The sequence below is a fragment of the Campylobacter sp. GTC17093 genome, from assembly GCF_055397635.1.
Genome location: NZ_AP038832.1, coordinates 57,672 through 519,044 on the forward strand (window position 1 = coordinate 57,672; position 461,373 = coordinate 519,044).

Here is a 461,373-nt window from a genome sequence, read left to right on the forward strand (position 1 = left end):
AAGAAGGTTATAGATTTTTCATGGAAAAAGAAATTTTTGAGCAAGCACAAGTTGTTGGCGAAACACTAATAGGAAGAGTAAAAGACGGAAAAGTTATTTTAGATGAGCTAAACCCAAGTATTTTTGAAGATATTAATGAAATCACAATTTGCGCGTGCGGAACAAGTTATCATGCTGGATTGGTCGCTAGTTATCTTTTTGAAAGAGTTGCAAAAATCAGAACCAAGGTTGAATATGCAAGCGAATTTAGATACAAAGAACCGCTTTTAAATCCAAAATCACTTTTTGTAGTTATCTCTCAAAGCGGTGAAACAGCCGATACGCTCGAGGCTTTAAAGATAGCAAAAGAAGCAGGTCTTAAAATACTAGCTATTTGTAATGTTGATAACAGCTCAATAGTAAGAGCAGCGGACTCTGTTTTATTAACAAGAGCAGGAATAGAAAAAGGCGTTGCTAGCACCAAAGCTTTTGCAACTCAAGTTGTAGTTTTATGGATGTGTGTGCTTTATCTTGCAAAACAAAGAAATAGCATTAGTGATAAAGATTATGATGCCGAAGTAAAAGCACTTCTTCATACACCACAAGTTTTAAATGTAAAAGATAATTTACAAGATAAAATTTACAGACTAGCAAAGAGATATTTAAAAGGCCATGGATTTTTCTTTATAGGTAGAGATGTCTTTTATCCACTTGCACTTGAGGGCGCATTAAAACTAAAAGAGATAAGCTATCTTCATGCAGAAGGCTATCCTGCTGGAGAGATGAAACACGGGCCCATAGCTCTTGCAGATGATGGGTTAACAGTGGTTGCTCTTATGCCAGAAAATATACTTTATGATAAAACAAAGAGCAATGTGGAAGAACTTGCAGCAAGAGATGCTACTATACTTGCTATAAGTCCACTAGAATTTGATTTGAGTGATGATTTTATCAAAACATCAAAACAAGATCATATAATGGGCGAATTTTTTGAAATAATGATAATTTTACAACTTTTATCCCTTCAAATTTCAATAAGACTTGGTAATGATGTTGATATGCCAAGAAACCTAGCAAAAAGCGTTACAGTAGAGTAATATATAAGGCAGCTAGCTTATGCTGCCTTAATAATTTTATTTAAAAATATCAGTCGAAAGATATCTTTCACCGGTATCATTTAACATTGTTATTATAATTTTACCTTTATTTTGCCTTGCGATTTGTGAAGCTGCAAAAACATTTGCACCACTTGAAATTCCAACCAATAATCCATCCTTTGTTGCTAAATTTTTAGTTGCCATAAATGCATCTTCGTTGCTTACTGATATAAATTTATCAACTATATTTTGATTTAAATTTTCTGGTATAAAATTTGCGCCAATTCCTTGTATCTTATGACTTCCTGCATATCCTTTTGTAAGAAGTGGGGAAGCTTCTGGCTCAACTCCTATAACCTGCAAATTTGGAATATGCTCTTTTAAAATTTCAGCCGTTCCACTAAGTGTCCCCCCAGTTCCAAAAGAAGCTATAAAAAAATCTATTTTACCATCTGTATCGCGCAGAATTTCAAGTGCGGTAGTTTTTTTATGAGCATCTCTATTGGCCAAATTGCTAAATTGCATAGGAATAAAAGAATTTTCAATCTCATTTGAAAGCCTATTAGCTTCATCGACTGCTCCTTTCATTCCAAATTTTGGATCAGTTAAGACAAGCTTTGCTCCAAATGCAGATAATAGTTTTTGTCTTTCTATACTCATAGAACTTGGCATTGTTAAAATTATTTTAAGTCCATAGTGGGCCGCAAGCATGGCTAGGGAAACACCTGTATTTCCACTTGTTGGTTCAATTATAGTAGTTTTATCGTTTATCAAACCTTTATCCATCGCATCTTTTAGCATAAAAAAGGCTGCTCTATCTTTTACAGAATGACTTGGATTTAAAAACTCGCATTTTGCCAAAATTGTGGCATCTTTTGAAAAACTATTTATCTTTACAATTGGCGTATTGCCAATCAATTCTGTTATATTGTTTGCAATATTCATATATTTCTCCTTCTATATTATAAAATTTAAATATTCTTTACTTTCATTTTCAAAGTCTTTTAGCTTTGAAAGGGGCATATTAAATATATCTTTAAATTTAGAATCACAATGTTGTAAAAAATGTGAAATAACACTATTTTGAGTGTTTATGCTAGTAACACCAAAATTATTTTCCAGTGCTCTAAATACATCTAAAAACATAATTTCTTCTGCTGGTTTTGCTAAAAAATAACCACCGTTTTTACCTTTTATACTAGAAATTATTCCAGCATTTCTAAGAGAATTTAAAATTTGCTCAAAATAATTTTTTGAAATATTTGTTTTATCAGATATTTCTTTTATAGTTATTGGATAAAACTCGCTTGCTTTCATAATCTCAAATAGCGCCACAAGTCCGTATACTCCTTTTGTTGATAAAACCGCCATTATTTTAATGCCTCCTTTAGATCTTCTATAAGATCATTTGTATCCTCAAGCCCAACACTAAGCCTTATAAGCCCCATAGGAACACCTGCATTTTTTAATTCTTCTTCACTTAGTTGAGAATGTGTAGTACTTGCTGGATGAGTAATGATGGATTTACTATCGCCTATATTTGTAACAACTTTGAAAAGCTTTGTGCTGTTTAAAATTTTTTTAGCAAACTCTAAATCACCAACATCAAAACTTAAAAGACCACTTGAAAGTCCTTCTTTAAGATATTTTTGCGCTTTTTCATAAGTAGAACAGCTTTTCAATCCTGGATAATTTACGTTTTTTACCCTTGGATGAGCCTCTAGCCATGAAGCTATTTTTAAAGCACTATTTGAATGTTGTTTCATGCGAAGATCTAATGTCTCTAAGCCTTGTAATAAAATCCAAGAGTTAAAAGGAGAAATAGAGGCACCAATATCCCTAAGAAGACCTAATCTTAGCCTTAAGCTAAATATGGGAAATGATTCTAACTCACTATAAATAAGTCCATGATAGCTATCATCTGGTTCATTAAAGTGTGCATATCTTGGATTTGATTTAATATATTCATTTAATCCTTTTCTCTCTACTACAACTCCAGCTATAGCACTACCTTGACCATTTATATACTTACTAGCACTATGAACTACTACATCAGCGCCATTTAACAAAGGGTTAAAAAGCATTGGGGTAGCAACTGTATTATCAGCTATAGATATAATTTTGTATTTTCTTGCAATTTGAGTTATTTTTTCAAAATTTGGAATAGCAATTTGCGGATTTGAGAGAGTTTCAAAAAAAATTGCCCTTGTTTTATCATCTATTAAAGACTCTAAATCATCAGCACTATCAGAGTCAAATACCCTAGCTTCAATACCAAATCTTTTTATAGTATGTCTCAAAAGAGAAACAGATCCACCGTAAATTTTATTTGAAATAATAATATTTTCACCTACTGCTGCTAAGTTCGCAATAGAATAAAAAGTAGCTGCTTGTCCGCTAGAAAGAGCTATTGCAGCACTTCCGCCTTCTAACTCAGCCATTTTTGCTTCAAATATATCTGTAGTTGGATTTGTTAAGCGAGTATAAATTTGTCCCAAACTTTTAAGCGAAAATCTATCTGCAGCCTCTTGGCTTGAACCAAAATCATAAGCTGTTGTTTGGTATATAGGAGTATTTACGCTACCATAACCCTCTTTTGAGTTATAGCCAAATTGCACTGAAATTGTATTTTTTTCCATGTTATAGCCTTTTTAAATTTAAAACAAGTATATCCAAATGCATATTTAATGTCAAGTAGTTTTATATATTTAAAAGGTAGAAATTTATTACGTAATATTGAGGTTTATAAATAAAAACTATATATTATTTTAATAAAATATACTAAATTTATATGTAATCTAAGTATCAGTTCTTCCTTCTATTGCCTTAAGCAAAGATAGCATATCTATATTTTCCAAACTAACACCAGTTGGAATACCCTGGGCAATTTTACTGAATTTAAGATTTAAATTTGAAAGCTTATCTTCTAAAAACATTATAAGCGCATCACTATTTATGCTTGGAGTAAAAGCAAAAATAATCTCTTTGGAGTTATTATTTTGTATACATTTTTTTAAACTTATTAACATTTCTTCATTAATTTCATCTAAAACGAAATAAAGCCCCTCATAAATACCGTTTTCTTCAAACACTAAAATATCTTTTGGATTTTCAACAACACAAAGCAAGTCATTATTTCTATTATCATCTGCACATATATCGCAAATTTCGTTTTCACTTAAACCATTGCAAATAATACATCTTGTAAGTTTTCTTGAAGCATCTTCTATACGGTGAGCCAAAGACAAACCAGCTGAGACATCTTTTATGCTTACAAAATACGCATATCTTAATGCAGATTTTCTACCAACCCCAGGAAGCCTTTGAAATGCTTCCACAAGTTCGTTAAATTTCTCAAGCCCTTTTTTCATTATCGGATTCTTTGCTAAAGCAAATTATAAACTCATGATATCCATCTTTATACTCATAGTCAAATTTAAATTTATGCATTTCACAAATATGATCAACAATATAAAGTCCAAGCCCCATTCCAGTAACCTTACTATCTTTTTCTCTAATAAATGCTTGCTTATAATACTCAAAAGTATTATCAAGTGGATCGCCTAAGTTTTTAACAATTAGGTTTTTATCGTCATAATATAGTTCAGATTTACCATTTTTAGAGTATTTTAAAGAGTTGTCTAATAAATTTTTTATAGCCAAAGATAACAATTGGAAGTCAGCTTTTAAAATAGGATTTTTTTCAGTATTTACACTTATTTTTTTTTCAAAATTATCAAGCATTAATATATCAAAAGCCTGGTCAACTATCTCACTAATATGGTATTTTTCATAATTTAGTGAATAACTCTTAGAAAGAAGTTGTTCTATTTTGGCAAACTCATTTATAAGCATTTCAAGGCGCTCAAAAATAGTAGAAAGTCTTTTTTTTTGCACCTCATCATCAAGCAACTCACAAACTATTCTACCTTTTCCGATAGGTGTTTTAAGTTCATGCATAATTGCTCTTAGGAAAAGTTGTCTTGAGCGAATAAGCTCTCTTATTTTTATTACAGCTTTTCCAAATTCTCGCCCTAATTCAGCTATCTCATCATTTGAAGTACTTTCAAAGCAGACTATATCCATATTTCCTGTGCCAAAATTTTTTATATTTTTATTTAATTTTTTAAGAGGAGCTAGATTTTTCATCACTGAAATATAAAGCGATATCAAAAGAGTTGCACTTAGTATAAAACCTATCCACAAAGAATCATTTATCTTATCATCTTCTGTTGTTTGCAAAAGGATATCAAATGATGGATTTTTTAAATGAAGGTATAAATTATCTCTATAAGATATTGATTCAAATGTTCCAAGTTCAGTTGGAACAACAAATAATTGATTTTTTGAGCTTATTATAGAATCATGAAGTCTCTTATCTTCGACATATTTTAATCCAAAATTTTTAAAATATATGCTAAAATCCTCAGGAATATCCCCTCTAGCATACAAAATCGTAAGATAATTTATCGCACTTATCTGTCTATCTTTTGTTTTTTCTATAAAAATATTTTTTTGTATATCTGAAAATGTTAAAAACAAAAGGCATACGACAGAAAATGCGATACAAAAAATAATAGTTATTTTTGTGCTAATCGACTGCATCATCCTACTAATTTATATCCTATACCGCGAACAGAAAATATATGTTTTGGAGTTTTTGAACTATCTCCGATTTTATTTCTAAGTCTACCAATGATAACATCTAAGCTTTTTGAGTCTTTATCTTTTAAACTTTTACAATTATATACAAGCTGCTCTCTTGATACAGAAAAACTATGTTGTTTTATAAGATAAGCCAAAATTTCAAACTCCGCAGGAGTTAGAGTAAGTGGTTGCCCATGAAATAAAATCTCATGTCTAAGATCATCAACTTTAAATACAGAATCACTCTCTTCTTCTGAAAGTTCTGATGATTTCTTGTATCTTCTTATAAGACTCATTATTCTCGCATGCATTTCTTTTGGATCATAAGGTTTTGGTAAGTAATCATCAGCTCCTATTTGAAGTCCAACAACCTTATCACTTAAATCGCTTCTAGCTGAAGATATTATGATAGGAATATCATATTTTTCCCTTATTTCTTTGCAAACCTCTAATCCGTCCATTCCTGGAAGGGTTAAATCTAATATAAGCAAATCATAATTTTTTACGCCAGCACTTATACCTAAATATGGATCATCATAATTTGTAATTTTTATATTAAATTTTGACAAATACTCAGATAAAATTTGAGCAAATTCTGTATCGTCTTCTATCATCAATACATTAATCATATTATATTCCTTTTTAAATAATTTTAGTGATTATAACAAATTTTTTCTAATACTTTAATTTAATTTTTGATACAATTACAATTTTTTAAATCATAACTTAATATTATATATTTAGAAATTGAGATAGGATAGTTCATGGAAGAAGATTATTATGAAATTTTAGGTATTAGCAAATCTGCTAGCCAAGATGAAATCAAAAGCGCTTTTAGAAAGCTTGCTTTAAAATACCACCCAGATAGAAATCAAGGCGATAAAGATGCTGGAGAAAAATTTAAAAAGATAAATGAAGCCTACCAAGTTTTAAGTGATATCGAAAAACGCTCAACTTATGATAGATATGGTAAAAGCGGTTTAAATGGTATGGGCGGAGGATTTGGCGGTTTTGAAGATTTTGATTTAGGAGATATATTTAGTTCGTTTTTTGGTGGAGGCTTTACAACAGGTTCAAGGGGTCGTAAAAGAAGTGTAGATAACTACGAGTTAGATATAGAACTCCCATTAACTTTAACTTTTAAAGAAGCTGTCTTTGGCGTAAAAAAAGAAATTAATTATAAGATTAAAATTCCTTGCGAAGTTTGCAATGGAAGCGGTGCAAAAGATGGCAAAAAATCAACCTGCTCCCACTGTCATGGAACTGGTAAAATATCCAAAAGACAAGGTTTTATGAGTTTTATACAAACTTGTCCGTATTGTGATGGTAGTGGAGAAATAGCAAAAGATAAATGTGAAGCGTGCAGAGGAAATGGATACAAGGAAGAATCAACTAGCACAACCATAAATATACCAGCTGGTGTTGATAATGGCACAAAAATAAGAGTAAGCTCAAAAGGAAATCTCTCTGCAAGTGGTATAAGTGGGGATATGTATATTAGAATTGCTGTAAAAGATGATAAATACTTCATAAGACACAACGATGATATATACATAGAAGTTCCTGTATTTTTTACTCAAGCAGTACTTGGAGCCACACTTAGTATACCAAATTTAAAAGATGAAAAAATAGACCTAAAATTACCAATTGGTGCTTATGACAAACAACAGTTTATATTTGAAAATGAAGGCGTTGCAAATATAAGAAGTGGTGAAAAAGGAAGATTAATAGCTCAAATTTCTATCAAAATGCCTAAAAAACTCTCTGTTAAACAAATTGATCTGCTTGAAAAACTTGAAGCAACTTTTGATGTGAAAAGCGAGCACGATGGGAACCCAGATGATAGTATTTTAGACAAGATAAAAAACTGGTTTAATAAGAAAGACTAAAATTTGCAAAGTATTATAAATTTTATTGTTGAGACTGTTGGAGCATGGGGATATGTTGGTATATTTTTCATGATGTTTTTAGAAAGTTCATTTTTCCCTTTTCCAAGTGAAGTTGTTATGATTCCGGCTGGATATCTTGCACAAAAAGGCGAAATGAACTTTGTTATAGCTTTTTTTATAGGAGTAGCTGGTTCGCTTGCTGGAGCAGTTTTTAACTACTATTTATGCTACTTTTTTGGAAGAAGTTTGATAATAAAATATGGCAAATATGTTGGCATAAACGAAGAAAAAATGCATAAATTTGAAGCATTTTTTAACAAACATGGTGAAGTTTCAACATTTACTTGTCGTTTAATCCCTGGCATTAGACAGTATATAAGTTTACCAGCTGGACTTGCCAAAATGAATATGTTTAGATTTTGCCTTTATACCACACTTGGCGCAGCTATTTGGGTACTTATACTTATGATTTTGGGGTATTTCTTAGGGCAAAATGAAGAACTTATAAAAAAATATCTACATATAATAACCATAGTGCTTTTAGTAGCTGTTGCAATTATAATTGGCATATATTTTTATATAACAAAAAGAAAAAATGCCTCTAAGTAGATTAAATAAAGAGCAATACCAAGCAGCAACTGCACCGCTTGGTAACTCTTTGATTATAGCAAGTGCAGGAACTGGCAAAACTTCAACCATCGTTGCAAGAATAGCTCATCTTTTAAATTTAGGCATAAAACCTGAGAAAATTTTACTTCTAACATTTACAAATAAAGCATCAATTGAGATGATAGAGCGCCTTAATAAGCACTTTAGCAAAAATATTACATCCAAGATACTAGCAGGAACTTTTCACAGTGTTTCATATACTCTTTTAAAAGCTCTTGCAAAAAATGTAACCCTAAAACAGCCAAATGAATTAAAAATTTTGCTAAAAAGCGTTGTTGATAAACGTAAATTTGACCATATAAGCGAAGTTAAGCCATATAGTGGTGCATATCTTTACGATGTGTATTCACTTTTTCAAAACAAAGTAGCTAATGGCGAATTTTATGAGTGGTTTTGCCAAAACTACCAAGAGCAAGCAATATATGCAGAAATTTATGAAGACATCTTAAAAGAATTTGAAGAAGAAAAAAAGAACTTTGGTTATGTAGATTTTAACGACATTCTTATAAAAATGCGAAACGAGTTAAGAAAAGGTGCACCCCTGCACTTTGAAGAGGTTTTAGTAGATGAATACCAAGATACAAACACACTTCAAAGTTCACTTATAGATTCTATAAACAAAAAAAGTCTTTTTTGTGTCGGAGATTTCGATCAAAGCATTTATGCGTTTAATGGTTCAAATATTGAAATAATCGGCGGTTTTAAAGATAACTACAAAAATGCTCAAATTTATACACTAAACACAAACTACCGCTCAAGCTCATCCATACTTGCTTTAGCAAACAAGGTAATATCAAACAACCCTAGACTTTATGAAAAAAATCTAAGCGTTAGCAGGGAAGGCAAATTTAAACCACCTACTTTGCTTGTTTATGAAGAACTTTTTGCCCAATATGCCAACATATCTGAGATCATATGCAACTCTAAATTTCAACATGAAAATATAGCTATCATCTTTAGAAACAACTCAAGTGCCGATGGATTGGAAGTTGCATTAAAAGAAAAGGGTATAAAATCGAAAAGAAAAGGTGGCGTTAGCTTTTTTGAAAGCAGAGAAATAAAAGCGCTCATTGATATCATCTCGATTTTCGTAAACCCAAAAGATGTTATGGCCTTTATAAATCTTTTTGAATATGCAAAAGGCGTAGGAAATGCGCAGAGTAAAAAGATATTTGACTCACTCTTAAAGCTTGGGCACGGAAGTATCGTAAATGGTCTGTTAAATCCAGATACAACCGTAAGCTTAAAAACAAGAAAAGTTCAAAATAAGCAGCTTGGACTCTTTGATGAGATAGATGAATTTAGCGACAAAACAAGATTTAATAAATTTAACTTTGATGATAAATTTAAAAGTAATCCGATTCTAAATGATGCTAAACTAAGCGAAAGCGGTGCTGTATTTTTATATGAGCTAAAGAAATGTTTTATGGATCTATTTAGTTCAAATAATGCATTTAATGCGATAAATACAATCATAAAATCTCAAATTTACACTATCATAGTTGATATTTTATCAACCAAAAGAGCAACTTTAAAAAATGGAAACATCGATGAAAAACTAAAGCAAGAGGCAAAAGATAGAATCTACTCAAAAGCACAAGTTTTGGTTGAGCTTTCTAAAACTTACACAAGTATTGATAAACTATATAATTTCATCACCCTTGGCTCAAAAGAAATGAGCGAAGGAGAAGGTATAAATTTACTTACAATTCATGCTAGTAAAGGACTTGAGTTTGATCTTGTTTTTGTAGTTGACCTTGCACAAAACAGATTTCCAAATTTAAAACTTATGAATATGAGTGGGAGTTTAGAAGAGGAGCGAAGACTGTTTTATGTAGCAGTAACTAGAGCTAGAGATGAACTTTATCTAAGTTATGCTAAATTTGACAAAATCAGAAAAATAGAATATAAGCCAAGCCAGTTTTTAATAGAAGCTGGTTTAGTCAAAGAAATTTAGTCAACTAATAGTTTTTCAATATCATAAAAACAAAATATATTCATACTATTTTTATATTCGTATGAAAATTTAATATCATGTGCTTTAAGGATGCTATCAACTATATAAAGTCCTAAACCAAAACTTTTCGTAGCATTGCTTCCTTGTGTAAATGCTTCTACATAATGTTCTATAGAATTATCTAAAGGTCTCCCGTCATTGCAAAATTTGATAGTTTTTTTATTTACTACTATATTTACATGCTTATTTGTTGAGTATTTTATAGCATTATCTATCATATTTTTAATTGCAGTAGAGAAAAGCTTAAAATCAACATTAATAGTGATATCATCCAAAATATTTAAAGTATAATTTTCTTCGTCTATCATTGCCATATCTATGGCGTCATCTATGAGATCGATTATCTTAAATGGCTTTAGATTATTTACATTTGATCCAGATGTTACTCTTTCAATTGCAGCAAATTCATTTATTAAATTTTCCAACTTTTGAAAAACATTCAGAAGTCTTTCTTGATACTTGTCTTTTTGTATCATTTCAACAGTAATCCTACCTTTTGTGATAGGAGTTTTTAGCTCATGCATAATATTTCTTAAAAAAAGCTGCCTAGATGAATTTAACTTTTTTATCTGTGTAACGGCGGTATAAAAAGCATCTGCTACTTCTGAAATCTCATCATTTCCTGTACTAACATTTTTTATGTCCAAATCGCCTTTGGCAAATTTATTTATCTGTCTTTTTAGCTTTCTTAAAGGCTTAATTTTTCTCAAGATAAATGCGTAAGCAATCAAAAGTATTAAAATTACAGCACCTAGTATAATTTTTGTAATAAGATACCTATATGGCTGATAATCAATGTCTTTTAATACAAAAATCTCATTATCTACAACTAATTTTAAAAAATTTCTTTTATCATAAACAAGTATAGCTGAAGTTCCAAGATCACCCGAAATTTCTTGCAGTACTTTCGAGCTAGTTATGATATCGCTTATCCTTTGAGAGTCTCTTATAATAGGCATATTTATATTTGTCATTTGCTTTTCATAATCTTTTTGCGAAATCATCCCATTTAAATAAGAAAGAGTTACTCTTGTAACATAAGAGTATTTATTATTTAGTTCTCTTGTATAATTTTGTTTATCATAGTTTATAAGCCATAAAAACAGTACTATTATACAAACTATGGATAAAATATATATAAAAGTAATGGCATAAAATATAGAGGAACGATTTTTCATTGAACTAATTTATAACCAATTCCGCGCACAGAGTGAATGTATTTTGGCTCTTTATGATTATCATCTAGTTTGGTTCTAATTCTACCTATAATAACATTTATACTTTTGTTTGTTGAATCTTCGTTAATAGCATCACAGTTATAAACAAGCTCTTCCCTTGTTATTGCTCCACCTTCTTTTTTTATAAGATACGCTAAAATGTCATACTCGGCATTTGTGAGATCTAGCTCCTTCCCTTTAAAAAGTATAACATGTTCAAATTCTTTTAAAACTATGTCTTTATTTGTATTTTCTTTTGTGCCTTCTTGCAAATTTACACTTTGTCTTCTTAGATGACTTTTTATTCTAGCACAAAGTTCTTGTGGATTGTAAGGTTTTGGCAAGTAATCATCTGCGCCATTTTCTAACGCTATAACTTTATCTGTTATATCATGTCTAGCGCTTGATATGATTATTGGTACACTATGATTTTTACGGATATCTTTGCAAACTTCAAGGCCATCAAGGCCAGGCAATGTAAGATCTAAAATCACAATATCAAATTTAGATAAATTTAGTGTTGACATCCCAAGATATGGATCATCTATAGTAGTAACTTCCATATCATATTGACCTAAATACTCTGTTAAAATTTCTGCTAACTCTAAATCATCTTCTATCATAAGTATTTTTATCATTATTAAACCTTTGCGAAGATAATTATATCAAAATTTGGATTAATAAATATTTATAAGGGCGAAAGATCGCCCTTTATTTTAGTAGATTTTAAACATCTCTTGAATTTTAGCTACATCATTTGTTTTAGTTAATGCAAGCATTAATAAAACCCTAGCTTTTTGTGGATTTAAGCTATCAGCTGTAACAAAGCCTAGTTTTTTATCATCAACTTCTGCGCCAACACTTGTTGAACCAGAACCTGTTCTAGAGCTTCTTACAACTACAACGCCAGCTTTAGCTGCATTTGCTAGAGCATCTTGAACACTTGCTGAAGGATTGCCATTACCCACACCAGCTAAAATTATACCTTTTGCACCATTTTTAACAGCTAGATTTACAAAATCAGCATTGTCGTTAGAATAACCATAAATGATTTCTACTTTTGGCAATTTATCTAATTTAGATACATCAAATTCTGAATTTACAGTGTGTTTTCTAACTGGAGTTAGAAGATAATCAACTATTCCATAGTTAACAGAGCCAATTTTTCCTGAGTTTGGAGATTTAAATGTAGCAACACCTGTTGTATTTGTTTTTGTTACTTCTCTTGCTGCATGTATTTCATCATTCATTGCAACCAAAGCACCTTTATTTACACTGTTTTTATTCATAGCAACATTTACAGCGTTATATATATTTAATGGACCATCGGCACTTAATGAAGTTCCAGATCTCATAGAACCTACAAAAACAACTGGTTTTTCACTTTTTACTGTTAAACTTAAAAAATATGAAGTTGCTTCCATAGTATCTGTTCCATGTGTTATAACTATGCCATCAGCATCGCCTTTTAAAAGTTCATTAGCTCTTTTTGAAAGTTTAAGCCAAATATCATCATTCATATCTTGTGAACCAATATTTGAAATTTGCTCACCTTTTATAGTAGCAATTTTATTTATTTCTGGAACAGCTGCTATTAACTTATCAACAGTTACTGTTCCTGATTTATAATCGCCAGATAGTGCACTATCACCACCGCCTGCTATAGTTCCGCCTGTAGCAAGCACATAAATTGTAGGTTTAGCAAAAACCATAGAAGCTCCTAGGCACGCAACAAGTGCGGCAACTTTAAGTAATTTCATGATTACACTCCTAAAATTTTAAAATTTTATTAATTATAAAAATTAATTTTCGAATGTAATTATAACACAAAATTTAAATTTTAAATTTAAATTTAGAATTTAAATTTTATTTTTCTGTTTCAACCATAAATGGAACGCCTTTTATAAGACCTTTTGAAAAGATCAATTTAGCATCAAAAAATACTTTTTGTCTTTGTTTATCACTTGCCATATCGTCAGTTACAACGCATTTTTCATCGTAATATGTATTAAATAATTCTATGTAAGATTGTTGATTAGATGAATCCATGCTTTTTGATTTTTCAAGCATTATAGCTGCTTTAGTAAAAGAGCTTTTGCCGTGAACTGGAGCAAAAATTATCTTTAAATTTGCATTTCTAAGGTATTTTGTCAATTTATCAATTTCTTTTCTACAGTCTGGACACTCAGGGTCTGTTATCATATAAAGAGTTTTTTTATTATTCTTATAAAAAGAATTTATAGTTATAAATCTATCATCAGGTATAGTTTTTAAAAGCTCTAAAACTTCTTCTTTTACTTTATCTTCAACTAGTTTTACTTTTTGATTATAAAGTTCTTTATCGTTTTTATCTCTCAAGAAAGCATTTTTTACATAGAAAAAATTTTGGCCGCTATTATCGCTTATTATGATATCTTTTTGATTGCTATTTTGTTCCATCAAAACTATCAAATTTGAGTTAGGCATCGAATTTATTTTATCTACAGATATTATGTCGTAAGTTGGAAATAGATTTTTTAAATTTGTTTCTAATTCGCTACCATTTAAAATTGCAAACAGACTTAAAGTAAGAAGTAATTTTTTCATAATTGCCCCCATAAAGTGTAATATGAGGACAATTTTAGCATAATTTGAGTTTTTTACAAAGCCTTTAAGATTACATTTGAAAGTATTTTTGTAAACTCGTTTGGATTTGATATACTCATCCCTTCACTTATTTTTGCCATATTTAAAATCAAATTTGAGATATCATTTATCATGATTTGATTATCTTGCAGTTTTACAAATATCTCGTGATTTGGATTGATTTGGAGTATAGGTTTGATTTCAGAAACGCTTTGCCCCATTTGTTTTAGCATTTGTTGTGTAGCAAAATCTGGATCGTTTTTATCATAAACTAAGCAAGCTGGAGAATCTTTAAGTCTTGAAGTAACTTTAACATCTTTAACATCATCTTTCAAGCTTTCTTTTAATTTTACGATAATCTCAGCGTATTTACTTTCATCAATTTTTTCATCTAAACTCACCTCATCATCAGCATTTTGTACTGGCTTAATAGGAGTTTTATCATACTCATAAACCATAGGCATAACTATACTATCTATCTCATCATCACATATCAAAACCTCGATATCTTTTGCATTAAATGCTTCAAGAAGTGGTGAAGTTTTAAGCATTTTCTCATCTTTACCAGTTATATAATAAATTGATTTTTGCTCTTTACTCATAGAATCTTTATATTCTTTAAGCGTTATATATCCATCTCTTTTGCTTGATTTAAACAGAGTTAAATTTAAGATCTCATCTTTGTTTGCACCAAAACCATATAGACCCTCTTTTAGAACTTTGCCAAAGAGTTTGTAGAATTTTATGTATTTTTCTCTATCGTTTTTAAGCAATTTTTCAAGCTCACTATAAATTTTCTTAACACTTGCTTCTTTTACGCTTCTCATAATAATGTTATCTTGTAAAATCTCACGACTTACATTTAAAGGCAGATCCTCAACATCCATAATGCCTTTTATAAATCTTAGATGTGTAGGTAAAAGCTCTTTTTCATCATCGGTTATAAAAACCCTTTTTACATAAAGTTTTACACCACTTTGATAATCCACTCTAAATAGATCAAAAGGCTCAACACTTGGAACATAAAATAGCGTAGTATACTCTATCTTGCCTTCAGCTTTTGTATGGATATAAAGGAGTGGATCGCTGCTATCGTGAGAAATTTGCTTGTAAAAGTCATTATAGTCTTCATCTTTAAGAGAAGTCTTACTCATTTGCCAAAGCGCGCTAGCTCTGTTTATTTGAACATTCTTACTCTCATAATGCCCCTCTTTTTCGCCTTCTTTTGGTGCTATCCATTCTTCTTTGTCCATAAAAATAGGATATGGGATGTGGTTTGAGTATTTTTTGATGATATTTTCTAGTCTATAAGTTTCTAAAAACTCATCATCATTTAAAAATATTTTTATAGATGTTCCGTGCGTTTCTTTTGATGATTTTTTAATCTCGTAATTTTTAGCATCACTGCTCCACTCATAAGCTTCATCACTAAGTGCTTTTTTGCTAGTTACTTCTATCTTAGACGCAACCATAAATGCTGAGTAAAAGCCCACTCCAAACTGACCTATAAGATTTGAGTCTTTTTTTGCATCGCCACTTATTTGACTTAAAAACCCTTTAGTTCCGCTTCTTGCAATCGTTCCAAGGTTATTTATAAGCTCATCTTCATCCATACCAATACCATTATCACTTATGGTTAAAGTTTTTGCATCTTTATCCACTGAAATTTCTATCTTTGGTGTGTAATTTAGAGTTTTATACTTGTCATCTGTTAGGGTTAGATAGTTTAGCTTATCTAGCGCATCGCTTGCATTTGATATAAGCTCTCTTAAAAATATTTCTTTGTTTGAGTAAAGAGAGTGAATCATCAAATTTAAAAGATCATTCACTTCTGTTTGAAATTCATGTTTTGCCATTTGTATTCCTTCTGAAATTTTTTAGCAGATTATATCATAGATTGACAAATTTTGCAAGATAATGAGAAAATATATTTAGAAAAGTTGATAGTAATTATATAAAGTATTTAATTGCTAATATAATTTTAGTCTCTTCTTAAATTTATATATTGTAAAATTGGATCCATTAAGTTAATTCATTATTTTTCAGTAGCGTAAAATTAAAATCTTATAGAAGCATAAAAAAATAATTCGTTTTACAAAAATATGATTGTAAAGTTATTTAATACTAAAAAAGGACGAAAATAGTTCTATTTATTATCTACTCAATAAAAGAGTAGAACAAGGCACAAATTTTACATTATAATCTTATTATTTGCTACATTATTTAAATATAAGTTCTTGTATCAATGAACATAAAGTGAAAACAAAGCCAATAGTCAAGAAAAACAAAATACCAAACCAACTACATTCATTTATAAAATAGGATAGAGTGTGTTATCTTTTTTATCTTTAACTATTACTATAGAGCCTATACCGCCCAATATGAGAGATATGTTAAAAAAGGGTATAAATACTTTATTTCCTGTAAATATAAAATAAAGACAAATAATGATAATAAATAATGATAGAAAAATATTTTTTTTAAATAATCTTTTTAAATTATTTTCAAATCGCTTTATAAAATCTAAAATATATTTTCTACTTTTTTCCATTTATTTCCTTATTTAACTTTATATTATACTACAATAAATATAATACATAATTTAGCCTATAAATTTTATAGGCTAGATCTAATTAATCAGTTGGACAATCTTCATTTCCTTTAACAATTCAAAAATTTCCAACACCATATTCCATGCCAATAGAGGCAATACCAACATCAAAAGAAAATATTTTCATACTGATTTTCCTTGTTTTTATAAAATTATATCATACAAGAATTGGATTATTATTTTCTTATAAAGAAATATACATAAAATGACTTAAGTTACTTAAAGTATTAAATAAAAATATTACTAAAATAAACATATTAAAATTTTATATTTTAATAGAAACTAATATATTTATAGTTTAATGTTTGTTATTTATAAATTTAGCCATATTTATTATTAATACTAAATTTAGTAAAAAATGTTAAATTTATATATTATTTTTTTAGGATAGAAATTGAGAAGCATACTTTTTACATTAATAATTTTAGCACTTGGATTTTGGCATTATGGGATTAATTTTTTAGCAACTATACTAATCATCTCATTTTTGATATTTTTCCACGAACTTGGGCACTTTTTAGCAGCAAGGAAACTTGGCGTTCATATAAATGTTTTTAGCATAGGCTTTGGGCAAAAACTGCTCTCAAAAAAAGTTGGAGATACGACCTACTGCATAAGCGCCATTCCACTTGGTGGATATGTGCAACTAAAAGGGCAAGATGATGCAAATCCAACGGCAAAAAGCGACGATCCAGATAGCTATAACTCACTTTCACCACTTGGACGCATTTTCATACTATTTGCAGGGCCATTTTTCAATATATTTTTAGCTTTTTTACTCTACATAACACTTGGTCATATAGGAGTTCAAAAACTAGCCCCAGTTGTCGGTAATGTGCTTGAAAACTCAGCTGCACTTAGTGCAAACATCCAAAAAGGCGATACTATTTTAGCTATAAATGGCGTAGAAGTTAAAGAGTGGGATGATATAAGTAAGCTTGTAAAGACTGAACCTATGGATATAAATTTACAAAGAGATGGCAGAATTTTAGATATACTTCTAACTCCAAAGATAGGCAAAACTTATACAATATTCAAAGAAGAAATCCAAAAACCACTCATTGGTATTTCTCCAAGTGGCGAACTTACCACGATTTACCACACTGGCTTAAGCTCACTTAGATACGCCTTTAGCGAAACAATAGAAGCTTCGAAACTCATTTTTGTTAGTCTTGAAAAACTTATAGTTGGAATTGTGCCAGTTAAAGAGCTTGGCGGTATAGTTGCTATGAGCGATATCACATCAAAAGCTGCAAGCATCAGCTTTTCAGCACTTCTTATCATTACTGCACTCATATCTGTAAATTTAGGCATACTAAATCTCTTTCCAATTCCTGCGCTTGATGGCGGACATATACTTTTTAACATCTATGAGCTTATCTTTAAAAAACCAGTTTCTCCAAAAGTTTTTTCAACTTTAACTTATGGTGGAATGGCATTATTATTTGGACTTATGGCATTTACGATAATGAATGATATTTTTAGATTGGCTGGAGGTTATAACTAGTGGACTATGCTAAAATTTTAGAAAATATTGAAACCTCAAAAACTAAATTTAATAAACAAAGCGAAGTAAAACTAATCGCAGTTAGCAAAAATGTAACCTCAAAAGAAGTTGTAAATTTATATACTCAAGGGCAGATAGAATTTGGTGAAAACAGGGTTCAAGAGTTAAATAAAAAGATAGGTGAGCTTCAAAATTACGATATAAAATGGCACTTCATAGGTTCACTTCAAAGCAATAAAATTAACCAACTAATACCACTTCGCCCTACTCTTTGGCAAAGTTGTAACTCATTTAAGCTTGCATGTGGTGTTGATAAAAGGCTAAATTACAAGCTTGATACACTTCTTGAGATAAATGTAGCAAACGAAGATAGCAAAAGTGGTATCGAGATAAATAGAGCCGTTGAAGAATATCTGCACATCCAAGAAGAGTGCAAAAACCTAAATATGTGCGGTGTTATGAGCATAGGAGCTCATAGTGATGATATGAGTTTAGTAAAAAAGAGTTTTGATGATACATATAAAATTTATGAAAAATTACGACCACATGGTGCCAAAATTTGTTCTATGGGAATGAGTAGTGATTTTGAACTAGCAATAGAATGTGGTTCAAACATGATAAGACTTGGAACAATTCTTTTTGAAGATATGAAATGAAAAGCGAACTAAACTTAGCCATACAAGCAGCAAAACTAGCTTCACAACAAATCATGTACTATAGACAAAATGGCTTTAAGAAAAATAGAAAAATAGATGGAAGTATCGTAACTGACGCTGATTTTGCTGCAAATGATATTATAGTAAAAACACTATCGCAAACTGGCATTGATATCTGCTCAGAAGAAATGGATAATAGCTCAAAAAATAAAGATACTTTTTGGCTTATAGATCCACTAGATGGTACTTCTCATTTTGTAAAAGAAGAAGATGAATTTTGCGTTTTAATAGCTTTGATACAAGACTCAAGACCAGTTTTAAGCGTGATTTATTTACCAATATATGATAATTTTATGAGTTGTGATGGCAAAGATGTATTTGTAAATGGCGAAAAAATTGATAAATTAAGAATTGATATATCTCCAAATATCATGCTTGTAGGAAGCCAAAAAGAGCGCATCACTACAATGAAGCAAGATATAATAGATAAATTTAAAACAGAAATTATTTATATTGGCTCTGGCATTAAATTTTATAAACTAGCGCTTGGAAGTGCTGGATTTTTCTTAAGAAATAGAACTTCACATTCTTGGGATATTGCAGCTGGAGATCTCATGATAAATGCAAGTGGTGGTTTAATGGTAAGTACAAAAACAGGAGAACTTTTAAGATACAGCGCTCCAGAGCTAAAAAATGAAAGCTACATAGCATTAAGCAAAGAAAATGCCCATAATATAGAGCATTTTCTAAACATATTAAAAGCTAATTAATATTTGCAATCATTGTATCAAAGGATTTTTTAGTACCTTCTCTAACTGGTTGCATTAGACTAACTAAAACTATAGCTAAACTTGCAGCAAGAAATCCTGGAACTATCTCATATAATGGTAAATTTAAAGCACTAGCTAAGTAATTTTTCCAAAGCACAACCATAACAGCACCAGTTATCATACCAAATATTGCACCAAGTCTTGTCATCCTTCTCCAAAACAAAGAAAATACTATAACACTACCAAAACTTGCGCCAAATCCAGCCCAAGCATATGAAACGATATTTAAAATACTTGAGTTTTTATCAAAAGATATTACAAAAGCAATCACAGAAACAAGCAAAACTCCAGCTCTACTTATAATCATTACCTGTTTTTCTGGCGCATCTTTTTTAAACACTCTTCTATAAAAATCCTCCGCTATAGTCGAGCTTGATACAAGAAGTTGCGAACTTGCTGTACTCATTATAGCTGCCAAAATAGCGCTTAGCAATACTCCTGCAATCCATGGATTAAAAAGAAGTTGACTCATTACAATAAAAATCTTTTCGGAATCTTGTAAACTAAGATTAAATTTATTCATATATGCAATACCAAGAAGACCCATTATACAAGTTGCGACTAAACTTATAACCATCCAAGATATACCTACAGTTGTAGCAACTGGTATATCTTTTAGTGAGCGAATCGACATAAATCTTACTAGAATGTGCGGTTGTCCAAAATAACCAAGCCCCCAAGCAAGTGCGGAAATGATGCCTATAAACGAAACTCCGTTAAATAAATTTAATCTATTTTTAGATATATTTTGATTTTTTAAAACCTCTAAAAGATTTTTTACCCCATCTTTGTTATTTGATTTTACGCTGTTTTGTAAATTTTGTACAAACTCATCAACCGAAACACTGATGCCACCAGATTTTATTTGTAAATCTTTTATATCCAAAAGAATTGCATTCATATCATTTATCTGAGTTTTTATGATATTTACATCATTTTTTTGCATAACATCTATCATTTTAGGAATATCTTTTTGATATAAAGATATCTTACTTCTAGAATCATCAGAATTTTTTATATATTTTATAGCTTCTTTAAAACCACCTATTTGATAAAGCATAACAGAAGCAACAATAACTAGCGCTACCATCATTAATATGCCTTGAACCAAATCAGTCCAACAAACCGCCTTATATCCACCAAAAAATGTATAAATAACTATAATAATAGTTCCTATTGTTAAAGCTTTATAATACTTAAGACCAAATGTTGCTTCAAAAAGCTTTGCGCCACCAACCAAGCCACTTGAGATATAAAAAGTAAAAAATACAAGTATAACTATAGCACATATCACTCTTAAGATATGACTATCATCACTAAATCTAGTCTCAAAATAATCAGGTATAGTTATTGAATTTGCTATAACACTTGTATAAACCCTAAGTCTTTTTGCAACAAAAAGCCAATTTATGGCTGCGCCTACACTTAGTCCTATTGCTATATTTGCTTCAACTAATCCTCCAGCATATAAAGCTCCTGGAAGTCCCATTAAAAGCCATCCACTCATATCACTAGCGCCTGCGCTTAGAGCCGAAACAACAGGACCCATAGAGCGATCACCTAGAAAATAGTCCTCAGATGTTTCATTTTGTTTATAGAAATAAAATCCAATAGCTAGCATTCCAACAGAATAAACTATAAATGTCACAACTATAGGTAAACTTATTTGAACAGTTTCCACGCTTTATCCTTTATTTTTGATTTAAAGCTCTTGCGCCTAAATTTCCATACCTATGAAAAGAAATGCTTGCAGAACGCTCATTGAAGTAATAAAGCAGCTCAAACCGCCCATTTAAAAGTGGTTTATTTCTTATAATGATTTTTGCCAACGAACTAGCTTTTTTGTAAATTTCATCATTATTTCCATGATATCGTATACGCTCATAATCTTCAAATTTAGGATTATTTTCAAAGCTTATATCTAAAATAGAATTATGCTGTTTTATGAAATTTATCACATTATTTTCAATGCTATAAGTCACAGTAACTTTTACTCCTGCTATCTTTGCAGCAATTAATACAAGCAGTGCATCTTTTAAGCTATCATTTTCATCAATAATATATAAAAGAGATTTGATTTTTTTATAAGAAAAGAGATTGTCCTCGCCCCTTACTTTTATATACTCTTTTTCTTTGTTAAACTCATTTTCATAGTGATAAGTATAGCTTTTTGCTACATTTATTATCTCATTATCTAGATCTAAGGTTTTAATTGAGTTAGTAAATTCGCTATCTTTTAAATTATTATCAACGCCATCTTGTAATATATCTAAAAACTGTGTTATATAGTTGTAAATTCCAACTTTTCTACCATAGCCTATTGCTGATTTTTTAATGCCACCAAATGGCTGGCGAAGAACTATGGCTCCTGTTGTTGGCTTATTTATATAAATATTACCAACTTCAATATGTTCTTTATAATACTCCCACTCTTTTTCATCAAGACTTTCTAAAGCTCCAGTTAGACCATAACCTGTCATATTTGCTATATTCACAGCATCTTGCAATGAACTAGCTTTCATAACAGTTAAAATAGGTGTGAAAAGCTCTGTCATATGAGTAAAATCGCCTTTCTTGGTACCATATTTTATGCACGGTTTCATGATATATTCATTTGAGTTTATAAACTCTGGTTTTAAAGCCCATGATTCATAATCTTTTAGTTCGCTAAGCGCCTTTTTAACTTTATTGCTTGGCTTATCAGCCAAAGTTCCGATTTTATTTTTAAATTCAAAAGGATCGCCAGTTGCCATAGAAGAAGCAGCATCAACCAAAGTTGATTTGAAATTTTTATCATCATAAATCTCATCTTCAAGAATTAAAAGTGAAGTAGCAGAGCATTTTTGACCAGAATTTGAAAAAGCTGAGTGGATGATATTTTTCACAGCACTATCTCTATCGGCTGCTTTTGTTACTATAGTTGCGTTTTTGCCACCAGTTTCAGCACTTAAGACCGTTCTTGAATTTTCTTTTAAAATATTATAAGCAGTTTCTTCACCACCTGTTAACACACAAAATTTAACATCTTTATCTTTTAAAAGATATTTGCTTACCATTGAGCCTTTTGTCGGTAAATATATAAGAGCGTCTTTTGGAATGCCTGCTTCCCATAAGATCTTGCAAATTTCATATCCGCTCACACTACTTAGCGAAGATGGTTTAAATATCACTCTATTGCCACTAGCTAACGGTCCAACTATAGTTCCAACAGGAATACCTATAGGAAAGTTCCATGGGGATATAGTTACGCCAATGCCTTTTGGCTTAAATTTAGTTTGTGGATTTTGCTTCTTAAGCATTCTAAGAGAGTGCGGATAGAACTCTATGAAGTCTATCGCCTCACTTACCTCTGGATCAATTTCCGCAAAAGTTTTACCAACTTCAAGCGCTGCAATGCCTAAAAGTTCACCTCTTTTTTGCCTAAAAAGCTCTGCAGCTCTACTTAAGATAGTATAAATTTCATCAAAACTAAGTGAGCTATAGTTTGAGTTTTTAGCCATATTTAGGGCTTCTTTAATTCCTTGTTCACTAGCAAGATGAACTTTTGCAATAAGTTTATTATGCACCTTATCATTTACTTCTAAAATATTATCACAATGCACATTTTCACTACCTTGAGCGTAAATTTCCATAAAAGGCAAATTTGTGTATTTTTCTTTTATATCTTGCGCCCATTTTCTATTATTTGCTAAAATAAAATCGGTATCAGCCTCATTTACAAAAATATTTTTAGTTGATATTTCGCTTTTTGTAATAGGTTTTAATCTATTTTGTTCTCTTCTTGGGGAGTTATTGATTTTATCTATACCATTTAAAGCATTTATAAATATGTCTTTTTGAGTTTCCCAATTTTTATCACCAACTTTTAAATCAAAGAAATAACGCATAAAGTTGTCTTGCGAAGTATTTTCATCAAGTCTTCTTACAAGATATGCAATAGCATTATTAAAATGTTCTTTATCGCAAACTGGTGCATAAAGTATAAGATCATGAAGTTTACTAAGTTCAAAGCTAGTTTGTAAACTCATTCCCTCTAACATCTCAAAAGTAAAACTTTCTAAAGCTCCAGCTTCTTTTATAATTGTATATGCGTATGCTATCTCAAATATATTATGGCTAGCAATACCTATATGTATATGTTTGTAACGCTCATTTTCTAAGATAAAATGTAACATTTTGTTATAGTTTGAATCCGTATCAACTTTTTTTGTAAATGTTGGAAGCATCCAGCCTTTTTGCGATGCAATAGTTTCTTCAGCCTCCATATTTGCACCTTTTACAAAGCGAATTTTTATAGGTTTTCCACCATTTTGCACTCTTTGTTTTGAAAATTCATAAAGATCTTGCAAATATTTAAAACTATCTGGAATGTATGCTTGAAGCACAATTCCAGCTTCATAATCAGGATATTTTGATATAGCTTCTTTAAATGCAGCTGCAGTTAACTCAAGATCCCTATATTCTTCCATATCTAAATTTATGAACTTTGATATATTTTGGCGTTTTTGTTCGCTTATGGCAAGTTCGTAAAGATGTCTAAGTCTTTTTACAACTTCATCTTTTGAGTAGCTAAAATCAAGTATATTAATTTGTGAAAAAATAGTTGTTATTTTTATGGATATGTATGTAATAAAATCTGATTTTATTGCTTCTTCGTAATGCCTTATCCTAATAGAGGCTTCTCCCTCCCCCAAAACTTCCTCGCCAATAAGATTTACATTTAAAGTGATATTATCTTTTTTTCTATTTTGTATATGTGGTTTTAATATATTATACTCAGCATCCAAAACCATATCTTTTGTGTCATTTCTAACATGATTTATAAAAAACGGAACACTAAGGCTAGGGACAAATCTGCCAACACTTAAAAAAGCTAGTAATAAAAATTTTTCATAAGGATTAAAAAAATCTGCAATGCCGTATTTGTTAAAAGTTTTTTGTATCAAATCGAAACACTTTGATGAATCACCTGATCTAAAACTTCTATCAAGAAGTTCTATGAGCATAACTTTATTTTTAGGATTTACAAGAAGTTTTTTCATTTTTTTATGAAAATTTTTTTCCTTTTGACCTATACTTTCGTTTACTTTATTTTGTAAAACCTTAGCTAATTCCAAAGATCTTTCTAGGACATCTTGTTTCATATTTTTTTCCTTTTAAAGTATATTTTATAAATATAGCTAAAGGAATGTTAAAAATTTTATAATTTTTTTAATTAATATAATTATAAAAGCAAGGCTACAAAATACTTTTTAATGAGTCAAGATAATAAACATAATTAGAGTTTTTATCTATAAGAGATTTGATATGATTAATATTTTTTTTATGGATATCCAAAAACTTATAACTTAATTCGTCTAAATTTTTCTTTATAAAAGTTCTACTTCCTATAAAATCATTTTCAAACTCAAAGTAATTTAAATTTACCAAAATTCTAGATAAAATTTCATCTTTTTTAGGATAATAAAGACTAAAAGTTACAGGATCGCTCTCATAATCTGATATAAATCTTTGTATTTTATCTGATAAAAACCATACGCTTTGTTTTATAGCGCTCTCATAATTTGTAGCAATTTTTATAACTATCCTATCAAAAAACAAATAATTCTTTTGATTAAACTTAAATACTGCTTTTTCATATTCATTAAAAAACAATGACAAAACTTCACTTGCAAATTTTCTAATATATGCAAATTCTACATCAGAATGCAAAGCATTATCTTTTCTTATACTTTCAAATTCGCCCTTATACATTAAAATTTCATTTTTAAAACTATTAAGTAAATCATCTATATCGCTTTTTATTTTGGATTCAAAAGTATTTAGTTTTAAGCGAAATTTCTTAAAAATCTTGCTAAGTTTATCATCTGAATATATAAGATTTGAAAGCACTTTGTCGCTATTTAAAGTTGGTGCCGTATAGACTATCTTTTTTATTTTTGAACCTATTAGATTTTTTTCTTCTACATAATATGCTCTTTTTTCATCTTCTATATATGCTAAAATCTCATCACTAAGAGAATTTGCTATGTCTTTTATTTGTGTATAAAAGCCTATAAATTCGCCCAAATACTCACTTAAAAGAATTTGGATTTTATGATCAAAATTATCTATAAAGTTATTTAAAATATTTACTAGCTTCTCATAAATTGCTATGAAAAATTCATACTGCTCTTTTAAACTTGAGTTTATTAAATTTAATTCGTCTTTTATAAATTCATCTTTTTTTGTAGCAACATTGTTCAATAAAAAACTTCTAACATCATCAAATCCAGAATCTTTTTGGTCGTTTTTTTCCATTTTTGCCGATATTGCCAAGATTTTATCAAAAACCTCCAAATAAGTCTGATTAGAGTGAGCCAAAACATTCTCAATCTCTTCTTTTGTTAATTTATCTTTTTGATTTAGTAAGCAAAGAGAGTTTTTCTTAAGGTTTTGAGGTATTAAATTAAGCTCATCAAGCTCACTTTTTCTAGCTGCATTATCTATAAGTGTTACCCATAAAACCGATCCTACTTTGTTTAAAATATCCATAGTTTCGCTTGTATCAGCATCGCTTATCGAATTTAAACCAGGAGTATCAACAAAAGTAAGATATTTTAAGATGTCTTTTTTGATATAAATGCTCAAATATTTAACATCTTTCATATCTTTTCTTTGATCTGCAAATATCTCTAAATTATTTATATCTGTATATTCTTCTCTGCCATCACTATAAGTTGCCTTTAGCATAGAAAAATCGCCATATCTTATAAAAATAGGTTTTGCAGTTACTGGTACAGCTCCTGTTGGCAAAATATCAAGTTCAAGCAAAGCATTTAAAAAGCTTGATTTTCCACTACTAAACTGTCCTACAACTGCTACTTGGATTGGCTCATGCAAAAGAGCATTAAGAGAATTTAACTTATTTAAAAGCCCTATGCTTGGATGCATTTTAGGCTCTAATAGCTGTGTTTTATAGTTTTTAAAACTGCCATCAAAATCACTGTTAAAACTTATGTTATAACACTGCTTATATTCTCTTAAAAACTCTTCTAGCACTCATTTATCCTTTTACTAATAGCATTTAATATCTCTAAATTTTGTTTTAATTTCAAAATCCCTTTATCTGAGTTTTTAGATGTATTATCTAAATTTAAAATATTTTCTTTTATAGTTATAATCTTTGCTTCTAATTCTTGTTGCTTTAAATCTATAATGTCTTTCAAATATGATATAAAGTCTTTTGTATAACTATTTATAAGTTTTAAAATATTATTTTTTATATCTAAATTAGACAAAAACTCATCAAAAAGATTTTGAATGTCATTTTGTAAATTAGAATTTTTATCTTTAATAATATTTGAAAGCTTGGAGTTTAAAACGGTATAATCTGGCTTAGAGAAATTTTTATCTATATAACTTTTTATATCAAAAGAACTTATTGTGCTTTCATCAAAAGAACTAAACTTGATAGAAATTTGATTAGAAATGTCTTGCATATCTTTTGATATAGCAAATTTTACCTCCCTAAAAAGATCCAATAAAAGATCATTAAAGCCTCCATTTGCTATCATAAAAATACGCTCAAAATCAATCTTTTTTCTATTTTTTTGGGCATAATCTATATCGCTAACAACTCTATCTTTTAGCAATGTTGAGATATTTTTCAAATGCGAGAAAGCTTGCAAATTTGAGTAATCAAGCTTTGAAAGATTATCATTTAAAATTAAATTTATATCATTGATCTCATCATGTATGTTTTGCATTTTTTGGCTAAGATTTTCTAGTTCTTTATCAAGCCTTAAGCTATCACAACTAAGTGCACTAAATTCAAACTCAAATTCATCCTTGAGATGTGAGGTGATATTATTTAGTTCTTTCTTATAGTTATTTAAAATTATTTTTGATTTTTCACTATTATCTCCAAAAAGAGTTGTATAAAAATAATTTTTTATATCCTCTAAACCAGTTGAATTTACACCATTTATAGCAAAAAACTTAACGCTATTTATTAGATTAAGATCCTTGCCATCTTCTTTTAATTCTTTTGTAATACTACTTTTTGTGTAATTTATAACATCATTTAGTTCATTTTTTTCTATCAAATCAATGTGGGTTAAAACTATAATGAAACTACTTGTTTTTCCATGTGTTAAAAAGTTTTTTATAAAATCAATATCTTTTTTTGTTACACTTTGAGCTGCATTCATAAGATGGATAACAAAATCACTCTCATGCATAAATTTTTTAGTTAATTCTTCTCTAAGAACTACGGTATCATCAAGTCCTGGAGTATCAACTATACAAATGCCATCTTTTAGCATACTACTATCAACCCCTAGTTCGACCATCTTTACGTGCTTACTAATTTCTTCTTTTGCTGTTGTATAATTTTTTAGCTCATCTATATTTATATCTAAATCTTGCACGAAGTCATTGCTAGTTTCAAAACCAAGTTCATTTAATTCGTCTTTGCTCCAAAATTTTACTCTAGCATATGGCTTATTTGAAAATTTCAAAATGCTTAAATTTGCAGTTTCTGGAATGTTTGATGTTCCTAGAATTTTAAAACCAAGCAAAGAGTTTAGCATTGTTGATTTGCCAGAGTTTATCACTCCAGTAACTGAAATAAAAAACTGGGCTTCATTTGCATTTTTATAAGCATTTTCAAGTAAATTTAATAAATTTTTATTTGTTGTTATGTTTTTTATATCGCAATAGCAATCATTTAAAATATTAATATTATCATGAAAAACATCATTTTTTTGAGTGATTTTAACTATATTTTCATCATTTATAAGCTCTAGACTTTTTATAAAAGTTGTTATTTTTTCTAATTTTTTTTCAGTTATAATCCCATTTTCATGGATTTTTTTTAAGTTTAAGATAACTTCATTTCTTGATATTTTTAAATTTTTTATAGAATTTATAATACCAATTTGCGCGATTTGAACATCATAAAGATTGGTTTTTAAATTTGCGTTTTGCAAAATTTTACGAAAACTTTTTAAAGATATGTATCTATCGTAATTTTCATCATCACAAGATATTAATATAGCGCTTTCATCATTATCAAAAATAAGTTGCGTTAGACTGTCTATATAAAGTTTATTTATACCCCAAATTTCGCTTAAAAAAGCATCCATTTTTTTTCCTAATTTTTATATAAATCTAATTATTGTAGCAAAAGATGCTCAGTATAAGCTTAAGCAAGGATTACTCCTTGCTTAAAGTAGTTTTATTTAACGCTAGCTAGCTTTCTTCTCATATAAGCTATTTTGCTTTGAAGTGGTAAGTGTTTAGGACAGTTATCTTCACAACCAAGCAAAGTCATACATCCAAAAATACCATTGTCATCACCAACTAATTCGTAAAAATCTTCATCAGTTCTTTCATCAAGAGGATCTAGTTTAAATCTTGCAATTCTATTTAACCCAACAGCACCAATGAAATCTTTTCTCATGATAGCAGTTCCACAACTTGCAACGCAAATTCCGCACTCTATACATCTATCTAATTCAAATGTATCTTGTGCAGCTTGTGGATCAACTTTTTCTTCCATTTTTGATATGTCAGTTGTCTTATTTGAATGAACCCAGCTTTCAACTCTTTTGTTCATTTCAGCCATCCATTCACCTGTATTTACACTTAAATCTTTGATTAATTTAAAAGCAGGCATTGGCATAAGCTCTATTACACCATCTGAAAAATCCTTTGTAAGGGTTCTGCAAGCAAGTTTTGGAACACCATTAATAACCATTCCACAACTTCCACAAATTCCAGCCCTACAAACAAAGTCAAAACTTAAATCTGGATCATATTTTTCTCTAATTACTGTTAAAGCAATAAAAATAGTCATACCATCAGTCTCATCAAGCTCATATGTAGCAAAATGAGGTTTTGAAATTTTGCTAAGTGGATTATATTTAAATGCTTTTATGGTTATTTTCCTACTCATTGCCTACTCCTACTCTTTGGTTTGGTTGTTTAAATTTAGGTTGAAGTTCATAGTGCATTAGAGCTTCTTGTATCTCCTGGCGAGATTTACCAGCGGCGCTTAATTCTTCACGAATTTTGTCAACTTCAGCTTGTCTTTGCTCACTAAGTGGATTTTCTATGATATTTCCTTTTGCACCATATCCTCTAAATGCAGGTGGCATTTCCATACTCATAATATCTAAGTCTTCATAGCTTATAGTTGGCATTGTATCGCCTTCATTCCATGTTGCAAGAGTTCTTTTTAGCCAGTTTAGATCATCTCTTTTTGGATAATCCTCTCTATAGTGCGCACCCCTACTTTCTGTTCTAAGTAAAGCACCATAAGCAACACAAAGCGCTAGTTTTATCATTTTTGGTGTTCTATAAGCGTCTTCAAGCTCTGGATTGCCGTATTTTTCTTTATTTTTGATGTTGATATTTAAAGACTCTTTGTAAAGTTCTTCAAGTTCATTTACTGCTTTTTGCAATCCATCACCTGTTCTAAATATAGCAACATGTTCCCACATAATATCTTTCATTTTATTTTTGATATCATAAACATTAAATTTGCCATTTTTATTTAAAAGGTCATTTATATAATTTTCTTGTTTTGTAACAAATGATTGAACAACTTCAGTATTTATATCTATCTCGTGAGATTTACAAAAATCTGCAAAATAATCACCAATTATCATTCCAGCAACAACTGTTTCAGAAACTGAATTTCCTCCAAGTCTGTTAAATCCGTGCATATCCCAGCATGCTGCTTCACCAGCACTAAATAAACCTTGTAAAGTTTGACTCTCGCCTGTTGGTTTTACACGAATTCCGCCCATTGAGTAATGTTGCATTGGCAAAACTGGCGCCCAGCCTTTTGGACCTTCATCAGCTGGATCAATACCGTTAAATATCTCACAAATTTCTTGAACATCTCTTAGGTTTTTCTCAATATGAGCTCTACCAAGGATACTTATATCAAGCCACAAATGCTCTCCATAAGGGCTTTTTACACCTTTACCATTTCTAATATGTTCCATCATTCTTCTTGAAACAACATCTCTACTTGCTAGCTCTTTTTTCTCAGGCTCATAATCTGGCATAAAGCGGTATCCATCAACATCTCTTAATATACCGCCATCCCCACGACATCCCTCAGTTAGCAAAATACCACTTGGAACTATTGGGGTTGGGTGAAACTGAACCGCTTCCATATTTCCAAGTTTTGCAATACCTGTTTCAAGAGCTATTGCAGCGCCAATTCCTTCACAGTTTACAGCATTTGTTGTATGTTTATAAATTCTTCCATATCCACCAGTTGCTATAAGTGTTCCGCGAGCTACATAAGCTTCAATTTTACCATCTATAAGATCTCTTACAATAGCGCCATAACAGCGATTATTTTTATGTATTAAAGCTATGGCTTCTTTTCTGTCTCTTATATCAACATTATGTTTTACACACTCATTTGCAACACCAAAAAGCATTGTATGACCAGTTGCATCAGCTGTATAACATGTTCTCCACTTTTTTGTTCCACCAAAATCTCTTGAATGGATAAGACCGTGAACTTCATCTTTTTCTTCAATTGTTGTTTTTTGTGCATTTATAACTGCACTTCTTTTACCTTTTGTAATCCTAGTCCAAGGAACACCCCAACTAGCAAGCTCACGAATCGCTTTTGGAGCAGTTTGGCAAAACATTCTAGCAACTTGTTGATCGCATCCCCAGTCACTTCCTTTTACTGTATCAGCAAAATGCACATCCTCATTATCGCCTTCACTCATTTTTGAGTTACCAAGACTAGCTTGCATACCACCTTGTGCAGCAGCAGAGTGAGATCTTCTAACAGGGCATAAACTCAAAACTATAGTGCTATTACCTTTATCAGCTGCAGCAACTGCTGCTCTAAGACCAGCAAGTCCACCACCGATAACTAATGCATCACAATATATTATATTCATATCATATTTCCTTTTATTTGCCTAAAGATAACCAAACCATATCAGCAACAATTGAAAGTACGATAAACGCACCCCAAACTACAAAGTTAATGGTTTTTACTGTTTTTCTTGTTGCAGTTGATTCAGTTTTAGTTCCATCTATGCTAATCCATTTTACAAACAATCTATATGTTCCTATACTTGCATGTATTACAGTTACAACCAACAATACAAGATAAAAAATATGAAGCTGTGAAAAACGAGCAATTGAAAGATCTGGTGTAATTTTGTCACCAAATACTATAGTGATTATATGAACACTTGCAAAGAAAAATAACAAAAAGCCACTTAAAAATTGCATCCACCAAAGCGTTGTATCACAGTGTTTCATACGAATTTTATGCGCTTTGTAAGCTCTATAAGCAGCATAATTTGCAGGAAATTTTCTCATAGCTAAAAATGCATGCACCATAAATATTATAAGTATGACAAACGCAACAACATTAGTAACTTGATATATTCCAAAAGGCTCAGCAAAATGAACAACACTCTCAAAAGCACCTTTGCCAAACATAATTGTACTTGTAAAAATCATATGAAAAATCATAAATACTGCAAGCACTAAACCGCTTAAGCTTTGTAATTTATCTTGCAAAGCTGGTAAACGACTTTTTTTACCATCTACAGATTTTCCAAGAAAACCTTCTATACGGCCCACCATACAAACTCCTTTATCTTTAAGTTTTAAAATGGCTATTATATATCAGATTATCTTATTTGATGCTGAAAATTAATAAGAAAATTAATAAAAAATATAAGTTCTTTTCTTAAAGATTTTTTTAATAAATAAAACTTACTAACAAGTGTTAAAAAATTTTAAAGTGAGATGTAACCTACATCCTAAAAAAATTATCAACACTTTGGATTTTTAGCTCTATCTTCTTGGGCGTGCTTGATAAACTCACCCCTAGAAAGTGGTTTTTCTCCAGGGTGATGAGTTTTAAAATGTTCAAGATATTTATCATAACTTGGAAGACCAAGTATAGGGTAAAAAACTCTATCGATTTTATCATAAACATCTTTTACCGCCTTAAATTTAGTGCCCAACCACAACATTATATTTTCTTGCATCTTCATAAGGAGTTTCAGCCAATGGATAATCCTTTAGCCCTGTGCCATTTTTTATTTTCATACAAATTCTTATAGTTTGAACTATAACCACAACAGTAACAAACATGAAAAGACCACACAAAACTGCATCTACAATGTTATTTCTTATGATAGCTTGTGTTTTTGCAATCGCAGCTGGATCTGTAAGTGATGATAGCTTTGCCATCGCATTTTGAGCTGCTGCAACATGGCTAACAGAGTCATGAATTTTATCACCATTTGCTGGAAGGAGTTTTTGAAATGCAGCATACATCGTAGTTATCAACACCCAAATAGCCGGAATTATCGTAACCCATGCATATTTTGTTTTACCCATTTTATATATAACAACAGTACCTAAAAGCAGAGCCATACCAGCAAGCATTTGATTTGATGCGCCAAATAATGGCCAAAGAGTATAAATACCGCCCATTGGATCAGTTACACCAGCATAAAGCAGATAACCCCAACCACTAACACATATAAAAGTAGCCATCAAGCCATATATTGGATTCCTAGTATTTGCCATAGGTTTGTATAAATTTCCCAAAATATCTTGTATCAAAAATCTTCCGGTTCTAGTTCCTGCATCAACTGCTGTTAATATAAATAATGCTTCAAACAAAATAGCAAAATGATACCAAAATCCCATCATACTTTCTCCACCCATGATTTGATGAAGCAACATAGTAAGACCTATGGCAAATGTTGGAGCACCACCGGTTCTACTTAAAATAGTTTTTTCACCTATTTGATTAGCAAGATCAGATATCTCATCTGGAGTAATTTTAAAACCTATATTTGCAATCTGCGCTAAAGGTCCATTTATATAAGCAGCCGCACTATCAGGTGTATTTCCAAGCAAGACAGCGGGTGTATTTATAGCAAAGTAAATTTCTGGAGTTAATATACAAGCTGCTATCAAAGCCATAATACCAACCATGCTCTCCATTAGCATTGAGCCATAACCTATAAATAACGTTTGCCCCTCTTTTTCAACCATTTTTGGCGTTGTTCCACTAGAAATTAGAGCGTGAAATCCACTAATAGCCCCGCATGCAATAGTTACAAATAAAAATGGAAAAAGTTTACCAGCAAAAACAGGCCCTGCACCATTTATAAATGCCGTAACTGCTGGCATTTTTAAATCAGGTGCAACTATTAAAATAGCAATAGCCATACCAGCAATAACGCCTATTTTTAAAAATGTTGAAAGATAATCTCTTGGAGCCAACAAAAACCAAACAGGCAAAATGGCAGCTATAAAGCCATAAGCTATTATAATCCAAGCTATAGTAACTTTTGAAAATGAAAAATACTTAGCTAAATTTGGATCAGCTGCTACAATACTTCCATACCAAAGAGATATAATCAATAAAACCAAACCAATAATAGAAGCTTCCAAAACTCTGCCAGGTCTTATATATCTCATGTAAATTCCCATAAAAATTGCAATAGGAACAGTCATTGCAATCGTAAAAAATCCCCAAGGAGAGTTAGTTAGGGCATTTACCACAACCATTGCTAAAATTGCAACTATTATCAACATGATAAAAAATATACCAACCATAGCAATAGCACCAGTTAAACCACCCATTTCTTCTTTTATCATCTCACCCAAGCTTTTTCCATTTCTTCTAGTAGATAAGAAAAGAACAATAAAGTCATGAACAGCTCCAGCTATAACAACACCAACAAGAAGCCAAATCATGGATGGCAAATATCCCATTTGTGCAGCAACAACAGGTCCAACCAAAGGACCAGCTCCCGCGATAGCTGCGAAATGATGGCCAAACAAGATGTATTTGTTTGTTGGGACATAATCCCTTCCATCGTTATTTATAACAGCTGGGGTTGCTCTATTATCATCAAGACCTAAAATTTTATAAGCTACAAAACGCCCATAAAATCTATATCCTATCATATATATACATACGCTTGCTATAACCATCCATACAGCACTTATAGCTTCACCTTTATGCAAGGCTAGGACACCAAAACACCAAGCTGCAATTACAGCTACAAACATCCACAAAATATTTGCAATAAATTTGTTCACGCGGTTCTCCTTTAAACAAAATCTGCTCATATTTTTACTGTATTTATCTTAAAAAGTAATAAAAAAAGTTATTTTATTTATCGTAAAATTTCACTTGGATGGTGAGACATGAATTTGGTTCTATGCTCTTTTGGCACAACATCAACAAAACATGCTATTATAAATAAAATAATCAGCCCAACCAAATATACATAAATAAATCCGTTACCCGCAAATTGTTGCATAAAATAGCCTATTATAATTGGCCCTAAAAGAGAACCAAGTGAGTAGTTTAGTAACAACGTAGCACTTATTTGCGTTGCTTCGTTTTTGCTATTTAATACATCATTTGCCCTAGCAACAGCAAGAGCATAAAGACAAAATATACCAATACCCATAAAGAAAACAAAAATTTTATAAAATAAGATATTGCTACCAAAAACCAACATAAGCAAGATTGATATAAAAGATATAACACAAGATAACATGATAGAGAACTTTCTGCCAAATTTATCAGAAAAATAACCAAAAAAGATATGTCCTAAAAATCCACCAACCATAGCTATAAGTAAAAATAGTGAAGCATCCCTTATATCGCCACCAATTGAGATTATAAAAACACCGCCCATAGCAAAAAATCCACTCATTAAAATACCAGCTATAAAACTTGTTACCAAGGCTAATGGAACTAAACTAAACACATTTGGTATAAAAATTTTCTTTTTTGGCGGAAGCATTGGCTCTTTTATCTTTATGATATTTAATGGAATTGAGCCCAGCATTATAAAAAAGGCGGATAAAGCAAATACTTGTGAAGATTCTAAATCAAATGATAGTAGTAACATACCAAATGCTGATGATATATAATAAATCGCAGTATAAAAACTAAAAACACGTGAACGAATTTCATTTCTTGATCTAGCATTTATCCAACTTTCTACAACCATACAAATACTATAGTATGAAAAACCAAGCATGCATCTTAGTATAGCCCATAAAATTATATTACTAACAAGATCATGTAAAATAGCAGATACAGCAAATAAGGCAGTAAAAATAGCGTAAGATCTGATATAGCCATAACTACTTATAAATTTATATCCAAATATAGAACTAATAATGGCTCCAAGAAAAAAGCAAGATGTTATGATACCTATATAAAAGTCATGTATATTTGCAGTTTTTAGCATCATACCAGCTGAATTTAAAGCTAGCGAGTTTCCAACAAATATAAAAATTATAGCAACAAAAAGAGCTGTTAAAATTTGTAAAGTTCTTTTTGGACTTATCATATACTTCCTTTCAATCTAAAATCTATTTTTATCCTTTTTTGACAATAAATAAAAATATACAACTAATCCAGCAAACAACATTAAAAAAGATAAAATTTGACCCATACTAAGACCTAGAAAAACTTTTCCTATTTGCACATCTGGTTGTCTAAAAATTTCACTAATAAAACGCATTATAGAATACAAAATAACATATAATGAAATAATTTCGCCATCAAATTTTTTATATTTTCTATATATATAAAGTATTACAAATACCAAAGCTCCTTCTAAAAATGCTTCATAAAGCTGGCTTGGATGTCTTAAAACTCCGCCAACATTGATTGCCCAAGGCACATCTGAAACAATGCCTACTAATTCTTGATTTAAGAAATTTCCAATCCTACCAAAAATATAACCAAGAGGTATACAAATAGCAACTAAGTCAAGTAATTTCCATGCATTTTGATTGTGTTTCTTACAAAACCAAAACGTAGATATTATAAAGCCAATTACAGCGCCATGATAGCTCATTCCACTGATACCCACAAACTTTCCATTATAAAAAGGATTAAATATCTCCCAAGGATGTGTTAAATAAAACATTTGCGCATCTGAATATATAAAAACAAATCCAAGTCTTGCGCCTAAAATAACACCAATTTCAACCCATATAAAGTAGTTATCTAATATTTTGTCATTAAAAGGAAGGTTATCTTTTTTTACAAAATACTTAGCAGCTCCAAGTGCAACAAGAAGAGCTAAGACATACATAATGCCATACCAGTGGACATTTACCCCAAAAATACTAAAAGCAATAGGATCAAATTTAGAATATATTTCGCTCCACCAACTCATACTATGCCTTTAGAGCAAGAGAGGTTTTTAGAAGATTACAAAAATCAGCCAAAAAATAGCCTATAGCTTTATAGTAATCACTATTAGCATTTTCTTGCAAGTATGAAGCAAGCGCTCTTGCTGGATGGATATAATATTGTGTTAAAACATACCCTAAAAGCATATGTGATTTTTCATCTTTATCTTGTTTTAAGATTCCAGATAAAAGCACTAGTATGTTTGATATATGCGAACTATTTAATTCTTCAAAAGGCTTTTTAAATTTAATATTTTTAAAAAAATCATCAACTTTAGCAGAATCATTTAGCTTAAAATATACAGTATCAAAACTATCTTTTAAACTTTCAAAATCTTTTACTACATTTTCATAATTTTCATTTTTAATAGATTTTTCCCAATATTCATGACCTTTTATATTTTCAGCATTATCATTTTTAACTATCCAATTTTTTGCCATATTTTCAAAGTGATTTTTATCTATTACACCTTTGAAATTTGTAGCAAATATTAAGCACATAACAGAGTATAATTCACCAACTTTCATATAAATCCTTAAAATTTTTAAACTACTATCCTATCAAAATTTTTATTAATATACATTGATAACTAAATTTCATTTGCTTTTTTTATCTTATCTATGCCAAATTTTAACCAAATTTTACTAAAAGTTTTGTCTAATTTTTTTTGTTTTATATCATCTTCATAACTAAAAAGAGATGTTGAATTTTCTGGTTTTAAAGAGAAATTTGTGAGATTTATCCCTATATAAATAATGCTTTCAAAACTATATTTATCAACCTCGTCAAATAATTTCATACATACACAGTTTAACAAATCTATACAAAATGGTTTATTTGGAGTAGACCTTTTGGCAAATTCGTACCGATTTTTATATCTAATTTTTAACTCATAACTCATTGGATTTAAATTATTTTTCAAAACCTCAAAACCAAGATGTCTACACATTATAGAAATTTTACGTCTTACTTCATCTCTGCTTATGGTTGGGAAAAAAGTTCTACCAAAACCTATGCTTTTTGAAGCCCTTTTGGTTATTATTTCACCATCATTTATACCGCAAATTCTATTATAAATTTTGATACCATTTTTCCTCATTTTTTCAAATATACTTTTGCACTCAATTGCTTGAGAAATGGTTCTTATAGAGTGATTATATAAAAACTTTTGTGTGCTTTTTCCAATACCTGGGAATTTTGCAATATCAACATCTTTAAGGTCTTCTTTTAAGTTTTTTACATCTAAAAACTTTATGCCAAATGGTTTTTTTAAATCAGTTGCAAGTTTAGCTAAAAATTTACCTTCACAAAGTCCAATACTGCAAGGAATTTTAAATTTTTCAAGTATGCTTTGTTGTAAAAACCTAGCAAAATTCATATAATCATTTTGATATTTTGTTCCTTTTAAATTTAGAAAAAACTCATCTATACTAAATTTCTCAATCTCTGGAGTAAAAGTATATAGAAATTTATAAATTTCAGCAGATATTGCTCTATCAAATTCCATATCATTTTGAACTAACTTTAGTTTCGGATATAGTTTCAAAGCTTCATTTACACTCATAGCTGAACAAATACCAAATTTTCTTGCCTCATAACTAGCGCTTAAAATAACACCTTTGTTTGAGTTTTGTACTACCTCATCACCAAAAATATTACTATTATTTGAGCCAACTACAGCAACTATTTGATCTTTTAAACTATCATCTTTTATTCTTGCTGCCGAAACAAAAAAACAATCAAGATCGATATGTAAAATCATTTTTATTTCAAATTTTCATGAACCTAAGTTTAAGAGAGTTTAGTACAACGCTAAAAGAACTTATGCTCATTGCAATTGCACCATACATTGGCATTAATATTATTCCAAATGGATAAAAAACACCAGCTGCAACTGGTATAAAAAAAGTATTATAAATAAAAGCCCAAAATAAATTTTGTTTTATAGTTTTCATTGTTTCTTTGGCTAATTTTATAAAATGAATTATAGATTTTAAATCACTATTTACTATAACAATATCTCCACTTTCTTTTGCTATATCACTTCCACCACTCATAGCAACTGATATATCAGCAGCTTTTAACGAAGGTGCATCATTTATACCATCGCCAACAAAAAGAACTTTCCCTTTTTGCTTAAGATTCTCAATAAAAATATATTTGTCTTGAGGCAATAAATCTGCATAAACCTCTTTAATGTCCAGTTGTTTTGCTATATAATTTGCAACATTTTTAGTATCGCCTGTTAGCATTATGGGCGTTATATTCATTTTTTTCAACTCATCAATAAGTTCTTTTGCTCCATCTTTTATACTATCACTTAAAACTAGATATCCGCTAAAGTTTGAGTTATAAGCCACCATTATAACGCCAAAACCATCGTTTGTTATTTTATTTATTTCGTCTAAAATATCATCTCTTATATATACACTATTTTCTTGCATTAATCCCAAATTTCCGATAATAACATGAATATTTTCTTGAGATGCAATAATGCCTTTTCCTGGGATACTTTTGTGTTCACCATTAAATTTTGTAGCGCACATGCAATTATTTTTAGCATATTCTACAATAGCCCTAGATATAGGATGTTCACTTCTTTCTTCAACACTAGCAACAAAAGATAAAATTTGATCACTTATAAAAGATTTTTTAACACTTATTTCACCTTTACTTAAGGTTCCAGTTTTATCAAAAACACCAAATTTTATATCTTTCATATTTTCTAAAGCCTCTGGATTTTTTATCAAAACTCCTTTTTTAGCACCAGCTCCCAAAGCACATACTATAGCAATAGGAGTTGCTAATCCAAGAGCACATGGACAAGATATGATAAGAACGCTAGCTGCCAAAATAAGCCCAAAAGATATGCTTTCATATATAGACCAAAAAGCAAAAGTAACTATTGCGATCAAAATTACACTTGGTACAAAAATATTTGCCACTTTATCTGCGAATCTTGAAATAGGCATTTTTTTAGAGCTTGCTTCACTCATCAAGTTTAAAATTTGATGAAGCATAGTATCCTTTTGATCTTTAATAACTCTTATGGTCATATAGCCATCTATGTTTATGCATCCAGCATAAACACAATCTCCCTTTGAATGAAACACAGGTAAGCTCTCACCACTTAAAAAAGATTTATCCACATCGCCACTGCCTTCTATTATAATTCCATCGCAAGGTATATTAAAACCACTTTTTACAATAACTATATCATCTTTTTTAAGATCTTCTACACTAACTTCTTCTAGCTGTGCACCTGTTGAAACTTTAAGTGCAGTTTTTGGAGCTAAATCCATTAGTTTTTTTATATAATCACCTGCTTTTAATTTAGACCTTTCTTCCAAAAACTTCCCAAGAGTTACAAAAGTAATAATCATAGCACTACTGCTAAAATATGGGTATCTTAGGTTTTGTGGAACAAAATCAGGAAATAAAATAACAGCTACTGAGTATAAATACGCAACCAATACTCCAAGAGATATAAGCACATTCATATCGAAATTTTTATTTTGCAAAGCTTTTTTTGCATGTATAAAAAAATGTCCACCACAATAAAACACAACAACACTACTAAGAATAAGCATAGCCAAATTTAAGTTAAAATTTGGCCGCATATACATCTCTATAAACATTATAAGAACTGAAAATACAGCTGATATAAAAAGCTTTATTAACAAGCTTTTTATATAAAGTTGCCTATATTTTTCAAGTTCTTTATAATTTTTTACAACATTAAATCCAAGGGATTTTATCTTTTTTATAACATCTTCTAAAATATCATCATTTTCTAGCACAAACTCTCCACTTGAGTTTGCAAAACTAACACTTGCAGACTTTACGCCATTTATCTTGCTAACGCTTCTTTCTATACCAGTAGAGCAATTAACACAATTCATTCCGCTTATGTTAAGTTTTATTTTCTCAGACATTTTAAAGTTCCTTTTTTACCGAAAATCCAATATCATCTAAAGTTTCAAAAAGAAGTTTTTCTTTATCTTTTACATCTAACGAAATGGTTTTGTTTTCTACATCAACCTCAACTTCGCCAAAATCATCTTTTAGTGCATTTTTTACCAAATTTGCACAGTTATTACATTTAACATTTTCTAACTCAAATTTTCTCATCTTATATCCTTTAACATATGAAAATACTCATGTCCGGCTATACTTACAATGCAGTTATCATAAAATCCTAAAGATTGATAGAATTTTTTTGTTTTTAGTTTAAGCACATCTACAACTAAAGAGCATTTTTTTATATCTAGTTTTTTTGCTTCATCCATAGCATGTTCTAGTAACTTTGTTGCAATTCCTCTTCTTCTAAAATTCTCATTAACAGCTATAGTATCTATATAATACTCATCATTAAAACACTCTTTTTGTATTTTATAGTTTTTATTTTTAATCTTTAATCTTGTGATTATGGGTTCTAAAAGCTTATCTCTTGAGTTTGAATCATAAGCACACATTGCAGCAACAACTCTTTTGTTTTCTTCATAGACAAAAATATTTTCAAAGCTATACAAATTATTCTTTTGTGTGAAAAACTCTTTTAAAATTTCTTTGGCTTCATCTTTATCATCTACACCAGTTAAAACAAAACTTATATCTTCAAGAGCCAAATCTATAAGATCTATAACATCATTAGCATCTAAAAGCTCGGCTTTTCTTATCATAAATAATCCTTTAATTATTTAATTAAAGGATTATATTTTAGATTATTAAATTTTTCCTTACGAAATTATTAACAAATCAAATAAAGCTATGTTTAAATTTAGAAAGAAATTGATATAATTTCCCCAAATAATTTAATCTTATAAAGGAAGAATATGCCTAAAATTACAGTAATCGAAGGTCCAAATATCAATATGTTAGGAAAAAGAGATCAAGGCACATACGGAGTTATGAGCATGGATGATATTCATAAACAAATGAAAATAGTAGCAGATCAAGCTAACGTTGATATAGAGTTTTTTCAAAGCAATTTAGAAGGTGAGATAGTTGATAAAATTCAAGAATGCTATGGAGATAGCGATGGCATAATTATAAATCCAGCTGCATACTCGCATACTTCTATTGCTATAAGAGATGCTATAGAAGCAGTTAGACTTCCGGCAATAGAGGTTCACATAAGTAACATCTACAAAAGAGAAGATTTTAGACAAAAAAGTATGGTTAGTCCAGTAAGCGCTGGCTGCATAGTAGGATTTGGTCCACTTGGCTATCATCTTGCAATGATAGCAATGCTTCAAAGATTTGAACAAATGAAAGCTTTTAACGAGTCTCAAAAATCACAAAATGAGCAGTAATTTTATACTTAAAAATGAAAATGCGATTTTTTATGAGTGCGGATATAGTTGCGATAATGCACTATATCTTAGCTTAAAAGATGAACATTTTTTTATCACAGATGCAAGATATGGTATTGAAGCTAAAGAAAAGATAAATGATGCTACCATCATAGAATCAAGCTCTCTCATAAAAGACGCAAAAAAACTTATAAAGAAATTTAACATAAAGAAAATAGATTTTGATCCTTTAAGCTTTTGTGTTAGTGAATTTAAGGATCTTAGCTCAAATTTAAATTTAAAATTTATACCATCTTTAAATTTCTCACAAAAAAAACGAGAGATAAAAACACACCACGAAATTTCATTATTAAAGCAAGCATCAATTTTTGGAGAAAAATGTTTTGATGAACTAGCAGATTTTATAAACAAACATAAAAACTTAAGCGAAGAAGAGATCAATTTTAATGCAGAGATGATATTTAGGCAAAATGGTACACTTGGTCTAAGTTTTGAGCCAATTACTGCAATAAATGCAAATGCAGCAAAAGCTCATGCACTTCCAACAAAAACTAAACTAAAAAATGGGGATTTAATTTTAGTTGATGCTGGGGTTAAGTTTAAAAGATACTGTTCAGATAGAACAAGAACTGCATTTTTTGATGATAATCTAAATTTTAAAAAAGAACAAATTTACAAAAATCAAAAACATCAAGAAATTTATGATATTGTAAAACAATCTCAAACCTTAGCTATAAAAGCTATTAAACCAGGAGTTTTGGCTTGTGATATAGATGCAATTGCAAGAGATTTTATATCAAAAAACGGCTATGAAAAAGAGTTTTTTCACTCAACAGGACATGGTGTAGGACTTGATATACATGAACTTCCAAGAATTAGCCCAAAAAGTAAAACCGTACTAAAAGAAGGCATGGTTTTTAGTGTCGAACCAGGCATTTACATAGAAAATGAATTTGGTATCAGGATAGAAGATGTTGTAGTGGTGACAAAAAATGGATGTGAAATACTCTAAAAACGATTTTTTTCAGTTTAAAGATGTGCTTAAGTTTGTAAAAAGTGATTTTTTTCCTTTTTACAGATGTAAAAAAAGTTACAAATATAGCGTTATTTTGGGACTTGGCGGCAATGTAGGAAAAGTTAAACAAAGATTTGATAAAATATTTCAAATTTTATCAAAGGATAGGCGTTTTTACTTAGCGGAGAGTTCGCCAATTGTTTTAAATAAAGCTTTTGGTTTTAAAGCACAAGATGATTTTTTAAATGCTATTTTGTTTTTACAGACAAATGTACATCCAAAAGAGGTTCTAAAAATCATGCTAAATTTAGAACTTAAGTTTAAAAGAAAAAGACCATTTAAAAATGCCCCAAGAACGATAGATTTAGATATTTTATATACAAATACAAAGATAAAAAGTAAAAGACTAATAGTGCCTCATCCTGGTGTGAATGAGCGCGCTAGTGTTATTTTACCACTTGGTTTGATGAGATTATAAAAGGAGATTTTTTGGCTACAAAATTCCATACATTTACAGGAACTAGTCCGATAGAAGCATTAAGAAAAGCTCAAGAAAAATGTGGCGATAAAGCTATGCTTGTTACAACAAAACAAATTCAACCAAAAACTCTAAATAAAGAAGCTTTATTTGAAATTTTAGTAAGCGTTGAAGAAGATGAAGAGCCACAAATACCAAAACAAAGTTATAAAAAACCAAATCCTTATTTAAATCAAACAAACACAAAACCAAATACTATTTCGCCGCTATCTCAAGCACCTAAAAAAACACCAGAAGATGTTTTGCTAAACATATCACAAGCAACACAAAATCTCAAAGATGCAACCACAACAAATAATAGTGAAATAAAATCTATAAACAACGAACACTATAATAAAAAAATTGACAATGTTTCAAAACAAGTAAATGATATAAACGATAAAATTACAATGATAGCTGATATGTTTTGGGACGAAAGAGCTCCAGCTAGAAACAACCTTATAATTCCACCTGAGTTTTCTGGGATTTATAAAGCAGCAAGCAAAAGCGGTATGAAATGCGAGCACTTAGAATCTATCATGAAAGCTACAATTGAGTGTATGCCAACAAACATTAAAGCAAATCCAACTGCTGTAAAAAATTTCTTTTACACATTTTTGAGAAAAATGCTTCCTTGTAGAGTAGACCAAAGACATAACTCAAAAAAACAAAAAATCATGATGCTAGTTGGTCCAACTGGCGTTGGAAAAACGACTACTTTAGCAAAGCTTGCAGCACGTTTTGCCTACATAGGAGATGTGAGATATAAAACTGGAATCATAACGCTTGATACTTACAGAATTGGCGCAGTTGAACAACTTTTTCAGTATGCAAAACTTATGAAACTACCAATATTAGATGTTATACAGATAGAAGATTTTAAAAATGCTATAAAAAACCCAAAACAATGTGATGTAATTTTGATTGATACAATTGGAAGTAGTCAGTATGACAAAGAAAAACTAAATAAATTAGATAGTTTTTTGAAAAATAGCGATGCGGATATTGATGTAACGCTAGTTATGTCTGCTGGTTCCAAAGTAGAAGATATGCTAGAAATTTATAATAATTTCTCTTTTTTACATATAGATACAATGATTATAACAAAATTTGATGAAACAAAAATGTTTGGCAATGTATTTTCTTTAATTTACGAAACAAAAACTCCAGTTAGCTACTTTTCAATAGGACAAGAAGTGCCAGATGATTTAATGGAAGCAAAGAGTGAGTTTTTAATAGAATGTGTTCTAGATGGCTTTGATGGAAAGGTAAACAATGATAAATCAAGCAAATAAGCTCCAAAGCCTAGTTTCCAAAGAAAACAATAAACAAAAATCAACACATTTTATCGCTATAACAAGTGGAAAAGGTGGTGTTGGCAAAAGCACAATAAGTGCAAATTTAGCAAATATTCTTGCAAATAATGGCTATAAAGTTGGACTTTTTGATGCCGATATTGGACTTGCAAATCTTGATGTTATACTAAATGTGAAAATGCACAAAAACTTACTAAATGTACTAAAAGGAGAATGTTCACTAAGTGATATCATAATTCCTGTAAAACAAAATCTAGTTTTAATACCAGGAGATAGTGGAGATGAAATTTTAAAATACAATGATCATTTTTTATATGAAAGATTTTTAGGAGAAGTTAGCGATCTTGATTATTTAGATTTTCTAATTATTGATACTGGCGCAGGAATAGGCGATCATATCCAAGTTTTTCTTCAAGCAAGCGATGAAGTCATTGTTGTAACCGTTCCAGATCCTGCTGCTATAACTGATGCTTATGCAACCATAAAAGTAACTTCAAAGATAAAAAATGATCTTTTAATGATTATTAATATGGCCAAGGATGAAAAAGAAGCTACTAAAATTTTTGAAAACATACAAAAAGTTGCACAAAATAATATACAAAATCTAAATTTGACAATGCTTGGGTATATTCAAAATGATAAAAATATAGCAAAAAGTATAAAACAAAGAACTTTATTTACCGAAGATACACCATTTGGAGTTTCTAGTAGCGAAATGAAACAAATGACTTCGAAACTTCTTTACAGATTGGAACGAAAAGTGCTTGAAGATGATGGTAGGAGAAGTATTAGTAATTTTTTTAAACAACTAATGGAACAATTTTAACTAAGGAAAGTTTATCTTGAAGGCCGATAATTTTATAGCATTTTTTACAACTTGTGGCTTTTTTATAGGAGTTATGTTTGTAATAATAAAAATATCAGACCCAATTGAAATGGTCATATATACGCTGCTTATTACATTTTTCTTTTATTTAGTGATACATTTAGCTATAATGAACTACATAAAAGTTAGCAAACAATCATTTAATCTTTTTTTCAATAAAGAAAGACATGAGGAAATAAATGATAAACTAATAGCTGAATTATCTATGAGAGAAAGAAGAATGGAAAATATTTTATCTAACTTATCATCAGAAAAACTAAAAGCTAGAACATTGGATAAAAAGCATGGACGAAAAGCAGCAAAACAAGCAGCATAATGCTTATGCTCATGCCATAAAACAAGAACAAGATGCACTTGTCTTACAATATATGCCTGCACTAAAAGCAATGTCCTTTAGACTAAAAGAAAGGCTTCCAGCTAGCATAGATGTAAATGATTTAATAGGCATTGGTGCAACTCAAATGATAAAAATGTCAAGAACATACGACAAAACACAAAATGACTCATTTTGGGGTTATTGCCAAAAAAGAGTTTATGGCTCTATGCTTGATTATCTTCGCTCTCTTGATACAATTAGTAGATCAAATAGAAAACTCATAAAACAAGTTGAATTAGAAATAGATTTATATTTTAGTGAACACGGCAAAGAACCAGAAGATGAATACTTAGCGGAACTTTTAAATGAAAGTATAGAAAAAATCAAAGAAGCAAGAACAGCAAGTGATATAAATTCGATAATGCCAATTGATGACCAAATTATAAGCCCCGATCAAGAAAGCACCGAAGATAGAGTTTCAAGAGATGATTTGCTTGAAAAAATAGAAGAAGTTTTGGCAACATTTCAAAAAAGAGACCAACTTATAATTCAACTATATTATTATGAAGAGTTATCGCTTGCTGAAATTAGCGAGATTTTAAATATCTCTCAATCTAGAATTTCACAAATTCACAAAAAGCTTATAAATAAAATAAAAGAAAGATTTGGAGCCTAGATGGCTGATATACTTACACAAGAAGAAATTGACGCCCTACTTGAAGTGGTGGATGAAGATACAGATGAAACTATAGCAACTCCGAATAAAAAAGAAAATTTAGAAGAAAGAGAAATCATTATCTATGATTTCAAACGCCCAAATAGAGTCAGCAAAGAGCAACTTCGTGCCATAAAAGGAATTCACGATAAACTAGCTAGAAATCTTGCTTCTCAAATTTCAAGCATTATGAGAAGTATCGTAGAAATAAGGCTTCATTCGGTTGATCAGATGACTTATGGTGAGTTTTTGATGTCTCTTCCAAGCCCTACAAGTTTCAACGTTTTTTCAATAAAACCACTTGATGGAAACTGTGTTTTAGAGATAAATCCTAGCATTGCATTCCCGATGATAGATAGACTTCTTGGCGGAAACGGCGAAAGTTTTGAAGAAAACAGAGAACTAACAGATATAGAAATAAATCTTCTAGATGCCATTCTTCGTATAATTATGCAAAGATTAAGAGAATCTTGGAGTCTAATAACTGATATCTATCCAAACATAGAAACCAAAGAAAGTTCACCAAATGTCGTTCAAATAGTATCTCAAAATGAGATTGTTATCATGCTTGTTATGGAAATTATCATAGGAAATTCTAGCGGTATGATAAATATATGCTACCCAGTAATTTATCTTGAACCTATTTTATCTCGTCTTGCAAGCAGAGATGTTATGCTTGGTGAAACTTCAGCAAAGAAAAGTAGAAACAAAGAGTTAAAAACTCTCGTCGGTAGAGCCGAAGTTATTTATGAGGCTATTTTAGGCAAAGCCATGATAAGCGTTAATGAGTTTTTAGACCTTGAAGTTGGAGATATTCTAAGACTAGATAGGCCAGCTGATGATAAAGCCATTGTAACAATTGATAAAAAAGATGTATTTTTAGCACAAATTGGACTTCATAGATTTAGGAAGACCATAAAGATAGAACAGCTCATAAAAACAGATAAAGATGAGATAAAATCAATTCTAGAAGAGTTTGAAGAAGAAAGAAAAGCAAAAGCATTAGCTTTTCAAAATGAAGCAACAATTGATGACGATGATGAAGAGTATATGGAAGAAGAGGAAAATATATGATAGATCAATTTTTAGATTTTTTCACAAAAGAAGTGGTTGCAACCGTAGAGGGCTTAACTGGAAAAAAAGCTGTATTTTCAAATAAAAGTGAAGATAATGCAAATGAACAAAATGCCATAAAGCCACCAGTTGTTGTAGCAACAATAAATGTAAGTGGTGCAACAACAGCAAAATTACTACTTTTATCAACTCCAATTTTCATGACAGCTATTGGTGAATGGATGATGGGAGAAGAAGAAATCACAAATAATGCCTCTTTAGGAGCTGATGAAATAGATGCAGCAAAAGAAGTATTTTCAAATATTTTAGGAGCATTTTCTACTACGATTGGAGCGCAAAAAGACCTTCCTAAGCTAAATTTTGAAGTTTCAAAAGTCGTATTTCTAGATCAGAAACAAACCCTAGATCTTAGCTCATACGACAAGGCTTATACTTATGAAGTAAAAATAGAAGGACTAAATGAACATTTTGGACTAGTAACAGATCTTGCACTAAATAAACTTCTAAACCCATCTGCCCAAAAAGCCCATCAAGATAAAGCAGAACAGTCTTTAAAATCATCTTTTACAAATGATGAGATGAGAAATATTAACCTTATTATGGATGTAAGACTTCCTATAAGAGTAAGGATTGGTTCAAAGAAAATGCTTTTAAAAGATGTTTTAAGCATGGATATAGGATCAGTTATAGAATTAAATCAACTAGCAAACGATCCGCTTGAGATTTTAATAGGAGACAAACCCGTTGCTCTTGGTGAAGTTGTGATAATAGATGGGAATTTTGGAATTCAAATCACTGAAATTGGAACTAAAAAAGAGAGGTTAGAGCAACTTAGATGATAGAAAATATGTTTAACGAACTTACCCTACTAGATGGTATTTTTGAAAAAGAAAATAAATACATAACTTTTTTTGGATCAGCAAGATTAGAAGCTGATAATATTTATTGTAAAAAAGCCTATGAAATTGCAAAAAAGTTAGCTGATAATGATTTTTCTATAGTAACTGGCGGTGGCGATGGTATAATGCAAGCTGCAAATAAAGGCGCATATGATGCTGGCAAAAATAGTATTGGCATAAATATACAACTTCCTTTTGAACAAGATTCAAATCCATATATAAATAAAGGAACAAAACTAAAAAATTTATCTCTAAGAAAATCCGCACTTATTGAATATTCAAAAGCTTTTATCGTTTTTCCAGGCGGATATGGAACACTTGATGAGTTATTTGAAATTTTATGCTTAGTGCAAACTAAACTAAGGGAAGATAATAAAATATATTTAATTGGTATAGATTTTTGGTCTAAGTTAGATGACTTTATAAGAACTACTTTAGTTGAAAATATGACTATTTCTCCAAATGACTCAAATTTATATACAATAGAAGATGATATAAATAAAGTATTTAACTATATTATAAATTCAGCAAAATAAAATATAAATTTAATTACAATTCTCCTTAATTGAAAAACAAGGATAAAAATGAAGATTATGATGGCAATGAGTGGGGGCATAGACTCCTCATATGGCGCAAAGCTTTTTAAAGACCAAGGTCATGAAGTTATTGGGTGTTATATGTTGCTTCATAATAAACCAGGATATCATGAAGAAAATATACGAAGAGTTAAGGAAGTTGGAAAATATCTTGGAATAAAAACAGAAATTTTGGATTTGCAAGATAAGTTCAAAAAAGAAGTTTATGACCCTTTTATACAAATTTATAAAGATGGCAAAACGCCTAATCCATGTGCACTTTGCAACAAACAGATAAAACTCGGTTCTTTACTTGAGCACGCTTTAAATTTAGGATGTGATAAGCTCGCAACTGGACATTATGTTAGAATAGAAGATAATCTTTTAAAAATTGCAAAAGATTTAAGCAAGGATCAAAGCTATTTTCTTGCCAACATAGACCCTAAATCCATTCCATATATGATATTTCCACTTGGAGATAAGCTTAAAAAAGATGTAAAAGAAGAAGCTTCAAAGATCAAAGCTCTAGCTGATATTGCTGCAGGAAAGGAAAGTAGTGAAATATGCTTTGTTGAAAAAACCTATATAGAAGTTTTAAACGAGTATATTAAAACAGATATCCCAGGAATTGTAAAAGATAAATTTGGAAACAAAATCGGCTCACACAAAGGATACATGCATTACACAATCGGCAAAAGAAGCGGTTTTAGGATAGATGGTGCACATGATCCACACTATGTTATTAAAATAGATCCAAACAATAATGAAATAATAGTGGGAAATAAAGAAGATTTATTTCAAAGTGAGTTTGAAACGCAAAATTTTAATGCATTTGTAAATTTAAAAGAATTTACTGCAGCAATCAAGATACGATACAGAAGTCCAAAAATAAATGGTACAGTAACAGTAAACCAAAACGGAGCATTAATAAAACTAAGCGAACCAGCAAGTGGTATAGCAAGTGGTCAACTTGCTGTATTTTATGATGAACAAGATAGAGTTTTAGGAAGTGGTTTTATAAAATAAATTTATACTATCATTGTAAAAACTTAAAAGAATAGTTGTATCACAAATCACTTTTTAATCTAGTTAAGCTAAGTTTGTACTTAATGAAGTTGCGAAAATTTTGATTAAAAGTTACAGATAAAAATTGTAGGTGATTATATATGTCACCTACAATAACAATTAGACTAAATAGTTAAAAAATTTATTTTTAAAAACTCTATATATTTAGATTTGTCAAAATCTTCTACTCCTGCAACTCCATCATCAACAGCAGCTTGTGCAACTGCAGGAGCAACAAGCAAAAGAACTCTTTTGTCAAAAGGATTTGGTATGATATAATCTCTGCCAAAACTTAAATGAGGATTTCTGGTTAAATTCAAAATTTCTTGACTTACAGGCTCTCTTGCAAGCATAGCCAAGGCTTTTGCTGCAGCCATTTTCATATTTGGAGTAATTTTTTTAGCATGAACATCAATAGCGCCTCTAAATATATATGGGAAACCTAAAACATTGTTTATTTGGTTTGGAAAGTCACTTCTACCAGTTCCTATCATAGCATCTTCCCTAACTTCCATTATTTCATTAGGAAAAATTTCTGGAGTAGGATTTGCAAGAGCAAAAATAATAGGATAATCAGCCATAGATTTTACCATCTCTTTGCTAACTACTCCACCCTTACTAAGACCTAAAAACATATCAGCGCCCTTCATGGCATCTTCTAAAGTTCTAATGTTTGTATGTATTGCAAATTCTCTTTTTTGTTCATTTAAGTCAGTTCTACCGTCGTGTATAACGCCTCTTGAATCAAGCATTATAATATTTTTCACACCAAGTTCTTTATACATTTTAGCGCAAGCTATTCCAGATGCACCACTTCCATTTACTACAACTTTGATTTTATTAATATCTTTTTTTGAAATTTCAAGTGCATTTATAAGACCTGCTGTTGTTATCATAGCAGTTCCGTGTTGATCATCATGCATTATAGGGATATCTACAATCTCTTGGAGACTTTTTTCTATCTCAAAACATTCAGGTGCTTTTATATCTTCTAAATTTATACCACCAAAACCAACTGAAATTGCCTTACAAATTTCAACTATTTTTTTAGGGTCAGTTTCGTTTATTTCAATATCAAAAGCATCTATATTTGCAAACTTTTTAAATAAAACAACCTTTCCTTCCATTACTGGCTTACTAGCAGCTGCTCCTATATTACCAAGTCCTAAAACCGCAGTTCCATTGCTTATAACGGCAACCAAATTTGCTTTAGATGTATATTTGTAAATTAATTTTTCATCTTTTTCTATTTCTTTGCAAGGCTCTGCAACACCTGGACTGTATGCAAGTGAAAGATCTTCTGAATTCTCGCAAGGTTTTGTAACGCTTATAGCAACTTTTCCGCCTAAATGATACTCTAAGGCTTTATCTTGTAAAGTTTTATTCATTATCTAAAATTTTCCTTCTTTCTTTATTATTTTTAAATTTTTTTATGTTATCACCTTTAAATAAATAAAAAAGTTATATCATATAATTTTAAAAAATACATAACGATATGTTTACAAAAAGTAACATTTATGCATAACACCACATTAAGCTGATTTTTGATAAAATATAATTTGGCATGATAAACGGTCGCTTTGACATCTCACGTCACAGAGGAAAGTCCGAGCTGCTATAAGACATGGTTCCATCTAACAGATGGCTAGGGAAACCTAAGGGATAGTGCAACAGAAAGCAGACTTCCGCATTTGCGGTAAAGGTGAAACGGTAAGGCAAGAGCTTACCAGCGCTGTTAGTAATAACGGTGGCTTTGTAAACCCAACCTGCAGCAAGAAGGGGTGGTTTTAGTCTTATGTTAAAACCCTTCGCTTGAGCTAAATTGTAAAATTTAGCCTAGATAAATGACCGTTCTAGACAGAACTCGGCTTATCGTCATGCCTTTTTACACAAAACTTCTATAAAATTATAAGTTAAGATGAAGTTACTATCAAAATGATCTTGCAAATTTTTTAGACTATTTTTTGTAAGTTTAAATTTGCCATTTAAATTATTTACACCAGTCTGTTTTAAATGATTTAAAAGTTCTTTTAAACTATTAAATTTTAAAGACTTTTTATTAGTTTTTATATGCAAAACATCAAATTTTTCTAGCAATGCTAAGATATCTTGCTCTGATTTATAGTTTAAACTTTGATTTGTAAAACTACTTAATTCGCTAAGTGTACCAGAGACAAACATGCAAAAAGCAAATTTTCCTCCCCTTTTTATAGAGTCATAAATTTTATTTATTAGTTTTTTAAGTTCATCATCTTTATCAAACCACTGAAACACAGAAGCTGAAATTATAAGATCTAAATTTAAAGGTATTTCAAGCTCTCTAATATCGCCTATTTGATATGAAAAACCACTCGACATTAAATCAGTCTTATAAATATCGTTTAAGGTAAGTTTTTCAAATTTGAACTCATTTAAAATAAGCTTGGTTAAAATTCCAGTTCCACAACCTATTTCATATATATTTTTATACGATAAACCGTATATTTTTAAATTTTTTATTAGACTTTTGGCAGCAAATTTTTGAGCATATGCAAACTCATCATATCTGTTTGCTTTTTCAAACTTCAAAGATATCTCCTAAACTTTCAAAACAAAAAAATGGAAAGTGCGGGGCATTTATAAACTCTTTTTTACAAGTTAAATTTTCATAAGCTTTTATAGGAAATATAAAATCTTTTTTTGAAATGATAGTTTTATCAAAATTTACAATGTCTATTATTTTGTTATTTTGTTGTGAAAATTTATAAATTTGTTCTAACTCAAATTTAGAATTTGGGTTAAAATCAAAATTTACCCTACTTATATCTTTTAAAAAGCAAAGCCTTTTAAAGTTATCAAAATCAAACTCATCTATGCTTTTTTTAAATACATCTTTTGGTATGCCACGCTCTTCATCTATGCCATAAATTGTTCCATTTATAGCTATTTTTTGCACTAAATTTAAATCTTTAAATTTATCATCACTAAAAACCAAATTTACAGCCCAAACCCCCATAGACCAAGCAATCAAATATATCTCTTTGTTTTTTATAATTTCATAAAGGTTGACAAAATCCAATCTTGAGTAATCATAAACTACACATAAATCGCACTCTTTACCACAGATTGTTTTTTTTAGGCTACTTAGGCACTCGGGCAAAAACGAATATCCTAAAAAAACTAAAATAATTTTTTTGCTATCACTTTTACTTTTAAAAAACTCTATTTTCATCTAAAATCTCTTTAAGTTTTTTTAGCTCATCTTTTTTTATATCACCACGAAGTGATATCCTTAAGCGAGAGCTGTTTTTTGGCACAGTTGGCGGACGGATAGCTGGGATAAAATATCCATTTTGGCAAAGCGTTTGTGAAAGCTTGAGTGTTTTATCATTTTCATAAGTTAAAAATGGCTGTATATGACTATCATTTATACCAAGATAAGCTATATTTTGTTCTAAATTTTGCCTATACATGCTAAAATCTTTTGAAAGCACAAAATTGCTCCAAGCCACGCAAATACTTGGAATTGCGGTTGAAAAAATAAGGCTTCTTGCTGAGTTTACAAAGATGTCTTTATAAAATGCATTTGATAAAATCACAGCTCCGCTACTTCCTATACCTTTTCCAAGCGTAACAAGCAAAAAGTCTATCTCTTTATCAACGCAAAGAGTATGTGCATTTCCAAGCTCGTTTCTAACAAAAAATGAGTGCGCTTCATCTATATAAAGTTTAACATTTTTATACTCTTTTTTTATAGCACATAAATACGCTAAATCAGCATTATCACCATCCATACTAAAAACAGCTTCACTTAAAATGATAATTTCTTTAAATTTAGAGTGGTTTTTAGCAATTTGTTCATTTAGTATTTCATAGTTATTATGCTCAAAACGTTTGAAATTTGCTTTTGAAATTTTAAGTGCATCAATCATACTTGCATGTATTAGCTTATCGCATAAAAACAGTGTTTCAGAGCTACTTAAAGCAGCAATGCAACTTAAATTTGCACAATACCCTGTGTTAAAAATAGTGGCTTTTTTACCATCAAATTTACTCTCAAAATAGCTCTCTAGTCTATCAAACTCACTACTAGATGTATAGACAAGTCTACTTGCCCCACTTCCAAAAAACCACTCTTTATCTTTGCAAAGATTCAAAAACTCATATTTTAAAGATTTATTTGTAGCAATTCCAAGATAATCATTTGAGCCTAAATTTAGCAGTTTTTTACCATTAAGATATATAAATTTAGATGTAACTTGAGAGTGCTTTAATTCTCTAAAATTATCATGCTTTTTTGCATCTTCTATATCAAACATATCGACCTTTGAGTATTTTACGCAGTAAATTTAAAAGAAAAAGGGCAAAAGTGCCCTAAAATATTATAAACTTTCTTTTATTTGTATAGTTTTTATAGTGTCATTTGCTCTTATAGAATCTAATACTTCCTTGCTCTCATCATCAATCAAGTCACCAAAAATAGTATGAACACCATCAAGATGAGGTTGTGAACTATGACATACGAAAAATTGACTTCCGCCTGTATCTCTACCAGCATGAGCCATAGAAAGTGTTCCTCTTTGGTGTTTGTGTTCTTGATCATCACACTCACATTTTATTCTCCAACCTGGTCCACCTGTGCCAGTTCCGTGAGGACAACCGCCTTGTATAACAAAATTTGGTATAACTCTATGAAATATAAGATTATCATAAAAACCATTATTTGCAAGATTAGCAAAATTTGTAACAGTTTGTGGAGCTTCATCGCCGTAAAGCTTAACCTTCATATCGCCTTTGTTTGTAGAAATCACAGCAAATTTATACTTTGCTAGCTCTTCTTTATTTATATCATAAACTTTTAATTCTTCTCTCATTTTTACTCCAAATTTGTATAAACGGCTTGAACATCATCATCATCATCAAGCTTATCTATAAGCTTTTCTATATCTTCATACTCAGCATCACTTACACTAATTGCAGTATTTGGTACAAACTGAAGTGAGCCTTTTTTCATCTCTAAACCAAGTTTATCTATACCCTCACTTAGCGTTCCAAAACTCTCATAATCGCCATAAATGATTAAAATTTCTTCATCATCTTCTTTTATAAGCTTAATATCACTCATTCCATAATCAATAAGTTCAAGTTCTAATTCTTCTAGATCTTTATTGGGTTTTATAACCTCAAAAACCGATTTTCTAGTAAACATAAAGCTTAAGCTGCCACTTGGCAAAAACTCTCCGCCAGTTTTGTTAAAAATAGCTTTTACATTTGCAACAGTTCTTGTAGGATTATCTGTTGCACACTCAACTATCACAAGTCCGCCATGAGGCATTTTACCATCATAATGTATAGTTTTTATTTCACTACTATCTTTGCCATTTGCTCTTTTTATAGCAGCATCAATGTTATCTTTAGGCATATTTTGAGCTTTTGCAGTTGCGATAGCACTTCTTAACTTTGGATTCATATCAGGATCCAAACCACCCTCTTTTGCAGCAACTGTTATAGCTTTACCAAGCTTAGGAAAAAGTTTACTCATCTTATCCCATCTAGCTTCCTTTGAAGCACGCCTATATTCAAACGCTCTTCCCATAAAAATTCCTTAAATTTATAAAATTAAAATACAATTATATCAAATTTGAAATTATGCTCTACTTATTCCATTTCAAGTCGCATAAGATACATATCTTCGCCATCTGTGACATCTAATTTATTTGAGCCACATTCTGGACAAATAAAGTTATTTTCATCAAGTTCACCACTAAAACTACACTCTTTGCAATGAATTACAATATTTTGAATATTAATTAAAAGCTCTGCATTTTCACAGACAGTTCCAGCTTTAAACACATCAAAACAACTCTGCAAATAATGCGCTTCAATGCCACTTAGTCTGCCTATTTTAAGCTCTATTTTTAAAACTTTTGTAGCGTTATTTTTTGCTAGATTATCTTCGCAAAGTTTTACAAGATCTGCTACTATTGAAAGTTCATGCATTAACAAATCCTTGGCAAAAGCTCACCCTTAGGAAGCTCTAAAAAGCGCTCAGACTTATAAGCATTTTGCAAAATAACTCTTGGTTTTTTAGTTTGCGTAACTTCACCTATACAAGCTGCATTTTCATCAAAGCTTTTTAAAATTTCAAGCGCTTTATCACTATCTTTTGCACTTACTGCTAGGACAAAAGTTCCCTCATTTGCAAGCTCATATGACTCAAATCCTAAAAGCTCACAAATACCAGTAACTTCATCTCTTACTTTTATCTTTTCTTCGTAAATTTTAATCTCATTGTTAGTAAAACTTGCCCATTCATTTAGCACAGCACTAAGACCACCACGAGTTGCATCTCTCATAGCTAAAATCTCTATATTTGCATCAAGCAAAGCTAATACAACATCTTTAAGGCATTTACAATCACTTTTAAGTGAACTTTTAAAGCCTATCTCATCTCTTGCTTCAAGTATCACGGCTCCATGTCTTCCAATATCACCACTAAGTAAAATTTTAGCGCCCTCTTTTAGATTTTTTGTTTCTATTGGTTTTGATACTATTTTACCAATACCACTTGTGTTTATAAAAATTTTATCACATTTACCTTTTTCAACTACTTTTGTGTCACCACAAACGATTTTAATTCCATTTTTACTAGCTGTTTCTTGCATAGAAGTTAGAATTTCTTTTAACTCATCTATCTTCAAACCCTCTTCTATTATCAAAGAGCAGCTTATATACATAGGATTTGCACCTACCATACTAAGGTCATTTGCTGTTCCGCAAATCGCAATTTTGCCTATGTTTCCACCTCTAAAAAATATTGGAGTTACAACAAAAGAATCAGTTGTAAAAGCTAGTTTTCCACTCACATCTAGTATTGCCGCATCATTTGCTTCGCGTAAAATTTCATTATCAAAAATATTAAATATAATCTCATTTATAAGAGAGTTCATCTCTTCGCCACCGCCACCATGACTTAAAAGAATTTCTTGCAACTTAGCTCCTTTTTTGATATTTATAGTAAGCTGCGCACGCCCCCTCACTTGAAACCATGCATGAGCCTATAGGGTTTTGTGGATTGCAAGCTTTATCAAAAACCTTACAATCATTTGGCTTTGCTCTTCCTCTAAGTATTTCTCCACACATACAAGCTCTGTTTTCACCCTTACTTTCAACAACGCAGTCAAAAACTTTTTTGGCATTTAAGTTATCAAATTCACTTTTTAAATCATAGCCACTTGATTTAATTACTCCAAGACCACGCCAGTTAAAATCGCAAATTTCAAAATAACGTTCAATTAGCTCTTTTGCCTTTAAATTTCCATCTTCTTTTACAACTCTTTTGTACTGGTTATAGACCTCATAAGTGCCATTTTCATGTTGCATAACTAAATTTAAAATACTATCCATAATATCAAGGGGTTCAAAACCACTTACAGCAATTGGTGTTTTATAGTCATTTGCGAGGCTTTCATAAATTTTTGAACCAGTTATTACGCTTACATGACTTGGTCCTAAAAATGCATCTATATGCACATTTTCATCACTCATTATAGCCCTAATAGGAGCAGGAACAGTAACATGATTTATATGAAAAAACAGATTTTTTAAATTTAGCTTCAATGCTTTTTGCAGCACAACTGCACTCATTGGTGTTGTTGTCTCAAAACCAATCGCAAAAAATATAACCGTTTTATCTTTGTTTTCGCTAGATATTTTTATCACATCAAGTGGCGTGTAAAGAGATCTTATATCATTACCCTTTGCACGAAGTTTTTGAAGCGTTGTATAACTTCCTGGAACTCTAAGCATATCAGCAAGTGTACAAAAAATAGTATTTGGCATAGAAGCAAGTTTTATAGCCTCATCAATGCTTTTTTTTGGCATCACGCATACAGGACATCCCGGGCCATGAATGAAATTTATATTTTCGCCAACTAAATTTGCTATACCAAATTTCATCAAACTATGCGTATGTCCACCACAAATTTCCATTATATTTAGTGGTTTTTTGCTACTTTTTTTTATAAGCTCACTTAGTGCTAAAATAAGCTCTTTATCTCTAAAACTAGATATTAGATCCATATAATTAGTCTAAGCGTTATTTTTAGAAAGACCCATATCGCCTTCAAACTCGTTTATGGTACCGTCTTTCATCATCCGAGCTATCTCTTCATAAGCTTTTAAGCTCTCAAGTGCGTAAGCAGTGTCTATCTTTTCCATAGCAAAACCAACATGGATTAATACATAATCCCCTACATTTACTTTTTCACTGATTAAATCCAAGCTAACGCCACGCTCAACGCCCAAAGTTTCAACTATCGCGTAGTTGTTTTCATCTATGCTTTTAACCTTTGAAGGGATACTTAAGCACATTATCTAAGCTCCATTTTCATTTTTAGGTAATTTATCCATTTATCCATGCCATCGCCTGTTTTACTATCTAAGATGATAATATCAGATCTTGGATTTAGCTTTCTAAGCTCAGTTACCACATCTTTTATATCAAACTCGAAATGCTCCATCAAGGATGATTTTGTGATAACCACAAGGTCAGCTGCTCTAAACATGACAGGGTATTTTGCAACTTTATCGCTTCCCTCAGGTATGCTTAATAAAACTACATTTATATGCGCTCCAACATCATAGCTAGCAGGACAAACCAAATTCCCAACATTTTCTATAAAAACTAATTTCACACCATCTAAATCAAGATTATGAAGACCATCATGAACCATAAATGCATCTAAGTGACAGCTTTGCCCTGTGGTTATCTGATGTGCTCTAGCACCTGCTTTTATGACTCTATTGGCATCGCGGTTTGTCTCTAAATCACCCTCTAAAACAGCAATATTTGCATCCATTTTTTTAATAGTATTTTCTAAAAGTGTGGTTTTACCAGCTCCTGGACTACTCATCAAATTTATACACAAAATGCCAGCCTCATCAAAATGCTCTCTTATATGGGCTGCTTCATGATCGTTTTGGGAAAGAATTTTTGTTATAACTTCAACTGTTTTAGTATCATTTAGCGCAGGATGAGAGTGTGAATGTGGTACATTTTCTCCATCTTTGTGCATATTTTCATGAGAGTGTGAATGAAAGTGAGTTGTGCCATCAGCGTGAGTATGTTCGTGCTCATGAGAGTGCAAACTACAACCGCAATCTTTACACATTTTTGCTCCTTATTATTATAAATTAAGTGATTATACTATTTTGTATTAAAAACACACTTAAGTTATAATCACTATTTTTCCATAAAAGTCGCTCTATGCTTTCCAAAATCTTTTGAGATGTAAAGCGCGCGATCAGCTCGCTCCAACATGCTCTCAAAAGTATCACCTTGTGTGTATTTTGTATAACCTATGCTAAAGTTTATAATCAGCTTTTCTTCTTGAGCATTTTTATTTGGAGCATAAACAAAATCATATTTTTGATAAAGAATTCTATCTATAATATCTTTTATAAACTCACTACTTAAACCAGATATGCTTACTAAAAACTCATCTCCTCCGTATCTTGATACAATGTCTACTTTTCTTATAGCACTTGTTATCTTTTTAGCTGTGTACATTATAACATCATCTCCAACACTATGTCCGTATTTGTCGTTGATAGTTTTAAAATTATCAATGTCTAAAAATATAAGATATAAATTGTCTTTAGTCCTAGAAATTCTATCTATTTCTCTTGAAATTATATCTATAAATACAAAGCGATTATAAACTCCTGTTAACCTATCAAAATTTGAAGCTTTTTGAAGTTGATAATAAAACATTTTTGCATACTTAATAAGGAAAATTACCACAAAAGAAGCTAAAATCGATATGGCAATGGCTAAAATAATAGATAATATAAATATATTTTTACTTTTTTTAATCATCTCTTCATATTTTTTTGCACTTATATCAATGCCAATTGCCGCAACAAATGTTTGATTTTCATCATACACAGGAGCCATAGCGGAAAGAAAAGTACCATAATTATCTGTTTCAAAATTTTTATTTACATAAATTTGACCCGATTCAACCAATTCAAACCAGTTATCATGATTTTCTGTCTCTACAAGTTCTTCCATGATTTTAGCAGGAGCTACAACTGAATTTTTTGATATCAAATTTTGAGCATTAGCGACATCCAAAACATAATACTTTTTGTCATCTCTTTTTATCACAGTGTATATATCATAAATCTCTCTATAAACACTAAAAAACTCAAATAAAGGAGCTGTTACTTTTTGGTATGCCTCAGAAGAAGAATTTTGCTCATCTTCTACAATCCTATGCAAATTTGCATCTACGCTAAAAGATAGTGCGTAAGCTGCCATTCCAAGGTTATGTCTAAAATTTTCATGCTCAAAACTATTTCGTTTTTCATAAGTATAAGTTATTGGGATAACAATCATGGCAAAAAATACAAAAAAACAAATAAAACCAAAGTACATAGGTTTGTTTAAAAAAAGATTAGAAATTTTTTTCATTGTTCACCAAAAGTATTATAAATAACACTTTGTATTGTATCACAATTTAAACTATTTTTGGGATATAATGCAAAGTTTTTCATAATCTTTCATGTTAAAACTTCTGATATTTTTAAAACCACTTTCTTTTAAAATAGCTATAATCTCATTTTTTGTAAGTTGGTTTTTAAGATCAACTCCTTTGCTCCACTCTTGCAATGTTTCTTTCGTGCTTCCCTCAACATAAATTAAAAATTTTGCATCTTTTTTTAAAACTCTTTTAATCTCTAAAAAATCATTTTTTATATCTGGCCAAAAATAAATCGTCTCAAAAGCACAAACTATATCAAAAAAGCCGTCTTTAAATTTCAAATTTGAAACGCTTTGTTCATCTATAAAAACTCTTTTTTGTTCTATTAAATCCGCATTAAACTCACTTGATAACTCCACACTAGTACTAGAATAATCCACGCCATAAATGACGCTATCACTAAATTTAGAGGCTAAATTTGATATATTGCGTCCACCACCACATCCAACATCCATTATCTTTAAATTTTTAGCAAACTCTAAATTTGATATAGCCCAAGTTGCACCATCGTTGTGTTCTTCGTTCATTCTAAGTAAGGTCTGTTTCCCCTCTTCGCCTTTTGGAAATCTAACATTATCTCTATTCATTTTTATCCTTTTATTTCATTTAATCTATGTGCGGCTGTTTGTGCTAAGCTCTCATCCATATCATAAAACTCAAAGGTTGCCCCATGTTGCATAGTTCCATCAAGTATATCTCCACTTTGGCGATTTTTCAAATCTATTTTTGCAACCTTAAATCCATCTAATGTAGAACTAAATTCTTTTAGTCGTGGAGGAATAGTTTTTAATTTTGTATAAAGATAGCACCATCCCTCGCCTCCATTTCTACCAACTCTGCCTCTCAGCTGATGAAGCGAAGCTAGACCTAATTTTTCAACTCCAACTATGACAATGATACTAAGTTTTGGCAAAGATATACCAACTTCAACCACAGTTGTAGTAAGCAAAAGCAAGCCTTTATCCCTAAAATCAATTAAAACTTGCTCTTTGTTTTTGTCTTTTCCATGCGTAATGTAAACATTGCTAAAATTTTTAAGCCAAAACTCTTTTGCCTCATCCAAACTTTGGTAGTTGCTAACTTCGCTTTCTTCAACAAGCGGATAAACAATAATAACCTGTTTTCCAAATTCAATCTCTCTTTTTATATGAGCTATCAAATCCCTAAAACCATCATTTTGTATCACACAAGTGTGAATATGCTTTTCATAAGGAACGGTTTTTAAAAAACTGAAATTTACAAGTTGGGATTGAATTAGGCTAAGAGTTCTTGGAATTGGCGTAGCACTAAACTGCAAAAAATGCGCTCTAAAATCTCCATCTTTTGTTAAAAGATTTATCTTTTGACGCTGATTTGAGCCAAATCTATGTTGTTCATCTATCATAACAAGGCTTGTTTTTGGAAGATCATTATAAAGTAAAACATGCGTTCCTATTGTCAAATTTACGCCGTTAAAATCCAAGTTTTTATCGCCACTTTTTACAAGCATTACATTCATAAAATTTGGCAATAATCTCTTTGCTTCGCTATAAATTTGCTCAGCTAAAATGCTTGTTGGAGCCATTAAAATAGCATTTTGCGGATACACCATAAGAGCGGCACCAAGCATGACAAGCGTCTTGCCACTTCCTACATCGCCCATTATAACGCGCTTTGTTGCTTTTTGGGAGATAAAATCATCTTTTATATCATTTAGTGCACTTAGCTGGTCTTGCGTAGGTTTAAATGGCAAACTATCAAGCCAAGAAGCTATATCAAAAATATCAATTTTTTTTGCCATAAACTCAATTTTTTTGCCACTTAATTTTTTCATATAATTATAAATTTCAACAAATTTAAGTGTATTAAAAATCTCTTCATTTTCTTTTAAATTTGATAAAATCTCTATGCTTTGTAAATTGTTTTTATGTAAATTTAGTAATAAATTTGCCTCATTTTGTTTTAATCCTTGAGAAAGTAAATTTTTAGTAGTTATGTATTTGTTTATAAGATTTGTTATAGTGCTATCTTTTAAATCTCTTTTGAAATGCGGTAAAATCTCACCTATTTTTGTGACAACTCTTGGATTTACAAATTGCCAAGCTCCGTAAGCAAAGGATGATTTTGCATGTATAAACATTTTTTTACCAGTTTTAAAAGTTCCAAAATGCCACTTTCTAGCATTAAAAATGATGATTTTTATCTGGCACTGCCAAGTTATGCAAAACGCGCTTACTTGCAAAATACTAGCTTTTCTAGATTGAAACTTAACTTCTATTTCTACAACATTTTCGCCCTCATTTGGGGCATTTTTTATACTTAGATCATCATAGCTTTTTGGTAGCACCAAGGCAAGGTCAAGTAGGCTAGTTACGCCTATTTTTTCTAAATTTTCCTTGTCACTTGGTTCAAATTTCATTACTTATGATGCTAAAGCTTAGCTTTGTTATCTCATCGTGCGATGATATGTAGTCATTTAAATCTTTGAGTTTTATGTCTGCAATTTTCTTTAAATTTTCATTAAAAAAGCCTTCTTTTTGACCTAAATAATACTCGCTTTGTGCTACACTTAGTCTTTTTGAAAGTGTTTCTTTTCTAAGTGGCTCACTTCCAAGAAGGAATTTTTTAGCCATATCAAGCTCTTTTTTACTTACACCATTTTCTACAAACTTAGCAAATTCACTCTTTACAACCTCAAGAGCTTCATCTTTGCTTTCATTTTTAGTTTGCAAATATCCCCAAATTTGTTTATGGGAAAGATTTAGTGAATTTTTAGCATAAGCACTATATGCAAGACCTCTTTTTACCCTAACTTCTTCCATGAGTCTACTTCCAAAGCCACTACTTCCTAAAATAAAAGTAGCTACATCTGAAAGATAGTAATCTTGTATATTAACATTATATGGAGCACCAAAATATATATAAGCTTGCTCGGTTTTTTTAAACTGTTCATTGATATCTTGTTTTTTGGAAGTTTCAAATTTAGGTAAAACTCTAAGAATTCCTAAATTTAGTGGCTCTACCATATCTTTTAAAATATGTTCATCAAATTCTATGTCTCCACCCAAAACTATAAATAAATTTGAAAGATCTAAATTTTCTTTTAAAAAGTGCGAAATTTTTTCTTTTGTTATAGATTTTATACTCTCTTCATCTCCTAAACTAGGATTTGCTAATGCTGTATCTTTGTATAAAATGCTATTTAACCCTATTTTTGCTAAATAATCAAAATCGCTGTTTAAATTTGAAATTTCACTTGAAGTTATAATTTTTAGTTTTTCTATAGTATCTTCGTTTAAATTTGGATCATTAAAAAGCTCTTTTATAGCCTTAAGACCAAAGCTAAAATGTTCTTTTAAAAGATCTAAACTTATGCTAAAAGTTTCAAAACCACATCCAACATCAAGGCTAATTGCCCTCATATCAAGTTGTTTATAAAACTCACTAACGCCATCTTTGGCAGTTCCTTCATTCATTATCTTTTCACAAAACTTAGCAAGTCCTACCATAGAGTCATTTTGTACACCACCTGCAACCTTAAAAACTAATTGCATACTAACTATCGGCAAAGAGTTATTTTTCTCATAAATAACAGGAACTTTTATACCTTTTATCTCTATAAATTTTCTTTCCACTTAAATTAACTCCGTATTATTTGTAAATTTCCAAAATATCATAGTTTGTGTTGCGTTTTGCAGGAGTTTCTCCAACATCTTTTATGATATCAATGAGCTCTTGCGTGTTCATTCTAAATGTTGCTCCTGCTGCATTTACGACATTTTCTTCCATCATTGTTGATCCCATGTCATTTGCACCAAATTTAAGTGCAAGTTGACCTACATACTTTCCTTGGGTTACCCAACTACTTTGTATGTTTTTAAAGTTATCCAAAAAAAGCCTTGCAGCAGCAACTAAGCGCAAATATTTATTTGGAGATTGTTTTATTATATTTGGATGCTCTTCGATGAGTTTTGTATTGCCACTTTGAAAGCTCCACAAAATAAACGCCCTAAAACCACCTGTTTTATCTTGGAGATTTCTTATCATATCCCAGTGCTCAACTATCTCTCTTGTTGTCTCAACTGTGCCAAACATCTGCGTTGCAGTTGTTTTCATGTTTATCTTATGAGCGCTTTCGTGTACGTTTAACCAAGTTTTTGCATCAATTTTTTTAGGAGCTATAATCTCTCTTACTCTTTCACTTAAAATCTCAGCTCCAGCTCCAGGAATGCTGTAAAGTCCTTTGTTTTGAAGTCTTTTTAGAACCTCATCTATGGATATTTTACTAACTTTTGCTATATAACTTATCTCAATTGCAGAAAAACCATGAATATCTATATTTGGATATTTTGTATGGATATGCTCAATTAAATCCTCATACCATTCTATTTTAAGTTGTGGATGAACGCCACCTTGGAAAAGTATCTCTGTTCCACCAATTTCTATAAGCTCATCTATCTTTTTATCTATCTCATCATAACTTAATATATAAGAATCTTCATCATTTACTTTCCTACAAAAAGCACAGAATTTACAATCTACAAAGCAAATATTTGTATAATTTATATTTCTATCTATAACAAAGCTTGTTATTCCTTTGGGATGAAGCTTTTTTTTACGCTCATAAGCTCTCTTCCCAAGCTCATTTAAGGGCATATTATCTATCATCCAAACGGCTTCATCGATACTTATTCTATCTTTCAATTCATTGCCTTTTAAATTTTTACATACAAAGTAATTTAAGTTTATGGTTGATCATAGATGTATTTTTCGTTATTTTCTACCGTATCTATAAATCTACCAATCCTCTCCCATCTTATCTTGTACTCGCTATCCCATGAAAAATATATAAACCAAGGCTTACCAACTATAAATTTGTATGGCACGCTTCCCCAAAATCTGCTATCATAGGAGTTATCCCTATTATCTCCTATCATAAAAAACTCTCCAGCGGGAATTTTAACGTAAAATGCATTTATATTTAAGCCACTAAAATCATTTCTCTTTGGCAGCTCTTTAACAAAAGCTGGTTGCATCGCTAACTTACCTTCTTTTTGCATAACAGAAAGCATGGTTAAAAATAGGTCTTTACCGTCTTCATAATGAATGCCTTTTTTAGAGTAAGGCTCTTTTACAAAAAGTTTATCATTGAGAGTAACAAACTCTCTACCAGCAAAGACTTTTTTCATATACTCATCACCCTCATTCGCTCTTAGATAAAATGCTTTGCCATCAAAAATAACTTCATCACCGCCAGTTGCAAAATTTCTTTTTACATAGTGTATTTTTGGATTATGTGGATATCTAAACACAACGATATCGCCACGCTGTGGTTTATCCCCGCTGATTATATGACCATTACCATTAAAGTCTGGCAAAACTGGCACTTCAAGCCATGGGATGTGAGGAGTTGGTATGCCGTAGCTGTATTTTTTTACAAAAAGATGATCACCTATTAAAAGTGTATTTTTCATCGAACCGCTTGGTATTACAAAAGCTTGTGCTACAAAAAATATTATTAGCAAAACTATAATAACAGTTCCAGTCCAACTGCTTGAAAAACGATAAGCTTTAGATAATATTTTTTTCATAAATTTACTTTATTTAGTCTATTTTGAGCTGATTTTATGGTATTGCTAAGCAGCATTGCTATAGTCATTGGCCCAACTCCACCTGGTACTGGAGTTATAAAGGAACATTTATCTTTGACATTTTCAAAATCAACATCACCAACTAAACTTCCATCACTAAGCCTATTTATACCAACATCTATAATAACTGCGCCATCTTTTATCATATCAGATTTTACAAATTTTGGCTTTCCAATAGCAGCGACTACAATATCAGCCTGCTTTGTCATCATATTTAGATTTTTTGTTTTACTATGAGTTGCGATAACAGTAGCATTTGCATTTAAAAGTAAATTTATCATCGGTTTTCCAACAATATTGCTTCTTCCTATGACACAAGCTACTTTTCCAGTTAAATCAATCCCATATTCACTAAACATTTTCATAACACCAAGAGGCGTACAAGGCACAAAACCATCAATTCCACTTACTAAATTTCCAGTATTTATAGCATGAAAACCATCAACATCTTTAAGGGGGGATATAGCTTTTATAACTTTTTGTTCACTTATATGAGCTGGAAGCGGAAGCTGAACCAAGATTCCATCTATACTATCGTCTAAATTTAATACATCTACCAAAGCAAGAAGCTCACTTTCGGATGTAGTTGCAGGGAGTCTGTGCATTATAGAGCGTATCTCGCAAGCGTTACAAGCTTTTTCTTTTGAGTTAACATAAGTTTGAGAAGCCTTATCCTCTCCAACCAAAATAACTGCAAGAGCTGGTTGAACACCTAAGTTTTTTAATCTTAACGCTTCATCTTTTACTTCAGATTTTACCTTAGCGCTTAAGGCTTTTCCATCTAAAATTTTCATATTTTTCTCCGATATTTATGCTTTTTTTATCACAAAAATTGTATCATAGCTAAAATTTTATTTAAAAAGAGTAAATTTATATGAAATTTATAGTTTTTTTGAGTATATTTGCTTTAAATTTATTTTCTGCTGATTTTATCACAAAAGATGAATATGCAAAAATGCTATACCAAAATCCACGCGGAATTTCTTGCGTAAAATGCCACGGTAAAGATGGCAAGGGCACTATTATAGCAAGATATAAAGACATAAAAACCAAAAAAATTGATGGCCAAATATTTAAAGAAGAGATAAATAAGACCTTAGATGCACCAGATATCACAGCTCTTGATTTTGAGCATTTTACAAATGGCATTATGGATGCTAAAGGTGTTATGCCTACTTATTTTCTTACTATTGATGAGATAAAAAGCCTATACTACTATGTTACAAATAAAACAAATAATAACTCAAGCAAAGGAAAAAAATGACAAATAAATCTGCATTTGACGCAGCAAAAAAACTAATCCCTGGTGGCGTTGATTCACCAGTTAGAGCTTATAAAAGCGTTGATAACACTCCTCCATTTATAGATCATGGCAAAGGTTGCTATATTTATGATATAGAAGGAAACAAATATATAGACTTTGTGCAAAGCTGGGGACCTTTGATATTTGGGCATTGCGATAAAGATATACAAAAAGCAATCATAAATAGCACAAAAAAAGGTGTAAGTTTTGGCGCTCCAACACTAAGTGAGACAAATTTAGCAAAACTTATCCTTGATGAGTTTAAATTTATAGATAAAATTCGCTTTGTAAATAGTGGAACAGAAGCAACAATGAGCGCCATAAGAGTAGCAAGAGGATACAGCAAAAAAGATGGTTTGCTTAAATTCGAAGGATGTTATCACGGCCATAGCGATGCGCTACTTATAAAAGCAGGAAGCGGTGCTACAACATATGGAAATGCTAGTAGTAGTGGTGTTCCAGAAGATATCATAAAAAATACATATCTAGCCATATATAATGATATAAAAAGTGTGAAAAATGTATTTGAATCAAACAAAGATAAAATCGGCGTTGTTATAATAGAAGCAATAGCTGGAAATATGGGCTTAGTTCCTGCTAAAAAAGAGTTTTTAAAAGAGCTAAGAGAGCTTTGCGATAAAAACGGTGCAGTTTTAATCCTAGATGAAGTAATGAGCGGATACAGGGCATCAAAAAGAGGAAGTTTTGATTTTCATGATATAAAAGCAGATATGATAACTTTTGGAAAAGTTATAGGTGGAGGAATGAGTGCAGCTGCATTTGGTGGCAAAAAAGAGATAATGGACTGTCTAAGCCCAGATGGCACTGTGTATCAAGCAGGAACGCTAAGTGGAAACCCAGTTGCCATGAGCGCAGGAATTGCAGCACTTAGCAAAATAAACCAAAACAAAGATTTGTATAAAAAACTAGGCACACTTAGCCAGATGCTAATGGATGGCTTTAGTAAAGCAGCTAAAAAACATGGTATTTCGTTACAAACTGAAACCAGGGGCAGTATGTTTGGCTTTTTCTTTACAGATAAAAAGGTTGAAAACTACGAAGACGCACTAAAAAGTGATACAAAAGCATTTGCTAAATTTCATGCAAATATGCTAAAACAAGGGATTTACCTTGCTCCAAGTCAGTTTGAAACAAGTTTTATATGCAACGCTATGAATAAAAAAATAATACAAAAAGTTATAAAAGCAGCAAATAAAGCTTTTAAGGAGATGTAATATGTCAAAAGCAAATGAATTTATAAGAGGCGCCAATGCTTTGAGCCTTGGTATAGCAATGGTTGTTGCGATATTTTTAGGAATTGGGTTTGGATATTTACTAAAAAAATTTACAGGTATAGACTTTTTATTTTGGGTAGGTGTTGCATTTGGAATTTTTGCTGCAATTTTAAATGTTTATAAAGCATATAAAATACAACTTAACTCTCTAGATGAGCTTAAAAACGATCCAAAATATAAAGATTTAAAATATCAAGAAGACAAAGAAGATAGAGAAGAAGATGATGATAACCAAAAGTGGTGAGCTAAAAAACTTAGTTCTTACCTATTGTTTGCTTGATACTATGCTGATAATTATTTCTATTTTTATCGGCACTAATTTTTTTTTAAATTCACAAATTTCATTTTTTTGTTCTTTGATTATACTTTTTTCTAGTATAAGAGCTTATAGTAAAAGAGTTTTAAACGATACTTTTTATGATGAAAATGTATCTCAAACACATGAACAAAAACCAAAAAAATTTATGCCACAAAAAATAATGACCTTTTTTTCACCTTTTAGAATCATAGGTTACGCATTACTAATATCAGGGTTTTTATTTTTAAAAAATAGTGCTAGACTTGAGATATTACCTTTTTTACTTGGAATTTTTCTTATGCCACTTGGCATAATGATATTTGCATTTAGACTAAAGATATATGACCATTCAGCCGATAATATAAATAGCATTTAAGAAAAGGTAAAAATGGATTCTAAAATAACTAGCAATATAAATAGTGGTGTAAGCGGAGAAGTTTTAAAAAATACACAAAAACCTACCACTAAAATAGATGAAAAATCATCTTCTTCTGCGCAAAATTTACTAGAAAAAAAAGAGCTTTTTAAAAAGCCTGACATTGCTCAAAATGTAGCAGTTAGTGAAGAAAAAAACTCTGCAATTCTAGAAAAACTTGTAAACAAATTACTTGATGAGATAAAATCTAGTTCAAATTTAATGCTCAAAAACTCAGGTCTTACAAGTACTGCAAAATTTTTGCAAGTTGCTCCAAATTTATCGAAAGATTTAAGTGAACTCACTAAAGTTTTAGATAAGTTAAGTGAAAATTTACCTGAGCTAAAAGAGCTAAATGCAAAACTAAAAGAGTTTTTAAAACCAATTGCAGATATAAAAACAACTCCACTAAATACACAAATAAAAAATTCAGGAATCATGCTAGAAGCAGCAATAAAAGAAGCTTTAAATGAAGAAAATATACCAGCTAGCATAACAAAACTAGCAAATGAGATGAAAAGAGTAAGTTCAGATAAACTTATAAAAGAGTTTACAAAACTTGCACAAAATGATAATCTAGATACAAAAGAATCTTTTAATCAACTAAAAAAAATTTTAAATGAAGCTAAAAAATCAGCCCAAGAAATCATCCAAAATCCAAAAAATTCTGATTTGAAAAATATTGCAACAACAGCTTCTAAGCTCGAAAATATAGTAAATTTCTTAAATAAACTAAACTCAAAAAACATACCATTAACTATAAACCAAAACATTTCAACATCATATACAAAAGATCAAAATATAGCGCAACAAAATATAGCAATGAATAATAAAAATACAGCTTTAAATATAAACAATACAAATATGCCAAATGCAACAAATATTTCCAATACAGTAGATAAAACAATAAATTTAAATCAATCTAACGATAGCATAAAAGATGAACTTTTAGATACTAAAAATAAAGCAAATGTTTCGCAAGAAATTAAAGAAAAAGATACAAATATTAAAGACATAAAAAAATCCCCTCTTGAATCTTTGCTAAAATCAGAACAAACTACAACTAATCAACAACAAAATAAGTCTTTAAAAGAAACATCTATCACAAAAGAAGTTGCAAAACAACTTACAAATAACATCAATTCAATTGTAACTTCTTTAAAAACAGAAATAAGCAATATAAATCTACCAAAAAACGAACAAATATCAAGCCTCCAAAAAGAAATTAATAATATCATTAGCGATATACAAAACTCAATAACTAAAATAACTTCAAATGAACAAAGCATGGCTTCAAACTTTTCACAAAGCATAGCTACAGATAATTCAATATCAAAAAGTGAAAATTTCACACTTCAAGATAAATTAAGCGCAGCTGCAAATAAATTAAATCAAATTTCAAAACTTACAAGTAGAGAATTTAGTGATGCAAAAATCACGCTTGGCGAAACAAAAAGTTTACTAAAAAATTTTGATGTTGCACAAAATGACTTAGAAAAAATTACTCCAAAAAATAGATCTGAAGCAATGGCAAATTTAGATGGGGATATCAAAAAAACTCTTTTAAATATAAATAAAACCACAGAAAATAGCTCGCTTCCTAACGCAAACCAAGCAAATAATATAACAAATAAACTTATTGCACAAATTGACATCCATCAACTAGCCTCTTTTGCCTCAGGTTCACTTCAAACCTATATGCCATATGTCTGGGAAGGAGTAGAAGGCGGAAATATAGCTTTTAAACAAGGTAAAAAAAATAAATATTACTGTAAAATAGATTTAAATTTCAAAGATCATGGTTCATTAAATGTATTTTTGGCACTATCAAAAGATAAATTTTTAGAAATTTCCATAGCCGCTCAAAGCGAATATTTTAAAAATCTTATACTTGAAAACTCAAGGGATTTAAAAACTGCGATCATCGGAACCGGTCTAAATATTACAAATTTTTCCCTAAAAACCATGTCAAAAAATACTCTTTTGAATGCATATGAATTTAGCGACATGTTTGATCTTGGCTTTGATAAAAGAGCATAAATGGCAAAAATAAAAAAAGCTGTCGCATTAGGATATAATCGTGAAAAAGATAACGCTCCAAAAGTTTTAGCAACTGGTAAAGGCGAAATTGCATCAAAAATTATAAATTTAGCAAAAGAACACGAAATTCCCATAAAAGAAGATGAAGACTTAGTTGAACTGTTAAGCAAAGTAGATATACATCAAGAAATACCACAAAACTTATACAAAGCAGTTGCAGAAATTTTTAGCTTTTTATATAAAATCACAAATAAAACCAAATAATTTAAAGACTATATAAAAAACCTTTTTAAAACTAATTTTACGAAAACAATATTAAGTTTACCAAAAATGATATTATAAATCATTTTGAAATAGCTCAAGAACAGAGATTATAGAAAGATTTTATTCAAAACAAATAATTTCTTTTTTATATCCATACATAAAAAATTAAAAGATAGCGTTAGATTTTCAAATATTACCACCTATGTTCTAGATTTAGATGAAAATACAATAGCATTAAACGATAAAAAAATAAAGATGAATTAGAAAAAGATAAAACAAAGGAGGCAAGGATTTTTTAGAAAAAATAAATAATTAGAAAATATCAATCACAGATAAAAAAATAGATGGAAATAAACCATTTCAAATTAAAATAGTCTACAATTTGGTATAATCATAACCAAATAGATCATTTAAATCCATAAATGATACTTATGGGCATAATAAATAGCATAGAAATAGAGTTGTAAGTAAAAACGAGATATAAAAGGATATAAATGGCACAAAAACTTGTTTTGATTGGATCTTCTACTGGAGGACCGGGTCATCTAAAAAAGCTACTTGCTGATATTGATATAAACAGCTGTGCAGTAGTTATAGCTCAACATATGAGCCTAAATTTTATGAATACTTTTATAGAGCAAATGAAAGTTTTTTTTAAAAGTGAAAATTTGGTAAATAAAATTGATAAAAAAATATCTATAAAAAATGGAGTTTATATATGCACACAAAACTCAACTATACTTCCAACACAACCTCTTAGTATAGCACCATATGACGGGGAAATAAAAACAACATATAATCCAAATGTTGATATGCTATTTTCTTCGGCTGCAAAAATAACAAAATCAGCCGATATAATAGCAATTTTACTTACAGGCATTGGAGATGATGGAGCAAAAGGACTTTTTGAGCTTTATAAAGCAAAAGCCAAATGCATAGTAGAAAATGAAGAAAGTGCAATAGTTTATGGTATGCCAAAAAGAGCAAAAGAATTAAACCCACATGTATTGTCTCTTAATCTAGCAAATATTAAAATAAGACTTGAAAGTTTTTTAAAGGAAAATGAACAATGAATGAAAAACCTATTTTACAAGATGGTCAAAATTTTGAAAATGTTTTAGACGTTATTAGGCAGTTTACTGGCTCAGAGTTACTAGATAAAAAAGATATTGCAAAAAAAAGATTAAATGATTTTGCGGTTTGTAAAAATATAAGTTCATTTGAACAACTTATGAATAAAATCATAGTAGATAGAGTATTAAGACAAGAAGTTATTAACTTAATTACAGTAAATGAGACATATTTTTATAGAGAAGTTCATCAACTAGAATCTGGTATTTATCACTGCAAAAAAAGCGATTGGCAAACACATATACTTTGCGCACCATGCTCTAGCGGAGAAGAAGTTTACTCTCTTGGAATGATAGCATATTCTTTAGGTCTAGATAAATCCATGCTTAGCATAACAGGTGTTGATATAAACTCTGAAGCTATCAATAAAGCAAATCTTGGCGAATATAGCGAAAGAGCACTACAAAAACTTAGTCTTTCTCAAAAAAATATATTTTTCGATAAAAAAGATGATGGTAATTATAAGATTAAAAAGCAACTTATGCCAAGACTTAATTTTAGAGTTATAAATGTATTTGATTATAACTTTGAAAAAATGGGCAAATATGACATAATATACTCAAGAAATATGCTTATTTATTTTAACAATGAGTTTAGGTTAAAAGCCATAGAGGCATTTTATAAACTTTTAAATCCAGGTGGAAGACTTTATGTGGGAAGCGCAGATACTGTTCCATTTACTGACGTTTTCAAAAAAAGTAGCGAACTAGGAATTTCTTTTTACGAGAAAATCTAAATTTTACTTTTAGTACATTAAGGAAAGGCTATAACAAAAAGCCTTTCTTTTATTTATAAAAATTATTATTGATATAAATTCAACTTATCTTGAAGATCTTTTAATGTTTCTTCTTCTCGTTGTCTAGAAAATTCTATAAGCTTACTTATACCATTTTGATTTCTATCTACTATCTCAAAACAATACCTCATGGATCCTTGATAGTTTAGAGCAACGACGAGCTTAAATTTTAGTTCCAAATCAAATTCTTCTAAAGTTTTTGGCATAACAAGACTAAATTTAGCAGTTATGACTTGAGAGTTTTTAAATCCTACATTTTCAGAACTTACAACGCCCATTCCGCCTTCAGATATATCATAAAGTTTTCCTATCAAACAAACATCCGCTTCATTACAAAGCGTAACTTTAGTAAATTTATTTGGATGAACTCTTGAAAATCTTCTATCTTTTGCTGGCATTTTTGCTTGTCTAGAAAAATTTCCTAGTAAAATAGTTGAGTTTTTGATATCTATGGATATAATATTAGCTTTTAAATGTTGAGGTAAATTATCATCTTGAAGTATATAAGCATTACCTTCTTGTTTCATTGCTAAAATTTGCATTAAATTTACTTTACAAACCACAGTGTCTTGTTCAATACTTATAATACTTCCTTCACATTCAACTTTTACACCATCATACAAGTTTAAAAAATGCAATTTGTTGGATGTATTTTTTACTCTATTTAAGTTATCTATTATATTTTCAAATAGTGAAAATCCATTGCTTTGGATATTTATGGTAGTTTTTTGTCTTTCTTGCAGTTGTTTTTGCTCGTGTAAATTTAGAATTTCATTATAAATTTCATTTGTAATATTAAAAAGATGAAGTATCCCAATATCTAGATCGGCTCTTTTTAATACGAATATTTTTTTTGAAAAAGCATAATGTAGTCTTGAAATCATACAAAGCAAAAAATATCTTTGAAACAAGACATCTTCAAACATGATTTTAAGAGTATTATATAAAGAATTTATATCTAACTTTTCACTAGTTAAAGATAAAAACATGGCACTACAAAAATCTGCCAAATCATACTCATCAACTTTTGCTTTTTTATATTCGCCACATTTTTCTTTTGCGTAATTTTGAAAATCACTTTTGATTGAATTTAATATAATTAAGCAGTTTTCTCTTATAAATTCCTTATCTTCAAAAATCATGTAAATCCTTGAATTAAAATTTAAACCTATTATAGCATTTTATTTTGAAATTTTTAGTAAAAGTAGATTAAATAAGTGGTGGGTTCACTAGGACTCGAACCTAGGACCATCCGGTTATGAGCCGGATGCTCTAACCAACTGAGCTATGAACCCAATTATTAAATTAAATAAAAATGTAATTTTACATTATATAAGCTTTAAAATAGCTAAATTTATGTATTTGCAAAAAAATCAAATATTTCTATATATATCACCACTATATTTGACATTTTTTGTATCCAAACTATCATCATCTAAAAAGCTATTTATAGCATTTTGACTTAAAGCATCTTCTATATCTTCTTGATAAGAATACACCATAACAACGCTAACAACATGTTTTAATTTTTCTATACTTTTAAATTTAGCAAGCTCATCATCAAGATTTTTAGCATTTATAAGAGCGACTATTTTTACTTCATTTGATGCAACAACTTCGCATCCATCTAAAGTAGCAATGCTTTCTTTTGCAACATCTATATATTTTTTATCTACATTTATCACTACACTTGATATATTCATTTAAATCTCCAAAATAAAATCTCATTTCCATATCCAGAGGCAACAATACTTGAATCATCTATAAAAATAATACTATTTATAGTATTCATGGATGTTTTTATGGTTGCTATTTTTTGCATATCACCCACATTTCTTACAGTTATATCACTATTTTCACCATCCATATAAGCAAACACATTTGCACTTCTACTAAGCCCAACACAATAAATCAAAAAATCGCTCTTTACAAATTTTATCTCACCGTTTCTTATCACAGCTACATTTTTATCAGCACTCCCACTTACTATAACAGAGTTTTCATAAAGCAGAGAATAAACGTTGTCCTTATGTGCACTATATGTCTTTATAACCTCTTTTTTTTGCGTATCAAAAAGATAAATAACCCCACCCTCATCTGCTACGCTAAGAGTTTTTTTGTCTGCGTTAAGTGCTATATCGCCTAATGCTGCAGTTGAAAATTTAAAAGAAAATATCACTTTACAATTATTTAAATCAAAATAGTAAATTTCATCACTAATTGAAGCAAGAATTGCTGTGTTCTCATCCAAAAAAAGAGCTTTTTTTATAGATTCGTCTTGTAAACTTATGGTTTTTAGCTTACTATTTTCATATATAGAAAGTGCTTTTTTACCAAAGTCTTCTTCGTGTAAAAGCATGATTTTTCCACCTATAGTATCGATACTAAAAGTTTTTGAAGGCATTTTCTCATTAATATATGTTTTTATATAAGGAATTTTTATAGGCTCAAGCATTTTCCTCAATTTTATATCATAAACTTCAACACTTGAATTATCTGTAGCTATGAAAAGTAAATTATCTTTTAGATGCATATTCATGGTATTTGATGCTAGTTCTATCTTATTATAAGGCTCTATAGCATAAGCAAGTACATAAAACATCAAGAAAAGCACCATTTTTTTCATTATTTATTATCCTTTTTTGGCAATATGTTTATTGCTTTTACAAAACAAGCTCCAATACACTCACCACATCCTACGCAGTTTTCATTTACAGTTGGCCTAAACACACCAAAATACTCTATAGCTTTATACTTACAAACATCCAAACAACTATAACATATCGTCTCATTCCATGCCAAACAAGCATTTACATTTATTTTTATAAATGCGCCTATACTATGCTCATTTTCTAAGCTTATTACATCGCTGGGACAAGCCTTAGCGCAGTTTTCACAGAAATTACAACCATATTCATTTGGAATAAACTCTACGCTAGTTTCATTAAATTTAAGCAAATTCCTCTCACACGATAAAACACATGGCGCTTCGCAGTCTTTACAATCAAATTTTCCACTAAAATATGGCGGATTAACAGGCTTTTTATTTCCTGTTAATCTTGAAATTATTCTCATATTTTATTTAACGCCTTCATTTATTACATCTAGTAAATTAGAGCTAGATATACCATTTTTTGATCTAAAATCAGCTTTAAAATTATTTTTAACCAAAGGTTTTGCATTTGCTTGAGGTACATGACAAGTTAAGCAAACATATCTTTCATCATCAAGTTTACCATGAAGATCTTCTCCATTTCTTAAGCTTACAAGATGTGATTTTGGTATAGCTGTAGCACCTGCATCTTTTGCAACTTCTGGCATATGACAGGTTACGCACATATTTAAATCCGTTGTAATAGGAGTAAGACCTTCTAAATCATGAGAAATAAGCGGTGGCGCATTCTCAAAAGATCTTTCATATTTTTTCGAAAGTCCTGCTGGCTGTTTTTTCCAGTCTACCTCAGCAAGTTTTATATCTTCTGTAGCAATATTTTGTCTTAATCCAAAATCAGAGTTTGAAACAACACTACCATTTTTGCTACAACCAATGAACAGTGCAATTATCATAAAGAATAATGCAAATTTTTTCATCTATTTTCTCCTTAAATTTCTTATATCAAATTTCAGCGAGTTGTGCTGGCAAATATCTACGCATCTACCACAACTTATACACTCACTAGATACATAACCATTTTCTTTTCCCACCATGTTTAAAACCTGTTTTTCCGGACAAACCCTTTTGCAATCCATACATTTTGAGCAATTTTTCATATCATAATGCACCCTAATGAGTGAAAATTTGCTACTTAGTGCGTAAAATGCACCAAGTGGGCATATATGAGAACAAATTCCTCTATCACATATGTATAGATCAAACACAAAAATAGCAAATATACAAAACAGAACACTTACATCTAAAAATATAACTCCTCTTTGAATTATACCTATATAACTTACATTTTCAAAAGCCGGAGTACTTAGTAAAAAGCTTAAAACCAATACTAAAACTAATACAAAATATCTTAAATTTTTTGGCAAATTTAAAACTTTAGCATCTTTTGCTATGCTAAATTTTTGCTTTATGAAATATGCAAAGCTAGTTATGAGATTTACAGGGCAAACCCATCCACAAAATACTCTTGGAGCAATTATCGAATATACTAAAAATATTATCAAGGCACCAATTATCGCATTTATACCAATACTAAAAGTAGCGAGATAAATTTGTAAAACTGCAAACGGATCACTTAATGCTAAAGTATCAAAAAGTCTAGAAGAACTTAGATCTCCACTTAATAGCTTAAATCCATAAAAGTTACAAACCAAAAAAAGTATAAGTATGATGATCTGAGACATTTTAGCAAGAAAACTATATTTTATCATTATAAATCCTTACTATTTAGATAATCAAGTGATTCTTTTTTATCTAAATCAATCTTAGTATCAACATCTTTAAGCTTTTTATCAGCCCCATCTATCCAGCCTTTTACATAATTATCATTCCCTTTGCCCATCACATATTCTCTTGGAATTACGGTAATGGATGATTTTTTAGTTATGCAAGCTCTTTCGCATTTTCCACACCCAGTGCAAAAATTACTATCTACAACAGGCAATAAAAACGCGTGCTTACTCGTTCTCTCATTGTGTTTATAGTCCAAAAAAAGAGCTTTATCTAAAAGTGGACAAGCTCTATAGCATACATCACACTGGATACCCCAATAAGCAACACAGGTTTTATCGTCTACTATAGCAACTCCCATTTTGGATTTTTTAATATCAAGCTCGCCATCGGTTTTTAGCAAGTTTATATCCAAAGCCCCAGTAGGACAAGCTTTTGTGCAAGGTATGTCGCTACACATATAACATGGCACAATCCTTGGCGTAAAAAAAGGCGTTCCAACAAGCGCGCTATCGCTTAGTTTGGCTAGTTTTAGTGTATCATATGGACAAGCTTTTACACAAAGAGCACATTTTATGCATTTTGCACTAAATTTCTTTTCATCTAAAGCTCCAGGTGGGCGCAAAAATACCTTAGTATCTTCTTTTGCAGCCACACTCCAAATAAAACCACCGCAAACTAGCAAACTAGCTATCTTAAAACCTTGTTTTAAAGCCTCTCTTCTTTGCATTTTTACGCTTTATAAATTCTTACTGCACATTTTTTAAAGTCAGTTTGACTTGAAAGTGGACAAGTCGCATCTAGGCAAACTTTGTTTATATACACTTTTTCATCAAACCAAGGCACATAAACAAGACCAACTGGCGGCTTATTTCTGCCTCTAAAATCAACTTTTGCTTTAACTTTACCACGGCGTGACTCAACCCAAACTACATCATTTTGAGCAATACCTAGTTTTGCTCCATCCATTTCATTCATATAACAAAGTGCCTCAGGAACAGCTCTATAAAGTTCTGGAACTCTCATAGTCATAGTCCCACTATGCCAGTGCTCTAAAACCCTACCAGTACTTAACCAAAATGGATACTCATTGCTTGGAGTTTCTGGCGGATCCATATAAGGACGGAAGAAAATTTTAGCTTTATTTGCTAAAGCAAATTTTTGATCGCCACTTGTTGCACTCTTTAAATCACCTCTTTGTAAACTTGCTTTTGCATTACCATAAAATGCAAACTCATCATTAGGAGCTGAAAGTTTCGCATATGGATCATATTTGGTATTAAATCTCCACTGTGTTTCTTTACCGTTTACAACAGGCCATCTTAGACCTCTAACTCTATGGTACGTATCAAAATCAGCCAAATCGTGACCATGCCCTATTCCAAATTTACGATACTCTTCCCAAAGATATTTTTGAATAAAAAAGCCATATCCTGTAAATTCTTTATCATCACTTCCTATAACTTTTCTACTATCGCCTTTTACTTCTGTGTTATCAAAACCTTGCATAATTGCATCATTTGGAACAAATGCCCTAGCTTCTGAGTTTGCAAAAAGAACATCAAACAAGGTATTATCCTCTTTATAACCCATAGCAGCGGCTTCTTGCAGTACACTTGGAAGTGTTAGTTTATCATCTATTTTTTTCTCACCCCAAACTTCTTTTAGTTTAAAGCGTTTAGCAAACTCGAGCATTTGCCAAGTATCGCTCATTGCATTTCCAATTGGTAAAACCTGTTGTTTCCAGTGTTGTGTTCTACGCTCAGCATTACCGTAAGCTCCCCATTTTTCATATATCATCGCACATGGAAGGATAAGATCAGCTACTTTTGCACTAATTCCTGGATACGCATCACTTACAACAATGAAGTTATCCATTTCGCGTGCTGCTTTAATCCAGTGATTTGCATTTGCGGTATTTTGCCAAGGATTGTTTACTTGAACCCAAGCAAATTTGATTTTGCCATCTTCTAAATCACGCATAATTTGCATAAAATGTGAACCATTTTTTGGATTTAACGTTCCAGCAGGAAGTTTCCATATTTTTTCAGTTATTTCTCTATGTTTTGGATTTACAACGACCATATCAGCTGGTAATCTGTGTGAGAAAGTTCCAACCTCTCTTGCAGTTCCACAAGCGCTTGGTTGGCCTGTTAATGAAAATGCACCGCTTCCTGGTTTTGCTTGTTTTCCAAGCAAGAAATGCACCATATAACTTTGTTCGTTTACCCAACTTCCGCGTGTGTGTTGGTTAAAGCCCATTGTCCAAAAACTTACAACTTTTCTGTTTTGCTCTATATACAAATCAGCTAAAGCTTTAAGTTTGCCTTTAAACTGTTCTATATCTTCGTTTGCATCGCCTTTTGCTAAATTTGCAACAAAATCAAGAGTATAAGGTTCTAGTGCTTTTTTAAACTCATCAAAGTCTATTTGCCAATGATCACCAGCTTTTGATGCGTTTGTATTCTCCATAGTTTCGCCACTTTTCATACCAAGATAAGCTAGTGTTACGCCTTCTGCATTACTTAAAACTTTTGATTTTTGTTTTGCAACAGTATCTAGCTCACTTTGTTGAAATTTAGCATGTTTTATATCGTTTCTCATACCATAACCTATATTAACAGGTCCTGTTGTGAAAATGCAGTGTTTGTCTATGAAGTTTTTATCTATCATTTGTGGATAGTTATAAACTATCTCTCTTGCTATATAGTTCCAAATAGCAAGGTCTGTTTGAGGTCTAAAAATAATTTCTATATCAGCTAAATTTGAAGTTCTAGTTGAAAATGTAGATAAATTCACAACTTTAACTTTATCTGGTGCACCAAGTTTTCTATCGCTAACTCTTGACCATAAAATAGGATGCATTTCTGCCATATTTGCACCCCAAGTTACTATCGTATCAGTTAGTTCTATATCATCATAACAGCCACTTGGCTCATCAATTCCAAATGTTTGCATAAATCCAACAACAGCACTTGCCATACAATGTCTTGCATTTGGATCTATATTATTACTTCTAAAGCCACCCTTCATTAGTTTTGCGATAGTATAGCCTTCTTGGATAGTATACTGACCACTTCCAAAAACACCAATGCCAGTCGGTCCAAGCTCATTATAAGCTTTTTTGAACTGTTTTTCCATCTCATCAAATGCTCTTTTCCAACTAACTTCTTTAAATTTACCATTTTTATCAAACTCATCTTTTGAGTTTAGCCTTAAAAGTGGATTTTGAAGTCTATCAGCACCATACATTATTTTTGCATTAAAATATCCTTTTATGCAGTTTAATCCTCTATTTACAGGCGCAGCAGGATCGCCCTTTACAGCAACAATTTTGCCATCTTTTGTAGCGACCATTATGCCACATCCAGTTCCACAAAAACGGCATACTGATTTGTCCCAACGCCAGCCCTTTTCTGCGCTAGTTGAATCGCCTAGTGCAGAACTAGGAATTGCGATGCCAGCACTACTACAGGCGGCAACACTAGCTGCGCTCTTTATAAAGCTACGTCTATCCATTAAAGCTCCTTTAAAAAATTTGATACTATATTATACATAAGGACACTTTAATATATCTTGAGCTAAATCAATAAAATATTTACAAAATTTTGCAAGCAAATTTATCTGTGAATTTAAATAATTTTAAAAAATATTTTGATGATATAATCAGTAGAAAATACAATGATTAATGAAATAAAATTAAGTATAAGATTAAAGAAAAAAAAGACGAGATAAACTCGCCTTTTAAAAGTATTATATGGCAGCTTTAGCTTGTTTTACTACTGCACTAAATGCAGTTGCATCATTCATAGCCATATCTGCTAAAATTTTTCTATCAAGTTCGATGCCTGATTTTTTAAGTCCATTCATAAACTTAGAATAACTAATATCATTTAGTCTGCAAGCGGCATTTATTCTAACTATCCATAATCTTCTGAAGTCGCGTTTTTTTGCTCTTCTATCTCTAAATGCATAACACAAACTTCTTTCTAATTGCTCTTTTGCTTTTCTGAAATGTTTATGTCTTGCACTATAAAAACCTCTTGCTAATTTTAAAACTTTTTTATGGCGTCTTCTTCTAACTACGCCTGTTTTTACTCTTGCCATGTTTATTTCCTTTCACAAAATGGCGCCCTAATGGGTCTTTCCCTTTCTTTAAGGGGAGTTTGAATGATTTAAATCAAAACCTTATTATGCTTTACAAAGCATTTTTTTAACTGCAGTTACATTTGTAGAATCAACATAACCAGGACCTCTTAAGTTCCTTTTGCGTTTTTGTGTCATTTTGGTCAAGATATGGCTTCTGAAAGCTGAGCCTCTTTTTATCTTGTTTTTACCAATTTTAAAACGCTTAGCAGTACCTCGAACAGATTTCATTTTTGGCATACTAATCCTTTGAAAAATTTTGTAAAGAAAAATAATTATATCTAAAATTTGCTTTAAAAAAATTGAATTAATAAGCAATGACTCAATTGTTTTAAATTACATGCACCTCTTTATAACAAAAGGATTATAAATTTTTTACAATATGCTTCAAAAATAGAACAACTTAAAATTTATAGCTCATTTAGTGTAATGGCAAATAGTATAAAGAGGGCGAAATTTTAGCTAAACACAAGGTTTTATCTATAATTAAGTTATACGGTTTACATAATTTTAATAAACTCACAGAGCAAACTCAAAAGGTTGAGTATACATAAAGTCATAATAATGAACTGCTATACTTGCTGGCTCATTCTTTTCTAAATTCTCATCTATCAAAACAACGCTATATTGTGGTTCTTCGTATGTGCATAGCTCAACACTACTTTCAAAATCCAGTTTAACTTGATGATTTATGCCTCTTAAACTTGAATATGAAATTTCACCCCACATGCCAGAAAGTGGTCTATGGTAGTGTCCAAAAAACATATGTTTAATTCCGCCGTGTTTCATAAGAAGTTTATAAATTTCTAAACTATCATTTTTGTCTAGTCTTATCTTGTCCATGCTATGGAGCCCAGTGTTAAAAGGTGCATGATGTATTGATACTAAAATTTGTTTATCTTTATAAATTTCAAGTTGCTTTTTTAACCAAGTCTGTCTTTTTTCGCAATACTCTCCCGCATGAGTTCCTATCTTTTTACTATCAAGTATTAGTAAAATAGTATCATCTCTTAAATTTATAGCTTGTTGTAAAAAGCCGTTTTCATCAGCTTTTATGCCTTTTAAAGCTGCAAGCGCGTTTGTTCTATCATCATGATTTCCTATGGTAAAGTATACAGGAATCTTAAGCTGATTTAAATCATTCATCAAATACTCATAAGATCCAAGTTTACCGCTATGTGCTAAGTCGCCTGTAAGTAATAAAAAGTCTGCATCTGCGTGAAGTTTGTTTATGCTTCTTATAGCTTCTCTCATCGCAAATGATGGCTCTTTAAAATAAATAGCTTCGTCTTTTTCTCCATAGTGAAGATCGCTCATATGTATGATTTTCAAAATTTCTCCTTGAGGTTAAATTTGCACCAGCTTTGCTGGTGTAAATTTTTAAATAATTATTTTGGAAGTATATCGTTAACTTTTTTTGTCATCTCATCTAAAACAGCTTCAGAATCTTTTCTTTCACCAGTTAGCAAAAGATTTGAGTAGTTATGAACTATATCAGATGCTTTTAAAGCGTTTTCACCTGGGAATGTCGGCCATGGAGCCATTAAGTGCAACTGAGATGGCGCTGTTTGCTGGTTTGGATTTTTAGTGTAAAAATCTTTTAAAGCATCAATTGCAAGTGTATTGGTAGCCATGTATCCAGTATATTGTGGCACATAAGCATTACCTATTTTGCCAGTTACATATTTTATATATTTTAGTGCAGCCTCTTTGTTTTTATCGCTTGTTAACATTGCAACACTACCGCCAACAGGGAGTTTACCGTTTTCTTTTACGCTTGGAAATTTGTGAGTTTGTAGCTCAAAATTTGAGCCTATAGAGTTTTGTAGTGTTACTAATGTGGCAGATGAACCAACATATAAGCCTATATTTCCAGCTATAAAAGACTTTTTCGCACTAGCATCGTTCATATTTGGCATACCAGCAACTGTACTAAAATCAGACATTAGTTTAAATGCCCATTTACCTACTTCGTTGTTAAAACCTATCTTGCCATCTTTTATAAACTCACCACCTTGACTTAGTACAAGCCCCATTTGAAGCCATGCATCTGAGTAGTTTGCAAAGTACATACCATGTTTACCATCAAGTTTGTTAATAGCTTTTGATAATTCAAATACCTCTTCCCAAGTATTTGGTAACTCTTTATTCCATCCAGCTTTTTTCACAAGGTCCATATTATAATAAGTTATAGGTAAACTTGCTGCAAAAGGTATAGCATAAACTTTGCCATCTATGGTAGTTGGATTTAGCATCTCTTTTGTATAGCCATTTTTTGTTTTATCCTCTTCGCTTAAATATTCATTTAAAGCTATTGGAACGTTTTTGTTCTTTAAAGTCTTTAGATAGTTAAAGCTTATATAAGCAACATCAGGAAGCTTGTTTACAACTTTTTCTCTTAAAAGCTTTGCGGCATTTTCTTCATAGTTTAGTGTAGGCTTTAAAAGCTTTATCTCAATATCTGGATTTTCTTTTTCAAAATCAGCTTTGATTTTTTCGTGAAGTTCTGTAAACCACGCATAACTGTATGATACAGTTAACTCAGTTTTAGCAAACATACATGTAACCAATGTTGAAGCAACTAAAGTAGCTTTTAAAAAATTATTCATTTTTTCTCCTAGTTTAAAATTTGAGTTCTTAGCTTTTGAAGCACCTAATAACTTATATTATCTTTTTATTTTATACCTGTACTTGTTATACCCTCTATAAATTTTCTTTGCATAAATAAAAATCCTACTATTAATGGAAGGATTATTATCGTTGATGCTGCCATTAACGGCCCATAACTATTTCCAGCCTCATCATTTTTAAATGCCACAACACCAAGAGGTGGTGTGAAAAGCTCTTCTGAACTAAGAACTATTAGCGGCCAAAAATAATCATTCCAATGAGCAACGATAGAAAAAATTCCAAACGAAACTAATGCAGGAATAGTTGTAGGAAGCATTATTTTCCACACGATAGCAAATTCACTAAAACCATCCATTCTGGCTGCGTGTATAAGATCATCTGGCACAGTATTAAAAAACTGTCTTATCAAAAATATACCAAAAACTGATATTGTAAATGGTGCTATAAGTCCAGCATAAGTATCTAAAAAACCAAATTTATACATGAGTATGTAAAGTGGAACCGAGATAGCTTGTGGTGGTATAAGAAGGCAACCAACTATGACTATAAGTAAAAAGTCTTTTCCTATAAACTTATGCTTTGCAAGTGCGTAAGCGCAAGGAAATGCAACTAAAATTTGAGTAAACAAGATAACTGCAGTTACAAAAACACCATTTATTAAAAATCTTAAAAGTGGTGTTGTTTTAAAAGCCCCAATATAATTACTAAAGCCAACTGAGTTTATAGGTAAAAACCTAAGTTCGTTTGAGAAAATTTCAGATTCAGGTTTAAATCCAGTTATTATCATCCAAACAAATGGAAACAAAAAAAGTAGTGAAAATGATAGCAAAAGCACATGTCTAAATATACAAAACCAATCAAATTTTTTCATCAATAATGTATCCTTCTATCTAAATACTTGATCTTTATAACTGTCAAAATCAGTATAAAAAACAAAAACACAACCGATATAGCAGCTGCATAGCCTGTTCTAAAAAACACAAATGCTTCTTGATAGATAGTATATAAAAGAACTTCGCTAGCTTTTGTCGGACCACCTCTTGTTAAAACGGCAACCGTGTCAAAAACTTGAAATGCTTTTATGGAAGTTATAACGATAACAAAAAGTAATACAGGCCCTAAAAGAGGCCATGTTATAAGTTTAAACTGAGGCCAACCACTTGCTACCCCGTCCATTCTAGCAGCTTCGTAAAGATGTCTTGGTATGCTCATAAGTCCAGCCATAAATAGCACCATGTTATAGCCTAACTGATGCCAAATTCCAATGCCAGCCAATACAAACAAAACCGTGTCTTTATTATTTAGCCAGTTCTTGCCATCAACACCAAAAGAAGCTAAAATTTTATTTAGCATTCCAAAGTCAGGCTGCAATATATACTCCCAAACTATACTCATGGCAATTAGTGTTGCCATCACAGGTAAGAAAAAAACTGTTCTATAAAAAGCTTTGCCACTATCTCTAGCTTCAACCATTATGGCTATAAAAAGCCCACCAAAAACAGATATGGGAACTACTATAATTACATAAATCAAGGTGTTTTTAACAGACATCATAAAACCCTGATCTTTTAGCATATTTTTATAGTTATCTAACCCTATGAAATTTATATCTAAATTTCCAAGTTGCCAGTCTGTAAAACTTAAGAAAAAAACGCTAAGTATAGGACCTATTAAAAACAAAAGCATTAAGATAATTGCAGGAGTTATAAAAGCTAAAGTGCTTAATCTTGTGTTCATTATGCAATCTTTTCTTTTTTGTTTATATTATAAATTCTACTTCCGTTTTGTTCAAAATATAAAGCCTTGTTAAAGTCTATATCTATACCTATCTCATCGCCTATTTTTATCTTTTTTGCCACATCTGACGAGGCTTTTATAATAAAATAGGATTTTGCAAATTTAGCTTTTATGTGGATGAGATACTCATTTCCCATATTTTCGGTGTTTTTTACTATACCTTTATACTCGCTATTATTGTCTACGCTTGTAAACTCAGGTCTTATGGCAAATATTATGCAATTTTGCTCATCACCATATTTAAAGGAGTTTTCAAAGATTATATTTTCGCCATCCATCACAGCTTTTGCTGTATTTATTGTAGGAGTTCCAATAAATTGGGCAACTTTTATATGGTTTGGGTTGTTGTACATATTATCAGGAGTATCAACTTGAAGTAAATTTCCATCAACTAAAAACGCTATCCTATCGCTCATAGTCATAGCTTCAACTTGATCGTGAGTAACATATATGAAAGTTATACCAATTTTTCTATGAAGTTGCGTAAGTTCATTTCGCATATGAGCTCTAAGTTTTGCGTCTAAATTTGAGAGTGGTTCATCCATCAAAAATACTTTTGGCTTGCGTATCATTACTCTTCCTAAAGCAACTCTTTGACACTGTCCACCTGAGAGTGCCTTTGGCTTTCTACCAAGTAGATGAGAAATTTTAAGTCCTAATGCTACTTCATTCACTTTTTTGTTTATATCTTCACGCCATTTTTTAGCCCCAGCAAAAATCTTAGTAGCAAAAGGAAGCTTATGTATAAATTTACCTCTAGCGATTAACGGGGTTGCAATATTTTCTTTAACACTTAAGTGTGGATAGAGAGCATAACTTTGAAAAACCATAGCCATATCTCTGTTTTTAGGCGCAAAATTTGATATATCCACATCATTAAGTACAATAGTTCCTTTTGTTTGCGCTTCAAGTCCTGCTATAATCCTAAGAAGCGTTGATTTGCCGCTTCCGCTTTCACCAACTAAAGTTATAAACTCACCATCTTCAATATCTAAGTTTATATTTTTTAAAACTAGAGTTTCGCCAAATTTTTTCTCTATGTTTTTAATATTTAGCACACTTGTCCTTTTCTCAATTTTTCGAAGTGTAACAGAGCAAAAAAACATTTTGGAAACTAAAATGTATCAAAATATAAATTGTTAATTATATGGAAAAATAAGAATTTATGGCTTTTAATAGTTCATTATGATTTTTTACTAAAACATTGGCTTCTTTTAACATATTAGCGTCTTGCCAGCCCCAAAGTGCGCCAATAGCATAAATTCCAGCATTTTTAGCAGCTCTCATGTCGCTTATGCTATCACCTATCATGATAGATTTTTCAGGTGCTTTTTCTTTAAGTCTAGCCTCTTTTGAAATTTCTCCACCTCCGTAAATTTCACTAAAATATTCTAAAATCCCTTTATTATCAAGAGATTGTTTAATCGTTTCTTTTTTAGTAGAGCTTAATACACAAAGTGTATAGTTTTTACTTAGTGTTTCTAAAATTTCAGTCGTGCCATCAAAAAGTTTTATGGTGTTAATATTTTCGTTTAGGTATTTTGTCGCTAAATTTTCAAATTTAATCTCATCTAAACCAAGTCTTCTAGCAACTTCATGATATGTTACAGGATTTAAATTTGCGTAGGGATTTTGCGGAAATTCGCCACTATAGTCAAGTTCATCAGCTGCAAATTTACAAGAGTTTATACATAAGTTTAGGCTATCAACTAACACGCCATCATAATCAAAAAATATCATATTAATCCTATGGTTTTAGTTTATTCATTAAAAAGTACATTGTTTAGCTCTTTATCAATGCATGAGTTTGTAAAAATAAACATTTTGTCATTATCAAATTTTCTTAAATAAGACTTTCCGCCAGCCTCTTCAAGTATGAGTTTACCCGCACAGTAATCCCACTCGTTTATGCCAAACTCAAAATAAGCATCTGTGTAGCCAGCAGCTGTAAAGCAAAGGTCAATAGCAGCACTTCCGCTTCTTCTAATGCCCGCGATTTTGTTTATTACTTTGTTAAAGTAAGGCAAATTAGGGTTATGGGTGGCTCTACTATATGGAAAGCCTGTTGCGATTAAGGATTTTTCTAACTTACTCTCCTTTGATACATAAATTTGTTCACTATCTTTAAACGCTCCACCACCCTTTATAGCATGAAATTTTACCCCTAAAACAGGTAGCGCTACCATGCCCAAAACAGCCTCGCCTCTAAATTTAAGCCCTATGCTTATACAGTGCAAAGGATAGCCGTGTATAAAATTTGTAGTACCATCTATAGGATCAACCACCCAGCACCACTCATTTTCATCTCCTAAAACACCGTGTTCTTCTGTTAAAATTTGATGAGATGGATAGTTTTTTTGTATGAAATTTATTATCATCTCATCACTTTTTTTATCGATATCGGTTACAAAATCGACCACACTACTTTTAGTCTCAACCTTAAAATTTCTGGAATTTAGCTGAAATTCACATACTTCTTTTAAGAAATTTGCTAAATTTTGTCTAATGCTTTTTAAATTTTCATCCATATTTTAACCTTAAATTTGTCTCAAATCTTCCACCAACACCAAACTCACTCATATTAAAATCACTTAAATTTTGAGATAAAAGCTTGGCATATTTTATTCCACTTTGAGAGTCTAAATCTATGCTTTTGTATAAAATTTCATCCTTGCTTATCTCTAAAATCCGCACCATTCTAGCATCTATCACGCAACTTGTGCTTATAAAAAACAAATTTTCATCTTTTATGATATCATCAGTATGAGTATGTCCGCTAATATAAAAAACAGGGTTTTTTCTAAGCCTTAAGATGGGTAAGATTTCACAACTCTTAGAAATAGAATACATATCGTAATTTGACTTTCTAACCGTATCAAAAACAGGGTGATGGGCAAAGATAAAAAGTGGCTTGTTTGTGTTTGTTTGAACACAGCTTTTAAGCCACAAAATTTGAGAGCTTGTAAGCTTTCCACCCCAATCATCGCTGTTTTTGTCTTTTGCAGTTTCAAGCAAGATAACATCACAAAGATCAAACTCAAAAAAACTATCACCGTGCCTAAATTTCTTATCTACTAGCTCGTCAAGACCAAAAAGTGCTCTATCGTGGTTACCTAAGATGTGGTAGAAACTGCCCACTACTCTATCATAAACCTCATCCATCTCCTCTTTAAAGCCTCTTAAAACAAGGTCTCCAAGCGAGATAACCATATCACTTTTCATCTCAAAAACTCTATCTAAAAAGCTAAAAAAGAGCTCATCTCTAGCCTTTAAAAGTTCCTCGTTTAGGATTTTTGAGTATGGAAAGTGCATATCTGAAAAAAAGAGAATTCTCATATCTATCCTACTATATCCGTTTTATTAAGGCTTTTTGGGTTTTAGGGTTAAAAGCGTATGTATCTTTTAAGTTAAAGCCCAAATTTAGACCATCATTATATTCAATATTTTTAGATCTAGCAACAAAGCTTTCGCCATTAAACTCAAAATGTAAAAATAGATCACTTCCGATATCTTCAGCATTTATAATATTTGCGTTAAAGTTTATATCTGCAGAATTTAGCACAAAACTCTCAGCCCTTACACCAAGAACTATCTCCATTTTATCATCCTTAAAGTCTAAGTTCTCATCTATGAAATTTGCGCTATATGGCAAATTTACACCGTTAAACTCAAGATATATCCCATCATCAGCCCTTAGCAAATTTGCCCTAAACATATTCATTTTAATGTTACCTATAAACTCAGCCACAAAGATATTTACTGGATTTTGATATAGATTTTTTGGAGTGTCAAACTGCTCTATCTTGCCAGCATTTAAAACAGCTATCTTATCGCCCATAGTCATAGCTTCTACTTGGTCGTGAGTAACATATATAAAGGTTGTGTTTAGCTTTTTGTGTAAGTTTACGATTTCACTTCTCATACTAACTCTAAGCTTTGCGTCCAAATTTGAAAGCGGCTCATCAAGCAAAAAAACCTTTGGGTTTCTAACCATCGCTCTACCTAAGGCAACTCTTTGTCTTTGTCCGCCTGAGAGCATGCTTGGTTTTTTGTCAAGATAGTTGCTAAGTCCAAGAATTTTAGCTACATTATCTACCTTTTCATCTATGATATTTTTTTCAACTTTAGCAATTTTAAGGGCAAATTCTAGATTTTTTCTAACGCTCATATGTGGATATAGTGCATAACTTTGAAAGACCATAGCGATATCTCTTTTTGATGAAGGGATAGTATTTACAACCTTCTCATCTATCAAAATATCTCCACTAGTTATCTCTTCAAGCCCTGCTATCATCCTAAGAGTTGTAGTTTTACCACACCCAGAAGGCCCTACAAAAACCACAAATTCCCTATCTTTTATCTCCAAATTCACGCTATCAACTGTTAGTTTTTTACCATCATAACTTTTACAAACATCTTTTAAAACTACACTTGCCACACTCTATTCCTCTGCTTTTAGCTGTTTTTGTATGTATTTTACTGAAAAGATTAGTACCACTAAAACCATTATAACCGAAACTGCGGATGCATAGCCAATTTTAAGGCTTTTAATACCATGCTCAAATATATACTGACTAATGGTTGCAGTAGAGTTCGCAGGACCGCCACCTGTAAGGATATTTACCTTATCAAAAAGCCTAAATGTATCAATAACTCTTAAAGTTATAGCTATCAAAATAGCTGGCATAATGTTTGGTATGGTTATATGGATGAACTGACTAAAGGCGTTTGCTCCATCTATTTTTGCTGCTTCGTACTGGTCTTTTGGAACATTTAACATAGCTGCATAAAGTAGCAAAAACACAAAGGGCATATACTGCCATATGTCAATTATAAGTATTGCATAAAGAGCAGTTACAGGGTTTTGAAGCCAGTTGTGTGGCAAAAGCCCAAAAATTTCTAAGATTTTGTTTATTACACCCTCGTTATTGCTAAACATTATCTGCCATATAAGCGCTGTTGTAACTGGCGGCATAAGATATGGTAAAACTATTATACTTCTTACAAAATTTGCAATAAATTTTAGTGAATTTACTAAGCCTGCAAGAACTAAAGCTATAAAAATTTCAAAAAATACCGCTAAAAACATAAATTTAAATGTGTTAAAAATAGCTTGTATAAAATATTTGTCTTTAAAAATTTCTATGTAGTTTTTAGCCCATATAAAGTTAGGGGCTGACTTTGAAAGATAGTAAAAATCACTAAAACTATAAACTAAAACAAAAAGTATAGGAAAAAGACCAAGAGCACTAAGGAGCAGCATAGATGGCATCAGCATGCTATAGCCAAATATCTTATCTACACTGCTTGCTTTCATCTATTTGCTCACTATCTTATCTATTGCTGATTTAGCATTTTTAAGTGCATCAGCTGGTGAAATTTTACCACTTAGTGCTGATGATAGTTCTATACCAAGTACCTTTTCAACCTCTCCCCAAAGTATTGTCCTAGGGCGAACTACTGAGTTTTGAGTTGCGTTTTCTAGTGTTTTTAAGTACGGGTAAGTTTTTAAAATTTCGCTATCACTTGTAACACTCTTTCTTGTTGGAACTCCGCCTTTACTAATAGCCATTTTTTGTATATCTTTACTTGTAGCTAAAATTAAAAACTCAGTTGCTAGCTTTTTATTTGTAGAGTTTTCTGTTACACCTATCATCCAGTTTCCTATCATTCCTGTTGCATTCTCTTTTAGACTTTCGTTTACTTTGCTAGGTATTAGAGCATACTCAGCAGTTGAGCCATTGCCACTTATATACCAAGATGGCCAGCCAAGTGAAAAGAGTGCTTTGCCACTTGAAACAGATGAAACTATATCTGATTTCTCGTAATTTGCACCTGTTTTGCTTAACTCTATGTAGAAGTTAAGAGCCTCTAATGCTTCTTTTGAGTCGATAGTTGAGATTGTATTTTCTTTGTTTAAAACATCACCTCCAAATGCCCATAGGATAGGTAAAAAGTCACTTACGATAGGATTTCCTTGCTGACCCCTAACTACATAACCAAGCTTGCCAGCCTCTTTTGCTTTTTTACTTAGTTTTAAAACAGAATCCCAAGTTGTAGGAACTTCAGCTTTTAGCTCTGAGAGAAGATCTTTATTATAAAACATAAACTGAACATTTCCAGAAAATGGCAGAGCATAAATTTCACCCTCTGCGTAAGGGTATCTACCTATATCCATACTTTTACTTAAAAAGTCACTATCAGCAGTGTAGCCATCTTTGCTAAGGTTGTGTAAAACACCACCCTCTACAAACTCATTCATCCAAGGATCATCTATCATTACGATATCATAAATTCCCTTTTTGTTACGAGAGTCAAGTGCTATTTTTTGCTTAAGGTCTGAATTTTCAAGACCTAAAATTTTAACCTCTACATCTTTATGGGTTTTTTTAAACTCACCAACTGCCATGTTTAAAACATCAACGTGACTTCCTCCACGAGCCAAGATGATAAGTTTTTCAGCACCATAAGCCAAATTTAGACCAAAAAGCATAGCCAAAGCTACAAATATAAACTGTTTTTTCATATTTTCTCCTTTATAAAATTTAGCCTTTTACAGCACCACTGTTTGCGTCCCTTATCATTGATTTTTGAAGTATTACCATAAATAAAGCAACAGGTATAGTTGAGACGATCCCACCACCTGCTATCATCCCCCACTGCGTTAGCTCATCTTCACTATTAAATGTAGCTAGAGTAATAGGTACGGTAAATTTATCAGGGTCTTGTATAAATATCATACTAAAAAGATACTCATTCCACGAACTAACAAATGAAAATATAGCAACGGCTATAATATTTGTCCTAACAAGCGCTAAATTTATCTTAGTAAAAATTTGCCAGTTTGATGCGCCGTCTATCTTAGCGCTTTGGGTAACCTCTGTTGGGAGCTTTTTAAAGGCTATACACATATACCATATCAAAAAAGGCAGACAAACAAGAGTGTGGGCCAAGATAATAGGAAGTCTTGTGCTTGTAAGCCCAAGCTCGTTCATAAATGTAAAAAGTGGCAAAGCTAGCGTAATAGGCGGAATAATCCTTATCACAAGAACAAAAACAAGGCTAAAAGTTATAAATTTAACCCCAAAATCTCTACTTGATAAAATATAAGCTGCTGGCACCCCAACTAAAAGCGATATAAAAATAGCTATTATAGTTATAAATAACGAATTTAATATGTTTTGTAAAAATTCATTTTCGCTAAATAAAAGATTGAAATTTGAGAAAGTAAAGGTTTTAGGTATAAATTCAATTATACCAAGAAACTCGCTTTGTTCCCTGATAGAAAGAGAAAACATCCAATATATCGGAAATAGCGTAATTATAAGAGAAAAAATAATAATAGCTATTGTAAAATATCGTTGCAGTTTATACAAAAAGAGCCTTTTATAAAATTTCAAGTAAAAGTATAATTTTGCTTAGAAACACAAAGGAAACATTTTTTAAAAGGACTTATAATGCTATGATATATACACAAAATAGACACTTTTAGAGAATGTAAAATAATTTACAATTTATTAAGTAAGTCTAAATATTAAAAATTTATAAATGATATTCTAGATATTTTTATAATAAAAAACGATTAAGGTATAAAAATTTAAACCCAATAAAAATTTCTAAAATAAACAAAAAACACTAAAAGCTAAAATTTAAACGATTTTTTATATAATATTATCTTAAAAAAGTATAAAAAACGGAAAAATTATGCAAAGATATAAAACAAAACAGCTCTTTGTTGGAAGCGTTGCAGTTGGCGGAGATGCACCAATTTCTGTACAGTCAATGACATTTTCAAAAACAAAAGATATTACTGCAACTCTTGAGCAAATAAATAGACTATATTTTGCAGGTGCAAACATAGTTCGTTGTGCAGTTCTTGACCACGAAGATGCCAAAGCACTTGAAGAGATAAAAAAACAAAGTCCGCTACCTATCATTTCAGATATTCATTTTAACTACCGCCTTGCTTTAGAAGTTGCACCATTTGTAGATGCAATTCGTATAAATCCAGGAAATATCGGCGGAAAAGAGCGAATAAAAGCCGTAGTAAATGCATGCAAGGAAAGAAAAATACCTATAAGAGTCGGCGTGAACTGTGGCTCACTTGAAAAACAGTTTGAAGAAAAATATGGCAGAAGCGTTGAAGCTATGGTAAACTCAGGCTTATATAACATAAAACTTTTAGAAGACTTTGGTTTTACAGATATCGCAATATCACTAAAGAGCTCCGATACCGTTCAAACAGTTGATGCCTACAGAAAACTAAGACCTTTAGTAGAATATCCATTTCATCTAGGAGTAACGGAAGCTGGCACCATATTTCACGCAACCATTAAAAGCGCTATGGCACTTGGAACTCTTTTAATGGAAGGAATTGGCGATACTATGCGTGTTTCCATCACAGGAGAGCTTGAAGAGGAGATAAAAGTAGCAAAAGCTATACTTCAAGATAGTGGCAGACAAAGAAGTGGCATAAACATCATCTCTTGTCCAACTTGTGGACGCTTGCAAAGTGATCTAGTAAGCGTTGTAAAACTAGTAGAAGAAAAAACAGCGCACATAAAAGAACCACTTACCGTTTCAGTTATGGGATGTGTTGTAAACGCACTTGGTGAAGCAAAAGGAGCAGATGTAGCAATAGCTTTTGGAAAAGATGGTGGGCTTGTTATAAGACATGGTGAAATAATAGCAAAAATGCCTCAAGATAAAATTCTTGATAAGTTCTTAGATGAGCTAAATGACGAAATAAAGATTAGAAATGCCAAATGATATAATAAACTCAAATCTTTTTGATATAAGCATGGAAAGAGCTATATTAAAAAGTATAATATACAACAACGATGCTTTTTCTGAGGTTTATGACATCATAAAACCAAACGACTTTTATCTAAAAGGTCATAGCGATGTGTTTAAAACTATGATTATTTGCATGAATGAAAATTTACCAATAGACACTTCGTTTCTTAAAAAGAAACTTGGAAATGATTATGATGAGCAAATTTTAGTAGAAATCGTAGCAACAAACAGCATAATCGACATTAAGCCTTATGCAAAAGAGTTAAAAGATAAGTCCATAAAACGCTCTTTAGTAAAACTTGCACATAAGATACCCCCAAAAGTTAGCGAAGACATAACTTCGTTTGATATGGTTGATGATATCAGCAAAGAGCTTTATGAGCTAGTTGATGAAAACAAAGATGGAAGGATAAAAGATAGCCCAGAAATCATCTCAGAAGTTGCAAATTACCTAAAAGAACAAAAAGACAAAGATGACCGCGATATCGTAGGGATTGATACTGGTTTTAAAGAGCTAAATGAGATGACAAAAGGCTTTAAAAAAGGTGAACTTATCATCATTGCAGGTCGCCCAGGTATGGGAAAAACTACACTTGTTTTAAATTTAATGCTAAATGTAACTTATGGTGGCGGTGGCGTTGTGATGTTTTCACTTGAAATGGACGCGATGCAAGTGATGCTTAGGATGATGAGTTCAAAAACTTCAATTCCACTTCAAGATTTGATGAGTGCAAAACTAAACGATGATCAGTGGAGTAGAGTTAGCGATATTTCTCAAACCTTAAGTGAAAAGAAAATTTTTATCCACGATGGCGGATATGTAAACATTCATCAAATTCGCTCGCAGCTTCGCAAACTAAAAGCAGCTCATGGTGAAATTTCTTTATGCGTAATTGATTACATCGGACTTATGACAAGTTCAAGTTCATTTACAGAAAGGCATTTGCAAGTTGCAGAGATTTCAAGAGGCTTAAAACTACTTGCAAGAGAGCTTGATCTACCTATAATCGCACTTTCGCAACTAAACAGAAGCTTAGAAGCAAGGGCTGATAAAACCCCTATGCTTAGCGACTTAAGAGAAAGTGGAGCAATAGAACAAGATGCTGACCTTATTTTATTTGTCTACAGAGAAGAAATTTATTTAGAAAAAGAAGAGAAAGAAAGAGAAAAAAAAGCAAAACTTGAAGGCAAAGAATACCAAAGAAACTTTATACCAAACAAGCTTGAAGAAGATGCAGAGATAATAGTAGGTAAAAACAGAAATGGGCCAACTGGTAGAGTAAATGTAATATTCCATAAGGAATATTCACGCTTTGTGGATAAAAACTACGCTGGACCTAGTGAAATTTCTAGCTTTCAAGAGTAAATTTGGATAGCATTTCTCTTTTTCAAAAAAGAAGAGAAATCGCTATTTTTTCACTTATTTGTTTATGCATTTTCATCATAAATATTGGTTTTTCATATATTAAATTTAATAACTTAAAATCACATACCAAAATTTTAACAAATGGACAAATTTTAGCTTCATACCTAAAAACAAACTATAAAAACAGAACTTACAGAGTTTTAAAAATCAAAACCACATACGGAGATATCTACACAACTACCTCAAATAATAGTGAAATAAAAGCAAATAACATGATTAAATTTGGCTTTTATACAAAAACATTATGTTTAAAGACTATCTAAAAGGCACATTTTATGCTACAAGTTTTGACATAAACATAGAAAATAACGCAACAAATATCTCAACAAAACTTTCAAATTTTATAAAATCGCAACATGAAAACGATAAAATGGGCGAGTTTTATTCAGCCCTATTTTTAGCAACACCTATTAGCAAAGAACTTAGAGAAGATGTGTATTTTTGGGGAATTTCTCATCTAGTTGCAATAAGCGGTTATCATGCTAGTATAATTTTTTCTTTTTCTTTTCTTATTTTTTTGCCATTTTATAAATTCTTCCAAAGGCACTATTTCCCATATAGAAACTCTAAATTTGATATTAGTATATTTGTTTTTTCAATACTTTGTCTTTATCTATATATAACTAACTTTGTTCCATCATTTTTTAGATCTGTCTTAATGGGATTAATAGGATTTTATTTTCTAAGTAGAAACCTAAAAATTTTTAATTTTCAAACACTATTTCTAACTGGACTTATAGCTATTTGCATATTTCCATCATTAATTTTTTCAATTGGCTTTTACTTTTCGATGCTTGGAGTTTTTTATATATATCTTTATGTGAATCATTTTTATGATAAATTTCCAATTTTGGTAAATTTAATACTTTTAAATTTATGGACTTTTTTGGCAATGGTTATACCTGTACTCTACTTTTTCCCAATGCTTAGCTTTCAACAGCTTTTCGTAATACCGCTAACAATAGTTTTTGGCCTATTTTATCCAATTAGCTTATTTGCACATCTATTTGGTTTTGGAAATTTTCTAGATGAGTTTTTGATAAATTTTGCTTCAATAAGACTAGATTATGCAATCATAGACATAAAATCTTGGCAATTTTATACTATAAATTTACTCTCGCTTATAGCTATTAGATACAAAATTATTGCTATATTTGTTATTATTTTGGGTATTTTGCCCTTCTTTTTTCTTCTCGATATCATCTAATACTTTACAACCTTTGACGCCGTATAAAAATATTACCCAAGAAAGATAAATCCACACAAAGAAAAATAATAATACTGCAAATGAGCCATAAACGCTTGTATAAGTTTTATTATAAACCGCATAAGCAACAAATCCCACCTTTGATATATCCCAAACTAGGCTAGCCAAAAACGAACTTATAAGAATGTTTTTCGTGCTTATTTTTTTATTTATAGAGATACTATAGGTTATACAAAATATTACCCAAATGATAATATAAGGAAGAATTGCTACTAAATTTATCCATTCAGTAAGATAACTTAGTCGCAAAACATCTTGAACTTTAGTAGATAAATAAAATGATGCACCAAGCCCCAATGGAGTTAATGTAATAAGTGTCCAATACGAACTAACACTTCTCCAAAAGCCTCTCTTTTCGGACTCTGTTATTTTATTTATTATATACTGATAATCACTAAAAAACATCATGGAGGTAAAAAGTACGCCGGCAAATCCTATAAAACCCAAGCTTAAAGAGTTTTCTAAAAATTGCTCTATATATGTTGATATGGTATCTTGATGAGTTGGTAAAAGCGATGAAAAAATAAAGCTTTTTATCTTTGTATAATATTCATCAAAATTTGGCAACTGTGTAAAAATACTAAGAGAAACAAGCAAAACTGGAATAACAGAAAGAAGTGTATGATAGCTAAGACTTGCTGAAAAATGCATCAAGTCTTCATCATACATAACATTAAAAGCATTATATGTTTTTTTAAAAATATTTTTTAGCTTTTGTATCAAAATTTTGCCTTGTTTTATTTTAAAATTTTATACTATCAAAGTTTATTTTAATTTTACATAAACAAAAATTTTTTATTATTTGAAGAATAATTATCGCCACAAAAGTGGCGATAATATATTAGTAAAGTCCACTTGGTTTACCAGTTAAATCTATCATAATGTTTTTCATTTGAGTATAATGTTCTAATATGACTTTATGAGTTTCTCTACCTATACCAGAGTTTTTATATCCACCAAATGGCGAACCTGCTGGAATTTGATTATAGCAATTTACCCAAACACGACCTGTTTCCATAGCTCTTGCTGTATTTAAAGCCTTTGTAATGTCTTTTGTAAATACACCGCCACCTAATCCATACTCACTGTCATTTACCATTTTTATAAGCTCTTCATGGTTTTTAAATTTTATTACAACTCCAACTGGGCCAAAAATCTCTTCCCTAGCAACCCTCATATCATTTGTTACATTTGTTAGTAAAGTTGGCTCCACAAAGCTTTTACCATACTCTGCGCTCTTTCCACCAACTGCAACAGTTGCACCTTCTTTTCTACCTATTTCAACATATTCTAAAATTTTCTTAGCTTGTTTTTCGTTTATTTGTGAGCCCATCTGTGTTTTAGGATCTAGTGGATCTCCAACTTTTATGGCTTTAAATTTTTTAACCAGCGCTTCTACAAATTTATCATATATAGATTCTTCTACAAATATTCTACTTCCAGCACAACAAACTTGACCTTGATTAAATAAAATTCCTAATTGCACGCCATCAAGTGCTTTTTCCCAGTCTGCATCAGCATATATTATATTTGCACTTTTTCCACCAAGTTCAAGCGTTGCAGGTATAAGTTTTTCAGCGGCAGCTAAAGCTATATCTCTACCTATTTCTGTTGAACCAGTAAAAGCTAGCTTGTCAGCTTCAAAATGATTTCTTACGTAATTACCAGCTTTTGAGCCTTTTCCAGTAATGATGTTTACAATACCTTTTGGCAATACATCTTTAATAAGCCTCATTAGCTCCAAAACACTCAAACTTGTTTCAGAAGATGGCTTAAATACACTTGTATCTCCAGCTGCTATAACAGGAGCTAGCTTCCAAGCTGCCATTAAAAATGGGAAATTCCAAGGAACTATCTGTCCAACTACACCAATTGGTTCTCTTAAAACTATTGAGAGTTGTTTTTCATCAAGTATATTAGAGCTTCCTTCTTCTCCTTGTATAACACCTGCAAAGTATCTAAAATGATCTGCCGCGTAAGGTATATCCACATTTAAAGTTTCACGAATAGGTTTTCCATTATCCATGGTTTCAACTTCTGCTAAAAATTTTGCATTTTTATCTATAATATCTGCTATTTTATTTAGAAGTTTACTTCTTTCATTAACCGTAGTATGACGAAATTTTTCAAATGCTTTTCTAGCTGCTTTATATGCCTTGTCAACATCTTTTTGGCTAGCATCTGCTATACTTGCTAATTTTTTTCCATTTGCTGGATTATAGGTATTTATTAAAGCTGAGTTTTCAGCATCTACAAACTCGCCGTCTATAAATAAACCGTAACTTTCTTGTAACTTTGACATATTATTTCCTTTAATTATTATATTTATTTTATAATTCGATTATATGTCTTTTGGGTAAATAAATGAGAAACTAATTGATAATAAAAATCGTATTTAGATAATTGTGATTATATATTTATAGAAAAAGCTTTTTAGGGCTTTTTCTATTTTATTTTATCAGATAATTTTGAGTGATTTTGCTATGCAAAATTTTTAAGCTCATTTATAACTTTTTCTAGCTGAGACTGAGCATTTACTAGCCCTGCTTTATTTGTCTGGATTACCTCAGCTGGAGCATTTGCTACGAATTTTTCGTTATTTAGCATTGCACTCAATTTGGCTATTTCTTTTTCAAGCTTTGTTTTTTGGGATGTAAGTCTTTTTACAAATTCGCTTGTATCAACACCAGTTAGTGGCACAAATGTGGTTAAATTCTCACTCACATCAGTTATCGCGTTTTCTATCTTAACATCTGTAAATTTAACATCTTCGCATTTTGCTAAAAGTTTTATGTATTTTATAGCATCATCTAAATTTTCATTGTTATTTAACTTAATATAAGCAAGTGGAATTTTTGAGTTGCCTAAGTCAACCACAGCTTTTGCGCGGCGTATAGAAATAACTGCTTCTATTAGAACATTGAATAAATTTTCTATAGCTTCATCATTTTTTGAAATTTTAGGATAATTTGAAACCATTATAGATTTAAAATTCTCTAAATTTGAACCACTTAACTCATGATATAAATACTCGCTTAAAAACGGCATAAAAGGACTAAGTAGCCTCATAGCTTCCTTAAAAATTGCACCAAGTTCTACAACAGAGCTTTTCTCAGCCTTACTAAGTTCAATGCCCCAGTCACAAAACTCATCCCATAAAAACTTATATATTGCATTTGCCGCATCATTAAATCTATACTCATCTATGTTTCTTCTTGTCTCATTTACACATATTTGAAAACGACTTTTCAAGTACAAACCAAGCTTTGTTTTTATATCACACTCACTTAAATCTGGGAATTTCTTGGCATTTAAAAGCAAGTATTTATGAGCATTATAAAGCTTATTTGTGAAGTTTCTAACAAGCACCATTTTTTCTTCGCTAAGTCTTATATCGCGACCCTGAATTGCAAGAAGTGCGAGCGTAAAACGAAGTATATCAGCACTATATTCTTCTATTTTTTCAAGTGGATCGATAACATTTCCACTACTTTTACTCATTTTCTTGCCATCACTTGTCTTAACAAGTGCGTGAAGATAAATATCTTTAAAAGGTAGCTTAGATGTAGCATTTTCACACTGAAACATCATTCTAGCAACCCAGAAAAACAAGATGTCAAATCCTGTTATAAGCATGGTATTTGGATAAAACTCATTTAGGTCGTTTGTATGCCATTTCTCGCCTTTGTAGATATCATCATTTCCCCATCCAAGCGTTGAGATAGGCCAAAGCCCACTACTAAACCAAGTATCAAGCACATCTGGGTCTTGATGAATATGAGTTTTAAAACATTTTGGACAAACTTTTGGTTCATCTTCTTCGCTTGCCCACTCATGACCACATTCATCGCAGTAAAATACAGGAATTTGATGTCCCCACCAAAGTTGCCTTGAGATACACCAGTCTTTTAGCTCTCTCATCCAAGCATTGAAGCTATTTATCCAGTGACTTGGATAAAACTCGCTTCCACCCTCATTTACTAAATTTATAGCATTTTTTGCGATATCACTTTTTACAAACCACTGTTTTGAGATGTAAGGTTCAACTACATTTTTGCATCTATAGCAGTATCCAACTTGATTTGTGTAATCTTCTATTTTCTCAACAAATCCTAGTTTTTCAAGCTCAGCAACAACTATATCTCTAGCTTCAAGCCTTTCAAGTCCTGCAAATTTATCGCAATGTTCATTTAAAATGCCTTTTTCATCAAATATTGTCAAAAACTCTAAGTTATGACGATTTCCAACTTCATAATCATTTTGATCATGAGCAGGTGTAACTTTTACAATACCTGTTCCAAAACTCATATCAACATATTCATCGGCTATAATTTCAATTTCGCGATTTACAATAGGCAAAATGACACTTTTTCCTATCAAATGTTTATATCTTTCATCGTTTGGATTTACCATTACAGCAGTATCTCCAAAATATGTCTCAGGACGAGTTGTTGCTACAACTACAAATTCACTGCTATTTTTTATTGGATACTTTAAGTGATATAACTTTCCTTTATTTTCTTTATGTTCAACCTCTACATCACTTAGTGCACCATCATGTGTGCACCAGTTTACCATATAATTACCACGAACAATAAGACCTTGATTATACAAATTTACAAAAGCTTTTTTTACAGCGCTTTTTAGTCCATCATCCATTGTAAATCTTAATCTGCTCCAAGCTGGAGTAATGCCAAGTTTTCGCATCTGCTTTAAAATGGTTCCACCGCTTTCTTCTTTCCATTTCCAAATTTCATTTACAAATTTTTCACGCCCAAGCTCTTCTTTTTTTATACCTTTTGCTAGAAGTTTTTTTTCTACCACATTTTGAGTTGCGATACCTGCATGATCCATGCCTGGCTGATAAAGTGTTTTATAGCCATCCATTCTTTTATATCTTGTCATGATATCTTGAAGTGTAAAAGTTAGTGCATGTCCGATATGGAGTACTCCAGTAACATTAGGAGGTGGCATCATGATACAAAATGTTTTATCACTTTTAGAAATTTCTTTATTTCCATCAATTTCAAAATAGCCACGTTCTTCACAAATTTTATAAAATTTTTCTTCAATCTCATTTGGATCGTAAAAATCTGCCACTTTTTATCCTTAAAAATTATTAGTCTTTAATTTTACCCAAAATACTTTGATAAAATAATTAACGCAGATAATCTATAAGATTTTTATTGATCTCTTGAAATTTTAAAATTTTATGCCCTGAGTTTTTTGCGTAAAATTCTTTTGCATCATCTAAATTTTCAAAGGGTATCAAATCATCGCCTCTTGCGCTCATAATGTTGCTTCCAAAAATATAAAAGGCATTCGTTGCGTCTACTAAATTCCCATTTTTATAATCAGTTACAAGCATAGAACTCATATTTTCATCATGTTTTTGAAAATTTGCATAAAAGTAGTTAAACATAGTTTTTACAGAGTTAAAAACTAGTTTTTTATCATCTTTAGTTACTAAATAAGCACGCCAATTTTTAAGATTTGTTGTATCGATCGTATGAAAAAGTTGGCAAGTTAAATTTGTATCTTTTAACCAGTCATCAACCTTATCTTTTGGAATTTCATATGCGTTTAAAGTGACGCAATATAGAGTAGTTGCTATAAAAATTTTAAATTTCATTATGCTAAATCCTTCTTTTTAAAAATATAAAATCCTATCAAAAGCGAAACCAATCCTATCAAAAGTGGGTAAATATGAGCAAATATAAGAAAATTTATTCTCCCAAAGTTATGCAGTATAAAATACGCAGTTGATCCAATTACTGCAAGTTGCGGATCAAATAGCGAAATGGCTGCAATTCTAAATGTCTCTACAGGATTTAAAAGAGCTATAGCAAAAATTACATCTGGATTTATCTTTGTTTTCATCAAAAATCCAATCAAGATAATATCTAAAAAAGCAAGCATTAACAGCCATATAAAAAATGCTACACCAGTTCCAACTTCTTGTGTTTTTACTATACTAGAGATTAAAAAAGATATCCCGATAAAAGAAAAGCACATACTAAAAATGATGCCAGTATATAATAAAAATATATCCCAAGGAATTTGTACGCCTTTTATAAATCCCCAAATAATAGCCATTAAAACAGATAAAAATACAGGCAAAAATACCCCAATCAATCTTCCAAACGCCTTTCCATAATAATACTCTTCATAAGAGATAGGAAAACTTAACAAATATTCTAAAACATTTGAGTCTCTATCTTTAAGTATAGTTTTAACAGTAGAAATAAGAACAAAAATAGGTAAAATGATAATACAAATTTGTATAAACAAAAGTAGCAACCTAGAAAGACCACTAAAACCCATAACTCTTGAGTTTGTTACGCCTGTAGCAAAAAATATTGCAATAATTGAAGTAAAAACTAAAAAATATAGCAAAAACCATTTGGAGCGAAAAGACTCTTTTAAATCCAAAAAAGCTATCATAAAAGTATTTTGCATATATTTTCCTTCAAAATAAATTTAAATAAATTTCTCATCTTTAGCTCCATTTATCATCTCATCTTTTATAATCTTACCAAGATCCATCTCAATAACTCTGTCTATATAACCACCTATCTCATCGAGCCTATGTGAGATAAAAATCATACTTTTTTGCCTAAAATACTCTTTTAAAAGCTTACTAAATTTATCTCTACTTATTGGATCTAAATTTGCCATTGGCTCATCAAAAAGCATGATATCAACATTTCTAGCAAAAGCTATGGCTATAAGAAATTTCTGTTTCATACCACCAGAAAGCTTATAAAAAGACTTTTTTAAATTTTGTTTTAAATCAAAATTTAACTTTTGACAAAAGTTATAAATTTCACTCTCTTTTGTATTTGTGCTTTTACAAACATAGCTCATAAGCTCACTTAGATTAAATTTAAGAGGTGGCGGAGTTTGTGGCACAAAAGCTAAATTTAAAAGCGCTTTTTTTCTATCATTAAGCGGATTAAATCCATCTATACTAACGCTTCCCTTGTCGGGCAAATACTGGCCTAATATCGTTTTCATCAAAGAACTTTTTCCTGCTCCATTTTGCCCAACAAATAAAACATTTTGATTTTGAGCTATATTTATATTTACATTATCCAAAATCACTTGTTCATCAAATTTTTTAGTAACATTTATAATTTCAATCATATATTATCCTAGATTATATCTTTTATCTTGTTTTCAAATTTTAAAGAATCATTATGACATACGTCCACACATCTTCCGCACATTGTGCAATCAATACCATTTAGAGTAAATTTATTTTTATTGTCATCTTTTGACTGTAAGCTATTTTTCTTAGTAAGTTCTAAAATATCTCCAACAAAACAGACATCTATACAAACTCCGCAATGATCACATGTTTGTTTATTCCAACTAATTTTTGTAAGGCTTGGTTTTGATGTAAAAAGTGAGTAAGTTGTCCCAATTGGACATATACACGCACACCAAACCCTTCTTGATAAAAATACTTCTACTAAAAAAACTATAATAATCCAAAAAAATGCAAAGCTAAAACCATATATGATAAATCTCGAAAGTATGCCAACAATGTTGAAAATTTCAAAAACTAACATTCCTGTTAAAAGACTTGATATCAAAAAAATAGACCATATAAAATAGCGAATTTTTCTAGTTATTTTTCTTGGTTTTATTATCTTTTTTTCTATAAGTTTAGAGTTTAACTTTTCTCCTATTTCGCTTATTATACCGTAAGGACAAACCCAAGAACAAAACGCCCTACCACCAAAAATAAAATAAAAAGTCAAGATACTCATAGAACCTATGATTAAATTTATAGGAAACTGCTTATGGGCTAACATTACCTCCAAACTTATAAAAGGATCTGCTAGATGAAAGCCTAAAATTCTAGAACCGCTAATAGAGCCTTCAAGAATTTGGATATCTACATAATAAGAAAGCAAAAACAAAACATGTATCAAAATAACCACAAAGTATCTATATGCTCTTAAACTAAGAGTTTTTTTGCCATTTTGTTTTGTACTTATAAATGTAGAAAAAAAACTAGATTTTTTAAGCGTTTCTCTGTTATTATATTTATCCATAATATCAACTTTTATTTAGGAAATTTTGAAATTTCTACTGCCAAACCTTCTAAAGTTTTTTCATCAACATTTGTAAAAATGCCTTTCATTAAACTATTTGGTATTTCATTGTTTTTATACGCTCTTAGCTTTTCTAAAATATACTCTTTACTTTGTCCATTTATAGGAGGTGCTATTATACCTTTGCCGTCTTTTCCATGACAAGGTGCACAACTTACAAGATACATCTTGCTAGATTTTGCTTCACTTGAGCTAATTTTAGTTTGCAAATCTTTAACTATTTTTAGCTCACTATCTTCTATAAGTCCTGCATCTTTTTTCATGATTTTTTGCTTATTATCTATATTTTGAGTATTGTTATTTTCTGTTTTTATAGTTTCTTTTTTTTGACTTTTAGTAGATGTTTGACTCATCATCATAAACACCATTAAACCTATAAGCAATACTATGATAAAAATGACTATTTTCTGACCCATTTTCATTTTACTCCTCCAAATTGTTTATTAAACTCATAAATTTCATTTGCAATCTCTTTAATTTCAGTTTCTGACATTTTATTTACAAGTTCACTCATAAGTACATTTGCTCCTGGAGTGTTTTTGTATTTTATTATCATTTTATAAATTTCATCAGATGTTTTAGAAAGCAAAGATGGTCCTATAACGCCATTTGCATACTCGTTATGACACGCAGAACACTTTAAAATAAAATTTCTACCCAAAGTTTTTTTAACTAAGCTTAAATTTACTTTTTGATAGGGATTTCTGATATTTGAATGGGCTACAATGTCTTTAGTAGTAATGTTGTTTTCATTATTTATAGTAAAAGATACTTGCCTTTGACCTTTTATATCATAGTTTATAAACTGATCGCTGTTTTTTGTAATGTTTTGATCGCCTTTTTTTATAACAATACTATTTTGCGAAGCTAAATTTGAACTGTTTTCATCTGCTTTATTTTTATCTTCTGATTTTTCGCAACCTACTAGAAAAATTATAGCAATAAAGATTATAAATAATTTTTTCATTTTTATCCTTTATACACAGCTTCGTATGTTTGATTTGGAATTATATTTATAACATCTTTCGGACAAATCTCGCTACAAACCCCACACCCAACGCACTTTTGTTTTATTACAGGAAATACTTTTCCATCTTGATTAATCATATCAATAGCTTCTTGCTTATTGGGATACGGACATAACTTAACACATAAGTCACAATTTTTATCTTCACTAGATTTTATACTCTCAGCCAAAATCCTCTCTTTTTCATTATGAACTTTGAAATTTAAAATCTTTTGAGTATGTTTACTAGTGAGTTTTTCATTCTTTAAAGACAAACAAGAATCTAAATTTGAAATAACTGCAATTCCAAGATGAATATCTTTTATATCTGTTACATTATAATCTAAAGCTCCGCTTGGACAAGCCAAAATACAAGGGAAAAGATCACACAAATAACATCCTCTTTTACTTGGATATATGCAAGGAGTTCCTATAGAAAAACCACTATTTATATCCATCAAATTTAGCGTATAATATGGACAAACTTGCACACACTGTCCGCATTTTATACAAGTTGACAAAAACTGCTTTTCTTCCAAAGCCCCAGGTGGCCTTAAATACACTTTAGCATCACTAGCAAAGCTAACACATGGAAATAAAAAAGATATTGATGCCACTTTTGTACTAAAACTAATAAAACTTCTTCTATTCATAAAATTGGTTCCATTCTTGGCTTATCATCTTTTAATAAAAACTCAGGCTCCGAAAAAGGCGCTAGTTTTGCAAGTGCATTTAAAATAGTTATAACACTAGAGCCGTAAAAAAATCTTATACTTGGATTACTTTGCCATAACTTATCGGCATAAACATAATGATTATATGGTATATCGCCATATCCATCTTTATCTAAATCAAGTCCATCATATTCATCAAAATAATTTTCGCTCCATTCATTTAAATTTAATTTTGATTCTGGAGTATCGTTAAAAACTATCTCCATATTTCCTTTAAAAACATTGTTTTTGAAAACACTTTTGTGTTGCGTTGCATGAAACTGAATACCAACCGTGTTGTATAAAATTTTATTATTTTCATAATAATTTATTTTGCCAGGTTGAAACGGGGATTGATCAAGATAAAGCCCCCTTGCATTATATATCAAGGTATTGTCATAAATTTTAAAATCAGATGTATCTTTCATGCCAATTCCAACACCAAAAGCTCCGATTGAGTTTTTAACCACATTTCCCCTTGCAGTACTCCCCTCAGAAAACATAAAAAATATACCGACGCTATTGTTTTCAAAAACATTATTTTCAACTAAATTTTCACCAGCATACATAAAATGCAAAGAATATCTACAGTTTTTACCATGATTGCCTATAATTTTATTTTTACTAGAATACCATAAAACAAGGTCTCTTGAGTTTGATACATTGTTATCAAATATATCATTTTCGTGACTATACCAAAGCCTTATACTATCGCCTCGCTCTCCCATGGGAAGATTTTTTGAAGAGATTTTATTGTTGTAAATTTTTGACCCATTTGTCTTTTCAAAACTTATACCAAAAAGAGTATCCCTTATGGTATTTGAGCCTATATTTATATTGTTTGAATTTTTTACATTTATAGCACTATCTATATTTGTAGGCATATCGCCACTATTTTGAATAGTCAAATTTGTTATATTAACAAATGATGAGTTTATATTTATAACACTACCATTTCCATCACCATCTATTATCACATTTTGCCCTATTCCAATAATGCTAAGTGGCTTATTTATAGTTATTGAGCCTTTGTATACTCCATCACCAAGTTCTATAATATCGCCAGCGTTTGCCTTATCTATAGCATCTTGAAGTTCGTTTGCAAAAGATAAATTTAGCATTATCAAAATAAAAGCAAAAATTTTCATTATTTAACCACATTATTGTCTTTTAAATATTTTTTCTTTGAAAAAACCGCCAAAATCGAAAATGCAGATAAAATAATCATCATATAAAAACCTATCGTAGGATATGAATGTGTTGTAAACTGGGCTACTTTTCCATCCCCAAATGCAGTAGGCATAAATGGTTTTATCTTAAATGCGCCCCAATCTTGCAGATTGTGTCCAAACCAATACAGCCATCCAACATAACATCCTAAAAATATTATAGGAGCAATGGCCGGCAAAACCATCAAAAGAGAATTTCCTTTTCCATCATAATATAAAAACAAAAGCATACATATAGTTGCTATTATTAGATAATACGGCGACATTGAGTGTTCAAAAACTCCACCTGTTTCAACTGGAAACATACCTATGTAGTGGTTTAGAGTATTCATCTCATGAACATCGCCACCAAATCCATCAACATGAACATAGATAGGTATACCATCAGGAAATGCCTCTTTTGGATAATTTGGGGCTTCTAATGAAATATACCATACAGGCAAAGATGGTACAGAAATTTCAGCTTTTACATCCATCATTTTATTTAAATTATTTTTTATATCATCACTTAAAAGATGGTTTTTGTATTGAATTCTAGTATATGTATTCCATATTGCATGAGCATAGGATGGTATTTGATATCCTGATGTTATTTCATTTGATTTAATTTTTCCGCTTATTCCATAAAAACCCAAAGCAGGAATTGTAAAGCAAATAGTCATTACAACAAGAGCAATTATGGTAAAAATTTTATATTTAGGCATTTATCATCCTTTAAATTTAAATTGCCACTTAAAAAAGTGGCAACATTAGCATTAATTTACGCCAGCGTTTTCATCAATCCATTTTAAATATTCGATAATATCTTTAGTTTCTTGATCAGTCATATTTTGATTTGGCATTCTTAGGTTAAAGAAGTTTATAAGGCTTTTTACATACTCTTCTTCATAATGTTTAGCTGGATTTTTTATGAAACTATAAACCCAAGATTCACCTTTTTCATGTCTTAGTAAAACACCAGTTAAATCTGGACCTGAGCTAACTTGACCAATAACATGACATCCATTACATCCACCTTTTAAGTAAGCTTCTTCACCTCTTGCAGCAGCCTTACTCATAGGGGTTGCTAATTTTCTTGATAGGTTATTTTTAGCCCTTAAGCCAACGTCTGCTGTTTTTACAAGATATTGCCAAACTTGATATTCCCATAAAATAGCACCGTTTACATCACCATCTTTATAAGCTTTATCGGCTTTAGCTTTTGGCTCTTCTCTTCTAGCATATTGATCTAGTGCGTCAGTAACCAAAGCTTTTACATCTGGATATTTATCATACCCTTTATCTTTTAAAAATTTAACAACTTGGCCTATAACCTCATCTGTAGCTTTATTTGTAGCTAAAATTTTTTGATATTCAGCTTCTAGAGCTTCTGGGCTTAAAGCTTGAAGTTGTGATTTTTTAACAGATTCATATTTTTTATTTGGATCTTTTACATAAAGATAACCAAACATTTCTAAGTGTAGAGCTGAACAAAACTCTGTACAATAGTAAGGAAATACACCTTCTTTGTCAGCTACAAAAGAAACACTAGCTGTTTTACCTGGCTCAACTGACATATGAACGTTGTATCCACTAACAGCAAAACCGTGAGTTTCATCTTGTGCTCTTTCAAGGTTTGTTAGATAAATTGTTACATTATCTCCTTTTTGAACTTCTATATGCTCAGGATTGATGTGACTTCTTACTGCGGTTGCATAAATTTTTACATTTTTTCCATCTCTCACAATTTTTTCTTGACCAGCTAGGGTCATAGCTTCATGTTGCTCGCCAGTTCTAGAGTTTGTTCCCATAGTATAAGTTACTTTTGGGCTAAGCTTACTAGCTGCAATACTCACAACATCATGAGGCTCACCAAGTGGAATAGGCATATCATAAAGATATTCCATCTTAGCACCACTTAAGTCTATAAGTTGGTGATTTTGCGGATGTAAAGGACCAACTGGATTAAACCTATCTATAGAAAGTTTATCCAAAGCTATAGCATATTTGCCAACAGGTTTAGCGGATTTTCCTTCCATTGTATCAAGGTGTCCAATGTTATAATGAACATTTATTCTATCTAGTACCTTTAAATTTATATAGTCATATTTAACTATTTGAGAATCAACATATAAAGAAGTATAAGCTATGCCAGTTTTAGAGTCAAAACTTGTATGAAGTGGTCCAAGACCAAGATCTAATTGACCGTGCAAAGCTTTTTTCATATCTAAAATTGGAATACCAAAAGGATCTTTTCCTACAAACTCTTTTTTATCTATAAGATTTTTTATCTTCTTAAAGTCAAATATAGATATATGAGTATCTAATTTACCACCAATTATAATATATCTTCCATCAGGAGTAACATCTACTCCATGTGGAGATTTTGCCTCAGGTATTAAAAATAAAGCTCCAGCATCTATAGCAGCTTGCATTTTAATAACTCTATGATTATTATAGATTGTATAATTTTTAGGATCTTGAGCAAGTTTTTCTAGAATTTGCCAGTTATAAACATGCAAAAAGTCAGTATCATTTCTACTCATACCAGCCTCCATAGGAGGAAGACCTTTTTCTATACCACCTGTATACATTTCAGAGTTAAATGAATTTGTAAAAGCCCATCCATAACTCTCGCCTTTTCCGGCATCACTTAGATCTTGCATATATGGAGGAAGCTCTAATGAGAAAGATTTTTCAACATCAATCTTTCCTTTTGGATAATCAAATTTCCAAAGCGTTATAGCTCCTCTATAAGTTGATTGATACTCTTCAATTGGATGCCACTGTCCATCAAGAGGTGCAGCGTATTGTGTAGCTTCTATAACATATTCGCTGTTTGGCGTAAGAAAACTTCCACCATGTTCGCTTTTCATTATAGGGTTTACTACTATTTGAGAAGTTTCAAAATCATGTAAATTTATAACAGCTATTCTAGGGTTTGCTTTATCATTTATAAAAAGATAATCGCCAACATATTCGCCATTTTTTTCTGTGAAGTTTGGATGGTGAGTATCCCCCCATGTTATAGCTTTTCCGTCTATCTTTCCATCATCAAGAATTTTCTTAGACTCATTATCATATCCATATCCTTGCCATGGTTCTGGCGTAAATACCCCAATGTATTTGTAAATTCTCATAGAAGGAACTCCATAAACAATAACTTGTCCAGATTGTCCTCCTGAAGAAAAAACAATAAACTCGTCTTTTCTACCACTTGGCTGATAAGTTTTAGCAGCTGCCAAGATGTCTTTTTCACTTAAATTTCTTTCTTTCATAATTTGTTGCAAATCGCTTTGCGCAAAAGCAAAACTAGATGCACAAATTAGCACGAAAGTTAGAAATTTAGACTTGATTAAATCAACTAACATAATCTCCTCCTTTACTAGTGATTTATTTAATATTTAACTGATTGTATATCTTTATTGAACCGTTTTGATTGATTAAAATCAATTTATTATTTTTATCTACAAACATATCTAAAATACCATTATCTTCTGTATCAAAAAGGCTAAAATTATCATCTTTGAATACATAAATTTCTCTATTATCTGATATATAAATTTTATTTTTATCACACGATATATGCTTAATTTCATTCAAAATAGGTGCATGAAGTTGTTTGTTTTCGCCAACGATATAGATATTTCCATCTATATCACCAGTTATAAATTTATCTTTTTTATTACAATAAAATAAAGAAGTTAAGATTTTTTGAACATCTAAATGTGCATTTTGCTCTTCGCCACATTCTACTTTTTTATTCCACCCTATCATGCAAAAAGTATTTTTACTAAAAGAAATTGAGTTTATTTTTTGTCTGTTTTGTATAACTTTTTTACTATTTGTAACAATGTCATAAATTAAAATATTTTTATAATCATAAATTATAAAAATTTTGTCTTTATTAAAATAAATTTTATCTATATTTTTTGTAAAACTTAAAATGGTTTGTTTACTAATCAAGTTAAATTTATCATCAAAAATAACCAAATCTCCATTTGCAAAAATAGAGTAAATTTTTCCATCATAATAATCAAAAGAAGCAATTAAGTCATCACTATAATGATGTAAAAGTTCTACAGAGAGATTGTTTAAATTAAAAAATATAAGATTTTTATTTTTATCATAGAGCAAAATTTTATTTGTACCCTCATCAAAACTTGATGCAATGATAGTTTTGTTTAGATCAAAATTTGCAAAAGATTGTTCTTTTGATTGTACATAGCTTAATAGCAAAAATAATAAACAAAAATAAATTTTTAGTTTTTTATTAAACGCTTCGAGCAAAATATACTCCTTGCTAATTAATATTTATTTAAAATAAAAAATAAATATTAATTTAACGAATTATTGCACCATTAAGTTAACATTTTGCTTAAAATATACTAATTTCATAAAATACATATAATATTTTTTATAATATCATCATTAAACCAATTTTTAAGAAGCTAATTATGTAAATATCAGACTTAGTGGCTTTTTAGCAACAAAAGAAGACATTATAAATTTAGAAAAAAGATGGATGATAAAGTTTTATAATCTCATAAGAATTTGGAGAATTTTTCACTTACTGCTAACATTTTTCTATTAATCAGAAAGGAAAATCTTTCTTTTTATAAGATATTTAAAGACTAAGCAAGTCTCAAACCACATAAAATTCACTTTTGGTGCAAGTTTCATCAAACTAGCCCAAAGTTTTAGCAACTAGAAGGATTGTTTTCGCCAAAGTATATAAATGAGCTAAAAGAATTCGCAGCTCGCTTTCTGCAATAAACAAGAATGATTTTAACCAAATTTATAAAGAATGTATGTTTTTTAATTTGATAAAACATACACAGCATCTGCATCTATCAATCAAGTTAATGAGCTTAATTATATGAGGACACAAAAGTTGCAGTAAACCTAAGAATATACAAGATAAAGCAGATGATAACTGATACCAAAACAATATATTTTGCTCTTTTTTATCATTAAAAATTATTAACTTATAGTTTTATCCAAAAAGCCTGATAAAATATTAAAATTTTAAATATTTAAAAACATGCTTGAGTATTAAAATTAATACTCAAGCATACTGGTTTAAGCACCGATAATTCCACCATCTTTTTTAGTTATCATTACAACTGCTGATTTTGGGGTGTTATTTCCACCTTCAGGCCAATGACTTCCTTTTAATTCTTCACCTGGGTGTTGGACGCCAACAAACATACTTTTGCAATCATCGCTAAAGCAAAGCCCTGTTATTTCGCATGCAATTGGACCAGTTAAAAATCTCCTGATTTCACCAGTTTCTGGGTTTGCACAAAGCATTTGGTTATTTCCCATACCTTCATAGTCTTTTTTGTTTGAGTAATCACCATCAGTTTGTATCCAAAGGCGACCAAATTTATCAAATTTAAGTCCATCTGGGCTATTAAACATATTATCTTCATTTATATTTGAGCTACCTTTATAAAGACCATCTTTAACTTTTGGATTACCAGCTAAAGCAAATGTAGTCCAGGTAAAATCACTACTTGCATGATCTCCATTTTTTGGCTCCCATTTTAAAATTTGTCCATAATTGTTTTTTACTCTTGGATTGGCAGCATCTACAATCTCCCTAACTTTATTATTTGTAAATGTAGCAAATACAGCTTTTTTAGAAGGCTGTGCTGAAATCCATTCACATCTATCCATAGGAGTTGCGCCTAAAAAAGTTGCAGCTAAACGAGCATTTATCAAAACATCAGCTTGAGACCTAAAGCCAGCTTTTTCGTCTAGTCCATTCTTGCCAAAAGCAAGTTCAATCCATTTTAAATTTCCTTTAAAATCGCCGTCATTTCCCTCAAATTTAGCAACATAAAGAGTTCCATTTTCTAAAATATCTACATTTGCTTTTAAATCTTTTGAGTTAAACTTATTATTTGAGATAAATTTATACACAAATTCATTTACTTCATCATCGCCACTATAAGCTACAACTCTTCCGTCATTTGCCATAGTTATCTCAATATTTTCGTGTTTAAATCTTCCAAGGGCTGTTCTTTTCTTAGGCACAAAATTTGGATCAAATGGATCAAATTCTACAATATATCCATGGCGATTTGGCTCATTTGGAGTTTTTTCAAAATCAAATCTATCATCAAATTTCTCCCATCCATAGCTACTTTTTGGCTTTAATCCATATCTATCAAAAGATTTTGTTGTTTTAGCCTCTGGATTTTTTGAGCCAAAAAAATCATCAAAATTTTCTTCACAAGTTAGATATGTTCCCCATGGAGTCTTGCCACAACCACAGTTATTAAATGTCCCAAATACAAACTCGCCTTTACTATCATTTGTGGTTTTTACAGCATCATCACCTTTAACAGGACCCGTTAAAACCATAGGAGTTAAAGCAGTAATTCTGCGATTGTATTTACTATCTTTTATAATATCGTATGAATTATCATTTTTTCTTTCTATTTCAACAATAGTAACTCCACAAGAGTTTTGCATATACAAAATATCATCAGCTGTTACATCTTTGCCCTCATGAGTAAACATAAGCTCTGGGTTAATGTACTCTTGATTGACTACAAGAAGTGCTCTTTTGTCACCATCTATTGGATAAAACTGCATACCATCTGTATTATCACCAAAAACTTGTGTGGCATTTTTAGCATAGACATTAGTTATATTTTTTGCCTCATCAAATTTATTAGCAGAGCTAAATAATGGATCACCCCATTTAACCAAAACTTTTGCCTCATATCCTTCTGGAACTAATAATGTATCGGCACTAGAAGCTGGGATTTGTTTAAAACCAAGTAAATTATCTTTACTATTTGCAAATAAGCTAGTTGCTGAACCGCTAAAAAATAACGCCATAGATGCAACACTTGAACCTTTTAAAAAACCTCTTCTTGAAATTTCGTTATCCATAAATTTCTCCTATATGATTTTATTTTTTGCAATATAACAAAAAATAATTTCATATCGATTACAAAATAAGCAAAAAATGTTGCCAAAATGTTTCTCTTAAAAAACTTATGATTTTATAAATAAATTTGCAATAGTAAACTTACCAATCACAATATAATAAGTCTAAATAAGTTCTTTTTTTAGTTCTTTTATCTTTTCTAAAAGCTCTTCAATATTGTATTTAGCTCTATAAGCTGGATCAAAAAGATGCACTACTATATCACCTAGATCTAACACACTCCACTCATCTGAAAACTCTACACCTAAGAATTCCTCCCCAAGTGGCTTTAGCTGATTTTTAAGCTCATCTATCAAAGATAGTGAGTGCTTTCCGCCTAATGTTGTAGCGATTATTACATAATCAACAAAATACTCATCATTTCTCATATCGAAAAATTGTATTTCTTCAGCTTTTTTTGCATCTAAAATTTTAATTATATTATCTATTCTTTTGTTCATCTTTTTCCTTGATAAAATTTAATAACTTCATCTTTGATAATTTCTGGTATCTTATCATCTTCAAGATTTGCTTTAATTTGCGAAGATGATATATTAACATTTATATCAAATTTTTTCAACTTATTAGGTATATTTATATGATTTCTTTGAGCTATGATAAATATCACTAACTTACATAACTCATCAAAATGGTGCCATTTTTCAAGCGTTGGCAAATGATCAGCACCTATTATCAAATAAAACTTATCAATATTATAAAGCTCATACAGATGTTTAACGCTTTCTATAGTAGGGACTGGCCTATTTTCATTTATCTCAAAATCACTTATTTCAACTTTTGGCAAATTTCCCCAAACTTTTTTTACCCACTCAAATCTAAGCTTTGGAGGAGCATTAAACTCATTTTTAAAAGCACTTATATAAGTTGGCATTATTATAAGTTTATCAATATCAAGTGTTTGCAAAGTCATTTTAACAATGCTATCGTGTCCAAAATGTGGTGGATCAAAACTTCCACCAAAAAAAGCTACATTCATTTAACCTTTTTTAACCTTATTTTTTGTAAAATTTGCGCTATTATAACTAAAAAGGAACAAAATGTCAGTAAAAATTGCTATAAATGGTTTTGGAAGGATTGGCAGATGTGCTGCAAGAATCGCTTTAAGTAGAGATGATGTAGAGCTTGTAGCCATAAACGATACCGCCATATCAAGAGATATTACAAGATACTTACTTCAATACGACACAGTTCATAGAGAATTTAACAAAAAAGTAGAAGTTATAGATGACAATACAATATCAGTTGATGGTAAAAAAATCATAGTTTATTCAACACGCGATCCAAAAGAGTTAGATTTTACAAAATATGGCGCAGACGTTGTTTTAGAGTGCACTGGGGCATTTTTAACAAAAGAAAAATGCCAAGCTTACATAGATAATGACATTAAACTAGTTGTTATGTCAGCTCCTGCAAAAGACGATACTCCAACATTTGTTATGGGTGTAAATGAAGAAAAATACGCGGGCGAAAAAATTATCTCAAATGCAAGCTGCACAACAAACTGTTTAGCACCTATTACTAAAGTTATAGATGAAAAATTTGGAATAGTAAAAGGCTTAATGACAACAGCTCACGCTTACACTTCAAGTCAAACTCTTTTGGATGTAAAGGGTAAAGATTATAGAAAAAGTAGAGCTGCTGCAACAAATATAATCCCAACATCAACAGGAGCTGCAAAAGCTATCTCTCTAGTTTTACCAAATTTAAAAGGTAAAATGCATGGTCTTGCACTAAGAGTACCAGTTGCAAATGTTTCTATGGTTGATTTGAGTGTTTTACTTTCAAAAAACGTTAGTGCAGATGAAGTAAATGCAGCTTTTGAAGAATATGCAAATGGTTCAATGAAAGGTATTTTACTAGTAGATAAAGATAATAGAGTATCAAGCGATTTTACAACTTGCCCATACTCAAGTATTGTCGCAAGTGATTTAACGCAAGTTGTAGATGGCAATATGCTAAAAGTAATGTCATGGTATGATAACGAGTGGGGATATTCACAAAGACTTATAGATTTAGCAATATATGCATCTAAAAAAGGATTAAAATAATGACAGAAGATATACTTTCTATAAAAGATTTAAAACTAAAAAAAGGTGATTCAGTTTTCATTAGATGTGATTTTAATGTGCCAATGGACGAATTTTTTAATATAACTGATGATAGAAGAATTCGCTCTGCGCTTCCAACCATAAAATACTGTCTAGATGAAGGTTGCAAGATAGTACTAGCAAGTCATTTAGGTCGCCCTAAAAATGGATATGAAGAGAAATTTTCACTAGCTCCAGTTGTAAAAAGATTATCAAGTCTTATAAAAAAAGAGATTATTTTTGCAAAAGATATAGTAGGAAACGATGCAAAAGATAAATTTTCAAAACTACAAGAAGGTGATATACTTTTGCTTGAAAATTTACGTTTTGATAAAGGCGAAACCAAAAACGATGAAAATTTAGCAAAAGAGCTTGCTAAATTTGGAGATTTCTTCATAAACGATGCTTTTGGAGTTTGTCATAGATCACACTGTAGTGTTGAAGCCATAACAAAACTTTATGATGATGAGCATAAGGCTGCAGGCTTTTTACTTATAAAAGAGATAAATTTTGCCAGAAATCTTATTAAAAAGCCAGCTCGTCCATTTGTTGCTGTAGTTGGCGGAAGCAAAGTTAGCGGAAAACTTCAAGCTCTTACAAATTTACTTCCTCGTATTGATAAATTAATAATCGGTGGCGGTATGGCTTTTACTTTTTTAAAAGCCATCGGATATAATATAGGAAATTCACTTTTAGAAGAAGATTTAATAGAAGAATCATTAAAGATCTTAAAAAAAGGAAAAGAGCTTGGTGTAAAAATATATCTTCCAGTTGATACTATCGCAGCTCCAGCTTGTTCTCAAGATACAGTTATGAAATATGTAACAGTCCAAGAAATTCCATCTAATTGGATGGGGCTTGATATAGGACCAGCTAGCGTTGCTCTTTTTAGAGAAGCAATAGAAGATGCTCAAACCATATGGTGGAACGGCCCAATGGGTGTTTTTGAAATAGATAAATTTGCAAAAGGTAGCCTTAGGATGAGTCACGCAATAGCAGCTAGTCACGCCACAACTGTTGTTGGAGGAGGAGATACGGCAGATGTTGTAGAGCGTTCTGGAAATACCGATGATATAACATTTATCTCAACTGGCGGTGGAGCTAGTTTAGAGTTAATTGAAGGAAAAGAACTACCTGGCGTAAAACCTCTAAGAAAAAAGGATTAAATTTGATATTTGCTGCAAATTTTAAATGCAATCACTCAAGAGATAGTTTTCTTAAATATGCAAAAGATTTAAATGCAGTTTTAAAAGATTTAAATAGAGATGATGATATAATGGTTTTTCCAACCTCATCATCTTTTTTAAAAGAAGATAATCTACTCTTTACTCAAGGTGCTCAAAATTTTTATCCATGTGAAAATGGAGCTTACACGGGAGAGATAGGTAAAGATCAGCTTGATGAGTTTAACATAAAAACAGTTCTAATAGGACATTCAGAAAGACGAACCATTTTAAAAGAAGATGATGAGTTTTTAAAAGCTAAATTTGACTTTGCCACCAAAAATGATTTTAAGATTATATATTGCATAGGCGAAAGCTTAGATGTTTATGAAAATAATAAAACTAAAGTTTTTTTAGAAAATCAACTTAAAAATATTGATTTAAAATATCCAAATTTAGTCATAGCCTATGAGCCTATTTGGGCGATAGGAAGTGGCAAAATACCAAGTATTGATGAGATAGATTCTATACTTTCTTTTATAGCAATAAAAACAAAAGCGCCACTACTTTATGGTGGGAGTGTAAAAAAAGATAATATCAAAGAGATTTTAGATGTAAAAAATTGCTCCGGAGTTTTAGTTGGCGGAGCAAGCTTAAAAGTTCAGACTTTTTGTGAGTTGTTTATATAGCTCACAAATCTTCTTAATCAAATTTAAAAACCAAATTTACTATAATAATAAAAAATTAACATTTTAAAGAAAATTTATGCCCCAACAAAAATGCGAACATTGTAAACTTAAATTTGATGAAAGCTCTATGGTAAGTGATCAAAAAGGGCTTAAGTTTTGTTGCAATGGTTGTAAAAATGTATATCATATATTAAACGAATCTGGATTAAGTGAGTTTTATGATAGACTTGGCAAAAATACACTTTCTCCTGTATCTGAGGAAAATTTAAATGACCAAAACACAGAATATATATATAAAAATTATGTAACAAAAACAAAAGATGGCTTTGATGAAATTTATATCATTATAGAAGGAATTCATTGTCTTGCTTGTGTTTGGTTAAATGAAAAAGTACTTTTTAACACACAAGGCATAATAGAAGCTGATATTAACGCAACCACAAACAAAGCTAAAATTACTTGGGATAATAGCGAAATATCTCTAAAAGAGATTTTTGAGAAAATCAAACTCATTGGCTACAACCCTACTCCATATGATGCAACTCGCGCAGAAATTAGAGCAAACTCATTAAGAAGAGAGTTTTATGCAAAGCTTTTAGTGGGAATTTTTGGCGTTATGAATATTATGTGGATAGCTATCGCAAACTATGCAGGATATTTTAGCGGTATTGATAAAGATGTAAAAAGCATACTAGCTTTTGGTGAATTTACGCTTGCTACATTAGTACTCTTTTATACCGGGGCTGTATTTTTCAAAGGCGCGCTAAGTGCCATAAGAACCAAAATGCCAAATATGGATCTACTTGTATCAACTGGGGCTAGCATAGCCTATATATACTCCATATATGCTATGCTTTCAAGAACTGGTGAGACATATTTTGACTCAGTTGCAATGATAATAGCTTTTATTTTTGTTGGAAAATATTTAGAGATTCTAAGCCAAAAAAAAGCCACAGATACACTTGATTCACTAAGTTCTCTTGCGCTTTTGGATGTAAATATACTTCAAGATGGCAAAAGCATATCAAAAAGTGTCAATAATATAAAAAAAGATGAAATTATTATTCTAAATAGCGGTCAAAAAGTCCTAATCGATGGAATTATTATAAATGGTGAAGGCAGTTTTGATTACTCAAGCTTAAGTGGCGAAAGTGTGCCTATTTATAAAACAAAGGGTAATGAGATAACAAGTGGTGCGATATGCATAAATGGTAGTTTACGCTATAGAGCAAAAGATGAGTTTAAAAACTCTACCTTATCAAAAATCATCAACTTGCTTGAAAATGCAACATCTAAAAAACCAAATATCCAAAATATAGCAAATGCTATATCATCTAAATTTTCTCTTATCATTTTGCTTTTAGGAATTTGTAGTTTTATCTTTTGGTATATAAAAACGCAAAATTTTGCCACTTCTATGATTATTTTTATATCTGTTATAATCATTTCTTGCCCTTGTGCTCTTGCACTTGCTACGCCTATTTCATCCATAGTTGGTATAAGTTTGGCATTAAAAAAAGGCATACTTTTTAAAGAAGCTAAATTTATAGAAGATTTAGCAAAATGTGACACAATAGTTTTTGATAAAACAGGAACTCTTACAAAGGCTAAACTAAGCGTAAGTAGCGTTAAATTTTATGATGATTTTGATATAAATTTACTCTTTTCGCTTATTTTATCATCAAATCATCCTATAAGTCTTAGCATAAAAGAGTATATAAAAAGCAGTTATGAAAATTTAAAAATACTAGAACTTTATGATATAAAAGATATTCTAGCAAAAGGAATGAGCGCTAAATTTGGTGATTTAAAAATGCTTGGCGGTAGCTATAAACTTATGGAAGAAAACGGTTTTATCTGTGAAAAAAGCGATTTTAGCAACTTCTTTTTTGCTATAAATGGTAATTTAGTTGCTAAATTTGAATTAAAAGATGAGATCAGAGATGGCGCATTTAAAATGATAAACTCATTTAAAAATTTTGGTCTAAAAACCATAATGCTAAGTGGAGATAATGAAAATGTAGTTAAAGATGTAGCAAAAATACTTAATATAGATGAATTTAAAAGTGAACTTTTACCGATAGATAAAGCTAAATTTATAGAAAATTTAAACAAAAATAAGAAAAATGTTATAATGGTTGGAGATGGCATAAATGACGCACTTGCACTAAGTTATGCAAAAGTTTCTATTTGCGTTGGAAATGGCGCTGATATAAGTTTAGAAAAAAGCGATATAGTACTACTTAGAAACGAGATAGAAAATTTACATAATGCTTTTTTGATAGCTAGAAAAACTTATAAAATTATCAAAGAAAATCTAGCTTTTTCACTCATTTACAACTCCATTACTATACCGCTTGCGATGTTTGGATTTGTAATACCTTTAATTGCAGCTTTGTCAATGTCATTTAGCTCTATAATTGTAGTTCTAAATGCACTTCGAATAAAAAATATAAAAGGAATAAAATGAGTGCTTGGGTGATAGCTTTAATGCTTGGAGTATCGATATTTCTTGGAATTATAGCACTTAGTGCGCTTCTTTGGGCACTAAAAAACAAACAATTTGATGACCATGATAAGTTTTTAAGAGGAGTTCAAAATGATGGAGAAGATGCATTAAATGATGCTTATAATATGGAACAAAAAAAGAAAGAAGCTTTAAGAAAAAAAGAGATGGCGGAAAACAAATACTTTCCGCCAAATTAAATTATTTCAATGTTGAAATATAGTCGTTTACTGCTTTCATATCTTCTTCAGATAGTGAAGACATTTGAAGCTTCATAACAGCGCCCATTCCAAATTTGCCTTTACCGCCTTCGCCTGCTGTTCCAGCCTTGTAAGCTTTCATATCTTCAAGTCTTGTTGCAGCATCAACTTGTGTTAATACTGGAACTTTATTTAGATAGCTTTTTTCAGCTTTTGCACCATGACATGCTATACATTTTTTATAAACTGTAGCACCATCAGCTGCAAAAACTGATCCAGCTGTAATACATGCCAATGCTGTTGCAATAACTACTTTTTTCATTTTACATCCTTTTTCTGATTTGTAGCGAAATTATAATTAAATTTAGTAAACCTATGATTAATTAAATACTATATATATTTTTATTTATATTAAATATTTTACCGTTAAATATCCAAATACAAAAAGCCAAACTGCTATGATTATAGCTTGTAAAAAAGGTCTAAATCCAGCATTTTTAAGCACGTCTTTTCTTATGGTAAAACCAAGGGCACACATAGCCATACTAAGCAAAAATGTATCGATTAACTCTATATAAGGTAGTGTAAATTTAGGGAAAAAACTAAGCGAACCAACACCTATGGCAACTAAAAACCATAAAGCAAAATACGGCACAGAAGCTCTTAAATTTCTTTTTTCTTTATGTTCATTAAATGATAAAAAACCTATCATTATTAAAAATGGTACCAGCATTAATACTCTAAGCATTTTAATGATAACAGAGTTGTTGGCAGCATCCCCACCAACTGCAGCACCAGCTGCAACTGCATGAGCAACCTCGTGCAATGTTGCGCCCATCAAAATACCCATATGTCCACTATCTAAATCAAATAGACCCATTTTAAATAGCATAGGATAAGAAAACATTCCTATAGTTCCAAACACCACAACCGTACAAATTGCAACCGCAACATGCTCGCTTTTAGCTTTTATAACACTCTGTGTTGCTAATACTGCAGCTGCACCACATATAGAGCTACCAGAAGATATGAGAGCTGACAGTTTTTTATCTAGTTTTAGCATTCTACCAACAAAATATCCTATAAAAAATGTTAGAAATACAACACAAGCTGCTAAGACCACGCCTTTGGTACCAACATATATTATATCATGAATCGTTATTCTAAAGCCATACAAAATAATTCCAAGCCTTAAGACTTGTTTTGTACTAAATGCAATCGCTTGTGTTTCCAAAAGCAAGTAGGTAAGATTTTTAGCAATATTTCCAAAAAATGCACCAAGAATAATTGCTATAATAAGCGGACTTAAACCAATAGTAGAAAATGGTTTTATCTTTGATAATCCAAAAGAACAAAGTGTTAAAACTATAAGCAATATATAAGCTATGTATTTTCTTTTTTTAAATATTCTCTTGTAAGGTGAGTAATTTTTAAAATCAGTTTTATTACCATATGTGCGCATATTTATCCTTTGAAAAATTGTGATTATAACAAAATAATTTTTAATTGGATAATTAGATTTTTTATTATAAAATCATTGAAAAAATTAATGGATTATGCAATGACATTGAAACAATTAGAATATTTTTTTGAAGTTTGCAAAACATCAAGCATCACAAAATCAGCTAAAAATATAGGAATATCACAATCTACCTTAAGTCTTTCTATAAAAGATTTAGAAACCTCATTAAAAACAGTTCTGTTTGATAGAGTTGGAAAAAACTTACTTGTCAATGAAAATGGAAGGCTTTTTTACGAAAAAACAATGCCTTTGGTTTTAGAATTGCAAAATATCAAAAATATGACAAAACATGGCAATCAAATAAAAATAAATCTTCATTCCAGTCAAAATATCGGTATGTATTTACTTCCAAAAGCGCTTTTAGACCTTACACAAATAGCAAAAATTAATCTAAAAATCACAAATAGTGAGAGTATTATCAAAAATATTTTAAACAATATTTGTGACATTGGAATTATAGAAAGTCTCAAATATGACACATCTTTAATAACAAAAAAAATTTGCGATGACGAATTAGTGGTAGTGAGCGGAGATAAAAACTTTAGCAAAAAAGAAATTTATATAGATGAATTATGTGATGAGAAATGGATATTAAGAGAAAATGGCTCTGGATTAAAAGATACATTTTTATCAAATCTTCCATCAAATGTGAATTTAAACACAATAACTCAAATAAATAATACAAAAGCCATAATAGAGCTTATTAGAAATGAAAGAATTTTTAGCTGCATTCCCAAATTTATATTAAAAAATGAAGCTAAAAATGGTATATATGAAGTTAAGATAAAAAATATCAAATTTATAAGAACGCTAAATTTGATATATAGAAAAGAAAAAGAAAAAAATGATATCTTTTTAGAATTTAGTAATAAACTCTGTAAGAGTTTAAATAAAATTCATAAAAATTAATGTTCCATTTTTTCTTTTGCTTTAATGCCCATTAACGAAAGTCCGGTTTTTATACAAAGAGCCACAATCCCGCAAAGCTTTAACAGCATATCTTCATTTCCACTTCCTATAATTCTGTTATCATTATAGAACTTGTGAAAATGTGACGACAAGGAATATAAATAATCGCTAAGTTTTTGCATTTGCCTTGAACTAAAAGTATCTTCCAAAACTTCATTCAAAAGAAGTGCTTCAAAAAGCAAATTTTTGGCTTCTTCGCTTAAATTTGATAAATCTGCATTGATAACATCATTTATACTCTTATTTGCTTTGGCAAAAACTTGATTTATTCTAGCGTGCGCATAGTTTATATAAAAAATCGGATTTGAACTATCTTGCTTTTTAATATCCTCAATGTCAAACTCAAGTTGTGTATCATTTTTCTTGCTAACAAAAATGAATCTTAAAGCATCAGAACCAATCTCTTCTGTAACTTCACTCATAAGCACCACATTACCAGATCTTTTGCTCATTTTATAAGGCTTTAAATCTTTTAATAAGCTAACCATTTGCATCAAAATAACTTCTAATTTCTTCTCATCATAACCTAAAAAATGTATGGCGGATTCCATTCTTTTTATATATCCATGATGATCAGCTCCCCAAATGTTTATACATTTATCAAAACCACGTTCAAATTTATCATTATGATACACAATATCACCAGCAAGATATGTAGGGCGCCCATCCTCTCTTATAACAACTCTATCCATCTCATCGCCAAGAGAGCTAGATTTTATCCAAACCTTGCTATCTTTTTCATACATACTACCTGTTTTTTCAAGCTTTTGTATAGTAGAAGCGAGTTTATCATAATAGCTTCTTTCGCTTGCCCAGTTTTCTATTGTGATGTTTATATCATTTAAATCTTTTTTGATAATTTTTAAAACTTCGTCTTTTGCCCATAAACAGAGTTTTTCAAAGTTTTTTTCATCATAGAAAATCTCTTTTCCAAAAAGCTCATTTGCCATTAAAGCAAGGTCTTTTATATAATCCCCTCTATAAAACTTCTCAGGATAAATCACATTTTCATGGAAAAGTTCATCTTTTGCAAACAAAATGATAGAAGTTCCAAGCAAATCTATCTGATTTCCTGCATCATTTATATAATATTCCGTTGTAATATCATAACCTATATGAGTACCGATTCTATAAAGAGTGTCCCCATAAACTGCACCTCTAACATGACCTATATGAAGCGGTCCTGTTGGATTTGCACTAATATACTCTAAAAGAATTTTTTCATCTTTTTTATCACTTTTTGCAAAATTATCATAATGTTTTAAAGCATTTACAACAAGTGAATTTAGAAAACTATTTGATAATTTAAAATTTAGATATCCATTTACGGCCTTAATTTCACTAAAGATGTCACTTTTATCAAATTTACCCACCAACTCTTCAGCTATCATTTTAGGAGATTTTTTCATCTCTTTAGCAAGAGAAAAAGCTACAGGACTTGCGTAATGCGCTAAATTTTTATCTTTAGGTTTTTCCAAAACAACATCAAACCCTAAAATATTTTTTATCTCATTTAAAACAATGTTTTTCAAAAATTTTCCTATTTGTTATGCTTTTTTATCTTCTACTAGTTCATCTTTTTCTTTATTTTTGGACGCATCATCTTCATCTTCTAGCTCTTTTTTGAATGTTTTAATACCCTTACCAACACCCTTTGCAAGCTCTGGAATCTTTTTTGCACCAAAAAGCAAAACTATAATAATTAAAACTATAATCCAATGACTTATACTAGAAAATCCCATTTTTTACCCTTTAATTTAAATTTAATTTATTAAGATTCTATCCAATTATTTATGCTTTCGCGCAAATTTATGTTAGAACTTTTTATACGCATACAATTTAAAATAGAGCGCAAATTTTGATATGACTGCTCTAAATTATCATTTACAAAAAAATAATCATATTCCAAAATATGTTCCATCTCACCTACGGCATTGAAAATTCTCTGTTCTATTATCTCATCGCTATCCGTATCTCTGTTTTGAAGTCTTTTTTTAAGCTCTTTTTGATCTTTTGTAGTTATAAAAACAGATGTTGTTACTTCTTTAAATTTAGACATAACTATTTTAAATCCTTGGACATCTATATCAAAAATAACTATTTTGTCTTGCTCTAATGCCTCTTTAACTGGCTTTAGAGAGGTTCCATAATAATTTTTATGAACCTTTGCCCACTCCAAAAATTCACCCTTTTCTATACCCTCTTTAAACTCATCTTGAGATATATAATAATAATTTACTCCCTCTTCTTCGCCAGCTCTAATATCTCTTGTTGTAGATGATATAGAAAAATAAATTCCATCTTCATCTTTTAAAAGCCTATCCAAAAGAGTGCTTTTACCACTACCACTAGGACCAGAAATAACTAAAATTTGTCCAGCCAAATTACTTATCCTCAAAGGTTATATTTATATTTATTTTCATATTTTTTAATGCTTCTCTAATGCTACTTTGATTTAGTGTAGAATTAATTTCTTCACTAATTTTATGAGCAATGTTTTCCTTTATAGTATTATCTTTTATATCAAGCTTATCGTGAATATTTATATCTGTACCAAAATTATCTAGAACCTCTTCGTTAAGAGCTATTTTCATAGCTTTTTCGCTTATTTCATCTATATTATTTATATTCTTATTATCTTCTTCTAAAATATCCTTTGGCATATCTGTTTGATCTGAGATATCATCATGAATATTATCATCAAGAATTTCACAGTCTTTATCATGTTGTTCCTCTATAATTTCGTCCAATACCTCATTTAAACTCTTATCATTCTCTATAATATCATCAGAAACATCTTCTTTTAAATCTCCATCATCACTATTGAAGTCTTCTTTTAAATCCAAATCATCATCTATTGTAATTTCTTCTTCTTGTGCATCATTTAATTCTTCATCATCAGAACCCAAAACTTCTTCGAGCTTTTGTTCAAAATCATCACTGGTATTTAATTGATCTGCTAAATCTTTATCCTCATCTTGCTTTAAATCATCTATATTGTAAGTAGAATTATCATCTCCCATGTTATCAATCTCATCTATAATACTAGCAAGCTCGTCTATATCATCAACATCTTTGGCATCTATATCAGAAATTTCTTTTTCTAAATTTTCTTCAAATTCTTCTACAGTTTTGCTCTCTTCTAAACTTTCTTCACCCAAATGATCTTTCGACAAATCTTCTTCATCTTTTAATTCTTCTATATTTTCTTCATCTGATATTTCATTCATTTTATCATCAAAATCTAGCTCTTCATCATCGCTTATATTTTTAATATCTTCTTGTGGTTGTATATCAGTAGCAAGTTTTACATCATTCATAACATCATCAAAATCATTAAATTTGAGATCTTCATCATCTTTTGTACTAAAATCAGCAAAAGAAGCACTTGAAAAAGACTCAATAATCTCAATAAACTTTGTTGGCAAAAACGGTTTTTCTAGGATTATTCCACCCTCAGGCCTATTTTGTGAGTTTTTAGGTACCAAAAATATAGTGTAATTTGCAAACGTTTTTAGGTTAGAATCAAAACCATCTACTTCACTATCTACTACCAAGATATCTGGCTTAGATAATATCTCATCCTTAGATGTAACTTCTAAAAACTCATATCCTAATTTATTGACACTTAGGCCAATAAGTCTTGAAACCGCAGGATTATTATTTAATAAAACAACTTTCATAAATTTCTCCTTTGAAAACCAACTATACTATTTTATGATAAATTTGATTATTAATTGCTTAGCTAAAAAATAAATTTGGTAAATTATTTATACCCAATAAAAGAAGTCTTTTAAAAACTTCCATAATTATACCAAGAATCGCTATTAACACAACATAAGCCATACAAATTTTTATAGGATATCCAACAACCAAAAGATTGAATTGTGGCATAGTTTTCATAAGCATTCCAAATATAAAATCAGCCATAAGAGAAAATGCAAGTACTGGAAATGCTATGATAAACCCAAACATAAAGAGATTTATAACACTCTTTGATATATATGTTATAAGCTCTGGATTTGGATAAAAGCCACCAAGCGGAATAAAATCAAGCGAGTTAGCAAAAAATAGTAGCACAACATGATGACAATCTAAAAGTAAGAACAAAATAAGAGCCATAAAATTTAAGATATTTGACATAATTGGCGTATTTATACCACTTTGAGGATCAATAACACTTGCCATTGTAAGCCCCATAACAAAAGCAATCTGTTCACCTGCAAGTTGTAATGCTGCAAATATAAGATACAAAATAGTTCCAGCACAAAGTCCAAAAAGTGCCTCACTAAGTATTTCTATAACAAGATAATTCATATAATTATCATTATATCCTGCTATTTTTGCCATAGGAAAAAATAGCAATGTAAAAAGCATAGCAAGCGAAGTCTTAACAACAAAAGGAATTTGTGCATGAGAAAAAAATGGAAAAAATAAAAATAGTGCACTCATTCTAACAAAAAGAAGCATGAATGTCAGTGTGTTTTGGTTAGATATAAAATTTACTATCTCCATTTTCGTAGTTGTCTGTTTTCAAGACGATAAATTTGTGAACATTTTGAAGCTAAATCTTCATCATGAGTAACCAGGATAAGTCCGCCACTTTTTTCTTTTACATAGTCAAATAAAACATCCATAACCTCTTTAGATGTTACTTTATCTAAATTGCCAGTTGGCTCATCAGCAAAGATTATTTTAGGCTCTTTATTTAAAACTCTAGCAATGCTCACTCTTTGTTGTTGCCCTCCACTTAGCTCTGTTGCTTTTTGCTTTAAAACATTTGAAATTTTAAGTTTTTCAAACAATTTCTTATCTAGTTTTTTATCAGCTAAAACAGTAGCTAGTTCGATATTTTCTAAAGCACTAAAACCTTTAAAAAGATAATGTGATTGAAATATTATACCAAAATCATTTCGCCTTATATCAAGTTTTTGCTTGTCATTTAATGCATAAATAGATCTATTTTTATAAAATACTTCGCCAATTTTTGGCTTTAAAAGAGTAGATAATGAGTGTAAAAGAGTAGACTTACCACAGCCACTAACACCTAGTATAGCCATGGTATCACACTCTTGTAAATTTAAGCTTACATCTTCAAAGAGCGGGTAATCGTATTCACAAGTTAATTTCTCCGCTCTTAAGAGTTCCATATTTAGCCTATTTGAGCTGCAACCTCAGCTGCAAAATCTTCACTTTTTTTCTCCAAGCCTTCACCAACTTCAAATCTAACATAATTTGTTATAGTGATTTTTGCACCAAACTCTTTACTTTTTTCTTCTATAACTTGCTCAATTGTCTTTTTATCATCCATTACAAAGAATTGTCCAAGCAAAGTAAGTCTTTGATCCAAGATAGTGTTATCAGCTATAAATCTATCTATTTTACCTGGAATTATATGATCCCAAATTTTTTCAGGTTTACCTTCAGCTTTTAACTCAGCTTTGATATCATCTTTTGCTTTTGTAATAACTGTATCATTTAGTTGCAATCTGCTTGCAAATTGTGGGATATGATGAAGTGGTTTGCCAAGTCTAGTTAGTTCTTCATTATCTTTTTCAAGTTCAGCTTTTAGAGCAATAAATTCTTTTTCAACAAAATCAAGCTCTAAATCTTTATAGCTTATAACTTGTGGTTTCATAGCAGCTGCATGCATACAAAGCTGTCTTAAAAACTCAGCAACTTTTTTCTTATCAGCGCCTTCACAAGTTGCACTTATGATAACGGCTACTCTGTTATTTGAATGTATATAACCATTTACAACGCCATCTTTTTGTTCAACTGTAGCAAATCTTCTAACAACAATATTTTCACCTATTGTTGCAATTTGAGTCTTTAGATTTTCGTCAAATTTAACACCGTTTATAGTGCTATTATTTAGCTCATCTACTGTTTTTATAGATTTATCTTGTATGTGTTTTGCTGTATTTTCTACAAGTGAAATAAATTGTGCATTTTTAGCAACAAAGTCAGTTTCTGAATTTACCTCAACAACTGTTGCTTTTGTAAGCTCATTATTTATAACTACACTAACAAGACCTTCGCTGGCTAGTCTATCAGCTTTTTTAGCTGCTTTTCCAAGACCTTTTTCTCTTAGATAATCAACTGCTTTTTCCATATCGCCATTAGTTTCAACAAGTGCTTTTTTACACTCCATCATTCCAGCTCCAGTGCTTTCTCGGAGCTCTTTTACCATCGCTGAGCTTATTTCCATTATTCTTCCTCCGCTTCTTCAAAATCCTCTTCACTCATAGCTTCATCAAGAACTTCATCTTGTTCTTCTTTTGTTATAGGTTTTTCAGCATTTTCAACTACTTCATCTTGATCTCTTAAAGCTTTACCTTCGTTTATTGCCTCTGCAAACTCTGCGCAAAATAATTGTATAGAGCGTATCGCATCATCGTTTCCTGGAATTGGATAATCAACAACATCTGGATCACAATTTGTGTCTATTGGAGCAACAACTGGTATACCAAGTCTATTTGCTTCTGTAACTGCTATTTTTTCTTTTACAGTATCAATAACAAAGAACATATCAGGAAGAGTTTTCATATTTCTAATACCACCCAATGTATCGATTAATTTCTCTTTTTTACGGCGTAGCATTAGAGCTTCTTTTTTTGTAAGAAGGTTGATTGAACCATCTTCTTCCATTTTTTCTATAACATCTAGTTTTCTAATTGATTGGCGAATTGTATCAAAGTTTGTCATCATACCGCCAAGCCATCTATGATTTACATAAGGCATACCACATTTTTCAGCATATTCTTTAACAGCTAAACCTGATTGTTTTTTTGTTCCAACAAAAAGGATAGTTTTACCCTCAGCTGCTGCATCTCTAACGATATTGTATGTATATCTGAAATATCTGATAGTTTTTTGTAGATCTATAATATAGATACCTTTTCTCTCGCCAAAAATGAATTTTTTCATCTTTGGATTCCATCTTCTAGTTTGGTGGCCGAAGTGAACACCACACTCTAGTAAATCTCTCATTGTAACCATAAGTTGTCTCCTTGTGCGAAAAATCGCGAAATTTAGTTTTTCCTCCACACCCCTTAACAAGTCTACTTGCAACCAAATTTAGGAATGGATGTGTGTGAAATGAGACTCCGATTCTACCAAATTTAAGATTAAATATTTATAAATTTATAGTATAATCAATCTAAAAATTTGCAAGGTTGGCAAGAGTGATTTATGAAAATAAACTAATATATTTAAAGCAAGAAATTAGTGAAATTCCATGGGTAAAAATTTTTACAAAAAAAGAATACAAAGAGCTTAGTGATTGCGATGAAGCTACCAGAAATGCCATTTTTAAAGCATCGCTTTGTGTTGAAAAAACCATGCTTAAATTTTATAATCCAGATAAAATCAACATGGCTAGTTTTGCTAACTATGTTCCAAAAGTACACATACATGTAATGGCTAGATTTAAAAACGATAGTTACTTTCCTGAATGTATGTGGGGTAAAAAACAAAGAGAAGGCAAATTAAACTTACCAAATTTTGATGATTTTTGCACCGTGTTAAAATCAAATTTAAAGGAATGCTTTGAAGCAAACTCTTAAAACTTTTTCAATTATAATATCTGTTATATTTATTTTTACAATTGGAATATGCTATTATAAATTTAAAATAAGTGAAGAAGAGCTAGCCATAAAGCAATATTTTGATATAAATTCTGAGATTTTACTAACAACCATAAAAGAAGATAATATAAACGCAATGACACTTTCTTTACTTCTTTCGCAAAATGAAGATATAAAAAATTGTCTTATAACAAAAGATAGAAATTTTTGTAGCAACACATTAAACAATTATATTAATATTCTAAATAAGATTCCGCTTTATCAAAATATTATGCTTCATGTTCACACAAATGAGCTAAAAAGCCTAGTAAGAAGCTGGAATTATGATAAATTTGGAGATGATTTAACTAGTTTCAGACATACTCTTTTGGAGATGAAGAACTCAAAAAAATCATCTTATGGCATTGAAGCAGGAAGGTGTGGAGTTTTTATAAGAGGAATATCTCCTGTTTTAAATAATGGTAAATTTTTAGGAAGCTTAGAAGTTATGCTTGATTTTGATCACTTAGGAGCCATTGCAAAAATAAAAGGTTATAATATATTTGTATTGGTAGAACAAAGATATTTCTTGGAATGCTTTGAAAAAAAAGATATACGCATAAAAAACTACGCCATTTTAAATGAAAGTGGTGCAAATTTAGATGTATTACCTACTCTTAAAAAATTTGATTTTGAAAATCAAGACTTTATAAACATAGGCTCAAACTACTTTTAAAAAATCGAGCTTCACGATATCAAAAACAATAAAATCGGCTTTATCGTACTTCATTTAAATAAGAATAAAATAGAAAACGGTATATCTAAACTCAACACATTACTAAATTAAATTTTATCTAAAAACTTTTCCTTATAAAGTTGCATTTCATAACTAAATATACTTCCTTTTCCATAAACAGAGTTTACATTGTAAAAAATTCCATATTTTTTACATATTGATAAAATTATATTTAATCCTAAACCAAAACCACCTTGAGATAAATCTTCCCTTATATATCGTTTCCAAATTTCATTTGTATCTTTTATACCACGCCCAAAATCTTCAACGCTAAAAATCATATAATCTTCATCTTTTTTGGTTAAATTTACTATAATCTTGTTATGTTCTTTAGAATACTTTATGGCATTTGATAAGTTATTATCAACTAGTCTTATTGCCTCAGCCTCGCTCATAAAAATATCTAAATTTGACTCTATATTTGAAATGATTTCTATATTTTTTACATTTGCAATGGTACTTAAAAATTTAATCCTCTCATGTATAAAATTAGAAAAATCTATCTTAATTTTTGGGAAATTTGTATGTGAATTTTTAATGAAAAACTCAACATCCTCATAGGTAACTTTCATCTCTTTTAAGGCTGATTTTATGCGGTGTGTATGTTTATCTTTATAGCCTAGCATTTCTAAATTTATACTAGCTATTCCAAGAGGAGTTTTTAGCTCATGCATAGCATCATTAAAAAACATACTCATGACTTTTCTTTGCTCTTGATAAGGTTTTACAACACTTATATAACTTACATAAGCCAAAGCAAATACTACAATTACAGTAAGCATTGCCATTAAGGTAGTTATAAAAATAAATTTTGAGTAGTTTATTTTTTTAGCAACTATTAAAAATAAAACATCACCTTGTGTTATAAATGATGTCTTATAATACAAATAACCATCACTTTTTAAAATTTGAAAATCTTTACTTTTAGGTTTATTTGAGAGTTTTGAATATAAGACATTTTCGTCTTTGTCATATATTGCAAACTCATATATCAACGTGCTTTTGTTTTGAATATTTTTAATATCACTTATTATCTCTCTACTTTTGTATACTAAATTTAAGATATCTGTATTTTCATCATTTTTTGAGCTTAAATTTATTATTTGAATACCTTGAAATATAAACAAAATTATTATACTAATAGTAGTTATTATCGGTATATTTGCTTTTTTAAGCATTTATTTTGTATCCAAATCCCCTTGAAGAGATTATAAAATCTTCATAAGTTTTTTGTCTAATTTTACTAATATGAACTCTTATATCTGCACTATCTACGCTTTTATCTTCCCAAATTTCATCTATCATCTCGCTTATAGATGTAAAAGAGCCAATTTTACTTAGCAAATACTCCATTATAAGTATCTCTTTGTTTGTTAAAACTATATCTTTATTTTGATATTTTATGGTTTTTAAAACAGTATCATATTCATAGCCATTTGAAAGTTTGATGATATTTTTATTATCTTTATTGTAATACTTTCTCATAAGTTCATTTACTCTAAACTTAAGCTCTTCAAGCTCAAATGGCTTTTTTAGATACTCATTACAACCAAGTTCATATCCATAGCTTAAATCTTCTATACTAGTTAGAGATGTCATTATCATTATAGGAGTTTGTAAATTTAGGTTTTTTGCGTATTTTATAACTTCATGCCCAGAAATTTCTGGAACTTTTATATCTAGGATTAAAAGATGATAGCTTGAAGCAGCTATCTTATCGCACGCTTCAAGCCCATCACTCGCTTCATCAACCTCATAACCAAGAGAACATAAATACTCCTTGATACTGATTCTATAAGCATAATTATCCTCAAGCAGTAATATCTTTATATCATACTCCTGTAAAAAGTTGTCCCGCATACACTATATAATACCTTAGCGCAACCACACCAATTAGAACGACAAGTGAGTTTAACACTATAAAACCTGGTTTATACGCGTGGTTTTTAAGCGCAGTAACAGCTATGATGATAGGTGTTAAAAGTCCAATTCCAACAACAACTATCCAAAATAAATTTCCATAAAATCCATGACTAAGCGCTTGTGAAGCAGCAACTGCACTCTGTCCACCTTCAAATTTCATACCTACAAACAAAATGAAAAGCAAAGGTAACTCAAAAAGTATAGCACGTAAATCTAAAACTAAAAGATATTTTATGCTATCTTTGTTTAATGAACCTTTAAAAAATGCCATCCCAATAAGTATGTTTGCTGCAATTCCACTTGAAAATCCAGAAACTAAGAATAAAATAGGTAAAATAGGGGTATTCCATAATGGAATTTTGCCAATAGCACTAAGCAAAAACCCTGTATACATTCCTACACAAATTGCCAGTATTAACAAAATATACTCTACAAATTTTGATATACTTGCAAAACTTCTAATTATTCTTGGAATAAAGCTAAATACAGATAAAGTGCTACTTTTTTCTATATTATCCTCAAATATAATAAATGCAAAAAGAACGCTAAGTGGTGTATAAATTAGTAAAAATAAAACACCAAGACTCATAACAGAACCAAAATTATATGTTATGAGCAACCAATAAAAGCTAAGTGGCTTACCAAGATCAAATATAAGTAGTAATAGTCCAGCAATAATAGCAATAGGTGCCGTTATAGCTCCGGCTTTTACCATAGCATCCCAAATAGATGAAGTGTTATCTGCGTGTTTGTTCCATTTTACAAGAAGCGCAATGATAGTACAACCTGCACTAAGTCCAGCTAAAAATAGATATACAGCAATCGGCCATGGCCAGTAAATAGCGTCATATTGCGCCATATCTCCCCACATATTATTCATGATATCCCCCTCTTCTATTTTTTATGTATCCTAAAGATGGCTTTGTTCCTTTATGAGCCTTAGGATATATCACGCTATTAGTTGCCAAAGCTTTACTAACTGCACTATTTTTATCATTTGCATCTCCAAATATTAAAGCATTTGTAGGACAAACTGTCACACAGGCTGGATCAAGCCCTGCAGCCAATCTACTTTCATAAAAAAATGTGCATTTGCCTATAACTTTAGTAACAGGATCTACAAATCTTGCATCATAAGGACATGCTAAAACGCAGTATTTACAGCTTACGCAAGTTCTTGGATCAACTAAAGTTATGCCATCTTCTGTTTTAAAGCTAGCTCTAGTTGGACATACATCCACGCAAGGACTTTCTTCGCACATAACACAACTTTGTCTTTCAAAATTTATTTGCAAATTTGGAAAGGTTCCTTTCATGTTCGCATGTACTTGAAGTCTATAAACTCCATCACTTACATGGTTTTCATTTCTACATGCAACAGAGCAAGCTTGGCATCCTATGCATAAATTTTCATCGTGTATCATTACATATTTTTTCATTTTAGCCACCTTATAACTTTACTATATCAACACCAACATTTGTAACCATTGTGCCACAAACATTTCCATCGGCTGGATTTAAAATTTTACTTTGGTTAGTTCCATCACCATAAGTTCTTTTTAACTCTTTGCTTGTATGACCAAATCCATGATAAACAAAAAGAGAATCTTCTCTTATACCCTCAGTTACAAAAACAGAACCTTTTTCTTCGCCAAATTGATTTTTTAACATAATTTTATCACCAGTTTTTAGGCCTTTTTTGTTAGCTGTTTTTGTATTTATCCAAATAGGAGATTCTTTCATCATATCATTAAGAACTTTGATATTTTGAGTATGTCCATTTGTATGTATTGGAGTTTTACCTGTCATCAAGCACAACTCATGACCATCAAATACATCCATATTGTTTGTATTTAAACAGCCTTCACCAGGTAGTTTTTCTTCGACTTGCAATGAGAATAGCTCTATCTTGCCACTTGGAGTTTTGAATTTCATTTCAGAACTCATTTCTCCATTCTCATCAACAAATTTAGCTGCATTTGGATAAGCTTCTACAAATTTAGAAACAAAGTTTGCTTCTCTATAGTAAACTTGTGGCACTTTCCATGTTACATATCCGTCTTTTATAAGCGCCTCAAGAAGCTTAGCATCGCCTTTTGCTTGAATCATTCTAAACTCATTAATATCATTCCATTTATAAAGACTGTCGATATTCATAATTTTAGCAAGTTTTCTAAATATCTCATATCCACTTAGCGTACCGTTTATTGGCTCAACTGCTTTGTTTCTCATGTAAAAGCCTGGCGCTGTACCTGATTTATCTTGAATACCCTCATCTCTTTCAAGATAAGTTGCCTCTGGTATAACAACATCAGCATATTGACTAAAATCGCTCATATAAACATCAATTGACATTACAAAATCAAGCGCATTAATAGCTTTTATTGATTCTTCTGTTCCAGCAACATTAATAAGATGATTAAATCTCGTGTTTACCCATCCTTTTATAGGATAAGGTTTAGAGCTTAAAATAGCAGGAGCTATATCCATTAAAACACCATGTTTTCTAGGAACAAAAAAGTGTCTACTTCCTTCTTCACCACATCCATCAATCCTTGGGCCTTTTGGTATTTTAAAGTCTTTGTTTGGATTTTCTAGTGTTGGAAATAACTCTTCTCCACAAAGCTGATTAAACTTCTCAGAGTTTTTACCAAAGTAAATTCCACCTTTTTTCTCAAAATTGCCCATCAATGCATTAGCTATAGCTATAGCTCTTGTTCTTTGGTATTCTGCTCTTGTTGTGGTTGTTTTATGGCCCCAATCTATTATAACTTGCGGGGCTTTTGAGTAAATTTCATTAGCAATTCTCTCAACTGTTTCTGCTTTTATACCAGTTATAGCTTCTTGCCATTTTGGTGTTGATGCTTCAACACTTTTTGCAACCTCATCAAAACCTATTGTATATTTTTCAACAAATTTTTTATCATATTTGCCATCTCTTATCCATACATGAATAATAGACATCAAAAATGCTAAGTCTGTTCCAGGCTTAACAGGTAACCACTCATCAGCTTTAGATGCAACTACGCTAAATCTTGGCTCTAAAACCAAAAGCTTTGTATCTTTTTTATCAGCAAAATCCATTAATTTTCTAGATTCTGATATATCAATTCCCTCAAAAAGATTATGACCGAAATTTACAACATATTTAGCACTTTTAAAATCTCTTTTTGGTACTGCGCCAAATGTATGAGGAACTGCTATATTGTATGATATAGGGCAACATGACCAATGAGAAAATACATTTTGGCTTCCGTAGCTACAGGCAAAATTTGTTATTTGATCATGACTTTCACCTGTTTTTGATGTAAATACTACACTTTGTGCACCGTATTTTTGTTTAATCTCATTTAGCTTATCAGCACAATATTTCAAAGCTTCATCATAGCTAACTTCACGCCATTTACCCTCACCTCTCTTACCTTCTCTTATAAGCGGTTTTACGAGCCTATCTTTATCGTAAAGTTGATTTAATCCCGCACCGCCTCTTGCACAAACTGATGTTTTGTTTGATGAAAACTTTTTGTTTCCAGTTATTAAAGCACATTTGCCATTTTCAACTCTTACGTCTATAGGACAGCGCGAGGAACACATTTCGCACACGCTCCCAACATTCTTGTTTACTCCAGCACCTTCTACGATATCTTTTGCATTAGCGCCTAAGTTTAACTCTAAGGCTGCTAATGTGCCAATACCAGCTGTGCCTTTTAGAAAGCTTCTTCTATCCATTTTTGCACTCCTTTTTTAGTTAGCATTAAGACATATTAAATCATCATCGTAAAATTAATGTAAAATATTTGGAAACTTTTTATTAATTTGATACAATCATAAATAAAATTAAAAAGGCATTGATATGAATGAATTTTTGCAAAGCGACATGTTTAGGTATGTAGGCATACCTGTTTTAATATGTTTAGCAAGAATTATAGATGTTACCATTGGAACCATAAGAATCATTTTTGTTTCAAAAGGTAAAAAATTTATAGCGCCTATTTTGGGTTTTTTTGAAATTTTAATATGGTTAATGGCTATAACCCAAGTGATGTCTCGTTTAGATGGATGGCAAAATTATGTAGCCTACGCACTTGGTTTTGCTCTTGGAAATCTCTTTGGCATACTTCTTGAAGAAAGGCTAGCTTTAGGGCATGTTGTAATTAGGATAATCCCCAAAATAAAAGCTCTTACTTTGGCAAACACTTTAAGAAATAATGGACATGATGTAAGTATGATAAATGCAAAAGGAAATCAAGGCGATATAGATATACTATTTGTTGTAATAAAACGCTCGCAAATTGACACTATAATACCAATAATAAAAGAACATAATCCATGGGCATTTTACACAATAGAAGATCTTAGATATGTAAATTTACACATGCTAGATGTTCCAGTAAATCAAAAAAACATAACTAAATTCTCAAAATAATAAAAAGTAAATTTTGGCACATTAAGTGCCTTTAATTTACTAACTCTCTTTTATATATGATTTTTATAAAAATGGTCTATTGGATTGCATCCAGATCCTATCATGGCAGGATGAGCAATAGCGCCTGTAATATACTTTTTTGCATTAATACACGCATTTTTTACACTCTCTCCATTTGCTAAATTTGAAGCAATAGCACTTGAGAGAGAACATCCTGTACCATGAGTATGGTTTGAGTTTATTCTAGGTGTTTTTAATAGTTCAAAATCTTTACCATCATAGAAAATATCTAAAGAAGTGCCGTTTACATTTCCAGCTTTTAGATATACATTTTTTGCACCAAATTTAGTTAAATTTACACATGCGTCTTTAAAATCAATCTCATTATTTAATTTTTTGCCTAAAATTTGCTGTGCTTCATATAAATTAGGAGTTATAACATAAGATAATGGGAAAAGTTCACTTACAAGAGTTTTTTGAGAGTTTTCTTCTAGCCAAATATCACCATTTTTACAACTCATCACAGGGTCAAGTACAACTGGCGGCAAATTTGGTATACTTTTTAATGTGTTTGCAACTGTTTTTATAATATCCACACTTGGAACTACGCCTATTTTTATTGCATCAACTTTGATGTCATCAAAAATTCTTCTTATACCATCTTCTATCATAGAAGTATCAATTAGCTGCATACCAAAAAGACCTTGAGTGTTTTGAGATGTTGTAGCAGTTACAACACCCATCGCAAAAACGTCATGAACTATAAAAACCTTTAAATCAGCTATAATACCAGCTCCACCACTTGGATCAACGCCAGCAATACTTAGAACATTTTTCATAATAAACAAGCCTTTAAATTTTGTATTAAAATTTAATTTTATCTAATTAAACTTATAATAAATTTTAAAAAACTAATAGATAAAAAAGAAAAAGGATGAAATTTTGTATAAGATTTGTATTTTTACAACTAAATTGCAAAAAGGGCAAAGCTGCCCTTTTTTACTAATCTCTAGGTCTAGCTTCGTTTACTCTAAGTTTTCTACCACCAATGTCGGTATCATTTAAAGCCTCGATCGCTTTTGAGCCTTCGCTTGCGCTTTCCATTTCTACAAAACCAAATCCCTTAGAACGATTTGTTTCTCTATCTTTTACTATTTTTGCACGACTTACTGATCCATAAGTCTCAAAAGTAGACCTTAACTCCGCTTCTGTCATACGATATGACAAATTACCAACATAAATATTCACTGAACACATTCCTTGCTTTATTTTCCAAATTCAATTTGGATACAAACATTATATCAAAATTATATACATTTCTAGTAAAGTTTTATAAAATATTTAACAAATTTTAAATTTTGTTACAAAAAGTTAAAATTTATACAAAAAGCAAGCCTTCTTTTATCTCATTGTATGTTTTTTCACCCTTTAATTCTCTTAAAATTTCAAGAGCAAATTCCATAGCAGTTGCTGGGCCACGAGATGTCATAATATTGTGATCTCTAACTACATTTTGATTCGGCATATATCCATTTTTATCAACTTTTTTCTCAAATCCAGGATAACAAGTATATGAGTTTTTAATCAAATCAGCCTTAGCTAACACAAATGGTGAAGCACATATAGCGCCAATGCGTTTATTATTTGCGTCAAAAGAGTGTAGTATATCTATAAGTTTTTTACTATTTGCAAGATTATCAGCTCCTGGTAAACCACCTGGCAAAATAATCATATCAAATTCATCTACATTCAAATCATCTAGCACAATGTCTGTATATACAACTATATTATGAGCACCCTCAACCTTTCTTCTATCTAGACCAACACTCAAACATTCAATATCACCTCTTCTTAAAATATCTATGATACTAATTGCTTCTATTTCTTCAAAACCTGTTGCCAATATAACTGCTACTTTCATAAAAAATCCTTACTGTTAATTTTCTATCCATTATACACAGTTATAATAAATTTAATTTTATCTATTATAATTTCTTGTATTTAAAATAAAAGGTTAAAGAATGGATGTAAAAATTACATATTGCAACTCTTGATCTTATAGACCACAAGCTTCCAGGGTGGAAAAAGAGATAAAAAATGTCTATAATGATGCAAATATAGATCTTATAGTGGGTAGTGGCGGTAACTTCATAGTTGAAGTTGATGGAAAAGTTATATTCTCAAAAAGAGATATAGGTAGATTTCCTAACAATGGTGAGATTTTAGAGCTCATCAAAGTAGCTTAAATTTAAAAATAAGATTTGTATCTGTTTTTAAATTTAACAGATACAAATTTATAAGAACTTATTTATTTGCTCTTTCTATATATTCGCCCCTAACTGTATCAACGCGTATAACTTCACCTTCTAATACATGAAAAGGAATTTGTACAACAGCGCCTGTTTCAAGCGTAGCTGGCTTTTTATTGCTTCCTTGTGTATCTCCACGAAAATTTGGTGCAGTTTCTACTATCTTTAATTCTACAACTTGCGGAACTTCTAGACCGATTGCTTTGCCATTATGAAAAAGTACATCAACCATCATACCATCTAACATCCATTTTTTGTTTTCGCCAACTTCTTCATCACTAATAGCAACTTGCTCATAAGTAGTGGTATCCATAAATTGGCAAAACTCACCATCATCATAAAGATATTGCATTTGCTTATCTTCTAAATTTGGAGCTTCGCATTTGTCCCCTGCATGAAAAGTCTTTTCTAAAACCCTACCATCAATATATGATTTTATTTTTACCCTAACAAAAGCTGCTCCTTTACCAGGTTTTACATGTTGATACTCTACAATTTTATATGGAACACCCTCTAACTCTATTTTTAGACCTTTTTTTAAATCTCCCATAGAATACGCCATTTACTTTCTCCTAATTAAAATGAGTATAAATTATATCCAAAAAACAAAAGGAAAGAGCAACCTCTTTCCAAATTTGTTACTCTTTATCTTCTGGATATATAAGTCTTAATTTTTTATCTTGATGAAAACCAGTTCCAACAGGAATCATGCGACCGATGATAACATTTTCTTTTAGATCTTCTAGATAATCAAATTTTCCAGCAATGCTAGCTTCTGTTAAAACCTTAGTAGTTTCTTGGAACGAGGCAGCCGAAATAACACTATCACTTCCAATAGCCGCTCTTGTAACACCAAGAAGAACTGGCTCGGCTAGCGCAGGCTCTCCATTCATTTTCATGATTCTAGCATTTTCTTCACGGAATTTTCTCTTACTGACTAAATCGCCTACAATGAAGTTTGTATCACCGCTATCAACAATTTTAACTTGTCTTAGCATTTGAGAAACTATAATTTCTATATGTTTATCAGCTATCGCAACACCTTGTGAACGATAAACTTGTTGAATCTCACTAATCAAATAATAATGAAGTGCTTTTTCGCCTAATATTTTAAGCACATCATGGCTGCTTATAACACCATCTGTAATTTTTTCTCCAGCATGAACAAACTCACCATCTCTAACTTGAATTTTTCTATCTTTATCTACAAGGTATTGATGCGTTCTACCATCTGTTCCTTCTATGGTAATCTTTTCTTTTGATCTTAAAGGTTTATCAAATCTTATTATGCCATCAATATCAGCAATAATTGCTGCATTTTTAGGTCTTCTTGCTTCAAAAAGCTCACTAACCCTAGGTAGACCTCCAGTAATATCTTGAGATTTTGCTATAGCTTTAGGTGTTTTAGCTAGGATATCAGCTTGTTTTATACTTGCGCCCTCATCAACAAAAATAGCAGTTTTTGGCTCAAGCGGATATTTAAGCATTCTTCCATCAGCTGTTGTAACAATTATAGTAGGTTTTATACCGCTTGGCAAATACTCGTTTATAACAAGACGAGTTTGACCTGTTGTCTCATCATATTGTGCTGTTACACTTCTATCTGGTTCAATTTGATCAAAAGATACCTTACCGTCAGCTTCTGATATAACTGGATTTGAATATGGATCCCATTGAGCTATAACAGTTTTTTCTTCTTTTTTAGGTCTAGCTATAATGCTTTTTATATCAACATTAGAACTATCATCAAATTCTATTATAGACTCTCTTGGTATATAGTGCCTTGTTGCCTCTCTATCGTCTTCATCTGCAACAACAACAAAAAGACCTTTTTCTGTTACTATATGCCCTTTTTTAATATCTTTCTTTCTTTCTAGGTAATCGCCATTTAAAAGATAAAATTTAAGCATACCACTAGCTCCAGATGTTATCTTTTGTGTTACAGGCTCGCCATTTCGTACCATAAGTTCACTTGCATAAGGAATACGATTAGGTATATTATAACCTTCTTTTATAACCTCAACAATACTTTCGTTTTCTTTTACTTTATCGCCAGCTTTATATGATATATAAAATTTACCTTCAACTTTTCCACTAACACCAGCAAGTTCATTTGGCTTAGCAATGTCTTGTTTTCTAAGAGTATATTTCGCTTCATCTTTAGCACCTTTTACAATGATACTTACATCATCATGTGCCATATCTATATCTATAATACCATCAAACTCAGCTTTTATCTTAGGCTCAACCAAAAGCACAGCAGCATTTCTTCTATTTGCAACAATTTGCTTTTTGTTATTTTCATAAGTTTGTACATTATAATATCTTATGAAACCTTCTTTAGTAGCTTCAATCTTACGAGCTTGTTGCCCAGCTGAAGCAGTACCACCAATGTGAAATGTTCTTAGAGTAAGCTGTGTTCCAGGCTCACCAATTGATTGAGCTGATATAATACCAACAGCTTCTCCTGATTTTACAAGCTTGCCCTCAGCAAGATTTACACCATAACATTTAGCACATACGCCTTTTTTTGCTTTGCAAGTTACAGGAGTTCTAATGCTTACAGATTTTATACCAGCATCAGCTATCTCTCTTGCTTTTGTTTCATCTATAAGGGTACCTTCGCTAAATAAAATTTCATTTGTGATAGGATCGATAACATCCCCACTTACTACTCTTCCTACAATTCTCTCTTCTAAGCTCTCTATAAGTTCACCATTTTCAGTGATCTCAGTTATTTCTACGCCTTCATGGGTTCCACAATCATGCATTGTAACTTTAACATTTTGTCCTACATCTATAAGTTTTCTTGTAAGATAACCAGCATTTGCAGTTTTTAACGCGGTATCAGCAAGACCTTTTCTAGCACCGTGAGTAGAGATGAAATACTCTAAAACATTTAACCCTTCACGGAAATTTGAAATGATAGGAGTTTCAATAATAGAGCCGTCTGGCTTTGTCATAAGGCCACGCATACCAGCAAGCTGCCTAATTTGAGCTGTACTACCTCTAGCCCCACTATCTGCCATCATGTAGATAGAATTAAATCCACTTTTGTTTTCTTTTATAAGCTTCATCATTTCGCTTGCAACTTTATTGCTAGCTTCAGTCCATATATCAACTATCTTATTATATCTCTCTGAATCAGTTAATAAACCTGCGCCGTATTGATTTTGTATCTCTTTTACTTGGTTTTTAGCATCTTGAACATATTTTCCTTTATTTTCAGGAACAATGATATCATCAACAGATATAGAAATACCTGCCTTTGTTGCATATCTAAAACCAAGATTTTTAAGCGAATCAAGAAAACTTGCACTTATTTCAAAGCCACCATTTTTATAAACATAATCAACCAAGCTTGCGATATCTTTTTTCTTCATGATTTTATTCCACATCTCTTCTGGAACAAAATCTGGAATGATTGATTTTATAATAAGCCTTCCAGCTGTTGTAAATACAGTTTTGCCATCTATTATAGTTTTTAGTTTTGCATGATGATCAAGATAACCATATTCAACAGCAAGTCTCACTTCATCAACGTTACCAAAAATCTTATTTTCTCCAAACGCACCGTCTTTTATAAGCGAAAGATAGTAAATTCCTAAAACCATATCTTGAGAAGGAACTGCGACAGCCTTACCGCTTGCAGGAAGCAAGATATTCATTGAACTTAACATCATAATCTTGCACTCTGCTATTGCTTCTTGAGAAAGTGGCACGTGAATAGCCATTTGGTCACCATCAAAGTCTGCGTTGAATGCAGAACAAACTAATGGATGAAGTTTTATAGCCTTACCATCAACTAGTACTGGGTGAAATGCTTGGATAGAAAGCTTATGAAGTGTTGGGGCACGGTTTAACATAACTGGATGATCTTTAACAACCTCTTCTAAACATTCCCATACTTCATTATTTTTATCATCTATCATCTTTTTAGCTTGTTTTACAGTTGTAGCATAGCCTTTTTCTTGTAGTCTTGCTATAAGATGTGGTTTAAATAACTCTAAAGCCATAGTTTTAGGAAGACCACATTGATCCATTCTTAGATGTGGGCCTACAACTATAACACTACGACCAGAAAAGTCAACTCTTTTTCCAAGTAGGTTTTGTCTGAAGCGACCTTGTTTACCTTTAATAATTTCACTTAATGATTTTAGCGGTCGTTTATTTGCACCTTTTACAGCATTTGCACGTCTTCCATTATCAAAAAGAGCATCAACTGCTTCTTGTAGCATTCTTTTTTCATTTCTAACAATAATTTCAGGCGCATCAAGCTCCATTAATCTTTTTAAACGACTATTTCTGTTTATAACTCTTCTATAGAGGTCATTTACATCCGAAACAGCAAATTTACCCCCATCTAAACCAACTAGTGGTCTAAGATCAGGTGGAAGAACTGGTAAGTTTGTTATCATCATCCACTCTGGGCGATTTCCACTTTCTAAAAATGACTCTATAACTTTAAGTCTTTTTACTAAAGTTTTCTTTTTAGCTTCAGAGTTTGTAGCCTCATATTCTTCTTTTAGATTGTTGTGAATTTGGACTAAATCTAGCTCACTTAAAAGATCTCTAATAACTTCTCCACCCATTCTAGCTTTAAAGCCACTATCAGCATATCTATCTACCAAAGATTGATATTGCTCTTCATTTAAGATGTGGCAATACTCTACTTTTTTAGAATTTTCGTTATCATAGTAAGCTTCACCAGGGTTTTCTACAATGTAAGCCTCGTAATAAAGAACGCGCTCTAAATCTTTCATCTTTATACCAAGCAAAGTTCCTATTCTGCTTGGTAAAGAATTTACATACCAAATATGAGCAACTGGAGTTACAAGCTCTATATGACCCATTCTTGAGCGTCTAACTTTAGATGTAGTAACTTCAACACCACATTTTTCACATTTAATGCCTTTATAGCGCATTTTTTTATATTTTCCACAAAGGCACTCATAGTCTCTTATAGGGCCAAAAATTTTAGCACAAAAAAGACCGTCTCTTTCTGGTTTTAATGTTCGGTAGTTAATAGTTTCTGGTTTTTTAACCTCGCCATGACTCCAAGATCTTATTTTCTCAGGGCTTGCAAGCATAAGTTGAAATGCTTTAAAATCCCTTGGCTTTTCTTCTTCTTTAATCTCTATAGGTTTTAACTCACTCATCTTCATCTACCTCATCAAAAATTTCAACATCAAGCGCTAATGACTTAAGTTCATTTGTTAAAACAAAAAATGTTTCAGGTATACCTGTAACTAGCACATTTTCGCCTCTTGTTATAGCCTTATATGCTTCCAATCTTCCATCAACATCATCTGATTTTATTGTAAGCATCTCTCTTAGAGTATAAGCAGCACCATACGCCTCTAATGCCCAAACTTCCATCTCTCCAAATCTTTGTCCACCAAATAGTGCTTTACCACCAACTGGTTGTTGTGTTACAAGAGAATATGGACCAGTGCTTCTTGCGTGAACTTTTTCATCAACAAGATGGTGAAGCTTAAGATAATACATGCATCCAACATGAACTCTTTCATTTATCTTACTTCCAGTTCTTCCATCATAAAGCACAGTTTTACCATCAGGATCGATGCCTGCCATTTCAAAAAGTTTAGCAAAGTCATCAACATTTACACCCTCAAAAATGTGGGTAGCAAATTTAACGCCCTTTGACCAATCTCTTGCATATTTAAGTAAGTCTTCATCACTCATATCTTTTAAAGCTTTTTTAGCATCAACAAGTTTTGAAAGAGAAGCGATTTCTATCATTTTCTTTCTTAAATCTTTTATCCATTCGCTTGTTTTTTCTTCAAAAATTTGTTCTATTTGCTCGCCAAGTTTCCAACCAACTAAGCCTAAATGACACTCTAAAATTTGACCTATATTCATACGACTTGGAACGCCCAATGGATTTAGAACTATGTCAACAGGTCTCCCGTTTGGAAGATAAGGCATATCAACCTCTGGAACAATATTTGAAACAATACCTTTGTTTCCGTGACGACCTGCCATTTTATCGCCAACTTTTAGTTTTCTTTTTGTAGCGATATAAACTTTTACAAGCTTAACAACACCACTTGGCAAAATATCATCTTTTTCTAAAATTTCAAGCTTTTCATCATGTTCTTCTTTAAATTTCTTTTTCTCGTTTTGGAAATAATTTTTTAGATCATCATATTGTTTTTGTATATTTTTGGCAAAACTTTTAACAAAAGAATTTAAAGTAAATCTGTTCATTGACTCAAGTGCATCAACTGGTACAAGAGAGCCCTTTTTATACTCTACATCTCCAATTGTCTGATCTTGATTTAAAGGAGTTTTAGAAAGAAGACTTGTAACTTTTAACATCTCTTCTCTGTCTAACATCAAAAGTCTGTCATGATGTTCTTTTTCTAAAACAGATTTCTCGTCTTCATAAGCTTTTACTGTTCTACTGTCTTTTTCATAACCTTTTTTAGTAAAGATTTTAACATCTACAACAACACCTTCCATGGAAGCGCCAGCATAAAGTGATTTGTTTACAACATGTCCAGCTTTTTCGCCAAATATCGCTCTTAAAAGTCTCTCTTCTGGAGTTGGTTTAACTTCGCCCTTAGGACTAACTTTACCAACTAAAATCATACCAGGAGTAACCTGTGTTCCTATTTTTACGATACCGCTTTCATCAAGATGCATAAGATCTTCTTCTTTTACATTTGGGATATCTTTAGTTATCTCTTCTACGCCATCTTTTAACTCTCTTGCTTCAATCTCTTTTTCATAGATGTGAACGCTTGTAAAGGCATCTTTCCTAATCATTCCTTCACTCATAACAACAGCATCTTCGTAATTATATCCGTTCCAAGGCATGAAAGCTATAAGAGCATTTTTACCAAGAGCAAGTTCGCCATTTTCCATACTTGGACCATCTGCTATGATTTGATTTGCTTTAACAAATTCACCTTTTTTAACTATTGGATGTTCTCCAAAAGTTGTGTTTTGGTTTGTTCTAAGATTTTTTTCTAGCGAATAATGATCTATATATGGGCCATCTTTATCTTCACCTAAAATAAATATATTTTTACTATCTACTTTTTCAACTATACCTGCACGTTTAGCTTTTATTGATTCCCAAGAATCTCTAGCTATAATAGCTTCCATACCAGTTCCAACAATAGGAGCTGTAGTTTTTAGCAAAGGAACAGCTTGACGCTGCATGTTTGATCCCATTAGGGCACGGTTAGCATCATCATGTTCTAGGAAAGGTATAAGAGAAGCCGCAACACCAGCTATCATGCCAGAACAAAGATCAATTAAACTAACATCTTCTCTCTTAGCAAGAATTGTCTCTCCATCTTTTCTAACCTCAAGAATTTCATCTATAATATTGCCTTTTTCATCAAGAGTTGCCGATGCTGGAGCTATAACAAGACCTTCTTCTTGAGTTGCTGTAAGATAAACAACCTCATTTGTAACTTTTCCATCTACAACTTTTCTATATGGTGCTTCTACAAAACCAAGATCATTAACTTTTGCATAAGTTGAAAGTGTATTAATAAGACCAATATTTTGACCTTCTGGAGTTTCAATAGGGCAAATTCTACCATAGTGAGTTGGATGAACGTCACGAACTTCAAATCCAGCTCTTTCTTTAACTAAACCACCTTCTCCAAGAGCAGAAAGTCTTCTTTTATGGGTAACTTCACTAAGTGGATTTGTTTGATCCATAAATTGACTAAGTTGTCCACTTGTAAAAAACTCAAGCAAAGTAGTACTTATAGTTTTTGGATTTATCAAATCATATGGCATAATCTCTTCTATGTTGCCACTTATTGCTGTAAATTTGTCTCTGATAGCTTTTTGCATTTTAACAAAACCTAGATGTATCTCGTTTGCTAAAAGCTCGCCAATAGATCTAATACGTCTATTTCCTAAGTGATCTCTATCGTCTATATATCCTTGACCATTTTTAACTTTTATAAGGTATTTTGCAGTTTTTATAATATCTTCACTTGTTAAAACAGTTACATATTCTGGTGCATCAAGGCCAAGTTTGTGATTCATTTTCATACGACCAACTTTTGTTAAGTCATATCTTTCAGGATTAAAGAAAAGATCATGCATAAAAGCCTTAGCAGCCTCTTTTACAACCGGCTCACCTGGTCTCATAACTTTATATATTCTTATGGCAGAGAGATCATTTTCATCTTCTATGCCTTCAGTTTGTTTTAAAAGTTTAAGAGTTTCACCATCCTGGATAAATGAGTTTATTATAGAATTATCGACCCCAGTTGCTCTATCATTTGCTATTTGAATGCTTTTTTGAGTCTCTAAAATTTTTGTTAATTTATTTTCATCAAGTTGAGAAAGTATATCATATACAACTTCTCCACTATCTCTATCAATAATAGGAGATGAAAGATATCTATCTATAAGAATTTCGGCTGGATATTCTACTATTTTTAAACCATCTTCAAGCATCTTTTCTGCTTTTTTCTTTGTAAGACGTTTTCCTGCACTATGAACAACATTACCTTTTTCATCTTTTATATCGTATTCAACCCTATTTAAATAATCGTTTGGATCAAAGTCTGTTAGAAATTTATTATTTTTGATATATATAGTTTTTATAGGATAGAAAAGTTTTATAATATCATGTTTTGTATATCCAAGAGCTCTAAAAAGTATAGTAATTGGAACTTTTCTTCTTTTATTTATTCTAACATACAAAACATCTTTTGCATCGTATTCAAAATATAGCCAACTACCTCTATCTGGTATAATTTGTGCTGTATAAATAAGTTTATTTACTACAGTTGGGCTTTCTTCTTCTTTAAAAATAACGCCTGGACTTCTATGAAGCTGATTTACAACCACCCTTTCAACACCATTTATTATAAATGAAATTCTATCTGTCATAAGCGGAATATCATGGATATAAATATCTTGTTCTTTTATATCCTTTATACCTATTTTTTCACCGGTTTTTTCATCTTTTTCATGTAATATAAGTCTAATTTTCATTTTAAGGTTTACACAATATGTAAGACCTCTTTCAATACACTCTTTAACTGTATATTTTGGTTTACCTAATTCACTGCCGACATATTCTAAAGTAAGTCTATTTTGTGGATCATGTATAGGAAATATTGATTTAAAAACTTTTTCAAGACCACTGCCTGCTGTGTTAGTATTTAAGTCTAAAAAATAACTGAAACTTGTTTGTTGTAATTTTAATAAATTTGGAACATCTATCTCGTTAACTATATCAGAATAATTAACTCTAAGACGATTTCCAGAGCGTAAGCTGTTTAACATGCGACTACCTCTTGGTATTTATTTGAAAGAAAAGTATTTAGCCAAAAATTTGGCATCAAATTTGGAAGGGATATATTTCCCTTCCCCGAATTATTTAAGCTCAACCTTAGCGCCAGCTTCTTCAAGCTGTTTTTTTGCTTCTTCAGCATCAGCTTTACTGATACCTTCTTTGATTGTTGATGGAGTATTTTCAGTTGCATCTTTAGCTTCTTTAAGTCCAAGACCAGTAAGAGCTCTAACAACCTTAATAACATTAATTTTTTTATCACCAGCATCTGTTAAGATAACATCAAATTCTGTTTTCTCTTCAGCTGCACCACCAGCTGCACCACCAGCTGCACCACCAGCCATAACAACTGGAGCCGCACTAACACCAAATTTTTCTTCGAATTCTTTTACAAGTTCTGAAAGTTCAAGAACTGAAAGACCTGAAATAAACTCTAATACATCTTCTTTAGTAACTGCCATTTTATTCTCCTAATTTTTATGCACTTTCTTGTGCTTTTTTCTCTTTAAGCGCATTTAGCCCTATAACAAAATTTTGTAAAGGCGCATTCCACACTTGTAAAAGCATAGCAATAAGCTCGTCGCGACTTGGCATTTTTGATAAAGCCACAACTTTCTCAACGCTAGCAACTTCATTTTCAATATAAGCTGTTTTAATCTTGAAAATATTGCTTGTTTCTTCAAATTTAGCTACAACTTTTGTAACTGCTAGCTGATCTTTTCCCCAAACAAAAATGTTTGTATCTCTAAAATCAAGAGCCTCTATGCCAGCTTTTTTAAGAGCAACTTTTGCAAGTGTATTTTTGATAACTTGAACGCTAACATCTTTTTCTTTAGCACTTGCACGTAAAAGTTCAAGTTGTTTAACACCTAAACCTTTGAAGTCACATACAACAATAGCCTCAGATGATGAAAATTCTTCTTGTAATTCTGAAACTAGTTTTGCTTTTTCGCTTCTTATCATTTTATCTCCTTTCCGACCGGCGATTTCAAGCAGAGAGGGATAAAAATCCCAATTAAGCCTACGCCTCGACTATCTCCAATCTAAGATATCAACAATTTTATCGTTAAATTATTTTAAATCCATAACTTCTTGAGTATCAAGTACAACCGAAGGACTCATTGTAAGTGACAAAGAAGCATTTTTCACATATCTACCTTTTGCAGATGCTGGTTTATGCCTATTTATAGCTTTAATAAAAGTTGAAATATTATCATTTAGTTGTTCTACACTAAAGCTTACTTTACCAACGCCAGCATGAATATTTCCTTGTTTATCAACACGGAAATTTACCTGACCACTTTTTGCATTATTTACAGCTTGAGCTACATCCATAGTAACTGTACCTGTTTTTGGGTTTGGCATTAAACCTTTTGGACCAAGTATTCTACCTACTTTACCTACTAGTCCCATTAAATTTGGTGTTGCTATTAAAACATCAAAATTCATAATACCTTTTTGGATATCTTCTATAAGTTCATCGCTTCCTACAATATCCGCACCAGCCTTAGTTGCCTCATCAGCTTTTGCATCTTTTGCAATAACAGCTACGCGAACTTTTTTACCAGTACCTGCTGGAAGAACAACTGATCCTCTAACCATTTGATCAGCATGTCTTGGATCAACATTTAGTTTTAAAGCTATTTCAACAGTTTCATCAAATTTAGCAGATGATAAACCTTTAATAGTTTGAATACCTTCACTTAAACTATATGTCTTATTAGAATCAACTTTTTTTAATAATTCATTAAATCTTTTAGTAACTTTTGCCATTGTATTTTTCTCCGCATTTATAAAAGTGCTTCCGCCTTATTTTAAACCTTGGCGGTAAAAAGGTTTAGTCAACTACTTGAACACCCATTGAACGAGCTGAACCTGCAATTATTCTAGCAGCTTGCTCTTTATCTTTTGTGTTTAAGTCAGCAATTTTTTTATCAACGATATCTAAAATTTGTGCTTTAGTAATTTTTGCCACTTTATTTTTAAGTGGATTATCTGAACCCTTAGATATCCCTGCAGCTTTTTTAATAAGATCTGTAGCAGGTGGTTGTTTTGTTATGAAAGTAAAACTTTTATCAGCATAAACAGTTATAACAACTGGTATATTAAATCCAGCCATATCTTTTGTTCTTTCATTAAAAGCTTTACAAAACTCCATAATATTTACACCTTGTTGTCCAAGAGCTGGACCAACTGGCGGGCTTGGATTAGCCTTTGTAGCAGCTATTTGTAATTTAATTTCGCCTACAACTTTCTTAGCCATAAACTTCTTCTCCTTATATTATCTTCTCAACTTGTGAATATAAAATTTCAACTGGTGTACTTCTACCAAATATAGAAACATTAAGTTTTAATTTACCATGAACCATATCATACTCTTCAACAATACCTATAAAGTTTGCAAATGGGCCTTCTTTTATGCGAACATTCTCACCTTCATCAAATGAAATTTTTGGTTTAGGCGCCGCTCTTTTATTAGTTTTTTCTAAGATAGTAGCAATATCTTTATCACCTAATGGCGTTGGCTTCATAGCCTCACCAATAAATCTTCCAACTTTTGGAAGAGACTGTATCGCATGCCATAAAGCAGTATCAAGATCTAAACATGCAAAACAATATCCAGGATAAAGAGTTTTTTCTTGTATTTTTTCTTTACCATTTTTAAATTCCAAAACATCTTCTGTTGGAACCAAAATATCTTTTAATTTATCTTCTATACCTCTAACTTGTACTAAATTTTCAATAGCTCTCTTAACAGCCATCTCACTTCCAGCATAAGTTTGTATTGCATACCATTTATGTCCCATTATAAATCCCTAATTCTATACTAATTTGGAAATAGTAAAAGACATAATCAGATCAACTAAAGCTAAAAATAGAGATACAACTGTAACTACTGCTAGAACAGTGATAAATGCATTTCTAATCTGTTCTTTTGTAGGAAATATAACTTTTCCTAACTCTATTTTTGACATCTTAAAATAACTTATTAACTTTTCCATCTCTAACCTTATTAAATGGCAGGGCAGGAGGGATTCGAACCCCCAACCATCGGATTTGGAATCCGGCGCTCTACCGTTGGAGCTACTGCCCTAAATAGCTTTCGCCCACTATTTTAATTTTATTTCTTTATGAATAGTATGTTTTTTTAATCTTGGACAATATTTTTTTAATTCTAACTTTTCTGTAGTTGTTTTTGTGTTTTTATATGTTGAGTAGTTTATATCACCACACTCTGAACATTTTAAACCTACTTTAATTCTACTAGAATTTGCCATATCAATATTCCTTAAATCTAAAATGACAGGGTTTACCCCTGTCTATAAAATTTATTCTATTATTTTTGAAACAACGCCTGAACCGATTGTGTGTCCACCTTCGCGAATCGCAAATCTAGTCCCTTGCTCAAGAGCAATTGGGTTGATTAGTTCTACCGTAAGTTTTACGTTGTCACCAGGCATAACCATCTCTGTTCCTTCTGGAAGAGATATAGAACCTGTAACATCAGTTGTTCTTACATAAAATTGTGGTCTATAGTTACTAAAGAATGGAGTATGTCTACCACCCTCATCTTTTGTAAGGATATAAACCTCACCTTCAAATTTTTTATGAGGAGTGATTGTTTTTGGTTTACATAAAACCATACCTCTTTCAACATCTTCTTTTTTAGTACCTCTCAATAAGATACCAACGTTATCACCAGCTTGACCTTGATCTAGCTCTTTTCTAAACATTTCAACACCAGTAACTGTTGTTGTTTGAGTAGGTCTAATACCAACAATTTCTATAGTCTCACCAACTTTAACTACACCTTTTTCAATTCTACCAGTTACAACTGTACCACGACCAGAAATTGAGAAAATATCTTCTATTGGCATAAGAAAATCTTTATCTGTATCTCTTGTTGGAGTTGGAATGTAGCTATCAACAGCATCCATAAGTTTCATAATTTTAGCTGACCATTCACCATCATTTCCAGCTTTTGCTTCATCTAAAGCTTTAAGAGCTGAGCCAATAACGATTGGAGTATCATCTCCTGGAAAATCATATTCATTTAATAAATCTCTAACTTCAACTTCAACTAGCTCAATAAGTTCAGCATCATCAACCATATCTTCTTTATTTAAGAAAACAACGATATATGGAACACCAACTTGTCTTGATAGTAAAATGTGCTCTCTAGTTTGTGGCATTGGACCATCAGCAGCTGAACAAACAAGTATAGCACCATCCATTTGAGCAGCACCAGTAATCATATTTTTAACATAGTCAGCGTGACCTGGGCAGTCAACGTGTGCATAGTGACGTTTTTCTGTCTCATACTCTATATGAGATGTAGCAATAGTAATACCACGCTCTTTTTCTTCTGGAGCATTATCGATATTATCATAGTCTTTAAGTTCAGCAAGACCTTTTCTTGATAGAACCGCAGATATAGCAGCTGTTAATGTAGTTTTACCATGATCAACGTGACCAATAGTACCAATGTTTACGTGTGGCTTGTTACGAGTAAATTTTTCTTTAGCCATTTCTTCCTCCGTCATATGATATGTTTATTTTAATATCAAGTTTGTGTATATAAGCAATACTTAGCGTGGAGCTCATAGCGGGACTTGAACCCGCGACCTCTTCCTTACCAAGGAAGTGCTCTACCTCTGAGCCATATGAGCACTTAAAGTGCCAAGGCAAAGCAGAGTTTCGCTTCAATCCACAAACAACTATAATGGAAACCACGGCTAGTAAACTGTTTTTTTATAATATCTACAGCTCCCAGTTTTAGGCATCCAAAAGTGGAGCGGGAAACGGGGCTCGAACCCGCGACCCTCAGCTTGGAAGGCTGATGCTCTAGCCAACTGAGCTACTCCCGCTTGTAGCAATGGTGGTGAGACGTGGATTCGAACCACGGAAGACATAGTCAGCAGATTTACAGTCTGCCCTCGTTGGCCTCTTGAGTATCTCACCTCAAAATATTGCTTTTTATTGTCTGGTCAAACACTGTTACACAAAATGGAGCTGGTGAACGGACTTGAACCGCCGACCTACTGCTTACAAGGCAGTAGCTCTACCAACTGAGCTACACCAGCATCCTTAAATCGTGAAAGTAGATTATATCTTAAAAAAAAATGTATGTCAATACTTTGTAGAAAAAATCTGCAAAAATTAGAAAATTTTTTATTTAAATGCTAAAAATACTGCAAAATTTGCCCATCTAAAAATACATTCTACTTTTTTAAAGCCTGCGCTTTTAAGCATTTCGCGATTTTCTTCTTCAGTATAAGGTATCAAAACGTTTTCTAAGGCTTCTCTTTTTTGCGCTATTTCGAATTTACTATAGCCCTGTTTTTCTTTGTAATTTTCATATATTTCTATGACATTTTTTGTAAATTTCTTATCTACAAAAACAAGTTTTTCAGAAAATAAAAATATCCCATCATCTTTTAATTTATCATAAAGTTTTTTTATAAAATCAGCTCTTTTTATTGGTCTAATGAATTGCAGGGTATAATTTAATATAAATGCATCACAATTTTCAAGTTCACACTCAAGTATATCACACTCTTTGAAATTGATCTTAACTCCATATGCCAAAGCTTTATTTTTAGCAATCTCTAACATTTTTGGAGCATTATCGCATCCATTTAGATTTAAATCTTTTCTAAGACCATAAAGTTTTAAAAGCATGGATGCAGTTGAACACCCAAGATCATATACTACGCCATTTTGCTTAAGAAGTTTTGATAAAAGCTCTACGCTCAAATTTTGAGATACTTCATAATATGGAACAGAGCGAGTTATCATATCATCAAAAACAGTTGCTACGCTACCATCAAACTCAAACTGTTTTGATATTGGATGTTTAAAAATTTCGTCTTTCATGTTTTACCTATATTAATTTAAATTTGCAAGTAATATTTTAGTTGTTTGTATATCTTTTGAAATTTGATTTTTTAACTCTTCATAAGAGTTAAATTTGAGATTTTCTCTTAAATATTTAACAAAAAATATCTCGGCTGTTTCTATTTTTTGTTTTATAAAATCATCTAATATATGAGTTTCTATAGCAAAATTTCCATCGCTAGTCAATCTATTTCCTATAAATGTTACAGAGTTATAAATTTTGTTTAATACTTTTGTTTTGGTTGCATAAACTCCATCTTTTGGTAAAAAATATCCAAAAGCATTTAAATTTAAAGTAGCGTAAAGTTCCTTTTTTCCAATACCTTGACCTTGCACAATGTTTCCTTCAATCGAGTATTGTCTTCCTAAAAAGTTATTTGCTTCAAAAATACAGCCATCTTTTAAAAGTTTTTTTATATCCGAACTATGTACGCCAACATTATTTAGCTTAAACTCATCAACTATAATAACTTCTCCATCAAAAAGTTTTTTTAAATCTAATCCGCTACAAACTCTATCTTTGGCAAATTTAAAATCATATCCAACAACTATCTTTTTTAAATTTACAAAATCTTTACAAAGCATTTTTACAAACTCATCTCCGCTCATATCTTTAATCAAATAAAAATCATAATAAAAACATGGGAAGTGAGAATATTGCTCTCTTTTTGAACCAGGAGTTAAATTAGTTTCATTTATCTCTATAACAACCAAAGCGCCATTTTTAGTAAGATTTTTTAAGAGTTCTTGGTGCCCTTTATGAATTCCATCAAAATTACCAATAGCAACCGAATCAATGTCAAATTTATTTAAATGCATAAAAATACTCTTTGTTTCCATTTTTACCAGTTATTTCACACTCTTTTGTTAAAATGAGTTTTAGCCCTAAATTTAAACAAAACGACTCAAAATTAGCCTTTGCGATAATTATAGCCTTTTCATCAGTAACTACGCCTTTTTTATTACGTTTTGTGTGCAAACCTACTTCAAACTGTGGTTTAAAAAGCACTATAATGATGCCATTTGAAAGATATTTAAGACTTTGCATGATATTTTTAAGCGATATAAAAGAGACATCACAAGTTATAATATCGAATTTATTCTCGCTTTTAAAATCTCTAATGTCTGTGTTTTCTCTAACAATAACTCTTTTATCATATCTTAAACTACCATCAAGTTGCATTGTGCCGATATCAAGAGCAGTTACACTTTTTACACCACTATACAACAAAACCTCTACAAAGCCACCGGTTGAACTTCCTACATCAAGCGCATTTAAATCTTGTAAATTTAAATTTAACTTGTCTAAAAAAGGTTTTAATTTTAATGCACCTCTTGAAACATGCACAGTTTCGCCAAGAGTTATGTCACCACTACTTATCTCAGCACTCACTTCATCCAAAATTCTTCCATCTAAAAAAACTTTGCCCTCTTTTATCAAATTTGAAGCCTTATTTCTACTTATATTTAGGCTACTTGAAACAAATTTATCAAATCTCACAAAGTTTCCTATATTCATCTTCATTTATAGTTTTTACTCCAAGTTCTAGGGCTTTATCATATTTGCTTCCAGCCTCAGCGCCATATAAAACAAAATCTGTTTTTTTTGAAACCGAACCAGTAACTTTTGCACCAAAGCCTTCAAGCTCAGCTTTAAACTCATCTCTGGGTCTACTTAGAGTTCCTGTTATAACAATGGTTTTACCACTAAATTCGTTATTTATTGTGTTTTGTTGTTTTATGCTTGGGTGTATAAATTTAAGCAAATTTTCTATCTTGTGTCTATTTACAGATATAAATTGGATATAACTTTTTGCCATTATTTCACCAAAACCTTCCAAGCTAAGCAAATCATCATAACTTAAGTTTAACCAGACATCTGGATACTTTAGAGCTATTTTTTTTGCAGCAACAATCCCGATGTGTTCTATCCCAAGTGAAGTTATAAACCGCTCAAGTTCTCTTGTTTTGCTATCTTCTATAGCATTTAAAAGGTTTGATATCTTTTTATCTTTAAAACCTTCTAAATCTCTAAAATCCTCATCTTTAAGTGTGTAAATATCCGAAATAGAGCTGATTTTTCCACTATTTACTAGAAGTTCTACGATAGCATCTCCAAGTCCATCTATATCCATGCAAGTTTTAGATGCAAAGTAGATAATAGAGCCTATAATTCTTGCTTTACAGTCTATATTTTGGCACTTTATAAATATCCCCTCATCAAGCAGCTTTGAAGAGCAAACCGGGCAAATCCTAGGTCTTATAATCTCGCTTTGAGTACCATCTCTTCTATCTTTGAATACATTTGTAATTTTTGGTATCACATCACCACTTCGTATAACATTTACAAAATCATTTTTCATAAGACCCAAACGAGCAATCTCATCAAAGTTATGAAGCGTTGCGGATTTTATATTTGCACCATCAATATTTACAGTTTCAAGTACCCCAACAGGCGTCACAACACCACTTCTTCCAACCTGAAGTGCCACATCTAAAAGTTTTGTAACTTTTTCAATGGCTGGAAATTTATAAGCAACCATAAATTTAGGAAATTTAACAGTAAATCCAAGCTCTTCACACTTTTCTAAATCATCAACCCTTATAACCATACCATCCATCATCACGGGTTTTTCATTTCTTTTTGAAATTAAAAAGTTATAAGAATCTGTTATATCATCAGCATTTTTACACACCTTAAAAAACTCATCTTGAACAAAACCTAAGGAGCGAATAAAAGCCATAACTTCACTATGTTTTTTAAACTCCAAAGAGTTATCTCCCACATCCCAAGGCAAAAATAGAAGCTTCCTGCTTGCGGTTACAGCACTATCAAGCTGTCTTAAACTGCCTGCGGCTGCGTTTCTTGGGTTTGAAAGCAGAGGCTGTGCATTTTTTGCTCTTTCATCATTTATAAGATCAAAATCCCTCTTTTTTATGACAACTTCACCGCGTATTTCTATACTATCTTTATAATCAATCTTTAGAGGAATAGAATTTATGGCTTTTGCATTTTGGGTTACATTTTCACCAACTACACCATCACCTCTTGTAGTAGCTTTAACCAAAATGCCATCTTCATAAAGCAAATTTAAACTAGCACCATCAAATTTAGGCTCAACATAAAACTTAAGCCCATTTTTAGCGCCTCTATTTATCCAAGATATTAGTTCATCTTGATTAAATATATCTTCCATTGACCACATCTGGGCAATGTGTGCTGATTTTTCAAACTTCTCGCTTATCATTGCGCCCACTCTCCTAGTGGGAGAATACGCTAAAATTTCATCTTTATGCTCGTTTTCATACGCAAGCACTTCATGATAAAGCTTATCATACTCTTCATCGGTTGCTAAAGGATTATCTAGTGTATAATAAGCTTTAGCCCATAAATTTAGCTTTTCAACTGCATTTTTATACTGATTTTGATCCATTTCATTTACCATGTAGATATTTTATTCATAGCTTCATGCATCTTAAAAAGTTGCACATGTTCAGCAACATCGTGTGTTCTTATGATAGTTGCACCATTTTCAAATGCTTTTAGGTGTAGATATAAGCTTCCAGGAAGCCTATCTTTAATCTCGCTTTTTGTGTAATGATTTATAACACTTTTTCTACTTGCACCCACAAAAAGCGGATATCCAAAGTGTAAAAAGTGTTCTAAATGTTTGATTAAAATCATATTGTCATGCGCACTTTTTCCAAAGCCAATTCCAACATCCAAAACAAGATTTTTAGCACCGTAATTTAAACACTCCCCTATCTTTCTTTCAAAAAATTCATCCATTTCGCCCATTAAATCATCATATTTAGGATTTTCTTGCATATTTTTAGGATTTCCTTGCATATGCATTAGGCAATACTGTGCATCATACTTCGTAGCAAGTTTACATAAACTTGTATCGCCTGTGATATCATTTATCATTGAAAAGCCGTGATCTAGGCAAAACTCTAGACAATAAGGATCAAAACTATCTAAGCTAAATTTAGCTTTTTTGTGTAAATTTAGTCTATAAATCTCTTTTATAGTTTTTTCTATCCTCAAAAACTCTTCTTTGGAGCCACAATACTCACTTCCAGGTCTTGAACTAACCCCTCCTAGATCAATATAAGTAGCGCCTTCATTTATAAATTTTTCTATTCTAGCAATAGCCGTTTGCTCATTTACCCTACTAGCTTCGTTAAAACTATCTTTGTTTATATTTACAACACCCATGATATCAGGTTTAGTTGGTTTTATAAATTTATTTTTCAAAAACGATGATAGTTTTTTAAGCTCAAAATCTTGTATAAGCTCTTTTTTTATCAATTTTTCTATCTGTTTATCATTTCCTATAAGCAAGGCACTGCTAAGTCCACTTCCAAGTATAGTTTGATGATTACAAACAAGCTCAGCACCTATACTAAGCGCATCTTGTTTTAGTATATTTGCAGCAGGAGCTTTAATATCTTTAATAAAAAAAAAGTTCAAATTTGCTTTCTTTTTCATTAACTCAAGGCCTATTTTATAAGGCTCTATAGTTTTACAAATTTCTTCAAAGCTTGTGTCGTTGTTTATCTTATAAATTTTCACATATATCCTTTATTTTTGATATATCGTAAGTAAAAGCGGTGTTAAAACTGTGTGCGGTTTCGCATTTAGCGTAATTAAAGTAGAAAGTTTGCAAAAATATTCAAGCTCACTACTTGAAAATTTAATCCCACAAACAAAAGCTTCATAAATAATATCATCTATAAGCTTCAAAAGCTCGTTTTTATTGAGCTTATCCGATCTTTCAAGAGCCGATTTTTCATCTATAAATTCTGTTATTTCTTTTAGTTCAAGTTTTTTTAAATTTAGTCCAGTTTTACTTCTTTGGACTGCTTTAAGCCTATTTTGTATAACAAGACGAGATCTCACTGTTGGCAAAAGAACGCTTTTAGATGTAACAACTATTGAAAAAAAGATATTTCTAGGTGGCTCTTCTAAAACTTTTAAAAGAGCATTTTGTGCTTCAACTCTATAATTTTTTGCCATTATAACGATAAGTTTTTCTTTAACCTCTGCTATATAGCACTCTTTTATAATATCTTTTGCATCTTCAACTAAAAGTTCATCGAGTTCAAAAAGCCTTATATAGTTATTGTCATAGCTTGAGAGAATTTCATTTTTTACACTATCAAAATCGCTGCTGACAATAATCTTATTTTGCATCTAAAAACTTACCTTAGCAGTAACTGCAGCCTCTACACTTTTATCAAAAAGATTATATAATGATAAAAACTTACTATCTACATTTTCATCTTTTGAGTTTAGAGAAAATCCATTTTGAGACTGCTCATCTAGCAACCACATATAGCTATCATCTCTACCTTTAGCAACTTGTGCTCTTTTGTTTACACTATTACCAATATAAAAATATATAAATCCATTTGGAAAAGTTAATTCCAGCAAATCATCAAGCAATGCAATATCATCTTTAGAACTAATCTCATCTAAATTTGGATATATCGCCTTTAAAGAAAAAAAAGGTAGCAAAGGTCTAGGAGATGAATTTGTTTGTCTTTTGTTGATATTTGCTAAAAAATACTCTAAAAACCATTCTCTTTGCTCATCGCAAATCATCAAAAAAACTCGTCCATCTAATAAAAATTTGAGTCTAGAAGCAAGAAGTGGGGACCACTCCTCTCTTCTTTCTTCCATCCAGCTCATAGAACCATCAGCTCTTATGGCTTGCAGTGTCCATTTAAAAAAGTCCATCATATACTATTTATCCAGCTTATATGCTGCATGCAAAGCTCTGACAGCAAGCTCTCCATATTTTTCATGAACTATCATAGAAACTTTTATCTCACTTGTAGATATCATTTGGATATTAATACCTTCTTTTGCAAGTATACTAAAAGCAAGTGCTGCAACACCACTATGGCTTTTCATACCAACACCAACTATAGAAACTTTTACTATCTCACTATCACTTTCTATTTTGCTATTAGGGGCTGCTTGATTCATAGTTTCTTTTGCTATGTCAAGCTCATTTTGAGGAACAGTAAAGCCGATATTTGCAGTGCCATCAACGCCAACATTTTGAATTATCATATCAACGTTTATATCTCTTTTTGCAAGAGCAGAAAAAATCTCAGCTGCAATACCAGGTTTATCAATTACTCCCCTTATATTTACTCTTGCTTGATTTTTATCTAATGCTATACCGCTAACCAATACCTCTTCCATGCTTTTTTCTCCTATTATAAGTGTTCCTTCATTTTCATTAAAACTGTTTCTAGTAACCAAATTTACATTTAATTTTTTTGCAAGCTCCACAGATCTATTTTGTAAAACCTTAGCGCCCAAACTAGCAAGTTCCAACATCTCATCATAACTTATTTTATCAAGTTTTTTAGCTTTTGGCTCAATTCTTGGATCAGTAGTGTAAACACCGTCAACATCTGTATAAATTTCACACAAACCAGCATCCATTGCCCCAGCTATGGCAACGGCACTAAGATCGCTTCCACCACGGCCAAGCGTTGTAACATCTCCATTTTTATCAATGCCTTGAAAGCCTGCGACGACTATTATCTTACCACTTTTAAGCTCTTCTTTCATTCTAGTCGTATCTATGAAATCTATTCTAGCTTTTGTGTGAGCACTATCTGTTAAAATTCCAGCCTGTCTTCCACTAAGCGTTATAGCTTCATATCCCTTTGATGCAAGAGCAATGCTTAAAAGTGCACTAGTAACTCTCTCTCCTGCACTTAAAAGCTGATCCATTTCTCTAGGTTGTGGCCTTTTGGTAAAAAAATCAGCGTATTCAATAAGCTTATTAGTAACACCACTCATGGCAGAAACAACTACTATTAAAGAGTGTCCTTCATCTTTGTATTTTATAACTCTTTTTGCAACTTCATCTATGCGTTCAAGCGTACCTACGCTAGTTCCGCCGTATTTTTGAACAATTAACATTAAATGAATCCTTCCTTTTTAAAATACTGTATAACTTTACTGTAAATTGGTTTTTTAAAATGTTTTACATAATCAAAAAGCTTAGATGCTGGTACAAATTTATATTCTACAAACTCAGGATGTTTCGTATCTGTATTTATACCATCAGCAGTTCTTAAACGAACTAAAAAGTATTTTTGAGTTTGTCCATCAAATGGATACATCTTTGCAGACACATGTCCTGGAAAATCATAACTTATCCACTGTGGGTATTCACCAATAACCTCTACATTATTGGTGCCAATTTCTTCTTTTAATTCTCTAAAAAGAGCAGCTTTAGGACTTTCGCCATCATCAATGCCGCCTTGTGGAAACTGCCATATATTTTCCATATCATTGCGTTTTGCAATGAAAACATCACACTTAAAAGGATAAGATGGAGAAAGAATCACTGCAGCAACATTTGGTCTGTATTTTTTTTCTGCCATAATTCGACTCTTTATATAAATTTTATATAAATTCTACCGAAAAATACATTAAATTTTAGTTATTTAGGTATAATAAAAATAAACTTTTGGAAAAAATTTGTTACTTTACATACATATTCCTTTTTGTAAAAAAAAGTGTCCGTATTGCGCCTTTGGTTCAAGCATTCATTATGATGAAAAAATAATATCTTCTTATTTTGATACTTTAATTTTAGAGCTAAAATATCACATTTCAAATTTACCTAACATATCTATAGAAACTATATTCATAGGAGGTGGTACACCAAGTATTGTAAATGCCAAATACTACAAAAAACTTTTTGAAATATTTACTCCATATATACAAAAAGATGCCGAAATTACAGTTGAAGCAAATCCAAACTCAGCCACACTTCCTTGGTTAAAAGAGATAAAAAGTTACGGTGTAAATAGAGTTAGCTTTGGCGCGCAAAGTTTCATAGAAGAAAAGTTAAAATTCCTAGGACGTATTCACAATGCCAGCGACGTTTTTGCGGCAGTAGACAATGCTAGGATAGCTGGATTTAACAACATAAATGTAGATTTAATGTATGGAAGTAAAGAAGATAGCAAAAAATCCTTACAAATAGAACTTGAAAATTTAAAAAAACTTGATATCACTCATATTAGTGCCTACTCGCTTACATTAGAAGAAAATACGCCTTTTTATAAAAAAAACGAATATGCAAAAGATGATGAATATTTAGCTAAATTTTTGATAGATGGCATAGAAAAATTAGGTTTTAAACAGTATGAGATATCAAATTTTGGCTTAGTTTGCAAACATAATTTTGGATATTGGATGCTAAAGGATTATTTGGGGCTTGGTGCTTTAAGCGTCGGATATATAGATAAAAAAAGATATTTTGGGCAAAAAAGCATAAATGAATATATAAAAAATCCTACAAATAAAACAGTAGAAAACTTATCAGACGATGATATCAAATTTGAAAAGATATTTTTGGGTTTAAGAAGTATAATTGGTGTGAGTAAAAACACACTAAACGAAGATGAGCTAAACAGAGCTACTTTGCTAGTTCAAAATGGAAAGTTAGAGCTTAAAAACGAAATTTTTTATAATAAAAACTATCTTTTATCAGATGAGATAGCTCTTTATATAAAGAGCTAATCTACTAAATTTATAGACCTTCAAAAGGGTTTGTAACTACATCATCTCTATCAATTATGTAAGGTATGATGGCTGCTTGTCTAGCTCTTTTTATAGCTTTTTCAACCATCTCTTGATATCTTTTAGATGTACCTGTTAGGCGTCTTGGCATGATTTTAAAACGCTCTGAAAGGCAATATTTTAATAATGTTGTATCTTTATAATCGATAAACTCAATTTTTGCTTCTGTATATTTGCAATATTTTTTAGAATATTTTCTTTTTTCTGCCACTGTATTTTCCTTAATTAAAATGGTATTTCATCATCAACGTTGTCAAATTTATCAGAATCGACATCGATTTCTTGGATCTTTTCTTCAAAATCATCATAATAATCATTTTTAGGTTTAGATTGAGCCTTTGTATTTGTTTGTGAAAATCCTTGCGAATAGCTATTTTGGTTTTGCCTATTTTGATTATTGTAATTTTGCGAATAACCAGCATTTTGTTGTGCATTTTGGTTACCATAACTTTGAGAGTATCCGCCACCTTGATTGCTATTATTGCCAGTACTTAGCATTTCCATATTTTCTACGACAATGCTATGTTTACTTCTATTCCCACCGTTGTTATCAGTCCACTGATCAAGTTTAAGTCTACCTTCAACAAGTAATTTAGAGCCTTTAGATAGATATTGATTAGCAATTTCTGCAGTTCTTCCAAAGAAAGATATATCTATAAAGCATGTCTCTTCTCTTTTTTCTCCGCTTTGAGTGCTGTATTTCCTAGTTACAGCAATAGCACTATTTCCTATTGCTGAACCACTTGTCGAATAACGAAGTTCAATATCTCTAGTTAAATTACCAACTAAAACTACTTTGTTAAACATATATTATCCTTAATTTTCTTCTTCAAACTCTTTATCTTGGTTTTCTTTTGGTTCTCTTGGAGTTCTTGGTTCTTTTTGTGGTCTTTCTTTTTTAGCAATTTCGCTAAATTTGATACCTTTACTTAGTTTTTCCCAAGCAGAAACCTCTAGTTTGTTTTCGTATTTAACAGTTAAAAATCTTATGATTTCTTCAGTGATACGAAGATTTCTTACAAGTTCAGCTATAAGATCAGCTGGTGCTGTAAAGTAAATCACAAAATAATTTCCACGATCATACTTTTTAATGGTATAAGCAAGCTTTCTTGTTCCCATTTCAACTACTGAAGCGATTTCGCCACCATTTTTTGTTATAACTTCTTTTACGAAGTCAAGTTTTGTTTTTGCTTCATCTTCTGTAAGCGTAGGCTTTAAGATGAACAAAACCTCATAATGTCTCATTTTTTCTCCTTATGGATTTATAGCTCACAACTTTTTGTTGTGGGCAAGGGATTTTTGTCTAAACTGACAAGCTATTATTTTACACTAAATTTACTTAATTTTTTCTGTTTAAATAGATTATCTCTTGAAATTTGATAAGAGATGCAAGAAGGAAATATTTTTTTTCTAGATTAGAATCGGTTTTTAGATCAAACTCTATGCTATTTAATAGCAAAAAAAGCTCTTTAAATGCATTTAAACTAAGTTTTAATGCTCCGTTTTGCAAAGCTTTTGCAACATTTGGAGGGGGAGTATATCCAATAGCCGATTTTATATCAAAAGTTCCACTACTTTTTATATGGGAGTGAATTTTAAAAAGCCTAAACAAAGATGAATAAATGGAATTTAAAAATGCCATCTCACTAAAATTTGCACTATCAAAACATAAAAAAAAGTCATCTTTAAAATCTTTTAGATCTATTAATTTGTTGAAAATTTCTTCAAAACTAACTGGACTTAGACCAAAAACTAGCTCACTTATTGTTTGCTCATCTATTTTCTTATCTAAAGTTACGAGCTTATTTAGCTCATTTGCGCTAAGATATAAATTTTCATTGTAAATACTATAAATTTGATAAAGTGCAGGCGTTGTAATATCAATATTTAGCTTTGCTGCTTTTTTTATAAGCAAAGATATAGCTTCATTTGGATTGTTTGGAGTAAAAAATCTAACAAAATTTGAACCAAAAACCTTTGTGGCTTCTAAAGCATTTTTCATATCACTCTCATAAAATTCAAAAAGAAATTTACATTCACTGTTTTTTTTACAAGCTTCTACGAAAGTTTCAAGCTCTTTTTTTGCTATCTTGGTATCTCTTTTTATATGCAAAACGCTTTTTGAGCTAAATAAATTAGGCTCTAAAAAAGCTGCTTTTACAACTTCAAAATCATACTCATCATAGTAAAACTGTAAGGCTTCATCTTTTCCATAAAGTTCTAAAATTTCACTACTATATTCATCTATTTGATACTCATCACTACCAAAAACAAGAAAGTAGTTTGGAAATTTAGGAGAGTTTAAAAGGCTTTCAAAATCTTTTTTATACATTTAATTTTTCAACTATTTTGCCTAGTATTTTTGCTGAAGGTATATCAACTTCTACAATCTTAACCATAACTTTTTGGAGTAAATCGCAACTATAATTATTTATATAAATTCTAGCACCTTTTATCTCATCGTCTAGTTTTGCAATACAAATCTTGTCATTTGAGCTAATATAGCATTTAAAGGCTTGACCTATTCTATCTTTAGCCCATCTTGCAAATTTTCTATCCATAAAATCAAATGCAACTTTATCAGCTTCTCTTTCAAGCTCATTTAAGGACGAACAAGTTTCTTCTATATTCAAAAGCAGATAATTAAATTTTTTCATATCATTACTTGCGTTTGCTTTTAAAAGTCTGTGTAAAATAAGATCTGTATATCTTCTGATTGGACTTGTAAAATGCGAATATTCTTTAAATCCTAGACCAAAGTGTCCAAAACACTCAGGTGAGTACTCAGCCCTTTTTTGCGCTTTTATGATGAGTTTATCTATCTCCTCTCTTATGCCCATTTCGCTACTTTTGGCTTGAATTTTAGCAATGAGTTTTACAAGGTCGCTTTCATAACTGAAATTTAGACCAAAAATAGTTAAATCATCTAATAACTGATGAATTTTCTTAATATCAGCAACACCATGATTTCTAAAAATTCCCTTTTTTATCCTTTTTGCAGCAGCTTTATTAGCAAGAAGCATACAATCTTCTATAAGAGCATGTGATGGCGTTTCGTTTTCAAAACGAGTTGATTTTAAATTTAAGTTTTCATCTAAGCTCATTCTTAAATCTTTACTTCTAAAGTCAAATCCATTTTTTAGCCTATTTTCTTTTAACTTTTTAGTAACTTCAAAAAGTGGTAGAAGCCACGATAAAATATCTTCTTCCTTAGCTTCTTTAGACTGCAAAATATTATCTACTTCATCATAGTTATAACGTCTTTTTGAGTTTATAACCGCTTCAAAAAGTTCTTCTTTTGTAGTATTTAAATTTTCATCTAAGGTTATTTTAAAACAGTATGCTAATCTATCTTCATTTGGTTTAAGTGAACAGATATTTTCACTCAAGCTTCTTGGAAGCATTGGTATAGCAATATGTGGAAAATATATAGAAAAACCACGCTCTTTTGCCTCTTTATCTATGGGAGTATAAGGCTCTACATAGTAGCTTACATCGGCAATTGCTATATAAATTTGATTATTAGTTTTATCAAAATATATAGCATCATCGTAATCTTTCGCATCTACTGGATCTATTGTACAAAATGGAAGATGAGTTAAATCAATTCTATCTGCGTAAAAACTTTTATCCACTTTATTTCCCCAACTAAGCGCTTGGGTTTCGCAAAGTTCTGGAAAATTTTTATGCTTATTATAAAGCGCAAGAGAAATATCCATGTCGCAACTAGGATCGTTTATATTTCCCATAATTTCAACAATTTCGTTTGAAATATTATCTATTTTTAAAAGCGTTCCAAATGGTAGCTCTTTTAGGGATTTTTGAGATGCTTTAAGCTGTGATGAGAGCATAGTTGCAATATTTACACCAAGTATCGTTCCGCCAAAAGATTTTGTAAAAACAACACTTGTCTTGATTTTTGCTTTTAAAATCATGGAAATCTTGGCTTTTAGTTTTTTACCCTTCATAAGCTTAGCAACTACTATATCACCAAGATGTGCACCATTTAAATCTTTACTTTCGACAATAATATCTTTTTTTATCTTTTCATCATAAGTGTTTATATAGCCAGTTGAATTGCTTGAGATATCAAGTCTTCCTATGACAAATACATTATTTTGGTAGTATCTGTTTTTGTGTAGTGTTACAGCACCTAAGTTCTCTAAATTTCTTAAAATTTCTCTGTGAGGCAAGGAAACTTCACTCTCTTTAACCCCACTAAGTAATTTTTTTAAAAAGCTTTTCACTATTATTTAACTTTTTGTACAGCTTGTAAAAATATCTCTTTATCTAAATTAGCTTTTTTCAGCAAAGGAGCTGTATATTTTTCTAAATATTCATCTTCAAGCTGATAAAATACATTTACCGCACTTTTTACTATTTGAACCGCAACGCAATAATCTTTGATATATGCAGGCGCATTTGATGGATCATTTGAGCTAAAGATAACATCTACTAGCTCTTTTTCAAGATTCCATTGTTCAAATATACTAGCAGTTACAGCTTCATTTGTTATATCAAAAAATTCTTTTTCAACTTCAGCCAATTCATCGACAGATTTTAAATCTTTTATGGCATCTTTAAACTTACCACTAAGACCTTGCTCTATAAGTTCGTTTGATAAAACTATCTTACCGACTTCCATTAGAAAAGAAGCTGGAGAGAGTATATCTATCATACCGTTATCAACTTTTTTATACCACGCAAGCATAAGAGCATTTTGCATAGAAGATATGATAAGAAATTTATCCTCGCTCATATTGTAAGGACTTAAGTTGATATTAAAACTCTTTTTTATTGCGCTTGATAATGCAAAACCTTTTACAGTAGCCATTCCAAAAAGTGAAATCACACGGTTTATATCGTTTATCTCTCTACTAAAACCATAAAGCGGAGAGTTTGCTGAACGCAAGATGTTTGCAGTAAGCATAGGATCACTCTCAACAACTTTAGTAAGATCTGATATAGAACTTTCTGGATCATTACAAATTTTTTGTATTTTAACGACAGTATCGCTAAGTGGCGGAAGTGCTTTTATTTTAGTGTGTATAGTATCATTCATATAACATTTCTCTATCTATCTATAAAAATTACTCATATTCTATCACAAATAACATAAAATTCAAAGTAATTTTAATACATAAATTCTCTCATCATACAAACGCCCTTTATCTGCATATTTTTAAATTTACTAATATTTTCAAAATTTATTCCACCTATTGCATAAATATCCAAATTTGTAAGTTGTATTAAATTCTGCAGCGACATTAAACCTACCCCATTTTTATTTGGATGAGAATTTGTTTCAAAAATATTTCCAAAAGTAAGACTTGTAGCGCCATTTTTAGTAGCAAAATTTAATTGCTCTTCATCGTGAATACTTACATTTATATCTATAAAATTTTTTAGTAATTTTTTATCTATACTTTTAAAAGCTTCAAAGCTAAAATGAATGTTTTTTAAATTTCTAGATAGTGCAAAATTTATAAAATTATGCACTATAAATTCCACTTTTTTTCTTTTGCAAAGAGATATTATATCATCAGCATATTTTTCATAATACACTTCATTTTCTCTTAGCAAAATAGCGTCAATTCTATCCATAACGTCATTTTGCAAAATCTCACTTATGCTTTTTTGGCTTAATACTGAATTTGTGACAAAAACTATTTTTAAGCTCATGATATATAATCATAGTCCTTAAATACAGGTTGTAAGCCAAGTCTTATAACATCATCATAAACTTCTTTTACACTTCTATCATCTGAAATCTCAAACTGCTCATCGCCTGTATTTTGGCTTTCTTTGGAATTATTGCTATGAGTTCCAATACCTACGCTAACTCCGGCTGAAACTTTATTTGTAGCTATTTGCATAGCTGCATTTCTAAATTTAGCATTTTCTCTAGTTGAAATAGTAATTGATGCGTAAGGTAAGAAAAGTCTATAAGCACAGATTATCTGAAGAAGTCTTTTTTCATCTACATCGTGCGGATTTATACGATGATTTGACACCGTTGGGCGAAGGCGAGGAACTGAGATGGCGATATTTGCATGCGGATATTTTTTTTGTATCAAACTCGCATGAAGCGCAGTTGAAAAAGCATCTTTTTTATAATCATCAAGCCCTAAAAGTGCACCAAAACCAACACCTCTCATACCACCCATAAGCGCTCTTTCTTGTGAATTAAAACGGTAAGGAAATACCCTTTTATTGCCCGCAAGATGGATTTTTTCATATTTTGTTGTGCTGTAAGTTTCATTAAAAATCGTTACAAAATCAACGCCATTCTCATGTAAAGTTTTATAATCTTTACTATTCATTGGATAAACCTCAACTCCAACGGTCGAAAAATACTTCTTAGCAAGCTTTGCTGTTTGTGCGATATATGAAACACTTGAGTAATTCTCGCTTTCTCCTGTTAAAAGTAAAATTTCGCTAAGTCCGCTTTTAGCAATATTTTTTAGTTCATCCTCTATACCTTTTTCATCAAGATGAAGTCTTTTTATGTCGTTATTACATCCAAAACCGCAATAAACGCAGTGATTATCGCAGTAGTTTGAGACATAAAGTGGCGTAAAAAACTGTATGGAGTTACCAAAATTTGCCCTTGTTATGATCCTGGCTTTTTGAGCCATCTCCTCAAGACATTCAAGAGCCGAAGCACTAAGTAAAATTTGCAAATCTTTGTTATTAAATTTGTTTTTTTGCAAAACATTTTTTACATCAGCAACGCTTGTATTTTCACACTCAAATTCATCTCTTGCTTTTAAAACTTTATCCATAATCTCATGGCTTATTTGTTCCATTCTATCAAGATATTTCATATGATCACTTCTCATATTTACTCCAAAAAACCAGTTAGTGGTGAGCTAGCATCGGCTGTTTTTCTAACTCTGCCAAGCCCTGAGAGATACGCCATTCTTCCAGCCTCAACCGCAAGTTTAAATGCTTTTGCCATCTCGTTTATATCTCCAGCTGTTGCAATTGCTGTGTTTATCATAACAGCATCAGATCCCATTTGCATAACTTCGCAAGCTTGAGCAGGACTACCAATGCCAGCATCAACAATGATTGGTGCATCAATCTCATCTATTAAAATCTCTATAAACTCTTTTGTTAAAAGCCCACGATTTGAACCAATTGGCGAACCAAGTGGCATTATAGCACCAGCTCCTGCATTTATAAGATCACGCGCCACATTTAAATCAGGGTACATATAAGCAAGCGGTACAAAGCCTTCGTTTGCTAGTTTTTCTGTAGCTTTTATGGTCTCATAATTATCGGGAAGCAGATATTTGCTATCTCTGATAACTTCTATCTTTATAAACTCGCCACACCCAATTTCACGAGAAAGTCTAGCTATCCTAACAGCTTCATCTGCATTTCTTGCTCCGCTTGTATTGGGTAAAATAGTTACATTTTTTGGTACAAAATCAAGTATATTTGCCACTCCTCCTTCATTTGCTCTTCTTAGTGCTAATGTTATAATTTGTGCCCCTGCGTCGTTTATAGCGCTTTTTACAAGATCTAGGCTAAATTTACCACTTCCTAATATAAACCTTGAGCTAAACTCTTTATTTCCAAGTCTTAAAACATCTTTCATATTTTACCTTTTAGTATCAAATTTATAACTACATTTGCACAAAGTGCTGCACACATGCAAACTTTTGGCGACATTACGCCAAACTCAAATATATCATCATTGCTAAAATCTCCACACAAAAAAAGCCTTTTTCCAAAGCCTTTCACGCCAAATTCATCTCTTATTGTGTATCCTGCCATGCCCGAACTTGCAACTACAAATTTATCTTCATAATTTGATAAAATCTCATTTGCAAGCATTGATTTTGCATTTTCATCATCAAAAGCTTCGCAAACTATATCATCATTTTTAAAAATCTCACTTGCGTTATCTTGAGTAATTTTTAAATTTTCACAAGTTACATCTATAAAAGGATTTATAGCAAAAATTTGCTCTTTTAGCGCTTCTACTTTTAGCCTTCCAACATCGCTTAAAAAGAAATTTTGTCTATTTAAATTTACAAGTTCTACGCTATCAAAATCTATAATGTGAAGATGACCAACGCCAACTCTAGCTAAATTTAACGCTAAATTTGAGCCGATTCCACCAGCTCCGGCAATACCAACTCTCGCGTTTTTAAGTAAATTTAGAGAATTTGGTGCATTTCTTTTTGAAATTTGAGCAAAAAATTTATCTTCATTTTTTAAAAGTTCTTCTAAATTTTTCTTCATATCTTTTCTATCCACCTCTTACAAAAGTTGCGATTTCAAGTTTATCGCCATCTTTTAGGATAGTTTTTTCAAATTTAGACTTTGGTAGTATATCGCCGTTTAACTCAACTGCAATATGTTTTATTTCGTAGTTTTTTTGTTCTAGCATTTTTGCAACGCTAAAGCCAATAAATTCATTACTTAAAACTCCGTTTATACTAAGCATTTGTATATCCTTAAATTTTAAGCATCATCAGAACTCATAGCATTCTCCCTACGCCGGCATTATCCGTATACAGGTATTTAGGGTTTAAATCTCAGCTTTTAGCTCCCCTGATGCAATTTTGATATTCTATCACAATTTCTATTTATGAAAAATTTATTTATAAATTTTAATGAAATTATGATAATTATTAAATTTTCATTTAATAATTAATTGATGATATAAAAAAAGGCATAGAGGAAATAAACTCTATTTCTAGAAAAAATGCAAGAAGCGTTGAAGAAATAGCAAGTGCGGCAGAACATCTAAATAAAACGACAGATCAATTAAATGCTAAATTAAGCGAGTTTAGAACTTGTAAATTTGTAAGAAAAAGATATATTTATTAAAAAATCTTTTTTTTATATATTTTAAAATATTTTTATCCTTTTTTATTTTTATTATATTATAATTACACAAAATAAAAAAGGATTGTACCATGCTAACATTTTACAAAATACTTCAGAAATTTTTGCTACTTTTTTCTATGGTTCTTGTTTTGGCTTTGGGATTTATTTTTTATAAACTTTTAAATGCATCAACAGATTTAAAAAACTCAGCCGAAAGACAAATAATTTCTTTTAAATTAGCAGATGAACTTAGACAAAGTTCAGATGATTTAACAAGACTTGTTAGAACATATGTCGCTACAAAAGACAATAGTTATAAAAAACAGTACTTTGCTGTTTTAGATATAAGAAATGGTAAACTTCCTAGACCAGAAGCTTATTATAGGGTTTATTGGGATTTTGTTGCTGGAGGAAATGCCAAACCTAGACCAGATACGCAAACCAAAATATCGCTAGATGAACTTATGAAACAAAATGGATTTTCCGATGCCGAGTTTGAAAAGCTTAAAGAATCTGGAGCTAGATCAAATGGTTTGGTTGCGCTAGAGACAAAAGCAATGAACGCTATAGAAGGGTTATTTGAAGATTCTACTGGAAAATTTACTATAAAAGATACTCCAAACCAAAGTTTGGCAATAGAATTAGTAAATAGTAAAAAATATCATGAATATAAAGCTAGAATAATGGAGCCACTAGATGATTTTTTTGTTTTAATGGAAAATAGAACAAAAGCAGAGTTTGATAAGGCAAATTCAACATTAAATTTTTTCCAAACTTTATTTGTTATAGTTTTAGTTTTAGTCATTGTCTCAGTAGGATCGCTTGTATTTTGTGGACAAAAAATAACTCAAGGAATACTAGGTTGCTCACCAAATGATTTAAACAATGCAATAAACGAGTTAGCTACAGGAAATTTAACCCACAAAATAGATAATGTTAATCAAATAAGTGCGATAGGCAGATTGAAATTTGCTATAGAAAATTTAAGAAAATTAATTTCTGATGCTAAAAATTTATCAAACGAAAACTCTTCTGTAGCAAATGAATTAAGTTCAACTTCCCTTCATACAGGAAAAAGAGTTGAGGACTCAACAAATATAGTTTCTAAAGTTAGTCAAAATTGCACGAGCATAAACTCGGGTATGAAAGGTTCCATAGAAGAAGCTAAAATAGGTAAGAAAAATCTCCAAGAAGCAATTGCTTATGTTGATGAAGCAAATAAAGCTATGTTAAATTTGAACTCAAAAATATCAAATAGCGCACAAACTGAAAGCGCAATGGCTGATAAGATAAATCAACTAGCAAAAGAAGCAGATCAAGTAAAACAAGTTTTAGATGTTATAAACGAAATAGCAGATCAAACAAATTTATTGGCACTTAATGCTGCTATCGAGGCCGCAAGAGCTGGGGAACATGGTAGGGGATTTGCTGTTGTAGCTGATGAGGTTAGAAATTTGGCTGAAAAAACTCAATCAAGTTTAGTTGAGATAAATGCTACTATAAACATTATTGTTCAATCAATTGGCGATTCAAGTGAGCAAATGAATATCAATTCAAGAGAGATAAACAATCTTACTAATATAGCTACAGAAGTTGATCAAACAATAAGGCATATGAGTCAAGTTATAGGAAATGCTATTAAACTTTCAGATGCAACTGTTGATGATTATATAGGCACTGGCAAAAGTATAGATGATATAGAAAAAGGCATAGAGGAAATAAACTCTATTTCGACAGAAAATGCAAGAAGCGTTGAAGAAATAGCAAGTGCGGCAGAACATCTAAATAAAATGACAGATCAATTAAATGCCAAATTAAGTGAGTTTAGAACTTGATTTTAATTTTGGCTATATTTATGTATAATTTCATCTAGATTTATGCTAGGTGAAATTATGTCCAAACAAAAACTTGTTTTAATAGGTGCATCTACTGGCGGTCCTGGTCACTTGCGAAAGCTTTTATGTGATATAAAAATAAATAACGCAATAGTTGTTGTTGCTCAACATATGGATCCTATGTTTATACCATCATTTTGCAATCAGTTATCAAAAGAGTGTCATATAGATATAGAGTGCATAGAAGAAAAAATTAAATTAGAAAATAAATTTTATATATGCAAACATAACACCGAAATTCTAAAAAGCTTAAATACATCTATAAACAAAGACGCAAAACTTCCATATTCTCCAAATATAAACATGCTTTTTGCATCAGCTACAAACTTATGCAATGAAATTGAGATAATGGCTATACTTCTTACAGGAATTGGCGACGATGGTGCAAATGGACTATTTGAGCTCTATAAAAATGGTGCAAAATGCATAGCAGAAAATGAAGAAAGTGCAATCGTGTATGGCATGCCCAAAAGAGCTAAAGAAATAAATGCCAGTTTAAAAACAATGAATTTATCTGATATAAGAAAAGAATTAGAAAGGTTTTTATATGTTTTTTAGAAAAAAAGTGAAAAATTTTGAGCAGAAACCAAAAGAAGATATTATAGTTGATACTAGTAATTTTGACGAGTTTATAAAACTAATACAAACAATAAGTGGAGCTGATTTAAAACCAAAATATAACACTATATTTGAGCGCTTAGAAATGTTTGCAAAAAATAGACAAATACCAAGTTTTAATAAAATCATAGATATGATAAAGACAAATGTTGAATTGAGGCAAGATATACTAAATTTAATAACAGTAAATGAGACATATTTTTATAGAGAACTGGCACAACTTCAAGAAGTTATATCTTATGCAAAAACACTCAAGCATCCCAAAATACTTTGTGCGCCATGTTCAAGTGGAGATGAAGTGTATTCTTTGTGCATGCTATCTATAGAAAATGGCTTAAAAGATATAAGCTTTATGGGAATTGACATAAACTCCGAAGCTATTAGTGAATGTATAACTGGTATATATAATGAAAGGCATTTACACAGATTAAACGAATCACAAAAAAGCAGATTTTTTACAAAAACAAAAGATATGTATGAGATTAAAAAAACATCACTACCAAAATGTGAATTTAAAATAGCAAATATTTTTGGAGATGAGATGTCAAAATTGGGCACTTTTGATATTATTCTCTCAAGAAATATGATGATATATTTTAATGACGAGTTTAAGTTAAAATGCATTCAAGTACTTTATAAACTACTAAATGATAATGGTAGACTTTATGCAGGTCATGCTGACCTTATACCTAGTACTAATATATATAAAAAAATATATGAAAATGGTGTTGCTTACTATGAAAAAGTAATCAATTAATTTTATAAATTTTACTAACTATATAATAATAAAATCCGCCTATAAAAAACATCGATCCCATTATAATTGTTATAATTTCTAAACTAAATGATCTTTTAAACATAAAACCAACAAAAAGTGAAAAAATAGCACTTACTAGCAATATAGCCATGTCATTATACGCTATAACTCTACCATAAAACTGCTCGGCACAATTTTTTTGAACAAGTGTATAAGTATAACTCCATAATGTTGAAGTAAAAAACCCTGCGCATAAAAGTCCAATAAACCCTAAGTAAAAGTTAAATTGTAAAAATGCCCAAGTTATTATACCTACCCCTTGTCCAAAATAAATATACACAATAGTTTTGTTATTTATAAATTTGCTAAGTATTGCTGGTCCAATTATTAGAGAAAAGGCTCTTGCTGTATTCATAAAACCAATTATAAGCGATATCGAAAAAATTCCATAGTACTTATAATCAGCAAGCAAAGCGATTAATGCCTCATAAGAAGTTATTCCAACAAAGCTATGGAGCATTATTAGATGAATTACTAGTTTGTTGTTTTTTAGGTAAATTATACCATTTTTAAACATCGTAAACGCTGGTCTCATGATGCTTTTATCAACTTTAGGTAAGACTAGCTGATTTAAAAAATAAAAGCTTATTATATATAAAATAAAATCAAAAATAAAAGCACTCTTTACACCAAATAAATAGATATAAACTCCAGCTCCGGCCATACCAACAGTATAAGAACATGCCCATATAATAGAATGAATTTCATTTGCCAGTTTTAAGTTTTGATTTTTTAAAATTTTTGGAAGAAGGCTCATTTCAACTTGAAAATATATCCCGCCAACACCCATTCTAATAAAAATTATAACCAAAAGCAACCAAAGCATATTAAGAGAATTTATAAAAATAAGCATAAATATAGTTATACTTTCTATAATCATCATAATAACAAGCATTGGTTTTGGACTAAATTTATCAATCAAAATCCCACTAAAAGGTGCGAGTAAAACACAAGGGATATATGCCATAGCAGCACACATTGATATAGCCCATATGGGAGCGTTAAGATTTATGAGCATTGTAAAAATACCCGTATGAGAAAACCAAGCCCCAAAATAGCATATAGTCTGAATAATACAAAGAAGTCTAAAGTTTTTATCCAACCTTATAAGGGCTAAATATTTTCTCATAAAAACTCATTTTTATTTAACTTACTTTTTATATGGTTTAAATATATATAAATCCTTAAGAGGTCCTGTTGCTTCTCGTTTTTCAGAATCAAGTAAAATCAAATTCGAACCTTTTACCGTATAGTAATTTTTTTCTTTATATTGGTTCGTTGTAGTAATGGTTTGCTTTTCAATATTATAAATACCTTTTTCTATAAATTTACCATCTTTTTCACCCAAATATGTACTTTGTAATACATAAGAACCATTATCTTTAAGTGTAAGAACCTGTTCTATTCCTTCACAACTTGCGCAAGGTAATGTAGCTTGATAAGTACCATAAATTTCAGAATCTTTCTTAGAAATTTTTGGGCTATTCGTAGAGCAACCAATAAAAAAAGCTAAACATAAGCCAGAGATTAGAAAATTTTTTACATTCATTGATAATCCTTTAATTTTATAATAGGATTATAGTATCAAAAGCATTAATTGCCAATAAAAATTATAAAAATTAATTTGTAATCTTTTAGATACTAAAAATTAGCATCTAAAAGATTTATAAAATAAGTTTAAAACCTATTCTTCCTTACACCTTCAACTATCTCTTTAGACATAGTATCTAGTTCTTTTGTTATAGCGTTTGTATTATTAGCAATACTTACATTTTCTTTTGTTAAAGCATCAACATCTGCAACAGAGTTATTTATCATAGATATTGCTTCAGTTTGTTCTCTTATGCTTTCACTCATCTCATTAATGCTTTGAGTTAATACATTTACATTAGCTTCTATTTCAGTAAGTGACTTACCTGTTTTTTCAGCTAGTTTTCTAACTTCATCTGCAACAACTGCAAAGCCACGTCCTGCTTCTCCAGCTCTAGCTGCTTCTATTGCAGCATTAAGTGCTAGTAGGTTTGTTTGTTCTGATATATCTTTTATTATAGTAATAACATTTTTAATCTCTTCAGATTGAGCTATAACTTCTGTTGTTTTTTGATTGATTGAGTTCATAGAACTACTCATCTCTTCAACTGCAGCTGCACTTTCTTCTAGAGCATTTGCTTGTTTGTTGGCTGAAGTGGTTATGCTATTCATAGCATCAGTAAGCATAGTTGCTTTTTGTTGTAAATTTTCTGCTTGATGTAAGCTGCCTTGTAGCATATTAGATATCACATTTCCTAACTCATTTACACCTTTTGCAACCACACCAGAATCATTTATATTTACAGTAAAATTTTTGTTTTTAAATGATTGCAATAAATTTAATATATTATGTATATTATCTGCAACATTATCTTTTAGTGAAGCTTGGAGTTCTTGAAGTGCAATTTTAAGATTATTTAGGCCAGAACTTGTTACTTTTGTATCAATATTTGCAATAAAATCACCATCCTTAATTCTATTTACAAAATTTCTTGACTCTTTTATAAAATTATACTCTTCATCAAGATTTATTTTTGTTCTTTCTATATTCTCATTTATAGCTTTTGCCATATCCCCAAATTCATCTTTAGATGATATTTTTATATTCTCAGCACTGTTTGTTTCGTAGTTGATAAATTTAAAGAAATCATTAAGTCCGTTTTGGATAATTGAGATTGGTTTTAGTGAATGCTTAATCATTAAAGATAGAAGAATAACAATAAGAACTATAAATATAAATGCAGTTGTTCCTTGTGATGTTAAAACAGATTTTAATGTATCATCATAATCCGTAAGTGAGTTAGATGAACATATTACCCAATTAGCTTCATCATATTTAGTGCAAGCTCCAACTTTTTCTTGTCCTCTAAATTTATATTCAAAAGGATGATTACCGTACTTGTTATAGTTTTCCCTTAAAAGATTAGCAGCCTCTGCTGCTTCTGGCTTATCAGACATTATTAACTCTTTTATAGGATGAGCAACTAGTAAATTTGAAGCTATATCTACAACAGTAATCGAACTAGTTGGAGAGTCTTTTATAGCTGCTAATTTTACATTTAAGGTATCTAGAAATACATCACTTGCTATAACACCCACTAGCTTATTATTAATAATAATTTTTTTTGCTATAGATATAGTAGGTTTATTTCCAGTTTTTGCAATATATGGTTTTGTAAAAACTACTTTATCGCTACTTGTCGCAAGCTGATACCATTCTCTTTTTCTTGGCTCATAATTATCTTTTTCTATCGTCCTAAATATAAAACTTACATCTTTATTTTCACCTATATCTGTTCTATAAAAATTTCCATCACTCTCATAAGCAACAAATATATTATCTAATCCAGATGTTTTTGATATAAATTTAATTTGTTGATTTAAAAGATCTCTATCCATAGCGTATTGTGGATTTTTTTGCAAGAAATCTGCAAAATTCTCAACTGCTTTCATCTTGCTTGAAAAAAACTCACTTACAATTAATCTTGAAGAAAGAGCTATGGAACTTTTTCCAGTCTCACTTATACCAATAATCGTCTTATGAGTTGATGAATAATTAATAAATGTAAAAATAGAAAAACAAACAAGAAGAAGAACCAAGATATAAACTGCTAGTTTATTTGAAATTTTATGAAGCATATAAAACCATCCTTTGAAAATATAAAATACTGCTATTATTCTATCACTTGTAATATTAATTATATATGAAACTTTTACTATGAATTTAAATTATTTTAATTAATATTAACATTTAATTAAATTTTTATATTTATTAATTAAAGTATTTTTGTTAGAAATTTTGGGGAGAATACCGTCTCCCCGAAAGCTTACTAAATTTCGTTGCTAAAATCAGCGTCAGCTAATCTTTTTAGTTGTCTATATCTTCTTTTTGCATCTTGTAAATTTTGCTCCAAAAGAGACTCTGCATGCTCTGGATTTAATTTACTAAGAGCATTATATCTTACTTCTGAAAGCAAAAAGTCTCTATATAAATCCCACTCAGGCTCTTTTGCAGAAAGTTTTATAGGATTTTTACCATCTCTTGCAAGCCTTGGATCAAATGTATATGTTGGCCAATAACCACATTTTGTAGCAAGTTCAGCATGATTTCCACTAAGACTTAAGCCACCTTTTATACCATGAGCTATACAAGGAGAGTAACATATTATAAGACTTGGTCCATTATAAGATTCAGCTTCAATAATAGCTTTTATAGTTTGCGCTGGAGAAGCATTAGAGTTTAATTGTGCTACATATATATTTCCATAAGTCATAGCTATCTGACCTAGATCTTTTTTCTGAACAGGCTTGCCACTTGATGTAAACTGAGCAATAGATCCGACTCTTGATGATTTTGAACTTTGTCCGCCAGTATTTGAATATACTTCAGTATCTAAAACCAAAATATTTACATTTTCTCCACTTGCTAAAACATGATCAAGTCCGCCATATCCTATATCATAGGCCCATCCATCACCGCCTATTATCCATTGAGATTTTTTAGATAGATAATGCTTAAGTTCTAAAAGTTTTTCTACACCTTTTTCTTTTTTATTTTGTTCTAAAATAGGTATAAGTCTATCTCTTATCTGTGTTGATTTAGCAGAATCATTTTTATTTTCTATCCAATCTTTATAAAGAGCACTAAGCGCATTTGGCACATCATTTAATGTATTTAACATAATATTTTCTATTCTATGACGTATAGTCTCCGCTGCAATCTTCATACCAAGTCCAAATTCAGCATTATCTTCAAATAAAGAGTTCGCCCAAGCAATACCGTTTCCATTTGAATCTTTTCTATATGGCATTGATGGAGCAGAGCCTCCATAAATAGAGCTACAACCTGTTGCATTTGCAACTATCATTCTTTCTCCAAAAAGTCTTGTAATAAGCGTAATATATGGCGTTTCACCACATCCTGGGCATGCTCCATGAAACTCAAAATATGGTTCAGCAAATCCTACACCTTTTACATTTTCTTTTCCTGTTAAATCATCTTTATAGGTTACATTTTTAAATAAATAATCAGCGTTATCTTGCTCACCTTTTTCCATTTGATCTTCAAGAAGAACCATTACAAGTGATTTTTCTTTGCTTGGGCAGTTTTGTGCACAAAGCTCACATCCAGTACAGTCAAGAGGGCTAACTTGAATTTTATATTTATAATCCTTAATATCTTTACCTTTTGCATCTATTGCGTGCGCTTTTACACCTTCAGGTGCTGATGCCATCTCTTTATCATCAACCAAAAATGCTCTTATAACAGCATGCGGACAAACAAATACACATTGATTACATTGAATGCAGTTTTCTTCTATCCATTTTGGAACCATTACACCAACGCCTCTTTTTTCATACTGAGTTGTTCCAGCAGGAAAACTGCCATCTTCATGTCCTAAAAACGCAGAAACTGGTAACTCATCACCACGAGCAGCATTTATAGGTTTAACAACATTTTCTATAAAATCATCACCTATATATTTATCGGTTTGGGCAATTTGTTCATTATTTAAATTTACCCAAGATGGGTCAACTGTAACTTTTACTAATTTATCAGCTCCATTTTCTATCGCTTTATAGTTCATTTCAACTATTTTGTCACCTTTTTTGCCATATGTTTTTTTAGCAAATTCTTTCATAAGCGTTTGAGCTTCTTCAAAAGGAATTATATTTGTAAGTTTAAAAAATGCTGACTGCATAATTGTGTTTGTACGATTTCCAAGCCCTATCTCATAAGCTAGTTTAGTAGCATTTAATATATAGAAATTAACATTTCTTTCGGCAAGAATTTTCTTTACTTTATTTGGAATTTTCTCGATTGTTTCTTTTTCATCCCAAATTGAGTTAAGCAAGAATGTACCATTTTCTCTAATTCCATCTATAACATTATAAATATCAAGATAAGCAGCCACTGAACACGCAACAAAATGTGGATTTGAAACAAGATAAGTTGAGCGAATAGGTTTTTTACCAAATCTCAAATGGCTTCTTGTGTAACCGCCTGATTTTTTACTATCGTATGCAAAATATGCCTGTGCATAAAGATTTGTGTTATCCCCTATAATCTTGATAGAGTTTTTATTTGCTCCAACCGTACCATCAGCGCCAAGTCCATAAAATAAACACTCTTTTGCATCATCATCGCCAAGCGAAATTCTTTTTCCAACTTTTAATGAAAGATGAGTAACATCGTCGTTTATACCTACAGTAAAACCATTTTTAGGTTCATTTGATTTTAGATTATCATAAATAGCTATTATTTGAGAAGGATCAACATCTTTTGAGCTAAGACCATATCTTCCACCTATAATTAAAGGAGTATTTTCTTTTCCGTAAAAAGCTGCTTTAATATCAAGATATAGTGGCTCGCCCAAACTTCCTGGCTCTTTTGTTCTATCTAGAACCGATATTCTTTTAACGCTTTTTGGCATAACATCAAAAAGATATTTTAAACTAAATGGTCTATATAAATGGACTTTAATTAAGCCAACTTTTTCACCCTTTTTCATTAGATGATCAACAACTTCTTCTATAGTTTGATTTACTGATCCCATAGCAACTATAATATTTTCAGCATCAGGATCGCCATAGTAATTAAATGGCTTATAATCTCTTCCAGTAATTTTTGAGATCTCTTTTAGATAATTAGCTACTATATCAGGAAGATCATTATAAAATTTATTTGGAAGTTCTCTTGTTTGAAAATAAATATCGTCATTTTGAGCTGTACCTCTTGTTTTTGGATGCTCTGGATTTAAAGAGTTATGTCTAAAATCTTTTACTGCTTCATAATCAAGCAATTTATCAAAATCTGCATAATCCATAACTTCAACTTTTTGTATCTCATGACTTGTTCTAAAACCATCAAAGAAATGCAAAAACGGAACCCTGCCTTTTATGGCAGATAAATGGGCAACGCCACCTATATCCATAACTTCTTGTACACTATCGCTTGCAAGCATAGCAAAACCAGTTTGTCTACATGCGTAAATATCTTGATGATCTCCAAAAATTGATAGCGCTTGAGAAGCCAAAGATCTTGCTGCAACATGTATAACACATGGTAGCAACTGACCTGCGATTTTATACATATTTGGTATCTTTAAAAGCAGACCTTGTGAGGCAGTATAAGTTGTAGTTAATGCACCAACTTGCAAACTACCATGAACACTACCAGCAGCTCCGGCTTCGCTTTGCATCTCTATAACTTTAACTGGCATATTAAATAGATTTTTTTTACCTTGAGCGGCCCATATATCAACATGATCAGCCATTGGAGAGCTAGGAGTTATTGGATAAATTCCTGCAACTTCTGTAAATGCATAGGAAACATAAGCAGCAGCTTCATTTCCATCCATAGTTTTCATTATTTTAGTCATTTTATGTGGCTCCTTAATAATTTTACAATATATAAATATATATATTCGATTATACTAAAAAAATTATTAAAAAATACAATATATAAAAAATTATACTAAAATTTATTATAATATTAGTCTTGTTTTGCAAATAAAATAGCGTCTATTGGCAGGTCATAACAATAATCGCAAATTTCACAAAGATCATCTTTTTTGCCATAGCCACAAGTAAGACCTATGGAAATAATATTTGCAGCTTTTGCAGCTTTTGCATCTAGTATAGTATCGCCTATCATATAAATTTTATTTGATTTTAAATCTATAGAATTTATAGCTTTTAATATAGGCTCCGCACTTGGTTTGGGGTTTACAACATCATCTCTACCTATAATAACATCAAAGTATTTATCTACTCCAAGATGTTCAAGAAGGATCTTGGAATATAGTGAAGTTTTAGTTGTAACTATGCCCAATTTTGCAAAAGAAGCGGCTAAAATAATTGCTTCTTTGGCACTATCTATAAGTGATGTTTTTTTTAGATAAACTCTTTTATATTCTTCTTTATATGAAATCAAATAGTCTGAAATTTTATCTCTAGGGGCACCTAATTTTTCAAACATAATCTCAAGAGGATAGCCTATAAGAGAATTTAAATATTCATAATCAATTTTATTAATATTGTTATTATCATTAAAAGCTTTTGTAAAACCATCATGAATAGCACCAGTAGAATCTATAATGGTCCCATCCATATCAAAAAGTATAATTTTATTATTCATAAAGAAAAAAGTTGTAGCACGAATACTCGTGCTACAATGAAAGAAGCTAATTATTTTGTTTTAGGAAATCTAAATTTAGCGTCGGTACGTCTATTTTGAGCACGACCAGCTTTTGTAGAATTATCTGCTATTGGTCTTGTTTCACCATAAGCTTCTGTAGATATTCTGCTTCTATCAATTCCAAGTTTAACTAAAGCAGCAGCAACTGCATCAGCTCTTCTTTGTGATAGTTTCATATTATATGCTGCTTTGCCAACACTGTCAGTATGTCCTTCTAGGATAACTTTGTAGTTTGGTTTTTCGTTTAATGTATTTGCTACTTCTTTAATTTTCTCCATATAAGCAGGAGTTATTTTTGAACTATCGAATGCAAAGTTTACATCCATTGTAAGGTGAATAACTTTCTCGCAACCATATTCATCAACAACTACACCAGCTGGAGTACCTGGGCATCTATCTTTATCATTTGGAACGCCATCGTTATCATCATCTAAAACTGGTTTTGGTTTCTCAACAACTACTGGAGCTGGAGCAACTACTGGAGCTGGAGCAGCTTTAGGTGATCTTTCTCCAAAATTAGCTGCAAAACCTAAACTATAGAACATATTGTGATTTGCATGCTCAAATGTTATAGCGTCTCTTGCTTCTAATTTTAGTGCAAAGTTGTCTGCTATGAAATATTTAAGACCTAGACCATATTGACCAAAGCCACCATCATCTATATCACCACCAAATTCCTTAACATAATCTTCGTAACCAGCACCTAGTAAACCGTAAATCTTAAAATCATTAGAGAAGCTGTAGATATCTTTTACAAAGTTAATAAAATATCTATTTATATCTGTCTCGCCAAAACCTTTAACATTTACGTCATCTGAGCGATCATAACCAATTTCGATTTGATTTAACCATGCATCCTCAAGGTTTTTAGCAATTCTCAAACCATAAGTCATATGGTTATTTGTACCGATATTACCTTCAGTAACAACACCGCCAACTGTTGGAGTAAACTCCCAATGATAATCCGCGTCACTAGCAAATAAAGCTGTGGCAACTGTTAATGCAATAGCAATTTTTTTCATAAATGTTCCTTTCTTATTTTGAAATTAAATGCTAACTTGTATTGTATCACTTTTTTTTAAAAAAGTCTATACTTATTTTAAATAAATTTAAATTTAAATATTATTTTCCAACCATTTTTGTAAACTTTTAACTTCATATGCTGTTTCATCTTGCAAGCTAAGTATAGACTTTGCTGCAGCTTTAGCGGCTCTCATAGTTGTAAAATATGGAATTTTAAATCTTAAAACAGATTGTCTTATTTTAGCAGCATCACTTGTTACAGATTTTGAGTCGCTTGTATTTATAACTAAAGATATATCACCATTTTTTAATTTATCTTCGATATTTGGCCTACCTTCACTTATTTTATATACAAAATCACATTCTATATTAGCCTCATTTAAACACTTATAAGTTCCACTTGTAGCAACTATTTTAAAACCCAAACTTATAAATTCTTTTGCTAGACTTATGGCTTCGAGTTTATCATTATCTGTTAGTGTTAAAAAGACATTTCCTTTTGTGGGCAAGATATTTCCAGCTGCTATTTGAGACTTAATAAAGCTCTTTTGGAAATTAGAGCTAATACCCATAACTTCACCAGTACTTTTCATCTCAGGACCTAAAATTAAATCACTTCCACTTAACTTGCTAAATGGAAAAACAGACTCTTTAACGCATACACGACTATTTATTTTTGGCTTTAAAATACCGCCCTCGCTTATAATTACACCAAATTTATCATAAAATTTAAGAGATTCTTTTAAATTTCCTTGCCACATAACTCTTGTTGCAACTTTTGCCATAGGAATACCTGTGGCTTTACTAGCAAAAGGAACTGTTCTACTAGCTCTTGGATTAACCTCTATTATATAAAGTTCATTTTCAAAAATGGCAAACTGAATATTCATAAGTCCTACAACACCCAAATTTAGTGCTATTTTTTTAGTTTGCTCTTCAATAGTTTTTATCATTTCATTGCTAAGATTCATTGGAGGTAATATGCTAGCGCTATCGCCACTGTGAATGCCAGCTTCCTCAATATGCTCCATTATAGCGCCTATATATACATCAATTCCATCACTTATGGCATCCACATCAAGCTCTAATGCATCTTGTAAAAATTTATCTATCAAAACTGGAGAGTTGTTGCTAACACTCACTGCTTCATTCATATATACAAGAAGCTCCTCTTCATTATAAACTCTTCTCATAGCTCTACCACCAAGCACATAGCTTGGCCTTACTAGTACAGGATAGCCTATTTTAGATGCTTTTACTACGGCTTCTTTTTGAGACGTTGCAGTATCGTTATCTGGTTGTTTTACGCCGATATCTTTTATAAATTCGCTAAATTTTTTTCTATCTTCTGCTAGATCTATAGCTCTTGCACTTGTTCCTATTATTTTTGCACCAATAGCATGTAAGCGTTTTGAGAATTTAAGTGGAGTTTGACCACCAAAGTGGACTATAACGCCATCTGGTTTTTCTCTTTGTATAACACTTCTTAAATGTTCAAAATCAATCGGCTCAAAATACAAAATATCGCTTGTATCATAATCCGTACTAACTGTTTCTGGATTACAATTATACATAATGGTTGCAATACCCATATCTTTTAAGGCATAGCTTGCGTGAACACAACAGTAATCAAACTCAATTCCTTGCCCCACTCTATTTGGTCCACCACCAATTATAAGAACTTTTTTATTTGTATTATCAACTTTTAAATTTGGCAAATTTGGAGTTATGTTTGTTGATGAGTAAAGATATGGCGTTAAAGCTTTAAACTCACCAGCGCATGTATCAACTTCACTATATTCTATATCTATATTTTGCCTACTTCTAACATAATAAATATCATTTTGGCTTAATTCAAGATTGTCTTTTAAATTTATAAGATAGGCTATCATTTTATCGCTAAAACCATAAGTTTTTGCTTTTCTTAAAAGATCAGGATTATTTAAAATATCCATATCAATACATTTTTCAAATTGAATTATCTCATATATTTGAGTTAAAAACCATCTATCTATCTTTGTATACTCATAAACATCTTCTATGCCAAAGCCATCTCTGTAAGCTTGTGCAACATAAAGAATTCTTTCTTCATGGGCATTTCTAAGTCCATAAATAAGATCGTTTTTATCTTTATGGATATGATTAAATCCAAAATATCCCCTCTCCATACTACAAAGTGCTTTTTGAATACTTTCTTTAAATGTTCTTCCAATTGCCATAACCTCACCAACACTTTTCATAGAAGTGCCAAGGTATTGATTTGATCCAGGAAATTTTTCAAATGTAAAACGAGGAATTTTTGTAACTATATAGTCAATTACGGGTTCAAAACTAGCTGCGGTTCCAGTGATATCATTTTTTATTTCATCAAGTGTAAAACCAACCGCAAGCATTGTTGCAACCTTTGCTATAGGGTATCCAGTTGCCTTACTTGCAAGAGCCGAAGAGCGAGAAACCCTGGGATTCATCTCAATAACCGTCATTCTGCCATTTTTTGGATTTATAGCAAATTGTACGTTGCTTCCGCCTGTATCAACACCAATTTCACGCAAAATCGCAAAACTTGCATCGCGCATATGTTGATACTCTTTATCTGTTAGGCTAAGAGCTGGTGCTATAGTTATGCTATCTCCCGTATGAACACCCATTGGATCAAGGTTTTCTATAGAGCACACTATAATGCAGTTATCGTTTTTATCTCTAATAACCTCCATCTCATATTCTTTCCAACCAAGCAAACTCTCCTCTATTAAAATTTCATGTATCGGACTCGCATCAAGACCAGCATTTGCAAGCTCTTTAAACTCATCTATATTATAAGCAACACCACTTCCACCACCACCAAGCGTATAGCTTGCTCTTATGATAAGTGGAAAACCTATATCATTTGCTACGCTCATAGCTTCTTCATAAGTATAAGCATAATTACTTTTAGGCATATCCATACCTATTTTTATCATAGCTTCTTTGAAAGCTACTCTATCTTCACCTTTTTTGATAGCTTCAGGATTTGCTCCTAAAAACTTAACATTGCCAAGAAGATCATTTTCATTAAATTCCATTGCAGCATTTAATGCAACCTGTCCGCCCATTGTAGGAAGTATCGCATCTATATTTTCTAATTCTATTATTCTTGAAATACTCTCTTTTGTAATTGGCTCTATATATGTAGCATCTGCAAAATCAGGATCTGTCATTATTGTAGCTGGATTTGAGTTTATAAGAACAACTCTGTATCCTAACTCTTTTAATGTTTTTACAGCCTGGGTTCCACTATAATCAAACTCGCAAGCTTGCCCAATAATGATAGGCCCACTACCTATAAGTAAAATATTTTTAATATCTGTTCTTTTTGGCATTATTTCTCCTTGATAACTGCGTATAAATATGATGGAACTGAAATTTCTATATAAGGTTCAACTATGACACTTTTATACAAATCTCCTTCTAATACTTTTGAAACTTTTCCAACGGAAATTCCACTAAAAAATATATCATCAAGTCCGCTTGTAAAGACCTCGTCTCCAACTTTTGGATTAAGCCACTGTGGTATAAAATTTACAACTATGTTTTTAAAATTTCCAGAAGCAACACCTGGAATCTTACCATCTCCAACATACACAGAAAAAATACTTTTAGGATCATATTGCAAAAGTCCCATCGGTAAATTGTCTTTTGATACAACAATTCCAGCTGTTTTTCCCTGATATATAAGACCGTAGATTTTGCTAGAGTTATAATCATTAAATTCAAGCCAAATTTTATTATAATCACTAATAGATGCATATCCCAAAGCTTTTACAAGCTGAATTTTAGGCTCATAAATACTTGAGTTTCTATCTATTAAAATAGAGTTTAATTTATCAGCAAAAGTCGAAAGTAAATTTGCTGCTTTTTCAAGTTCCCTGTTTTGCTGAGTTAATATTTCTATCTCGTTAGCTTGCCTAAAATGATTATTTATACTATCTTTTACATATGTTAAGCCGTTATAATATATATTTACAAAAAAATTACTTGTATTTACAACCAATTCTCTCGCAGCATCGCTTCTATAAAGCGAAACTGCAATAAAAATCAGTATTAAAAGTATTAGTTTAAATCTATTCTTCATTTATAAGCTGCTGCAAAAGACTTATCTCTTCTAGAACTTTTCCCGTTCCCTTTGCAACTGCTAAAAGTGGCTCATCTGCAACATAAATAGGAAGCTTAACAATATCAGCTAAATATTTATCAAGTCCTCTAATAAGGGCTCCGCCACCTGTTAAAACAACACCGTTTTCCACTATATCTCCAGCCAAATCAGGCGGCATCATCTCAAGAACCGTTTTTAGTGCATCAGCTATCTCTTTTAGTGGTTCACGCATAGCTTCTCTAACATCTTCACTTGTTAGCTCAACTCTACTTAATAACCCGCTTATCTGATCCCTGCCTTTTATACCCATAGAAAGTTCTTTTGGCAATTGTATAGCTGAGCCAATTTTTATTTTAATCTCTTCTCCGGTTCTTTCACCTATCAAAAGATTGTATTTTTCTTTTACATAGTTTACTATGCTTGAATCAATCTTATCACCAGCCGTTCTTATCGATTTACTGATAACTAAACCTCCAAGAGAAACAACTCCTATCTCAGTTGTTCCACCTCCGATATCAACTATAAGACTTCCTTGTGGCTCTCTTATAGGAAGTCCTGCACCGATAGCTGCAGCCATTGGCTCTTCTATCAAAAATACCTCTCTTGCACCAGCGCTTAAAGCGCTTTCTCTAACAGCTTTTCTTTCAACTTGAGTAAGCCCATAAGGTACTGATATAATAATTCTTGGTCTTAAAAAGCTCTTTCTTTTATGTGTTTTTTCTATAAAATAGCGAATCATTTTTTCTGTCATATCAAAATCAGCAATAACTCCATCCCTCATAGGACGTATGGCTTCAATATCACCAGGAGTTTTACCTACCATCTCTTTTGCTTCATGGCCTACTGCTAATATTTTTTGTTTTCCATATTTTTCAAACTGAACCGCAACAACAGATGGTTCATCTATAATTATACCTTTATCTTTTACTAGAACTAGCGTATTTGCTGTCCCTAAGTCAATCCCCATATCGCTAGAAAAAAATCCTATAAATTGATCTAAAATCATTCTTTACCTTTATGCTGTTAGTTTATTGTGTTTTACAAAAATTGGCTTTGCGCCATCATTTACCACTTCTTTAGTTATAATTACATCATAGTTTTTAAGCTCTGGAAGTTCAAACATTATATCAGTCATCATCTCTTCCATTATGCTTCTTAAACCTCTTGCACCAGTTTTGCGCTTTAAAGCTAAAGTCGCTATTGCCCTTAGAGCCTCATCATCTATCTTTAAGTTTACCTCATCAATAGCAAAAAGCTTTTGATACTGTTTAACTATAGCATTTTTTGGCTCTTTTAAAATTTTAACCATATCGTCTTCAGTGATGTCATTTAGTGTTGCTACAACATGTAGTCTTCCTATGAGTTCTGGAATAAGTCCATAATGAACCAAATCATCTGGTTCAACAAAGCTCAAAAGCTTTTCTTTTTCACCTTTACTTCTTTTGTCTTGACCAAAACCTAAAACATTTTTTCCAAGTCTTTTTTCTATGATATCACTAAGTCCATCAAATGCACCAGCACAAACAAACAAAATGTTTGTAGTGTCTATTTGTATAAAATCTTGATTTGGATGCTTTCTACCACCCTTTGGAGGAATATTTACAATACTTCCTTCAATTATCTTAAGAAGCGCTTGTTGTACCCCTTCTCCACTAACATCCCTTGTAATAGACCTATTTTCACTCATTCTTGAAATTTTATCTATCTCATCAACAAAAACTATGCCATGTTCAGCTTTTTTGATGTCACCATCTGCTACTTGAAGAAGTTTTGTTAAAATATTTTCAACATCTTCCCCGACATATCCAGCTTCTGTTAAGCTTGTAGCATCACAAATTGCAATAGGAACATCCAAAAATCTAGCCAAAGTTTGCGCCATTAAAGTTTTACCGCTTCCAGTTGAACCTAAAAGTAAAATATTTGATTTTGAAATTTCTGTATCATCTTCAACTGCAGTTTGTTTAAAAATTCTTTTGTAATGATTATAAACACCAACACTAAATATAACCTTAGCTCTATCTTGCCCTATGACATACTCATCAAGTACAGCTTTTAGCTCTTTTGGTGTTAGATTATCATAAATTTCATTTTTATCTTCATTTTTTTGATCGCTTTCGCCATTTATGCCATTTAGCATATTATATGATGCTGTTATGCAATATTCACAGATAAAAGAATTCCCATCTATACTTGTAAGAAGTCTTCTATCGGCTGATTCTTCTTTATTACAAAAGCTACATTTTCTAGCCATTAATCTTTTCCTTTTTGCAGAGGAATTCCTCTTGTTGTATTTAAAATAAAATCACACATTTTAAGTACTTGCTCGTTATTTGTTTTTGCTTTTAGTTCATTGGCTTGGTCTTTTAAACCATTTTCGCTTTTGAAAAGAAATTTGAAAGCTTGGTTTATAAGTTCAATCTGCTCTTTATCAAATCTTCTTCTTATACCAACTAGATTTAAACCCCTAATGTAAGCTCTATTTCCTTCGGCCAAACAAAATGGTACTATGTCTTGAGAAAGCGCTGAAGCCCCAGCTATCATGCAACTCTCACCAATTTTTACAAACTGGTGTATGGGTGTTAAACCGCCAATCACAGCATAATCTCCCATTTCTACATGCCCTGCCAAAGTAGCATTGTTTGCCATTATTATGTTATTTCCAATATTGCAATCATGTGCTACATGACAATAAGACATAATAAAAGCATCATTTCCTATTCTAGTAAAACCATCGCCCTTGTGAGAACCTGAACTTATCGTACAAAACTCATGTATAGTAGCATTTTTACCTATGATAAGCCCTGTTTTTTCTCCAACTTCAAAACTCATATCTTGTGGAATTTCACCAACTATAGCGTAACTAAAAATTCTAGCTCCATCTCCTATAGTTGTATCCCCTATAATCCTAGCTCCTTGTTTTATAATACAGTTATTTCCAATCTTGGCATCTTTACTAATATATACATTAGCTTCAACTACAACATCATCTCCAATTATAGCTCCATCTTCTATTATAGCTCTTGAATCTATTTTATTCATAATTTGACCTATTTATCTACTATCATAGCTTGAAGCTCTGCTTCGGCTACCAAAATATCATCTACAAAGGCCTCACCTTTTAAAACCCAAATTTTACCCCTATGTTTTAATACTGATATTTTATATACTATTGTATCTCCTGGTTTGATAGGACGGCGAAATTTAGCCTTATCTATACTCATAAAGTACACTACCTTGTTTGACAAATCTTCATCTAACATACTTTTAAATGCCAAAACACCGCCAGCTTGCGCCATTCCTTCTACAATCATAACACCTGGATATACTGGATGGTAAGGAAAATGTCCTTGAAAGATAGGCTCGCCAATTGTAACATTTTTTATAGCAGAAATGCTTTCATTTGGAGCTAGGTCTGTAACTTTATCTATGAGTAAAAACGGATATCTGTGCGGTAAAATTTCTTGGATTTCAACTATATCTATCATGCGCTTCCTTATTTACATCTAATAACTAAGAATTGTAACGAAAAAATGCTAAAATTTAGCTAATGAGCTTATTTAAATTTAACTATTTTATGCCTTACATCATCAAAAAGTAGATATTTTACATTTATTTCAACTTTAGCATTTTGTATATTATCAACCACAATAATAGGACTTAAACTCTCATCACCACAAAGATATTTTCTTATCTTTAACTCATTTTTAATCTTAAGTGGTTTATAAATCATTTCTCTAACACTTTTGTAATCTGTTTTTAAAATCTCATTAAAGAAATTTAATGATATAAATTTTATCTCATCTTTACAAAACGCTATGTTTTGTGCTTTTTTTAAGGTTAAATTTACAATCTCTCTTCTGAATTTACTTAAATACAAAATATAACTATCCACAACTAAATTATCAAATTTTACATATGCACTTAAAAGCCTATAATTTAAAAATCTATCTTTTATAATCTCAAATTTATCTTGTTTATCTTTTAACCTATGAACCTTTCTATATAGATTTAATTTTTCATCTATAGAGTTTGGGAGTTCTTGTTTGCCAATATTGCTTATCATTTCACTTATAAAAATATTTTGAACATCTCGTTGTTTTTTAAGCGCAAACAAACATCCACAGTAATTTTGTGCATATAAATTATCACTTTTTGCTAAGCTCATTTGCTCGGTAGTTCCACCATTTTTTCTATAATCAGGTGCAATATAATTTAGCTCAAATTTATCACAAACATTTTTTAAAGATTCATTTAGTTGACATAGGGATTTTTTAGGGCTCATTAGAAGCGTTGTGGTTATTTTATTTTCACCAAGCTCTTTTGCTTTTTTGGCTGTATTTTCAAGCCTAAAATCAAAGCAATACTCGCAACGTTTACCTTTTTCAGGCTCATTTGCCATCTCTTTTGCCCCATTATACCACAAATCTAAATCATACTCCCCCATTATAAGTTTTATACCAAGAGTTTTGCAGCTATGCTTTACATCTTCAAATCGAAGCAAATACTCACTATATGGATGAATGTTTGGATCATAAAAATAACCTATCAAGGTTTCATTTGGAAAATCTGATTTTAACTTTTTTAAAAAATAATGACTATCAACAGAACAACAAATATGAATTAGCATAGCTATTTACCTTTTTTGGTATAATTATACAATCTAACTTTTACAAAAAGGCTTAAGTATGAGCAAAGGCAAAAAAATATCTCTTATTATTTTAAGTATAGTAGGTTTTATTTTTATTTTTTATACAGTTTTTGGATTTTTTGGAGTTCCATATATACTAAAAAAGGTTTTGCCAAGCTCACTTAAAAAAGATGGGATAGAACTAAAAATAGAAGATGCGAAATTTAACCCTTTTTCATATAATCTAAATATAAAAAACATCTCAATAAAAACATTTGATAATCTTTTTAGTGCAGATAATATCTACATAAAAATGGAATTTTCTAGGCTATTTACCAAAACTATTCTTATAAAAAAGATAAAACTACAAAAACCAAATATAAATATAGTTAAAGATAATAAAGGAGTATTTAACTTCGATGCTTTCTCATCAAATAACGAAGAAAGTAGCAGTGGTAGCTTATTTTTCAACTTTATATTAAAACATCTAGAGATTGTTAATGGAAAATTTGCATATACAGATAATTCAGCAAAAAAACCCTTCAATATTAGCCTAGATGACATAGATTACACAATTTCTGATATAAATATAAAAGATGAAAGTATAGGACATCATACTTTAGTATCAAGTTCAAGTTTAGCTAAACATATAGCAATTGATAGTGGAGTAAAAATAAAGCCACTTACTTTTCATGGCAATATAAAAATAGATGAACTCGATTTAAAAGCTGCTGCAACTTCTTTACTTGAGACAATGCCTGTAAATTTGCAAAGTGGCAAACTAGATACAAAAATAAACTTTAATATAGTCTTTAGTAGAGATGATATGTATTTTTTGATGGATGATTCTAATTTAGAATTAAAAGATGTATCGATTCTAGATGCAAATGATTCTTTGCTTCTTAAAAAGTTTAGTATACCAAGTATTAACCTAGCATCTAGGATAAAACCTTATGACATAAGCGGGGAAGGAAACTTTGAAAGTTTAAATATAAAGGATTTAAACTACACAAAAATTGGTCATATAGATACACTAGATTTAACTCAAAATGATGTAAATATAAGTATAAAAGACGAAGATTTTGCCTTAGATATAAACTCATCTGATTTACTCGCAAAAAATGTTAAATTTGATAACAAAGCCCTTCTTACTCAGACAGAAGAGATGAATGCAAGCCGTTTTTCTCTTTCAATGGAAAATAAAGAAAAAAATCTATTTTTAGATACAAAATTGGGTGATTTTAGCATATCCCAAACAGACTTTCTTATGGGAGATATGAATGCAAGCTTAAGCGATGGTAAGCTAAAAGAAACTGGCTTTAAACTAAAGGGCAAAGATATGTTTATATCTACTGAGAATCTTCTTACCAAAAATGCTTTATTTAAAAATAAGCTCTTATGGGTGGGTTCGTCCGATATAAACGCCAGCAAATTTCATCTAAAACTAAATAATGAAAATAATATACTAATAGATTCGAATCTTAGCAAATTTATCGTTGGCTTAACTAAATTTTACATGCATGATATGGCAGCAAACATAAATAATGGCTCATTAAGCAATACAAACTTCAAACTTAATGGCGATGATATTTTTGTTTCTACAGATAACTTACATATGATAGATCCTAGCTTTAAAAATAAAATGTTTAAAACCAAAGGAAAAGATTTAAATGCTACAAAATATACTCTTTTGATGCAAAACGATAAAAACTTTAAAATAGATACAAATTTAAGTAATTTTATCCTACAAAATGCTGATTTTGCAATACATAATATGAAAGCCACTTTAAATAATGGAAAGTTAAATAACACAGCTATAACTATGAATGGCGGAAATATCACTGTAAAAAATGGTATCTTAGACACAATTGGCTTAGCGTTTTTTGTAAATAATCAAAAATTTCTCACAAATTCATCATCAAATCTAAAAGACTTTGCATATTATTTAAAAAATAAAAAATCAAGCATAAATGGGGTAAATTATAAACTAAAAGAAACAAATGCATTTGATAAAGATGGTTCTAAAATAGCTTCTTTTAATTCTTTAAATCTAAAAGGCTTAGGCTTTGATATAAGCGATCTTAATTTAAACATCAAAAAAGTTGACCTTGATGCTCTAAACTTAAAAACAGATATTGATCAAAATGGCAAAGTAAGTTTAGTAGAAAATATCCCAATAAAAACAGAGTCAAAAAGTTCATCTATCAAAAGCAAAACTACGTATTCCTCTCCTAAGTCAAAAGAATTTACATATGATATAAAAGAGATAAATGTAAATAATTCAAAAGCAGATATTAATGTAAAAATGAATAGTGCTGGCTTAAAACATAGCTTTGATGGTATTAATATAAATTTAAAAAATATAAACTCAAAATATGATAACCCTTTAGATGTATCACTAAATGCAAACTCAAAAAATATAACCTTAAAATCATTTGGAAAAGTAGGAATAAATCCATTTAAAATGGATCTAAATACAACTTTTTCTCATCATGATTTAGCTTGCTATATGCCTTTTGTAAAAGATTTTACGGATATGAGATTACAAAGTGGGAAATTAGATTTTAGTGGGATTATAGGATATGATAAAACTCCAAGCGTTAAAGGTAATGCCGAGCTTAGCGATATTTCTATACTAGATAAAGAAGATATTAGCATATTTGCAATAAAAAGCCTTGGTATTCAAAATATAGAGTATGAAAATAACGGTCTAGTTTTGGATAACATATCACTTAAAAAACCATATTTAAATGTCTATATAGATAAAGAAAAAAATGTAAATCTATCTAAAGTTGTTAAAAAAACAAAAGATAACACAGAAGAAGAAAAACAAATTCAACAACTCAATAAACCACAACCACAAAAAGATGACAATAGTAGCGATACAAACATAGTTATAAATAAAATTGCCCTAGAAGATGGTGTTTTGGACTTTAGTGATTACTCTATATTTACACCTTTTATAACAAAAGTTTCAAACATACAAAGCAAAATTTCTTCCATAAGAAAAGATAAAATAAGCCGTATAGATATGGAAGGAACGATAGGAAAAAGCGGATATAGCGCTATAAATATTCATACTAAACCATTTGAACCTAAAGAATACACCAAAGTCAACATGACATTTAAAGATATAAATCTTCCAGATATTACGCCTTATAGCAAACAATTTGCTGGATATGAACTAGATGGAGGAAAGCTAAATCTAACACTAATTTATGATATAAACAATGCCACTATGGTTTCACAAAATATAATAAATCTAGACTCCTTAAAGCTTGGCAAAAGGGTTAAAAGCGAAGAATCTGTAGATATGCCATTACGACTTGCTGCTGCTATACTAAAAGATTCTCAAAATCAAATAAACTTAAGCATACCTATAAAGGGTGATTTATCTAATCCTAATTTTGATTATAGCGGAGTTGTTCTAAAAGCTCTCAGCCAACTCTTTACAGATATTTTGACAAGTCCATTTAAGATTATAGTCTCAACTCTTGGTATAAAAAACGATCCAAGATTAGATTCAATTGATTTTAGACCAGGAGATGATAGGCTTATAGTATCAGAAAAAGCCAAAATACCAACTCTTGCACAGATAATGTCTCAAAAAGAAGATTTTATAATTACTATAACTCCAGCTTATAATAAAGAACTAGATAACTCAGAACTTCAAAAAAATAAATTTGATGATGAAATCTCATATTATATGATAAAAGAAGATATGTCTTATCAAAATGCTTTTAATAAACTAAAAACTAAATTTTTTGGAAATAAAAAATTTGAATCTCAAGAAGAAGCTACAAAAGCCTTAATCTCAAAATACGAAATAAAATCTAGTTATTTTGATGATCTTGCGCTAAGTAGAGCAAAAAATATAAAAGATGAGCTTATTGCAACTGGTGTACCTGAAAATAAAATAGAGATTTTGAAAACAGATACTAGCGGAGAGATAAAACAAAAATCTTACATAATGATAAAAATGGGCATTAAAAAGAAATAAAGGAAAACTATGATTTATTCTTTACAAATAGGAAATATACAAGAATATATAGATGAAAATGGGCATGTCTTTAAAAGCGCTATGATAAAAAATATCTATAAAAATAAGCTTAGTGTACACAAAACAGGTGTGAATGATGATAATATATCAGATAAAAAAAATCATGGTGGCATAGAAAAAGCTGTATTTGCAAATGCATTTAAAAACTATAAAATTTGGAACAATTTCCTTGGTAAAAATTTAAATATAGGAGATATGGGGGAAAATATAACCATAAAAGATCTTGATGAAAGAAATGTATATATAGGAGATATACATCGCATAGGATCTGCCGTTTTGCAAGTCTCTCAACCAAGAAAACCTTGCGCAAAAATATATAAAATATACAAAAACAAAAATTTTACAAATTTTATCTTTAGTTCTGGACTAAGCGGGTGGTATTATAGAGTATTAAAAGAAGGTGAATTTAACATAAATGATAGTATAGATATTGAGTGCGTAGAAAATACTAAGCTTAGTGTAATGGAACTAAATAAATTATTTTATGCTCCAAAAATAAACATTAAGCTTTTTGATAAATTAAAAGCCCTAACTACGATAGAAAAGCGCTGGATAGAAACCATAGAAAAGCGTTTAAATCATAGTTATGATAACTCATATATGAGTGAGCTTTAAGCCCTTTTGCCAAGCGCAAAAGCTACAATACCAGATAAAAATGAGCCACAAAGTATAGCAAGCTTTTCTGTGCCATTATAAAGCTCTAAAGCTTGTTCTCCATAGGCAAGATTGCTTATAAAAAGACTCATTGTAAAACCTATACCGCAAAGTATAGCAACTATATAAAGGTGTTTATAAGTTGCTCCCTCTGGCAGGCTTCCAAGACCCAGTTTTACTGCTAAAAATGTAAATAAAAATATACCAACTTGCTTCCCAACAAAAAGTCCTAAAAATATACCCATAGGAACTGTGCCAAACATCTGATTTGTTTCTATTCCACTGAGCACAACGCCAGCATTTACAAAAGCAAAAAGTGGTAAAATTATATAATTTACAGGAAATGCAAGGCAATGTTCTATGCTTGATACTATAGGCTCATTTTTCTTAGAATAAAGAGGGATTGTAAAAGCAACGAGTACGCCTGCTAAAGTTGCGTGAATACCTGAGTTTAAAATCAAAAACCAAAGCAAAATACCCAAGATTATATAAGGCAACTTACTATCTACTTGTTTTTTATTTATAAAAAGCATAAACAAAAAAACAAAAGTAGCAAGCCCAAGATATGTTAAATTTAAATTGCCAGTATAAAATATAGCTATAACTATGATAGCAAAAAGATCATCCATTATAGCAAGCGTTAAAAGAAATATCCTAAGTGAACTTGGCAAGTTTTTAGCAAGCAGTGCAAATATACCAATAGCAAAAGCGATATCTGTAGCCATAGGTATAGCCCAGCCTTTTATAGCTATATCATCACCCCAGTTTATAGCTACAAATATAAATGCCGGAAACAAAACTCCGCCAATAGCACCAAGCATAGGAACCAAAACTTTTCTAAAATCTTTTAAAGCGCCTTCAATCATCTCTTTTTTAAGTTCCAAGCCAACCATAAAAAAGAAAAGTACCATCAAAGCATCATTTACCCAAAAATGAACATTTTCTTCTATATGCCCATCTCTTACCACACCAAGTGGCAATTTAAAATGAACAAAAGATTGGTAGAAAGCATCTAAAATAGAAAGATTTGCAAAAAGTAGAGCTAGAATAGTCGCGCAAAAAAGTGCACCTGCAGCTAAAGTGTCCGAAGAACTTAGTTTATTTACTAAATTTTTCATATTGCCCTTTTATTTATAAATTTAAGATATATGGAAGTAGTATATTTAAAAGAGGTAAATAAAATCAAAATGGTGGCCCCGAATGGATTCGAACCATCGACCACTACCATGTCAAGGTAGTGCTCTACCAACTGAGCTACGGGACCAAAATATGATTCTATCATATACTTTTTTAAACTATCCTTGTGTACGAACTATAAGACTTGGGGGCAAATTAAAATGCTCTATAATATTTGCCTCATTTTGCCTCATTTCACCGTTATCATTTTCATGATCATAACCTAAAATATGAAGCAAACCATGCGTAAAAAGAAGTGCTATTTCATCATCTTTGCTATGTTTAAATTCATTAGCTTTTTCGGCAACTAAATCTAAATTTATAACAATACTCCCTAAAACTCCTCCATAAACAAACTCCAAAGGAAAGCTTAAAACATCCGTAGTTTTATCTATATTTCTATTTTCTTTATTTATTTCTCTCATCTCCTTGGAGTTTACAAAAACAAGTTCAACATCATCATTGCTTAAAAATTCAAAAATTTCATCTAAAATTTTAGGATATTTATCATCACAAATAATCATTTTTCCACCTTTTAAAGCTAATTTTACCAAATATAGATATAATTTTTACTAAATTTAATATATTTAGGAAGCATGTGAAAAAAGCGCTTTGTGTAATAAGTGGCGGAATGGATAGCACTTTATGTGCTTATATCGCAAAAAATGAAGGTTATGAAATAGTAGCTTTACACTTTGATTATAATCAAAGAACAATGAAAAAAGAAAGAGAGTGTTTTAATGCGATTTGCGATGCTCTTAATGTTAAAAAAAGAGAAATTTTAGATGCAGGATTTATATCTCAAATAGGAGCAAATGCTTTAACTGATACTAACCTAGAAGTACCCAAAGATGGTCTTAGTAATGATATACCTGTAACTTATGTTCCGTTTAGAAATGGAATTTTTTTAAGCATTGCAGCAGCTCTTGCGCAAAAAGAGGATTGCGAAGCGATATTTATAGGAGTTGTAGAAGAAGATAGTAGTGGTTATCCTGATTGTAGTGAAGAGTTTATAAAAAGCATTGAGCAAAGCATAAATTTAGGAAGAGGCACAAGGGGAACTAAAATCATCACCCCACTTGTACATCTTAGCAAAGCTGATATCGTAAAAAAGGCCTTATCTTTGAAAGTCCCATTAGAGTTAACCTGGAGCTGCTATGAAAATGAAGATAAAGCATGCGGAAAATGTGATAGCTGTAGATTAAGACTAAATGGATTTAAAAAAGCAGGCTTTAGTGACAAGATTCCATACAAAGAGTAAAATTTTACTCTTTTGATTCTAAACTTTTTGCCAAATTTTTAGCTGCTTTTAAATCAACTTTTCCACTACCAAGCAATGGCATTTCTTCGAGCTTATATATAGAAGATGGTATCATTAAAGGCGGCACATGAGAAGATCTAAGCTTTGCATTTACTTCATCTTCTAGCATATCGCCTTTGTATAATAAAACTATTTTCTCGCCCTTTTTATCATCTTCTACACTCACACAAATAATTTCCATATCTTGCCCTAGTGCATTTGATACTTTTTCCTCTACAGTTGTTAAGCTTATCATCTCTCCGCCAATTTTAGCAAACCTTGAAATTCTATCTGTAATCTTTAAAAATCCATCTTCATCAAGTAGCCCTATATCGCCACTTTTATAATATCTTATACCATTTATCTTAACTATAACATCTGAAGTTTTTGCTATATCATCATAGTATCCATCCATAACTTGATGTCCACCTATTAGTATTAATCCTTCTTCTCCAGTATTTAGCTCTTCTAATGTTTTTTGATCTACTATTTTTACTATTGTTCCAGGAAGCGGCAGGCCAACTGTGCCTGGCTTGCTAAATATCATTTCATTAAAGAAATCTGGATCAAGAGAATTAGGCATATTAACACTAACTACAGGTGTCGCTTCTGTTGTACCATATCCTTCATATATATCATGCCCAAATTTCATTTTAAACTCTTTTTTGACATCTTCTTTTAGTTTTTCAGCACCTGCTACAACTATCCTAAGATTGGAAAACATCAAAGGATTTATTTTTTTGCTTTTATTATAAAGTCTAAAGAATGTTGAAGTACCAAGAAGTACGGTAGCATTGTATTTTGCTGCCATATTGCCTATAGTAGCACTATCTGTTGGATCAGGTATATGGACACTAAGTATACCTTCTGTTAATGGCAAAAATGTAGTAACCGTTATACCAAAAGAGTGAAAAAGCGGCAAAGTAGCCATCATTACATCATTTTTTTGTTTATTTAATAGGCCTGCAATTTGTTTTATATTTGCCATTAAATTTTTATGTGTTATTTTTACACCTTTTGGCTCTCCCTCACTACCACTACTAAATACTATTGTAGCTATATCACCAATGTCAACTGGAGCAAAATACGCTAACTTTATAAGCCAAGCAGGCATTATTATAGTTTTTACGAGAGCTATCAATTTATCTTTTTTAGTTATACTTTGCGCAATATCCTCAAGATAAATTAGTTTATCTCCAATACTATTTTGAAGATTAAATCCACGATCATTAAGCTTTTGTATAAATTTTTTAGATGTTATAATACTTTTAATGCCAGCTTTTTCAACACATTTTATCATAATCTCTTCACTAACAGTATAGTTTAGATTAATTACGGTTTTACCTCTTATTAAAAGAAGTAAATTTATAGCACTTCCAAAAACAGAACTTGGCAAAATTATACCAACATGCTTTTCATCCAAAAATGATTTTTTAAATTTAGATAGTAAAACCAAAATAAGTGTTATAAATTTAAGATTATTTAACTTTAAGCCAGTAGAGTCAACGATAGATGGTCTAAATATATGTGATTTTGCAACATTTATCCAATTAAAATGAACTGGATCTAGATTATTTACATACTCACCCCAGCTATAAAAAGATAGTTCAAATACACTCTTTTTAACCATACTAGCGGTTGAAGTGTTACTCATAGGTTTTCCAAAACTCACACTTATGGCTTTATTTACATCTATACTATTTAGTTCTCTATAACCTTTATTTGCTCTAGAAAAACTTGACCCCCAAAGACCTCTTAGAAAAAATGGAACTATAACACAATTAGAGTTTTTTGCAGCTAGTTCAAAACCTTGCTGAAATTCCCCTAAATGCCCATTATAAGATATCCTTCCTTCTGGAAATAAAGCAACAACTTCGCCATTATCAAGTCTTTGTTTTATTGATTCTATTGCACTTCTATTTATACCTTCACCTATTGGTATTACTTGAAATAATTTAAAAAACCATTTTATATACCAATGATCATAAAAGCTCTTGTACATAACAAATTTTATAGGTCTTGGGGTTGCTATTTGCAAAACAAGCCAATCAATCCAACTTATATGGTTTCCAAGCAATAACACTCCACCTCTTAAAGGAAGATTATCAAGTCCATTTACATTTACCTTATATGTTTGTCTTAATATAGGTAAAAGCAATATCCTACTAAACAAATGAGGTAGCTCTTTTACACAATAAATTGCAGTAAATAGTGTGGCAATTGCACAAACTAAATATAACCCAATCGTAGTAAGGCCAAATTTAACAAAGAATATCGAAAAAACTAAAGCGAAAATCATAGTTAAGTTTTGCACAAAGTTATTACCTGCAAGAACTTTGCCCATCTGTTCATCTTTTGTAAAGTATTGAATTGCAGCATTTAATGGAACTATAAAAACGCCACCACTTATTCCAAAAAGAAGTGAAGCTATAAGAAAAGTAAAGATTGTATTAGAACCAGATAGCATAAAAAGAGCTGCTGACACACCTAATGCTCCAAATGGAACAATGCCAAGCTCTATATGTTTTTTAGAATAACTTGCAGCAATGCCAGATCCTATAGCTATACCAATGGCACTAACTGCTAAAATTACTTGTATGATAACAACATTTGAGTCAGTGGTTATACTTTTATAATGAGCTGGAAAAGTAGCCACGATAACCTGAGAAATAGCCCAAAATACAGAAAGACCTAATATACATAGGAATATTGATTTATTTGATGTTATAAATTTTAAATTTTCTTTTAAATATGAAAAATTAAAATACTTTTTTATTTCATATTTCTGTTCATTATCAACGGCGCTAAAATATGGTATTTTAAATGCAAAAATAGTTTCTATTATAGACATAATAAATAAAATAACACCTACAAACCAAACGGATTTCATGATTTCACCAGGATTTGTTCCATTATAAGACATCTCAAAAAATACCGAAAAGATAAAAGAATTAAAAAGTATTGATATTATTGTAGTAGCTTGAACTACACCATTTCCGGTTCCTAAATTTTGTGTACCTACTAAATTTTTAATTAATGCATATTTTGCAGGAGAATAAATAGCACTTTGTATAGCCAAAAGTAAAGTAAATGCAAAAGCTGTATAGAACCATCCAAATATATAACTTACAAGTATACAAAATGTAAAAGCTATCCCAATAGTAGCACACACCCTTGTTATCATTGTTTTAGAAAATTTATCATTTAAAAATCCAGCTGGTGTGAATAAAAATACAAAGGGAAACAAGATCATAGCATTAACAAGCAAACTTAAATATATTAAAGTATCTCCGCTATAATATTTTAAAATAGTATTTTGTATCGTAATCTTATGTCCTAAATCAACTCCTGCATTTATGAACATAACAATGATATATGGTATAAAACCTTTTTTTAAAAAAATAGAATTCACTAAGCTTACCTTTTTATTTTTATTTACACAAAGCTATCCCCAAATGGGGATAGAGTTTAATGTAAATCCTTCCAGATTTTTCTTTTCCAAAGTATTGCAAAAACAGATAGTATAGCAAAATATAACATTATATTTATAGATACCATACTTCTTTCTTCTTTTTTAGAATCTCCAACTTTTTGCATATATTCTACAACTTTGTCATTTGCTTTTTGATTTAGACCTACTCTAGGCATAGCTGTGCCAGGCAACATTTTTTGCGGATCATTTATAAATTTAGCTAAATAATCTTCACCTTTTGAGCGAATCATCATAGAAAGATCTGGGGGATTTGATCCTATGTGGTTTTTAAGACTTATTCTGTCACTTAAAGCATATTTATCATCATACTTCATGTCATGGCATCTTTGGCAAGCATTCTTAAATACAACATCACTTTTTACATCTTTTGGAGCAATAGACTTAAGAAAAGTCACAATGTCTGCAACTTCTTGATTTATATCGCCCCCAAGTCCAAAAAACTGAGTCATAGGAAAAGGTTTTTCATCATTAAATACATGGCCCAAATTTAAGGCTAAAGTTGGTTCAAGTATAAGAGCTGCTAAAAACTTATCATCATACATATATCCAGCCAAACTAAGGTCAGGTGGAACAACTCCCATAGCTTCACTTGCTGTTTTATTATCCCCCATAGGATTAGGTAGTCCCTTTACTTCTAAAGAGTGGCAACTTGCACATGCCGCAGCAAAAGTTTGCTCTCCTGTTGTAGCATTACCTTTTGCAAAATCAATTGCACCAACCTTATTCCAAAGTTCATCATATTTTGCTTTTAAATTTGTTGCTTTTTCAAGCTCCTTGTTCGCTAAAGCAAGTTTTGGTTCATCTTTGCCAGCTTTTTGAATACTACTATTTGCCATTGCGACTTTTTTATCCGCAAATTGTTTGTCCGTAGTTGAAAAATCATAACTAGGTTCAGATTTATGGGGATTCATTATGGAATGAGCTAATGGTTCAACGCCCCAATATGTAACAAATACCATAAATAAAACTATGATTAATATTTTTAACTCTTTCATTTTCTACCCCCTTTTTCTTTCAGCTATAGTAATAAGAGGCAAGAATATAACTATCAATGCTAGATAAGTTATAGAAAGTACAAAACCTATGTATGTATTTCCAATCCCAAAAGTTAAGCCATCAGCCGGTAGCTTTCCATATATAGTAAGACCAATAAGATCTATCATTAAAACCCAAAACCATACAAAAAATGCTTTATTCCTATGAGCAGGTGCCACAACTTTGCTTCTATCAAGCCATGGAATAAACATAAGAGAAACACCAGCAAAAGCAAACGCTATAAGTCCGATATCAGCAGCTTTTAAAGGTCCTACATCAAAGAAAAATCCTCTTAAAATTTCATATTGCCACAAGAAATACCACTCAGGATAAATATGAGCTGGTGTTTTTAGATGACTAGCTGGATCAAAGTTAATAGGATCCATCGCGAAATTGAACTGAAAACCTACCAAATAGAAGAAAAATATCATAAAAATACAAACATACATAAAGTCTTTTGCTAAAAACCCTGGCCAAAATGGTATAACTTTAGCTTCTCTTGTATTGCCTTTTAGATATTTCTCAGCTTCTAGTTCAAAATCTATCTCTTCACCATCAAGATTGTTTACATGAGGAAAACGAAGAGCATAGAAATGAAGAGCTATAACAACTATTATAACAACAGGAAGTAAGCATACATGCAACATAAAAAATCTAGTAAGAGTTGGGTCACTTACTGCATAATCTCCCCTTATCCATTCAACAAAAGCATCACCAATAACTGGAATTCCACCAAAAAGCTGAGTTATAACAGTAGCAGCCCAAAAACTCATCTGACCCCAAGGAAGCATATAGCCACTGAAGGCTTCAGCAGAAAATATCAAGAATAACAGTATACCACTTACCCATATCATCTCTCTGCCATTCTTATAAGATCTATAATAAACCGCAGTAAAAGTATGAATATATAGGATTAAAAATATAACCGAAGCTGCAACTGCATGTATATGTCTCCAAAGCCATCCGTACTCAACTTCTTTCATGATAGTTTTATTTACACTATCAAATGCCATAGCCATATCAGGTTTATAATACATTACAAGAAGTAGTCCTGTAACAAAAAGTAAAACAAAAAGTGTTAGCAATATAACACCCATAGCCCATAGAAAGTTTATGTTTTTTGGTATCCAGTACTCACTAACCATAACTCTCCAGAATTTATCTATATTTAATCTTTGATCAAACCAATCAAATAGACTTGTAGATTTTTTTATATGTGACATAGCTTCTCCCTTACGCTTTAGCCATTAGCTGTTTATACTCAGGACCTTCTTCGCCAAGAATAAGCGTAGTTCCATCTATCTTAAATGGCGGTATAACTAAAGGTTTAGGAGGTGGTCCAAATGTATTTATACCTTCTGCATTAAAAACACCGCCATGGCATGCACAAACAAATTCATTTCTAGATGCGCTCCAGCTAGGAATACAGCCTAAGTGTGTACACAATCCAATAACAACTATATATCTAGCATCTCCAATAACAATATCTCTCGCATCGTTTGGCTTTGTATTGGCCGATTTTTTCATTACAAAGATTGGTTTTTTACGCCACTCCACATTATAAATTTCACCCTCTTTTATAGGTGTAAGATCTACTGTGGTAAAACCTGCTGCTTTAACACTAGGGAGTGGATCCCAAGTTTTTTTGATAGCACCAAGCGCAAATATACCGCCTACAGCAGCAACAGCACCAAAGGTCATACCTATGAAATCTCGCCTACTATTTTTTTCGGACATGCCTTTCCTTTCTTTCATTCTAAACTTTAAGTAGAGATTTTACAATAATTATTATTAAATTTAAATGATATTATTTTTTAATTACATATTATATTTAAATTTATAAATACAACTTATTTTTTAAATTTTTATTAATCCTTTATATGATAGAATAAATAGTTTATAAATACGGTATATAGCTATTTAAACTTAAACCACATTAGCTATTACTTATATCTTAAATAATAAGGAGCTTTAATGGTAGAAAATGCCACTAAAATAGCTTTTGCCACAATACAAAAAACAAGCGAATTAACAACCATTAGTCTAGATTTTTATGCTACATTAGCAACAATTTGTTTTGTGCTTTGGTTAGGCACATTTCTTACTAAAAAATGTGATTTTTTAAGCAAATATGATATCCCAGTGCCAGTTACTGGTGGTTTAGTAGTCGCTATTTTTATTTTTTTACTTTACATACTAGGCGGTGTAAGTATTAAATTTAATGAAGTTATAAAAGATCCTTTTATGCTTATGTTCTTTACATCTGTTGGGCTTAGCGCTGATTTTGCAAGCCTTAAAAAAGGTGGTAAACTTTTAGTTTTATTTGGTATAGCGGTTTGTTCATTTTTATTTGTTCAAAATGCTGTTGGCATTGGCGTTATGACGCTAATGGGTGAAAATCCCTTAATGGGATTGCTAGCCGGCTCAATTACATTAAGTGGTGGGCATGGAACTGGAGCTGCATGGGGTGATACATTTGCCAAAGCGCCGTATATGTTTGAAGCTGCCAAAGATATTGCTATGGCAAGTGCAACATATGGTCTTATAAGCGGCGGATTGCTTGGTGGTCCAATAGCTGGAAATTTGATTAGAAAATTTAATCTAAAGCCAACAGATAAGGGTAGTGAGCTAGAAACTAGCGATGAAGTGTTTTCAGAACCAGAAAAAAATCGCCTTATAACAAGCTCATCATTTGTAAAGAGCTTAGGACTATTTGCGCTTGCAATGTTTTTAGGAACAACGATCAACTTTTTCCTTAAAGGTACAGCCTTTGCTCTTCCTACATTTGTTTGGTGTCTATTTAGTGGAATTATCATTAGAAATTCATTTCATTATTTCGATATTCATCAAGTTTTTGATAGAGAAGTTGGTGTTATAGGAAATGTTAGCTTGTCAATATTTCTAGCAATTGCCATTATGACTTTAAATTTGATAGAACTTACAAAGCTAGCTATCCCGTTAATAAGCCTTCTTGCTATACAAACAGTTGTTATAGTTGTATGGCTTAGATATGTAACTTTCAATATATGCGGTAAAGATTACGATGCGGCGTGTTTAGTTGCTGGACACTGCGGCTTTGGCATGGGTGCAACTCCAACTGCAATTGCAAATATGCAATCCGTTACAGATCACTTTGGTCCATCAAGAATTGCATTTATAGTAGTTCCTATTATGGGTGGATTTTTTGTAGATATTGCAAACGCTTTAACCATTAAGTTATTCTTATTTTTACCAATATTTGGCTAAAATACAGTAGAAACATTAATTTGCTTCTACTAAAATTTCAAACTCATTTAATTTTATTAAATTTATTGAACATATTTGTATTCTCATTATTTAAAATAGTATATAATATTAATTGGACAATATAATAACAATTAAGGAGCTTTCTTGAATGAAAATGTTTCTAAAATAGCTTTTGCCACAATACAAAAAACAAGCGAATTAACAACCATTAGTCTAGATTTTTATGCCACATTAGCAACAATTTGTTTTGTGCTTTGGTTAGGCACATTTATAACAAAGAAATGGGAATTTTTAAAAAGATATGATATTCCAATACCAGTAACTGGCGGTTTAATAGTTGCAATATTCATCTTTTTATTATATATGTTAGGCGGAATGAGTATCAAATTTTATGAAGGCATAAAAGATCCATTTATGCTTATGTTCTTTACCTCTGTTGGGCTTAGCGCTGATTTTGCAAGCCTTAAAAAAGGTGGTAAATTACTTCTTCTTTTTGGAATTGCGGTTTGTTCATTTTTATTTGTTCAAAATGCTGTTGGCATTGGCGTTATGACGCTAATGGGTGAAAGCCCTCTAATTGGCTTAATATCTGGCTCAATTACATTAAGTGGTGGGCATGGAACTGGAGCTGCATGGGGTGATACATTTGCCAAAGCACCATACTCTTTTGAAGCTGCAAAAGATATTGCTATGGCAAGTGCAACGTATGGCTTAATAGCAGGCGGTTTATTTGGTGGACCAGTGGCTGGAAGATTAATTAGAAAATTTGATCTAAAACCAACAGATAAGAGTAGTGAGCTAGAAACTAGCGATGAAGTGTTTTCAGAACCAGAAAAAAATCGCCTTATAACAAGCAGATCTTTCGTAAAAAGTTTAGGACTATTTGCGCTTGCAATGTTTTTAGGAACAACAATTCATTTCTTTTTAAAAGAAACTTTTTTTGCACTTCCTTCGTTTGTTTGGTGTCTATTTAGTGGAATTATCATTAGAAATTCATTTCATTATTTCGATATTCATCAAGTTTTTGATAGAGAAGTTGGTGTTATAGGAAATGTTAGCTTGTCAATATTTCTAGCAATTGCCATTATGACTTTAAATTTGATAGAACTTACAAAGCTAGCTATACCGTTAATAAGCCTTCTTGCTATACAAACAGTTGTGTTAATTTTATGGCTTAGATTTGTTACATTTAATATTTGTGGTAGAAATTACGATGCGGCGTGTTTAGTTGCTGGACATTGTGGTTTTGCTATGGGTGCAACTCCAACTGCAATTGCAAATTTACAATCCGTTACAGATCACTTTGGTCCATCAAGAATTGCATTTATAGTAGTTCCTATTATGGGTGGATTTTTTGTAGATATTGCAAATACGATAATTATTAAAATATATCTATTTTTACCTATATTTTATTAAAATAATTACAAACATTAATTTGCTCGTAATTATTAAATAGCAAATTTATTTATCTTAAGCTCTCCACTACTCATATCTAAGTAGTAAAGCATATCCTTTTGTACTTCTAAATTTGCTAAGTATCTTATAGCTATATTTGCCTCATATGCTGCCATAAACATAACCATAGGTGCAGCAATGCCACCTGGCAATCTATTATTTATTTTAACAAAATCAAATTTAGCCTTGTTTATAAAACAAAGTTGACCATTAAATCCTTCTACGCTTGTATAAATCCAAGGAGTATTTGTAAATTTTGCAAAAGTATCTATAAGCACTCTTGTGGGCATATTATCGGTTGCATCCAAGATAAGATCAAATTTCAAACCTCTTTTACTCCAAGTTTTAAAATCTTCCAAATATACTTCTATATTTGCGCCACTATATCTTTTTTCAAGTTTTTCTTTAAATACCTCAGCTTTATATCTACCAACATCACTCATATCAAAAAGTATCTGTCTATGGATATTATGAAGACTAACGGTATCAAAATCAACAATGCTAATCTCGCCTATTCCACTAGATGATAATGCGTATCCAAGAGAACTCCCAAGTCCACCACTTCCTATGATGGCTATTTTTTTATCTTTCAAGGAGTTTTGTGTGTCTTCACCCCATAAAGCAATTTGTCTAGCAAAATATTCATCCATCATATATTTCCAAAACTCTTTAGTTGCTCACTAAATTTCCATAAAGATCTGGCCTTGCTTATCTCTTTTTTTTCAATATCTACTATAAGCATCTCTTCATCTTTTCCAAGCTCATTTATAATCTCTCCAAAAGGACTTATTAGCATGCTTCGACCATAAAAATTCCATCTTTCGTTTTCGTATTTATGCTCTCCAACTCTATTTATCCTAAGAAGATACACCGAGTTTGTAAATGCTCTAGTTTTTAAAAGTTCTTTCCATCTTATTTCACTAAAAAATGTACAAGCACTAGGAACTATAACGACATCTACGCGCTTACTCATAATCTCTTGCCAGCATGTATCAAAATTTGTCTCATATGCATTTAATATACCAAATTTAACTCTATTTATACTAAATGTTGGAATAAGCAAGTTTGAACTTGAATTAGAAAAAAAACTTTTTTCATCCCAGTGAGAATATGGCATAAGAAAATTTTGCTCATAAAATTTATTTTGAGTTTTTCTAAATTTAGCACAAACTTTTGCAAAACCTTTTCCTTTTTGCAAAACAAGTGGTGCAACTATGGTGATGTTATATTTTTTACAAAGATCATTCATGATAGCTTTTCTCATATTGCTTTGTTCTATTATGAGATTTTTTGGCATTTTTACAAGATCTCTAAAAAAATTATTTAATACATACTCGCCTATGCAAACTAGCTCCACACCTTCATTTGCACAAATTTGCAAATAATAATCAAGCCTTGCATGACTCATAGGTAAAGTTGGTAGCTGAAGTGCACAAATTTTCACTGCTCATCCTTATTTATATATTCAACTTCTAGCTTTACATCTTCAAGTATTTTTCTACTCTCTTTTAGAAGTTTTACTCCTTCTTTATATATACTAACACTGTCTTGTAAATTTATATCTTTGTCATTTAATTTTTCAAGTATATCATCTATCTTTTTTAACTTATCTTCAAATTTCTCATTTTCCATTCTAATCTCCCTCTAAAGCTTTTTTTATATAATCATCAATTTTATCTATCTCTACTAAAAATGCATCATGACCATAATTACTATCAATCTCCACATACTTTACCTTACTTTTATGCTCTTCTTTTATCACTTCATACATCTCAAACATCAAATTTGGCGGAAATAAAACATCTCCTTTAAAAGAAATCAAAAAAAGATTTGCTTTAATGTTACTAAGTGCGTGTTTAAGGCTATCATAATGTCTTGTACAATCAAAAATATTCATCATTTTAGCTATATATATGTAAGAAAGTGGATCAAATTTCTTTGAAAAGCTAAATCCGTTATATTGCATATAACTATCTACTTGAAATCTTCCAAAAAGTTCATAAAGACCGTCTGTTGGGACATAATTTCTGCCAAATTTGCTATCCATGGAGCTTGGAGAAAGAAAACTTATGTGTCCTGCCATTCTACCAAAAGCAAGGCCTTTTAAGCCCTTTTGAGCTATTTCTTTTTCGTCGTAATTACCATCTTTAAACTCTGGATCATTTCTAATAGCTTCAATTGATATTGTATTAAATGCTATTGCCCAAGGTTTTGTTTGATACGAGCTAGCTAGAATTATGACATTTTTTGCAAAATTTGGATATTCTATAGCATAACAAAGCGCTTGCATCCCTCCAAGTGATCCACCAATTACCGCATAAACACTATTTATACCAAGTCTTTTAAAAAGCTTAATCTGTGCTTTTACAACATCACTTATCGTTAGAACAGGAAAATTTAAGCCATATCTTTTATTTGTATTTGAATCTACACTAAGTGGCGAAGTTGAGCCAAAATTTGAACCTAAAATATTTACACAAATGACAAAAAATTTATTTGTATCTACTGCCTTGTTATCACCTATTAAGGCATCCCACCATCCAGTCTTACTATCATTTTCGTACTTTCCAGCTGCATGGTGAGAACCAGTTAAAGCATGACAAATAACTACGACATTATCTTTTGTTTCATTTAGCTCGCCATATGTCTCATAAACAAGATCATATGGAGCTAATATTCGCCCACTTTCTAAGTGTAGGGGTTCTTTAAAATGCTCTTTTCTAGTACGTAAATTTAACACTAATTTACTCTATAGTTTGGTGCTTCCTGTGTTATTATAACATCGTGAACATGACTTTCTCTAAGTCCTGCACTTGTAATTTCTACAAATTCAGCTTTTTGCTTAAATGTAGCTATATCTTTGCTTCCACAATATCCCATAGAGCTTTTTAACCCACCTATTAACTGATGAACTACTGATTTTATGCTACCAGCATAAGGGACTCTACCCTCAATGCCTTCAGGGACTAGTTTTTCTTTTGCAGTTCCTTCTTGGAAATATCTATCACTGCTTCCTCTACTCATAGCTGAAATTGAACCCATACCGCGGTATACTTTATACTGTCTTCCTTGAAGCGTTACAAGATCACCTGGAGCTTCATCACAACCCGCAAAAATACTTCCCATCATAACAGCGCTTGCGCCAACTGCTAAGGCTTTTGCAAGGTCACCTGAATATTTTATACCACCATCTGCTATAACTGGAATGCCGTATTTATCAGCTTCTTTTACACAATCATCAATGGCTGTTATTTGAGGCACTCCAACACCAGCAACTATCCTAGTTGTGCATATACTACCTGGACCGATACCTACCTTTATACCATCAGCACCAGCTTCAGCTAAATCTTTTATACTAGCGTAGTTTGCAACATTTCCCACAACTATATCAACATCTTTAAATTTACTTTTTAGGTCTTTTAGCGTATCTATAATACCTTTTGAATGCCCATGAGCTGAATCAATAACGATAACATCAACTCCAACTTCAACCAAAGCCTGCGCTCTGTCAAATTGACCAACACCAATAGCAGCGCCAACAACAAGTCTTCCAAATTTATCTTTGTTTGCACCAGGATATTCTATTCTTTTTTTAAGATCTTTTATGGTTATAAGACCACTAAGTTTGCCATTTTCATCAATGATAGGTAGTTTTTCTACTTTATTACTTTTAAAAATTTTCTCTGCATCATCAAGTGTGCAGCCTTTTGGTGCAGTTATTAGGGGTGCTTTTGTCATTACATCACTAACAAATTTATCTAAATTTGTCTCAAACCTTAAATCTCTATTTGTCAAAATGCCTATCAAAGTTTTGTTTTCATCAACAACTGGAACACCAGAAATTCTTACTTCTGCCATAAGATCTAGTGCATCCCTTACTTTGGCATCAGGATTTATAAAAATTGGATCTATTATAACTCCACTTTCACTTTTTTTAACTCTTTTTACCTCTTTAACTTGTGAAGCTATATCCATATTTTTATGAATAATACCAATACCACCAAGTCTTGCCATCATTATAGCCGTTCTATGCTCAGTTACAGTATCCATAGCAGCCGAAACCAAAGGTATATTTAGTGATACATTTTTGCTAAATTTAGTTCTTACATCAACACTTTTTGGTAAAACATCTGAGTACTGTGGAACAAGCAAAACATCTTCAAAAGTTAAAGCTCTTTTTTCTCTTAATTTCATATTATCCCCTTATAATTTTTTCAAGGCCATAAGCACCATCTAAAACAGTTTGTTCATCGTAAGCTTTTCCTATAAGTTGCGCACTTATGCTCAATCCATCTGTATTTTTCCCAACAGGAACACTAATAGCTGGAAGACCAGCTAAATTTACACCTATTGTATAAATATCACTTAGATATGAAGTTAATGGATCAGAAAGTTCTCCAAATTTAGGAGCGACTTTAGGAGTTACTGGCATATAGACTAAATCTGCTATTTTAAATATATCTTCATACTCTTTTTTGATATAAGCTCTTGCCTTTTGTGCTTTTACATAATAAGCATCATAATATCCACTACTTAAAACAAAAGTTCCTAGAAGTATTCTTCTTTTTACCTCATCTCCAAAACCTTCGCTTCTTGTTTTTATATACATTTCAGATAGGCTTTCACAATCAGCCCTTTTTCCGTATCTAACGCCATCATATCTACTTAAATTTGCACTTGCTTCAGCTGTTGCAACAATATAATAAGTAGCAACATCGTATTTTGAGTTTACAAAATCTTTATGAACTATTGTGTGTCCAGCAGCTTTAAGCTTATCTAATGCCAGATTAAGTTCTTTTTGAGTATCAGTATCCGCTTCTTTTAAATAATTATCTATAACGCATATTGTCAATTTTTTATCGCTATTTAGCTTATCAAATGTGCTTACAAACTCCAAATTAGCACTTGTGCTATCTTTTGGATCATATCCTGCTATCATATCATATAAAATAGCGGCATCTTTTACATTTTGAGTAATTGGACCTATTTGATCTAAACTGCTTGAGTAAGCAGCTAAGCCATATCTACTAACCCTACCATAACTTGGTTTAAAACCCACACATCCACAAAGCGCGGCTGGCTGTCTCACACTTCCACCAGTATCACTTCCAAGAGCTGCGATTGCAAGCCCTGCTCCAACTGCAGCTGCACTTCCACCGCTACTTCCCCCTGGCACTCTTGAGTGATCAAGCGGATTTAAAGTTTTACCATAATACGATGATTCTGTTGTATTTCCCATGGCAAATTCATCCATATTTGTTCTACCAAAAGGAGACAATCCTGCTTTTAAAATCTTTTCTATTACAGTTGCATTATATGGCGCAACATAACCTTGAAGTATTTTTGATGCACAAGTTATATTCCAATTTTTTACTTGAATGTTATCTTTTATAGCAATAGGAATACCATCTCCATTCTCATTTATGCTCTCATTTGTAAGCTGTTCTACATATGCACCGATTTCTTTATTTTTATTAATTTTTACAGCAAGTTCTTTTTTAAAGTTTTTTATATCTTCGCTACTTAGTTTTAAAGCTTCTTCTAAAGTTATCACTAATTCTCCTTATTTTTATTTACAAATCTTATACCAGCATATATCATAATGCAAATAAGTAGTATAGTAAATACAATTATCCAATTACTAATAGGCTCATTAAACATTTTGCATCACTTTTTGGCATCTATGACACAATTCGCCCTCTTCCTTGGCTTGATATTTCCAACACCTTGGACATTTATGCAAACTTGATTTTAAAAGTTTAAATTTATAATTTTCAACCATAAACTCAGCTAAACCCTCGGTGTTATCATAACTTTTAATCTCACTAACCATAAACCAGTCCATAATCTCTTCTAAATCTAAACTCAAAAGCTCGCTAGATGTGGTTTGCATACAAAGTTCAAGCGTAGAACTTATCGCTTTTTGTTTTTTAAGTGTATCTATAATCTCAAAAAATTTAGCTCTCGCATCAAGTCCAGAACTTATTTCATCGCTAAATTCATACTCAATCGGCTGATACGCTAGATCAAAAGCATCTTTTGCCCCATTTTTTATGATATCTGGCGCATAATCCATAACTTCATCAACTGTATAAGTTAAAACTGGCGCTATTAGAGGGAGAAGGGATCTAGCAATAATAGCCATTGCGCTTTGTGCGCTTCTTCTTCTATCTGAATCCACTTTATCACAATAAAGCCTATCTTTACAGATATCAAGATATATACCACTTAAATCTGAACTTAAAAAGTTTAAAAGAGTATTAAATCCTTTTGAATATTCATAGTTTTTAAAGCAATTATGTGTCTCATCAAATACAATTTTTGCTCTAGATAAAATCCACTTATCAAGTTCTGTAAAATTAGTATAAATATCATCTAAATCATAAACATTTGCTAGTAAAAATCTTATAGTATTGCGAACTTTTCTGTATTGCTCACTAATTTGTTTTAATATGTTATCACTTATCTTGAGGTCACCAGAATAATCGCTCATTCCAACCCATAGGCGCAAAATTTCAATGCCGTATTGCTTAGCAACGTCAGCTGGTGCAACTACATTACCAACTGATTTGCTCATCTTTTGACCTTTTTCATCAACTGTAAATCCGTGCGTCAATATGCTTTTATAAGGTGCATATCCATTTACTGCGCAACTTATCAAAAGTGAACTTTGGAACCAACCCCTGTGCTGATCGCTTCCTTCTAAATACATATCAGCTTTGTAAGAGCCTGCATCATAATCATCTGTTGTCAAAACCGCATTCCAAGTTGATCCGCTATCAAACCAAACATCTAAAATATCTGTTACTTTTTGTAAATTTGAAGCTTGATATTTTGAATTAGCAGGAAGAAGCTCTGAAATTTCCTTATCCCACCAAGCATCAGCTCCATTTATTTCAAAGATATTATAAATATGATTCAATATATCTTCATCAAATATCGGCTCAAGTGTGGATTTATCTATAAAAAATGCAATAGGAACACCCCAATCTCTTTGTCTTGATATACACCAATCAGGGCGATTTTCTATCATCGAAGTTATGCGGTTTTTACCGCTTTGTGGATAAAATTTCACATTTTCAAGCTCGCTTAATGCAACTTCTCTTAAAGTTTTTCCATCAAGTTTAGGCTCATCCATCGCTATAAACCACTGTTTTGTAGCTCTATAAATAACTGGTTTATGTGTTCTCCAGCAATATGGATATGAGTGTGTAAATTTGCTTTGTTTTAAAAGATGATTCCCTAAAAGTTCTAATATTTTTTCATTTGCCTTAAAGATGTGCAATCCTATAAACTCATTACAAATAGCATCTGGCAATAAACCTTTTAATCTAAGTGTATTATCATAACATCCACTCTCATCAACTGGCATGATAACTTCTATGCCATATCTTAAACTTGCATGATAATCATCCTCACCGTGCCCAGGAGCTGTATGAACCAAGCCACTACCCCCATCCATCAAAACATGTTCACCTAAAATAAATATGGATTTTCTACCATTTAATGGATTTATAGCATGAAGATTTTCAAGTTCTTTTGAATTAAAAGTTTTTACTACTTCGCCGTTTGTTAAACCTTCATTTTTAACATTTTCAAGAAGTTTTTTTGCAAATATTAAGTTTTCAGATGTTAATACATACTCTTCGTTAGGGTTTAGAGCTATTGCTTGATTGGCAACAAGAGTCCAAGGTGTTGTTGTCCAAATAACTGCTTTTGTATTTTTTGCACCAATTTTTGCATTCGCTTCATCGCTTAAATCAAAAGCCACAAAAACACTATAATCTTCTTTGTCCTTATACTCAACTTCAGCTTCAGCTAGAGCGCTTTTTGCAGCCCAGCTCCAAAATACAGGCTTACTTCTTTGTATCAAAAGACCTTTTTTAGCTATCTCACAAAGTGTTTTATATATTCTAGCTTCAAATTTAAATTTCAATGTCATATAAGGGTTATCCCAATCCCCTAAAACTCCCATATCTTTAAATTCATTTTTTTGAATTTCTATGAATTTTTGCGCATGCTCTCTACAAAGCTCTCTTATTTTAACTTTTGAAACATCTTTTTTCTTTTCACCCAAACTAACCTCAACTTGTTGCTCTATTGGCAACCCATGACAGTCCCAACCAGGTAAATAACGAACATTTTGCCCAAAAAAGTAATGAGTTTTTATTATAATATCTTTTAAAATTTTATTTAGAGCATGACCTATGTGGAGATGTCCATTTGCGTATGGAGGACCATCGTGTATATTAAAAGCTACTGTTGATTTAGCCCCTTTTTCCTTCATTTTATCATAAGCTTTTGATTCATCATACCATTTTTTAAATCTTTGCGGTTCACTTTGAGGAAGATTTCCTCTCATTGGAAATTGAGTTGTTGGAAGTAAGAGGGTGTCTTTGTAGTCCATAATTATACCTTTTTTTATAAAAATAGTAAATTTTATCTAACGAGGCATTAAGAAGTTATTAAATTTAGATATTTTTTTCATTTTTTGTTTTTAATATAGTATTTCCAAGCTCTCTAAACATATATCCAAATATTCCCGCACTTATTGGTTTGAATGTAAAATAAGAGCAGTTTTACTCACGGTTGTGTATATTTTGAAGCAAACTTTGAACAAAATTAAATACAGTCGCAATAACAGAAGTTAGCAATACCAAATATGAAATCTCTATTTTTACTTATCTCTAATCCTTATAAATATGTGTTTCACTTAAAAATATAGACCAAAAAAGTGCCACACATAATACTTTTTATCAAATCTCAAAGAAATAAAATACATCAAAATAGTGATATATCGATAAGTAGTGTCTTTGCTTTGGAGTAAACTATCTTTTCATATTTGCTGCTTTATTTACACTAAAGCTAAAAGGATCTGTCATAAAATCTTTTTCGTTATTTTGTAAAAATGCAAAAAGTTCATCTAAAAAGTCATTTACAAGATAGTTTTGAAATCCACTTTTTGATGAATTTGCCTTTTGCATAGCATCTCTAAACTCAGGTCTTTTTGCCACATCTGATATGATATTTTTAAAACTTGAATTTAGTTTTGAGTATGTATTTTTCTTTAGATATGAGCTTAAAAGTTCGCCATTCATTATCTTCATAGTCTCATCTTTACTTAGGTTTGAAATAGAATTTTGCAAAGTCTGAGATACAAAAGGCACATTTTGTTTAAAACTTAAATTTAAAATTCTACCAAATTGTTCATTTAATTTTCCACTTTTATCGATATTTTGGAGAATTTGGCTAGAGTTTTTTGGCAAATCAACAGTAAATTCACCATTTTTAGGGTTTAAGATTGCTTCTTCACTTTGTTTTACAACCTCAACTAATGATTTTTTATAATTTGCAACATCATAAGCGTAATAACTTTTTAGCGCAACCATAGCATTGGAAATAGCCATATCCCAAGAAGCAAAAGCAAATAATGGCGCAATTAAAAGCATAAATATCAATTTTTTCATATTTTTTCCTTAAATTTAAAACCGCATTATACCTAAATTTAAAAAATAGTATAAATTTATCTAACACTTAATCCTTCATCTAAATATTTGATGATAGGATATATAAATAATTCTATAACTCTTCTTTTACCAGTTTTTATCTCAGCAGTCACACTCATTCCTGGTTCTATGCTTTTTTGCTCTCCTTCAACTAAAAGAGTAGTTTGTTTTGGCTCTACTTTTATCTCATAAATTTCGCCATGTTGTTCATCTTTTATCGAATCGCTTGAAATATAAAAAAGTTTTCCATCAAGTTTACCGTATTTTTGAAAGTTAAAAGTGTCTATTTTTATAGAAACTTCTTGCCCTACCATTAAAAAGCCTATATCTTTGTTTAAGGCATTTGCTTTTATGATAAGTGGCTCATTTGCCGGTATAATCGAAAGAAGTGGCTCTGTTGAGTTTACTACGCCACCTTGCGTATTTACCATAAGCTTACCAATATATCCATCAACAGGAGAAGTAATTTGTTGTTGTCTTCCTTGAAACATGTATGTATTGATTTGGGCTTTTATATCACTTGCTTCTTTTTGTTTGTTTATAAGTTCGTCTAAATACTTAGTTTTTGTATTTTCCTTAAAAACACTTATCTCTTGTTTGATTTCTCCTATTTTTTTTGATGTTTCTAGCTTTTGTTGTCTTGCGATACTAAGCTTTTGAGTAGCATCTAAAACCTCTTTTTGCGTATTTTCATAATCCTTATACGCAATGATATCTTGAACGCCTTGAAGTCTTTCTAACCTATTGCTACTTTTTTTAAGAAGAGAAGATAGCCTATTTATCTCAGCATCTGTGCCATCTAAAGAGTGTTTTGTTTGCTCTAACTTAAAATCATATTGTTTAAGTGCATCTTTGTATGTATTTAGCTGATGAAAATAAAGATTTTTTTCATCTTCACTTAAGGCATTTAAATCATTTTCATTTAATTTTTTATCAAAACCAAGAGCTTCTAAGCGTTTTATGGTCATATTTAAGGCGTTTAACTCGTTTTGTTTTGTTGTTAAATTTACCTTTGAAACACTTGGATCTATCTGCATAAGGATATCTCCTACCTTTACAGCTTGTCCTTCTTTTACTAAAATTTTGGATATTACCCCTGTTTCAAGTGGCTTTAGAATTTTTATCTCTCCTGTTGGTATAACCTTGCCCCTAGTGGTAACTACAACATCAACTTTTGCAAAAAATAGCCAAAGAACGCAAGCTATAATAAGAGCTATTATTATCCATAAAATAGACCTACCAAGTGGATTTAGCGGCTTATCTTCTATCTCAACGATAACAGGTTTGAACTCATAAGAATCATCATCAATTTTTCTAAAAATTTTAAACATATTTTATATTCCATTACATAATGTATCGTTACTTATTATATCTTTTTTTACTTTTAACATATCTAATTTTATCTTGCTTTGGATTAATTCTATATTTTTTCTCATATCTAAATTTGCACTTTCTATTACATTATTTAAGCTTTCTTCACCACTTTTATTTAGCCTATTTGTTATATTTAGTATATTTTTTGAATAATCTCTTGAGTTATTTAAATTTAATATCTTATTTTGTTCTTGATTTATATTTTCTTGTAAAGATTTTATATTTTGATCATATTCTCTTTTTGCATCAACAAGCTCTAAATTTGATTTAAGATACTCTATTTTTGCATTTTCTATCCTAGATTCTCTTCTAAATCCATCAAAGATAATGTATGATACAGCTAGACCGAATTTATAACCATTTTTCTCAGTTTTATCTATCGAGCGCGTAAACTCATCTCTATCGTATCCATAAAAATTATATCTAGCATATAAACTAAAAGATGGAAAGTAGTTTTTAAACTCACTATTTAAAAGATTTCTTTTTTCTTCTATCTGATAAGATAATTGCTTTGCTCTTGGTGTTTCATAAAAATTAGCAAAACCCACATCTAAAACAGTTTTAAAATACAAAAGAGAATTTATATCAGTAATGTTTGCACCAGTTATATAATTTATATTTGAAAGTGCTTGAGTGATATCTTTTTGGATATAAGATAGATTGGAGTTTTCATCAGCTATCTTTAAAGCACCTTCAAAAAGATTGGATTTTGGAAGCTCTCCAGCTTTATTTAACTTTTTTTGATTTTCATAAATTTGGGTTAAATTTAAAATCAAATCTCTTGTGTATTTAAGGCGCTCTTTTAATATCATAGCCTTATAATATTCATCTAGCAGATACAAAGCAACATCTTTATAAGCCATGCACTCTTTTTGTTTTGCACTTTTAATTTTAGCCTTATATGCATCTATTCTATCAAGCGTTGAACCAAAATTAAAAATATTATAATTAATACCAATAGATGCATAAGCTTGATATCCACTTGCTTGTATTATGTTTTCGCTACCAACACTAGTGTTTCTTAGTGGGAAATCATCGTATCTTTTTGAATACTCTTCATTTAAACCCAAACTAAGACTAGGATATAACTCGGCTCTAGCAGCTCTTAACTCAGTTTCAGACATTGCTGTTTCAAGTTTTTGTAGTAAAATTTTTGGTGTAAATTTCTTTATATTATCCAATAAATCCTCGTAAGTATAAGCATCTTTTTTGGTAATGGAATTGTTTAAGCTTGATTCTAATTTACGATGATTTTCGCTAATTTTTTCGTCCACATTCCAAATGCTATCATCTTCGCTTATTAGATCATATAAAGAATTTGAAAATTCATTTGCACAAAGTGTGCAAATAAGTAAAAAGTTTATAATAATAATTTTAAACATTGACGCAACTAGACTTTAAACATATAAGACAGTAGCTGGATAAAATATCCAGCTTTTTGTTTTATGCATTTTGCCAACTATTCATAACCATATTCATCATATCTGCATTTTTTTGAATATTGTTATGATTTGCTATGATTATGTGCTCTTTACCATAGGCATTAAGATCTTGAATAACTTTTGCAATCTGATCTTTTGTGATAAATTCACCATCTGCAAGCTCAATTCTTTCAATAGCTCTTCTAGCATCACTAAATTGACCAAAAACTGTTATAGTTCCACTATCGCCTTCACCATATCTTATAGATAAATTTCCAGCAGTTTTTACAAAAGTTATATCCTCTTTTTTGACACTCGCATCAAATTTAATAGTGTCAAAGCCACCGTCTTTGCCAGAATAATTTACTAATGGCATATCTTTTATAACATCAACACCATCATTTTTCTTAAAGAAATACACATCGTCTCCAAGACCGCCTCTTAAGATGTCTCTACCATTTCCGCCATTTAAGAAATCATTACCTTTGCCACCATCTAGAGTATCCCAACCTTGTCCGCCAAAAAGTCTATCATTATCGTCTCCACCATATAATACATCTTGGCCAGTTCCGCCTATTAAAATATCATCTCCAGCTCTACCATAAAGAGTATCATTTCCTCTATTTCCAGCTATAATATTATTCTCAGCAGTTCCTTTGATTCTATCTACATACACTCCAGTTATCTCTTTCCATAGATCTTGCAATGTTAAAGGAAGTTCATCAGGATTTATTAAGCTGTTTGAGAAATCAACACCCTGAGATTCAAGTGAGTTTATCACATTGTTAAAAATACCCAAAGATGTATCTACGATATTTTGAACAATAGCTGTGTGTTTTAGCAAATTTGCAACACCTGCAACACCTGCGGCAACTAGTCCTATACTTATGCCAAATATAGGATTTACTGCTGCTGCTGTGTTGCCTATGGTTCCTAAAACACCACTAATTGCGCCAAGTATATCGCCATCAGTAACTTTGCCATTCTCGTTTGTCAAAGCCTTATGTAGATTATCCATCCTCTGATCTAGCTCTTTATGTGATATATTTAGATCTTGAGCTGTTTTTTGAAGAAATTTAAATATATCAAAAATTGTATGTACAACCTTGTCAGCTGTTCCAATAGAATCATTTATTGCGCCAGTTATGTCTTTTAATGGAATAGTTTCTGCCATTGTATACTCCTATAGATCGTTTATAAATTTATTTAAGCATTTTTTTGCCAACTATTCATAACCATATTCATCATATCTGCATTTTTTTGAATATTGTTATGATTTGCTATGATTATGTGCTCTTTACCATAGGCATTAAGATCTTGAATAACTTTTGCAATCTGATCTTTTGTGATAAATTCACCATCTGCAAGCTCAATTCTTTCAATAGCTCTTCTAGCATCACTAAATTGACCAAAAACTGTTATAGTTCCACTATTGCCTTCACCATATCTTATAGATAAATTTCCAGCAGTTTTTACAAAAGTTATATCCTCTTTTTTGACACTCGCATCAAATTTAATAGTGTCAAAGCCACCGTCTAGATTTCCATTATTTATCAACGGCATATCTTTTATAATATCGACACCATCATTTTTCTTAAAGAAATACACATCGTCTCCAAGACCACCTTTTAAAATGTCTCTACCATTTCCACCATTTAAGAAATCGTTACCTTTGCCACCATCAAGATAATCCCAACCTTGACCGCCATTTAAAATATCATTGCCATCATCGCCATAAAGTTTATCTTGACCAGTGCCCCCGATTAAGGTATCATTTCCGCCATTTCCTTTTAGTATGTCATTTCCTCTGCCACCATCAAGAACGTTGTCTTTATTGTCACCAATTAAAGTATCTCTGTATTTGCCTGAAATTGCAGACCAAAGATCATTTAAAGTAACAGGAAGCTCAGATGGATTTATAAGGCTATTTGAAAAGTCTACACCTTGAGATTCTAGACCTTCTATAACTTTATGGAATATACCAAGTGAAGTATCTATAACATCTTGAACTATGGTTGTATCTTTTAAAAGTGTTGCCAAACCTGCTATAGATGAACTTACTATACCAATCACACTTCCAATGACTGGGTTTGCTAAATTTGCAGCTTTTGCAGCAACCCCTACTATATTTGAAAGAATGCTAAGTATCTGTCCGTCTTTGATTTTGCCACCTGTTTCTAAAGTATGCTTCATATCATCTAGTATTTTGGCAATAGAACTAAGAGGTCCATTTGCGCCAGCTATAAGATCTTTAAAATCTTTAAAACCTATAGATGTATTGTTTGCAGGAACTCCATTTGCAGTCTCTTTTTTGATAGACTCAACCATATCAAAAAGTTTTTTTATAGCTTCTATAGAAGTATCTAAAAACTTTTTTGCATCTACGCTTACCTCGCCTTTAGCAGTAGGAATATTTAGGGCTGTATTTTGACTCATTTTCTCTCCTTTTATTATTAATTCAATACAAATAGTACATAAATAAATATAAAACTTTGCTTAATATATTATTGTAATATTATTTATACCAAATTTCCGCGATTACACCGTTAAAGCCAAAAAATTAATAACTCTAATTTTTTTACATCTGTAAATAAAAATATTAATAAACTACTATCTAAATAAATAAATTTTATATAAAAAGTGAATTTTTAGAAACATTCTTAGCGTTGTAAATCTTGCTTATCATATAGCATTTTATAATACCCATTAAGTGCTATAAGTTCTTCATGAGTGCCTTTTTCTTTTATCTCGCCTTTATCCATTACTATAATCTCATCACAATCTTTTACCGTGCTTAATCTGTGAGCAATAATGATAAAAGTTTTATCTTGTTTTATTTGTGATAAATTTTTTGTTATTATGCTTTCGCTTTCATAGTCAAGTGCCGAAGTTGCCTCATCAAATATCAAAATTTTAGGATTATTTATAAGTGCTCTTGCTATAGCTATTCTTTGCTTTTGTCCACCACTTAAAGATGAACCCCTTTCGCCTACTATCGTATCATATCCACTTGGAAGTTCTGTTATGAAATCATGTGCCCCTGAAATTTGTGCAACTTTGATGATATGTTCCATGCTAGCTCCAGTTGAAGCAAATGAGATATTATCTTTTATGGTTCCACTAAAAAGATAGTTTTCTTGCAAAACTACGCCGATATTTTGCCTTAATACATAAGGATTTAAATGTCTTATATCAATACCATCTATATAAACAGCACCTTCACTTTGAAGATAAAGCCTTTCTATAAGCTTAGTTACAGTACTTTTACCACTTCCGCTTCTTCCAACTATACCTACGCTTTTATTTGGCTCTATGTGTAAATTTATATTTTTTAGAACTAAATTTGAACTTGTGTTATATTTGAAATTTATGTTTACAAACTTAATATCGCCACTGATATTATTTAAAGCTATAGGTTTATCTGTAGTTTGTTCTGTAGGTGTATTTAGTATATCACCAAGCCTATCCACACTTAAAAGCGCTTGTTGAAACTCGTTCCAAAGACTTACAAGTCTCATAATAGGGGCTGAAAACTGTCCTGCAAACATCTGAAAAGCTATAAGTTGCCCAACCGTAAGTTTATTTTCCATGACCAAATTTACACCAAAGTAAAGTATACTTAAAGTCATTAGTTTTTGCAATGCATTTGCAAAGCCACTTGCAACATTTGTTAAATTGCTAAGATTAAAGCCTGATTTAACATACTTTCCAAGATATTCTTCCCACTGTTTTTGCATACTTCCTTCTATAGCCAAGGATTTAACAGTTTGCATTCCAGTAACTGCTTCAACCAAATATGAGTTTGAAGCTGCACCCATTTGAAATTTTTCTTCTAATCTTTTTCTTAAAACTGGCGTTATAAAAAAATAAATAGCTCCAATAACTGCAACAAAACCAATCGCAATAAGTGTTAATTTCACGCTATAAAGTAGCATCATCAAAATAAACACGAAGCTAAATAGCACATCTAAAAGTACGGTAACTGTTTTATTTGCTATGAAATCTCTAATGATATCAAGCTCTCTAACACGAGCGACTATATTTCCAACTTTTCTGCTTTCAAAATATATCATAGGAAGAAGTATCAGATGCTTAAAAAGTTCACTTCCAAGTCTTGCGTCAATTTTAGTTGTAGTATGCGCAAAAATATAGTTTCTACAAAGCGATAAAAGCATCTCAAAAATGATAACACCAAGAAATGCAACAGCTATAACATTTAGCGTACTTATACTATGATGAGTTAAAACTTTATCTAGTATAACTTGCGTAAAAAGCGGTGTTACAAGTCCAAAAAGCTGCATAATAAAAGAAGCTATCAAAACCTCAAATACGATCATCCTATAAGCAAGCATTCTTTTATAAAACCAAGCAAAACCAAATTTGATTTGTGAATTTATAGCTTTGTGAGTCAAGACAATAAATCTTCCGTTTACTAGTTCATCAAGTTCATTAAAACTTATCTCTCTTGTCTCATTTCCACCATCATAAATGACAGCTTTTTTCTCATCTTCAAGCAGTTTTAATATACAAAAATACTCACTATTTTTTTTCTGCGCTATAAAAGGTGCTTCGTATTTTAAAATAGTTTTTATATCATAAGCTTTTATCTTTGATCTAAATTCGCAATCTTTTAAAATCCTAACAAGTTCTTCCATGCTAGGTTCTTTTGCATTTAAAGCAAATTTGTTTATAATAGCTTTTGTGTCTACCGGAATTTTGTTGATTATACAGATAAGTTGAATGGAACCCAAAGCGGTTTTCATACTAGAATACCTTAATTTAAATTTATAAAAAATTATATCGCGCATTTTACAAAAAATTATTAAAAAATAACTTTAAAGTTGTAAATTTAAGAAAAAATACAGATAAAATTTTATTATTTTTGAATTTTAAGCCATTATGCATTATAATTCTTTCCTTATTTATTTACTAGGACTACCTTTGGAAATTTTTTTAATAGCTTTTGCTCTTGCAATGGACAGCGTTGCACTAAGCATGGCAAGTGGTTCAAAATGCAATTTTTCTTTACTTACCGTTTTAAAAATGGCTTTTATATATGGATTTTTCCAAGCTTTGATGCCATGTATCGGCTATCTTCTAGGTCTTAGTTTTGTAAACTTTATATCACAAATCGATCATTTTATAGCGTTTTTAATCCTAGCTTTTCTTGGTATTAAAATGATGAAAGATAGTTTTTTAACGCAAGATGATATTGAGCAAAAAGATGTTTGCACTAAGGATTTCTTACTTGGTGGTATTGCTACAAGTATCGATGCTATGGCTGTTGGAGTTACTTTTAGTTTTGGCGAAAATAATATCTTATATATAGTTTCTATCATAGGAATAGTTTGCTTTGTTTTATGCGTGATAGCCTTTTATATAGGTAGAAAAATAGGCGAAGTTCTAGAGTCAAAAGCAGTATTTTTAGGTGGTTTAATACTCATCTTAATAGGCACAAAGATACTTCTAACTCATCTTGGAATATTAAGCTTATAAACGCCGTTTTTTATCTTTCTTAAGACATCTTTACTCTCTAAAAGTTTGAAAGTTTCTATAACAGTTGGCTTACTTATATCAAGTTCTAAGCAAACATTTGTGATAGTTTTCATAAAAAGTCCAAATTCATCAGCATTTGCTACGATATATTCTATAACTTCAAACTTTTTATCGCCCAAAATAGCTTTATAAATATCAAGTGAGTTCAATGTATTCATCCTAGATTTATAAATTTGTTTAAAATATTAGCTACAATTCTAGCAAAAAAAGGATAAATTTGAAACTAATATCATGGAATGTAAACGGACTCAGAGCAACTGTAAAAAACGATGCCTTTAAATGGCTAAGTGAGTATAATCCTGATTTTCTAGCACTTCAAGAAACAAAAGTAAAAGATAATGACATACCAAAAGAAATGTATAATCTTGGTTTTAAGCAAATAGATACAAACTCTGGTATTAGAGCTGGATACTCTGGTGTTATGAGCTTATCAAAATTTGAAAATACTTGCTTCAAATCAAATTTTAATGATGACACAGAAGGAAGGGTATTAGAACATAATTTTAAGGATATTGTACTTTTTAATATCTACTTTCCAAACGGACAAAAAGATGAGGATAGACTAAAGTATAAACTTGATTTTTATGACAAGTTCTTAAACTATGTAAATACTCTTGTAAAAAACGGCAAAGAGGTTATATTTTGCGGCGATATAAACACGGCTCATAAAGAAATAGATCTAAAAAATCCAAAAGCAAATAGCCAAACAAGTGGATTTTTAGAAATAGAAAGAAAATGGATTGATAAAGTTATAGAACATGAATACATTGATACTTTTAGACATATTCATGGCGATGAGGTAAAATACTCGTGGTGGAGTTATAGATTTAATGCCAGAAAAAACAATGCCGGATGGCGAATTGATTACTTTTTCATATCAAAAAATTTAAAAGACAGACTAAAGGATGCATTTATACTAAATAACGTCTTTGGAAGTGATCACTGCCCTGTTGGAATAGAAATAGACATTTAGTTTATAAAGAAATTTTTACTTTTTGGATTGATTTGAATATCATGAATAGTTGTAAACTCACTTTTTTGATATTTACAAATAGCGGCCCTTGCTATCATTGCGGCATTATCAGAGCAAAATTTTAGCGGAGCAAGATGCAAATTTGAATTATATTTAGTACAAATTTGCTCTATTTTTGAGCGCAAAAGCGTATTTGCACTAGCTCCTCCAACTATACCAAATTTCTTAAATTTATAAACTCTAAAAATCTTTTCTAGTTTATCGCAGATATGTGCGCACGCTGTTTTTTGAAAAGAAGCAGCTATATTTTCATAGTCTTTGGATGTTGGATTTTCTAAACTCTCAACTGCCAATCTAACTTGATTTTTAAGCCCAGAAAAGCTGTATTCAAGTCTTTTATCATGGAAAAGCGGAACTGTAAAATTATAAATTTTTTCATCGCCATTTTTTGCTAAATTTTCTATTATTTGCCCGCCAGGATATCCAAATCCCATCATTTTTGAAATCTTATCAAAACTCTCACCAAAACTATCGTCGTTAGTTTGAGCTAAAATATTTATTTTCAAACCCTCATCAATATATAAAATCATCGTATGGCCACCGCTTACTAGCAACACACCCATTGGAAATTCCTCTTTGCTATCCAAAAAAAGTGAGTATATATGTCCTATGAGGTGATTTACAGTAATTAGTGGTAAATTTAAAGCTAAGCTAATGCTTTTTGCCATTGCAACACCGCTTGCCAAACTAACACTAAGCCCAGGCTCATTTGTTACAGCTACAGCTTTAATCTCGCTAAAAAAAGGTTTAATATTTTTAAGCATATCAGGTAGTGCTTTAGTATGAAGTCTTGCGGCGAGTTCTGGTACGACGCCACCGTATTTAGCATGCTCTATCTCTTGAGAAATTTTTGAATAATACTTTAGCTCGTAGGTTTTAATATCCATTAGTGCAAGAGAGCTATCATCACAACTGCTTTCTATAGCTAGTACAAGCTCCTTCATCATTCAAACTCAACTAAAATCATGCCGATAAATTTATCTTTTTTACCATCTATAAGTTCATAAAATTCACATCTAAAAATATTACCATTTTTATCCACTGAAAAGTTTTTATCTAAATCTTTTTTTCTAACAAGCATATTTGCTTCATCGTTTTTACCAGAATCAAACCCTATAATGTTTGCCCTAACGCCTTTTATAGGATTTATTTTTATACTTTTTGCTTTAATTTTTGTACCAAGTTTCACATTAGAGCTCATTTTTCCATTTATATCTATATAAACACTATCTAAAATATCGCTATATTCGAAATACTCAGCACTTAAAGTGCTTATTGGATTGCTTTTATTATAAAGCCTGTACAAGCCATCACTTTGAGCTTTAAAGCTTAAATCATCACTATTGGAACTAAAGTTTATCTCTTCTTTGCTCATAGGAACAAAATTTAATCTTTGTCTGATGTTGTTTGTAGTAGCAAAAAACTTACTATCTAACCTGAAAATAGTATCTTTATTATCATTATCTATGATAGTAATCTCAAAAGGTTTTTCTTTTGCAATTTTATCATCACTAAAATCAACTAAAATCATGCCAATAAATTTATCTGGAGAATTTTTACCAATTTCATAAAACTCAACTCTATAAATATTTCCCTTTTTATCTATAGAATATTTTTGATCCAAGTCTTTTTTACTTATCAATATGTCTGCTTCATCTTCTTTTTTGGAATCAAAACCTATTATATTTACCCTAACATTTTTTATAGATGGAATCTGAATATTTTTAGCTTTTATTTTTGTATTTAGAGGGATTTCTAGAGCGACATTATCAATGTTTACATTAACTCTATTTATTATATCGCTATACTCAAAATATACTGGCTTTATAGTTGTTAAATGCCTATTTCCATAATAAATTTTATATTCATTTTTATCACTTTTTACAAAACCCACTAGCTTATCTGCAGATTTTAGAGCAAACTCATCATTTTTTTTCATAGGAACAAATTTTATGTTATCTCTTGGATTTTTTAAAGATAGAAAAAATCTCCCATCACTTAAACTAACATCAATCTCTTTTTTCAAAATTTGAGCAATACTTTGAGGATTTAGCTCAAAATTTCTCTTAAATTTAATTCCCATTATATCCATATATTTTTCTATAGCCAAAAGATGATAAAATACCCTATCTTCAACCTTTAAGCTCTTACTAGTTTCATTAGCATAAGATGCTTTATCATTTCTAATGCCAAAATATGTTAAAGATTTTTGCATCTCTTTATCATAATCTTTGGTTCTAGTATTTTTTACATGAAATTTATGTTTGGTATCAAGTATGCGATCATTAACATTTTTGGCTACAGCAAGAGCGTTTTCATATAAGTTACCATATATAGTGCCATTTAAATCAATTTGATCTATGATAGTACTATTTCCCCATCTGCTCGGATTTTCAAAATCATTAATATATTCATCTCTATAAAATCCGCTACCATCGTGCAAATTTAAAACAAGTGAAACATTTTCATCAAGCATAAGATTTTGAATTTTTATTACATTTTTATAATCTGGGTCATTTTCATCAATATGCGCAAATTTACGGTTCATATCTCCGCTTAAACCACGAGAATTTGCCAAAATGCTTGATGCATTTAAATTTGGAACAATCCAAATTGAACCACTTATGATATCATATTCATTTATAATTATATTTGCAGCATTAAATCCACCAGGCTCATCACCTTGAATTCCACCTATTAAAAGCATTGTGTTGTTTGAATCACTTTTTATTTTTTTTACTAAATCAAAATCCAAATTGTCAACATATATATCTTTTGAAAAAGAAAAGGTTACAAATAACATTGAAAAAAATATGGTCTTAAGTGCTGATTTATAACTCAAATGCTCTCCATTACGTTTTTAATTAAATATATAAATTATATCAAATTTAAACTTAATCTCAAAAAACAATATTAAAATATTGCTTGTAAAATAAAATTTGTTACCACATTGTATCTTTTAGAATATATCATAGCTTATTTGTATTTGGAGATGAGATGAAATGTTAGATTTAGAACAAATTATAAAAAATCATTACCCAGAATTTTTTGAAAAATATCCAGAATTTGTAACTAAAATTTTTATTTTTTTCATAAAAAAAATTTTCTATGAAAAAAAGTTAAATGAATTTTTAAAAAATAATGAAAACTTGGATGCTCAAAATTTTGTAAACAGTGTTTTGGAATATATTGATTTTACATATTCGTGTAATTTTAAACATAACATACCAAAAAGTGGAAAAGTTATATTTGTAGCAAATCATCCACTTGGTTCTCTTGATGCATTATGTATAATTTCTCTTATTTTTAGTGTAAGAAAAGATTTTAAAATTCTCGCAAATGAACTTCTTTATGAAATAAAACCCCTTAGAGAAATTCTTTTCCCGGTAGATAATCTTACTCAAAAAAGAACTTCAAATACAGCAAAAAAAGTTATAAATGCTCTTAATAATGAAGAAGCAATCATAATCTTTCCAGCAGGCGAAGTTTCAAGACTAAAAGGATTAACTCCAAAAGATAATATGTGGAAAAGTGGATTTTTGCATTTTGCAAAAATTACATCTTCTCCAATAGTTCCTATACTTGTTGATGCAAGAAATTCTTCACTTTTTTATATGCTTTCTATTATAAACAAGCCTTTGTCATCTTTACTTTTAGTTAGGGAAATGCTTATAAAAAAAGGTAAATCTCTAAGTATTAAAATTGGCGAGCCAATACCTTTTAAAAGTATAGCATCTGAAAAAATAAATATAAAAAATAGTGCGAAACTAGTAAAAAAACATCTTTATAGGATTGATACAAATAAGCCTCAAATATTTAAAACACAACAAAATATTATAAACGAACAAAGCTATTTAGACATAAAGCATGAATTAGAAAATGGATTGATATTAGGTAAAACTGGTGATGACAAAACGATTTATTTATGTAGTTTGGAAGAAAACAATGCTTTATACAAAGAAATTGGCAGACTAAGAGAGATAACTTTTAGAAAGGTTGGCGAGGGAACTGGCAAAAGTTACGATACAGATGAGTATGATTTATACTATAAACACATAATTTTATGGGATGAAAAAGAAAATTTGATAGTTGGAGCTTATAGAATCGGGCAAAGCGAACACATAAAAGATATAAAAAAGAGTTACTATTGCGAAACTCTATTTAAATTTAGCGATAATGCAAAGTTTTTATTTAAAGATACAATAGAGCTTGGAAGAAGCTTTGTAAGACCAAAGTACTGGGGAACTTATGCGCTTGATTATTTATGGTTTGGCATAGGAGCTTACATATCAAGATATAAAAATGTAAAATATATGTTTGGACCAGTTAGTATAAGCAACTCTTACTCAAAAGATGCAAAAGATATGCTTGTTTATTTTTACAATAAATATTTTGGAGTTAACGAAAATCTAGTTAGATCAAATCATAGATATGTACTTAGCAAAAATGAATTGAAGCGTTTAGATACCATTTTTAGTGCAAGCGACTATAAAGAAAATTTTAAAATTCTAAAACAAAGCCTAGCTACTCTTGGTTTTAGCGTACCTACACTTTATAAACAATACGGCGAACTTTGTGATGATGGAGGAGTCAAATTTTTAGATTTTGGAGTTGATCCTAATTTTAGTAATTCTTTAGACGGATTTTTAGTAGTTGATATATCAAAGATAAAAGAAGCAAAAAGACAAAAATATATAGATAATTTTTTAAAATAAAATAGCCTTTTGTTTTTATCAAAAGGCTATAAAATCAAAACTTATTTCATTTCGCTTTTTAATATTTTAGTAGGAACACTTGTTAAGCCTGCATCAAAGTATTTTTTAGCGCCAGTTTTTATACTATCAAAAATTTTAGAATCTACTTTTGCATCTATTTTAGCATCTTCTGCATAATATTTTTGAGCTATTTCTACTTTTTCTTTATCGCTTTTACCTTTTGAGTTTTGAAGTATTAGAGCTGCTTTTTCAATAGCTAGATCAGAATGAATTGAAGTAAAAATCATCTCCACATTGTAAGTTTTTAATGTTTCATTTAAAGCTTTTACTTCCATTCTGCAGTATGGACACTCAGGATCAGTAAATACAACCATAGTGTCTTTATTTTTATCGTTACCTATTTTTAAAATATTATCTGATTTCTCTTTTTTATATACGCTTGTTAATGCACTTTTTAGCATCTCAAAACTATAGAAATTTTTATAAGATAGTTGTTTTTTTAAATCTAATATATCTGGATATATAAAATTTCCTTTAGTAAAAACTATATCTTTTTGAGATTGATCACCTTTAACAAATTTAAGTATAACCATCTCAATACCGTCAGTATCTGGCAATGATTTTCTACTCTCAACTTCTACTTTTACACCCTTAACTTTTAAGTTATCATAAAGAGATAAAATTTCCTCATTTGTAACAGCACTAAGCGCAACTGCGCAAGCCACAACTGACATAAAAATTTTCTTCATTTTTGCCCTTTTTTAAAATATAAAATTATGATTTTGATTATAACTAAAATATAGTAAATATCTCTAAAATATATTTTTAAATATAATAAAGCAAATTCCACTCACAATACATGATATAGGTATAGTAATAACCCATGCGAACATGATAGGTTTCATTAGCGACCAGTTTGCTTGCTTGTTTACAAGACCTATGCCAAGAACGGCACCTATTAAAATATGCGTGGAAGAAACTGGTATACCAAGAACAGACGCTAGCATAACAACACTAGCAGCACTAAGCTCTGCACTAAAACCAGATGCTGGGTGAATTTTAGTTAAATTTGTTCCAACAGTAGCAATAACCTCTTTTCCTATAAACCAAAGACCAGCAATCAGAGCAACGCCAAAAGTTGCCATAATTGGCATCGGTATAGAAACCATAGAATTTATCTCTCCGCTACTTAGTGTATCTATAATAGCAGCAAAAGGTCCAACAGCATTTGCTATATCATTTGATCCATGTGAAAAGGCAAATCCAGCTGCAGTAAAAACCTGCAACCAACTAAAAAGTAAGAAAGTTGATTTAGAAAGGTCTTTGCTTTTTAGTGTTTTGGCTAATATAAAAATAGACATCCAAACAACTGCAGTTATCATACAAATAGTAAGAAAATTCTCAAGAACGCTAAAACCAAGATGCAAATTCGCAAGACCTTTAAATATCATCATTGAGCTTACTATAAATGCACCACAAGCCGCTATAATAGGAACACCGTATTGCAAAGCATTATGAGATTTTAAGTTTTTTTGTTCCTCAGATATTTTATGAAGTTCTTTATAATACTCTGATTCCAAATCATTTGCATCATAAGATACTTCACTCATGATATCAAAATCGCTAAGCATAGATTGATTTATTTTGATTTTTTCATCTTCATTAAGTGTTTCAAATTTGGCTTTAAAAGCTTTTTTTAGCTCTTTTTTTCTTTGTTTTAACTTATCTAATTCCGCTTGAGCAATATCATTATAATTTAAAATATGTTTTTTTATCAAAGAATATACTATATAAGAAACTACGCCACCAAGCAAAGGAGAGGTTACCCAAGAAAGAGATATAGAGCCTATCTCAGACCATCTTACCAAAGAAAATGTAGAGATATTAGGATTATCCATCATATAGCCAAGCGTCATTCCAGCACCAACTATACCGCCAATTATAGCATGTGTTGTAGAAACTGGCATACCTTTTTTTGTAGCTATAAAAAGCCAAACACCAGCGGATACAAGTGCACTAGTCATTATATATATAAAATCAATTGAACTAACAGAAAGCGCATCTAAGTCTATGATTCCGCTTTTTATAGTTTCCGCAACCTCAGAACCAGCCAAAACTGCACCACTTACTTCAAATATGGCAGCTACACACAACGCTTGTTTTAAACTAAGAGTTTTCGCACCAACACTAGTTCCAAATGAATTTGCAACATCATTTCCGCCGATGTTAAATGCCATAAACATTCCAAAAGCGGCAGATAAAACAAATATGGCTTTAGAATTATCCCCTATAAAACCAAATCCCCAATATATAAAATATACTATAAAGCCAAGTAATAATCCACCAAAAAACAAATCTAGGCCCGAAATCTTTTGTCTCATTAAAATCTCCCGATGACATAAAATATAATTGTATCACTATTTTATTTTATAAAAAATAAATATCAAAGCAAAATTTAAGCTCTTTTGAACCATCCATAAAACCCACCTTCAATCTCTCCAAGATATAATATTTTTAGGTCTAAATTTAAAGCAAAATTTTGCCTATCTATGAAATTTGAAGCAAAAAATACTAATATATATTCTACATACTCAGGTAAGTTTTTAAGCAAATTTTCTCCGCCTTCTATCATACAAAGATTATAGTTTTTAATGAAATTAATATCATTTCCAATGTTTACTTTTCTATCTTTTATATCAAAAAGAGGGATATTTTTATCAAAATCTTTTTTAGTAGAGTATATAAAAATATCTGGACTTTTACCATTTACCAATCTTGAATCAAGCCTAGGTTTATCGATCCTAACTGTATTTCCACCAATTGCAAGAAGGGTAATTTTATCTCTTATGGCATGCACCATTTTTCTTGAACTCTCACTTGTTATAATACCCCCACTTACAACACCATTTAATGAAGTTGCGAGCTTAAAAAAAGTGAAATTTCCGTTTTTCCAATCCAAAAAAGGCTTTAAAAGATCATCACATTTTTCTTTTAGCACATCCAAAACAACCTCTATGCCAGCTTCTTTTAAAATACAAGCCCCACCACTTGCTTCTTTAGTATTGTCTTTTGAGCCAATTACTACTTTTTTAAATTTAAGCTCTTTTAGCAAATTTGCGCAAGGTGGGGTTTTTCCATAATGAGAACATGGTTCAAGAGTGACATAAGCACTCGCTCCTTCAAGTAAATTTGCATGATTTTCAAGACAAAGCTCGTAAGCTTTTTTTGCATCGCTAGGAAAATTTAAATTTGGATTTAAAATTTTAAGTGCCATTAAAACGGCTTCTAGTTCAGCGTGAGCACATCCTGCTTGTTTATGAGCATTTATACTTAAAATTTTCCCAAATTTATCACATATTACACAACCAACAGCTGGATTTGGATATGTTAAAATTTGATACTTCCATGCTTCTTTTAAAGCTAAACTCATATAAAATTCATCATTCATTTTATTTCTTTTTTATAATTTTATGTAGATTATATCAACTTGATACTAAATTTTAATTTTTAATGAAAAAGATTTAATAATGTGTGATAAAATTGCTGCTTTTATAAAGGTAAATTTATGTTTAAAAATGTAATCCCACTCAGTTTTATAGTAGCTTCAAGATTTTTTGCACTATTTATAGTTTTGCCAGTTATTAGCTTATATGCGCTTGAGTTAAAAGGTTCGAATGAATTTTATGTGGGGCTTTTGGTTGGTATATATGCGATTATGCAGATGATTTTTCAAGTCCCTTTTGGAATGCTTAGTGATAAGATAGGTCGCAAAAAAACTATGATAATAGGTTTAATTATATTTATAGCTGGCTCTTTTATTTGTGCAGTTGCAACCGATATATACACAATGCTTATTGGTAGATGTTTGCAAGGTGTTGCAGCAATTGGCGCAGTAGCAAGCGCTATGATAAGTGATTTTACTACTGAAGAACAAAGAAGTAAAGCAATGGCTATAATGGGTGGAATGATAGGACTGAGTTTTACTATATCTATGGCGCTAAGTCCAGTTTTAGGTCATAAATTTGGACTTGGAAGTCTTTTTTATCTGAGTGTATTTGTAGGTATTTTGAGCATAATTTTACTTTATATTGCAGTAGAAAAAGAACCAAGCATACAAAAAACAAAAAAAGAAAAAGTAGACCTGGTTGCAATTTTGCTTTATAAAGATCTTACAATTATGAATTTTACAAATTTCATGCAAAAAATGCTTATGAGCATAGCCTTTATATCAATTCCAATAGTTTTAGTAAAATCCCTTGGTTATAGCGAAGCAAATTTATGGAAAATATTTTCAGGCGGTGCTTTACTTGGTTTTGTAGCGATGGGCTTTGCTGGATTCTTAGGCGATGGCAAAGGAAAATCTAAACAAATTTTGATAGTTGGAGTTGTTCTTTTTTTAATTGCTTATGCTGTATTTGCAATAAGTCAAACTCAGAGTTTATTTATATTTGGAGCGATGGTATTTTTCATAGGATTTAATATACATGAGCCTATAATGCAAAGTTGTGCAAGTAAATTTGCAAAAGCAAATCAAAAAGGTGTGGTTTTGGGCGTATTTAACTCAAGTGGATTTTTTGGTAGTTTTGTAGGAGGCGTAGCTGGAGGGACATTTTTACAAAATTTTTCCCTACATGCTCTTGCATTTTGCATACTTGTGATATCCATAATCTGGCTAGTTTTGCTTTCGAAGCTAACAAATCCATCTAAATTTAAAAACATATATTTAGATGAAGGTGAAAATCCAGATTTTTCTAAAATAGAAAATGAGCAAGGCGTGATAGAAATTTATAAAAAAAATCTAAGCTATGTCATCAAATATAATTCCTCTTTAATAAATGAAAATGAAATTTATGCAAAAATGAAAGCTTAATTTTGAGGATTTTAACTTTTTTTGTATTAGGATTTTTTATATCAAATTTAAATGCTTATACAAAAGAAGAAATTTTAAAATCCATAGTTAATGTATCCCATAAAAATCGAATAGAATCAGAAATATTATACACTATAGTTAAAATAGAAAGCAACTTCGAGCCATTCGTCATATCGCTTTTAACATCACAAAAAGAAGCAAAACTTTTTAAAGATTATGAGATACAATATGCCAAAATAAACATTGGAAGATATAGCCTTGATAAAAGAAAGTGGATTGTAAATATCTTTCCACAAAATGAAGAAATTGCAAAAATTCTAATAAAAAACCTGCTAAAGCTTGATTATAGTATAGATGTAGGTTTAGGTCAAATTAACTCATCTAATTTTAGTTCAAGCGAGATAGATAAAATTTTAGATCCAACTTACAATCTATCCAAATCAGCAAAAGTTTTAAGATGTTGTTTTAATTATAAAAAGAAAGATATAAGACAAACTATAGAGTGTTATAACTATGGTATGAGAAAAAGAGATTCTTATCCTTATTTCAAAAAATTTATAGAAAACTATAAAAAAGATTTTTTAAAAAATAATTGATGTATAATTGCACATTAAGGAAAAAATTTGAAAGAGATAATTTCTGATAGAAAAACATTAAGAATTTTAGCTTTTGGCTATATTGCCATAGCTCTAATAGGTGCTTTTTTACTAACACTAGATTTTGCCCACATACACAAAATTTCTTTTTTAGATGCTTTTTTTACAAGCACTTCAGCTATGAGTATGACAGGACTTATAGTTAAAAACACAGCAACGGATTTTACTATTTATGGACAATTAATAATACTAGCTTTAATTCAAATTGGTGGTTTTGGATATATAGGAATTGGACTTTTTGTATTTATAATAGCTAGAAAAAAGATAGGTTTTGCCGGTAGAAACTTACTAAAAGAATCCTCTATTTATCCAACAATGGAAGGTATACTTAAGTTTTTAAAAAAAATTATCTTTTTTGTTATTATCATTGAGCTTGTGGGCGCTATGCTTTTATTCTTTAAATTTGTGTTGATTTATGACTTTAAACATGCATTATGGCATAGTATTTTTCATTCTATTTCGGCTTTTAATAATGCTGGTTTTAGTACGTTTAGAACTGGTCTTATGAGTTATAAAACAGATGTTTATGTAAATTTAATTATAACATCACTTATTATAATAGGTGGAATTGGATACTTTGTTTTATTAGAGCTTTACTTTTTTCAAAAAAAGAGACTAGCAAGCTTAAGTTTACATACAAAGTTAGTTTTAAGCTCAACTGCCATTTTGATAGTTTTTTCAACAGTTTTAATATGTGTTTTTGAGTACCACAACATGCAAAGTATAGGGAAATTATCTATGTTTGATAAAATTTTGGCATCTTATTTTACAGCAATAAACTATAGAACGGCCGGATTTAACACGCTTGATTTTAGTACTTTTAAAGATGCGAGTCTCTTTTTTGGCTCCCTTTTTATGATAATAGGTGGCGCACCTGGTGGAACTGCTGGTGGCGTCAAAGTAACAACTATGGCAGTATTGCTTGTTTATACATACTGGGTTATAAAAGATGGTAGAGCTAGAATATTTGGCCAAGAGTTGTCCCAAGAAACAATCAATAAAGCTTTTATAATAGCTACTTCATCTATATTTTATATACTAGTGTGCGTTACGCTTTTGTCCTTTTTTGAGGACAATAAGCGCTTTTTAATACTTCTATTTGAAACTTCATCAGCTTTTTCAACTGTTGGAGTTTCCGTAGGAGATGGCGGAACACTATCGCTAAGTGCAATACTTTCAAATAACAGCAAAATACTTTTGATAATTCTGATGATAAGCGGAAGAGTTGGCACATATGCATTCTTACTATCGATTTTCAAACCAGAAAAAGAAAAATTTATAAAATATCCACAAGGAAAAGTATATCTATGAAAAATTTATATTATGGCGTAATAGGACTTGGTAAATTTGGATCTGTTGTAGCAAATGAGCTTATAATGCAAGGAAAATCTGTTGTTATAGCAGATAGAAACGAAGAACATCTAAAAGCTTTGCAAGATTTAGCAAGCCATGCTTATATTCTTGATTCAACTAATATAAAAGCATTAAAAGAAGCTGGATTTGTAAGCTTGGATATGGTTATAGTTAGTATTGGTGAGAGTATAGAAAATAGCATACTTACACTAATGGCTCTAAAAGATATAGGCGTAAAAAACATCATTGCAAAAGCAAGTACACAAATACATGGTCAAATTTTATCCAAACTTGGAGCCACAAAAATTATTTATCCAGAAAAAGAAAGTGCGAAAAGACTCGTTAGAGAATTTCTAATACATCCAGAATTTGAAGTATTTGACCTATCTGCAAATACACTTAGAGTTGTAAAAATATCCGTAAGCCAAAAACAAGGTTCACAAAGCTTAGAAAATATAGCTAAAAATATGAAAATACTAGCTTATAAAAAAGAAGGTAGAGAATGGGAAATTTTTCCAGATAAAGACATAAGTGCTTTTGTGGGAGACACACTTATTTTATTTGGCGATATCAAAGAATTTGAGAATTTTATAGACGAAATTTAATTCGTCTATAAAATTTATTAGTTTTTCTTTTTTCTCATTGCTATATTTATCATTTCTACAGCGAGAGAAAATGCCATTGAGAAATATATATAACTTTTTGGTATATGAAATCCTAAACCATCTGCGATTAGCGAAACTCCAACAAGTATCAAAAATGAAAGTGCTAGAATTTTTATCGTTGGATTATTTGATACAAATCTACTTATCGATCCGCTTGCTACCATCATGACACCAACTGCTAAAACAACAGCTGCTATCATTATCTCTATATGATCGGCCATACCAACAGCTGTTATAACACTATCAAGAGAAAAAACTATATCAAGGATGGCAATTTGAACTAGCACCATACCAAAAGACGCCTTGCCTAGACTTTTTTGATTATGCTCTTCTTCTTCAGTTACGCTTGAATGTATCTCTGTAGTTGATTTAAAAATTAAAAATAAACCTCCAACTATCAAGATAATATCACGACCAGAAATATCAATTCCTAACACACTAAACAAAGGTGTAGTTAATTTCATTATCCAAAATAGACTAAAAAGCAATAAAATTCTACTAATCATAGCAAGAGCTAAACCTAAAATTCTAGCTTTATTGCGTTGATTAACAGGCAACTTCTCACATAAAATTGCTATAAAAATAATATTGTCTATACCTAGAACAATTTCAAGTGAAGTAAGAGTTAAAAGACTTATCCACGCTTCTGGGGAAGTAAGAATTTCCAGCATATATTTCCTTAATATTATTAAATTTATAGTCCTTATTATACATTATTTTGCTTTAATATTAAAATAACTTAAAGCAAAAGTTAATTTAAATTTAGATAATATTAAGTTTAGTTCTTTTAGTGTAAAAAAGACAAATTAGGTAAAAAAAGGAAAGAAATGAGCGATATAATCGCATATAAAGTTAACGGTGTTATCGTAGATACACAAAGTTACGACGGAAACGGCGGTGAGCCAATATATTTTGATGATTCAAAAGAATCCCTAGATATTATAAGACACTCATGTGCACATTTGATGGCTGAGGCTATAACTTCGCTATACAAAGATGCTAAGTTTTTTGTAGGTCCTGCAATAGAAGATGGATTTTATTATGATTTTAGAGTGACGAAAGAAAATGGAGAAAAGCTTGGCGAAAGCGATTTAGCAGATATTGAAAAAAAGATGAAAGAGTTAGTTGATGCCAAAAACGATATAGCTAAAGTTTGCTATACCAAAAAAGAAGTAACTGATAAATTTAAAAACGATGATTTGAAGATGGAAGTATTAAAACGCATTCCAGATGGTGAAGTTAGTATATATTCGCAAGGAAACTTTGAAGATATTTGTCGTGGTCCCCATGTTCCAAATACAAAATATTTAAGATTTTTTAAACTTACAAGAGTTGCTGGGGCATATCTTGGTGGCGACGAAAACAAAGAGATGCTTACTAGAATTTACGGAACAGCTTTTAGCAATAAAAACACATTAAACGACCATATAAAAATGTTAGAAGAAGCTAAAAAACGTGACCACAGAAAACTTGGTGTAGAAATGAAACTTTTTACATTTGATGAACAAATAGGAGCAGGTCTTCCTATTTGGCTACCAAATGGCGCAAGAATGAGAAGCAAGCTTGAAAAACATCTTTTTAAGGCCCATAGAAGAAGAGGATATGAGCCAGTTCGTGGCCCAGAAATACTAAAAGCAGATGCCTGGAAAATTTCAGGTCACTACACAAACTATAAAGAAAATATGTATTTTACCAAGATAGAAGAACAAGAATATGGCATAAAACCCATGAACTGTGTAGGTCATATAAAAATCTATCAAAGCGATATAAGAAGTTACCGTGATTTGCCTCTTAAGTTTTTTGAATATGGTGTAGTTCATAGACATGAAAAAAGCGGTGTTATGCATGGACTTTTTAGAGTTAGAGAATTTACTCAAGATGATGCACATTTATTTTGCATGCCTTCACAAATAAAAGAAAATGTTCTTGAAATTTTAAGCTTTGTTGATAATATTATGAAGATTTTTGGCTTTGATTATGAGATGGAAATATCTACTCGTCCTGCAAAAGCAATAGGTGATGATGAAGTTTGGGAAGTTGCAACCAAGGCTCTAAAAGAAGCTCTAGACGAAAATAACTTCAAATACGGAATTGATGAAGGTGGCGGAGCATTTTATGGTCCAAAAATAGATATAAAAATAACAGATGCATTAAAGAGAAAATGGCAGTGCGGAACTATACAAGTTGATTTTAACTTACCACAAAGATTTGATCTTTCCTATATTGATCAAAACAACGAAAAACAACGTCCGGTTATGCTTCACAGAGCAATTCTAGGTAGTTTTGAGAGATTTATAGGTATTTTGATAGAACACTGTGCTGGAGAACTTCCGTTCTTTATGGCTCCACAACAAGTAGTTATAATCCCAATAAGCGAAAATCATGAAGCGTATGCAAAAGAAATTTATAGCAAACTACAAGATGCCGATATAGATAGTGAAATTTATAATAAAAATGAGAGTTTAAATAAAAAAATAAGAACAGCGGAAAAAGCTAGAGTTCCTATGATTATAGTTATAGGCGATAGCGAAGTTAAAAACAAAACAGTTGCTCTTAGAGATAGAAGAGCCAGAACTCAATCTGAGCTTAGTTTGGATGAGTTTTTAAAATTAACAAAGGAGAAACTAGATGAGGTGCATTTTTGAGTAAAGAAAAAGAAGTTTTGCTCAACGAAGAGATAGAAGCAGCGGAGGTAAGATGTATTGGGGATGATGGTACAGTTTATGGCGTACTATCATCGGATGAAGCATTAGATATAGCCTATAAAATGGGGCTTGATCTAGTTTTAATAGCTCCAGATGCCAAACCACCAGTTTGCAAAATAATGGACTATAGCAAATTTAGATATCAACAAGAAAAAAAGAAAAAAGAAGCTAAAAAGAAACAGAAAGTTATAGACATTAAAGAGATAAAACTTTCTTTAAAAATAGCTCAAAATGATATAAACTACAAAGTAAGACACGCTATTGAATTTCTAGAAGAGGAAAAACATGTGCGTTTTAGGGTATTTTTAAAAGGTAGAGAAATGTCAACACCTGAAGCTGGTGTTGAGCTACTAGATAAAATTTGGACAATGATAGAAAACATTGCAGAAAGAGACAAAACTCCAAATTTTGAAGGAAGATATGTAAATATGCTTGTAACTCCTAAAAAGAGCTAACTTGCAATATATAGACCAAATTTGATTTGGTCTATATAAAAAAATTTTATTAAATATTAAAAATTAAGTATTTTATTAGGTTTTTATATATATAATAAAAGTTCATTTTAATTTTTACTTGGACAGATGGGTGAGCGGCTGAAACCACACCCCTGCTAAGGGTGCAGCTCTTAATCGGGGCTCGAGAGTTCAAATCTCTCTCTGTCCGCCATTTCAAAATTATTTCTTGAAATTTTCCTAAATTAGTTATAGGCTTTCAAGTATAGATATATATTTTTGTGCTAATTTTTCATATGTAAAATATTCTAAAACATATTTTTTACCATTATCGCCCATATTTTGCAATTCAATTTTTGAGAATTTACTTATTTTTTCAATAGCTTTGGCAAGATCTTCATTATTAAAACCAATATCTATTCCGCAATTATACTTACTAATCATAGTTCTTTTTTGGTTTATATATTGCAAGATACATTTACCACTATACATATAATCAAAAATTTTATTTGCAGAAATTCCATATTTATACAATTTTCTATCCATCCAACCTATATAACAAACATCAAAAAGCTTGAGCATGGATTGTATTTGATTTTTTGGTATAGCATTTATAAAAATAACATTCTTTAGGCTTTCAAATTCTTTCTTTAATTTATTTTTCTCGCTACCATTCCCAACTATAACAAAAAATAAATTTTTGTTATGTTGCAAAGCTTTTGCAGCTTCTAATAATAGTATAATAGCGTTTGAAATTCCTATTTTACCAGTATAACCTATTATAAATTTATCCTTAGGAATTAAATTACATATCTTATTGGGTAGATTTTTTTGAAACATCATGTCTTGCAAATTTATACCATTTGATATCCAATGTACATTTTTTTTAAATCCCAACTCTTTAATATGCTCTGAATAATTTTCCAAATTTGAAACTATTGTATCTGATTTTTTAATTGCAAACTTTTCTAAGTATGACATTATTTTAATCATAGGATTATTTGAAGAAAATCCGCCTATTTCCATTAAACTTAAAGGCCAAATATCCCTAACTTCACAAATTAACTTAGCTTTGTATTTTTTAGAAAAATAGTAAGCAGGAATTATCGGAAATGGTTCAGTAGGAGAAGATATTATAAAATCTGGTTTATCTATATGTCTGCCTATAAAAAAAAGTTTAAAGACAAACTCAAACCATTTTATAACTCTTTTTTTACTAAATGATCCACTATATCTTATAACTTTTATCCATAAGAACTCTATACTGTCTATAGTTTCTTTTTTAAAAATATGTCCATTCATATCAGGAAAAGATGTAAAAATATGCGAGTAAGATCCGCTTATGATTATTGTTTTATACCCAAGTTTATTAAATTCTTTTGCTAGATAAAAATGTCTATACATTCCTCCGCCGTATTTTGGAGCTCCTGCATATCCATTTATAATCCAAATGCACTTTTTATTTTCCATATTTTGCATCTTTTTTAAATTTAGCCAAATCCCTTAATCCAAGACCATGTAAGCACATAACTTTTTTATTATCCTCTATGTCATTTGTTACAATTGTACCAATTCCAATTGTAACATTTTTACCTATTTTGATTTTTTGTATTATGCTAGTATTTGGACCTATCCAACAATTTTCACCTATGTTAACCGAGCCACTTATTTCAGCACAAGCCGTTATTATAGTGTTTTTTCCTATATTACAATTATGACCTATATGCACCTGATCGTCTGTTTTTACTCCATCTTTAATTATTGTAGAATCAAAAGTAGCCTTAGCAATAGAATTTTTAGCACCTATTTCAACACAATTTTCTATGATTACATTGCCAATATGAGGTATTCTAACTGGAGTCCTATCATCTTCAAAATCGAATCCAAAACCATCTTCTCCTATTACAGAACCCGATTTTATATAGCAATTATTACCAATAACCGTATTATTACCAATTACAACTAAATTATTTATTTTTGTATTATTTCCTATTTTTACATTATCACCAATAGTGCAATACTCGCCTATTGAAACATTTTCTCCTATAGAGCAGTTTTTGCCAATTTTAGAACTAACAGAAATAGAATTATTATTCTTACTTACAAAAAACTTATTAGCAACTTTTGCAAAACTAAGTCTTGGATTTTTAACTTTTATTATAGAAAAAGAAGAATCAGATTTTATATCTTCTGAAAAACCATATGGAAGCAATATTAGACATTTTTTTTGTATTTCAGGCAAACTAGTCGTTTTACAAAATGCTATTGAGCCATCTTGAAGATTTGATAAAGATGTTATATTGCTTAAAGAAATATTTGCACCTATATATTTTTCTCCTAAAAAATTTGCTACTGTTTTAACATCTATATTCACTTTTTTCTCCCTACATAACAAATCTAATTACTTCAAAGCTTTCAGCATAATTAGCACCAATTTGCACCCCTCTCGCCTTTGCAAGAGAAAATACAAATTCCTTACTCATATAATCTCTTACTCCTTGAGATTTATATTCTTGTAGCGCATTATATTTTGCCATAATGTGCTCTTCTTCAAGTTTAACAAATGAAGTTGTATTAAATGTTAGATTATTCCAAATAAGCTCATACCCAAGTATTGTTGTGTTTTTAAAAGCTCTTAGTCCTTCCGCTGCTATTGTGGCATGATCTTGATGTATATCATTTAAAGATGGCATTAAAACTAAATCGGGGTTCAAATTTTTTTTATATTCTATTAGTTTTTCTAAAATTTCTTGTCTAACATAGTTTAATTTTCTAACCTGATAATCAAAAATTATTACGTTTTCTTTTTTTATACCTAATTTCTCAGTAGCTCTTATTACTTCTGTTTTTAATATATCTTTTGGAAAACCTTCTGGCACAGATTCTTTAGCTGTTGAAAATGCAAAATAATAAACATTTGACCCAGATTTAATAAGCTTGTTAATTAGACCTCCAGCGCCAAGTTCTCCATCATCTGTATGTGGCGCCAAAACATACACATTTTTATAGTTTAACATTATTAAAATCCTCAAATATATTATTTTTATTAAAATTTATTAACTCTTTTACAATATTTTCACTTGCATTACCATCACCATATAGGTTATTACTAAAACATATTTCATTGAAATTTAAATTATTATAAACTGACAAAATTGTATCCTTATTTGCGCCAGCTAATGTATTTGCACCACATTCAATTAATTCAATCCATTCAGTTTCATCCCTAAGCGTTATACAAGGCTTTTTAAAGAAATATGCTTCTTTTTGTAATCCTCCGCTATCTGTCATAATTAGTTTTGAATTATCTATAAGCCATACCATTTGAAGATACCCAACAGGCTCTATTATTGTTAAATTTGAAATATCAAGATTTAGATTTGCTAATATTTTTTTAGTTCTTGGATGTAGTGGTAAAATAACTTGTATATCTTTAGAGATTATATTTAATGCCCCAAAAATATTTTTCAGCCTTTCTTCATTATCGGTATTTTCTGCTCTATGTATAGTACAAAGTATAAATTCGTTTTGCATATCTAACTTTGGCTTAATAGATAATTTCTTATAGAATATAGCTCCATCTTGCATAACATCGCCACTTTTAATAATTTTACAATTAAAATTATTAAATCCCTCATTTTTTAGATTATCTATAGCGGCATTTGTTGGACAAAAAAGAATATTGCTAATTCTGTCTGTAAGTATTCTATTTATCTCTTCTGGCATTTTCATATTAAAGCTTCTAAGCCCAGCTTCAATATGAGCTAATTTTATACCTAATTTACTTGCTGTAATAGCGCCAGCCAAAGTTGAATCCGTATCACCAAATACTAGCACCCAATCAGGCTTTTCTTTTAATGCAACTTCTTCTATTTTTTCTATCATTTGTCCCGTCATGGCACCATGAGACTTTCCACCAATTCCTAGAAAATAATCTGGCTTAGAAATTTTCATCTCCTCAAAAAATATATCGCTCATATTTGCATCATAATGCTGACCGGTATGAACAATTATCTCTTTAATATAGCCATATTTTGATATTTCACGACCTATACTGCCAGCTTTTATGAATTGCGGTCTAGCACCTAAAATAGTTAGGATTTTCATTCACATAACCTTTTATAAACTTCAAATATTTTTTGTTCTTCAATTTTCCAATTATATTTTTCCAAAATTGATTTTTTGCCATTTTTTGCCATTTTTTCAGCTTCTGTTGGATGAGAAATTATAAAATTTATTGCGCTTGCTATATCTTTTGGATTCATTGGATCAACACAAATGCCGCAATAATTTGTTTCTATTATATCCTTCCAAAGTTTAAAATTTGATGCTATTACTGGAATTCCGGCACTCATATACTCAAACATTTTGTTTGGTTGAGATTCTGTATGGTTTGGGACTGGATAAAATGTCACAAGACCAGCTTTTTGGTACTTCATTACTTCTGATACCTGGGACCTATTTAAAAACCCATGAATTTTTGTTTTTTCTTTTATGGATATTTTATTTATATTATCCTCAAGCTCTTTATTTTCAAAATTGCCTACAATATTTAATGTTGCATTGCAATATTGCATAGACTCGACTATTTCAACGGCACCTCTAATTTTTGAAAGAACTCCAATATAACAAATTTCATCTTTTTTTTCATTCCATGGAATATTATTTTCTAACTCACCTAAAATTGGATAATTGTTTATATCTATTGTATTTAAATTTATTTTTAAAAACTTATCCCTTATAAACGGAGTAGCAGCTACTATATAATCAAATTTTTTACAAGCATACACTTCATAAAAAGAGTATATAAATGATACAAGTTTTCTTAAAAATAACGGTATATATTCTTTGGTTAAAATATCTTGTCCTACATCTTCGTGGGAATCAAAAATAACCTTTTTACCATAATTTTTAAGTTTTATGCCAATTGGCATAAGTTCTGGATCATGCAAATGGTATATGTCGCAATCTAATTCCATGGCTTTTTTAAAAACATTGTTAGTAGTTTTTGTCATACGAGAAATTCTGCCCCTGGCTTTGATTCCAGTATCATAAATTTTAACATTATTTTGAATGTCATCACCTTTGCCATCAGCTACAACAAAACTTACATCATATTCTTTAGCAAGAGAAGAACACATTTTTAAAAATATCCTAGAATCATTTCTAGTATGAGCTGATGTTAAATGTGCTACTTTAATCAATTTTGACATTATAAACTCTTTCCCAGACAGCTATACTATAAAGCCTGAATTTTAATAAATCATTAATTTTATCTATCTTAGACAAAAGAGCGTCTATGTTTGATATTTTGTTAATTATTTTAGAGTTTTTTATCTCTGATATTATTTGTGAATCTATGCTACTTATCCAACTTTTATCAGGAGCATTAAAGCCTAATTTATTCTTTCTAAATACAACGTTTTGAGGTAATTTATCTTTTATAATCATTCTTAATATATATTTTGTCCAGCCATCTTTAATTTTAATCTCACTATCTGTATTTAAAGCACATTCTAAAGCTTTATAATCCAAAAACGGTAGCCTAGTTTCAACAGAATGCCTCATAGAGTTCTTATCTTCAAATCTAAGCAAGGCTGGTAAATTTGTATAAGTAATTTCGTATTTGCTAAGTTTAAAGACATCAAAATAATTCTTAGATAGCTCGTCTAAAAATTTAAAATCATTCATATATTCTTTTTTTACAAAATCACATTCTAGCATATAAGCCTTTTTCCTTAACTTAGATAAAATAGAGCCAAAAGTATATTTCATTATATTTTTAAAGCTCATTTTAGAGTTATTTTTAGAAGATAAAATTATATTTTTTATCATAGAAAAAAGACCATGTTTTTTAAAAATATCAATATATATAGAAGGATAATACCTCTCATAACCAAGCAGAGTTTCATCTCCTCCTTGACCATCAAGCATAACCTTGCATCCTATTTCTTTTGCTTTTTTCATCACAAAGTATTGCATAAATATAGAAGGTCCACCAAAAGGTTCTTCTTGCGTATAAACTACCTCATCTATACTATTTTTAAAGTCCTCTATATTAGGTGTTACAATATGCAAATCTAAATTTGCATTATTTGCAACTATTTTAGCATATTCACTCTCATCACTACTTTTTTCTATGGATTTAGCGTGCACTGCCATAAATTTATTATCATGTAGCATATTTGAAGCAATAGTAGCAACACTAGAACTATCAAGTCCGCCACTCAAACAACTACCAACAGTAACATCGCTTCTTAACCTAATTTTTATAGATCTAATTAGCTCATTTTCATATTTTTTAATAGGATCATCTTGGGTCTGTGTTTCTTGCTTTAATATGTCATAATATTTATAAATTTGTATCTTGTTTGTTTTTAAATCATAAATTAAATTCGAAGATGGCTCTAGTTTAAAAATATTTTTAAAAAATGTTTTATTAGTGTTTTCAAGCATTCTTGCTACCAAATAATCCACAACAACTTCTATATTAACCATAGGATTTTTTAAAACTAAAAGTTGTTTTATTTCAGAACCAAATGCAAATTTATCTTCTGTTTGAGTATAATAAAATGGCTTAACTCCAAAACGGTCACGACTACAAAAAACAATGTTTTTTTGTTTGTCATGTATAGCAAAAGCCCACATACCATTAAATTTATCTACACATTTTTCGCCCCATTTATCATAACTTGCCAAAATAACTTCTGTGTCGGTTTTAGAATCAAAACTATAGCCGTAAGAAATGAGCTCTTCTTTTATTTCAAGATAATTGTAAATTTCACCATTGTATGTTATGAAATACTTTTGCAAATATCCCATAGGCTGATGACCATCTTGCGTCAAATCTAAAATAGAAAGTCTTCTGTGTCCAAATGCTAAATTTGATTCAAAATAAAATCCTTCGCTATCAGGTCCTCTATGTGATATAAGATCATTCATGTGCTTTATATCTTTTTTATCTACGGGCAGCCCGTTTTTATTTATTAAGCCAGTTATTCCGCACATTTATTTAACAACCTTTTGTACTCATTTATCATTTTTTCTTCTTGTTTTTCCCAACAATATTTTTTAGAAAAATTTAAAGCATTGAAACTAAATTCTTTGAAATCTTTTGTTAAAATTTCATCTATAGCCTTATTTATACAATCACTATTACCATATTCTATCACAACACCAAGATTATAATTTCTAACAGTTTGAGTGGCATCTTTTAAATTTGAAACAATTACAGGTAATCCAGCCATTGCATATTCAAAAAGTTTATTTGGCATAGAGTAAGTATAGCTAAGACAAGTGTTGTTTGAAAAAATAGGCGCTGTAATACCAATATCTGCAGAAGATGTATAATCTAGCAAAACAGATGGATCAACAGCTGGATGAAAAAATATATTTTTTGAATTTTTAGAAACTATTTTAATATATTCTTCCATTTCTCCATATCCCATAAAAACAGTAACCACTCTATCGCCTTGTCTTTTTTGCATAGCCTCAATCAAAAGTTCAAGACCACGATCAGCCGATAATCCGCCTTGATATAATAAAATTATACTCTCATCTTTTATATTTAAATTTTGTCTTAATATATTCGTTTTTGTTATCTCCTTATAAATCGGAGCATTCATAACCACAGTAGGGCGAGTTATATCGTATTCATCTTTGTACCAATCAGCTATACTTTCGCTTACAACAAATATTGAATCCACTTTTTTTATGAAAAATCTTTCCATCATTTTTAATAAAGTTTTTCTTATATTTTTACCAGGCTTTTGCTCTGTTTCAAGTTCATGGGCATCATAAATGAGTTTTGCTCCATAAAAATATTTTAAAAAAATCCCAAGAGGAAATAATTTCACTCCATGAATATTAACCATTTTTATATTTTTACTTTTATAAAATTTAGTTACCCTAAAACAAAACTCAATGTATTTTAAAATTTGAACAAAAAAGTTTTTACTTAGTTTTCTTGTTTTAAGTTCAAAGCGATTCAATACAATATCGTCCGTATAAACGTGCTCTTTTTCTAAACTCTCCAAATATAAAGCTGCAATAAAAACTTTTTTTGCTATATCAAATTTAACAATAGAACTAGTTTCTTTCAAAATTCTGCTTGGATTTGTGGCCTCACCTAATACGATATGCAAATTATTCATGATCTATATTCTTTTAAACTTTGTTTTATCTTCAATATATCCAAAAAAAATAACTTTTACCAGCTTTCTAAAAAGTTGCCATTTAGTATAATGCCAATGATTTGGATGTGATAAAAATATTATAAATTTTTCACCATTTGTGATAGCTTGATTTGGTGTCAATCCATATCTGTAGCCAAAATTTATCTCTATTGGAACATCACTTATATAACAAGTGGTCTTATCAATTAATTCTTTATTGTATGCTTCCAATTTTATATCAAGATACTCATATGTTGATATATCCTCTGTTAGAAAATTATTTGGCAACCCAACCATTATATTCTCCTTTTCACCATGACTTGCTATAGTCAGACAAGGTATATCGCATAATAACCTATAAGTTTCTAAATTAAATTTAAGTATTTTTAAACATTTTGTTTTGAAATCTGTTTTAAAAAGATCTTCTTTTGTTTTAATATTAGGATTTGCCTTTATAAAATCTGCAATTGGTTCAAAATGCAAGCTGCTCTCGCTTCCATGTAGCTCAATCTCTTTCATTAAAACCGGTTCAAATGTAGAATTTCTAAAATAAAAGCTGGACTTAACTCCATATTTTTTTTCAATCTCAAACATACCTTTAGTTGCATATGAGCGATGATCTACATCATGTCTTAAAATAAAAATTTTTTTGTTTGGATTAAAATTTTTTAGAACATAGTCCCTCAAACTTATAACTTGATAATCGTTTTTAATAGCATTGCATATAATTTTTTCATATTCTTTTAATCTATTATTTAAAATATATCTAATAATTAATCTTATTCTTTTAAACATATATTCCTTTCATAATCTAAATTTAAACATTTCTTTAAATTCTACTACCGTGTAATTTTACACAAAAATATATCAAATATACATACCAGCAATATTATTTATAAACATGAAGTATATAATTAAAAAATTTTACTTTGTTTAAATTTTATAGGAGGAAAAACCATACCAAATAAAAACCACAAAGGAACCCAATTTATAAAAACTGCACATGCTGCTATTAAAAATATTCCTAAAAATAAGCTCATATTATACAAAAAAAATACATTATTTAAATAAAATCCATTATAGCTTTTTATGCTTTCTTTTGTTGCCATAATTAAATATATAAAGAAAATAATAGTGCCAATAATTCCCATGTGAGATAACATAGAAAGAACAAAGCTATGGACATATGTCCCCTCTCCGGTTTTTAAAACATCCACATTTATATTTCCAAGCATTGTATTATTATTAAAATGGATTATAAAATTATTCAATGCATCAATTCTTGTTGTAATTGATGCCATATCATTACCAAAAAATCTCAATTTTTCTATATTTATATCATAGTAATTAATAACGACCATAAAAAAACAAATTATTATAAAAAATGTAATCCCTGAAGAAAAAATTAATTTTTTTGTGAGCCTACTAAAAAAAATTTCTTTATAATTTAATCTATGATGATCAAGAAATTGTTTTGATTTTGTAATGCTTGTAAATATATAAAATGTTATACCTGCAAATAAAATACCACTTATGCATATAAATGCATTGTTTGAACCTATTATTTGAGATAAAAATATTCCTAATAAAGTAATACTAAAATAGATGCAAAAAAATATAATAGAAGTTATGGTCATATTTTTATAATATTTATTTGAAAAAATAAAAAAAAGGTAAAAATCGAATAAATAAAAAAAGAAATAATTAAAAAATTTCCGGATCTCTGATAAAAACCATCGAGACCTTCTATCAAAAACAGATCTTTTCTCATTTTACCTAGCATTTCAAAAAAAGTATCAAAAAATAAACTAAAAAAAACTATAGATAGTGCCATATAAAAAATATTAAAAGATTTTAAAAATGACCTTGAACTTGTTACTTGATGTTTTATAAATTGAAAATTTACTGAAATTATAGCGCCCATCAAATAAAAAAGTATAATTCCACCAGTTGTTGCTATGGTAAAAGATTTCAGATCATCTGTTTTATTGATTAAAATATTTACAATATAATAAGAAAAAAATAATACTAATATAAAAAAAGATTTTTTAATACAAAAATTCTTTTTTAAATAAAATTCTAAAAACAATAATGCACTTCCCAAAACTACAAAAAAACCAAGAAATTCGATAGCAGGTGATTCATCTGCAAATAATTTAATATTAGTAAATAAATATATAAGCAATACTGTTATCATAAGAAAAAATAACACGTATTTACATAGCTTTAGTTTCATTTATTATCTTTTTAAATATATTTTTATTTTTTATGCTTTTTAAATTACTATTATGAAACAATAGAACAAAATTACCGTCATATATACAACATTTATTTTTCAAATTATTAATTAATTTTATAGAAGATTGTTCATCTAGCATCATATATGATTCATCATCAAAAACACTACACTCCATAACAATTAGTGGCATTTCTTTTAAATTTAGCTTTTTTCTATTTAGAAAATCAAACATGCTAAACTCATAACAAATTCCATATCTAAATCCTGGAGCATCAGCATATCCACCTGTTGTATCATATGTAAATCCAGCATCATCTAATAATTTTGGCGTAATAACGCTGTCCCATCTTAGATAGTGTTGTCTATTTCCAATAACATTTTGATTTATATTTAATGTTTTTAAAACTTCTTCTAATTTCTTTTTTTGTATTAGAAGTTTTTTGCCATCTTTGTATGTATTGTAACTGCCATGAACGCCAATTTCGCAGTTATTTTTAGCAAGCATTACCATAAGTTGCTGTATTTTTTTATCATCTAAAGAATAAAACCCATTATTTTTTTCACTACTATCTGGTATAAAATAAAAAATAGGATTCAAATTCGCCCTTTTGCATGTGTCTATATACCACTGAAAAGTATAATTTTTATCATGGATAAAATTACCAAATTTATTAGATACATATAACTTTATAGTGTTTAAAAATTTACTTATACTTTTTCTTTTTAGAATGTCTGCAATACAAGTTCTACAAAGCCAATATAAACTTCTAACGCTTGGATCAAACGGCTCGTCTACATCGCAAGTTACCAATGTTTTAAAATTAAATATTTTAAAGTTCAAACTATCATCTAGATTGAGTATTATATTTTTAAGAAATTGTATATATTCATTAACTATAGGTCTATCTATAAAATTAAATTTATATCCTAGAGTATCTTTTGCCATAAATCTATCATGATTGTCTCTATTTTTATTTACATATTCTTCCCATCTAGAAAGCATAAAAAAACTAGAAGCAAATATATCAATATCACAAATTATTTTATCTGCTAAAATATCAAATTTATCTACCCCGTATATAATAGGCATGTCTTCTTGTGGAGTGAATTTATTTTTAGTAAAATTAACTTTTTTTGGAATATTTTCTAGACTTAAATACTCTAAATCATTTTTAAAATTATTAAAAAAATGGTCTTTAAAAACTATCTTTTTACCATTTTGTAAATTTATTTCCCAAGAATCAATATCTTGTTTTATAATGATTTCATAATCTAAATTTAAAAACTCATCAAAAAACAAGTCTAAAATATATTTTCTTTCGGCTATGTTGTTATTTGGAATAAATATAGATATCATGCATTGCTTCTTAAAAAATTTTTAGTAAAATGTAAAAGCTCATATAGTCTAGAATTTGTTTTTGAAATTGTAAAATATGGAGTTTGAATAGCTCCAAATTGTCTAAATGAATTTTCGACATATTCTATCATACTGCCCTCAAAATCAAAAATATCCACAAAACTAGATACATATTCTATCATTTTATATACAAGTAAACTTGCAGCTCCGCTATTTCTAAAATCAGGATCTATAGTACTTATAAGATCATACGCACTTTCATTGTCCCATATAACAAACAAGGCTCCATGAATATTTCCATCTTTGTCTATGGCATAGATAGTTCTACCAGAATTGTTTGCATAAGCATTATTATAAATATTTTCAAATGTTTCTTTAGTATATGAAATTTGAGCCTTTTGTTTTTTAAGTGTCATTTCGTGATTTTTATAAAACTCATCACAACTCAGATCAAATTTTATATCTACTATATTTTTTGCCTTATTGATATTTTTTCTTTTAGAGTGTGCAAAGTTATTAAATACTTCTTGTATATTTTTTATACTAGGAATTCTATAAGAATATTTTGTAGTATTTTTAAAACCCTTCCAATAAAAAGGCAACCAATTTGTAATCCTAGAATGAAAATTTTGCTCAAAATGGTCAAAATTTGGCAGATTATCTATAAGCTCACTCATGAGCTCCTTTTCCCAAGATAGCCTTTTATAATACTGCTGATTTTCTGGATAAACTATATATGAACCCATAGTTTGAGTAAATTGTGGCATGTAAATAACATCAAATCCATGTTTTTTTGTTACAACATAAGGCATACTAGCGACAATTTCTCCTCCCTTTTGAACAATGGCAACATTCCAACCATCTAATCCACATACACTATCTAGCCACCAATCTTTACTAAAGATTGGTATATCTTTTTGTATTTTACAAAATTCCCTATAGATCCCTTTATTATTTGTCATTAAGCGCCTTTGTTTGTAAAATTTTATCCGTCCAGATAGGGAAATTTACTATATTTTTCGATAAGTAGCTTGAATTTGGATAATCTTTTTGAGTTTTATCACCAACAACTATTGAACTCCAATTGTAATTAGAGGCTTCTATATCATCTATTTTAAAATTTTCACGAACAAAGCTCATTCTATTCCACTCATCGCAATCATTAATTTTTATATCATATATCTTTTCAATCCTATCTTTTATCATATTTTGCAAATTTATATAATAAGGTTTTTTAGCATTATATATACTTTCTTGAGCTTTTACAAAATCTATTTTGATATGATTTATTCTTTTTATATTTATCTTATTTTCCTTTTTAGGAGCCAATCTTAGATATATTTTTTTTAGTAAAATAAAAAAATTAAAAATAAGTCCATTTGCCATTTTGTAAACACTTTTTTCTTTAAAAACTGCTAACAAAATTTGCAATATATCATATTGATTTAAATTTGCAATATATGTATCTGGATTTGAATACTTATATAAAAACTCCAAAAGCTTTAAATCTAACTTGGACTTTCTTGGACTTTCTACTTTTAAATTACCATACAATAATTTAAAAAAGCTAAGAAAATCTTTATTAATATAATTAAATTTGATATATCCACCATACATGCAAGTAATTGGTTTATCTAGTGAATAAGAATAAATGGCAACATCACTTAAAATTGGTTTATAGCTATACTGACAAAAGTGAGCTAAATCTTCTACTACTAAAATATTGTTTTCATGGCAATATGAGCAAATTTCTTCATACTCTATATTATATAATCCTTGATAATGCTGAAGCAATAAAACATCTATATCTTTGTGTTTTTTTAACTCTTCTAAAGATATAGAAAAATCTTGCAATTTTACATCTAAGATCAAAATATCTATATTTTCATGCAATAAAGCTTCATATACACTATAACATGTAAAAGACTGCATACAAACTTTTATAGATCTTTTTAAAAAATTAGCATATGAAGTCACAAAGAAACTAATTGCAGCGCTTCCTCTATTAAAATAAAATTCATCGTCATTTAAATGCTTATAGTTATGTATATCTTTTTTGGCATTTTCAAAAAGCTCTTCGCTTAGATACTTTGGGTTTGATCTTTTTATAAACATAATTATATTAACTTTTTAATTAATTTAGCTGGATTTCCATATGCCAAATAATCATCTGGTATATCTTTTGTTACATTGCTACAACTTCCAATAATACATCTTTTGCCTATTTTTATACCAGGTTGAACCACAACATTTGCACCTATCCAAGTATCGTCATCTATAAATATATCAGCACTTTTTATATATCTTTTATAAATCATATCTTTCATCATTATAGAATCATTTGGAGAAGAATATAAAACAAAGGTAATATTTGGAGATAAAGCAACTCTATTGCCAATGATTAACTTTGTATCATTGCCATCTAAAATAGTTATTGAGTGATTTATATACGTTTTATCGCCAAAAATTATGCCTGTTTTTTTCCAAGCCAATTGTCTAATATCATGAAATGGTGTATTTCTAGCAATTGCCCTTAGTGGGACTACTGTATTTATAGATTTTACTAGTAAAAGCTGGTATAAATGAAAAATTTTTAAAATAATACCGTTTATAAAGCGCACTCATTCTCCTTTTGAAAATTTAAATGTCATTATTCCGTTTATTATATATGCCAACGAATAAGCCATACTAAATAAACCAAGTGTAGCGTAAATATTTTGGAATAAATAATATCCAACCAATATAGAAATAGATACAGTTATTATAAGATAAATCTGCCAATATAAATCTAATTTTTGTTTTCCAGCTATAACAAACATGCTACCAAAAGGAATCGTAATGAATTTTATAAAATACATTGGTATTAAAATTTGAACATATTTCCCAGCAATTTCCCATTCTTTTCCAAATACAAAACTAAATATAAAAGGAGAAAATAAAAGCAATACAGAAAATGGTAAAATGGATAAAATAAGTAATTTTTTAAAAGTATTTTTATATAAATTCACACATTCTTTATTTTTAGCATAATACAAAGATGCTTCTTGCATAAAAACATTATATATGGATTTTGTAATTAATGTAATTGGCATATTTAAAGTTTTTTCAGAAAAAGATAAAAATCCAACTACACTTAGATTAAAAAAATTAGAAAAAAGTATAGTAGTTAGCTGTCCTGATATAGTATTTATAATATTTGAAGGTAGCAGAAATTTTGGAAAATTTTTATACTTTTTTGCAAGAATTATCATTTTTGCAAATGAAATATCTGAAATACTATTTTTATCTTTAATCATATTTTTTAGTAGTTTTAAATTGGCAAAAAGATTTGATGCTAGCTGTCCTAAAATTAAGCCAGTTGCACCACTCTTAAAAAATCCTACCAATATTTGCAATGAAGCCAAAATGATTGACTTTATTATAGTAGCATTTTTAATATCATTATAATATTTCTTTCTATTGCTATAGTAACTTACGATATTATAAAAACCTGTAAAAAAAATAGCTAATGGTATAAAATATAGCCAAATTTTTATATCATCATTGCTTAGTAATCTAACAAAATAATCATCGAATAAAATTACTAAAAACAATAAAATTAATGATATAAAAAATGTGATAATAAAACTTAAAGCAGCTATATTTAATGCATTTTTATCACTTTTTGGTATCATTATAGCAAGATCATATCTTCCATTGGCTATGCTACCAAAGATTGATGAAATAGCAACAAACAGTGCTAAAACTCCAAAATCTTGTGGTGTATAAATTCTCGTTAATATAGGACTTATAGCTATTGGTATAGCTTGTGCCACTGTTGTTCCTGTTATCAATGTAATAACATTTTTACTAAATTCGGATTTGGGCTTTATTTTATTAATCATGATTATCTTTTTTATAATATAATTTATAAAATACTTAGCTTCCGATTTGAAATAACCTCTAAAACTAATAGAAAAATTTCAGCATTATTCATTTTAATTAAAACCTTTATATATTTATCTTTATGTATTTATAAAACTCTGCCAAATTATACAAATCTATATAGTAAGCAAAAATTACTAATAAAAAAATATTTATTTTTATAACAGATGTATGCAAATCATATATATCTTATAATTAAGATATATTTAAACGTTCCACAAAATATTTACTAAACTATGATTTCTAAAAAATAAACAATTCTAGTTATAAATTCTCTACTATATACTGTATTTCTTCTTCGCTTAAATAAGGATTCATTGGCAAACTCATTATCTCATTTGCTACTATTTCTGCTATTGGAAAATCCCCTACCTTATATCCTAAATACGAAAAACATTCTTGTAAATGTAAAGGCATAGGATAGTGAACAGCAGTTGGAATTCCTTTTTCTTTTAGATGCTCTTGGAGATTTTGCCTATTTTTTACCCTTATACTAAATTGCGCCCAAACGCTTGTTCTTCCATCTTTTATAGTAGGTAGGATGTATTGTTTATTTTTTAGCAAGTTTGTATACTTTTTAGCTACATCGTCTCTTAATTTTAAATCTTTTTGAAGATATTTGAGTTTAACCCTTAAAACTGCCGCTTGAATAGTATCTAGTCTACCGCCAATTCCAATGTATTTATGATGATATCTTTTACTTTGTCCATGAACTCTAAGCATTTTTATTTTTTGCGCTATTTCATCATTGTTTGTAAAAACAGCTCCTCCATCACCATAGCATCCAAGTGGCTTTGATGGGAAAAAGCTAGTACAAGATATATCTCCTAAGTTACTATCCATTTTATCCTTGTATATACATCCAAAACTTTGGGCACCATCTATAATGTGCTTTAAGTTATACTTTTTACAAATTTTATCAATGCCATCTATATCAGATGCTTGCCCATAAAGCGAAACAGAAATTATAGCTTTTGTTCTAGAGGTTATTTTATCTTCAATCTTATTTACATCTATGTTGTAAGTCTCTTCATCTATATCAACAAACACGGGTTTAGCCCCAGTAAGCGCTATCATTTCAGCAGTAGCTATAAATGTAAATGGTGTGGTTATAACCTCATCGCCTTCTTTTATATTAAAAGCCATTAATGCCAACAAAAGCGCATCAGTTCCGCTACTACAAGTTATAGCATTTTTAACTCCACTAAATTTACACAACTCCTCTTCTAGTAGTCTAACATCATCCCCCATTATAAAAGACACATTGCTTATTACATTTAAAACAGCACTTTCAATCTCATCTTTATATAAATTATGTTGATAAGCCAAATTTGCAAAATCTATTTTCATTTTATTTCCATCAATTGTTCATTTTGTAATTTATATTTTTTTCCATCTTTATCTAAGGCTAAATTATCTTTATCAAATTTAAGAGTATTTCCACTTATACCAACCCACCCTATTTGACGAGCTGGAACACCTACCATTAGCGCATATGGTTTTACGTCTTTATTGACAACTGCCCCACTTCCAATTAGCGCATATTCACCAATAGTAACACCACAAACAATCGTGGCATTTGCACCAATTGAACATCCTTTTTTTAGAAGTGTTTTTTTAAATTCATCTTTTCTAACTATAAAAGCACGTGGATTTATAACATTGGTAAATACCATAGAAGGTCCTAAAAAAACATCATCTTCTACCTCCACGCCCTCATATATAGAAATGTTATTTTGAACTTTTACCCCATTTCCTATATTTACTTTGGGTCCAACAACGCAGTTTTGACCAAAAGAACAGTTCTTGCCAATATTTACTCCACTTAAAATATGTGAGAAATGCCAAATTTTTGTATTATCTCCTATATTAGCCCCATTATCTATTATGGAAGTTTCGTGGCAAAAATAACTCATTATAATACTCTCTTGCAAAACTCATGATATTCTCCACTAAGAGGAGAAACTTCCGAATTTCTTACACAAGAGACTATGTTTATAGAATTTCTAGCCTCATCAAGACCAAAGCCATTTCCTTTTAAAATTTCTTCATAGCTTCTAGTGTGCAAATCAAAAAATCCTCCGCTAAATTCAATCTCTTCTCCATTTACAGTTATGCTTCTATAAGTTCTTTGAGCTTTTTCTTTTACTTCATTTGGCATATAATCATAATTTACACTCAAAAACCATCTAACTCTAGCATGCTCTAGCTCTAAATATCCAGCATTTGCATCTGCTTTTTTAAGATGTACTATGTTTTGCTTTACTCCACCAAAAATCCAAGTAATCATATCAAAAAAATGAACACCGATATTTGTAGCGATTCCTCCACTTTTACTTTCATCGCCTTTCCATGAGATAAAATACCATTTTCCACGACTAGTTAGATAAGTAATATCAATATCGTAAATTTTATTTGGATTTTCTTTTAGTTCTTTTTCAATTCTTTCTTTTAGTTTTATAATATTTTCATGAAGTCTTAATTGTAAAATATTATAAACTTTTTTTCCAGTTTCATTTTCAAGCTTTTTTAATTGGTCTATATTTTTTAAATTTAATACCAAAGGTTTTTCTGAAATTGCATTTGCACCATTTCTAAGAGCACATCTAATATGTGCATCATGAAGATAATTTGGTGTAGTTATAGATATAAAATCTACTTTATCACTAGTATCTTTTATTTTGTAAAGATGTCTATCAAATCTCTCAAACTCAGTAAAAAACGAAGCTTCTGGGAAAAAACTATCCATTATCCCTACACTATCGTTTTTATCTAATGCACAAACCATATTATTGCCAGTTTCTTTTATAGCCTTCAAATGCCTTGGTGCAATATATCCACCAACTCCAATAATAGCAAAATTTTTCATTAAAGCCTCCAAGTAGGGTCTTTAACAATACCCTTAATATCCATAATAATATCACTATTTAAAATCTTTTTATAATCATTTCTATTGTATTTTTTAAACTCATCATGCCCAACAGCAACTATGATAGCATCATATTTTTTATCTGATTTAAAAGGATTTTTTATTAGTCCATGAGAATAGTCCTTTTTCTCTTCATTAGGATCTACCCATGGATCATAAACATCAACATTTATTTTAAATTCTTTTAATTTTTCTATTATATCCACTACTTTAGTATTTCTCATGTCTGGACAATTTTCCTTAAATGTAAGTCCCATTACTAAAATATTAGAATTTTTAATATTTATATCATTATCTATCATGATTTTTATCGTTTTAGTCGCTATATAATCACTCATTGAATTATTTATCTGTCTAGCACTTAAGATCAAATTTGGTTTATATCCAAGCTCTTCAGCTTTATAAGTAAGATAGTATGGATCAACGCCTATACAGTGTCCTCCTACTAATCCTGGATTAAGTTTAATAAAGTTCCATTTTGTTCCAGCAGCCTCTATCACTTCTTTAGTATCTATACCCATGGTATCAAAAATAAGAGCTAACTCATTAATTAGAGCAATATTCACATCTCTTTGAGTGTTTTCTATAACCTTGCTAGCTTCTGCAACTTTTATGCTACTAGCTCTAAAAGTTCCAGCTGTTATTATACTTTTATATAATCCATCTACAATATCTGCAATCTCTGGTGTGCTACCACTAGTTACTTTTAAAATTTTAGAAACAGTATGCTCTTTATCGCCAGGATTTATACGTTCTGGAGAATATCCGCAGAAAAAATCTTCATTAAATTTAAAACCAGATGTTTTTTCAAGCTCTGGAACACAAACTTCTTCTGTAACTCCAGGATAAACAGTACTTTCATAAATAACAATATCTCCTTTATTTAAAACAGAGCCAATTGTTTGACTAGATTTTATAAGTGGTGTTAAATCTGGTTTATTTTTAGAATCAATTGGAGTAGGAACTGTAACAATATAAATATTTGCCTGTTTTATATTGTCTATATCTGAAGTGTATAATACTTTTCCGCTAATTTCATCTAACTGAGTAGAATTTAATTCCAAAGTTCTATCATATCCACCTTTTAATTCTTTGATTCTTGCTTCATTTATATCAAATCCAATTGTTTTATATTTTGTAGCAAAAGCATGCAAAAGCGGCATGCCAACATAGCCAAGACCCACAATACATATTATTTTATTTTTTAGCATAAACTCCCTTATTTTTGGTAATAACCAAATTCTATCACTTTGCTACTTACATATTATTTAATATGTGTTATAATATTTACTTTTATATTAAAGGCCATTATGAAAAAAATTTTTTGTATATTTTTATTTATAATATTTGACATGATATGTATTTTTATATCCAATACTACAGCGGTTTTATTCAAAAATGAAATAAACTCTGCACTTGGTATAGATATAATTCACGATATTGAACAATATAATAGTTTCTATATAATGTATTTCGTAACTATTTGTATATTTTTTTATCAAGGAATTTATACAAAAAGATATGACTTTTGGCATGAAAATTTACTCATAGCCAAATCTTGCCTACTTTCATTTGTAATAATTTTTTCATTTTTAGCACTAGGGAAAAATTTATCATATTCTAGAACAATTATAACAATAAGCTTTTCAATGATATGCTTGTTTATACCATTTGCAAAGTATATTCTTAAAACTAATTTATTTAAACTTGGTCTATGGAGCAAAAAAGCAAAAGTGATAAATGGAAGTCCCAAATTTATAAGAGAGCTTTTTAGAAATAATTATTTAGGCTACAAAATAACAAGAAAAGATGATTATGAAACAATTTTTATATTTAGCAAAGGACTAAATATATCAGACCTAAGCAAAGTTGTAGAAGAGAATATTTTAGCCAATAAAGAAATTATTTTTACGCCTACATTAATCGGATATGATTTTAGCAAAGGAAATATATTTAATATTTTTAACTCTAGAATAAATCTATTTATGCTAAAAAACTCGCTTTTAAGCCCAATAAATAGATTTATAAAAATATGCATTGATTTTTTTATACTAATGTGCGCTTTTCCATTTCTACTGCTTGCTTTTTTTATAATATTTTTCTTAATAAAAATAGAAGAACCAAGGGGCAGTATTTTTTTTAAACAGCTAAGACTAGGCCAAAAAGGAAAAGAATTTTGGTGCTATAAATTTAGAAGCATGAAAGAAAATAGTGGTGAGCTGATGAAGGAATATCTACAAAAACACCCAGAAGAAGTACAATATCACAATACTTTTCATAAATACAAAAATGATCCAAGAATTACAAAAATAGGTAGCTTTTTGCGCAAAAGTTCATTAGATGAACTACCACAACTTATAAATGTTTTAAAATTAGAAATGAGCATAGTTGGACCAAGACCATTTATAACAGGAGAAAGAGAACAAGCTGGCGTAAGTCCAAATGATATGAGAATTTTATTAAGCGTTAAACCTGGAATGACTGGACTTGCGCAAATAAGCGGCAGAGGGGATACCGATTTTAAAATTAGAACTCAGATGGATATATGGTATGTAAAAAACTGGAGTATCTATAACGATATAATTATTATTCTAAAAACTATAATCGCCGTTTTAAAACGCGAGGGCGCTAGTTAGTTTTATATTTTTGGGTTCTATTTATAATGGAATCATAAATTAAAACTATAAAAATGGAAAATATAAATCCAATTACCGTTACAACCTCAACAATTAATCTCTTCTTTGGTTTTTCTGGATGTTGAGATGTTACTATATCTCCAACTATATTTGTATTTGCATAATTATAAGGCGCTAAAGATAACTCTATCAATGATTTTTCATCCAATAGTTTATTTAACTGAACAGTTTGAAAATTTGCAAGATCTCTTTTAAGTTTAGGTACAATCTCATTATTTAGTTTATTAATTTCTACATTAAAATCAACTATTCTAGCCTTATCAGAGATAAGCCTATTACTTAAACTTTGACGCTCAATTGCCGATAAAACAATCAAATTTTTATCCGTAATTTTATTTTTATCCAAAACTTTTAATAAATTTTCTGATTCTTCGACATTTTTATTTAAAATTTTTATCTTACTCTCCAAGCTAGGAAGCGTTATGTTATTTATAGTATTTAATTGACTTTCAATATCTGCAATCATATTATTTTTCAAAAAAGATATTTCTCTATCTTTATTTGCCAGTGCAACTTTTTGAGTATCTAAGTAACCATCTAAAACTTTTTTGTGCTCATGTGAGATATCACTTACTATAGTATTTATTAATTCAATGGCAAATTCATTTGTTTTTCCATATGTTGTGATATCTAAAAAATTAGGATTATTTTTTACAATAGACAAATTTTTTGCTATAGCATCTGCATCATCTTTTTCAGCCAATAAATCTATATATTTAACTTTTAACTTTTCTGCAACATCTACTGTTTTAGCAAGCATTATTTTTCTATCAATGTTTTGATTGTAGTATCCTATCTCAACTAGAGCAGTAGCTTTGTACCACGGAGTTGAAAAAAATGCATAAAGTATTGCTAATACAGAAAAAACTAAAGTTATAACAATAACCATAATTTTATAATTCCAAATTTTACTAAAAAGATTTAAAAAATCTATTTCATCATTATTGCATATATCTATATCTTTATTATTCAAAGTTTTCTCCAAAAACTATTTTATTTTTAAATTATTTGATAGTATCACAATATCTCTTCAAGACTTTGTATTATTACATTTTTATCAAATTCTGAAATTCTAGCAAAAGCTTTTTGAATTTTTTCTTTTTTATAATTTTTATTATCCAAAGCAAATTTTATTGTCTTTGCTAGCTCTTTAGCATTGCCAACTTCAAATAAATCACCACACTCTCCATAATTTAAAATTTCTCTTGGTCCAATTTCGCAATTAGAAGAAATTACAAAAGTTCCACTTGCCATAGCTTCAACCAAAACAAGCCCAAATCCCTCTGTTTTAGAAGAGAGTATAAAAATATTTGCATTTTTCATCCAGACATATGGATTAGTTTTTTTACCCAAAAATAAAATATTTTTTTCCAAATTCAAATATTTTGTTATTTTCTCTAAACTATATCTGTCTACTCCATCTCCAATAATATAAAGCTTATCACTAATATCAGAGTTATCATACAAAATTTTATATGCCATAATTATTGTTTTTATGTCCTTATGATTTTCATCTATTCTTGTTACTGTACATATATATTTATCTCTAATTAATATTTTTTCATCCTCACTTAATGATGTTTTATCATTTGATTTTAACAAAATATCATTAAAGTCAAAAGGATTATATATTATTTTTATGTTATGATTTTTTAAATTCGGATAAAAACGAATTAGCTGTTCTTTCATTTCTCTTGCTATTGTTACTATGTAATCATATTTATTTAAATTTTTTTCGTATTTAGACCTAAATATCTTAGTAAATTTACCAAAAAAATGCTCTACTGAACCATGTAACCAAATTATTTGTCTTGCTTTTTTATAATTAGTAAAATAAGTTGGGGAAAATTGATAAAAACTTACTATCGCATCAAAGTCGTTTTCTTTTAAAAAAGCCTTTATTTTAGTGTGATAATAGTAAAAATCAAATAAAAAAATTAATATGTATAAAACTATATTAAAAATTATATACTTTTTGCCCAAAGTTCTAAAAGTATATATAAATTTAGTTATTTTTTTACTTTTTATAAAATCATATTTTAGTTCTTTTGGAAGCTCTGGCTCAAGATTATTTCCATCTAAACCCATATTATAATCTATCAATAATCTTACATCATAATTTTTTTTTAATAATTCTTTTAGATAAATTATTGCGCTTTTTTCTATTCCCCCAAATTTAATAAAGGGCAAATAAAACAATATCTTCTTCAAAAAAAACTCCGGGTAAAATATATTACATTTATATTAAATTAGAAAAACCAAACATTAATATACCATAACAAAATAAACCAACCTGAAAAATACAGTTTTAATAAAAACAATACAGCAAATATGATTTATGCGACATATAATCTTCTTGATAAATTATAAATAAATCCACTATCTATAAAAATAGTAAGATAAATAATTTTTTTCAATATTCCAAATTTTTTATTTTTAAGCACATATTTGGGTTTAAAACATTCTGGACATATATTTTTTATTTCTTTGGTAATTTTTATATTAGAAATAGAAACAATGCTTTTAAATAATCCTATATAAAAATCTTCTCTTACTTCTTGCAATACTTGCTTTTCATTTAAAAATGAAAATGATTGTTTATTAAAATTTATATGGTCAATTATTAGCCTTTGGGATTTTTTAGTTGTAATTGAGCTACCATTTACCCTTCTATAATGCAAAAAAGCTTTATTTATATATGCGATTTTATTTGAGTAATAAAACATTTGTATATTTAAATACCAATCTTCAGCAAAAGAAAACTCCGAGAAATTTATTTTTGTATAAATTTCTTTTTTAATTAGTTTATTGCATAACGATGGTAAAATATAATGCGAAAGAATTGACTTTAAATAACTTAGTTTATTACTAGGATTAATATAAGATGAAAAATCTTGATTTATATAAATTTCCCTATTTTTCGAATTTATATACAAATCAGAAACTACTATATCAGCATCAGCTAATCTTGCTGCTTTCATAAATGAGCTTATCATATCAAGCTCGACCCAATCATCGCTGTCTATTTGTATGGTATATTCGCCACTAGCAGCTAATATGCCGTCTTTCCTAGCTATACCAGAACCTTGATTTATTGTATGGTTTATAATTTTTATATCATTTTTTCTATTTGGATATTGTTGTATTATATTATTTAAGATTTCCATAGAGTTATCTTGAGTACAATCATTAATAAATATGTATTCTATATTATCGTAATCTTGTTCAAAAAGACTAATGGCACATTGTTGTATATATTTACTTGTGTTATAAATCGGAATAATTATAGAAACATCATACATATCTACCCTTTAGAAGTATTCAACAATAATATCAAAATCAACTTAAACTCAAGCTATTTTTTAAAAAATGAATTGATTTTTCGCGCATATTATCTAAAATTTGATTTACTTTTTTTATAATCTATTTTTTCACCAAAATTACTATTTTTACTTATAATTCTATCTTCTAAATCAAGTAGCTCAAATAAACTATGAAACCTATCTGCACCTCTTGACTCATTTATCATACAATAAAGCTGTTTTTGAAAAATTATAGAAAAAATACATCCATGAAAAGAATCTGTTACTATATATTCTGAATCATATATTGCTTTGGGCCATTCTTCAACACTTTGAATATTTTTTTATAAAAATTTAGTTTTGACATATCTCCTTTGTATTTATTCCCGCCAAAAGATGCTGCATAAAATATTTTAATAGTATTTTTATCGTCTATAAATCCAAGATAATAATAATCTTTATACTATGCAAAATAATTTGGTCTAAAAACCTGATCACTTCCTATTTGGTTTTTTAGGACTTTCAAATATGACTAAATTTCTAGCAAAATGCTATTGAAGCTAAATTCTTTTTTAACAATTCTACTGCCATCTATTTGATTAAAAAAGCCCTCCCCTTTCTTGGAATTTAACATAACAAGAGATGTGCCTTTGTCTTGATTCATGCTTTTATCAATATTTTCTATGTCCCAAAAATCAGCCAAACTTATATCCGCAACTCTTGGAAAATCTTTAAATTTACAATCATAGCAAGACTCTATTAAAAATAAATGTGTTTGTAAATACCCAACAAAAAAAATGGGTCATTATTTCTATTTTGAACATACTTTTTTCCATTTTCAAATTCCAAACGCATAGAAAATTTATGCCATCTATACGTTTTATCTTTTGCTTTTATTTTAGTAATTTTTGAAAAGAATTTTTTTTAAAAAAATTCTATATATTTTTGGGACACAGCTAGAGAATTAACTCCTAAGCATATAAAATCGCAAGTTATTAAATTTGGATAATCTTTATGATTCAAATACGCATAAAGACCGTAAATTTAATAAGGTGCGCCGCAAACCAAAACTTTTTTACCATCTTTTAATCTCTGTTTAATTTGAGAAAAAACATCCTTCATAAAACTATAGGCATATTTTGAACTTCTTAAATCATCAAGATGAGTTCTATTATCTGTTAATATGTGTGAGATTGTATTGTCTTTATTATAAACAGCACTACTTACAAAACCATTATCTTCAAATACCTTCAAAGCGAGTTCAGAAAAAATACCACCACTTGCGCTATCTAGACGAATTTTTTCATCTTTTGAATGATAGTTATAACAAAAAATCTCTCTTTTTGATTTAAAATTATAAAAAAATATATGCCTAAATTTACAAAAATTGATACAATAAACACTAAAACAAAATTTATAAAATTATTATCTAAATTTGAAGCAATAAAATTAATTCCAATATAAGATAAAATAGCACTTATTAGAACCTTTAAAAAAATTTCTAAAAAAAATTCTTTATACGTTATTTCTAGCCATTTTTTTAAATAAAATATTTCAACCATAAAGCACAAAAAACTAGCCACAATGTATACAATTACGCCAATTGTCATTTCAAAACCAAATTTATAAAAAATAAATGAGACGGGAAATGCAAGAAGTAAAATAAAACCTCCTGTTAGGCTTATTTCGCGTATCTTTCCTGTAGCTTGTATGGCTGCAACAAAAGGCATATCAAGCGAATATACAAGTGCTTGCAATAAAAATAATCTTACAAATATATTAACATTTTGTGGCGTATCTATAAGCCAAAGTGATAAAATATCATCTATATATATAAAAATAGGCAAAGCTATCATCCATAAAATCATAAAATTTATTTTAGAGTTTAAATATAGTAAATTCTTAAGTTTTATTATTTCATTTTGAGCATATAATTTTATTATAGAAGGAGTTAAAGCTTTTTGGAAACTTGCAACAAATAACATGATTCCAGTATGGATTTGCAAAGATACATTATAAGCAGTAACTGTGCTTAAATAAAAGAATATGCTTAACAAAAATCCTATACCATTTCTACACAAAATAACAGCCAAATTTCCAATAGTATTCCAAGAATTATATATCAATATATCTTTTAGCAATATTTTCTCAAAACTTATAAAATAAAATTTAATACTATATTTTTTATAAGTATAAAATATATATATTATTGTTACAAATACAGTTTGTAATAAAAGCCAAAAAGAGTATTCAATAATTTTATTTTCATCATTTTCATTAATTAAAAATATAATAAAAACTTTTAAAAGTATGTCAACTATAGATATCAAAGAATAAGCCGATAAGTCCTCATAAGCACTCATTAGCGATACATATAAATTTTGCATAGCCGTTAAGGATAGCGATAACATAAGCAAATTAAATGTATTTATAAATAAATTTAGCTCATTTTTATCTATATTTATATTCCCATTAAAAAATAATATAAAAATTTCGCTAAACAATATAGATATTATGATCGAAAATATCGAAACTAGGTTAAAATTTCCAAATAAAATCTTAATCTTATGTATATTATTATTACCTAATTCAAATGCAAAAAATCTTTGCGCAGATACTGTAAATACAGTAACCAAAAACAGTGCTATAGTTATAATATTTATGGCAACACAATACATTCCATAGTATTGAGCCCCTAGTTTATCCAATAAAATTCTAACTATATAAAATCCAAGCAACATTACAGCTAAAAGTCTAAAATATAGAAAAACAATATTTTTATAGATTTTTTTATTCAAAATATAGTCCTAATATGCAAATACATTTTAAAAACTTAAAGCAAAACTTGGCGTATTAATATCATAAATTTATTTTCGGATACAAAAAGCGTATTTATCAAATTTTTAACTTTTATACCAAATTATAGCAACTCAAAGTAATAAATTATACATTAAATTCATTTAAAAACATATTGAAAAAACGCTAAATTTAGAGAAAATAAATACTCTTTAGTATAAACCATTATCAAAACTTACATATAATTCAATAAAGGAAAGAATAATGAAAATAGCAATTAGTGGCGGAACTGGTTTTGTTGGTAGTGCATTAGCAAAAGAACTGCAAAAAGAACACGATATAGTCTTAATAAAAAGAGATGATTTTAAGCAAAATAGACTTTTAGAAATTATAAAAAATTGCGATGGCGTAATAAATCTAGCAGGAGCGCCGATATCTAAAAAATGGACAAAAGAGTATAAAAAAAAGCTTTTAAATAGTAGGATAGAAACCACAAAAGCTTTAGTTGAAGCTATGAAAATTACAAAACCGCAAATATTTATATCAACCTCTGCTATTGGTATATACAAAAATGGCTACAGAGGAGGCGAAGAAAACGCTATTTATAATGATGGGTTTTTAGGAACTCTTGCTAAGACTTGGGAAGAAGAGGCTTTAAAAGCTACAAAAGGTAATATAAAAACGACTATATTTAGATTTGGCGTTATTCTTGGTAAAAACGGTGGGGCATTAAAACAGATGGAAATACCTTTTAAGTTAGGACTTGGCGGAAGCATTGGAAATGGTGAAAATATCATGAGCTGGGTTAGTCTTGAAGATGTAATTTGTGCTATTAAATTTGCACTTAGTGGTCATACGAATGGAATCTATAATCTTACTTCACCAAATCCTATAAGCAATAAAAACTTTAGCATAATCTTAGCAGATACTTTTAATAAACCTATGTTTTTATCTGTGCCGATATTTATCTTAAAACTAAAATTTGGCGAAGGTAGCGTTGTTATGACAGATTCCCTTGAAATTTATCCCAACAAATTGCTAAATGAGAATTTTGTCTTTAAGTATCCAAATTTAAAGGAATGCCTAAACAGCATTTACAAATAAATTAAACTTTTAAAATTTTAGCTTTTAAATCACCTTTTGTATGATAATACATAGCACTTGTTACTATGGCATCAATGCCTGTTTTTGCGTACTCTTTTGCATTTTGCAAATTTATGCCACCAGCTGAGATTATCTTGACATATTTGTATTTTTCGTTTCTTACTTTTACGATTTTTACAGTATCATCTAAACTCATTTTATCAAGTTGAATGCAATCGCAAATTTCAAGCAAATTTATGCCATCTTCTAAATTTAAAGCCTCAACTATAAGCTTTTTTTCGATAAATTTAGTTTTTATTTCTCTTAAAAACTCATAAAATTTAGCGTCATTTTCATATAACACTCTATGGTTTTCAAAAAACAAAATACTATCACTTAAATTTAGCCTATGAATCATAGCTCCGCCATCACACAAAGCTTTTATGCAAAATTTTTTTGCATTTGGAAAGGTTTTTCTAGTGCCTAAAATTTGACAATTTTCATTAACACTTCTAACTTCATCAACCATTTTTCTACTATAAGTTGCTATTGCACTCATGTATTCAAGTAAATTTTGAGTTAGTTTCCAAATTTTATGGATATTTTTATAACATCCACTTGCTTTAAAAATGAGTGAATTTGCTTTGATTTTTTGTCCATCTTTTGCCACAAATTCACTCTTGCATCCAAGCTTAAGTGCTATTTCTTTAGCAAATTCTCCGCCACTCATAACTATATCATCTCTACAATATATCTCCAAAATAGCGTCTGCATTAAGATCTTTTTGCAAACACGTAGTCATATCTATGTAAGGCAAATCTTCATTTATGTAATCATCAATTATATTCATTACTTATTCCTCAATTTTACTCAAATTTAGATTAAATGCTTTAGTGTTTACATTTATCTTTTGCCCTATTTTAAGCCCTTTATCGCTATCAACTACAACTTGAGTTAGTTGTTGCCCAATAGAAATAGTTACAACAAATATCGCATCAACTTTTTGCACATCCAATATGGTTCCAATAAATGAGAACTTTTGACTCCCGCTTTGTCTTAGCAAAATATCTTTTGGGGAGCCAAATTTAGTGATTTTGCCATTTTCTAACTCAAGCATCAAATTTGTTAATTTATAAATTTCACTTGGAGAGTGACTAACAAGCATTGTTGTAGTGCCAAATGCTTGATGAATTTCTAAAAGCTCATCTTGAAGTTTTATGCGTAAATTTGGATCAAGAGCAGAAAGAGGTTCATCAAGAAGTAGTAATTTTGGTTTTCTCATCATCGCCCTACCAAGAGCAACGCGTTGTTTTTGACCGCCACTTAGTTTGGCTGGATAACGATTTTTAAATTCCGTTAAATCAAGCATATTAAGAAGTTTGTTACAAAGTTCATAATCTTTTTGTACAAAAAGAAAATTTTTTTCTACACTTAAGTTTTCAAAAAGTGCGTAATCTTGAAAAACAAATCCAATTTTACGATCTTGAGGCTTTAAAAATGTCTTTTCATCTTGCCAAATTTCATCATCTACTTTTATAACTCCAATGCTTTTTTCAAGTCCAGCTAAACATCTAAGAAGGGTAGTTTTACCGCTCCCACTAGCGCCGCTTATAGCTAAAAATGTTCCGCTTTTTACACTAAATTTAACATTTAAAACCATCTTGTCAAACAAAGGCTTATTTATGCAAATTTCTATCATAATTTTGCCTTTTGATTAAAAAAATACACACTAAGCAAAACCACAAAAGACATTACTAACATGATAGCACTATAAATATGAGCCGATTTATAGTCCATAATCTCAGCAAACTCATATATCGCTATGCTTGCCACTTTTGTTTTTCCTTCTATGCTTCCACCAACCATAAGTACTATACCAAACTCACCAACCGTGTGAGCAAAAGTTATAACAAATGCCGTTATTAAAGATGGCTTGATGTTTGGAAGCACTATACAAAAAAGAGTTGTAATCTTGCTTTTACCGCTTAGATACGATGCTTCTATAATGTTTTTATTTAAGCTTTCAAATCCTGATAAAAGTGGCTGAAACATAAAAGGAAGTGAATAAATACAGCTTGCAAACACAAGACCACTAAAGCTAAAAACTAGTTCTATTCCAAAGTTTTCAAATAAAAACCCACCTATGAGAGAATTCTTTGAAAAACCAAAAAGCAAATAAAATCCCACAACAGTAGGTGGCAAGACAAGTGGCAAGGCTGCTATACTCTCTACAAAAGGCTTTATCTTGCTTTTAGTGCCACTAAGGACATAAACAACTGGCAAAACTACAATAAATAGCACAAAAGTAGTAATAAAAGCGAGCTTAAAAGATACAAGAAATGGAGTAAAATTTATCAAATTTCACTCCTGTTTTGAACTAAAAACATATCTGTTGATTTTATTAGAAAAACAACACTCTGCCCAACTTTTAAATTTAGCCTATTTGCCGAGCTTGTAGTTATTAAAGACGATATAAAAATACCATTTTTATCGCCAATGATTTGAGTTAAAATTTCACCTTTTTCAATGCTCTTAATACAAACCTCTATTTGATTTGAGTAGCTTAAATCATCTTTTTTTGTTTTACAAATAGCAACTGCTGATGATTTAAACCCAACTATAATTTCATCTTCTAAAGTAGCTGAAATTTCAAGCGAAACAAAAGCTAAATCCCCAACTTCGCTTGTTAAATTTATGAGATTTAAAGAGTGGTTAGACTTTATACCAACTACTTTAGAAATAATCTTATTCGTATCCATGTTTTGCAAATATCGCTTTTGCTACGTCACTTTTTATAAATTTATAAAAATCATTTGCTAGCTTATCCTTTTCATGAGTTTTTATCAAAACCATGCCTTGGTCAAGTGGAGTATAAATCGCCCTATCAACTTCTATAAAATTTTCCCCTTTTTTATACTCATCTTTGCCACTAAGAGCCGATTTTGGTATAAAGCCTATCTCAGCAGCACTAAGCGCGTAAGGTAAAACACCAGATATACTATCTGCTTGAACTATTTTATCTTTTATACTTTCATAAACTCCAGCCTTTTTAAATGCTTCAAGAGAAGCTATACCATAAGGCGCTGTTTTTGTATTCGCAACGGCAATTTTATGTATATCTTTATCTTTTAAAAGTTCCAAACCTTTAGTCATATCGCGCTTATCTTTACTAAACATGACCAAAACTCCTCTTGTATAAGCCTCAGCAGGAGCTGTAGCAAGACCGTTTTTAAACACATCTTGTGCAAAATCCATATTTGCAGCCATAAATACAGCATAATCAGCACCATTTTTTATCTGCGCATTTAGCTTTCCACTACTTGCTAAAACAACTTCTAGCGTATCATTTGGATTTGTTTTTAAAAACTCGGCTTTTAAATCCTCCAAGACATAGCCTATATTTGCAGCAGCAGCAACTCGTATGTTTGCCGCATTTAAAAAACATACGCTAACCAAAATTAAAAGTAACTTTTTCATTTTTCCCCCTATAAACCTATCATAACTTCACTTGATTTTATCACACCAAAAGCCATTTTTCCCTCTTTTAATCCAAGATTATCAACCGAACTTTGAGTTATAATGGCAGTTAAAATTTGTCCTACGCCTATTTTTAAACTAACTTCTGAATTCACCTCGCCTTTTATAATTTTCTCAACTTTACCTTTTATAATATTTCTAGCACTTATTGCCAAGTCTTGAGTTGTTGATATCATTACAGAGCTTGATTTTATTATAGCCTTTACTTCTTTTCCTATCTCAAGATCTAAATTCTCAGCTGAAGTTTTTGTTATATTTGATGAAATTTTTGCACCACCTTTTAAAGCAATTAAAATGTCTGAATTTACTTTATCGTGTTTAATGTTTTCTACTTTACCACTAAATACATTTCTAGCGCTTATTTGCATCGTTAACCTTTCTAAATTTAATATATTTCCGCTATTAAAGTCTATGTTTTTAGAAATTTGCTCTAAAAAGTTTTTTTGGATATTTTCTATATTTTCATAAGTTTTTATAAGCTTTTTTGCATACTCACTAAGCGTACTACCACCGCCATATTTTCCACCACACTTTCCTTCTACAAGAGGTTTTTCAGATAGATTATTCATAAGATCAACAGCATCCCAAGCAGACTTATAACTCATGGGAACATTTTTAGCAGCTTGCAAGATTGAACCGGTTTTATCTATTTCTTTTAAAAGCTTAATGCGTTTTGCAAGTACAAAATCACTGCTGTTTGATTTAATTATAAAATTTGAAACTAATTCCATTTTTTTCCTTTGGACAAAATTATAATAACTTTTTTCTTAATTATATATTATTATATATAACGCTTTTAATGTTTTGTATTATCATGAAAAAACTGTAAAATATTCTATAATTTAAAGAAATCAAGATAAAATATAATCCAAGAAATAAGGCTTATTTACATTTTTACAAGGTTTTTTATGAATTTTGAGTTTATAAAAGAGTTTTATCCTATGTTTATCACAGCTGGTATACTTACGATAAAAATTGCATTTTATGGGGTAATTTTGTCAATTATAATCGGGCTTCTTTCAATGTGTACTAGGATTTTACATCTTAAAGTTTTAACTAAGATTTTTGATATTTACATTGAAATTTCAAGAAATACACCACTTCTTATTCAGCTTTTTTTCTTATATTATGGTTTGCCAAAAATCGGTATAAGACTAGATAGCCTTACATGTGGAGTTGTAGGCCTTGCGTTTTTAGGTGGAAGCTATATGAGTGAGAGTTTTAGACTAGGATACGAAGCAGTTAAAAAAGCACAGATTGAAGCTGGACTTAGCATAGGACTTAATAAAATGCAACTTATATATCATGTGATTTTACCACAAGCATTTTTTGTTGCTCTTCCATCAATTAGTGCAAATATAATATTTTTAACCAAAGAAACATCTGTTGTTAGCGTTATAGCTTTGGCTGATTTGGTGTATACTACAAAAGATATTATGGGGCTTTACTACATGACAAACGAAGCTTTATTTATGTTAATTGTTAGCTATCTTATCATTATTTTACCAATTTCTTTAGGGCTAACACTTCTTGAGAAAAGACTTAGCTATGTTTGATATTTTATTTGAAGGAAATAACTTTTTACGCCTCATGCTTGGGCTTTGGGTTACTATAAAAATTTCACTCATATCTATAGCTTTTTCACTAATTGGCGGTATGGTTTTAGGCGTTTTAATGAGCTCAAAAAACCGCTTTATTTACACATTTTTAAAAATAGGTCTTGAGATTGTTAGAGTAATGCCCCAGATTGTCTGGTTAATGCTAGTATATTTTGGACTTAGCAAATGGTTAAATATCCATACAAGTGGAGTTAGTGCTGCAATTATAGTTTTTAGCATTTGGGGAATTTTTGAAATGATGGACTTAGTAAGAGGTGCAATAAAAAGCATACCAAAGCATCAGTTTGAAAGTGCTACAAGTCTTGGACTAAAAAATGCCCAAATTTACTCATATATCATCATACCACTTGCAATGAGGCGTTTGGTACCAGCGTCTATAAATTTACTAAGCAGGATGATTAAAACAACATCTATTGTTGTTTTAATAGGCGTTGTTGAAGTAGTAAAAGTTGGTCAGCAAATCATAGATAGCACAGTATTTACGGATAACTATGCAGCATTTATAATATATGGATTTATATTTTTTCTATATTTTGCAATTTGTTATCCAGTATCAAAATTCTCAAAAATTTTAGAAGATAGGTGGAATTAATGCAAGTCTTAAAGCTTAATAAAATAAATAAATTTTACGGCACAACTCATGCGTTAAAAGATATAAGTTTTAGCGTAAACAAAGGCGAAGTTGTGGTTATACTTGGACCATCTGGGTGCGGCAAAAGCACAACTTTAAGATGTATAAATGGGCTTGAGCATATACAAAGTGGAGAAATGGAGATTTTAGGGACTAAAATAAATCCCAAATTTAACAACTGGAGAGAAATCAGACAAAAAGTTGGTATGGTTTTTCAAAGTTATGAGCTATTTGATCATTTAAATGTTATGCAAAATGTCATTTTAGGACCTATGAAAGTCCAAAATAAAAGTAAAGATGAAGCGGTAGAAAATGCTAAATTTTGGTTTCAAAAAGTTGGTTTATTGGAAAAGCAAAATGCACATCCAAAGGAGTTAAGCGGAGGGCAAAAACAAAGAATTGCGATAGTTAGAGCGCTTTGTATGAATCCAGAAATAATGCTATTTGATGAAGTTACAGCAGCGCTTGATCCAGAAATAGTAAGAGAGGTTCTTGATGTTATGCTAAATCTTGCAAGTGATGGTAGAACGATGGTTATAGTTACTCACGAAATGAGCTTTGCAAAAGGCGTGGCGGATAGGATTATTTTTATGGATAAAGGGGAAATCGTTGAAATTTCTACTCCGGATAAGTTTTTTACAAATCCAAAAACAGATCGTACTAAAAAATTTCTAAATATGTTTGAATTTAATAAACAGCATTAAATAAATTTTGATATTAATATAATTAAATTAGCCCTTAGGATAAGGGAATTCAGATTTTTAAGGAAAGAAATGAAAAAATTTCTAACACTTGTAGCTACGCTTTTATTTGCAGTAGCAACTATAAACGCTTCAACACTTGATGAGATTAAAGCTCGCGGTGTTATTAAAATCGGAGTTTTTGGCGATAAAATGCCATTTGGATACATTGATGCACAAGGTAAACATCAAGGATATGATATAGCTTTAGCAAAGCGTATAGCAAAAGAGCTTTTTGGAGATGAAAGCAAGATAGAATTTTTAATTGTTGATCCTGCAACTAGAGTTGAGTTCTTAAATGCCAATAAAGTTGATATCATCTTAGCAAATTTTACAAAAACAAAAGATAGAGAAAGGGTTGTTGACTTTGCAAATCCTTACATGAAAGTTAGTATCGGTGTAGTTAGTAAAGAAAGTGCGCCAATAAAAAGTCTAGATGATCTAAAAGGCAAGACACTACTTATCAACAAAGGAACAACCTCTGATTTGTATTTTACAAAAAACAATCCAAATGCCAAGATTTTAAAATTTGACCAAATAGCAGAAACTCTTGCAGCCATGCTTGATGGTAGAGGCGATGCTTTAACGCATGATAATGTGTTTTTATTTGCTTGGGCCAAAAATAATCCCGGTTTTGTTGTGGGAATTCAAACTTTAGGCAACGAAGATGTTATAGCTCCAGCCGTTAAAAAAGGCAATAAAGGGCTTCTTAACTGGCTAAATGAATTAATCACAAAGCTTGAGGGTGAGAAATTTTTCCACAAAGCATATGATGAAACCATAAAACCTATATATGGTGATGATATAGATCCTAAAAATGTTTTGATAGAAAAATAGATTTAGAGCCTCTAGGCTCTAAATCTATAAAAAATTTCTTACATTTTAATATTTTATTACAAATTTTAAATTTTTATCTTTAAAATATATAAATCTCAAGCTATATTCTAGTAAGATTTATCCCTATATATTATTTTTTCATACTAAAATATATTGAGTAATATTTAGTTTTAAGTTTTATTGTACTACCATACGAATCTAAAATATTATTTTAAAAGGAAATAACAATGGAATTTTTACAACTCCTTTTGGTTTTAATAGCTTTAATAGTTATTATAAAAAAACCAAATATGGAAAATATTGCACTTACGATAGTCGCCTTTTCTTGGTTATTTATGATTTATTTTTATATAGGACATAAATCATCAGCACTCTTAACTATAATGAATCTCTAAAGGAAAAATATGAACGATATAAAAAAAGTTAAATTATTTTATACTTTAATGTGCTTAGCTGGCTTTTTAATTACACTTTTGCCAGTTGGAATTGCAAATCTTTATTTTGGGTATGTATTAAAAGATAGCCCTTGCACACTTTGCTGGGGACAAAGAGAGGCAATGATATTTATAGGCGTACTTGCACTTTTTATAGTAAGATATGGACTAAAACCTAAATATATAGCGATGCTTCTTATAGTTGCTGCTTTTGGACTTTGGCAGTCTTTTGCCCATTATGGAAATCATACTCACAGAGACCTTGATCAAGGTTTTGGTTTAGCAGTATTTGGTCTACACACATATTTTTGGGCCGAAGTTGTATTTTGGTCTGTTATTGTAATGCTTGGCATTATGTTTTTCTTCGCTCCTAAATTTAGTGCTTTTACTGAGGAAATGGGTAATGAAAAATATAGAAAACTTAGTAAGCCAGCCATGTTTGCATTTATAATATCAGCTTTTATAATAGCTTCAAATGTTTTCCAAGCTTTTGTTAGTACAGGTATACCTCCTTACGCTGGACAAGGCGATCCTGTAAGATTTAGTCTAGATAAAAAATATATCATTTGGGATAAAACTGGAAATAATGACAACTATAAAACAATTTCATTTTTAGGTAAAAGAGATGTAAAAGCTCCAGATTATGCTTTTGCACCAGCTACAAAGCTAGGTATAAATTTTGATAATGACTCATCAAAAGCTCCACTAAATGTAGATGAGAGTCTAAAAATATCTTCTAGCATGGATATAAATTTATCAAAACCTATCAACTCACTTGAGTTTGCAAATGGCGAATTTATAGCAAGCTCAAAATGGGATGTTTATTTTATGGATGAAAATTTTAATGTATCAAGAGAGCTAGAGCTAGATCCATACTACTCTGCAACCATTGATCCTATCATAAGCGTTAATGCACTTAGTGAAAACAAATTTATCCTAATGGGCTCAAACAAAAGCTTCTTAAAATTTGCAAAAAACGATAAAGCTGATGAAGTGGCTGGTTATGCTAATTTTTTAAAAGGAGCAGATAAATTTGAAGCAAACAAAGAAGATCTTGGAAGAGGTAGAATTAGCACTGTAAGAGCAAAACTAAATCACATTGCTAGTATGGCAAATGATGGTAAATACATTTATACAGCTACAACTCCAAATAATAAAGATAAAAAAACTTTTGTAATATCAAAAATTTTGATAAGTGACATGACTTTATCTGCAGAATTTACACCAAGCGCAACTCTAAAAGATGGTGCAAATTTAGGCGATCTTTACATAACTTCTATGGTATTTAAGGATGATAAAATTTATGCACTTAGCAGAAATCACAATGTGATAGTAGTAATTGATCCAAAAAATGAGAAGATAGAAAAAACAATCTCTTTCCCAAGCGATATAAAAAATGCTAGAAGTTTGGTGTTTAAAGATGGAAAACTTCACATACTTTCTTATCAAGATAACAAAAATACACTATTTACACTAGAATAAATTTAAGCCCTTCTTAGGGCTTAAATTATATTTGTCTACTTAAAAATTCTTCAATATCTTTGTAAATTTTAGGCGCAGCACTTAATGCAGTTTCATTATAAACTTTATCAAAATATCTATCTATTTTAGAGCTTGCAAGATTATTTAGTATGCTTAACTTTGCCATACTAGCATAACTTGCTATATCCAAAACTTCTCCACTTGAACCAATACATACAAAAAGCTTCATCTCATGAAGTCTTTGATACAAAACCTCATAAAATGGCGCCATTTCTCCAAACATCACAATATGATGACGCAAAAATTCACTTCCACACTTTGGGCATTTTTTGCCACGCATATCATCATAGCCTATATCAAAAATTTTACCACATCTCTCGCATCTAAGTTTTGTTAGCTCTCCGTGCAAATGCACAACATCTTCGCATCCTGCTCGTTCAAGTAAATCATCGACATTTTGGGTTAAAACAGAAATTTTATCTTTAAATTTAGCTTTTAAATTCGCAATATTAAAATGTGCGGCATTTGGTTTTACATCTTTAAGTTGCAATCTTCTTTTATCATAAAAATCAAGAACCTTTTTTCTATCTTTTGCAAAACCTTGCACAGAGCAAACCTCCATCACATCATACTCTTCCCAAAGCCCGCCATTATCTCGAAAAGTTTTTAAACCACTGTCTGCACTAAGTCCAGCTCCACTTAATATTAAAACCTCATTCATTTTTCTTCTTTTAGGCAAAAATCTCATTGATATTTTTTTCAAACTCCAAACTAACCAAAAATTCAGTTTTATAGATAAGTTTTTTTTCGCCAACTTCCAAGATTAGAGTTAGCTTATTATCTCCACCATTTTTATGTTCCAAATGAGCTCTTGAATAAATTTTGTTAATGATATCTTGATTTAACCTGTTCTCATCTAGAGAAACTTCTAAATTTCCATAAGTTTTTTTCGTTTCAGTCATTTGTGATTTTTGATAAAAAGTCTTTTTCTTTCTTGGAGTAAAGTTAAAATTTTCTGCATCATCTAAATTTCCCATACTTAAAAATCTAGTGCTTATCTGTGAGTTTTCATTTGTTAAATTTATTGCAAATATATATGGCTTTTGTTTATCTTCATCGCTTAAGCTAGAAAATTGCTCTAGCGAGTTTTCAAAAACAGTCATAGAAAAAACACCATAAAGATCTAACAGCTTAACAATAGCCATTTTATTGCCTTTTTTGGTAATTCTATTATTTATCTCTTCTATTTTTGCCACAACCATGATATCACTTGAACCACTAATTTCTCCAAAAGAATTGCTAAAAGTTATATTTTCTAGAGATTTTATCTTATCTTCATGGTCTTTTAGTGGATGCCCAGAAAGATAAATACCAAGAGTTTCAAGCTCATATCCTAAAATTTCCATCAACGGAAGCTCTTCGTCTGTTTTTAAAATATCAACTTTGACTTGACTTATGCTCTCATCATCACCAAATAGTGATTCTTTTGCATTTTTCTTTATAGCATCAGAACCTTTACATGCATCTAAAATATTTTCAACATTTCTTAGTAAGCACATCCTGCTTAATCCAAGACAGTTTATAGCGCCAGCTTTTATAAGTGATTCTAGAACTTTTTTGTTTACCTTAAAGCTATCAACTTTTGAGACAAAATCGTCTATATCTTTATACCCACTCTCGCCTCTTTGCTCTACTATGTTTTCTATAGCGCCAAGACCAACGCCTTTTATAGCGCCAAGACCATAGATAATTGACTTTCCATCATCACTAACGCTAAATTGCCTAATAGATGTATTTATACTAGGTGGCAAAAGTTTTATGCCAAGTCTTTTTATCTCATCCATGTATCTAGCAAGTTTATCTGCGTTACTTTCTTCACTTGTCAAAAGTGCTGCCATAAACTCAGCTGGATAATGCGCTTTTAAGTATGCAGTTTGAAATGTGATAAGCGAATATGCTGCCGCGTGAGATTTATTAAATCCATATGAAGCAAATTTCATAATAAGTTCAAATAACTCATCGGCCTTTTTTACATTATATCCTCTTTCTTGTGCACCTTTTAGATATTGTTCTTTCATCGCCGAAAGTTTTTTCTCATCTTTTTTACCCATTGCACGGCGCACTAAATCAGCTTCACCAAGACTAAAGCCACCGATTCTTTGCACGATTTGCATAACCTGCTCTTGATAAACGATAATTCCGTAAGTTGGTTCTAAAATCTCTTTTATATCATTTATGAGGTATTCAACCTTAGCTCTTCCATGTTTTCTATCTATAAAATCTGGAATTAGATCCATTGGTCCTGGGCGATAAAGTGCTATCATAGCAATTATATCCTCAAAACAGTCAGGCTTCAACCTAACTCCAAGCTCTTGCATACCGCCACTTTCTATCTGAAATACACCAAGAGTTTTTCCACTTTGTATCAGCTCGTATGTTTTTTTCTCGTTAAAATCTATCTGTTCCCAAAGTATATCTTTATCATATCTTCTTTTTATGAGCATTAAAGCGTTGTTTATAACAGTAAGTGTTTTTAAGCCAAGAAAGTCAAATTTGATTAAGTCAACATCTTCAAGGTAATCCTTAGCATACTGCGTAACATAGTGCCCATCTTCACTATTTGATTGCTTAAAAAGCGGAGTTTTACTCCAAAGCGGTTCATTGCTTATCACAACACCAGCTGCGTGCATTCCTGCATTTCTGTTTAGTCCTTCTAAGTCGTTTGAGTATTTCCAAATTTGATTTGCCAAAGGATTGCTGTTTATAAGTTCTGTAATCTTTGGCTCTTTTTGAATAGCACCATCTATCAACTCGCCATTTTTATCCTTATGTCCACTAAGTGTGATTTTAAGCTCATCTGGTATGAGTTTTGCCATCTCGTCAGCTTCTTTATAAGGCATATCACAAACCCTTGCAACATCTCTTATAACGCCTTTTGCCAAAAGTTTACCAAAAGTTGCAACCTGTGCAACATTGTAACTTCCATATTTTTCTATGACATAATCAATTATCTCTCCTCTTCTATCTTGACAAAAATCCACATCTATATCTGGCATACTTATACGATCAGGATTTAAAAAACGCTCAAAAAGTAAGTTATATGGAAGCGGATCAATATCTGTTATCCTAAGACTAAAAGCTACCAATGAGCCAGCAGCCGAGCCTCTTCCTGGACCAACAGGAACACCTCTATCCTTTGCCTCTCTTATGAAATCCCAAACTATAAGCATATATCCTGGAAATTTCATCTTATCAATGATAGCTATTTCATGATCTAGTCTATCTTTATAAAACTGATGTTTTTCTTGCGGGATAAACTCTAACCTCTCTTCAAGACCTTTTTTTGCAACCATCTCAAAAAACACAGCATCATTTTCAAAACTATACTCATTTTCTGGCTCAGGCAAGCTTATGCCCATCTCTTTAGCATACTGTGTTGTAAATTTGAAATTTGGCGGTGTTGGATCACCAAGATGAAGCTCTAAATTACATTTATTTACAACTTCTGTAGTGTTTTCGATAACTTCTGGAATATCAGCAAAAATTTCTCTCATCTGTTCATCAGTTTTTACATAAAACTCATGAACACTATGTCTTAATCTATCTTTATCATTTAACGTTTTTTTCATAGCTATACACATAAATACTTCGTGCGCTTCGGCTCTTTGTTTAAATGTATAGTGAGAGTCGTTTGTAGCGATAACCTTTATGCCAGTTTCTTTTGAAATTTGTAAAATTTGATCGTCAATCGCTCTTTGTTCACTTATACCATGACGCATAATTTCAAGATAAAAATCATCACCAAATATCTCTTTGTATTCAAGAGCTACTTCTTTTGCTTTTTCATAGCCTTTTGCGCCATATTTTTTATTTCTCTCGCTTAAATTTAGATGCCAGTTCACTTCACCTGCCAAACAAGCAGATGAACAAATAAGCCCTTCACTATGCTCTTTTAAAATCTTTTTATTTATTCTTGGATAATAATAAAATCCTTTGATATAGGCCATAGAACTAAGATACATAAGATTTTTATATCCTATCTCATTTTTGGCTATCAAAATAAGGTGAAATCTCTGTTTTGTACTCTTATCTTCTATATCATCACCATTATGAATATAAGCCTCCATTCCTATGAGAGGCTTTATACCAGTAGCTTTCATTGTTTTGTAAAAATCAATCGCGCCAAACATATTGCCATGATCTGTTATCGCGCAAGCTTCTACGCCTTGTTCTTTTAGTGTTGAGGCTAGCTCTTTTATCTTGTTAGCGCCATCAAGAAGCGAGTATTCTGTATGTAAATGTAAATGTGTAAATTTGCTCATAATAAATCCAATTTCATGTAGTAGATTTATATTACACTTTTTTTGATTAAGATATAATAAACATCTATTTAATGCCGCATTTAGGTATTTATTTATAGTAAGTTTAAAGTCTTACTACTTTATGAAACAACGATTTAAAAAATATCACACTGGACAAAAACCGACTATATCAACATTAAAGATAAATTTAGCCCAGACTACCAACTTTTAAAGCAAAACGCCAAAATTCCAATTATAACAAGACCAAGCGATGCAACCATAATTCTTTTACTTTTGCTTAACATTTTCTCTCCTTAATTTTTATGCAACCATAATCAATTTGAAAAAATGTTTTATAACAATGCCAATAAAGCCACTAAATTTATAATAATACAATATTGTATTATCTATACAAAAATATATGAAACAGAAATCTGTTTTAATTTACTTCATTGCATTAATAATATCTTCCATAAATAATTTTGCTCCAAAGTATGATAAATGATTTTCGCCATTAAATAATGCTCCATTTTGATTAAATGTTAAGCATTTCGAAGATTCATTACACATTTTACCGTTCATATCTATATAAGTTACATTCAGTCCTTTAAGAGCCCTTCTAATATCATTATCAATATTAGTTGTAGGTATGGCATCGAATTCATATTCGAAAGTTAGTTTGCCACTACTTACTTGCCTTTTTAGTTCTTTTGCTACATCAAAAATTTTATTATCTTTAAAAGGAAGTGGCGGCTGAAGCAATATAATAGGATTATGCCCAAGAGATATCAGCTTTTCAATAGCAGCTCTAAAATTCTGATAAACCTCATCTCCTGTAAGTTTTTCTTTAGCCTCTGTTGTTACATTTGGTATGTAATTATCAATAGGCTTTTTACCGCCATAAAATTGAGTGAAATTTGCACCAATCAAAAAATTTGATGGTTTTAATTTCTGTATTTTAATCCATCTTTTTTTGTTTATATCAGAACACTGTGGAACATTTCCAAACCAAATTCCCTCCAAAAGCAAAGGGCATTGCTCATAATCTAAATACATAGTGCTTATATTTTTTTGTTCAGAAAATATATAATCAAAAACACCTACAAAAGAATCACCGGCTATGACTAAGTTTTTACCACCATTATCTATTTCGCAAGCCTCTGAAGGTTCTCTCATAGCACAAGGCTTTCCATATATTTTTAGTCTTCTAAATTCTGGTATTTCAAAATGTCTTAATGTTTCTGCCGCAATTTTACTTTTTCTAAATTTATAACCCTCTGTATATTGAGCACCTTTATAAAATAATACAATAGTAAAAATTAAAAACAATAATATAAAATATTTTTTATTATTTTTGCTTCTCCTTATTGGGTTTTCAAAAAATTTATATGAAAATGCAGAAACTACAATAATTAATATAAGCAATATGATAAAAACTTTATTGTTAATTTCTCCTTGACTAAATCTATAAAATACAAGTATTGGTTGATGATACAAATACAATGAATAAGATATAACTCCAATAAATATCGCTGATTTTAATGTAAATATTTTATATACAAGACTGTCTTCTTGTATAAATAATATAAAAAAAGCGGTCCCAATAATGACCCATAAACTAACAAAACCAGGATGAGAATCAGTATCTCTAAAAAATATAATGCAATAAAGTATTATAACTAAACCAAAGGCAGATAAAAAATTATTGATTTTATTCTCTTTTATATACTTTGAAGCTAAATAAACTATACCTCCAGCAAATAACTCCCAAACTCTAGAAATTGTTGAATAAAAAGCAATAGTTGGATTGATTTTCATTAAATAAAGACAATAGAAAAATGAACATGCAAAAAGTATAATTAAAATCTGTTCAAAATTATTATTAAAAAGTTTTTTAATAATATATACTATAAATGGGAAAACCAAATAATATTGCCACTCAATACCAAGACTCCATGTGTGCAATAATATTTTATATCTACTAGAATCTGCTATATAAGAGTCTTCATTCATAAAAATATAATTTGAAAAAAATGCAATAGCCCCTTTTAATTGTTCTATAAAATTTAATATATCGTGTGGTATCAAAAAAATTAAAGTAAGAAAACAAGAAAATGCTAGCATTAAAAGTAGTGCTGGATATATTCTATCAATTCTACTTTTATAAAATGTAAATAATGTTGTAGATCTATCTATTAGTATGCCTGTAATTAAAAATCCTGAAAGCACAAAAAATATGTCAACTCCAAGGAATCCTCCTGGTAAGATTCTAAATCCAATACAGTTTAATTCTGCGTGATATATTATTACAGATAAAACAGCAAGAGCTCTTAATCCATCGAGCTCATATCTATAAGATTTATTTGTCATTTATTACCTTTTATTATTTTAAACAAATATTATATATAATATTTGTTTAAATTTTGATATAAGAATATTGAGCCTTAATATTTTTTGACATTTGCGATGTATGATATATAATATTGCCGGGTTTTTAGGTTATTTTGTCGCCTTTTACATCTCTTTTAATATCTTAAAACAGCCTCTATTACGCTTTATAAGTGATTTGTTATCTAATCATGGATTAAGTTGACAATGTCATTTATGCTATTTTCTTGCGATAAATTTTCTATGCGTTCATGAAGTGGTGCAAAAAAGTGCTAAACATAAAATATTATAACAGCATCAAAACAACTAGCTATAAGCATAGCAGTATGGTTTGCAACACTTTTATACTTATCTTTTAATTTTTAAAAAGCGTATTTAGTGTAAAATAAATTCATAATTTTCCAAAACTTCTATATTTAGCTTTTTGTTAATACCTCAACACTACAAGTATACAACTCTTGCCTTTGTATTATAGTAAAAACAATTATCTGTTTTAAATTTAAAGATAATATAAATGCGCCTAAAACTCCACTGTTCATCAAGATGTAGCTATATCAACTTCTAGTTTTTTCATAAAGAATTTCGCCTTTTTTGAGGCTAACTAGCGATGAAGTTTCTAAAATCTCTTTTTATCGCTTTTATTTATATAAATTGTCTATAAACTCTAAATTTAAAAGCTTGCTATTTTGGTGCTAAGCATAAAAACCTTTGTAACTAAGTCGCTGAAATATAGGCTAATTATATATAATATTTTCAAATAAAAATATATTTTATAAATTTTTACTATTTATAAGTATAATGCTAAAAAATAAAGGAGAAAAAATGAAAACATTAAACAAAGAAGAGATAGCTGAAGTTATGTCAAGCGGAAGTGGCGTGGTTTATTTTGGTGCGCCTTGGTGCAAAGACTGCAAATTTGCTAAGCCCATACTTGAGGAGCTTAAAAAGTCATATCAAAATGTAAACTTTTATGATGTAAATGTTGATGATAGCGAAGGTGTGAGAGATGAATACTCTATAAGACATATACCAACGATATTTTACCTAAAAGATGGCAAAGAGATGCATGAAAGAGTTGTAGAGCCTCATAGCAAAAATACCATAGAAGAAGGTATAAAAAAGATTATATGATTTAAATAAAACGATTTTTATTTTATACTAAAGTCGCTTTATTTTTATAAAAACTTTCATTATCTTTATATATTTAACAAATTTTAGCTAAAATAACAGAAATTATAACAAAGTATATTAAGGTATATTTATGAAAAAAACTATTTTCGCTCTCACAACTGTACTTTTTTTGAGTGCTTGTTCAAACAAAAATTTTATGCATGATCCTATAAAAAATGAGCTTTTAGCATACACCCAAAAAACAGAAGTTATAAATAAAAATCAAAGAGTCTTAGTATTAGGCACATATTTAAATCCAGCCTATCCAGATCTTGTTAGCGAAAACTTAGAAGAGCATTTTATAGTAGCAATTTATCCAAAAGAAACAGAAGTTGCAAAAGGTTCATTTACAATAAACAGAAGTTCACAAAATGTAGTTGTAAGAGAATTGCAAGAGGGCGATGAACTTCTAAAAAGAGTAGCCTTTAGCGTCCCTTGGGGGAAATACTATGAGATAGTTTCCCCACAAAAAAACACAGATGTTATAAGGATTAATTTCGAAATCTATCCATCGGCTCGGATCGAGTTAGCATTTCAAAAAGTGTCTGTATCGATGTATTGGCAGCCAAAGCGTTAAGGTAAACAACATAGTTTGCCAAAACCTTTTTACCATAATTTCTTGTTTCATCAGCTTTTACAAGCTCCATGCTTAAAAATGGTTCGTATTTACCCTTTGAAAACAGATTGTCTTCTACTAGCATTTTTTTTGTCATACCTATGCCACCATTGTATGCATATGCTATAAAAATTGGATGATAAAGATATTTTTCCAAATAGTCTAGATGAATATTTGCAAATTCATAAGCAACTTCTGGTTTAAACATATCATCTTGATCAAAATTTTCTAGTTTTAACTGTTTTTTACCTATATCGTTTGCCAAAAACGGCATAAATTGCATCATTCCTAGCGCGTAAGAAACAGAAATTGCACTTGGTATAAATCTGCTTTCTTGTCTAGCTATAGCAAAAATTAGTGCTTTTCTATGTGCCTCAACACCGCTTAACAAATAATCGTATGCCATAGGATAATAATGAGTTTTATATTCACTAGCTTTTTCCATCATATAGCTATAATGCCCAACAGTTTCAACTGTATAAAATTTAGTAGCAAAATCGCTAAGTTGTGAACTATTCATATCTTTTATTGTTTGCTTTGTATATTCCCAAGTAAATGGATCACTTATACTATAGTATTTTAAAGTAGCGACTTGTGGGCGTGGAATAATGATATCTTTTTTATTTGCACCAGTAATTTCTCTTGCATAAATGCTATAAATATTAATATCAGTGCTATCTGCTATATTTTGGAGTACATTTTTATCTTTACTTAAATAATAAACCCAAAAATTTGCATTATCTTTAGCCATAGGAGAGCTACCTAAATTTGCAGCACGGGAAAAGAAATTTATTGCTCTATCTTTTTTATCAAAAAGTAAAGAATTTACACCAAGATAAAAAGCCGTATCATAAGAATATGCATTTTTAGGATCAGCATCTAGAAGAGAGCGCCTAAATTTTGGCATAGATTTATTTAAAACACTCTCTTTTAACAAGCTTTCAAATCTTTTTTCAGATATAAGTTGATTGATAAAATTTATATTATAACTTTTATCAAAAGTTTCTTTATTATTATAGATACTATAATATGTTAAAAAATTTCCACTATCCAAAGTGCACTCATAGTATGAAATTGGATCATTTGAATTTAACCCATATAGCATATTTGCAGAGCTTGGATGAGATGCTTGATATTTTTGTATCAAGATGTTTCTATCTTCGTTGCTTAGTTTTATAACTCTACTCATGTATAAAAGTTTTATTTGACAACTCTCGTTTGCATCCATAATGTTTGGGTAAGCTAGCTCACATTCAGGTATAACCTTTGGTTTTTCACCAACTACTTTTTCAATAGCTGTTTTTAGTCTACCTCTATATCTATAAACATCATCTCTAAGCTCATAGACATCTTCTTTAGAGTATTGTCCTTCAGTGAGTAATCTATAAAAATAGTAATCTTTAGCCAAACTCTTTGGTTGTTTTTTTAAATTCTCAACTCCAACAACTCCACCAAAACAAAAACTCAAGCATAAAAAAAATACTATACTACATCGAACCAGCAAAGCCAAATAAACTCCTTACAACAAAAAGATCCAAAAATTGTATTATAAGAATAACAATAATTGGTGCGATATCAATACCACCAAATGTTGTTGGCATAATACTTCTAATCTTGACATAAACTGGCTCTGTAAGCCTATATAGCCCTTGGACTATTTTATTATAAGGATCAGGTCTTACCCAAGAAATAAGAGCCGATATTATGATAACCCACATATAACCCACCAAAACAATATGCAATATTGTTGCAATCGCAAATATAAAATTATTTACTAACAAATTATTTCCTTTATATCATTTTTTATAAACTTATAAAGTTCACTAAGTTCTGGCCCATGTTCAGCCCCAGTTAAAAGCAACCTAAGTGGCATGAAAAAATTTTTGCCTTTTAGAGATGTTGCTTTCATCAAAGCTGCTTTAAACTCATCAAAACTCTCTTTTACATCAAGATTTTGAATAGCATCTCTTAATAATTGAATTTCATTTTCATAATCGCATTTTATTTTTTTAGAAGAGTAAATTCGTGAGATTTTTTCTTTTATTTCGTTTATCAAGCTAGCTTCTTGCGTGTAAAAACGAATAAGATCTGCAAATTTAGCAGACATTTCAAAAAGTTCTGCAAGTCTTTCATCGCTTGCTCTTTTTATATGCTCTCTGTTTATTTGAGAAAGTTTATCTATGTCAAATTTGGCTGGGCTTCTAGATACTTTTGTGATATCAAACCATTCTACAGCTTCACTCATACTAAAAATTTCACATTGTGTTTTATTACCAAGCATAATAAGATAATTCGCGATAGCCTCAGGCATATATCCGGTTTCTAACAGCCATTTTACAGATGAGCTATTTTCTCTTTTACTCATTTTTGTGCCATGTTCATTTAAAATAATAGGCAGATGTGCATATCTAAATTTGCCAGTATAGCCTAAATTTTCTCGTATAAGCTCTTGCTTTGGGGTATTGCTTATGTGATCTTCTCCCCTTATGATAAAATCAACGCCCTCAAGCATGTCATCAACCGCACAAGCAAAGTTATAGGTTGGAGTTTTATCGGTTCTCATGATAACAAAACTATCGATATTTTCTGGCTCAAAAGATATCTCACCTTTTATTTCATCAACAAAACTCATAGTTTTACTTGGCTTTTTCATTCTGATAACTGAAGATTTTTCGCAGTTTAAAACCTCTGCGTCACTTAGTTTTTCACAAGTTCCATCATATCTATAAGCTATATTTTTTTCTTTTGCAAGTTCTTTTTTATTTGCTATCTCTTCATCAGAGCAAAAACATAAAAAAGCTTTTTTATCCATTAGAAGTTTTGCTGCTAGTTCTCTGTGAAATTTAAGATTTTTACTTTGATAGTAAAGTGCATCCCATTTTATGCCAAATTTAGTTAAAATATCTAAAATTTCAGCATCTTTTCCTTCTATATTTCTTTCCTTATCAGTATCTTCAATGCGAAGTATAAAGCCACTTTTATCTTGTAGCGAACAAATATAGTTAAATATAGCTGCACGCAAATTCCCAATATGCATATCACCTGTTGGTGATGGAGCAAAGCGATACATAATTATCCTTAATATCCATAATTTTCAGATAATTATACTAAAGGTAATCTAAATAAAAAAGAAATTTTAATTCAAACTTGTGTTTTAACGGAAATTTAAATATAAAAAAATAGCATAAATTTCCTTTAAAATTTATGCTAAGAGTATAATAAGAGTGGTAAAATTTATTTTTTAAGTTCTTTAATTCTAGCAGCTTTTCCACGAAGTTCGCGAAGATAAAATAACCTTGCTCTTCTAACGCGTCCTCTTCTTAGAACTTCTATAGACTCTATACTTTCGCTATATATTGGGAAAATTCTCTCAACGCCAATACCATTTGCTCCAATTTTGCGAATAACAAATGTTTCGTTTACAGACTCTCCTCTTCTAACTATACAAATGCCCTCAAAGTTTTGAACTCTACTTTTTTCACCCTCTTTGATGCGAATAGCAACTCTAAGTGTATCGCCTGCTCTAAACTCAGGCACACTTTTTTCAGCTTTTTGAGCTTTTTCAAAAGCTTCAATATATTTGTTTTTCATTTTATTCCTTTGTTTAGCGACTTGGATTTTATAAACAAATCTGGGCGATGGAACCTAGTTTTGCAAATCGCCATATTATCTTTCAAAGCTTTTATTTTACCATGATTTCCCTTTAAAAACTCTGAAATTATTTTTAAATTTTGAAAATTATCTGGCTTTGTAAAAGAGGGAGCCTCTAAAAGTGTATTTTCAAAACTCTCTTCTAAAAGCGAATCACAATTCCCTAAAACTCTATCTATGTTTCTGCTGATAGCATCACACATACAAAGTGCAGGAAGTTCTCCGCCAGTTAATATGAAATCTCCTATACAAAATATCTCATCTGCAAAAAGCTCGTAAACTCTCTCGTCAATACCTTCATATCTACCGCAAACAAAACACACATGCGACATATTTGAAAGTCTTTTAGCATCTTTTTGCGTAAACTGTTTTCCAACAGGGCTTACAAAAATGATTTTTGCATTTTTGTCTTGTTTTTTAAGATACATAAGTGCATCATAAAGTGGTTGAGCACTCATTAAAAGACCAGCACCGCCACCTATCATATACTCATCAACTTTTTTATATCTATTTGTACTAAAATCTCTAGGATTTAAAAAACTTATATCTAAAAGAGAATTTTCAACTGCTCTTTTTAAAATAGAATCACCAAAATACGGTTCTATTAAATTTCTAAAAAGAGTTACAAATGTAAATTTCATTATGAATTTTCAAGTATCCCGATACTATCTTTTGAAAATATTTTTTTATTTTTTATATCAACGCTTAATATATATCTATCATTATATGGCAAATAAAAGCTCTTTGGCAAATCTTTTTGAACAAGTTTCTGGGAAGTTTTTATAAGCAACATATGACTCAAAGGAAATTCTTCTATATCATCAACAATACCCAAAATCTCTTCGTTCTCTATAATCTCACAACCTATTACATCAAAATAAAAAAACTCATCTTTTTGTAATTTACAGTTTTTTACAGTATCTTCTTTTGTACTATATAAAACCTTATTTGTAAGCTGTTTTGCGCTATCTATGTCATCATATCCAATAAATTTTATCAAAAGCTTTATTTTATCAAAGCTTTCAACTTCAAATTTATTTAAACATTTATCGTAAAATATTGCACCTTTTTTAAATTGATTTATAAAATCACTTCTATTGTTTAATTTAAGATGTCCTTTTAAACCAATTGTTTTGCCAATGATAGCAACTTCCAATAATTCATTATTCAATAGCTTTTACCGTAACTCTATAGGAAAATGAATTTTTTGCCTTGCATCCTATGATAACTGCTTTTATAGCATTTATAATTCTGCCGTCTTTGCCTATTAGTTTTCCAGTATCAGCCTTGTTTGCAAATATTGTAAGCTCGCAAAAATTGCTTTCTTTTTGTTCTTCTTGTATATCAACTTGATCTGGGAATTCGGCTATTAATTTAGCGTACTGTAATAAAAAATTTTTTACCATATTTATTTGCTAGTAGTTATTCTAGCCACTCTATCACTTAATTTTGCACCAACACTTTTCCAATATGCTAGTCTTTCAGCATCAAATTTAACAACTTCTGGCTCAACCATTGGGTTATAATAACCAATGCTCTCTATCCAACCACTATCTCTTCTTTTTCTACTATCTGTAACTACTATACGATAAAAAGGTCTTTTTTTGCGACCAGCTCTTGTTAGTCTAACAACTGTTGCCATATTTTTACTCCTTAAAATTTATAAATAAAGCTTAGATATAGTCATAACCATAGCTAAACTTTATTATCAAAACTTTCCCATAATTATCTAGGAAAGTTTTGAGCTCCACCTAGCATACTTTCGAGTCCCCTCATACTAGTTTTGTTTGATAATTTTTTTGCTATCTTGGATGCATTACTAAATTGCTTTAAAAACTTATTTACATCCATCTGTGAAAGTCCTGCACCATTAGCAAGTCTTCTTTTTCTTGAATTATTTAAAAGCTCTGGATTTTCGCGCTCTTTTGGAGTCATTGACTGTATCATAGCTTTTATACGTTTTATTTCATCTGAACCTTCAAGATCTATATCTTTTAACTTTCCTGCAACATTTGAAAGACCTGGTATCATACCAATAAGATTTTTCATATTCCCAAGTTTTTTTACACTCTCAAGCTGTTCTATAAAATCATTAAAATTAAACTGACCTTTTTTTATCTTTTTGTTTAATCTTTTTGCCTCTTTTTCATCTATAATGGTACTTGTTTTTTCTACAAGTGTTGCTAAATCGCCTTCACCCATAATGCGACTTACAATTCTATCTGGTATAAAACTTTCTAGGTCTGCAACTTTTTCGCCAACACCAACAAATCTAAGAGGTATTTCAAGCTGTTTTGCGATACCTATCGCAACGCCACCTTTAGAATCAGAATCAAATTTACTTAAAACAACACCAGTTATATCTAATGCTTCATCAAATCCACTAGCCGATCTTACTGCATCTTGACCACTCATTGCATCAGCAACATAAAATACCTCATGTGGATTTATAGTAGATTTTACTTCTTTTAACTCTTTCATCAATTCTTCATCAATTGCTAATCGTCCTGCGGTGTCAACAAGAAGAACATCATATAATCCATCTTTTGCTTTTTTTGCAGCGCCTTTTGCAACATTTATAGGATTAGCTTCACCATCTATGCTAAATAAATCTATTTCATTTGCCATACAAAGTTGTTTTAATTGCTCTACTGCTGCAAGTCTTTGTAAGTCGCATGCCGCAACCAAAACTTTTTTCTTACGCAACTTTAGATAATTTGCTAATTTAACCGTAGTAGTTGTTTTGCCACTACCTTGAAGTCCAGCCATTAAAACAACTGTAGGTGGATTTGATGCATAAACAAAGCCTTGATTTCCAGGAGCCGTTAAAGTAGTAGTCAAATTATTTTTAATGCTATCTAAAAACTGCTTTTGACCAATACCTTTTTCTTTAAGATCTTTTTCTATATTAGTCAAAAGATCCTTTACAACTTTATGATAAACATCAGCCTTTAACAAAGCTTTCTTAAGAGTTTCCATTGCATTTTTAAGTGCTTTTTCATCATCAATGGTTTTAAGCTTATTAACTGCCGATCTAAAAGAATCACTTATTTGTTCAAACACTAATCCTATCCTCAAAAAATTTTATATATAAATAATAAAAGCTCTAATTATACTATATTTTTCTTAAACTAAAATTACTATATAACTGCATAATGTGCCCAAACACAGTTTGATAAATCATTAATTTTAGCAATAATGTCCTTACTAATATTTTGATCAACTAGTATGACAGCTAAAGCATAATCTTCCTCGCCTCTACCTAGTCTAAAATCTGCTATATTTATGTTTGCATCTTTTAGTATAGAAGCTACAGACATAATAACCCCCGGGACATCTTCATTTTTAAATACTATCATTTTACCTTTTGGCTTGAAGTCCGTTTTAAAGCCATTAATGCTTACTATTCTTTGTTCTGCATGAGAAAATACTGTTCCTGAAATTTCAGTAATTCCATTTTGAGTAACCAAAGAAACAGTTGCTCTGTTTTTATAATCTTTTTCATCAAGAGTTTCAACTGAAGTTTTTATCTCTTTTTCTTCTGCAACAAATTTAGCATTTACATAGTTAATGTGATCGCCTAAAATATTTTTTAATGCTCCAACTATAGCAAAAATAAGCATTGAGTTAGCATATTCGCCGATATCACCCTCTGTTTTAAGTTTAATCTCTCTTATAGATCCATTTGATATTTGAGCGCCAAAATAAGCCATTTTTGAAATAAGCTCCATATAAGGCACAACAAAATCAGGAATACTGTCTTTTTTAATAGGTAAATTTAATGCATTTGGATAACTTACGCCCCTTGCGGCGCTTATAGCTTGCTCTGCTGCAGCTATGGCTATCTTTTCTTGAGATTCATATGTATTTGCACCAAGATGTGGAGTAGCACTTACATTTTCAAATTCTAATAATGCGTGATCAGTTGCTGGCTCTTTATCAAGTACATCTATACCAAGATATGCTATTTTTCCACTTTTTAAACCCTTTTCTAGCATTTTCTCATTATAAAGACCACCTCTTGCGCAGTTAATGAGCCTAACACCATCTTTTAATTTTTCAAGCTCTTTATCTGATATAATATCAATTGTTTCATTTGTTTTTGGTGTGTGTATAGTTATAAAATCTGAATTTTTAAGAATATCGTCTAAATTTTCAGTATAAGCTCCACCCATACTTGTAACTTTAGCTGGATCTATATATGGATCATAAGCTATAATATTCATTCCAAAAGAAAGTGCTCTTTGTGCCACTCTTGAACCAATATTTCCAAAACCTATAACGCCAAGAGTTTTTCCAAAAAGCTCAATCCCGTACCATTTTTCACGTTTCCATGTTCTATTTATTTTAAGATCATTGCTTGAATTTATGAATTTTCTACTACAGTTTAAAAGATGACACATTGTCATTTCAACAGCTGCTATAGTATTTGCTGTGGGAACATTCATTATAATGATACCTTTTTTTGAAGCACCATCTATGTCTACATTATCGACACCTACGCCTGCTCTTACTATAGCTGTTAAATTTTTACCAGCATTTAAAAAAGTACTATCAACTTCTGTTGGACTTCTTGTTATTGCAATATCGGCATGTTCTATTACTTTTAAAAGTTCATCTTTTGCTATTTTTGTAGCATCTATTACTTGAATATCATCTTCTTTTTCTAAAAACTCAAAACCTTTTTGATGAATAGCATCACACACAACTACAGTTTTCATAACACAATTTCCTTTGTTTCAGAATTTATATCGTATGTTTTTAGATTAGATATAATGTTTTGTAGTAACTCTTTATCTCCAGTGTATAAATAGATTAAATTTTGCGTTTCATCTTTTAAAACACTAAATTCTACACCCAATCGTTTAAGAGTTTGAGAGACACAAAACATAGAATAAAAACTATTTTTATCTATGATAAGTTGAGTAATCTTACTTAGATTTTTTGGGTTACCAACTTTTATATAAACCTTATTTGTCGGAAGAGCATAATCACTGCTTTTTCTATTTGCGAATTCTTCAATCCAAGATAAAGGTTTTTTTTGCTCAGGCTGTAAAAATTTATTATTTGAATCAATAGTGGAGTTTGCATCTACAAATAAACTTGTATTTGCATATCTCCATAAATAAAAACCAAAAACTAATAACAAAATAGCTAAAAAAGAAATAATGCCAAATGTTAATAGTTTTTTTTTCATTAGAATCTATTATGATAGTTGATCTTTAATAATATCACCTAAATTAAAACTATCACTATCGTTTATCTCTTTTAGAACTTCTCTTTCCTTTTGTTTTGAAAGGCGTTTTATACTAAGTCTGACTCTATTTTTTTTCTCATCTATAAAAGCAATAGCTGATTCTATACTATCTCCCACTTTTAGACTTGAAACATCTAAACCAGAACCTATATCTTCATTTCTAATAAGAGCATCAACATCATCTTCTAAATTTACAAAAATACCAAAATCTTTAATATCTCTTATAGTTCCAGTAACTATATCTCCAACATTATGTTTTTTAGCATATTTGCAAACAGGACTACTTGTTAAATCTTTTAAAGAAAGGGATATTTTTTCATTATCTTTGTCTATTTTAATAATTTTAACCTCTAATTCTTCGCCTATTTTAAAAAGATCTTTACATTTTAAATTTCTATCCCAAGATGCATCTTCATTATGTAAAAGCCCTTCAAGTGCATCAATTTTTATAAAAGCACCAAAATTTGTTATCGTTGTTATAACACCTTTTACGATATCTCCTTCTTTAAATTTTGACATAAAATCATCAAATGGTTTAGAAAGCATATTTTTTAAAGAAACTCTAAGTCTTCTATCGTTTGCATCTATTTCAATAACTTCTACATCAATTTCTTGCCCTTCGCTAATAAAATCTTTTGGATTTTTTATATTTTTATCCCAAGAAATTTCGCTTATATGTAAAAATCCTTCTATATCGTTTCCAAGATCAACAAATGCCCCGTATGGCTCTATATTACTAACTAAAACTTTTATAGTATCACCAACATCTAGGCTATCTTTTATCTCATCCCAAGGATCAGGCATAGCAGCTTTTATAGATAACGAAAGATGATGTTTCTCATTGTCATATTTTGTAACTTTTACTAAAACTTTATCGCCTTCTTTATATAATGTTTTAGGATTTACTGGACCTTTATAGCTAATTTCACTATAGTGCACAAGCCCATCAACTCCTCCAACATCTACAAACATCCCATAAGTTGTGATTTTTTTAACAGTTCCTTCAAGTACATTATCATTTTCCAAAATAGAGCCAATTATCTCTTTTTTCTTTTTCTTATCTTCTTCCATAATCTTGCGTCTTGAAATAACTATACTTTGATCTTCTGGATTTACTTTTATAACTTTTGCAGATAATGTCTTACCTATCACATTTACATCTTTAAATCCACTTTGAGATCTAGGTAGGAAAAACTCAACTCCATCTTTGTTTTGAGCAACAAAGCCACCTTTATTTTTAGATATAATTTTTACATCAACCATATTTTCAGCATTTTCATCATAGCTGTCTATAAATTCTTTTACTTTCTCTTTGCGAATAGCTTTCTTATGAGATACTATTGGTTTTCCATTTCTATACCCAGTTATTATTACTTTTATCTCATCGCCCTCTTTGACATCTAGCTCGTCTTTTTCATTTTTTAACTCACTAGCGTTTAAAATGCCTTCAGATTTCTTTCCAATGTTAAGAAAAATTTCATCGCCTTTTATAGCAACTACAACACCGCTACATACAGTATCGTTTGATTGTTTAAAAGATTCCTCTAACATAGTAGCAAAATCTAAATCATCGTCCTCAAAAATATCGTTTTGAACCTTATCGTTCACCTCAGCCATCGTCTTCCTTTGTTGTAATTTTTACATATTTTTAGAATATCCAAGATTATACTTAAAAATAGCTTATTTTCATATTAATTGTTTTTTGACTTAAATGTAAATTTAAAACTTTTCTAATACTTTTATAATACTTTGTATAATCCAATCAGGAGTACTAGCCCCAGCACTAACTCCGCACAAATTCTTATTTCTAAACCATTTTTCATCAAGTTCAGACTCATTTTCTATAAGATAGCTATCTTCACAAAACTGTTTAGAAATTATAAAAAGTTGTTTTGTATTTGATGAATTTTTACCGCCTATTATAATCATAATATCAGATTTTTTGGCAAGTTCTTCAACAGCTTTTTGATTATCAAGCGTTGCATTACAAATTGTATTAAATACTCTGGTTTCTTTTGATTTTTCCATAACGGCAGCGACAATTTTCTTAAAATTTTCTATCTTTTTTGTAGTTTGAGAAATTATTGCAACTTTATTATGAAGGGAAAGTTTTGATATTTCATCTATATTCAATATAACATATACATTGCCTTTTGCATAAGATTTAACACCTTTTACTTCTGGATGATTTTCATCTCCAAAAATAACTATATCATACCCTTCATCGCTCATTTTTTCTACAATTTTTTGAGGCTTTGTTACATAGGGACAAGTTGCATCAATAAGCTCTAGATTTCTTCGCCTTAAAATATCTAAATTATCTTTTGTTATGCCGTGAGTTCTTATAATTACCTTTTTTTCATCACTTAATTGATTAATGTTATCAAGTGTTTTTACTCCAAACTTGTCTTTTAATCTATTTATTTCTTCATTATTGTGTATAAGTTCTCCAATTGTTGAAGAATTAGGAGAATTTTCAGCTAATTGTATAGCTCTTTTTACGCCAAAACAAAATCCACAACTCTTAGCAAGTTCAATCTTCAACTCTAACTCCAATATCTCTTAAAATTTGAGAAAATGATGGAAAAGATGTATTTATGCATTCGCTATTTTCTATAATCATTCCGCATTTTAGACCCAAAATAGCAAAGCTCATGGCGATTCTATGATCACCGCTTGGTTCAATTATAGCAGCGTTTGGATTTCCACCAACTATCTCAAAACCATCATCAAGTTCTTTTGCCTCAATTCCGCAAGTTTTAAGACCCTCAACCATTACAGCGATTCTATCACACTCTTTTACTCTAAGCTCAGCTGCATTTCTTAAAACGCTTTTTCCGTTTGCACAAGCAAAAGCTATTGCAAGTGCAGGTGCTTCATCTATAAGCCAAGATGTGTTTTTATTTACGGTTATTGCATTTAGAGTAGAGTATTTTACCTCTATATCGCCTATTTGGTCATATGAGTTTTCTTTTTCTATAAAGTTTACAATAGCCCCCATGCTTTTTAAAACCTCATAAGCACTTGTTCTTGTTTTATTTAAGATTACATTTTTTAAAATTATATGCGATTTTGGGATAATAGCGGCTAAAAGTGCAAAATAAAAAGCAGAACTTGGATCATTTGCTACATTTATATTTAATGGTTTTAACGGCTTTAAAAGTGGTTTAACGCTTATATTTAGATTATGTGAGCTAATGTCTGCACCCATTAATGCGAGCATCTTTTCACTATGATCTCTACTTAACTCTGGCTCACTTAACTCACAACCGTTTGAATTAAGACCAGCTAAAATAAGAGCTGTTTTTACTTGCGCTGAGGCTATCTTACTATTAAATTTAAAAAAATCTAGTTTCGTTCCTTTTATGCAAAGTGGAGCTAAATTTCCGCCTTCTCTACCATAAATTTGCGCTCCTACTTTGCTAAGTGGTGCACTAACTCTTTTCATGGGTCTTGAATTTAGATATTTATCACCACTTAAAACAAAAAAACCATCTATACTAGCTAAAAATCCCATCAAAATTCTCATCGTAGTTCCAGAGTTTCCACACTCCAAAATACAGTTTGGTTCGACAATCTCTTTAGGCGGTGTTATTTTTATTTCATCATCACTTATCTCAACTTTGGCACCCAGTTTTTCTACAATCTTAAGTGTATTTAGTGTATCTTCCGCCTTTAAATAATTTTTTATAGTGCTTGTTTGATCACTTAAAAGCGTAAATATAGCGCATCTATGAGATATTGATTTATCTGGAGAAATCTGATCAATGCTAGCTTTTATTGGTTCAAGTGATGCTATAATCTTCATCTTATTTCTAAGCCTAGTTTTTCTTTTAAAACATCTAAAATCTTTTGCATTCTACTAGCTATTTCATCATCTTTTAATGTATTTTCCATATTTTGGAAGATAAATTTAATACTTAAACTAAAGCTATCTTTTAGTGTTTCATCTTTGTATATATCAATAGGCATAAAATCTTTTAAATCTTCTACATTTATAGAGTTTATACAGTTTTTTATATCTTTATAATGCATAGAATTAGACACAACCAAGCTTAAATCTCTACTTATGCTTGGCATTTTTGAGTACTCTTTTGCTATTATTTTCTCAAACTTAAGTTTGTAAAACTCTATTTCACAAATATATGTTTTTGGCAAATCCATTTTTTGCTCTACAGCCAAATTTAATCTACCTATATAACCTATACAGACACCATTTTGATAAATTTTGCCTTGTTCAAATTTATTTAAAAAAGCCAAATCACTACTAACTTCTATATGCATTTTTCCAATACAGTTTTGAATCCTGTTTGCAAATTCCATAAAATCTATATCTTTCCCTTTTGGGCCGTTTAACAAACCAGGCTCATTCCTTAATCCAGAAACTAAAAACGCTAAATTTAAGCTCTGTTTAGCATTTTCATCAAAAACTTCACCTATCTCAAAAAGTCTAATTGATTTTTTAGAGTTTTTTATATTTCTTGAGGATGAATTTAAAAGATGATTAATAAGAGTTGGTCTTAACATATTTAATTCATTATTTATTGGATTTGCTAATTTTAATTTACACTCTTTAAAGCCTAAATTTATAAGCTCTTCTTTATTGTCAAAAACATAATGCATGCATTCAAAAAATCCATTTGATACTGCCCTATCTTTAATAATTTTTGTATTTTGATAGTTATAAAAAACAGCATTTAGTCTATTTTTCTCTCTAAATTCCAAGGGTTTAGATTTTATATTATCAACACCTATGATTCTTACTATCTCTTCACAAATATCATGAGAATTGTCTATATCATGTCTAAAAATAGGAATTTTTACATTTAAAAATTTTTGTTCCGCACTAGATGTTACTTCAAAACCAAGCCTTTTTAAAATTTTCAAAGCCTCATTTTTTTCTAGTTGTATGCCAATCATGCTATTTTGATCAGCTATATTTATGTTTACCATTTTTTGAGGAATTTCATTATTTACATGTTGCGAACCAGCATATATAGAAATACCATCAAAGTTACTAAAAAATTTAAAAAGATAACTAAATCCAAAATCTAAATCAGGCTCACTACCTCTACTTGATCTATAAAGATGCTCGTCTTTTCTGAGATTTTTATTTTCATAAGTGATTTTTGATATTAACGTTGGATCTGTATAGTTTGCCTCTAGAATAATGGTTTTACTATGTTTATCAGTAAGTCCAGCTTCAGTTTGATAAATTCCAGCTTTGCTAAGCCTAGTATCATCAATCTTTACAACACTAGCACCAGTAATACTATCTTTTGCAATATCTAAAGTAATTTTTTCATTACCATTTGCGATTTTATCAAAATCATATGCCCTAAATAAAACACCAGTTGTGTGTGTAGCATAAGATATGATTTTTTGAACCATATCATCTTTTTTAACATCAATATAAGCTAATCTTATTTTTAAAATTAATTTTTCTTCAAGTTCACTATTTAATTTTATGGCTTTATACTGAAAATTTGAAATTGGTTTTTCATCAGTTTTGATGCTTAAAATTCTACCAATTCCCAGCAAATTTTCACCATCTTCATAAAGGTCAATTTCTTTTAGTGGTATGTCTAGTGCAGCAGATAAATCTCTAGCAACTCCGTAAATACTTAAACAATCCCCTCTATTTGCGGTTAAATCTATCTCTATAATATCATCATTTATAAGAGGATAATTACTTAACTCATTTCCAAGTTTTAGCTCTCCAATACTTGCATCTAGAGGCATTATACCATCATTTATTTTTGGCATGCCAAGCTCTGTTGATGAGCATATCATGCCACTACTAGCAACACCTCTTAATTTTGCATTTTTTATCTCCATACCATTTGGCATAATTGCGCCCACCATCGCAACTGGCACAAACTGACCTGGCTCAACATTGCCTGCACCACAAACTATAGTTAAAATTTCACTTCCAACATCAACCTCGCAAACATTTAAATGATCTGAATTTTCATGTTTTGAACGACTTTTTACATATCCTACGACTATTTTTGATGGAATTCTAACTTCTTTAAAACTATCAACTTCTAGACCTATAGAGTTTAAAGTTTTTAATAGCAACTCATTGCTAACTTCGCTTAAATCTATCCACTCATTTAACCAATTTCTAGTTACTACCATCTAAACTGCTCCAAAAGTCTTAAATCTCCCTCAAACATACTTCTTAAGTCTGGCACTTGGTGTAAAAGCATGGCAAACCTCTCGACCCCAAGACCAAATGCATATCCACTCACATCCTTATATCCAACAAACTCAAATACATTAGGATCAACTATCCCACTTCCCAAAACCTCTAGCCAACCACTATTTGAGCATACTCTACAACCTTTTCCGCCACAAAAAATACAACTTATATCAACTTCAGTTGAAGGCTCTGTAAAAGGAAAAAAGCTAGGGCGAAATCTAACCTTAACGTCACCAAACATATGTATTAAAAAATCCTCTAGCATATATTTTAAATTAGCAAAACTTACACCATTACCATTTTCAATAACTAGTCCTTCAACTTGATGAAACATAGGCGTATGAGTTAAATCTAAATCACGCCTAAAAACCGAACCTGGGGCTATCATTCTAATGGGCGGTTTTTGATTTTGCATAGTTCTTATTTGCACTGGACTAGTATGTGTCCTTAGTAAATTTGCATTCTCAAAATAAAATGTATCTTGCATATCTCTAGCTGGATGATATTTTGGTAAATTTAATGCTTCAAAGTTATGAAAATCATCTTCTACTAAAGGTCCTTCTTCAATAGAAAAGTTTTGAGATACAAAATAATCAATAATCTTATTCATAGTTATAGTTATAGGATGAAGCGCGCCACTACTTGAAGTTTCGTTAAAAAGTGTTATATCACAAGCTTCTTTCTTCATCTTTTTATTGAGCTCTTCCTGCTCAAACTCGAGCTTTTTTGTATTTAAAAGATCACTAAGCTTATCTCTTTGTGCATTTAAACTAGCTGCAAAATTCTTTTTTTCTTCTCCATCTAGCTCTTTTAATTTGGAAAATCCTTGAGTAATAATACCTTTTTTTCCAAAAAGATTAACTCTTATTTCATCAAGCTCACCAAGACTTTTGGTATTTTCTATGCTCTCTTCAATATCTTTCAAAACAGACCTTTTTGAATAAATTTTTGATGATTTTACTGTTTTTATGCTAATAATATGCTTTAACGAGCTTCTTCGTCATTTGTTAATAAAATATAGTATAATGCTTAAAAATTTAAACTCTATAAAGGATATAAAATGGCAGAAAAAACAGTATTTGAAAAGATTATTGACGGCGAACTTCCTTGCAACAAAGTCATGGAAGACAGTGATTTTTTAGCTTTCCATGATATCAATCCCAAGGCTCCCATACATATATTAATAGTTCCAAAAAAACATTTTGAAAATTTCCAAGAAGTTGACTCTCAAACAATGGGAAAAATGACAGAGTTTATTCATAGTGTTGCAAAATTAGTTGGAGTTGATAAAAGCGGCTATAGGCTCATAACAAATAATGGAAAAAATGCTGGGCAAGAGGTAATGCACTTACATTTCCATATGATTTCTGGCGGTGAATTTAAATGGAGCGATAAAGCCGTAAATCCTCAATCAACTTTTTGATATTTAAATATATTATTATTGAAAATTATTTTCATAATTTTATAAATTTTTGATACAAATTTATTTTATTTTAATATTTTTATAGATATAATTTCTTAGTTAATAAAATTTATTTAAGGAGATAGAATGCTAGTTACAAAAAAAGCACCTAATTTTACAGCACCTGCTGTTCTTGGAGATAATAAAATAGTTGAAGATTTTAATCTTTATAAAAATATAGGTAAAAATGGCGCGGTTGTATTTTTTTATCCAAAAGATTTTACATTTGTTTGCCCAAGTGAGATCATAGCTTTTGACAATAGATTTAAAGAATTTAAAGATAGGGGAATTAATCTTATAGGCGTAAGTTGCGACAATGAATATACTCACTTTGCTTGGAAAAATACACCAAGAGATAATGGTGGTATCGGAAATGTACAGTTTCCATTAGTAGCTGATCTTAAAAAAGAGATAGCAAAAGGATTTGATGTTCTTTTCGATGAAGCTGTTGCACTTCGTGGTTCATTTTTATTAGATAAAGATGGAACAGTTAGACACGCTGTTATTAACGATATGCCACTTGGTAGAAATATTGATGAAATGGTAAGAATGGTTGATACAATGCTATTTACAAACGAACATGGTGAAGTTTGTCCTGCTGGATGGCATAAAGGTGAAGCAGGCATGAAAGGCTCAACTGAGGGAGTAGCTGATTATCTTTCTAAAAACGCTTCAAAACTATAATCTTTTAGAGTGTCTTTTGACACTCTAAAATACAAAATTACAAATTATCTCTTATTTAATATCTTTTACAAAATTTACTTGATATAATTACCCAAAATGCTTTTTGGAGTTTATGGTGAAAAATTTGCAAGAAAATTTAAAACTTTTTTATCTTGGACTAAAAGATAATGAACCATACTTATATAAAAACAAAGATCTTACAACTCACGCTACCATAATTGGAATGACAGGAAGTGGTAAAACAGGGCTTGGCATAACACTTTTAGAAGAAGCATGCATAGATAACATTCCTACTTTTGTAATAGATCCAAAAGGTGATCTTACAAATTTATGCCTTACATTTCCAGATATGAAAAAAGAAGATTTCTTGCCATATATGGATGAAAACGAGGCTCAAAATGCTTCACTAAGCGTTGATGAAATGGCAGAAAAAACAGCAAAAACATGGAAGGAAGGTATAGAAAACAGCTTTCAAAGCCTAGATAGAATTAAGCTGCTTAAAGATAGTGCTGATTTTAAAATTTACACTCCTAAAAGCTCTGATGGTATTGGAATATCACTGCTTAGCGATTTTAATGCTCCAAATTTAAGCGATGATCAAAATCTAAATGAATATATATCATCTCTTACATCATCGCTTTTATCGCTCCTTGGGCTTGATACAAGCGACATTGGTTCAAAAGAATATGTGCTTATATCAAATATATTTTTAAATAGTTTTAAACTCAAACAAGATGTTAGCCTTGTAAATTTGATAGAGTTTATAGCAAATCCGCCATTTGAAAAAGTTGGGGTTTTTGCCGTAGATACATTTTTCCCATCAAATGACAGAATGAAACTTGCAATGAAACTAAACTCACTTATCGCAAGTCCATCATTTGCGCAGTGGAGAGTTGGCGAAAAACTAGATATAAAAAATATGTTTTTCAACAAAGATGGCAAAGCAAGATGCAATATTTTCTCCATTCCACATCTAAGCGATAGTGAAAGAATGTTTTTTGTAACACTATTTTTAAACGAAATGATAGCTTGGATGAGAACAAGCGAAGGAACAAGCTCACTTAGAGCTATTTTATATATGGATGAGATTTTTGGATTTTTTCCACCAACTTCAAATCCGCCATCAAAAACTCCAATGCTTACACTTTTAAAACAAGCTCGTGCATTTGGCCTTGGCGTTGTTTTATCCACACAAAACCCAGTTGATTTAGACTATAAAGGCCTTTCAAACATTGGGACATGGTTTATAGGAAGACTTCAAACCGCACAAGATAAAGATAGGGTTATATCAGGACTTAGTGGCATTAGTGGGAGTAATTTAAATAAAGCGGAGCTAGAAAATCTGCTCTCAAATTTACCAAAGAGAAATTTTTTAGTGAAAAACATAAACTCAGATGGACTTGATATTATAAACACAAGATGGGCACTTAGCTACCTAAAAGGTCCGCTTAGCAAAGGTCAAATTTCAAATTTAATGCAAGATAAAAAAGCTGGAGCTAATGAACACAAAAAAGTAGATCTAAATAACACAAAACCTCTTCTTTCTTCAGAAATAACTCAACTTTATAGTTATGGCTCAGACTTAAATTTAGAGCCTTATATGCTTGGAACTGCAAAAGTTAGATTTTTTGATATCAAAAAAAATATAGATGAAACCAAAGATTTGCAGATGCTACTTTTAGTTGAAGGAGATAGTTTAAACTGGGATGAAGCTTCAAGAAATCCTCAAATTTCCCTAGAAAATATTCCCAAAGATAGTTCAAAATACTCATCTTTACCATCTTTTATATCAACCTTAAAAAACTTCAGTTCGCAAGAAAAAGATTTAAAAGACTATATCTATAGAAATGTCAAACTTTATCTTTACTCAGCACTTGATATAAACTCATCTCCAAATGAAAGCAAAGAAGAGTTTTTAATAAAACTTCAAGATAAGTGTAATGAGATTTTAGAAAAAACCACAGATGAAATAACAGCCAAATTTGAAAAAGAAAAAGCCAAAATCGAAGACAAACTATCAAAGGCAATGATAAAGCTCGAAAAAGAAAAAAATGATCTTAAATCAGAAGGCATAAATGCTGCAATTAGCATAGGAACATCTATACTTGGAGCTATTTTTGGCGGAAAAGCTCTTTCAAGGACCAATATGGGCAAGGTTGCCACAGGAGCTAGAAGCGCAGGAAGAGTGCTTAATCAACAAAAAGATGTAGGCTATGCAAACCAAAGTGTTGAAAGTATAAACAATGAGTTAAATGAGCTTATTGGAAGTTTTCAATCTCAAATAAATGAGATAAAAAACAAATATGATCTAAAAAATATTACCATTGAAAAGATTGCTATAAGCCCTAAAAAAAGTGATATTTTTGATGAAAAAATTACATTAGTTTGGAAAAGTTAAAGGATAAAAATGAATGAAAATTTAGTTGCGTATTTGGTAGCTTACTTAATAGGAGCGATACCTTTTGGTCTTATTTTATGTAAAAAATTTACAAACCTTGATATAAGAAATGAAGGAAGTGGTAGTATTGGAGCTACAAATGTTTTAAGAGTTTTAAATGAGCATGGCTCAAAAGAAGCAAAAAAATTAGCCATTTTGGCCGTAATTTGTGATGCACTAAAAGGAGTTATACCTATACTTATAGGAAGATACTTTTTTGATCTACATATAGCAACCCTATGGAGTATGGCTGTTTTTGCAGTAATTGGGCACTGTTTTTCACCATATCTTAAATTTGAAGGCGGAAAAGGTATAGCAACTGGAGCTGGTGTTTTTGCTTGCTTTTTACAACTTGAAATAATTGGAGCAATTGCAGTTTGGTTTCTAGTAGGAAAAGTATTAAAAATATCATCTTTAGCTAGTTTATCCGCTCTTTTAGCAGTAGTTGTACTATCTTTTATATTCCATTACGATATGCCTGGCATAAATACACACGCACCAATACTAATAATAGCTTTTATAGTTATTTACAAACACATTCCAAATATCAAAAGATTGATAACTAGAGCAGAAAGTAAGATTATATGACAACAATCATTGAGGATTTTGAGTTTAAAACTATTATTGGATGCTTGGATTTTGAAAGGAAACATAAACAAGAAATTAGGCTATATATAGAATATCAAAGTAGTGAAATAATAGATTACACACTTATAATGCAAGAAATAGAGCTAATTTATAAAAAGCATAAATTCAAATTTGTAGAAGAGTCCATAAAAGCAACTTTTGAGAAACTTAAAATAAAATTTCCAAATTTAATATCTGTTAAGATTAAGATAATTAAATCTCAAGCCCTTAAAAATTGCAAAGTAGGCGCTATGGATGAAATAGTTTACTGATTTTTTGCTATCTTGAATTTTTTCTTAATATTTGATACAATTCCTTAAAATTTTATGAAAGAGAGCTAATAATTATGAGGATTCTAATAGTAGAAGACGAATTAACATTAAACAAAACTATAGGCGAAGGATTACAAGAATTCGGATATCAAACAGATAATTGTGAGAATTTTAAAGATGCTGAATATTTTATAGGCATAAGAAACTATGATCTAGTTTTAACCGACTTAATGCTTCCAGATGGCGATGGAATAGATCTTATCGATATCATTAAACAAAAGTCAGCAAGAACTTCTGTTATAGTATTATCTGCAAAAGATGACAAAGAAACAGAGATAAAAGTTCTTAGAACTGGTGCTGATGATTTCATCAAAAAACCATTTGATTTTGATATCCTAGTTGCTAGAATAGAAGCAAGACTTAGATTTGGCGGTACAAACACAATAAAAATTGATGATTTAACAATAGATCCAGATGAAGAAAAAATCATCTATAAAGGTCAAGAAATAGAACTAAAAGGTAAACCATTTGAAGTTCTAACACACCTTGCAAGACATAGCGATCAGATCGTTTCAAAAGAGCAACTTTTAGATGCTATCTGGGAAGAACCAGAACTTGTAACACCAAATGTTATAGAAGTTGCAATAAATCAAATTCGCCAAAAAATGGATAAACCTCTAAATATATCTACTATAGAAACAGTTAGAAGACGTGGATATAGATTTTGTTTTCCCAAAAAAGCTTAAGAAGTAAATTCGTACTACAGTTGGTGCTTGCATCAACTGTTTTAATAACTGTTATTTCTGTAATGCTTTATCATTATGTAAAAATAACAATATTTGAAAATGTTGTTCAAACTATGCTAAAAGAAGCTAAATCAATAGACTCTCTAGGTACAGAAAATTTCAAAAGAGTGTACAATGATTACTATTTTGGAACTCAAACTGCAGATATTGAAGTTATTGATCTTAACTCGTCTGTGAGTAAATATTTTTTCGAAAAAACTACAAAAAATGGACTTGATTATCTTTTGCTTGTATATCCAAATTTTGCAAAAAACGCTACTTTACTTTTAACTAGAGAAACGACTGCATATAACAATGTTGTCAAACAAATACTTATAGATATAGTAATTGTTAATGCAACCTCCATTTTTCTAGTACTTTTTTATGCTTTATTTCTTTCTAGAATGCTACTTTTCCCTATAAAAACTTTAACCTATAAATTAGGAAATTTAAACGAAGGGTTTTTGCAAGAAGTTAGCACAAAAGATGTTCCCATAGAATTTATGCAATTAACAAAAAGTATAAATGGCTTGATATCTAGAATTCAGACTTTTGTTCAGTATCAAAAAGAACTTTTTATAGGTGTAGCTCACGAGCTAAAAACCCCTTTAGCGGTCATGAAAACAAAAAATGAAGTTACTCTTATAAAGCAAAGAGATAGCGAAAAATATATTGAGGCTTTAAAAAATAACAATGAATCTATAAACAAAATGAACTCCATGATAAGCTCTATTTTGGAAATAGGTAGACAAGAAGGAGCACAGTTTGAAGAACCTAAAAAAATAGATATCATTGCATACATAAACGAATTAATAAATAATTTTAAAATATTGTCGCATTTAGAAAAGATAAATATAGAAACTGATTTAAAACCAGAAAAACTAGAAGTTATGATACAACAAACCTTATTTTTACACATACTTCAAAATTTTGTTCAAAATGCTATCAAATTTTCACCCAATGAATCTACAATAACCATAAAATCATACATACAAAACGATAAATTTATAGTAGAAGTTATAGATGAAGGTTGTGGTATAGACGAGAGCAAAAACTTATTTGCCCCATTTGTTAGAAGTGGAAACAAAAGCGGTGCTGGCCTTGGACTATTTCTGGCATTAAATGCAGCTGAGGCAATTGGAGCAAAAATAAATATAAAAAATAGAAAAGATAGAAGTGGTGCCATATCTTACATCTCTTTACCTTTATCAATAAAATTTAAACAAAAAACTCACAAATATACAAATTTTTAGCTTTTTTTAAAATATATTATTGTATAAACTACACTAAAAATTAAAAAGGCAAAAAATGGCATTAATGATAACAAATGACTGTATAAGTTGTGATGCATGTAGAGAAGAGTGTCCTGATGACGCTATTTTTGAAGATAGTCCCATTTATATCATAGACCCAGATAGATGTAGTGAGTGTATCGGTGATTATGCAGAACCTGCTTGCATAGTTGTTTGTCCAACAGAATGTATCATACTTGATCCAGACAACATAGAAACAGCGGAGGAGCTTAAACTTAAACACGAACAATCAAGTGAAGCATAATGGCGAAAAAAACCGCTATTATAGATCTTGGTTCTAATTCAATGCGAATGGCTATATTTGCTAGAACTAGTAGATATGGCTTTTATATATTAAACGAAAGTAAAGTAAAAGTAAGGCTTGGAGAAAATGCTTACGAAAATGGCGGCTATATACAGCCTAGTTCAATGCAAAAAGTCTTAAACGGTTTTGCTTATTTTAAAAAAATAGCAAAAGAAAATGAATGTGATAAATTTTACTGCATAGGAACTTCAGCATTAAGAGATGCTCCAAATGCTAACGAATTTATAAAACTTGTAAAAAACAAATATGGACTAAATTTAAAGCGCATCGATGGAAAAACAGAAGCTAAGTTTGGCGGAATAGCAGCAAATAATCTACTTTATAATATTAAAAATGCGACAACCATAGATATAGGTGGCGGTTCTACTGAGCTTGCGCTTATACAAAATTCAAAAGTTGTCGATGCTGTTTCTTTAAATTTAGGAACAGTTAGATTAAAAGAGCTTTTTTTTGATAAAAAAAATTTAAACGGCGCAAAAGATTTTATAGATAGTTTAATATCTCAAATACCCCCTAGTTTTAAGAATGATAATTTAATAGCAATTGGCGGTAGTTTGCGTGCTATTTCAAACGCCATAATGGAAAAAAACAATCATCCATTAAAAATAGTTCATAATTTTTCATATAATCTTGAGGATGAAAAAGACTTTATTTCTGCGATATGCAATTCTTCAGCAACAGATTTAAAAAACTTTAGCATTAAACAAGAAAGATTTGATACCATAAGAGAAGGAGTTATGATATTTTTAAAAATAGCTCAATATCTTGAATCAAAATATGTATGCACAAGCGGTGCAGGCGTAAGAGAAGGTGTGTTTTTAAATAGCATTTTAGGTAAATTTACAAAATTTCCACCAAATTTTAATCCGAGTTTAAAATCGTTACAAGATAGATTCTTAACCACAAGTAGTTCAAAAATTTGCAAATACTGTAGAGATATATTTGATGCATTAAAGCCTATTCACAATATAGACGAACGCTATCTTTTTGAATTAAATGTCGCAGCAAAATTACACAATATCGGCTCTTATTTGGGTTTTTACTCGGAGCATTTGCATAGTAGCTATATGGTGTTAAACTCGCTAAATTATGGCTATACACACGCACAAAAAAGTCTTATTTCTTTAATAATAAAAAATCATGGAAAAAAAGAAGTTGACAAAAACGATTTATCTTTATTTGGAAGTCTTTTACCAGATGCTAAAACAATTTTATGGCTTAGTTTTATACTATCTTTTGCCAAAATTCTAACAACAGTAGAAGAAAAAGGTGCCATTTTTACGCTATCAAATCAAACTCTGCATATAGAAAATTTTATAAATGTAGATATCCAAAAAGAGCAGATAAAAAAACTATCAAAACCTGCAACCTTTGCTATATCTTTTGATTAACTAAGGCTCGCTTTTTGTTTATAATCACTAAGCGAGTTTTGTCTTTCTTCTAAAAATTTACCTAGTCTTTGTCTATTTTCTTCAAAAAACACTTCAAAATCATCGCTGGTTTGTATATTATCGGCACCAAATTTATCTAAAACCACATTAGAGCTTCCAACCAAGATAAGATATTTTCTATTTTCATGTTTTAATAGCATGATTTGATTTTGTCTATCTAGTGGGCGCTGAAATATGATGTCTATGTTGTTTTTCTTATCGTTTTTTATAAATTTTTGCAATGGGTTTTTAATATTACCAACTCCATAAGATATATTTATTGAAGATGATAAATATTTTTTTATAAATAGCAATACAATTATTAAAACGATCAAAAAAGCCATAACTATTATGTATCTTTTATCAAAACTAGGTTCTTGTGCATATTGTATTGAATCCACTGTATTTTTTGTAGTTACAACATTATTTACTGCAGTTCCTTGAGAGTTTATAACCCTAACCCTAAGTCCATACTTATCTTTTGTCATTGCAGCTTGAATATTTATTGGTTTATCTGCCCACAACACTAAATTTGTAGAGTTTTTAGCACCCTCTAATGACATAGTTTGTAAAATTGTCGAATCTAAAGTTCTATCAACATTTTTTTCGAAACTTACACCATCTAATGTCAATATATTTATACCATTTTCTACTTTTTGAACTATCTTGCCATCATAAGGAGCGTCAAAGCTAAGCATTAAATCAACTCTTTCATCTCGCTCATAAATATTATAAGTAAGTAAATTTACGCCAAATAATGGCAATGATAAAAATATAAGTAACAAATATCTCATTAAAGCTCTTTTTTAAAATACTGAACCACTGATTTTGAGTCCAAAATTTCGTTTATTCTAATTGCTAGGTTTTTTTCATAAACCATAACCTCACCCTTGCCAACAATTCTATTATTAATATAAAGCTCTACGCTTTCTCCAGCTGGCTTTTCAAGATCTATCACAGAGGCATTTTCTAATCTCATAAATTCTTTTACGCTTAATGTAGTTGTTCCAAGTTCAGCAGTAAAATATACACTGATGTCTAAAAGCTCGCTGTAATCAGAAAATAAACCTTCTTTTATAATATCATCATCTGGCATATTTACCTTGTTTTCTTCGCTCATGCTTTTTTATATCCGATTTGAAATGTTCTATTATTCATTTTAAATATCATTTTTTCTTTAAGTCTTAAACCAAAAGTTTTAACCATGCCAAGATACTCTGGTGTTCCTAGCCTATAATCATCACTTCCTCTATCTACTAGTAAATTTTTAGCATATCCTATAATCTGATTAGCAGACTCTTTACATATGTCACAAAGATCATCTTCTGTTAACTTATAAGTGCCCAGTAATGCTTTACCAAAACTATTTAAAGTTTCTTTTTTAAAATAAAGATAAAAATTATATTCTTCACCATTCTTAAAGACTGGGATAGATGCACCATAATAATCTTTGCCTAGCGACTTGCCTCGCTCAAGCTCGTAACCAAGTATATCAACACAAAAATGTCTAACAGAATACTCAATAGCACTAAGCATTTTCTATCCTTTTAAGCTAGTTTTATATAATTATACTTTAAAAACCGTAAAATGTTTATAAATTTTACTCTTCAAAAATTTTTGAAATTTCATTTATTGCATCTGAAACACTAAACTGAGATGTTATTTTTACTATACTTGTCCCAACTATGACACCATCTGCATAGGTTTTAGTGAGCCTCACATCTTCATTTGTTCTTATACCAAAGCCAACTGCTATAGGTAAATTTGTAGCTTTTTTAATATCTGCCACCATATTTTTAAGCCTTGATACTGGCGTTTGTTTTCCACCCGTTACACCAATAGAACCAACCGCATATATAAAACCTTTTGATCTTTCCAAAAGTTTACTTAGTCTATGTTCCGAAGTTACGCTTATTAGAGGTATCAAACAAATACCTAAAGCTTTGGATTTTTCAAAAAGCTCCTCGCTTTCTTCATACGGCAAATCAGGTATTATAAGGCCGCTTATACCGCACTCTTTTGTTTGTTTTAAAAAATCATCAATTCCATAAGAAAATATAAGGCTGTAATAAACTAAAAAAACTAAGCATTTATCAGTTTTACACTCTTTTAACATTTTAAAAATATGCTTTGTATCAACGCCATTTTGCATGGCAGCAAAACTAGCATCAAATATTACTTTACCGTCAGCTATAGGATCTGAATATGGAATGCCTATTTCAAGGATATCAAGTGCACTTTTATCAAGGGAATTTATAAGCTCTTTTGTATACTCTAAATTCGGATAACCAGCTACTATATAACCGATATTTGCCTTTTTATTTTTAAAAGCCAAAGATATCTTATCCATATATTGTTCCTTTTTTGTAATTCATTATAGTATTTACATCCTTATCCCCTCTTCCTGAAACATTTACAACTATTGTTGATTTTTGTTTTAAAGTCGGACAAAGCTTTTTTAGATATGCCAAAGCATGGGCACTTTCAATTGCAGGTATAATCCCTTCTAATCGTGAAGTTAACCTGATGGCTTCTATACACTCGTCATCTGTAATCGCAGCATAATAAGCCCTATTTATGCTACGCAAATAGGCGTGTTCTGGCCCAATACCAGGATAATCAAGTCCAGCCGATATACTATGAACTGGTAAATTTCTTCCAAACTCATCTTGTAAAACCATAGTTTTCATACCATGAATTATGCCAACTCGTCCATTTGTCATAGTTGCAGCGTGATATGGAGTATTTGCACCAAGGCCACCAGCTTCAACACCTATTAAATTTACATTTTTATCATCTATAAATGCTGTAAAAATACCCATAGCATTGCTTCCACCGCCAACACATGCAATAACATAATCAGCTTTTATATCTTTTTGCCTAAGTTGTATCTTAGTTTCATCACCTATAATTCTTTGAAAATCCCTAACAATAGTAGGATAAGGGTATGGTCCAACAACAGAACCTATAACATAAAATACGCTTTCTATCTCATTTACCCAAGCTTGAATTGCTGCAGTTGTAGCTTCTTTTAGTGTTTTTAAACCTTCATTAATTTCTATAACACTAGTTCCTAAAAGATGCATTCTAAATTTATTTAATTCTTGCCTCTTAGCATCTACTGCACCCATATAAACATCACACTCAAGCCCAAGAAGTGCAGCAGCTGTTGCAGTTGCAACGCCGTGCTGTCCTGCGCCTGTTTCAGCAATAACTTTCTTTTTACCCATTTTTTTAGCAAGCAAAGCTTGTCCTAAGGCATTATTGATTTTATGGGCACCTGTGTGATTTAAATCTTCTCTTTTTAGATAAATTTCATGACCATAATGCTCACTTAGTCTTTTTGCATGATAAAGTGGCGTTGGACGACCAACATACTCTTTTAAAAGATAATCAAGCTCCTCTTTAAACTCCTTGCTTTTTGCGATTCTCTCATAAGCCTCTTCAAGCTCTTCAAGGGCAAACATTGCAGTTTCTGGCAGAAATTGGCCACCAAATTCACCAAAATAACTTTTTTTGTTCATAGATTTACCTTGATTTAAAATTTATTAATTATACCAAAATGGTTTTAAATTTATCTTTTTAAATTTAAAAACGTAATTTTTCTAAAATTTGAGATATTTTTTGAGGATTTTTGATACCATTTTCATCTTCAACTTTGCTGTTTATATCAATAACCCTTGGTTTGTATTTAGCAGCTTCGCAGACATTTTCTAGCCCTATTCCACCAGCTAAGCCAAAACTATATGGTTTTAAATCTTTTAAAATACTCCAATCAAAGCTAGTTCCATTTCCACCAAGTTTTTCACCTTTGGAGTCAAAAAGCGCCATATCATAAAATTTATCATTTAAATTTGGAAACTCATTGCTTATATTAAAAACTCTCCAAATTTCTATGTTTTTAGCATGCAAGCCCTCATATAAATTTGGTAAAATTTCACCATAAATTTGAACTATATCCAAATTTACAGTTTTACAAATTTGTAAAATCTCATTTTCATCTATATCAGCAAAAATACCTACGCATTTTTTAGCGTTTGTATGAGCTAAATTTGAAATCTCACATGCTATGTCTACACTAACTTTTCTTTTGCTTTGCGCAAAAATAACGCCAAGATAATCTATGTTTAAATTTATAATACTTCTAGCTTCCTTAGAGCTTTTTATGCCACAAATTTTAATTTTTTGCATTTTTATAATCTTGATAAAACTCCCAAACTTTGCCATCTTTTATAGCTTTTAAAATCATCTCTTTTGCATCCATTGGGGTTTTTACTTTCTGCGCACAATACATGCCAAACATAGCGTTTAAGACAACTATATCAAATTTAGCCCCGCTTATCTCGCCTTTTAGAGTTGCCTCAAGCACTTTGCCGTTTTCTTCACCAGTTCCACCCTCAACATCTTTATGAAAAGCTCTGTTAAATCCAAATTGCTCAGGCGTGATTTTATACTCTATGATTTTATTATCTTTTACTTCGTGGATTAGCGTTTCATCGCAAATACTTATCTCATCCATACCATCCATTCCATGCACTACTAAAGCGTGTTTTCTACCTAAGTTCATAAGTGTTTTTGCCATCAATTCATTAACTTCTTCAAGGTAGTTTCCAGCTATTTGATAACGAAGCGATAAATTTGGATTTAAAAGTGGTCCAAGCATATTAAAAACTGTTCCTATCTTTAAGCGATCGCGAACTTCTTTAACCTCAGCTGTTATTTTATGGAAAAGTGGCGCATGAAAAAACGCTAAACCTTTTTCTTCAAGAAGTTTTCTGTTTTCTTGCAAACTACCGCTCATTGGTATATTTAAAGCACTAAGCGCGTCGCTACTTCCGCTTTTGCTTGTAACTGCTTTATTGCCATGCTTTGAAACCTTCACGCCAAGAGCTGCAAGGATAAAAGCTGTAGTTGTGGAGATATTTATCGTTTTTAAGCGGTCTCCACCAGTTCCAACGATATCAAAAAACTCACCATCATCACTATAAGTAAGTGAGTATTTTAAGATATTTTTTACAAACGCAGCAAGACTATCAGCATAAAGGCTTTTTTCGCTTATTAGCACTAGAAGCCCTGCGAGTTGCACGATATCATAATCTTTATCATCAAGCGCCTTGCAGATCACCTCATAATCCGAGCTATCAAGCGGATATCCTTTTTGAAGCTTTAACATGTATGGGGCAAAACTTGTCATATTTTCTCCTTTTGAATTTATATTATAATTTATAAAATTTTCTATAATTTTTTTGCCATACTCGCTAAAATAGCTTTCTGGGTGAAACTGCACACCAAAAATAGGTTTATTTTTATGCCTAAAAGCCATTACAACATCATCATCCAAGCTTTTTGCTAAAATTTCAAAATCAGTTGGTAACTTACTAACATGTAAAGAATGGTATCTCATGACACTAAACTCTTCGCTTAATCCATCAAATATTACCCCTTTTTGATAGACTTTTATATGAGAAGTTTTACCATGAAGTGGTTTTTGTAGCTTAGAAATTTCTCCGCCAAATACAAAACCGATTGCTTGGTGACCAAGACAAACGCCAAGTATAGGCACATTTAAATCAGCTTTTAAAATTTCTAAGCAAATTCCACTATCTTTTGGATGTTTTGGACCAGGACTTAAGATGATGTGAGTTGGATTTAACCTTTTTATCTCATCAAGCGTGATTTTATCGTTTCTCACACACATCACATTATCACTACTCATCTGCTTTATGTATTGATAAATGTTGTAAACAAAACTATCGTAATTATCTATTATAAGTATCATTTTTCTTCTTTACACAACTCTTTTATAACTTTTAGGCATGAGTTTCGTTTGTTGCAAATTTCCATATACTCATTTTCGGGGACGCTATCATAAACTATGCCAGCTCCTGCGCCTATGTATGCGATGCCTGAACTAAAAATAGCACTTCTTATAAGTATTGCCATTTGCACGTTGCCGTTAAAATGCCAAAACCCTATGCCTCCACCATAAACTTTTCTCTCTTTTAGCTCAAGTTCATCTATGATTTGCATAGCCCTTATCTTTGGGCTTCCACTAAGCGTTCCAGCTGGAAAAATACTTGAAAAGATATCAAAGTTATCACTATTTTTATCTTTTTTACCCCAAACTTCGCTGATGATATGCATAACGCTTTCATAAAATACAACTTGCATTGGTTTTGCAACTCTAACGGATGCCGATTTTGCATGTTTCCCTATGTCATTTCTTGCTAAATCTATAAGCATTTTATGCTCAGCAAGTTCCTTTTCATCATTTAGCAAATCAGCCTTTAAAAGCATATCCTTCTCGTGGCTTTCTCCCCTTTTTCTTGTTCCTGCTATTGGGGCAACAAAAATGTTATCATCTTTTATCTCAAACACAAGCTCAGGACTGCTTCCAACTACATCGCCATACATAGTAGGAAAGTGAAACATATAGGGGCTTTCGTTATTTATTTTTAGTTTTTTGTAAAACTCAAGGCTGGATAAATCAGTCTCAACCCTTAAAATTTCACCTAAAACAACTTGAAATATATCGCCATTTTCTATATAAGTTTTTGCCTTTTTTAGCATATCAAAGAAGTAGGATTTTTCTTTTTGATAATCTGTTAAAATTTTAAATTTATACTCTTTTTTTTCGCTTTTTATATAAGATCTAGAGAGTCTTTCTTCTAAATTTAAATCATCATAAAATGTATAAATTTTACTCATTTTATCATAGTGAATATAAGCTTTTGCGTTTGCGTAGTAGAAATTTGGAAAGTCATAATAACTATCTTTTTTTATCCCAATACTCTCTATAGTTTTAACTATATCATAGCTCATCACACCAAAAAGACCGGCAAAGGGAGCTATTTTATTAGCCTTAGTAGAGTTAAATTTGTCTTTTAACTCACATAAATTTTCGCCACTTACATAAGTACAATCAACTCCAATTATAACTTGCAAGCTATCTTCAGCCAAAAAGCTATTTTTATAAATTTTTAAAATTTTTTCATAACATGCCAAAGGCTCTAGTAAAAGCATAAAACTCCATATATTAAGTATATAATTAAAGCATTATAAAATAAAATCACTTTACCGTCTCTTAACAAAAATATAGGTAAAATCACAAAACCAAATTAAAAATAAAGATATTATTATGGAAATTTTTTTTCTAATTGTTTTTGGCATTTTTACTGGTTTTTGCTCTGGTTTTTTTGGCATAGGTGGTGGAACTATAGTTGTGCCAATGATGATAAACATGGGATATGATATAAAAACAGCTGTTGGAATTTCCATACTTCAGATGTTATTTAGCGCGACATTTGGATCTTTTGTTAATTATAAAAAGGGAAGATTAAAAATAGATAATGGTATCTTTGTAGGATTTGGCGGACTTGCTGGGGCTAGTTTAAGCGGTTTTATAGTAAGTATTATTGATGAAAAAATTCTAGAAATCGGACTACTTTTAACTCTAATCATAGCTATAATCAAATTTTTTACTTCAAATTTAAATGCTAAGCCTAAAAATCCACCAAATTTTACGCTTTTCATAATAGGTTTTTGCATAGGAGCTATCGCTATAAGCATGGGCATTGGTGGTGCGCTTTTCTTAACTCCTATTTTAGTTGGCTTTTTAGGTGTAGATATAAAAAAAGCAGTTTCTATAGGGCTATTTTTTGTAATATTTAGCTCAGTTAGTGGCTTTATATCACTTGCTATAAATGGGCATGTAAATTATCAAGCAGGAATTATCCTAGGTTTAGGTAGTTTGCTTGGAGTTTATTATGGAACTGGGGTAAGCTTTAAAATGGAAAAAAGTTTACAAAAAAAATGGCTTTTAGTTCTGTATATAAGCATGTTTTTACTAACTTTAAGAAAAATAATATTTCTTTAAATCATAAATCTTTCAAAGCATTTATGATCAAAACCATTGATTTATCTATACCAAATTTAGACGTATTTATACATAAATCATAATAAATACTCTCTCCCCATTTTTCATCTGTATAGTAATTGTGAAATGACTCTCTATTTTCATCTTCTAACTCTATAAAATCGCTAGCTTTTTGCCTATTTAAATTTTCTTGCTCCATTATCCTTTTTAGCTTAAATTCCATATTAGCGTGTAAAAATACAGATAAAAACTCACTATTTTGTCTTAGAAAATAGTTAGCACATCTTCCAACTATGATATAGTTATCATCTTTTGTTAGTTCATTATAAATTTTTTTTATACTATCTTTTCGTTCTACGGCTATTTCGTTTTTAACAATAGCTTGCAAAAGAGAATTGACTGGTTTTTCTTTATAAAGTCTATTCATCTCTTCAAAATAGCCAAAATCTTTAGCCTTTTGAAGCAATTTTTCTTTATTTAGATAAGTAAAATTTAGTTCTTTTGAGAGTTTATAGGCTATCTCTCTACCACCGCTTCCTGTTTGTCTTCCTATAGATATTATCATTTTTTATCCTTAACTTAAAAAAATTTTGCAAAAATAGATGCGCCAATAACCGTTAAAAGTCCACTTACTGCTATGGATAAAGATGCCATAGCGCCTTCTATATCTCCATATTCTATAGCTTTTGCAGTTCCCATTACGTGTGATGCACACCCAAGAGATACGCCTCTAGCAACTTTATTATCTATCTTAAATATTTTAAACAAGCTATCAGCTATGATACTACCAAAAATTCCAGTTATAATAACTAAAGCAACTGTTATAGTAACTATACCATTGAGCTTATGTGAAATACCTATGGCAATTGGTGTTGTTACGGATTTTGGAAGCATAGTTACATACATTTGATGATCTAGTCCAAAAACAAAACTAAGAGCAAATATGCTCAAAAGACCAAAAAATACACCGCTTATCAAGCCTAACATTATGGCAACATAATTATGTTTTAAAAGCTCTAATTGCTCGTATAAAGGCACAGCCAAACAAATTGTTACTGGGGTTAGAAAAAAACTTATATGTCCTGCACTTGCATTAAATTTATCATACGGTATGTCAAATAAATAAAGAAACAATATGCAAAAAATTATAGCTAGTAAAAGCGGATTTAAGATGGAAAATTTAAACTTTCTTTTTATAAAAATGCCCAGTTGATGTGATGCTAAGCATAAAAATACGCCAAAAAATGCAGAATTTAAAAAAACTTCTCTCATGATAACTTATTAATTTTTCTTACTAAATTTATAAACCATCTGTGTTATAAGACCACTCGCAAGCATTACTACAATTGTACTGATAAATGTTATCGTAATTATAGGAAAGAAATTTTTTAAAATTTCACTTTGTGAGTTTATAAGACCAACTCCAGCTGGTATAAAAACAACTGGCATTATCTCTATGAAAAATACAGCAGTTTCTCTTATATGATGAACTTTTATTACCTTAAAATATAGAGCAAAAAACATGATAACAAGCCCGTAAATACTACTTGGTATATTTCCTGGCAAATCATAACTTAGCATCTCGGCTAAAAAAGATATGCCTAAAATAATCATAATTTGTTTTAAATATTTCATTATTTTCCTTTAATTTTTAAAAGATTATATATCAATTTATAATATAAGTTTATAAATTTAAACATATGTTATATTTTTTTGCCTATAATAAAAGATTAAATTTGATTTATCAAAGCTAGGAAAAATAATGAATGATATTATAAATGTGATAGGTGCCAAACAACATAATTTAAAAAATATAAATTTAAAAATACCCAAAAATAAACTCGTAGTTTTTACAGGACTTAGCGGGAGTGGCAAAAGCACACTTGCATTTGATACACTCTATGCCGAAGGACAAAGAAGATATTTAGAAAGCTTAAGCTCATATGCAAGGCAGTTTTTAGATAGAATTGCAAAACCTGATGTTGTAAAGATAGAAGGCCTAACACCAGCTATCGCAATTGACCAAAAAACAACGTCTAAAAATCCTCGCTCAACTGTTGGGACGATAACTGAAATTTATGATTATATGCGTTTGCTATATGCAAGAATTGGCGTACAACACTGCCATAAATGTGGCAAACCGATCTCAAAAATGAGTGCTAGTGATATTATAAATGAGATTTTAAAATTTCCTGATGGAGCAAAAATTTCTATCATCTCTCCAATAGTTCGCGAAAAAAAAGGAACTTTTTCTGATATTTTAGAAAATATGAGAAATAAAGGCTACGTTAGAGCGATAATTGATGGTGTTATGGTGCGTCTAGATGAAGAGATAGAACTTAGCAAAACCAAAAAACACTCCATTTCTATAATCATAGATAGAGTTAGCGTAAGTAAAGAAAACTCAGCAAGAATTGCAGATGATGTCGAAAAAGCACTTCATGAGAGTTTTGGAGAAGTTGAAGTTGAGATAGCAAACGCAAAAGAACTTGATATCAAAAACTCACACATCCATTTTAGCGAACATATGGCTTGTTTTGATTGTAAAATTTCTTTTAAACCGCTTGAGCCACTTTCATTTAGTTTCAACTCTCCAAAAGGAGCTTGTGAAAGCTGCGATGGACTTGGAATAAGATTTAGCTTAGATTTAACAAAGATTATAAATGAAAACGCTACTATCACAGGTGGTGCTATAAAAATAATGCATGGATTTTTTAAAAGTTATTACGCTAAATTTTTACAAGCATTTTGCGAACAAATGGGCATAAAAACAAATGTGCCATACTGCGATTTAAGTGAAGATGACCAAAAACTTCTACTTTATGGAAGTGTAAAAGATATCATATTTTTATGGAAAAGGCACAAATTAACACGTAAATTTGAAGGTGTTATAAAGATGGCTTATGATATCTTAAAAGATCATAAAGATTTAGAAAATTTTATGAGCGAGAAAGTTTGCCCTGATTGTTTTGGGCATAGATTAAGACCAGAAAGTTTAAGTGTAAAAGTTGCAGGCGTTGGGATAGGTGATATTTTAGATATGAGCATTGAAAAGTGTGTAGAATTTTTTAGCGATGAGAAGAATTTTAATTATCTAAATGAACAAGAAAAAACCATAGCTTTACCTATATTAAATGAGATAAATGCAAGGCTTTATTTTCTTAAAAATGTAGGACTTGGTTATCTTAGTTTAGGGCGAGATGCAAGAACTATAAGTGGTGGTGAGGCTCAAAGGATACGAATCGCATCTCAAATAGGAAGTGGCTTAAGTGGGGTAATGTATGTTTTAGATGAGCCAAGCATAGGGCTTCATGAAAGAGATACAGCAAAACTAATCACAACACTTAGAAGTCTACAAGAAAAAGGAAACTCAGTAATTGTAGTAGAGCACGATAAAAAGACTATAGAAGAAGCAGATTTTGTAGTTGATATTGGACCAGGAGCTGGTATGCATGGTGGAAATGTGATATTTAGCGGAGATGTTGCAAATTTATTAAAATCAGGAACACAAACCGCACAGTATCTAAATGGTGAAAAAAATATAGAATATTATCAAAACAGAAAACAAGAAGATTTCTTAGAAATAAAAAATGTAAATATAAACAACATATCAAATTTAAGCGCTAAATTTCCGCTTAGAAATTTAGTAGGGATTACAGGAGTTAGTGGAAGTGGGAAAAGCTCTCTTGTTCTTCAAACACTTCTTCCAAATGCACTTGAGCAACTAAATCATGCCAAAAAAATCAAAAAAACAAAAGGCGTTATCATAGATGGCCTTGAAAAACTTGATAAAGTTATATATCTTGATCAAAGTCCAATAGGTCGCACTCCAAGAAGTAATCCCGCAACTTATACAGGTGTAATGGATGAAATAAGAAATCTCTTTGCACAAACCAAAGAAGCTAAACTTAGAGGATACAAAATAGGTAGATTTAGCTTTAATGTTAAAGGTGGCAGATGTGAAAAATGCCAAGGCGATGGTGAAATAAAAATAGAAATGCACTTCTTGCCTGATATTACAGTAGTTTGCGATACATGCAATGGCACTCGTTACAACGCCCAGACATTAGAGATTTTATACAAAGGCAAAAATATTTCAGATGTGTTAAATATGAGCGTAGATGATGCATTAGAGTTTTTTAAAGCTATACCAAAAATCCATGCTATTTTACATACTCTTCATGATGTTGGTCTTGGGTACATAACACTTGGTCAAAATGCTACAACTCTAAGTGGAGGCGAAGCTCAACGCGTAAAACTAGCAAAAGAGCTAAGCAGAAGCGATACTGGAAACACACTTTATATATTAGATGAGCCAACAACTGGACTACATTTCGCAGATATAGACAAACTTACAAAAGTTTTGCAACATCTTGTTGATCTTGGAAATTCTGTTTTTGTTATAGAACACAACATGGATATCATAAAAAACTGTGATTATCTAATAGATATGGGTCCAGAAGGTGGAGCTGGAGGTGGAAAAATAATAGCAACAGGCTCACCAAAAGAAATAGCAAAAAACTACAAAAAAACACACTCTTACACAGGAGAGTATTTGAGCTATGAATTAAAAGGAAAAAAGTGATAGCCGTTTATCTTTTTTTAAGCACGATGTTAAGAGGTGCGATTTGTCTTGCACCATTTTTTATATTGAGCTTTTTTATAAAAATTCCAAATAAATTAAAACACTTTGGGGTTTTTATCATAGCAGTTTGTATATCTATGTATTTTTCATCTAAAGTTGAAATGCAAGGAAAACAGCTTGTGTTTTATTTCCTACTAGATATGCTTACAACCTATCTTGGTGTGATTACATTTATGGGGCTTGGTATCACCTTGCATAACTCTAAATTTTGCAACTTTTGTAAAAAATATAGAAAACTTTAGGAGTATATATGAAAACACTAACTATTGTTGATACATTTGGATTTTTTTTCAGACTTTACTATGCAATGACTTCACTTAAGTCAGCAAATGGCAAACCAAGTGGCATGGTAAACGGTTTTGCAAATTTCATAATGAATTTAAAGAATGAATTCAAAAGCGATTACATCATCTTTGCACTTGATAGCAAGGGGGGAACCTTTAGAAGCGAGATTGATGCAAACTACAAAATGAACCGCGTTAGCCCGCCAGAAGATTTAAAAGAACAGCTTGTAGTTTGTATAGATATGATAGAAAAAATGGGACTCTATAGTCTTGGCAAAGAAGGTTATGAGGCAGATGATATAATAGCAAGCGTAGTAAAAAAATTTAAAAACGAAATGCAAATTAACATAGTAACTCACGATAAAGATCTATATCAGCTAATTTCTGAAAATGTAAATATATACTCAGCTGCAAAAAAAGAGCTTTATAATAGAGATGGTTGTTATGAAAAATACGGTGTTTTTCCAGAACAAATAATAGACTTTTTAGCCATCTGTGGTGATACATCTGATAATATCCCAGGAATCAAAGGTATAGGAGAAAAAGGTGCCAAGAAACTTCTTGATGAGTTTAAAAATTTAGAAGGAATTTACTCAAATTTAAGCTTAGTTGGAAATGAAAGAACTAGAAATCTTTTAATAGAAGGAAAAGAAAATGCATTTCTTAGCAAAAAACTAGCCTCTTTATACGATGACATAGAAGTTCCAGACATTACAAAAGCAAAGTTTCCTCAAACTAATCCACTTTTAAATGTAACTGAAATTTTAAAAGATTATTCACTAAATCGCATTCTTTCAAATTTACAACAAAAAGCCGATAAAATAACCCTAAATTTCGAACCAGTGCTTATATTAGATGAAAGTGTTTTAAGCGAAATTTTACACGACATCAGTGAAGATACCATTATAGCTTTTGATACCGAAACCACAAGTCTTGATAGCAAAACAGCAAACATAGTAGGTTTTTCATTTTGTTTTAATGATAAAAAAAGCTATTATGTACCTCTAGCGCATAAATATTTAGGTGCACCAAAACAAGTTAGCCTAAAAGCTGCTACGTGGGCAGTAGAGAAAATTTTCAAAGGTTTTGTAGTTGGGCAAAATTTAAAATATGATTTTAACATAGTAAAAAACTGCCTTGGCATAGATTTACCTAAAAAATACGCAGATACCATGATACTTGCTTGGCTTGATAATCCTGAGCTTAGTGCAGGCATGGATAATCTTGCAAAAAGACTTTATGATTATGATACGATAAAATTTGAAGAAGTTGTTAAAAAAGGTGAAAATTTTGGAAGCGTTGAGCTTGAAAATGCACTAAAATATGCAAGCGAAGATGCTTGGATAACGCTTAAGTTTTTTAATACCTTTAAAAATTCTCTTGATGAAAAGCTTTTAAATTTAGCTAAGAATTTAGAATTTCCTTTCATAAAAGTACTTTTAGATATGGAAAATAACGGCATAAAGCTAAATTTAGAAAAATTAAAAGAACTAATTGGCTCAAATGAGAAAAATCTAAAAATTTTAACAGATGAAATTTATGATTTAAGTGGTGAAAAATTTAACATAAACTCTCCAAAACAGCTTGGAGAAGTGCTTTTTGAAAAATTAAATCTTCCAACTGGTAAAAAAACAAAAACTGGCTATAGTACAAACGAAAATGTACTAAACTCACTTCTAGAAGAGCATCCAGTGATTGATAAAATATTACTATATAGAGAACTTTACAAACTCCAAAGTACATATTGTGAGCCACTTTATACGCTTGCAAATAAAAATAAACACAATAGAGTTTTTACAAGTTTTATTCAAACAGGTACAGCTACAGGAAGACTTTCGAGTAAAAATCCAAATTTACAAAATATTCCTGCTCGCGGAAGTTTAGCCAAACAAATGAGAGAAGTCTTTGAAGCAAAAGATGGTTACACTTTTATATCGCTTGATTATTCACAAATCGAATTAAGACTTCTTGCACATTTTAGCAAAGATCCTGCACTTTTAGATGCATTTAACAAAGATGAAGATATCCATTCAAGAACGGCTATAAGTATATTTGGAAGTAGTGATAGCAACTATAGAGCTATAGCAAAAAGCATAAATTTTGGGCTAATTTATGGCATGGGCTCAAGCAAACTTGCGAATCAAATCAATATTTCAAGAAACGATGCAAAAGATTATATTGATAGATACTTTAAAGCATTTTCAACTATAAAAGAGTTTTTAGAAAGTATAAAAAATGATACCAAAAATAGCGGTTTTACTACTACTTTGCTTGGTAGAAAACGCTACTTTGACTTCTCTAAGGCTACTCCAATGCAACTTGCGATGTATGAACGAGAAGCTGTCAATACAAAATTTCAAGGAAGTGCGGCTGATGTCATAAAGATTGCAATGCTTGAAATTTCTAAACACTTAAATGATAATACAAAAATGCTACTTCAAATTCACGATGAGCTTGTTTTTGAAGTTAAAGAAGAGCTAGCAAGCGAGTTTGGAATTAAAGCTCAAAATATAATGGAAAATATAATTAAATTAAATGTTCCGCTTAAAACAAGCCTAAGCATGGCGCAAAACTGGGGGGATTTAAAATAAAATTTAATACAAATTTTAAGAAATTTGAAGTATAATGGCGGGACAATTGTTTAATGGAGATTAAATGGATTTATCTACTATACTAGGTCTAACTTTGGCAATCACAAGTATCTCTGTGGGCGATATCCTTGAGGGTGGAAATCCTATACACGTTATACATCTTTCATCATTTTTGATCGTTATCCCAACAGCTATGCTTGCTTCTGTTACAGCTACACATAAAAGATATGTAAAAGCTGCCTTTAAAGAGCTAAAAACTGTATTTAAAGGAGCTGGCGTAAATTTTGGAGATACTATTTCCATGATGGTAGAATACTCTACAATAGCTAGAAAAGATGGGATTTTGGCATTAGAATCTAAAACAGCATCTATAGAGGATCAATTTTTAAAAGATGGCATGATGATGATGATAGATGGACAGCCAATTGACGAAATAAAAGAAAATCTTGAACTACAACTAGAAGCGTTAGAAGAATATTATCATGAATGTTCACACTACTGGATAAGAGCTGGGGAAAGCTGTCCAACATTTGGTCTAGTTGGTGCGGTTATGGGTCTTATGCTTGCTCTTGGTCTTCTTTCAGACCCTGCTGCGATGGCTGCTGGTATTGCTGGTGCTTTTACAGCAACAGTTACTGGAATTATGGGAGCTTATGCATTTTTTATACCATTTGGTACAAAGATGATGTCAAATGCAAAAGATTTAATAAAACAAAGAATTATAATAATAGAAGCAATTGTTGGCATTTCAGAAGGTGCAAACCCAAGAAATTTGGAAGCAAAATTGTTTAACTACTTGCCTCAAGGCGAGCCTAGAGTTTCGCAATTTAACTAAGGATAAAAATGTCAAAAAAGAACAAACCTCAGGAGTGTCCAGCTGGTGAAAAGTGGGCTGTTCCTTATGCCGACTTCTTATCTTTACTTCTAGCTTTGTTTATTGCTCTTTGGGCAATTTCTGATTCAAGCAAAAGTAAAACAGAAGCTTTACAAACTGAGTTTATAAAAATATTTGACCAACCAAAAACTGTTGCCATGAAAGGGCAAAAGTCTGGTGGAATGGAAAATACGAATAAAGATGCAATGGTCAATAAAAAATTCTCTGCGGATTCAGATTCTGAAGTAGGTCAAGAACTTATGTCATTGCTTGATCAAAAAGAGTCTCAAGTGGCGCTTGATTTTCCTGCTTCTATCAAATTTGAGCCTAGAAGTGCTGATATAAACGATCCAAATATAATAAATTTCATAAAAATAGTTTCTCTAACCATAAAAAAACTTCCATCTCAAGTAAATATAGAAGTGCGCGGATATGCTGATGACTACAGCGATGATTTAGAAAATTTTAAATTAGCATCACAAAGAGCTTATAATGTTACAAAAGCTTTATCGCAAAATGGTATAGATTCAAAATCTTTAAATTTTTCTGCATTTTCCAGCATAAAAAATTCTCTTAAAAACAATAATTCAAAATCAGTAAAAATATATTTTAAAGTTAACAAAAACGATGTAAAAACACAAAAATCTGTTTTAGATAGCATTGGAAATGCACAAAAATAATTTTTTATAGCTTGTTTTTAAATTTTGTTCTATTACTAGAATACACAAAGCTTAACACCTCAGCAACGGCTCTATATAAATTAGCTGGTATCTCATCATTAATATCACAAACCTTATATAGCTCTCTTGCAAGAGGCGGATTTTCTATAATTGGAACTTTATTTTCAGTAGCAATTGCTCTTATCCTAAGTGCGAGATAATCAACTCCTTTTGCTAATACCACAGGTGCATTTTCCTTACTCTTATCATACCTTAATGCAACTGCGTAGTGGGTTGGGTTAGTTATAACAACATCTGCAACTGGAATATCTTGCATCATCCTGCGCTGCGCCATTTGTCTTTGTAAACTCCTAATTTTACCTTTTATTTGTGGATCACCTTCCATTTGTTTATACTCATCTTTTATCTCTTGTTTGCTCATTCTAAGTCCTTTAAAATACTGAAATCTCACAAGAAATACATCCAAAATCGATATAATCAAAAAAAGTAGCAACATAACAGAAGCTAATATTATAATCTTTTCTTTTAGCCATATTAGTTGATTAAACATTGTAAAAAGAAGAGTTTGTGGAAGCTCTTTTGTAAATGAAAGCAAAAAGTAAAACGCCACTATAAAAACCAAACTTACTTTTAAAATTATTTTTAGACTCTCTCCTATTTTTTTAAGAGAAAATAGTTTTTTCAAACCGCTTAAAGGATTTATTTTATTTAAATTAAACTCAAGTGGTTTTGTTGTAAAAATAAAACCAAACTGCATAACACTACCTATAACTCCAGCTATAGCAACACTTACTGCTATTGGCAAAATCATCATCAAGGTTCTTAGTGCTGAAGTAATAACTATTTCATAAACTAATTCTTTTGTAAATTCTACGCCAATCATGCTTTGATAATATTGATATAAAAAAATTAGTTGTTTCCCTATAAATGGTATCATTACAAGAACCAAGATAAGCGCTACAAGAAGAGTTATAAATCCAGATAAATCCTGACTTTTAGGAACATTGCCTTCTTTTCTGGCATCTTCAATCTTTTTGGATGTGGGTTCTTCTGTTTTTTCGTCATCAGCCATTTATAAACTTTTATTGAGATATAAAAATTTATTATATCAAGATATTTTTAAATTTAGTAATATTAAATTTAAATCACTTAGTTATATTAAAGAAATATTTTTATTTAAACATTATAATTTTAAATTTCTTTAATAAAAATTATTGTAAAATAAAATTTATACATAATATTTTATTAAAGGATTATAAATGAAATTCATTTCCATAGTTGCTTCAATGCTAATTGTTAGCTCTACATTTGCTGCCGATCTTGCACAAAGTGCAAAAGACGCTGGATTATTACCTCTTCCTAAAACACAAAAAGAAGTTGATAGTGCGCTTAAATCTATTGGCTTAGAACCTGGTAAATTTACAAATGAAAAAGCAGAACTTGGTAAAAAATTATATTTTGAGCCAAGACTTTCAAAAAGTGGAATTATAAGCTGTAACACCTGTCATAATCTAGGACTTGGTGGAACAGATGGCGTAAGCGCAGCAGTTGGGCATGGGTGGAAAGAAAATCCACATCATCTCAACTCTCCAACAGTTTATAACTCTGTTTTCAACACAACTCAATTTTGGGACGGTAGATCCGCAACTCTATCTGATCAAGCTAAAGGACCTATAGAAAATCCAGTAGAAATGGCAACTCCTGCCAATTTAGCAGTTGAAAAAATAGCTTCACTTCCAGAATATGTTGCTGAGTTTACCAAAATATATGGAAAAGATAGCGTTACATTTGACAATATCGCCGATGCAATAGCAATGTTTGAAAGAACACTTATAACTCCTTCAAAATATGATAAATTTTTAAGAGGTGATAAAAAAGCTCTTAGCAAGGCTGAACAAGATGGCTTAAAACTTTTTATAGACAAAGGTTGTGTAACTTGTCATAATGGCATAAATTTAGGCGGAAGTATGCAGGCATTTGATCTAGCTAAAAAATATAAATTTGCTGATCTTGGCGATTTCAAAGGAGATGCAAATGGTCTTGTAAAAACTCCAACCCTTAGAAACATTACTTTAACCGCGCCTTATTTCCATAATGGTGCAATTTGGAGCATAGAAGAAGCTATAAAAACTATGGGAAGTCTTCAACTTGGTATAGAAATAACAGATGCAGAAGCTTCTAGTATAAAAACTTTTTTTACAATCGCTAACAGGCGAGATGCCAAAAGTAACTTACCCTATGTTTCCAGCTAGCACAAACAAAACTCCAAAACCTGACTTTAAATTTTAATTTTCTAAACTATCTTGCAATATTGCAAGATAGTTTTACAATCTTTTAAGTAAATTTGAGATATACTATCAGACTGCAACCAAATTAAGCTCCATAAATCTTTTTATATAAAAAGTGCTTTTTGGTCTTACCAAATTTAAAGGATAGTTTGATGTACGCAATTATCAAACACAGCGGCAAACAGTATAAGGTTAGCGAAGGTGATTATCTAAACCTTGATAGATTTGAAGCTGAAAAAAAAGATACTATCGAAATTACAGACGTATTAGCTGTAAATAACGGTAGTTTAACGGTAGGGGCACCATTTGTTAAGGGTGCGAAAGTTGTCTTAGAGATAGTTAATTTAGGTAAAGATAAAAAAGTCATTATCTATAAAAAACGCAGAAGAAAAGACTCAAAACTAAAACGCGGATTTAGAAGACAATTCACACGCGTAAAAGTTACAAGCATACAAGCCTAAGGAGATAAAAGATGGCACACAAAAAAGGTCAGAGTTCAACTCAAAATAACCGTGATTCTATTGGTCGCCGCTTAGGTGTAAAAAAATTCGGTGGCGAATTCGTACGTGCTGGTAATATCATAATCCGCCAAAGAGGAACAGCAACTCATCCAGGTAGCAATGTTGGTATAGGCAAAGATCATACTATATTTGCGCTAATTGACGGTTTTGTTAAATTCGAAAGAAAAGATAAAGCAAGAAAAAAAGTTTCTGTTTATCCAGCTGCTTAAAACTAAATAACCTTGATAAAATTTCCTTATCAAGGTTTTCTTTTTATTATATTCATATTACTTATATTATTTTACGTAGATTATAGATTTCTAGCAAAAAGTTGCCAGAAATTTACATTTAAGCTATTTTAAAACAGCTATACCTAGCCCGACTTTATTTACTTGTCTGTTGTAATCAATCAAGCTTTCTCCATAACCATTAAAGTATTGTAAATATCCATATATTCCATTAAATAGTGGAAAATACCAAGAAAGCTCTACTGCACCACGATTATTATCGCCAAAATTTAAGTTATTTCTAAAAAGTGCCGCAAGCTTATGTCCATATAAATCGTATGCAACTTCAATATCTCCATATCCCATATAACTATTTATGTCATCATTATAATCATCTGGGCTAAAAGAATACCAAGCTCTAGGCGTTATACTAAGATCACCAAAAGTAAGCTTTGTTGAGACATATGCCCTATTCCAAGATCTAGAAGTCTCTCCGCCTTCTCCATTTGACTGATGATTTATACCAAATCTAACCCAATCAACAAATCCATAGTTACTCGACATATTTGGTATGGTCATAAAAATTTCAGGCTCGTAGTTGTTTTCTCTAAACGGAGAAGAGTTTTTTTCAATCTGCCAAAAAGATTTTTGAGAATACGCAACAGATATTGTCTCGTTCATACCAAATAAATCATAAGTAAGAGGTTTTTCTATACTGATTTGAAATTTAGACTCACCATTGTGTCTATCACCTTTATCATGAAAATCATACGCATATATAAAATAAGTTGGTTTATAAAGTCTAATGCCTAATTTATCTTCTAAAGAGCTACTAGAAATATTTTCTCTTGTTGTAGTTTTACTTTGCAAAATAGGCTCATTTTTTGTTTCATGAGTAACATCCTTTTGAAGAGTATTTTCAAAATTTATGCTCTTTTCTGCACTCATTTTGTAATACTTCATGGCATTTTGAAAATCACCACTTTGTTCAAACTCAACTGCTTTTTTATAAAATTCATCAGCTGTTTGCGAAAAAAGCATAGAAGCACAAACACATGAGAAAATGATTTTTTTCATTTATATTTTACCTTGTATTTATTTTTTGACATTATATACTATAAGATTTTAATTTTGCATTAACAAAGAAATTACGGCTATATATCATCATCTACATTGAATCTTATAAATAAACTTAGGATCTATAAAATTTGGTGGATAAGCAAGAATCGCACTAAAAGGACGAAGCTCAAATGGTTTTATATTATCTACTTTTACACTAACTTTTACAGGAGCAGAATCTTCTTTTTCATTTTTATACAAAAAACTAAAAAAGTTATTTGTTTTTGTTAGGTGCTCACTAAGATCTTGCAATTTTCCAGGACTTGAGTTCATTTGAATTGATACCACACAGCTAGAAAAATTATATTTACTTGTATTTTTAACACTACCTTTAAGCACAATAGTTTCATTTATATATACTCTTTGAGTACTAACATCTGTAATAATAGCCGTTTTTAACTTATCATCAAGCGCCAACATTACCATAATAGAGCCAATTGTAACGATCAAAAAATTAACAAGTATGAGCGAATAAAAGTTTTTTGGCTTACTTTTATTTAAATAAATCAATAAATTTAGTAAAACAAAAATCAAAATAGCACAAATTAAGACTAAAATATGCCATATAGTAAAGTAGCTCATTAAAAACACTCCGAATCTGCAATTATTTTGTAACTAGGCTTATAACCAAAGTCTTTTATCAAAAAATTTAATTTTTTAGTTTCATTTATATCTAGTGGCTCTGATATCATTTGAGATGTAGTATAAATGGGTTTAAATTGATAAATCAAATTTTGTAAAAAATTTTTTCCATCTGCTATGAAATCAATCTTTATAGAGCAGTATTTAAATTTATGAGTAGATAAATTTGTAATATTTACATCTACAAGCAGCATATCTGAGTAATTCATTTGTTTTGCCAAAACTACACTCACATCTCGTTTGCGAACAGTGTTATCAATATAATCTTTTACATAAACTATGGCAAAAATCGTAATTAAAAATGATAAAACCAGTGTCAGAAGTGATATTAATGGGGTTTTATTAAAAATAAGTATAGAAAATAAAATAAGTAAAAAAAACAAAACAACTATCCAAGCAATAGAAGCGAAATCTATCCAATACCAATGATCAAGATAAAAAACAAAAAATTCTTTTATCTGATTTAAAATTTTCATTTATCGCTTCTACTATTTTTTTCTTCTATACCACTAATCCCTTCTCTTCTTTGAAGTTCTGCATAAATTTGTTCTGGATGTATTCCATAATTTGCCAAAGCAACATAAATATGGAAGATTAGATCGGCACATTCATAAATGACATCATATTTTGGATCATCACTATGTTCTCCAAATTTTTCAAACTCAAATTTAGAGTATTTTCTAGCCGTATCTAAATCCTTGCAAGCAAAAGATAGCTCACTTGCTTCTTCACAAATTTTCTTTAAAAAATAGTTTTCGCCTTTACTAAAAAGCTTAGCCACATAAGAAGTTTTTGGATCCCCATTTAATTTTCTATCTAAAATAATATGATAAAGTTCGTCTGAAAAATTATAAGATTGTATTTTATTTTGTACTTTTTCTTGTTGCAACTTAGTATTTTTTATATCTATTCTTTTATAAAAACAACTTTTTGAACCTGTATGACAAGCAGATTCACCTACTTGTTCAACTACTAATAAAAGAGTATCATTATCACAATCTAAATACATCTCATGTATAATCTGGACATTTCCACTCTCTTCACCTTTTTTCCAAATTCTATTTTTAGAACGAGAAAAGTAGTGGGCAAATTTAGTCTCTAAGCTAATATTTAGCGCTTCTTCATTCATATAAGCAAGCATCAAAACTTCTCTATCAAGTCCTTGCACAACAACTGGTAAAAGACCGTTAATTTTTGCCCAATCTACTTTTATATTATCCATTTTTTACTTTATTTGTTTTCTATAGCACTTTGTTTTGGCTTATCTTTGGTATCAATCCAGATATTTGGTACAGCACCGCCAGGAGTTAAGAAAATTTTAGCATCACTATTTTCTCTTAGCGCTTCATTAAATTTAGCCTGAGTTTCTATCTGTTTTAACTCTAACAAGCCTCTATCTAAACTTTTTGCTATCTCTTTATTTGCATAAGCAGTTGAGTCGGCTTCAATTTTTACAGCATCTGCTCTACCTTGAGCTTCAATTTTTACAGCCTCAGCATTACCTTTTGCAAGGGCTGCTTTTTTAAGTGCCTCTTGATTTGCTCTTTCAACTTCATATTTTGTACGCTCTGCTTCTTGTTTAGCTATTTGAACGCGTTCAATTTGTTCTTTAACTTTTGGAGGCAAGATAATTTCCCTTAATTGTACAGCCAAAAGTTCAACTGGTTTGTTTGGAAGATTATCTATATAAGTTCTTATGTTTTTATCTATATCTCTTGCAATAGTTTGTCTGTTTGGTGGTAACTCTTCTGCTGTAAATTTAGCAACAACACCTCTTACAATCTCTTTTACAACTGGATCTATGATTTTATTTTCCCAGCTAAGTCCCCATGAAGCTATAGTTTGAGGAGCGTTAGTTGCATTTAGTCTATACTGAACTGTAACATCAACGCTAACTGGTAAGTTTCTTGAATCTAGCACCGAAACAGAAGCTTTCTTTATTATTCCAGAGCCTCTTACATTTATCTCGCCTGAATCTTCATTAGATGTATAGTTGATAATGCGAACTTTCGTATCAACCGATATAACCTCTTGGATAAATGGTATAAAAAAATGAAGTCCTGGTTGAAGAGGATTTGGCTCAAATTTACCAGCAGTTGAAAGAATTCCAACTTGCCCAGATTGTATTATGGTAAATGGTCTTGCTACAACAATTACTGCTACTATAACTATAAAAACATAAAGCAATCCCGAAAATTTACCAAAATCAGGCTTTTTGAAATTTAAATCAGGCTTTTTAAAACCATTTCCTCCGCCGCTATTACTACCATTGTCGTTTCTTTTTTTGTTAAAATAATCATTTAAATCAGCTGGCATATTTCTCCTTATTTTATATATGTTAAGTATTTTTCAAATTTAGGGTTATTTCCCATAACTACATCAAAATAAGCTTTTTGAAGTTTTGATGTTATCTCACCCATCTTGCCTTGACCTATAACTCTTGAGTCAATCTCAGAAATAGCTGTTACCTCAGCCGCAGTTCCTGTAAAAAATGCTTCATCTGCGATATATGCTTCATCTCTAGTTATTGGTCTTCTTACAACTTCATATCCAAGGTCTAGAGCAATTTCTATAACTGTTGCTTGAGTAATGCTTTCCAAACTTGTATTATTTAGTGGGGTTATGATTTTACGATCCCTTATGATAAAAAAGCATTCGCCGCTACCTTCAGCTATATAACCTTGCGGATCAAGAAGCAATGCTTCATCACACCCTGCTTGTTTAGCTTCAAAATTTGCCATTTGTGAGTTAAAATAATTCGCACTTGATTTTGCTCTATTCATCATGGAAAACGGAGCAGCTCTCATCCATGAACTAATTTTTACTTTTATGCCTTTTTTAAGCGCTTCTTCACCCATATAAGCACCCCATTCCCAAGCAGCAATTGCTAGATCATTATGCGCTCCTTCATTTGAAACTCCCATGGTACCGTATCCAAAAAACGCTATAGGTCTTATATAAACTGCATTTTTAAAATCATTACTTTTTAGTAAATCAACATGGGCTTTTAAAACTTCATCATAAGAGTAAGGTATCTTGATAAGACAAGATTTTGCTGAGTCAAATAGTCTTTTTGTATGCTCTTTTAGTCTAAAAATAGCAAGACCTTTTTTTGTTTGATATGCACGAACTCCTTCAAAAACTGCATTTCCATAATGTAAAGAGTGTGATAAAACATGAACTGTTGCATCTTTCCAAGGAATTAGTTTGCCATTCATCCATATATTTTTTGCTTCATTTATAATAGCCATAAAACATCCTTTCTGGAAATTATTTAAAAATCTAGTATAAATTCTATCTTAAACTTTCTTAATATAAAGTATAAAATAGTATTTTATACTAATTATTTAAACTAATTTTCGTTATAATCAAAAATTATAAAATTTATGAAGGAATCCTTTTATGAAAAGAAAAAAAATTTATAATCCCAGCTCAAACGAAACTCTAACAGATAGAAAAATTTTTAGTGGCAATCCACATGGAATTTTAAATTTTACAAAAGCAAAATACCAATGGGCGCTTAAACTATGGGATTTAATGGAAGCAAATACATGGTTTCCAAGAGAAGTTGACACGACAGACGATGTAAGAGATTATAATTTTAATCTAACTCCAGCAGAAAAAAGAATGTATGATTTAGTTTGGAGCCAACTAATATCTATGGATAGCTTCCAAACAAACAATCTAGCCGATAACATAAATCCTTATATTACAGCACCAGAAATAAATGCAATACTAGCAAGACAGGCTTATGAAGAAGCAAATCACTCTAAAAGTTACGCAGTTATGGTTGAAGCGATTTGTGATAATACAGATATGATTTATGAAATGGAAAAACACGATGAAGTTTTAAGAGAGAAAAATGACTATATCTCAAGCGTTTATGAAGAGCTTGCTGGAGATGTAACTGACGAAAAACTCCTTCTTGCAATGGTTGCAAACCAAATTTTAGAAGGAATTTACTTCTATAGTGGCTTTACATCTATTTACGCCCTTGCAAGAGCTGGAAAAATGCTAGGTTCTGCTCAAATGATACGCTTCATTCAAAGAGATGAGATAACACATTTGCTTATATTTCAAAATATGATAAACTCAGTTAGAAAAGAAAGGTCTGAACTTTTTAGCGAACAAGTAGTTTTAAAAATTTATGAAATGTTTGAAAAGGCTGGGAATCTTGAGATAAAATGGGGTAAATATATCACTCAAAACCAAATTATGGGCTTTACAGATGATATTATCACAAACTACATTCACTATCTTGTAGACCAAAGACTAACAGCTATTGGATTAAAAGCAAAATATGGTGCCGCACATCCGATAAAATGGGTTGATGATTTTTCTAAATTTAATGACCAAAGAAGCAACTTTTTTGAAAGCAAGGTTACAAACTATAGCAAGGGTAGCTTAAGTTTTGATGACTTTTAGTAAAGATTTAGCTAATGAATAGTTTAGAATACACAAAATGTGCCAAAATGGCTAGCAATATAGCAGATTTAATGACTCTTAGTCCTAGAGTTTACAAAGCTTTTTGTGAAACTCCAAGGGAAATTTTTGTACCCATAAAAGCTCACGCTTACGAATTAAATCCACATCCTATATCAGGAAATCAGTGGATAAGCTCGCCAATAACTGTTGCAAAAATGACAACAGCCTTGGAATGTGAAGATGTAGATAATATCCTAGAAATTGGCTGTGGTAGTGGTTATCAAGCTGCAATTTTGGGAAAACTTGCGCATAGAGTTTTTAGTATTGAACGCATTCAAGAATTGGCAAATACAGCCAAGATACGCTTTAAAGACCTAAATATACTAAATGTAAATATAAGATATGATGACGGTGTTGATGGATGGAAAACATACTCACCTTATGAAAGAATCATTTTTTCTTGTGCTTGTGAAGACATAAGCCCTAAAATCTTCGCACAACTTAAAGATGGAGGCATTTTAGTTGCTCCAATGAAAGAAAGCGGCAAACAATTCATTTATAAATTTAAAAAAGATTTCAGTGGCAACATATCAAAAGAAAAAATAGAGGAGTGCCTTTTTGTACCGCTTCTAAGCGGAAGAGAGTAGAAGTAGCTCAAAATTACTGTTAAATGTAATTTTGAGCTACAAAAAATCATCTTTCTTTATCTTTTAATAATTTTCTAGACAAATCAGCTTTATTATCTTTCCTTTTAAAAGTAAAATAAAAATATAAATCTCATTTAAATAATTTACTTTTTTCTACATCTAATAATTTCTCTTTATTTTCTATAATTTCATTCCTATCCAAATTTATTTGTTATTTATTTCACTTAATTTTTTCTCAATTTCTTCAAAACTAAAGCCTTCATTAGCACCTTGCCTTAAAAAATCATCCATATAGGCTTTTTTAGATATTGCAAAATCAAGCTCTTTGTCACTTCCTTTTTGATACGCACCAATCCTAAGTAAAACCTCATTTTCTTTTAAAAGCGAATAGCATCTTTTAAATTTTATAGCATTTTCTCGGTGCTCTTTGTTTACAACATCATTCATAATTCTTGAAGCTGAATTTTGGATATCAATTGGCGGATAGATACCAAAATCAGTAAGCGCCCTATTTAAAACAATATGCCCATCAAGTATAGATCTACTTTGATCAGCTATAGGATCACTCATATCATCGCCCTCAACAAGAACCGTAAAAAATGCAGTTATAGAGCCTTTGCCCTCTTCTTTTCCAGCTCTTTCCATAAGTTGTGGAAGAAGTGCTAAAACAGATGGTGGATAACCCTTACTAGTTGGTGGCTCTCCTAAAGCAAGCCCTATTTCACGCTGTGCCATAGCAAAACGTGTAACGCTATCCATGATAAAAAGCACATCCATGCCTTGATCTTTAAAATACTCTGCTACACTCATTGCAGTAAATGCGCCGTATTTTCGCATCAAAGGGCTATCATCACTAGTTGCAACTATTATAACAGTTGAGTCTAAATTTCCGCCTAGATTTTTTTCTATAAACTCAGGAACTTCGCGCCCTCTTTCGCCAATTAATGCTACAACTTTTATAGGAGCAGTTGAGTTTCTAACTATCATTCCCATGAGCGTTGATTTTCCTACACCGCTTCCTGCAAAAATTCCTAACTTTTGGCCTTTTCCGCAAGTTAAAAGACCGTCAATTGTTTTTATACCAACGCCAAATTTCTCATCTATTAACCCTCTTTTCATCGCATCAATAGGAGCTCGCATAATAGGCGCATAGTCTGTACAGTTTATCGCACCTTTTCCATCTTTTGGCTGTATTAACGGATCAACAACTCTTCCTAAAAGCTCCATTCCCACAGGTATATTCATGCCGCTTTCATTAAGATAAACCATATCTCCTATCCTAAAACCTTCAACAAAACCAAACGGCGAAACATAAGCGCGGTCTTGCTTAACTTCTGTCACCATCCCAAGGCCATCTTTTAAACTGTTTTTTGATATGATTTTTACAATATCACCAATGCTTGGCCTAAGTCCTGTTATCTCTATAGAAGTTGATGAAATCTTACTTACTACGCCAAAAATATTTGATAGTTGTGGTTTTGATTTAAGTTTTGATTTAAGAGAATTTAAGCTCAAAATCTAGGCTCCCTAGGGGAATTTATAAGAGAGAAAAACTCTTTTCTAGTATCAGGATTAGTTATAAAACTTCCACGAAGTGCCGAAGTTGTAGTAGTTGAGTTAATCTTCTCAACACCACGCATTTCTATACACATATGCCTTGCTTGAAGCACTACGCCAACACCAAGTGGCTTAATAACAGATTGTATGGCGTTTGCAATCTGCTCTGTCATTTGTTCTTGAATTTGAAGTCTACGCGCAAAAATATTTACCATGCGAGGAATTTTACTAAGTCCAACAACTTTTTTATTTGGTATATATGCAACATGGGCTTTTCCTATTATTGGTAACATATGATGTTCACAAAGGGAATAAAACTCTATGTCTCTTATAAGTACCATTTCGCTGTTGGATGTATTAAAAAGTGCATCATTTAGAACTTCAGCTGGATCTTTGTCATATCCACTAGTCATAAATTCATACGCTTTAAAAACTCTTTCTGGAGTTTTTAAAAGTCCTTCTCTATTTATATCCTCACCCATTATTTCAAGCATTGTTTTAAATGCCACTATAAATTCATCTTTTCTTGATAAATCCAAAATCTCAAACCTTCTTCTATAAATTTCTTTAAATTTTATCAAATTTTCTCTTTTTTGTGAATAAAATATGTTTTTTATTTAATTTTATACAAAAATTTGATAAACTAAATAGACAATTTTTGAAATATAAAGGAAATAAATGGAAGTTAAGGCTAAATTAACAAACAAAGCTAATGCAGAAGCTAGTGCCAAAGTTGATGCAAACCTACTTGATGAGCAAGTAGAAAACATGGCAAAAAAAGCTTCAAAAAATATGAAAATAGCAGGCTTTAGAGCAGGCAAAGTTCCCGTAAGCATTGTAAAACAAAGATATTTAACTGAACTACAAAAAGATGCTGAGCAAGAAATTTTAAGAGAAGTTTTAGAAAAAGCCCTACAAAGCAGTGGGAAAAAACAAGAAGATATGATGGGTGAGCCATTTATCACTAAATTTGATAAATCAGATAATGGAATAGATATAGAAATGGAAATTTCTTTTAGACCAGAACTAAAAGTTGGCGAAATAGATGACATAATACCTGAATACTCTACTCCAAGGGTTACAAAAAAAGAGATAGAAGCTAAAAAAGAAGAGCTTGTTAAACTTTTTGCGCCTATTGAAAAATCAAGAAAAAAGACTTTAGATAAAGGCGATTATGCTAAATTTGATTTCGAAGGTTCAGTAGATGGCGTTAAATTTGAGGGTGGAAGTGCGACAGATTATATATTGGAAATTGGCTCAAATCAATTTATACCAGGATTTGAAGATCAAATGGTTGGCATGAAAGTTGGAGAAGAAAAAGATCTAAATGTTAAATTTCCAGCTGAATATAATGCAGAGCACCTTGCAGGAAAAGACGCTGTATTTAAAGTAAAACTAAATGAGATTCAAGCCAAAAAAATTCCTGAGACATTAGATGAAGAAATGCTTAAAAAATTAATTCCAGGTGAAGAAAATCCAACTGAAGAGAAACTTGAAGAACATCTAAAAAATCAACTAAAAGATGAGAAACTATCTAAACTTATAAATACAGATTTAAAACCAAAATTAGTAGAAGCTTTGGTTGAGAAATTTAAATTTGACTTGCCAAAAAATCTAGTTGAGCAAGAAATAGACATGCGTTTTAGAAACGAATGGCAAAAATTTACTCCAGATGAAATGAAAGAATTTAGAGAAAACAAAGATGCACTTACAAAAAAACGTGAAGAATTTAGAAGTGGAGCTGAAAAAAGCGTAGCTTTAACATTTATTATAGATGAACTTGCTAAAGCTAAAGATATTACAATAAATGATCAAGAACTTTTGCAGGCTATATATTTTGAAGCTTATAGATATGGTATAGATCCTAAAAAACATCTAGAAACTTATAAAAATCAAGGCGCTTTACCTATCATAAAAATGTCAATGATTGAAGAAAAATTATTTAACTCAATTTTTTCAAAAGATGATAAGAAGTCAAAAGAAAAAGAGGAAAAATAATGAGTTATTATGTACCATATGTAGTTGAAAAAACCAGTAGAGGCGAGAGAAGCTACGACATATACTCAAGGCTTTTAAAAGACAGGATAATAATGCTGAGCGGCGAGATAAACGATGAAGTTGCAAGCTCCATCGTCGCCCAGCTTTTATTTTTAGAAGCTGAGGATCCGGATAAAGATATATATCTTTACATAAATAGTCCAGGTGGCGTTGTAACTAGTGGATTTAGCATATATGATACAATGAATTATATAAAATCTCCAGTTAGCACGATTTGTATAGGTCAAGCAGCATCAATGGGAGCATTTTTACTAAGTTGTGGTGAAAAGGGCAAAAGATATGCTCTACCAAACTCACGCATAATGATCCACCAACCACTTGGCGGAGCAAGAGGACAAGCAACTGATATAGAAATACAAGCCAAAGAGATCCTTAGGCTAAAAGAAACTATAAATGAAATTTTGGCTAAAAATACAGGTCAAAAAGTAACTAAAATTGCCAAAGATACTGACAGGGATTTTTTTATGAGTGCCAAAGAGGCTAGCGAATACGGTCTTATAGACAAAGTACTAGAAAAAAGTTTTAAATAGAGTAATAATCATGGTTAAACTAGATAGCGCAACAACACAACAAGATGATGTAGTTAGTAGCAGTTCAGATGATATTCAGTCTTTTTCAAAGAGTGTATTAAACAAACTTGTTAAAAAAAATATACCACCAACACCGGATAATTTTGAAATTTATTTTAACCAAATGTTAGATGAAAAACCAGAAAGTTTTAAAAAACAAATATCTGAGTTTTTAGAATTTGATGGCATGGATAGTGATAATGCTAGAATTAGTATGGAAAATGATATAAAACAAGTTTTTATAAAAATTAAAAGCATGCTTCAAGCAGTTGCAGTTATATATAAAAACTTTTCCATACTAAAAAATATAATCTCCAAAAAGCTTTCAGAAATAGAAACAAACACAAACCCTTTAGCAGTTAAAAACCTACTGTTAACACTTGATGATAGCATTACAAAACTTGATGTTTTACTAGAAAAACATATGAATATCCTAAAAGACGGCTATGAAGATGTTATCAAAAAACACAGAAGCCTAGAAGGCCAATCTGTATATGACTCCAAATTTGAAGTATTTAATAAAAATTATTTTATAAAAAGTATAGAAACAGAAATTACAAACATTAAAAAATATAAATTTTCTTCATCTATTTTGATGGTAAAAATTAGTGATAAAATTTTAAATAAAATTCCAAATTTAAAAGATAGAGAATCTATTGCAAGAAATGCGGGTAAAATTCTTGTTCAAACATCAAGAAGAAGTGATATTATAGCATACTGTGACAAAGAAACTTTTGGAATTTTGCTAAAACATACAAATTTAAAAAGTGCAATACAAGCATGCGACAGGATATCAAAACTGCTTTCATCAACAGTTACTTTTATAGACAATATGGAGATTAAAATACAAACTGAAATTTCGGTTTTATTGCTTGATATTAACAAAAATTCAAATGAACACATAGATATGTTGCTAGATGGCATAAAAGAATGTATTAAAGAAAATAGTCCATATTTTGTTATTCAACCAGAAAAAAATGAAATAGATGAAAATCAAGATTATGATGATATAGAACAAAAAGAAGATTAATGGTATTAGAAGTTTTAACATATCCAAATAAAATTTTATATGAAACATCCAAAGAAGTTAAAGAATTTGATAAAAAACTTACTATTTTTTTAGACGATATGTATGATACAATGGTAGCAAAAAATGGTATTGGGCTAGCCGCTATACAAGTTGGCAATCCAATTAGAGCGATTGTTATAAATTTGGCAAACAAAGATGGCGTGCAAGATAAAAATGATTTGATAGAACTCATAAATCCAGTTATCATTCACAAAGAAAATGAAACCACTTTTCAGGAAGGATGTCTTTCTGTGCCTGGATTTTATGAAGATGTAAAAAGAGCAGAAAATATAAGCGTTGAGTTTTTTGATAGACAAGGACAAAAACAAACCTTAGATGCAACAGGTCTTCTAGCTATTTGCATACAACACGAATGCGATCACTTAGATGGACATCTTTTTATAGAAAAAATCGGCTATAGAAAAAGAAAAAAATTCGAAAAAGAGTTTAAAGAAAAACAAAAATCTAAATGAAAACTTTAAAATGTGCAACTTTTTGTGGCGAATTAAAGATAGTAGATGTTGAGTCTTCGTTTGCAAAAGGATTGCCAGGTTTTGATATCGTTGGACTTGCTGATACTACAATAAAAGAAAGTGTTTTAAGGGTAAAATCTGCACTGCATTTCATAGGTTTTAATTTCCCTGCAAAAAAAATCACCATAAATCTCTCTCCATCAGATTTTAAAAAAACAGGTAGTCATTTTGACCTTAGTATCGCACTTCTTATAGTTTTACAAAATCTTGAAGATATAGAACCTATTTTTGTTTTTGGCGAACTAGGACTAGATGGATCAGTAAAAAGTACTGCAAATCTTTTTTCAATACTACTGTTTTTAAGCACTCAAACTAAAAATGCAAAAGTTCTTTTACCAAAAGATATAACAAACAAAGCCTCAATGATACCAAATTTAGAAGTTTATGCGATAACTTCACTACAAGAAGCTACCAAATTTTTTACCGACAAAGAAAATAATCAAAGTTTTAAATACACAAAAACCCATCCAATTTTTCAAAACTTTTTAGATATAAATGGACAAAAATATATCCCAAATTTTGATTTTTTACTAGATTTTAGCGATATAAAAGGACAAACCAGAGCAAAAAGAGCCTGCCTTATAGCAGCAAGTGGTATGCATAATGTTTTATTCGAAGGAAGTCCAGGATGTGGCAAAAGTATGTGTGCAAAAAGACTTAGATACATTCTGCCACCACAAAGTTTAGATGAAATTTTACTAAATTGTGCCTATAGCTCACTAAATGATGAAGAAGTTGAATTTAGTGCATTTAGGCCATTTAGAGCGCCACATCACAGCTCAACAAGAAGTTCTATATTTGGCGGCGGCTCAAATAAAGCTAAAATTGGCGAAGTTGCATTAGCAAATGGCGGAGAGTTATTTTTTGATGAGTTTCCACACTTCCCTAAACAAATTTTAGAATCCCTTAGAGAGCCCCTTGAAGATAATCAAATTCTAGTTTCAAGAGTAAATTCAAAGATAAAATACGAAACAAAATTTCTTTTTGCAGCCGCACAAAATCCTTGTGTATGCGGAAACTATCTAAGCAAAGATAAAATTTGCTCTTGCTCACCAATTGATATAAAGCGTTATAAATCACGCATATCTGGGCCACTTTTAGATAGAATTGACATCTATGTTTTAATGGATGAGATTAGTAAAAGCGATAAAAATGATATAAGTAGCAAAGAGATGTATGAGCGTGTACTCATAGCCTTTAGGCAACAAAAACTAAGAGAGCAAAAAGACTTAAACGGCAAAATTAGCGATGAAGAAATAAAAAGAGTTTGCATGTTAGAAAATGACGCAAAAGATATGCTAGATATGGCTATATCAAGATTTAAGCTATCGCATCGTGGTATAAATAAAGTTTTAAAAGTTTCAAGAACAATCGCAGATTTAAAAGAACAAGACATCATTAAAAAAGATGATATCTTAGAATCCTTAAGCTATAAAATGGTAAACGAGCTATGAAAAATATATTTTTAAAAACAAGTGATTTAGATAAAAATGCAAGCGAGAACTTAGGTATAAGTGAACTTGTTTTGATGGAAAATGCAGCATCAAAAATAGAGGAAATTATAAGAAAAAAAATAAAAAAACACTCAAAAATTTTGGCTCTTTGTGGCAGCGGAAATAACTCTGCAGATACGATTTGTACTTTAAGAAAACTAAGTGGGGATTATGAGTGTTATGCTTATTTTACTTCGCAAAATTTACATGAAATGCCACGTATTCAGTTTGAAATTGCAAAAAAAGTAGGTGTAAAAGAAACTTTAAATTTAAAAGATACGTATCACTGCATAATAGATGGAATTTACGGAGCTGGCTTTAAAGGAGAGATGAATGATAAAATTTTATCTCTTATAGAAAATATAAACCAGAAAAAAGCTTTAAAAATCGCAGTTGACATTCCAAGCGGTATAAATTTTAGTGGTCAAATTTCACGAAATGCATTTAAAGCCGATATAACGGTTTGTATGGGGGCTTTAAAAACCGCTTTGTTTTCTGATAAGGCAAAAGATTTTGTAGGCAAAATTATAGTTGCAAATTTAGGCATATGCAAAGATAAATTTGAAAAAGACAGTGATACATTTTTACTTGAAAAAAGCGATATGATCTTACCTATTAGAAAATACAAAAACACAAATAAGGGAAGTTTTGGTCATACTTATGTGATAAACGGAGATATGAGCGGTGCAAGCGAGATAGCAGCTATTAGCGCAAATGCTGTTGGAAGTGGCTTAGTAAGCGTAGTTGGAGAGATAAAACACATATCTCCTATCATTATGATAAAAAAATCTCTAAAAAATGCAAAAGTTATTGTAGTAGGATGTGGGCTTGGCAATACAGAGATAAATTTTGATGAACTAAAAGATAAGACGCTTGTAATAGATGCTGATATGTGCTATAAACCGCAAACTATCACACTTTTAAAGCAAAATCCAAATTTCATAATAACTCCTCATCCAAAAGAATTTTCTTCTCTTTTAAAGCTTGCAAATTTAGCTGAAGCTAGTACAGACGAAGTGCAAAATGATAGATTTAAATACGCTAAAATGTGGAGTGAAAACTTTGATGGCGTTCTTGTGCTAAAAGGAGCAAATACCATTATAGCTCAAAATCGAAAACTTTTTATTATGACAAAAGGTACAAATGCTTTAGCAAAAGGTGGTAGTGGTGATGTTTTAGCTGGTATTTTAGGCGGACTTCTTGCGCAAAACTACTCACTTTTAGATGCAAGTATAAGCGGGGTTTTAATGCACGCATATGCCGCAAAAAAATTTAAAAAACACTCATATTCACTTAACTCATTTGATTTAATAGAAGGATTAAAATGTCTGTAAAAAATATCGCAATATTATTTAGTGGAAATGGTTCAAATTTAGAAGCTATTTTAAACAAAGTTCATAACAAAACTTTTAATGATATAACCATAAAATGCACACTTTGTATATCAAATAAAACTGATGCTTACGGGATTATAAGGGCTAAAAAATTTGGATTAGAAACTAAAGTAATAGAAAATAAAAATTTTACCACAAGAGAAGATTTTGACAGAGCTTTGGTTAAAGAGATACAAAAACATGATATTGATTTAGTAATTTTAGCTGGTTTTATGCGTATTTTATCACCAGTTTTTACATCTTGTATAAAAGCCATAAATCTTCATCCAAGTATTTTGCCACTTTTTAAAGGTGCTCATGCTATAAAAGAAAGTTTTCAAAGTGGTATGATGGTAGGTGGAGTTAGCGTGCATATGGTTAGCGAGGAACTTGATGGCGGCAAAATCATAGCTCAAAAAACCTTTGAACGAGAAAAAAATATGAGCTTAGAAAAATGGGAAGAAAAAATTCATTCCTTAGAACATGAAATTTTACCTCAAAGCATAATAAATTTATTAACTGAATAAATGCATAAAACTTAAAAATATTTATTAATTAATTTTTTTTAAGTTTTATATAATTAAATTTTAATATTTATATATTTTAAACCATATTTTAGGTTAATATTTATATTTATAAAAAGAAATTTAAATAATAACTTTTTTATTTTATTGATAATCTATATCATTTAAATAGAATTTTTTTTAAGTAACTTTAACCTCTACAATGATATAATCCAAAATCACATTTTGAGGTTACCCAATGAAAAAAATTTTAAAAAGAGATGGCAAACAAGAACTGTTTTTATCATATAAAATAGAAGATGCCATTAAAAAAGCTTTTCAAAGCGAGAATGAAAAGTATGACAACAAAGTATTTTACGCAGTCATCGATGAAATCGCTTCAAAAGAAATAACAGCTGTTGAAGATATACAAGACTTAATAGAACAAAAACTATTTGAATGCAAACATTTTAATGTGTTAAAAAGCTTTATGTTATATCGCCATACGCATAAATTGCAAAGAGAGCAAATTTTAGGACTAAGCGAAGACACAACATACATTAACTCAACTCAAACCATAAACGAATATATAGGAAAACATGACTGGAGAATTTTAGCAAATTCAAATGCAAGTTACTCTAATGCCGGCCTTATTAATAACACAGCAGGAAAAGTTATAGCAAATTACTGGCTTGATAGCGTTTATAGTAAAGAAGAGGGTTTGGCGCATAGAAATGGGGATTACCATATCCATGATTTAGACTGTCTTACTGGATATTGCGCTGGATGGAGCTTAAGAGCACTGCTAAATGAAGGATTTAATGGTGTCAGAGGCAGAGTTGAAAGCAGAGCCCCACATCACTTCAGAGAAGCCCTTTATCAAATGGCAAATTTTCTTGGAATTCTCCAAAGTGAATGGGCTGGCGCACAAGCATTTTCTAGTTTTGATACATACCTTGCACCTTATGTGTTTAGGGATAATTTAACAGATAGAGAAATCAAAAAAGCAATAACAAGCTTTGTTTTTAATCTAAATGTACCTGCGCGCTGGGGACAAAGTCCATTTACCAATGTTACTATAGATTTAACTTGTCCAGCCGATCTAAAAGATCAAATTCCAACAAGCGAAAATAAACATTTGCTCAATGGGCTAAATGACGAAGCTCTTCTTAAAAAAGCAAAAGAACGTGGTAGAGAAAAGCTTATAGATATGACTTATGGTGATTTTCAACCTGAGATGGATCGTATAAACATCGCATTTTATGAGGTCTTGACAAAAGGCGATAAATGCTCACAGCCATTTACTTTTCCTATACCAACTGTAAATTTAACAGAAGATTTTGACTGGAATAGTCCAGTTGCAGAAGTTTTATTTGAAAACACAGCCAAAATGGGTTCAAGTTATTTCCAAAATTTTATAGGAAGTCAGTATACAACGGATGAAAATGGCAACAAAATAGAAAACAAAAAGGCATATAAACCAGGTGCTGTTCGCTCAATGTGTTGCCGCCTTCAGCTTGATTTAAGAGAGCTCTTAAAAAGAGGTGGTGGTCTTTTTGGCTCAGCTGAAATGACAGGCTCAATTGGTGTTGTAACTATAAATTTAGCGCGCCTTGGCTATCTTTATAAAAATGATAAAATAGCGCTTTATCAAAACCTCGATAAACTTTTAGAACTTGCAAAAAGTACTCTTGAAAAAAAGCGTAAATTTGTAAAAGAGATGTATGATAGAGGTCTTTATCCATATACCGCAAGATACCTCAAAAATTTCAATAATCATTTTAGTACAATTGGAATAAATGGCGCAAATGAAATGATAAGAAACTTTACAGATGATAAAGAAAATATAACAACTAAATTCGGAATGAACTTTGCGCTTGAACTCATAGAATACCTAAGAGAGAAAATACGTTTTTTCCAAGAAAGCACAGGAAACCTTTATAATCTTGAGGCAACACCAGCAGAAGGAACAACATACCGCTTTGCAAAAGAGGACAAAAAAAGATACCCAGATATCATACAAGCAGGATCTAATGAAAATGTTTATTATACAAACTCAACACAACTTCCTGCGTATTTTGGAGATGATCCATTTGAAGCACTTAATTTACAAGATGAGCTCCAATCAAGCTATACTGGCGGAACCGTATTTCACTTATATATGAAAGAAAAGATTAGCTCTGCTGATGCTTGTAAAATGCTTGTAAAAAATATAGTTACAAATTATAAACTTCCATACATAACTATAACACCGATATTTAGTGTTTGTCATAAGCACGGATACATTTCTGGTGAATACGAATACTGTCCATATTGCGATGCAGAGCTTTTAATGGAACAAAAACAAAATCAAAAGGGAGCATAAAATGGAAAATTTTCCAAAAGAACTACAATCAAAAAGAACAAAATGCGTTGTTTATACAAGAGTTATGGGCTATTTAAGACCAGTGGAGAGCTTTAACTTAGGAAAAAAAGGCGAACATAAAGAGCGTGTTCAATTCGTAGAAAAATGCCATAACAAAGATCAAAAAATAGCTTAAACATGGGGCAAATTTACGATATTACCCCATTTACCATGACAGATTATCAAGGCGAGCTTTCTTGTATAGTTTGGTTTAGTGGGTGTAATATGCGTTGTGTTTATTGTTATAATATAGATGCAGTTTTAAATCATGGCAATATAACAAACGAGCAACTTTTAGAGTTTTTACAACAAAGAGTTGGTAAGTTAAGCGGGGTTGTATTTAGTGGTGGAGAATGTACACTTTCGGAAGATTTTTTAAACCTTGCAAGAAATGTTAAAAGTCTTGGCTATAAACTCAAGGTTGATACAAATGGAACAAATCCAGATATCATAAAACAAGCAATAGAAGAAAACCTTATAGACTATATAGCATTAGATTTTAAAGCTTACAATGATAAATTTATCAAAATAACAAAATCCAACTTATACTCCAAATTTGAACAAACTTTACAATACTTAATAAATATAAACTTTAAATTTGAAGTTAGAACAACTGTACATAGTGAGTTTTTAAATGAAGATGATATTTCTCAAATGGCACAGTATCTTGAAAAATTAGGATATAAAAATAACTATTATTTACAAAACTTTTTACAAACAAATCATAATTTTACAATGATTTCATCGCAAAAAAAGATTATTAATGACAAGCTGATAAATACAAAATTAAATGTAAAATTGCGAAATTTTTAACAAAATTTAGAATATAATTCCACAAATCAACCTTAGGAGGAAACCATGAAAAGGATTTTAATGTTTTTATGTGGGCTTGCAATAGCTTTAAACGCACAAATAAAGCAAAAAGATGTTGATCCATCTGTCATAAGAGAGGATATGCAAATTATTGATGTAAGGACTCCAGCAGAATGGAAAGAGACTGGTACAATAAAAAATGCATATAAAGTTTCTTTTACAAAAGATGATAAAAAAACACCAAATCCAAACTTTTTTAAAGAAGTTAAAGCAACTAAAATTGATTTAAACAAACCGGTTTATGTAATCTGTAAAAGTGGTAAAAGAGGTGAAAAAGCTGCTGAGGCTTTAGAGAAAAACGGAGTAAAAGATGTCACAAATTTAAAAGGTGGCATGGATAAACTTATAGCAGATGGCTATAAAACAGAAAAATAACCAAACAAAATTAGAACATAGTTATAACACTATGTTCTACACAACTCATCTACCATAAATCCACATAATTATAATTTTTATTTATTATTAAATTAGGAGAAAATATGCAAAACCAAAAAGATATATATCTTGCAGGAGGATGCTTTTGGGGAGTTGAAGGATATTTTAAAAAAATACCAGGCGTTTTACAAACTGATGTTGGTTATGCAAACGGTAAAACAGCAAATACTTCTTACAAAGAGTTACCTCAAAGCGACCATGCAGAAACTCTCAAAATAAAATTTGATGAAAATATCGTAAGCTTTACTGAAATTTTAGCTCATTATTTTAGAATAATAGATCCAACATCCATAAACAAACAAGGAAATGATATTGGCAGACAGTATAGGACAGGAATTTACTACACTGATGAAAGCATGAAAAAAGATATAATAGACTTTATAAATCAAGAACAAAGCAAATACCGACAAAAAATAACAGTAGAAGTAGATGTACTTAAAAACTTCATTCTAGCAGAGGATTATCATCAAGATTATTTAGATAAAAATCCTGAGGGCTACTGCCATATAGACTTGAGTTTAGCCACAAAGCCACTTTATCATGATAAATTTAAAAAGCCAAACGAAAACGAAATTAAAACCTCACTAAACGAGTTACAATACAATGTAACCCAATATAAAGCAACAGAGGCTCCTTTTAGTTCTAAATTTGATAAATTTAATCAAAAGGGTGTATATGTAGATGTAGTAACCAAACAACCACTTTTTAGCTCAAGCGATAAATTTGATGCTGGATGTGGATGGCCAAGTTTTTCAAAACCTATAACAACAGATGCTATAAAATATAATGAAGACACAAGTTGTGGAATGCAAAGAATGGAAGTTAGTTCCAAATTAGGAGACTCTCATCTCGGGCATGTTTTTGATGACGGTATAAAAGAAAAAGGTGGTTTAAGATATTGTATAAATGGCGCTAGTTTAGAGTTTATTCCTCTTGAAAAAATGAAAGAAATGGGATATGAAGATTATATATTGTATGTGAAGTAAATTTGCGCTTTATGGCGCAAATTTACTACTCCTCGCTTTTTTTATGAGGCAAAACTAAATTTAAAAATACGCCAACAATAGCTCCAAGACCTATTTGAGAAAAACTTGCAAAACCTAAATCAAGCACCATTCCACCAAGCGCAGGCACCAATATAAGAGCTATGATTATCATATTTCTAGGACTATCCATATCAACTCTATTTTTTATAAGACTCTCTATGCCAACACTTGCTATAATTCCAAAAAGAAGTATCATAATTCCACCTAAAACGCAAGCAGGAACACTAGATATAAGTGCCCCAAGTTTTCCAACAAAAGCAAGCATTATAGCAACTATAGCAGACCAAGTCATGATAGCCGGATTAAACGCTCTTGTTAAACGCACAGCTCCAGTTACTTCAGCATAAGTTGTACAAGGTGGACCAGCAAGAAGCGCTGCTACGCTAGTTGCTATACCATCTCCAAGAAGAGTTTTTTCAAGACCTGGATTTTTTATAAAGTCATCTTTTGTAACATTGCTAATGGCAATAACATTGCCAATATGTTCAATTATGGGAGCTATTATAACAGGTATCATGTATAAAATTGCATCCATTTGAAAAGTTGGGAAAGTAAAATTTGGAATACTAAACCATGGTGTATTTTTTACCACAGAAAAGTCTACAATTCCATAAAAAATAGACATCGCGTAACCTGCAGCTATACCACATAAAATAGGTATCAACTTAAGCATACCTTTTGCAAATGCTATGCAAAGCAAAGTTATAAAAAGTGAAACTCCAGCTATTATCATCGCCTCATTTGTAGTAAAATTTGGATTTAATGCTTGATATGCTTTTAATGCATCGCCTGTTGGGATTGCCATATTTACAGCAGATGGACTAAGAACAAGACCTATTGTCATTATAACAGGACCAACAACAATTGGCGGCAAAATCTTTTCTACAAATTTAAATCCTTTATATTTAACCACGAAACTAAATGCACTATATGCTATACCTGCTACAAAAACAGCTCCCATAGTCGCACTTAATCCCCATTTTGATATACCAAAATTAATTGGAGCAATAAAAGCAAAACTTGAGGCTAAAAAAATTGGTACTATTTTTTTTCTGCAAACAAATTGAAATATAAGCGTTCCTATGCCTGCTGTAAAAAGAGCAATGCTTGTATCAAGACCTGTGAGTATAGGCATCAAAACAAGAGCACCAAATGCAACAAATAAAAATTGTGCTCCCAAAAGTAAGTCTCTTAACCTAAAATTATATTTAGTGGAATTCATTGTATTTTTTCCTTGGAGATTAAAATAAAAATCTGCTAATTTTATCCAGTTTATCTGTAATTTTACTTATAAATTTTCATATGTATAAAATTTATAACTATTTTATATTATTTATGCCAAATTCAATATATTTTTGGTATAGTATCTAGCTATTAATTTATAAGGAGCAAAAAATGTCTGTAAAAATTACTGATATATGTATATCATGCGGTTCTTGCATAGATGAGTGTCCAGTTGAAGCTATAGTTGACGATAGCGATAACCCAAAAGGTGAGGATATTTACTATGTATATCCAAATAAATGCGTAGAATGCGTAGGGCACAATGATCAACCTGCATGTGCATCAGCATGTCCAACTGATGGCTGTATAGTTTGGGATGCACCAGTTGATGGTCAACCAAGCAGAAGTGAAATAACAGCAGATATGAGATATGGTTCTACACCAGTAGTTCAATAATTTTTTATATAAAAGTAGGCGTAAATTGAGCCTACTTTTATTTTTTACTTTTTTTTGATATAATCTTTCCCCTAAATTATTTTTTATTATAAGTTAAAAGGATAAACATGCAAAGAACACTTTCTATTATAAAACCAGATGCCGTTAAAAAGGGTGTTATAGGAAAAATTATTGATAGATTTGAGAGCAATGGCTTAAAGATTGCAGCAGCAAAAAAACTTAAACTTAGCAAAGAAGATGCTAAAAATTTTTATATAGTTCATAAAGATAGACCATTTTATAATGATTTGGTTGAATTTATGACAAGTGGTCCTGTTGTTGTTATGATTTTAGAAGGCGAAGATGCTGTTGTTAAAAACAGAGAATTAATGGGAGCAACTGATCCTAAAAAAGCAGAAAAAGGAACAATTAGAGCTGATTTTGCAGATAGCATTGATGCAAATGCAGTTCATGGAAGCGATAGCTTAGAAAATGCGGCTATTGAAATTTCATTTTTCTTTTCAAATAGAGAGATTTGCTAATTAGATAATGAAAATTCCATTTTCTACTATAAATAAAAATATATGTCCGTTTGATTTTAAAAAAAATAATGTAGAATTAAAAGGAACCTTAAAAAAAATTGATATAAACCTAGCTCAATGTGATGCTCATATAAAAGGTGAATTACCATATGTTTGTAGTAGATGTGGTGATGATATGGTTATTATGATGGACTATGATTTAAATTTGATTTTAAGTGATGGATTTTATAAAGATAAAGAAGGAAAACTTGATGATGTTATTGAGTTTTTTGATGGAAATGTAGATTTAGATGAGATAATTACTAGTGAAATAGAGTCGTATAAAAGCGATTGTTTTTATTGTGAAAAATGTAAAATTTAGTAAAGGAGTTAAAAATGGCAGTACCTAAAAGAAGAGTGAGTAAAACTCGCGCAGCAAAACGCAGAACTCACTATAAGGTAAATCTTCCAATTCCCGTTAAAGATAAAGACGGTAGCTGGAAAATACCACACAGAGTAAACAAAACTACAGGCGAGTATTAATAGATGATTCGCGTTGCTATCGATGCTATGGGTGGTGATTTTGGATGCGAACCAATTGTAAAAGGTGTCTTACAAGCTTTGGAAGAAAAAAGTTTTAAGGCCATCTTGGTTGGAAATGTAGAAGAAATTAAAAAAAGCATACCAAATCATCTTTCCGATAGTATTAGCTATGTACAGGCTGATAAAACTTTTTCTATGGCAGAACATGCAACAGATGCCATAAAAAATAAAGAAACATCTGTATATAAAGCAATAGAACTTCTTAAAAATGGCGAATGTGATGCTGTTGTTTCAGCTGGTCATAGCGGGGCAACAATGAGCTTAGCTACTCTAAAAATAGGAAGATTAAAAAATGTCCTTAGACCTGGCATCGCTACACTTATGCCAAATCAAAATAATAAAAAAACACTTATGCTTGATGTTGGTGCAAATGTTGATTGCAAGGCAGAACATCTTTTTCAGTTTGGTGTAATGGGTGAAGCTTACGCAAGAGAGATTCTAGGCATAACAAACCCAAGTATTGGGCTTTTAAGCAATGGTGAAGAAGAAGGCAAAGGAAACGATGTAACCAAAGAAGCTTTTGTTCTTTTAAAAAGGCTTGATTCTTTTATTGGGAATGTTGAAGGTGGACAAATTTTTGATGGAAGCGTAGATGTTATCATATGTGATGGATTCATTGGGAATTTAGTTCTTAAGACTAGTGAGGGCATTGCTAGTGCTATGATAAAAATGATTAAACAAAATATTAAAAAGTCTTTTGTGTCGGTATTGGGCGCACTTTTAATGAAAAAAGTATTTAAAAATGTAAAAAGGTTAGTTGACTATGACGAATATGGCGGAGCACCTTTAATTGGTGTAAAAAATTGTGTTATTATAAGCCATGGAAAAAGTAGTCCAAAAGCTATAAAAAACGCTATATTCCAAGCGATTAAATTTTCTGATTCTAAAATAAATAGCAGCATAGAAAATGAACTCGCAACATTTATAAAACAATAATTATGATAAAAGCCTCAATGATATCGATAGGGGCTTATGTCCCTAAAAAAATTCTAACAAATTTCGATCTTGAAAAAATGGTTGAAACAACTGACGAATGGATTACCAAAAGAACAGGCATAAAAGAACGTAGAATAGCAGAGGGTCTATCGACATCAGACCTAGGATATGAAGCTGCAATGATAGCTATAAATCGCTCTGGTTTAAATACAAAAGATATAGATATGATAATATGCGCTACATTTACACCAGATTATCTATGTATGCCTTCAACTGCTTGCGTAATAGCTTCAAAACTTGGATTAAAAAATATTCCTGCTTTTGATATAAGTGCTGCGTGTTCTGGTTTTATATATCTACTAAATATCGCAAAATCTTTTATAGAAAGCAGATCTGCAAAAAATATCTTGATAATTGGCGCTGAAAAAATTAGCTCTTTTATTGACTGGAGCGATAGAACAACTTGCATATTGTTTGGAGATGGAGCAGGAGCTGCCGTGATATCAGCTAGAAATACTAATGAAATAGTTGATGTTCATTTAGGAAGCGACGGCAGTAAAAATGAGCTCCTAATAATTCCTGGGTGTGGAAGCAAAAACCCAACAAGCACAAATGTTATAGAAAATAAATTAAATTTCATTCATATGAAAGGTAATGAGGTTTTTAAAATAGCCGTAAATACACTTACAAAAGATGTTATTAAAATTTTAGAAAAAAATAATATAACAAGCAAAGATATTGATTTTTTCATACCTCATCAAGCAAATTTACGCATAATTCATGCTGCCACAGAAAGACTAAATTTAGGAGATGATAAAAGTGTTATAACTGTCCATAAATACGGCAATACAAGCGCAGCATCTATTCCTATGGCCATTAACGATGCTTATGAATCTGGTAGAATACAAAATGGAAACTTACTACTCTTAGATGCATTTGGTGGCGGCTTTACATGGGGAAGCGCACTTTTAAAATTTGGCGGCAAAAACTTTAACGAGCTTTAATTTATACAAATTTCCAAATATTTAAACATTAAATTTATCAAAAACAAGTATAATAAAAACAAAAAGGTAATTCATGATTTTTATTGATGCGTGTTTTAAAAAACAAACGCCATATACTCCAGTTTGGATGATGAGACAGGCTGGTAGATATCTACCTGAATATATGAGGGTTAGAAAAGAAGCTGGTGATTTTTTATCACTATGCAAAGATTATAAAAAAGCAAGTGAAGTTACTTTACAACCCGTTGATATACTAAATGTTGATGCTGCTATTATATTTAGTGATATTTTGGTTGTTCCTCTTGAAATGGGTATGAGCTTAAGTTTCCAAGCTGGAGAAGGTCCTGTTTTTGAAAAAAAAATACAAAATAAAGAAGATTTGAATAATCTAGATATAAATAAAGCATTAAAAAATCTAACTTATGTTTACGATGCCATCAAATTAACAAGAGATAATCTTTCTCAAGATAAAGCTCTTATAGGATTTTGTGGAGCGCCTTGGACTATAGCAACCTATATGATAGAAGGACAAGGTAGTAAAACATACAATATATGTAAAAAACTTCTATATACAAATCCAGAGTTTTTACATCAAATTTTATCAAAATTAACACAGATACTAAAATTATACCTAGAAGAGCAAATAAAAGCTGGTGCCAATGCAGTGCAAATTTTTGATAGTTGGGCAAGCGTACTTGAGATGGATGAATATTTTGAATTTGGCTTTAACTATATAAACGAAATAACAAATTACATAAAACAAAAATATCCACATATTGCAGTTATTGTTTTTCCAAAAGGTATAAGCGGCTACTTGCACAAAGTTAGTGGAAATTTTGATGTTTTTAGCGTTGATTGGAGCACTCCATTAAAAAGTGCTAGAGATATTTTGTCTTCTAAATTTACACTCCAAGGCAATATGGAGCCATGTAGACTTTACAGCAAAGAAGCTATATCAAAAGGTGTTGATGAGATTTTATCCATTATGAATAACAAACCTCATATCTTTAACCTTGGACATGGAATTTTGCCAGATATTCCTGTAGAGAATGCAAAATATTTTATAGATGAAGTTCACAAAAAATCTCAAAGATAAAGGAAAAAAAATGAGTTTTATTAAGGAATTTAAAGAATTTGCCATGAAAGGCAATGTGGTAGACATGGCAGTTGGTGTTGTTATAGGTGCAGCATTTGGAAAAATTGTGTCATCTTTAGTTGGGGATATAATAATGCCAATAATGGGCATCTTAACTGGGGGTGTAAATTTTACACATATGCATATAGTCCTAAAAGAAGCAATAGGAAATGCGCCTGCTGTTACACTAAATTATGGCTCTTTTATACAAACTGTATTTGACTTTTTAATCATAGCATTTGCTATATTTTTGGCTATAAAAGCTATAAATAAATTTAGACAACAAAAACAAAAAGAACCAAGCGATGAAGTTGTTTTGCTTAGAGAGATTAGAGATTTACTTAAAAAATAATGCTAGAAAAAATATCTTTTTTTAAATATATTCAAAAAACAAAACTAGAAAAACTTGAAAATGTAAGTATTATTAAAAAATACAAAACTGATGATTTGCTTTTTATGGAAGGGGAGCAACCAAAATGGTTTCACTTCCTTATAAAAGGCAAAGTTCACCTATTTAAAACAAAACAAAATGGAAGCGAAATTTTTATCCACGATATTGTAGCTCCTTCATTTATAGCAGAAGTTGCAAATTTAGAAAATATTCCATACCCAGCTAGTGCTAAATTTATGTGTAATTCTGAAGTTTTAAAAATTGATTATGAGTTTTTTAAAAAAGAGTTTTTAACAGATCCTGATATTTCAATTGCTTTTATAAAATCCTTAGGCGAAAAGCTAAAAATAATGAACGAGGTAATACATAGCGAAATCATTTTAAATGCTGAAGCAAAAGTAGCAAAACAGTTAGTAGAGAATACAGAAATTTTTTCTATCCTTAAAAATGTGCAAATTGCAAAAATGCTAAATTTAACACCAGAAACACTTTCTAGAATTTTATCTAAATTTAAAAAAAGTAAATTTATAAAGATTAACAAAGATTCTATCTCGATAATAGATACAAAAGCCCTAAAAGAGCTTTATATATCATTTTAAAATATCAAACCTTCATTTTCTTGCATTTGTAAATTATCCATTTGAGATGAATTTGGAAGAGGAGATTTATCTGTATAAAAACTCTCTTTACCCTGATACATCATGCTTTTTACACCATCTGGCTTTATAAATTTAGTCTGCATATCTGGATTTAACTCCTTGTAATCTTGGACAAATTTTTGAAACACAGGTGCTGATGTTCTTGCCCCACCCTCAACTCTTTTCATAGGAGTATTGTTATCATTACCATACCAAACAAGCACTACAAGCTCTGGAGAAAAGCCGCAAAACCAAGCATCTATATTGTTATTTGTAGTTCCAGTCTTTCCAGCTATTTGCACTCCATCAACTTTAGCTCTTCTACCAGTTCCTTCATTTACAACAGTTTGGAGCATATCGACCATTAGGTAAGTTTGCTCAGGCTCCATAACAAATTCTCTTTTTGAATCATAAATTTGAGTTATACCAAATTTGTTTGTAACTTTTCTAATAAGCTTTGGCTCAACCATTTCACCAAAATTTGGAAATATCGAATAAAACTTAGCAAATTCTAATGGAGACATTCCAAAGCTACCAAGTGCAATTGAAAGATCTTGTGTTATTCCTTTAAAGCCAATATCTTTGAGTTTTTTATAAGCTATATCAAGACCTATTTGATTTAACAAATTTATAGTTGCAAGATTTCTTGAATCTCTTAAAGCTTCTTTTAATGTTATAAAGCCCTTATATTTATCTCCAAAATTTCTAGGTATCCAATCTTCTCCAGCATTTGCATTTTCAAATACTCTTGCCACATCGGCAATCTTACTCATAGGAGAATAACCTAAATTTAAAGCTATTTGATATATAAAAGGTTTAAAGCTAGAGCCTAACTGTCTTGCAGTTTGAGTAACACGGTTATAGCTACTTTTATTGTAATCAACACCACCAACAAGAGCAAGTATATCGCCACTTTGTGGATGAGTTGCTATAATGGCACCATTTAAAACCGTACTATTTGCATCCTTATCTCTTTTTAAAATTTCATTATAACCAAACTTAAGAGCCTCAACCGCTTTTTCTTGAAGTTTTAAATCAATGCTAGTTTGTATAATATAACCACCGGTTTTAATATCTGCAAAATATGAAGACGCCTCTTTTATAATCTCATCTACAACATAAGGAGCTTTGTTTCTACTAAGAGTATCATCATAAACCACTGGCTCTTCTGCTATGGCTATTTCATACTCATTTTTATTTATCCATCCCAAATCATTCATTCTACCAACTACACTGTTCGCACGAGAAAGAGCTAAATCTAGATGTTTTGTAGGATCATATGCACTTGGAGCTTTTGGCATACCAACTAGCATAGCAATCTCTTTTAATGTTAATTCATCTAAAGTTTTTCTAAAATAACCATTTGCAGCAGTTTTGATACCATAATACCCATGTCCAAAATACACATGATTTAAGTATCTTTCTAAAATTTCCTCTTTTGTTAATTTACTTTCTACCTCATAAGCAAGTACTGCTTCTTTAATCTTTCTTATAAGCTTTTTTTCTGGACTAAGAGCTACATTTTTTATTAGTTGCTGAGTTATAGTAGAAGCTCCTTCTACTAGCTTCATAGCTTTTAAGTCTTTTACTAATGCTCTAAAAATAGCTTCTATATTTATACCCTCATGCTCGAAAAATGCCGTATCTTCTATCGCAACAAGAGCTTCTATGATTTTACCTGGAATATCTTTATATGGTACATATAGTCTATTTTCATCATCAAAAATATTTGCTATAAGCTCACCATTTCTATCATAAACTTGAGTTGTAAGTCTTGGATTATAATCAATTATATTATATGCCTCAAAATGTATATCACTATATAGTTTTCCAACAAAAATAGCTATAGCAATAAAACAAATAAACAAAAAACTAAAAATATATTTCATAAAAATGCCTTTAAAATTTCCACACAAAGACCCCTTGCGTTACTTAAATATCCAGAGTAATCTTTGATATATTTTTTATTAAATCCCTCTATCATCATAGCACCTGCTTTTCCTCGCCATTTATTGCTTTGCAAATACTCATTTATATCATCTTTTTTAAAATCATAAAATCTAAATTTAGTCTCATTTACACTAATTATTTCAAAATTTTCACCACAAAATAGCATTGCACTAAAAACACTTGTAATGTTTCCACTTTGCTCAAGTAGCATTTCCCTAGCTTCATTCTCATTCTTTGCTTTACCAAAAGTTTTGCCATTAACGCTAACTATACTATCTGCAAACAAAATATTTTTTGCACTTAAATTTGCTTCTATAAATTCTTTTTGTTTAGATTTTACAACTTCTAGGACATACTTATAAGGACTATGGTCTTTAAAAACGTCTTCTTTAAAATTAAGCTTAATCTGATTAAACTCAATTCCATTTTCTTTTAAAATTTCAGCCCTTGTTTGAGAAGATGATACAAGTGTTAACATCAAAAATTCCTAAAATTTATTCCCAAAAAAATCGAGAAGCACAGACAAACGATATTTAGTGGTATAAAATAACGTAAAATGATTACTAAATTTTCTCTCGCTTCTAAAAAGTCTTGATTTTTTTTAGCATCTCTTGCTTTTTTATATCTAAATCCCATATAAACTGTATTTATAGAAACAAAAAGAAAAACTGCAATCTTGGTACAAATAATCGCTTCTAACATAGGGTCTGCCATTTTTATTACATTTTTTTCCATCAATATAGACCCACTTATAAAAATGAGCAACATTGAAGAAATCAAAATCACAGCAAGTCTATTTATAGAAGCAAAAATAAAGTCTATATTATCTTCGCTTACAACAATTCTTTTAAAAACAAATCTAGCCATAAGGCATGCATTTATGTTAGCTCCCAATAATATAGCAACTCCTAAAATGTGCAAAAAAGGAACTAAATTTTCTATTTTGGCAAAAGCTATATCTATCAACCTAATTTCTCTTTTATAAATTTTTTTGCATATTCATATGCTTCGTCCAATTTGGAAATATCTTTTCCACCTGCAGTTGCAAAGTCATCACGACCTCCACCTCCGCCTCCTAAAATTTGAGCTACATTCTTAACGAGCTCTCCTGCCTTTATAGGAGCATTTTTCACACCCGCTGCTATATTTATTTTTTCATCTTTTTTGTTTCCAAGTAAGATTACCACTTTTTCATGCTGGTTTTTTATCTCATCTATTTTTTCTTTTATATCACCATCAAATTCACTTACTATAACTTTTATATCGTTTACATAAGCTACTTCTAAAGCACTTGAATTTGCAATGGAATTCATTTTACTTTTAAGAGCTTTTATCTCATATTTTTGCTTTTCAATAGCAACTAACGGGGATGTTGATTTTAAAGCCTCGCATATGTCCATATAGTCTTTTCTTAATTTCTTTACAAACTCTAAAGCACTTTTTGAACAAATAGCTTCTATTCTTCTAACTCCTGCACTTACGCCACTTTCTTTGACTATTAAAAACATTCCAATTTCATTAATATTTTTAACATGTGTTCCTCCACAAAGCTCTTTACTAAACTCTCCCATACTAAGCACTCTTACTTTTTGATCATATTTTTCACCAAAAAGGGCCATGGCTCCAGTTTTTTTAGCATCTTCTATATCCATTATCTGAGTTTTTACTTCACTTCCAGAAGCTATGACAGAGTTTACCATATCTTCAACTTGTCTTATCTCGTCACTACTCATGGCTTTTGGATGTGAAAAGTCAAATCTAAGTCTAGTGGCTTCAACACTGCTTCCAGCTTGTGCAACATGATTTCCCAAAACCTTTTTTAGTGCAGCATGAAGAAGATGCGTTGCACTGTGATGCCTTGCTATTTCATCTCTTATATCATCAATCTTGCACTCTGCTATATCACCTGTTTTTAATCTATCTCCAACTTTTACCAAACTCAAGTTTAATCCAAAGAATTTTTGAGTTTCTACAACTGTATTTTTCGTATTTATAGTTCCGATATCTCCACACTGTCCGCCACTTTGCGCATAAAATGGAGTTTCTTTAAGCATAGCCCAGCCACTTGTATTAGAATCTAGTTCTTTTACGAGTTTAAAATTTTCATCAAGTAAAGCTAAAATCTCAGTTTTATTTTCTTTGGTTTCGTAGCCAACAAAGTTATTTGGCCCAAATTTCTCAAGTAAGGTTTTAAAATCTCCACTTTCAGTAACTTTATCGCCACTTCCTTTCCAACTAGCTTTAGCTTTTTTTCTTTGCTCGCTCATAAGCTCATCAAATTTTTTTTCATCGACACTTATATGCTTTTCTCTTAGCATATCTACAGTAAGATCTAATGGAAAGCCGTAAGTATCGTATAGCTTAAATGCAATTTCACCACTAAAAATATCTTTTGTATTTTTAAGCTCATCGTTAAATAGCTCAAGTCCAGATGCTATAGTTGAAAGAAATCTCTCTTCTTCAAGCTTTATTTGTTCTTTTACGATTTCTTTTTTATCTTTTAGATATAAATAATGTTCACCCATCAATGAAACAACAATATCTACAAGCTTATACATAAAAGGCTCTTTTATACCAAGAAGGTACCCATGCCTTAAAGCTCTTCTCATGATACGTCTTAAGACATATCCTCTACCTTCTTTATCAAAATTTACGCCTTGTGCAAGTAAAAACACAACTGATCTTATATGATCACTTATAACCCGGTAACTTGCACCACTTTTGTACTCATATTTTTTACCACAAAGTACTGCAACTTCATTTATAATAGGCATAAATATAGATGTGTCATAGTTACTAAATACACCCTCTTTTATAGCTGTAATTCTTTCTAGTCCCATGCCAGTATCAATACTTGGTTTTGGCAAAGGCTTTAAAGAGCCATCAGATGAACGCTCAAACTGCATAAAAACAAGATTCCAAATCTCTAAAAATCTATCACCATCACCACCCATATAATCTTCATCTGTATTAAAATGCTCTGTGCCTTGATCATAAAAAATCTCACTACATGGTCCGCATGGCCCAGTTTCACCCATAGCCCAGAAATTATCTTTATCTCCAAATTTATAAATTCTTTCTTTTTGTATATATTGTGACCAAATTTCATAAGCTTCATCATCTTTTTCATGAACAGTTACATAAAGTTTATCTTTTGAAAGTTTTAAAATCTCGGTTATAAACTCCCATGCATATGGGATAGCTTCTTTTTTAAAGTATTCTCCAAAACTAAAATTTCCTAGCATTTCAAAAAAAGTATGGTGTCTTGCAGTATAACCTACATTATCTAAATCGTTATGTTTACCGCCCGCTCTTATACATGTTTGACAACTTGTACGTATCGGCGGATTTGGCCTAGGAACTTCGCCTGTAAATATGCTTTTAAATGGCACCATTCCTGCATTTGTAAAAAGAAGTGTTGCATCATCTGGCACAAGAGGCGAACTTGGTATTACCTCATGCCCTTTGTTTGTAAAATAATCCAAAAATTCTTTTCTGATATCCATATTTTTTCCTAAAAAATTATATTAAAGCTTATTATTTTACACTAAAATTTGTTTTAATCAGATAAAACTTAGAAATTTAAGATTATTTTTTTTGATTTTTCTTTAAAAATTGTTGATCTATATAACCCATTTCTATTAGTTTATTAAAAATTTTAACAGTTATTGGTCCAGCTGCCCTACCGCCACTTTGACCATGTTCTACCAATACAATTACTGCGTATTTTGGATTTTCATATGGACCAAAGCTAGCCATCCAAGCATGAGAACGCTGATAATACTCCATATCAGCTTCTTTCATACGAACTTTTTCGCTTTGAGAAATACCTACAACTTGTGCTGTTCCTGTTTTACTTCCTATAGTTACATTACTTTCTGATAAAACCCTAAGAGCTGTTCCACCCTCACTATTTGCAACATCTTTCATTGCCTTTTTTATATATGCTAAATTTTGTATCCTATTTGGATCTATAAAAAAATCACTTGGAGTAAATTCGGCTTTTTTATCGTTTATAGAATCTAAAAAATGCGGAGTAAGGTTTTTATTGGTAGCAAGAGCACCTATATATTTTGCCATCTGCATAGGAGTTACTAGAAAACTTCCTTGTCCAATAGAAGTAATGAGAGTATCACCTTGATACCAAGGTTCTCCAGTTTTTTGTTTTTTCCAGCTTCTGCTTGGCACTGTTCCAACAAATTCATTTGGCAAATCGACATTTGTTTTGTATCCAAATCCAAATTTCTCATACATTGGAATCATAGCATCAATACCCACCTTAAAACTTCCTTTATAAAAATAATCGTCACAGCTGTTTTTTATAGCATCGTTTAAATTCATAAATCCATGCCCTATTTTTTTCCAACATCTAAATTTTCGACCTCCAAGCTCAAAACTGCCACTACAAAAAAACCCATCTTCTTTACTCATTTTTCCGCTATCTAAAAACGCCATAGCAGATGCCATTTTTATAGTTGATGCTGGTGGATAAAGTCCGTTTACAAGTTTGTTTGTAAATGGATGATCTAGACTATTTACTATCTCGTTCCACTGTTCATAACTAATACCAGTAACAAAAGGATTTAAATCATACTCAGGAAAACTTATAGCAGATAATATAGAGCCGTCAGTTAAATCCATCACGACTATCGCTCCAGCTCTGTGCTCAAAATTTTCATAAATATACTTTTGTAAATCAAGATCTATTGTAAGTTTTATATCCTGACTTCTTGGTTTTGTATATGAAATTTCTTCTACTTCTTTGTTTAGTGCTGTAACTTTTGTTTTTCTTTCTCCGCTTATACCTTGTAAAATGGAATTATAATATCTTTCAACCCCACTTCTTCCAGTATAATTAGTTAATTTTGTCATAGGATCATTATTATAATCATCCAAATTTGCCCTGCCAACATATCCTATAACGTGCGATGCTACATTATCGTTTGGATAATGTCTTTTAGAAGCTGGTTTTATTAATAAATTTTCTCTTAATATAAGTTTTGCGAAATTAGGTAACATTGCTTCATAATCTATAAAATCAACTACTTCAATAAAATCTTGATTGTAAGGTGAATCATTTTTTTGATAATCTTTTTTGATTTTTGTTGCATTTAAATCCTTAAATAAAGAAACCACATTAGATATCTCTTCATTTAAAATTTCTTCTTTATTGCTCATGTGAGGTTTTATTGATATAGAAAAACCAAGTCTATTGACAGCTAGCGGTCTTCCTTTTACATCATAAATATTTCCCCTAACTGGAGCAATTAATTCTGTTTTAACAGCATTTTGTTCTGCTATTTCTTCATAATATTTATTCGATTTTATAGAAAGATAATATATTCTTGTTAATAAAATTATCCAAAATATGGTTATAAAACCAAAAATCAACCTCATTCTCATAAAATTTTCTCGCGAAATAATAGTATTGAGATAAGTGATTCAACGGTCATAAAAATTAAGAACTCTCTATCAAAATGAAAAAACTCATCGCTATTTTGCATATAAACAAAAAGTTGATTTATTAAAAATACAGATATATATGCACTTATAGTAATAATAATTAAAACAAAAAATCTATATTTCATATTGACAAGTAGCCAATCTAAAAAAAAGTTATAAAAAAGCAAAAATGCTATCAAAATCGAGAATAAATAAAATCCATGAATTTGTTCTATGAAAAATAGATAAGCTATACAAACATACCAATCTTTATTAAAACCCCCAAGTGTTTTTTCTTTTTTTAAAAGTATTATTATCATATAACAAAAAACCACACCTATAAGTGGTGGAAGAGGCATTATAACTGTAAAAATTTGATATATAAAAAGCGTTAAAACGCTAATTGCATATTTTATACTTGATAAATAAGAGCTATTTCGTCGCATATAGGAAAATGTTTGCATTTGATACAATCAGCCCAAATTTTTTGCATAGGAATTTCTGATTTGTCTATAATTTTAAAACCTAAATTTATAAAAAACTTATCTCTGTAAGTAAGAGTTATGACATCTTTAATGCCATAAAATTTTGCCTCTTCAAGAAGTTTTTTTACTATTTCGCTTCCAACACCTTTATTTCTATAATCTTTTGACACAACCAAACTTCTTACTTCTGCCAAAAAATCACTATGTATATGAAGAGCTGCATGGCCTGTTAATTTTTCACTATAAAAAGCAACTGTATATGATCTGATATTTGTGGCAACCTCATCACTATTTCTTGGAAGTATAGTGCCCTTTTCAACTTCATTTTTTATAAGCTCTTGCATACTAGAAATATCTTTTAAAGTGGCTTTTTTGTATGTTATCATAAACCAAAACTCCTATTTATGATAATTTCTCTAGCTTCATTTATACCACTATTTTTTAAAACAGATACAAGATGCGCATCTTTATCTTGCTTTAGAATCATACTTCTTTCGCTTTGATTTAGTTTATCGCATTTTGTATAAATCGTTATAACTTCTTGGTCAGCTCTTTTAAATTCGTTTATATAATTTTTTAAATTTACATCAGATTCTAATCCAATATGCCTAGAGTCCACAAGATGTATAAAAAGTCTTATGGATGTCCTGAATTTAAGAAATTTATCTAAGTTTTTTTTCCAAATTTCTTGTTCACTTTTGGATACCTTAGCATAACCAAAACCAGGTAAATCCACAAATATCAGATCAAACTTACCATCATCTTTTATAAAAGATATGTCAAAAAAATTGATAAGGCGAGTTTTACCAGGAGTTGAAGAGCTTTTTGCAAGAGATTTCATATCGGCAATCGCATTTATAAGACTACTTTTACCTACATTTGAACGACCCAAAAAAACAACTTCACTTATGGCAAACTCTGGAGAATTATCTAAATTTGGTGAAGAAGTAATAAATTTAGCATTAGCTACTTTTATCACTTTTTATCCTCAACTTGAAAAATCATCCTAACTGGTTTTTTATCCTTGCTTTGAACTTGATAAGTTCCACTTATCTGATTTACCTCTATAACATTGCCATAAACTTTTTTATCAGTTTCTTCTTCGTGTAAGAACGCATTACCCGTCATTATATAAATTTGTTTTTGAGGTATATATGTTAGCTCATCAGCATTTCCATTATAGTGTTTTTCATTAACCAAAACTTTAAATTTTGCATTTCCATTTGCCACATATTTTGTTGGCTCTTTTTTGTCATTAAATGTTATTCTTACATTATCTGCCCACAAAGTATCATAAGATCCCTTTTTAACAACAACATTTCCTTTTAAATCACTATAAAGATTTTTTTCATCTGCGAAAAAATTATCTGCAGTAACTTCAACTTGCTCAGCAAATAAAACTGAAGAAAACATAAGAAGAAAGAAAACTATTTTGATTCTATATCTACCCATGAATGAACACCTTTTGCATAAATTTGCTTATTTTTTGTATCGTATTTTACACTTTTACCTATAATTTTATCCTTATTTTGTGTAGCAACAAAATCAGTATCGCTTCTTAAGGTAGCATTTTTGATATCATAAATAATTTCTTGCGATGAAAAATCTAAATTATCACTATTTTCATAAAAGGCATTTTTTTTAAAAATAATTTCATTTTTTTTGTAAATTCCCTCATCAGAACGAAGATTGTGAATAGTATTATCACCTCTATAAAATTTACCTTTGAATTCATAGAAGTAATCACCCTCTCCAATCCTAAGAGCATTTTTTGCCTCATAATACCCATTTGTACCATTAACATTTATTTCATAGTTTTTTATACCATTCATCTGCATATCAGCAATATTAACATCTATTTTAGAAATTTGACTTAAGTATGGGCTTTGAAAAGCAATAACTGCCATAGAAACACTAAAAAGAGCTATAACAAAATAAAATATTTTTATTACCAAACTTTTTTCCAATCTTCAAAAATGTCATTTTCTCTCATAAGAATTTCTATCATCTCTCTTACTGCGCCGTTTCCACCATTTTTACTTAATTTAGTCTGAACATCTACATCAAGAGTCGCATCATTTGGCTTAAAACTTCTTTTAACTTTATTTAATAAAATTTGATCATTATAATCATCACCTATAGCAGCAGCATGTTCAAAATCTAAATTTTCTTTTTCTAAAATTTCCTGTGCTGTTTTAAGTTTATCCTTAACGCCTTGAAAAACATAAGATATCTTTAAGTCTTTTGCTCTTTCTTCAACTCTTTGTGAATTTCTTTTGGTTATGATTGCTACTTTTTTACCAAGTTTTAACCAACCTTCTATTCCAAAACCATCTTTTACATCAAATTCTTTTATCTCTCCATTTGGAGAGTAAATTATCTTTCCATCTGTTAAACAACCATCAACATCTAAAAAAATAATCTCTATCATAAAACACCTTTTGTGCTAGGAATTTCTACCCTATCATTTTTACAAAGAGCTCTTCTTAATGCAACTGCAACAGCTTTAAAAGTAGCTTCGATAATATGGTGAGCGTTATTTCCTCTTAGTTTTATTATATGTAAATTCATACTAGCATTTAAACTTAATGCTCTAAAAAACTCACTTACTAGCTCTATATCAAACTCTCCAACTTTACCACTATCTATATTATCATAGACTATATAAAATCTATTGCAAAGATCTATTGCCACACTAACAGCTGCTTCATCCATTGTAACTACACTATCGCCAAATCTCTCAACGCCATGCAAAGGATAAATGGTTTGTTTAATACATTCGCCTAATAAAATTCCTACATCTTCTACGCTATGATGAAAATCTACATCCAAATCTCCAATTGACTTAATTTTCAAATCAAACAATGAATGCTTTGCAAAAGAACTTAACATATGATCAAAAAAACCTATGCCTGTATCTATTTCGTATTTACCACTTCCATAAATTTCAAGCTCTATACTTATATCTGTTTCTTTTGTTTTTCTTGATTTTTTTATCATTTTTACTCTATTCTCTAACTATAAATGCTCCATCTATTTTACCAGATTGAGCGTAATCTCTTGCCTCATCTTCGCTTCTAAATCCAGTTAAGAATACCCTATGAATAGGTTTGTTATCTAGTCTATAAGTTTTTACAACTGTTTTATATCCGTCAGATCCATGATAATTCTTCTCATAGATTCTTGCGCCATCTATATTTCTAAATGCTCCTATTTGAACCATGAAAGTTCCGCCAGCATATGTTACTGGAGTTGGAGTTGATGTCGAATTAATAGCACCATTAAATCCTATAACCTGAACTTTAACTGGAGCAGTGCCGGTTCCTATTAGGTTTATTTTATTTGCCGCACTTTTTGAAAGATCTATTATTCTATCTTGAACAAAAGGACCTCTATCATTTATCCTAACTATAACTTCTTTAGAGTTGTTTAGATTTGTAACTTTTACAACTGTATTCATTGGAAGAGTTTTATGAGCTGCAGTTAAGCCATGCATATCATAAATCTCGCCATTTGATGTTTTTTTGCCATGAAAATCTGGACCATACCAGCTTGCTATTCCACTTGCTATATCTCCAACATTTACAACTGTTGGATAATATGTTTTACCATTTACTTTATAAGGTCTCATGGTGGCACTATGCATACTTGGAGAATTTATGATAATTCCATTATCATTTCTTGATGGAGAGACTATAGGCGCACCTAAAGAACAGCCACTAAACACCAAACATACAAATGCACTTATAAGTGAATATTTATGGTATAACAATTTTTTCTCCAATGCGTAAATTTGCATTTGTCATATTATTTGCACTTTTTAAATTTGCTACGCTGACAGAAAATTTCTTGGCTATTCCAGATAGCGTATCACCTTGCTCTATAATATAATCTTTTTTTATTTGCTCTTTTGAGATTTTAATAGAGCTAACATTTGGAATAAAAAGTTCTTGATTTAAAGCCAATTTATCTGATTTTAAAGAGTTTAATTCTTTTATAGTAGCAGAATCTGTGCCAAATTTATTTGCAATATGTCCTAATGTATCACCATTTTTTACTATATAAATATTTTTTTTGATCTGTTTTTTTGGATCAAAATTATTAGCAAACAACCCTTGCTTATTTGCTGGTATATAAACATAGTAATTTTTTGTATTTGGTGGTGTCATATCTTGCTTTAGGTGGGGATTATAAACTTTAATCTTATTTAAACTAAGGCCGATGCTATCGCTAATTTGACCTAATTGAGTTCCACCGGGTACAACCACCTTTGTAACATTTATTTTATTTGGCCTATTTAGCAATGCAGAGTTATTTGATATTATAAAATCATTATCCTCTGCTATGTATGTGGCTGAAAGAATTTTTCTTACAAATGTTCTAGTTTCTAATGGTATATATTTTTTTTGTGGATCAAGCAAAGTAGATAAATCATTTGTTCCAGCCGCGTTTATAGCCCTTGCAAGCCTTCCTTCGCCGCAGTTATAAGCCATTATAGCTAAATACCATTTGCCAAATTTTCCCTTTAAGTCTTTAAGGTAAGAAATAGCAGCTTTTGTAGAAGCTATAGGATCTTTTCTTTCATCTACATATTTATCAATCTTTAAACCATAAAGTCTTGCGGTTTCTTGCATAAATTGCCACATACCAACCGCACTTGCATTTGATTTAGCATGATTTGAAAGCCCTGATTCTATCATAGCAAGATATAAAAAAGCGTGTGGGATATCGGCATCATCTATGATTTTCTTAAGCATTGGTATATAACTATATCCGTCTTGAATTGTGTCTATAAATTCTTTTTTGTCGCTTGTTGTAATATTTTCTTTAATAGATAAAAAAATTGGGTCGCTTGCATATCTTGTATCAATATCAAGTTCTCTAAGAACTTTGATTTGACTTGTATAGCTATTTTTTGCTGTATAACCAAATAGCTGGGTCGTAAAAATAAAACATAATAGTATTGCCACTACGTTTTTCATGATTCTCCTTATACTTATACTACACTATTTAATTCTTTAAATAGTTCTTTTGAATTTTTAGTTGTAATTTCTTCTATATCGTTTACATCCATATTTAAAATTTCAGCCATTTTATTTGCTACATATTTTGTATAAACTGGCTCGTTTCTACTTCCCCTATAGGGTTCTGGCGTCAAATATGGCGCATCTGTTTCTATCAATAAATTTTCAAGCGGAATCTCGCTTAAAATCCCAACCAAATTTTTAGCATTTTTAAATGTTAAAACGCCACCTATTCCAAAATATACCCCGTATTTAGCCAATGATAGCAAAAGTGGGGAGGCATTAAAACAGTGTAAAACTACTTTTTTTAAACTAACTTTGTATTGTAGCAAAGTTTTGTAAATATCCTCATTGGCCTCTCTTGCATGAATAATTAAAGGCTTGTCTAATTCTAAAGAAAGCTCTATTTGTTCCCTAAAACACTTCATTTGAGAAGATTTAATCTCTTCTTTTTCTTGCTCGTTTTTTGATAGCCTAAAATAATCCAAACCACATTCACCAATAGCTATGCATTTACTATCTGTCAAAAAATCTCTTAAAATTTTAATATCAAAATTATCTATATGGTATGGATGAACACCAGCAGCAAAAAAAATATTTTCATACTTATGAGCTATGTTTCTAGCCTTTGGAAGATCTTGTAAATCTGCCCCTGGTATAATTATACTTTTTATTCCATTATCAACTGCTCTTTTTATAACGCAATCCAAATCTTCATCAAAAGAGCTATCGTCTAAATGACAATGGGTATCTATTATCATACCATTTCTACCCTATTTCTACCGCCATCTTTAGCTCTATATAAAGCCTCATCTGCCTTATTTATAAGCTCATCTATATCCAATTCTTCATCATTAGTACAAAAACCTATAGATACAGTATATCTTACCTCATGATCTTTAATTTTCACAACTTGAGATGCAACAACTGCACGAATTTTTACAAATATTTTAGCCGCATCTTCTTGAGTAATGTCTTTTAAAACAACGCAAAATTCTTCTCCACCAAATCTTGCTAACAAATCGCTTCCTTTTGTATTGTCTAAAAGCACATTTGCTAAATTTTTTATAACTAAATCTCCGCCATCATGACCATAAGTATCATTTACTTTTTTAAAATGGTCAATATCTATCATCGCTACACAAAAATTTTGGAGTGGAAAATCTCTTCTGTATGTTTCCATATTATTATAAAAATATCTTCTATTAAAAAGGCCAGTTAAAAAATCTTTATGTGCTAAATCTAAAATTTTATATACATTTTCTATATTATCAAGGTTATTATTTATCCTACAAATAAGTTCATCTTTACTAAAAGGTTTTGTTATAAAATCATTTACTCCACGCTTAAGAAAATCTGATGCGACATTACTATCGGATGTTAGGGCTATTATTATAAGTGAATTTTTATCATGTTTTTCTCTAAGGTTTTTAGTAAGTTCCATTCCATCCATAACAGGCATATTATAATCAGTTAAAACCATTTTAATATCTGGATTTGTCTCAAAATATCCTATTGCCTCTTCACCATGAGCTGCTGCATAAACTTTAAAAAGCTGAGAAGTCAATATAGCTTTGATAGAATTTCTAGTTGGTATAGAATCCTCAACTACCATAACTTTATACTGTCTATTTCTATAAAGTCTATTTACTACCTCAAAAATATAATCTACATTGTGTTTATCACCCTTAAAAACATAGTCAACTATATTTTTTTCTATAAAAGCTTTTTTAGTTTGTTCATCAGTGCTACCAGTTAAAACAATAACCAAAATACCTTTTGAAATAGCATAATCAACTATCTCTCCATTTGGTGCATCTGGCAAATTTAAATCAAGTAAGGCAAGAAAATAGTTATCGTTTTCTTCTATAAGCTCTTTTGCTTCAGCAAAATCATAAGCAACATCTACGCCTAAATTAACGCTATTTTGCATTTTTCTAGCAATAAGTTTAGCCAAAGTTTTATTATCATCAACTATAAGAATTTTTTCACCATTCATACATAACTCTCTTGTTTTAAAATAATATAATTTAATATTTTAACATCTTTTTATATTTTTAAACTTAAAAAATTTATAACCAAGATAATACAATATTACTAAAAGCAAGTTTTGCAAAACTATATCTCTTCCCAAGCTCATTATCTAGTTTATAAGTTTATAAGTTTATAGTTGTATTTATCTTATCTAAACTCTTTTGGGTTTTCTTAGCTAGTTTTATAACTTCATTGGCAATAACTACAAGAGATGTTTGAGATAGTTCATTTTGCAACTTTTATAAGTATGCAATTCCTTTAGTCAGATTTCATTAAATAAACTAAACTGCTTTGAACTTTCCTTCCTTTCAAATGCATTGAGATAATTAAATATAATGTCGTTGTCATGAACTATATTATTGTGTTCACAGAATTCATGAAATAAGCTCATTAACTTTCTACTGTTTTTGCTATTTGCTATATAATTATTTCCATAGTCTCTTATGTATTGCTCTTTTAGCTTTGGAAATTTTTTATCTAACTGCAAATAAAAAAATTCTCTGTTTCCCTCTCTAAGTGTAAGCCCCATACCAAAGCATATTATTCCAAATACTTTTGCTTCCTTGCAATAATTTAAAATGCCAATAATGCTTTCTTTTGTATCGTTAATAAACGGCAGTATAGGAGTTAGCCAAACTACTGTTGGTATTCTCTCATCACGCAAAATTTTTAATGTCTCAACTCTTTCTTTTGTTGTTGAAACATGAGGTTCTATCTTTTTGCAAAGTTCTTCATCATAAGTCGTTAGTGTCATTTGAATTACACATTTTGTTTTTGAATTTATTTCTTTGAATAAATCCAAGTCTCTTAAAACATTATCTGACTTTGTCATAAGGGTTAGACCAAAACCATATCTATTTATAAGTTCAAGAGCTTTTCTTGTGTAATTTAGTCTTAATTCTTCATGAATATATGGATCAGTCATAGAACCTAAGCCTATCATACATTTTTTTCGCTTTCGCTTTAAACTTTCTTCTAAAAGGCTGATCCCATTTTCTTTTACTTCTATATCTTCAAATTCATGGCTCATCTGATAGCATTTACTTCTTGAGTCGCAATAAATACATCCATGAGTGCAGCCTCTAAATAAATTTATTCCATTCTTTGAAGAAAGTATTCCTTTTACTTTTGCAAAATGCACTTTACTGTCCTATTCTGATTTTCTTGACTTACAATTTTTCTTATGGGCCTTTAACTTTTTCATAGCCCAAACATAATGACTTGCGGTTGCACTTACAAAGTACGAACCAAGTGTACTTCCCGCTGTCCATGCATAGACGCCTTTGGAAAACAATTCTTCGCTCGTAAATTTTTGAACTAATTTTAATACATTAATATGAGATTTATTAAACAGGTTTATAGCTTCCTTAAGAGAAGTTTTTTGATGTTTCTTCCAAAATTCTACATTCATATCTCCATAAGTTTTCCAATTATATGGTTCAGGCAAAAATGGTTTTTCTTCTCCCTTTTGATTGGAATGTACCCAGTTCAAAATAAGTTGATGCCATTCATAGAGATGGATTAAAACATCTCTTAAGTTTTTATCTCTTTCCCAATGAGCTTCTTTTTTCTTTTCATCTTTTGAAAAATCAAAAGGTGTATTTAACTCTTTCTCAGTCATATTTGAAATAAGCAAATTTAACTTTTCATAATTTTCCTTAGCAGCAGTTATTAAATCATTTTTTGTCGTTGCTCTTGGCATAGCACTTTACTCCTTCCATCTTTTTAGAGTTGGGAAAAACTCCATCATCATTTTTCTTGCACTATCTTCATTCATATCTTTATTGGCTTCAACCACATGAGGAACACATATCTCAATCATTTCTTCCATTGTACCTTTGAAAGTAAATTCGCCTTTCTCAAAGCAATATTTACAATAATCTTCATTTACGCTTCCATCCGAATTTGTCCCATAAAGATATGTTCCCTCTTCTATAGGCATAGCACAACACCGACAATACTTCTTATCCATTTTTTATTCCTCCTATCTTTATTTAAGATAATTATACCTCATTATACTTGACACCATTTGTCATGTTATATATTTTTCTGCCATCTTATTTATCATTTTTTTGATTTGCATTCTAACTTCTTCAGGTTCCAATACTTCTACCCCATCTCCAAATGAAAAAATATAGTTATATAAGTTATAGTCATTCGGTATTTCTATTTCAGTATATAAATTTCCATCATTATCTTCTGTAATTTCTCCGTTTAATTCATCATATACTCGAAAGGCAACTTTACGATCAAACTTAACTTTTATATGTACTGTATTCTCATATGGCATTTCTTTTTTGAGTATCACATCTTCAAAGCTATCGTCAAAATTTTCAGTATGAATTTCTAAATTCTTTATCCGGGACAATTTGAAATATCTAAAATCATTTCTAAGCAAACACAAGGCATATAGATACCAATCCTGACTCTTGAAAAGTAATCTCACAGGCTTAACACTTCTGCTTGTTTTTTCTCTAGTGCTACTAAAATATGAAAATGAAATAATATTTTTATTTAAAATAGCAGATTTAATATCATTAAATGTTCTTTTATACAGCTTATTGTTTTGCCAATTATTAAAATCAACTTCTATCCAATTAGTGCTTTTTATTTTAAAGAGTGCGGAAAGTTTTGTAAGAAGCTCGTTTTCACATTGTTTTGTCGTAGTATTTATTCCTTGAAGAGCAGACATAATTTGTTGTTTCTCATTTTCAGACAGTAGTGATTTATTAAGCACAAAATCTTTGGCAATTTCTATTCCACCACCTTTTCCTTGCAACGCATAGATAGGAATACCAGCACTGCTAATAGAGTCAATATCTCGATAAATTGTTCTAACCGATACCCCAAATTTATCTGCAAGCTCGTTTGCCGTAACTTTTTCTTTTTCTAAAATGTAATATAGTATCCCAAATAATCTATTATCTTTCATTGTCTTAACATCTCCTATATTCATTATAACACATCTTAAAAACAGGCGTCTATGTAATTAGATCAAAATATAGATCGTAACCTAATTGATAATGATTATTGACAAATTGGCTTAGGTTATGCTATCATATTCATGGGTAAAATAGTCGATAAGAAAAAAAGAGGGAAGACATCAAATTTAGGAAGTTACAAAAGTACCATTTTGAAAAAGGTATGAAAATAATACCATGGACGAAATCATAGAGAAATCTGGTATACCAACAAGTGTAGTTTATCATTATTACAAAAGTATTTATGACATTATGTCTGATGGTTTAGATTATGCAGATGAAACACTAGGGAATTTAACTAAGAATTTTGATGGGTTTGTTCAATATCCATTAGTGGGTTTTAAATGATAATGATTTCAAGGTACTGTTTTCGATACTTTTACAATGCATTGCAAGGAATGAAGAATTAAGAAAATAGATAGTGAATTAAATTTCAAATTCATAGATATCATGCATAAAGATTTTGGGGATAATGGCTATTCTTGATTATGTGTTTTAGTTTTTTACTACACACGCTTATGTTGGTATAGATATGAGTCTTTTGTTCAGTCGAGGCTAAGGCGTTATTTTAAAAATAAAAGCTTTATTAAGTAAATGATTATATCTTAATCTAAAAAAATAATAAGAGATTAAAAACAAGGATAAGCTAATGAAAGTATATAAAAAGCTTTTCAAATATATGCCCAATGATCTGGGAAGTGGATATATGGCAATAATCGTGTCGGCTATTTCGGCTGTACTTATGGTATATGGTTACTATTTAATATATCAATTTTTAAGAGAAGTTATTATTGTTTCTGATTTTGAACAGGCAAGACATTATGCGATGCAAATTGTTTTATATTTGACAATTAGTGCGATACTATATTTTATCGCTGGACTTTTATCACATAAATTTGCATTTAGACTAGAAACTGTTTTAAGAAAAAAAGGAATAGATGGACTACTGAATTCAAGTTTCAGATTCTTCGATTTAAATTCTTCGGGTTATGTTAGAAAAACAATTGATGACAATGCCACAAAAACACATACAGCTGTAGCACATATGCTTCCTGATAATTCACAAGCTGTTTTAGTTCCATTATTATCTGTTATTCTTTCATTTATTATTAGTTATAGAGTTGGGATAATCATTTTATTGTTAACTGTAGTATGCGCATTCATACTAAAAGGAATGATGGGAAATGGTGAGTTTATGAAGTTATACCAATCATCTCTGGATAAGCTTAGTTCTGAAACGGTTGAATATATAAGAGGAATGCAAGTTGTTAAAATTTTTGGAACGAAGCTACAGTCTTTTAAGGTATTGTATAAGGCAATTACAGACTACTCCAAGTATTCCTATAATTATACAATTAGCTGCAAAAAAGCATATGTTATCTATCAGTGGATTTTTTTAGGATTAATTGCTATTTTAGCCATACCGCTAAGCTTCTTTTTAACAGGATTAAATGCCCCTAAGACCATTGCAGTTGAACTGATTATGATTTTGTTTTTAAGCGGTATAATTATGGTTTCCTTCATGAAAATCATGTGGGCAAGCATGAATCTTTTTAATGCAAATTACGCAGTTGATAGTCTGGAAGAATTATATAACAAGATGCAAGAAGATAAACTTACTTATGGCAAAAGAGATGTTTTTGATCATTTTGACATAGAGTTTGATCATGTTACGTTTTCTTATAAGAACAACAAAGTTCTTGATGATATGTCTTTTTATCTTGATGAAGGAAAAAGTTATGCTTTAGTAGGACATTCAGGGTCTGGAAAGTCAACCATAGCCAAGCTCTTGTCTGGATTTTATAAGGTTGACAAAGGCGCTATTAAAATTGGCGGGTATCCGCTAGAAACCTACAGCAAAGAAGCGATTATAAAGGCTATTTCATTTGTCTTTCAAGATAGCAAGCTATTTAAAAGATCCATTTATGAAAATGTGGCACTGGCAAATCGAGATGCCACTAGGGAAGAAGTTAAAAATGCAATGAAATTAGCTGGATGTGATGAAATAATAGCTAAGTTTAAGGATAGAGAAAATACCATTATAGGATCTAAAGGTATATATCTTTCTGGAGGAGAAAAGCAGAGAATTGCAATCGCTAGAGCAATTCTTAAAAAATCAAATATTGTCATCATGGATGAAGCCAGTGCTTCTATTGATGCAGAAAATGAATATGAACTGCAAAAAGCCTTTAAGAATCTTATGAAAGATAAAACCGTGATTATGATAGCCCACAGATTAAGCAGCATTCAATCAGTTGATGAAATACTTGTGTTAGAGAATGGCCAAATCGTTGAACGGGGAGATGGCAATTATCTTCTGGAAAATAAAGGATTATATAGCAGACTCTTTAAGCTTTATAAAAGCGCAAATGATTGGAGGGTAGTCAATGACTAATTATTATAAAAAGCGTTTTTGTTTGACCGATCAAGGCGCAAAAAATCTTGTAAAGGCTACATGGTCTTGTTTTTTATCCTTTTGCGTTAATATGCTACCAGTATTTATACTTATGACTCTTGTCGACCAATTGGTTTTCAATAATATAAAAAGCTTGTCTTTTTATATTATTGCTTCAGTTATAACGCTTATTTTAATGTATTTTGTTTTATCGAAGGAATATGTAAATTTGTATAAAGCAACCTATAAGGAGTCCGCCAATTTAAGAATTGATATTTCAGAGACGCTATCAGAACTACCTATTGAGTATTTCTCCAAACATGATTTATCCGATCTTTCTCAGACCATTATGGCTGATGTTGAAAGAATAGAGCATGCTATGAGTCATTCCATACCAAAGGTTATAGGAATGTGGATATTCTTCCCACTTATGGGCATAATTATGCTAATAGGAAATTGGAAAATGGGACTTGCTACAATCATTCCAACACTAATTAGCTTTCTATCTTTCCCATTGGCAAAGAAGAATCGAATAAGTGAAAACAATAAATATTATAGTGTATTAAGAGATACTTCAGAAAGTTTTCAGGAAACCATTGAATTACAGCAGGAAATCAGTAGCTTTAATTTATCAGAAGAAATGAAGCAAAGTCTTTATAAACAAATGGAAGAAAGCGAAAAGATTCATTTAAAAGTTGAAGCGGGATCAGTTATTCTTATGGGAATATCCTCTCTTTTTTCTTTCATAAGTGTTGCAGTAGTTATTATAGTCGGCATTGCATTAATGCTTAAAAATGAAATAACACTTCTTTATTTGCTTGGATATATCATTGGGGCAATCAAAATTAAAGAACTATTTGATATCTCAAAAGAGGGAACAATGGAAATGTACTATATTGATCCAGCAATTCAACGTATTAGAGAGATTAAAGAAACTGTTTTACAAGAGGGTAAGGATGCTCAAATCTCTAATTACGATATTGAATTTAAAAACGTATCATTTGCCTACGACAAGGACACGCAAGTACTACATGACATTAGTTTTTTAGCAAAGCAAGGTGAGATAACAGCACTTGTTGGTACTTCAGGATCTGGGAAAACATCCATACTACGACTAATTTCTAGACTATATGATTATGATGACGGAAACATATTAGTTGGAGGAAAAGATATTAAGAGTATTTCTACTGATTCACTATTTAAACAAGTATCCATTGTGTTTCAAGATGTTACTTTATTTAACACCACTATTCTTGAAAATATCAGACTTGGGAAAATCACAGCAACAGACGAAGAAGTGAAGTATGCCGCGAAGTTAGCAAATTGTATGGACTTTATCGATCGCTTACCAAATGGATTTGATACCGTAATTGGAGAAAATGGTGCTGAACTTTCAGGCGGAGAAAGGCAGCGTCTTTCTATTGCCAGAGCATTTCTTAAAAATACTCCCATCTTGATATTAGACGAAATTTCAGCGAGTTTAGATGTGGATAACGAGCAAAAAATACAACAAAGCTTAATTGAACTTATTAAAAATAAGACGGTTATTATCATATCACATAGACTAAAATCCATAGAGAATGTAGATAATATTGTAGTAATTGATAATGGATATGTAGAACAAACCGGAAGTCATAATGAGCTCATTAAAAATTCAAATGTATATAGAAATCTTTTGGAAAAAACACAATTAGCCGAGAGTTTCAGCTATTGATAGGAGACATAAAATGGCTAAAAATTTACAAAGAAAAGATTTGATTACAATTTGCATTTACACGGCAATATATTTTGCTATTATGTTAGCGGTCATAACTCCTATTATGCAAATTCTGATGCCAGCCCCTATAGTCTTATGCAAAGAAATACCTTTATGATGATATGTAATAAAGTACAAAAAATAGTAGAATTTTGATTATTGGAGCAATTACTGTTTTTATATATTATTCAACTAGTTTTGCTATTGGTTGCATATTGATTGGAATAGTTAGATATATAACAAAATATAAAAATTTTATAGTTTGCACTATTTTCTATTGGGATGATTGGCTTGCTTTTACTATACTGCCACCACTCACCTAGACAAAATTTATTAAACATACCTTCTTAAAATGATATAATTTATCTAAGATTTTATGATAAATTATTTGACAAATTTAAAGAATAATATGTGAGTAAAAAATGAAATACTTACAGTACTGAGTTTAAAACTAAAGTTGTTCTTGAACTTCTATCTGACAATCACACCATAGCACAGCTTGCTAGCAAATAGATATTAGCGGTGCAACCAAAGCCTACAAAGATGAAATAAATACTCTTAAGGAAGAGAATGAAGCTTTGGCTAAAACTCTAGGTAAAACAACTATTGAAAGGGATTGGACAGTAAAAAAGCTAAAGAGCTTGGACTCATTAAGTAAACAAAGTCTTGTATCATCTAAGCTAGAATCATCAATGCAAACAGATCAAAGTAAGATAGAGAATTAAAATTGAACGATGAGAGCAATCAAAATAGTATAAAATGCTTACAAAACATAAAACCAACAAATCTACAAAAGAGCCATCTATTCTCAAGCAGTGTAAACTGCTTGACATAAACCGTTCTAGTCTTTACTACAAACCAGTGCCCATAAAAGATAGCGACCAAGCCATCATAAAAAGAATAGATGAAATTTATACTACTATATCGTCAACTTACAGATATAGGTTCATGCATAAAAAGCTTCTTGAAGATGGATATATTTTAGAAGTTAATAAAACACAGACTTATGCAAAAGATGTACTTACAAGCAATATTTCCAAAAAGAAAAAGACATAATGGTTGCTTGTTAGAAAATAAAATATATCCATATCTACTTAAAGAGTTAGATATAAACAAAATCAATCAAGTATGGTGTGGATATAACATACATTCCAATTAAAGGTGGACATATGTATCTAGCTGCAATACTTGATTGGTATAGCAAAGCTGTTTTATCGTATAAGTTATCAAATACCATGGATATACTCTTAGTTACAAGCACTCTACAAGAAGCCATAAATAAATATGGCAAACCAGGAATCTTTAAGACTGATTAAGAAAGTCAGTATACAAACTTACAACGCACTAGTTTACTTAAAAAGCATAACATTAAGATTTCTACGAATGGTAAAGTAGATCAATTGATAATATAGCCATAGAGAGATTCTTTAGAACTTTAAAATATGATAAAATTTATCTAAACGAATACAAATCTATAAAAGAGTTAAAAGATGGAATTGATAGATACATAAATTTTTATAATAATGAGAGATTTCACTCATCATTAAGGTATAATAAACCTATTAGTGTTTATCTTAAAAAAGATGTAAAAAGTGCCTGAAACAAAAAAAGACACTTAAGGGTAATGAGTTGGAAGATAGGATTTAAAAAGATTGTCTAAAGAAGTGGTGGCAGTATAATTTTTTTGTGATACAACATAAATTTTTTGGAGATGTAGTGAAAAAATCAAGACTTGGTCTAGTGCAAACCGACATGCTTTCTATATTAACTCAAGATGAAATGTCAAATTTCAAACACGAGTTTTTAAAAAAAGGAAGTGTTATATATGCAGATAATATGAAACTTGTGATTATTACAATTGGTTCTGCTAAAATTGCGTTTTTTGAGGATGGCGAAGAGTTTATAATATACAACTTAACTGATCAAAATACTACGATAATAGACGATAGTTGTGCTATTGAAATTTTAGAAGATAGCGAGGTTTATACTATTGATGATAGTGCTATAGGCGAGCTTTTTTCCAACAATGAATTTGCTAAATTTTACTCAGAAACACTTACAAACATACTTTTAATCCAAAGACAGATTATGAAGTCTATACTATTTGAAAATGCTAAAGGTCGTATAGCAAATTTTTTAATAGAACTTGCAAACGAACAAGACTTAATGCAAAATGGTTATAAATTTGTATTTTTACCATTTTCTTTGAAAATTCTATCTTCTTTTGTTGGATTAAAACGTCAAAGTGCTTCAACTGCCTTTAATGAACTCATCAAAGATGGGATTATACAAAAGATTTCCCCACACGAGCTTTTGATAGTAGATTATGAAAAACTAAAGAGTTATACTAACTAAAATTTATTTTTAAGATTTTTAAGTTAAAACTAGGAGAATAGAGATGCTTTAGTACATCTCTATTTTGAAATTACTTCATATCATATTTATTGGCCATAAAACCAACAATACCTACAAAAAATAATCCGCCAAAGATATTGCCAAGAGTTACAGGAAACAAATTTTTAGTAAAAAAATTTGTGACGTTTAACGCCTCTAGTTGCTCTGCACTAATTCCATGAAGCATATGTGAAAGCTCGTTTATATTTCCGCCAACTTGTGCTAAATAGTGAGCTTTTGCGATAAGTGCTTCAGTTATTATAAACATATTTGCAACACAGTGTTCCATAGAACAAGCCACAAATGCCCCTATCATCCACATAATTGCAAAAAACTTACCAGCAAGGTCGTTTTCGCTTGTAGCAGTCCATATAGACATACATACAAAGACATTACAAAAAATGCCTCTTATAAAAAGTTCTATAAATGGCGTTGTAACCTTGCTTGCAGCTGATGGTATAAAATGTTGAAGTATATAACCGTCATATTTTAGTGGCAAGCCAGAGTAGTAATACATATAGGCAATAAGCACCGCACCCATAAAGTTACATATCCAAACCAATGTCCAGTATGAGACAGTTTGAGTCATTTTTAGTTTGCCTTCATAAATACTAACACCACTTAAAACAGAGCTAGTAAAAAGATGACCACCATAAAAAACAACCATCATAAGACCACAGCTAAATGTGATACCACCTATAAAATTTGCCATACCTATAGACTGTTTTTCAGCCATTCCTACGGTAGAGTGAGCCCAAAATATATCGCCCATAGCAATTGCTGCGCCAGCCATAATAGCTAGAAATACTAGACTTATAAAAGGTGTATGAACCTTATGTTCCATTGAACTTGAAACAGCTTGTGCTGTTTGTGCAGGATTTAACATTTTGTCTCCTTTAAATTTAAATCTATTTGTAAAATTTTTATGATATCTGGTGAAAATTCCCTAATTGAACCAAACTCATTTTCTGGCATATCTTCACCATAAAACACACGCCACTCCTTTAGTTTTTCTTCAACTATACGGCCAACCTCATCATCGCCACGAAGCGGATTTCCAATACATAAAAGTGCCTTTTTTGCTACGCTTATCTATAACTCCTTTCTAAATACCAAATATCCTTCTTTTAAACTGCTAAGTAAATTTTTTAGCTCACACTCACATATCTGAGATGTAAGTTTTAACGCGTGCTCTGAAAACACTTCAACCTCAAAGTATTTGCTTAAATTTCCGAGTTTAAATTTAACGTATTCTCCAGACTTAGCTATAATACTGTCAAACTCTTCTTCACTTATCTCTAACACTTTTTGACTAAAATCAATAGTGCCAACACCGTGTCCAACACATGTTGAAAAGAGTTTTATATCTTTTAACTGCTTTGGCATTTTTTCATTTTCATCCATGTGTCGTCTTGTTAGTTTGTAGATTTGTATCATTTTTTATCCCAAACTGAATCAGTATTTATAGCGCACTCACTACTTGCGTGAGCATATTTTAAATAAACATCGTTGTGTAAAATCCCCATACACTCAGCATACCTTGGATCCTCTTCTTGTTTCATTGCTTGCAATACAGCTTCTTTTGTAACAATAGGATCCTTGGCGTTGCCAGAGGTCGATATGGCTTTTATGTATTTATCATAAAGAGTTCTTCCAAAAACATAACTCATTAGTCTTTTTGCGTGCACCTCGACATCTCTTTCAAAAAGTACGTCGCCTATAATTGATTCTTTAAAAGGAGGCAAAGATAATTCATCATTTTGAAAATGGCGTTTTTTTAATTTTTGATCAATTATTCCAAGTGCCATACCAAGACCATATATCACGCCAGCTGGATGTGGTGGACATCCTGGGATATAGACATCAACTGGAATTATCTTATCAATACCACCCCAAACACTGTATGCATCATAAAATATACCCCCGCTACTACCACAAGCACCAAATGCCACGACTATCTTTGGATCTGGAGCAGCTTCATAAGCACGGAGTAATGGGTAATACATTTGCCTAGTAACTGGACCAGTGCAGACTAAAATATCAGCATGTCGTGGATTTGCTACTAGTTTAAAACCAAAACGTTCAGGATCCCACATTGGTGTTATCGCAGCAAAAATTTCTATCTCACAACCATTGCAGCTACCACAGTCTATACGATACACACTAAAACTTCGTTTGATATTTTTTAAATGCTCTAATTTTGAGGTTAGGTCATTTGCTGTTTTTATGTCCTTAGGGACTTGATACATACTCATTTTATCGCCTCCTGTATTTCTTGAGTAAGCTCTTTAACTGCATTTGCTTTTTTACATTCTGGGCAGATATAAAGGTACTCTTTGGCCTCTTGTAGTCTATTTGGTAGCAAATTTGCATGTTCGAGCTTTCTGAATGTGTAATTTATAAGTCTTTTTGAAGTAAAAGGCTTACCACAACACTTGCAAGTTTGAACTTCTAGATCCCCTCTTTGAATGAGCGCCGACTTGTCAAACTTAACAGCCAGCTCAAAGCTATTGCTTAATTTAACTGCACCAGTAGGGCACACCTCATCACAACGTCCACAAAAAATACATCTACCACAATTAAATTCCCAAATAAGTCGATCTTCGCTTTCATTTAGCTTTATTTCAATAGCATTGCTAGGACAAGCTACACCACATGCCGCACAACCTATACAAAGATCATATGTATAATATGGCTGACCACGGAAATTTTCTGGTACGATATATGGCTCAAACGGATACGCATAGGTTGCTTTACCGTATTTTTCAGTTATATCAAATAGCTTCATCATCTTAAATCCTTTTTACTAACTCCACCAGCTTGGCAGAATTTTTTAAGATCTTTCTCTGTTAAAATTTTACTCTTTTTGCTTCTTACATCAATTAGTGTAACACGCTCTGTACATGAGTAGCAAGGATCAAGCGAGCAGACAATAAGTGCTGCATCTGAGATGTTGTTGCCCCTAAATTGATATCTTAGGCTTGGCCAGTTATTGTAAGTGGCAGCTCTACATCTCCAACGATAGACTTTTTGAGCACTTCCTTGCATTATCCAGTGAACGTTTTCTCCACGTGGTGCTTCATCATGTCCAAGAGCAAAATTTTCAGGCTTTATCATTGTTATTGGATCTATCATGATTGGAGTTTGAGGCATTAACTCAAGACATTGACGTATAATGTGAATAGAGCTTTTTAACTCTTTATAACGTACCATTTCGCGACTAAACACATCTCCGCCATGCTCTACTGCTACTTCAAAATTTATTTTTTTAAAAAAGTCATAAGGATGATCGTAACGATTATCACGTTTAAAACCTGAACCACGCATATTAGGACCAACTGGACTAAAATCACGTGCTATTTGTTTCTCTAGCACACCAACGCCTTTCCAGCGACCTATTTGGCGTTTGTCTTCCATGATCGCATCCCAAATTTCACCTATTTGAACATCAAGATTGTTAATAATTTCAATAGCTTTTTTAATCTCATTATTTGTCATATCACGTCTTAGACCACCCATAACGACATTGCCATAAGTCTTGCGTCCACCAGTTACTAGTTGTGCTAACTCCATTGAGTACTCACGAACTCTAAATATATGCATAAAGGCGTTATAGTTGCCAGTAACCTCACACGCTAATCCAATATTTAAAAGATGTGAGTGAAGACGCTCTATTTCAAGACAAATGACTCTAATAGCTTGTGCTCGAAGAGGAATTTCAAGCTTTATAGCTTTTTCGGCCGCCTCTATACAAGCTATGGCGTGAGCATAGCCACAGATGCCACAAACCCTTTCTGCAAGATAACCCATTTGATCATAGTTCATACGATTTTCAGCAAGTTTTTCCATACCTCTATGCTGATAAAATAGGCGATAATCAGCATCTATAATTTCATCTCCATCACAAAACAACCTAAAATGACCAGGCTCGTCACTTGTTACATGAAGTGGACCAAGTGGAACGTCTACAACTCCATCACCCTTTGGAAATAAAAACTCAGACTCAGGCTCATCATTATGATCATACGCTTCAGGTCGGTATCTATAATCCATTGCGTCTTTTCTAAGCGGATGAAGACCATCTGGCCAGTCGTCACTTAGAACCAAACGCCGTTTATCAGGCAAACCTTCAGCTATAAGGCCAAACATATCATAAGCTTCTCTTTCATACCAAACACAAGCTGGCACTACTTTTGTTACGGAAGGAAATGTTGGATCATTTGCTGGTATTAGTGTTTTTACGCTTATAAAGCACTTTTCTTCAGGAGCAAAGTCATCAGCTTCGCTCATCTTTGAGCCTTCCATTGAAATGGCGTAATAAAGTGCAAAGCATCCATTTATTTCACGTTCGTCACTTGGTACCATCGTGCTTATAAAGCCCCCGATATCATAATAAAGAGTCTTAACCGCAAGAGGCAGATCATTTCTATCAACCAAAACAGTTAGCTGATCATCGCTTTGATAAGTTGTCTCTAAAACATTTACTCTACTTTTTAAAATTTCTACAAAGTTATTTCCTCGCATTTTAAGCCCCCATAATTATTTTTACGCCATTTTCAACTAAGGTGTAAAAGCTATCAATATGCCATACACCAAATACTATCACTAGCATACAAAGTGCTATAAGCGGTAAATTTTCACTAAAAGTCATCTCTTTTTTATACACTATCTCGCTTTTTGGCTCACTAAAGCTAGCCATATTAAAGTGTGAAAAATCAGCTATAAAAATGATACTTAAAGCAATAGCAAAAAGTACAGTGCTTATAAATTGAGCGCTAGCAATAGCACCTTTAAAAACCAAAAACTCACTTACAAATATTGCAAAGCCAGGTACGCCAACAAGTGAACAAACAGCCGCACCAAACATTATCGTTGTAACAGGAGCAACTTTTATCATACCACCCATTCTGCTCATATCTTTATGCCCATAAATTCTAGCAATGTTGCCTGTTGAACAAAAAGCTAAAGCCTTCGTAAAGCTGTGAGCCAAACAGTGAAATATAGCTGCAAAAAGTCCAAGTTTACCGCCGATACCAAGTGCAAATGCTATAACACCCATATGAGCGATAGAGTGATAAGCAAACATTCTTTTAACATTATGTTGACGCATCAAGAAAAAAGCAGAAACAAAAAGTGTTATTGTTCCTGAGACTAACATAATATTTTCTACAAAGCTAAACCCAACTGCATTGGCAATAACTGCGTAATATCTAAAAATGGCAAGCATTGCACACTTTAAAAGTACGCCAGAAAGTAATGCCGAGATTGGCGCTGGACCCTCTGCGTGAACATCTGGCAACCAAGTGTGAGTCGGCGCTAAACCTGCTTTTGTACCAAAGCCTATAAGTGCAAAGATAAATATTAATTTAGCAGCATTAGCATTTAAATTTTTAGCATTTTCAAGTATTGTTGTGTAAAGCATCGCACTTTGACCATCTTGAACATTTACAAATGTTGCTGAGTACAAAAGCACAGTCGAATAAAGTGCAAATGCTAAACCAATAGAGCAAAGTACGATATATTTATAGCCACTCTCGGTTGAGTTTTTGTCTTTATGAATGGCAACTAAAAAGACTGAAGCAAGGGTTGTAGCTTCTATTGCAGCCCACATAAATGCTACGTTATTACATATAACGCTTAGGCTCATAGTAAAGATAAAAATATGACTAAGTGCATAAAATTTCTTTAAATCACATAATCCAATATGCCCATCTTTTAGTTCCCACTTCATATATGTAGTTGAATAAAAATTTACCAAAAATCCAGTAACCGCTATAAGTAATAGAAACACGCAACCAAGGCTATCCAAAAATAAAAACTTATCATTCGCATAGGTTGTACCATTGCTTAAAACATGAGTTATGTTTTTAAGCAAGACTAATGATGTCACTCCTGAGATTGCTATGTGTAGTATACTAAGCAGCTTTTCATTTTTAGGTGCTAAAAACATTACTAATGCACCTATTAAGGGGATGATAAGTATTAGTATTAAGTTATTCATCATTAACCCCTTAAATTTGATGCCTTGGATGTATCAAGGCTATCGTAAGCTTTATAAAACCTAACCGCTAAAATACTCATAATAATAACGGCAAAAATTGCATCTGTTAAAATTCCAAGCTCAACAAGTTCATGTGAGTTGTACGCCATAAGTGCTAAACTTATATGTATGCCATTTTCAAACAAACAGTAAGACAGAATTTGTTTTATAAATGAATTTCTAAACATAAAACCAAAAATTCCCATCATAAATATGGTAGTCGCGGCAATTAAAACGAGCTTCTCTTTAATAAGAGAAAACTCAAGGAATATGCCATGTATGCTCATCGCAATAGCAAGTGAAAAACCCATCGCTATAACTGGACTTACAAAAAAACCACCAACAGGCTCATCTTCGCTTACAATACCAAGCTTTTTGATTAGATAAAGCATAAATGTTGGCACAAAGATAACCTTTGTAACGATCGCAACTATTGCCCAATTTGATAGTTCCGGTGCATTAAATTTACTCGAAAGTATAAAAAATAGAGCGACTAAAAGCATGGTTTGAACTGCGTATATAAGCACAGAAGCACGAAGGCTTCTAAGCCCAAAGACTGCCAAGGATGTAACAATCATGCTAATGGCTAAAATTTCTATTGTTGACATCTTAGACTCCTACTACATAAAGTATTAAAGCCACAAATGCTATAGACATAGCAGCTATGGCATTTTTGCGAAGACTTGAAGTTATTTGAAAGCGTGGTCCAAAGTTATCTATAAAGACCGCTAAAACATAAAATACACCTGTTTTTAGCACAAACACTATAATAGCTAATATTGGATTTGCAAAATTCCAAGGCTCAAAAATGGTTAGAAAAAGCCCTATCATTGCAAATTGCTTTAATATAAGTGCCGCTTGAACTAATGCAAGATCGCTTCCAGCATACTCACCAAGTACACCTTCTTGAAGTTCTTGTTCTGCTTCTGCCAAATCAAAAGGCTTTCTGCCGGTCTCAACATACATACACCATAAAAAAGCGATTGAAGCGACTGCAAAGCTTGGTATGTGATAGCCTATGATACCACCTTTTACCATATTTTGAATTTGAACTAAATTTGATGTGCCAGCTACAAACATAACAACAATTAAGCATATTATCATGACAGGTTCTACATAAACGCCGATCATTTGTTCTCTACTGCCACTCGTGGCTGCAAAAGGGTTTCCACTATCTATTGAAGCTACACCAAATACAAATCGAAGCAACGCTCCAAGATATAGTATGACAAAAATGTCAGAATAGACTCCAAAGTTTTCATTTTGGTTATATGTTATAGGTATAGCTGCCAATATAGCTGCTGAGGTTGCAAAAAGAAAGAATGGAGCATATCTAAAAACCCAGTGTGAACAGTTAGGAACTGTCCTAGCACGTTTAAATAACTTTATAATATCACGATATGTTTGAAAAAAATCACTTCCTTGTTTTGATTGCAGTTTAGCACGTAATTTCCTTGCCATACCATCAAATAAAGGTGCTATTAAAATTATAACAACAACTTGAAATATCATTAACAATATAGTTTGCATAACTTCCTCCTACACCAAAAAGTAGCCAACGGCTAACATTGCACAAAGATATACTATGATGTAAAGTGTATATGTATTCGTGTAGCCACTTTGCACTATACCTATCTTGTCAGCAAATTTTACAGACCATTTAATCACTGGTTCATAAAATGAGTCCCACCAGATATCTCTTGGATGATTATGATATTCAACTGGTGAAAAATAATCTTTTATAACGACTTTTTTCTTAGATCTAAAAAGCCACTGCATTATCTTTCTAATATCTCCCGTAAAAGGACTTGCAGTCATTTGCATACGTTGGCTATACTTAAATCCACAAGCCCAAGGGTCTGTTTCTCGTGGAGTTAATCGGTTGGCTTTTATTACCATAAGTATAATAAAAGGAAGTGCCAAGGTGGTGCTTAAAATTGTGGCTATCAATGGCATAGATACGCCAAAACTGCTATTTGATGATATATTAAGCGTTGGCACTAGAAGATTTTGCACAACAGAGTTTGAACCTACACCAAAAGCAATACATCCAAAAGCCAATATACCCATACCAGTTAACATAAAGATATTTTGCTCTTTTGCGTTTTTGTAAATTTCTTTATCTCTTGGTGTTCCACCAAATATAACTCCATAAACTTTAACAAAACACATAACCGCAAGTGCTCCAGTAAGAGCCAAGGCTATAATAGCAAGACAAAAAAATGCTCTAGCCATCATGCTTTCTTGAGCACCACCCATAAGCAATGCTTTATATGTTATCCATTCACTTATAAAACCATTTAATGGAGGCAATGCTGTTATAGCCATAGATCCTATAAGGAAAAAAGCAGCAGTATAGGGCATCTTTTTAGCAAGTCCTCCTAGCATTTCCATGTCTCTTGTATGGGTAGCATGAAGTATAGAGCCTGAACTTAAAAAAAGTAGACCTTTAAAGGTAGCATGGTTTAATATATGGTAAAATCCACCTAAAAATCCAATACCAACCATAGTTAAATTTCCTGCAGCAAGTCCATATATACCAGCACCAAGACCAAGCAATATAATACCTATGTTTTCAACTGAGTGATAAGCCAAAAGTGCTTTGTAGTCGTGTTGGCAAAGAGCATACAAAACTCCAAACAAAGAGCTGGCTGCACCTAAAATTATAATAGTCAAACCAAAATATGTGCTAAGCGGTAAATAAAGTGTAAATTTAATAAATGCAAAAAGAGCTACTTTTATCATAACACCAGACATAAGGGCCGATACGTTTGAAGGTGCCGCTGGGTGAGCTTGTGGTAACCAAACATGAAAAGGCCACATCCCAGCTTTTGATCCAAAACCTATTAGAAAGAGTATAAAAACAGTAGTAGAAACTCCCATTGGCATATTTAGGTTTGTAAAAGCACTAAATTCTAGGCTTTGTGCATAGTATGAAATGATAAGCAAACCACACGTAATGCAAAATGCACCAATCTGAGCAATACCAAGATACACCATGACCGCCTTTATGGTTCCCTTGCCATCATTTACTAGGATTAAAAATGATGATATTAAAGTCATCAGTTCCCACAAAACAATAAAACAAAAAACATTGTTTGCACTAATAACCAACAACATTGATAGTATAAATATGTTAAACAAGAAAGCAAAGACACCTACGCTTGCTTTCTTGGCGTATTCCTTGGCATAACTAATAGCATAAACACTACTTGCAAAGCCTATAAATACAACCACAAAGCTAAAAAAATTACCAATTGGGGTTAGCTCAAATTTTGGAGCAAATAAAAAATTTCCACCAAGTATAAAGCTTTGAGTCAAACTCATGTTCATTATAAAATAATACATTGCATAAAGGCAGCTTATGGCACAAAGTCCAAAACCAACTTTTCTGGCAGCATCACTTGAACTATATAAAAACATGCTAAGTGTTGCTGCAACTAAAAACAGCGAGTATACTATTATCATAACTCACTCCTTAAATTTTTTGGCTGTAAAATTTTTTGTACAAACTCATTTACAACATCCTCTTTACTTTTTTTGCCTACTTTGTGTTGGTTTGCAACTGGGTCTACCATAACAATAGTAGATGTAGGACAAACTTCAACACACGCTGGACCACCTTCGCGACCATTACACATATCACATTTGATTGCAATGTTTTTTGCCCCTGCTTGAGATTCAATCTCTAAGTGATATTTTGGTTCAGTAGAGTAATTTACTGATGGCATAAGTTCAGCACTTGAGCTTATAGCACCATAAGGACAAGCGATGGTACACAGTTTGCATCCTATGCAAATCTCTTCATGTAACTCAATGTAGTTTGAGTTAAATCTTAACGCACTTGTTGGGCAGACATTTGCACAAGGTGCATCGTCACATTGGCGACACTGCGTAGGCATAACGCCTTTTTCTTGGCGAAGAACTGTCAGTCTTGCTTTAGAGAGTTTTCCGCGCTCATAAGCACTTTTAAAACAGGCGGCCATACAAGTTGCACAACCTATGCAACGACTGTAATCCGCGATTACAAATTTATGTTGCTTCATAAATCCCCCCCCCCCTTCTATTTGATTTTTAGATTTATATAAATTATAGCTTAATATAATAATTTATTATTTTTTTAAAGCTTTGTATAATTTTATAAAAAATCAAAAATGTTTTCTGTCATATTTCTGACGAATTTCATAATTTTTTATTTATATTGCAAAAATAGTTGTAGAGCTAAACAAATAGTATTTAAAGCTATATTTTGTAAGAATAGTTTGTTAAAATTTAAAATTTACCCCGAAATAATCGGGGTAAATTCTAGTGATTCAAAGCAGGCGAATAGCCTGTGCATGGATGATGATGAAAATCATCGAAGATAACTTTGTCGGTTTTAAATTTGATACGTTTTTCTTCTCTAATTTGTAAAAATTCATCCTCATCTATTTTTTTAATCTCTATAGCGGCCTTAAAAGTAGGTGTTTTTGATATGAAGTCCCAACCATTGCTAGTCAATTCATTGCAACAACTTTCCCAGTAGTGATATGTCATCTGCACAATACCATTAGGGATAACATCTGTTATATCGGCTTTTATAACTATATAACCATAGCGACTCCAAGCTTTAATAAAGTCACCCTGTCTTACACCATATTTTTTAGCCAACACTGGGTTCATTTCGGCAATAGGTCCTATGCTATCACCTCCATTTTCAATGGTCTTTGACCTACGAGTCATAGCACCTCCAGCATACTGATAGACTTTTCTAGTAGTTAGCAGCTGTATTGGATAATTAGCATCTGTCGGCTCATCAACACTTCCTGCCATAATAGGCCATTCAGCTGGCAAGTTTATACGCTTTGCAAAATCAGCTTTTGCCGATTCTATCTTATCTGTGCTGCTTACATGAAGGCAAGGTACTAACTTTCCTTTGCCGTCTGGAGTAAAGAATTTTTTATCAAGATAGAGCGTTTGTCCTCCCATATGATCTTCATTTGGACAAGGCCAGTGAAGACCGTGATATTTTTTGATACGATAGTAACTCATGCCGCCATATCTTCGTGGGTCACATTTTCTTTGCTCCTCCCATATTTGCTCTGGTGAGGTAAAGTTAAAGCCATCGCTAGCTCCCATTCTTCTAGCTAGTTCGCAGACTATCCACCAGTCTTGTCGTGCATCACCAGGAGGTGTTATAACCGCTTCGTTATGTTGGACACGGCGTTCAGCATTAGCATAAAGACCTTCTTTTTCGCTACTTGCAACACCAGGAAGAACAACATCTGCTTTAAGCGAAGTCTCTGTTAAAAAGATATCTTGAACTACATACATATCAACCTTTGAAATAGCTTTTAAGAAGTGGTTTGTGTTTGGATCTGTCATAACTGGATTTTCACCAATAGTCCAGAAAAGGTGGAGTCTGCCATCAAGTATTGCATCTGGAACTTCTGTTTTATGAATGCCTATCTTACCATTTAAAAAGCCAGGCTCTAAATTCCAAACTTTTTCATACCAAGAACGTTGTGCTGGATCTGTAACAGAACCTAGATTTGAAAAAATATTAGGTAAAACACCCATATCGCAACATCCCTGCACATTCTCTTGCCCACGTATTGGCAAGTCTCCACTACCTAGTTCACAAACATTACCAGTTAGCAAAAACAAATTTGATATATCACAAACCGCACCAACACCGTGATTAAAGTGTGTTACACCCATACCATGAGTAATGACTGCTGGTTTTACAGTAGCATATATACGAGCCGCTTTACGGATGTCATCAGCATTTAAATTTGTATAGTTTGCAACTACCTCTGGTGCATAGTCTTTAACTGCTTCACGAACGTATTCAACACCAGTAGTGTGATCGTTTACAAAATCCCAATTTATAAGGTTTTCATCAAAAAGTACATAAATAAGAGAATTTATAACTGCAATATTATGCTCCGGTGCTAGTTGTAAGTGGATATCAGCACGATTTGCAAATTCAGTTTTAACAGGATCAATTACTATTAATTTTGCACCTCTGCTTAATGCACGTTGTATGTGCATAGCGACTATTGGGTGACCATTTTCTGGATTTGAGCCAATCATTAGTATGCAATTACTGTGATTGCCTATTTCTGTGAAGCTATTTGTTGCTGCTCCATTACCGATTGTTTTAGCAAGACCTGCCACAGTCGGAGCGTGTCAAATTCTAGCACAGTGGTCTACATTGTTTGTTCCTATAACAGCACGCATTATTTTTTGTGCTACGTAGTTATCTTCAAGCGTGCATCTAGCTGAGAAATTTCCGGCTATTGCATCTGCACCATATTTTTGCTTAACCTCCTTCATCTTAGAAGCTACAAGATCAAGTGCTTCGTCCCAGCTGGCTTCAACTAAAGTACCTTCTTTACTAAACACACCATCTTTTTTACGTATCATTGGTGTCGTTAGCCTATCGCGAGCTCCAACGTAATCCCACCCATAAAAGCCTTTTAGGCATAAGTTGCCTTCGTTTACAGGGTTTTCCAATACACCTGTTGCACTTTGTATAACATTGTTTTTTACGTGTAACTCAACCTGACAGCCAGTTCCACAGTATGGACAAATAACTTTGCCCGTTTTACTGTTAGGACCAAGTTCTACAAATAAAGTACTTGGCTTGTTAGAAAACATTTTTTTCTCCTTTACATATGCAAAATTGCATATTAGTAGATGAAATTTTTGCATATATGAACTTAAATAGAAATAAATTTATTAATAAAAATAATCAATTTTTTATTTTAATAATATTTTAATTTTAGTATATAATTTTTTATTCCATACCAAAAAATACCATTTTATAGGACTTAAACTAATATTATCATAAAAATATTTTATTTTGAAATTTAAGGTTATTACCTAAGTGGTGTATAAAAATTTATAAAATTATAAAATATCTATTTAATATTAAAATTTATACTTATATATAAAATTTTATAATAAACTTAAAATCAGCGATGTAATAATTTGATTTTAAAATATTTTTATTAGATGTAGTCATATGCTAACAATATTTACAATAAAAGATCTTTTATATAGACAACATTGTCGACAAATTTCACAAATTTGACATTTAAAACAAACACAACAGTTATTACACTTTTTTAATAATAAACAGTTGTGTTTTATAAAAGGGTTTTAGGGAATTTCCCTAACGAGTCTATTTGTCATATATGTTTTACTTGTAAAATCTGCATTACAAATAGTATGCTCGCCCTGCGGGAGATAGTGTCTATATCTTTTAATAATATATTTGAACCAATATTTGTTATATAATTATCAGTTGTATAAGCTATATCTTTTAGTATATCACTAGCACAATTAAAAGGTGATGAAACACAATTGATTGATGAATCATATAATCCATTAGCTATATCTTTAGCTAGCTCTAGTTTATTACTATCTTTTATAGTATTAAATGCATTACTAGCTTGAACCTTAAATCCCTGCGCAGGAGTATATTTTATATTTGGTTGTATATATTTATTTATGAAATTTAAGTTATTTGTAGAATTATCTATATACTTGTTAGTGCTGTTGATACTTTCGTTTAAGGATTTAGTAGTTAAATTTCCAAAGCTACTTGTAAATATCATGGAAATTGATAGTAGTGTAGTTAAAACTCTTTTAAATTTAGATACTATTGACACTTAATATCCACTCCTTAAATTTAAAGCTATATTCTAATCTAAATTTAGAAATTTGACAAATTTGGGATTAATGTCTTAAGTCAAATTTAGGACTACTTAGTATGTTAAATTTAAGAGCTCTACTAAATTAATGGCTTTAGAATTAACTAAATTTAACAGGGAATATTTTATATTTAGCACTTAATAATTAAAACCTACTTGTTAACCCATCTATTTCCCAAGAAGCCAACCGAACTTCCAGCCCATTCTTGTGATTTATTGCGACTATTGAATATATTGGAGTCTTTTCTTCTAAAATTTCACACAATGAATACTCAATATTTACTTCAGTATCGCAAAATACATAATTGAAATTTAACTTTTTTCTTAACTTCTTTATTTGTATTATTATCATTCGTATTATTTTTCTAAAATTCTTATGAGAATAGTTATCTTCCATAATATCATCTTCATTTATTTCAAAAAGAATACCAATAACATTATCTAATATTTTATAGAAATTCTAATTTCTATAATCTTGCCATAAATTTTATATTCGCAGATAGCAAACGCTTCTTTTTTTTAAAAAGCTTATCCAATACAAAACTATAATTATGGTCGGTTTCAAATTTTTCCCATTTTTCAAATGTTTCAGCAATAGGATACTCTAATAGAGTTTTATTGGCGTTTCTTGACAATAAAGATTCTATATTATTAATTTCATTATTTATGTCAATATTAGACTTATCAAAAACTATTCCAAAACTTATAAAATTACTCATTTAAGTTGCCTTTGTCTATTTTAATTCCGTTTTTCTCATGGAAATTAATTTGTTTTTCATTAAATTTCCATCTATTCCAAAATCATTTGCATGCTTAAATTCATGTTGCAGTTTAGACTCTGGTATAGAATTTATATTAATTTTTGTTGCGTAATCAATCTCTTTTCCAACCTTCCCCACATCCAAAGCATCATCCACTTTACCAACTATACTTCCCACCTTAGCTGTCTTACTAGCTATGTTACTACCTTTAACTATACTACCGGCAGTTCCTATTGGTAAAGCTATCTCACCTAGTATTGAGTAGTTTCTAAAGTTTATAGAGTTTTGGTCTTGTATGATAGAGTCTATGAAGTTTTTAGAGTTAAAATCATTGTAGCTTTTATTTATAGCATTATATGTTTGTTTTGGATTAGATATAGCTGTATATAAGTTATCTATAGAGTCTATTGGATGAAGGACTGAATTACCTATATCTACTGCGCCATCATATAATCCTTTACCTGCTCCAGCTAAACCATATCCTGTAGATATTATGTAATCTTTTATGGTTGGATTAGTATTTATATAAAGATTTTTTTCATAGAAATCTTTATTGTTATTATAGTTATCAGTGGCATATATATATCTGTTGTTAAATTGTTCTTTTGTAGGATGAAATGCTTTTGTATCATCAAGTTTTGTATTATAAAAGATACTTTGCTTTATAAAGTTTTTAGCTAAATTTATATTATTAAGCTCATCTTTTGAAAGATATTTATGTATGCGTTACTAAATGAATTGTCATTTAATGATACACCGCCTTTAGCAAGAATTGAGCTAGCTTCTTCATAAGAGTATATTTTACCATCTGAATTTGAGTTAAGCTCTTTTTGAAAAGCTGTTATGTTATCTTTATCTTTTAACCACTCTACTTCTTTCTTATGAAGTTGTCTATTGTTTAGTTCCCCACTTGTTGCTAGGTTATATCCTAAGTTTGCTCCATTAGTATCATTTAGTAGTGAGCCAACTATAATTCCTGTTAGTTGTGAAGTAAGGAGTTGTTCATCTTTGCCTAAGTTATTACTAAGTGGAGATAGTGCTTCTCTAGTTCCTGATATTATAGCTCCATCTAAAAATTTATTTCCTAGTATAGATGAAGTTGTTCCACCTACTAGTGAGTGGGTTATAGTTTTACCTAGACTTCCTTCACTCATATCTTTTAATATGCCTAAATCACCTGCATAGTTAAATAAGTTATCACCTATAGAGTAACCTAAATTTACTATAAAACTATCTTTAAAATCTGTTCCATATAGTCCTGATAGTCCTGAGCTTATAGCTGAGTTAGCTACACTTGTAGCTATAGTATTTGATACTTTATCTAAGTCTTTTATATAATCTAGATTATTTATATATGAACCTAGAGTTGCACTTATAGCACTTTTAGAATTTTCAAATTTGAATTGATTGTAATTTATAGAAGCTACACTGTTTGAGATTATAAGTAGTGTAGCTAGAATGATACTGGTTAAATTTGACGGGAATTTTCTCAATTACATATACTCATTTTAATAATATTTTTACTCTTCAATAAACTCTACGCCACTCAGGTTTTTTTTTGCCAATGGGTTATTAAATATTTTTTTACAACACTTATTCTCACAACAAATAACCCCTTGGTTTTTGGCATTATAGGCATTGCCGCAGTTTGGGCATATTACATAACCCTCTCCAATATCCTTACCAATTTCCAAATTTGCTATTTGATATTCAGGAAAAATATCCATATACTGATGTCTTGTTAATTTTATCTTGCCATTTTTTGCACAAACTCTCGCTAATGCATTATTTGCATCATCATATCGCTTGTACCCATATTTACCAGCATCATAGCTCATTGTTAAGTCACACTCAAAGCTTTTATAGTTTATCTCTTTTGGTGCTATAGATATATAAGATACTTGTTCTATTTTATTTGTTTCTAAAATACTACGGCTTTTTTCAAAAATTTCTATACTCCAATTAGACATAGCATTATCAAGAATATAAAATAATTCTGACTCATAGCAATCAGTTAAATAAATTTGTCCATAATCAAAGGATGTTTGCAAACAAAATCTAATATCATTACATATCTCTATACGCAAAACATTATAAATGGTATTTTGATTTAAATCAGAATGTGGTTTTTTTAACTTTACTTTCATATTTGGCCTTAAAATTTAGTTTTGTAATCCATATCATAATATACTTTTTTTGTTATGTCATTATAATAATGCAAATCTCTATCGTCATCAGGAAGTCTTATTTCATATTTCCCCCAATCTTTTATGTTGCTTCCATCTTCTATTAACTTTTGCTTTAGCTCCATATTGCCAAGTTTATCTGACTTTATAATCAACTTTCCTTTATCGAGAAACTCTTTTTTTATAGTATTGTCAACATTAAAAATCGAAGAATATTCCTCTTGTTTTAAATATGCATATTTACTTTAAAATAACATTAATAATAAATATGTTTATAATATCTAAATATACAATTTAATTCTTTACTAGTTAGTCCCTATAAATTTGTCAATATTTTAGAATTTGATTAATGCCTAAGCTTAATCGACCAAAATTAGTTTCTACTTCTTTTTTAGCATCAGTTTACTATAGCTTTAATCCTGTAGCTATATTTGCTAAACATAAACTAACTTTTCAATATCTATAAAAAGAATTTTATTCAATTAACTATTTCTGTTTTTATATATTTACAACGAGCTAATTCCAAATTTTCCAACAAAAATATTAATATTTTGCCTACAAAAAGCTTTTGTTACATAAATATATTTTTTAAAAAGTATTTTATAACAATTATTTCGCTATCTATATTTTATAAATATTTATCAAAACACTTTAAAGATTATAGTAGAATTTTAGCTTATAGAGCCAAAATTCTACAAGATAAATCTATAAAATATTAAAAATCTCATAAATATAATGTGTTAAAACATTAAAATAATACACTTGAATTTTGTTATTAAATAAATTTTAACAGAACCAAATTTATTTCTCAAGAGGCCAATAAACTACTGGCTGTGAACCAATTCTAGCTTCACCGTAATACATTCCTAATTTATCTTTTGTCCATGCAAATCCGGTATTGCCATATTTGTCTATAGAGATTATTCCACCTCTTCCTTGCAATGCACTGACTTCTTCAATTGCTTTTTCAGCCGCCTTTTGAACATCATGTGTACTATATTTATATAATGCCGATACTTCATGTGCTGCATTAACTCTCATGTATATATCACCAGATCCTGTGCATGACACAGCAACTGAATCATTATCAGCATATGTTCCAGAACCTATAATAGGACTATCTCCTATCCTGCCTGTCATTTTATTAGTCATACCACCAGTACTTGTTGCAGCTGCCAAATTTCCATTTTTATCAAGCGCAACAGCTCCAACGGTTCCTAGATAAGTTTCTTCTTTTAAACTTACACCACTCATTTTTTTAGTTTTTTCACTATCTAATAAAGGTTGTTTTTCTTTTTTTGCTTTAACTAGTTGGTCGTACCTGTGTTGAGTAAAATAATATTTTTGATCAACCATCTCAAGTCCATTTTCCTTTGCAAGTTTATCAGCACCTTCTCCTGCAACTAATGTATGCCAAGTTTTATCCATTACAAGTCTTGCACCAAGGATAGGATTTTTAATATGCCTTGACATAGCTATACCACCGGCTTTTTTAGTTGAACCATCCATTATGGAAGCATCTAACTCATTAAAGCCATCTGATGTAAAAACAGCGCCTTTCCCAGCATTAAAGTTTGGGTCATCTTCTAAAACCATTATAGCAGATGTAACAGCATCCATAGCACTTCCACCTTTTTCCAATACAGCTTGACCAGCAAGAAGTGCTTTTTTCATAGGTTCTTCACGAATTTTAAACTCTTCTTTAGTTAATTTAAGACCACTTGTTCCACCGTGTATAACTATAACTGGCGAAAACTTTTCCGCGGCATTGAGTGTCATAGCGCCTAATATAGCTACTAAAATCATAGCAACTTTTGATAACTTATAAAACTTCATGGCATCTCCTTTAGAAAAATTTAAATTTATTATATAATCTTATAATAAATTTAACTTAATATTATCTATAAAATTAATCTTAAAACATTATCTGTAAAAGCTAAATCAAACTTATTGCATTAAAATATATACAAGAGTATTTAATACGAGCAAAATATTATTATTTTACTACCCCTCCCATATTAAACATTATCAAATGTTGTATTCCTTTTGAAAATATTTCACGCTAAATGAAGCCTATTAAATCCAAAATATTTATTAAATTCTACTGAAATTGATTATAGAAATTAAGTTAATTTTATTACTAATATCTTAATTATATAATAAGTTATATAACGATAGAATACATAAATATCGTAGTAAAAGGTTATAAATGAAAAAATTGTTTTTATTTCTAATTTTTGGAATCAGTTTTCTCTATGCTCAACGAATAGTAACAGATCAAATGAATAGACAAATTACTTTACCAAATGAAGTTAATCGCGTTATTGTGCTCCAACACCAAACACTTAATATCATAAATCAAATAGGCGCAGCAAATAAAGTTGTAGGAGTGCTTGAAAGCTGGAAAAAAAATCTTGGAGATGGTTATCAAAGGCTTATGCCAGGAATTGAAAATCTTCCAACACCAGGTGACTTAAAATCTGTAAATTATGAAGCTATTTTGGCTTTAAAACCAGATGTTGTTTTTGTGGCTAATTATATTGATAAAGAATATATCAATAAGCTTACTGAACTAGGTGTACCCGTTGTAGTGGTAAGTTTTTTTGTAAATTCTAAAAAAGGTGCAAATACTGTAAATATTGAATTTGAAAATCCTGAAAAATCATATGATGAAGGGCTTTATCAAGGAATTGAACTTATAGGAGAGATACTAGGCAAAAATAAAAATGCCAAAGAATTAATAGAATATGTAAAGGCATCTCAAGAAGAACTTAAAACCATAACTAGCAAAATTCCAAGCAATAGTAAAATTAAAATATATATGGCAAACCCAAATTTTACAACTTACGGCAGTGGAAAATATACGGGCATTATCTTTAATAGAGCTGGCGGAGTAAATGTTGCTGAAAAAGAATTTAAAGGCTATAAAGAAATTTCAAAAGAAAAATTTATAGATTTAAATCCAGAAGTTATTTTTATACAAGATAGATATCCGCAAGTTGCAGATGAATTAAAAGATTCAAGCATAAAAAGTGTTGCAGCTATTAAAAATAATCGTATCTATATGATGCCAGAATATGCTAAAGCATGGGGATATCCAACTCCGGAAGCTATGGCATTGGGAGAATTTTGGGTAGCTAAAAAACTTTATCCTGAAATTTTAAAAGATTTTAATCTTGATAAAAAAGTGGATGAATATTATAAGAAATTTTACAGAACTAATTATAAGAAATAAACTAAGTGTGTATTAAATTTTATAGTTTGATATTTTTGTGGATTATAGTTGTCTTAATTTCTTTTAGATTGGGGCACTACAATGTAGGTTATAGAGACATTTTAACTGTTTTTATAGGTGGAGGTAACTCTACTCTACAAAATGTTATTTTTCAAATACGCCTCCCAAGAATTTTAATATCAAGCCTTTGTGGCGGTATTTTAGCAATTTGCGGTATATATTTACAAGCTCTGTTTAAAAACCCTATAGTTGACCAAAAAATTATCGGAGTTAGCACTGGAGCTGCATTTGGAGGCTGCATAGCTATACTTTTGGGGCTTAATAGTGTTCATTTAATAGGATTTGCTTTTGGCTTTAGTTTAATAGCTCTATCTTTATTATTTTTTATATCTTCTTTTGTTAAAGAATTTAGCATATTGACTCTTATATTAGCAGGAGTAGTAGTAAATGGATTTTTTGGAGCTCTTATTGGTTTAGTTCAGTTTTGTAGTGATAATGAAGATATATTACCCAATATTGTTTTTTGGCTTATGGGCAGTTTCTCAAGTGCTAACTATCAAAAACTATATCTTCTTGTAATTGTTGCTATTCCGATTATAGCCATACTCTATATGTCTAGATGGAATTTAAATATTTTAAGCCAAGACGAAGAAAGCCTAAAAAATAACGGCATAAAGGTTAAAAAAATAAGAATTTTTATACTAGCTTGCGTTACTTTATTAATAGCAACCCAAGTTAGTATAAGTGGAAATATTGGTTGGATTGGACTTGTAGTACCACACATGATAAGACTTATGGTAGGAGCAAGCCATTTAAAAAGTGTGCCTTGCAGTTTTGTTTTTGGTATGAGCTTTATGCTCATTGTTGATACCATTTCAAGAACAATAACAAGTGTTGAAATTCCGCTTAGTATCATTACTGCACTTATTGGAGCACCTCTTTTTGTTCTATTGTTAAAAAAAGGGGTAGCAAGAAACAAAAATGCTTGAAGTTATAGAATTGGGATACTATTATCAAAAAAAAGTATGTTTTAGTAATTTAAATTTCAAATTAGAGAAAAATAAAAAATTAGCCATTTTAGGTGTAAATGGTCAAGGAAAAAGCACTCTATTGCGATGCATAAGCGGAGCGTTAAAACCAAAATTTGGCACTGTTATAAAAAATGAAAATATTGCATTTTTAGCTCAAAATCCAAATTTTGCATTTGATTATGAAGTATTAGACATAGTATTAATGGGTGGGAAATTCTCCTTTTTTAATATACCAACAAAAAAAGACATAGACTTCGCCTCTGAATGCCTTAAGTTTTTAAATATGCAAAATTATCAAAATCACAAATTTGGTACTCTTTCTGGAGGTCAAAAACAACTTGTACTTTTTGCCAAAGCTTTATATAGTAAAAATGAAATACTCCTTCTTGATGAACCAATGAGTGCTCTTGATATAGCAAATCAAGATAATATTTTAACTCTAATCAAAAATCTTGATAAAACAATTATATTTACTACTCATTCACCTAATCACGCATTAGCAATAGCTGATTTTAGCTTATTGCTTTTTCAAGATGGATATATATATGGCAAAAGCGATGAAATATTATCAGCTAAAAATTTAAGCAAACTTTATAATATTAGAATTGAAAACACAAGCTTAAATATAGATTCTAAAACAATAAATTTAGCTATGCCAATTTATAGTTGCAATAAGTGATTGTCTGCTTTTTATAAACTCTATTTACACTAATATAAAAATTGTTTAAACTTAAGCATTAATTTGATAAAATCTAATAAGATAATCTATATTTTATGCAAAATACTTAATGGTTAAAGGGTTTTATGGAAAATATATTTTTGGAATCTTACGATGTTTTTAAAACTTGCTCAGCTAATGCTGGTAAATTTTATAACAATTTCTTGAAAAATAACAAAAAATACCAAATAACTCGTTGTTATTATATAATAATAGTCGATAATGTTTTTTTAACATACTCGCATTTAATGCTTTACGAGGAGTGTTTGTACCTGCTTTTTTCCCAAAATAAACTGAATAATGGTAATTTTACACTTAAAATCAAAAAAGCTGAGTTAGCAAAAAAATTTAAAACCGATATTACAAAAAGTGCCACCGAAACAATCAAACGCCTATATGAGCTTTATGAAGTAAAAATTTCAATTTTAGTAAAAGACAAAATTGAAAAACAAATGAATATAATAGAGTTCATAAGTGTTCCTAAAACCGATAAATATAGCGATTTAGAAAATGAGATAACCATTAAATTAAATTCCGAATTTGTTCGCCTCTATCGTTGCAATTATATTGATAAAATAGAGTATTTAAACGAGTTCTCGCAAGAGCAAGGTAGTTTTATACGATATTTTATGCAACACGATCTTGATAGTGGTGTTAAAAGCTCAGCGATACTCGATAAAATGGGTGTTTTTAATTATATCCCATTTAGTCGTAAAAAACGTTTTGAACAAGAGATAGCTAATATAGAGTTTTACTACAAAAACGAAAAATACAAAGAAAAAGATGGATTTATAATTTCTGATACTAAAACAACAAAATCCTCCGAAAACAAAAATACAGCCATTGCTTTTTATGAGATGATTTGCAAAAAGATAAAACAGCAATTAACTAGACAAATTACGCTAAACAATGAGGATTTAAACGCTTATTATGAAAAATTTAATAATCTTGATGATGCAAATTCCATTTTTAGAATTTTGACAAACATTGAACTAATGTTAAATAACTCTCTAAACAAAAACAAAAGTGATATTTTTAGTTTTTCAAGATTTTTTGATAGTGTGGTTTGCACTAACAAAGACTGTTTTAAAATTTATATAGAAGTTAGCCTGAGTGGCTTTGAATATATTTTATCAAAGAAGGCAAATTTAGACATTTACGATGTAGAATCAAGTGATTATGGGCTTACTACATATCCTTTGTCGGCGTGTTCAATCTAGTGTATTATTTAGTTTTTGCAAAATCTTTTTAAGTTTTGGATCGTTTTGAGCACTTAATAATTTTTTGTTAATTTTAAGCATCTGCTTAGTGAAATCTGTTTCAAAAATTTCACTAAAAAAACTTTTTGTGTCTTTATTTGGAGAAATTTCATACATATTTTTCCAAATGTCAGTTATCCACCATCCACATTGCGAAATACAATCAAATTCGGTTAAAAATTCATTCTTTAAAATCATTGCTATTGCATCAACTTGTTTAATATCTTGCGTGATAAAATCAAAATGCTCTCCATCTCTTCGATTTATAAAAAGCCTATATCCAAATGAGTTGATATTATCTTCGCTACAAATTTTAAAGCTAAAAATACTATCTATAAAATCCCTATGCGATACGCATAAATGGTGTTTAAAAGAGAAATTTGGAAATGAGTTAAATCGTATATCTTCAACACTAAATATCCAAGGAGAATTTGAATTTGCAGACAAATATTCATTTACACTTTTAGCGATAAATTCTTTATAACAAGCATCTTCAAATGTAAAAATATCGCATACTTCTTGATTTTTATCTTGAATTTCTTGAAATTTCATTGGCTCACTCTTTTATTTTAGCAAAAAATTATATCATTCAATGAATAATAAAACATTTAAAACCTTAAAATATGGATTAAATTTATATTTTATTAAAATAAATAACTAATTTTATTTTTATTTAATTAAAAAAGTGCTACATTATTAACAGTCATTATCTTTCATTCAAAGGAGAAAGAATGGAATTTCTTATGGTTCTTATGTTTCTCATTGCTGGAATTTTTCTTTTCTTTAAGCCCTACAAAAAGTCGCTCGTTATCGGTTTTGGCACAGCTGGTATTGTGATACTTATCTTAAGTATGGCATATATAAATAAATTTACAGTTTTACCTATGGGTAACTTTTAAAATGAAAACGAATGAAAATTTACATAATCCAGCTTGGGGAGATGATGAAATACGCTTTTTTAACCTCTTTGCTATTGCAGCATTAGCACTTGTTTCACTTCCTGTTGGTATTGCTTGCGTGATACTTGGCTTTGGTATGGGTGATAGTCCGTGCGTTATGTGCTGGCACGAGAGATTTTGTATGGTAAGCATATCTTTTATAGCCTTACTTATCGTTAGATACGGCTTTAAAGCTCGCTATTTGGCCGCACTTTTGTTTATGGCTTGCCTTGGTATTTATGATGGTTTTACACATTATAGTCTAGATGGTACTTATGGTGGTTATCTTGACATAAAACAGGGCTTTGGGCTTGAAATTTTGGGTGCACACACTCAGTTTTGGGTAATTGTAGTACATTTTTTTGTATTTTTGTTTTTGGGTGTGATTTTATTGCTTGGCAAAAATATTGGTTCTATAATGAAAAAGAGTGAATCAGGTGAATATGGAATGGTTTTACCTAGTTTCATGCTCGGCAAAGTCGCTATTGCAGTTTTTACAATCATAATGGCGTTTAACCTAGTGCAAGCATTTATTACATCAGGTCCACCACCATATATAGCTTCAGCTACACCATCTCGTATGACATTTGATACTTCAAAGTGGTTTTGGGAATTAGATCACTGGCGTGAAACAGAAATTGATTTCAGAGAAAGTTGGAATCCAAAACTTCCAGACTTGCCTAAATAAGGAGAGATGATGAAGAAAATTTTAACTACTATTGCTATTTTAGCGCTTTCATCTTTCGCCAATGAGTTTAATCTAAACGTAAATGATGGTGCTGTACAAAATGTTAATATGTTAAAGCAAGTAGATGCTTTTGAGCTAAAATTAAATGACAATACGCCTGTTACTGGGCTTGATTATGATGAAGGCTCAAAGACATTTTTAGTTGGTACACTCAAATTTGGACTTTATACAATGGATGAGGGTTTAAAAAATATAAAAACTTATCTTAAAAGCACACCAGATTGGATAATGCAGATGGAAGACACCGTTAGTGCAAGCTTTTTTAAGGGCTCTTTAGGTATTATTAGCTACAATAAAACTTATCAGTTTTTTAAACATGCGCCAAATCAAAGCACAGAGGAAGCAAACAAAGCATGGAGATACTTACCAGTAGGGTATGAAAATTTCACTCTTGATTTTAAAGACCGCTACTACACAGTGCGTGCAAAACAACAATTTATTTTATCTTGGGATCACTCAGATAACTATGGCGAATTTTTCGTTGCTACCGTACCTGATGACATAAAACAAAGTTGGAGCATTGCTAGTTTTTCAGATAACGATAACTTACTATCAACAGAGTTTATCCCTAGCTTTGATGAGAGCTTGGGTGTGAAAAAAGATAGAGGTATAAATGATTATTATATCACTGGAATGGATGCAAATGGGGAGTATATATACTTGCTTTCTAAACAATACTCAAGCATCTTAAAACTTGATCCACGCAATAGAAAAGTGGTTGAAGTGCTTGGATTTAGTGGTCTAACTGACGCTCGTGCATTAGCTATAAAAGATGGCAAATTTTACATTGTTTCAAGAGAAAATGGCACAAACAAAGTCACTATTTTTGAAAGATAATTTAGATGGGCTATTATCCTTTAAAATTTTAATCTTAAAGAGCAACCCGTTTAATTACTATAAAATTTAAAAACGCATTAAAAGTTATATAAAAATAGAGCAATAATACAAAATACACAGAGTCAGTCAAGATAATTATGCTACTAATGAGCATAATTTTGCTAAATTTAATGATGAAAATAAGCTTCAAGTAATATACACAGCTTAAAACAATTTGACAATGCTGTTTGCCTTAATGCTTGAAACACTTTGGATAAAAATAACGGATTTTTTGGAAAATAATAAGTAGTTTTTTATTTTAAAAAGAACAAATAAAAGTATTGCAGAGTCAAAATCCGACCCTGCAATGCAATAAAAGGGTAGTGAAAATTTCTTAGAAAATATAAATAGCAGAAAATACCATGATAACCCTTAAACAAAAGCCGCCTATTAGTACTCCAAATTCACTAAATGTACTACCTTTTGCTTCAGCTTCATCTAAAACGCATGTTTGTTGTGTATTTGCACTAACGCAAGGAGTCACGATAAGCCCTTTTAATCCACTTATTAGTGGTAATGCAAGCCCTAAAATAACAAAACCTACCCAAAATACAACTGCCAATGATCCAGAAACCATTTTTGTTATACTCATCATACCAGCTGCTTCGTGTCTAGCGTTTGCAAAAAGCATAAGAAGTGCAAAAATTTCAACTGCTACAAGTATAATGTGAAATTTGTGTGACTTATGACTTAATAAACCACCGCCACTCATTGAAGAAATAGCATTTGCACTAAATCCAGTTGATATAGCCGAAACAGTAAATAGTATTGGCAACCACATACTAGCCCAAAGAGGAACAGCTTTTACAACATAAAGCAAAAGTCCTGTATAGCCCATTACACCAATGGCTAAAATTGAGCCAATGATCAACATGTAATCGCAAATTTTAACCTCTTTTCTAACTTGCAATAGTACAACAAAACTAACTATAATAAAAAATGTTAGCAAGTATGTTCCTATACTCATCATTGAAACAGGACGGGTATATAGTTGTAAAATTTTAAATGGATTTACAGCTGCACTTGGTGCAAGGTCAAATAGCAACAATGCAGTTCCTACTATAACCGCAACAGGTGCTAGTAAAAATCCAAAATTATAAAATTTACTATCAAGTTTTCCTAAAAAACCTTTATAGGCCAAAGCCGAGCATAAAAATGCACCGGCACCTAAACCACCCAAAAAAAGATATATGGCTATCAGCCATCCCCATGTTGTCTGTAGCATAGTTTTTCCTTTTAAATTTAAAACTTTGAGCCTTTGTTATTAGGCACATTGAGTAAGTTTTTAATTTCTTGATCTAAATACAAACATAAAAACTCACCAAAATTTTTCCATATGTCAAGTTTCGCTGACAAAGCGCACTTTTGGCCAAATTTACTAAACCACTCAGCTGGATGAGTGTTGATAAAATCGCGTTTTAGTTTCAAGATATTTATAAAATCGGTTTCGTTTGTATCATCTATTTTTTTAATAGCATTAAAACTCATAAAATATAGTGCTTGCAACTCATATCCGATATAATCATCTGGAAATTTATCAAATTTATCCCTCTCAACTCTGAGTCCAATGTTTTCATAAATTTCTCTAACTTGCATAGTTTTTTGCCCAAATATTGTTTTGTAATCAAAATATGTAGATTCATAAGGCAAAGCTTTTGGACGGCGAGGACCAACAAAAAGTGTGTTAAATTCATACCTAGTTTCGTTTAGTAAATTTTCATCATTTTTACATTCTAGAAATTCTGTTATAAATTTACTCCCTTTAAATTTAGGCTCGAATTCGCTTATCAGATTTAAAAAGTCATCTAAATTTTCAGACTTTAACTCTTCAAAAAACAATCTTCTTAAAAAGTCCTCAACAGTGATACTAGCACATAAATCTGATCGCAAATTTTCTAGCAAGTTACTCATCATATATCCTTAATGAATAAATTCGTTTCGTTTCATGCGTGGATAAAAACGAATATTTGGCTTTGTGAAAAAGTACTTAAATCCAATCATTTCTTTTTGCATACCAGCACTATCACTCACATCGCTATCAACTAATTTTAATACTCCGCACGGACAACCTGCCACACAAGCAGGCTCTTCGCCACGCTCAATTTTTTCTGCGCAAAGATTACACTTTTGAGCTTTGCCATCTTTAGCTTTTGTAATAGCGCTATAAGGGCAGGCAAGCATGCAGTATCCACAACCTATGCACTTATCGTGGAGTGGCTGGACTATACCATTTTCTAGCTTTTTATAAGCACCAACTGGGCATACTTCCATACAAGCTGGATTGTCACAATGATGACAAGAATGAGTAAGATAAATTTCTTTTTCTATACCATCTTCATGAATAAGCATAGTATCAACATGTCGCCAATTTATTTCTGGATCTTGATTGTGATACACTTGACACGAAATTTCGCATGCCTTACAACCTATACAAAAGTTGTAATCAAATAAAAATCCAAGTTTTCTATTTTTCATCTTATGCTCCTACTTCTTGTTTGGCTGCTTTTTTTACTTCGCAAAAACTTGCAGTATATGTTGAACCATTGCCAAGATCACTTACACCATCAGAACAAAGAATATTTGCTCCAGTTCTTGACTTAGTTACTTTTACCCAAACATTGTTCCAAGCATAGCAAATACCAGGCTTCATTTGAGATGTCTCAACGGCTGTAAATATTGCTGTGCCTTTTTCATTTGTTGCCTCAACTGTATCTCCATTTTTTATGCCACGAGCTTCCATATCTTCTTTTGTCATAAATAACTCTGCGTTACCTTTTATGATAACTCGTTTTAAGATGTAAGGCATGCTGCCCCAATTTGTATTATCTTGAAGTTGAGTTCCTGGTGTCATGAAATAAAGTGGATATTTTTTTAAGTAATCTTTTCCGAAAGTTTTACTCTTTTTGTAATAATCCCAGTCATCTTCAAGGTCAATAACAGGGTGAAAACCTGCATCTTTAAATGTTTTTGAGTAAAGTTCGGCTTTACCACTTTGTGTTTTAAATACTAGCCCATCTTTTGGAGCATAAGGATAATATGGAAATTGATCTTTCATTGTCTCAGGCGTTCTAAATGGTTTTATCCAGCCTATTTTTTTGAGTTTTTCATAAGTAATATTTTGTTTTTTGGCAAACTCAGTATCTAAAAATCTACGACACATTGTCTCGCTATCCCAATTAAAACATTCTTCTGTATAACCCATAGCTTTTGCAAGAGCATTAAAAAACTCTAAATTTGTTTTAGCTTCACCAAGTGGTTTTACACTTTGTGCGTTGTAACAGACATAGCCAGAAATTTGGTCATTTTGTATATCTTCACTTTCCATAAATGTAACACCGGGCAATACATAATCTGCATAATCGCAAGTATCTGTTTCGTATGGGTCAATTACAACTAGGAAAAAGTCATCGTCCATTACGCGTTTTTTAATCAAATTTGTATTTGGCGCTGTTACCATTAAATTTGAGTTGTAATGAATACAAGCTTTTATCGGAGTTTTTATAGGTTGATCAAGATAGGTTGGGTTTTCTTTTTGAATTCCTTTTCCAAATTCTACATAACTAACTTCTTGTCTTTGAATTTTTTTACCATCTTTATCTTTTGGTGATAAATCTGGCATACAATTTTCAAAGTTAAAGCATCCTTTTACATGAACATACGCCCAAAAAAGCCCACCACCAAGTTTTGTTAGAGATCCAACTAATACTGGCAAGAATGTAACAGCACGAACAAGTCTTGCGCCATTAAAATGTCTTTGCCCACCGTCTCCGTGCATAATCGCAGGTGCTTTTGCTTTAGCGTAAAGTCTAGCAAAAACTTTTATCTGATCCACGCTCACACCGCACATATTAGCAAGCTCGCCATAAGTGTAAAGAGAGCACTCTTTTACTAGCTCATCAAAGCCAGTTGTGTATTTTTGGACAAATTCATGATCATATAAATCTTCTTCAATGAGTAGTTTACAAACCGCTAAACAAAACGCTGGGTCGCTTGATGGTTTAATTTGGATAAACATATCAGCTTGATTTGCCATTGGAGTGCGAATAGTGTTTATTACAATAAGTCTACCACCTCTTTTTTTCACACGGTGAGCAAATTTTACCCAGTGAACTGCAGTGTAAGCTTCATTTGAGCCCCAGCTAATATACATATCACTCTCATCGAGTTCAAGTGCATCTTTTGAAAAATCTGTTCCAATAACACTTGGTGTACCAGCATATCTCGGCCAGTCACAAGGGTTACGAACAAGTCTTGTTGCACCATATTTTTCAAAGAAATTTCCAGGAGCAATAGTTTTTGAGATATGTCCTTCATTTCCAGAATAAACAAACTCGGTTAGCGCTTCTCCACCAAATTCCTCTTTAATTTTTGTTAACTTTGTTGATATCTCTTTTAGAGCTTGATCCCAGCTAATTTTTTCCCATTTTCCTTCACCCTTTTTACCAACACGTTTCATGGGATACATTATACGGTCTGCGTTGTATAGGTGCATAGCATAAGTATGACCTTTTACACATGCGGTACCTTGTGTTAAAGGATGAGCTGGATCGCCTTTTATACCTACCATTTTTCCATCAACAACTTCTGCTATCAAAGCACAAGCATCACGACAGTTTCTAGGACAGGTTAAGTGATGATAAGATACATTTTCACCTTTGTGCACTTTTGGCTTAAAGTCCACCTCAAACTGCTCCATAGCAAATAGTGATGGTGAAGAACCTGCAACTGCAAGTCCCGCACCGACACCCTTTAAAAATGAGCGTCTTTGCATTTTATTCTCCTTTTAGAAATTCTTATTTTGTAAATATAAATACTTTGTTTTCACTGCCTTCTCGTGAAAAGATATAAAATTCATCGCCTTTAATACTAATAGCTCTTGGATTTGTAGCTCCACTTATTGTATAAACATTTTGTATTTCTTTGCTTTTTAAATTTAACTCTAAAATACTTAAATAATTTTTACTAAGTAAATATGCTATATTATCCTTTACATCAATTCCGGTAATGTAATAATCATTAATATTTCTGTCTCTTTTTAATTTTAAATTTGAAGCAATTCCTGGTATATACTCTTCAAGTAGCATTTTGTCATCTCCATCAAAAATACCAATACTCCAACTATCTTTAACATCATTTGGTACGCTTGCTATGATAAATTTATTAGTATTAGCATCATAGTCCCAATCAAGAATATATTGTTGTTTTGCCCTTATAGTAAAAAAGCGATTTTTATTGCCAAAATCATTTAATTTAAATTTATCCCAGCCAACAAGCAAGTGTCTCCACTGAGAATTTTGCTCAGCCTTGTTGCTAATATCTACTGGTTCGTAAGAGACGAAAGTTTTGTTAAAACTTATCATTCCAACTTCATTTTTATACCAAGTTACTCCTACTGTTTCTTCCATCTCCATTATAAAATGTCTATCATGTTTAGCATATCTTAAAGTTTGGAAATTCTCATCTGTCACGTAAAACTCATTATTTTTAGAAACTAGAGCAAATTGTTTTTTTTCTTCATCATAATCAGCTCCAGTAATAGGATTTTGGTTTTGTAATTTTAAATTTATAATATCTTTTTGTTTCAACGCTATTACATTATCAAATGCGCCAGCACTGCTATCAAGGTTAAACTCAAAACCAAACGCTAAAGTTGTTAATGTAATTAAGCATATTAAATTTTTTTTCATCTTTTATCCTTTAATTTGGTAAATCAGGAAGCTCTGGATTCCAATCAAACCTAAAATCAAAAGTTGTATTCCAGTGGTCTTTTTCCCAAAACCATTTATCGGTGTCAAAACTCATTCTTGATGGAGTGCTAGATCCTATATATGGAGGTATACCAGATGTTACAAAAGCTTGAATACAGTTAGCAAAAACTATTATAATAAAAGCAATTGTTGCAATTTTGCCAAGTGGAAGGTAATTTAAAAAATTTCCGTATTCATTATTTTCTGTTTTTTTCATTATAGTGCCTAAATTTCTACTTATTAATATAATAAAAGCCAAAAATACAAACACAAAGAAATTCACTACCATAACCCAAAATTGAGTATGTGCTCCAAAAATTTCCAGACCAAAACCCTGTTTTATATCAAGATATCCACCAAATGTGCCATCAATACTATAATGTATAAAACCATTAAATAACCCCCAACAAGCCATCAAAAGCAATGCAGCAAGATAGCTTTTTTTTGGACCATAACGTACTATAAAAAGAGCAATAAGACTAATTGCTATCATTGTAATACGCTCTGCCCAGCACATAATACAAGGATTATCTCCCATGCCAAAACCTAATATAATACATGCTATGCCAACTGGGAAAACAATAAGTACAAGTGCAGCAAATGACATTAAGTTAAAAAATTGTTGTTCTTCTGCCGGTATATTATTAAATATATTTGAAACATTGTCTTTCATAATATACTCCTAAAAATTACCGATAGGTAAAACTACCCAAAGATTAACATAAAATTCTAGTGCCACTAAAATTACGCATCCAAGGACAGCAAAAGTTGTAGCTAATGCTCTTTTTTCTGGTTTGAAATATAGTAAAAGAGCAGCTATAAAAAATAAAAGCAACTCAAAAAATTCCATTTTAACCCCTTTAAAAAATTTGATTTTAGCACATTGCCTTAAGTAAATAATATAATTATATTTATTAAATTTAGTTTAAAAATATATTATTTTTTTTCTAAAATATAATTTATTTTAATATATCAATAGAATATTTTTAATTTTTTAGAAAAAAATATTCTAATTTTAGATAATTTTTATATAAATTAATAATATAGATTATTAAATAACTTAATATATTAAAATAATAGAGAAAATAAAAAATTGGGAGATATTATTTTATATAAATGTTTTGTAGAGAGATTTATAAGGTAATTGTAAAAAGATATAATTAAACATGAACATCAAATTGGGTTTTAATAAAGCTCTATATGTTATTTATTATTTATAGCGGATTGTAGATTTAATATTTTTAATCTATTATTATTTATTATTTCTTTTGCAGTTGATTTTCCAAACCTGAAAATCAACTGCACAATGTATATGATTTATTTATTATGTGGTTTAAATATATATAAATCTTTAAGAGGTCCTGTAGATTCTTTTTGATCAGCATCAAGTAAGACCAAATTTGAACCTTTTATTTTATAGTAATTTTTTTCTTTATGCTCATCTACAGTAACAATTGTTTCTTTAGTTACAGAATAGGTACCTTTATCAATAAATTTTCCACCCTTATCGCCCAAATAAATACTTTCCAAAACAAAAGTATTATCATCTTTAAGGATTAATTTTTGTTTTATACCAGGGCAACTAGCGCAAGGTAAAGTTGCTTGATAGGTTCCGCTAATTTTTGTATTTTTCTTGACATCTTCTTTATTGTTTAATGAAGAGTTAAGATCCAATGCTTTATTTGTAGTAATATCTTGCTTAATATCTACTGGCTTAGTTTCATGGTTTGTTGAACATCCAAACAAAAAAAACAAACATACGGTTGAATAAACTAAATTTTTTAAATTCATAATAATCCTTTCTAGTATATCTTAAATATCTTGTAACAAGTAATTATATGATAAAAATATTAATTAATAATAAAAAATATCCAAATTTAGTTTTAACATTATTTATACTTATATGTAAAAGTATTAATTTTTTAAACTTTTATTTGTATTTACATCCAAATATGTATCTGTTATAATTGTTTTTCCAGCAGCTTTTACATCTTTATACCAAGGTCTTTGGGTTGCTTTCCATTCTTGTGGTGGAATAAAACCTGTTGCATCAAAAAAAGAATTATCTTCTAGAGCAACATATGTAGTAATTGAACCCATTGAGGTTCTAGCCGATTTTATAAATCTTAAAATATCTTCTTTTTCATTTCCATTAAATTGTGCCACTGCTTTTGCTGTTGAATCATTCACATTTTGGATATTTAAAACAAAATTTCTTATATAATTTAAATTTGTGTCAAAAAGTATCTTTTTTCTTTTAATAAATTAAATATAATATTTTAAGTTAACATTATGAAATAAATTTTGTACCAAATGGTGACCCCTACGAGATTCGAACTCGTATTGCTGACGTGAGAGGCCAGCGTCCTAACCATTAGACGAAGGGGCCGATTGTCCCGTGTAGGGTTCGAACCTACGGCCACATCATTAAGAGTGATATGCTCTACCAGCTGAGCTAACGAGACTTGTAATGGCGCAGCGGACGAGGCTCGAACTCGCGACCTCCGCCGTGACAGGGCGGCATTCTAACCAACTGAACTACCGCTGCACCTAAATAATGATATGGTGGTCGCTATAAGACTCGAACTTATGACATCCACCTTGTAAGGGTGGCGCTCTACCAGCTGAGCTAAGCGACCATCAAAGATGAAAATTTAAGAAAGGAATAATTATATAAAAATTATTTTTAAAAGTCAAGAACTAACTTTTGAAATTTGGCTTAACATAAATTCTTAAAACTTTTTACATAAAATATATACAAAAATTTATTTATATATCTCAAAAAATGCTTTGATTTTAGAACATCTTCTAATAACGCCAATATTATTTCCTCTTTTGTGGCAGTATAAATTGATGCTATATTTGTAATAAATTTAAATATTTTTCGCTATATTCATTCATTCTAAATTTCACATAAATAACAAATGAAAATTGTTATTAAAGCTTTATAAATTTCTTATTTATATTTATGTCTTTTTATGGTAAAATCATATAAAAAGGACTTGTTTTGAAAAAAACTATAAGCGTAGCACACTCTCCAGATGCCGATGATATTTTTATGTATATGGCAATAAAATTCGGCTGGATAAATAGCAAAATACTTGATTTTACAAATATTGCCATTGATATAGAAACACTAAATTTAGAAGCCATAAAAGGCACTTACGACGCTACGGCTATTAGTTTTGGCTTGTATCCAAAAATTTCTAACGACTATGCTATACTAAGATGTGCAGTTAGTTTTGGAGATGGATATGGTCCAAAACTTGTAAAGAAAAAAGGTGTAACCTTAAAGAAAAATTTTAAAGTCGCATTAAGTGGTGCAAATACAAGCAATGCAATGATTTTTCGTATAGCTTACCCTGAAGCAAAAATCATGTATAAAAATTTCTTAGATATTGAAAATGCAGTATTAAATGGCGAAGTTGATGCTGGTGTTTTAATACATGAAAGTATTTTAGAATTTAATGATTCTCTTTGTGTTGAAAGAGAGCTTTGGGATATCTGGAATGAGCTAAGTGGAGGAAATTTGCCTTTTCCATTAGGTTGCATGGCATTAAGGCGAAGCATGCCTCTAATAAATGCAATAGAGTGCGAAAAAATTTTAACAAAAGCAGTAGAAGTGGCTCACAATAACTCAAAAATACTCTCATCTATGCTAATGGAACGAAATATGATAAGAGTTGATGAAATAAAGCTAGAAAAATACCTCTCACTTTACGCAAATTCTGAGTCAATAAGCATGAATGAAACTCAACTAAAGGCGACAAATAAGCTCTTTGAACTTGGTTATAAAGCTGGATTTTACGAACAGCTTATAGATGTAAATGACTATTTAATACCTTTAGAATATGAAAACTTAAGGAATTCATAGATGGAATCAACACTTATAAAACTTGGAATAGAAACATTTAAAATAGCTCTATATCTATCTCTACCGATGCTAGCAGCTGGTTTAATAGCTGGTCTTACAATAAGCATTTTTCAAGCAACTACGCAAATAAATGAAATGACTCTAAGCTTTGTGCCAAAAATAATATTAGTTGTTATAGTTATAATTTTTACAATGCCTTGGATGATGAACATGATGATAGACTTTACAACAAATATATTTAATTTTATACCTAAGTTTATATTTTGACAAAGGTTGTTGATTTTTCTAAGTTTAGCTCTGTGCGTATAGGCACAGTTTGCGAAGTTGAGATAATAGATGAAAACTCTAAATTTGATGGCATTATTGTAGGTGGAGCAAATAATATTTTAATATCGCCAAATCCACCAAAACTTGGCATTTTAGATGATAAGTTTGATTTTATTAATTTTCAAGATAACATCTTAAACATTGGTGCAAAAACAAAAAGTACTAAAATCTATAATTTTGCAAAGCAAAACAATATAAAAGGCTTTGAATTTTTAGCAAATATACCCGGAACTCTTGGTGGACTTTTAACAATGAACGCGGGCCTTTGCGGATATAGCATATCTGATAATCTAATAAATTTAAAAACAAATTTCGACTTTTTTAAAAAAGAAGAGATTAAATTTGAGTATAGAAAAAGCAACATACAAGGCATTATTTTAGAAGCTAGCTTTAAAGCTTTACCAAATTTTGACAAAGAAATTTGCGAAGAACTTAAACTCAAACGCTCAAACCAACCAAAAGGCCATAGCTTTGGAAGTTGCTTTAAAAATCCACCAAATGATAGCGCCGGAAGACTTCTTGAGCTTGCAGGACTAAAAGGCTATAAGCATGGAAACTGTGGTTTTAGTGAAAAACATGCAAATTTTTTGATAAACTATGGAAACGGTTCATACGAAGAAGCATTGCATCTCATAAATCTAGCAAAAAAACTAGTTTATGATAAATTTAAAATCAACCTTGAAACAGAAGTTATAATTCTTTAATTAACTAAAAAACAATTGCTTTACTACTATTGCAATAACACAAATTGGCGCAATATACCTTAGAAAATTGTGCCATATTTTAAACCATATTTCACCCATATCCTTTTTATAAAGTTCGTAAAGCGCCTTTTTATCCATCACAAAACCAACAAAAATAGCTGTTAAAAGCGCACCCAAAGGTAGCATCAAATTTGAACTTACAAAATCCAAAATATCAAAAAAGCTTTTTGTAAAAAATGTAAAACTAGCTCCATAAATGGCATGCATAGACAGTATACACAGAGTACTTAAAGATATAATTATTATCCCACAAAATACCAAAGCTTTAAGTCTAGAAATTTTATACTCATTTATAAGGTAAAAAACAAATGGTTCTATCATGGATACAGCGCTTGTAATACCTGCAAAATATAATGATATAAAAAATGCCACAGCTAGGATATTTCCCATTATGCCAATTTTTGCAAAAAGAGTCATTAAACTAACAAACACAAGTCCTGCACCCTGAGATGATGGATCAGCTCCAAATTCAAAAACAAATGTAAAAACAATGAGCCCCATCATAAGGCCTATTAAAATATTTATAAAAGCTATACTTATAGAACTTTTTACTAAATTTGTATCGTTTTCTAATGAAGCTGCGTAAGTTGTAATACAGCCAATACCAATGCAAAGTGTAAAAAATGCAAGCCCAAGTGCAGTTAAAAGTACATCAAAAGTTATTTTGCTAAAATCTGGTCTAAAAAGAAAAATAAAAGCCTTGCTAAAGCCATCCATACTAAAAGAGTAAAAAAGCATCGCTAAAAGTAAAATAAAAAGTGTTGGCATGACATATACATTCAATTTTTCTATGCCACTTTTTATGCCTTTTGATACAACTGCTAGTGTGCTAAAAAACGCTAAAAAATAAAAAAGTAAATTTCCACTCAAATCATTTGTGATAAAATTTCCAAAAAGTTCCCCAGATGTTTTTATATCTTGTGGTAAAGATCCAAAAGATAAGAAAATATATCTTATAACCCAGCCCATTATAACAAGATAAAATGATAAAACAAAAATGCCCCCTAGCATTGTAAAACCAGCATATTTCCATTTTTTTAGATGTGTTGGAGCTAGGTTTTTATATGAATTTACTGGATCTTTTCCGCTAAGTCTTCCCATTGCCATCTCTGCTAAAAATACGCTAAAGCCTATGCTCAAAGTAAGCACTAGATATAAAAGCACAAAGGCAAAACCACCATTTTGTCCAACAAGAGTTGGAAATTTCCAAGCATTTCCAAGACCAACGGCACCGCCTGCAACCGAGAGTATAAAGCCTATATGGCTAAATTTATCATTCATGGCTAAGAAAAGAAAATTTGATTTATCATAATTACAAGCACAGCAATTGGCGCAACAAATTTAAGCAATATAACCCACAAGTTAAAAAGCTTCTCCCCCATATACGGTTTAAGCAAAATCTCTACAGGAATTTTTTTCATAACAAATCCAACAAAAATAGAAGTTACTATCCCGCTTAATGGCATCATTATATTGGATGTTAGATAATCTAGTATATCAAAAAAACTTTTTCCGCAAAAAGTAAATATATGTGAAGTTTTATTATAATATCCTAAAATACAAAAAATTCCTAAAATATATGTAAATATAAAAACAGCTATAATTGCTTTTTTTCGCGTTATATGACAAGAATTAACAAGATAATAAATACTTGGCTCTATCATTGATATAGCAGAAGTTATTGCAGCAAAAAGCAAAGATAGAAAAAATGCAAAAGCAAGTATATTTCCAATTATTCCAAGTTTTGAAAAAAGTACAGTTAAGGATACAAAAATAAGCCCTGGTCCTTGTTGAGATGGATCAGCATTAAACTCAAAGATGAAAGTAAAAACGACAAGACCCATCATAATACCAATCAATATATTTATAAAAACTATACTTAAGCTAGAAGTTAATATATTTGTTTTTTCTGGTAAGCTTGCAGCGTAAGTTATAATCGTAGTTACACCCAGTGAAAGAGTAAAAAATGCAAGCCCAAGCGCAGATAAAACACTATTTTTATTTAAAGCAAAAAAATCAGGAACAAGCAAAAAAGCCAAACTCTTTATAAAGCCATCGTAACTAAGAGAATACACAACCATAAGCAATAGCAATACAAAAAGAGATGGCATCATCCACACATTTAACTTTTCAATGCCATTTTTTACACCTTTTGAAACTATATAAAATGACATCAATGAACAAATACTAAAACATACAAAAGATACAAAAAATTCATTTCCAAGCAAAGAGTTAAATGTGGCTCCACTTTCATCTATATTTTTTGGCAAATAAACTATACTAACAACTGTATATTTTAAAATCCAGCCCATAACAACAGAATAAAACGAATAAATAAGCAAAGCGCCTATCATAAAAAATCCAGCGAATTTCCATTTTTCTTTATTATTTGGCGCTAATTTTCTAAAAGCTTCTACAGCATCGCTTTCAGCTAGCCTTCCTATAACAATTTCAGCCAAAAATATAACAAAACTAACTCCCAAAGTAAGAACAAGATATAAAAGAATAAATGCACTTCCGCCGTTTTGTCCAACTAATGTTGGAAACTTCCAAGCATTTCCAAGCCCAACAGCGCTTCCAGCAACAGCTAAAATAAACCCTATTTTGCTAAATTTCTCATTCATTATTTTATCCTATCATTTTTTTTAAAAATAACTCATACGCCATTATAATTATCACAGCAACTGGAGAAATAAATCTTAAAAATAGATACCAAATTTCAAAATACACACCTTTTAAATATCTACCAAAAAATCTCTCCAATATATCTTTTTTCATAACGTAACCAACAAAAATAGCCGCAAAGAAGCCACCAAGTGGCATTATAATATTTGACGCCAAATAGTCTAAAATATCAAAAAAACTCATGCCTAAAAAGCTAAATTTATCACTAGTTACAGAATAATAAGATAAGATACAAGCGCTAGAAAGTACATATATAATTATGCCTATTAGTATAAGGGCATTTTTTCTTTTCATATTGTAAGTGTTTATAAGATAAAAAGCAAAAGGTTCTACCATAGAAACAGCACTAGTAAGACCAGCAAAAAATAGTGCAACAAAAAACATTACTGATAAAATATTACCAATAATACCCAGTTTTGCAAAAAGAGTTGTAAGAGATATAAAAATAAGTCCTGGTCCTTGCGAAACATCTGCACCAAATTCAAAGATAAAAGTAAATACCACAAGTCCAATCATTAAACCAATTAAAATATTTATAAATATAATATAAAGCGTACTAGAGACAAAATTTGTATTATCATTTAAACTTGCACTATATGTTATAACAGATCCTGCTCCTATAGAAAGACTAAAAAATGCTAGCCCCAAAGCCTGCAAAACTGAATTTACGCTAAGCTTACTAAAATCAGGTAAAAATAGAAATTTAAACGCATCTATAAACCCATCCATAGTAAAAGAATACATCAGCATCAACACAAGTATAATAAAAAGAGTTGGCATCATCCACGAATTTAGCTTTTCAATCCCATTTATAATGCCCTTTGATACAACTACAAATATATAAATAAAAACAATGCTAAAACAAACAAACTGTTCAAAAAGTCTATTTGTAATTAAATTTTCAAAAACTATTTTACTGCTTTGGATATTATTTGGAAGATCAAAAAAGCTCAAATACGCATAATAAACAGTCCAGCCTATTATTATGCTATAAAAACTAACTATTAAAATAGCTCCAAGCATACTAAAACCTACAAATCTCCAAGGAGTTTTTTCTCCACCTAAAGCTTTATAGGCATTTACCGGATCTTTTCCGCTTAACTTTCCAATGCCAAGCTCTGCTAAAAATATCACAAAACCAACACAAAGTGTGAGCAAGAGATACAAACATACAAATGCACTTCCGCCGTTTTGTCCGACAAGAGTTGGAAATTTCCAAGCATTTCCAAGACCGACAGCACTTCCAGCAACGGCTAAAATGAATCCTATGCGACTAAATTTTTGATTCATAAACAGTCCATATTTTCAAATTTAAAGATTAATACTATCAAAACAAAGCTTAAATAATATAATTTTAAGATTAAAAAGATAAACATAATTAAAATATGTTTAGATATGAAACAGTTTGATTTTATGGATATTTGAAAGTATAAAATTTATAGAACTTATTATGCAAATTTTAAACCCGCATAATAAGTGGTAAGATCATCTTAAAGACATTATAGTTTTTATTTCTTCTTCGTTTATACCAACCATTGCTTCGCCTAGATCTTTTGAAACTTCTAGTATAACGTCTGGGTTATTATGGTTTGCAACAGCTTTTACAATAGCGGTAGCTCTTTTTTGTGGGTTTCCTGATTTAAATATACCGCTTCCTACAAATACGCCTTCAGCTCCAAGCTGCCTCATAAGTGCAGCATCTGCAGGAGTTGCCACACCGCCAGCTGAAAAGTTTAAAACAGGTAGCTTTTTATTTTTATGAACATATTTTATAAGTTCTATACTAGCGCCATACTCTTTTGCAGCGCTATATAGTTCATCTTCATTAAGCGATGAAACATGAGCTATCTCACCCATTATTTGCCTTAGGTGTTTTACAGCTTGCACAACATCTCCCGTTCCGGCTTCACCTTTTGTACGTATCATCATAGCACCTTCACTTATGCGTCTTAATGCCTCTCCTAAATTTCTAGCACCACAAACAAATGGGGTTTTAAAAGTTTTTTTATCTATATGATTAGAATTATCAGCAGGACTTAAAACTTCTGATTCATCTATAAAATCTATACCTAAACTCTCTAGAATTTGAGCTTCTACAAAGTGTCCAATTCTTACTTTTGCCATAACGGGTATATTTACGGCTTTCATGATACTTTCTATCATCTTTGGATCACTCATTCTAGATACTCCGCCAGCCGCTCTTATATCAGCAGGAACTCGCTCAAGGGCCATCACAGCAACTGCACCAGCATCTTGTGCAATTTTTGCTTGAGTTACATCTGTAACATCCATTATAACTCCACCAAGGAGTTTTCTATAAATATCCATTATTTTCTCCAAAAATAGTTTTTGCATTTAAGTTTTATTGCAAGCTACGATAATACCTACAATAATCTTAAATTTAAATATAACTATACTATTTTCTTACTCTTTTTACTGCATCCAACAGCATCTCAAATCCAACTTTACTTGAGTTTTCGACATCTTTTATAATCTTAATACCCTCTTCTTTATTTTTTATGGATTTATCCGCAAATATATTTATTGCTTTTGTAATCCCAGCATGAACATTTTCATGATGGGCAGAAACTTTTTTAACAGCATCTTGATTATCTTTTAAAATCATTTTAACATGATCACCAAACCATTTACCAAATCTACAACTATTATGATCTGGAATATTTTTTATCTCATCATACAAAAATGCTTTATAAGCATTTAGCTTTAAATTTATATGATCTACCTTGCCATTACTTATATTAATTTCGTTTGTAATATTTGTAGCTTTACTTATAGTTTTATTTGTATTTTCATTTACTTCTTCTATATTTTTATGAAATCCATCAAGTCTTTGAGTAACATTGCCTGAGAGTTCTCTAAACTTCTCACTCATTTCAGACATTGTGCTAGAATTTTGCTTTAATTGATTAATATTGACTTCCACCTCTCCTGTTGCCTTTTGTGTCCTTTCTGCTAGTTTCCTAACTTCATCAGCAACTACTGCAAATCCTCTACCATGTTCTCCTGCTCTTGCTGCTTCAATTGCAGCATTTAAAGCAAGAAGGTTTGTTTGATCTGAAATATCTTTAATCAGGTTTATTATCTCTACTATAGCTTCTACACTTCCATTTAATGAATGAGAACTACTTTGGAGTTCACCGCTAGTCATTTCAACTCTTTGCATGGATTCGTTTATATAATTTATCTCTTCTTGAAGAAATTTTATTTTTTCAAAAGTTTGACCATTTAGTTCATTCATATCATTTAACATAACTAAATTTTCTTCCATAGTACCTTGCAAGAAGTTTATACCATCCCCATAGCTAGCTATTAAAAGATCTAATGCTTTTTGTTTAGTATTATCTATTTGCGTGGTTTCTTGTGAGCTTATTTGAAAGTTATTAAGCTGGGATTTTAGATATTCTATCTCTTCTCTAAAAGCTGCATTTTCTTTTTTTAATAACTCTAGTTCACTGGCATCTTGAGATTTTTTGGAATTTAAAAACATTGAATTTCCTTTTATTGAGATATTTTTGTAATTATACAATATATTTTTAAAGAAATATTCTTTGTTTTACTAAATATTAATATTAAAAGCAGTTATTAAATATAAAAAAGAAATGTAATAATTGATATAAGATGAGCGAAAGCTCGCTCATCTTTATAAAGAGATTAAAATGAGTATTTAGCCTCAAATCTAAATTTGTTTTGATCAAGATCGTTATCAGGTCCATGATAATCTTTTAAATCTTCATTAACTCTTGAATACCAAGTTTTGAATTTAAGTTTTTTACTATATTTATAATCAACCCTTGCAACCCATTCACTTCTATCAGTTTTTGCATTGTAAGTTTTATTTGAACCATCTATATATTCGCCACCAATTCTTAATTTATCAAAGAATGTATAGCCAGCACCAGCAAACCAGTAGCTATTCTCTCCTTCAAAGTATGAATAGTCAAGTAGTTCTTCACCTGGGCTTATAAAATTACCTTGATCCTCATATGATATTAAGCTTACTTTATCTTTATCTGTATTGAATGCTAAATAACCACCAAATACATCAAAATCATAAACTTTAGCAGTTAATTGTCCAGCATAGAAATCACCATGGTCAGCTAAATCATCAGTTGCATTTTTGAAGTCATTATCCATAGATGAAAATCCATATTGACCTTTAAGTTCTAAATTAACTGGATTAAGATCAAAATTAGCAGTTAACTCAGCAGCAAATAAACTAGCAACATCTTGCAAATATGCATACCATAGTTGGAAAGCAACTGGATCATAAGAACCAATAGCTGCTACACCATATAGATTATGTTCATTTGTTTGTGGTTTTATTCCTAATTTTAATGAGCTAATATCTTTATCATTATCTAAGTTATCAAATGCCATAGCAGCAAGTGTCATGCCTTGGATATCTTTATTAAGTACTTTGATACCATCGCCAATCATATCATCTGTAAAGAATGCTCCAACTTCTTGGCGACCTGCCATGATAGTTGTATTAGCTATATTGTAACCAAGTAGTGCTTGTCTAACTTTGAAAGTATCTGAATCTTTATTCCAATTGTTTTCATCTGCAAAATCACCAGAACCATCTTCAGATAGATATTGTAATCCAACTACAGTAAAGAAGTTGTCATCTAAAGCAGCTTTAAAATTTACTATAGCTTTAAATTGATGATTAGCTGAAGAATGACTTCCTGTATCAGGATCTTCATTATTTTTGTTTGTATAACGATATCTTAAATATCCACTCATATCAACATCTTTTATAGCTTCTTCTAATGGAATAGCTGAAGACGAAACTGAAAATGCACCTAATGCAAGCATAACTGCTAAACTAAGTTTAGTTAATTTCATAAAATCTCCTTAATGAATTTTTTGGTAAATGAATGATAACATAAAAGTGAGTGTTTTGCGCTTAAAAATTTATAAATTTGCATAAAAATTAATAAATGGAAACAAAAATGAATAATATTAGTAAATTTTTCCATAAATTCACCTTATTATTTATAATAAAAATTTTAATATGAGTATTTATTGTATAAAATAATCTTATTTATCTTTAGAATAATAATATATAAATATAATTTATTATTATAAATTTACAATATCTCACTCAAAGCAACACTATAAAACTAAATCTAGTATTTATAAGAAAGATTATTTTGAAATATATTATATAAAGAATATTTAAGAGATTAACACGCTTTGCAGCGACTTACTTTTCCACATCCCAGTAAGGGAGAGTATCATCAGCCATGATATGCTTAGCTTCTTGGTTCGAGATGGGACAAGGCGTTTCCATATCTGTATAGCCACAAAGCAGTGTTAAATAAAAGAACTAATTAAATTCTCTTATTAAACACTGTTATGTAAATTGTTAAAAGTCTAAGTTTTAATAATAAAACTATTCAATCTTGTTTAATTTATTAGTTATTTTATAACTTTAATTCTAATTTGTGAGTATTTGTTTGTTATACAAGGAAGACGATTTAAAAACAAGGGAGCATACTTTTTTGTATGTGACCGAAGTTTTTAAGAGTCTGACGCTGTAGAGTAGAACAAAGACGAAACAAATTTTATCCTTAACAAGGAAGTGATGCTTATAAAAGTAAGCAAACGTTCTATTAGTACTGGTCAGCTAAATGACTTACATCACTTACACATCCAGCCTATCAAACTAGTAGTCTACTAGAGAACTTAAAAGAAGATTCATCTTGGAGTTGGCTTCGAGCTTAGATGCTTTCAGCTCTTATCACATCCCAACTTAGCTACTGGGCGATGCTCTTGGCAGAACAACCCATACACCAGTGGTTGGTTCAACCCGGTCCTCTCGTACTAGGGTCAACTCTCCTCAATCTTCTTACGCCCACGGCAGATAGGGACCGAACTGTCTCACGACGTTCTGAACCCAGCTCGCGTACCGCTTTAAATGGCGAACAGCCATACCCTTGGGACCTGCTCCAGCCCCAGGATGCGATGAGCCGACATCGAGGTGCCAAACCTCCCCGTCGATGTGAGCTCTTGGGGGAGATCAGCCTGTTATCCCCGGGGTACCTTTTATCCTTTGAGCGATGGCCCTTCCACACAGAACCACCGGATCACTAAGACCGACTTTCGTCTCTGCTTGGCCTGTATGCCTCGCAGTTAAGCTAGTTTATGCCTTTATACTCTACGAACGATTTCCAACCGTTCTGAACTAACCTTTGTAAGCCTCCGTTACATTTTGGGAGGCGACCGCCCCAGTCAAACTACCCACCAGACATTGTCCTACATGAGGATAACTCATGCTAGTTAGCTACCCGAATAAAAAAGAGTGGTATCTCAACAATGGCTCACCATAAACCAAAATCTATGGATCAAAGCCTCCCACCTATCCTGCGCATTCTTATCCAAGTAGCAGTGTCAAGCTATAGTAAAGGTCCACGGGGTCTTTCCGTCTTGCCGCGGGTAGGAGGAATTTTCACCTCCACTACAATTTCACTGGATCCCTCTTTGAGACAGCTCCCATCTCGTTACGCCATTCATGCAGGTCGATATTTAATCGACAAGGAATTTCGCTACCTTAGGACCGTTATAGTTACGGCCGCCGTTTACTCGGGCTTCGATCAAGAGCTTCGCTAATGCTAACCCCATCAATTAACCTTCGAGCACCGGGCAGGCGTCACACCCTATACATCCACTTACGTGTTAGCAGAGTGCTGTGTTTTTGGTAAACAGTCGGGAGGGACTCTTTGTTGTAACCTCTAGTGCTATTCACACTGGTAGGCACACCTTATACCGAAGATACGGTGCTATTTTGCAGAGTTCCTTAAAGAGAGTTCTTCCACGCGCCTTAGAATACTCATCCCACCCACCTGTGTCGGTTTACGGTACGGGCAATTATTACTAAACTTAGAAACTTTTCTTGGCTCGATAGTATCATGGGTTCTCACGCTACTCCGAAGAGCGTTGTGAGCCTTTAAGGTTTCAGATAAAGAAATTCGGATTTGCCTAAATTTCAACCTACGCCCTTAGACTAACTATTCCATCAGTTAGCCCCACTAACTTTAAGCGTCCTTCCATCGCACATAATAATTGGTATTGGAATATTAACCAATTTTCCATCGCATACCCCTTTCGGACTTTGCTTAGGACCCGACTAACCCTACGATGACGAGCATCGCGTAGGAAACCTTGGGTTTACGGCGTTAATGATTCTCACATTAATTATCGCTACTCATGCCTGCATGCTCACTTCTATTCGCTCCAGCGCTCCTTACCGGTACACCTTCAACGCTGAATAGAACGCTCTCCTACCACAGTGTCTATGAATATTCATACTAAATTGCTTTTTAATGTCTTTAATATACTATGCTATTTGTTTTTAAATTTGATAAATTTAAAACTAAAAGTAAAGTATTTTGGATAAGAAATTAATGTTGTAAAGATTTTGTAAAAAGATATAAGACCTAAAGTCTATCATAAGAAAAAATCAAACTCATTAATTTATCGCCAAAAGACAAGCTAGTATAAATAGTCATAGACACTATCTACGACTTCGGTACTTATTTTAGCCCCGTTATATTTTCCGCGCAAAATCACTAGACCAGTGAGCTATTACGCTATCTTTAAAGGATGGCTGCTTCTAAGCCAACCTCCTGGTTGTTTCAGTAACTTCACATCGTTTTCCACTTAAATAAGATTTAGGGACCTTAGTCGGTAGTCTGGGTTGTTCCCCTCTTGACGACGGATTTTATCACTCGCCGCCTGACTGCTGTGATTACACTATAAGTATTCGGAGTTTGATAGGGTTTGGTACATTGGTATACGCCCTAGCCCATTCAGTGCTCTACCCCTTATAGTTACGACACAACGCTATACCTCAATATATTTCGGAGAGAACCAGCTATCACGATGTTTGATTGGCCTTTCACCCCTATCCACAAGTCATCCGGAGCCGTTTCAATGGCCGTCGGTTCGGTCCTCCACCGGCTTTTACACCGGTTTCAACCTGCTCATGGATAGATCACATCGTTTCGGGTCTGCAGCATCTGACTTATCGCCCTATTAAGACTCGCTTTCGCTACGGCTCCGGGTTTCCTTAACCTTGCCAGACACCACAACTCGCAGGCTCATTATGCAAAAGGCAGTCCATCACACGTCATAAAGAATCGTGCTCTGAATGATTGTAAGCAAATGGTTTCAGGTTCTATTTCACTCTGATCACCTCAGTTCTTTTCACCTTTCCCTCACGGTACTTGTGCACTATCGGTCTAGTAGTAGTATTTAGGGTTGGATCGTGGTCGACCCAGCTTCAGACAAGGTTTCACGTGCCTCGCCCTACTCAGGATACTGCTAAGTAAAAAGATGATTTCGTATACGGGAGTATCACCCTCTATGCTCAACCTTTCCAGATTGTTTTACTATCATGTTTTAGTCTTTTATGCAGTCCTACAACCCCACTAGTAAACTAGTGGTTTGCCCTCTTACGCGTTCGCTCGCCGCTACTAGCGTAATCTCTTTTGATTTCTTTTCCTGTTGGTACTAAGATGTTTCAATTCCCAACGTTCGCTCCATATAGGTAGTATATATCACTATATACTGGGTTGCCCCATTCGGAAATCTATGGATCAAAGCTTCTTGACAGCTCCCCATAGCTTATCGCAGTCTAGTACGTCCTTCATCGCCTCTACCAGCCAAGGCATCCACCACTTGCTCTTAGTAGCTTACCTTTTTTACTTCTCACAAGAGCAAAGCTCTTGTTTTGATGAGGAGTTTCACTCCCTCAACCCACCTAAAGTTACAGATGATATTCGCTACTTTGTAGCTCATATCATAACTAGTAAGGTTGATAAACTTAAGTAGTTAAGTTTACATCTTATTGAGAAGATTTTTGAATATTTTTATATTCTAATTCGCATCACTTCCTTGCTAAAGATAAAAGTAGTTTATACTAATTATAATATTTAATCATATGATTTAAGACGGAAAGAGATTAATAATATATAAAGATAAGTTTTTAACTCTTTATATACCGTGACATAATCTTTAAACTTTTAAATTTGGATAACAAATAAATTTAAAAGCTTGCTTTTTATAATCATAATGATTAAAGCTTTAACAAGGTCCTGTAAAATTGTTTTATTTTATTAAAACTTGTTTGTGACTTTTAACAATAATAATTTAAATAACATTTAGATTATAAAATCTAAAATAAACTTACTTAATTAACCAATAAGTTTAGTTTAGATTTTTATTTTATTACTATGATAAACATTTTTATGTAACTACATAGAATAACTAACATACTAATAAGGGAAACTATGGTGGGCCTAATAAGACTTGAACTTATGACCTCACCCTTATCAGGGGTGCACTCTAACCAGCTGAGCTATAGGCCCTTTAATTTATGGTGGAGAATAGCGGGATCGAACCGCTGACCTCCTGCGTGCAAAGCAGGCGCTCTCCCAGCTGAGCTAATTCCCCTCTTTATTATCTTTTTCCTTTATACTTCGTCATATTTCTTCAAAATCTACGTCACATACAAAAAGTATGTTCCTTGATTTCTTAAAATATTCCTTGTCTAAAGAAAAAATCTTAATAAATCTAATATAGTTCATAGACTTATTATTTAATTTTTCTTTTTGTCTATATTTTAGGAATTAGACAAATTTTTATTAGCCGTCAATCTTTCAAAACTAAACAAGGATGATTGAGATTCTCTTTTCTTGACTGATAGTTGTGAGACTTATCAGTTTGTACTCTAGAAAGGAGGTGATCCAACCGCAGGTTCTCCTACGGTTACCTTGTTACGACTTCACCCCAGTCGCTGATTCCACTGTGGACCATAACCAATTTGGTATTTGGGCTTCGAGTGAAATCAACTCCCATGGTGTGACGGGCGGTGAGTACAAGACCCGGGAACGTATTCACCGTAGCATGGCTGATCTACGATTACTAGCGATTCCGGCTTCATGGAGTCGAGTTGCAGACTCCAATCCGAACTAAGACATATTTTATAGATTTGCTCCATCTCGCGATATTGCTTCTCATTGTATATGCCATTGTAGCACGTGTGTCGCCCCGGACATAAGGGCCATGATGACTTGACGTCGTCCACACCTTCCTCCTCCTTACGAAGGCAGTCTGTTTAGAGTGCTCAGCCTAACTGTTAGCAACTAAACACGTGGGTTGCGCTCGTTGCGGGACTTAACCCAACATCTCACGACACGAGCTGACGACAGCCGTGCAGCACCTGTCTTAACATTTCTGCAAGCAGACACTCTTCCATCTCTGGATGATTTGTTAGATATCAAGTCCGGGTAAGGTTCTTCGCGTATCTTCGAATTAAACCACATGCTCCACCGCTTGTGCGGGTCCCCGTCTATTCCTTTGAGTTTTAATCTTGCGACCGTACTCCCCAGGCGGTATACTTAATCCGTTAGGTGGATTACTGCCATGACTAGCATAGCAACAACCAGTATACATCGTTTAGGGCGTGGACTACCAGGGTATCTAATCCTGTTTGCTCCCCACGCTTTCACGCATTAGTGTCAGTTAAGTTCTAGCAGATCGCCTTCGCAATAAGTATTCCTCTTGATATCTACGGATTTTACCCCTACACCAAGAATTCCATCTGCCTCTCCCTTACTCTAGATAAATAGTTTCCCAAGCAGTTTAGTAGTTAAGCTACTAGATTTCACAAGAGACTTATCTATCCACCTACGCGTCCTTTACGCCCAGTGATTCCGAGTAACGCTTGCACCCTCCGTATTACCGCGGCTGCTGGCACGGAGTTAGCCGGTGCTTATTCGTTGGGTACCGTCATTGTTCTTCCCCAACAAAAGGAGTTTACGCTCCGAAAAGTGTCATCCTCCACGCGGCGTTGCTGCTTCAGGGTTTCCCCCATTGAGCAATATTCCCTACTGCTGCCTCCCGTAGGAGTTTGGACCGTGTCTCAGTTCCAATGTGACTGATCATCCTCTCAGACCAGTTATGCGTCAAAGCCTTGGTGAGCCATTACCTCACCAACTAGCTGATACAATATAGCCTCATCCCATAGCGAAAAGACTTTCCCTATTAAACTTATGCAAAATAGGAGTATGAGGTATTAGCACTCATTTCTAAGTGTTGTTCCTCTCTATGGGGCAGATTAGCTATACATTACTCACCCGTGCGCCACTAATCCGTCCTAGCAAGCTAGGACTTCATCGTTCGACTTGCATGTATTAGGCACGCCGCCAGCGTTCACTCTGAGCCAGGATCAAACTCTCCATATTAACTTCAAGGAGTAAATACTCCTTTTGAACCACCTAAATGATACATTAAGGTGTTTTAAATTATATGAAGTTTTAATCTAAAAACTTTTTATTTTTATTATCTTGTTTTTATCTACTCTTTACTTTCCTAAGAAAGCCTAAGAGCAAATGGCTCAATCGATCACTTGTTTAGATTTCAAAGATTGACTAAAAATGTTTAACAATATTAATTTAAAAAACATACTTCAAACAATAAAAAAAGATCTTTTGGATTTCAAAAGGTTTTTCTGTGAAGCGGAAATTGAATTGTACAGAAGAATTGCTTAAGGGGAACTGAAATATATGCAAAAATATAAAATTTATTATGAAAATTTAAAATAAAACATAATTTGATTATTTTTTAACTAAAGAATTTATAACAACATTTTGCATAAAAAATAAAACCAGTATTTGTAGTTTACGAAATTTAATTAGAGTTACTAAAAGCTACAAACACGGTATTGCAAAGTTATTTTTCACAGAACTTTTTATAAAATTTTATTCATCTAATCTATATTTTGAATTAAAACCCCAAGCAATGGAAATTTATTATTTAAAATAATATCTTTTTTATTTTGGTCAATTTTATATGTTTGGGTTAAATTCTCACCATCTTTTATCAAAATTCCATTATTTAGTAAATTTTGCTCAATCTTGGAATAATCATCATCAATTATTCTCAAATATGACTTATCAAAAGTTAATTTAGCATCGCCATAAATATAGTTAAAAAGATTTGAAGCAACATTTTCAATATCAATATTTCTATTTAGATCTTTAATGCCCAGCTTTGCATTTATAGTAAAATTCTTTTCATATTCATTTTTAAAATTAAAATTTTTTATCTCTATAGATGGATTTGCAATTAGAAATTCATAGCCCAAGTCAGTCAAAGTTTCAAAATTAGTGTTTTCGCTATTAAACATATTTTCGTATAACAGTAAACTAATATTTTTCATACTAGACTCAAAATTTATAGAATTGAGCTTATAAATTTTAGATTTATACTCGAAAATCAACTTATTTATTTTAGAATTTTGATCGTAATTTATTAAATTATTGACTATTGTTGCAATAGAGCTTGAATCAATGTCAGACATTTCTACAAAACCATCAGAAGTTTTTAAAACAATCTTTTCTACTGTTATTTTATCTGTAATTTCATCTGTGTTTAAAATATCTATATATCTTTTAATACCAATAGGCGTTTTAAAATTAATATCATACTCAATTCCTGAAATAGAAAATAACATATTATCTATTTTGCTACTTAAATTCACATCATCTATTTTAAATAAAACATTAGAAATTTCGCTATTTTTATTTAATTTTGCTTTTAGAAAAATTGGGGAAACTATTAAATTATCACGATCTATAAGATTTAACTTAGAAAATTTAGCTTCAAAATCATTATCACCTTTAATGTTAATAACATTTGTAAAGTTCATAATTTTGCCGTTAGTAAATATTTTCCTAAAATTTTCATTTTCAATCTCTACATATCCCTCGGTTTTTAATCCTAAGATTAGAGCAAGAGGACCATGATATGTTGTAGAAATAACTTTAAATTTCATATCTTCCATATCTTTAGAATATTCATCATAAGACACACCAAAAAATTCGGAGATATCTTGTTTTGTCACCACAATATCACTGGTAGCTTTCGTAGAAAATAGCCCTTCTTCAAATTTATTGTTATTTATAAAATGGCTATTTTTAGAAATTTCTTCATAGTTTTGCACGAATTTATTTCCAGCATAATAGCTTCCACCTAAAAGCAAAATAACTAAAATAGTAAAAAATAAAATAATTTTTTTCATATTTCTCTTTCTATAATAAATTTAGCAAAATCGATGCAAATTAACTATTTTACTATAGTTAGAATTTCATCTTTGTTTCTGCGAATTTTTGGCTTTTGTTCATTTACTCTATACCCAAATGCCAAAAGCATAGCTATGCGTTTTTCTTTAGGATTGCTACCTAGTATTTTATGCAAATTTTCTTCTTTATACCAACCTTCTATCGGGCAACTATCAATTCCTAAAGTTGCAGCCATAAGCATCATATTTTCACAAGCCAAAAAGCATTGCGCCTTAGTCCAAGCAAAAATTTCCAAATCACTAGAGCCTACATTATTTTTTATAAAACCTTCTGTTTTATCAAGATACTGTTTATATTGTTCACTATTTTTATCAGCTCTTCTTGATATCATGTCTTTTATATATTCGCTTCCGAGCTTAAGCTCGCTTATCTTTGCATAAATCACCAAAAGATGTGACGCAGTTGTTATCTGAACTTGATCCCAACACTCTGGCTTAAGTTTTTGTCTTAAGCCATTATTCTCAACTAAAAGAAAATCCCAAGGTTCCATACCAACAGATGATGGACTAAATCTACCTGCTTCTATAATAGCATCAAAATCTTCACTATTAATTTTGCGATTTTCGTCAAAAATTTTACAAGCATGCCTAAATTTTATAGCTTCCTTTAAATCCATTGTATGTCCCCTTGCAATTAATTTTATATAATTTTATCAACTATTTATAAATGAAATTTCAAATGATTTTAAAGTGAGATTTTGTAAAATCTATATGTTTTGATGCAAGGAATAAAATGTTAAAAACAACAATAGCTCCAAATAATTTTTTAGATACATATATTTTAAACACAGAACTTTCTAAAATAAGTGGCATATCTTCAAATGCTTATTTGTTTTGGAAAAATATAGCTATTGGAAAATTTGAAAACTCTAGAGTTGTTTTTTTACAAAAATATTCAATACCAAAAAAATACGAAGAAGATATTAATAAATGCACAAATTTAGACGGTTTGGTACTTTCTAGTGCATTTTGTTCTTTTACAGGACTTCCAAGCTCACATTTAACAAAATCTAATGGATCAAAAATTTATGATATGTTAGAAATTACTGAAATTTCTGGAATAAAATTTGTAAATTTAAAGAAATTTTATGACGATTTGAATTTAAATTATAAGTTTAGAATTTACATAGAAAAATGTAAATTCTTCTCTCCTACCCCACTAGAAAAACGCATTAAACTATCAGATAATTTGTGTCTTGGATATTACTAATTATCCTCATCATCCTCAAATTTTTTCTTTATAACTTTTACAGTTTTAACGCTATTTTGATCCATTTTTGTTATCTCATATTTACAGTTAATATCTTCTATCTTATCACCAACAACAGGTAGTCTTTCAAATAAACTTGTTACATATCCACCAATTGTTAGCTGTTCTAACTCATCATCAAATCTTATATCTAAAAGTTCTTCAATTTCTTCTATCTCAAATCTTCCGTTAAACTCGTAAATATTATCACTAATTTTTTTATAATTTAATTCTTTGTTATCATGTTCATCATTTATATCACCAACTAACTCTTCTATAATGTCTTCCATAGTAAGAAGTCCTGCTGTTCCGCCATATTCATCTATAACCAGTGATGCAGAAATTCTTTCTTTATTCATCATAACTAGAATTTTAGATATAGATGAACTTTCTGGAACTATAATAAATTTTCTAACTATAGCATCAAAATCTACTTTATTATTTGGAATAATACCTTTTTGCAAAATATCTCTAACATGTATCATTCCCAAAACAACATCTTTGCTACCATCTATGTATGGATAGCGAGTGTATTTAAACTCAGATATTGCTCTTAAGTTTTCTTCATAACTTTTTTGTTTATTAAGACAAATCATATCTTTTCTAGGAGTCATTATCTCTTTTGCAACAGTATCGCTAAAATCAAAAGCATTTTTTATAATTTCGCTTTCCATTGAGTCTATAATACCGCCTTTAAGACTCTCACTTACTATTATTTTTATCTCTTCTTCAGAGTGTGCTATCTCGCTATCTTTAGCTCTTCTAATGCCAAAAATTTTAAGTATTACTCCAGAGCAAAAATCAAATATCTTAATAACTGGAGAGAAAATAACCCAAAAAACGTGTAGTGGCTTTGCTACAAAAAGTGTCGCTCTTTCTGCTTGAGCTATAGCTATTGATTTTGGAACTAGTTCACCAAGTACAACATGACAAAGCGTTATTAATGTAAAAGCTATAATGAAAGATGCACTATGAACCATAACACCTTCTAAGTTAAAATACTCTTTAAGTGGTGATTCTATAAGTTTTGAAACGGCAGGTTCACCAATCCAACCTAAAGCAAGCGAACTAAGCGTTATACCAAGCTGGGTTGCACTAAGATAAGTATCTAGAGACTGTGTCATTTCATAAGCAAGTCTCGCATTTGAATTTTTGTTTTTTATAAGCTCTTCTAGGCGTGTTTTACGAACTTTTACAATAGCAAACTCAGAAAGAACAAAAAAAGCATTCATAAGTATGAATACTCCAGCTAATATCAACATTAAAACCGAGTGTTCGGGGTCCAATTAATTATCCTTTTTGTAAAAAAAAATTTTTGCCATTATATCAAAATTTTACTAAATTTATATATAAATTTAAAATTTAAATTTTAAGCATCAGAGTTTTTATGCTTAATGCCTATAAAATCTTTCCTTAGTACAAGATAACCTTCATTTAAATTTGATAAAATTTCTTTAAATTTACAATCCAACATATTATCTACAAGCTTTTGTGCATGCTCTGGGAAAATTTCTACCTCAAAATACTTACTTAAATTCCCAAGTTTAAATTTAATATACTCATTTGGAGAGTTTAAAATTTGCAAATACTCTTCATCGGTTATTTCTAAAATTTTCTGGCTAAAATCAATAGTTCCAACACCATGTCCAATGCATGTAGAAAATATCTTTATCTGACTAGCCTTACTGGTTTCAGCTTTATTACCATCAAGATGTCTTTTGGTAAGCTTATGAACTTCTACCATTTTTCTCCCCAAAAATCACTATCTAGCTCTATTTTATCTTCATCATCGCAAGCTATATACTCCGTATATACTTCATTATGTAAAATTCCTATACATTCACGATATCTAGGATCAACTTCTTTTTGCATAGCTTCTTGTATAGATACTTTTGTAAGCTTTGGATCTTGTGGATTAGTACTATTTTTTATGGCCTGTATGTATTTATCATAAAGTTTTCTACCAAATACATAGCTCATCAATCTTTTTGCGTGCACTAGCAAATCTCTTTCAAAAAGAATATTTCCAAGAATCGAATCTTCAAGCATTAAAGGCATCTTCTCTTCTTTTTCAAAACTAATTTTTTGTAGTTTTTGTTCCATTACACCAAGAGCTGAAGTTAAACCGTAAATAATACTTGCTGGATGGGGTGGACAACCAGGAATGTAAACATCCACGGGTATTACCTTATCAACTCCGCTTAAAACACTATAACAATCATAGAATATACCGCCACTTGAACCACAAGCACCTAGCGCTACAACAAGTTTTGGATCAGGAGTAGCTTCATAAGCCCTTAAAAGCGGATAATACATTTGCCTTGTAACAGGACCAGAACAAAGCAGGATATCAGCATGTCTTGGATTTGCAACAAGCTTAAAACCAAATCTCTCAGGATCCCACATAGGAGTAATTGCGGCAAAAGTTTCTATCTCACAACCATTACAACTGCCACAATCTATCCTAAAAACACTAAAACTTCTACCAATTGTTTTAAGCAGTTTTAATTTCTCTTCAAGAACATTTGCATCTTTAATATTTTGTGGAACTTCATAAATTTTCATTTTACTTCCGCTCCATTTGCCTTATTAAAACTATCAACTGTAATATTTTTTTTACACTCTGGACATAAATGTAAATAAAGCTTCGCATCTTCTAGTCTTTTTGGGCTTAAATTTGCCTTTGAAAGTCTTATATAACTATACTCAACAAGCCTTTTTGTACTAAAGGCTTTAGAGCATTTTTCACAATGTTCCACATCGAGTTCACCTCTTTGAATTAAGGCAGATTTATCAAATTTAATAGCTAGCTCAAACTCATCGCTAAGTTTTATAGCCCCAGTTGGGCAAACTTCATCACAACGTCCACAAAATATACATCTAGCACAATCAAATTCCCATACTATCTTTGACTTATCATTATTAAATTTAACCGTTATTGCATTTGGGGGGCAAGCTATACCACATGCCGCACATCCTATACAAATTTCATATTTATAAATTGGTCTTCCGCGAAAATTTTCTGCTACAATGTAAGGTTCAAATGGGTATTTATGAGTACTTTTACCGTATTTTTCTGTTATATCTATAAGCTTCATCATCTTAAATCCTTTGTAGGATTATTTTTTAATGTTTTAGAAAACTCTTTTAAATCTTTATTGGTTAAAATTTTAGTTTTATGAGTTTTTATATCAACCAATGTTATTCTTTCTGTACATGAATAACAGGGATCTAAACTACAAACTATAAGTGCTGCATCAGCAATCGTATTTCCATGAAACTGAAATCTTAAACTTGGCCAGTTATTATAAGTTGCAGCCCTACATCTCCATCGATATACTTTTTGAGCACTTCCTTGCATAATCCAGTGAACATTCTCGCCTCTTGGCGCTTCAACATACGCTAGAGCATAATTTTCTGGCTTTATTCTAAGCTTAGGATCTTCTATGATTGCAGTTTGTGGCATTAGTTCAAAACATTGACGAATTATATTCACAGAGCTTTTAAGATCTTTATATCTTACTATAAGTCTTGAAAGAACATCTCCTCCATGCTCAACTGCCACATCAAAGCTAATATGTTTGAAAAAGTCATAAGGGTGATCATACCTAGTATCTCTTTTTATACCACTTCCTCTGATATTTGGACCAACTGCTGAAAAATCTCGTGCTACTTGTTTATCAAGTATGCCTATATCTTTCCAACGTTTTATTTGTCTTTTATCATCCATTACAGCATCCCAAATTTCATCAACTTGAGTATCTATAATTTGTAAAATCTTAAGACTTTCTTTTATCTCAGCGCCTGTTATATCGCGCCTTAAGCCGCCCATTACAACATTGCCATAAGTTTTGCGTCCACCAGTTACAAGCTCAGCTAACTGCATAGAGTATTCGCGTATTCTAAAAATATGCATAAATGCAGTATAATTTCCCGTTACTTCGCAAGCTAAACCAATGTTTAAAAGATGCGAGTGAAGTCTTTCTATCTCAGAGCATATAACCCTGATAGCTTGAGCACGGCCTGGAATTTCTAAATTTATAGCTTTTTCTGCAGCTTCAATACAAGCTATAGCGTGTGCATAACCACAAATTCCACAAACTCTCTCTGCAAGATAACCCATTTGATCATAGTTCATTCTATTTTCTGCAAGTTTTTCCATACCTCGGTGCTGATAAAATAGTCTATAATCCGCATCCACTATAATATCTCCATCACAAAACAGTCTAAAATGCCCAGGCTCATCTGCTGTGACATGCAAAGGACCAAGAGGAATATCTGTTACATTTGCACCTTCTGGCCTTAAAAACTCATATTCTGGTTCATTTTTGTGATCTAACATATCTGGACTATACCTATAATCCATAGCATCTTTTCTAAGTGGAAAAAGATTATCTGGCCAATCATCACTTAAAACTAGCCTTCTTTTATCAGGAAGCCCTTCGGCTACAAGCCCAAACATATCAAAAGCTTCTCTTTCATACCAAACACAAGCTGGCACAAGCGGAGTTACACTAGGATAAATCATGCTATCTGGCGAAACAAGAGCCTTTATAGTAATAAAGCATTTCTCATTTTGATCTACCTCATCATCTTCACTCATTTTTCCACCTTCTATGGAAAGTGCATAGTAAAGAGCGTAACTTTTATTTATAGATCTTTCATCGTTTGCAACCATGGTTGAAAGATAGCCACCCATATCGTAATACATAAATCTCACAGCCTCTGGCAAATCGTTTAGTTCAACTAGTGCTGTAACTTGATCTTCGCATTGCCTTGTTGTTTCTAAAACTTTTATTTTTTGTTCTAATGCTTGTATAAATTTATCACACTTCATAAATTATTCCTTGTTTCCATTTATTATCGCAACGCTATTGTTTATTAGATCAATAAAAGTATCAAATTGCCATATGCCAAAAGATATTATCAATGCAGCAAGTGCAATAAGAGGTAAATTCTCAATCAATTTCATCTCTTTTGCAAATTTAACTTCACCTTTAACATCGCCAAAACTAGCCATAAAAAAGTGTGAAAAATCTGCAATAAAAATAATAACCAAAGCAAGTCCAAATACAGCCATTAATGTATATTGAGAGTTTATTGCAGCTGCTTGAAATATCCAAAATTCACTAACAAAAATTGCAAACCCAGGAACTCCGACTAGAGAACAAATTGATATGCCAAATAAAACTGTAGTAAGAGGTGCTATTTTTATCATTCCACCCATTTTACTCATATCTTTTGTTCCATAAATTTTCGCCATATTTCCTGTTGTGCAAAATGCTAAAGCTTTTGTAAAGCTATGAGCAATACAGTGAAAAATAGCTGCAAAAATACCCAAATACCCACCAACTCCTAATCCAAATGCTATCACACCCATATGAACAACTGAATGGTAAGCAAACATTCGTTTTACATCATGTTGGCGTATAAGGAAAAATCCAGCCACAAAAAGTGTTGCAATACCAGAAACAATCATTACATCTTTTACAAAATCAAATCCCAGACCATTTCCAACAATCGCATAATACTTTATAAGACCAAGTATCGCACATTTTAACAAAATTCCTGAAAGCAAAGCAGAAGTTGGTGCTGGACCCTCGGCATGAACATCCGGGAGCCATGTGTGAGTTGGCACAAGTCCTGCTTTCGTTCCAAAACCAATAAGCGCAAAAATAAATATAAGTTTTAAAGCATCTTTATTTAAATTTTCAGAATTTTTAATTAAATTTGTAAACAACATATTGTCACCAACTACGCTTTCATTCCCAGCACAATAAAGCAAAATCGTTGCATAAAGCGCAAAAGCAAGGCCAATGCTACATATAACAATATATTTATATCCACTTTCTGTAGATTTTTTGTCTTTATTTAGGGCAACTAAAAATACAGAAGATAATGTTGTTCCTTCAATAGCTGCCCACATAAATGCTATATTGTTACATATTACACTTAAAATCATAGTCCAAGTGAAAATAAAACTAAGAGCAAAGTAGTTTTTTACCCGTCTTAGAGTTGCATGTCCAGCTTCAAGTTCCCATTTCATATATGTTATCATATATAAACTTACCAAAAAACCAGTTATTGAGATAATTAATAAAAAAACCGCTCCAAGCGAATCCAAAAATAAAAACTCTTTAAATGCATATATATAATCATTTTTAATCACTAACCTAATAGCGTATATCAAAAATATAGATATAATAGCATTAAAAGCTACATGTAAATTTAGTAAAACTTTAAAATTTAAAGGAGAAAAGAATATCGTAACACTAAAAATTAGTGGCAAAACTAAGATTAAAATCAAAATATCATTCATCTATCAACCTTTTAAATTTATAGCTTTAGATGTATCAAGAGTTTCATAAATTCTATAATATCTCTTAGCCAAAATTCCCATTATAATAACTGCAAATACAGCATCTGTTAATATGCCAATTTCAACTACCTCATGAGCATTATAAGCCATAAGCGCTAGACTTAAGTGTATGCCATTTTCAAATAAGCAATAAGATAAAATTTGTTTTACAAATGAGTTTCTTAAAATAAAACCAAATATACCTATCATAAATATAAATGAAGCACCAAACATCGAAATGCTTTCTTTAAATATAGAAAACTCTAAAAATACCTTATATAGCATCATTGAAACTGCCAAAGAAAAACTAAGCGCGATAATTGGCGATATAAAAAATCCACCAACTGGCTCTACTTCATTTATGACTCCAATTTTTTTAACAAGTTTTAGTAAATACCAAGGCACAAAAACAACTTTTATAAAAAATGCTGTCATAGCCCAAATAAGAAGCTCTTTTGCATCATATTTGATATATAAACACACAAATATACTCACTAAAATCAGTGTTTGCAAGGTATACATTTTTATACTTTGATTATATTTTCTTAGACTAAATACCCCAAAACTTGTTATCATCATAAAAATTGCTAAAACATTTATCAAATTTACCATCTTAAACTCCAAGAATAAAGCAAAAAATAGCACTACAAGCTATTGCAAATGGAAAAATAAGTGTTTTTTTAACACCTTTAGACATAGTAAATCTTGGACCAAAATTATCTATAAAAATAACCAAAACATATAAGATTCCAATTTCCAAAATAAATACCATGAGAGCTAAAAGTGGATTTTCAAAATTCCAAGGCTCAAAAATAATAAGAAAAAAGCCAAGCATGCTAAATTGCTTAAGCATCATAGATAGACCAACTATAGAAAGATCCTTGCCGCTATATTCACCTAAAACACCTTCTTGAAGCTCTTGTTCTGCTTCGGCTAAATCATAAGGTTTTCTACCAGTTTCAACATATATTATCCATATGAAAGCAGTTGATGCTATGGAAAAAGATGGGATAAAATATCCATAAGCACCGTTTCTTACAGCATTTGAAATTTCAACTAAATTTGAAGTTCCAAGTCCTAGCATTACCACGATAAGACACATAATGGCTATGCATTCACTGTAAACTCCTATAGTAGCTTCCCTGCTTGAGCCAACTGCAGCAAATGCATTACCAGTATCGATACCAGATATGATAAAAATAAATCTAAACATAGCTGAAAGATAAATAAATATTAATATATCTGAAATTCTAGCAAAAATAGAATTTTCTCCATAAGTAACTGGAAGCAAACAAAACATAGTTGCACTTGTAACAAAAAGAAGATATGGTGCTATTTTATAAACAAGGCTTGAACATTCTGGCTTTGTTCTACCTCTTTTTGCAAGCTTTAAAACATCATAGTAAGTTTGAAAAATGTTTGGACCTATACGCGATTGAAATTTAGCTCTTAGCTTTCTTGCAATTCCATCAAAAAATGGAGCTATTAAAATCGCTACGAAAAGTTGTAAAAAAATCAATATAAAATCCATATTTTTCCTTACAAATAATAATACACAAAAACAATCATCAAACAAAGATAAATCAATATATAAACAGCATAAAAGTTTGTTCTACCATTTTGAAATATACCTATTTTATCAGCTACTAAAACACAAAATTTGATGGTTGGGTTATAAATTTTATCCCAAATAAGATCATGCATTTTGATTTTATACGTAACCTTAGAAAAATAACCATTCATTTGAGTCTCTTGTTCTTTTTTAAACAAAAATCCAAAAGTTTTTTTAAGATCTCCACTAAAAGAATTTGAGTTTGTTTGCATAGATTTGTTATACACAAATCCACAGGCCCAAGGTTTATCCACTCTATGTGGTGTATTGTTTGCTTTTAATATAACAAATAGCAAAAACGGCACAATACTAAATAGAGATAAAATTACTAAAAACAGTGGCATAAATACAAACTCTTTGCTAGATATAGCAGATATGTTTATGCTAAAATTAGAGCTTATAATATTTAAAAGCATTTTTACAACATCTATCATAAATACACCCAAGCAAATGGATATTATTGCTAAAAGTATAAGTGGCAAAAGCATAGTCTTACTAACTTCTTTAGCATTTTGAACTATTTTTTCATTTCTAGCATAGCCTAAAAATATAGTTCCAAAAACTTTTGAAAATGCCATAACAGCAAGTGCTCCAGCGATCCCCAAAGAAACAATTCCTAAAATAGAAAATAATCTTATATCAACACCGCTATTTGATCCACTTGTTATAAAACTTTTATATATAATCCACTCACTCGCAAAACCATTTAGTGGCGGAATAGCACAAACACTTAATATAGCTATAAAAAATAAAATGGCACTAATTGGCATTTTTTTACCTAAACCACCGAGTTCATCCATATCTTTTGTATGGGTAGCATGATGTATATTTCCACATAGCATAAAAATAAGAGATTTAAATACACTGTGATTTAAGATATGAAAAAGCGTTCCCACAAAACCAATAAGCATTATATAATCAGAATCTACACTCATACCATAATAACTCACTCCAAGACCTAAGAAAATAATACCAATATTTTCAGATGAACTATAAGCTGTTGCTACTTTATAGTAATTTGCAAATACAGCATATAAAACACTAAAAATAGCTCCTATTGAGCCAAAAGCTATTAATATATATGAAAAACTTGTTGAAATATTTAGCATCAAAGTAAATTTAATAAATGCAAAAAGAGGTACTTTTATCATAACTCCACTCATCAATGCTGAGATGTTTGATGGTGCTGCTGGGTGTGCAAGTGGCAGCCAAACATGAAAAGGCCAAAGACCTGCTTTTGATGCACAACCTATAAAAAGCAAAATAAAAATTCCAAAACTAGCAAAAGTTGATACTTCTAAATTTGCAAATTTAGAAAACTCAAAACTTCCAGCTAAACTTCCCATAATAATAAGAGCTATCATCAAACAAAACGCTCCTACTTGAGAAATCCCAAGATATATCATAGCGTTTCTTGATGAGTCTTTTTGAGCGCTTACCATTACTAAAAGAGCTGATATAAGAGTCATTATCTCCCATAAAAGCATAAAAGAAAACACTCCATTACTTGCAACAACCAAAAGCATTGAGAGAATAAATGCACTATATAAAGATGCAAATACTGCTAAATTTGCCTTTTTTGCATAGGCTTTAGCGTATTCCATGCTATATAAAGATACCGCAAAAGATATTAAACATATTATAAAACTGAAGAAATTTCCAAGTGGTTCAAGTCTAAATGTTGGGTTTGAAATAAAATTTCCAGGTAGCTCATAACTCATAGTTTGAGTTAAGTTGATAAAGAAAAATACTGTCCCATATAAAGTAATAAGAGCAGTTAAAGCAAAAGATATTTTTTGTGCTACAAAAGGTTTTTTATAACACAATATCGAGATTATAGACACACACAAAAGTAGCAAATATATAGTTTGCATTAATTTTCCTCACTCTCATTTTTAGCAAGTTCATCTACCTTAGTATCAATATTTATATTTTCATCTTTTATAATCTTTGGTTTTGGCGGTTGAACTGGAGGGATATTTGCTATATTCACTCCTGGAATCACTTTTTTTAAAAACTCACTCATATCAGCTTTGAGCTTTTTGCCAAATTTTGCCTCACCTATCATAGGGTTTATAAAAACTAGTGCTCCTTTTGGACAAACCTCAACACAAGCTGGCCCGTCTTCCCTTCCACTACATAAATCACATTTTAAAGCTATACTCTTTAAACCACTTACACAACCAGCTTCCAAATTTATCTCTGCTTCATCTTTTATAGACGGTTGAATTTCGGCATCTATTTCTATTGCTCCGTATGGACAAGCAACTGTGCAAAGCTTACATCCTATACAAAGTTCTTCATGAACCTCAACACAGTTATTTACTATACGAAGGGTTGCTGTTGGACAAACATTTGCGCAAGGCGCATCATCACACTGACGACATTGATTTGGCATCTTACCACTATCAAGCTTTAGTACATCTAGCCTACTTTTAGCAAGTCGTCCTCTGACATAAGCATTTTTTATGCAAGTTTTCATACAAGCATTGCAAGCTACGCATAATTCTGGATTTGTTATGACAAATTTATTAATCTTTGGCATAAAATCAACCTTTTTTTGCCTTATATATAGGTTCTATTTGTTTTGCAACATTTTTTAAATCTTCTATTCTGTTTTCTGGAGATGGGTGAGTAGATAAAAACTCTGGTTGAGATGCCCCGCTTGCTTTAAGCATTTTTTGCCACAAAGTAACTGCTGCATAAGGATCATATCCAGCTCTTGCTGCAAGTTCTATACCCATTCTATCTGCTTCTACTTCATTCTCTCTTGAAAATGGCAAAACAAATGTATATTGTGCTGCAACATTTGCCAAGCTTCCGCCAATTCCAGTAAATTGTGATATGGCAAAAATTCCAAATTGTTTTACTTGATCTCTACTTGCTTGTTCTCTACTATGTTCTCTTAACGCATGAGACATCTCATGGCCTACTATGGCAGCTATCTCATCATCAGTTAAATTTAATTTTGTAATTATTCCTTCATAAACTACTATTTTTCCACCAGGCATACACCAAGCATTTAATGTGTCACTATTTATAACATTTACTTTCCAATCCCATTTTAAAGCATCTTCTCTAAAAATACCAACTTGAGATATCAAATCGCTAGATATACGCCTTACTCTTTGTGTATTTTTCTCATTTTTATTTAATATCCCTTTTGCTTGCGCATCTTGAAGAACTTTTGCGTAAGCTTTGTTGGCACCTTGATTCATCTCATTTTCACTTATCAAAAATAGCTGAGATCTATTTGCTCCAACCATTCCAGCATTTGTAGAACTACTACATCCAATAAAAATCAACATCAAAAATGGTAAAAAAATAACAATTTTTTTCATAATGATTTCCTAGTACTTATAATTTTATGTATTTTAACATGTTATACCTTTAGTAAACATTTTTTTATTAAATATATATTTACTTAAGTGTTTTTATATCCTATATTGTGTTCAAATTCTTTTAATCTCTTATGAATAGATCTTAGTTCAGTTATAGTTGTCCAGTTACTTACCAAGATAGAAAAACTCTCTCTAACTTGAGAAAATGCATTTGAAACTTGAATCAAAATCCCAAGCGTGATAGCACCACTAAATAGCGATGTTCCCATAAAAAGATGTGGAACTATAACCATAAATTGTTCAAAAGAGTACAGCCATATATTGAAATATCCATAATGCAAAAATAATCTATGATAATTAAATCTAAGACCAATAAAAAGCTCGGTTAATGTACTAATATAGCCATAATTTTGTTTATCATCTTCAGCATAAACAAGCTCTTTTCTAAACGCGGCCTCAACTTTTTGGTTGTTATACTCAAGCCTAGGAAGCTTTATACCAACAAACCAAGATACTATTATACCGCCAATAGATACAATTAAAGCTATCCATACCAAAGAACCTTCTAAGGTTCCTAAAATAGGCAAGTCTAACCCATCACCTAAATGCCAAAGTATAGGCAAAAATGCTATTAAGGTCATAATTGCTTTTATAAAAATAAGTCCTAAACTTTCTACAATTTTAGCAAATCTATAAATATCTTCTTGAATACGCTGAGATGAGCCTTCTATATCTTTTGTTACATTTCTCCAGTGAACTATATAATCAAATGTCATAGCTTCGCGCCATTTAAAAGTATACACACTTGTAAAATACTGTGTAATGGTTGCAATTATCACATATGGCATTGCTATATACAAAAACTTCCTTACTTGCATCCAATACTCATCAATACTATGCCTACCGACATTTTGCATCATATCGTAAAAATCTTTATACCATTCATTTATTATTACATTACACTGAACCTGCGCATAAAGAAGAGCTATAAGAAAAAATCCGCCACCATATGACCAAACGAGCCATTTTTTGTTTCCAAAATACGAACTAAACATTAAATAAATTCCTTATTAAATAAAAAAACGATATTTTACATTTTTTGTACTAAATATCAAATTTAATTATATTTTTGATACAATTTTTATTTGCTTTACCAATCATAAAACTAGCTTGTATTAATATTAATCCAAAATTTGGAGATAATATAACAGTTTTAGCATTTTTTAGGTATTTTAATCATCAAACTTATATTAGATAATGAAAATCCATATAAATTAAATAAATAAAACAAACCCACTATGAAAACTGAAATTTTTACCGCAATTATGGTAAGCATACATATTTTCCATAAGGACTTGCGCTTTTATAACAAGCTATACAAATTTAAACTCTAGCTCTCCTAATAACATTTGTCATATCTCTTCATAATACACAAAAGAAAAGTTTTTTGGTTTTATTGGTATGGCAATAATTGGCTATTTCTTTATTTATTTTGTAATTTTACTTCATTAAAAATTGATTTACATCAATTTTTTTTATAGTAAATTATTGTAAAATTCAAAGTTAACAAATCTTAACAAAAGGAGGTTTTTTGAGTATAATTAAAAAAATCAAAGAATATCCATCTTTTTTTGCCATTTTAATACTTATCATAAGTTTTGGATTGGTTATAGGACATGGGCTTTTTACTTTTGTTTATGCTAAAGGATTTTCGTATATGAGTAACGATCCAGCCGCCTGTAAAAACTGCCATGTTATGAACCAAGTATATGAAAGTTGGATGAAGGGTGGGCATCAAAATGTTGCTACTTGTAACGACTGCCATGTTCCTCATAATTTCATAGGAAAATGGATGATGAAAGCGCAAAGTGGTCTTCACCATGGATACGCTGTTACATTTAAAGACAATCCTGTTTCTTTTAGCGCTACGCCAAAAAGTAAAAAAATAGTTCAAAATAACTGTATGACTTGTCATAAAGACTACGCCGCACACTCTATAGATGCTACTATGAAAGCTGGCGCACCTGGTAGCGAGCCTCTTAGCTGTGTAAGTTGTCATAGACAAGTTGGTCATGCACATAATTATTGATAACAAAATTTAGGAGAAAAAATGAAAAAAAATGGAATACTTTTTACAATTGCGTTTTTAATCGCAGTTATACTGGGTGGTGCCATGTTTGCTCTTTTTGCTAACATTGGCGAGAAAAAAGCAGAGGAAAGACAATATCCTATGATGCTTCATAAAGTTAGCGATTTAGATCCAGATATAGAAAAATGGGGCAAAAATTTCCCTTCTCAGTTTGATAATTTTATCGCTATGAGAGATATCAACTTTGAAACTCCATTTGCTGGCTCTATGCCATATAGCAAACTTATAAGATGGCCTGCTGCTACGGTTTTTTGGGATGGATATGCATTTGCAGTTGATTACAACAGACCAAGACTACATTATTATTCACAAATAGATCAAATAGAAACAAAAAGAAACGATAAAGAGTACCTCAACTCTCATGGTCTTCCTAAATTTAAAGGTCAACCAGGTGCTTGTGTAAACTGTCATACAGGACATTTAACAGCTATTATTAACGATCCTGATTATCATCTGAGTGAAAATCCAGTTGAAGCTTCAAATAGACCAATGGGCTTTTTTGACGTAGACAAAGAAAAAGGTGCGGCTAAAAAAGCAGCTTGGACAAAAATGAACTCAATGCCATATTTTGATGTTATGAAAATGGTTGCAAACAAACACGGTGAAGATGCTACAAAAGGTTCACATTTAGGAAGTAGCTGTGCTGATTGTCATAACCCTGATGATATGAGCTTAAGAGTTACAAGACCAGCATTTGTAAATGCAATGGTTCAAAGAGGCTATGAAGCTGATGCAAAAACTGGTTTAAAAGCAACTAGAGCAGAGATGAGAAGTTATGTTTGTATGCAATGCCATGTAGAATACTATTTCCAAGGCAAAGATTCAACTCTAACTTTCCCATGGTCAAAATGGCCTAAAGATAAACCATTTAAGATAGAGATGTTTGATGAGTATTATGATGAAGCCTTAGCAAATGATAGCTTTAAATTTGACTATAAACATAAACAAACAGATGCTGCTATAATAAAAATGCAACACCCAGAAGCTGAGTTAAGTTCAGCAGGAATTCATGCAAGAAACGGTGTAAGTTGTACTGATTGTCATATGCCTTATGAGAGAGTTGGCGCTACAAAAGTTACAAACCATACAGTTCAAACTCCTTACGCAAACATCACAGCAAGCTGTAAAACTTGCCATATGCAAGATGAAAAAGAATTAGTTGGCAGAATTGAGTTTATACAAAATCGCCATGCTTATGAATTAAGAAAGTGCGAAAACTCACTTTTATCACTTATTACTGATATCAAAAACGGTAGAGCCGAACTTGCTAAAAATGCTCAGTTTGCAAATTTAGGCGCTGATGAGCAAAAAGCTGCTATTAGTGAAGCCCTAAAAGATGCGCTAAAAATGCACAGAAAGGCTCATATGAGATGGGATTTTGCATTTAGTGAAAATAGCTATGGATTCCATGCGCCACAAGAAGCTACTAGAATCATTGGGCAATGTCAAGAATATGCAAGACAAGGTCAACTTGATTTAATAAATGCACTTTCAAAATACGGTATAAGCATAAATTTAACAAAAATAGCTGATAAACCAGCTGCTCCTGAGCAAATAAAAACGCATAAAGCTCCAACAGCAAGTCTTCCTTCAGCTGAATTATTAAAAATAGATGAAGAAGTTAAGAATTTAAACTTTAACTAACAACGCTCTTCTCCTAAATTGCCCAAAAATAACTTTTTGGGCAATTCTTTCATAAATTACTATTTAATAAATTTAATTATGTTTATTTTAAGTCTATTACTATACAATTACATAAAACCTTGTCATTTTATTTATACATTATCTAAAAAATATAATATTTTTCCAAATTCTACTATAATTATTTTCTTATAAAATATTAAAGTATTTTAATTAATTTTTTAATTTTATATTTATATTTTTTATGTATAATTCGTCAAAAACAAACTTAACATGAAGGAGAAAAATCATGGCAACGAGAAAAGAACACGATTTTATAGGTGAACTAGAAATCGATGACAAGTTTTATTACGGCGTTCAAACTTTTAGAGCTGTAGACAACTTTAAAATGACTGGCAGAACTTTTGGAGATTATCCATTTTTCGTAAAAGCTTTTGCTCAAATTAAAAAAGCAGCAGCTCTAGCAAATAAAGAAGTTGGTGTTTTAGATGCACAAAAAGCTGACGCGATAGCTAAAGCTGCAGATAGAGTTATAGCTGGAGAATTTAGTGATCAATTCGTAGTTGATATGATACAAGGTGGAGCTGGAACTTCTACAAACATGAACTCAAATGAAGTTATAACAAACATTGCATTAGAGAGCATGGGACATAAAAAAGGTGAATATCAATACTTACATCCAAATGATCACACAAATTTAGGACAAAGCACAAACGATACCTATCCAAGCTCTATCAAAGTTGCAACTTATGCAAAACTAACAGATCTTTTAAAATCTATGAATCATCTAAAAGATGAATTAGACAAAAAAGCAAAAGATTATAAAGATATCATAAAAATGGGAAGAACAGAGCTAGAAGACGCTGTTCCTACAACTCTTGGCAATACATTTAACGCTTTTGCAAGTTATTTAAAAAGCGATATAGAAAAAATCACAGCAGCAAGAGAGTCTATGACATATCTAAATATGGGTGCAACCGCTATTGGAACTGGTATTAACTGCCATCCAGATTATAAATTTGTAGTAGAAAAAAGATTAAAAGAGATTACAGGTGTAGAGTTTAAACCTGCTGAAGATTTTATAGCAGCTACTCAAGACACAGCTGATTTTGTTCATGTAAGCGGAGCTTTAAAAACAGCAGCAGTTAGACTAAGTAAAATTGCTAATGACTTAAGACTTATGAACTCAGGACCAAGATGCGGTCTAGACGAAATAGAACTTCCAAAAATGCAACCAGGTAGTTCAATTATGCCAGGTAAAGTAAATCCAGTAATCTGCGAAGTTGTAGGCGAAGCTTGCTATGAAGTTATAGGAAATGATGTAACTATCATGCTTTGTTCAGAAAGAGGCGAATTTGAGCTAAATGCATTTGAACCAGGCATAGCTTACGCACTATTTAACTCTATAACAATTCTTGAAAATGCTATGAATACACTTGCTGACAAGGCTATCAAACATCTTGAAGCAAAACCTGAGGCTTGCTTAAAAGCAGTTCTTGGCTCAGTTGGTATAGTAACAGCATTTAACCCATATATAGGTTATGAAAAATCAGCAGGCATTGCAAAAGAAGCGTTGCAAACAGGTAAATCAGTTGGTGATATCTGCCTTGAAAAAGGTTATTTATCTAAGGCGGAGATCGATAAAATATTAGATCCAAAAAATATGCTTAACCCACATATGGAGAAAAAATAAGCATATTTAACAAATTTAAGCTTAATGGAATGATATTGAAAGTATCATTCCGCTTGAAATGTTTAAAATTCAAAAAGGAGTTCTTTTATGGATATCATGTTAATACTACAAATTGTAGTTTTATTTGGTGGCATATATCTAGGTGTGAAATTAGGTGGTATGGGAGTTGGCTACGCTGGTGGTCTAGGCGTTATTATTTTAACTACAGTATTGGGAATGAGTACTGATATAAGTAAGCATATCCCATGGGATGTTATTTTAATTATAGCATCTGTTATCTCTGCAATTACTGCTATGCAAGTTGCTGGAGGACTTGATTATTTGGTTCAAATTGCAGAAAAAATTCTTCGCAAAAATCCAAAACAAATAAACTATCTAGCTCCAGTTGTTACATATCTTTTAACAATTTTAGCAGGAACTGGACACACAGCATTTTCTATGATTCCAGTTATAGTTGAAGTTGCAAAAGGTCAAAACATAAAACCTTCTGCACCTCTTGTACTATCAGTTGTATCTAGCCAAGTTGCAATTACAGCAAGTCCTGTTTCAGCAGCATTTGTTGCAATGACTGGTATTGTTGAGCCTCTTGGTGTTAACTACCCAATGCTTTTACTTATATGTATAACAACCACATTCTTTGGTATGCTTATAACTGCTTTCATAGTAAATAAATTCTATAACCTAGATCTTTCATCAGATCCAATTTATCAAGAAAGACTAGCAAAAGGTGCTGTTGCTCAAATACAAGGCTACCAGGAAAGAGAACTTCTACCATATGCAAAAAGGTC

Annotated in this window: 437 protein-coding genes, 14 tRNA genes, 3 rRNA genes, 1 other RNA gene and 10 pseudogenes (2 of these 465 running past the window's edge); 131 read left to right on the forward strand and 334 right to left on the reverse strand. The window is 30.9% G+C overall.

The window, feature by feature from the left end:
• Positions 1-1,076, forward strand: the 3' portion of a protein-coding gene (glmS, locus tag ACZ5VL_RS00285; protein WP_464198867.1) for a glutamine--fructose-6-phosphate transaminase (isomerizing). The gene continues 739 nt to the left of window position 1, outside the view; the window shows 1,076 of its 1,815 coding nt (coding positions 740-1,815); its start codon lies beyond the left edge, outside the window; the stop codon is at positions 1,074-1,076.
• A gap of 36 nt (positions 1,077-1,112) precedes the next feature.
• Here glmS and cysK read toward each other — a convergent pair whose 3' ends face one another.
• The 6 genes from cysK to ACZ5VL_RS00315 form a co-directional block, all read right to left on the reverse strand.
• Positions 1,113-2,021 carry a cysteine synthase A gene (cysK, locus tag ACZ5VL_RS00290; protein WP_464198869.1) on the reverse strand — a complete coding sequence of 303 codons (909 nt, stop codon included), beginning with the start codon at positions 2,019-2,021 and terminating at the stop codon, positions 1,113-1,115.
• A 12-nt stretch (positions 2,022-2,033) separates the two neighbouring features.
• A complete protein-coding gene (locus ACZ5VL_RS00295; protein ID WP_464198871.1) occupies positions 2,034-2,447 on the reverse strand; it encodes an RrF2 family transcriptional regulator in 414 nt (137 codons plus the stop codon).
• The gene (locus ACZ5VL_RS00300) at positions 2,447-3,715 is read right to left on the reverse strand and encodes an O-acetylhomoserine aminocarboxypropyltransferase/cysteine synthase family protein (RefSeq protein WP_464198873.1); all 1,269 of its coding nucleotides are present in this window, start codon (positions 3,713-3,715) and stop codon (positions 2,447-2,449) included. Before ACZ5VL_RS00300 ends, ACZ5VL_RS00295 begins: the two co-directional genes overlap by 1 nt.
• Positions 3,716-3,874: 159 nt before the next feature.
• Positions 3,875-4,447 (reverse strand): recombination mediator RecR, encoded by a 573-nt coding sequence (gene recR, locus ACZ5VL_RS00305; RefSeq protein ID WP_464198875.1) that lies wholly within the window; start codon positions 4,445-4,447, stop codon positions 3,875-3,877.
• Positions 4,431-5,684, reverse strand: a complete 1,254-nt coding sequence (locus tag ACZ5VL_RS00310) for an ArsS family sensor histidine kinase (RefSeq protein ID WP_464198877.1) — start codon at positions 5,682-5,684, stop codon at positions 4,431-4,433. Before ACZ5VL_RS00310 ends, recR begins: the two co-directional genes overlap by 17 nt.
• Positions 5,681-6,352, reverse strand: coding sequence for a response regulator transcription factor (locus ACZ5VL_RS00315; protein ID WP_464198878.1), 672 nt, complete (start codon positions 6,350-6,352; stop codon positions 5,681-5,683). The genes ACZ5VL_RS00310 and ACZ5VL_RS00315 overlap by 4 nt, the downstream gene beginning before the upstream one ends.
• 135 nt (positions 6,353-6,487) lie before the next feature.
• Between ACZ5VL_RS00315 and dnaJ the strand changes: the two genes are divergently transcribed.
• Genes dnaJ through ACZ5VL_RS00330 form a run of 3 tightly spaced genes read left to right on the forward strand, consistent with a single transcriptional unit; the run spans position 6,488 to position 10,238 of the window.
• Positions 6,488-7,612: a molecular chaperone DnaJ gene (gene dnaJ / locus ACZ5VL_RS00320; protein ID WP_464198880.1), complete on the forward strand. Its 1,125-nt coding sequence runs from the start codon at positions 6,488-6,490 to the stop codon at positions 7,610-7,612.
• A 3-nt stretch (positions 7,613-7,615) separates the two neighbouring features.
• Positions 7,616-8,221 carry a DedA family protein gene (locus ACZ5VL_RS00325; protein ID WP_464198882.1) on the forward strand — a complete coding sequence of 202 codons (606 nt, stop codon included), beginning with the start codon at positions 7,616-7,618 and terminating at the stop codon, positions 8,219-8,221.
• Positions 8,208-10,238, forward strand: a complete 2,031-nt coding sequence (locus tag ACZ5VL_RS00330) for an ATP-dependent helicase (protein WP_464198884.1) — start codon at positions 8,208-8,210, stop codon at positions 10,236-10,238. Before ACZ5VL_RS00325 ends, ACZ5VL_RS00330 begins: the two co-directional genes overlap by 14 nt.
• Here the strand turns inward: ACZ5VL_RS00330 and ACZ5VL_RS00335 are convergent.
• The 5 genes from ACZ5VL_RS00335 to htpG all read right to left on the reverse strand — a co-directional run bounded on the left by ACZ5VL_RS00335 (position 10,235) and on the right by htpG (position 15,996).
• Positions 10,235-11,476: an ArsS family sensor histidine kinase gene (locus ACZ5VL_RS00335; protein WP_464198886.1), complete on the reverse strand. Its 1,242-nt coding sequence runs from the start codon at positions 11,474-11,476 to the stop codon at positions 10,235-10,237. The two genes, ACZ5VL_RS00330 and ACZ5VL_RS00335, sit on opposite strands and share 4 nt — an antisense overlap.
• Positions 11,473-12,153 (reverse strand): response regulator transcription factor, encoded by a 681-nt coding sequence (locus ACZ5VL_RS00340; RefSeq protein ID WP_464198888.1) that lies wholly within the window; start codon positions 12,151-12,153, stop codon positions 11,473-11,475. The genes ACZ5VL_RS00335 and ACZ5VL_RS00340 overlap by 4 nt, the downstream gene beginning before the upstream one ends.
• A gap of 78 nt (positions 12,154-12,231) precedes the next feature.
• The gene (locus tag ACZ5VL_RS00345; RefSeq protein ID WP_464200205.1) at positions 12,232-13,227 is read right to left on the reverse strand and encodes a type II asparaginase; all 996 of its coding nucleotides are present in this window, start codon (positions 13,225-13,227) and stop codon (positions 12,232-12,234) included.
• A 154-nt stretch (positions 13,228-13,381) separates the two neighbouring features.
• Positions 13,382-14,101 carry a thioredoxin domain-containing protein gene (locus tag ACZ5VL_RS00350; RefSeq protein WP_464198890.1) on the reverse strand — a complete coding sequence of 240 codons (720 nt, stop codon included), beginning with the start codon at positions 14,099-14,101 and terminating at the stop codon, positions 13,382-13,384.
• Between the two features lie 53 nt (positions 14,102-14,154).
• Positions 14,155-15,996, reverse strand: coding sequence for a molecular chaperone HtpG (htpG, locus tag ACZ5VL_RS00355; RefSeq protein ID WP_464198892.1), 1,842 nt, complete (start codon positions 15,994-15,996; stop codon positions 14,155-14,157).
• A gap of 1,149 nt (positions 15,997-17,145) precedes the next feature.
• Here htpG and rseP point away from each other — a divergent pair.
• From rseP to ACZ5VL_RS00370, 3 genes are read left to right on the forward strand one after another with little or no spacing between them, the layout of a single operon-like run.
• The gene (gene rseP / locus ACZ5VL_RS00360; RefSeq protein ID WP_464198894.1) at positions 17,146-18,258 is read left to right on the forward strand and encodes an RIP metalloprotease RseP; all 1,113 of its coding nucleotides are present in this window, start codon (positions 17,146-17,148) and stop codon (positions 18,256-18,258) included.
• Complete coding sequence (locus tag ACZ5VL_RS00365) at positions 18,258-18,914, forward strand: YggS family pyridoxal phosphate-dependent enzyme (protein WP_464198895.1); 657 nt, start codon at positions 18,258-18,260, stop codon at positions 18,912-18,914. Before rseP ends, ACZ5VL_RS00365 begins: the two co-directional genes overlap by 1 nt.
• Positions 18,911-19,684, forward strand: coding sequence for a 3'(2'),5'-bisphosphate nucleotidase CysQ family protein (locus ACZ5VL_RS00370; RefSeq protein ID WP_464198896.1), 774 nt, complete (start codon positions 18,911-18,913; stop codon positions 19,682-19,684). Before ACZ5VL_RS00365 ends, ACZ5VL_RS00370 begins: the two co-directional genes overlap by 4 nt.
• Here the strand turns inward: ACZ5VL_RS00370 and ACZ5VL_RS00375 are convergent.
• The 17 genes and pseudogenes from ACZ5VL_RS00375 to ACZ5VL_RS00455 form a co-directional block, all read right to left on the reverse strand.
• Positions 19,677-20,465: pseudogene (locus tag ACZ5VL_RS00375) on the reverse strand (sodium:solute symporter family transporter); the annotation flags it as partial. The gene ACZ5VL_RS00370 and the pseudogene ACZ5VL_RS00375 sit on opposite strands and share 8 nt — an antisense overlap.
• A gap of 195 nt (positions 20,466-20,660) precedes the next feature.
• Positions 20,661-21,425, reverse strand: a pseudogene (locus ACZ5VL_RS00380) (sodium:solute symporter family transporter); the annotation flags it as partial.
• A gap of 10 nt (positions 21,426-21,435) precedes the next feature.
• Positions 21,436-24,888 (reverse strand): proline dehydrogenase family protein, encoded by a 3,453-nt coding sequence (locus tag ACZ5VL_RS00385; protein WP_464198898.1) that lies wholly within the window; start codon positions 24,886-24,888, stop codon positions 21,436-21,438.
• Between the two features lie 94 nt (positions 24,889-24,982).
• Positions 24,983-26,785 (reverse strand): dynamin family protein, encoded by a 1,803-nt coding sequence (locus ACZ5VL_RS00390; RefSeq protein WP_464198900.1) that lies wholly within the window; start codon positions 26,783-26,785, stop codon positions 24,983-24,985.
• Entirely contained in the window at positions 26,779-28,872 is a 2,094-nt protein-coding gene (locus ACZ5VL_RS00395; RefSeq protein ID WP_464198902.1) for a dynamin family protein, read from the reverse strand. The genes ACZ5VL_RS00390 and ACZ5VL_RS00395 overlap by 7 nt, the downstream gene beginning before the upstream one ends.
• A 92-nt stretch (positions 28,873-28,964) precedes the next feature.
• Complete coding sequence (locus tag ACZ5VL_RS00400) at positions 28,965-29,684, reverse strand: fumarate reductase iron-sulfur subunit (protein ID WP_464198904.1); 720 nt, start codon at positions 29,682-29,684, stop codon at positions 28,965-28,967.
• A complete protein-coding gene (locus tag ACZ5VL_RS00405; RefSeq protein ID WP_464198906.1) occupies positions 29,677-31,665 on the reverse strand; it encodes a fumarate reductase flavoprotein subunit in 1,989 nt (662 codons plus the stop codon). Before ACZ5VL_RS00405 ends, ACZ5VL_RS00400 begins: the two co-directional genes overlap by 8 nt.
• Positions 31,666-31,678: 13 nt before the next feature.
• The gene (locus tag ACZ5VL_RS00410) at positions 31,679-32,365 is read right to left on the reverse strand and encodes a fumarate reductase cytochrome b subunit (RefSeq protein ID WP_464198908.1); all 687 of its coding nucleotides are present in this window, start codon (positions 32,363-32,365) and stop codon (positions 31,679-31,681) included.
• A gap of 191 nt (positions 32,366-32,556) precedes the next feature.
• Positions 32,557-32,781 (reverse strand): CstA-like transporter-associated (seleno)protein, encoded by a 225-nt coding sequence (locus tag ACZ5VL_RS00415; RefSeq protein ID WP_464198910.1) that lies wholly within the window; start codon positions 32,779-32,781, stop codon positions 32,557-32,559.
• Positions 32,741-34,852 carry a carbon starvation CstA family protein gene (locus ACZ5VL_RS00420; RefSeq protein ID WP_464198912.1) on the reverse strand — a complete coding sequence of 704 codons (2,112 nt, stop codon included), beginning with the start codon at positions 34,850-34,852 and terminating at the stop codon, positions 32,741-32,743. The genes ACZ5VL_RS00415 and ACZ5VL_RS00420 overlap by 41 nt, the downstream gene beginning before the upstream one ends.
• A 77-nt stretch (positions 34,853-34,929) precedes the next feature.
• On the reverse strand, positions 34,930-36,123 hold the full coding sequence (locus ACZ5VL_RS00425) for an MFS transporter (RefSeq protein WP_464198914.1): 1,194 nt from the start codon (positions 36,121-36,123) through the stop codon (positions 34,930-34,932).
• 15 nt (positions 36,124-36,138) lie between these two features.
• Positions 36,139-36,960, reverse strand: a complete 822-nt coding sequence (lgt, locus tag ACZ5VL_RS00430) for a prolipoprotein diacylglyceryl transferase (RefSeq protein ID WP_464198916.1) — start codon at positions 36,958-36,960, stop codon at positions 36,139-36,141.
• 1 nt (position 36,961) lies between these two features.
• Positions 36,962-37,504, reverse strand: coding sequence for a hypothetical protein (locus tag ACZ5VL_RS00435; RefSeq protein WP_464198918.1), 543 nt, complete (start codon positions 37,502-37,504; stop codon positions 36,962-36,964).
• A gap of 62 nt (positions 37,505-37,566) precedes the next feature.
• Complete coding sequence (locus ACZ5VL_RS00440) at positions 37,567-38,739, reverse strand: Y-family DNA polymerase (RefSeq protein ID WP_464198919.1); 1,173 nt, start codon at positions 38,737-38,739, stop codon at positions 37,567-37,569.
• A 7-nt stretch (positions 38,740-38,746) separates the two neighbouring features.
• Positions 38,747-40,912 (reverse strand): heavy metal translocating P-type ATPase, encoded by a 2,166-nt coding sequence (locus tag ACZ5VL_RS00445; RefSeq protein ID WP_464198921.1) that lies wholly within the window; start codon positions 40,910-40,912, stop codon positions 38,747-38,749.
• A gap of 1 nt (position 40,913) precedes the next feature.
• Positions 40,914-41,108, reverse strand: a complete 195-nt coding sequence (locus tag ACZ5VL_RS00450) for a heavy metal transport/detoxification protein (RefSeq protein ID WP_464198923.1) — start codon at positions 41,106-41,108, stop codon at positions 40,914-40,916.
• Positions 41,105-41,659 carry a GNAT family N-acetyltransferase gene (locus tag ACZ5VL_RS00455; RefSeq protein ID WP_464198925.1) on the reverse strand — a complete coding sequence of 185 codons (555 nt, stop codon included), beginning with the start codon at positions 41,657-41,659 and terminating at the stop codon, positions 41,105-41,107. Before ACZ5VL_RS00455 ends, ACZ5VL_RS00450 begins: the two co-directional genes overlap by 4 nt.
• A gap of 153 nt (positions 41,660-41,812) precedes the next feature.
• Between ACZ5VL_RS00455 and aroQ the strand changes: the two genes are divergently transcribed.
• Genes aroQ through mnmA form a run of 11 tightly spaced genes read left to right on the forward strand, consistent with a single transcriptional unit; the run spans position 41,813 to position 50,631 of the window.
• Positions 41,813-42,292: a type II 3-dehydroquinate dehydratase gene (gene aroQ / locus ACZ5VL_RS00460; protein WP_464198927.1), complete on the forward strand. Its 480-nt coding sequence runs from the start codon at positions 41,813-41,815 to the stop codon at positions 42,290-42,292.
• The gene (locus ACZ5VL_RS00465; protein WP_464198929.1) at positions 42,282-43,304 is read left to right on the forward strand and encodes a M24 family metallopeptidase; all 1,023 of its coding nucleotides are present in this window, start codon (positions 42,282-42,284) and stop codon (positions 43,302-43,304) included. Before aroQ ends, ACZ5VL_RS00465 begins: the two co-directional genes overlap by 11 nt.
• Positions 43,285-43,785, forward strand: coding sequence for a 2-amino-4-hydroxy-6-hydroxymethyldihydropteridine diphosphokinase (gene folK, locus ACZ5VL_RS00470; RefSeq protein WP_464198931.1), 501 nt, complete (start codon positions 43,285-43,287; stop codon positions 43,783-43,785). The genes ACZ5VL_RS00465 and folK overlap by 20 nt, the downstream gene beginning before the upstream one ends.
• 11 nt (positions 43,786-43,796) lie before the next feature.
• Positions 43,797-45,119: a flagellar biosynthesis protein FlhF gene (gene flhF, locus ACZ5VL_RS00475; RefSeq protein ID WP_464198933.1), complete on the forward strand. Its 1,323-nt coding sequence runs from the start codon at positions 43,797-43,799 to the stop codon at positions 45,117-45,119.
• Entirely contained in the window at positions 45,100-45,966 is an 867-nt protein-coding gene (locus ACZ5VL_RS00480; RefSeq protein ID WP_464198935.1) for a MinD/ParA family protein, read from the forward strand. The genes flhF and ACZ5VL_RS00480 overlap by 20 nt, the downstream gene beginning before the upstream one ends.
• Positions 45,967-45,982: 16 nt before the next feature.
• Complete coding sequence (locus tag ACZ5VL_RS00485) at positions 45,983-46,342, forward strand: hypothetical protein (protein ID WP_464198937.1); 360 nt, start codon at positions 45,983-45,985, stop codon at positions 46,340-46,342.
• Positions 46,311-47,018, forward strand: a complete 708-nt coding sequence (locus ACZ5VL_RS00490; protein ID WP_464198939.1) for an RNA polymerase sigma factor FliA — start codon at positions 46,311-46,313, stop codon at positions 47,016-47,018. Before ACZ5VL_RS00485 ends, ACZ5VL_RS00490 begins: the two co-directional genes overlap by 32 nt.
• Positions 47,019-48,131, forward strand: coding sequence for a flagellar motor switch protein FliM (gene fliM, locus ACZ5VL_RS00495; protein ID WP_464198941.1), 1,113 nt, complete (start codon positions 47,019-47,021; stop codon positions 48,129-48,131).
• The gene (gene fliY / locus ACZ5VL_RS00500) at positions 48,128-48,970 is read left to right on the forward strand and encodes a flagellar motor switch protein FliY (RefSeq protein ID WP_464198943.1); all 843 of its coding nucleotides are present in this window, start codon (positions 48,128-48,130) and stop codon (positions 48,968-48,970) included. The genes fliM and fliY overlap by 4 nt, the downstream gene beginning before the upstream one ends.
• Positions 48,967-49,566, forward strand: coding sequence for an LOG family protein (locus ACZ5VL_RS00505; protein ID WP_464198945.1), 600 nt, complete (start codon positions 48,967-48,969; stop codon positions 49,564-49,566). Before fliY ends, ACZ5VL_RS00505 begins: the two co-directional genes overlap by 4 nt.
• Before the next feature lie 48 nt (positions 49,567-49,614).
• Positions 49,615-50,631, forward strand: a complete 1,017-nt coding sequence (gene mnmA, locus ACZ5VL_RS00510) for a tRNA 2-thiouridine(34) synthase MnmA (RefSeq protein WP_464198947.1) — start codon at positions 49,615-49,617, stop codon at positions 50,629-50,631.
• A 164-nt stretch (positions 50,632-50,795) separates the two neighbouring features.
• On the opposite strand, the gene ACZ5VL_RS00515 is transcribed toward mnmA, so the two are convergent.
• On the reverse strand, positions 50,796-52,058 hold the full coding sequence (locus ACZ5VL_RS00515) for a malic enzyme-like NAD(P)-binding protein (protein ID WP_464198949.1): 1,263 nt from the start codon (positions 52,056-52,058) through the stop codon (positions 50,796-50,798).
• Positions 52,059-52,229: 171 nt separating this feature from the next.
• On the opposite strand from ACZ5VL_RS00515, the gene rnpB reads away from it, so the two are divergent.
• Positions 52,230-52,558: RNase P RNA component class A (rnpB, locus tag ACZ5VL_RS00520), an RNA gene on the forward strand.
• Here the strand turns inward: rnpB and ACZ5VL_RS00525 are convergent.
• The 17 genes from ACZ5VL_RS00525 to folD all read right to left on the reverse strand — a co-directional run bounded on the left by ACZ5VL_RS00525 (position 52,546) and on the right by folD (position 67,620).
• Positions 52,546-53,238 (reverse strand): methyltransferase domain-containing protein, encoded by a 693-nt coding sequence (locus ACZ5VL_RS00525; RefSeq protein WP_464198951.1) that lies wholly within the window; start codon positions 53,236-53,238, stop codon positions 52,546-52,548. The two genes, rnpB and ACZ5VL_RS00525, sit on opposite strands and share 13 nt — an antisense overlap.
• Complete coding sequence (locus ACZ5VL_RS00530; protein WP_464198953.1) at positions 53,228-53,881, reverse strand: pimeloyl-ACP methyl esterase BioG family protein; 654 nt, start codon at positions 53,879-53,881, stop codon at positions 53,228-53,230. Before ACZ5VL_RS00530 ends, ACZ5VL_RS00525 begins: the two co-directional genes overlap by 11 nt.
• Positions 53,862-54,968, reverse strand: coding sequence for an aminotransferase class I/II-fold pyridoxal phosphate-dependent enzyme (locus ACZ5VL_RS00535; RefSeq protein WP_464198955.1), 1,107 nt, complete (start codon positions 54,966-54,968; stop codon positions 53,862-53,864). The genes ACZ5VL_RS00530 and ACZ5VL_RS00535 overlap by 20 nt, the downstream gene beginning before the upstream one ends.
• A 63-nt stretch (positions 54,969-55,031) precedes the next feature.
• Complete coding sequence (locus ACZ5VL_RS00540; protein ID WP_464198957.1) at positions 55,032-55,523, reverse strand: peptidylprolyl isomerase; 492 nt, start codon at positions 55,521-55,523, stop codon at positions 55,032-55,034.
• A 2-nt stretch (positions 55,524-55,525) separates the two neighbouring features.
• Positions 55,526-56,245 carry a YebC/PmpR family DNA-binding transcriptional regulator gene (locus tag ACZ5VL_RS00545; protein ID WP_464198959.1) on the reverse strand — a complete coding sequence of 240 codons (720 nt, stop codon included), beginning with the start codon at positions 56,243-56,245 and terminating at the stop codon, positions 55,526-55,528.
• A 62-nt stretch (positions 56,246-56,307) separates the two neighbouring features.
• Complete coding sequence (hypA, locus tag ACZ5VL_RS00550) at positions 56,308-56,649, reverse strand: hydrogenase maturation nickel metallochaperone HypA (RefSeq protein ID WP_464198961.1); 342 nt, start codon at positions 56,647-56,649, stop codon at positions 56,308-56,310.
• A complete protein-coding gene (gene hypE / locus ACZ5VL_RS00555) occupies positions 56,649-57,641 on the reverse strand; it encodes a hydrogenase expression/formation protein HypE (protein ID WP_464198963.1) in 993 nt (330 codons plus the stop codon). Before hypE ends, hypA begins: the two co-directional genes overlap by 1 nt.
• Position 57,642: 1 nt before the next feature.
• Entirely contained in the window at positions 57,643-58,731 is a 1,089-nt protein-coding gene (gene hypD, locus ACZ5VL_RS00560) for a hydrogenase formation protein HypD (protein WP_464198965.1), read from the reverse strand.
• A 9-nt stretch (positions 58,732-58,740) separates the two neighbouring features.
• Positions 58,741-59,022 (reverse strand): HypC/HybG/HupF family hydrogenase formation chaperone, encoded by a 282-nt coding sequence (locus tag ACZ5VL_RS00565; RefSeq protein ID WP_464198967.1) that lies wholly within the window; start codon positions 59,020-59,022, stop codon positions 58,741-58,743.
• A complete protein-coding gene (hypB, locus tag ACZ5VL_RS00570) occupies positions 59,022-59,822 on the reverse strand; it encodes a hydrogenase nickel incorporation protein HypB (RefSeq protein ID WP_464198969.1) in 801 nt (266 codons plus the stop codon). Before hypB ends, ACZ5VL_RS00565 begins: the two co-directional genes overlap by 1 nt.
• 71 nt (positions 59,823-59,893) lie before the next feature.
• Positions 59,894-61,126, reverse strand: a complete 1,233-nt coding sequence (locus ACZ5VL_RS00575) for a GGDEF domain-containing protein (protein ID WP_464198970.1) — start codon at positions 61,124-61,126, stop codon at positions 59,894-59,896.
• A 51-nt stretch (positions 61,127-61,177) separates the two neighbouring features.
• Positions 61,178-61,783, reverse strand: a complete 606-nt coding sequence (locus tag ACZ5VL_RS00580) for a class I SAM-dependent methyltransferase (RefSeq protein WP_464198972.1) — start codon at positions 61,781-61,783, stop codon at positions 61,178-61,180.
• A 2-nt stretch (positions 61,784-61,785) separates the two neighbouring features.
• Positions 61,786-63,594, reverse strand: a complete 1,809-nt coding sequence (gene recG / locus ACZ5VL_RS00585) for an ATP-dependent DNA helicase RecG (RefSeq protein WP_464198974.1) — start codon at positions 63,592-63,594, stop codon at positions 61,786-61,788.
• Complete coding sequence (locus ACZ5VL_RS00590; protein WP_464198976.1) at positions 63,584-64,810, reverse strand: M16 family metallopeptidase; 1,227 nt, start codon at positions 64,808-64,810, stop codon at positions 63,584-63,586. The genes recG and ACZ5VL_RS00590 overlap by 11 nt, the downstream gene beginning before the upstream one ends.
• A 16-nt stretch (positions 64,811-64,826) precedes the next feature.
• Complete coding sequence (locus ACZ5VL_RS00595; protein ID WP_464200207.1) at positions 64,827-65,843, reverse strand: dehypoxanthine futalosine cyclase; 1,017 nt, start codon at positions 65,841-65,843, stop codon at positions 64,827-64,829.
• Between the two features lie 77 nt (positions 65,844-65,920).
• On the reverse strand, positions 65,921-66,766 hold the full coding sequence (lepB, locus tag ACZ5VL_RS00600) for a signal peptidase I (protein WP_464198978.1): 846 nt from the start codon (positions 66,764-66,766) through the stop codon (positions 65,921-65,923).
• Positions 66,763-67,620 carry a bifunctional methylenetetrahydrofolate dehydrogenase/methenyltetrahydrofolate cyclohydrolase FolD gene (gene folD, locus ACZ5VL_RS00605; protein ID WP_464198980.1) on the reverse strand — a complete coding sequence of 286 codons (858 nt, stop codon included), beginning with the start codon at positions 67,618-67,620 and terminating at the stop codon, positions 66,763-66,765. The genes lepB and folD overlap by 4 nt, the downstream gene beginning before the upstream one ends.
• Before the next feature lie 80 nt (positions 67,621-67,700).
• Here folD and ACZ5VL_RS00610 point away from each other — a divergent pair, with 80 nt between their 5' ends.
• The 8 genes from ACZ5VL_RS00610 to ACZ5VL_RS00645 all read left to right on the forward strand — a co-directional run bounded on the left by ACZ5VL_RS00610 (position 67,701) and on the right by ACZ5VL_RS00645 (position 74,308).
• The gene (locus ACZ5VL_RS00610) at positions 67,701-68,090 is read left to right on the forward strand and encodes a c-type cytochrome (protein WP_464198982.1); all 390 of its coding nucleotides are present in this window, start codon (positions 67,701-67,703) and stop codon (positions 68,088-68,090) included.
• A complete protein-coding gene (gene hemL, locus ACZ5VL_RS00615; RefSeq protein ID WP_464198984.1) occupies positions 68,087-69,364 on the forward strand; it encodes a glutamate-1-semialdehyde 2,1-aminomutase in 1,278 nt (425 codons plus the stop codon). Before ACZ5VL_RS00610 ends, hemL begins: the two co-directional genes overlap by 4 nt.
• A 1-nt stretch (position 69,365) precedes the next feature.
• Positions 69,366-69,668 carry an AtpZ/AtpI family protein gene (locus ACZ5VL_RS00620; protein ID WP_464198986.1) on the forward strand — a complete coding sequence of 101 codons (303 nt, stop codon included), beginning with the start codon at positions 69,366-69,368 and terminating at the stop codon, positions 69,666-69,668.
• The gene (locus tag ACZ5VL_RS00625; RefSeq protein ID WP_464198988.1) at positions 69,646-70,098 is read left to right on the forward strand and encodes a hypothetical protein; all 453 of its coding nucleotides are present in this window, start codon (positions 69,646-69,648) and stop codon (positions 70,096-70,098) included. Before ACZ5VL_RS00620 ends, ACZ5VL_RS00625 begins: the two co-directional genes overlap by 23 nt.
• 12 nt (positions 70,099-70,110) lie before the next feature.
• Positions 70,111-72,177, forward strand: coding sequence for a flagellar hook-length control protein FliK (gene fliK, locus ACZ5VL_RS00630; RefSeq protein WP_464198990.1), 2,067 nt, complete (start codon positions 70,111-70,113; stop codon positions 72,175-72,177).
• Entirely contained in the window at positions 72,178-72,441 is a 264-nt protein-coding gene (locus ACZ5VL_RS00635; protein ID WP_464198992.1) for a FlhB-like flagellar biosynthesis protein, read from the forward strand.
• A 494-nt stretch (positions 72,442-72,935) separates the two neighbouring features.
• On the forward strand, positions 72,936-73,514 hold the full coding sequence (locus ACZ5VL_RS00640) for a CheB methylesterase domain-containing protein (RefSeq protein ID WP_464198994.1): 579 nt from the start codon (positions 72,936-72,938) through the stop codon (positions 73,512-73,514).
• Complete coding sequence (locus tag ACZ5VL_RS00645; RefSeq protein WP_464198996.1) at positions 73,511-74,308, forward strand: CheR family methyltransferase; 798 nt, start codon at positions 73,511-73,513, stop codon at positions 74,306-74,308. The genes ACZ5VL_RS00640 and ACZ5VL_RS00645 overlap by 4 nt, the downstream gene beginning before the upstream one ends.
• Positions 74,309-74,373: 65 nt before the next feature.
• Here the strand turns inward: ACZ5VL_RS00645 and ACZ5VL_RS00650 are convergent, their stop codons facing one another.
• The 23 genes from ACZ5VL_RS00650 to ACZ5VL_RS00760 form a co-directional block, all read right to left on the reverse strand.
• Positions 74,374-75,510 carry a PilZ domain-containing protein gene (locus ACZ5VL_RS00650; protein ID WP_464198998.1) on the reverse strand — a complete coding sequence of 379 codons (1,137 nt, stop codon included), beginning with the start codon at positions 75,508-75,510 and terminating at the stop codon, positions 74,374-74,376.
• A 76-nt stretch (positions 75,511-75,586) separates the two neighbouring features.
• Positions 75,587-75,663: transfer RNA gene (locus ACZ5VL_RS00655), tRNA-Ile, on the reverse strand.
• A 78-nt stretch (positions 75,664-75,741) separates the two neighbouring features.
• Positions 75,742-76,071: a chaperone NapD gene (locus ACZ5VL_RS00660; RefSeq protein ID WP_464199000.1), complete on the reverse strand. Its 330-nt coding sequence runs from the start codon at positions 76,069-76,071 to the stop codon at positions 75,742-75,744.
• Positions 76,068-76,994, reverse strand: a complete 927-nt coding sequence (locus tag ACZ5VL_RS00665) for a WD40 repeat domain-containing protein (RefSeq protein ID WP_464199002.1) — start codon at positions 76,992-76,994, stop codon at positions 76,068-76,070. The genes ACZ5VL_RS00660 and ACZ5VL_RS00665 overlap by 4 nt, the downstream gene beginning before the upstream one ends.
• Positions 76,994-77,443 carry a 4Fe-4S dicluster domain-containing protein gene (locus tag ACZ5VL_RS00670; protein WP_464199004.1) on the reverse strand — a complete coding sequence of 150 codons (450 nt, stop codon included), beginning with the start codon at positions 77,441-77,443 and terminating at the stop codon, positions 76,994-76,996. Before ACZ5VL_RS00670 ends, ACZ5VL_RS00665 begins: the two co-directional genes overlap by 1 nt.
• 3 nt (positions 77,444-77,446) lie before the next feature.
• Positions 77,447-77,959: a nitrate reductase cytochrome c-type subunit gene (locus ACZ5VL_RS00675; RefSeq protein ID WP_464199006.1), complete on the reverse strand. Its 513-nt coding sequence runs from the start codon at positions 77,957-77,959 to the stop codon at positions 77,447-77,449.
• Positions 77,960-78,748, reverse strand: a complete 789-nt coding sequence (gene napH / locus ACZ5VL_RS00680; RefSeq protein WP_464200209.1) for a quinol dehydrogenase ferredoxin subunit NapH — start codon at positions 78,746-78,748, stop codon at positions 77,960-77,962.
• 2 nt (positions 78,749-78,750) lie between these two features.
• On the reverse strand, positions 78,751-79,500 hold the full coding sequence (napG, locus tag ACZ5VL_RS00685) for a ferredoxin-type protein NapG (protein ID WP_464199008.1): 750 nt from the start codon (positions 79,498-79,500) through the stop codon (positions 78,751-78,753).
• A gap of 2 nt (positions 79,501-79,502) precedes the next feature.
• Positions 79,503-82,289, reverse strand: a complete 2,787-nt coding sequence (gene napA / locus ACZ5VL_RS00690) for a nitrate reductase catalytic subunit NapA (protein ID WP_464199010.1) — start codon at positions 82,287-82,289, stop codon at positions 79,503-79,505.
• Between the two features lie 234 nt (positions 82,290-82,523).
• Complete coding sequence (gene rplT / locus ACZ5VL_RS00695) at positions 82,524-82,877, reverse strand: 50S ribosomal protein L20 (protein WP_464199012.1); 354 nt, start codon at positions 82,875-82,877, stop codon at positions 82,524-82,526.
• Positions 82,878-82,961: 84 nt separating this feature from the next.
• A complete protein-coding gene (gene rpmI, locus ACZ5VL_RS00700) occupies positions 82,962-83,156 on the reverse strand; it encodes a 50S ribosomal protein L35 (protein WP_464199014.1) in 195 nt (64 codons plus the stop codon).
• Positions 83,157-83,435: 279 nt separating this feature from the next.
• A complete protein-coding gene (locus ACZ5VL_RS00705; protein WP_464199016.1) occupies positions 83,436-84,248 on the reverse strand; it encodes a metallophosphoesterase in 813 nt (270 codons plus the stop codon).
• Positions 84,249-84,304: 56 nt separating this feature from the next.
• A complete protein-coding gene (locus tag ACZ5VL_RS00710) occupies positions 84,305-85,525 on the reverse strand; it encodes an extracellular solute-binding protein (RefSeq protein WP_464199018.1) in 1,221 nt (406 codons plus the stop codon).
• Between the two features lie 65 nt (positions 85,526-85,590).
• On the reverse strand, positions 85,591-86,418 hold the full coding sequence (locus ACZ5VL_RS00715; protein WP_464199020.1) for a carbohydrate ABC transporter permease: 828 nt from the start codon (positions 86,416-86,418) through the stop codon (positions 85,591-85,593).
• A complete protein-coding gene (locus ACZ5VL_RS00720; RefSeq protein ID WP_464199022.1) occupies positions 86,418-87,284 on the reverse strand; it encodes a carbohydrate ABC transporter permease in 867 nt (288 codons plus the stop codon). The genes ACZ5VL_RS00715 and ACZ5VL_RS00720 overlap by 1 nt, the downstream gene beginning before the upstream one ends.
• Positions 87,284-88,402: an ABC transporter ATP-binding protein gene (locus tag ACZ5VL_RS00725; RefSeq protein WP_464199024.1), complete on the reverse strand. Its 1,119-nt coding sequence runs from the start codon at positions 88,400-88,402 to the stop codon at positions 87,284-87,286. Before ACZ5VL_RS00725 ends, ACZ5VL_RS00720 begins: the two co-directional genes overlap by 1 nt.
• Positions 88,403-88,487: 85 nt before the next feature.
• Entirely contained in the window at positions 88,488-89,084 is a 597-nt protein-coding gene (locus ACZ5VL_RS00730) for an HAD family hydrolase (RefSeq protein ID WP_464199026.1), read from the reverse strand.
• A gap of 20 nt (positions 89,085-89,104) precedes the next feature.
• Positions 89,105-89,872 (reverse strand): inositol monophosphatase family protein, encoded by a 768-nt coding sequence (locus ACZ5VL_RS00735; protein WP_464199028.1) that lies wholly within the window; start codon positions 89,870-89,872, stop codon positions 89,105-89,107.
• Entirely contained in the window at positions 89,865-90,680 is an 816-nt protein-coding gene (locus ACZ5VL_RS00740; protein ID WP_464199030.1) for a metallophosphoesterase family protein, read from the reverse strand. Before ACZ5VL_RS00740 ends, ACZ5VL_RS00735 begins: the two co-directional genes overlap by 8 nt.
• Positions 90,681-90,690: 10 nt before the next feature.
• Positions 90,691-91,782 (reverse strand): ABC transporter ATP-binding protein, encoded by a 1,092-nt coding sequence (locus tag ACZ5VL_RS00745; RefSeq protein ID WP_464199031.1) that lies wholly within the window; start codon positions 91,780-91,782, stop codon positions 90,691-90,693.
• A 3-nt stretch (positions 91,783-91,785) separates the two neighbouring features.
• A complete protein-coding gene (locus ACZ5VL_RS00750) occupies positions 91,786-92,661 on the reverse strand; it encodes a carbohydrate ABC transporter permease (RefSeq protein ID WP_464199033.1) in 876 nt (291 codons plus the stop codon).
• Positions 92,662-93,870, reverse strand: a complete 1,209-nt coding sequence (locus ACZ5VL_RS00755; protein WP_464199035.1) for an extracellular solute-binding protein — start codon at positions 93,868-93,870, stop codon at positions 92,662-92,664.
• 19 nt (positions 93,871-93,889) lie between these two features.
• Entirely contained in the window at positions 93,890-94,720 is an 831-nt protein-coding gene (locus ACZ5VL_RS00760) for a carbohydrate ABC transporter permease (protein ID WP_464199037.1), read from the reverse strand.
• Between the two features lie 328 nt (positions 94,721-95,048).
• Between ACZ5VL_RS00760 and ispG the strand changes: the two genes are divergently transcribed.
• The 4 genes from ispG to ACZ5VL_RS00780 are packed head-to-tail and all read left to right on the forward strand — an operon-like array spanning position 95,049 to position 98,773.
• Entirely contained in the window at positions 95,049-96,113 is a 1,065-nt protein-coding gene (gene ispG, locus ACZ5VL_RS00765) for a flavodoxin-dependent (E)-4-hydroxy-3-methylbut-2-enyl-diphosphate synthase (RefSeq protein ID WP_464199039.1), read from the forward strand.
• A gap of 4 nt (positions 96,114-96,117) precedes the next feature.
• Positions 96,118-97,506 carry a replicative DNA helicase gene (locus ACZ5VL_RS00770; protein WP_464200211.1) on the forward strand — a complete coding sequence of 463 codons (1,389 nt, stop codon included), beginning with the start codon at positions 96,118-96,120 and terminating at the stop codon, positions 97,504-97,506.
• A gap of 2 nt (positions 97,507-97,508) precedes the next feature.
• Positions 97,509-97,829 carry a hypothetical protein gene (locus ACZ5VL_RS00775; RefSeq protein ID WP_464199041.1) on the forward strand — a complete coding sequence of 107 codons (321 nt, stop codon included), beginning with the start codon at positions 97,509-97,511 and terminating at the stop codon, positions 97,827-97,829.
• Positions 97,811-98,773, forward strand: coding sequence for a ComEC/Rec2 family competence protein (locus ACZ5VL_RS00780; protein WP_464199043.1), 963 nt, complete (start codon positions 97,811-97,813; stop codon positions 98,771-98,773). Before ACZ5VL_RS00775 ends, ACZ5VL_RS00780 begins: the two co-directional genes overlap by 19 nt.
• Here ACZ5VL_RS00780 and ACZ5VL_RS00785 read toward each other — a convergent pair.
• From ACZ5VL_RS00785 to nadD, 17 genes are all read right to left on the reverse strand, one after another.
• Positions 98,678-99,502, reverse strand: coding sequence for a YihY family inner membrane protein (locus ACZ5VL_RS00785; RefSeq protein ID WP_464200212.1), 825 nt, complete (start codon positions 99,500-99,502; stop codon positions 98,678-98,680). The two genes, ACZ5VL_RS00780 and ACZ5VL_RS00785, sit on opposite strands and share 96 nt — an antisense overlap.
• Positions 99,503-99,674: 172 nt before the next feature.
• Positions 99,675-101,135 (reverse strand): aldehyde dehydrogenase family protein, encoded by a 1,461-nt coding sequence (locus tag ACZ5VL_RS00790; RefSeq protein ID WP_464199045.1) that lies wholly within the window; start codon positions 101,133-101,135, stop codon positions 99,675-99,677.
• Between the two features lie 179 nt (positions 101,136-101,314).
• On the reverse strand, positions 101,315-103,933 hold the full coding sequence (locus tag ACZ5VL_RS00795) for a valine--tRNA ligase (protein WP_464199047.1): 2,619 nt from the start codon (positions 103,931-103,933) through the stop codon (positions 101,315-101,317).
• Positions 103,934-103,991: 58 nt separating this feature from the next.
• Complete coding sequence (locus tag ACZ5VL_RS00800) at positions 103,992-104,465, reverse strand: nitrous oxide reductase accessory protein NosL (protein ID WP_464199049.1); 474 nt, start codon at positions 104,463-104,465, stop codon at positions 103,992-103,994.
• Positions 104,465-105,292 (reverse strand): ABC transporter permease, encoded by an 828-nt coding sequence (locus ACZ5VL_RS00805; protein WP_464199051.1) that lies wholly within the window; start codon positions 105,290-105,292, stop codon positions 104,465-104,467. The genes ACZ5VL_RS00800 and ACZ5VL_RS00805 overlap by 1 nt, the downstream gene beginning before the upstream one ends.
• A 21-nt stretch (positions 105,293-105,313) precedes the next feature.
• The gene (locus tag ACZ5VL_RS00810) at positions 105,314-105,979 is read right to left on the reverse strand and encodes an ATP-binding cassette domain-containing protein (protein WP_464199053.1); all 666 of its coding nucleotides are present in this window, start codon (positions 105,977-105,979) and stop codon (positions 105,314-105,316) included.
• An 8-nt stretch (positions 105,980-105,987) separates the two neighbouring features.
• Complete coding sequence (locus ACZ5VL_RS00815; protein ID WP_464199055.1) at positions 105,988-106,896, reverse strand: NapH/MauN family ferredoxin-type protein; 909 nt, start codon at positions 106,894-106,896, stop codon at positions 105,988-105,990.
• 11 nt (positions 106,897-106,907) lie between these two features.
• Entirely contained in the window at positions 106,908-107,378 is a 471-nt protein-coding gene (locus tag ACZ5VL_RS00820; protein ID WP_464199057.1) for a c-type cytochrome, read from the reverse strand.
• Complete coding sequence (locus ACZ5VL_RS00825) at positions 107,375-107,923, reverse strand: c-type cytochrome (protein WP_464199059.1); 549 nt, start codon at positions 107,921-107,923, stop codon at positions 107,375-107,377. Before ACZ5VL_RS00825 ends, ACZ5VL_RS00820 begins: the two co-directional genes overlap by 4 nt.
• A 2-nt stretch (positions 107,924-107,925) precedes the next feature.
• A complete protein-coding gene (locus ACZ5VL_RS00830) occupies positions 107,926-108,615 on the reverse strand; it encodes a 4Fe-4S dicluster domain-containing protein (protein ID WP_464199061.1) in 690 nt (229 codons plus the stop codon).
• Positions 108,612-109,823 (reverse strand): nitrous oxide reductase family maturation protein NosD, encoded by a 1,212-nt coding sequence (gene nosD / locus ACZ5VL_RS00835; protein ID WP_464199063.1) that lies wholly within the window; start codon positions 109,821-109,823, stop codon positions 108,612-108,614. The genes ACZ5VL_RS00830 and nosD overlap by 4 nt, the downstream gene beginning before the upstream one ends.
• Positions 109,823-110,608, reverse strand: a complete 786-nt coding sequence (locus ACZ5VL_RS00840) for a cytochrome C (protein WP_464199065.1) — start codon at positions 110,606-110,608, stop codon at positions 109,823-109,825. Before ACZ5VL_RS00840 ends, nosD begins: the two co-directional genes overlap by 1 nt.
• A 51-nt stretch (positions 110,609-110,659) precedes the next feature.
• Positions 110,660-113,254 (reverse strand): Sec-dependent nitrous-oxide reductase, encoded by a 2,595-nt coding sequence (gene nosZ / locus ACZ5VL_RS00845; protein WP_464199067.1) that lies wholly within the window; start codon positions 113,252-113,254, stop codon positions 110,660-110,662.
• 22 nt (positions 113,255-113,276) lie between these two features.
• Positions 113,277-114,173 carry a hypothetical protein gene (locus ACZ5VL_RS00850; protein ID WP_464199069.1) on the reverse strand — a complete coding sequence of 299 codons (897 nt, stop codon included), beginning with the start codon at positions 114,171-114,173 and terminating at the stop codon, positions 113,277-113,279.
• 792 nt (positions 114,174-114,965) lie between these two features.
• Complete coding sequence (locus tag ACZ5VL_RS00855) at positions 114,966-116,780, reverse strand: PhoX family protein (RefSeq protein WP_464200214.1); 1,815 nt, start codon at positions 116,778-116,780, stop codon at positions 114,966-114,968.
• Positions 116,781-116,954: 174 nt separating this feature from the next.
• Complete coding sequence (gene rsfS, locus ACZ5VL_RS00860) at positions 116,955-117,290, reverse strand: ribosome silencing factor (RefSeq protein ID WP_464199071.1); 336 nt, start codon at positions 117,288-117,290, stop codon at positions 116,955-116,957.
• Positions 117,287-117,826 carry a nicotinate (nicotinamide) nucleotide adenylyltransferase gene (nadD, locus tag ACZ5VL_RS00865; RefSeq protein WP_464199073.1) on the reverse strand — a complete coding sequence of 180 codons (540 nt, stop codon included), beginning with the start codon at positions 117,824-117,826 and terminating at the stop codon, positions 117,287-117,289. The genes rsfS and nadD overlap by 4 nt, the downstream gene beginning before the upstream one ends.
• A gap of 61 nt (positions 117,827-117,887) precedes the next feature.
• Here nadD and gap point away from each other — a divergent pair, with 61 nt between their 5' ends.
• The 5 genes from gap (at position 117,888) to ccoS (ending at position 123,495) form a co-directional block, all read left to right on the forward strand.
• Entirely contained in the window at positions 117,888-118,898 is a 1,011-nt protein-coding gene (gap, locus tag ACZ5VL_RS00870) for a type I glyceraldehyde-3-phosphate dehydrogenase (RefSeq protein WP_464199075.1), read from the forward strand.
• On the forward strand, positions 118,898-120,103 hold the full coding sequence (locus ACZ5VL_RS00875; protein ID WP_464199077.1) for a phosphoglycerate kinase: 1,206 nt from the start codon (positions 118,898-118,900) through the stop codon (positions 120,101-120,103). Before gap ends, ACZ5VL_RS00875 begins: the two co-directional genes overlap by 1 nt.
• Positions 120,104-120,105: 2 nt before the next feature.
• Positions 120,106-120,789 (forward strand): triose-phosphate isomerase, encoded by a 684-nt coding sequence (locus ACZ5VL_RS00880; protein ID WP_464199079.1) that lies wholly within the window; start codon positions 120,106-120,108, stop codon positions 120,787-120,789.
• 76 nt (positions 120,790-120,865) lie between these two features.
• Positions 120,866-123,259, forward strand: coding sequence for a heavy metal translocating P-type ATPase (locus tag ACZ5VL_RS00885; protein ID WP_464199081.1), 2,394 nt, complete (start codon positions 120,866-120,868; stop codon positions 123,257-123,259).
• The gene (ccoS, locus tag ACZ5VL_RS00890) at positions 123,256-123,495 is read left to right on the forward strand and encodes a cbb3-type cytochrome oxidase assembly protein CcoS (protein WP_464199083.1); all 240 of its coding nucleotides are present in this window, start codon (positions 123,256-123,258) and stop codon (positions 123,493-123,495) included. Before ACZ5VL_RS00885 ends, ccoS begins: the two co-directional genes overlap by 4 nt.
• Before the next feature lies 1 nt (position 123,496).
• Here ccoS and ACZ5VL_RS00895 read toward each other — a convergent pair whose 3' ends face one another.
• Both ACZ5VL_RS00895 and ACZ5VL_RS00900 read right to left on the reverse strand, forming a co-directional pair.
• Positions 123,497-123,817: a c-type cytochrome gene (locus ACZ5VL_RS00895; protein WP_464199085.1), complete on the reverse strand. Its 321-nt coding sequence runs from the start codon at positions 123,815-123,817 to the stop codon at positions 123,497-123,499.
• Positions 123,818-123,901: 84 nt separating this feature from the next.
• Positions 123,902-124,957 carry a YeiH family protein gene (locus tag ACZ5VL_RS00900; protein WP_464199087.1) on the reverse strand — a complete coding sequence of 352 codons (1,056 nt, stop codon included), beginning with the start codon at positions 124,955-124,957 and terminating at the stop codon, positions 123,902-123,904.
• Positions 124,958-125,062: 105 nt separating this feature from the next.
• On the opposite strand from ACZ5VL_RS00900, the gene ACZ5VL_RS00905 reads away from it, so the two are divergent.
• A complete protein-coding gene (locus ACZ5VL_RS00905; protein ID WP_464199089.1) occupies positions 125,063-125,926 on the forward strand; it encodes a LysR substrate-binding domain-containing protein in 864 nt (287 codons plus the stop codon).
• Here the strand turns inward: ACZ5VL_RS00905 and argS are convergent.
• From argS to rpsB, 8 genes are read right to left on the reverse strand one after another with little or no spacing between them, the layout of a single operon-like run.
• Entirely contained in the window at positions 125,923-127,518 is a 1,596-nt protein-coding gene (argS, locus tag ACZ5VL_RS00910) for an arginine--tRNA ligase (RefSeq protein ID WP_464199091.1), read from the reverse strand. The genes ACZ5VL_RS00905 and argS overlap by 4 nt on opposite strands.
• A 15-nt stretch (positions 127,519-127,533) precedes the next feature.
• A complete protein-coding gene (tatA, locus tag ACZ5VL_RS00915; RefSeq protein ID WP_464199093.1) occupies positions 127,534-127,728 on the reverse strand; it encodes a twin-arginine translocase TatA/TatE family subunit in 195 nt (64 codons plus the stop codon).
• Positions 127,729-127,757: 29 nt separating this feature from the next.
• Positions 127,758-128,369 carry a guanylate kinase gene (gene gmk / locus ACZ5VL_RS00920; RefSeq protein ID WP_464199095.1) on the reverse strand — a complete coding sequence of 204 codons (612 nt, stop codon included), beginning with the start codon at positions 128,367-128,369 and terminating at the stop codon, positions 127,758-127,760.
• Position 128,370: 1 nt separating this feature from the next.
• Complete coding sequence (locus ACZ5VL_RS00925) at positions 128,371-129,669, reverse strand: hypothetical protein (protein ID WP_464199097.1); 1,299 nt, start codon at positions 129,667-129,669, stop codon at positions 128,371-128,373.
• Positions 129,670-129,727: 58 nt separating this feature from the next.
• Positions 129,728-130,501, reverse strand: coding sequence for a flagellar biosynthetic protein FliR (gene fliR / locus ACZ5VL_RS00930; RefSeq protein WP_464199099.1), 774 nt, complete (start codon positions 130,499-130,501; stop codon positions 129,728-129,730).
• Positions 130,492-131,136, reverse strand: a complete 645-nt coding sequence (locus ACZ5VL_RS00935) for an ABC transporter ATP-binding protein (RefSeq protein ID WP_464199100.1) — start codon at positions 131,134-131,136, stop codon at positions 130,492-130,494. Before ACZ5VL_RS00935 ends, fliR begins: the two co-directional genes overlap by 10 nt.
• 2 nt (positions 131,137-131,138) lie before the next feature.
• A complete protein-coding gene (gene tsf, locus ACZ5VL_RS00940; RefSeq protein ID WP_464199102.1) occupies positions 131,139-132,197 on the reverse strand; it encodes a translation elongation factor Ts in 1,059 nt (352 codons plus the stop codon).
• Positions 132,197-132,988 (reverse strand): 30S ribosomal protein S2, encoded by a 792-nt coding sequence (gene rpsB, locus ACZ5VL_RS00945; protein ID WP_464199104.1) that lies wholly within the window; start codon positions 132,986-132,988, stop codon positions 132,197-132,199. Before rpsB ends, tsf begins: the two co-directional genes overlap by 1 nt.
• Positions 132,989-133,173: 185 nt before the next feature.
• Between rpsB and ACZ5VL_RS00950 the strand changes: the two genes are divergently transcribed.
• Both ACZ5VL_RS00950 and ACZ5VL_RS00955 read left to right on the forward strand, forming a co-directional pair.
• Complete coding sequence (locus ACZ5VL_RS00950; protein WP_464199106.1) at positions 133,174-133,554, forward strand: HIT family protein; 381 nt, start codon at positions 133,174-133,176, stop codon at positions 133,552-133,554.
• Positions 133,538-134,290 (forward strand): cache domain-containing protein, encoded by a 753-nt coding sequence (locus ACZ5VL_RS00955; RefSeq protein ID WP_464199107.1) that lies wholly within the window; start codon positions 133,538-133,540, stop codon positions 134,288-134,290. Before ACZ5VL_RS00950 ends, ACZ5VL_RS00955 begins: the two co-directional genes overlap by 17 nt.
• 107 nt (positions 134,291-134,397) lie before the next feature.
• Here the strand turns inward: ACZ5VL_RS00955 and ACZ5VL_RS00960 are convergent, their stop codons facing one another.
• From ACZ5VL_RS00960 to phsA, 5 genes are read right to left on the reverse strand one after another with little or no spacing between them, the layout of a single operon-like run.
• Positions 134,398-135,528 carry a sensor histidine kinase gene (locus ACZ5VL_RS00960; RefSeq protein WP_464199108.1) on the reverse strand — a complete coding sequence of 377 codons (1,131 nt, stop codon included), beginning with the start codon at positions 135,526-135,528 and terminating at the stop codon, positions 134,398-134,400.
• The gene (locus ACZ5VL_RS00965; RefSeq protein WP_464200216.1) at positions 135,521-136,180 is read right to left on the reverse strand and encodes a response regulator transcription factor; all 660 of its coding nucleotides are present in this window, start codon (positions 136,178-136,180) and stop codon (positions 135,521-135,523) included. The genes ACZ5VL_RS00960 and ACZ5VL_RS00965 overlap by 8 nt, the downstream gene beginning before the upstream one ends.
• Before the next feature lies 1 nt (position 136,181).
• The gene (gene nrfD, locus ACZ5VL_RS00970; protein WP_464199110.1) at positions 136,182-137,153 is read right to left on the reverse strand and encodes an NrfD/PsrC family molybdoenzyme membrane anchor subunit; all 972 of its coding nucleotides are present in this window, start codon (positions 137,151-137,153) and stop codon (positions 136,182-136,184) included.
• The gene (locus tag ACZ5VL_RS00975; protein ID WP_464199112.1) at positions 137,146-137,712 is read right to left on the reverse strand and encodes a 4Fe-4S dicluster domain-containing protein; all 567 of its coding nucleotides are present in this window, start codon (positions 137,710-137,712) and stop codon (positions 137,146-137,148) included. The genes nrfD (ACZ5VL_RS00970) and ACZ5VL_RS00975 overlap by 8 nt, the downstream gene beginning before the upstream one ends.
• A gap of 10 nt (positions 137,713-137,722) precedes the next feature.
• Positions 137,723-140,002 (reverse strand): thiosulfate reductase PhsA, encoded by a 2,280-nt coding sequence (gene phsA, locus ACZ5VL_RS00980; protein ID WP_464199114.1) that lies wholly within the window; start codon positions 140,000-140,002, stop codon positions 137,723-137,725.
• 124 nt (positions 140,003-140,126) lie between these two features.
• Here phsA and ACZ5VL_RS00985 point away from each other — a divergent pair, with 124 nt between their 5' ends.
• Positions 140,127-140,699: a DUF2179 domain-containing protein gene (locus tag ACZ5VL_RS00985; protein WP_464199116.1), complete on the forward strand. Its 573-nt coding sequence runs from the start codon at positions 140,127-140,129 to the stop codon at positions 140,697-140,699.
• Positions 140,700-140,749: 50 nt separating this feature from the next.
• On the opposite strand, the gene thiD is transcribed toward ACZ5VL_RS00985, so the two are convergent.
• The 3 genes from thiD to ACZ5VL_RS01000 all read right to left on the reverse strand — a co-directional run bounded on the left by thiD (position 140,750) and on the right by ACZ5VL_RS01000 (position 142,620).
• On the reverse strand, positions 140,750-141,538 hold the full coding sequence (gene thiD / locus ACZ5VL_RS00990; protein ID WP_464199117.1) for a bifunctional hydroxymethylpyrimidine kinase/phosphomethylpyrimidine kinase: 789 nt from the start codon (positions 141,536-141,538) through the stop codon (positions 140,750-140,752).
• Positions 141,539-141,701: 163 nt separating this feature from the next.
• On the reverse strand, positions 141,702-141,947 hold the full coding sequence (locus ACZ5VL_RS00995; RefSeq protein ID WP_464199119.1) for an RNA recognition motif domain-containing protein: 246 nt from the start codon (positions 141,945-141,947) through the stop codon (positions 141,702-141,704).
• A 130-nt stretch (positions 141,948-142,077) separates the two neighbouring features.
• On the reverse strand, positions 142,078-142,620 hold the full coding sequence (locus tag ACZ5VL_RS01000) for a DJ-1 family glyoxalase III (protein ID WP_464199121.1): 543 nt from the start codon (positions 142,618-142,620) through the stop codon (positions 142,078-142,080).
• A 100-nt stretch (positions 142,621-142,720) separates the two neighbouring features.
• Here ACZ5VL_RS01000 and ACZ5VL_RS01005 point away from each other — a divergent pair, with 100 nt between their 5' ends.
• Complete coding sequence (locus ACZ5VL_RS01005) at positions 142,721-142,945, forward strand: SelT/SelW/SelH family (seleno)protein (RefSeq protein WP_464199123.1); 225 nt, start codon at positions 142,721-142,723, stop codon at positions 142,943-142,945.
• A gap of 58 nt (positions 142,946-143,003) precedes the next feature.
• Here the strand turns inward: ACZ5VL_RS01005 and efp are convergent, their stop codons facing one another.
• From efp to ACZ5VL_RS01130, 25 genes are all read right to left on the reverse strand, one after another.
• A complete protein-coding gene (efp, locus tag ACZ5VL_RS01010) occupies positions 143,004-143,570 on the reverse strand; it encodes an elongation factor P (RefSeq protein ID WP_464199125.1) in 567 nt (188 codons plus the stop codon).
• 76 nt (positions 143,571-143,646) lie between these two features.
• On the reverse strand, positions 143,647-148,167 hold the full coding sequence (rpoC, locus tag ACZ5VL_RS01015) for a DNA-directed RNA polymerase subunit beta' (RefSeq protein ID WP_464199127.1): 4,521 nt from the start codon (positions 148,165-148,167) through the stop codon (positions 143,647-143,649).
• Positions 148,160-152,299 carry a DNA-directed RNA polymerase subunit beta gene (rpoB, locus tag ACZ5VL_RS01020; RefSeq protein WP_464199129.1) on the reverse strand — a complete coding sequence of 1,380 codons (4,140 nt, stop codon included), beginning with the start codon at positions 152,297-152,299 and terminating at the stop codon, positions 148,160-148,162. The genes rpoC and rpoB overlap by 8 nt, the downstream gene beginning before the upstream one ends.
• Positions 152,300-152,389: 90 nt before the next feature.
• Complete coding sequence (gene rplL, locus ACZ5VL_RS01025) at positions 152,390-152,767, reverse strand: 50S ribosomal protein L7/L12 (protein ID WP_464199131.1); 378 nt, start codon at positions 152,765-152,767, stop codon at positions 152,390-152,392.
• Between the two features lie 16 nt (positions 152,768-152,783).
• Entirely contained in the window at positions 152,784-153,269 is a 486-nt protein-coding gene (gene rplJ, locus ACZ5VL_RS01030) for a 50S ribosomal protein L10 (protein ID WP_464199133.1), read from the reverse strand.
• Between the two features lie 108 nt (positions 153,270-153,377).
• The gene (gene rplA, locus ACZ5VL_RS01035; RefSeq protein WP_464199135.1) at positions 153,378-154,079 is read right to left on the reverse strand and encodes a 50S ribosomal protein L1; all 702 of its coding nucleotides are present in this window, start codon (positions 154,077-154,079) and stop codon (positions 153,378-153,380) included.
• Between the two features lie 64 nt (positions 154,080-154,143).
• Positions 154,144-154,569, reverse strand: a complete 426-nt coding sequence (gene rplK, locus ACZ5VL_RS01040) for a 50S ribosomal protein L11 (protein WP_464199137.1) — start codon at positions 154,567-154,569, stop codon at positions 154,144-154,146.
• 13 nt (positions 154,570-154,582) lie between these two features.
• Positions 154,583-155,116: a transcription termination/antitermination protein NusG gene (gene nusG, locus ACZ5VL_RS01045; protein WP_464200218.1), complete on the reverse strand. Its 534-nt coding sequence runs from the start codon at positions 155,114-155,116 to the stop codon at positions 154,583-154,585.
• Positions 155,117-155,128: 12 nt separating this feature from the next.
• Complete coding sequence (secE, locus tag ACZ5VL_RS01050) at positions 155,129-155,308, reverse strand: preprotein translocase subunit SecE (RefSeq protein ID WP_464199139.1); 180 nt, start codon at positions 155,306-155,308, stop codon at positions 155,129-155,131.
• 16 nt (positions 155,309-155,324) lie between these two features.
• Positions 155,325-155,400, reverse strand: a tRNA-Trp gene (locus ACZ5VL_RS01055).
• A 16-nt stretch (positions 155,401-155,416) separates the two neighbouring features.
• The gene (gene rpmG, locus ACZ5VL_RS01060) at positions 155,417-155,584 is read right to left on the reverse strand and encodes a 50S ribosomal protein L33 (protein WP_464199141.1); all 168 of its coding nucleotides are present in this window, start codon (positions 155,582-155,584) and stop codon (positions 155,417-155,419) included.
• A gap of 51 nt (positions 155,585-155,635) precedes the next feature.
• Positions 155,636-156,835, reverse strand: coding sequence for an elongation factor Tu (tuf, locus tag ACZ5VL_RS01065; protein WP_464199143.1), 1,200 nt, complete (start codon positions 156,833-156,835; stop codon positions 155,636-155,638).
• Positions 156,836-156,901: 66 nt separating this feature from the next.
• A tRNA-Thr gene (locus tag ACZ5VL_RS01070) sits at positions 156,902-156,976 on the reverse strand.
• Positions 156,977-157,097: 121 nt separating this feature from the next.
• A tRNA-Gly gene (locus tag ACZ5VL_RS01075) sits at positions 157,098-157,174 on the reverse strand.
• Between the two features lie 9 nt (positions 157,175-157,183).
• A tRNA-Tyr gene (locus tag ACZ5VL_RS01080) sits at positions 157,184-157,268 on the reverse strand.
• Positions 157,269-157,314: 46 nt separating this feature from the next.
• Positions 157,315-157,390, reverse strand: a tRNA-Thr gene (locus ACZ5VL_RS01085).
• 88 nt (positions 157,391-157,478) lie between these two features.
• The gene (cmoA, locus tag ACZ5VL_RS01090) at positions 157,479-158,183 is read right to left on the reverse strand and encodes a carboxy-S-adenosyl-L-methionine synthase CmoA (RefSeq protein WP_464199145.1); all 705 of its coding nucleotides are present in this window, start codon (positions 158,181-158,183) and stop codon (positions 157,479-157,481) included.
• Positions 158,184-158,195: 12 nt separating this feature from the next.
• The gene (locus tag ACZ5VL_RS01095; protein WP_464199147.1) at positions 158,196-159,044 is read right to left on the reverse strand and encodes a bifunctional riboflavin kinase/FAD synthetase; all 849 of its coding nucleotides are present in this window, start codon (positions 159,042-159,044) and stop codon (positions 158,196-158,198) included.
• Positions 159,010-159,705, reverse strand: a complete 696-nt coding sequence (gene tlyA / locus ACZ5VL_RS01100) for a 23S rRNA (cytidine-2'-O)-methyltransferase TlyA (RefSeq protein WP_464199149.1) — start codon at positions 159,703-159,705, stop codon at positions 159,010-159,012. The genes ACZ5VL_RS01095 and tlyA overlap by 35 nt, the downstream gene beginning before the upstream one ends.
• On the reverse strand, positions 159,695-161,638 hold the full coding sequence (gene ligA / locus ACZ5VL_RS01105; protein WP_464200220.1) for an NAD-dependent DNA ligase LigA: 1,944 nt from the start codon (positions 161,636-161,638) through the stop codon (positions 159,695-159,697). The genes tlyA and ligA overlap by 11 nt, the downstream gene beginning before the upstream one ends.
• A 5-nt stretch (positions 161,639-161,643) precedes the next feature.
• Positions 161,644-162,780, reverse strand: coding sequence for a dihydropteroate synthase (gene folP / locus ACZ5VL_RS01110; RefSeq protein WP_464199151.1), 1,137 nt, complete (start codon positions 162,778-162,780; stop codon positions 161,644-161,646).
• 9 nt (positions 162,781-162,789) lie between these two features.
• Positions 162,790-163,401: a DNA polymerase III subunit delta' gene (locus ACZ5VL_RS01115; RefSeq protein ID WP_464199153.1), complete on the reverse strand. Its 612-nt coding sequence runs from the start codon at positions 163,399-163,401 to the stop codon at positions 162,790-162,792.
• Positions 163,402-163,950 (reverse strand): HobA family DNA replication regulator, encoded by a 549-nt coding sequence (locus ACZ5VL_RS01120; RefSeq protein ID WP_464199155.1) that lies wholly within the window; start codon positions 163,948-163,950, stop codon positions 163,402-163,404.
• A gap of 3 nt (positions 163,951-163,953) precedes the next feature.
• Positions 163,954-165,153 carry an aspartate kinase gene (locus ACZ5VL_RS01125; protein WP_464199156.1) on the reverse strand — a complete coding sequence of 400 codons (1,200 nt, stop codon included), beginning with the start codon at positions 165,151-165,153 and terminating at the stop codon, positions 163,954-163,956.
• Positions 165,153-165,623 carry an RNA pyrophosphohydrolase gene (locus ACZ5VL_RS01130; protein WP_464200222.1) on the reverse strand — a complete coding sequence of 157 codons (471 nt, stop codon included), beginning with the start codon at positions 165,621-165,623 and terminating at the stop codon, positions 165,153-165,155. The genes ACZ5VL_RS01125 and ACZ5VL_RS01130 overlap by 1 nt, the downstream gene beginning before the upstream one ends.
• Positions 165,624-165,717: 94 nt before the next feature.
• On the opposite strand from ACZ5VL_RS01130, the gene hemW reads away from it, so the two are divergent.
• Entirely contained in the window at positions 165,718-166,767 is a 1,050-nt protein-coding gene (gene hemW / locus ACZ5VL_RS01135; protein ID WP_464199157.1) for a radical SAM family heme chaperone HemW, read from the forward strand.
• Positions 166,768-166,777: 10 nt separating this feature from the next.
• On the opposite strand, the gene rpsR is transcribed toward hemW, so the two are convergent.
• The 11 genes from rpsR to thiS form a co-directional block, all read right to left on the reverse strand.
• Positions 166,778-167,038, reverse strand: coding sequence for a 30S ribosomal protein S18 (rpsR, locus tag ACZ5VL_RS01140; RefSeq protein ID WP_464199159.1), 261 nt, complete (start codon positions 167,036-167,038; stop codon positions 166,778-166,780).
• A gap of 14 nt (positions 167,039-167,052) precedes the next feature.
• Entirely contained in the window at positions 167,053-167,634 is a 582-nt protein-coding gene (locus ACZ5VL_RS01145) for a single-stranded DNA-binding protein (RefSeq protein WP_464199161.1), read from the reverse strand.
• A 9-nt stretch (positions 167,635-167,643) separates the two neighbouring features.
• Positions 167,644-168,072, reverse strand: coding sequence for a 30S ribosomal protein S6 (gene rpsF / locus ACZ5VL_RS01150; RefSeq protein WP_464199162.1), 429 nt, complete (start codon positions 168,070-168,072; stop codon positions 167,644-167,646).
• 94 nt (positions 168,073-168,166) lie between these two features.
• The gene (gene holA / locus ACZ5VL_RS01155) at positions 168,167-169,159 is read right to left on the reverse strand and encodes a DNA polymerase III subunit delta (protein ID WP_464199164.1); all 993 of its coding nucleotides are present in this window, start codon (positions 169,157-169,159) and stop codon (positions 168,167-168,169) included.
• A complete protein-coding gene (locus ACZ5VL_RS01160) occupies positions 169,152-171,074 on the reverse strand; it encodes an RNB domain-containing ribonuclease (protein ID WP_464199166.1) in 1,923 nt (640 codons plus the stop codon). The genes holA and ACZ5VL_RS01160 overlap by 8 nt, the downstream gene beginning before the upstream one ends.
• Positions 171,075-171,076: 2 nt before the next feature.
• Positions 171,077-171,889 (reverse strand): HDOD domain-containing protein, encoded by an 813-nt coding sequence (locus tag ACZ5VL_RS01165; protein ID WP_464199168.1) that lies wholly within the window; start codon positions 171,887-171,889, stop codon positions 171,077-171,079.
• Between the two features lie 71 nt (positions 171,890-171,960).
• On the reverse strand, positions 171,961-172,509 hold the full coding sequence (locus ACZ5VL_RS01170; protein WP_464199169.1) for a thiamine phosphate synthase: 549 nt from the start codon (positions 172,507-172,509) through the stop codon (positions 171,961-171,963).
• Entirely contained in the window at positions 172,506-173,669 is a 1,164-nt protein-coding gene (gene thiH / locus ACZ5VL_RS01175; RefSeq protein ID WP_464199170.1) for a 2-iminoacetate synthase ThiH, read from the reverse strand. Before thiH ends, ACZ5VL_RS01170 begins: the two co-directional genes overlap by 4 nt.
• 2 nt (positions 173,670-173,671) lie before the next feature.
• Positions 173,672-174,433 carry a thiazole synthase gene (locus ACZ5VL_RS01180; RefSeq protein ID WP_464199171.1) on the reverse strand — a complete coding sequence of 254 codons (762 nt, stop codon included), beginning with the start codon at positions 174,431-174,433 and terminating at the stop codon, positions 173,672-173,674.
• Positions 174,430-175,083 (reverse strand): sulfur carrier protein ThiS adenylyltransferase ThiF, encoded by a 654-nt coding sequence (gene thiF / locus ACZ5VL_RS01185; RefSeq protein WP_464199172.1) that lies wholly within the window; start codon positions 175,081-175,083, stop codon positions 174,430-174,432. Before thiF ends, ACZ5VL_RS01180 begins: the two co-directional genes overlap by 4 nt.
• Positions 175,084-175,090: 7 nt before the next feature.
• Positions 175,091-175,288 carry a sulfur carrier protein ThiS gene (gene thiS / locus ACZ5VL_RS01190; protein WP_464199174.1) on the reverse strand — a complete coding sequence of 66 codons (198 nt, stop codon included), beginning with the start codon at positions 175,286-175,288 and terminating at the stop codon, positions 175,091-175,093.
• Between the two features lie 1,693 nt (positions 175,289-176,981).
• Here thiS and ACZ5VL_RS01195 point away from each other — a divergent pair.
• From ACZ5VL_RS01195 to ACZ5VL_RS01205, 3 genes and pseudogenes are all read left to right on the forward strand, one after another.
• Positions 176,982-177,509: pseudogene (locus ACZ5VL_RS01195) on the forward strand (methyl-accepting chemotaxis protein); the annotation flags it as partial.
• Positions 177,510-177,566: 57 nt separating this feature from the next.
• A complete protein-coding gene (locus ACZ5VL_RS01200; RefSeq protein ID WP_464199176.1) occupies positions 177,567-178,127 on the forward strand; it encodes a CheB methylesterase domain-containing protein in 561 nt (186 codons plus the stop codon).
• Entirely contained in the window at positions 178,117-178,944 is an 828-nt protein-coding gene (locus tag ACZ5VL_RS01205; RefSeq protein WP_464199177.1) for a CheR family methyltransferase, read from the forward strand. Before ACZ5VL_RS01200 ends, ACZ5VL_RS01205 begins: the two co-directional genes overlap by 11 nt.
• Here the strand turns inward: ACZ5VL_RS01205 and ACZ5VL_RS01210 are convergent.
• From ACZ5VL_RS01210 to ACZ5VL_RS01275, 14 genes and pseudogenes are all read right to left on the reverse strand, one after another.
• Complete coding sequence (locus tag ACZ5VL_RS01210; protein WP_464199179.1) at positions 178,937-180,133, reverse strand: MFS transporter; 1,197 nt, start codon at positions 180,131-180,133, stop codon at positions 178,937-178,939. The genes ACZ5VL_RS01205 and ACZ5VL_RS01210 overlap by 8 nt on opposite strands.
• 21 nt (positions 180,134-180,154) lie before the next feature.
• On the reverse strand, positions 180,155-180,553 hold the full coding sequence (locus ACZ5VL_RS01215; RefSeq protein WP_464199181.1) for a copper resistance protein NlpE: 399 nt from the start codon (positions 180,551-180,553) through the stop codon (positions 180,155-180,157).
• 128 nt (positions 180,554-180,681) lie between these two features.
• Positions 180,682-181,083: pseudogene (locus ACZ5VL_RS01220) on the reverse strand (methyl-accepting chemotaxis protein); the annotation flags it as partial.
• An 816-nt stretch (positions 181,084-181,899) separates the two neighbouring features.
• Positions 181,900-182,673 (reverse strand): annotated as a pseudogene (locus ACZ5VL_RS01225) (cache domain-containing protein); the annotation flags it as partial.
• Positions 182,674-182,864: 191 nt separating this feature from the next.
• Positions 182,865-186,416 (reverse strand): pyruvate:ferredoxin (flavodoxin) oxidoreductase, encoded by a 3,552-nt coding sequence (gene nifJ, locus ACZ5VL_RS01230; RefSeq protein ID WP_464199183.1) that lies wholly within the window; start codon positions 186,414-186,416, stop codon positions 182,865-182,867.
• A 113-nt stretch (positions 186,417-186,529) separates the two neighbouring features.
• Complete coding sequence (locus ACZ5VL_RS01235) at positions 186,530-187,174, reverse strand: HAD family hydrolase (protein WP_464199185.1); 645 nt, start codon at positions 187,172-187,174, stop codon at positions 186,530-186,532.
• 50 nt (positions 187,175-187,224) lie between these two features.
• Positions 187,225-188,256, reverse strand: coding sequence for an OmpA family protein (locus ACZ5VL_RS01240; RefSeq protein ID WP_464199186.1), 1,032 nt, complete (start codon positions 188,254-188,256; stop codon positions 187,225-187,227).
• A 93-nt stretch (positions 188,257-188,349) separates the two neighbouring features.
• Positions 188,350-191,616 carry a carbamoyl-phosphate synthase large subunit gene (carB, locus tag ACZ5VL_RS01245; RefSeq protein WP_464199187.1) on the reverse strand — a complete coding sequence of 1,089 codons (3,267 nt, stop codon included), beginning with the start codon at positions 191,614-191,616 and terminating at the stop codon, positions 188,350-188,352.
• Positions 191,616-192,368, reverse strand: coding sequence for a rod shape-determining protein MreC (gene mreC, locus ACZ5VL_RS01250; RefSeq protein WP_464199189.1), 753 nt, complete (start codon positions 192,366-192,368; stop codon positions 191,616-191,618). Before mreC ends, carB begins: the two co-directional genes overlap by 1 nt.
• A complete protein-coding gene (locus ACZ5VL_RS01255) occupies positions 192,358-193,395 on the reverse strand; it encodes a rod shape-determining protein (RefSeq protein ID WP_464199191.1) in 1,038 nt (345 codons plus the stop codon). Before ACZ5VL_RS01255 ends, mreC begins: the two co-directional genes overlap by 11 nt.
• A 9-nt stretch (positions 193,396-193,404) precedes the next feature.
• Entirely contained in the window at positions 193,405-194,640 is a 1,236-nt protein-coding gene (gene clpX / locus ACZ5VL_RS01260; RefSeq protein ID WP_464199192.1) for an ATP-dependent Clp protease ATP-binding subunit ClpX, read from the reverse strand.
• Positions 194,640-195,428 (reverse strand): acyl-ACP--UDP-N-acetylglucosamine O-acyltransferase, encoded by a 789-nt coding sequence (gene lpxA, locus ACZ5VL_RS01265; RefSeq protein WP_464199194.1) that lies wholly within the window; start codon positions 195,426-195,428, stop codon positions 194,640-194,642. The genes clpX and lpxA overlap by 1 nt, the downstream gene beginning before the upstream one ends.
• A gap of 8 nt (positions 195,429-195,436) precedes the next feature.
• Positions 195,437-195,874: a 3-hydroxyacyl-ACP dehydratase FabZ gene (gene fabZ / locus ACZ5VL_RS01270; RefSeq protein WP_464199196.1), complete on the reverse strand. Its 438-nt coding sequence runs from the start codon at positions 195,872-195,874 to the stop codon at positions 195,437-195,439.
• Between the two features lie 68 nt (positions 195,875-195,942).
• On the reverse strand, positions 195,943-197,016 hold the full coding sequence (locus ACZ5VL_RS01275) for an epoxyqueuosine reductase QueH (protein ID WP_464199198.1): 1,074 nt from the start codon (positions 197,014-197,016) through the stop codon (positions 195,943-195,945).
• Positions 197,017-197,074: 58 nt separating this feature from the next.
• Here ACZ5VL_RS01275 and ACZ5VL_RS01280 point away from each other — a divergent pair, with 58 nt between their 5' ends.
• Both ACZ5VL_RS01280 and ACZ5VL_RS01285 read left to right on the forward strand, forming a co-directional pair.
• Positions 197,075-201,016, forward strand: a complete 3,942-nt coding sequence (locus ACZ5VL_RS01280; RefSeq protein WP_464199200.1) for a DUF748 domain-containing protein — start codon at positions 197,075-197,077, stop codon at positions 201,014-201,016.
• Between the two features lie 9 nt (positions 201,017-201,025).
• Positions 201,026-201,691 (forward strand): MOSC domain-containing protein, encoded by a 666-nt coding sequence (locus tag ACZ5VL_RS01285; protein WP_464199202.1) that lies wholly within the window; start codon positions 201,026-201,028, stop codon positions 201,689-201,691.
• Here ACZ5VL_RS01285 and nhaA read toward each other — a convergent pair.
• The 3 genes from nhaA to ybeY all read right to left on the reverse strand — a co-directional run bounded on the left by nhaA (position 201,688) and on the right by ybeY (position 203,430).
• The gene (gene nhaA, locus ACZ5VL_RS01290; protein WP_464199204.1) at positions 201,688-202,848 is read right to left on the reverse strand and encodes a Na+/H+ antiporter NhaA; all 1,161 of its coding nucleotides are present in this window, start codon (positions 202,846-202,848) and stop codon (positions 201,688-201,690) included. The genes ACZ5VL_RS01285 and nhaA overlap by 4 nt on opposite strands.
• 70 nt (positions 202,849-202,918) lie before the next feature.
• A tRNA-Val gene (locus tag ACZ5VL_RS01295) sits at positions 202,919-202,994 on the reverse strand.
• Between the two features lie 31 nt (positions 202,995-203,025).
• Complete coding sequence (ybeY, locus tag ACZ5VL_RS01300) at positions 203,026-203,430, reverse strand: rRNA maturation RNase YbeY (RefSeq protein ID WP_464199205.1); 405 nt, start codon at positions 203,428-203,430, stop codon at positions 203,026-203,028.
• A 107-nt stretch (positions 203,431-203,537) separates the two neighbouring features.
• On the opposite strand from ybeY, the gene queC reads away from it, so the two are divergent.
• Positions 203,538-204,167 carry a 7-cyano-7-deazaguanine synthase QueC gene (queC, locus tag ACZ5VL_RS01305; RefSeq protein ID WP_464200224.1) on the forward strand — a complete coding sequence of 210 codons (630 nt, stop codon included), beginning with the start codon at positions 203,538-203,540 and terminating at the stop codon, positions 204,165-204,167.
• A 4-nt stretch (positions 204,168-204,171) separates the two neighbouring features.
• Here queC and ACZ5VL_RS01310 read toward each other — a convergent pair whose 3' ends face one another.
• From ACZ5VL_RS01310 to petA, 4 genes are read right to left on the reverse strand one after another with little or no spacing between them, the layout of a single operon-like run.
• Entirely contained in the window at positions 204,172-207,618 is a 3,447-nt protein-coding gene (locus ACZ5VL_RS01310) for an acyl-[ACP]--phospholipid O-acyltransferase (RefSeq protein WP_464199207.1), read from the reverse strand.
• A 56-nt stretch (positions 207,619-207,674) separates the two neighbouring features.
• Positions 207,675-208,694 carry a c-type cytochrome gene (locus ACZ5VL_RS01315; protein ID WP_464199209.1) on the reverse strand — a complete coding sequence of 340 codons (1,020 nt, stop codon included), beginning with the start codon at positions 208,692-208,694 and terminating at the stop codon, positions 207,675-207,677.
• 3 nt (positions 208,695-208,697) lie between these two features.
• Positions 208,698-209,957 (reverse strand): cytochrome b, encoded by a 1,260-nt coding sequence (locus ACZ5VL_RS01320; RefSeq protein ID WP_464199210.1) that lies wholly within the window; start codon positions 209,955-209,957, stop codon positions 208,698-208,700.
• Positions 209,958-209,967: 10 nt separating this feature from the next.
• Positions 209,968-210,471: a ubiquinol-cytochrome c reductase iron-sulfur subunit gene (gene petA, locus ACZ5VL_RS01325; RefSeq protein WP_464199211.1), complete on the reverse strand. Its 504-nt coding sequence runs from the start codon at positions 210,469-210,471 to the stop codon at positions 209,968-209,970.
• Positions 210,472-210,708: 237 nt separating this feature from the next.
• On the opposite strand from petA, the gene gltS (ACZ5VL_RS01330) reads away from it, so the two are divergent.
• On the forward strand, positions 210,709-211,980 hold the full coding sequence (gltS, locus tag ACZ5VL_RS01330; protein ID WP_464199213.1) for a sodium/glutamate symporter: 1,272 nt from the start codon (positions 210,709-210,711) through the stop codon (positions 211,978-211,980).
• Positions 211,981-212,160: 180 nt separating this feature from the next.
• Positions 212,161-213,396, forward strand: a complete 1,236-nt coding sequence (gene gltS / locus ACZ5VL_RS01335; RefSeq protein ID WP_464200225.1) for a sodium/glutamate symporter — start codon at positions 212,161-212,163, stop codon at positions 213,394-213,396.
• 32 nt (positions 213,397-213,428) lie between these two features.
• On the opposite strand, the gene ACZ5VL_RS01340 is transcribed toward gltS (ACZ5VL_RS01335), so the two are convergent.
• The 13 genes from ACZ5VL_RS01340 to ACZ5VL_RS01400 all read right to left on the reverse strand — a co-directional run bounded on the left by ACZ5VL_RS01340 (position 213,429) and on the right by ACZ5VL_RS01400 (position 230,544).
• Positions 213,429-214,085, reverse strand: a complete 657-nt coding sequence (locus ACZ5VL_RS01340; RefSeq protein ID WP_464199215.1) for a HesA/MoeB/ThiF family protein — start codon at positions 214,083-214,085, stop codon at positions 213,429-213,431.
• The gene (locus tag ACZ5VL_RS01345; RefSeq protein ID WP_464200227.1) at positions 214,085-214,843 is read right to left on the reverse strand and encodes a carbon-nitrogen hydrolase family protein; all 759 of its coding nucleotides are present in this window, start codon (positions 214,841-214,843) and stop codon (positions 214,085-214,087) included. The genes ACZ5VL_RS01340 and ACZ5VL_RS01345 overlap by 1 nt, the downstream gene beginning before the upstream one ends.
• A gap of 32 nt (positions 214,844-214,875) precedes the next feature.
• Positions 214,876-215,067: an exodeoxyribonuclease VII small subunit gene (gene xseB / locus ACZ5VL_RS01350; protein ID WP_464199217.1), complete on the reverse strand. Its 192-nt coding sequence runs from the start codon at positions 215,065-215,067 to the stop codon at positions 214,876-214,878.
• Between the two features lies 1 nt (position 215,068).
• The gene (metX, locus tag ACZ5VL_RS01355) at positions 215,069-216,175 is read right to left on the reverse strand and encodes a homoserine O-acetyltransferase MetX (RefSeq protein ID WP_464199219.1); all 1,107 of its coding nucleotides are present in this window, start codon (positions 216,173-216,175) and stop codon (positions 215,069-215,071) included.
• Positions 216,175-217,629: an IMP dehydrogenase gene (gene guaB, locus ACZ5VL_RS01360; RefSeq protein WP_464199221.1), complete on the reverse strand. Its 1,455-nt coding sequence runs from the start codon at positions 217,627-217,629 to the stop codon at positions 216,175-216,177. Before guaB ends, metX begins: the two co-directional genes overlap by 1 nt.
• A gap of 1 nt (position 217,630) precedes the next feature.
• Positions 217,631-218,989 carry an Asp-tRNA(Asn)/Glu-tRNA(Gln) amidotransferase subunit GatA gene (gatA, locus tag ACZ5VL_RS01365; protein WP_464199223.1) on the reverse strand — a complete coding sequence of 453 codons (1,359 nt, stop codon included), beginning with the start codon at positions 218,987-218,989 and terminating at the stop codon, positions 217,631-217,633.
• A gap of 99 nt (positions 218,990-219,088) precedes the next feature.
• On the reverse strand, positions 219,089-221,842 hold the full coding sequence (gene ileS, locus ACZ5VL_RS01370; RefSeq protein ID WP_464199225.1) for an isoleucine--tRNA ligase: 2,754 nt from the start codon (positions 221,840-221,842) through the stop codon (positions 219,089-219,091).
• A 421-nt stretch (positions 221,843-222,263) separates the two neighbouring features.
• Positions 222,264-222,902 carry a DUF4197 family protein gene (locus ACZ5VL_RS01375; RefSeq protein ID WP_464199227.1) on the reverse strand — a complete coding sequence of 213 codons (639 nt, stop codon included), beginning with the start codon at positions 222,900-222,902 and terminating at the stop codon, positions 222,264-222,266.
• 56 nt (positions 222,903-222,958) lie between these two features.
• On the reverse strand, positions 222,959-224,272 hold the full coding sequence (locus ACZ5VL_RS01380; protein ID WP_464199229.1) for an HlyD family type I secretion periplasmic adaptor subunit: 1,314 nt from the start codon (positions 224,270-224,272) through the stop codon (positions 222,959-222,961).
• A 3-nt stretch (positions 224,273-224,275) separates the two neighbouring features.
• Positions 224,276-225,697, reverse strand: a complete 1,422-nt coding sequence (locus ACZ5VL_RS01385) for a TolC family protein (protein WP_464199231.1) — start codon at positions 225,695-225,697, stop codon at positions 224,276-224,278.
• 61 nt (positions 225,698-225,758) lie between these two features.
• Entirely contained in the window at positions 225,759-226,910 is a 1,152-nt protein-coding gene (locus tag ACZ5VL_RS01390; protein WP_464199233.1) for a calcium-binding protein, read from the reverse strand.
• A gap of 32 nt (positions 226,911-226,942) precedes the next feature.
• Positions 226,943-228,172: a calcium-binding protein gene (locus ACZ5VL_RS01395; protein WP_464199235.1), complete on the reverse strand. Its 1,230-nt coding sequence runs from the start codon at positions 228,170-228,172 to the stop codon at positions 226,943-226,945.
• 224 nt (positions 228,173-228,396) lie between these two features.
• Positions 228,397-230,544 (reverse strand): peptidase domain-containing ABC transporter, encoded by a 2,148-nt coding sequence (locus ACZ5VL_RS01400; RefSeq protein ID WP_464199237.1) that lies wholly within the window; start codon positions 230,542-230,544, stop codon positions 228,397-228,399.
• 133 nt (positions 230,545-230,677) lie between these two features.
• Here ACZ5VL_RS01400 and ACZ5VL_RS01405 point away from each other — a divergent pair, with 133 nt between their 5' ends.
• Positions 230,678-231,232 carry a manganese efflux pump MntP gene (locus ACZ5VL_RS01405; protein WP_464199239.1) on the forward strand — a complete coding sequence of 185 codons (555 nt, stop codon included), beginning with the start codon at positions 230,678-230,680 and terminating at the stop codon, positions 231,230-231,232.
• Here ACZ5VL_RS01405 and ACZ5VL_RS01410 read toward each other — a convergent pair.
• Positions 231,208-231,450: a replication/maintenance protein RepL gene (locus ACZ5VL_RS01410; RefSeq protein ID WP_228568753.1), complete on the reverse strand. Its 243-nt coding sequence runs from the start codon at positions 231,448-231,450 to the stop codon at positions 231,208-231,210. The genes ACZ5VL_RS01405 and ACZ5VL_RS01410 overlap by 25 nt on opposite strands.
• 59 nt (positions 231,451-231,509) lie before the next feature.
• On the opposite strand from ACZ5VL_RS01410, the gene ACZ5VL_RS01415 reads away from it, so the two are divergent.
• Positions 231,510-232,265, forward strand: coding sequence for an exodeoxyribonuclease III (locus ACZ5VL_RS01415; RefSeq protein WP_464199242.1), 756 nt, complete (start codon positions 231,510-231,512; stop codon positions 232,263-232,265).
• Here the strand turns inward: ACZ5VL_RS01415 and tsaD are convergent.
• Together tsaD and ACZ5VL_RS01425 are read right to left on the reverse strand one after the other, a co-directional pair.
• A complete protein-coding gene (gene tsaD / locus ACZ5VL_RS01420; RefSeq protein ID WP_464199244.1) occupies positions 232,262-233,269 on the reverse strand; it encodes a tRNA (adenosine(37)-N6)-threonylcarbamoyltransferase complex transferase subunit TsaD in 1,008 nt (335 codons plus the stop codon). The two genes, ACZ5VL_RS01415 and tsaD, sit on opposite strands and share 4 nt — an antisense overlap.
• A complete protein-coding gene (locus tag ACZ5VL_RS01425; protein WP_464199246.1) occupies positions 233,269-235,167 on the reverse strand; it encodes a M99 family carboxypeptidase catalytic domain-containing protein in 1,899 nt (632 codons plus the stop codon). The genes tsaD and ACZ5VL_RS01425 overlap by 1 nt, the downstream gene beginning before the upstream one ends.
• 160 nt (positions 235,168-235,327) lie before the next feature.
• Between ACZ5VL_RS01425 and olsF the strand changes: the two genes are divergently transcribed.
• Positions 235,328-237,040, forward strand: a complete 1,713-nt coding sequence (olsF, locus tag ACZ5VL_RS01430) for a bifunctional ornithine lipid synthase OlsF (RefSeq protein WP_464199248.1) — start codon at positions 235,328-235,330, stop codon at positions 237,038-237,040.
• 41 nt (positions 237,041-237,081) lie between these two features.
• On the opposite strand, the gene ACZ5VL_RS01435 is transcribed toward olsF, so the two are convergent.
• The 3 genes from ACZ5VL_RS01435 to ribD form a co-directional block, all read right to left on the reverse strand.
• A complete protein-coding gene (locus ACZ5VL_RS01435) occupies positions 237,082-237,789 on the reverse strand; it encodes a thioredoxin domain-containing protein (protein WP_464199250.1) in 708 nt (235 codons plus the stop codon).
• A gap of 63 nt (positions 237,790-237,852) precedes the next feature.
• Positions 237,853-239,421, reverse strand: a complete 1,569-nt coding sequence (locus tag ACZ5VL_RS01440; RefSeq protein WP_464199252.1) for an inorganic phosphate transporter — start codon at positions 239,419-239,421, stop codon at positions 237,853-237,855.
• Between the two features lie 74 nt (positions 239,422-239,495).
• Positions 239,496-240,488 (reverse strand): bifunctional diaminohydroxyphosphoribosylaminopyrimidine deaminase/5-amino-6-(5-phosphoribosylamino)uracil reductase RibD, encoded by a 993-nt coding sequence (gene ribD, locus ACZ5VL_RS01445; protein ID WP_464199254.1) that lies wholly within the window; start codon positions 240,486-240,488, stop codon positions 239,496-239,498.
• Between the two features lie 117 nt (positions 240,489-240,605).
• On the opposite strand from ribD, the gene ACZ5VL_RS01450 reads away from it, so the two are divergent.
• From ACZ5VL_RS01450 to ACZ5VL_RS01465, 4 genes are read left to right on the forward strand one after another with little or no spacing between them, the layout of a single operon-like run.
• The gene (locus tag ACZ5VL_RS01450; protein ID WP_464199255.1) at positions 240,606-241,910 is read left to right on the forward strand and encodes an MFS transporter; all 1,305 of its coding nucleotides are present in this window, start codon (positions 240,606-240,608) and stop codon (positions 241,908-241,910) included.
• Between the two features lie 2 nt (positions 241,911-241,912).
• Positions 241,913-242,506, forward strand: a complete 594-nt coding sequence (locus ACZ5VL_RS01455) for a transglycosylase SLT domain-containing protein (protein ID WP_464199256.1) — start codon at positions 241,913-241,915, stop codon at positions 242,504-242,506.
• Between the two features lie 27 nt (positions 242,507-242,533).
• Positions 242,534-243,877: a TrkH family potassium uptake protein gene (locus ACZ5VL_RS01460; RefSeq protein WP_464199258.1), complete on the forward strand. Its 1,344-nt coding sequence runs from the start codon at positions 242,534-242,536 to the stop codon at positions 243,875-243,877.
• On the forward strand, positions 243,874-244,524 hold the full coding sequence (locus ACZ5VL_RS01465) for a potassium channel family protein (protein WP_464199260.1): 651 nt from the start codon (positions 243,874-243,876) through the stop codon (positions 244,522-244,524). The genes ACZ5VL_RS01460 and ACZ5VL_RS01465 overlap by 4 nt, the downstream gene beginning before the upstream one ends.
• A gap of 17 nt (positions 244,525-244,541) precedes the next feature.
• Here the strand turns inward: ACZ5VL_RS01465 and ACZ5VL_RS01470 are convergent, their stop codons facing one another.
• On the reverse strand, positions 244,542-245,255 hold the full coding sequence (locus ACZ5VL_RS01470; protein WP_464199262.1) for a TerC family protein: 714 nt from the start codon (positions 245,253-245,255) through the stop codon (positions 244,542-244,544).
• A gap of 156 nt (positions 245,256-245,411) precedes the next feature.
• On the opposite strand from ACZ5VL_RS01470, the gene thrS reads away from it, so the two are divergent.
• From thrS to ACZ5VL_RS01485, 3 genes are all read left to right on the forward strand, one after another.
• Positions 245,412-247,229, forward strand: a complete 1,818-nt coding sequence (gene thrS, locus ACZ5VL_RS01475; protein WP_464199264.1) for a threonine--tRNA ligase — start codon at positions 245,412-245,414, stop codon at positions 247,227-247,229.
• Positions 247,226-247,744, forward strand: a complete 519-nt coding sequence (gene infC / locus ACZ5VL_RS01480) for a translation initiation factor IF-3 (RefSeq protein ID WP_464199266.1) — start codon at positions 247,226-247,228, stop codon at positions 247,742-247,744. Before thrS ends, infC begins: the two co-directional genes overlap by 4 nt.
• Before the next feature lie 120 nt (positions 247,745-247,864).
• Positions 247,865-247,955: transfer RNA gene (locus ACZ5VL_RS01485), tRNA-Ser, on the forward strand.
• A gap of 35 nt (positions 247,956-247,990) precedes the next feature.
• Here ACZ5VL_RS01485 and ACZ5VL_RS01490 read toward each other — a convergent pair.
• From ACZ5VL_RS01490 to ACZ5VL_RS01580, 19 genes are all read right to left on the reverse strand, one after another.
• The gene (locus ACZ5VL_RS01490; RefSeq protein WP_464199268.1) at positions 247,991-249,211 is read right to left on the reverse strand and encodes a glycosyltransferase family 4 protein; all 1,221 of its coding nucleotides are present in this window, start codon (positions 249,209-249,211) and stop codon (positions 247,991-247,993) included.
• Complete coding sequence (locus ACZ5VL_RS01495; protein WP_464199270.1) at positions 249,201-250,115, reverse strand: UDP-3-O-(3-hydroxymyristoyl)glucosamine N-acyltransferase; 915 nt, start codon at positions 250,113-250,115, stop codon at positions 249,201-249,203. Before ACZ5VL_RS01495 ends, ACZ5VL_RS01490 begins: the two co-directional genes overlap by 11 nt.
• 10 nt (positions 250,116-250,125) lie before the next feature.
• Entirely contained in the window at positions 250,126-250,758 is a 633-nt protein-coding gene (locus ACZ5VL_RS01500) for a PIG-L deacetylase family protein (protein ID WP_464199272.1), read from the reverse strand.
• Positions 250,745-251,848: a non-hydrolyzing UDP-N-acetylglucosamine 2-epimerase gene (gene wecB / locus ACZ5VL_RS01505; RefSeq protein WP_464199274.1), complete on the reverse strand. Its 1,104-nt coding sequence runs from the start codon at positions 251,846-251,848 to the stop codon at positions 250,745-250,747. Before wecB ends, ACZ5VL_RS01500 begins: the two co-directional genes overlap by 14 nt.
• Positions 251,845-252,954, reverse strand: coding sequence for a glycosyltransferase (locus tag ACZ5VL_RS01510; RefSeq protein WP_464199276.1), 1,110 nt, complete (start codon positions 252,952-252,954; stop codon positions 251,845-251,847). The genes wecB and ACZ5VL_RS01510 overlap by 4 nt, the downstream gene beginning before the upstream one ends.
• Positions 252,938-254,749: an asparagine synthase (glutamine-hydrolyzing) gene (asnB, locus tag ACZ5VL_RS01515; RefSeq protein ID WP_464199278.1), complete on the reverse strand. Its 1,812-nt coding sequence runs from the start codon at positions 254,747-254,749 to the stop codon at positions 252,938-252,940. Before asnB ends, ACZ5VL_RS01510 begins: the two co-directional genes overlap by 17 nt.
• A complete protein-coding gene (locus tag ACZ5VL_RS01520) occupies positions 254,737-255,894 on the reverse strand; it encodes a glycosyltransferase family 4 protein (RefSeq protein WP_464199280.1) in 1,158 nt (385 codons plus the stop codon). The genes asnB and ACZ5VL_RS01520 overlap by 13 nt, the downstream gene beginning before the upstream one ends.
• A gap of 3 nt (positions 255,895-255,897) precedes the next feature.
• The gene (locus ACZ5VL_RS01525) at positions 255,898-256,710 is read right to left on the reverse strand and encodes a hypothetical protein (protein ID WP_464199282.1); all 813 of its coding nucleotides are present in this window, start codon (positions 256,708-256,710) and stop codon (positions 255,898-255,900) included.
• Between the two features lie 119 nt (positions 256,711-256,829).
• Positions 256,830-257,276: a hypothetical protein gene (locus tag ACZ5VL_RS01530; protein WP_464199284.1), complete on the reverse strand. Its 447-nt coding sequence runs from the start codon at positions 257,274-257,276 to the stop codon at positions 256,830-256,832.
• 272 nt (positions 257,277-257,548) lie between these two features.
• Positions 257,549-258,151, reverse strand: coding sequence for a hypothetical protein (locus tag ACZ5VL_RS01535; RefSeq protein WP_464199286.1), 603 nt, complete (start codon positions 258,149-258,151; stop codon positions 257,549-257,551).
• Positions 258,132-259,511 (reverse strand): polysaccharide deacetylase family protein, encoded by a 1,380-nt coding sequence (locus ACZ5VL_RS01540; RefSeq protein ID WP_464199288.1) that lies wholly within the window; start codon positions 259,509-259,511, stop codon positions 258,132-258,134. Before ACZ5VL_RS01540 ends, ACZ5VL_RS01535 begins: the two co-directional genes overlap by 20 nt.
• On the reverse strand, positions 259,508-260,473 hold the full coding sequence (locus ACZ5VL_RS01545; RefSeq protein ID WP_464199290.1) for a GNAT family N-acetyltransferase: 966 nt from the start codon (positions 260,471-260,473) through the stop codon (positions 259,508-259,510). The genes ACZ5VL_RS01540 and ACZ5VL_RS01545 overlap by 4 nt, the downstream gene beginning before the upstream one ends.
• A complete protein-coding gene (locus ACZ5VL_RS01550) occupies positions 260,463-261,626 on the reverse strand; it encodes a DegT/DnrJ/EryC1/StrS family aminotransferase (protein WP_464199292.1) in 1,164 nt (387 codons plus the stop codon). The genes ACZ5VL_RS01545 and ACZ5VL_RS01550 overlap by 11 nt, the downstream gene beginning before the upstream one ends.
• A gap of 2 nt (positions 261,627-261,628) precedes the next feature.
• On the reverse strand, positions 261,629-262,132 hold the full coding sequence (locus ACZ5VL_RS01555; protein WP_464199294.1) for an LbetaH domain-containing protein: 504 nt from the start codon (positions 262,130-262,132) through the stop codon (positions 261,629-261,631).
• A complete protein-coding gene (locus tag ACZ5VL_RS01560; RefSeq protein ID WP_464199296.1) occupies positions 262,133-263,395 on the reverse strand; it encodes a lipopolysaccharide biosynthesis protein in 1,263 nt (420 codons plus the stop codon).
• Positions 263,396-263,699: 304 nt separating this feature from the next.
• Positions 263,700-264,785 (reverse strand): DegT/DnrJ/EryC1/StrS family aminotransferase, encoded by a 1,086-nt coding sequence (locus tag ACZ5VL_RS01565; RefSeq protein ID WP_464199298.1) that lies wholly within the window; start codon positions 264,783-264,785, stop codon positions 263,700-263,702.
• Positions 264,782-265,351 (reverse strand): acyltransferase, encoded by a 570-nt coding sequence (locus ACZ5VL_RS01570; protein ID WP_464199300.1) that lies wholly within the window; start codon positions 265,349-265,351, stop codon positions 264,782-264,784. The genes ACZ5VL_RS01565 and ACZ5VL_RS01570 overlap by 4 nt, the downstream gene beginning before the upstream one ends.
• Positions 265,351-266,304 (reverse strand): Gfo/Idh/MocA family oxidoreductase, encoded by a 954-nt coding sequence (locus ACZ5VL_RS01575; RefSeq protein ID WP_464199302.1) that lies wholly within the window; start codon positions 266,302-266,304, stop codon positions 265,351-265,353. Before ACZ5VL_RS01575 ends, ACZ5VL_RS01570 begins: the two co-directional genes overlap by 1 nt.
• A complete protein-coding gene (locus ACZ5VL_RS01580; RefSeq protein WP_464199304.1) occupies positions 266,304-267,575 on the reverse strand; it encodes a nucleotide sugar dehydrogenase in 1,272 nt (423 codons plus the stop codon). The genes ACZ5VL_RS01575 and ACZ5VL_RS01580 overlap by 1 nt, the downstream gene beginning before the upstream one ends.
• A gap of 99 nt (positions 267,576-267,674) precedes the next feature.
• On the opposite strand from ACZ5VL_RS01580, the gene ACZ5VL_RS01585 reads away from it, so the two are divergent.
• Positions 267,675-269,000, forward strand: a complete 1,326-nt coding sequence (locus tag ACZ5VL_RS01585) for a sugar transferase (protein WP_464199306.1) — start codon at positions 267,675-267,677, stop codon at positions 268,998-269,000.
• Here ACZ5VL_RS01585 and ACZ5VL_RS01590 read toward each other — a convergent pair.
• The 8 genes and pseudogenes from ACZ5VL_RS01590 to ACZ5VL_RS01625 all read right to left on the reverse strand — a co-directional run bounded on the left by ACZ5VL_RS01590 (position 268,993) and on the right by ACZ5VL_RS01625 (position 275,160).
• Positions 268,993-270,033, reverse strand: coding sequence for a Wzz/FepE/Etk N-terminal domain-containing protein (locus tag ACZ5VL_RS01590; protein WP_464199308.1), 1,041 nt, complete (start codon positions 270,031-270,033; stop codon positions 268,993-268,995). The two genes, ACZ5VL_RS01585 and ACZ5VL_RS01590, sit on opposite strands and share 8 nt — an antisense overlap.
• Positions 270,034-270,077: 44 nt before the next feature.
• Complete coding sequence (locus ACZ5VL_RS01595) at positions 270,078-271,271, reverse strand: glycosyltransferase (RefSeq protein ID WP_464199310.1); 1,194 nt, start codon at positions 271,269-271,271, stop codon at positions 270,078-270,080.
• Between the two features lie 125 nt (positions 271,272-271,396).
• Positions 271,397-272,362 (reverse strand): glycosyltransferase family 2 protein, encoded by a 966-nt coding sequence (locus tag ACZ5VL_RS01600; RefSeq protein ID WP_464199312.1) that lies wholly within the window; start codon positions 272,360-272,362, stop codon positions 271,397-271,399.
• 89 nt (positions 272,363-272,451) lie between these two features.
• Entirely contained in the window at positions 272,452-272,589 is a 138-nt protein-coding gene (locus ACZ5VL_RS01605) for a hypothetical protein (protein ID WP_464199314.1), read from the reverse strand.
• Between the two features lie 48 nt (positions 272,590-272,637).
• A pseudogene (locus ACZ5VL_RS01610) lies at positions 272,638-272,700 on the reverse strand (hypothetical protein); the annotation flags it as partial.
• 194 nt (positions 272,701-272,894) lie between these two features.
• On the reverse strand, positions 272,895-273,161 hold the full coding sequence (locus ACZ5VL_RS01615) for a Coenzyme F420 hydrogenase/dehydrogenase, beta subunit C-terminal domain (RefSeq protein ID WP_464200229.1): 267 nt from the start codon (positions 273,159-273,161) through the stop codon (positions 272,895-272,897).
• A gap of 245 nt (positions 273,162-273,406) precedes the next feature.
• The gene (locus ACZ5VL_RS01620) at positions 273,407-273,616 is read right to left on the reverse strand and encodes a hypothetical protein (RefSeq protein WP_464199316.1); all 210 of its coding nucleotides are present in this window, start codon (positions 273,614-273,616) and stop codon (positions 273,407-273,409) included.
• A 35-nt stretch (positions 273,617-273,651) separates the two neighbouring features.
• Positions 273,652-275,160, reverse strand: coding sequence for an MATE family efflux transporter (locus tag ACZ5VL_RS01625; RefSeq protein WP_464199318.1), 1,509 nt, complete (start codon positions 275,158-275,160; stop codon positions 273,652-273,654).
• Between the two features lie 262 nt (positions 275,161-275,422).
• On the opposite strand from ACZ5VL_RS01625, the gene ACZ5VL_RS01630 reads away from it, so the two are divergent.
• On the forward strand, positions 275,423-276,262 hold the full coding sequence (locus ACZ5VL_RS01630; protein ID WP_464199319.1) for a TIGR01777 family oxidoreductase: 840 nt from the start codon (positions 275,423-275,425) through the stop codon (positions 276,260-276,262).
• A 1-nt stretch (position 276,263) separates the two neighbouring features.
• Here the strand turns inward: ACZ5VL_RS01630 and modD are convergent, their stop codons facing one another.
• Genes modD through ACZ5VL_RS01660 form a run of 6 tightly spaced genes read right to left on the reverse strand, consistent with a single transcriptional unit; the run spans position 276,264 to position 280,509 of the window.
• The gene (gene modD / locus ACZ5VL_RS01635) at positions 276,264-277,091 is read right to left on the reverse strand and encodes a ModD protein (protein WP_464199321.1); all 828 of its coding nucleotides are present in this window, start codon (positions 277,089-277,091) and stop codon (positions 276,264-276,266) included.
• A 3-nt stretch (positions 277,092-277,094) separates the two neighbouring features.
• Positions 277,095-277,940, reverse strand: a complete 846-nt coding sequence (locus ACZ5VL_RS01640) for a sulfate/molybdate ABC transporter ATP-binding protein (RefSeq protein WP_464199323.1) — start codon at positions 277,938-277,940, stop codon at positions 277,095-277,097.
• Positions 277,937-278,596 carry a molybdate ABC transporter permease subunit gene (modB, locus tag ACZ5VL_RS01645; protein ID WP_464200230.1) on the reverse strand — a complete coding sequence of 220 codons (660 nt, stop codon included), beginning with the start codon at positions 278,594-278,596 and terminating at the stop codon, positions 277,937-277,939. The genes ACZ5VL_RS01640 and modB overlap by 4 nt, the downstream gene beginning before the upstream one ends.
• Positions 278,596-279,000 carry a TOBE domain-containing protein gene (locus tag ACZ5VL_RS01650; protein WP_464199325.1) on the reverse strand — a complete coding sequence of 135 codons (405 nt, stop codon included), beginning with the start codon at positions 278,998-279,000 and terminating at the stop codon, positions 278,596-278,598. Before ACZ5VL_RS01650 ends, modB begins: the two co-directional genes overlap by 1 nt.
• Positions 278,987-279,718, reverse strand: coding sequence for a molybdate ABC transporter substrate-binding protein (gene modA / locus ACZ5VL_RS01655; protein ID WP_464199327.1), 732 nt, complete (start codon positions 279,716-279,718; stop codon positions 278,987-278,989). The genes ACZ5VL_RS01650 and modA overlap by 14 nt, the downstream gene beginning before the upstream one ends.
• Positions 279,719-279,726: 8 nt before the next feature.
• Complete coding sequence (locus tag ACZ5VL_RS01660; protein ID WP_464199329.1) at positions 279,727-280,509, reverse strand: TOBE domain-containing protein; 783 nt, start codon at positions 280,507-280,509, stop codon at positions 279,727-279,729.
• Positions 280,510-280,686: 177 nt separating this feature from the next.
• On the opposite strand from ACZ5VL_RS01660, the gene ACZ5VL_RS01665 reads away from it, so the two are divergent.
• The 6 genes from ACZ5VL_RS01665 (at position 280,687) to dsbI (ending at position 285,521) form a co-directional block, all read left to right on the forward strand.
• The gene (locus ACZ5VL_RS01665) at positions 280,687-281,334 is read left to right on the forward strand and encodes an amino acid ABC transporter permease (protein ID WP_464199331.1); all 648 of its coding nucleotides are present in this window, start codon (positions 280,687-280,689) and stop codon (positions 281,332-281,334) included.
• Positions 281,327-281,989: an amino acid ABC transporter permease gene (locus ACZ5VL_RS01670; protein WP_464199333.1), complete on the forward strand. Its 663-nt coding sequence runs from the start codon at positions 281,327-281,329 to the stop codon at positions 281,987-281,989. Before ACZ5VL_RS01665 ends, ACZ5VL_RS01670 begins: the two co-directional genes overlap by 8 nt.
• A complete protein-coding gene (locus ACZ5VL_RS01675) occupies positions 281,989-282,732 on the forward strand; it encodes an amino acid ABC transporter ATP-binding protein (protein ID WP_464199335.1) in 744 nt (247 codons plus the stop codon). The genes ACZ5VL_RS01670 and ACZ5VL_RS01675 overlap by 1 nt, the downstream gene beginning before the upstream one ends.
• 69 nt (positions 282,733-282,801) lie before the next feature.
• On the forward strand, positions 282,802-283,605 hold the full coding sequence (locus tag ACZ5VL_RS01680) for a cysteine ABC transporter substrate-binding protein (RefSeq protein ID WP_464199336.1): 804 nt from the start codon (positions 282,802-282,804) through the stop codon (positions 283,603-283,605).
• A 227-nt stretch (positions 283,606-283,832) separates the two neighbouring features.
• Positions 283,833-284,000 carry a dihydroneopterin aldolase gene (locus tag ACZ5VL_RS01685; protein WP_464199337.1) on the forward strand — a complete coding sequence of 56 codons (168 nt, stop codon included), beginning with the start codon at positions 283,833-283,835 and terminating at the stop codon, positions 283,998-284,000.
• A 9-nt stretch (positions 284,001-284,009) separates the two neighbouring features.
• The gene (dsbI, locus tag ACZ5VL_RS01690; protein ID WP_464199339.1) at positions 284,010-285,521 is read left to right on the forward strand and encodes a disulfide bond formation protein DsbI; all 1,512 of its coding nucleotides are present in this window, start codon (positions 284,010-284,012) and stop codon (positions 285,519-285,521) included.
• Positions 285,522-285,546: 25 nt separating this feature from the next.
• On the opposite strand, the gene ACZ5VL_RS01695 is transcribed toward dsbI, so the two are convergent.
• The 3 genes from ACZ5VL_RS01695 to ACZ5VL_RS01705 form a co-directional block, all read right to left on the reverse strand.
• The gene (locus ACZ5VL_RS01695; protein ID WP_464200231.1) at positions 285,547-286,242 is read right to left on the reverse strand and encodes an SIR2 family NAD-dependent protein deacylase; all 696 of its coding nucleotides are present in this window, start codon (positions 286,240-286,242) and stop codon (positions 285,547-285,549) included.
• Positions 286,243-286,252: 10 nt separating this feature from the next.
• The gene (dnaE, locus tag ACZ5VL_RS01700; protein WP_464199341.1) at positions 286,253-289,843 is read right to left on the reverse strand and encodes a DNA polymerase III subunit alpha; all 3,591 of its coding nucleotides are present in this window, start codon (positions 289,841-289,843) and stop codon (positions 286,253-286,255) included.
• Between the two features lie 423 nt (positions 289,844-290,266).
• A complete protein-coding gene (locus ACZ5VL_RS01705) occupies positions 290,267-292,192 on the reverse strand; it encodes an acyltransferase family protein (protein ID WP_464199343.1) in 1,926 nt (641 codons plus the stop codon).
• 840 nt (positions 292,193-293,032) lie between these two features.
• On the opposite strand from ACZ5VL_RS01705, the gene ACZ5VL_RS01710 reads away from it, so the two are divergent.
• Both ACZ5VL_RS01710 and ACZ5VL_RS01715 read left to right on the forward strand, forming a co-directional pair.
• Positions 293,033-293,341 (forward strand): thioredoxin family protein, encoded by a 309-nt coding sequence (locus tag ACZ5VL_RS01710; RefSeq protein WP_464199345.1) that lies wholly within the window; start codon positions 293,033-293,035, stop codon positions 293,339-293,341.
• Between the two features lie 130 nt (positions 293,342-293,471).
• Positions 293,472-293,957 carry a membrane lipoprotein lipid attachment site-containing protein gene (locus tag ACZ5VL_RS01715; protein WP_464199347.1) on the forward strand — a complete coding sequence of 162 codons (486 nt, stop codon included), beginning with the start codon at positions 293,472-293,474 and terminating at the stop codon, positions 293,955-293,957.
• Here ACZ5VL_RS01715 and ACZ5VL_RS01720 read toward each other — a convergent pair.
• From ACZ5VL_RS01720 to pheS, 16 genes are all read right to left on the reverse strand, one after another.
• The gene (locus tag ACZ5VL_RS01720; RefSeq protein WP_464199348.1) at positions 293,872-295,464 is read right to left on the reverse strand and encodes a lytic transglycosylase domain-containing protein; all 1,593 of its coding nucleotides are present in this window, start codon (positions 295,462-295,464) and stop codon (positions 293,872-293,874) included. The two genes, ACZ5VL_RS01715 and ACZ5VL_RS01720, sit on opposite strands and share 86 nt — an antisense overlap.
• A gap of 19 nt (positions 295,465-295,483) precedes the next feature.
• Positions 295,484-295,777, reverse strand: a complete 294-nt coding sequence (locus tag ACZ5VL_RS01725; RefSeq protein ID WP_464199349.1) for a YggT family protein — start codon at positions 295,775-295,777, stop codon at positions 295,484-295,486.
• Entirely contained in the window at positions 295,771-297,066 is a 1,296-nt protein-coding gene (gene gltX / locus ACZ5VL_RS01730; RefSeq protein WP_464199350.1) for a glutamate--tRNA ligase, read from the reverse strand. The genes ACZ5VL_RS01725 and gltX overlap by 7 nt, the downstream gene beginning before the upstream one ends.
• A gap of 164 nt (positions 297,067-297,230) precedes the next feature.
• Positions 297,231-297,587: a 50S ribosomal protein L19 gene (gene rplS / locus ACZ5VL_RS01735; protein ID WP_464199351.1), complete on the reverse strand. Its 357-nt coding sequence runs from the start codon at positions 297,585-297,587 to the stop codon at positions 297,231-297,233.
• Positions 297,584-298,288, reverse strand: a complete 705-nt coding sequence (gene trmD, locus ACZ5VL_RS01740) for a tRNA (guanosine(37)-N1)-methyltransferase TrmD (protein ID WP_464199352.1) — start codon at positions 298,286-298,288, stop codon at positions 297,584-297,586. The genes rplS and trmD overlap by 4 nt, the downstream gene beginning before the upstream one ends.
• Positions 298,288-298,818, reverse strand: coding sequence for a ribosome maturation factor RimM (gene rimM / locus ACZ5VL_RS01745; protein WP_464199353.1), 531 nt, complete (start codon positions 298,816-298,818; stop codon positions 298,288-298,290). The genes trmD and rimM overlap by 1 nt, the downstream gene beginning before the upstream one ends.
• Positions 298,811-299,053: a KH domain-containing protein gene (locus ACZ5VL_RS01750; RefSeq protein ID WP_464199354.1), complete on the reverse strand. Its 243-nt coding sequence runs from the start codon at positions 299,051-299,053 to the stop codon at positions 298,811-298,813. The genes rimM and ACZ5VL_RS01750 overlap by 8 nt, the downstream gene beginning before the upstream one ends.
• A gap of 2 nt (positions 299,054-299,055) precedes the next feature.
• Positions 299,056-299,289, reverse strand: coding sequence for a 30S ribosomal protein S16 (rpsP, locus tag ACZ5VL_RS01755; protein WP_464199355.1), 234 nt, complete (start codon positions 299,287-299,289; stop codon positions 299,056-299,058).
• An 83-nt stretch (positions 299,290-299,372) separates the two neighbouring features.
• Entirely contained in the window at positions 299,373-300,710 is a 1,338-nt protein-coding gene (gene ffh / locus ACZ5VL_RS01760; RefSeq protein ID WP_464199357.1) for a signal recognition particle protein, read from the reverse strand.
• A 77-nt stretch (positions 300,711-300,787) separates the two neighbouring features.
• Complete coding sequence (gene serA, locus ACZ5VL_RS01765; RefSeq protein ID WP_464199358.1) at positions 300,788-302,368, reverse strand: phosphoglycerate dehydrogenase; 1,581 nt, start codon at positions 302,366-302,368, stop codon at positions 300,788-300,790.
• Positions 302,365-302,844: a hypothetical protein gene (locus tag ACZ5VL_RS01770; RefSeq protein ID WP_464199360.1), complete on the reverse strand. Its 480-nt coding sequence runs from the start codon at positions 302,842-302,844 to the stop codon at positions 302,365-302,367. The genes serA and ACZ5VL_RS01770 overlap by 4 nt, the downstream gene beginning before the upstream one ends.
• A gap of 9 nt (positions 302,845-302,853) precedes the next feature.
• The gene (locus ACZ5VL_RS01775; RefSeq protein ID WP_464199362.1) at positions 302,854-304,521 is read right to left on the reverse strand and encodes a 30S ribosomal protein S1; all 1,668 of its coding nucleotides are present in this window, start codon (positions 304,519-304,521) and stop codon (positions 302,854-302,856) included.
• Positions 304,522-304,623: 102 nt separating this feature from the next.
• Positions 304,624-305,448 carry a 4-hydroxy-3-methylbut-2-enyl diphosphate reductase gene (locus tag ACZ5VL_RS01780; RefSeq protein ID WP_464199364.1) on the reverse strand — a complete coding sequence of 275 codons (825 nt, stop codon included), beginning with the start codon at positions 305,446-305,448 and terminating at the stop codon, positions 304,624-304,626.
• Positions 305,438-306,712, reverse strand: coding sequence for a 3-phosphoshikimate 1-carboxyvinyltransferase (gene aroA, locus ACZ5VL_RS01785; protein WP_464199366.1), 1,275 nt, complete (start codon positions 306,710-306,712; stop codon positions 305,438-305,440). Before aroA ends, ACZ5VL_RS01780 begins: the two co-directional genes overlap by 11 nt.
• Entirely contained in the window at positions 306,709-309,045 is a 2,337-nt protein-coding gene (gene pheT / locus ACZ5VL_RS01790) for a phenylalanine--tRNA ligase subunit beta (protein WP_464199368.1), read from the reverse strand. The genes aroA and pheT overlap by 4 nt, the downstream gene beginning before the upstream one ends.
• Positions 309,039-310,034 (reverse strand): phenylalanine--tRNA ligase subunit alpha, encoded by a 996-nt coding sequence (pheS, locus tag ACZ5VL_RS01795; RefSeq protein ID WP_464199370.1) that lies wholly within the window; start codon positions 310,032-310,034, stop codon positions 309,039-309,041. The genes pheT and pheS overlap by 7 nt, the downstream gene beginning before the upstream one ends.
• Positions 310,035-310,169: 135 nt before the next feature.
• On the opposite strand from pheS, the gene ACZ5VL_RS01800 reads away from it, so the two are divergent.
• The 9 genes from ACZ5VL_RS01800 (at position 310,170) to ACZ5VL_RS01840 (ending at position 318,384) form a co-directional block, all read left to right on the forward strand.
• Entirely contained in the window at positions 310,170-310,532 is a 363-nt protein-coding gene (locus ACZ5VL_RS01800; protein WP_464199371.1) for a histidine triad nucleotide-binding protein, read from the forward strand.
• Positions 310,533-310,658: 126 nt separating this feature from the next.
• Positions 310,659-311,255, forward strand: coding sequence for a peroxiredoxin (locus tag ACZ5VL_RS01805; protein WP_464199373.1), 597 nt, complete (start codon positions 310,659-310,661; stop codon positions 311,253-311,255).
• A 115-nt stretch (positions 311,256-311,370) separates the two neighbouring features.
• The gene (locus ACZ5VL_RS01810; RefSeq protein WP_464199374.1) at positions 311,371-313,653 is read left to right on the forward strand and encodes an ATP-binding protein; all 2,283 of its coding nucleotides are present in this window, start codon (positions 311,371-311,373) and stop codon (positions 313,651-313,653) included.
• A 9-nt stretch (positions 313,654-313,662) separates the two neighbouring features.
• Entirely contained in the window at positions 313,663-314,280 is a 618-nt protein-coding gene (gene plsY / locus ACZ5VL_RS01815; protein ID WP_464199375.1) for a glycerol-3-phosphate 1-O-acyltransferase PlsY, read from the forward strand.
• Positions 314,277-314,591 carry a dihydroneopterin aldolase gene (locus tag ACZ5VL_RS01820; protein WP_464199377.1) on the forward strand — a complete coding sequence of 105 codons (315 nt, stop codon included), beginning with the start codon at positions 314,277-314,279 and terminating at the stop codon, positions 314,589-314,591. The genes plsY and ACZ5VL_RS01820 overlap by 4 nt, the downstream gene beginning before the upstream one ends.
• A gap of 74 nt (positions 314,592-314,665) precedes the next feature.
• On the forward strand, positions 314,666-315,337 hold the full coding sequence (gene hsrA / locus ACZ5VL_RS01825) for a homeostatic response regulator transcription factor HsrA (RefSeq protein WP_464199380.1): 672 nt from the start codon (positions 314,666-314,668) through the stop codon (positions 315,335-315,337).
• On the forward strand, positions 315,316-316,629 hold the full coding sequence (locus ACZ5VL_RS01830) for a HAMP domain-containing sensor histidine kinase (protein ID WP_464199382.1): 1,314 nt from the start codon (positions 315,316-315,318) through the stop codon (positions 316,627-316,629). The genes hsrA and ACZ5VL_RS01830 overlap by 22 nt, the downstream gene beginning before the upstream one ends.
• A 55-nt stretch (positions 316,630-316,684) precedes the next feature.
• Complete coding sequence (locus ACZ5VL_RS01835) at positions 316,685-316,933, forward strand: YfhL family 4Fe-4S dicluster ferredoxin (protein ID WP_464199384.1); 249 nt, start codon at positions 316,685-316,687, stop codon at positions 316,931-316,933.
• Positions 316,933-318,384, forward strand: a complete 1,452-nt coding sequence (locus ACZ5VL_RS01840; protein WP_464199386.1) for a Ppx/GppA phosphatase family protein — start codon at positions 316,933-316,935, stop codon at positions 318,382-318,384. The genes ACZ5VL_RS01835 and ACZ5VL_RS01840 overlap by 1 nt, the downstream gene beginning before the upstream one ends.
• Here the strand turns inward: ACZ5VL_RS01840 and ACZ5VL_RS01845 are convergent.
• From ACZ5VL_RS01845 to ACZ5VL_RS01880, 8 genes are all read right to left on the reverse strand, one after another.
• The gene (locus ACZ5VL_RS01845) at positions 318,381-319,217 is read right to left on the reverse strand and encodes a hypothetical protein (RefSeq protein WP_464199388.1); all 837 of its coding nucleotides are present in this window, start codon (positions 319,215-319,217) and stop codon (positions 318,381-318,383) included. The two genes, ACZ5VL_RS01840 and ACZ5VL_RS01845, sit on opposite strands and share 4 nt — an antisense overlap.
• Positions 319,217-319,519, reverse strand: a complete 303-nt coding sequence (gene fliN / locus ACZ5VL_RS01850) for a flagellar motor switch protein FliN (protein ID WP_464200233.1) — start codon at positions 319,517-319,519, stop codon at positions 319,217-319,219. Before fliN ends, ACZ5VL_RS01845 begins: the two co-directional genes overlap by 1 nt.
• A gap of 20 nt (positions 319,520-319,539) precedes the next feature.
• Positions 319,540-319,959 (reverse strand): restriction endonuclease, encoded by a 420-nt coding sequence (locus ACZ5VL_RS01855; RefSeq protein WP_464199390.1) that lies wholly within the window; start codon positions 319,957-319,959, stop codon positions 319,540-319,542.
• Between the two features lie 64 nt (positions 319,960-320,023).
• Positions 320,024-320,773 carry a tryptophan synthase subunit alpha gene (gene trpA, locus ACZ5VL_RS01860; protein WP_464199392.1) on the reverse strand — a complete coding sequence of 250 codons (750 nt, stop codon included), beginning with the start codon at positions 320,771-320,773 and terminating at the stop codon, positions 320,024-320,026.
• Entirely contained in the window at positions 320,766-321,947 is a 1,182-nt protein-coding gene (gene trpB, locus ACZ5VL_RS01865) for a tryptophan synthase subunit beta (protein ID WP_464199394.1), read from the reverse strand. The genes trpA and trpB overlap by 8 nt, the downstream gene beginning before the upstream one ends.
• Before the next feature lie 64 nt (positions 321,948-322,011).
• Positions 322,012-322,614: a phosphoribosylanthranilate isomerase gene (locus ACZ5VL_RS01870; protein WP_464199396.1), complete on the reverse strand. Its 603-nt coding sequence runs from the start codon at positions 322,612-322,614 to the stop codon at positions 322,012-322,014.
• Complete coding sequence (trpD, locus tag ACZ5VL_RS01875; RefSeq protein WP_464199398.1) at positions 322,601-324,202, reverse strand: anthranilate phosphoribosyltransferase; 1,602 nt, start codon at positions 324,200-324,202, stop codon at positions 322,601-322,603. The genes ACZ5VL_RS01870 and trpD overlap by 14 nt, the downstream gene beginning before the upstream one ends.
• Entirely contained in the window at positions 324,199-325,446 is a 1,248-nt protein-coding gene (locus tag ACZ5VL_RS01880; protein ID WP_464199399.1) for an anthranilate synthase component I family protein, read from the reverse strand. The genes trpD and ACZ5VL_RS01880 overlap by 4 nt, the downstream gene beginning before the upstream one ends.
• Positions 325,447-325,561: 115 nt before the next feature.
• Here ACZ5VL_RS01880 and ACZ5VL_RS01885 point away from each other — a divergent pair, with 115 nt between their 5' ends.
• A complete protein-coding gene (locus tag ACZ5VL_RS01885) occupies positions 325,562-326,299 on the forward strand; it encodes a sulfite exporter TauE/SafE family protein (protein ID WP_464199400.1) in 738 nt (245 codons plus the stop codon).
• Position 326,300: 1 nt separating this feature from the next.
• Here the strand turns inward: ACZ5VL_RS01885 and ACZ5VL_RS01890 are convergent, their stop codons facing one another.
• Genes ACZ5VL_RS01890 through ACZ5VL_RS01900 form a run of 3 tightly spaced genes read right to left on the reverse strand, consistent with a single transcriptional unit; the run spans position 326,301 to position 327,934 of the window.
• Positions 326,301-326,864 (reverse strand): cytidylate kinase-like family protein, encoded by a 564-nt coding sequence (locus ACZ5VL_RS01890; RefSeq protein WP_464199401.1) that lies wholly within the window; start codon positions 326,862-326,864, stop codon positions 326,301-326,303.
• A gap of 14 nt (positions 326,865-326,878) precedes the next feature.
• Positions 326,879-327,571: an LrgB family protein gene (locus ACZ5VL_RS01895; protein WP_464199403.1), complete on the reverse strand. Its 693-nt coding sequence runs from the start codon at positions 327,569-327,571 to the stop codon at positions 326,879-326,881.
• A gap of 9 nt (positions 327,572-327,580) precedes the next feature.
• Positions 327,581-327,934: a CidA/LrgA family protein gene (locus tag ACZ5VL_RS01900; protein ID WP_464199405.1), complete on the reverse strand. Its 354-nt coding sequence runs from the start codon at positions 327,932-327,934 to the stop codon at positions 327,581-327,583.
• A 127-nt stretch (positions 327,935-328,061) separates the two neighbouring features.
• Between ACZ5VL_RS01900 and uvrA the strand changes: the two genes are divergently transcribed.
• The 5 genes from uvrA (at position 328,062) to motB (ending at position 335,373) form a co-directional block, all read left to right on the forward strand.
• Positions 328,062-330,884, forward strand: a complete 2,823-nt coding sequence (gene uvrA, locus ACZ5VL_RS01905; protein ID WP_464199406.1) for an excinuclease ABC subunit UvrA — start codon at positions 328,062-328,064, stop codon at positions 330,882-330,884.
• The gene (locus tag ACZ5VL_RS01910; RefSeq protein WP_464199407.1) at positions 330,881-331,186 is read left to right on the forward strand and encodes a hypothetical protein; all 306 of its coding nucleotides are present in this window, start codon (positions 330,881-330,883) and stop codon (positions 331,184-331,186) included. Before uvrA ends, ACZ5VL_RS01910 begins: the two co-directional genes overlap by 4 nt.
• An 8-nt stretch (positions 331,187-331,194) precedes the next feature.
• Positions 331,195-333,819: a DNA polymerase I gene (gene polA, locus ACZ5VL_RS01915; RefSeq protein WP_464199409.1), complete on the forward strand. Its 2,625-nt coding sequence runs from the start codon at positions 331,195-331,197 to the stop codon at positions 333,817-333,819.
• A gap of 64 nt (positions 333,820-333,883) precedes the next feature.
• The gene (motA, locus tag ACZ5VL_RS01920) at positions 333,884-334,654 is read left to right on the forward strand and encodes a flagellar motor stator protein MotA (protein WP_464199411.1); all 771 of its coding nucleotides are present in this window, start codon (positions 333,884-333,886) and stop codon (positions 334,652-334,654) included.
• 8 nt (positions 334,655-334,662) lie between these two features.
• On the forward strand, positions 334,663-335,373 hold the full coding sequence (motB, locus tag ACZ5VL_RS01925; RefSeq protein ID WP_464199413.1) for a flagellar motor protein MotB: 711 nt from the start codon (positions 334,663-334,665) through the stop codon (positions 335,371-335,373).
• A gap of 4 nt (positions 335,374-335,377) precedes the next feature.
• On the opposite strand, the gene flhB is transcribed toward motB, so the two are convergent.
• A complete protein-coding gene (gene flhB, locus ACZ5VL_RS01930; RefSeq protein ID WP_464199415.1) occupies positions 335,378-336,445 on the reverse strand; it encodes a flagellar biosynthesis protein FlhB in 1,068 nt (355 codons plus the stop codon).
• A gap of 187 nt (positions 336,446-336,632) precedes the next feature.
• On the opposite strand from flhB, the pseudogene ACZ5VL_RS01935 reads away from it, so the two are divergent.
• The 3 genes and pseudogenes from ACZ5VL_RS01935 (at position 336,633) to rpmA (ending at position 338,391) form a co-directional block, all read left to right on the forward strand.
• Positions 336,633-337,662, forward strand: a pseudogene (locus ACZ5VL_RS01935) (cytochrome-c peroxidase).
• 151 nt (positions 337,663-337,813) lie between these two features.
• Positions 337,814-338,122, forward strand: coding sequence for a 50S ribosomal protein L21 (gene rplU / locus ACZ5VL_RS01940; RefSeq protein WP_464199417.1), 309 nt, complete (start codon positions 337,814-337,816; stop codon positions 338,120-338,122).
• Between the two features lie 11 nt (positions 338,123-338,133).
• On the forward strand, positions 338,134-338,391 hold the full coding sequence (gene rpmA / locus ACZ5VL_RS01945) for a 50S ribosomal protein L27 (RefSeq protein WP_033916885.1): 258 nt from the start codon (positions 338,134-338,136) through the stop codon (positions 338,389-338,391).
• 123 nt (positions 338,392-338,514) lie between these two features.
• Here the strand turns inward: rpmA and ACZ5VL_RS01950 are convergent, their stop codons facing one another.
• The 6 genes from ACZ5VL_RS01950 to ACZ5VL_RS01975 form a co-directional block, all read right to left on the reverse strand.
• Positions 338,515-339,465 (reverse strand): phospholipase A, encoded by a 951-nt coding sequence (locus ACZ5VL_RS01950; protein ID WP_464199420.1) that lies wholly within the window; start codon positions 339,463-339,465, stop codon positions 338,515-338,517.
• Between the two features lie 87 nt (positions 339,466-339,552).
• Entirely contained in the window at positions 339,553-340,089 is a 537-nt protein-coding gene (locus ACZ5VL_RS01955; RefSeq protein ID WP_464199422.1) for a DUF2393 family protein, read from the reverse strand.
• Positions 340,089-340,625 carry a DUF2393 family protein gene (locus ACZ5VL_RS01960; protein WP_464199424.1) on the reverse strand — a complete coding sequence of 179 codons (537 nt, stop codon included), beginning with the start codon at positions 340,623-340,625 and terminating at the stop codon, positions 340,089-340,091. Before ACZ5VL_RS01960 ends, ACZ5VL_RS01955 begins: the two co-directional genes overlap by 1 nt.
• The gene (gene hisIE, locus ACZ5VL_RS01965; protein ID WP_464199426.1) at positions 340,622-341,371 is read right to left on the reverse strand and encodes a bifunctional phosphoribosyl-AMP cyclohydrolase/phosphoribosyl-ATP diphosphatase HisIE; all 750 of its coding nucleotides are present in this window, start codon (positions 341,369-341,371) and stop codon (positions 340,622-340,624) included. The genes ACZ5VL_RS01960 and hisIE overlap by 4 nt, the downstream gene beginning before the upstream one ends.
• A gap of 8 nt (positions 341,372-341,379) precedes the next feature.
• A complete protein-coding gene (locus tag ACZ5VL_RS01970) occupies positions 341,380-342,465 on the reverse strand; it encodes an SPFH domain-containing protein (protein WP_464199427.1) in 1,086 nt (361 codons plus the stop codon).
• Between the two features lie 8 nt (positions 342,466-342,473).
• On the reverse strand, positions 342,474-343,400 hold the full coding sequence (locus tag ACZ5VL_RS01975) for a branched-chain amino acid transaminase (RefSeq protein WP_464199428.1): 927 nt from the start codon (positions 343,398-343,400) through the stop codon (positions 342,474-342,476).
• A 151-nt stretch (positions 343,401-343,551) separates the two neighbouring features.
• On the opposite strand from ACZ5VL_RS01975, the gene ACZ5VL_RS01980 reads away from it, so the two are divergent.
• On the forward strand, positions 343,552-344,574 hold the full coding sequence (locus tag ACZ5VL_RS01980; RefSeq protein ID WP_464199429.1) for a ribonucleotide-diphosphate reductase subunit beta: 1,023 nt from the start codon (positions 343,552-343,554) through the stop codon (positions 344,572-344,574).
• Positions 344,575-344,588: 14 nt separating this feature from the next.
• Complete coding sequence (locus ACZ5VL_RS01985; RefSeq protein WP_464199431.1) at positions 344,589-345,221, forward strand: protein-L-isoaspartate(D-aspartate) O-methyltransferase; 633 nt, start codon at positions 344,589-344,591, stop codon at positions 345,219-345,221.
• A gap of 204 nt (positions 345,222-345,425) precedes the next feature.
• Here the strand turns inward: ACZ5VL_RS01985 and fliI are convergent, their stop codons facing one another.
• Positions 345,426-346,736, reverse strand: coding sequence for a flagellar protein export ATPase FliI (fliI, locus tag ACZ5VL_RS01990; RefSeq protein ID WP_464199433.1), 1,311 nt, complete (start codon positions 346,734-346,736; stop codon positions 345,426-345,428).
• Positions 346,733-347,272 (reverse strand): GTP cyclohydrolase I FolE, encoded by a 540-nt coding sequence (gene folE / locus ACZ5VL_RS01995; RefSeq protein ID WP_464200235.1) that lies wholly within the window; start codon positions 347,270-347,272, stop codon positions 346,733-346,735. Before folE ends, fliI begins: the two co-directional genes overlap by 4 nt.
• Positions 347,273-347,456: 184 nt before the next feature.
• On the opposite strand from folE, the gene tig reads away from it, so the two are divergent.
• The 12 genes from tig (at position 347,457) to msrB (ending at position 359,074) form a co-directional block, all read left to right on the forward strand.
• Positions 347,457-348,776: a trigger factor gene (gene tig, locus ACZ5VL_RS02000; RefSeq protein WP_464199435.1), complete on the forward strand. Its 1,320-nt coding sequence runs from the start codon at positions 347,457-347,459 to the stop codon at positions 348,774-348,776.
• Positions 348,776-349,366 carry an ATP-dependent Clp endopeptidase proteolytic subunit ClpP gene (gene clpP, locus ACZ5VL_RS02005; protein WP_464199437.1) on the forward strand — a complete coding sequence of 197 codons (591 nt, stop codon included), beginning with the start codon at positions 348,776-348,778 and terminating at the stop codon, positions 349,364-349,366. Before tig ends, clpP begins: the two co-directional genes overlap by 1 nt.
• A 10-nt stretch (positions 349,367-349,376) precedes the next feature.
• On the forward strand, positions 349,377-350,435 hold the full coding sequence (locus tag ACZ5VL_RS02010) for a diguanylate cyclase domain-containing protein (protein ID WP_464199439.1): 1,059 nt from the start codon (positions 349,377-349,379) through the stop codon (positions 350,433-350,435).
• A complete protein-coding gene (gene def / locus ACZ5VL_RS02015; protein WP_464199441.1) occupies positions 350,435-350,947 on the forward strand; it encodes a peptide deformylase in 513 nt (170 codons plus the stop codon). Before ACZ5VL_RS02010 ends, def begins: the two co-directional genes overlap by 1 nt.
• The gene (locus ACZ5VL_RS02020; protein ID WP_464199443.1) at positions 350,944-352,461 is read left to right on the forward strand and encodes a YifB family Mg chelatase-like AAA ATPase; all 1,518 of its coding nucleotides are present in this window, start codon (positions 350,944-350,946) and stop codon (positions 352,459-352,461) included. Before def ends, ACZ5VL_RS02020 begins: the two co-directional genes overlap by 4 nt.
• Complete coding sequence (locus ACZ5VL_RS02025; RefSeq protein WP_464199445.1) at positions 352,458-353,834, forward strand: NAD(P)H-hydrate dehydratase; 1,377 nt, start codon at positions 352,458-352,460, stop codon at positions 353,832-353,834. The genes ACZ5VL_RS02020 and ACZ5VL_RS02025 overlap by 4 nt, the downstream gene beginning before the upstream one ends.
• Positions 353,825-354,400 carry a phosphoribosylglycinamide formyltransferase gene (gene purN, locus ACZ5VL_RS02030; protein WP_464199446.1) on the forward strand — a complete coding sequence of 192 codons (576 nt, stop codon included), beginning with the start codon at positions 353,825-353,827 and terminating at the stop codon, positions 354,398-354,400. The genes ACZ5VL_RS02025 and purN overlap by 10 nt, the downstream gene beginning before the upstream one ends.
• A gap of 235 nt (positions 354,401-354,635) precedes the next feature.
• Positions 354,636-356,741 carry a ribonucleoside triphosphate reductase gene (locus ACZ5VL_RS02035; RefSeq protein WP_464199448.1) on the forward strand — a complete coding sequence of 702 codons (2,106 nt, stop codon included), beginning with the start codon at positions 354,636-354,638 and terminating at the stop codon, positions 356,739-356,741.
• Position 356,742: 1 nt separating this feature from the next.
• Positions 356,743-356,916 (forward strand): anaerobic ribonucleoside-triphosphate reductase, encoded by a 174-nt coding sequence (nrdD, locus tag ACZ5VL_RS02040; RefSeq protein ID WP_464199450.1) that lies wholly within the window; start codon positions 356,743-356,745, stop codon positions 356,914-356,916.
• A 2-nt stretch (positions 356,917-356,918) separates the two neighbouring features.
• Positions 356,919-357,593 (forward strand): anaerobic ribonucleoside-triphosphate reductase activating protein, encoded by a 675-nt coding sequence (locus ACZ5VL_RS02045; RefSeq protein WP_464199452.1) that lies wholly within the window; start codon positions 356,919-356,921, stop codon positions 357,591-357,593.
• A gap of 45 nt (positions 357,594-357,638) precedes the next feature.
• On the forward strand, positions 357,639-358,028 hold the full coding sequence (locus tag ACZ5VL_RS02050; RefSeq protein WP_464199454.1) for a rhodanese-like domain-containing protein: 390 nt from the start codon (positions 357,639-357,641) through the stop codon (positions 358,026-358,028).
• Between the two features lie 104 nt (positions 358,029-358,132).
• Positions 358,133-359,074, forward strand: a complete 942-nt coding sequence (gene msrB, locus ACZ5VL_RS02055) for a peptide-methionine (R)-S-oxide reductase MsrB (RefSeq protein ID WP_464199456.1) — start codon at positions 358,133-358,135, stop codon at positions 359,072-359,074.
• Positions 359,075-359,099: 25 nt separating this feature from the next.
• Here the strand turns inward: msrB and ACZ5VL_RS02060 are convergent, their stop codons facing one another.
• Entirely contained in the window at positions 359,100-360,356 is a 1,257-nt protein-coding gene (locus tag ACZ5VL_RS02060; protein WP_464199460.1) for a uracil-xanthine permease family protein, read from the reverse strand.
• Between the two features lie 173 nt (positions 360,357-360,529).
• Between ACZ5VL_RS02060 and ACZ5VL_RS02065 the strand changes: the two genes are divergently transcribed.
• The 9 genes from ACZ5VL_RS02065 (at position 360,530) to ACZ5VL_RS02105 (ending at position 365,982) form a co-directional block, all read left to right on the forward strand.
• The gene (locus ACZ5VL_RS02065) at positions 360,530-360,814 is read left to right on the forward strand and encodes a DUF362 domain-containing protein (protein WP_464199462.1); all 285 of its coding nucleotides are present in this window, start codon (positions 360,530-360,532) and stop codon (positions 360,812-360,814) included.
• 107 nt (positions 360,815-360,921) lie between these two features.
• Positions 360,922-361,335 carry a nucleoside-diphosphate kinase gene (ndk, locus tag ACZ5VL_RS02070; protein ID WP_464199464.1) on the forward strand — a complete coding sequence of 138 codons (414 nt, stop codon included), beginning with the start codon at positions 360,922-360,924 and terminating at the stop codon, positions 361,333-361,335.
• A gap of 7 nt (positions 361,336-361,342) precedes the next feature.
• A complete protein-coding gene (locus ACZ5VL_RS02075; protein WP_464199466.1) occupies positions 361,343-361,696 on the forward strand; it encodes a DUF177 domain-containing protein in 354 nt (117 codons plus the stop codon).
• A gap of 14 nt (positions 361,697-361,710) precedes the next feature.
• A complete protein-coding gene (gene rpmF / locus ACZ5VL_RS02080; protein WP_464199468.1) occupies positions 361,711-361,857 on the forward strand; it encodes a 50S ribosomal protein L32 in 147 nt (48 codons plus the stop codon).
• 3 nt (positions 361,858-361,860) lie between these two features.
• Complete coding sequence (gene plsX / locus ACZ5VL_RS02085; RefSeq protein WP_464199469.1) at positions 361,861-362,853, forward strand: phosphate acyltransferase PlsX; 993 nt, start codon at positions 361,861-361,863, stop codon at positions 362,851-362,853.
• Between the two features lie 2 nt (positions 362,854-362,855).
• A complete protein-coding gene (locus tag ACZ5VL_RS02090; RefSeq protein ID WP_464199471.1) occupies positions 362,856-363,857 on the forward strand; it encodes a beta-ketoacyl-ACP synthase III in 1,002 nt (333 codons plus the stop codon).
• A gap of 73 nt (positions 363,858-363,930) precedes the next feature.
• A complete protein-coding gene (gene hemE, locus ACZ5VL_RS02095) occupies positions 363,931-364,953 on the forward strand; it encodes a uroporphyrinogen decarboxylase (RefSeq protein WP_464199473.1) in 1,023 nt (340 codons plus the stop codon).
• 10 nt (positions 364,954-364,963) lie between these two features.
• Entirely contained in the window at positions 364,964-365,344 is a 381-nt protein-coding gene (gene mscL, locus ACZ5VL_RS02100) for a large-conductance mechanosensitive channel protein MscL (protein WP_464199474.1), read from the forward strand.
• The gene (locus tag ACZ5VL_RS02105) at positions 365,344-365,982 is read left to right on the forward strand and encodes a Crp/Fnr family transcriptional regulator (RefSeq protein WP_464199475.1); all 639 of its coding nucleotides are present in this window, start codon (positions 365,344-365,346) and stop codon (positions 365,980-365,982) included. The genes mscL and ACZ5VL_RS02105 overlap by 1 nt, the downstream gene beginning before the upstream one ends.
• Here the strand turns inward: ACZ5VL_RS02105 and ACZ5VL_RS02110 are convergent.
• From ACZ5VL_RS02110 to ACZ5VL_RS02205, 20 genes are all read right to left on the reverse strand, one after another.
• Positions 365,979-367,910 (reverse strand): transglycosylase domain-containing protein, encoded by a 1,932-nt coding sequence (locus ACZ5VL_RS02110; protein WP_464199477.1) that lies wholly within the window; start codon positions 367,908-367,910, stop codon positions 365,979-365,981. The two genes, ACZ5VL_RS02105 and ACZ5VL_RS02110, sit on opposite strands and share 4 nt — an antisense overlap.
• Complete coding sequence (gene maf / locus ACZ5VL_RS02115; protein WP_464199479.1) at positions 367,907-368,449, reverse strand: septum formation inhibitor Maf; 543 nt, start codon at positions 368,447-368,449, stop codon at positions 367,907-367,909. Before maf ends, ACZ5VL_RS02110 begins: the two co-directional genes overlap by 4 nt.
• Complete coding sequence (locus tag ACZ5VL_RS02120; protein ID WP_464199481.1) at positions 368,449-368,937, reverse strand: hypothetical protein; 489 nt, start codon at positions 368,935-368,937, stop codon at positions 368,449-368,451. The genes maf and ACZ5VL_RS02120 overlap by 1 nt, the downstream gene beginning before the upstream one ends.
• Positions 368,934-371,477: an alanine--tRNA ligase gene (gene alaS, locus ACZ5VL_RS02125; RefSeq protein ID WP_464199483.1), complete on the reverse strand. Its 2,544-nt coding sequence runs from the start codon at positions 371,475-371,477 to the stop codon at positions 368,934-368,936. The genes ACZ5VL_RS02120 and alaS overlap by 4 nt, the downstream gene beginning before the upstream one ends.
• Before the next feature lie 82 nt (positions 371,478-371,559).
• Positions 371,560-373,374 carry a penicillin-binding protein 2 gene (gene mrdA / locus ACZ5VL_RS02130; RefSeq protein ID WP_464199485.1) on the reverse strand — a complete coding sequence of 605 codons (1,815 nt, stop codon included), beginning with the start codon at positions 373,372-373,374 and terminating at the stop codon, positions 371,560-371,562.
• A complete protein-coding gene (locus ACZ5VL_RS02135) occupies positions 373,371-373,877 on the reverse strand; it encodes a hypothetical protein (protein WP_464199487.1) in 507 nt (168 codons plus the stop codon). The genes mrdA and ACZ5VL_RS02135 overlap by 4 nt, the downstream gene beginning before the upstream one ends.
• Positions 373,826-374,284, reverse strand: coding sequence for an N-acetyltransferase (locus tag ACZ5VL_RS02140; protein WP_464199489.1), 459 nt, complete (start codon positions 374,282-374,284; stop codon positions 373,826-373,828). Before ACZ5VL_RS02140 ends, ACZ5VL_RS02135 begins: the two co-directional genes overlap by 52 nt.
• Positions 374,281-374,877: a ribosome biogenesis GTP-binding protein YihA/YsxC gene (gene yihA, locus ACZ5VL_RS02145; RefSeq protein WP_464199491.1), complete on the reverse strand. Its 597-nt coding sequence runs from the start codon at positions 374,875-374,877 to the stop codon at positions 374,281-374,283. Before yihA ends, ACZ5VL_RS02140 begins: the two co-directional genes overlap by 4 nt.
• On the reverse strand, positions 374,874-375,350 hold the full coding sequence (gene lptA, locus ACZ5VL_RS02150; RefSeq protein ID WP_464199493.1) for a lipopolysaccharide transport periplasmic protein LptA: 477 nt from the start codon (positions 375,348-375,350) through the stop codon (positions 374,874-374,876). The genes yihA and lptA overlap by 4 nt, the downstream gene beginning before the upstream one ends.
• Positions 375,326-375,853: an LPS export ABC transporter periplasmic protein LptC gene (gene lptC, locus ACZ5VL_RS02155; RefSeq protein ID WP_464199495.1), complete on the reverse strand. Its 528-nt coding sequence runs from the start codon at positions 375,851-375,853 to the stop codon at positions 375,326-375,328. Before lptC ends, lptA begins: the two co-directional genes overlap by 25 nt.
• On the reverse strand, positions 375,847-376,329 hold the full coding sequence (locus tag ACZ5VL_RS02160; RefSeq protein WP_464199497.1) for a KdsC family phosphatase: 483 nt from the start codon (positions 376,327-376,329) through the stop codon (positions 375,847-375,849). The genes lptC and ACZ5VL_RS02160 overlap by 7 nt, the downstream gene beginning before the upstream one ends.
• Positions 376,326-376,898, reverse strand: coding sequence for an imidazoleglycerol-phosphate dehydratase HisB (gene hisB / locus ACZ5VL_RS02165; protein WP_464199499.1), 573 nt, complete (start codon positions 376,896-376,898; stop codon positions 376,326-376,328). Before hisB ends, ACZ5VL_RS02160 begins: the two co-directional genes overlap by 4 nt.
• Before the next feature lie 7 nt (positions 376,899-376,905).
• The gene (locus ACZ5VL_RS02170; protein WP_464199501.1) at positions 376,906-377,670 is read right to left on the reverse strand and encodes a septal ring lytic transglycosylase RlpA family protein; all 765 of its coding nucleotides are present in this window, start codon (positions 377,668-377,670) and stop codon (positions 376,906-376,908) included.
• Positions 377,657-378,880: a lytic transglycosylase domain-containing protein gene (locus ACZ5VL_RS02175; RefSeq protein ID WP_464199503.1), complete on the reverse strand. Its 1,224-nt coding sequence runs from the start codon at positions 378,878-378,880 to the stop codon at positions 377,657-377,659. The genes ACZ5VL_RS02170 and ACZ5VL_RS02175 overlap by 14 nt, the downstream gene beginning before the upstream one ends.
• A 14-nt stretch (positions 378,881-378,894) precedes the next feature.
• A complete protein-coding gene (locus ACZ5VL_RS02180; RefSeq protein WP_464199505.1) occupies positions 378,895-379,683 on the reverse strand; it encodes a TatD family hydrolase in 789 nt (262 codons plus the stop codon).
• The gene (locus ACZ5VL_RS02185) at positions 379,680-380,921 is read right to left on the reverse strand and encodes a diguanylate cyclase (RefSeq protein WP_464199507.1); all 1,242 of its coding nucleotides are present in this window, start codon (positions 380,919-380,921) and stop codon (positions 379,680-379,682) included. The genes ACZ5VL_RS02180 and ACZ5VL_RS02185 overlap by 4 nt, the downstream gene beginning before the upstream one ends.
• A gap of 297 nt (positions 380,922-381,218) precedes the next feature.
• Positions 381,219-382,097 (reverse strand): SPL family radical SAM protein, encoded by an 879-nt coding sequence (locus tag ACZ5VL_RS02190; protein WP_464199509.1) that lies wholly within the window; start codon positions 382,095-382,097, stop codon positions 381,219-381,221.
• 9 nt (positions 382,098-382,106) lie between these two features.
• Complete coding sequence (locus tag ACZ5VL_RS02195) at positions 382,107-382,658, reverse strand: ClbS/DfsB family four-helix bundle protein (protein WP_464199511.1); 552 nt, start codon at positions 382,656-382,658, stop codon at positions 382,107-382,109.
• A 6-nt stretch (positions 382,659-382,664) separates the two neighbouring features.
• Positions 382,665-382,928 carry a zinc ribbon domain-containing protein gene (locus ACZ5VL_RS02200; protein WP_464199513.1) on the reverse strand — a complete coding sequence of 88 codons (264 nt, stop codon included), beginning with the start codon at positions 382,926-382,928 and terminating at the stop codon, positions 382,665-382,667.
• Positions 382,929-382,988: 60 nt separating this feature from the next.
• Complete coding sequence (locus tag ACZ5VL_RS02205) at positions 382,989-383,888, reverse strand: helix-turn-helix transcriptional regulator (protein ID WP_464199515.1); 900 nt, start codon at positions 383,886-383,888, stop codon at positions 382,989-382,991.
• A 226-nt stretch (positions 383,889-384,114) separates the two neighbouring features.
• On the opposite strand from ACZ5VL_RS02205, the gene ACZ5VL_RS02210 reads away from it, so the two are divergent.
• The 5 genes and pseudogenes from ACZ5VL_RS02210 to ACZ5VL_RS02230 all read left to right on the forward strand — a co-directional run bounded on the left by ACZ5VL_RS02210 (position 384,115) and on the right by ACZ5VL_RS02230 (position 390,443).
• Complete coding sequence (locus ACZ5VL_RS02210) at positions 384,115-384,285, forward strand: hypothetical protein (RefSeq protein ID WP_464199517.1); 171 nt, start codon at positions 384,115-384,117, stop codon at positions 384,283-384,285.
• Positions 384,286-384,586: 301 nt separating this feature from the next.
• Complete coding sequence (locus tag ACZ5VL_RS02215; RefSeq protein ID WP_464199519.1) at positions 384,587-386,332, forward strand: ABC transporter ATP-binding protein; 1,746 nt, start codon at positions 384,587-384,589, stop codon at positions 386,330-386,332.
• Entirely contained in the window at positions 386,325-388,046 is a 1,722-nt protein-coding gene (locus ACZ5VL_RS02220; RefSeq protein WP_464199521.1) for an ABC transporter ATP-binding protein, read from the forward strand. The genes ACZ5VL_RS02215 and ACZ5VL_RS02220 overlap by 8 nt, the downstream gene beginning before the upstream one ends.
• 471 nt (positions 388,047-388,517) lie before the next feature.
• Positions 388,518-389,688: pseudogene (locus tag ACZ5VL_RS02225) on the forward strand (IS3 family transposase); the annotation flags it as partial.
• Between the two features lie 116 nt (positions 389,689-389,804).
• Positions 389,805-390,443 carry a Crp/Fnr family transcriptional regulator gene (locus ACZ5VL_RS02230; protein WP_464199522.1) on the forward strand — a complete coding sequence of 213 codons (639 nt, stop codon included), beginning with the start codon at positions 389,805-389,807 and terminating at the stop codon, positions 390,441-390,443.
• A 70-nt stretch (positions 390,444-390,513) separates the two neighbouring features.
• Here ACZ5VL_RS02230 and ACZ5VL_RS02235 read toward each other — a convergent pair whose 3' ends face one another.
• The 20 genes and pseudogenes from ACZ5VL_RS02235 to ACZ5VL_RS02330 form a co-directional block, all read right to left on the reverse strand.
• Positions 390,514-391,368 (reverse strand): formate/nitrite transporter family protein, encoded by an 855-nt coding sequence (locus ACZ5VL_RS02235; RefSeq protein ID WP_464199524.1) that lies wholly within the window; start codon positions 391,366-391,368, stop codon positions 390,514-390,516.
• 5 nt (positions 391,369-391,373) lie between these two features.
• A pseudogene (locus ACZ5VL_RS02240) lies at positions 391,374-391,574 on the reverse strand (hydrogenase 3 maturation endopeptidase HyCI); the annotation flags it as partial.
• Positions 391,575-391,919, reverse strand: a complete 345-nt coding sequence (locus tag ACZ5VL_RS02245; protein WP_464199526.1) for a formate hydrogenlyase maturation HycH family protein — start codon at positions 391,917-391,919, stop codon at positions 391,575-391,577.
• The gene (locus tag ACZ5VL_RS02250) at positions 391,916-392,737 is read right to left on the reverse strand and encodes an NADH-quinone oxidoreductase subunit B family protein (protein ID WP_464199527.1); all 822 of its coding nucleotides are present in this window, start codon (positions 392,735-392,737) and stop codon (positions 391,916-391,918) included. Before ACZ5VL_RS02250 ends, ACZ5VL_RS02245 begins: the two co-directional genes overlap by 4 nt.
• Complete coding sequence (locus tag ACZ5VL_RS02255; RefSeq protein ID WP_464199529.1) at positions 392,734-393,273, reverse strand: formate hydrogenlyase complex iron-sulfur subunit; 540 nt, start codon at positions 393,271-393,273, stop codon at positions 392,734-392,736. The genes ACZ5VL_RS02250 and ACZ5VL_RS02255 overlap by 4 nt, the downstream gene beginning before the upstream one ends.
• Positions 393,270-395,006, reverse strand: a complete 1,737-nt coding sequence (locus ACZ5VL_RS02260) for a hydrogenase large subunit (protein ID WP_464199531.1) — start codon at positions 395,004-395,006, stop codon at positions 393,270-393,272. The genes ACZ5VL_RS02255 and ACZ5VL_RS02260 overlap by 4 nt, the downstream gene beginning before the upstream one ends.
• A gap of 1 nt (position 395,007) precedes the next feature.
• The gene (locus tag ACZ5VL_RS02265) at positions 395,008-396,483 is read right to left on the reverse strand and encodes a hydrogenase 4 subunit F (protein ID WP_464199533.1); all 1,476 of its coding nucleotides are present in this window, start codon (positions 396,481-396,483) and stop codon (positions 395,008-395,010) included.
• Positions 396,484-396,485: 2 nt separating this feature from the next.
• Positions 396,486-397,130, reverse strand: coding sequence for a hydrogenase 4 membrane subunit (gene hyfE / locus ACZ5VL_RS02270; protein WP_464199535.1), 645 nt, complete (start codon positions 397,128-397,130; stop codon positions 396,486-396,488).
• A 1-nt stretch (position 397,131) separates the two neighbouring features.
• Positions 397,132-398,052, reverse strand: a complete 921-nt coding sequence (locus ACZ5VL_RS02275; protein ID WP_464199537.1) for a respiratory chain complex I subunit 1 family protein — start codon at positions 398,050-398,052, stop codon at positions 397,132-397,134.
• Positions 398,053-398,061: 9 nt separating this feature from the next.
• Positions 398,062-399,990: a proton-conducting transporter transmembrane domain-containing protein gene (locus ACZ5VL_RS02280; RefSeq protein ID WP_464199538.1), complete on the reverse strand. Its 1,929-nt coding sequence runs from the start codon at positions 399,988-399,990 to the stop codon at positions 398,062-398,064.
• Positions 399,987-400,568: a 4Fe-4S dicluster domain-containing protein gene (locus ACZ5VL_RS02285; protein WP_464199539.1), complete on the reverse strand. Its 582-nt coding sequence runs from the start codon at positions 400,566-400,568 to the stop codon at positions 399,987-399,989. Before ACZ5VL_RS02285 ends, ACZ5VL_RS02280 begins: the two co-directional genes overlap by 4 nt.
• A gap of 259 nt (positions 400,569-400,827) precedes the next feature.
• Positions 400,828-403,164 carry a molybdopterin oxidoreductase family protein gene (locus ACZ5VL_RS02290; RefSeq protein WP_464199541.1) on the reverse strand — a complete coding sequence of 779 codons (2,337 nt, stop codon included), beginning with the start codon at positions 403,162-403,164 and terminating at the stop codon, positions 400,828-400,830.
• 533 nt (positions 403,165-403,697) lie between these two features.
• Positions 403,698-404,180, reverse strand: a complete 483-nt coding sequence (locus ACZ5VL_RS02295; protein WP_464199543.1) for a hypothetical protein — start codon at positions 404,178-404,180, stop codon at positions 403,698-403,700.
• 187 nt (positions 404,181-404,367) lie between these two features.
• Positions 404,368-404,619, reverse strand: coding sequence for an Imm64 family immunity protein (locus ACZ5VL_RS02300; protein WP_464199545.1), 252 nt, complete (start codon positions 404,617-404,619; stop codon positions 404,368-404,370).
• Between the two features lie 70 nt (positions 404,620-404,689).
• On the reverse strand, positions 404,690-404,941 hold the full coding sequence (locus tag ACZ5VL_RS02305) for a hypothetical protein (RefSeq protein WP_464199547.1): 252 nt from the start codon (positions 404,939-404,941) through the stop codon (positions 404,690-404,692).
• Between the two features lie 15 nt (positions 404,942-404,956).
• Entirely contained in the window at positions 404,957-405,160 is a 204-nt protein-coding gene (locus ACZ5VL_RS02310; protein ID WP_464199549.1) for a hypothetical protein, read from the reverse strand.
• A gap of 506 nt (positions 405,161-405,666) precedes the next feature.
• Positions 405,667-406,476, reverse strand: coding sequence for a DUF637 domain-containing protein (locus ACZ5VL_RS02315; protein WP_464199551.1), 810 nt, complete (start codon positions 406,474-406,476; stop codon positions 405,667-405,669).
• A gap of 27 nt (positions 406,477-406,503) precedes the next feature.
• Entirely contained in the window at positions 406,504-407,130 is a 627-nt protein-coding gene (locus tag ACZ5VL_RS02320; RefSeq protein WP_464199553.1) for a hypothetical protein, read from the reverse strand.
• 8 nt (positions 407,131-407,138) lie between these two features.
• Positions 407,139-407,324: a hypothetical protein gene (locus ACZ5VL_RS02325; RefSeq protein ID WP_464199555.1), complete on the reverse strand. Its 186-nt coding sequence runs from the start codon at positions 407,322-407,324 to the stop codon at positions 407,139-407,141.
• Positions 407,325-407,970: 646 nt separating this feature from the next.
• Positions 407,971-409,005: an isoaspartyl peptidase/L-asparaginase family protein gene (locus ACZ5VL_RS02330; RefSeq protein WP_464199557.1), complete on the reverse strand. Its 1,035-nt coding sequence runs from the start codon at positions 409,003-409,005 to the stop codon at positions 407,971-407,973.
• Positions 409,006-409,378: 373 nt separating this feature from the next.
• On the opposite strand from ACZ5VL_RS02330, the gene ACZ5VL_RS02335 reads away from it, so the two are divergent.
• The 4 genes from ACZ5VL_RS02335 (at position 409,379) to ACZ5VL_RS02350 (ending at position 413,373) form a co-directional block, all read left to right on the forward strand.
• Positions 409,379-410,404: an ABC transporter substrate-binding protein gene (locus ACZ5VL_RS02335; RefSeq protein WP_464199559.1), complete on the forward strand. Its 1,026-nt coding sequence runs from the start codon at positions 409,379-409,381 to the stop codon at positions 410,402-410,404.
• A 26-nt stretch (positions 410,405-410,430) separates the two neighbouring features.
• Positions 410,431-411,393, forward strand: coding sequence for a FecCD family ABC transporter permease (locus tag ACZ5VL_RS02340; protein WP_464199561.1), 963 nt, complete (start codon positions 410,431-410,433; stop codon positions 411,391-411,393).
• Complete coding sequence (locus tag ACZ5VL_RS02345; RefSeq protein WP_464199563.1) at positions 411,386-412,114, forward strand: ABC transporter ATP-binding protein; 729 nt, start codon at positions 411,386-411,388, stop codon at positions 412,112-412,114. The genes ACZ5VL_RS02340 and ACZ5VL_RS02345 overlap by 8 nt, the downstream gene beginning before the upstream one ends.
• 125 nt (positions 412,115-412,239) lie before the next feature.
• Positions 412,240-413,373 (forward strand): hypothetical protein, encoded by a 1,134-nt coding sequence (locus ACZ5VL_RS02350; RefSeq protein WP_464199564.1) that lies wholly within the window; start codon positions 412,240-412,242, stop codon positions 413,371-413,373.
• Here ACZ5VL_RS02350 and ACZ5VL_RS02355 read toward each other — a convergent pair.
• Positions 413,365-413,964 (reverse strand): VHS/ENTH/ANTH domain-containing protein, encoded by a 600-nt coding sequence (locus ACZ5VL_RS02355; protein ID WP_464199566.1) that lies wholly within the window; start codon positions 413,962-413,964, stop codon positions 413,365-413,367. The genes ACZ5VL_RS02350 and ACZ5VL_RS02355 overlap by 9 nt on opposite strands.
• Before the next feature lie 179 nt (positions 413,965-414,143).
• Here ACZ5VL_RS02355 and ACZ5VL_RS02360 point away from each other — a divergent pair, with 179 nt between their 5' ends.
• The 3 genes from ACZ5VL_RS02360 to ACZ5VL_RS02370 are packed head-to-tail and all read left to right on the forward strand — an operon-like array spanning position 414,144 to position 415,935.
• Positions 414,144-414,311: a hypothetical protein gene (locus ACZ5VL_RS02360; protein WP_464199568.1), complete on the forward strand. Its 168-nt coding sequence runs from the start codon at positions 414,144-414,146 to the stop codon at positions 414,309-414,311.
• A gap of 1 nt (position 414,312) precedes the next feature.
• A complete protein-coding gene (locus ACZ5VL_RS02365; protein WP_464199570.1) occupies positions 414,313-415,038 on the forward strand; it encodes a disulfide bond formation protein B in 726 nt (241 codons plus the stop codon).
• Positions 415,039-415,047: 9 nt separating this feature from the next.
• Positions 415,048-415,935, forward strand: coding sequence for a hypothetical protein (locus ACZ5VL_RS02370; protein WP_464199572.1), 888 nt, complete (start codon positions 415,048-415,050; stop codon positions 415,933-415,935).
• A gap of 373 nt (positions 415,936-416,308) precedes the next feature.
• On the opposite strand, the gene nrfD (ACZ5VL_RS02375) is transcribed toward ACZ5VL_RS02370, so the two are convergent.
• The 13 genes from nrfD (ACZ5VL_RS02375) to ACZ5VL_RS02435 form a co-directional block, all read right to left on the reverse strand.
• Positions 416,309-417,199 (reverse strand): NrfD/PsrC family molybdoenzyme membrane anchor subunit, encoded by an 891-nt coding sequence (gene nrfD / locus ACZ5VL_RS02375; RefSeq protein ID WP_464199574.1) that lies wholly within the window; start codon positions 417,197-417,199, stop codon positions 416,309-416,311.
• A gap of 17 nt (positions 417,200-417,216) precedes the next feature.
• Positions 417,217-417,885 (reverse strand): TorD/DmsD family molecular chaperone, encoded by a 669-nt coding sequence (locus ACZ5VL_RS02380; RefSeq protein WP_464199576.1) that lies wholly within the window; start codon positions 417,883-417,885, stop codon positions 417,217-417,219.
• A gap of 9 nt (positions 417,886-417,894) precedes the next feature.
• Entirely contained in the window at positions 417,895-418,449 is a 555-nt protein-coding gene (locus ACZ5VL_RS02385) for a 4Fe-4S dicluster domain-containing protein (protein ID WP_464199578.1), read from the reverse strand.
• A gap of 1 nt (position 418,450) precedes the next feature.
• Positions 418,451-420,745 (reverse strand): molybdopterin-containing oxidoreductase family protein, encoded by a 2,295-nt coding sequence (locus ACZ5VL_RS02390; RefSeq protein WP_464199580.1) that lies wholly within the window; start codon positions 420,743-420,745, stop codon positions 418,451-418,453.
• Between the two features lie 22 nt (positions 420,746-420,767).
• A complete protein-coding gene (locus tag ACZ5VL_RS02395) occupies positions 420,768-421,661 on the reverse strand; it encodes a hypothetical protein (RefSeq protein WP_464199582.1) in 894 nt (297 codons plus the stop codon).
• Between the two features lie 10 nt (positions 421,662-421,671).
• Complete coding sequence (locus ACZ5VL_RS02400; protein ID WP_464199584.1) at positions 421,672-422,394, reverse strand: disulfide bond formation protein B; 723 nt, start codon at positions 422,392-422,394, stop codon at positions 421,672-421,674.
• Between the two features lie 9 nt (positions 422,395-422,403).
• Complete coding sequence (locus ACZ5VL_RS02405) at positions 422,404-422,571, reverse strand: hypothetical protein (protein WP_464199586.1); 168 nt, start codon at positions 422,569-422,571, stop codon at positions 422,404-422,406.
• Between the two features lie 467 nt (positions 422,572-423,038).
• Positions 423,039-423,512, reverse strand: coding sequence for a copper resistance protein NlpE (locus tag ACZ5VL_RS02410; RefSeq protein WP_464199588.1), 474 nt, complete (start codon positions 423,510-423,512; stop codon positions 423,039-423,041).
• Between the two features lie 123 nt (positions 423,513-423,635).
• Complete coding sequence (locus ACZ5VL_RS02415; protein WP_464199590.1) at positions 423,636-423,911, reverse strand: PDC sensor domain-containing protein; 276 nt, start codon at positions 423,909-423,911, stop codon at positions 423,636-423,638.
• A 124-nt stretch (positions 423,912-424,035) separates the two neighbouring features.
• Positions 424,036-424,110 (reverse strand) — tRNA-Glu (locus ACZ5VL_RS02420).
• A gap of 3 nt (positions 424,111-424,113) precedes the next feature.
• Positions 424,114-424,186, reverse strand: a tRNA-Lys gene (locus tag ACZ5VL_RS02425).
• Positions 424,187-424,192: 6 nt separating this feature from the next.
• Positions 424,193-424,269 (reverse strand) — tRNA-Asp (locus ACZ5VL_RS02430).
• Between the two features lie 15 nt (positions 424,270-424,284).
• Positions 424,285-424,360: transfer RNA gene (locus ACZ5VL_RS02435), tRNA-Val, on the reverse strand.
• 368 nt (positions 424,361-424,728) lie between these two features.
• On the opposite strand from ACZ5VL_RS02435, the gene ACZ5VL_RS02440 reads away from it, so the two are divergent.
• Genes ACZ5VL_RS02440 through ACZ5VL_RS02450 form a run of 3 tightly spaced genes read left to right on the forward strand, consistent with a single transcriptional unit; the run spans position 424,729 to position 426,626 of the window.
• Positions 424,729-425,595 carry a menaquinone biosynthesis family protein gene (locus tag ACZ5VL_RS02440; protein WP_464199592.1) on the forward strand — a complete coding sequence of 289 codons (867 nt, stop codon included), beginning with the start codon at positions 424,729-424,731 and terminating at the stop codon, positions 425,593-425,595.
• On the forward strand, positions 425,596-425,862 hold the full coding sequence (gene fliQ, locus ACZ5VL_RS02445; RefSeq protein ID WP_464199594.1) for a flagellar biosynthesis protein FliQ: 267 nt from the start codon (positions 425,596-425,598) through the stop codon (positions 425,860-425,862).
• Positions 425,859-426,626: a UDP-N-acetylmuramate dehydrogenase gene (locus tag ACZ5VL_RS02450; RefSeq protein WP_464199596.1), complete on the forward strand. Its 768-nt coding sequence runs from the start codon at positions 425,859-425,861 to the stop codon at positions 426,624-426,626. Before fliQ ends, ACZ5VL_RS02450 begins: the two co-directional genes overlap by 4 nt.
• Here the strand turns inward: ACZ5VL_RS02450 and ACZ5VL_RS02455 are convergent, their stop codons facing one another.
• The 14 genes and pseudogenes from ACZ5VL_RS02455 to ACZ5VL_RS02520 all read right to left on the reverse strand — a co-directional run bounded on the left by ACZ5VL_RS02455 (position 426,627) and on the right by ACZ5VL_RS02520 (position 443,159).
• The gene (locus tag ACZ5VL_RS02455) at positions 426,627-427,967 is read right to left on the reverse strand and encodes a sodium-dependent transporter (RefSeq protein ID WP_464199598.1); all 1,341 of its coding nucleotides are present in this window, start codon (positions 427,965-427,967) and stop codon (positions 426,627-426,629) included.
• Positions 427,968-427,969: 2 nt separating this feature from the next.
• Complete coding sequence (locus ACZ5VL_RS02460; protein WP_464199600.1) at positions 427,970-429,310, reverse strand: sodium-dependent transporter; 1,341 nt, start codon at positions 429,308-429,310, stop codon at positions 427,970-427,972.
• A gap of 4 nt (positions 429,311-429,314) precedes the next feature.
• Positions 429,315-430,661, reverse strand: a complete 1,347-nt coding sequence (locus tag ACZ5VL_RS02465) for a sodium-dependent transporter (protein WP_464199602.1) — start codon at positions 430,659-430,661, stop codon at positions 429,315-429,317.
• 195 nt (positions 430,662-430,856) lie between these two features.
• Entirely contained in the window at positions 430,857-431,699 is an 843-nt protein-coding gene (gene pdxS, locus ACZ5VL_RS02470) for a pyridoxal 5'-phosphate synthase lyase subunit PdxS (RefSeq protein ID WP_464199604.1), read from the reverse strand.
• Positions 431,700-431,787: 88 nt separating this feature from the next.
• Complete coding sequence (locus tag ACZ5VL_RS02475; protein WP_464200236.1) at positions 431,788-432,072, reverse strand: CZB domain-containing protein; 285 nt, start codon at positions 432,070-432,072, stop codon at positions 431,788-431,790.
• Positions 432,073-432,186: 114 nt separating this feature from the next.
• Positions 432,187-432,483, reverse strand: a pseudogene (locus ACZ5VL_RS02480) (methyl-accepting chemotaxis protein); the annotation flags it as partial.
• 560 nt (positions 432,484-433,043) lie between these two features.
• Positions 433,044-434,240 carry a major outer membrane protein gene (locus ACZ5VL_RS02485; RefSeq protein ID WP_464199606.1) on the reverse strand — a complete coding sequence of 399 codons (1,197 nt, stop codon included), beginning with the start codon at positions 434,238-434,240 and terminating at the stop codon, positions 433,044-433,046.
• Positions 434,241-434,588: 348 nt separating this feature from the next.
• Positions 434,589-434,706: ribosomal RNA gene (rrf, locus tag ACZ5VL_RS02490) — 5S ribosomal RNA — on the reverse strand.
• A gap of 284 nt (positions 434,707-434,990) precedes the next feature.
• Positions 434,991-438,097 (reverse strand): 23S ribosomal RNA (locus ACZ5VL_RS02495).
• 592 nt (positions 438,098-438,689) lie between these two features.
• Positions 438,690-438,766: transfer RNA gene (locus ACZ5VL_RS02500), tRNA-Ile, on the reverse strand.
• Between the two features lie 9 nt (positions 438,767-438,775).
• Positions 438,776-438,851: transfer RNA gene (locus ACZ5VL_RS02505), tRNA-Ala, on the reverse strand.
• A gap of 281 nt (positions 438,852-439,132) precedes the next feature.
• Positions 439,133-440,644: ribosomal RNA gene (locus tag ACZ5VL_RS02510) — 16S ribosomal RNA — on the reverse strand.
• Together the 16S, 23S and 5S rRNA genes with 2 tRNA genes alongside form the textbook arrangement of a ribosomal RNA operon.
• Positions 440,645-441,168: 524 nt before the next feature.
• Positions 441,169-442,482, reverse strand: coding sequence for a DUF945 family protein (locus tag ACZ5VL_RS02515; RefSeq protein ID WP_464199608.1), 1,314 nt, complete (start codon positions 442,480-442,482; stop codon positions 441,169-441,171).
• Positions 442,483-442,526: 44 nt separating this feature from the next.
• Entirely contained in the window at positions 442,527-443,159 is a 633-nt protein-coding gene (locus ACZ5VL_RS02520) for an NAD(P)H-dependent oxidoreductase (protein WP_464199610.1), read from the reverse strand.
• Positions 443,160-443,275: 116 nt separating this feature from the next.
• Between ACZ5VL_RS02520 and cheQ the strand changes: the two genes are divergently transcribed.
• Positions 443,276-443,752 carry a cheVAW transcriptional regulator CheQ gene (cheQ, locus tag ACZ5VL_RS02525; protein WP_464199612.1) on the forward strand — a complete coding sequence of 159 codons (477 nt, stop codon included), beginning with the start codon at positions 443,276-443,278 and terminating at the stop codon, positions 443,750-443,752.
• On the opposite strand, the gene ACZ5VL_RS02530 is transcribed toward cheQ, so the two are convergent.
• The 12 genes from ACZ5VL_RS02530 to ACZ5VL_RS02585 form a co-directional block, all read right to left on the reverse strand.
• Positions 443,749-445,023: a hemolysin family protein gene (locus ACZ5VL_RS02530; protein ID WP_464199614.1), complete on the reverse strand. Its 1,275-nt coding sequence runs from the start codon at positions 445,021-445,023 to the stop codon at positions 443,749-443,751. The genes cheQ and ACZ5VL_RS02530 overlap by 4 nt on opposite strands.
• Before the next feature lie 137 nt (positions 445,024-445,160).
• The gene (locus ACZ5VL_RS02535; RefSeq protein WP_464199616.1) at positions 445,161-445,535 is read right to left on the reverse strand and encodes a formate hydrogenlyase maturation HycH family protein; all 375 of its coding nucleotides are present in this window, start codon (positions 445,533-445,535) and stop codon (positions 445,161-445,163) included.
• Positions 445,529-446,356, reverse strand: coding sequence for an NADH-quinone oxidoreductase subunit B family protein (locus ACZ5VL_RS02540; protein ID WP_464199618.1), 828 nt, complete (start codon positions 446,354-446,356; stop codon positions 445,529-445,531). Before ACZ5VL_RS02540 ends, ACZ5VL_RS02535 begins: the two co-directional genes overlap by 7 nt.
• Positions 446,353-446,892: a formate hydrogenlyase complex iron-sulfur subunit gene (locus ACZ5VL_RS02545; RefSeq protein WP_464199620.1), complete on the reverse strand. Its 540-nt coding sequence runs from the start codon at positions 446,890-446,892 to the stop codon at positions 446,353-446,355. The genes ACZ5VL_RS02540 and ACZ5VL_RS02545 overlap by 4 nt, the downstream gene beginning before the upstream one ends.
• Positions 446,889-448,628, reverse strand: coding sequence for an NADH-quinone oxidoreductase subunit D-related protein (locus ACZ5VL_RS02550; RefSeq protein WP_464199622.1), 1,740 nt, complete (start codon positions 448,626-448,628; stop codon positions 446,889-446,891). The genes ACZ5VL_RS02545 and ACZ5VL_RS02550 overlap by 4 nt, the downstream gene beginning before the upstream one ends.
• A gap of 3 nt (positions 448,629-448,631) precedes the next feature.
• The gene (locus ACZ5VL_RS02555) at positions 448,632-450,110 is read right to left on the reverse strand and encodes a proton-conducting transporter transmembrane domain-containing protein (RefSeq protein WP_464199624.1); all 1,479 of its coding nucleotides are present in this window, start codon (positions 450,108-450,110) and stop codon (positions 448,632-448,634) included.
• A gap of 3 nt (positions 450,111-450,113) precedes the next feature.
• Positions 450,114-450,761: a hydrogenase 4 membrane subunit gene (gene hyfE / locus ACZ5VL_RS02560; protein ID WP_464199626.1), complete on the reverse strand. Its 648-nt coding sequence runs from the start codon at positions 450,759-450,761 to the stop codon at positions 450,114-450,116.
• Between the two features lies 1 nt (position 450,762).
• Positions 450,763-451,680: a respiratory chain complex I subunit 1 family protein gene (locus ACZ5VL_RS02565; protein WP_464199628.1), complete on the reverse strand. Its 918-nt coding sequence runs from the start codon at positions 451,678-451,680 to the stop codon at positions 450,763-450,765.
• A gap of 8 nt (positions 451,681-451,688) precedes the next feature.
• Entirely contained in the window at positions 451,689-453,635 is a 1,947-nt protein-coding gene (locus ACZ5VL_RS02570) for a proton-conducting transporter transmembrane domain-containing protein (protein ID WP_464199630.1), read from the reverse strand.
• Entirely contained in the window at positions 453,635-454,306 is a 672-nt protein-coding gene (locus ACZ5VL_RS02575; RefSeq protein ID WP_464199632.1) for a 4Fe-4S dicluster domain-containing protein, read from the reverse strand. The genes ACZ5VL_RS02570 and ACZ5VL_RS02575 overlap by 1 nt, the downstream gene beginning before the upstream one ends.
• Before the next feature lie 4 nt (positions 454,307-454,310).
• On the reverse strand, positions 454,311-455,102 hold the full coding sequence (locus ACZ5VL_RS02580) for a M48 family metallopeptidase (protein WP_464199634.1): 792 nt from the start codon (positions 455,100-455,102) through the stop codon (positions 454,311-454,313).
• An 83-nt stretch (positions 455,103-455,185) separates the two neighbouring features.
• A complete protein-coding gene (locus ACZ5VL_RS02585; protein ID WP_464199635.1) occupies positions 455,186-456,157 on the reverse strand; it encodes a putative transporter in 972 nt (323 codons plus the stop codon).
• Positions 456,158-456,702: 545 nt separating this feature from the next.
• On the opposite strand from ACZ5VL_RS02585, the gene nrfH reads away from it, so the two are divergent.
• From nrfH to ACZ5VL_RS02605, 4 genes are all read left to right on the forward strand, one after another.
• Positions 456,703-457,191 carry a cytochrome c nitrite reductase small subunit gene (gene nrfH / locus ACZ5VL_RS02590; RefSeq protein ID WP_464200238.1) on the forward strand — a complete coding sequence of 163 codons (489 nt, stop codon included), beginning with the start codon at positions 456,703-456,705 and terminating at the stop codon, positions 457,189-457,191.
• A 21-nt stretch (positions 457,192-457,212) separates the two neighbouring features.
• Positions 457,213-458,895, forward strand: coding sequence for an ammonia-forming cytochrome c nitrite reductase subunit c552 (locus ACZ5VL_RS02595; RefSeq protein WP_464199636.1), 1,683 nt, complete (start codon positions 457,213-457,215; stop codon positions 458,893-458,895).
• Between the two features lie 286 nt (positions 458,896-459,181).
• Complete coding sequence (locus ACZ5VL_RS02600; protein ID WP_464199637.1) at positions 459,182-460,585, forward strand: aspartate ammonia-lyase; 1,404 nt, start codon at positions 459,182-459,184, stop codon at positions 460,583-460,585.
• An 87-nt stretch (positions 460,586-460,672) separates the two neighbouring features.
• Positions 460,673-461,373, forward strand: partial view of an anaerobic C4-dicarboxylate transporter gene (locus ACZ5VL_RS02605; RefSeq protein ID WP_464199638.1) — the 5' portion only. Its footprint extends 652 nt past the window's final position; the window shows 701 of its 1,353 coding nt (coding positions 1-701); it begins with the start codon at positions 460,673-460,675; its stop codon lies off the right edge, out of view.

Coding starts and splice junctions, on each gene's coding strand:
- cysK (WP_464198869.1), bottom strand. CDS start 2,021: ATGAATATTGCAAACAATATAACAGAATTGATTGGCAATACGCCAATT.
- ACZ5VL_RS00295 (WP_464198871.1), bottom strand. CDS start 2,447: ATGGCGGTTTTATCAACAAAAGGAGTATACGGACTTGTGGCGCTATTT.
- ACZ5VL_RS00300 (WP_464198873.1), bottom strand. CDS start 3,715: ATGGAAAAAAATACAATTTCAGTGCAATTTGGCTATAACTCAAAAGAG.
- recR (WP_464198875.1), bottom strand. CDS start 4,447: ATGAAAAAAGGGCTTGAGAAATTTAACGAACTTGTGGAAGCATTTCAA.
- ACZ5VL_RS00310 (WP_464198877.1), bottom strand. CDS start 5,684: ATGATGCAGTCGATTAGCACAAAAATAACTATTATTTTTTGTATCGCA.
- ACZ5VL_RS00315 (WP_464198878.1), bottom strand. CDS start 6,352: ATGATTAATGTATTGATGATAGAAGACGATACAGAATTTGCTCAAATT.
- dnaJ (WP_464198880.1), top strand. CDS start 6,488: ATGGAAGAAGATTATTATGAAATTTTAGGTATTAGCAAATCTGCTAGC.
- ACZ5VL_RS00330 (WP_464198884.1), top strand. CDS start 8,208: ATGCCTCTAAGTAGATTAAATAAAGAGCAATACCAAGCAGCAACTGCA.
- ACZ5VL_RS00335 (WP_464198886.1), bottom strand. CDS start 11,476: ATGAAAAATCGTTCCTCTATATTTTATGCCATTACTTTTATATATATT.
- ACZ5VL_RS00340 (WP_464198888.1), bottom strand. CDS start 12,153: ATGATAAAAATACTTATGATAGAAGATGATTTAGAGTTAGCAGAAATT.
- ACZ5VL_RS00345 (WP_464200205.1), bottom strand. CDS start 13,227: ATGGTTTTTGCTAAACCTACAATTTATGTGCTTGCTACAGGCGGAACT.
- ACZ5VL_RS00350 (WP_464198890.1), bottom strand. CDS start 14,101: ATGAAAAAATTACTTCTTACTTTAAGTCTGTTTGCAATTTTAAATGGT.
- htpG (WP_464198892.1), bottom strand. CDS start 15,996: ATGGCAAAACATGAATTTCAAACAGAAGTGAATGATCTTTTAAATTTG.
- ACZ5VL_RS00370 (WP_464198896.1), top strand. CDS start 18,911: ATGAAAAGCGAACTAAACTTAGCCATACAAGCAGCAAAACTAGCTTCA.
- ACZ5VL_RS00385 (WP_464198898.1), bottom strand. CDS start 24,888: ATGAAACAAGATGTCCTAGAAAGATCTTTGGAATTAGCTAAGGTTTTA.
- ACZ5VL_RS00395 (WP_464198902.1), bottom strand. CDS start 28,872: ATGGATGCTTTTTTAAGCGAAATTTGGGGTATAAATAAACTTTATATA.
- ACZ5VL_RS00400 (WP_464198904.1), bottom strand. CDS start 29,684: ATGAGTAGGAAAATAACCATAAAAGCATTTAAATATAATCCACTTAGC.
- ACZ5VL_RS00405 (WP_464198906.1), bottom strand. CDS start 31,665: ATGAATATAATATATTGTGATGCATTAGTTATCGGTGGTGGACTTGCT.
- ACZ5VL_RS00410 (WP_464198908.1), bottom strand. CDS start 32,365: ATGGTGGGCCGTATAGAAGGTTTTCTTGGAAAATCTGTAGATGGTAAA.
- ACZ5VL_RS00415 (WP_464198910.1), bottom strand. CDS start 32,781: ATGAAGATGCAAGAAAATATAATGTTGTGGTTGGGCACTAAATTTAAG.
- ACZ5VL_RS00425 (WP_464198914.1), bottom strand. CDS start 36,123: ATGATAAGTCCAAAAAGAACTTTACAAATTTTAACAGCTCTTTTTGTT.
- lgt (WP_464198916.1), bottom strand. CDS start 36,960: ATGAGTTGGTGGAGCGAAATATATTCTAAATTTGATCCTATTGCTTTT.
- ACZ5VL_RS00435 (WP_464198918.1), bottom strand. CDS start 37,504: ATGAAAGTTGGTGAATTATACTCTGTTATGTGCTTAATATTTGCTACA.
- ACZ5VL_RS00440 (WP_464198919.1), bottom strand. CDS start 38,739: ATGATTTTACATATCGATCTTGATTGTTTTTTTGTTTCGGCAGCAAGA.
- ACZ5VL_RS00445 (WP_464198921.1), bottom strand. CDS start 40,912: ATGTCTGAGAAAATAAAACTTAACATAAGCGGAATGAATTGTGTTAAT.
- ACZ5VL_RS00450 (WP_464198923.1), bottom strand. CDS start 41,108: ATGAGAAAATTTGAGTTAGAAAATGTTAAATGTAATAACTGTGCAAAT.
- ACZ5VL_RS00455 (WP_464198925.1), bottom strand. CDS start 41,659: ATGATAAGAAAAGCCGAGCTTTTAGATGCTAATGATGTTATAGATCTT.
- aroQ (WP_464198927.1), top strand. CDS start 41,813: ATGCCTAAAATTACAGTAATCGAAGGTCCAAATATCAATATGTTAGGA.
- ACZ5VL_RS00465 (WP_464198929.1), top strand. CDS start 42,282: ATGAGCAGTAATTTTATACTTAAAAATGAAAATGCGATTTTTTATGAG.
- folK (WP_464198931.1), top strand. CDS start 43,285: ATGGATGTGAAATACTCTAAAAACGATTTTTTTCAGTTTAAAGATGTG.
- ACZ5VL_RS00480 (WP_464198935.1), top strand. CDS start 45,100: ATGATAAATCAAGCAAATAAGCTCCAAAGCCTAGTTTCCAAAGAAAAC.
- ACZ5VL_RS00490 (WP_464198939.1), top strand. CDS start 46,311: ATGGACGAAAAGCAGCAAAACAAGCAGCATAATGCTTATGCTCATGCC.
- fliM (WP_464198941.1), top strand. CDS start 47,019: ATGGCTGATATACTTACACAAGAAGAAATTGACGCCCTACTTGAAGTG.
- fliY (WP_464198943.1), top strand. CDS start 48,128: ATGATAGATCAATTTTTAGATTTTTTCACAAAAGAAGTGGTTGCAACC.
- ACZ5VL_RS00505 (WP_464198945.1), top strand. CDS start 48,967: ATGATAGAAAATATGTTTAACGAACTTACCCTACTAGATGGTATTTTT.
- mnmA (WP_464198947.1), top strand. CDS start 49,615: ATGAAGATTATGATGGCAATGAGTGGGGGCATAGACTCCTCATATGGC.
- ACZ5VL_RS00515 (WP_464198949.1), bottom strand. CDS start 52,058: ATGAATAAAACTTTACAAGATAAAGCCTTAGAGTATCATTTAGGCGGA.
- ACZ5VL_RS00530 (WP_464198953.1), bottom strand. CDS start 53,881: ATGAAAATAGAGTTTTTTAAAAGTAAAAGTGATAGCAAAAAAATTATT.
- ACZ5VL_RS00535 (WP_464198955.1), bottom strand. CDS start 54,968: ATGTTTGATATAGAAGATGCAAAAAAGCATGATAATTTTAGAGAATTA.
- ACZ5VL_RS00540 (WP_464198957.1), bottom strand. CDS start 55,523: ATGAGAGAAGAATTAAAAGTTTATGATATAAATAAAGAAGAGCTAGCA.
- ACZ5VL_RS00545 (WP_464198959.1), bottom strand. CDS start 56,245: ATGGGAAGAGCGTTTGAATATAGGCGTGCTTCAAAGGAAGCTAGATGG.
- hypA (WP_464198961.1), bottom strand. CDS start 56,649: ATGCATGAACTTTCAATAGTAGCAGATCTTGTAAAACTTTGCGAAGAT.
- hypD (WP_464198965.1), bottom strand. CDS start 58,731: ATGGATCTAATATCTAGTTTTAGAGATAAAGAGCTTATTTTAGCACTA.
- ACZ5VL_RS00565 (WP_464198967.1), bottom strand. CDS start 59,022: ATGTGCTTAAGTATCCCTTCAAAGGTTAAAAGCATAGATGAAAACAAC.
- hypB (WP_464198969.1), bottom strand. CDS start 59,822: ATGTGTAAAGATTGCGGTTGTAGTTTGCACTCTCATGAGCACGAACAT.
- ACZ5VL_RS00575 (WP_464198970.1), bottom strand. CDS start 61,126: ATGAAAAAAATTTCTAATCTTTTTTTAAACAAACCTATGTACTTTGGT.
- ACZ5VL_RS00580 (WP_464198972.1), bottom strand. CDS start 61,783: ATGAATAGAGATAATGTTAGATTTCCAAAAGGCGAAGAGGGGAAACAG.
- recG (WP_464198974.1), bottom strand. CDS start 63,594: ATGAAATTTGAACCAAGTGACAAGGAAAATTTAGAAAAAATAGGCGTA.
- ACZ5VL_RS00595 (WP_464200207.1), bottom strand. CDS start 65,843: ATGATAGATAATATGCCCTTAAATGAGCTTGGGAAGAGAGCTTATGAG.
- lepB (WP_464198978.1), bottom strand. CDS start 66,766: ATGAAAAAAATATTATCTAAAGCTTATCGTTTTTCAAGCAGTTGGACT.
- folD (WP_464198980.1), bottom strand. CDS start 67,620: ATGAAAATTTTAGATGGAAAAGCCTTAAGCGCTAAGGTAAAATCTGAA.
- ACZ5VL_RS00610 (WP_464198982.1), top strand. CDS start 67,701: ATGAAATTTATAGTTTTTTTGAGTATATTTGCTTTAAATTTATTTTCT.
- hemL (WP_464198984.1), top strand. CDS start 68,087: ATGACAAATAAATCTGCATTTGACGCAGCAAAAAAACTAATCCCTGGT.
- ACZ5VL_RS00620 (WP_464198986.1), top strand. CDS start 69,366: ATGTCAAAAGCAAATGAATTTATAAGAGGCGCCAATGCTTTGAGCCTT.
- ACZ5VL_RS00625 (WP_464198988.1), top strand. CDS start 69,646: ATGATGATAACCAAAAGTGGTGAGCTAAAAAACTTAGTTCTTACCTAT.
- fliK (WP_464198990.1), top strand. CDS start 70,111: ATGGATTCTAAAATAACTAGCAATATAAATAGTGGTGTAAGCGGAGAA.
- ACZ5VL_RS00635 (WP_464198992.1), top strand. CDS start 72,178: ATGGCAAAAATAAAAAAAGCTGTCGCATTAGGATATAATCGTGAAAAA.
- ACZ5VL_RS00640 (WP_464198994.1), top strand. CDS start 72,936: ATGGCACAAAAACTTGTTTTGATTGGATCTTCTACTGGAGGACCGGGT.
- ACZ5VL_RS00645 (WP_464198996.1), top strand. CDS start 73,511: ATGAATGAAAAACCTATTTTACAAGATGGTCAAAATTTTGAAAATGTT.
- ACZ5VL_RS00650 (WP_464198998.1), bottom strand. CDS start 75,510: ATGATTTTTGAAGATAAGGAATTTATAAGAGAAAACTGCTTAATTATA.
- ACZ5VL_RS00660 (WP_464199000.1), bottom strand. CDS start 76,071: ATGAATATATCAAGTGTAGTGATAAATGTAGATAAAAAATATATAGAT.
- ACZ5VL_RS00665 (WP_464199002.1), bottom strand. CDS start 76,994: ATGAAAAAAATGGTGCTTTTCTTGATGTTTTATGTACTTGCTTATGCT.
- ACZ5VL_RS00670 (WP_464199004.1), bottom strand. CDS start 77,443: ATGAGAATAATTTCAAGATTAACAGGAAATAAAAAGCCTGTTAATCCG.
- ACZ5VL_RS00675 (WP_464199006.1), bottom strand. CDS start 77,959: ATGAAAAAATTTGCATTATTCTTTATGATAATTGCACTGTTCATTGGT.
- napG (WP_464199008.1), bottom strand. CDS start 79,500: ATGCAAAGAAGAGAGGCTTTAAAACAAGGTTTTAAGATAGCTAGTTTG.
- napA (WP_464199010.1), bottom strand. CDS start 82,289: ATGGATAGACGTAGCTTTATAAAGAGCGCAGCTAGTGTTGCCGCCTGT.
- rplT (WP_464199012.1), bottom strand. CDS start 82,877: ATGGCAAGAGTAAAAACAGGCGTAGTTAGAAGAAGACGCCATAAAAAA.
- rpmI (WP_464199014.1), bottom strand. CDS start 83,156: ATGCCAAAAATGAAATCTGTTCGAGGTACTGCTAAGCGTTTTAAAATT.
- ACZ5VL_RS00710 (WP_464199018.1), bottom strand. CDS start 85,525: ATGAATAATTTTTTAAAAGCTACTTTAGTTGCTTCAACATTGGTTACA.
- ACZ5VL_RS00715 (WP_464199020.1), bottom strand. CDS start 86,418: ATGAAAAAATTTGATTGGTTTTGTATATTTAGACATGTGCTTTTGCTA.
- ACZ5VL_RS00720 (WP_464199022.1), bottom strand. CDS start 87,284: ATGAACACAAGATTAAGCACTTTAGCTTTTATAACTCCTGCAATTATC.
- ACZ5VL_RS00730 (WP_464199026.1), bottom strand. CDS start 89,084: ATGATATTTTTTGATTATGATGGCGTGTTAGTTGATAGCCTAAACTTA.
- ACZ5VL_RS00735 (WP_464199028.1), bottom strand. CDS start 89,872: ATGGATGAAAATTTAAAAAGCATTAGACAAAATTTAGCAAATTTCTTA.
- ACZ5VL_RS00740 (WP_464199030.1), bottom strand. CDS start 90,680: ATGAGAATTCTCTTTTTTTCAGATATGCACTTTCCATACTCAAAAATC.
- ACZ5VL_RS00750 (WP_464199033.1), bottom strand. CDS start 92,661: ATGAAAGCAAGCAGTGTAGATAAGATATTTGGCTATAGCATGCTGATG.
- ACZ5VL_RS00755 (WP_464199035.1), bottom strand. CDS start 93,870: ATGAAAAAACAGTTTATATTTGTAGCTTTGGCTATGCTTTTTGGTCTA.
- ispG (WP_464199039.1), top strand. CDS start 95,049: ATGCAAAGATATAAAACAAAACAGCTCTTTGTTGGAAGCGTTGCAGTT.
- ACZ5VL_RS00780 (WP_464199043.1), top strand. CDS start 97,811: ATGTTTAAAGACTATCTAAAAGGCACATTTTATGCTACAAGTTTTGAC.
- ACZ5VL_RS00785 (WP_464200212.1), bottom strand. CDS start 99,502: ATGTATGATGAAGACTTGATGCATTTTTCAGCAAGTCTTAGCTATCAT.
- ACZ5VL_RS00790 (WP_464199045.1), bottom strand. CDS start 101,135: ATGTCAAAGTTACAAGAAAGTTACGGTTTATTTATAGACGGCGAGTTT.
- ACZ5VL_RS00800 (WP_464199049.1), bottom strand. CDS start 104,465: ATGAAATTTAAAATTTTTATAGCAACTACTCTATATTGCGTCACTTTA.
- ACZ5VL_RS00805 (WP_464199051.1), bottom strand. CDS start 105,292: ATGCAAAATACTTTTATGATAGCTTTTTTGGATTTAAAAGAGTCTTTT.
- ACZ5VL_RS00810 (WP_464199053.1), bottom strand. CDS start 105,979: ATGATTGAAATTATAAATGTTACTAAAAAATTTGATGAACAAGTGATT.
- ACZ5VL_RS00815 (WP_464199055.1), bottom strand. CDS start 106,896: ATGGATAAATATAATAACAGAGAAACGCTTAAAAAATCTAGTTTTTTT.
- ACZ5VL_RS00820 (WP_464199057.1), bottom strand. CDS start 107,378: ATGAAAATGGGTCAGAAAATAGTCATTTTTATCATAGTATTGCTTATA.
- ACZ5VL_RS00825 (WP_464199059.1), bottom strand. CDS start 107,923: ATGAAAAAATTATTTATAATCTTTATTGCTATAATTTTTCTAGTAGGT.
- ACZ5VL_RS00830 (WP_464199061.1), bottom strand. CDS start 108,615: ATGAATAGAAGAAGTTTTATTAGTTTTAGTACAAAAGTGGCATCAATA.
- nosD (WP_464199063.1), bottom strand. CDS start 109,823: ATGAAAATTTTTGCTTTTATTTTGATAATGCTAAATTTATCTTTTGCA.
- ACZ5VL_RS00840 (WP_464199065.1), bottom strand. CDS start 110,608: ATGCCTAAATATAAAATTTTTACCATAATTGCTCTTGTTGTAATGACT.
- nosZ (WP_464199067.1), bottom strand. CDS start 113,254: ATGTTAGTTGATTTAATCAAGTCTAAATTTCTAACTTTCGTGCTAATT.
- rsfS (WP_464199071.1), bottom strand. CDS start 117,290: ATGAACAAAAGAATAGATAATATAATTAAAATTTTAGATGCAAAAAAA.
- nadD (WP_464199073.1), bottom strand. CDS start 117,826: ATGAATGTAGCTTTTTTTGGTGGAAGTTTTGATCCACCACATTTTGGA.
- gap (WP_464199075.1), top strand. CDS start 117,888: ATGTCAGTAAAAATTGCTATAAATGGTTTTGGAAGGATTGGCAGATGT.
- ACZ5VL_RS00875 (WP_464199077.1), top strand. CDS start 118,898: ATGACAGAAGATATACTTTCTATAAAAGATTTAAAACTAAAAAAAGGT.
- ACZ5VL_RS00885 (WP_464199081.1), top strand. CDS start 120,866: ATGCCCCAACAAAAATGCGAACATTGTAAACTTAAATTTGATGAAAGC.
- ccoS (WP_464199083.1), top strand. CDS start 123,256: ATGAGTGCTTGGGTGATAGCTTTAATGCTTGGAGTATCGATATTTCTT.
- ACZ5VL_RS00895 (WP_464199085.1), bottom strand. CDS start 123,817: ATGAAAAAAGTAGTTATTGCAACAGCATTGGCATGTATTACAGCTGGA.
- ACZ5VL_RS00900 (WP_464199087.1), bottom strand. CDS start 124,957: ATGCGCACATATGGTAATAAAACTGATTTTAAAAATTACTCACCTTAC.
- tatA (WP_464199093.1), bottom strand. CDS start 127,728: ATGGGATTTTCTAGTATAAGTCATTGGATTATAGTTTTAATTATTATA.
- ACZ5VL_RS00925 (WP_464199097.1), bottom strand. CDS start 129,669: ATGAAAGTTGTTTTATTAAATAATAATCCTGCGGTTTCAAGACTTATT.
- fliR (WP_464199099.1), bottom strand. CDS start 130,501: ATGGAGATAGTAAATTTTATATCTAACCAAAACACACTGACATTCATG.
- ACZ5VL_RS00935 (WP_464199100.1), bottom strand. CDS start 131,136: ATGGAACTCTTAAGAGCGGAGAAATTAACTTGTGAATACGATTACCCG.
- tsf (WP_464199102.1), bottom strand. CDS start 132,197: ATGGAAATAAGCTCAGCGATGGTAAAAGAGCTCCGAGAAAGCACTGGA.
- rpsB (WP_464199104.1), bottom strand. CDS start 132,988: ATGGTTACAATGAGAGATTTACTAGAGTGTGGTGTTCACTTCGGCCAC.
- ACZ5VL_RS00960 (WP_464199108.1), bottom strand. CDS start 135,528: ATGCTTAAAAAAGCAAATATACCGATAATAACTACTATTAGTATAATA.
- nrfD (WP_464199110.1), bottom strand. CDS start 137,153: ATGAATAATATGTGGGGAGATATGGCGCAATATGACGCTATTTACTGG.
- ACZ5VL_RS00975 (WP_464199112.1), bottom strand. CDS start 137,712: ATGAAAAAATATGTAATGATACACGATGAAAATTTATGCATAGGATGC.
- phsA (WP_464199114.1), bottom strand. CDS start 140,002: ATGGATAGAAGAAGCTTTCTAAAAGGCACAGCTGGTATTGGCACATTA.
- ACZ5VL_RS00985 (WP_464199116.1), top strand. CDS start 140,127: ATGAATGAATTTTTGCAAAGCGACATGTTTAGGTATGTAGGCATACCT.
- thiD (WP_464199117.1), bottom strand. CDS start 141,538: ATGAAAAATGTTCTAAGTATTGCTGGCGTTGATCCAAGTGGTGGAGCT.
- ACZ5VL_RS01000 (WP_464199121.1), bottom strand. CDS start 142,620: ATGAAAGTAGCAGTTATATTGGCAACAGGTTTTGAAGAAATAGAAGCA.
- efp (WP_464199125.1), bottom strand. CDS start 143,570: ATGGCGTATTCTATGGGAGATTTAAAAAAAGGTCTAAAAATAGAGTTA.
- rpoC (WP_464199127.1), bottom strand. CDS start 148,167: ATGAGTGAGTTAAAACCTATAGAGATTAAAGAAGAAGAAAAGCCAAGG.
- rpoB (WP_464199129.1), bottom strand. CDS start 152,299: ATGTTAAACAGCTTACGCTCTGGAAATCGTCTTAGAGTTAATTATTCT.
- rplL (WP_464199131.1), bottom strand. CDS start 152,767: ATGGCAGTTACTAAAGAAGATGTATTAGAGTTTATTTCAGGTCTTTCA.
- rplJ (WP_464199133.1), bottom strand. CDS start 153,269: ATGATAAGAAGCGAAAAAGCAAAACTAGTTTCAGAATTACAAGAAGAA.
- rplA (WP_464199135.1), bottom strand. CDS start 154,079: ATGGCAAAAGTTACTAAAAGATTTAATGAATTATTAAAAAAAGTTGAT.
- rplK (WP_464199137.1), bottom strand. CDS start 154,569: ATGGCTAAGAAAGTTGTAGGCGAAATTAAATTACAAATAGCTGCTACA.
- secE (WP_464199139.1), bottom strand. CDS start 155,308: ATGGAAAAGTTAATAAGTTATTTTAAGATGTCAAAAATAGAGTTAGGA.
- rpmG (WP_464199141.1), bottom strand. CDS start 155,584: ATGGCAAATTCTAGTAGAATTAAAGTAGGTTTAAAATGTTCAGAGTGT.
- tuf (WP_464199143.1), bottom strand. CDS start 156,835: ATGGCTAAAGAAAAATTTACTCGTAACAAGCCACACGTAAACATTGGT.
- cmoA (WP_464199145.1), bottom strand. CDS start 158,183: ATGAAAGACGAAATTTTTAAACATCCAATATCAAAACAGTTTGAGTTT.
- ACZ5VL_RS01095 (WP_464199147.1), bottom strand. CDS start 159,044: ATGGAAACAAAGAGTATTTTTATGCATTTAAATAAATTTGACATTGAT.
- ligA (WP_464200220.1), bottom strand. CDS start 161,638: ATGGATCAAAATCAGTATAAAAATGCAGTTGAAAAGCTAAATTTATGG.
- ACZ5VL_RS01115 (WP_464199153.1), bottom strand. CDS start 163,401: ATGCAAAATAAGATTATTGTCAGCAGCGATTTTGATAGTGTAAAAAAT.
- ACZ5VL_RS01120 (WP_464199155.1), bottom strand. CDS start 163,950: ATGATGGACTTTTTTAAATGGACACTGCAAGCCATAAGAGCTGATGGT.
- ACZ5VL_RS01125 (WP_464199156.1), bottom strand. CDS start 165,153: ATGTTAATTGTTCAAAAATACGGCGGAACTAGCGTAGGTACGCTTGAA.
- ACZ5VL_RS01145 (WP_464199161.1), bottom strand. CDS start 167,634: ATGTTTAACAAAGTAGTTTTAGTTGGTAATTTAACTAGAGATATTGAA.
- rpsF (WP_464199162.1), bottom strand. CDS start 168,072: ATGAGACATTATGAGGTTTTGTTCATCTTAAAGCCTACGCTTACAGAA.
- holA (WP_464199164.1), bottom strand. CDS start 169,159: ATGTATAAAAAAGATTTTGAAAGCCTTTTAAACTCTCCTAAATTTCCA.
- ACZ5VL_RS01165 (WP_464199168.1), bottom strand. CDS start 171,889: ATGAATGATACTATACACACTAAAATAAAAGCACTTCCGCCACTTAGC.
- ACZ5VL_RS01170 (WP_464199169.1), bottom strand. CDS start 172,509: ATGAGCTTAAAAATAGTTTTTGTCACAAATTCAGTATTAAGCCAAAAA.
- thiH (WP_464199170.1), bottom strand. CDS start 173,669: ATGAGAAGTGATCATATGAAATATCTTGATAGAATGGAACAAATAAGC.
- ACZ5VL_RS01180 (WP_464199171.1), bottom strand. CDS start 174,433: ATGAAAGATGTTTTAAGACTTGGAAATAAAGAGTTTAGCTCAAGGTTT.
- thiF (WP_464199172.1), bottom strand. CDS start 175,083: ATGAAGAAAAATTTAGAAGAACTTTTAAAAAATGAAGATAAATTTTTT.
- thiS (WP_464199174.1), bottom strand. CDS start 175,288: ATGCTTAGTATAAACGGAGTTTTAAGTAATGAATTTATTGGCTTTAGC.
- ACZ5VL_RS01200 (WP_464199176.1), top strand. CDS start 177,567: ATGTCCAAACAAAAACTTGTTTTAATAGGTGCATCTACTGGCGGTCCT.
- ACZ5VL_RS01205 (WP_464199177.1), top strand. CDS start 178,117: ATGTTTTTTAGAAAAAAAGTGAAAAATTTTGAGCAGAAACCAAAAGAA.
- ACZ5VL_RS01210 (WP_464199179.1), bottom strand. CDS start 180,133: ATGAGAAAATATTTAGCCCTTATAAGGTTGGATAAAAACTTTAGACTT.
- ACZ5VL_RS01215 (WP_464199181.1), bottom strand. CDS start 180,553: ATGAATGTAAAAAATTTTCTAATCTCTGGCTTATGTTTAGCTTTTTTT.
- nifJ (WP_464199183.1), bottom strand. CDS start 186,416: ATGACTAAAATAATGAAAACTATGGATGGAAATGAAGCTGCTGCTTAT.
- ACZ5VL_RS01235 (WP_464199185.1), bottom strand. CDS start 187,174: ATGAATAATAAAATTATACTTTTTGATATGGATGGGACCATTATAGAT.
- ACZ5VL_RS01240 (WP_464199186.1), bottom strand. CDS start 188,256: ATGAAAAAAATTGCTATTGCATTAACAGTTGCCACAGCTTTATTTGCT.
- carB (WP_464199187.1), bottom strand. CDS start 191,616: ATGCCAAAAAGAACAGATATTAAAAATATTTTACTTATAGGTAGTGGG.
- mreC (WP_464199189.1), bottom strand. CDS start 192,368: ATGAAGAATAGATTTAAACTAATACTTTTAATACTGATTTTTATTGCA.
- ACZ5VL_RS01255 (WP_464199191.1), bottom strand. CDS start 193,395: ATGATTTTAGATCAATTTATAGGATTTTTTTCTAGCGATATGGGGATT.
- clpX (WP_464199192.1), bottom strand. CDS start 194,640: ATGGCTAGAAAATGTAGCTTTTGTAATAAAGAAGAATCAGCCGATAGA.
- lpxA (WP_464199194.1), bottom strand. CDS start 195,428: ATGAATAAAATAGATTCAAGAGCTATAATAGAAGATGGAGCTATAATT.
- fabZ (WP_464199196.1), bottom strand. CDS start 195,874: ATGATAGATATAGTTGAAATCCAAGAAATTTTACCGCACAGATATCCG.
- ACZ5VL_RS01275 (WP_464199198.1), bottom strand. CDS start 197,016: ATGCTAATTCATATTTGTTGTTCTGTTGATAGTCATTATTTTTTAAAA.
- ACZ5VL_RS01280 (WP_464199200.1), top strand. CDS start 197,075: ATGAGCAAAGGCAAAAAAATATCTCTTATTATTTTAAGTATAGTAGGT.
- ACZ5VL_RS01285 (WP_464199202.1), top strand. CDS start 201,026: ATGATTTATTCTTTACAAATAGGAAATATACAAGAATATATAGATGAA.
- nhaA (WP_464199204.1), bottom strand. CDS start 202,848: ATGAAAAATTTAGTAAATAAACTAAGTTCTTCGGACACTTTAGCTGCA.
- ybeY (WP_464199205.1), bottom strand. CDS start 203,430: ATGATTATTTGTGATGATAAATATCCTAAAATTTTAGATGAAATTTTT.
- queC (WP_464200224.1), top strand. CDS start 203,538: ATGGATAGCACTTTATGTGCTTATATCGCAAAAAATGAAGGTTATGAA.
- ACZ5VL_RS01315 (WP_464199209.1), bottom strand. CDS start 208,694: ATGAAAGAGTTAAAAATATTAATCATAGTTTTATTTATGGTATTTGTT.
- ACZ5VL_RS01320 (WP_464199210.1), bottom strand. CDS start 209,957: ATGTCACATATAAAAAAATCTACAAGTCTATTTGATTGGTTTGATCAA.
- petA (WP_464199211.1), bottom strand. CDS start 210,471: ATGTCCGAAAAAAATAGTAGGCGAGATTTCATAGGTATGACCTTTGGT.
- gltS (WP_464199213.1), top strand. CDS start 210,709: ATGGTAGAAAATGCCACTAAAATAGCTTTTGCCACAATACAAAAAACA.
- ACZ5VL_RS01340 (WP_464199215.1), bottom strand. CDS start 214,085: ATGGATGAATATTTTGCTAGACAAATTGCTTTATGGGGTGAAGACACA.
- ACZ5VL_RS01345 (WP_464200227.1), bottom strand. CDS start 214,843: ATGAGTCATGCAAGGCTTGATTATTATTTGCAAATTTGTGCAAATGAA.
- xseB (WP_464199217.1), bottom strand. CDS start 215,067: ATGGAAAATGAGAAATTTGAAGATAAGTTAAAAAAGATAGATGATATA.
- guaB (WP_464199221.1), bottom strand. CDS start 217,629: ATGAAATTAAGAGAAAAAAGAGCTTTAACTTTTGAAGATGTTTTGCTT.
- ileS (WP_464199225.1), bottom strand. CDS start 221,842: ATGGACTACAAAGACACCCTCTTACTTCCAACAACTCAATTTCCAATG.
- ACZ5VL_RS01375 (WP_464199227.1), bottom strand. CDS start 222,902: ATGAAAAAATTGATATTTATGCTTTTAATTGCGCCATTATTTGCTTTT.
- ACZ5VL_RS01380 (WP_464199229.1), bottom strand. CDS start 224,272: ATGTTTAAAATTTTTAGAAAAATTGATGATGATTCTTATGAGTTCAAA.
- ACZ5VL_RS01385 (WP_464199231.1), bottom strand. CDS start 225,697: ATGTTTAAAATTATTATTATAAACTTTTTACTTATTTGCACACTTTGT.
- ACZ5VL_RS01390 (WP_464199233.1), bottom strand. CDS start 226,910: ATGGCAGAAACTATTCCATTAAAAGACATAACTGGCGCAATAAATGAT.
- ACZ5VL_RS01395 (WP_464199235.1), bottom strand. CDS start 228,172: ATGAGTCAAAATACAGCCCTAAATATTCCTACTGCTAAAGGCGAGGTA.
- ACZ5VL_RS01400 (WP_464199237.1), bottom strand. CDS start 230,544: ATGCGCGATATAATTTTTTATAAATTTAAATTAAGGTATTCTAGTATG.
- ACZ5VL_RS01410 (WP_228568753.1), bottom strand. CDS start 231,450: ATGAATACATTGAACTCACTTGATATTTATAAAGCTATTTTGGGCGAT.
- tsaD (WP_464199244.1), bottom strand. CDS start 233,269: ATGAAGGAGCTTGTACTAGCTATAGAAAGCAGTTGTGATGATAGCTCT.
- olsF (WP_464199248.1), top strand. CDS start 235,328: ATGTTAGATTTAGAACAAATTATAAAAAATCATTACCCAGAATTTTTT.
- ACZ5VL_RS01435 (WP_464199250.1), bottom strand. CDS start 237,789: ATGAAGAAAATTTTTATGTCAGTTGTGGCTTGCGCAGTTGCGCTTAGT.
- ACZ5VL_RS01440 (WP_464199252.1), bottom strand. CDS start 239,421: ATGAGACAAAAGATTTCGGGCCTAGATTTGTTTTTTGGTGGATTATTA.
- ribD (WP_464199254.1), bottom strand. CDS start 240,488: ATGAATGATGAATTTTATATGAGTTTAGCTTTAAAAGAAGCATGGAAG.
- ACZ5VL_RS01450 (WP_464199255.1), top strand. CDS start 240,606: ATGTTTAAAAATGTAATCCCACTCAGTTTTATAGTAGCTTCAAGATTT.
- ACZ5VL_RS01465 (WP_464199260.1), top strand. CDS start 243,874: ATGAAAAATTTATATTATGGCGTAATAGGACTTGGTAAATTTGGATCT.
- ACZ5VL_RS01470 (WP_464199262.1), bottom strand. CDS start 245,255: ATGCTGGAAATTCTTACTTCCCCAGAAGCGTGGATAAGTCTTTTAACT.
- thrS (WP_464199264.1), top strand. CDS start 245,412: ATGAGCGATATAATCGCATATAAAGTTAACGGTGTTATCGTAGATACA.
- ACZ5VL_RS01490 (WP_464199268.1), bottom strand. CDS start 249,211: ATGGAAAATAAAAAGTGCATTTGGATTATAAATGGATATGCAGGAGCT.
- ACZ5VL_RS01500 (WP_464199272.1), bottom strand. CDS start 250,758: ATGTTAAACTATAAAAATGTGTATGTTTTGGCGCCACATACAGATGAT.
- wecB (WP_464199274.1), bottom strand. CDS start 251,848: ATGAAAATCCTAACTATTTTAGGTGCTAGACCGCAATTCATAAAAGCT.
- ACZ5VL_RS01510 (WP_464199276.1), bottom strand. CDS start 252,954: ATGTCAAAATTGATTAAAGTAGCACATTTAACATCAGCTCATACTAGA.
- asnB (WP_464199278.1), bottom strand. CDS start 254,749: ATGTGCGGAATAACTGGCTTAATAAATAAAAACGGGCTGCCCGTAGAT.
- ACZ5VL_RS01520 (WP_464199280.1), bottom strand. CDS start 255,894: ATGAATAATTTGCATATCGTATTAGGTGAGGCCACAAATCCAAGCAGA.
- ACZ5VL_RS01525 (WP_464199282.1), bottom strand. CDS start 256,710: ATGTTTAAAAGAATAAGATTAATTATTAGATATATTTTAAATAATAGA.
- ACZ5VL_RS01530 (WP_464199284.1), bottom strand. CDS start 257,276: ATGGTCGTTATTAATTACTATGATATAAATATAGAAAAATTGAGATTT.
- ACZ5VL_RS01535 (WP_464199286.1), bottom strand. CDS start 258,151: ATGAAACTAAAGCTATGTAAATACGTGTTATTTTTTCTTATGATAACA.
- ACZ5VL_RS01540 (WP_464199288.1), bottom strand. CDS start 259,511: ATGATATCTATATTTATTCCAAATAACAACATAGCCGAAAGAAAATAT.
- ACZ5VL_RS01545 (WP_464199290.1), bottom strand. CDS start 260,473: ATGACAAATAATAAAGGGATCTATAGGGAATTTTGTAAAATACAAAAA.
- ACZ5VL_RS01550 (WP_464199292.1), bottom strand. CDS start 261,626: ATGTTTATAAAAAGATCAAACCCAAAGTATCTAAGCGAAGAGCTTTTT.
- ACZ5VL_RS01560 (WP_464199296.1), bottom strand. CDS start 263,395: ATGATTAATAAAATAAAGCCCAAATCCGAATTTAGTAAAAATGTTATT.
- ACZ5VL_RS01565 (WP_464199298.1), bottom strand. CDS start 264,785: ATGAAAATAGATTTTGCAAATTTGGCTTATCAACATAATTTATATAAA.
- ACZ5VL_RS01570 (WP_464199300.1), bottom strand. CDS start 265,351: ATGAGTTATTTTTGCCACGAAACTTCCATAATAGATAATGGGGCTAAT.
- ACZ5VL_RS01575 (WP_464199302.1), bottom strand. CDS start 266,304: ATGAAAAATTTTGCTATTATTGGAGTTGGTGGATATATTGCACCAAGG.
- ACZ5VL_RS01580 (WP_464199304.1), bottom strand. CDS start 267,575: ATGCTAAAAAATAAAATAATATGTATTGTGGGTCTTGGCTATGTTGGC.
- ACZ5VL_RS01585 (WP_464199306.1), top strand. CDS start 267,675: ATGAAAAAAATTTTTTGTATATTTTTATTTATAATATTTGACATGATA.
- ACZ5VL_RS01600 (WP_464199312.1), bottom strand. CDS start 272,362: ATGTATGATGTTTCTATAATTATTCCGATTTATAACACAAGTAAATAT.
- ACZ5VL_RS01605 (WP_464199314.1), bottom strand. CDS start 272,589: ATGATAAATGAGTCAAGAGGTGCAGATAGGTTTCATAGTTTATTTGAG.
- ACZ5VL_RS01630 (WP_464199319.1), top strand. CDS start 275,423: ATGAAAATAGCAATTAGTGGCGGAACTGGTTTTGTTGGTAGTGCATTA.
- modD (WP_464199321.1), bottom strand. CDS start 277,091: ATGAATATAATTGATGATTACATAAATGAAGATTTGCCTTACATAGAT.
- ACZ5VL_RS01640 (WP_464199323.1), bottom strand. CDS start 277,940: ATGATAGAAATTTGCATAAATAAGCCTTTGTTTGACAAGATGGTTTTA.
- ACZ5VL_RS01650 (WP_464199325.1), bottom strand. CDS start 279,000: ATGGATACGAATAAGATTATTTCTAAAGTAGTTGGTATAAAGTCTAAC.
- modA (WP_464199327.1), bottom strand. CDS start 279,718: ATGAAAAAGTTACTTTTAATTTTGGTTAGCGTATGTTTTTTAAATGCG.
- ACZ5VL_RS01660 (WP_464199329.1), bottom strand. CDS start 280,509: ATGGAATTAGTTTCAAATTTTATAATTAAATCAAACAGCAGTGATTTT.
- ACZ5VL_RS01665 (WP_464199331.1), top strand. CDS start 280,687: ATGAATTTTGAGTTTATAAAAGAGTTTTATCCTATGTTTATCACAGCT.
- ACZ5VL_RS01670 (WP_464199333.1), top strand. CDS start 281,327: ATGTTTGATATTTTATTTGAAGGAAATAACTTTTTACGCCTCATGCTT.
- ACZ5VL_RS01675 (WP_464199335.1), top strand. CDS start 281,989: ATGCAAGTCTTAAAGCTTAATAAAATAAATAAATTTTACGGCACAACT.
- ACZ5VL_RS01680 (WP_464199336.1), top strand. CDS start 282,802: ATGAAAAAATTTCTAACACTTGTAGCTACGCTTTTATTTGCAGTAGCA.
- ACZ5VL_RS01685 (WP_464199337.1), top strand. CDS start 283,833: ATGGAATTTTTACAACTCCTTTTGGTTTTAATAGCTTTAATAGTTATT.
- dsbI (WP_464199339.1), top strand. CDS start 284,010: ATGAACGATATAAAAAAAGTTAAATTATTTTATACTTTAATGTGCTTA.
- ACZ5VL_RS01695 (WP_464200231.1), bottom strand. CDS start 286,242: ATGAATGAGGTTTTAATATTAAGTGGAGCTGGACTTAGTGCAGACAGT.
- dnaE (WP_464199341.1), bottom strand. CDS start 289,843: ATGAGCAAATTTACACATTTACATTTACATACAGAATACTCGCTTCTT.
- ACZ5VL_RS01705 (WP_464199343.1), bottom strand. CDS start 292,192: ATGACAAATAAATCTTATAGATATGAGCTCGATGGATTAAGAGCTCTT.
- ACZ5VL_RS01710 (WP_464199345.1), top strand. CDS start 293,033: ATGAAAACATTAAACAAAGAAGAGATAGCTGAAGTTATGTCAAGCGGA.
- ACZ5VL_RS01715 (WP_464199347.1), top strand. CDS start 293,472: ATGAAAAAAACTATTTTCGCTCTCACAACTGTACTTTTTTTGAGTGCT.
- gltX (WP_464199350.1), bottom strand. CDS start 297,066: ATGTATCGCTTTGCTCCATCACCAACAGGTGATATGCATATTGGGAAT.
- rplS (WP_464199351.1), bottom strand. CDS start 297,587: ATGAAAAACAAATATATTGAAGCTTTTGAAAAAGCTCAAAAAGCTGAA.
- trmD (WP_464199352.1), bottom strand. CDS start 298,288: ATGAAATTTACATTTGTAACTCTTTTTAGAAATTTAATAGAACCGTAT.
- ACZ5VL_RS01750 (WP_464199354.1), bottom strand. CDS start 299,053: ATGGTAAAAAATTTTTTATTACAGTACGCTAAATTAATAGCCGAATTC.
- rpsP (WP_464199355.1), bottom strand. CDS start 299,289: ATGGCAACAGTTGTTAGACTAACAAGAGCTGGTCGCAAAAAAAGACCT.
- serA (WP_464199358.1), bottom strand. CDS start 302,368: ATGAAAACTGTAGTTGTGTGTGATGCTATTCATCAAAAAGGTTTTGAG.
- ACZ5VL_RS01770 (WP_464199360.1), bottom strand. CDS start 302,844: ATGAAAAAAAAACTATTAACATTTGGCATTATTTCTTTTTTAGCTATT.
- ACZ5VL_RS01775 (WP_464199362.1), bottom strand. CDS start 304,521: ATGGCTGAGGTGAACGATAAGGTTCAAAACGATATTTTTGAGGACGAT.
- aroA (WP_464199366.1), bottom strand. CDS start 306,712: ATGAAGATTATAGCATCACTTGAACCAATAAAAGCTAGCATTGATCAG.
- pheT (WP_464199368.1), bottom strand. CDS start 309,045: ATGGTAGTAACTAGAAATTGGTTAAATGAGTGGATAGATTTAAGCGAA.
- ACZ5VL_RS01800 (WP_464199371.1), top strand. CDS start 310,170: ATGGCAGAAAAAACAGTATTTGAAAAGATTATTGACGGCGAACTTCCT.
- ACZ5VL_RS01805 (WP_464199373.1), top strand. CDS start 310,659: ATGCTAGTTACAAAAAAAGCACCTAATTTTACAGCACCTGCTGTTCTT.
- plsY (WP_464199375.1), top strand. CDS start 313,663: ATGAATGAAAATTTAGTTGCGTATTTGGTAGCTTACTTAATAGGAGCG.
- ACZ5VL_RS01820 (WP_464199377.1), top strand. CDS start 314,277: ATGACAACAATCATTGAGGATTTTGAGTTTAAAACTATTATTGGATGC.
- hsrA (WP_464199380.1), top strand. CDS start 314,666: ATGAGGATTCTAATAGTAGAAGACGAATTAACATTAAACAAAACTATA.
- ACZ5VL_RS01835 (WP_464199384.1), top strand. CDS start 316,685: ATGGCATTAATGATAACAAATGACTGTATAAGTTGTGATGCATGTAGA.
- ACZ5VL_RS01840 (WP_464199386.1), top strand. CDS start 316,933: ATGGCGAAAAAAACCGCTATTATAGATCTTGGTTCTAATTCAATGCGA.
- ACZ5VL_RS01845 (WP_464199388.1), bottom strand. CDS start 319,217: ATGAGATATTTGTTACTTATATTTTTATCATTGCCATTATTTGGCGTA.
- fliN (WP_464200233.1), bottom strand. CDS start 319,519: ATGCCAGATGATGATATTATAAAAGAAGGTTTATTTTCTGATTACAGC.
- ACZ5VL_RS01855 (WP_464199390.1), bottom strand. CDS start 319,959: ATGCTTAGTGCTATTGAGTATTCTGTTAGACATTTTTGTGTTGATATA.
- trpA (WP_464199392.1), bottom strand. CDS start 320,773: ATGGATAAGATATCTTTGGCTTTTAAAAATAAAAAGGCAAATATCGGT.
- trpB (WP_464199394.1), bottom strand. CDS start 321,947: ATGAACAAAAAAAGTTATTTTGGTGAATTTGGTGGCCAATTTCTGCCA.
- ACZ5VL_RS01870 (WP_464199396.1), bottom strand. CDS start 322,614: ATGCAAAAAATTAAAATTTGTGGCATAAAAAGCTCTAAGGAAGCTAGA.
- trpD (WP_464199398.1), bottom strand. CDS start 324,202: ATGATACTTATAATAGATAATTACGATAGTTTTGTTTACAACATTTAT.
- ACZ5VL_RS01880 (WP_464199399.1), bottom strand. CDS start 325,446: ATGCTTTTACTAGAGCCTTTGGCATGTTATGAAAAAATTTTAAAAATT.
- ACZ5VL_RS01885 (WP_464199400.1), top strand. CDS start 325,562: ATGGAAATTTTTTTTCTAATTGTTTTTGGCATTTTTACTGGTTTTTGC.
- ACZ5VL_RS01890 (WP_464199401.1), bottom strand. CDS start 326,864: ATGATAATATCTATAGGAAGACAAACAGGAAGCGGTGGTAGAGAGATA.
- ACZ5VL_RS01895 (WP_464199403.1), bottom strand. CDS start 327,571: ATGAGAGAAGTTTTTTTAAATTCTGCATTTTTTGGCGTATTTTTATGC.
- ACZ5VL_RS01900 (WP_464199405.1), bottom strand. CDS start 327,934: ATGAAATATTTAAAACAAATTATGATTATTTTAGGCATATCTTTTTTA.
- uvrA (WP_464199406.1), top strand. CDS start 328,062: ATGAATGATATTATAAATGTGATAGGTGCCAAACAACATAATTTAAAA.
- polA (WP_464199409.1), top strand. CDS start 331,195: ATGAAAACACTAACTATTGTTGATACATTTGGATTTTTTTTCAGACTT.
- motA (WP_464199411.1), top strand. CDS start 333,884: ATGGATTTATCTACTATACTAGGTCTAACTTTGGCAATCACAAGTATC.
- motB (WP_464199413.1), top strand. CDS start 334,663: ATGTCAAAAAAGAACAAACCTCAGGAGTGTCCAGCTGGTGAAAAGTGG.
- flhB (WP_464199415.1), bottom strand. CDS start 336,445: ATGGCTGATGACGAAAAAACAGAAGAACCCACATCCAAAAAGATTGAA.
- rplU (WP_464199417.1), top strand. CDS start 337,814: ATGTACGCAATTATCAAACACAGCGGCAAACAGTATAAGGTTAGCGAA.
- rpmA (WP_033916885.1), top strand. CDS start 338,134: ATGGCACACAAAAAAGGTCAGAGTTCAACTCAAAATAACCGTGATTCT.
- ACZ5VL_RS01950 (WP_464199420.1), bottom strand. CDS start 339,465: ATGAAAAAAATCATTTTCTCATGTGTTTGTGCTTCTATGCTTTTTTCG.
- ACZ5VL_RS01955 (WP_464199422.1), bottom strand. CDS start 340,089: ATGAGCTACTTTACTATATGGCATATTTTAGTCTTAATTTGTGCTATT.
- ACZ5VL_RS01960 (WP_464199424.1), bottom strand. CDS start 340,625: ATGAAAATTTTAAATCAGATAAAAGAATTTTTTGTTTTTTATCTTGAT.
- hisIE (WP_464199426.1), bottom strand. CDS start 341,371: ATGGATAATATAAAAGTAGATTGGGCAAAAATTAACGGTCTTTTACCA.
- ACZ5VL_RS01970 (WP_464199427.1), bottom strand. CDS start 342,465: ATGCCAGCTGATTTAAATGATTATTTTAACAAAAAAAGAAACGACAAT.
- ACZ5VL_RS01975 (WP_464199428.1), bottom strand. CDS start 343,400: ATGGCTATTATAAATGAAGCAAAAAATATATGGATGAATGGCAAACTA.
- ACZ5VL_RS01980 (WP_464199429.1), top strand. CDS start 343,552: ATGAAAAGAAAAAAAATTTATAATCCCAGCTCAAACGAAACTCTAACA.
- ACZ5VL_RS01985 (WP_464199431.1), top strand. CDS start 344,589: ATGAATAGTTTAGAATACACAAAATGTGCCAAAATGGCTAGCAATATA.
- folE (WP_464200235.1), bottom strand. CDS start 347,272: ATGCTTGAAATAATGGGTGAGGATATAAATAGAGAAGGACTTTTAAAA.
- tig (WP_464199435.1), top strand. CDS start 347,457: ATGGAAGTTAAGGCTAAATTAACAAACAAAGCTAATGCAGAAGCTAGT.
- clpP (WP_464199437.1), top strand. CDS start 348,776: ATGAGTTATTATGTACCATATGTAGTTGAAAAAACCAGTAGAGGCGAG.
- ACZ5VL_RS02010 (WP_464199439.1), top strand. CDS start 349,377: ATGGTTAAACTAGATAGCGCAACAACACAACAAGATGATGTAGTTAGT.
- def (WP_464199441.1), top strand. CDS start 350,435: ATGGTATTAGAAGTTTTAACATATCCAAATAAAATTTTATATGAAACA.
- ACZ5VL_RS02020 (WP_464199443.1), top strand. CDS start 350,944: ATGAAAACTTTAAAATGTGCAACTTTTTGTGGCGAATTAAAGATAGTA.
- ACZ5VL_RS02025 (WP_464199445.1), top strand. CDS start 352,458: ATGAAAAATATATTTTTAAAAACAAGTGATTTAGATAAAAATGCAAGC.
- purN (WP_464199446.1), top strand. CDS start 353,825: ATGTCTGTAAAAAATATCGCAATATTATTTAGTGGAAATGGTTCAAAT.
- ACZ5VL_RS02035 (WP_464199448.1), top strand. CDS start 354,636: ATGAAAAAAATTTTAAAAAGAGATGGCAAACAAGAACTGTTTTTATCA.
- nrdD (WP_464199450.1), top strand. CDS start 356,743: ATGGAAAATTTTCCAAAAGAACTACAATCAAAAAGAACAAAATGCGTT.
- ACZ5VL_RS02045 (WP_464199452.1), top strand. CDS start 356,919: ATGGGGCAAATTTACGATATTACCCCATTTACCATGACAGATTATCAA.
- ACZ5VL_RS02050 (WP_464199454.1), top strand. CDS start 357,639: ATGAAAAGGATTTTAATGTTTTTATGTGGGCTTGCAATAGCTTTAAAC.
- msrB (WP_464199456.1), top strand. CDS start 358,133: ATGCAAAACCAAAAAGATATATATCTTGCAGGAGGATGCTTTTGGGGA.
- ACZ5VL_RS02060 (WP_464199460.1), bottom strand. CDS start 360,356: ATGAATTCCACTAAATATAATTTTAGGTTAAGAGACTTACTTTTGGGA.
- ACZ5VL_RS02065 (WP_464199462.1), top strand. CDS start 360,530: ATGTCTGTAAAAATTACTGATATATGTATATCATGCGGTTCTTGCATA.
- ndk (WP_464199464.1), top strand. CDS start 360,922: ATGCAAAGAACACTTTCTATTATAAAACCAGATGCCGTTAAAAAGGGT.
- ACZ5VL_RS02075 (WP_464199466.1), top strand. CDS start 361,343: ATGAAAATTCCATTTTCTACTATAAATAAAAATATATGTCCGTTTGAT.
- rpmF (WP_464199468.1), top strand. CDS start 361,711: ATGGCAGTACCTAAAAGAAGAGTGAGTAAAACTCGCGCAGCAAAACGC.
- plsX (WP_464199469.1), top strand. CDS start 361,861: ATGATTCGCGTTGCTATCGATGCTATGGGTGGTGATTTTGGATGCGAA.
- ACZ5VL_RS02090 (WP_464199471.1), top strand. CDS start 362,856: ATGATAAAAGCCTCAATGATATCGATAGGGGCTTATGTCCCTAAAAAA.
- hemE (WP_464199473.1), top strand. CDS start 363,931: ATGATTTTTATTGATGCGTGTTTTAAAAAACAAACGCCATATACTCCA.
- mscL (WP_464199474.1), top strand. CDS start 364,964: ATGAGTTTTATTAAGGAATTTAAAGAATTTGCCATGAAAGGCAATGTG.
- ACZ5VL_RS02105 (WP_464199475.1), top strand. CDS start 365,344: ATGCTAGAAAAAATATCTTTTTTTAAATATATTCAAAAAACAAAACTA.
- ACZ5VL_RS02110 (WP_464199477.1), bottom strand. CDS start 367,910: ATGAAATATATTTTTAGTTTTTTGTTTATTTGTTTTATTGCTATAGCT.
- maf (WP_464199479.1), bottom strand. CDS start 368,449: ATGTTAACACTTGTATCATCTTCTCAAACAAGGGCTGAAATTTTAAAA.
- alaS (WP_464199483.1), bottom strand. CDS start 371,477: ATGGATATCAGAAAAGAATTTTTGGATTATTTTACAAACAAAGGGCAT.
- mrdA (WP_464199485.1), bottom strand. CDS start 373,374: ATGAGAATGAGGTTGATTTTTGGTTTTATAACCATATTTTGGATAATT.
- ACZ5VL_RS02135 (WP_464199487.1), bottom strand. CDS start 373,877: ATGCAAACATTTTCCTATATGCGACGAAATAGCTCTTATTTATCAAGT.
- ACZ5VL_RS02140 (WP_464199489.1), bottom strand. CDS start 374,284: ATGATAACATACAAAAAAGCCACTTTAAAAGATATTTCTAGTATGCAA.
- lptA (WP_464199493.1), bottom strand. CDS start 375,350: ATGGGTAGATATAGAATCAAAATAGTTTTCTTTCTTCTTATGTTTTCT.
- ACZ5VL_RS02160 (WP_464199497.1), bottom strand. CDS start 376,329: ATGATAGAGATTATTTTTTTAGATGTTGATGGTTGTTTAACAGATGGA.
- hisB (WP_464199499.1), bottom strand. CDS start 376,898: ATGATAAAAAAATCAAGAAAAACAAAAGAAACAGATATAAGTATAGAG.
- ACZ5VL_RS02175 (WP_464199503.1), bottom strand. CDS start 378,880: ATGAAAAACGTAGTGGCAATACTATTATGTTTTATTTTTACGACCCAG.
- ACZ5VL_RS02180 (WP_464199505.1), bottom strand. CDS start 379,683: ATGATAATAGATACCCATTGTCATTTAGACGATAGCTCTTTTGATGAA.
- ACZ5VL_RS02185 (WP_464199507.1), bottom strand. CDS start 380,921: ATGAATGGTGAAAAAATTCTTATAGTTGATGATAATAAAACTTTGGCT.
- ACZ5VL_RS02195 (WP_464199511.1), bottom strand. CDS start 382,658: ATGCCAAGAGCAACGACAAAAAATGATTTAATAACTGCTGCTAAGGAA.
- ACZ5VL_RS02200 (WP_464199513.1), bottom strand. CDS start 382,928: ATGGATAAGAAGTATTGTCGGTGTTGTGCTATGCCTATAGAAGAGGGA.
- ACZ5VL_RS02205 (WP_464199515.1), bottom strand. CDS start 383,888: ATGAAAGATAATAGATTATTTGGGATACTATATTACATTTTAGAAAAA.
- ACZ5VL_RS02210 (WP_464199517.1), top strand. CDS start 384,115: ATGGACGAAATCATAGAGAAATCTGGTATACCAACAAGTGTAGTTTAT.
- ACZ5VL_RS02215 (WP_464199519.1), top strand. CDS start 384,587: ATGAAAGTATATAAAAAGCTTTTCAAATATATGCCCAATGATCTGGGA.
- ACZ5VL_RS02220 (WP_464199521.1), top strand. CDS start 386,325: ATGACTAATTATTATAAAAAGCGTTTTTGTTTGACCGATCAAGGCGCA.
- ACZ5VL_RS02235 (WP_464199524.1), bottom strand. CDS start 391,368: ATGTTAAATCCTGCACAAACAGCACAAGCTGTTTCAAGTTCAATGGAA.
- ACZ5VL_RS02245 (WP_464199526.1), bottom strand. CDS start 391,919: ATGATACAAATCTACAAACTAACAAGACGACACATGGATGAAAATGAA.
- ACZ5VL_RS02250 (WP_464199527.1), bottom strand. CDS start 392,737: ATGAGTATGTATCAAGTCCCTAAGGACATAAAAACAGCAAATGACCTA.
- ACZ5VL_RS02255 (WP_464199529.1), bottom strand. CDS start 393,273: ATGATGAAGCTATTTGATATAACTGAAAAATACGGTAAAGCAACCTAT.
- ACZ5VL_RS02260 (WP_464199531.1), bottom strand. CDS start 395,006: ATGCGAGGAAATAACTTTGTAGAAATTTTAAAAAGTAGAGTAAATGTT.
- ACZ5VL_RS02265 (WP_464199533.1), bottom strand. CDS start 396,483: ATGAATAACTTAATACTAATACTTATCATCCCCTTAATAGGTGCATTA.
- hyfE (WP_464199535.1), bottom strand. CDS start 397,130: ATGTCAACAATAGAAATTTTAGCCATTAGCATGATTGTTACATCCTTG.
- ACZ5VL_RS02275 (WP_464199537.1), bottom strand. CDS start 398,052: ATGCAAACTATATTGTTAATGATATTTCAAGTTGTTGTTATAATTTTA.
- ACZ5VL_RS02280 (WP_464199538.1), bottom strand. CDS start 399,990: ATGATAATAGTATACTCGCTGTTTTTAGTTGCAGCAACACTTAGCATG.
- ACZ5VL_RS02285 (WP_464199539.1), bottom strand. CDS start 400,568: ATGAAGCAACATAAATTTGTAATCGCGGATTACAGTCGTTGCATAGGT.
- ACZ5VL_RS02300 (WP_464199545.1), bottom strand. CDS start 404,619: ATGGAAGATAACTATTCTCATAAGAATTTTAGAAAAATAATACGAATG.
- ACZ5VL_RS02305 (WP_464199547.1), bottom strand. CDS start 404,941: ATGAGTAATTTTATAAGTTTTGGAATAGTTTTTGATAAGTCTAATATT.
- ACZ5VL_RS02320 (WP_464199553.1), bottom strand. CDS start 407,130: ATGAAAGTAAAGTTAAAAAAACCACATTCTGATTTAAATCAAAATACC.
- ACZ5VL_RS02330 (WP_464199557.1), bottom strand. CDS start 409,005: ATGAAGTTTTATAAGTTATCAAAAGTTGCTATGATTTTAGTAGCTATA.
- ACZ5VL_RS02335 (WP_464199559.1), top strand. CDS start 409,379: ATGAAAAAATTGTTTTTATTTCTAATTTTTGGAATCAGTTTTCTCTAT.
- ACZ5VL_RS02345 (WP_464199563.1), top strand. CDS start 411,386: ATGCTTGAAGTTATAGAATTGGGATACTATTATCAAAAAAAAGTATGT.
- ACZ5VL_RS02350 (WP_464199564.1), top strand. CDS start 412,240: ATGGAAAATATATTTTTGGAATCTTACGATGTTTTTAAAACTTGCTCA.
- ACZ5VL_RS02355 (WP_464199566.1), bottom strand. CDS start 413,964: ATGAAATTTCAAGAAATTCAAGATAAAAATCAAGAAGTATGCGATATT.
- ACZ5VL_RS02360 (WP_464199568.1), top strand. CDS start 414,144: ATGGAATTTCTTATGGTTCTTATGTTTCTCATTGCTGGAATTTTTCTT.
- ACZ5VL_RS02365 (WP_464199570.1), top strand. CDS start 414,313: ATGAAAACGAATGAAAATTTACATAATCCAGCTTGGGGAGATGATGAA.
- ACZ5VL_RS02370 (WP_464199572.1), top strand. CDS start 415,048: ATGAAGAAAATTTTAACTACTATTGCTATTTTAGCGCTTTCATCTTTC.
- nrfD (WP_464199574.1), bottom strand. CDS start 417,199: ATGCTACAGACAACATGGGGATGGCTGATAGCCATATATCTTTTTTTG.
- ACZ5VL_RS02380 (WP_464199576.1), bottom strand. CDS start 417,885: ATGAGTAACTTGCTAGAAAATTTGCGATCAGATTTATGTGCTAGTATC.
- ACZ5VL_RS02385 (WP_464199578.1), bottom strand. CDS start 418,449: ATGAAAAATAGAAAACTTGGATTTTTATTTGATTACAACTTTTGTATA.
- ACZ5VL_RS02390 (WP_464199580.1), bottom strand. CDS start 420,745: ATGCAAAGACGCTCATTTTTAAAGGGTGTCGGTGCGGGACTTGCAGTT.
- ACZ5VL_RS02395 (WP_464199582.1), bottom strand. CDS start 421,661: ATGAAAAAAAATTTAATATGCTTAATTACATTAACAACTTTAGCGTTT.
- ACZ5VL_RS02400 (WP_464199584.1), bottom strand. CDS start 422,394: ATGAAAGACAATGTTTCAAATATATTTAATAATATACCGGCAGAAGAA.
- ACZ5VL_RS02405 (WP_464199586.1), bottom strand. CDS start 422,571: ATGGAATTTTTTGAGTTGCTTTTATTTTTTATAGCTGCTCTTTTACTA.
- ACZ5VL_RS02410 (WP_464199588.1), bottom strand. CDS start 423,512: ATGAATTTAAAAAATTTAGTTTATTCAACCGTATGTTTGTTTTTTTTG.
- fliQ (WP_464199594.1), top strand. CDS start 425,596: ATGGAATCAACACTTATAAAACTTGGAATAGAAACATTTAAAATAGCT.
- ACZ5VL_RS02455 (WP_464199598.1), bottom strand. CDS start 427,967: ATGAATGATAAATTTAGCCATATAGGCTTTATACTCTCGGTTGCAGGC.
- ACZ5VL_RS02460 (WP_464199600.1), bottom strand. CDS start 429,310: ATGAATGAGAAATTTAGCAAAATAGGGTTTATTTTAGCTGTTGCTGGA.
- ACZ5VL_RS02465 (WP_464199602.1), bottom strand. CDS start 430,661: ATGAATCAAAAATTTAGTCGCATAGGATTCATTTTAGCCGTTGCTGGA.
- pdxS (WP_464199604.1), bottom strand. CDS start 431,699: ATGGATATTTATAGAAAACTCCTTGGTGGAGTTATAATGGATGTTACA.
- ACZ5VL_RS02485 (WP_464199606.1), bottom strand. CDS start 434,240: ATGAAATTAACTAAACTTAGTTTAGCAGTTATGCTTGCATTAGGTGCA.
- ACZ5VL_RS02515 (WP_464199608.1), bottom strand. CDS start 442,482: ATGAAAAAAATTATTTTATTTTTTACTATTTTAGTTATTTTGCTTTTA.
- ACZ5VL_RS02520 (WP_464199610.1), bottom strand. CDS start 443,159: ATGGATTTAAAGGAAGCTATAAAATTTAGGCATGCTTGTAAAATTTTT.
- cheQ (WP_464199612.1), top strand. CDS start 443,276: ATGTTAAAAACAACAATAGCTCCAAATAATTTTTTAGATACATATATT.
- ACZ5VL_RS02530 (WP_464199614.1), bottom strand. CDS start 445,023: ATGAATGCTTTTTTTGTTCTTTCTGAGTTTGCTATTGTAAAAGTTCGT.
- ACZ5VL_RS02535 (WP_464199616.1), bottom strand. CDS start 445,535: ATGGTAGAAGTTCATAAGCTTACCAAAAGACATCTTGATGGTAATAAA.
- ACZ5VL_RS02540 (WP_464199618.1), bottom strand. CDS start 446,356: ATGAAAATTTATGAAGTTCCACAAAATATTAAAGATGCAAATGTTCTT.
- ACZ5VL_RS02545 (WP_464199620.1), bottom strand. CDS start 446,892: ATGATGAAGCTTATAGATATAACAGAAAAATACGGTAAAAGTACTCAT.
- ACZ5VL_RS02550 (WP_464199622.1), bottom strand. CDS start 448,628: ATGAAGTGTGATAAATTTATACAAGCATTAGAACAAAAAATAAAAGTT.
- ACZ5VL_RS02555 (WP_464199624.1), bottom strand. CDS start 450,110: ATGAATGATATTTTGATTTTAATCTTAGTTTTGCCACTAATTTTTAGT.
- hyfE (WP_464199626.1), bottom strand. CDS start 450,761: ATGGTAAATTTGATAAATGTTTTAGCAATTTTTATGATGATAACAAGT.
- ACZ5VL_RS02565 (WP_464199628.1), bottom strand. CDS start 451,680: ATGGATTTTATATTGATTTTTTTACAACTTTTCGTAGCGATTTTAATA.
- ACZ5VL_RS02570 (WP_464199630.1), bottom strand. CDS start 453,635: ATGCAAACTATATATTTGCTACTTTTGTGTGTGTCTATAATCTCGATA.
- ACZ5VL_RS02575 (WP_464199632.1), bottom strand. CDS start 454,306: ATGCCAAAGATTAATAAATTTGTCATAACAAATCCAGAATTATGCGTA.
- ACZ5VL_RS02580 (WP_464199634.1), bottom strand. CDS start 455,102: ATGAAAAAAATTGTTATTTTTTTACCATTTTTGATGTTGATTTTTATT.
- ACZ5VL_RS02585 (WP_464199635.1), bottom strand. CDS start 456,157: ATGTTTAGTTCGTATTTTGGAAACAAAAAATGGCTCGTTTGGTCATAT.
- ACZ5VL_RS02595 (WP_464199636.1), top strand. CDS start 457,213: ATGAAAAAAAATGGAATACTTTTTACAATTGCGTTTTTAATCGCAGTT.
- ACZ5VL_RS02600 (WP_464199637.1), top strand. CDS start 459,182: ATGGCAACGAGAAAAGAACACGATTTTATAGGTGAACTAGAAATCGAT.